Annotated in this window: 399 protein-coding genes, 12 tRNA genes, 9 rRNA genes, 5 pseudogenes, 1 riboswitch and 1 other annotated feature (1 of these 427 cut by a window edge); of the genes and pseudogenes, 203 read left to right on the forward strand and 222 right to left on the reverse strand. The window is 56.3% G+C overall.

Annotated elements, in window-relative coordinates; all coding sequences use genetic code 11:
* The first annotated feature begins 234 nt into the window (after positions 1–234).
* Positions 235–2940 (forward strand): HTH-type transcriptional regulator MalT, encoded by a 2706-nt coding sequence (malT, locus tag ACMGG5_RS04375; protein ID WP_024908893.1) that lies wholly within the window; start codon positions 235–237, stop codon positions 2938–2940.
* A 62-nt stretch (positions 2941–3002) separates the two neighbouring features.
* Here the strand turns inward: malT and ACMGG5_RS04380 are convergent, their stop codons facing one another.
* From ACMGG5_RS04380 to glpE, 3 genes are read right to left on the reverse strand one after another with little or no spacing between them, the layout of a single operon-like run.
* Positions 3003–3761, reverse strand: coding sequence for a DeoR/GlpR family transcriptional regulator (locus ACMGG5_RS04380; RefSeq protein WP_008503060.1), 759 nt, complete (start codon positions 3759–3761; stop codon positions 3003–3005).
* Between the two features lie 16 nt (positions 3762–3777).
* The gene (gene glpG / locus ACMGG5_RS04385) at positions 3778–4608 is read right to left on the reverse strand and encodes a rhomboid family intramembrane serine protease GlpG (protein WP_028015659.1); all 831 of its coding nucleotides are present in this window, start codon (positions 4606–4608) and stop codon (positions 3778–3780) included.
* Between the two features lie 47 nt (positions 4609–4655).
* Positions 4656–4988, reverse strand: coding sequence for a thiosulfate sulfurtransferase GlpE (gene glpE / locus ACMGG5_RS04390; RefSeq protein ID WP_006177908.1), 333 nt, complete (start codon positions 4986–4988; stop codon positions 4656–4658).
* Between the two features lie 188 nt (positions 4989–5176).
* Here glpE and glpD point away from each other — a divergent pair, with 188 nt between their 5' ends.
* On the forward strand, positions 5177–6685 hold the full coding sequence (gene glpD, locus ACMGG5_RS04395; RefSeq protein ID WP_290094168.1) for a glycerol-3-phosphate dehydrogenase: 1509 nt from the start codon (positions 5177–5179) through the stop codon (positions 6683–6685).
* A gap of 88 nt (positions 6686–6773) precedes the next feature.
* Here glpD and glgP read toward each other — a convergent pair whose 3' ends face one another.
* The 6 genes from glgP to asd all read right to left on the reverse strand — a co-directional run bounded on the left by glgP (position 6774) and on the right by asd (position 17495).
* Positions 6774–9221: a glycogen phosphorylase gene (gene glgP, locus ACMGG5_RS04400; RefSeq protein ID WP_032648304.1), complete on the reverse strand. Its 2448-nt coding sequence runs from the start codon at positions 9219–9221 to the stop codon at positions 6774–6776.
* 18 nt (positions 9222–9239) lie between these two features.
* Positions 9240–10673: a glycogen synthase GlgA gene (gene glgA, locus ACMGG5_RS04405; RefSeq protein WP_024908888.1), complete on the reverse strand. Its 1434-nt coding sequence runs from the start codon at positions 10671–10673 to the stop codon at positions 9240–9242.
* Positions 10673–11968: a glucose-1-phosphate adenylyltransferase gene (glgC, locus tag ACMGG5_RS04410; protein ID WP_008503066.1), complete on the reverse strand. Its 1296-nt coding sequence runs from the start codon at positions 11966–11968 to the stop codon at positions 10673–10675. The genes glgA and glgC overlap by 1 nt, the downstream gene beginning before the upstream one ends.
* Positions 11969–11985: 17 nt before the next feature.
* Positions 11986–13959, reverse strand: coding sequence for a glycogen debranching protein GlgX (gene glgX, locus ACMGG5_RS04415; RefSeq protein WP_248166238.1), 1974 nt, complete (start codon positions 13957–13959; stop codon positions 11986–11988).
* Positions 13956–16142, reverse strand: a complete 2187-nt coding sequence (glgB, locus tag ACMGG5_RS04420; RefSeq protein WP_420277556.1) for a 1,4-alpha-glucan branching enzyme — start codon at positions 16140–16142, stop codon at positions 13956–13958. The genes glgX and glgB overlap by 4 nt, the downstream gene beginning before the upstream one ends.
* Before the next feature lie 249 nt (positions 16143–16391).
* Complete coding sequence (gene asd / locus ACMGG5_RS04425; protein ID WP_024908885.1) at positions 16392–17495, reverse strand: aspartate-semialdehyde dehydrogenase; 1104 nt, start codon at positions 17493–17495, stop codon at positions 16392–16394.
* A 177-nt stretch (positions 17496–17672) separates the two neighbouring features.
* Here asd and yhgN point away from each other — a divergent pair, with 177 nt between their 5' ends.
* A complete protein-coding gene (gene yhgN / locus ACMGG5_RS04430) occupies positions 17673–18266 on the forward strand; it encodes an NAAT family transporter YhgN (protein ID WP_003861574.1) in 594 nt (197 codons plus the stop codon).
* Positions 18267–18330: 64 nt separating this feature from the next.
* Here the strand turns inward: yhgN and tusA are convergent, their stop codons facing one another.
* Positions 18331–18573: a sulfurtransferase TusA gene (gene tusA / locus ACMGG5_RS04435; RefSeq protein WP_024908884.1), complete on the reverse strand. Its 243-nt coding sequence runs from the start codon at positions 18571–18573 to the stop codon at positions 18331–18333.
* Positions 18574–18740: 167 nt separating this feature from the next.
* On the opposite strand from tusA, the gene ACMGG5_RS04440 reads away from it, so the two are divergent.
* Together ACMGG5_RS04440 and ACMGG5_RS04445 are read left to right on the forward strand one after the other, a co-directional pair.
* On the forward strand, positions 18741–19406 hold the full coding sequence (locus ACMGG5_RS04440) for a 7-cyano-7-deazaguanine/7-aminomethyl-7-deazaguanine transporter (protein ID WP_032648297.1): 666 nt from the start codon (positions 18741–18743) through the stop codon (positions 19404–19406).
* Positions 19407–19478: 72 nt separating this feature from the next.
* Positions 19479–20036, forward strand: a complete 558-nt coding sequence (locus ACMGG5_RS04445; protein WP_008503073.1) for a DcrB family lipoprotein — start codon at positions 19479–19481, stop codon at positions 20034–20036.
* Between the two features lie 4 nt (positions 20037–20040).
* On the opposite strand, the gene ACMGG5_RS04450 is transcribed toward ACMGG5_RS04445, so the two are convergent.
* A complete protein-coding gene (locus ACMGG5_RS04450) occupies positions 20041–21258 on the reverse strand; it encodes an MFS transporter (protein WP_420277557.1) in 1218 nt (405 codons plus the stop codon).
* A 145-nt stretch (positions 21259–21403) separates the two neighbouring features.
* On the opposite strand from ACMGG5_RS04450, the gene ACMGG5_RS04455 reads away from it, so the two are divergent.
* The 20 genes from ACMGG5_RS04455 (at position 21404) to acpT (ending at position 38497) form a co-directional block, all read left to right on the forward strand.
* Positions 21404–22453: an AI-2E family transporter gene (locus ACMGG5_RS04455; RefSeq protein WP_024908881.1), complete on the forward strand. Its 1050-nt coding sequence runs from the start codon at positions 21404–21406 to the stop codon at positions 22451–22453.
* A gap of 336 nt (positions 22454–22789) precedes the next feature.
* The gene (locus tag ACMGG5_RS04460) at positions 22790–23179 is read left to right on the forward strand and encodes a hypothetical protein (protein WP_024908880.1); all 390 of its coding nucleotides are present in this window, start codon (positions 22790–22792) and stop codon (positions 23177–23179) included.
* A 69-nt stretch (positions 23180–23248) separates the two neighbouring features.
* Positions 23249–24352, forward strand: a complete 1104-nt coding sequence (locus tag ACMGG5_RS04465; RefSeq protein WP_420277558.1) for a class I SAM-dependent methyltransferase — start codon at positions 23249–23251, stop codon at positions 24350–24352.
* 27 nt (positions 24353–24379) lie between these two features.
* Positions 24380–25102 (forward strand): beta-ketoacyl synthase chain length factor, encoded by a 723-nt coding sequence (locus tag ACMGG5_RS04470; protein WP_420277559.1) that lies wholly within the window; start codon positions 24380–24382, stop codon positions 25100–25102.
* Positions 25087–25914, forward strand: coding sequence for a lysophospholipid acyltransferase family protein (locus tag ACMGG5_RS04475; protein WP_410374677.1), 828 nt, complete (start codon positions 25087–25089; stop codon positions 25912–25914). Before ACMGG5_RS04470 ends, ACMGG5_RS04475 begins: the two co-directional genes overlap by 16 nt.
* Entirely contained in the window at positions 25895–26152 is a 258-nt protein-coding gene (locus ACMGG5_RS04480; RefSeq protein WP_008503081.1) for a phosphopantetheine-binding protein, read from the forward strand. The genes ACMGG5_RS04475 and ACMGG5_RS04480 overlap by 20 nt, the downstream gene beginning before the upstream one ends.
* Before the next feature lie 12 nt (positions 26153–26164).
* Positions 26165–26416 (forward strand): acyl carrier protein, encoded by a 252-nt coding sequence (locus tag ACMGG5_RS04485; protein WP_024908875.1) that lies wholly within the window; start codon positions 26165–26167, stop codon positions 26414–26416.
* 6 nt (positions 26417–26422) lie between these two features.
* Complete coding sequence (locus tag ACMGG5_RS04490) at positions 26423–27010, forward strand: hypothetical protein (RefSeq protein ID WP_032648291.1); 588 nt, start codon at positions 26423–26425, stop codon at positions 27008–27010.
* Positions 27003–28364: an AMP-binding protein gene (locus tag ACMGG5_RS04495; RefSeq protein WP_090420573.1), complete on the forward strand. Its 1362-nt coding sequence runs from the start codon at positions 27003–27005 to the stop codon at positions 28362–28364. Before ACMGG5_RS04490 ends, ACMGG5_RS04495 begins: the two co-directional genes overlap by 8 nt.
* Positions 28351–28704 (forward strand): hydroxymyristoyl-ACP dehydratase, encoded by a 354-nt coding sequence (locus ACMGG5_RS04500; RefSeq protein WP_024908872.1) that lies wholly within the window; start codon positions 28351–28353, stop codon positions 28702–28704. The genes ACMGG5_RS04495 and ACMGG5_RS04500 overlap by 14 nt, the downstream gene beginning before the upstream one ends.
* Complete coding sequence (locus ACMGG5_RS04505; protein WP_420277560.1) at positions 28695–30386, forward strand: glycosyltransferase family 2 protein; 1692 nt, start codon at positions 28695–28697, stop codon at positions 30384–30386. Before ACMGG5_RS04500 ends, ACMGG5_RS04505 begins: the two co-directional genes overlap by 10 nt.
* Before the next feature lie 3 nt (positions 30387–30389).
* Positions 30390–30812: an acyl-CoA thioesterase gene (locus ACMGG5_RS04510; RefSeq protein WP_061716356.1), complete on the forward strand. Its 423-nt coding sequence runs from the start codon at positions 30390–30392 to the stop codon at positions 30810–30812.
* On the forward strand, positions 30809–31414 hold the full coding sequence (locus tag ACMGG5_RS04515) for an outer membrane lipoprotein carrier protein LolA (RefSeq protein WP_024908869.1): 606 nt from the start codon (positions 30809–30811) through the stop codon (positions 31412–31414). The genes ACMGG5_RS04510 and ACMGG5_RS04515 overlap by 4 nt, the downstream gene beginning before the upstream one ends.
* The gene (locus ACMGG5_RS04520) at positions 31383–33707 is read left to right on the forward strand and encodes an MMPL family transporter (protein WP_420277561.1); all 2325 of its coding nucleotides are present in this window, start codon (positions 31383–31385) and stop codon (positions 33705–33707) included. Before ACMGG5_RS04515 ends, ACMGG5_RS04520 begins: the two co-directional genes overlap by 32 nt.
* On the forward strand, positions 33704–34282 hold the full coding sequence (locus ACMGG5_RS04525) for a DUF3261 domain-containing protein (protein WP_024908867.1): 579 nt from the start codon (positions 33704–33706) through the stop codon (positions 34280–34282). The genes ACMGG5_RS04520 and ACMGG5_RS04525 overlap by 4 nt, the downstream gene beginning before the upstream one ends.
* 1 nt (position 34283) lies before the next feature.
* On the forward strand, positions 34284–35453 hold the full coding sequence (locus ACMGG5_RS04530) for a beta-ketoacyl-[acyl-carrier-protein] synthase family protein (RefSeq protein ID WP_208763317.1): 1170 nt from the start codon (positions 34284–34286) through the stop codon (positions 35451–35453).
* Positions 35450–35923: a 3-hydroxy-fatty acyl-ACP dehydratase gene (locus tag ACMGG5_RS04535; protein WP_032648277.1), complete on the forward strand. Its 474-nt coding sequence runs from the start codon at positions 35450–35452 to the stop codon at positions 35921–35923. Before ACMGG5_RS04530 ends, ACMGG5_RS04535 begins: the two co-directional genes overlap by 4 nt.
* The gene (locus tag ACMGG5_RS04540) at positions 35920–36651 is read left to right on the forward strand and encodes a 3-ketoacyl-ACP reductase FabG2 (protein WP_148769384.1); all 732 of its coding nucleotides are present in this window, start codon (positions 35920–35922) and stop codon (positions 36649–36651) included. The genes ACMGG5_RS04535 and ACMGG5_RS04540 overlap by 4 nt, the downstream gene beginning before the upstream one ends.
* Complete coding sequence (locus ACMGG5_RS04545; protein WP_148769385.1) at positions 36648–37877, forward strand: beta-ketoacyl-ACP synthase; 1230 nt, start codon at positions 36648–36650, stop codon at positions 37875–37877. Before ACMGG5_RS04540 ends, ACMGG5_RS04545 begins: the two co-directional genes overlap by 4 nt.
* 2 nt (positions 37878–37879) lie before the next feature.
* Positions 37880–38497, forward strand: a complete 618-nt coding sequence (gene acpT, locus ACMGG5_RS04550) for a 4'-phosphopantetheinyl transferase AcpT (protein ID WP_420277562.1) — start codon at positions 37880–37882, stop codon at positions 38495–38497.
* Here acpT and arnF read toward each other — a convergent pair.
* The 8 genes from arnF to ACMGG5_RS04590 all read right to left on the reverse strand — a co-directional run bounded on the left by arnF (position 38445) and on the right by ACMGG5_RS04590 (position 46779).
* On the reverse strand, positions 38445–38834 hold the full coding sequence (gene arnF, locus ACMGG5_RS04555) for a 4-amino-4-deoxy-L-arabinose-phosphoundecaprenol flippase subunit ArnF (protein WP_061716350.1): 390 nt from the start codon (positions 38832–38834) through the stop codon (positions 38445–38447). The genes acpT and arnF overlap by 53 nt on opposite strands.
* Positions 38831–39166: a 4-amino-4-deoxy-L-arabinose-phosphoundecaprenol flippase subunit ArnE gene (arnE, locus tag ACMGG5_RS04560; RefSeq protein ID WP_032645411.1), complete on the reverse strand. Its 336-nt coding sequence runs from the start codon at positions 39164–39166 to the stop codon at positions 38831–38833. Before arnE ends, arnF begins: the two co-directional genes overlap by 4 nt.
* Complete coding sequence (gene arnT / locus ACMGG5_RS04565) at positions 39166–40821, reverse strand: lipid IV(A) 4-amino-4-deoxy-L-arabinosyltransferase (RefSeq protein WP_090420550.1); 1656 nt, start codon at positions 40819–40821, stop codon at positions 39166–39168. The genes arnE and arnT overlap by 1 nt, the downstream gene beginning before the upstream one ends.
* Positions 40818–41720, reverse strand: a complete 903-nt coding sequence (gene arnD / locus ACMGG5_RS04570) for a 4-deoxy-4-formamido-L-arabinose-phosphoundecaprenol deformylase (protein ID WP_024908858.1) — start codon at positions 41718–41720, stop codon at positions 40818–40820. Before arnD ends, arnT begins: the two co-directional genes overlap by 4 nt.
* The gene (arnA, locus tag ACMGG5_RS04575) at positions 41717–43699 is read right to left on the reverse strand and encodes a bifunctional UDP-4-amino-4-deoxy-L-arabinose formyltransferase/UDP-glucuronic acid oxidase ArnA (protein ID WP_157189832.1); all 1983 of its coding nucleotides are present in this window, start codon (positions 43697–43699) and stop codon (positions 41717–41719) included. The genes arnD and arnA overlap by 4 nt, the downstream gene beginning before the upstream one ends.
* Entirely contained in the window at positions 43696–44679 is a 984-nt protein-coding gene (gene arnC / locus ACMGG5_RS04580) for an undecaprenyl-phosphate 4-deoxy-4-formamido-L-arabinose transferase (protein ID WP_023333737.1), read from the reverse strand. Before arnC ends, arnA begins: the two co-directional genes overlap by 4 nt.
* A 1-nt stretch (position 44680) precedes the next feature.
* Positions 44681–45820, reverse strand: a complete 1140-nt coding sequence (gene arnB / locus ACMGG5_RS04585) for a UDP-4-amino-4-deoxy-L-arabinose aminotransferase (RefSeq protein ID WP_061716347.1) — start codon at positions 45818–45820, stop codon at positions 44681–44683.
* A 452-nt stretch (positions 45821–46272) separates the two neighbouring features.
* Positions 46273–46779, reverse strand: a complete 507-nt coding sequence (locus ACMGG5_RS04590; protein WP_024908855.1) for a phenolic acid decarboxylase — start codon at positions 46777–46779, stop codon at positions 46273–46275.
* Between the two features lie 99 nt (positions 46780–46878).
* Between ACMGG5_RS04590 and ACMGG5_RS04595 the strand changes: the two genes are divergently transcribed.
* From ACMGG5_RS04595 to ACMGG5_RS04605, 3 genes are all read left to right on the forward strand, one after another.
* Positions 46879–47760: a LysR family transcriptional regulator gene (locus ACMGG5_RS04595; RefSeq protein ID WP_024908854.1), complete on the forward strand. Its 882-nt coding sequence runs from the start codon at positions 46879–46881 to the stop codon at positions 47758–47760.
* A 32-nt stretch (positions 47761–47792) separates the two neighbouring features.
* Entirely contained in the window at positions 47793–48587 is a 795-nt protein-coding gene (locus ACMGG5_RS04600; RefSeq protein ID WP_148769390.1) for an SDR family NAD(P)-dependent oxidoreductase, read from the forward strand.
* 523 nt (positions 48588–49110) lie between these two features.
* A complete protein-coding gene (locus ACMGG5_RS04605; protein ID WP_024908852.1) occupies positions 49111–49773 on the forward strand; it encodes an HAD family hydrolase in 663 nt (220 codons plus the stop codon).
* 60 nt (positions 49774–49833) lie between these two features.
* On the opposite strand, the gene ACMGG5_RS04610 is transcribed toward ACMGG5_RS04605, so the two are convergent.
* Positions 49834–50859 (reverse strand): TerC/Alx family metal homeostasis membrane protein, encoded by a 1026-nt coding sequence (locus tag ACMGG5_RS04610; protein ID WP_024908851.1) that lies wholly within the window; start codon positions 50857–50859, stop codon positions 49834–49836.
* Positions 50860–51025: 166 nt separating this feature from the next.
* Positions 51026–51424, reverse strand: a complete 399-nt coding sequence (locus ACMGG5_RS04615; RefSeq protein WP_024908850.1) for a potassium channel family protein — start codon at positions 51422–51424, stop codon at positions 51026–51028.
* Between the two features lie 314 nt (positions 51425–51738).
* Between ACMGG5_RS04615 and ACMGG5_RS04620 the strand changes: the two genes are divergently transcribed.
* The gene (locus tag ACMGG5_RS04620; RefSeq protein ID WP_420277563.1) at positions 51739–53076 is read left to right on the forward strand and encodes an MFS transporter; all 1338 of its coding nucleotides are present in this window, start codon (positions 51739–51741) and stop codon (positions 53074–53076) included.
* Between the two features lie 34 nt (positions 53077–53110).
* Here the strand turns inward: ACMGG5_RS04620 and ACMGG5_RS04625 are convergent, their stop codons facing one another.
* Complete coding sequence (locus ACMGG5_RS04625) at positions 53111–53848, reverse strand: IclR family transcriptional regulator (protein ID WP_049123398.1); 738 nt, start codon at positions 53846–53848, stop codon at positions 53111–53113.
* A gap of 169 nt (positions 53849–54017) precedes the next feature.
* On the opposite strand from ACMGG5_RS04625, the gene ACMGG5_RS04630 reads away from it, so the two are divergent.
* Together ACMGG5_RS04630 and ACMGG5_RS04635 are read left to right on the forward strand one after the other, a co-directional pair.
* On the forward strand, positions 54018–54710 hold the full coding sequence (locus ACMGG5_RS04630; protein WP_290094177.1) for an RraA family protein: 693 nt from the start codon (positions 54018–54020) through the stop codon (positions 54708–54710).
* Positions 54710–55648: an NAD(P)-dependent oxidoreductase gene (locus ACMGG5_RS04635; protein ID WP_420278602.1), complete on the forward strand. Its 939-nt coding sequence runs from the start codon at positions 54710–54712 to the stop codon at positions 55646–55648. The genes ACMGG5_RS04630 and ACMGG5_RS04635 overlap by 1 nt, the downstream gene beginning before the upstream one ends.
* Positions 55649–55680: 32 nt before the next feature.
* On the opposite strand, the gene ACMGG5_RS04640 is transcribed toward ACMGG5_RS04635, so the two are convergent.
* The gene (locus tag ACMGG5_RS04640) at positions 55681–56877 is read right to left on the reverse strand and encodes an NAD(P)/FAD-dependent oxidoreductase (RefSeq protein WP_290094178.1); all 1197 of its coding nucleotides are present in this window, start codon (positions 56875–56877) and stop codon (positions 55681–55683) included.
* A 228-nt stretch (positions 56878–57105) separates the two neighbouring features.
* Between ACMGG5_RS04640 and pitA the strand changes: the two genes are divergently transcribed.
* On the forward strand, positions 57106–58605 hold the full coding sequence (pitA, locus tag ACMGG5_RS04645; protein ID WP_032648248.1) for an inorganic phosphate transporter PitA: 1500 nt from the start codon (positions 57106–57108) through the stop codon (positions 58603–58605).
* Positions 58606–58784: 179 nt separating this feature from the next.
* The gene (locus ACMGG5_RS04650; protein ID WP_024908848.1) at positions 58785–59192 is read left to right on the forward strand and encodes a hypothetical protein; all 408 of its coding nucleotides are present in this window, start codon (positions 58785–58787) and stop codon (positions 59190–59192) included.
* Positions 59193–59235: 43 nt separating this feature from the next.
* On the opposite strand, the gene uspB is transcribed toward ACMGG5_RS04650, so the two are convergent.
* Complete coding sequence (uspB, locus tag ACMGG5_RS04655; RefSeq protein ID WP_003861224.1) at positions 59236–59571, reverse strand: universal stress protein UspB; 336 nt, start codon at positions 59569–59571, stop codon at positions 59236–59238.
* A gap of 283 nt (positions 59572–59854) precedes the next feature.
* Between uspB and uspA the strand changes: the two genes are divergently transcribed.
* Positions 59855–60292, forward strand: coding sequence for a universal stress protein UspA (gene uspA, locus ACMGG5_RS04660; protein WP_003861223.1), 438 nt, complete (start codon positions 59855–59857; stop codon positions 60290–60292).
* Positions 60293–60389: 97 nt separating this feature from the next.
* On the opposite strand, the gene rsmJ is transcribed toward uspA, so the two are convergent.
* Together rsmJ and prlC are read right to left on the reverse strand one after the other, a co-directional pair.
* A complete protein-coding gene (rsmJ, locus tag ACMGG5_RS04665) occupies positions 60390–61142 on the reverse strand; it encodes a 16S rRNA (guanine(1516)-N(2))-methyltransferase RsmJ (protein ID WP_420277564.1) in 753 nt (250 codons plus the stop codon).
* Between the two features lie 7 nt (positions 61143–61149).
* A complete protein-coding gene (gene prlC, locus ACMGG5_RS04670; protein WP_267217642.1) occupies positions 61150–63192 on the reverse strand; it encodes an oligopeptidase A in 2043 nt (680 codons plus the stop codon).
* A 207-nt stretch (positions 63193–63399) separates the two neighbouring features.
* Here prlC and ACMGG5_RS04675 point away from each other — a divergent pair, with 207 nt between their 5' ends.
* The 4 genes from ACMGG5_RS04675 to ACMGG5_RS04690 all read left to right on the forward strand — a co-directional run bounded on the left by ACMGG5_RS04675 (position 63400) and on the right by ACMGG5_RS04690 (position 68832).
* Entirely contained in the window at positions 63400–64242 is an 843-nt protein-coding gene (locus tag ACMGG5_RS04675) for a 23S rRNA (adenine(2030)-N(6))-methyltransferase RlmJ (protein ID WP_420277565.1), read from the forward strand.
* Positions 64243–64313: 71 nt separating this feature from the next.
* Positions 64314–65666: a glutathione-disulfide reductase gene (gorA, locus tag ACMGG5_RS04680; protein ID WP_024908845.1), complete on the forward strand. Its 1353-nt coding sequence runs from the start codon at positions 64314–64316 to the stop codon at positions 65664–65666.
* A gap of 135 nt (positions 65667–65801) precedes the next feature.
* On the forward strand, positions 65802–66983 hold the full coding sequence (locus tag ACMGG5_RS04685; protein ID WP_175557812.1) for a glycoside hydrolase family 5 protein: 1182 nt from the start codon (positions 65802–65804) through the stop codon (positions 66981–66983).
* 199 nt (positions 66984–67182) lie between these two features.
* Complete coding sequence (locus tag ACMGG5_RS04690; protein ID WP_420277566.1) at positions 67183–68832, forward strand: alpha,alpha-trehalase; 1650 nt, start codon at positions 67183–67185, stop codon at positions 68830–68832.
* A gap of 59 nt (positions 68833–68891) precedes the next feature.
* Here the strand turns inward: ACMGG5_RS04690 and ACMGG5_RS04695 are convergent, their stop codons facing one another.
* Positions 68892–70481, reverse strand: coding sequence for an STY4199 family HEPN domain-containing protein (locus tag ACMGG5_RS04695; protein WP_061716337.1), 1590 nt, complete (start codon positions 70479–70481; stop codon positions 68892–68894).
* Positions 70482–70630: 149 nt separating this feature from the next.
* Between ACMGG5_RS04695 and ACMGG5_RS04700 the strand changes: the two genes are divergently transcribed.
* Both ACMGG5_RS04700 and ACMGG5_RS04705 read left to right on the forward strand, forming a co-directional pair.
* On the forward strand, positions 70631–71170 hold the full coding sequence (locus ACMGG5_RS04700; RefSeq protein WP_290094181.1) for a GNAT family N-acetyltransferase: 540 nt from the start codon (positions 70631–70633) through the stop codon (positions 71168–71170).
* Positions 71171–71241: 71 nt separating this feature from the next.
* Positions 71242–71580 carry a lysozyme gene (locus ACMGG5_RS04705; protein ID WP_148769037.1) on the forward strand — a complete coding sequence of 113 codons (339 nt, stop codon included), beginning with the start codon at positions 71242–71244 and terminating at the stop codon, positions 71578–71580.
* Here ACMGG5_RS04705 and ACMGG5_RS04710 read toward each other — a convergent pair.
* Positions 71559–72158: a response regulator transcription factor gene (locus ACMGG5_RS04710; RefSeq protein ID WP_048991723.1), complete on the reverse strand. Its 600-nt coding sequence runs from the start codon at positions 72156–72158 to the stop codon at positions 71559–71561. The genes ACMGG5_RS04705 and ACMGG5_RS04710 overlap by 22 nt on opposite strands.
* Before the next feature lie 156 nt (positions 72159–72314).
* The gene (locus tag ACMGG5_RS04715) at positions 72315–73073 is read right to left on the reverse strand and encodes an SDR family NAD(P)-dependent oxidoreductase (RefSeq protein WP_420278603.1); all 759 of its coding nucleotides are present in this window, start codon (positions 73071–73073) and stop codon (positions 72315–72317) included.
* A 119-nt stretch (positions 73074–73192) separates the two neighbouring features.
* On the opposite strand from ACMGG5_RS04715, the gene ACMGG5_RS04720 reads away from it, so the two are divergent.
* From ACMGG5_RS04720 to ACMGG5_RS04730, 3 genes are all read left to right on the forward strand, one after another.
* Complete coding sequence (locus ACMGG5_RS04720; RefSeq protein ID WP_048991720.1) at positions 73193–74092, forward strand: LysR family transcriptional regulator; 900 nt, start codon at positions 73193–73195, stop codon at positions 74090–74092.
* 50 nt (positions 74093–74142) lie between these two features.
* On the forward strand, positions 74143–75168 hold the full coding sequence (yhjD, locus tag ACMGG5_RS04725) for an inner membrane protein YhjD (protein ID WP_032648228.1): 1026 nt from the start codon (positions 74143–74145) through the stop codon (positions 75166–75168).
* A 260-nt stretch (positions 75169–75428) separates the two neighbouring features.
* Positions 75429–76751, forward strand: coding sequence for an MFS transporter (locus ACMGG5_RS04730; RefSeq protein ID WP_024908835.1), 1323 nt, complete (start codon positions 75429–75431; stop codon positions 76749–76751).
* A 50-nt stretch (positions 76752–76801) separates the two neighbouring features.
* Here the strand turns inward: ACMGG5_RS04730 and ACMGG5_RS04735 are convergent, their stop codons facing one another.
* The gene (locus ACMGG5_RS04735; protein ID WP_420277567.1) at positions 76802–78844 is read right to left on the reverse strand and encodes an AsmA family protein; all 2043 of its coding nucleotides are present in this window, start codon (positions 78842–78844) and stop codon (positions 76802–76804) included.
* A 65-nt stretch (positions 78845–78909) separates the two neighbouring features.
* On the reverse strand, positions 78910–79683 hold the full coding sequence (gene pdeH, locus ACMGG5_RS04740) for a cyclic-guanylate-specific phosphodiesterase (protein ID WP_024908833.1): 774 nt from the start codon (positions 79681–79683) through the stop codon (positions 78910–78912).
* Positions 79684–79912: 229 nt separating this feature from the next.
* Between pdeH and ACMGG5_RS04745 the strand changes: the two genes are divergently transcribed.
* Positions 79913–80842 carry a sugar kinase gene (locus ACMGG5_RS04745; protein ID WP_148769156.1) on the forward strand — a complete coding sequence of 310 codons (930 nt, stop codon included), beginning with the start codon at positions 79913–79915 and terminating at the stop codon, positions 80840–80842.
* A 61-nt stretch (positions 80843–80903) separates the two neighbouring features.
* On the opposite strand, the gene ACMGG5_RS04750 is transcribed toward ACMGG5_RS04745, so the two are convergent.
* The 9 genes from ACMGG5_RS04750 to bcsR form a co-directional block, all read right to left on the reverse strand.
* Positions 80904–82397, reverse strand: a complete 1494-nt coding sequence (locus ACMGG5_RS04750) for a M16 family metallopeptidase (protein WP_090420503.1) — start codon at positions 82395–82397, stop codon at positions 80904–80906.
* Between the two features lie 226 nt (positions 82398–82623).
* Complete coding sequence (locus tag ACMGG5_RS04755; RefSeq protein ID WP_032662127.1) at positions 82624–83910, reverse strand: dicarboxylate/amino acid:cation symporter; 1287 nt, start codon at positions 83908–83910, stop codon at positions 82624–82626.
* Between the two features lie 159 nt (positions 83911–84069).
* Entirely contained in the window at positions 84070–86076 is a 2007-nt protein-coding gene (hmsP, locus tag ACMGG5_RS04760) for a biofilm formation regulator HmsP (protein WP_420277568.1), read from the reverse strand.
* Positions 86077–86195: 119 nt separating this feature from the next.
* Positions 86196–89678 carry a cellulose synthase complex outer membrane protein BcsC gene (gene bcsC, locus ACMGG5_RS04765; protein ID WP_420277569.1) on the reverse strand — a complete coding sequence of 1161 codons (3483 nt, stop codon included), beginning with the start codon at positions 89676–89678 and terminating at the stop codon, positions 86196–86198.
* Positions 89660–90766 carry a cellulose synthase complex periplasmic endoglucanase BcsZ gene (gene bcsZ / locus ACMGG5_RS04770; RefSeq protein ID WP_248166193.1) on the reverse strand — a complete coding sequence of 369 codons (1107 nt, stop codon included), beginning with the start codon at positions 90764–90766 and terminating at the stop codon, positions 89660–89662. Before bcsZ ends, bcsC begins: the two co-directional genes overlap by 19 nt.
* Before the next feature lie 6 nt (positions 90767–90772).
* A complete protein-coding gene (gene bcsB / locus ACMGG5_RS04775) occupies positions 90773–93193 on the reverse strand; it encodes a cellulose biosynthesis cyclic di-GMP-binding regulatory protein BcsB (protein WP_024908827.1) in 2421 nt (806 codons plus the stop codon).
* Between the two features lie 10 nt (positions 93194–93203).
* On the reverse strand, positions 93204–95819 hold the full coding sequence (gene bcsA, locus ACMGG5_RS04780) for a UDP-forming cellulose synthase catalytic subunit (protein ID WP_420277570.1): 2616 nt from the start codon (positions 95817–95819) through the stop codon (positions 93204–93206).
* Positions 95816–96568 carry a cellulose biosynthesis protein BcsQ gene (gene bcsQ, locus ACMGG5_RS04785; protein ID WP_024908825.1) on the reverse strand — a complete coding sequence of 251 codons (753 nt, stop codon included), beginning with the start codon at positions 96566–96568 and terminating at the stop codon, positions 95816–95818. Before bcsQ ends, bcsA begins: the two co-directional genes overlap by 4 nt.
* A gap of 11 nt (positions 96569–96579) precedes the next feature.
* On the reverse strand, positions 96580–96768 hold the full coding sequence (bcsR, locus tag ACMGG5_RS04790) for a cellulose biosynthesis protein BcsR (protein WP_024908824.1): 189 nt from the start codon (positions 96766–96768) through the stop codon (positions 96580–96582).
* Between the two features lie 175 nt (positions 96769–96943).
* Here bcsR and bcsE point away from each other — a divergent pair, with 175 nt between their 5' ends.
* From bcsE to bcsG, 3 genes are read left to right on the forward strand one after another with little or no spacing between them, the layout of a single operon-like run.
* Entirely contained in the window at positions 96944–98506 is a 1563-nt protein-coding gene (gene bcsE, locus ACMGG5_RS04795; protein ID WP_032648212.1) for a cellulose biosynthesis c-di-GMP-binding protein BcsE, read from the forward strand.
* Entirely contained in the window at positions 98500–98697 is a 198-nt protein-coding gene (gene bcsF, locus ACMGG5_RS04800) for a cellulose biosynthesis protein BcsF (protein ID WP_024908822.1), read from the forward strand. The genes bcsE and bcsF overlap by 7 nt, the downstream gene beginning before the upstream one ends.
* Positions 98690–100369, forward strand: coding sequence for a cellulose biosynthesis protein BcsG (gene bcsG, locus ACMGG5_RS04805; protein WP_090420487.1), 1680 nt, complete (start codon positions 98690–98692; stop codon positions 100367–100369). Before bcsF ends, bcsG begins: the two co-directional genes overlap by 8 nt.
* Positions 100370–100417: 48 nt before the next feature.
* On the opposite strand, the gene ACMGG5_RS04810 is transcribed toward bcsG, so the two are convergent.
* The 12 genes from ACMGG5_RS04810 to pepQ all read right to left on the reverse strand — a co-directional run bounded on the left by ACMGG5_RS04810 (position 100418) and on the right by pepQ (position 112948).
* Positions 100418–101410, reverse strand: coding sequence for a glycosyl hydrolase family 8 (locus ACMGG5_RS04810; protein ID WP_420277571.1), 993 nt, complete (start codon positions 101408–101410; stop codon positions 100418–100420).
* A 16-nt stretch (positions 101411–101426) separates the two neighbouring features.
* Complete coding sequence (gene birA, locus ACMGG5_RS04815; RefSeq protein WP_407859216.1) at positions 101427–102389, reverse strand: bifunctional biotin--[acetyl-CoA-carboxylase] ligase/biotin operon repressor BirA; 963 nt, start codon at positions 102387–102389, stop codon at positions 101427–101429.
* A complete protein-coding gene (gene murB / locus ACMGG5_RS04820) occupies positions 102386–103414 on the reverse strand; it encodes a UDP-N-acetylmuramate dehydrogenase (RefSeq protein ID WP_032648206.1) in 1029 nt (342 codons plus the stop codon). The genes birA and murB overlap by 4 nt, the downstream gene beginning before the upstream one ends.
* A gap of 124 nt (positions 103415–103538) precedes the next feature.
* Positions 103539–103654 (reverse strand): 5S ribosomal RNA (gene rrf, locus ACMGG5_RS04825).
* Between the two features lie 70 nt (positions 103655–103724).
* Positions 103725–106628 (reverse strand): 23S ribosomal RNA (locus ACMGG5_RS04830).
* Positions 106629–106800: 172 nt separating this feature from the next.
* Positions 106801–106876: transfer RNA gene (locus ACMGG5_RS04835), tRNA-Ala, on the reverse strand.
* Between the two features lie 38 nt (positions 106877–106914).
* A tRNA-Ile gene (locus ACMGG5_RS04840) sits at positions 106915–106991 on the reverse strand.
* 71 nt (positions 106992–107062) lie between these two features.
* Positions 107063–108602, reverse strand: a 16S ribosomal RNA gene (locus tag ACMGG5_RS04845).
* Together the 16S, 23S and 5S rRNA genes with 2 tRNA genes alongside form the textbook arrangement of a ribosomal RNA operon.
* Positions 108603–108955: 353 nt before the next feature.
* A complete protein-coding gene (gene hemG / locus ACMGG5_RS04850) occupies positions 108956–109501 on the reverse strand; it encodes a menaquinone-dependent protoporphyrinogen IX dehydrogenase (protein ID WP_090420969.1) in 546 nt (181 codons plus the stop codon).
* Positions 109502–109511: 10 nt separating this feature from the next.
* Positions 109512–110963 carry a Trk system potassium transporter TrkH gene (gene trkH / locus ACMGG5_RS04855; RefSeq protein WP_023309600.1) on the reverse strand — a complete coding sequence of 484 codons (1452 nt, stop codon included), beginning with the start codon at positions 110961–110963 and terminating at the stop codon, positions 109512–109514.
* A gap of 39 nt (positions 110964–111002) precedes the next feature.
* Positions 111003–111617 (reverse strand): IMPACT family protein, encoded by a 615-nt coding sequence (locus ACMGG5_RS04860; protein WP_024908007.1) that lies wholly within the window; start codon positions 111615–111617, stop codon positions 111003–111005.
* Positions 111617–112948, reverse strand: coding sequence for a Xaa-Pro dipeptidase (gene pepQ, locus ACMGG5_RS04865; protein WP_420278604.1), 1332 nt, complete (start codon positions 112946–112948; stop codon positions 111617–111619). Before pepQ ends, ACMGG5_RS04860 begins: the two co-directional genes overlap by 1 nt.
* Before the next feature lie 190 nt (positions 112949–113138).
* Between pepQ and fadB the strand changes: the two genes are divergently transcribed.
* Together fadB and fadA are read left to right on the forward strand one after the other, a co-directional pair.
* On the forward strand, positions 113139–115328 hold the full coding sequence (gene fadB, locus ACMGG5_RS04870; RefSeq protein ID WP_248273429.1) for a fatty acid oxidation complex subunit alpha FadB: 2190 nt from the start codon (positions 113139–113141) through the stop codon (positions 115326–115328).
* A gap of 9 nt (positions 115329–115337) precedes the next feature.
* Complete coding sequence (fadA, locus tag ACMGG5_RS04875; RefSeq protein WP_008501515.1) at positions 115338–116501, forward strand: acetyl-CoA C-acyltransferase FadA; 1164 nt, start codon at positions 115338–115340, stop codon at positions 116499–116501.
* Between the two features lie 161 nt (positions 116502–116662).
* Here the strand turns inward: fadA and fre are convergent, their stop codons facing one another.
* Positions 116663–117364, reverse strand: a complete 702-nt coding sequence (gene fre / locus ACMGG5_RS04880) for an NAD(P)H-flavin reductase (protein ID WP_008501516.1) — start codon at positions 117362–117364, stop codon at positions 116663–116665.
* Between the two features lie 42 nt (positions 117365–117406).
* Positions 117407–118897: a 4-hydroxy-3-polyprenylbenzoate decarboxylase gene (gene ubiD, locus ACMGG5_RS04885; RefSeq protein ID WP_161798590.1), complete on the reverse strand. Its 1491-nt coding sequence runs from the start codon at positions 118895–118897 to the stop codon at positions 117407–117409.
* Between the two features lie 173 nt (positions 118898–119070).
* Here ubiD and rfaH point away from each other — a divergent pair, with 173 nt between their 5' ends.
* Positions 119071–119562 (forward strand): transcription/translation regulatory transformer protein RfaH, encoded by a 492-nt coding sequence (gene rfaH, locus ACMGG5_RS04890; RefSeq protein ID WP_023309605.1) that lies wholly within the window; start codon positions 119071–119073, stop codon positions 119560–119562.
* On the opposite strand, the gene tatD is transcribed toward rfaH, so the two are convergent.
* From tatD to udp, 9 genes are all read right to left on the reverse strand, one after another.
* Positions 119559–120341 (reverse strand): 3'-5' ssDNA/RNA exonuclease TatD, encoded by a 783-nt coding sequence (tatD, locus tag ACMGG5_RS04895; RefSeq protein WP_420277572.1) that lies wholly within the window; start codon positions 120339–120341, stop codon positions 119559–119561. The two genes, rfaH and tatD, sit on opposite strands and share 4 nt — an antisense overlap.
* Before the next feature lie 41 nt (positions 120342–120382).
* Positions 120383–121153 (reverse strand): Sec-independent protein translocase subunit TatC, encoded by a 771-nt coding sequence (gene tatC, locus ACMGG5_RS04900; protein ID WP_032646063.1) that lies wholly within the window; start codon positions 121151–121153, stop codon positions 120383–120385.
* A 2-nt stretch (positions 121154–121155) separates the two neighbouring features.
* Positions 121156–121698: a Sec-independent protein translocase protein TatB gene (gene tatB / locus ACMGG5_RS04905; RefSeq protein WP_024908001.1), complete on the reverse strand. Its 543-nt coding sequence runs from the start codon at positions 121696–121698 to the stop codon at positions 121156–121158.
* 3 nt (positions 121699–121701) lie between these two features.
* Entirely contained in the window at positions 121702–121956 is a 255-nt protein-coding gene (tatA, locus tag ACMGG5_RS04910) for a Sec-independent protein translocase subunit TatA (protein ID WP_024908000.1), read from the reverse strand.
* A gap of 76 nt (positions 121957–122032) precedes the next feature.
* Entirely contained in the window at positions 122033–123673 is a 1641-nt protein-coding gene (ubiB, locus tag ACMGG5_RS04915; protein ID WP_024907999.1) for a ubiquinone biosynthesis regulatory protein kinase UbiB, read from the reverse strand.
* Complete coding sequence (gene ubiJ / locus ACMGG5_RS04920; protein WP_048992393.1) at positions 123670–124275, reverse strand: ubiquinone biosynthesis protein UbiJ; 606 nt, start codon at positions 124273–124275, stop codon at positions 123670–123672. The genes ubiB and ubiJ overlap by 4 nt, the downstream gene beginning before the upstream one ends.
* 13 nt (positions 124276–124288) lie before the next feature.
* Positions 124289–125044: a bifunctional demethylmenaquinone methyltransferase/2-methoxy-6-polyprenyl-1,4-benzoquinol methylase UbiE gene (gene ubiE, locus ACMGG5_RS04925; protein ID WP_023309612.1), complete on the reverse strand. Its 756-nt coding sequence runs from the start codon at positions 125042–125044 to the stop codon at positions 124289–124291.
* A gap of 66 nt (positions 125045–125110) precedes the next feature.
* The gene (gene rmuC / locus ACMGG5_RS04930) at positions 125111–126568 is read right to left on the reverse strand and encodes a DNA recombination protein RmuC (RefSeq protein WP_420277573.1); all 1458 of its coding nucleotides are present in this window, start codon (positions 126566–126568) and stop codon (positions 125111–125113) included.
* Between the two features lie 139 nt (positions 126569–126707).
* The gene (gene udp, locus ACMGG5_RS04935; RefSeq protein ID WP_003860792.1) at positions 126708–127469 is read right to left on the reverse strand and encodes a uridine phosphorylase; all 762 of its coding nucleotides are present in this window, start codon (positions 127467–127469) and stop codon (positions 126708–126710) included.
* A gap of 255 nt (positions 127470–127724) precedes the next feature.
* On the opposite strand from udp, the gene ACMGG5_RS04940 reads away from it, so the two are divergent.
* Entirely contained in the window at positions 127725–128531 is an 807-nt protein-coding gene (locus ACMGG5_RS04940) for a dienelactone hydrolase family protein (protein WP_024907996.1), read from the forward strand.
* Positions 128532–128569: 38 nt separating this feature from the next.
* Positions 128570–130033: a glycoside hydrolase family 1 protein gene (locus ACMGG5_RS04945; RefSeq protein ID WP_420277574.1), complete on the forward strand. Its 1464-nt coding sequence runs from the start codon at positions 128570–128572 to the stop codon at positions 130031–130033.
* Positions 130034–130081: 48 nt separating this feature from the next.
* Here ACMGG5_RS04945 and metE read toward each other — a convergent pair whose 3' ends face one another.
* Positions 130082–132343 carry a 5-methyltetrahydropteroyltriglutamate--homocysteine S-methyltransferase gene (gene metE / locus ACMGG5_RS04950; protein ID WP_420277575.1) on the reverse strand — a complete coding sequence of 754 codons (2262 nt, stop codon included), beginning with the start codon at positions 132341–132343 and terminating at the stop codon, positions 130082–130084.
* A 115-nt stretch (positions 132344–132458) separates the two neighbouring features.
* Between metE and metR the strand changes: the two genes are divergently transcribed.
* Positions 132459–133412: an HTH-type transcriptional regulator MetR gene (gene metR, locus ACMGG5_RS04955; protein ID WP_024907993.1), complete on the forward strand. Its 954-nt coding sequence runs from the start codon at positions 132459–132461 to the stop codon at positions 133410–133412.
* Here metR and ACMGG5_RS04960 read toward each other — a convergent pair.
* The 3 genes from ACMGG5_RS04960 to pldB all read right to left on the reverse strand — a co-directional run bounded on the left by ACMGG5_RS04960 (position 133300) and on the right by pldB (position 136106).
* Positions 133300–134199, reverse strand: a complete 900-nt coding sequence (locus ACMGG5_RS04960) for a carboxylate/amino acid/amine transporter (protein WP_032646069.1) — start codon at positions 134197–134199, stop codon at positions 133300–133302. The genes metR and ACMGG5_RS04960 overlap by 113 nt on opposite strands.
* A gap of 82 nt (positions 134200–134281) precedes the next feature.
* Positions 134282–135082, reverse strand: a complete 801-nt coding sequence (gene yigL / locus ACMGG5_RS04965; RefSeq protein ID WP_024907991.1) for a sugar/pyridoxal phosphate phosphatase YigL — start codon at positions 135080–135082, stop codon at positions 134282–134284.
* Between the two features lie 31 nt (positions 135083–135113).
* The gene (gene pldB / locus ACMGG5_RS04970) at positions 135114–136106 is read right to left on the reverse strand and encodes a lysophospholipase L2 (RefSeq protein WP_024907990.1); all 993 of its coding nucleotides are present in this window, start codon (positions 136104–136106) and stop codon (positions 135114–135116) included.
* A 109-nt stretch (positions 136107–136215) separates the two neighbouring features.
* Here pldB and rhtB point away from each other — a divergent pair, with 109 nt between their 5' ends.
* Positions 136216–136836 carry a homoserine/homoserine lactone efflux protein gene (gene rhtB, locus ACMGG5_RS04975; RefSeq protein ID WP_420277576.1) on the forward strand — a complete coding sequence of 207 codons (621 nt, stop codon included), beginning with the start codon at positions 136216–136218 and terminating at the stop codon, positions 136834–136836.
* Here the strand turns inward: rhtB and rhtC are convergent.
* The 3 genes from rhtC to pldA all read right to left on the reverse strand — a co-directional run bounded on the left by rhtC (position 136833) and on the right by pldA (position 140304).
* The gene (gene rhtC, locus ACMGG5_RS04980) at positions 136833–137453 is read right to left on the reverse strand and encodes a threonine export protein RhtC (protein WP_024907989.1); all 621 of its coding nucleotides are present in this window, start codon (positions 137451–137453) and stop codon (positions 136833–136835) included. The two genes, rhtB and rhtC, sit on opposite strands and share 4 nt — an antisense overlap.
* A 61-nt stretch (positions 137454–137514) precedes the next feature.
* Positions 137515–139344: an ATP-dependent DNA helicase RecQ gene (recQ, locus tag ACMGG5_RS04985; RefSeq protein WP_032644788.1), complete on the reverse strand. Its 1830-nt coding sequence runs from the start codon at positions 139342–139344 to the stop codon at positions 137515–137517.
* Positions 139345–139434: 90 nt separating this feature from the next.
* The gene (gene pldA, locus ACMGG5_RS04990) at positions 139435–140304 is read right to left on the reverse strand and encodes a phospholipase A (RefSeq protein WP_024907987.1); all 870 of its coding nucleotides are present in this window, start codon (positions 140302–140304) and stop codon (positions 139435–139437) included.
* A 163-nt stretch (positions 140305–140467) separates the two neighbouring features.
* Here pldA and yigI point away from each other — a divergent pair, with 163 nt between their 5' ends.
* Entirely contained in the window at positions 140468–140935 is a 468-nt protein-coding gene (gene yigI, locus ACMGG5_RS04995) for an acyl-CoA thioesterase YigI (RefSeq protein ID WP_420277577.1), read from the forward strand.
* A gap of 51 nt (positions 140936–140986) precedes the next feature.
* Entirely contained in the window at positions 140987–141883 is an 897-nt protein-coding gene (gene rarD, locus ACMGG5_RS05000) for an EamA family transporter RarD (RefSeq protein WP_090420933.1), read from the forward strand.
* An 83-nt stretch (positions 141884–141966) separates the two neighbouring features.
* On the opposite strand, the gene corA is transcribed toward rarD, so the two are convergent.
* From corA to lptM, 8 genes are all read right to left on the reverse strand, one after another.
* The gene (gene corA / locus ACMGG5_RS05005) at positions 141967–142917 is read right to left on the reverse strand and encodes a magnesium/cobalt transporter CorA (RefSeq protein WP_008501540.1); all 951 of its coding nucleotides are present in this window, start codon (positions 142915–142917) and stop codon (positions 141967–141969) included.
* Between the two features lie 150 nt (positions 142918–143067).
* On the reverse strand, positions 143068–143124 hold the full coding sequence (ysgD, locus tag ACMGG5_RS05010; protein WP_212743980.1) for a YsgD/CorL family protein: 57 nt from the start codon (positions 143122–143124) through the stop codon (positions 143068–143070).
* A 149-nt stretch (positions 143125–143273) separates the two neighbouring features.
* Complete coding sequence (gene uvrD, locus ACMGG5_RS05015) at positions 143274–145436, reverse strand: DNA helicase II (protein WP_032646073.1); 2163 nt, start codon at positions 145434–145436, stop codon at positions 143274–143276.
* Between the two features lie 76 nt (positions 145437–145512).
* Complete coding sequence (gene yigB / locus ACMGG5_RS05020) at positions 145513–146229, reverse strand: 5-amino-6-(5-phospho-D-ribitylamino)uracil phosphatase YigB (protein WP_157189866.1); 717 nt, start codon at positions 146227–146229, stop codon at positions 145513–145515.
* Positions 146229–147131 carry a tyrosine recombinase XerC gene (gene xerC / locus ACMGG5_RS05025; RefSeq protein ID WP_420277578.1) on the reverse strand — a complete coding sequence of 301 codons (903 nt, stop codon included), beginning with the start codon at positions 147129–147131 and terminating at the stop codon, positions 146229–146231. Before xerC ends, yigB begins: the two co-directional genes overlap by 1 nt.
* Positions 147128–147835: a DUF484 domain-containing protein gene (locus ACMGG5_RS05030; protein ID WP_032646075.1), complete on the reverse strand. Its 708-nt coding sequence runs from the start codon at positions 147833–147835 to the stop codon at positions 147128–147130. Before ACMGG5_RS05030 ends, xerC begins: the two co-directional genes overlap by 4 nt.
* Positions 147832–148656 (reverse strand): diaminopimelate epimerase, encoded by an 825-nt coding sequence (gene dapF, locus ACMGG5_RS05035; RefSeq protein WP_024907981.1) that lies wholly within the window; start codon positions 148654–148656, stop codon positions 147832–147834. The genes ACMGG5_RS05030 and dapF overlap by 4 nt, the downstream gene beginning before the upstream one ends.
* Before the next feature lie 35 nt (positions 148657–148691).
* On the reverse strand, positions 148692–148895 hold the full coding sequence (gene lptM, locus ACMGG5_RS05040) for an LPS translocon maturation chaperone LptM (protein WP_024907980.1): 204 nt from the start codon (positions 148893–148895) through the stop codon (positions 148692–148694).
* A gap of 135 nt (positions 148896–149030) precedes the next feature.
* On the opposite strand from lptM, the gene cyaY reads away from it, so the two are divergent.
* Positions 149031–149351 (forward strand): iron donor protein CyaY, encoded by a 321-nt coding sequence (cyaY, locus tag ACMGG5_RS05045; RefSeq protein ID WP_048989629.1) that lies wholly within the window; start codon positions 149031–149033, stop codon positions 149349–149351.
* A 91-nt stretch (positions 149352–149442) separates the two neighbouring features.
* Here the strand turns inward: cyaY and cyaA are convergent, their stop codons facing one another.
* Positions 149443–151986: a class I adenylate cyclase gene (cyaA, locus tag ACMGG5_RS05050; RefSeq protein ID WP_023309629.1), complete on the reverse strand. Its 2544-nt coding sequence runs from the start codon at positions 151984–151986 to the stop codon at positions 149443–149445.
* 349 nt (positions 151987–152335) lie between these two features.
* On the opposite strand from cyaA, the gene hemC reads away from it, so the two are divergent.
* The 5 genes and pseudogenes from hemC (at position 152336) to ACMGG5_RS05075 (ending at position 157810) form a co-directional block, all read left to right on the forward strand.
* On the forward strand, positions 152336–153277 hold the full coding sequence (gene hemC, locus ACMGG5_RS05055) for a hydroxymethylbilane synthase (protein ID WP_032646077.1): 942 nt from the start codon (positions 152336–152338) through the stop codon (positions 153275–153277).
* Positions 153274–154014: a uroporphyrinogen-III synthase gene (gene hemD / locus ACMGG5_RS05060; RefSeq protein WP_420277579.1), complete on the forward strand. Its 741-nt coding sequence runs from the start codon at positions 153274–153276 to the stop codon at positions 154012–154014. The genes hemC and hemD overlap by 4 nt, the downstream gene beginning before the upstream one ends.
* 20 nt (positions 154015–154034) lie before the next feature.
* Positions 154035–155225 carry a uroporphyrinogen-III C-methyltransferase gene (gene hemX / locus ACMGG5_RS05065; RefSeq protein WP_420277580.1) on the forward strand — a complete coding sequence of 397 codons (1191 nt, stop codon included), beginning with the start codon at positions 154035–154037 and terminating at the stop codon, positions 155223–155225.
* 2 nt (positions 155226–155227) lie between these two features.
* Positions 155228–156427 carry a protoheme IX biogenesis protein HemY gene (gene hemY / locus ACMGG5_RS05070; RefSeq protein WP_008501551.1) on the forward strand — a complete coding sequence of 400 codons (1200 nt, stop codon included), beginning with the start codon at positions 155228–155230 and terminating at the stop codon, positions 156425–156427.
* A 172-nt stretch (positions 156428–156599) separates the two neighbouring features.
* Positions 156600–157810: pseudogene (locus ACMGG5_RS05075) on the forward strand (MFS transporter).
* 507 nt (positions 157811–158317) lie between these two features.
* Here the strand turns inward: ACMGG5_RS05075 and ACMGG5_RS05080 are convergent.
* From ACMGG5_RS05080 to trxA, 17 genes are all read right to left on the reverse strand, one after another.
* Positions 158318–158394 (reverse strand) — tRNA-Pro (locus ACMGG5_RS05080).
* Between the two features lie 46 nt (positions 158395–158440).
* Positions 158441–158525 (reverse strand) — tRNA-Leu (locus tag ACMGG5_RS05085).
* A gap of 22 nt (positions 158526–158547) precedes the next feature.
* A tRNA-His gene (locus ACMGG5_RS05090) sits at positions 158548–158623 on the reverse strand.
* A 64-nt stretch (positions 158624–158687) separates the two neighbouring features.
* Positions 158688–158764: transfer RNA gene (locus ACMGG5_RS05095), tRNA-Arg, on the reverse strand.
* Between the two features lie 102 nt (positions 158765–158866).
* Positions 158867–160252 (reverse strand): bifunctional threonine/serine APC transporter ThrP, encoded by a 1386-nt coding sequence (thrP, locus tag ACMGG5_RS05100; RefSeq protein WP_420277581.1) that lies wholly within the window; start codon positions 160250–160252, stop codon positions 158867–158869.
* A gap of 197 nt (positions 160253–160449) precedes the next feature.
* Positions 160450–161190, reverse strand: a complete 741-nt coding sequence (gene wecG / locus ACMGG5_RS05105) for a lipopolysaccharide N-acetylmannosaminouronosyltransferase (RefSeq protein ID WP_420277582.1) — start codon at positions 161188–161190, stop codon at positions 160450–160452.
* 12 nt (positions 161191–161202) lie between these two features.
* Positions 161203–162555, reverse strand: coding sequence for an ECA oligosaccharide polymerase (wzyE, locus tag ACMGG5_RS05110; RefSeq protein WP_048989608.1), 1353 nt, complete (start codon positions 162553–162555; stop codon positions 161203–161205).
* Positions 162552–163631, reverse strand: coding sequence for a TDP-N-acetylfucosamine:lipid II N-acetylfucosaminyltransferase (locus ACMGG5_RS05115; protein ID WP_420277583.1), 1080 nt, complete (start codon positions 163629–163631; stop codon positions 162552–162554). The genes wzyE and ACMGG5_RS05115 overlap by 4 nt, the downstream gene beginning before the upstream one ends.
* A complete protein-coding gene (wzxE, locus tag ACMGG5_RS05120; protein ID WP_420277584.1) occupies positions 163628–164878 on the reverse strand; it encodes a lipid III flippase WzxE in 1251 nt (416 codons plus the stop codon). Before wzxE ends, ACMGG5_RS05115 begins: the two co-directional genes overlap by 4 nt.
* Before the next feature lies 1 nt (position 164879).
* Positions 164880–166010 (reverse strand): dTDP-4-amino-4,6-dideoxygalactose transaminase, encoded by a 1131-nt coding sequence (gene rffA / locus ACMGG5_RS05125; protein ID WP_420277585.1) that lies wholly within the window; start codon positions 166008–166010, stop codon positions 164880–164882.
* Positions 166011–166014: 4 nt separating this feature from the next.
* Positions 166015–166692 carry a dTDP-4-amino-4,6-dideoxy-D-galactose acyltransferase gene (gene rffC, locus ACMGG5_RS05130; protein ID WP_420277586.1) on the reverse strand — a complete coding sequence of 226 codons (678 nt, stop codon included), beginning with the start codon at positions 166690–166692 and terminating at the stop codon, positions 166015–166017.
* The gene (gene wecC, locus ACMGG5_RS05135; RefSeq protein WP_420277587.1) at positions 166689–167951 is read right to left on the reverse strand and encodes a UDP-N-acetyl-D-mannosamine dehydrogenase; all 1263 of its coding nucleotides are present in this window, start codon (positions 167949–167951) and stop codon (positions 166689–166691) included. Before wecC ends, rffC begins: the two co-directional genes overlap by 4 nt.
* Complete coding sequence (gene wecB, locus ACMGG5_RS05140; RefSeq protein WP_024907964.1) at positions 167948–169078, reverse strand: non-hydrolyzing UDP-N-acetylglucosamine 2-epimerase; 1131 nt, start codon at positions 169076–169078, stop codon at positions 167948–167950. The genes wecC and wecB overlap by 4 nt, the downstream gene beginning before the upstream one ends.
* A 56-nt stretch (positions 169079–169134) precedes the next feature.
* Positions 169135–170181 (reverse strand): ECA polysaccharide chain length modulation protein, encoded by a 1047-nt coding sequence (gene wzzE, locus ACMGG5_RS05145; RefSeq protein WP_024907963.1) that lies wholly within the window; start codon positions 170179–170181, stop codon positions 169135–169137.
* Between the two features lie 13 nt (positions 170182–170194).
* A complete protein-coding gene (gene wecA, locus ACMGG5_RS05150) occupies positions 170195–171298 on the reverse strand; it encodes a UDP-N-acetylglucosamine--undecaprenyl-phosphate N-acetylglucosaminephosphotransferase (RefSeq protein ID WP_024907962.1) in 1104 nt (367 codons plus the stop codon).
* Between the two features lie 242 nt (positions 171299–171540).
* Entirely contained in the window at positions 171541–172800 is a 1260-nt protein-coding gene (gene rho, locus ACMGG5_RS05155; RefSeq protein ID WP_008501566.1) for a transcription termination factor Rho, read from the reverse strand.
* 345 nt (positions 172801–173145) lie between these two features.
* Positions 173146–173475 (reverse strand): thioredoxin TrxA, encoded by a 330-nt coding sequence (gene trxA, locus ACMGG5_RS05160; protein WP_006179218.1) that lies wholly within the window; start codon positions 173473–173475, stop codon positions 173146–173148.
* A 144-nt stretch (positions 173476–173619) separates the two neighbouring features.
* On the opposite strand from trxA, the gene rhlB reads away from it, so the two are divergent.
* Positions 173620–174888, forward strand: a complete 1269-nt coding sequence (gene rhlB / locus ACMGG5_RS05165) for an ATP-dependent RNA helicase RhlB (protein WP_021242834.1) — start codon at positions 173620–173622, stop codon at positions 174886–174888.
* 5 nt (positions 174889–174893) lie between these two features.
* Positions 174894–176378, forward strand: a complete 1485-nt coding sequence (gene gppA, locus ACMGG5_RS05170) for a guanosine-5'-triphosphate,3'-diphosphate diphosphatase (protein WP_024907961.1) — start codon at positions 174894–174896, stop codon at positions 176376–176378.
* Between the two features lie 51 nt (positions 176379–176429).
* Here the strand turns inward: gppA and rep are convergent, their stop codons facing one another.
* Entirely contained in the window at positions 176430–178454 is a 2025-nt protein-coding gene (gene rep, locus ACMGG5_RS05175; protein ID WP_032646096.1) for a DNA helicase Rep, read from the reverse strand.
* Between the two features lie 112 nt (positions 178455–178566).
* On the opposite strand from rep, the gene ppiC (ACMGG5_RS05180) reads away from it, so the two are divergent.
* Positions 178567–178848 (forward strand): peptidylprolyl isomerase PpiC, encoded by a 282-nt coding sequence (gene ppiC / locus ACMGG5_RS05180; RefSeq protein ID WP_048989374.1) that lies wholly within the window; start codon positions 178567–178569, stop codon positions 178846–178848.
* A 50-nt stretch (positions 178849–178898) separates the two neighbouring features.
* Positions 178899–179180, forward strand: coding sequence for a peptidylprolyl isomerase PpiC (gene ppiC / locus ACMGG5_RS05185; protein WP_008501570.1), 282 nt, complete (start codon positions 178899–178901; stop codon positions 179178–179180).
* Between the two features lie 86 nt (positions 179181–179266).
* On the opposite strand, the gene ilvC is transcribed toward ppiC (ACMGG5_RS05185), so the two are convergent.
* Entirely contained in the window at positions 179267–180742 is a 1476-nt protein-coding gene (ilvC, locus tag ACMGG5_RS05190; protein WP_021242831.1) for a ketol-acid reductoisomerase, read from the reverse strand.
* 152 nt (positions 180743–180894) lie between these two features.
* Between ilvC and ilvY the strand changes: the two genes are divergently transcribed.
* Entirely contained in the window at positions 180895–181785 is an 891-nt protein-coding gene (ilvY, locus tag ACMGG5_RS05195) for an HTH-type transcriptional activator IlvY (protein ID WP_023333829.1), read from the forward strand.
* A 33-nt stretch (positions 181786–181818) separates the two neighbouring features.
* Here ilvY and ilvA read toward each other — a convergent pair whose 3' ends face one another.
* The 7 genes from ilvA to ilvL form a co-directional block, all read right to left on the reverse strand.
* On the reverse strand, positions 181819–183363 hold the full coding sequence (ilvA, locus tag ACMGG5_RS05200; protein ID WP_024907958.1) for a threonine ammonia-lyase, biosynthetic: 1545 nt from the start codon (positions 183361–183363) through the stop codon (positions 181819–181821).
* 2 nt (positions 183364–183365) lie between these two features.
* Complete coding sequence (gene ilvD, locus ACMGG5_RS05205; RefSeq protein WP_045909248.1) at positions 183366–185216, reverse strand: dihydroxy-acid dehydratase; 1851 nt, start codon at positions 185214–185216, stop codon at positions 183366–183368.
* Positions 185217–185276: 60 nt separating this feature from the next.
* Complete coding sequence (gene ilvE, locus ACMGG5_RS05210) at positions 185277–186206, reverse strand: branched-chain-amino-acid transaminase (RefSeq protein WP_023309654.1); 930 nt, start codon at positions 186204–186206, stop codon at positions 185277–185279.
* A gap of 18 nt (positions 186207–186224) precedes the next feature.
* Positions 186225–186488 (reverse strand): acetolactate synthase 2 small subunit, encoded by a 264-nt coding sequence (gene ilvM / locus ACMGG5_RS05215; protein WP_024907956.1) that lies wholly within the window; start codon positions 186486–186488, stop codon positions 186225–186227.
* A complete protein-coding gene (gene ilvG, locus ACMGG5_RS05220; RefSeq protein WP_061716304.1) occupies positions 186485–188131 on the reverse strand; it encodes an acetolactate synthase 2 catalytic subunit in 1647 nt (548 codons plus the stop codon). The genes ilvM and ilvG overlap by 4 nt, the downstream gene beginning before the upstream one ends.
* A 2-nt stretch (positions 188132–188133) precedes the next feature.
* On the reverse strand, positions 188134–188184 hold the full coding sequence (gene ilvX, locus ACMGG5_RS05225; RefSeq protein ID WP_166792073.1) for a peptide IlvX: 51 nt from the start codon (positions 188182–188184) through the stop codon (positions 188134–188136).
* Positions 188185–188270: 86 nt separating this feature from the next.
* Positions 188271–188369, reverse strand: coding sequence for an ilv operon leader peptide (gene ilvL / locus ACMGG5_RS05230; protein ID WP_001311244.1), 99 nt, complete (start codon positions 188367–188369; stop codon positions 188271–188273).
* A 341-nt stretch (positions 188370–188710) separates the two neighbouring features.
* Between ilvL and ACMGG5_RS05235 the strand changes: the two genes are divergently transcribed.
* Positions 188711–190231 (forward strand): YifB family Mg chelatase-like AAA ATPase, encoded by a 1521-nt coding sequence (locus tag ACMGG5_RS05235; protein ID WP_090420895.1) that lies wholly within the window; start codon positions 188711–188713, stop codon positions 190229–190231.
* Between the two features lie 30 nt (positions 190232–190261).
* Here ACMGG5_RS05235 and ACMGG5_RS05240 read toward each other — a convergent pair whose 3' ends face one another.
* Positions 190262–190600 (reverse strand): DUF413 domain-containing protein, encoded by a 339-nt coding sequence (locus ACMGG5_RS05240; RefSeq protein ID WP_008501577.1) that lies wholly within the window; start codon positions 190598–190600, stop codon positions 190262–190264.
* Between the two features lie 118 nt (positions 190601–190718).
* Here ACMGG5_RS05240 and hdfR point away from each other — a divergent pair, with 118 nt between their 5' ends.
* On the forward strand, positions 190719–191540 hold the full coding sequence (gene hdfR / locus ACMGG5_RS05245; RefSeq protein WP_024907953.1) for an HTH-type transcriptional regulator HdfR: 822 nt from the start codon (positions 190719–190721) through the stop codon (positions 191538–191540).
* Positions 191541–191640: 100 nt separating this feature from the next.
* On the opposite strand, the gene ACMGG5_RS05250 is transcribed toward hdfR, so the two are convergent.
* The 9 genes from ACMGG5_RS05250 to btuB form a co-directional block, all read right to left on the reverse strand.
* A tRNA-Trp gene (locus tag ACMGG5_RS05250) sits at positions 191641–191716 on the reverse strand.
* Between the two features lie 52 nt (positions 191717–191768).
* Positions 191769–191845: transfer RNA gene (locus ACMGG5_RS05255), tRNA-Asp, on the reverse strand.
* A 56-nt stretch (positions 191846–191901) separates the two neighbouring features.
* Positions 191902–192017: ribosomal RNA gene (gene rrf / locus ACMGG5_RS05260) — 5S ribosomal RNA — on the reverse strand.
* Positions 192018–192084: 67 nt separating this feature from the next.
* Positions 192085–194989: ribosomal RNA gene (locus ACMGG5_RS05265) — 23S ribosomal RNA — on the reverse strand.
* A 172-nt stretch (positions 194990–195161) separates the two neighbouring features.
* Positions 195162–195237 (reverse strand) — tRNA-Ala (locus ACMGG5_RS05270).
* 43 nt (positions 195238–195280) lie between these two features.
* Positions 195281–195357: transfer RNA gene (locus ACMGG5_RS05275), tRNA-Ile, on the reverse strand.
* 69 nt (positions 195358–195426) lie between these two features.
* Positions 195427–196966, reverse strand: a 16S ribosomal RNA gene (locus ACMGG5_RS05280).
* Between the two features lie 383 nt (positions 196967–197349).
* Complete coding sequence (gene murI / locus ACMGG5_RS05285) at positions 197350–198201, reverse strand: glutamate racemase (protein WP_048989427.1); 852 nt, start codon at positions 198199–198201, stop codon at positions 197350–197352.
* Positions 198146–199999, reverse strand: coding sequence for a TonB-dependent vitamin B12 receptor BtuB (gene btuB, locus ACMGG5_RS05290; RefSeq protein WP_024909851.1), 1854 nt, complete (start codon positions 199997–199999; stop codon positions 198146–198148). The genes murI and btuB overlap by 56 nt, the downstream gene beginning before the upstream one ends.
* Positions 200000–200064: 65 nt before the next feature.
* A riboswitch (cobalamin riboswitch) is annotated at positions 200065–200241 on the reverse strand.
* 104 nt (positions 200242–200345) lie between these two features.
* Here btuB and trmA point away from each other — a divergent pair.
* Positions 200346–201446 carry a tRNA (uridine(54)-C5)-methyltransferase TrmA gene (gene trmA, locus ACMGG5_RS05295; protein WP_024909850.1) on the forward strand — a complete coding sequence of 367 codons (1101 nt, stop codon included), beginning with the start codon at positions 200346–200348 and terminating at the stop codon, positions 201444–201446.
* A gap of 89 nt (positions 201447–201535) precedes the next feature.
* On the opposite strand, the gene ACMGG5_RS05300 is transcribed toward trmA, so the two are convergent.
* On the reverse strand, positions 201536–201895 hold the full coding sequence (locus tag ACMGG5_RS05300) for a YijD family membrane protein (RefSeq protein WP_008501783.1): 360 nt from the start codon (positions 201893–201895) through the stop codon (positions 201536–201538).
* A gap of 9 nt (positions 201896–201904) precedes the next feature.
* Positions 201905–202543 carry an HTH-type transcriptional repressor FabR gene (gene fabR, locus ACMGG5_RS05305; RefSeq protein ID WP_008501784.1) on the reverse strand — a complete coding sequence of 213 codons (639 nt, stop codon included), beginning with the start codon at positions 202541–202543 and terminating at the stop codon, positions 201905–201907.
* Positions 202544–202739: 196 nt separating this feature from the next.
* Here fabR and sthA point away from each other — a divergent pair, with 196 nt between their 5' ends.
* On the forward strand, positions 202740–204140 hold the full coding sequence (gene sthA / locus ACMGG5_RS05310) for a Si-specific NAD(P)(+) transhydrogenase (RefSeq protein WP_008501785.1): 1401 nt from the start codon (positions 202740–202742) through the stop codon (positions 204138–204140).
* On the opposite strand, the gene oxyR is transcribed toward sthA, so the two are convergent.
* From oxyR to argC, 4 genes are all read right to left on the reverse strand, one after another.
* On the reverse strand, positions 204114–205040 hold the full coding sequence (gene oxyR, locus ACMGG5_RS05315) for a DNA-binding transcriptional regulator OxyR (RefSeq protein ID WP_023333839.1): 927 nt from the start codon (positions 205038–205040) through the stop codon (positions 204114–204116). The genes sthA and oxyR overlap by 27 nt on opposite strands.
* 308 nt (positions 205041–205348) lie before the next feature.
* Positions 205349–206722 carry an argininosuccinate lyase gene (argH, locus tag ACMGG5_RS05320; RefSeq protein ID WP_148769931.1) on the reverse strand — a complete coding sequence of 458 codons (1374 nt, stop codon included), beginning with the start codon at positions 206720–206722 and terminating at the stop codon, positions 205349–205351.
* A gap of 77 nt (positions 206723–206799) precedes the next feature.
* A complete protein-coding gene (argB, locus tag ACMGG5_RS05325) occupies positions 206800–207576 on the reverse strand; it encodes an acetylglutamate kinase (RefSeq protein ID WP_208763347.1) in 777 nt (258 codons plus the stop codon).
* Positions 207577–207582: 6 nt separating this feature from the next.
* Positions 207583–208587 carry an N-acetyl-gamma-glutamyl-phosphate reductase gene (gene argC / locus ACMGG5_RS05330; RefSeq protein ID WP_024909174.1) on the reverse strand — a complete coding sequence of 335 codons (1005 nt, stop codon included), beginning with the start codon at positions 208585–208587 and terminating at the stop codon, positions 207583–207585.
* Between the two features lie 88 nt (positions 208588–208675).
* Between argC and argE the strand changes: the two genes are divergently transcribed.
* The 5 genes from argE to gldA all read left to right on the forward strand — a co-directional run bounded on the left by argE (position 208676) and on the right by gldA (position 215516).
* The gene (argE, locus tag ACMGG5_RS05335) at positions 208676–209827 is read left to right on the forward strand and encodes an acetylornithine deacetylase (RefSeq protein WP_420277588.1); all 1152 of its coding nucleotides are present in this window, start codon (positions 208676–208678) and stop codon (positions 209825–209827) included.
* A 271-nt stretch (positions 209828–210098) separates the two neighbouring features.
* Positions 210099–212750: a phosphoenolpyruvate carboxylase gene (ppc, locus tag ACMGG5_RS05340; protein WP_024909175.1), complete on the forward strand. Its 2652-nt coding sequence runs from the start codon at positions 210099–210101 to the stop codon at positions 212748–212750.
* A gap of 94 nt (positions 212751–212844) precedes the next feature.
* The gene (locus tag ACMGG5_RS05345; RefSeq protein ID WP_090420873.1) at positions 212845–213609 is read left to right on the forward strand and encodes a helix-turn-helix transcriptional regulator; all 765 of its coding nucleotides are present in this window, start codon (positions 212845–212847) and stop codon (positions 213607–213609) included.
* A gap of 128 nt (positions 213610–213737) precedes the next feature.
* Complete coding sequence (fsa, locus tag ACMGG5_RS05350) at positions 213738–214400, forward strand: fructose-6-phosphate aldolase (protein ID WP_208763348.1); 663 nt, start codon at positions 213738–213740, stop codon at positions 214398–214400.
* 12 nt (positions 214401–214412) lie between these two features.
* Entirely contained in the window at positions 214413–215516 is a 1104-nt protein-coding gene (gldA, locus tag ACMGG5_RS05355; RefSeq protein WP_008501794.1) for a bifunctional L-1,2-propanediol dehydrogenase/glycerol dehydrogenase, read from the forward strand.
* A gap of 83 nt (positions 215517–215599) precedes the next feature.
* Here the strand turns inward: gldA and katG are convergent, their stop codons facing one another.
* From katG to metB, 4 genes are all read right to left on the reverse strand, one after another.
* A complete protein-coding gene (katG, locus tag ACMGG5_RS05360; RefSeq protein WP_024909185.1) occupies positions 215600–217780 on the reverse strand; it encodes a catalase/peroxidase HPI in 2181 nt (726 codons plus the stop codon).
* 209 nt (positions 217781–217989) lie between these two features.
* On the reverse strand, positions 217990–218880 hold the full coding sequence (metF, locus tag ACMGG5_RS05365) for a methylenetetrahydrofolate reductase (RefSeq protein WP_024909186.1): 891 nt from the start codon (positions 218878–218880) through the stop codon (positions 217990–217992).
* Between the two features lie 226 nt (positions 218881–219106).
* Positions 219107–221539 carry a bifunctional aspartate kinase/homoserine dehydrogenase II gene (locus ACMGG5_RS05370; RefSeq protein ID WP_024909187.1) on the reverse strand — a complete coding sequence of 811 codons (2433 nt, stop codon included), beginning with the start codon at positions 221537–221539 and terminating at the stop codon, positions 219107–219109.
* Between the two features lie 2 nt (positions 221540–221541).
* A complete protein-coding gene (gene metB, locus ACMGG5_RS05375) occupies positions 221542–222702 on the reverse strand; it encodes a cystathionine gamma-synthase (protein WP_045909121.1) in 1161 nt (386 codons plus the stop codon).
* 276 nt (positions 222703–222978) lie between these two features.
* Between metB and metJ the strand changes: the two genes are divergently transcribed.
* Positions 222979–223296 carry a met regulon transcriptional regulator MetJ gene (gene metJ, locus ACMGG5_RS05380; protein ID WP_015966498.1) on the forward strand — a complete coding sequence of 106 codons (318 nt, stop codon included), beginning with the start codon at positions 222979–222981 and terminating at the stop codon, positions 223294–223296.
* Positions 223297–223344: 48 nt separating this feature from the next.
* Here the strand turns inward: metJ and rpmE are convergent, their stop codons facing one another.
* A complete protein-coding gene (rpmE, locus tag ACMGG5_RS05385; protein ID WP_003862040.1) occupies positions 223345–223557 on the reverse strand; it encodes a 50S ribosomal protein L31 in 213 nt (70 codons plus the stop codon).
* A 200-nt stretch (positions 223558–223757) separates the two neighbouring features.
* On the opposite strand from rpmE, the gene priA reads away from it, so the two are divergent.
* The 7 genes from priA (at position 223758) to rraA (ending at position 231723) form a co-directional block, all read left to right on the forward strand.
* Positions 223758–225953: a primosomal protein N' gene (priA, locus tag ACMGG5_RS05390; RefSeq protein WP_061716297.1), complete on the forward strand. Its 2196-nt coding sequence runs from the start codon at positions 223758–223760 to the stop codon at positions 225951–225953.
* Positions 225954–226072: 119 nt separating this feature from the next.
* On the forward strand, positions 226073–227098 hold the full coding sequence (gene cytR, locus ACMGG5_RS05395; RefSeq protein WP_023309683.1) for a DNA-binding transcriptional regulator CytR: 1026 nt from the start codon (positions 226073–226075) through the stop codon (positions 227096–227098).
* A gap of 93 nt (positions 227099–227191) precedes the next feature.
* Positions 227192–228187, forward strand: a complete 996-nt coding sequence (gene ftsN, locus ACMGG5_RS05400; RefSeq protein WP_148769941.1) for a cell division protein FtsN — start codon at positions 227192–227194, stop codon at positions 228185–228187.
* A 94-nt stretch (positions 228188–228281) separates the two neighbouring features.
* Positions 228282–228812 (forward strand): ATP-dependent protease subunit HslV, encoded by a 531-nt coding sequence (hslV, locus tag ACMGG5_RS05405; RefSeq protein WP_008501802.1) that lies wholly within the window; start codon positions 228282–228284, stop codon positions 228810–228812.
* A gap of 9 nt (positions 228813–228821) precedes the next feature.
* The gene (gene hslU, locus ACMGG5_RS05410; protein WP_023309685.1) at positions 228822–230156 is read left to right on the forward strand and encodes an HslU--HslV peptidase ATPase subunit; all 1335 of its coding nucleotides are present in this window, start codon (positions 228822–228824) and stop codon (positions 230154–230156) included.
* A 68-nt stretch (positions 230157–230224) separates the two neighbouring features.
* Complete coding sequence (menA, locus tag ACMGG5_RS05415; RefSeq protein WP_032648463.1) at positions 230225–231145, forward strand: 1,4-dihydroxy-2-naphthoate polyprenyltransferase; 921 nt, start codon at positions 230225–230227, stop codon at positions 231143–231145.
* Between the two features lie 92 nt (positions 231146–231237).
* Entirely contained in the window at positions 231238–231723 is a 486-nt protein-coding gene (gene rraA / locus ACMGG5_RS05420) for a ribonuclease E activity regulator RraA (RefSeq protein WP_023309687.1), read from the forward strand.
* Positions 231724–232115: 392 nt separating this feature from the next.
* On the opposite strand, the gene zapB is transcribed toward rraA, so the two are convergent.
* Entirely contained in the window at positions 232116–232355 is a 240-nt protein-coding gene (gene zapB / locus ACMGG5_RS05425) for a septal ring assembly protein ZapB (RefSeq protein ID WP_010436935.1), read from the reverse strand.
* Positions 232356–232765: 410 nt separating this feature from the next.
* Between zapB and ACMGG5_RS05430 the strand changes: the two genes are divergently transcribed.
* The 4 genes from ACMGG5_RS05430 (at position 232766) to fpr (ending at position 237083) form a co-directional block, all read left to right on the forward strand.
* Positions 232766–233611, forward strand: coding sequence for an MIP/aquaporin family protein (locus ACMGG5_RS05430; protein WP_014885705.1), 846 nt, complete (start codon positions 232766–232768; stop codon positions 233609–233611).
* A gap of 21 nt (positions 233612–233632) precedes the next feature.
* A complete protein-coding gene (gene glpK, locus ACMGG5_RS05435; RefSeq protein ID WP_014885706.1) occupies positions 233633–235141 on the forward strand; it encodes a glycerol kinase GlpK in 1509 nt (502 codons plus the stop codon).
* Positions 235142–235229: 88 nt separating this feature from the next.
* Positions 235230–236240, forward strand: a complete 1011-nt coding sequence (gene glpX, locus ACMGG5_RS05440; protein WP_032662725.1) for a class II fructose-bisphosphatase — start codon at positions 235230–235232, stop codon at positions 236238–236240.
* 96 nt (positions 236241–236336) lie between these two features.
* A complete protein-coding gene (fpr, locus tag ACMGG5_RS05445; RefSeq protein ID WP_061716293.1) occupies positions 236337–237083 on the forward strand; it encodes a ferredoxin--NADP(+) reductase in 747 nt (248 codons plus the stop codon).
* Here fpr and ACMGG5_RS05450 read toward each other — a convergent pair whose 3' ends face one another.
* The gene (locus ACMGG5_RS05450; protein WP_023333860.1) at positions 237084–237503 is read right to left on the reverse strand and encodes a DUF805 domain-containing protein; all 420 of its coding nucleotides are present in this window, start codon (positions 237501–237503) and stop codon (positions 237084–237086) included.
* Between the two features lie 112 nt (positions 237504–237615).
* On the opposite strand from ACMGG5_RS05450, the gene ACMGG5_RS05455 reads away from it, so the two are divergent.
* Positions 237616–238212 carry a DUF1454 family protein gene (locus ACMGG5_RS05455; protein ID WP_024909195.1) on the forward strand — a complete coding sequence of 199 codons (597 nt, stop codon included), beginning with the start codon at positions 237616–237618 and terminating at the stop codon, positions 238210–238212.
* A 111-nt stretch (positions 238213–238323) separates the two neighbouring features.
* The gene (tpiA, locus tag ACMGG5_RS05460; RefSeq protein WP_014172206.1) at positions 238324–239091 is read left to right on the forward strand and encodes a triose-phosphate isomerase; all 768 of its coding nucleotides are present in this window, start codon (positions 238324–238326) and stop codon (positions 239089–239091) included.
* A 48-nt stretch (positions 239092–239139) separates the two neighbouring features.
* Here tpiA and ACMGG5_RS05465 read toward each other — a convergent pair whose 3' ends face one another.
* The 6 genes from ACMGG5_RS05465 to cpxP all read right to left on the reverse strand — a co-directional run bounded on the left by ACMGG5_RS05465 (position 239140) and on the right by cpxP (position 245260).
* Positions 239140–240444 carry an SLC13 family permease gene (locus ACMGG5_RS05465; protein WP_208763354.1) on the reverse strand — a complete coding sequence of 435 codons (1305 nt, stop codon included), beginning with the start codon at positions 240442–240444 and terminating at the stop codon, positions 239140–239142.
* Positions 240445–240517: 73 nt separating this feature from the next.
* Positions 240518–241261, reverse strand: coding sequence for a CDP-diacylglycerol diphosphatase (locus ACMGG5_RS05470; RefSeq protein WP_420277589.1), 744 nt, complete (start codon positions 241259–241261; stop codon positions 240518–240520).
* Between the two features lie 108 nt (positions 241262–241369).
* The gene (locus tag ACMGG5_RS05475; RefSeq protein WP_024909198.1) at positions 241370–242359 is read right to left on the reverse strand and encodes a sulfate ABC transporter substrate-binding protein; all 990 of its coding nucleotides are present in this window, start codon (positions 242357–242359) and stop codon (positions 241370–241372) included.
* Between the two features lie 210 nt (positions 242360–242569).
* Positions 242570–243532 (reverse strand): 6-phosphofructokinase, encoded by a 963-nt coding sequence (gene pfkA, locus ACMGG5_RS05480; protein WP_023309696.1) that lies wholly within the window; start codon positions 243530–243532, stop codon positions 242570–242572.
* 174 nt (positions 243533–243706) lie between these two features.
* Positions 243707–244600, reverse strand: coding sequence for a CDF family cation-efflux transporter FieF (fieF, locus tag ACMGG5_RS05485; RefSeq protein WP_024909199.1), 894 nt, complete (start codon positions 244598–244600; stop codon positions 243707–243709).
* Between the two features lie 153 nt (positions 244601–244753).
* On the reverse strand, positions 244754–245260 hold the full coding sequence (cpxP, locus tag ACMGG5_RS05490; protein WP_420277590.1) for a cell-envelope stress modulator CpxP: 507 nt from the start codon (positions 245258–245260) through the stop codon (positions 244754–244756).
* A 150-nt stretch (positions 245261–245410) separates the two neighbouring features.
* Here cpxP and cpxR point away from each other — a divergent pair, with 150 nt between their 5' ends.
* Together cpxR and cpxA are read left to right on the forward strand one after the other, a co-directional pair.
* Entirely contained in the window at positions 245411–246109 is a 699-nt protein-coding gene (gene cpxR / locus ACMGG5_RS05495) for an envelope stress response regulator transcription factor CpxR (RefSeq protein ID WP_006179159.1), read from the forward strand.
* The gene (gene cpxA, locus ACMGG5_RS05500) at positions 246106–247479 is read left to right on the forward strand and encodes an envelope stress sensor histidine kinase CpxA (RefSeq protein ID WP_023309731.1); all 1374 of its coding nucleotides are present in this window, start codon (positions 246106–246108) and stop codon (positions 247477–247479) included. Before cpxR ends, cpxA begins: the two co-directional genes overlap by 4 nt.
* Before the next feature lie 36 nt (positions 247480–247515).
* Here cpxA and ACMGG5_RS05505 read toward each other — a convergent pair whose 3' ends face one another.
* From ACMGG5_RS05505 to ACMGG5_RS05530, 6 genes are all read right to left on the reverse strand, one after another.
* Positions 247516–248766, reverse strand: a complete 1251-nt coding sequence (locus ACMGG5_RS05505) for an MFS transporter (RefSeq protein WP_152680688.1) — start codon at positions 248764–248766, stop codon at positions 247516–247518.
* A 131-nt stretch (positions 248767–248897) separates the two neighbouring features.
* Positions 248898–249851, reverse strand: a complete 954-nt coding sequence (locus tag ACMGG5_RS05510; RefSeq protein WP_208763356.1) for a sugar phosphate isomerase/epimerase family protein — start codon at positions 249849–249851, stop codon at positions 248898–248900.
* Positions 249852–249859: 8 nt separating this feature from the next.
* Positions 249860–250564: a UTRA domain-containing protein gene (locus tag ACMGG5_RS05515; protein ID WP_048989393.1), complete on the reverse strand. Its 705-nt coding sequence runs from the start codon at positions 250562–250564 to the stop codon at positions 249860–249862.
* A 188-nt stretch (positions 250565–250752) separates the two neighbouring features.
* Positions 250753–251427: a 6-hydroxyaminopurine reductase gene (yiiM, locus tag ACMGG5_RS05520; RefSeq protein ID WP_024909204.1), complete on the reverse strand. Its 675-nt coding sequence runs from the start codon at positions 251425–251427 to the stop codon at positions 250753–250755.
* Between the two features lie 71 nt (positions 251428–251498).
* Positions 251499–252119: a superoxide dismutase [Mn] gene (gene sodA, locus ACMGG5_RS05525; protein ID WP_003861999.1), complete on the reverse strand. Its 621-nt coding sequence runs from the start codon at positions 252117–252119 to the stop codon at positions 251499–251501.
* Positions 252120–252322: 203 nt separating this feature from the next.
* On the reverse strand, positions 252323–252871 hold the full coding sequence (locus ACMGG5_RS05530; RefSeq protein WP_023309744.1) for a helix-turn-helix domain-containing protein: 549 nt from the start codon (positions 252869–252871) through the stop codon (positions 252323–252325).
* A 102-nt stretch (positions 252872–252973) separates the two neighbouring features.
* Between ACMGG5_RS05530 and ACMGG5_RS05535 the strand changes: the two genes are divergently transcribed.
* Together ACMGG5_RS05535 and ACMGG5_RS05540 are read left to right on the forward strand one after the other, a co-directional pair.
* Entirely contained in the window at positions 252974–253633 is a 660-nt protein-coding gene (locus ACMGG5_RS05535) for an AzlC family ABC transporter permease (RefSeq protein WP_420277591.1), read from the forward strand.
* A complete protein-coding gene (locus ACMGG5_RS05540) occupies positions 253633–253956 on the forward strand; it encodes an AzlD domain-containing protein (RefSeq protein WP_420277592.1) in 324 nt (107 codons plus the stop codon). The genes ACMGG5_RS05535 and ACMGG5_RS05540 overlap by 1 nt, the downstream gene beginning before the upstream one ends.
* A 39-nt stretch (positions 253957–253995) precedes the next feature.
* Here the strand turns inward: ACMGG5_RS05540 and ACMGG5_RS05545 are convergent, their stop codons facing one another.
* A complete protein-coding gene (locus ACMGG5_RS05545) occupies positions 253996–254208 on the reverse strand; it encodes a DUF1471 domain-containing protein (RefSeq protein WP_023309747.1) in 213 nt (70 codons plus the stop codon).
* Positions 254209–254322: 114 nt separating this feature from the next.
* On the reverse strand, positions 254323–255159 hold the full coding sequence (gene fdhD, locus ACMGG5_RS05550; protein ID WP_420277593.1) for a formate dehydrogenase accessory sulfurtransferase FdhD: 837 nt from the start codon (positions 255157–255159) through the stop codon (positions 254323–254325).
* Positions 255160–255531: 372 nt separating this feature from the next.
* Here fdhD and fdnG point away from each other — a divergent pair, with 372 nt between their 5' ends.
* The 5 genes from fdnG to ACMGG5_RS05575 all read left to right on the forward strand — a co-directional run bounded on the left by fdnG (position 255532) and on the right by ACMGG5_RS05575 (position 262188).
* Positions 255532–258582, forward strand: a complete 3051-nt coding sequence (gene fdnG / locus ACMGG5_RS05555; protein ID WP_152540069.1) for a formate dehydrogenase-N subunit alpha — start codon at positions 255532–255534, stop codon at positions 258580–258582.
* Positions 258583–258594: 12 nt separating this feature from the next.
* Positions 258595–259497 (forward strand): formate dehydrogenase subunit beta, encoded by a 903-nt coding sequence (gene fdxH / locus ACMGG5_RS05560; protein ID WP_008501831.1) that lies wholly within the window; start codon positions 258595–258597, stop codon positions 259495–259497.
* Positions 259494–260129, forward strand: coding sequence for a formate dehydrogenase cytochrome b556 subunit (fdoI, locus tag ACMGG5_RS05565; RefSeq protein ID WP_008501832.1), 636 nt, complete (start codon positions 259494–259496; stop codon positions 260127–260129). The genes fdxH and fdoI overlap by 4 nt, the downstream gene beginning before the upstream one ends.
* Entirely contained in the window at positions 260126–261055 is a 930-nt protein-coding gene (gene fdhE / locus ACMGG5_RS05570) for a formate dehydrogenase accessory protein FdhE (RefSeq protein WP_148769955.1), read from the forward strand. Before fdoI ends, fdhE begins: the two co-directional genes overlap by 4 nt.
* Positions 261056–261273: 218 nt before the next feature.
* A complete protein-coding gene (locus ACMGG5_RS05575; protein WP_420277594.1) occupies positions 261274–262188 on the forward strand; it encodes an alpha/beta hydrolase in 915 nt (304 codons plus the stop codon).
* Between the two features lie 14 nt (positions 262189–262202).
* Here the strand turns inward: ACMGG5_RS05575 and fabY are convergent, their stop codons facing one another.
* The 4 genes from fabY to yihX are packed head-to-tail and all read right to left on the reverse strand — an operon-like array spanning position 262203 to position 265097.
* A complete protein-coding gene (gene fabY / locus ACMGG5_RS05580; protein ID WP_023309755.1) occupies positions 262203–263144 on the reverse strand; it encodes a fatty acid biosynthesis protein FabY in 942 nt (313 codons plus the stop codon).
* A gap of 44 nt (positions 263145–263188) precedes the next feature.
* A complete protein-coding gene (dtd, locus tag ACMGG5_RS05585) occupies positions 263189–263626 on the reverse strand; it encodes a D-aminoacyl-tRNA deacylase (protein WP_008501836.1) in 438 nt (145 codons plus the stop codon).
* The gene (locus tag ACMGG5_RS05590) at positions 263623–264504 is read right to left on the reverse strand and encodes a virulence factor BrkB family protein (RefSeq protein ID WP_370884596.1); all 882 of its coding nucleotides are present in this window, start codon (positions 264502–264504) and stop codon (positions 263623–263625) included. Before ACMGG5_RS05590 ends, dtd begins: the two co-directional genes overlap by 4 nt.
* Positions 264498–265097: a glucose-1-phosphatase gene (gene yihX / locus ACMGG5_RS05595; protein ID WP_045909089.1), complete on the reverse strand. Its 600-nt coding sequence runs from the start codon at positions 265095–265097 to the stop codon at positions 264498–264500. Before yihX ends, ACMGG5_RS05590 begins: the two co-directional genes overlap by 7 nt.
* Positions 265098–265503: 406 nt before the next feature.
* On the opposite strand from yihX, the gene ACMGG5_RS05600 reads away from it, so the two are divergent.
* The 5 genes from ACMGG5_RS05600 to ACMGG5_RS05620 all read left to right on the forward strand — a co-directional run bounded on the left by ACMGG5_RS05600 (position 265504) and on the right by ACMGG5_RS05620 (position 270019).
* Complete coding sequence (locus tag ACMGG5_RS05600) at positions 265504–266280, forward strand: hypothetical protein (protein ID WP_048989737.1); 777 nt, start codon at positions 265504–265506, stop codon at positions 266278–266280.
* Between the two features lie 2 nt (positions 266281–266282).
* Positions 266283–266567 carry a hypothetical protein gene (locus tag ACMGG5_RS05605; RefSeq protein ID WP_023309759.1) on the forward strand — a complete coding sequence of 95 codons (285 nt, stop codon included), beginning with the start codon at positions 266283–266285 and terminating at the stop codon, positions 266565–266567.
* 68 nt (positions 266568–266635) lie between these two features.
* The gene (locus ACMGG5_RS05610; RefSeq protein WP_420277595.1) at positions 266636–266992 is read left to right on the forward strand and encodes a biotin/lipoyl-binding protein; all 357 of its coding nucleotides are present in this window, start codon (positions 266636–266638) and stop codon (positions 266990–266992) included.
* A gap of 14 nt (positions 266993–267006) precedes the next feature.
* Positions 267007–267909: an HlyD family efflux transporter periplasmic adaptor subunit gene (locus tag ACMGG5_RS05615; protein ID WP_420277596.1), complete on the forward strand. Its 903-nt coding sequence runs from the start codon at positions 267007–267009 to the stop codon at positions 267907–267909.
* The gene (locus tag ACMGG5_RS05620) at positions 267902–270019 is read left to right on the forward strand and encodes a peptidase domain-containing ABC transporter (protein ID WP_090420824.1); all 2118 of its coding nucleotides are present in this window, start codon (positions 267902–267904) and stop codon (positions 270017–270019) included. The genes ACMGG5_RS05615 and ACMGG5_RS05620 overlap by 8 nt, the downstream gene beginning before the upstream one ends.
* 155 nt (positions 270020–270174) lie before the next feature.
* Here ACMGG5_RS05620 and typA read toward each other — a convergent pair whose 3' ends face one another.
* Positions 270175–271998: a ribosome-dependent GTPase TypA gene (typA, locus tag ACMGG5_RS05625; protein WP_023331638.1), complete on the reverse strand. Its 1824-nt coding sequence runs from the start codon at positions 271996–271998 to the stop codon at positions 270175–270177.
* 378 nt (positions 271999–272376) lie between these two features.
* On the opposite strand from typA, the gene glnA reads away from it, so the two are divergent.
* The 4 genes from glnA (at position 272377) to ACMGG5_RS05645 (ending at position 276650) form a co-directional block, all read left to right on the forward strand.
* On the forward strand, positions 272377–273786 hold the full coding sequence (gene glnA / locus ACMGG5_RS05630) for a glutamate--ammonia ligase (RefSeq protein WP_024909217.1): 1410 nt from the start codon (positions 272377–272379) through the stop codon (positions 273784–273786).
* Between the two features lie 169 nt (positions 273787–273955).
* Positions 273956–275005, forward strand: a complete 1050-nt coding sequence (gene glnL / locus ACMGG5_RS05635; protein WP_023333897.1) for a nitrogen regulation protein NR(II) — start codon at positions 273956–273958, stop codon at positions 275003–275005.
* Between the two features lie 11 nt (positions 275006–275016).
* The gene (gene glnG / locus ACMGG5_RS05640) at positions 275017–276429 is read left to right on the forward strand and encodes a nitrogen regulation protein NR(I) (protein ID WP_024909218.1); all 1413 of its coding nucleotides are present in this window, start codon (positions 275017–275019) and stop codon (positions 276427–276429) included.
* Positions 276430–276539: 110 nt separating this feature from the next.
* Complete coding sequence (locus tag ACMGG5_RS05645; protein WP_023333898.1) at positions 276540–276650, forward strand: YshB family small membrane protein; 111 nt, start codon at positions 276540–276542, stop codon at positions 276648–276650.
* A 66-nt stretch (positions 276651–276716) separates the two neighbouring features.
* On the opposite strand, the gene hemN is transcribed toward ACMGG5_RS05645, so the two are convergent.
* Both hemN and yihI read right to left on the reverse strand, forming a co-directional pair.
* On the reverse strand, positions 276717–278090 hold the full coding sequence (hemN, locus tag ACMGG5_RS05650; protein ID WP_048989735.1) for an oxygen-independent coproporphyrinogen III oxidase: 1374 nt from the start codon (positions 278088–278090) through the stop codon (positions 276717–276719).
* Positions 278091–278278: 188 nt separating this feature from the next.
* On the reverse strand, positions 278279–278794 hold the full coding sequence (gene yihI, locus ACMGG5_RS05655) for a Der GTPase-activating protein YihI (protein ID WP_014885763.1): 516 nt from the start codon (positions 278792–278794) through the stop codon (positions 278279–278281).
* A 577-nt stretch (positions 278795–279371) separates the two neighbouring features.
* On the opposite strand from yihI, the gene yihA reads away from it, so the two are divergent.
* Positions 279372–280001, forward strand: a complete 630-nt coding sequence (yihA, locus tag ACMGG5_RS05660) for a ribosome biogenesis GTP-binding protein YihA/YsxC (protein WP_023309768.1) — start codon at positions 279372–279374, stop codon at positions 279999–280001.
* A gap of 311 nt (positions 280002–280312) precedes the next feature.
* Here yihA and polA read toward each other — a convergent pair whose 3' ends face one another.
* Positions 280313–283105, reverse strand: a complete 2793-nt coding sequence (gene polA / locus ACMGG5_RS05665; RefSeq protein WP_420277597.1) for a DNA polymerase I — start codon at positions 283103–283105, stop codon at positions 280313–280315.
* Positions 283106–283545: 440 nt separating this feature from the next.
* Between polA and ACMGG5_RS05670 the strand changes: the two genes are divergently transcribed.
* Positions 283546–284454 (forward strand): acyltransferase, encoded by a 909-nt coding sequence (locus ACMGG5_RS05670; protein ID WP_024909221.1) that lies wholly within the window; start codon positions 283546–283548, stop codon positions 284452–284454.
* Positions 284455–284477: 23 nt separating this feature from the next.
* Here ACMGG5_RS05670 and dsbA read toward each other — a convergent pair whose 3' ends face one another.
* The 3 genes from dsbA to ACMGG5_RS05685 all read right to left on the reverse strand — a co-directional run bounded on the left by dsbA (position 284478) and on the right by ACMGG5_RS05685 (position 286460).
* A complete protein-coding gene (gene dsbA / locus ACMGG5_RS05675) occupies positions 284478–285101 on the reverse strand; it encodes a thiol:disulfide interchange protein DsbA (RefSeq protein WP_024909222.1) in 624 nt (207 codons plus the stop codon).
* A gap of 27 nt (positions 285102–285128) precedes the next feature.
* Positions 285129–286115, reverse strand: coding sequence for a serine/threonine protein kinase (locus ACMGG5_RS05680; protein ID WP_024909223.1), 987 nt, complete (start codon positions 286113–286115; stop codon positions 285129–285131).
* 75 nt (positions 286116–286190) lie between these two features.
* Positions 286191–286460, reverse strand: coding sequence for a YihD family protein (locus ACMGG5_RS05685; protein ID WP_008501866.1), 270 nt, complete (start codon positions 286458–286460; stop codon positions 286191–286193).
* A 68-nt stretch (positions 286461–286528) separates the two neighbouring features.
* Between ACMGG5_RS05685 and mobA the strand changes: the two genes are divergently transcribed.
* Positions 286529–287113, forward strand: a complete 585-nt coding sequence (gene mobA, locus ACMGG5_RS05690) for a molybdenum cofactor guanylyltransferase MobA (protein WP_248273410.1) — start codon at positions 286529–286531, stop codon at positions 287111–287113.
* On the forward strand, positions 287110–287613 hold the full coding sequence (mobB, locus tag ACMGG5_RS05695; RefSeq protein WP_248273411.1) for a molybdopterin-guanine dinucleotide biosynthesis protein MobB: 504 nt from the start codon (positions 287110–287112) through the stop codon (positions 287611–287613). The genes mobA and mobB overlap by 4 nt, the downstream gene beginning before the upstream one ends.
* A gap of 98 nt (positions 287614–287711) precedes the next feature.
* Here the strand turns inward: mobB and rrf (ACMGG5_RS05700) are convergent.
* The 4 genes from rrf (ACMGG5_RS05700) to ACMGG5_RS05715 all read right to left on the reverse strand — a co-directional run bounded on the left by rrf (ACMGG5_RS05700) (position 287712) and on the right by ACMGG5_RS05715 (position 292684).
* Positions 287712–287827: ribosomal RNA gene (gene rrf, locus ACMGG5_RS05700) — 5S ribosomal RNA — on the reverse strand.
* A gap of 67 nt (positions 287828–287894) precedes the next feature.
* Positions 287895–290799 (reverse strand): 23S ribosomal RNA (locus tag ACMGG5_RS05705).
* A gap of 184 nt (positions 290800–290983) precedes the next feature.
* Positions 290984–291059 (reverse strand) — tRNA-Glu (locus tag ACMGG5_RS05710).
* A gap of 85 nt (positions 291060–291144) precedes the next feature.
* Positions 291145–292684 (reverse strand): 16S ribosomal RNA (locus ACMGG5_RS05715).
* 453 nt (positions 292685–293137) lie between these two features.
* Between ACMGG5_RS05715 and ACMGG5_RS05720 the strand changes: the two genes are divergently transcribed.
* The gene (locus tag ACMGG5_RS05720; RefSeq protein ID WP_024907901.1) at positions 293138–293845 is read left to right on the forward strand and encodes a FadR/GntR family transcriptional regulator; all 708 of its coding nucleotides are present in this window, start codon (positions 293138–293140) and stop codon (positions 293843–293845) included.
* Positions 293842–295275 (forward strand): multidrug transporter subunit MdtD, encoded by a 1434-nt coding sequence (gene mdtD / locus ACMGG5_RS05725; protein ID WP_420277598.1) that lies wholly within the window; start codon positions 293842–293844, stop codon positions 295273–295275. Before ACMGG5_RS05720 ends, mdtD begins: the two co-directional genes overlap by 4 nt.
* Here the strand turns inward: mdtD and rbsR are convergent.
* The 7 genes from rbsR to kup all read right to left on the reverse strand — a co-directional run bounded on the left by rbsR (position 295241) and on the right by kup (position 303185).
* Complete coding sequence (gene rbsR / locus ACMGG5_RS05730) at positions 295241–296233, reverse strand: ribose operon transcriptional repressor RbsR (RefSeq protein ID WP_024907899.1); 993 nt, start codon at positions 296231–296233, stop codon at positions 295241–295243. The two genes, mdtD and rbsR, sit on opposite strands and share 35 nt — an antisense overlap.
* Positions 296234–296236: 3 nt before the next feature.
* Positions 296237–297166 (reverse strand): ribokinase, encoded by a 930-nt coding sequence (gene rbsK / locus ACMGG5_RS05735; RefSeq protein WP_024907898.1) that lies wholly within the window; start codon positions 297164–297166, stop codon positions 296237–296239.
* A gap of 104 nt (positions 297167–297270) precedes the next feature.
* The gene (gene rbsB / locus ACMGG5_RS05740) at positions 297271–298161 is read right to left on the reverse strand and encodes a ribose ABC transporter substrate-binding protein RbsB (RefSeq protein WP_420277599.1); all 891 of its coding nucleotides are present in this window, start codon (positions 298159–298161) and stop codon (positions 297271–297273) included.
* A 27-nt stretch (positions 298162–298188) separates the two neighbouring features.
* Positions 298189–299154: a ribose ABC transporter permease gene (rbsC, locus tag ACMGG5_RS05745; RefSeq protein ID WP_006808742.1), complete on the reverse strand. Its 966-nt coding sequence runs from the start codon at positions 299152–299154 to the stop codon at positions 298189–298191.
* Between the two features lie 4 nt (positions 299155–299158).
* Positions 299159–300664, reverse strand: coding sequence for a ribose ABC transporter ATP-binding protein RbsA (rbsA, locus tag ACMGG5_RS05750; RefSeq protein ID WP_021242658.1), 1506 nt, complete (start codon positions 300662–300664; stop codon positions 299159–299161).
* Between the two features lie 7 nt (positions 300665–300671).
* Positions 300672–301091 (reverse strand): D-ribose pyranase, encoded by a 420-nt coding sequence (gene rbsD / locus ACMGG5_RS05755; protein WP_024907896.1) that lies wholly within the window; start codon positions 301089–301091, stop codon positions 300672–300674.
* A gap of 225 nt (positions 301092–301316) precedes the next feature.
* A complete protein-coding gene (kup, locus tag ACMGG5_RS05760; protein WP_024907895.1) occupies positions 301317–303185 on the reverse strand; it encodes a low affinity potassium transporter Kup in 1869 nt (622 codons plus the stop codon).
* A gap of 222 nt (positions 303186–303407) precedes the next feature.
* Between kup and ravA the strand changes: the two are divergent.
* Together ravA and viaA are read left to right on the forward strand one after the other, a co-directional pair.
* Positions 303408–304903, forward strand: a pseudogene (ravA, locus tag ACMGG5_RS05765) (ATPase RavA).
* Positions 304897–306348, forward strand: a complete 1452-nt coding sequence (gene viaA / locus ACMGG5_RS05770) for an ATPase RavA stimulator ViaA (protein WP_024907893.1) — start codon at positions 304897–304899, stop codon at positions 306346–306348. Before ravA ends, viaA begins: the two are co-directional and overlap by 7 nt.
* Here the strand turns inward: viaA and asnA are convergent, their stop codons facing one another.
* Positions 306349–307341, reverse strand: a complete 993-nt coding sequence (gene asnA, locus ACMGG5_RS05775; RefSeq protein WP_420277600.1) for an aspartate--ammonia ligase — start codon at positions 307339–307341, stop codon at positions 306349–306351. It abuts the gene before it with no gap.
* Positions 307342–307492: 151 nt separating this feature from the next.
* Here asnA and asnC point away from each other — a divergent pair, with 151 nt between their 5' ends.
* The 20 genes from asnC to phoU all read left to right on the forward strand — a co-directional run bounded on the left by asnC (position 307493) and on the right by phoU (position 327476).
* Complete coding sequence (asnC, locus tag ACMGG5_RS05780) at positions 307493–307951, forward strand: transcriptional regulator AsnC (RefSeq protein WP_024907891.1); 459 nt, start codon at positions 307493–307495, stop codon at positions 307949–307951.
* A gap of 90 nt (positions 307952–308041) precedes the next feature.
* Positions 308042–308491 carry an FMN-binding protein MioC gene (gene mioC / locus ACMGG5_RS05785; RefSeq protein WP_420277601.1) on the forward strand — a complete coding sequence of 150 codons (450 nt, stop codon included), beginning with the start codon at positions 308042–308044 and terminating at the stop codon, positions 308489–308491.
* Between the two features lie 374 nt (positions 308492–308865).
* Complete coding sequence (mnmG, locus tag ACMGG5_RS05790) at positions 308866–310755, forward strand: tRNA uridine-5-carboxymethylaminomethyl(34) synthesis enzyme MnmG (RefSeq protein WP_023333918.1); 1890 nt, start codon at positions 308866–308868, stop codon at positions 310753–310755.
* 107 nt (positions 310756–310862) lie between these two features.
* On the forward strand, positions 310863–311486 hold the full coding sequence (gene rsmG, locus ACMGG5_RS05795) for a 16S rRNA (guanine(527)-N(7))-methyltransferase RsmG (protein ID WP_024907888.1): 624 nt from the start codon (positions 310863–310865) through the stop codon (positions 311484–311486).
* Positions 311487–312102: 616 nt separating this feature from the next.
* Complete coding sequence (atpI, locus tag ACMGG5_RS05800; protein ID WP_023333920.1) at positions 312103–312483, forward strand: F0F1 ATP synthase subunit I; 381 nt, start codon at positions 312103–312105, stop codon at positions 312481–312483.
* An 8-nt stretch (positions 312484–312491) separates the two neighbouring features.
* Positions 312492–313307: a F0F1 ATP synthase subunit A gene (atpB, locus tag ACMGG5_RS05805; protein WP_008500193.1), complete on the forward strand. Its 816-nt coding sequence runs from the start codon at positions 312492–312494 to the stop codon at positions 313305–313307.
* Positions 313308–313356: 49 nt separating this feature from the next.
* Positions 313357–313596 (forward strand): F0F1 ATP synthase subunit C, encoded by a 240-nt coding sequence (atpE, locus tag ACMGG5_RS05810; RefSeq protein WP_000429386.1) that lies wholly within the window; start codon positions 313357–313359, stop codon positions 313594–313596.
* A gap of 48 nt (positions 313597–313644) precedes the next feature.
* Entirely contained in the window at positions 313645–314115 is a 471-nt protein-coding gene (atpF, locus tag ACMGG5_RS05815; RefSeq protein WP_014072436.1) for a F0F1 ATP synthase subunit B, read from the forward strand.
* Between the two features lie 14 nt (positions 314116–314129).
* Positions 314130–314663, forward strand: a complete 534-nt coding sequence (atpH, locus tag ACMGG5_RS05820) for a F0F1 ATP synthase subunit delta (RefSeq protein ID WP_024907887.1) — start codon at positions 314130–314132, stop codon at positions 314661–314663.
* 12 nt (positions 314664–314675) lie between these two features.
* A complete protein-coding gene (gene atpA, locus ACMGG5_RS05825) occupies positions 314676–316217 on the forward strand; it encodes a F0F1 ATP synthase subunit alpha (protein ID WP_006808751.1) in 1542 nt (513 codons plus the stop codon).
* A gap of 51 nt (positions 316218–316268) precedes the next feature.
* The gene (gene atpG, locus ACMGG5_RS05830) at positions 316269–317132 is read left to right on the forward strand and encodes a F0F1 ATP synthase subunit gamma (protein ID WP_024907886.1); all 864 of its coding nucleotides are present in this window, start codon (positions 316269–316271) and stop codon (positions 317130–317132) included.
* Positions 317133–317163: 31 nt separating this feature from the next.
* Positions 317164–318546, forward strand: a complete 1383-nt coding sequence (atpD, locus tag ACMGG5_RS05835) for a F0F1 ATP synthase subunit beta (RefSeq protein ID WP_006177559.1) — start codon at positions 317164–317166, stop codon at positions 318544–318546.
* A 20-nt stretch (positions 318547–318566) separates the two neighbouring features.
* Positions 318567–318986, forward strand: coding sequence for a F0F1 ATP synthase subunit epsilon (locus tag ACMGG5_RS05840; RefSeq protein ID WP_006177560.1), 420 nt, complete (start codon positions 318567–318569; stop codon positions 318984–318986).
* Between the two features lie 138 nt (positions 318987–319124).
* Complete coding sequence (gene glmU, locus ACMGG5_RS05845) at positions 319125–320495, forward strand: bifunctional UDP-N-acetylglucosamine diphosphorylase/glucosamine-1-phosphate N-acetyltransferase GlmU (RefSeq protein ID WP_048990819.1); 1371 nt, start codon at positions 319125–319127, stop codon at positions 320493–320495.
* 238 nt (positions 320496–320733) lie between these two features.
* Positions 320734–322563: a glutamine--fructose-6-phosphate transaminase (isomerizing) gene (glmS, locus tag ACMGG5_RS05850; protein ID WP_048990817.1), complete on the forward strand. Its 1830-nt coding sequence runs from the start codon at positions 320734–320736 to the stop codon at positions 322561–322563.
* A 321-nt stretch (positions 322564–322884) separates the two neighbouring features.
* Positions 322885–323925: a phosphate ABC transporter substrate-binding protein PstS gene (gene pstS, locus ACMGG5_RS05855; protein ID WP_024907884.1), complete on the forward strand. Its 1041-nt coding sequence runs from the start codon at positions 322885–322887 to the stop codon at positions 323923–323925.
* A 128-nt stretch (positions 323926–324053) separates the two neighbouring features.
* Complete coding sequence (pstC, locus tag ACMGG5_RS05860) at positions 324054–325013, forward strand: phosphate ABC transporter permease PstC (protein ID WP_048990815.1); 960 nt, start codon at positions 324054–324056, stop codon at positions 325011–325013.
* The gene (pstA, locus tag ACMGG5_RS05865; protein WP_024907882.1) at positions 325013–325903 is read left to right on the forward strand and encodes a phosphate ABC transporter permease PstA; all 891 of its coding nucleotides are present in this window, start codon (positions 325013–325015) and stop codon (positions 325901–325903) included. The genes pstC and pstA overlap by 1 nt, the downstream gene beginning before the upstream one ends.
* A 47-nt stretch (positions 325904–325950) precedes the next feature.
* Positions 325951–326724, forward strand: coding sequence for a phosphate ABC transporter ATP-binding protein PstB (gene pstB / locus ACMGG5_RS05870; protein WP_008500183.1), 774 nt, complete (start codon positions 325951–325953; stop codon positions 326722–326724).
* Positions 326725–326750: 26 nt separating this feature from the next.
* The gene (gene phoU / locus ACMGG5_RS05875; RefSeq protein ID WP_008500182.1) at positions 326751–327476 is read left to right on the forward strand and encodes a phosphate signaling complex protein PhoU; all 726 of its coding nucleotides are present in this window, start codon (positions 326751–326753) and stop codon (positions 327474–327476) included.
* An 85-nt stretch (positions 327477–327561) separates the two neighbouring features.
* Here the strand turns inward: phoU and yieH are convergent, their stop codons facing one another.
* On the reverse strand, positions 327562–328227 hold the full coding sequence (yieH, locus tag ACMGG5_RS05880; protein ID WP_370884590.1) for a 6-phosphogluconate phosphatase: 666 nt from the start codon (positions 328225–328227) through the stop codon (positions 327562–327564).
* Positions 328228–328392: 165 nt separating this feature from the next.
* Between yieH and adeP the strand changes: the two genes are divergently transcribed.
* Positions 328393–329730 (forward strand): adenine permease AdeP, encoded by a 1338-nt coding sequence (gene adeP / locus ACMGG5_RS05885; RefSeq protein WP_024907880.1) that lies wholly within the window; start codon positions 328393–328395, stop codon positions 329728–329730.
* 92 nt (positions 329731–329822) lie between these two features.
* Here adeP and ACMGG5_RS05890 read toward each other — a convergent pair whose 3' ends face one another.
* The 9 genes from ACMGG5_RS05890 to rpmH form a co-directional block, all read right to left on the reverse strand.
* Positions 329823–330389 carry an NADPH-dependent FMN reductase gene (locus ACMGG5_RS05890; RefSeq protein ID WP_014833835.1) on the reverse strand — a complete coding sequence of 189 codons (567 nt, stop codon included), beginning with the start codon at positions 330387–330389 and terminating at the stop codon, positions 329823–329825.
* A gap of 36 nt (positions 330390–330425) precedes the next feature.
* Positions 330426–331172, reverse strand: a complete 747-nt coding sequence (locus ACMGG5_RS05895; protein ID WP_267215343.1) for a 4'-phosphopantetheinyl transferase family protein — start codon at positions 331170–331172, stop codon at positions 330426–330428.
* Between the two features lie 122 nt (positions 331173–331294).
* Positions 331295–332266, reverse strand: coding sequence for an HTH-type transcriptional regulator YidZ (yidZ, locus tag ACMGG5_RS05900; RefSeq protein ID WP_024907877.1), 972 nt, complete (start codon positions 332264–332266; stop codon positions 331295–331297).
* The gene (locus ACMGG5_RS05905) at positions 332235–333410 is read right to left on the reverse strand and encodes an MFS transporter (protein WP_032648577.1); all 1176 of its coding nucleotides are present in this window, start codon (positions 333408–333410) and stop codon (positions 332235–332237) included. The genes yidZ and ACMGG5_RS05905 overlap by 32 nt, the downstream gene beginning before the upstream one ends.
* Positions 333411–333521: 111 nt before the next feature.
* Positions 333522–334886 carry a tRNA uridine-5-carboxymethylaminomethyl(34) synthesis GTPase MnmE gene (gene mnmE, locus ACMGG5_RS05910; protein WP_032644252.1) on the reverse strand — a complete coding sequence of 455 codons (1365 nt, stop codon included), beginning with the start codon at positions 334884–334886 and terminating at the stop codon, positions 333522–333524.
* Between the two features lie 72 nt (positions 334887–334958).
* Positions 334959–336602 carry a membrane protein insertase YidC gene (gene yidC, locus ACMGG5_RS05915; protein ID WP_090420285.1) on the reverse strand — a complete coding sequence of 548 codons (1644 nt, stop codon included), beginning with the start codon at positions 336600–336602 and terminating at the stop codon, positions 334959–334961.
* 2 nt (positions 336603–336604) lie between these two features.
* Positions 336605–336862: a membrane protein insertion efficiency factor YidD gene (gene yidD / locus ACMGG5_RS05920; protein WP_001307474.1), complete on the reverse strand. Its 258-nt coding sequence runs from the start codon at positions 336860–336862 to the stop codon at positions 336605–336607.
* On the reverse strand, positions 336826–337185 hold the full coding sequence (gene rnpA, locus ACMGG5_RS05925) for a ribonuclease P protein component (protein WP_032640303.1): 360 nt from the start codon (positions 337183–337185) through the stop codon (positions 336826–336828). Before rnpA ends, yidD begins: the two co-directional genes overlap by 37 nt.
* 16 nt (positions 337186–337201) lie before the next feature.
* A complete protein-coding gene (gene rpmH, locus ACMGG5_RS05930) occupies positions 337202–337342 on the reverse strand; it encodes a 50S ribosomal protein L34 (protein ID WP_000831330.1) in 141 nt (46 codons plus the stop codon).
* Between the two features lie 599 nt (positions 337343–337941).
* On the opposite strand from rpmH, the gene dnaA reads away from it, so the two are divergent.
* Genes dnaA through gyrB form a run of 4 tightly spaced genes read left to right on the forward strand, consistent with a single transcriptional unit; the run spans position 337942 to position 343954 of the window.
* Positions 337942–339336 carry a chromosomal replication initiator protein DnaA gene (gene dnaA, locus ACMGG5_RS05935; protein WP_010426558.1) on the forward strand — a complete coding sequence of 465 codons (1395 nt, stop codon included), beginning with the start codon at positions 337942–337944 and terminating at the stop codon, positions 339334–339336.
* A gap of 4 nt (positions 339337–339340) precedes the next feature.
* Complete coding sequence (gene dnaN / locus ACMGG5_RS05940) at positions 339341–340441, forward strand: DNA polymerase III subunit beta (RefSeq protein ID WP_008500170.1); 1101 nt, start codon at positions 339341–339343, stop codon at positions 340439–340441.
* Entirely contained in the window at positions 340441–341514 is a 1074-nt protein-coding gene (recF, locus tag ACMGG5_RS05945) for a DNA replication/repair protein RecF (protein WP_024907872.1), read from the forward strand. The genes dnaN and recF overlap by 1 nt, the downstream gene beginning before the upstream one ends.
* Positions 341515–341542: 28 nt before the next feature.
* Positions 341543–343954, forward strand: a complete 2412-nt coding sequence (gene gyrB / locus ACMGG5_RS05950) for a DNA topoisomerase (ATP-hydrolyzing) subunit B (protein ID WP_024907871.1) — start codon at positions 341543–341545, stop codon at positions 343952–343954.
* Positions 343955–343988: 34 nt separating this feature from the next.
* Here gyrB and ACMGG5_RS05955 read toward each other — a convergent pair whose 3' ends face one another.
* Positions 343989–344924, reverse strand: coding sequence for a LysR family transcriptional regulator (locus ACMGG5_RS05955; protein WP_157188395.1), 936 nt, complete (start codon positions 344922–344924; stop codon positions 343989–343991).
* 110 nt (positions 344925–345034) lie between these two features.
* Between ACMGG5_RS05955 and ACMGG5_RS05960 the strand changes: the two genes are divergently transcribed.
* From ACMGG5_RS05960 to ACMGG5_RS05995, 8 genes are all read left to right on the forward strand, one after another.
* The gene (locus ACMGG5_RS05960; RefSeq protein ID WP_157188396.1) at positions 345035–346060 is read left to right on the forward strand and encodes a zinc-dependent alcohol dehydrogenase family protein; all 1026 of its coding nucleotides are present in this window, start codon (positions 345035–345037) and stop codon (positions 346058–346060) included.
* 114 nt (positions 346061–346174) lie between these two features.
* Positions 346175–346987 (forward strand): sugar-phosphatase, encoded by an 813-nt coding sequence (gene yidA / locus ACMGG5_RS05965; RefSeq protein WP_023309809.1) that lies wholly within the window; start codon positions 346175–346177, stop codon positions 346985–346987.
* Positions 346988–347213: 226 nt separating this feature from the next.
* Positions 347214–347903, forward strand: a complete 690-nt coding sequence (gene dgoR, locus ACMGG5_RS05970) for a D-galactonate utilization transcriptional regulator DgoR (RefSeq protein ID WP_003861109.1) — start codon at positions 347214–347216, stop codon at positions 347901–347903.
* On the forward strand, positions 347900–348778 hold the full coding sequence (locus tag ACMGG5_RS05975; protein WP_148769893.1) for a 2-dehydro-3-deoxygalactonokinase: 879 nt from the start codon (positions 347900–347902) through the stop codon (positions 348776–348778). The genes dgoR and ACMGG5_RS05975 overlap by 4 nt, the downstream gene beginning before the upstream one ends.
* Positions 348762–349379: a 2-dehydro-3-deoxy-6-phosphogalactonate aldolase gene (locus tag ACMGG5_RS05980; protein WP_420277602.1), complete on the forward strand. Its 618-nt coding sequence runs from the start codon at positions 348762–348764 to the stop codon at positions 349377–349379. The genes ACMGG5_RS05975 and ACMGG5_RS05980 overlap by 17 nt, the downstream gene beginning before the upstream one ends.
* Complete coding sequence (gene dgoD / locus ACMGG5_RS05985; RefSeq protein WP_420277603.1) at positions 349376–350524, forward strand: galactonate dehydratase; 1149 nt, start codon at positions 349376–349378, stop codon at positions 350522–350524. Before ACMGG5_RS05980 ends, dgoD begins: the two co-directional genes overlap by 4 nt.
* A gap of 74 nt (positions 350525–350598) precedes the next feature.
* Positions 350599–351936: an MFS transporter gene (locus tag ACMGG5_RS05990; protein ID WP_109845943.1), complete on the forward strand. Its 1338-nt coding sequence runs from the start codon at positions 350599–350601 to the stop codon at positions 351934–351936.
* Between the two features lie 51 nt (positions 351937–351987).
* Positions 351988–353217 (forward strand): DUF3748 domain-containing protein, encoded by a 1230-nt coding sequence (locus ACMGG5_RS05995; RefSeq protein WP_407859260.1) that lies wholly within the window; start codon positions 351988–351990, stop codon positions 353215–353217.
* On the opposite strand, the gene ACMGG5_RS06000 is transcribed toward ACMGG5_RS05995, so the two are convergent.
* Positions 353214–353546: a YceK/YidQ family lipoprotein gene (locus ACMGG5_RS06000; protein ID WP_024907391.1), complete on the reverse strand. Its 333-nt coding sequence runs from the start codon at positions 353544–353546 to the stop codon at positions 353214–353216. The two genes, ACMGG5_RS05995 and ACMGG5_RS06000, sit on opposite strands and share 4 nt — an antisense overlap.
* A 249-nt stretch (positions 353547–353795) precedes the next feature.
* Positions 353796–353867 (forward strand) — a sequence feature (ROSE (Repression Of Heat Shock gene Expression) occurs in the 5'-region of heat shock genes and acts as an RNA thermometer to modulate expression.).
* On the opposite strand from ACMGG5_RS06000, the gene ibpA reads away from it, so the two are divergent.
* The 3 genes from ibpA to ACMGG5_RS06015 all read left to right on the forward strand — a co-directional run bounded on the left by ibpA (position 353861) and on the right by ACMGG5_RS06015 (position 356663).
* Complete coding sequence (gene ibpA / locus ACMGG5_RS06005) at positions 353861–354271, forward strand: small heat shock chaperone IbpA (RefSeq protein ID WP_008500162.1); 411 nt, start codon at positions 353861–353863, stop codon at positions 354269–354271. Its footprint overlaps the feature before it by 7 nt.
* A 136-nt stretch (positions 354272–354407) precedes the next feature.
* Positions 354408–354836 (forward strand): small heat shock chaperone IbpB, encoded by a 429-nt coding sequence (ibpB, locus tag ACMGG5_RS06010; protein ID WP_024907389.1) that lies wholly within the window; start codon positions 354408–354410, stop codon positions 354834–354836.
* Between the two features lie 165 nt (positions 354837–355001).
* Positions 355002–356663 carry a putative transporter gene (locus ACMGG5_RS06015; RefSeq protein ID WP_024907388.1) on the forward strand — a complete coding sequence of 554 codons (1662 nt, stop codon included), beginning with the start codon at positions 355002–355004 and terminating at the stop codon, positions 356661–356663.
* On the opposite strand, the gene ACMGG5_RS06020 is transcribed toward ACMGG5_RS06015, so the two are convergent.
* Entirely contained in the window at positions 356631–357377 is a 747-nt protein-coding gene (locus ACMGG5_RS06020; protein WP_024907387.1) for a GntR family transcriptional regulator, read from the reverse strand. The two genes, ACMGG5_RS06015 and ACMGG5_RS06020, sit on opposite strands and share 33 nt — an antisense overlap.
* 221 nt (positions 357378–357598) lie before the next feature.
* On the opposite strand from ACMGG5_RS06020, the gene ACMGG5_RS06025 reads away from it, so the two are divergent.
* The 4 genes from ACMGG5_RS06025 to ACMGG5_RS06040 all read left to right on the forward strand — a co-directional run bounded on the left by ACMGG5_RS06025 (position 357599) and on the right by ACMGG5_RS06040 (position 361317).
* On the forward strand, positions 357599–359221 hold the full coding sequence (locus ACMGG5_RS06025; RefSeq protein WP_024907386.1) for an alpha-glucoside-specific PTS transporter subunit IIBC: 1623 nt from the start codon (positions 357599–357601) through the stop codon (positions 359219–359221).
* Entirely contained in the window at positions 359218–360540 is a 1323-nt protein-coding gene (locus tag ACMGG5_RS06030) for a 6-phospho-alpha-glucosidase (protein WP_267217683.1), read from the forward strand. The genes ACMGG5_RS06025 and ACMGG5_RS06030 overlap by 4 nt, the downstream gene beginning before the upstream one ends.
* A 92-nt stretch (positions 360541–360632) precedes the next feature.
* Positions 360633–360980, forward strand: a complete 348-nt coding sequence (locus tag ACMGG5_RS06035) for a YidH family protein (RefSeq protein ID WP_024907384.1) — start codon at positions 360633–360635, stop codon at positions 360978–360980.
* A complete protein-coding gene (locus tag ACMGG5_RS06040) occupies positions 360970–361317 on the forward strand; it encodes a DUF202 domain-containing protein (RefSeq protein ID WP_248273194.1) in 348 nt (115 codons plus the stop codon). The genes ACMGG5_RS06035 and ACMGG5_RS06040 overlap by 11 nt, the downstream gene beginning before the upstream one ends.
* 35 nt (positions 361318–361352) lie before the next feature.
* Here the strand turns inward: ACMGG5_RS06040 and dsdA are convergent, their stop codons facing one another.
* Both dsdA and dsdX read right to left on the reverse strand, forming a co-directional pair.
* A complete protein-coding gene (dsdA, locus tag ACMGG5_RS06045; protein ID WP_090420301.1) occupies positions 361353–362639 on the reverse strand; it encodes a D-serine ammonia-lyase in 1287 nt (428 codons plus the stop codon).
* 17 nt (positions 362640–362656) lie between these two features.
* Positions 362657–363994 (reverse strand): D-serine transporter DsdX, encoded by a 1338-nt coding sequence (dsdX, locus tag ACMGG5_RS06050; protein ID WP_420277604.1) that lies wholly within the window; start codon positions 363992–363994, stop codon positions 362657–362659.
* Positions 363995–364198: 204 nt separating this feature from the next.
* Between dsdX and dsdC the strand changes: the two genes are divergently transcribed.
* Together dsdC and ACMGG5_RS06060 are read left to right on the forward strand one after the other, a co-directional pair.
* Entirely contained in the window at positions 364199–365125 is a 927-nt protein-coding gene (gene dsdC, locus ACMGG5_RS06055; protein ID WP_024907380.1) for a DNA-binding transcriptional regulator DsdC, read from the forward strand.
* Between the two features lie 84 nt (positions 365126–365209).
* On the forward strand, positions 365210–366298 hold the full coding sequence (locus tag ACMGG5_RS06060) for a cellulase family glycosylhydrolase (protein ID WP_048992742.1): 1089 nt from the start codon (positions 365210–365212) through the stop codon (positions 366296–366298).
* Here ACMGG5_RS06060 and emrD read toward each other — a convergent pair.
* From emrD to tisB, 4 genes are all read right to left on the reverse strand, one after another.
* Positions 366201–367385, reverse strand: a complete 1185-nt coding sequence (gene emrD / locus ACMGG5_RS06065; RefSeq protein ID WP_032648550.1) for a multidrug efflux MFS transporter EmrD — start codon at positions 367383–367385, stop codon at positions 366201–366203. The genes ACMGG5_RS06060 and emrD overlap by 98 nt on opposite strands.
* A gap of 175 nt (positions 367386–367560) precedes the next feature.
* Positions 367561–368394, reverse strand: a complete 834-nt coding sequence (locus ACMGG5_RS06070; protein WP_032648548.1) for an EamA family transporter — start codon at positions 368392–368394, stop codon at positions 367561–367563.
* A gap of 62 nt (positions 368395–368456) precedes the next feature.
* Positions 368457–368903 carry a GNAT family N-acetyltransferase gene (locus tag ACMGG5_RS06075; protein ID WP_025910712.1) on the reverse strand — a complete coding sequence of 149 codons (447 nt, stop codon included), beginning with the start codon at positions 368901–368903 and terminating at the stop codon, positions 368457–368459.
* Positions 368904–368967: 64 nt separating this feature from the next.
* Positions 368968–369057, reverse strand: coding sequence for a type I toxin-antitoxin system toxin TisB (tisB, locus tag ACMGG5_RS06080; protein WP_023309830.1), 90 nt, complete (start codon positions 369055–369057; stop codon positions 368968–368970).
* A gap of 521 nt (positions 369058–369578) precedes the next feature.
* Between tisB and ivbL the strand changes: the two genes are divergently transcribed.
* The 7 genes from ivbL to uhpT all read left to right on the forward strand — a co-directional run bounded on the left by ivbL (position 369579) and on the right by uhpT (position 376768).
* Complete coding sequence (gene ivbL, locus ACMGG5_RS06085) at positions 369579–369677, forward strand: ilvB operon leader peptide IvbL (protein WP_057979964.1); 99 nt, start codon at positions 369579–369581, stop codon at positions 369675–369677.
* A gap of 106 nt (positions 369678–369783) precedes the next feature.
* Complete coding sequence (gene ilvB / locus ACMGG5_RS06090) at positions 369784–371472, forward strand: acetolactate synthase large subunit (RefSeq protein ID WP_267215353.1); 1689 nt, start codon at positions 369784–369786, stop codon at positions 371470–371472.
* 3 nt (positions 371473–371475) lie between these two features.
* Positions 371476–371763, forward strand: coding sequence for an acetolactate synthase small subunit (gene ilvN, locus ACMGG5_RS06095; protein ID WP_008500144.1), 288 nt, complete (start codon positions 371476–371478; stop codon positions 371761–371763).
* Between the two features lie 82 nt (positions 371764–371845).
* Positions 371846–372439 carry a transcriptional regulator UhpA gene (gene uhpA, locus ACMGG5_RS06100; protein ID WP_024907372.1) on the forward strand — a complete coding sequence of 198 codons (594 nt, stop codon included), beginning with the start codon at positions 371846–371848 and terminating at the stop codon, positions 372437–372439.
* Positions 372436–373941: a signal transduction histidine-protein kinase/phosphatase UhpB gene (gene uhpB, locus ACMGG5_RS06105; protein ID WP_061716250.1), complete on the forward strand. Its 1506-nt coding sequence runs from the start codon at positions 372436–372438 to the stop codon at positions 373939–373941. The genes uhpA and uhpB overlap by 4 nt, the downstream gene beginning before the upstream one ends.
* Complete coding sequence (locus ACMGG5_RS06110; RefSeq protein WP_420277605.1) at positions 373934–375244, forward strand: MFS transporter; 1311 nt, start codon at positions 373934–373936, stop codon at positions 375242–375244. Before uhpB ends, ACMGG5_RS06110 begins: the two co-directional genes overlap by 8 nt.
* 132 nt (positions 375245–375376) lie before the next feature.
* Positions 375377–376768, forward strand: a complete 1392-nt coding sequence (gene uhpT / locus ACMGG5_RS06115) for a hexose-6-phosphate:phosphate antiporter (protein WP_023309834.1) — start codon at positions 375377–375379, stop codon at positions 376766–376768.
* A gap of 63 nt (positions 376769–376831) precedes the next feature.
* Here the strand turns inward: uhpT and ACMGG5_RS06120 are convergent, their stop codons facing one another.
* Positions 376832–377632, reverse strand: a complete 801-nt coding sequence (locus tag ACMGG5_RS06120; protein ID WP_407820905.1) for an MBL fold metallo-hydrolase — start codon at positions 377630–377632, stop codon at positions 376832–376834.
* 197 nt (positions 377633–377829) lie between these two features.
* On the opposite strand from ACMGG5_RS06120, the gene ACMGG5_RS06125 reads away from it, so the two are divergent.
* Together ACMGG5_RS06125 and nepI are read left to right on the forward strand one after the other, a co-directional pair.
* A complete protein-coding gene (locus ACMGG5_RS06125) occupies positions 377830–378282 on the forward strand; it encodes a DUF1198 domain-containing protein (protein ID WP_024907368.1) in 453 nt (150 codons plus the stop codon).
* 102 nt (positions 378283–378384) lie between these two features.
* Positions 378385–379575, forward strand: coding sequence for a purine ribonucleoside efflux pump NepI (gene nepI, locus ACMGG5_RS06130; RefSeq protein WP_048992754.1), 1191 nt, complete (start codon positions 378385–378387; stop codon positions 379573–379575).
* 48 nt (positions 379576–379623) lie between these two features.
* On the opposite strand, the gene ACMGG5_RS06135 is transcribed toward nepI, so the two are convergent.
* From ACMGG5_RS06135 to ACMGG5_RS06160, 6 genes are all read right to left on the reverse strand, one after another.
* Entirely contained in the window at positions 379624–380529 is a 906-nt protein-coding gene (locus tag ACMGG5_RS06135; RefSeq protein WP_023333969.1) for a DMT family transporter, read from the reverse strand.
* Between the two features lie 134 nt (positions 380530–380663).
* Positions 380664–382043 (reverse strand): carbohydrate porin, encoded by a 1380-nt coding sequence (locus tag ACMGG5_RS06140; RefSeq protein WP_023326394.1) that lies wholly within the window; start codon positions 382041–382043, stop codon positions 380664–380666.
* Positions 382044–382181: 138 nt separating this feature from the next.
* Positions 382182–382484, reverse strand: coding sequence for a PTS lactose/cellobiose transporter subunit IIA (locus ACMGG5_RS06145; RefSeq protein ID WP_008500136.1), 303 nt, complete (start codon positions 382482–382484; stop codon positions 382182–382184).
* Positions 382485–382489: 5 nt separating this feature from the next.
* A complete protein-coding gene (locus tag ACMGG5_RS06150; RefSeq protein ID WP_032654357.1) occupies positions 382490–383866 on the reverse strand; it encodes a glycoside hydrolase family 1 protein in 1377 nt (458 codons plus the stop codon).
* 17 nt (positions 383867–383883) lie between these two features.
* Positions 383884–385212, reverse strand: coding sequence for a PTS sugar transporter subunit IIC (locus tag ACMGG5_RS06155; protein WP_031275290.1), 1329 nt, complete (start codon positions 385210–385212; stop codon positions 383884–383886).
* 11 nt (positions 385213–385223) lie between these two features.
* On the reverse strand, positions 385224–385538 hold the full coding sequence (locus ACMGG5_RS06160; protein WP_021242703.1) for a PTS sugar transporter subunit IIB: 315 nt from the start codon (positions 385536–385538) through the stop codon (positions 385224–385226).
* 293 nt (positions 385539–385831) lie between these two features.
* On the opposite strand from ACMGG5_RS06160, the gene ACMGG5_RS06165 reads away from it, so the two are divergent.
* Complete coding sequence (locus ACMGG5_RS06165) at positions 385832–386782, forward strand: LacI family DNA-binding transcriptional regulator (protein WP_023293714.1); 951 nt, start codon at positions 385832–385834, stop codon at positions 386780–386782.
* Positions 386783–386843: 61 nt separating this feature from the next.
* On the opposite strand, the gene ACMGG5_RS06170 is transcribed toward ACMGG5_RS06165, so the two are convergent.
* A complete protein-coding gene (locus tag ACMGG5_RS06170) occupies positions 386844–387140 on the reverse strand; it encodes a YicS family protein (RefSeq protein WP_048992761.1) in 297 nt (98 codons plus the stop codon).
* 141 nt (positions 387141–387281) lie between these two features.
* Here ACMGG5_RS06170 and ACMGG5_RS06175 point away from each other — a divergent pair, with 141 nt between their 5' ends.
* From ACMGG5_RS06175 to ACMGG5_RS06205, 7 genes are all read left to right on the forward strand, one after another.
* Positions 387282–387701: a GNAT family N-acetyltransferase gene (locus tag ACMGG5_RS06175; protein ID WP_420277606.1), complete on the forward strand. Its 420-nt coding sequence runs from the start codon at positions 387282–387284 to the stop codon at positions 387699–387701.
* Positions 387702–387849: 148 nt separating this feature from the next.
* A complete protein-coding gene (gene nlpA, locus ACMGG5_RS06180; protein WP_267215356.1) occupies positions 387850–388650 on the forward strand; it encodes a lipoprotein NlpA in 801 nt (266 codons plus the stop codon).
* A 122-nt stretch (positions 388651–388772) separates the two neighbouring features.
* The gene (locus ACMGG5_RS06185; protein WP_227879873.1) at positions 388773–389552 is read left to right on the forward strand and encodes an MBL fold metallo-hydrolase; all 780 of its coding nucleotides are present in this window, start codon (positions 388773–388775) and stop codon (positions 389550–389552) included.
* Between the two features lie 26 nt (positions 389553–389578).
* On the forward strand, positions 389579–390532 hold the full coding sequence (locus ACMGG5_RS06190; RefSeq protein ID WP_061716241.1) for a GlxA family transcriptional regulator: 954 nt from the start codon (positions 389579–389581) through the stop codon (positions 390530–390532).
* A gap of 182 nt (positions 390533–390714) precedes the next feature.
* Positions 390715–392412 (forward strand): ShlB/FhaC/HecB family hemolysin secretion/activation protein, encoded by a 1698-nt coding sequence (locus tag ACMGG5_RS06195; RefSeq protein WP_420278605.1) that lies wholly within the window; start codon positions 390715–390717, stop codon positions 392410–392412.
* 14 nt (positions 392413–392426) lie between these two features.
* Positions 392427–404786 carry a contact-dependent inhibition toxin CdiA gene (gene cdiA, locus ACMGG5_RS06200; protein ID WP_420277607.1) on the forward strand — a complete coding sequence of 4120 codons (12360 nt, stop codon included), beginning with the start codon at positions 392427–392429 and terminating at the stop codon, positions 404784–404786.
* 328 nt (positions 404787–405114) lie between these two features.
* Entirely contained in the window at positions 405115–405291 is a 177-nt protein-coding gene (locus tag ACMGG5_RS06205; protein WP_193745677.1) for a hypothetical protein, read from the forward strand.
* A gap of 113 nt (positions 405292–405404) precedes the next feature.
* Here the strand turns inward: ACMGG5_RS06205 and ACMGG5_RS06210 are convergent, their stop codons facing one another.
* From ACMGG5_RS06210 to ACMGG5_RS06225, 4 genes are all read right to left on the reverse strand, one after another.
* Complete coding sequence (locus ACMGG5_RS06210) at positions 405405–406493, reverse strand: AAA family ATPase (RefSeq protein ID WP_024906658.1); 1089 nt, start codon at positions 406491–406493, stop codon at positions 405405–405407.
* 147 nt (positions 406494–406640) lie between these two features.
* Complete coding sequence (locus tag ACMGG5_RS06215) at positions 406641–407600, reverse strand: YbgA family protein (RefSeq protein ID WP_267215361.1); 960 nt, start codon at positions 407598–407600, stop codon at positions 406641–406643.
* A gap of 102 nt (positions 407601–407702) precedes the next feature.
* On the reverse strand, positions 407703–408113 hold the full coding sequence (uraH, locus tag ACMGG5_RS06220) for a hydroxyisourate hydrolase (RefSeq protein WP_024906656.1): 411 nt from the start codon (positions 408111–408113) through the stop codon (positions 407703–407705).
* 99 nt (positions 408114–408212) lie between these two features.
* The gene (locus ACMGG5_RS06225; protein WP_090420330.1) at positions 408213–408938 is read right to left on the reverse strand and encodes a MerR family transcriptional regulator; all 726 of its coding nucleotides are present in this window, start codon (positions 408936–408938) and stop codon (positions 408213–408215) included.
* A gap of 117 nt (positions 408939–409055) precedes the next feature.
* Here ACMGG5_RS06225 and ACMGG5_RS06230 point away from each other — a divergent pair, with 117 nt between their 5' ends.
* The 6 genes and pseudogenes from ACMGG5_RS06230 to ACMGG5_RS06255 form a co-directional block, all read left to right on the forward strand.
* A complete protein-coding gene (locus ACMGG5_RS06230; RefSeq protein WP_024906654.1) occupies positions 409056–409580 on the forward strand; it encodes a lipocalin family protein in 525 nt (174 codons plus the stop codon).
* Positions 409581–409658: 78 nt separating this feature from the next.
* Positions 409659–410657: a class I SAM-dependent methyltransferase gene (locus tag ACMGG5_RS06235; protein ID WP_157188413.1), complete on the forward strand. Its 999-nt coding sequence runs from the start codon at positions 409659–409661 to the stop codon at positions 410655–410657.
* A gap of 102 nt (positions 410658–410759) precedes the next feature.
* Positions 410760–411203: an acetyltransferase gene (locus ACMGG5_RS06240; protein ID WP_061716227.1), complete on the forward strand. Its 444-nt coding sequence runs from the start codon at positions 410760–410762 to the stop codon at positions 411201–411203.
* A gap of 634 nt (positions 411204–411837) precedes the next feature.
* Positions 411838–411936: pseudogene (locus ACMGG5_RS06245) on the forward strand (type VI secretion system tube protein Hcp); the annotation flags it as partial.
* A gap of 439 nt (positions 411937–412375) precedes the next feature.
* Entirely contained in the window at positions 412376–412663 is a 288-nt protein-coding gene (locus ACMGG5_RS06250) for a DUF6966 domain-containing protein (protein ID WP_061716225.1), read from the forward strand.
* A 91-nt stretch (positions 412664–412754) separates the two neighbouring features.
* Positions 412755–412852 (forward strand): annotated as a pseudogene (locus ACMGG5_RS06255) (GNAT family N-acetyltransferase); the annotation flags it as partial.
* On the opposite strand, the pseudogene ACMGG5_RS06260 reads toward ACMGG5_RS06255, so the two are convergent.
* Positions 412851–413062 (reverse strand): annotated as a pseudogene (locus ACMGG5_RS06260) (hydroxyacid dehydrogenase); the annotation flags it as partial. The pseudogenes ACMGG5_RS06255 and ACMGG5_RS06260 sit on opposite strands and share 2 nt — an antisense overlap.
* Positions 413063–413196: 134 nt before the next feature.
* On the opposite strand from ACMGG5_RS06260, the gene ACMGG5_RS06265 reads away from it, so the two are divergent.
* Entirely contained in the window at positions 413197–413415 is a 219-nt protein-coding gene (locus ACMGG5_RS06265) for a toll/interleukin-1 receptor domain-containing protein (RefSeq protein WP_267217701.1), read from the forward strand.
* A gap of 203 nt (positions 413416–413618) precedes the next feature.
* Here the strand turns inward: ACMGG5_RS06265 and ACMGG5_RS06270 are convergent.
* Positions 413619–413713 (reverse strand) — tRNA-Sec (locus ACMGG5_RS06270).
* Positions 413714–414001: 288 nt separating this feature from the next.
* Here ACMGG5_RS06270 and ACMGG5_RS06275 point away from each other — a divergent pair.
* Positions 414002–415393 carry a glycoside-pentoside-hexuronide family transporter gene (locus ACMGG5_RS06275; RefSeq protein WP_420277608.1) on the forward strand — a complete coding sequence of 464 codons (1392 nt, stop codon included), beginning with the start codon at positions 414002–414004 and terminating at the stop codon, positions 415391–415393.
* 12 nt (positions 415394–415405) lie between these two features.
* A complete protein-coding gene (gene yicI, locus ACMGG5_RS06280; RefSeq protein ID WP_420277609.1) occupies positions 415406–417724 on the forward strand; it encodes an alpha-xylosidase in 2319 nt (772 codons plus the stop codon).
* Positions 417725–417808: 84 nt separating this feature from the next.
* Here yicI and ACMGG5_RS06285 read toward each other — a convergent pair whose 3' ends face one another.
* Together ACMGG5_RS06285 and xanP are read right to left on the reverse strand one after the other, a co-directional pair.
* Positions 417809–419503, reverse strand: coding sequence for an AsmA family protein (locus ACMGG5_RS06285; RefSeq protein WP_420277610.1), 1695 nt, complete (start codon positions 419501–419503; stop codon positions 417809–417811).
* Between the two features lie 119 nt (positions 419504–419622).
* Positions 419623–421014 (reverse strand): xanthine/proton symporter XanP, encoded by a 1392-nt coding sequence (xanP, locus tag ACMGG5_RS06290; RefSeq protein ID WP_023309879.1) that lies wholly within the window; start codon positions 421012–421014, stop codon positions 419623–419625.
* A 226-nt stretch (positions 421015–421240) separates the two neighbouring features.
* On the opposite strand from xanP, the gene gltS reads away from it, so the two are divergent.
* Positions 421241–422443, forward strand: a complete 1203-nt coding sequence (gltS, locus tag ACMGG5_RS06295) for a sodium/glutamate symporter (RefSeq protein WP_061716221.1) — start codon at positions 421241–421243, stop codon at positions 422441–422443.
* Position 422444: 1 nt separating this feature from the next.
* On the opposite strand, the gene recG is transcribed toward gltS, so the two are convergent.
* Genes recG through gmk form a run of 5 tightly spaced genes read right to left on the reverse strand, consistent with a single transcriptional unit; the run spans position 422445 to position 428311 of the window.
* A complete protein-coding gene (recG, locus tag ACMGG5_RS06300) occupies positions 422445–424526 on the reverse strand; it encodes an ATP-dependent DNA helicase RecG (RefSeq protein WP_420277611.1) in 2082 nt (693 codons plus the stop codon).
* A 3-nt stretch (positions 424527–424529) separates the two neighbouring features.
* Positions 424530–425219, reverse strand: a complete 690-nt coding sequence (gene trmH, locus ACMGG5_RS06305) for a tRNA (guanosine(18)-2'-O)-methyltransferase TrmH (RefSeq protein WP_420277612.1) — start codon at positions 425217–425219, stop codon at positions 424530–424532.
* 4 nt (positions 425220–425223) lie between these two features.
* On the reverse strand, positions 425224–427338 hold the full coding sequence (gene spoT / locus ACMGG5_RS06310) for a bifunctional GTP diphosphokinase/guanosine-3',5'-bis pyrophosphate 3'-pyrophosphohydrolase (protein WP_024906643.1): 2115 nt from the start codon (positions 427336–427338) through the stop codon (positions 425224–425226).
* Positions 427339–427357: 19 nt separating this feature from the next.
* A complete protein-coding gene (gene rpoZ / locus ACMGG5_RS06315) occupies positions 427358–427633 on the reverse strand; it encodes a DNA-directed RNA polymerase subunit omega (protein WP_000135058.1) in 276 nt (91 codons plus the stop codon).
* Between the two features lie 54 nt (positions 427634–427687).
* A complete protein-coding gene (gene gmk, locus ACMGG5_RS06320) occupies positions 427688–428311 on the reverse strand; it encodes a guanylate kinase (protein ID WP_008502674.1) in 624 nt (207 codons plus the stop codon).
* A 251-nt stretch (positions 428312–428562) separates the two neighbouring features.
* On the opposite strand from gmk, the gene ligB reads away from it, so the two are divergent.
* Entirely contained in the window at positions 428563–430233 is a 1671-nt protein-coding gene (gene ligB, locus ACMGG5_RS06325) for an NAD-dependent DNA ligase LigB (protein ID WP_420277613.1), read from the forward strand.
* A gap of 2 nt (positions 430234–430235) precedes the next feature.
* On the opposite strand, the gene ACMGG5_RS06330 is transcribed toward ligB, so the two are convergent.
* Together ACMGG5_RS06330 and ACMGG5_RS06335 are read right to left on the reverse strand one after the other, a co-directional pair.
* A complete protein-coding gene (locus ACMGG5_RS06330) occupies positions 430236–430853 on the reverse strand; it encodes a trimeric intracellular cation channel family protein (RefSeq protein WP_023334014.1) in 618 nt (205 codons plus the stop codon).
* A 204-nt stretch (positions 430854–431057) separates the two neighbouring features.
* Positions 431058–431921, reverse strand: coding sequence for a YicC/YloC family endoribonuclease (locus ACMGG5_RS06335; protein WP_061716219.1), 864 nt, complete (start codon positions 431919–431921; stop codon positions 431058–431060).
* 125 nt (positions 431922–432046) lie between these two features.
* Here ACMGG5_RS06335 and rph point away from each other — a divergent pair, with 125 nt between their 5' ends.
* Positions 432047–432763, forward strand: a complete 717-nt coding sequence (rph, locus tag ACMGG5_RS06340; protein WP_024906632.1) for a ribonuclease PH — start codon at positions 432047–432049, stop codon at positions 432761–432763.
* A 67-nt stretch (positions 432764–432830) separates the two neighbouring features.
* Entirely contained in the window at positions 432831–433472 is a 642-nt protein-coding gene (gene pyrE, locus ACMGG5_RS06345) for an orotate phosphoribosyltransferase (protein WP_048992803.1), read from the forward strand.
* Positions 433473–433555: 83 nt separating this feature from the next.
* On the opposite strand, the gene slmA is transcribed toward pyrE, so the two are convergent.
* The 3 genes from slmA to coaBC all read right to left on the reverse strand — a co-directional run bounded on the left by slmA (position 433556) and on the right by coaBC (position 435920).
* Positions 433556–434152 (reverse strand): nucleoid occlusion factor SlmA, encoded by a 597-nt coding sequence (gene slmA, locus ACMGG5_RS06350; RefSeq protein ID WP_024906630.1) that lies wholly within the window; start codon positions 434150–434152, stop codon positions 433556–433558.
* A 120-nt stretch (positions 434153–434272) separates the two neighbouring features.
* Positions 434273–434731 (reverse strand): dUTP diphosphatase, encoded by a 459-nt coding sequence (dut, locus tag ACMGG5_RS06355; protein WP_008502691.1) that lies wholly within the window; start codon positions 434729–434731, stop codon positions 434273–434275.
* Positions 434709–435920 (reverse strand): bifunctional phosphopantothenoylcysteine decarboxylase/phosphopantothenate--cysteine ligase CoaBC, encoded by a 1212-nt coding sequence (gene coaBC / locus ACMGG5_RS06360; protein WP_024906629.1) that lies wholly within the window; start codon positions 435918–435920, stop codon positions 434709–434711. The genes dut and coaBC overlap by 23 nt, the downstream gene beginning before the upstream one ends.
* 172 nt (positions 435921–436092) lie before the next feature.
* Between coaBC and radC the strand changes: the two genes are divergently transcribed.
* The 4 genes from radC (at position 436093) to mutM (ending at position 438288) form a co-directional block, all read left to right on the forward strand.
* Positions 436093–436761: a RadC family protein gene (radC, locus tag ACMGG5_RS06365; RefSeq protein ID WP_048992806.1), complete on the forward strand. Its 669-nt coding sequence runs from the start codon at positions 436093–436095 to the stop codon at positions 436759–436761.
* A 218-nt stretch (positions 436762–436979) separates the two neighbouring features.
* On the forward strand, positions 436980–437216 hold the full coding sequence (rpmB, locus tag ACMGG5_RS06370; RefSeq protein WP_002436699.1) for a 50S ribosomal protein L28: 237 nt from the start codon (positions 436980–436982) through the stop codon (positions 437214–437216).
* 22 nt (positions 437217–437238) lie between these two features.
* A complete protein-coding gene (gene rpmG, locus ACMGG5_RS06375; RefSeq protein ID WP_003024094.1) occupies positions 437239–437406 on the forward strand; it encodes a 50S ribosomal protein L33 in 168 nt (55 codons plus the stop codon).
* A gap of 72 nt (positions 437407–437478) precedes the next feature.
* Entirely contained in the window at positions 437479–438288 is an 810-nt protein-coding gene (mutM, locus tag ACMGG5_RS06380; RefSeq protein WP_420277614.1) for a bifunctional DNA-formamidopyrimidine glycosylase/DNA-(apurinic or apyrimidinic site) lyase, read from the forward strand.
* Between the two features lie 2 nt (positions 438289–438290).
* On the opposite strand, the gene coaD is transcribed toward mutM, so the two are convergent.
* From coaD to ACMGG5_RS06400, 4 genes are all read right to left on the reverse strand, one after another.
* Positions 438291–438770 (reverse strand): pantetheine-phosphate adenylyltransferase, encoded by a 480-nt coding sequence (gene coaD, locus ACMGG5_RS06385; protein ID WP_024906627.1) that lies wholly within the window; start codon positions 438768–438770, stop codon positions 438291–438293.
* A 3-nt stretch (positions 438771–438773) separates the two neighbouring features.
* On the reverse strand, positions 438774–439544 hold the full coding sequence (locus ACMGG5_RS06390) for a glycosyltransferase family 2 protein (RefSeq protein ID WP_420277615.1): 771 nt from the start codon (positions 439542–439544) through the stop codon (positions 438774–438776).
* On the reverse strand, positions 439544–440818 hold the full coding sequence (gene waaA, locus ACMGG5_RS06395; protein WP_024906625.1) for a lipid IV(A) 3-deoxy-D-manno-octulosonic acid transferase: 1275 nt from the start codon (positions 440816–440818) through the stop codon (positions 439544–439546). Before waaA ends, ACMGG5_RS06390 begins: the two co-directional genes overlap by 1 nt.
* Positions 440819–440884: 66 nt before the next feature.
* On the reverse strand, positions 440885–441868 hold the full coding sequence (locus tag ACMGG5_RS06400) for a glycosyltransferase (RefSeq protein ID WP_024906624.1): 984 nt from the start codon (positions 441866–441868) through the stop codon (positions 440885–440887).
* 157 nt (positions 441869–442025) lie between these two features.
* On the opposite strand from ACMGG5_RS06400, the gene ACMGG5_RS06405 reads away from it, so the two are divergent.
* Entirely contained in the window at positions 442026–443129 is a 1104-nt protein-coding gene (locus tag ACMGG5_RS06405; RefSeq protein ID WP_024906623.1) for a glycosyltransferase family 4 protein, read from the forward strand.
* Here the strand turns inward: ACMGG5_RS06405 and ACMGG5_RS06410 are convergent.
* Genes ACMGG5_RS06410 through rfaD form a run of 5 tightly spaced genes read right to left on the reverse strand, consistent with a single transcriptional unit; the run spans position 443108 to position 448281 of the window.
* Positions 443108–444217 carry a glycosyltransferase family 4 protein gene (locus ACMGG5_RS06410; protein WP_090420366.1) on the reverse strand — a complete coding sequence of 370 codons (1110 nt, stop codon included), beginning with the start codon at positions 444215–444217 and terminating at the stop codon, positions 443108–443110. The two genes, ACMGG5_RS06405 and ACMGG5_RS06410, sit on opposite strands and share 22 nt — an antisense overlap.
* Positions 444214–445317 (reverse strand): putative lipopolysaccharide heptosyltransferase III, encoded by a 1104-nt coding sequence (gene rfaQ / locus ACMGG5_RS06415; protein WP_420277616.1) that lies wholly within the window; start codon positions 445315–445317, stop codon positions 444214–444216. The genes ACMGG5_RS06410 and rfaQ overlap by 4 nt, the downstream gene beginning before the upstream one ends.
* Complete coding sequence (rfaC, locus tag ACMGG5_RS06420; protein WP_024906620.1) at positions 445310–446296, reverse strand: lipopolysaccharide heptosyltransferase RfaC; 987 nt, start codon at positions 446294–446296, stop codon at positions 445310–445312. Before rfaC ends, rfaQ begins: the two co-directional genes overlap by 8 nt.
* Positions 446297–446299: 3 nt before the next feature.
* A complete protein-coding gene (gene rfaF, locus ACMGG5_RS06425; RefSeq protein ID WP_032650733.1) occupies positions 446300–447346 on the reverse strand; it encodes an ADP-heptose--LPS heptosyltransferase RfaF in 1047 nt (348 codons plus the stop codon).
* A gap of 2 nt (positions 447347–447348) precedes the next feature.
* Positions 447349–448281, reverse strand: a complete 933-nt coding sequence (rfaD, locus tag ACMGG5_RS06430) for an ADP-glyceromanno-heptose 6-epimerase (RefSeq protein WP_024906618.1) — start codon at positions 448279–448281, stop codon at positions 447349–447351.
* A gap of 215 nt (positions 448282–448496) precedes the next feature.
* On the opposite strand from rfaD, the gene kbl reads away from it, so the two are divergent.
* The 6 genes from kbl (at position 448497) to ACMGG5_RS06460 (ending at position 455661) form a co-directional block, all read left to right on the forward strand.
* A complete protein-coding gene (kbl, locus tag ACMGG5_RS06435) occupies positions 448497–449693 on the forward strand; it encodes a glycine C-acetyltransferase (protein WP_032661893.1) in 1197 nt (398 codons plus the stop codon).
* A gap of 9 nt (positions 449694–449702) precedes the next feature.
* The gene (gene tdh, locus ACMGG5_RS06440; RefSeq protein ID WP_024906616.1) at positions 449703–450728 is read left to right on the forward strand and encodes an L-threonine 3-dehydrogenase; all 1026 of its coding nucleotides are present in this window, start codon (positions 449703–449705) and stop codon (positions 450726–450728) included.
* Positions 450729–450904: 176 nt separating this feature from the next.
* Positions 450905–452485 (forward strand): sulfatase-like hydrolase/transferase, encoded by a 1581-nt coding sequence (locus ACMGG5_RS06445; protein WP_420277617.1) that lies wholly within the window; start codon positions 450905–450907, stop codon positions 452483–452485.
* Between the two features lie 66 nt (positions 452486–452551).
* A complete protein-coding gene (locus tag ACMGG5_RS06450; RefSeq protein WP_407859286.1) occupies positions 452552–453811 on the forward strand; it encodes an O-antigen ligase family protein in 1260 nt (419 codons plus the stop codon).
* 71 nt (positions 453812–453882) lie between these two features.
* Positions 453883–454731: a glycosyltransferase gene (locus tag ACMGG5_RS06455; protein ID WP_420277618.1), complete on the forward strand. Its 849-nt coding sequence runs from the start codon at positions 453883–453885 to the stop codon at positions 454729–454731.
* A gap of 15 nt (positions 454732–454746) precedes the next feature.
* The gene (locus ACMGG5_RS06460; RefSeq protein ID WP_420277619.1) at positions 454747–455661 is read left to right on the forward strand and encodes a capsular polysaccharide synthesis protein; all 915 of its coding nucleotides are present in this window, start codon (positions 454747–454749) and stop codon (positions 455659–455661) included.
* 34 nt (positions 455662–455695) lie between these two features.
* Here the strand turns inward: ACMGG5_RS06460 and ACMGG5_RS06465 are convergent, their stop codons facing one another.
* From ACMGG5_RS06465 to gpmM, 3 genes are read right to left on the reverse strand one after another with little or no spacing between them, the layout of a single operon-like run.
* Complete coding sequence (locus tag ACMGG5_RS06465) at positions 455696–456628, reverse strand: divergent polysaccharide deacetylase family protein (protein ID WP_148770334.1); 933 nt, start codon at positions 456626–456628, stop codon at positions 455696–455698.
* A gap of 3 nt (positions 456629–456631) precedes the next feature.
* Positions 456632–457891: a murein hydrolase activator EnvC gene (gene envC / locus ACMGG5_RS06470; protein ID WP_420278606.1), complete on the reverse strand. Its 1260-nt coding sequence runs from the start codon at positions 457889–457891 to the stop codon at positions 456632–456634.
* Positions 457892–457924: 33 nt separating this feature from the next.
* Complete coding sequence (gene gpmM, locus ACMGG5_RS06475) at positions 457925–459469, reverse strand: 2,3-bisphosphoglycerate-independent phosphoglycerate mutase (protein ID WP_090420381.1); 1545 nt, start codon at positions 459467–459469, stop codon at positions 457925–457927.
* Between the two features lie 246 nt (positions 459470–459715).
* Between gpmM and ACMGG5_RS06480 the strand changes: the two genes are divergently transcribed.
* The 4 genes in view from ACMGG5_RS06480 to gpsA are tightly spaced (at most 32 nt apart) and all read left to right on the forward strand, a layout consistent with a single transcriptional unit that may run on beyond the window.
* Entirely contained in the window at positions 459716–460147 is a 432-nt protein-coding gene (locus ACMGG5_RS06480) for a rhodanese-like domain-containing protein (RefSeq protein ID WP_023309913.1), read from the forward strand.
* 11 nt (positions 460148–460158) lie between these two features.
* Complete coding sequence (gene grxC / locus ACMGG5_RS06485) at positions 460159–460410, forward strand: glutaredoxin 3 (protein WP_008502715.1); 252 nt, start codon at positions 460159–460161, stop codon at positions 460408–460410.
* 32 nt (positions 460411–460442) lie between these two features.
* Entirely contained in the window at positions 460443–460910 is a 468-nt protein-coding gene (secB, locus tag ACMGG5_RS06490; RefSeq protein ID WP_003860835.1) for a protein-export chaperone SecB, read from the forward strand.
* A protein-coding gene (gene gpsA / locus ACMGG5_RS06495) for an NAD(P)H-dependent glycerol-3-phosphate dehydrogenase (protein ID WP_032650747.1) crosses the window boundary here: on the forward strand, positions 460910–461373 show its 5' portion. It continues 556 nt past the right edge of the window; the window shows 464 of its 1020 coding nt (coding positions 1–464); it begins with the start codon at positions 460910–460912; its stop codon lies beyond the right edge, outside the window. Before secB ends, gpsA begins: the two co-directional genes overlap by 1 nt.

Genomic DNA, 461373 nt, shown 5'->3' on the forward strand with positions numbered 1-461373 from the left:
AACCAGTTTCAGCGCAGCGGTAACCAGTACAGACAAGCCAGCAGTGACGCGGCGTCAAAGACCTTTCCAGAAAGTTCCATCTTCTTCCTGAATGTTTTGTGACAGAGTGCAAATTCACAGCCACCAAATCCAGACATAACTTGCAATAGTTAACTTATTGGCCGACCTTATATCCATTAATTACGAAGCGCAAAAAAAATAAAATCTCTCGTTCCCCACAGTGAAGTGAAACCTATGTTGATTCCGTCTAAATTAAGTCGCCCGGTTCGCCTTGACCATACAGTGGTCCGCGAACGTCTGTTGGCTAAACTTTCCGGCGCGCATAATTTCCGACTGGCGCTGGTTACGAGCCCTGCAGGTTATGGAAAAACAACGCTCATTTCGCAATGGGCCGCAGGTAAGAGCGATCTTGGCTGGTACTCCCTCGATGAGGGCGATAACCAGCAAGAGCGTTTTGCCAGCTATCTGATTGCTGCCATACAGCAAGCCACCCATGGACACTGCGTCGCCAGTGAGATGATGGTGCAAAAGCGCCAGTATGCCAGCTTGTCTTCCCTTTTCTCTCAGCTGTTTATCGAACTGGCCGAATGGCATCGCCCGCTTTACGTGGTGATTGATGATTATCATCTCATCACTAACCCGGTGATTCATGAATCGATGCGTTTCTTCCTGCGCCATCAGCCGGAAAACCTGACTTTAGTCGTGCTGTCACGCAACCTGCCGCAGCTGGGTATTGCCAACCTGCGCGTGCGCGATCAGCTTCTGGAAGTGGGCAGCCAGCAGTTGGCCTTTACCCACCAGGAAGCAAAACAGTTCTTTGACTGCCGCCTGACCTCACCGATTGAGGCCGCCGAAAGCAGCCGTCTGTGTGATGACGTTGCGGGCTGGGCCACGGCGCTGCAGCTTATCGCCCTCTCTGCCCGGCAAAACAACAGTCCGGCGCATCAGTCTGCGCGGCGTCTGGCGGGCATCAACGCCAGCCACCTTTCTGACTACCTGGTGGATGAGGTGCTGGACAGCGTCGATCCCTCGACGCGTAATTTCCTGCTGAAAAGCTCTCTGCTGCGTTCCATGAATGATGCGCTCATCGTGCGGGTGACGGGCTGTGAAAACGGTCAGCTGCAGCTCGAAGAGATTGAACGTCAGGGCCTTTTCCTGACGCGCATGGACGATCCGGGCGAGTGGTTTAGCTATCACCCGCTGTTTGGTAGCTTCCTGCGCCAGCGCTGTCAGTGGGAAATGGCGGTTGAACTCCCGGAGATCCACCGCGCCGCTGCCGAAGGCTGGATGGCACAAGGCTTCCCGAGCGAGGCCATCCACCACGCGCTGGCCGCCGGTGATGCCAGCATGCTGCGCGATATCCTCCTCAACCATGCATGGGGCCTGTTTAACCACAGCGAACTGACGCTGCTGGAAGAGTCCCTCAAAGCCCTACCGTGGGAAAGCCTGCTGGAGAACCCGCGTCTGGTGCTGCTGCAGGCCTGGCTGATGCAGAGTCAGCATCGTTACAGCGAAGTGAACACCCTGCTGGCGCGCGCCGAGCAGGAGATGGAAAGCGAAATGGATACCACCCTGCACGGCGAGTTCAACGCGCTGCGCGCTCAGGTGGCCATTAACGACGGCGACCCGGACGAAGCTGAACGGCTGGCGATGGTCGCGCTGGATGAACTGCCGCTGGCTAACTTCTACAGCCGCATCGTGGCGACCTCGGTGCACGGCGAAGTGCTGCACTGCAAAGGCGATCTCACGCGTTCGCTTTCACTGATGCAGCAAACCGAGCAGATGGCGCGTCGTCATGATGTCTGGCACTACGCGCTGTGGAGCCTGATCCAACAGAGTGAGATTTTATTCGCGCAGGGGTTCCTGCAGGCCGCCTGGGAAAACCAGGAAAAAGCGTTCCAGCTGATTCGTGAACAGCACCTGGAACAGCTGCCGATGCACGAGTTCCTGTTGCGTATTCGCGCTCAGCTGCTGTGGGCATGGTCGCGCCTGGATGAAGCAGAAAGCTGCGCCCGTCAGGGTGTAGACGTACTCTCCAGCTTCCAGCCGCAGCAGCAGCTGCAGTGCCTGGCGCTGCTGGTGCAGTGCTCGCTGGCACGCGGCGATCTCGATAACGCCCGCAACCATCTCAACCGCCTGGAAAACCTGCTCGGCAACGGCCAGTATCATAGCGACTGGGTATCGAACGCCGATAAGGTTCGGGTGATTTACTGGCAGATGACCGGCGACAAAAAATCCGCCGCCAACTGGCTGCGCCAGACGCCAAAACCGGAATTTGCCAACAACCACTTTCTGCAGAGCCAGTGGCGCAACATCGCCCGCGCGCAGATCCTGCTCGGTGATTTAGAGCCCGCAGAGATTGTCCTGGAAGAGCTGAACGAGAACGCGCGCAGCCTGCGCCTGATGAGCGACCTGAACCGCAACCTGCTGCTGCAGAACCAGCTCTACTGGCAGGCGGGTCGTAAAAATGATGCCCAGCGCGTGCTGCTGGAGGCGCTGCAGCTGGCTAACCGCACCGGGTTTATCAGCCACTTTGTGATTGAAGGTGAAGTGATGGCGCAGCAGCTGCGTCAGCTTATTCAGCTCAACACGCTGCCGGAGCTGGATCAGCATCGCGCCCAGCGTATTCTGCGCGAGATTAACCAGCATCATCGGCACAAGTTCGCGCACTTCGATGAGAACTTCGTTGAACGTCTGCTGAACCACCCGGAAGTGCCGGAGCTTATCCGCACCAGCCCGCTCACCCAGCGCGAATGGCAGGTTCTGGGGCTGATCTATTCAGGCTACAGCAATGAGCAGATTGCCGGTGAGCTTGCGGTGGCGGCGACCACCATCAAAACGCATATCCGCAACCTGTACCAGAAGCTGGGCGTGGCGCATCGTCAGGATGCGGTGCAGCATGCACAGCAGCTGTTGAAGATGATGGGTTACGGAGTTTAGGTTTTGTGCGGCCTGATGCCCTCACCCCGCCCCTCTCCCACAGGGAGAGGGAGAACGGCGTTTCAACACAACTCTAACTGCAAATTATTATCTTTAATCACCTGCATCACGCCCGCCGGCGGCATCACGTCGGTGTAGACCGCATCCACCATGCTGATGCTGCCCATGTTCACCATCGCGTTACGGCCAAACTTCGAATGGTCTACCACCAGCATCACGTGGCGCGAGTTTTCAATGATCGCACGCTTGGTGCGCACCTCGTGATAATCAAACTCCAGCAGCGAGCCGTCGCTGTCGATGCCGCTGATCCCCAGAATGCCGAAGTCGAGGCGGAACTGAGAGATAAAATCGAGGGTCGCTTCGCCGATAATTCCGCCGTCGCGGCTGCGCAGTTCGCCGCCCGCGAGGATGATGCGGAAATCGTCTTTCTGCATCAGGGTATTGGCCACGTTCAGGTTGTTGGTGACCACGCGCAGGTTCTCGTGATCCAGCAGGGCATGGGCGACCGCTTCCGGCGTGGTGCCGATATCAATAAACAGCGTTGCCCCGTTCGGGATCTGGCTGGCGACCTTGCGGGCAATACGCTCTTTCTCCGCCGTCTGCGTGGCTTTACGGTCGTGCCAGGAGGTGTTAACCGAGCTGGACGGCAGCGCCGCGCCGCCGTGGTGGCGAAGAATACGGTTCTGATCGGCCAGGTCGTTCAGGTCACGACGGATGGTTTGTGGGCTGACGGCAAACTGCTCCACCAGCTCTTCGGTGCTGACGTATCCCTGTTTTTTTACCAGTTCGATAATGGCGTCATGACGTTGTGTTTGTTTCATCAATTATCCCTGAGAATTATGTTCGTTTTCGCGCATGGAGCGTGTCGGCAAAGGCCATCGCCAGCCCCACGGCCAGCCCGGCGACGTGTGCACCGTTGGCGATAGACATACCAAACAGATCAAACCATCCGGCAATTAGCCATATTAACGCAAAGGTTATTAATCCGCGTTGCAGATAGATGCCGCTTTCCGGGTCGCGCTCCCCGCGAAGCCAGACGTAGCCCATCAGGGCATACACGACACCCGACAGCCCGCCGAACCACGGCCCGCTGAACTTGTGCTGCACGTAACCGCTTAACAGGGCGCTGATGATGGTGATAACGATCAGCTTGCCGCTGCCCAGACGCTTTTCAACGGCACCGCCGAGATACCACCACCAGAGCAGGTTAAAGAGGATATGCATCACCGAGAAGTGCATCAGCGCGTGGCTAAAGTAGCGCCAGACGTCAAACTCAAGAGACGGGTCATAGGGCCACGCCAGAGCAATCATCACGCTCTGGTCGCCGACCACGTTCATGATAATGAAGACGATGATGCAGGCTGCCATCAGCAGCAGCGTAAACGGGCCCGCGCGCTCGCGAATGGTGGCGAGGAAGGGAAAGCGGCTGTAGTGCAATCCGCTGCCGGTCTGGCCGGACTGCCAGCTTGCCGCCAGATAGCGCGGGTCGCCAGGGTTCTCAAGAAAACGCGCCAGTTCCTCGTTTACCCGCCCGGCCTGGCTCTCATCGGCCAGCCAGACGTCGGTCTGCGTATGTTGCTGAATAGTCAGAATAACGCCCTGCGTCGCCATATAGTCGACAAACGCCTGGGCGACGCGCGGGTTGGTAAAAGAGGTGATCATCAACATGGGCAGCGGTCGCTTATTTCCACACAAAAGGGGACAGTATAGCGGGATCAGCGCTCAAAAGCGTATTCCACTTCTGCCGGGAAATGACGATGCCAGGCATCGAAGCCACCGTCGACGCTGTACACCGCGTCGTAACCCTGCTGCAGCAGATACTGCGCCGCGCCTTTGCTGCTGTTGCCGTGGTAGCACATGACCATGACCGGCGTCTCGAAGTCGTTATCGCGCATAAACGCGCCCAGCGTGTCGTTCGTGAGATGGAACGCGCCGGGCGTGTGGCCCATCGCAAAACTCTGCGGATCGCGGATGTCCACCAGCACCGCTTTTCCCTGGTGCATCTTCTGGTGGGCTTCTTCTACGTTAATACATTCAAACTGATCCATGGTGTTCTCTTTACAGTGGTCAACGACAAGATTTTACCCCGTAGTGTACGTCCTGGCGGCGGGTAAACGCCATTATGTTATCCATATCACTCTAAATTGTTTTTTTGATGTTACCAAAAGCGCGTTCCTTTGCTATTATGAGCGATATCGAACATTTCTGAGCTTTAACGAAAGTGCATGAGGGTGTTATGGAAACCAAAGATCTGATTGTGATAGGCGGTGGCATCAACGGTGCCGGTATTGCGGTCGATGCCGCAGGACGCGGTTTATCCGTACTGATGCTGGAAGCTAACGATCTCGCCTGCGCGACGTCGTCCGCCAGCTCCAAACTGATTCACGGTGGCCTGCGCTACCTGGAACACTACGAATTCCGCCTGGTCAGTGAAGCGCTGGCCGAACGTGAAGTGCTGCTGAAAATGGCCCCGCATCTGGCGATTCCGATGCGCTTCCGCCTGCCCCATCGCCCGCATCTGCGTCCGGCATGGATGATCCGAATTGGTCTGTTTATGTACGATCATCTGGGTAAACGCACCAGCCTCCCGGGTTCGAAAGGTTTGCGTTTTGGCTCAGAATCGGTCCTTAAGCCTGAAATCGTGCGCGGATTCGAATATTCCGACTGCTGGGTGGACGATGCCCGCCTGGTGCTGGCGAACGCGCAGATGGTTGAGAAGAAAGGCGGCGAGGTGAAAACCCGCACTCGCGCGACCTCTGCCCGCCGTGAAAACGGCCTGTGGATTGTGGAAGCGGAAGACATCGATACCGGCGAGAAATTCAGCTGGAAAGCGCGCGGCCTGGTGAACGCCACTGGCCCGTGGGTGAAACAGTTCTTTGACGAGGGCATGCATCTGCCTTCCCCGTACGGCATCCGCCTGATCAAAGGCAGCCACATTGTGGTGCCGCGCGTGCATACCCAGAAGCAGGCGTACATTCTGCAGAACGAAGACAAGCGCATCGTGTTTGTGATCCCGTGGATGGACGAATTCTCGATCATCGGCACCACCGACGTGGAGTACAAAGGCGATCCGAAGAACGTCGAGATCGACGAGAGCGAAGTGAACTACCTGCTTAAAGTGTATAACGCGCACTTTAAGAAACAGCTGTCGCGCGACGACGTGGTCTGGACTTACTCCGGCGTGCGTCCGCTGTGCGATGACGAATCTGACTCACCGCAGGCCATCACCCGCGACTATACGCTCGATATTCACGACGTAGACGGCCAGGCGCCGCTGCTGTCCGTGTTTGGCGGCAAGCTCACCACCTACCGCAAGCTGGCCGAGCACGCGCTGGAAAAACTGGCGCCGTACTACAAAGGCATTGGCCCGGCATGGACCAAAGGCGCGGTGCTGCCCGGCGGTGATATCGGCGGTAACCGCGATGATTACGCCGCGAAGCTGCGCCGTCGCTTCCCGTTCATCACCGAAGGGATGGCGCGCCACTATGCCCGCACCTACGGCAGCAATACCGAGCTGTTCCTGGGCGATGCGAAGGACATTGCGGATCTGGGCGAGCATTTCGGCCACGAGCTGTACGAAGCCGAGCTGCGCTACCTGGTTGAGCACGAGTGGGTGCGTCGTCTGGACGATGCTATCTGGCGCCGTACCAAAGAAGGGATGTGGCTCAACGCCGAACAGCAGTCTCGCGTGGCGCAGTGGTTACTGCAACATGCGGGAAAGCGTGAGCTGTCGCTGGCGTCCTGATGTGAAAAAATGCCCGGTGGCGCTACGCTTACCGGGCCTACGGGATCAAGTAGGCCGGGTAAGGCGAAGCCGCCACCCGGCTTTGTTTTTACAACCTCACCGGATCAATATGCCAGATCGTCTCGGCATACTCCTTGATGGTCCTGTCTGACGAGAAATAGCCCATATTGGCGATGTTGTACATAGCGGCGCTGGTCCACTTCTCCGGCTGGCGATACAGTTCGTCCACCTTGTCCTGACAGTCCACGTAGCTACGGTAATCCGCCAGCACCTGATAGTGATCGCCAAAGTTTATCAGCGAATCCACCAGATCGCGGTAGCGGCTCGGTTCATCCGGGCTAAACACGCCGGTCGCGATCTGCGTCAGCACCTGGCGTAACTCTTCATCCCCTTCGTAATATTGACGTGGCGAGTAGCCTTTTCTGCGTAGCGCCTCCACCTCTTCCGTCGTATTACCAAAGATAAAGATATTGTCTTCGCCCACGTGCTCCAGCATCTCGACGTTCGCCCCGTCAAGCGTACCGATGGTCAGCGCGCCGTTAAGGGCAAACTTCATGTTACTGGTGCCGGATGCTTCCGTCCCCGCCGTGGAAATCTGTTCAGAGAGATCCGCCGCCGGAATAATCAGCTGCGCCAGGCTGACGCTGTAGTTTGGAATGAACACCACCTTCAGCTTGTCGCCAATGTCCGGATCCTGGTTAACCACCTTCGCCACGTCGTTGATGAGATGAATAATGTGCTTCGCCATGTAGTAGGCCGACGCCGCCTTACCGGCAAAGATCTTCACGCGCGGCACCCATTCGGCCGTCGGATCGGCCTTAATGCGGTTGTAATGGGTGATCACGTGCAGCACGTTCATCAGCTGACGCTTGTATTCATGGATGCGTTTGATCTGAACGTCGAACAGCGCTTTCGGGTTTGCCACCACGTTGAGGTGCATCGCCAGCCAGACCGCCAGACGTTTTTTGTTCAGCAGCTTGGCTTCGCGCACGGCTTTGTTCACCGTCGGGAAATCAATATGCTGTTCCAGCTCGCTCAGCTGGCTCAAATCGGTACGCCAGGTACGGCCAATATTCTCGTCCAGCACCTCAGAGAGCGGCTGGTTGGCCAGCGCCAGCCAGCGGCGCGGGGTGACGCCGTTGGTCACGTTGCAGAAGCGCGTCGGGAAAATCTTCGCAAAGTCCGCAAACAGCGACTGCACCATCAGGTTCGAGTGGAGCTCGGACACGCCGTTGACCTTGTGGCTGATGACAACCGCCAGCCAGGCCATGCGCACGCGACGACCGTTCGACTCATCAATGATGGACGCGCGGCTCAGCAGGCCGGTATCGTTCGGATACTGCTCCTGCAGCGTCTTGAGGAAGTAGTCGTTAATCTCAAAGATAATCTGCAGATGGCGCGGCAGGATTTTGCCGAGCATGTCCACCGGCCACGTTTCCAGCGCTTCGCTCATCAGCGTGTGGTTGGTGTACGAGAACACCTGGCAGGTCACCTCAAAGGCGTCGTCCCAGCTGAACTTATGCTCGTCGATCAGCAGGCGCATCAGCTCCGGAATAGAGAGCACCGGGTGAGTGTCATTAAGGTGGATCGCGGTTTTCTCCGCCAGGTTGGCGTAGGTTTTGTGCAGCTGATGGTGGCGGCTGAGGATGTCCTGAATGGTCGCCGAAACGAGGAAATACTCCTGACGCAGGCGCAGCTCGCGGCCCGAGTAGGTCGAGTCATCCGGGTACAGCACGCGGGACACGTTCTCGGAGTGGTTTTTATCCTCCACCGCCGCGAAGTAATCCCCCTGGTTAAATTTACCGAGGTTAATTTCGCTACTGGCCTGGGCGCTCCACAGGCGCAGCGTGTTGGTGGCGTCGGTGTCGTAGCCGGGGATAATCTGGTCGTAGGCCACGGCCAGGATCTCTTCCGTTTCTACCCAGCGGGATTTTTTCCCTTCCTGCTGAATACGTCCGCCAAAGCGCACCTTGTAGCGCGTGTTGTGGCGCTTAAACTCCCACGGGTTGCCGTACTCCAGCCAGTAGTCCGGGGACTCTTTCTGACGCCCGTCGACGATGTTCTGCTTGAACATGCCGTAATCGTAGCGAATACCGTAGCCGCGGCCCGGCAGCGCCAGCGTCGCCAGCGAGTCGAGGAAGCAGGCGGCGAGACGTCCCAGACCGCCGTTACCGAGGCCCGGGTCGTTCTCTTCGTCGATCAGTTCTTCTAAATCTAACCCCATCTCTTCCAGTGCGGTTTTGACGTCGTCATAAATACCGAGCGACAACAGCGCATTGGACAGCGTGCGGCCAATCAAAAATTCCATCGACAGGTAGTAAACCTGACGCGTCTCCTGCGAGAGCTGGGCGCGGTTTGAGCGCAGCCAGCGTTCAACTAAGCGGTCACGCACGGCAAACAGGGTGGCGTTCAGCCACTCGTGCTTGTTGGCAATAACCGGATCTTTCCCGATGGTGAACATCAGCTTGTAGGCGATAGAGTGCTTTAACGCCTCAACGCTGAGCGTGGGTGAAGAGTAGCTAAATGGAGCGTTCATATCAGTAACTTCGCCTCGTTACATCAAGCGTTGATAGAGATCGCGGTATGACTGCGCCGCGACGTGCCAGCTAAAGTCCATGGACATCGCCTGACGTTGTACGTAACGCCACAGCGATGGACGGGACCACAAGACGAAAGCACGCCGAATCGCCCGAAGCAGCGACCAGGCATTACTGTCCTCAAAGACAAACCCGCTGGCGATACCGTCCGCCAGGTTTTCCAGAGAGCTGTCGGATACCGTATCCGCCAGTCCGCCCGTGCGGCGTACCAGCGGCAGGGTGCCATATTTCAGGCCGTACAGCTGCGTCAGGCCGCAGGGTTCGAAACGGCTTGGCACCAGGATGACGTCCGCGCCGCCCATAATGCGGTGCGAGAATGCCTCGTGGTAGCCAATCTGCACGCCCACCTGACCCGGATGTTCCGCCGCGGCGGCAAGGAAACCTTCCTGCAGCACCGGGTCGCCCGCGCCGAGCAGCGCCAGCTGTCCGCCCTGCTCCAGTAAACCGGGCAGCGCCTCCAGCACCAGATCCAGCCCTTTCTGGCTGGTCAGGCGGCTGACCACCGCGAACAGCGGCACTTTGTCGTTAACCTTCAGGCCCATCGCAATCTGCAGCTGGCGTTTGTTTTCCGCTTTGTCTTCCACGGAATCACGGCCGTAGCGCGCCGCCAGCAGGAGATCGGTTTCCGGGCTCCAGATCTGTTCGTCCACGCCGTTCAGAATGCCCGACAGGCGGCCTTCGCGATGGCGCTGCTGCAGCAACCCTTCCATACCGTAGCCAAACGCCGGCTGGGTGATCTCACGCGCGTAGGTTGGGCTCACCGCCGTGATGTGATCGGCGTAGTACAGCCCGGCTTTCAGGAACGAGATCTGCCCGTTAAATTCCAGCCCGTGCATGTTATAGAACGATAATGGCAGATCGATTTCACTCATGTGATGGGCATAGTACATCCCCTGATACGCCAGGTTATGCACGGTAAAGACCGATTTCGCCGGGTGGCCGCGCGCGGCGAGATACGCCGGGGCAAGCCCGGCGTGCCAGTCGTGCGCGTGCACCACATCCGGGCGCCAGAACGGATCCAGCCCCGTCGCCATTTCGGCACCGACCCAGCCGAGCAGCGCAAAGCGCAGCACGTTGTCGGTGTAGGCGAACAGGTTCGTATCATGATACGGGCTGCCCGGGCGATCGTATAAATGCGGCGCGTCGATCAGGTAAATCCCTACGCCATTGTAATGTCCAAACAGCAGGGTAATGCGTCCGGCAAACGTTTCACGGCGGGTCACCACTTTCGCATCAGGTATACCGCGCCGGATATCCGGAAAGGCGGGCAGCAGGACTCGGGTATCCACGCCTCCGGCGATTTGCGCCGCCGGTAATGCGCCAAGCACATCTGCCAGTCCGCCCGTTTTCAACAACGGGAACATCTCAGAACATACGTGTAAAACCTGCATCATCGCTCCTGTTTGATCTGCAGCTTCCGCAACATTTCCCGTGTGACTAACACGATCCCCTCTTCCGAACGGTAGAAACGACGCGCGTCTTCTTCCGCATTCTCCCCAATAACCATCCCTTCAGGGATGACGCAGGCACGGTCGATCACGCAACGACGCAGACGACACGAGCGCCCTACCCAGACATCCGGCAACAAGACTGCCGAATCGATATTACAGAATGAATTTATCCGCACGCGGGGGAACAGCACCGACTGCACCACCACCGAGCCTGAAATAATGCACCCGCCGGACACCAGCGAGTTCAGCGTCATACCGTGGCTGCCGGAGCGGTCCTGGACGAACTTGGCCGGCGGCAGCGACTCCATATGGGTACGAATCGGCCAGTTCTGGTCGTACATATCCAGTTCAGGCGTGACCGATGCCAGATCGAGGTTCGCTTTCCAGTACGCTTCCAGCGTGCCCACATCGCGCCAGTAAGGTTCCGCATTCGGGTCGGACTGCACGCAGGACAGCGGGAAAGGATGTGCATACGCCATGCCAGCTTTCGTGATTTTCGGAATGATGTCTTTACCGAAGTCGTGGCTGGAGTTTTCGTCTTTGTCGTCTTCTTCCAGCAGCTCATAAAGATAATCTGCGTCAAAGACATAGATCCCCATGCTGGCAAGCGATTTGGTGTCATCGCCCGGCATGGTTGGCGGGTTCGCCGGTTTTTCAACGAAGTCGATAATTTTGTCGTCGGCATCCACGTGCATGACGCCAAACGCCGTCGCTTCAGCAACGGGCACAGGCAGACACGCCACGGTGCAGCGCGCCCCTTTTTCGACGTGGTCGATCAGCATGTGGGAGTAATCTTGCTTGTAGATGTGGTCCCCGGCGAGGATCACGATGTATTCCGCGTTGTAGCGACGAATGATGTCGAGGTTCTGGGTCACCGCATCCGCTGTCCCGCGATACCAGTTCTCGCCGTGGACGCGCTGCTGCGCAGGGAGGAGATCGACAAACTCGTTCATCTCTTCGCTGAAGAATGACCAGCCGCGCTGGATATGCTGAACCAGCGTATGCGACTGATACTGCGTAATGACGCCGATGCGGCGAATGCCCGAGTTCAGGCAGTTGGAGAGCGCAAAGTCGATGATACGGAACTTACCACCAAAGTGAACAGCCGGTTTGGCGCGCTTGATGGTCAAATCTTTCAGACGGGTACCACGCCCGCCCGCAAGTATCAGGGCAACCGTTTTTAATGGTAGCTGGCGTGCCAACATTAAGGGATCGTTCTTCTCTAATCTAACCATGACTAACTCCTTTTTTATCATCTTTGGAATACGCACACTCCGTGCGCAGGCCCGTGCCAGACAGCCATTACTACCGGATTATCCGCTCCGGCAAAGGGAGGAACGGCGCGCCATTCCCCTTCAGGTAAAACAATCTCTGCGACGTCATCCGTCGCGTTCAGCGTGACCAGCCATTTATCCGACAGCAGGATTTGCAGGCGTGGTACGCCGTGTTGCCACTCTTGCGCGCTTAACGGTTGCGCGTCTTTATTCAGCCAGCGAACGTTGCCGTCACCCTCTTCCCACCAGCGGTCGGCGGTCAGCGCGGGGATCTGCTGGCGAAGATGGATCAGCGCAGCGGTAAAATGAATCAGCCCGCTGTTGGCTTCACCCCAGTCGAGCCAGGTTAACGTGTTGTCCTGGCAATACGCATTGTTGTTACCGTGCTGGCTGTGGCCGTGTTCATCGCCTGCCAGCAGCATCGGCGTGCCCTGCGACAATAAAAGCGTTGTCAGCAGCGCATGTACGCTGGCGCGTCGCCGCTCTATCACATCCAGACTTCCGCCTAACCCTTCTATACCATGATTAAAGCTATGGTTATTGTTAGTGCCATCGCGATTCTCTTCGCCGTTTGCCTCATTGTGTTTCTGATTGAAACAAACGCAGTCCCTGAGGGTAAAACCGTCGTGCGCCGTCAACAGATTGACGGTGGCCGACGGGCGTTTGCCGTCACGCTTAAAGAGATCGCTTGAAGCGGCAAAACGTCCGGCAAACTCCCCGAGCGACAGATTCCGCTCCAGCCAGAAGCGGCGTACGGCGTCGCGGTAGTGGTCGTTCCACTCGGCAAACAGCGGCGGGAAATTCCCGACCTGATAACCACCTTCTCCGATGTCCCACGGCTCGGCAATGAGCTTCACCTGCGAGAGCACCGGACAGTTTTTTATCGCCTCAAACAGCGGCGCCTGCTGGCTGAACGCCGGCGTGCGCCCCATCACGGGCGCCAGGTCGAAACGAAAACCGTCGACGTGGAATGTTTCCACCCAGTATTTCAGGCATTCATACGCAAAATGCGTGACCGCCGGATGGCTGAGATTGAGCGTGTTACCGCAGCCGGTCCAGTTCTCATAATCGCCATCCTGCCTGATCCAATAATAGCTACGGTTATCAATTCCGCGCATGGAGAGCGTCGGACCGTCGAGATCGCTTTCGGCACTGTGGTTCAGCACGACGTCCAGAATGACCTCAATGCCCGCCGTATGAAGCGCCTTCACCGCATCGCGAAACTCGTCCCGCGCCTTTTCCGGATGAGCGGCATAGCGTGGCTCAAGCGCGAACATCGCCAGCGGGTTGTAGCCCCAGTAGTTGCTTAGCCCCAGCCGCTGCAGGCGCGGCTCGCTGGCAAAATGGGCGACGGGCAGCAGTTCCAGAGCGGTGATGCCGAGGTGCTTCAGGTAGGCGATCATGGTGGGATGCCCGAGCGCCTTGTAGGTGCCCCGCATCTCTTTGGGGATCGACGGGTGCAGGTACGTCAGTCCTTTGACGTGGGCTTCATAAATGACGGTATGGCCCCACGGCGTCTGCGGCGGGGCATCGTCTTCCCAGTCATAAAGATCGTTCACCACCACGCTTTTTGGCGCGACGGGCGCGCTGTCGCGGTGGTCGGGATCGCCGTAACCCACGTGGAAGAGCGGGTCGTCTTTAAATTCGCCGTCCACGCGGTGCGCGCACGGGTCAATCAACAGCTTCGCCGGATTAAACCAGTGACCCTGCGCCGGATCCCACGGACCGTGTACGCGAAAGCCATAGTGCAAGCCTGGCCGCCCTCCGGCCAGGTAGCCGTGCCAGGTATCCCCCGTGCGCGCGGGTAAATCGTAACGGTGCTCGTTGCCTTCCCCGTCAAACACGCACAGTTCTACCCGCTCAGCGTGAGCGGAAAAGAGGGTGAAATTGACCCCCTTCCCGTCAAAACGCGCCCCGAGCGGTTCGGGTTTACCTGCCGTAAGCTGCGTCATTCGCCCTCCCGCATTAGCCAGATGGTGCCAAGCGGCGGCAGCGTCAGGCTCAGGGAGTTGGGTCGTCCGTGGCTTTCGATGGAGTCGCTCTGTACCAGCCCGCCGTTACCGGCGTTACTGCCGTGGTAGTGCATCGAGTCGGTATTCAGAATTTCGCGCCATTTGCCCGGCTGGTTAATGCCGAAGCGGTAGTGTTCGCGCGGCACCGGCGTAAAATTGCTGGCGACGATGATCTCGTTACCGGCTTTGTCACGACGCACAAAGACAAACACCGAGCGTTCGTGGTCGTCCACCACCAGCCACTCAAAGCCGTACGGATCGAAGTCGAGCTCGTGCAGCGCTTTGTGGTGGCGATAGGTCAGGTTCAGATCGCGTACCAGACGCTGCACCCCGTGGTGCCAGTTGTCGCCGCCTTCCAGCAGATGCCAGTCGAGGCTGGCGTCGTGGTTCCACTCGCGCCCCTGAGCGAACTCATTGCCCATAAACAGCAGTTTTTTGCCCGGGAAGGCAAACATCCAGCCGTAATAGGCGCGCAGGTTGGCAAACTTCTGCCACGCGTCGCCCGGCATGCGGTCGAGAATCGATTTTTTACCGTGTACCACCTCATCGTGCGACAGCGGCAGCATGAAGTTTTCGGTGTAGTTGTAGAGCATCCCGAACGTCAGCTTATCGTGATGGTACTTACGGTGGACCGGATCCAGCTTCATGTAGTCGAGCGTGTCGTGCATCCAGCCCAGGTTCCACTTATACCAGAACCCCAGGCCGCCTAATGACGGCGGACGGGAGACGCCCGCAAAGTCGGTCGACTCTTCCGCCATAGTTACGGCACCGTCCACCTGCTCGCCGATAATGCGGTTGGTATTACGCAGGAATTCAATGGCCTCCAGGTTTTCGCGGCCGCCAAACTCGTTCGGGATCCACTCCCCCTCTTTGCGGCTGTAGTCGCGGTAGATCATCGACGCCACCGCATCGACGCGCAGGGCATCGATACCAAACCGCTCGATCCAGTACAGGGCATTCCCGACCAGGTAGTTTGCGACCTCACGGCGACCGTAGTTGTAGATCAGCGTGTTCCAGTCCTGGTGATAGCCTTCGCGCGGATCGCTGTGCTCGTACAGCTTCGTGCCGTCAAACTCTGCCAGCGCGAAATCATCCGCAGGGAAATGACCCGGCACCCAGTCGAGGATGACGTTCAGCCCGGCGGCGTGCGCGGCATCAATGAAATAGCGGAAGTCGTCGCGCGTGCCGAAGCGGCGCGTTGGCGCATACAGCCCGGTGGGCTGATAGCCCCAGCTGCCGTCGAACGGGTGCTCGTTGACCGGCAGCAGCTCAAGGTGGGTAAAGCCCATCCATTTGGCATACGGCACCAGCTGGTCGGCAAGCTCCCGGTAGCTCAGCCAGAAGTTGTTATCGGTGTGGCGACGCCAGGAGCCGAGATGGACTTCATAGACGGAGATCGGCGCATCAAAGCGGTTGGCCTGCTTGCGCTCCTCCGTCTGAACGACCTTCTCCGGCAGGCCGCAAATCAGCGACGCGGTATCCGGGCGCATCTGCGCTTCGAAGGCATACGGGTCGGCTTTAATGCGCAGCTTGCCGTGGGCGTCGATCATCTCGAATTTATAAAGCTGCCCGTGGTGCGCCCCGGGGATAAACAGCTCCCAGATGCCGGTTTCCCGACGCAGGCGCATCGGGTGGCGGCGGCCGTCCCAGTAGTTGAACTGTCCGACAACGGAGACGCGCTGGGCATTGGGCGCCCACACGGAGAAGCGCGTGCCGGTAATGCCGTCCATGGTATCGGCATGGGCACCCAGCGTTTCATAAGGACGAAGATGCGTTCCTTCGGAAAGCAGCCAGGCGTCCATCTCTTTAAGCAGAGGGCCGAAGCTGTAGGGATCGTCAATCAGGTTTTGCTGACCGTGCCAGAGAACGGCGAGCTGATAGCGAAACGGGTTTTTACGACGGGGCATTACACCCGAGAAGAAGCCACGGGAATCGAGGCATTCAAGATTACCCACCTTGCGGCCGGTTTTGGGTTCAATCACCCAGACTTCTGTGGCATCCGGTAACAGTGCCCGAACTTCAAGGCCATCCTCAGTACGATGCATCCCAAGCACAGAAAAGGGGTCAGCAAAATGACCCGCAATAAGCGCATTAATCACGTCTCTATCCACACGATCGGACATGGTATTCATCCTGTTTTTTATGTCGTCCTTTTTAAGCGCTCCGGGACGACTTTTAATGTGACCTGAACGGGACAGCACAAAAATGTGCATCCAATCTGCTCCGTTCGAACCTCAGGTAAGAAATGACTCTTCCTTAAAGCATAGCCAACGCTCTAGATGACTCCTGATAAAAAATAAGACATACGCGTGTTACTCCATGTAGTACGCAAAAAAAAGGGGTGAAAATCACCCCCGGTATTTAACAAATTATTACGCCAGCTGGCGCAGCATGCGGCGCAGCGGCTCGGCAGCGCCCCACAGGAGCTGGTCGCCAACGGTGAACGCGGAGAGATACTCCGGCCCCATGTTCAGCTTGCGCAGACGGCCAACCGGCGTGGTCAGCGTGCCGGTAACGGCAGCCGGGGTCAGCTCGCGCATGGTGATATCGCGATCGTTTGGCACCACTTTCGCCCACGGGTTGTGCGCGGCCAGCAGCTCTTCCACGGTCGGAATAGACACATCTTTTTTCAGTTTAATGGTGAAGGCCTGGCTGTGGCAGCGCAGCGCGCCGATACGCACGCAGAGGCCGTCAACCGGAATGGTGTTCGCGGTATTGAGGATTTTGTTGGTCTCAGCCTGGCCTTTCCACTCTTCGCGGGTCTGGCCGTTATCCAGCTGCTTGTCGATCCACGGGATCAGGCCACCGGCCAGCGGTACGCCAAAGTTATCCACCGGCAGCTCGCCGCTGCGGGTCAGCTGAGTGACCTTACGCTCGATATCCAGAATAGCGGATGCCGGGTTTGCCAGCTCGGTCGCAACGCTCTGGTGCAGCTGGCCCATCTGGGTCAGCAGCTCGCGCATGTGACGCGCGCCGCCGCCGGACGCCGCCTGGTAGGTCGCCACGGAGACCCACTCCACCAGATCCTGCGCGAACAGGCCGCCGAGGGACATCAGCATCAGGCTGACGGTGCAGTTACCGCCGACAAAGGTTTTCACGCCGTTGTTCAGGCCATCGGTGATCACGCCCTGGTTAACCGGGTCGAGAATGATGATGGCATCGTCTTTCATGCGCAGCGACGAGGCCGCGTCAATCCAGTAGCCCTGCCAGCCGCTTTCACGCAGCTTTGGATAGATTTCGTTGGTATAATCGCCGCCCTGGCACGTGACAATAATGTCGAGTGCCTTCAGCGCTTCCAGATCGTAAGCATCCTGCAACGTGCCCGTGGTACCACCAAAGGACGGAGCAGCCTGGCCGAGCTGGGAAGTGGAGAAGAAGACCGGGCGGATAGCGTCGAAATCGCGCTCTTCAACCATGCGTTGCATGAGTACAGAGCCGACCATACCGCGCCAGCCGATAAAACCAACGTTTTTCATAGCATTTTTTTCCTGCTGAGGGTGTGTGCTGTTTGTGCAAGCCAGTATTGAACTGGGATATGCTTCACATTACAAAATGCTGCCAAAGTCGCAAGCGAAATTAATCGATGATTGCCCGACAATCAGAAATACAGCTAATTATCATAATAACCATAGAGAATTTCAGGGATAATTTACATGAGTGAAATCATTTCCGCAGCGGTTTTATTGATTCTGATAATGGATCCACTGGGTAACCTGCCGATCTTCATGTCGGTGCTGAAGCACACCGAGCCGAAGCGCCGCCGGGCGATCATGATCCGCGAGCTGCTCATCGCCCTGCTGGTGATGTTTATCTTCCTGTTTGCCGGGGAAAAGATCCTCGCATTCCTGAACCTGCGCGCCGAAACTGTGTCGATTTCCGGCGGGATTATTCTGTTCCTGATTGCCATTAAGATGATTTTCCCGAGCGCGGAAGGCAGCAGCAGCGGCCTGCCTGCGGGTGAAGAGCCGTTTATTGTGCCGCTGGCGATCCCCCTCGTCGCGGGCCCGACCATTCTGGCCACGCTGATGCTGCTGTCGCATCAGTATCCGAACCAGATGAGTCATCTGGTGATTGCCCTGCTGATCGCCTGGGGCGGGACGTTTATTATCCTGCTGCAGTCGTCCCTGTTCCTGCGCCTGCTGGGTGAGAAAGGGGTGAACGCGCTGGAGCGCCTGATGGGGCTGATTCTGGTCATGATGGCGACGCAGATGTTCCTGGACGGGATCCGGGCGTGGATGAAAGGATGACTTTCTCCCTCTCCCCGTGGGAGAGGGTCGGGGTGAGGGCATCAGGCCGCAGAGGGCAGCCCATCTACCCCTTACGAATCAAATACTGGTACGGCAGCGCCTCAGTCTGCTGTGCCACCAGCTCATGTTCCATAAAGGTACAAAAACCGGGAATATCGCGGGTTGTGGCCGGGTCATCGGCAATAATCAACAGCGTTTCACCGGTCTGCATATTGCGCACGGTCTTACGTACCATCATTACCGGTTCCGGGCAGCGAAGGCCCTGGGCATCAAGGGTGTGGTCTGGGCTGGAAAACAGGTCGGTCATGATCTTCTCGGTCAGATAAAAACGGCTGTAGTTTACGCCCGGTTGCGATCAATGCAAACCAGGTTAACGATTGCGTAAAAACTAACCATTGCAATGTCCTGCCAAAGCAGTATCATGCTGCGGTTTTTATTGGGTTCCCTCACCCCAACGTATAAAAAGGTCACAATATGACGTCGTTTTCCGAATCTCAGCGCGTAAAAGCGTTGTTCTGGCTTTCGCTTTTCCATTTGCTGGTGATCACCTCCAGCAACTATCTGGTGCAGCTCCCGATCTCCATCTTTGGTTTTCATACCACCTGGGGCGCGTTCAGTTTTCCGTTTATTTTCCTCGCGACCGATTTGACCGTGCGTATCTTTGGCGCACCGCTGGCTCGCCGCATTATTTTTTCGGTCATGCTCCCGGCGCTGTTCATCTCGTACGTGATTTCGTCTCTGTTTTATATGGGAAGCTGGCAGGGCTTTGAGGCGTTAACCCACTTTAACCTGTTTGTCGCCCGTATCGCCGCCGCCAGCTTTATGGCCTACGCGCTGGGGCAGATCCTCGACGTGCACGTGTTTAACCGCCTGCGGCAAAATCACCGCTGGTGGATGGCGCCAACCGCCTCCACGCTGTTCGGTAACGTGAGCGATACGCTGGCCTTCTTCTTCATCGCCTTCTGGCGCAGCCCGGATGCGTTCATGGCCGAACACTGGATGGAAATCGCGCTGGTGGACTACTGCTTCAAGGTCCTCATCAGCATTGTCTTCTTCCTGCCCATGTACGGCGTACTGCTCAATATGCTGCTGAAAAGGCTGGCAGATAAATCTGAAATCACGGCATTGCAGGCTGGTTAAGGGTTCGCTTTATCAGTTGTGATAAGATGAGCGAATGAGCCGTTATGGCCGTTTATCGAAAGGAAGAAGTCAATGCGCAATCTGGTTAAATATGTCGGGATTGGCCTGCTGGTTGTGGGTCTTGCAGCCTGTGATAACAGCGACACGAAAACGCCTGCTCAGGGCGCATCCGCAGAGAGCAACGCGACCGGCCAGCCGGTTAATCTGATGGATGGCAAACTCAGTTTCTCTCTGCCAGCCGATATGACTGACCAGAGCGGCAAGCTGGGCACCCAGGCGAACAACATGCACGTTTACTCCGACGCAACCGGGCAGAAAGCGGTCATTGTGATTGTGGGCGACGACACCAGCGAAGATCTGGCCGTTCTGTCCAAACGTCTGGAAGATCAGCAGCGCGGCCGCGACCCTCAGCTGCAGGTCGTGACCAATAAATCCATCGAGCTGAAAGGCCATAAGCTGCAGCAACTGGACAGCATCATCTCTGCAAAAGGCCAGACCGCTTACTCCTCTGTCGTGCTGGGCAAGGTCGATAACAAACTGCTGACCCTGCAGATCACCCTGCCAGCGGAAGATCAGCAGAAAGCGCAGACGGCTGCTGAAAACATCATTAACACCATCGTGATCCAGTAACGTTTCACGGCGATGACGTGGCCTCCGGTGCCTGCACCGGGGGCCATTTTTTTAGCCGCCACGTCAGCAGCAGTGCAATCACAACCAGACCCGCTGCAGCAAGATAGATCACCGGCACGCCTGCCCAGGCCATCACCAGCCCCGCCAGCGGGCCGGTAATGCCTAAAGACATATCCATAAACACCGTATAGGTCGCCAGCGCCGCCCCCTGATTCTGCTGCGGCACGGCTTTTACCGCCACCACGCCCAGCGCCGGGAAGACCAGAGAAAAGCCTGCCCCCGCGAGGAATACGCCCACTTTCGCGACCCAGGGCACCATCGCTATTCCGGTCAGCAGCAGCCCGACAATCTCTATCGCAAAGCAGATCATCGCCACATTCAGCCCGCCCAGACGGTTGATGCCGTTAGGGAAAAGCAGGCGCGCGCCAACAAACGCACAGCTGAACAGGGTTAACGCAAAGGCCGCACCGTCCCAGCCTTTGGCGTCATAGAACAGAGTAATGAAGGTGGCTATCACGCCGAAGCCGGTTGTCGCCAGCGCCAGGGCCATGCCGTACGGCCAGACGCGCCCCAGCACCGCCCGAAACGGCAGCGGCTTGCCTTTGCTGGCCTTCACCTTCGGGCGCGGCAGCGCAAAGAGGATCGCCAGCAGCGCGACCGCCATGATGGTGATGGCCAGCCCATGCAGCCCGCCCAGCGCATAGCAGGCCACGCCGAACGGCGCACCGAGCGCCATCGCACCGTAGGTGACAATCCCGTTCCAGGAGATCACCCGGCCAATGTGCGGCGCGCCGACAACCCCCACGCCCCACAGCGTCGAGCCGGTTCCCGCCAGGCTTTGCCCAATGCCCAGAATGACGCGACCCAGGCAGAGCAGCGCCAGGCTGACCAGCGGCCAGTGGCTGGTTGCGGCAGCCAGCAGATAGCTCAGGCCACTGAGGAAACAGCCGCACAATCCCACCACCACGATGCTTTTTGGACCGAACGTGTCCGCGTAGCGCCCGGCATGCGGGCGGCTTAGGAGCGTGGCGAAATATTGCAGGCTAATCACCAGCCCCGCCCAGAAGGCGCTGAAGCCCATCACGTCATGGACATAGCCCGGCAGGACCGCCAGCGGCAGCCCGATGGTCAGATAGCTGGCAAAGTTGAAAATCACAACGGAAACGATGCGCAGATTGAGGCGCAGTCCGCTCAGTGCCGGTTCAGCGGCAGGTTCGGGCATGGGGTTCTACCTGGATTTTTTACAACAGTGTTTCACTATTACCACGGCGCAATAAGAAAATCAGCCCCGACTTTCAGATTAACGGCCCCAGACGAAGCGGAGCCCGGACACTACACTTACCGGGTCATCATATTAAGGAACACGCATGATCGCTAACCCGTCCGACAAAGCAGGGCTCCATATCTTATTAAAACTCGCCTGTCTGGTGGTTATCCTTGCGGGTATCCACGCTGCCGCTGACATTATTGTCCAGCTCCTGCTGGCGCTCTTTTTTGCCATTGTGCTTAATCCGCTGGTCACCTGGTTTTTACGCCGGGGCGTCAGCCGTCCGGTAGCCATCACCATCGTCGTCATCGTGATGCTGATTGCCCTGACGGCGCTCTTCGGCGTGCTGGCGGCCTCGCTGAGCGAATTCTCCACCATGCTGCCGCAGTACAACAAAGAGCTGACCCGTAAGATTGTGGCGCTGCAGGAGATGGTACCCTTTCTTAATCTGCATATCTCACCCGAACGGATGCTGCGCAGGATGGATTCCGAGAAGGTCATGACCTACGCCACCACGCTGATGACGGGGCTTTCCGGCGCGATGGCCAGCATTCTGCTGCTGGTCATGACGGTGGTGTTTATGCTGTTCGAAGTCCGCCACGTTCCCTATAAGCTGCGCTTTGCCCTGAACAACCCACAAATTCACATTGCCGGATTACACCGGGCACTGAAGGGCGTCTCAAAATATCTGGCGCTGAAAACGCTACTGAGCGTCTGGACGGGGATCATTGTCTGGCTGGGGCTGATGCTGATGGACGTGCAGTTCGCGCTGATGTGGGGCGTGCTGGCGTTTCTGCTCAACTACGTGCCCAATATTGGCGCGGTGCTTTCCGCCGTGCCGCCGATGATTCAGGCGTTCCTGTTTAACGGCTTCTACGAATGCATGCTGGTCGGCGCGCTGTTCCTCGTTGTGCATATGGTGCTGGGCAATATTCTTGAGCCGCGCATGATGGGACACCGGCTGGGCATGTCGACGCTGGTGGTGTTTTTATCCTTACTGATTTGGGGATGGCTGCTGGGCCCGGTCGGAATGCTGCTGTCGGTCCCCCTGACCAGCGTATGTAAAATCTGGATGGAAACCACCAAAGGCGGCAGCAAGCTGGCGATCCTGCTCGGGCCGGGGAGGCCGAAAAGCCGGCTACCCGGGTAACCGGCCTACCTGTACAGGTAGGTTTAAAGCGTCAGTAATACACCGTAAATTACCGCGTCCCTAATCCGTCGCGGTATTTTTATTTGCGTTAAGGCGATATTCACTCTGTCTTTATTTACTCCACGCGCATTATATTGAAACGCAACTCATGATTTAACGCAAATTATAAAAAATGAAATTCTTATTTATTTTCCATGTTATTATGCCCACCTTCGCGTCAACGCAATGCAAACATTAATATTGATTAAAAATACATCTAGCGGTCAAAAAAAGCCGGATGCGTATTATTTGTAAAAACCACTACCTTTAATTGTTATTATTGATATGGAGTTGTTGATGAAAAAGATCGTTAAATGGTGTACTGCTGCCGTATTCGTGGGTGCACTGGCAGGCTGTGCGCGTACGGCCCCAATCGCTCAGGTTCACTCTATTGTCAGCGCGGGTCATACTGCCGATCAGGTAAAAACGGCAATTTTGAAAGCAGGCCAAAAGCGTGACTGGATCATGACGGAAGCGGGTCCTGGGGTGATTAAGGGACGTCTGCAGTCACGCGATCACTCGGTCCAGGTGAGTATTCCGTACACGGCAACAAGCTATTCAATCAACTATGAAAACAGCCTTAACCTGAAAGCGGCAGACGGTAAAATTCACAAGAATTATAACCGCTGGGTGAATAACCTCGACCACGATATTCAGCTGAACCTCTCCGCTGGCGCCGCGCTGTAATATTTTTCTAAAGTCGGGCCGCGTATGGCCCGATAACCTCTCTTTATTGCCCTAAAAGGTTACGCAGTAATGTACGAAAAGGACACACTCAGCGCACTGGATGCCATTACCGAAGCGCAACGCATCGCCTTTGCCCCGATGTTATTCCAGACTGCGCTTTGTCTGCGTAACTCTGGCGTTCTCGCCTGGCTCGATAAACAAGGCAAAGAGGGAGCTACCCTCGAGGAAATAACCGAAAACAGCACCCTGAGTAGCTATGGTGTTAGCGTCCTGCTGGATATGGGATTAAGCGGACGCATCGTTACCCAACAGGATGGACGTTATTTTCTGGCGAAAGTGGGACATTTTTTACTGCACGACGCAATGACCCGCGTAAATATGGATTTCACTCAGGACGTTTGTTATCAGGGGCTATTTCACCTGGCGGACGCCCTGCAGGAAGAAAAGCCGGCCGGATTAGCCGTGTTTGGCGACTGGCCAACCATCTACCCGGCATTATCCCAATTACCGGCTCCGGCGAAAGAGAGCTGGTTCGCTTTTGATCATTACTATTCTGACGCCGCTTTTGACGCTGCGTTACCATATATATTCGCAAGCTCGCCGACAAAATTGTACGATGTGGGCGGAAATACGGGTAAATGGTCGTTACGCTGCTGCCGCTATGACGAAATTGTTGCCGTGACGATCCTCGATCTGCCGCAGCAGATAGCGCTGGCGCAGGAAAACATCGCAAAAGCAGGTTTTTCTCATCGTATTGGATTCCATGCTGTCGATATGCTTAGCCCTGCAGCATTGCCGGGAGACGCCGACGTCTGGTGGATGAGCCAGTTCCTGGATTGTTTCTCTCCGGATCAGATTGTCGCCATGCTGACGCGCGTCGCACAGGTCATGAAGCCAGGCGCACGTTTGTGCATCATGGAGCTTTTCTGGGATGCCCAGAAGTTTGAAGCGGCCTCTTTCAGTCTGAATGCCACCTCGCTCTATTTCACCTGTATGGCGAATGGTAATAGCCGGTTTTACAGCGTAGAGAAGTTTTATCGCTACCTGGAGAGCGCAGGTTTCAGCGTTGAACAACGGCTGGACAACCTTGGGGTCGGTCATACCCTGCTGATATGCACCAAACGTGAACAACAGAGCAGCGTAGCTGCCCGGGTGGCCCAGCCTGCCCTTTGAATACGGTTTTTTCGCGGACGCGCGTAGATGAAATTTTCACTGAACATTATCGACTGGCAGACGAGAGCGCCAGGACTCAGCGATGCCACAGAGTGGCAGGCGTGGTCGCGCCTGCAGCTGGCCGTTGACCCAGCGGCCCCGCTTCCCCGGCTGACCGCTTTACCTATGATGACCGCGCGCCGCCTCAATTCAGGCAGTAAGCTGGCGGTGGACATTGGTCTTGCCATGCTGCAAAAGCACGCCATTGATGCCGTCGTCTATTCCAGCCGTCACGGCGAGCTGGAGCGCAACTACCGTATTCTGCATGCTCTGGCGACCGGGCAGTCCGTTTCCCCCACCGATTTCGCTATGTCCGTGCACAATTCCGCGGTGGGCAATCTCACGATTACCGCACGCCAGGCCATCGTCTCATCATCCATCTCAGCCGGACTGGACACCTTCCAGCAGGCCTTATGTGAAGTGCTGAGCCTGCTGCATGCGGGCTATTCCCGCGTCCTGCTGGTCGATTTTGACGGCGCGCTGCCGGAATTTTACCATCCGGCGTTACCGCCGCAGATGCCCACCTGGCCGTACGCGCTGGCGCTGGTGATTGAATCCGGCAACGGATTGCAGTGTGAAACCCGAAGCGGCAGCACGGGTGAAGAACCCGCCCTGCCGCAAAGCCTGTTGTTCCTGCAACGCTATCTCAGCGAGGCACGGCAGTTTGTGGTGCCCGGGGAACGTTTGCTGTGGCAATGGACGCGCGCATGAACCGCCTGGCTGCCCGTATCAACTGGTTATGGCGTCTGGTGATGACCGGCTTCTGCTTCGCGCTGTTTGGCGTGGGCGGGCTGCTGCTGTCGCTGGTCTGGTTCAACCTGCTGCTGATCGTCCAGCGCGATCGCGCCAGCCGTCGTCGCCTGGCGCGTCGCAGCATTGCGGCCAGCTTCCGCTTCTTCCTGACCGTTGCTCGCAGCCTCGGAGTACTGGACTATCGCATTCACAATCTTGACGCGCTGCGCAGCGATCGGGGTTGTCTGGTGGTGGCTAACCACCCCACGTTAATTGACTACGTGATTCTGGCGTCGGTGATGCCGGAAACCGACTGTCTGGTGAAGAGCGCGCTGCTGCGCAACCCGTTTGTCAGCGGTGTTATCCGTGCGGCGGATTACCTGATTAACAGCGAAGCCGAGCCCCTGCTCGCGGCCAGCCAGCAGCGTCTGGCTCAGGGCGACACGCTTTTAATCTTCCCGGAAGGCACGCGTACCCGATTTGGCGAGGCTATCTCTCTCCAGCGCGGCGCGGCAAATATCGCCGTGCGCTGTAACAGCGATCTGCGGGTGGTGCTGATCCACTGTAGCGAACATCTGCTGGATAAAAAAAGTCACTGGTATGATGTACCGCCAGAAAAACCTGTTTTCACCGTGGATGTCCGCGACCGCGTGAACATCGACGAATTTTACGATGCAACTGAACAAGAACCGGCGCTGGCGGCAAGGCAGTTAAACCGGCATCTACAGCATCGATTAACATCAGGCCTTCAATCTTTGTCAGGAATTAATGATGCAAGCGCTTTATCTTGAAATTAAGAATCTCATTATCACCACGCTGAATCTGGACGAGCTTACCGCAGAGGATATTGATACCGATGCCGCGCTGTTTGGCGATGGGCTGGGTCTCGACTCTATCGACGCGCTGGAACTGGGGCTGGCCGTGAAAAACCAGTATGGCGTGGTGCTTTCCGCCGAAAGCGAAGAGATGCGCCAGCACTTCTTTTCCGTCGCCACGCTGGCGTCCTTTATCAACGCTCAACGCGCCTGAGATGTGATCACGATGACCGAACAAGAAACCATTTATCAGGAAGTCTGTGGCCTTTTGACCAAGCTCTTTGAAATCGACCCGCAGGATATTACGCCCGAAGCCCGTCTTTACGAAGACCTGGAGCTGGACAGCATTGATGCGGTGGACATGATTGTTCATCTGCAGAAAAAAACGGGCAAGAAAATCAAGCCGGAAACCTTCAAATCGGTTCGTACCGTTCAGGATGTGGTAGACGCCGTCGAACAGCTTCTGCGCGAAGAGTAAGACATTGTGCGTGGTGGACGGACGTTCCCGGTCATCCCACTGCTGACGGGGCTGATGCTGCTGGCGTGGCCCTTCCTCATTGGATTTGGGCTGACGCACAACAGCCTGCAATGGCTGTTACCGGTGATGGCACTGGTATTGCTGCTGCGGCTGCGTCAGGCGCAGCGAAACACCGGCCCGATGCGGTACGTGGTGCAGTGTGTTGCGCTGGCGGGCATCGTGCTCTGCGCGGCCAGCTATCTGCTGAAAACCCATCAGTGGCTGCTGCTCTACCCGGTGGTCGTCAACCTGGTGATGCTGGCCGTGTTCGGGGGTTCGCTGTGGACCGCGATGCCACTTGTCGAGCGACTGGCGCGCTTGCGCGAGCCAGATTTGCCCCCGGAGGGCGTGCGCTATACCCGCAGGGTGACTCTCGTCTGGTGCGGCTTTTTCATCGGTAACGGCGCGATGGCGCTGTTCACCGTCCTCCACGGCGACATGCATCTGTGGACGCTGTGGAACGGTATGGTGGCTTACATCCTGATGGGGACGCTGATGGCGACAGAGTGGCTGGTGCGCCAGCGGGTGATAAAAAAAGAGATGCACAATGACTAACCCCCTTCCACTGGGCCAGTGGTTAAACGCGCCGCGCCCTGACGATACGCCCGTTGCCTGGCTTGACGATCGTACCTGGACGCTGGGCCAGCTGCGCCACGACGTGACCTTACTGGTCGACACCCTGCGTCAGCAGGAAGGCGAGCGCTGGGCGCTGTGCTTTGAAAATAGCTACCTGTTTATTGTTGCGCTGCTGGCCTCGCTGCATGCCGGTAAAACACCGGTCATTCCCGGCCATAGCCGCGTCTCACAGCTTGAAGAACAGCAGGCGTTGTTTAGCGGCGTTCTGAGCGATCGGACTCTCGCTTTCCATGGGAAGCTGATTGTGGTGGCCTCCCACCATCAGACAGTTAACCACTGGGCGCCCCTGCCGGAGATTGACGAAAGCCGCTTCGTAGAGCTGTTCACCTCCGGCTCCACGGGTACCCCGCGCCGGGTGATTAAGCACATCGTCAGTCTGGATCGCGAGGCCCGTCTGCTGGCTGACCGCTTCGGCGAGCGTCTGGCCGGATGCAGCGTTGTCGCCTCGGTCGTACCGCAACACCTGTATGGCCTGACATTCCGCATCGTATTGCCGATGGCGCTGGGTCTGCCGCTGCATGCCGCGATGCTCTATTACGCAGAACAGCTGGCCGCCCTTCCTCATGACAGACTTTACCTGTTCATCAGCAGCCCGGCGTTCCTGAAGCGCCTGGATACCGAGCTGGCCGCGCCGCCCGTCAGGATGCTGATTTCCGCAGGCGGAATGCTGCCCTGGTGTGACGTCGCCACCACCGCTGGCTGGCTTAACATCTGCCCGGATGAAATTTATGGCAGTACCGAAACCGGGATCCTTGCCTGGCGCCATCGCCAGCAGGATAACGTCCCGTGGCTGGCGTTCCCCGGCGTGATCTTCCATCAGGAAGATGAAGCCTGTCGCGTCACGTCGCCACTGATCCATGAGGCTGAAGGACTCCAGCTGGACGATATCCTCCACTTCGACAGCGAGGGGCTGTTCAGCATCGCCGGTCGTCGCGGGCGGGTGGTCAAAATTGAAGAAAAGCGCATCTCGCTTAACGAGATCGAACGTCGCCTGCTGGAGCTCGACGGCATTTGCGAAGCGGCTGTACTGCCGGTCACGCGCGGAGGCCGTCAGGGGATTGGTGCACTGCTGGTCCTGGACGAAGCGGTTCGTCAGCGCGGGTATATGCAGGATAAAAAAGCGCAGGAGTTCGCCTGGCGTCGCGCCCTGCTGCCCTGGCTTGAGCCGGTCGCCGTTCCACGCTACTGGCGCATTGTCGATGAAATGCCGGTAAACAGTATGAACAAGCGTGTCTATGCGCAGTTAGAGGAGTTGTTTCATGAAAATTCATGAAATTGAGCGCCACCAGACACAGCCGGAGAAGCTGGAAATCACTTTGCATCTCGACGCGGCGCTGTTCTGGTTTCAGGGCCATTTTGCCGTACAACCGCTACTGCCCGGCGTTGCACAGCTTGACTGGGTGATGCACTACGCCACGACATTACTGGCACCGGGCTACCGCTTTCACAGCATTCAAAACGTGAAGTTCCAGGCTCCTCTGCTGCCGGAAACCACGGTCACGCTGGTGCTTGAGTGGCATGCCGAACGTCAGATGCTGACCTTCAGCTACCAGCGTCACGCCGGGGATGAGCGCCATACCGCCAGCAGCGGAAAGATTCGTCTATGTCAGTAATCTTTCGCCCCTGCGTGCTGATCCCGTGCTACAACCACGGCGCCATGATCGCCAGCGTGCTGTCGCGTCTCGCACCGTTCGGCCTGCCGTGCCTGGTGGTGGATGACGGCAGCGAAGCTGTCACCCGTCAGGAGCTCGAACGCCTGGCGGCGGCGGAGCCACAGATGACGCTGGTCCGTCTGGCGCAAAACGCCGGGAAAGGTGCCGCGGTCATCAGGGGGCTGGAGGAGTGCGCGCGCGCGGGCTATACCCACGCCGTGCAGGTGGACGCGGACGGCCAGCACGCCATCGAAGATATCCCCAAACTGCTGGCGCTGGCAGAGCGCCACCCGGACGCGCTGATTTCCGGCCAGCCCATTTACGATGATTCCATTCCACGCTCGCGACTCTACGGTCGCTGGGTAACCCACGTCTGGGTGTGGATTGAGACCTTATCCCTGCAGCTTAAAGACAGCATGTGCGGCTTTCGGGTCTACCCGGTCTCCCCCACGCTGCGGCTGGCAGCGCGTGAACCGCTCGGTAAACGCATGGACTTTGACACCGAAGTGATGGTCCGTCTCTACTGGCAGGGCAACACCAGCGTCTTTCTGCCCACCCGCGTCACCTATCCGAAGGACGGGTTGTCCCACTTCGATGCGTTAAAAGATAACGTGCGGATCTCCCTGATGCATACCCGACTCTTCTTCGGCATGCTGCCCCGCATGCCCGGCCTGCTTTTCCGTCGACGCCGCCAACACTGGGCGCAGCAGGACGAAGTCAAGGGTCTGTGGGGGATGCGCCTGATGCTGCGCGTCTGGCAACTGCTGGGGCGGCGGGCCTTTGCCGTGCTGCTGTGGCCGGTGATCGGCGTGTACTGGCTTATCGCGCGTCCGGCGCGGCAGGCCTCGCGGCAGTGGATTGCGAGAGTGAAGCAAGAACTGCGTCAGCGGAGCATGCCTGTTCCCTCACGGCTCAACAGCTTTTTCCATTTTATGCGCTTCGGCAATGCGATGCTGGATAAAGTCGCCAGCTGGCGCGGTGAGCTGAAGTTTGAGCGCGACGTGGTCTTTGCCCCCGGCGCGAGCGAAGCGCTAGATATCGCGGCGCCGCAGGGCAAGCTCCTGCTCGCCTCGCACCTTGGCGACGTAGAAGCCTGCCGGGCGCTGGCTCAGCTGGAAGAGAGCAAAATCATCAACGCCCTGGTTTTCAGCGAGAACGCCCAGCGCTTTAAGCAAATCATGAGCGAAATGGCGCCCCAGGCCAGCGTAAATTTGATGTCGGTTACCGACATCGGCCCGGACACCGCGATTGCCATCAAAGAGAAGCTTGAGCGCGGAGAGTGGGTCGCGATTGTGGGCGATCGCATCGCGGTGAATCCGCAGCGTGGCGGCGACTGGCGCGTGATCTGGAGTCCGTTCATGGGCCAGCCTGCGCCGTTCCCACAGGGGCCGTTTATTCTGGCCTCCATCCTGCGCTGCCCGGTGGTGCTGATTTTTGCCCTGCGCCAGCAGGGGAAGCTCACCCTGCACTGCGAACCGTTTGCCGACCCGCTGCGCCTGCCGCGCGGTGAACGCCAGCAGGCGCTGCAGGATATCGTCGATCGCTACGCGCAGCGGCTGGAGCACTACGCCCTCATGTCGCCGCTCGACTGGTTTAATTTTTTCGATTTCTGGCATCTGCCAGAGTCCAGAGAGAAGGAGTAAAGGGTGCTGACCGATCCCCGCTTTACGACTGAAGTCGAGATCACCGTTCCGTTCCACGACGTCGATATGATGGGCGTGGTCTGGCACGGTAACTATTTCCGCTACTTTGAGATCGCCCGCGAGGCGCTGCTCAATCAGTTTAACTATGGCTATCGCCAGATGAAGGCCTCCGGCTACGTCTGGCCCGTCGTCGATACCCGGGTGAAATACCGCGATGCGGTGACCTTTGAGCAGCGAATTCGCGTCCGCGCACACATTGAAGAGTATGAAAACCGCCTGCGCATTGCCTATCAAATTTTCGATGCGCAGACCGGCAAACGCACCACCACCGGTTACACAATCCAGGTGGCAGTAGAAGAAGCCACCCGCGAAATGTGCTTTGTGAGCCCGGCAATACTGTTTGAACGAATGGGAGTGACGCCATGAAATGGTTGCCTTTGCTGGCGCTGATCGTCAGCCCGCTGGTCAGCGCCGTGACGCTGGATGAACTGCAGCAGCGCTTCACCGAGCAGCCTGTCGTGCGTGCGCACTTCGAACAGGTTCGCACGATAAAAGATATGCCGCAGCCGCTGCGCTCGCAGGGCGAGATGCTGATCGCCCGCGACAGTGGCCTGCTGTGGGATCAAAAAGCGCCGTTTCCGATGACGCTCCTGCTGGACGACAAGCGGATGGTTCAGGCGATCAACGGCCAGCCGCCGCAGACCATCACTGCCGACAATAATCCGCAGATGTTCCAGTTCAACCACCTTCTGCGGGCCCTGTTCCAGGCCGACCGCAAGGTGCTTGAAGAGAACTTCCGCATCGATTTTAAAGACCAGGGAGCAGGCCGCTGGTCGCTGGTGCTCACGCCAAAAACGACGCCGCTGGACAAGATTTTCGCCACCCTCGATCTGGGCGGCGCGACCTATCTGGAGACGATTCGCCTCAACGACAAACAGGGTGACCGTACCGATATCGCCCTTTCACGCCACCAACTGACGCCCGCCAGCCTGACCGATGACGAACGCCAACGCTTTGCCGCACCGTAAATCCCTGCGCCCGGCGCTGCTGTGGGCCACGCTATGCCTGATCCTGCTGGGCGTGCTGCTGTCGCGGCTGCCCGGCGCGCGGCTGAACAGCAGCGTGCTAGCCATGCTGCCGAAACAGACGCTGGGGGCGATCCCGCCGGCGCTCAACGACGGGTTTATGCAGCGTCTCGACCGCCAGCTGGTCTGGCTGGTCAGCCCCGGCAAAGAGCCGGATTCGCGCGTGGCGCAGCAGTGGCTGGCGATGCTGCAAAGCAGTGACGCGCTCAGCGACGTCAAAGGCCCGATGGACGCCGCCGGGCAAAAAGCCTGGGGAGAGTTCTTCTGGCAGCACCGAAATGGCCTTATCGATCCCGCCACCCGCGCCCGCCTGCAAAACGGTGGAAACGCGCAGGCGCAGTGGATTCTATCTCAGCTCTATTCAGCCTTTTCCGGGGTCAGCGGCAAAGAGCTGCAAAACGATCCCCTGATGCTGATGCGCGGCTCGCAGCTCGCTCTGGCGCAAAACGGCCAGAAGCTGCGGCTGATGGACGGCTGGCTGGTCACAAAAGATGAGGCGGGAAACTACTGGTATCTGCTTCACGGTGAACTGGCGGGCTCGTCATTTGATATGCAGCAGACCCACCGGCTCGTGACGACGCTTAACGCGCTGCAGGAGACGCTCAAAGCCCGTTACCCGCAGGCACAGCTGCTTTCCCGCGGAACCGTGTTTTACAGCGATTACGCCAGCCAGCAGGCCAAACGCGACGTCTCAACGCTGGGCATCGCCACCCTGCTTGGCGTGTTCCTGCTCATCGTGGCGGTGTTCCGCTCTCTGCGTCCGCTGCTGCTGAGCGTGCTCTCGATTGCCATCGGCGCGCTGGCGGGCACGGTGGTAACGCTGCTGCTCTTTGGCGAGCTGCACCTGATGACGCTGGTGATGAGCATGAGCATCATCGGTATTTCAGCCGACTACACGCTCTACTACCTGACCGAACGGATGGTGCACGGCGCGGAGCATTCCCCCTGGCAAAGCCTGGGGAAAGTGCGCAATGCGCTGCTGCTGGCGCTGCTGACGACCGTCGCCGCCTACCTGATAATGATGCTGGCCCCCTTCCCCGGGATCCGCCAGATGGCGGTGTTCGCCGCCGTGGGATTGAGCGCCTCCTGCCTGACGGTGATTTTCTGGCATCCGTGGCTGTGCCGGGGTTTACCGGTGCGCCCGGTTCCGCTGATGGTCCCGATGATGCGCTGGCTGGCCGCCTGGCGACGCAATAAAAAATTGTCCGTTGGTTTGCCCGTCGCGCTGGCGCTGCTCTCCGCCGTGGGGATGAGCACCCTGAGGGTGGACGACGATATCGCCCAACTGCAGGCCCTGCCAAAAGATATTCTGGCGCAGGAGAAGGCCATTACCGCCCTGACCGGACAGAGCGTCGATCAGAAATGGTTTGTGGTCCATGGCGCCTCGCCTCAGCAAACGCTGGAGCGGCTGGAAGCCTTTACCCCGGCGCTGGCCGAGGCGCAAAAAGCGGGAGAGATCGCCCGCTGGCGTACCCTGCCGCTGAACTCGCTGGCCCGCCAGAAAAGCGATCTTACGCTGCTGCGCGACGCTGCCCCTGCGGTAACGAACGTGCTGCAAAGCGCCGGGCTCAACGCCGTCTCCCCGAATCTCGACACCATGCCGGTCAGCGTGGACGCGTGGCTTAAAAGCCCGGCCAGCGAAGGCTGGCGTCTGCTCTGGCTGACCCTGCCGAATGGGGAAAGCGGCGTGCTGGTGCCGGTGGACGGCGCGAAAAACAGCGCGCACCTCAGTGAACTGGCCGCGCGCCATGACGGCGTCGTCTGGGTCGATCGCAAAGCCAGCTTTGACAGCCTGTTTGCCCTCTATCGCACGCTGCTGACGGGGCTACTGTTTGCGGCACTGGCAGTGATTGCCTGTGGGGCAATGCTGCGCCTCAGCTGGCGTAAAGGGCTGATAAGCCTGGTACCGTCCGTGCTGTCGCTGAGCTGCGGGCTGGCGGTCCTGGCCGCAACGGGCCATCCGGTGAATCTGTTTTCACTGCTGGCGCTGGTACTGGTGCTCGGCATTGGCATTAACTACACGCTGTTTTTCAGCAATCCGCGCGGTACGCCGCTGACCTCAATGCTGGCGATTACGCTGGCGATGATGACCACGCTGCTGACGCTGGGCATGCTCGTCTTCAGCGCCACCCAGGCCATCAGCAGCTTTGGTATCGTGCTGGTGAGCGGTATTTTTACTGCCTTCCTGCTGGCGCCGCTGGCGATGCCGGATAAGAAAGAGAGAAAACGTAAATGAACGCTTTTTACCGCGCCGCCGCGCTGGCCGCGGCGCTGCTGCTGGCGGGCTGCAGCCATTCGACCGATACCAAAGAGACGCGTCCCCAGGCCTGGCTCCAGCCGGGAACCAAAGTTACGCTCCCGCCACCCGGCATTAGCCCGGCAGTAAGCTCCCAACAGCTGCTGACCGGCAGCTTTAACGGACAATCGCAGTCTCTGCTGGTGATGCTCAACGCGGATGCGCATAAAGTGACGCTGGCCGGACTCTCTTCCGTGGGCATTCGTCTGTTCCTCGCGACGTACGATGAGACCGGTATTCATACCGAACAGTCGATCGTCGTGCCGCAGCTGCCGCCCGCCAGCCAGGTGCTGGCCGACGTGATGCTCAGCCACTGGCCAATTAGCGCCTGGCAGCCACAGTTGCCGAAGGGCTGGACGTTAACGGACAATGGCGATCGACGCGAGCTGCGCAACGCCAGCGGCAAGCTGGTGACGGAGATTGTCTACCTGCAGCGCAAAGGCAAGCGCGAGCCGATCAGCATCGAGCAACACGTATTCAAATACCACATCACCATTCAATATCTGGGTGACTGAGATGATTTATATTTCCGCTGTTGGCATGGTCAACGCGCTGGGCAACTCGCCTGATGAGATTGCCGCGAACCTGACGGCAGGCGTGGCGCCGGGGATGCATGCCCGGACCGGCTGGCTGCAGGACTCACCCGAAGCCGTACTGGGTGGCGTGGAAGGCGAGCTGCCGACCATCCCGGATACCTTGTCCGCACACCGCACCCGCAACAACCAGCTGCTGCTGGCCGCGCTGGCGCAGATTCAGTCGACCGTCGACGAGGCCATCGCCCGCGTCGGTCGCGACCGCGTGGCCGTGGTGCTGGGAACCAGTACCTCCGGGCTGGATGAAGGCGATGAGCATGTGCGCCGCATGACCGACGGCGAGACCAGCACGCGCTGGCAGTATGCGCAGCAGGAGCTTGGCGATCCGTCCCGCTTCCTTGCCAACTGGCTTCAGCTCGAGGGCCCGGCCTATACGATCTCGACGGCCTGCTCTTCCAGCGCGCGGGCGATGATCGGCGGCAAACGCCTGATCGACGCCGGACTGGTGGATATCGCCATTGTCGGCGGGGCCGATACCCTGAGCCGAATGCCCGTCAACGGTTTTAACAGCCTTGAATCCTTCTCCCCTACGCTCTGCGAGCCGTTCGGTCGCGATCGCCGGGGGATCACCATCGGTGAAGCCGCCGCGCTGATGGTGCTTAGCCGTGAGCCCGCCGATGTGGCGCTGCTCGGGACGGGCGAATCCAGCGATGCTTACCATATTTCCGCTCCGCATCCGCAGGGCGAAGGAGCGATCAGGGCCATCACGCAGGCGCTTAATGACGCGGGTATGCAGCCGGAGGATATCGGCTACATCAACCTGCACGGTACGGCCACGCCGCTCAACGATCAGATTGAATCGCAGGTCGTTCACGATCTCTTCGGGGAAAGCGTGCCGTGCAGCTCAACCAAACACCTTACCGGCCATACGCTGGGCGCTGCCGGCATTACCGAAGCGGCCCTGAGCTGGCTGATCCTGACGCGCGATCTGCCCTTGCCGCCGCAGGACTTCGCCCGCTACGCACCGGACGACACGCTGGCGCCGTGCGGCCTGCTGCACCAGAGTGCCGCTCTGAAAAAACCGATCATTCTGTCTAATTCGTTCGCGTTTGGCGGCAATAACGCCAGCATTCTGCTGGGGAGAGCGTCATGAGCTACTTATCACCCGTCGACTATTTGCCGCACGATGCGCCAATGATGCTGCTCGAGTCCGTTGAGTGCGTTACGGATGACACGGCGGTATGCCGCGTTGTGGTCGACAGGCAAAGCGTACTGGCGCCGTTTCTGAATGCCGATGGCGATCTGCCGGGCTGGTACGCGCTCGAGCTGATGGCGCAGACCGTCGGCGTCTGGTCAGGCTGGCATCGCCAGCAGCAGGGGCAGGATCATATTGCGCTGGGCATGGTGCTCGGCGCGCGCGAGCTGGTCTGCGCCAGCGGGCGTTTTACGCAAGGTCTGACGCTGGAAATCACCGTAAAACTGCTGATGCAGGACGAACGCTTCGGCAGTTTTGAATGCGCGATTTCCGCTGATGAAGAGACGCTGGCCACGGGCCGGGTCAACACCTTCCAGCCGAGCGCAGAAGAATTAACCTCGCTTTTTAATCAGGGATCTAACGCATGAGTCGTTCCGTACTGGTCACAGGGGCCAGCAAAGGCATAGGGCGCGCCATCGCCCGCCAGCTCGCCGCCGACGGGTTTACCGTAGGCGTGCATTACCATCGTGATGCCGCAGGCGCGCAGGAGACGCTGGACGCCATCACGCAGGCGGGTGGCAACGGTCGTTTACTCGCCTTTGATGTGGGCAACCGCGAACAGTGCCGCGAGGTGCTGGAGCAGGACATTGAAGCCCATGGCGCATGGTATGGCGTGGTCAGCAACGCCGGTATCACCCGCGATGGCGCCTTTCCGGCATTGAGTGAAGACGACTGGGACAGCGTGATCCACACCAATCTCGACAGTTTTTATAACGTCATTCACCCCTGCATTATGCCGATGATTGGCACCCGTAAAGGGGGACGTATTATCACCTTATCGTCCGTATCCGGCGTGATGGGCAACCGCGGGCAGGTGAACTACAGCGCGGCAAAAGCGGGCATTATCGGTGCTACCAAAGCGCTGGCGATTGAGCTGGCAAAACGCAAAATCACCGTGAACTGCATTGCCCCGGGGCTGATTGATACCGGCATGATTGAGATGGAAGAGGCCGCGCTGAAAGAAGCGATGTCCATCATTCCAATGAAACGCATGGGCCAGGCTGAGGAGGTCGCCGGGCTGGCAAGCTATCTGATGTCAGATATTGCGGGCTACGTCACCCGCCAGGTCATTTCCATTAACGGAGGAATGCTATGACGCGTCGCGTGGTGATTACGGGCATGGGCGGCGTGACCGCCTTTGGCGAAAACTGGCAATCCGTGTCCAGCAGACTGCTGGCGTATGAAAACGCGGTGCGTAAAATGCCGGAATGGCAGGTGTATGATGGCCTGCACACCCTGCTGGGTGCGCCGATCGATGATTTCACGCTGCCGGAACACTATACCCGCAAGCGTATTCGCGCCATGGGCCGGGTGTCGTTGATGTCGACCCGCGCCACCGAGCTGGCGCTGGAGCAGGCGGGATTGATTGGCGAAGCGGTACTCACCAACGGGCAAACCGGTATTGCCTACGGTTCTTCTACAGGCAGTACCGGACCGGTCAGCGAATTCGCGACCATGCTCACCGAAAAGCACACCAATAACATCACCGGGACAACCTACGTGCAGATGATGCCGCACACGACCGCGGTGAATACCGGCCTGTTCTTTGGGCTACGTGGCCGCGTCATCCCGACGTCGAGCGCCTGTACGTCCGGCAGCCAGGCGATTGGCTACGCCTGGGAGGCGATTCGCCACGGCTACCAGACCGTTATGGTTGCGGGGGGCGCTGAGGAGCTGTGCCCGTCTGAAGCGGCGGTGTTTGACACGCTGTTTGCCACCAGCCAGCGTAACGACGAACCCAAAACCACCCCTTCACCGTTCGATACGCAACGCGATGGTCTGGTGATTGGGGAAGGCGCAGGTACCCTGATACTCGAAGAGCTGGAGCATGCCAAAGCGCGCGGAGCCAGGATCTACGGCGAAATCGTGGGCTTTGCCACTAACTGTGACGCGGCCCATATCACCCAGCCTCAGCGTGAAACCATGCAGATTTGCATGGAGCAGTCGCTGGCCATGGCGGGATTAAGCGCCCTGGATATGGGGTATATCTCCGCGCACGGTACCGCCACCGATCGCGGTGATATCGCCGAAAGTCAGGCCACTGCCGCTATCTATGGTGACAACGTGCCGGTCTCCTCGCTGAAGAGCTATTTTGGCCATACGTTAGGGGCCTGCGGCGCGCTGGAAGCGTGGATGAGCTTGCAGATGATGCGTGAAGGCTGGTTTGCCCCGACGCTCAATTTAACGCACCCGGATGAGCAATGCGGTGCTTTAGATTATATTATGGGGGAAGCCCGCCAGATCGATTGCGAATATCTGCAGAGTAATAACTTCGCGTTCGGCGGCATCAACACCTCGATTATCATTAAACGCTGGGCGTAACTATGTACCAGTTTGTACTGGGAAAGATCTCCACCCTTAGCGCGGACCCGCTGGCGTCAACGCTCGTACACAGGGCACCTCAGGGTGCCCAACATGCCTCCTGGCTGGCCGGGAGGACGCTGCTCGCCAGAACGTTATCTCCTCACCCGCTCCCCGACATCATTTACGGTGAGCAGGGGAAACCAGCCTTTGCGAAGGGGCATCCACTGTGGTTCAACCTGAGCCACAGCGGTGACGATATCGCCTTACTGATGAGCGATGAAGGCGAAGTCGGCTGTGATATCGAAGTGATTCGTCCAAGGAAGAACTGGCAGGCGCTGGCTAATGCGGTATTCAGCGTGACAGAGCATGATGAGCTGGAGCGTGAAGCGCCCGAGGAACGGCTTTCTGCGTTCTGGCGTATCTGGACACGGAAAGAAGCGATTGTGAAACAGCGTGGCGGCAGTGCCTGGCAGATTGTCAGCATCGACAGCACTGCGCAGACACATGCGGTCAGTCAGCTACAGGTCGGCTCGCTGAGCCTTGCCGTCTGCACATCGACCCCTTATACCCTGACCAACGAGTCGATTATTCACGTTGGGACGTTCGGGGCAGAAAAATCACTAACACACCCAGAATAATAAACCCGACCCCCGCCAGCCCGTGCCAGGAGAAATGCTCCCCCCAACCCGGCAGCAGGATCGCGATGCCCCACACCAGAATATAACTGAGGCTCAGCAAGGCATAGGCTTTGCTGAGCGCCATACGATGCAGCGCCAGATACCAGCAGCCCATAGAGGCCACATACCCCATCAACCCCAGCAGCAGCGCGCCCGTGCCGGATGAGAAGTGCCACAGCGCGGAAATCAGCGCCAGAACATCGCTGACCGGTGGCAGTGCCAGCATGGCGTCTCGCAGCAACAGCTGCGCGGCGCTGACTAACAGCACGCTGCATAAGGCCCAAAACGCTCCTTTCACAGGCTCCCTCCCAGGATAACAATCCCAACGATGATCAACCCCACCCCCAGCCAGTGATGCAACGCGACGGTTTCACGCCAGAATACCTTCGCCGCCAGCGTCACCCAGACAAAATTGAGGCTCAGCATAGGGTAGGCAATGCCGACAGGCAGGCGTTGCAGCACCACCAGCCAGACCAGCATCCCGCTGCCCAGCGCCAGCAGGGCCAGGCCAAGCCACAGCGCAATATGCGCCCCACGCCGCCCGGCTTTCGCCGGACGGGTGGCTTGTTTCTGACACAGTTGTCCCGCGCAGCTGAGCAGGCTTGCCAGTATCAGCCAGATCCAGGTCATCACTTCGGCAGATACTGCAGGTAGGCCAGACGGCCCTGGATATACAGGCTATCCGGTTCTGGCAGATTAGCCCGCGAAAGGTCATCGCGTTTTGACAGCAGGATAACCAGCGATACGCGTCCCTGCTGACGGTGCTCTGCCAGCCACTGCGCGAAGTCATCTCTACCGACAAAACGATCTTTCACATCAGGATAATCCAGCCCGTAACGCAGCTCGCCGCTCTGACCAAACAGCGTGATGTCATTGCGCTTCAGCTCCCACGCCAGGCCAGCGGCCACGCCCACGTTATTGGCCAGAACAAATCGGCTGTCCTGAAGCGGCTCGCGCACGGTGTCGACCAGCGACTGCGGCTGTTTGGAATCCACCACCAGGTTAGGAATGGCAAAACCAATCAGCAGCGCCAGCCCCGCAGGGCACAGTGCCGCCAGCCACCAGCGCTGCTGACTCTGCCTGAACGTAAACCAGCCTACCGCGGCCCAGATAAGGAACGCGACCACCGCGCAGAAGACTTTATACAGTTCGACCGAGGTCCAGACCGGATGCTTAGACAGTCCCCACGGCGAGACCACTAGTGCCGCTATCACGCCGATAACGCCAAACGCCAGGTTAATCCCGCCGTTAATGCGCAACGCTCTGGCACCTTTCTCCGCCGCGAGGCAGGCATAGCGCGCCATCAGGATCGCCAGCGGGGCAAAGCACGGCAGGATGTAAGTCGGCAGCTTGCCTTTGGCAATGCTGAAGAACAGCAGCGGCATCACCACCCATCCCAGCAGATAGAACCCGCCACCCGCGTTTTGTCGGTCATTCCAGCCGAGACGAAACGCGCCGGGCAGCAGCGCCAGCCACGGCAGGCTACCCGCAATCAGGAACGGTATGTAGTACCAGAACGGGGCTTTGTGCTGCGCGTCGCTCTGGGCGAAACGCTGAATATGCTCAACCCAGAAGAAGTAACGCCAGAAGTCAGGCTCACGTTGCGCAATGGCCAGCCCCCATGGCAGAACAATCAGCACGCAGCTCAGGATCGCGAGCCAGCCAAAAATCAGCACCTCTTTCCAGCGCTTCTGGGCGATCACCCACGGCAGCACGCCAATCACCGGTACCGCCAGCGCCAGGAAGCCTTTGGTCATCACCCCCATCCCGCAGGCCAGCCCGAGCAGCACATAGCCACCCGCTTTTCCGGCAACGGTTTGCGCCTGTGAGGCCAGCCAGAAGCTGCACATCGCCGCCACCAGCCACAGGGTGATGACAGGATCCAGCACCGCATACGTGCCGATGCCATACACCAGGAACAGGGTCAGGAAGATCAGGCCAGAGAAAATGGCAGTCCGCTTATCTCGCCAGAGACGCCAGGCCATCCAGATGACCAGCAGCGCCGCTACCCCTGTAGAGAATATGGAACCGGCGCGCACGGCGAGGTTGGTGTGCCCGAACAGCATCTGCCCGATACTGTTGATCCAGTAGCCAGCGATCGGCTTTTCAAAGTAACGCAGCCCCAGAAAATGCGGGACAACCCAGTCTCCGGAGGCCAGCATTTCGCGGCTGATTTCCGCATAGCGCGTTTCATCAGGCTGCCACAGCAGGCGGACATCGACAGGAATGAGGTAGTAAACGATAAACAGTGCGAGAAGCGCTAAGCCATAACGGGCTGTTTTCATGGGACCGGACTCACGGTTTGTTGATAGCCAAGCCAGCCTTCCCGGCCAGCCAGTTCATTACGTACGACTTTGCCCACGGGCAGGGTGCTGAGGTCGTCTGGCAGCAGCTCGCTCAACGGGCAGAATTCGATGCCCTCCTGAGCGGCCATGGTCAGCAGTTCGTCGAAATCATGTTGATACGCAATCCCTTCCACTTCGGCATGGATGGTATACACCGGCGTACCGGCGTCACGATGAATGCGGTCCAGAATGTAGCGATTGAACTCATCCGCCTTTACCTCGCGTCCGACCACTTCATCCCAGGTGGGAAGTGTGACCGGAATTTGCACCGTACCGTAGCGATTTTCGCCTAACAGCGGCAAAAAGGGTCCGGTTCCGCGGCAATCGCTGTTGTAGCGAAACGCGAAGGCTTCTTTGGCTTTCACGACGCGCTGATCCGCACGCCATCCCGCCACGGCAGAGCAGCGCACGGGCTGACCGGTAATGGCCTCCAGCTCCAGCATCCCCCGCTCGACCTCACGGGACAGGCGCGGGATGTCCCAGACGCCAGCCCAGGCTTGCCAGGCATGGTGATCCCAGGCATGCAGGCCAATCTCATGATGCTGAGCCGCCTCGCGGATAATCGCTTCATTACCCGCGCCGATGCGTCTGCCGGGCCAGGCGGTGCCGGCCAGCAAAATATCCCAGCCGTAGAGGGATGCTGCGCGCGAGCGCAGCATTTTGAACAGAAATGCCGGTTTAACCAGACGCCATAAATGGCGTCCCATGTTGTCAGGCCCCACGCTGAAGAAAATGCTGGAACGCACACCGTGCTTGCTCAGCAGTTCCAGCAGTTTGGGTACGCCGTCACGCGTTCCCCTGAAGGTGTCGACATCAATGCGTAAACCGACTTTTTTCATGAGTCCTGTTCCGACAGCTCCACGGTGCGCAGGAAGAAATCGAGCGTCTCATCAATGGTCAGCTCCATCTTCACCGTCGGCGTCCAGTTCAGGCAGCGCTTCGCGTTGCGGATGCTTGGCTTACGGTGCTCAACGTCCTGATACCCTTTACCGTAGTAGCTGCTGCTTTCCACTTCGCGGAAACCGGCAAACGGCGGGAACTTATCGCGCAGCGGATGACGCTCGAAGCTGGCCAGCAGCATCTCGGCCAGCTCGCGAATGCTCGCTTCGTTGTCCGGGTTACCGATGTTAATGATCTCGCCGTTGCAGCGGTTATCTTTGTTCTCGATAATGCGGAACAGCGCTTCGATACCGTCGCTGATATCGGTAAAGCAGCGTTTCTGTTTCCCGCCTTCGATAAGCTTAATTGGCGAGCCTTCCACCAGGTTCAGGATCAGCTGGGTGATCGCACGGGAGCTGCCGATACGCGCCGCGTTCAGGTTATCCAGACGTGGCCCCATCCAGTTGAACGGACGGAACAGGGTAAAGCGCAGACCTTCTTTCTCACCGTAGGCCCAAATCACGCGGTCCAGCAGCTGTTTGGAGACGGAGTAGATCCAGCGCTGTTTGTTGATCGGCCCGACCACCAGGTTGGAGGTGTCTTCGTCGAAGTTCTTATCGGTACACATGCCGTACACTTCAGAGGTGGACGGGAAGATGATGCGCTTGTCGTATTTCACGCAGTCGCGGATGATCTTCAGGTTCTCTTCGAAGTCCAGCTCGAACACGCGAAGCGGGTTACGGGTGTACTCGATTGGCGTGGCAATGGCGACCAGCGGCAGCACCACGTCGCATTTTTTAATGTGATATTCGATCCACTCGGAATGGATGCTGATATCCCCTTCCACGAAGTGGAAACGCGGGTTGTCGAGGAAACGACTGATCGCATCAGAGCCGATATCCAGACCGTAGATTTCGTAGTTATCGTCTTTGAGCAGACGCTCGGTCAGGTGGTTACCGATAAAGCCGTTTACGCCGAGGATCAGCACGCGGGTACGGCGTTTGATGGCTACAACCGGTGCGCTGGTGATCAGCGCCCCGGTCACCAGGCCCAGAGACTGAGCCAGCTGTGTACCCTGGACGTACAGGCCGTTGTCGGTTTGTCCGGTGACGATCTCCAGCGCCTGGTCGCCGCAGCTCACAATCAGCGGGGAGACAGAGACGACGGTGCCCGGTTTAGCGGCAGGAATATCGTCACGCACGCGGGATTTCCAGACGATAAATTTGCTAACGCCAGCAAAGCTGTACGCGCCCGGCCACGGATCGGTCACGGCACGTACCAGGTTGTGCAGCTGGCGGGCCGGTTTGTTCCAGTCCAGACGACCATCTTCCGGCGTACGGCGACCAAAGCTGCTTGCCTTGCTCTCATCCTGCGCGGTCTCGCTGAAGGTGCCGCTGAGGATGGCGGGAAGTGCATCACGCAGCAGCGTCTGTGCCGTCGCGTTCAGCTTGTGATGCAGCTGCAGCGCAGTCTCGTCCGCATCAATAGCGACCTTCTGCTGTGCCACGATAGCGCCCGCATCCGCACGGCGCACCATGCGGTGCAGCGTCACGCCCGTTTCCGTTTCACCGTTCACCAGCACCCAGTTCAGCGGGGCGCGGCCACGGTAGGCCGGCAGCAGAGAACCGTGAAGATTAAAGGCGCCTTTTGCGGCCAGGCCTAAGATCTCGTCGGAGAGCAGGTTGCGATAGTAGAACGAGAAGATCACGTCAGGCGCGAGCGCGCGGATGCGATCCACCCACAGCGGGTGATTTACGTCGTCCGGCGCATAAACAGGGATCCCACGCTCGGCGGCGATGCGCGCCACGGAGCCGAAAAAGTTATTCTCTCCGGCGGTGTCCGGATGAGTAAAGATTGCCGCAATGTCATAGCCCGCTTCCAGCAGGGCCAGCGTGCCCGTGCACCCCATATCGTGATAGGCAAATACAACAGCTTTCATGGGTGAATTTCCTCTTGAGATGCTTTGTGTTCCTGACGGACAACACGTTGAATAAAGTAGCGCGGACGCGCGCGAACATCGTTATAGATACGGCCAATGTATTCACCGAGAAGGCCCATTCCGACAAACTGGGCGCCGATGAACATAAACAGCACGGCAAAGAGCATGAAGACCCCTTCCGCCGCCCACTGCGGGCCAAAGACCAGTCGCAGCACCACCAGCAGAACGGACAGCGCAAAACCGGCCACGGCGATGATGCTGCCGAAAACGCTCAGCAGACGCAGCGGTGTGGTGGTCAGGCAGGTGATGAGGTCATACATCAGGTTGATGAGACGCATAAAGCTGTACTTCGATTCCCCGTGCTCGCGCTCGGCGTGCAGAACCGGGATTTCCGTTGCCTTACGGGCAAAGGTGTTCGCCAGAATAGGAATGAAGGTGCTGCGCTCATGGCAATGCAGCATGGCGTCGACAATATGGCGGCGGTAGGCGCGCAGCATGCAGCCGTAGTCACCCATCGCTTTACCGGTGGTGCGCTGGATCAGGCGGTTAATGGTGCGTGACGCCAGCTTACGGAACAGGCTGTCCTGGCGGTTCTGACGTACCGTGCCGACCACGTCATAGCCTTCATCGGCTTTGGCAACCAGGCGCGGGATCTCTTCCGGTGGGTTTTGCAGGTCAGCATCCAGGGTGATGATCAGATCGCCCGTGACGTGGCTAAACCCCGCCATAATCGCCGAATGCTGGCCGTAGTTGCGGTTGAGCAGCACGGCCACAATGTGGCTGCCTTCAGCCTGCGCGGCTTCGGTCAGCATCAGTGCGGAATTATCGCTACTGCCGTCATCCACCAGCAGAATTTCGTAAGCCTTGCCCATCGTGTCACAGGCGGCCGTTGTACGGCGGATCAGTTCGGGCAGGCTCTCCTGCTCGTTATAAACCGGGATGACCACGGAAACTTTTTGTACAGGCGGTGCACTGAACATATCAATGTCCTGCAAGCTGATGGAGTGCGGTAATGACACGGGTTGTGTCGTCATGAGTCATATCCGGGAAAAGAGGGAGGGAACAAATACGCGCGCTATTCCATTCAGAATTCGGGAGCGATACTTCAGGAAAACGCTCGCGGTAGTATTTTTGGGTGTGCGCCGCGCGGAAGTGGAGGCCGGTACCGATGCCTTTCTCTTTCAGCGCCGCCATCAGGTTGTCGCGTGAGATCCCACAGCGCGCTTCATCAACGCGAATAATAAACAGGTGCCAGGCGTGCACGTGCGGCCATGACGGAATGGTGAGCGGCTGGAACGGCGTATCGGCCAGCTCCCGCAGGTAGCGTTCAGCGATTTCCTGGCGGCGCCTGTTGGCCTCTTTCAGTTTACCTAACTGCACCAGCGCCAGCGCGGCATTAATGTCCGCCAGGTTGTATTTATAGCCCGGCGCGATCACTTCAGCCTGCGGCGCACGACCGTGCGTCTGGCGGTCATAGGCGTCTACGCCAAGGCCGTGGAATTTCAGACTGCGGATCCGCTGTGCCAGCTGGGCATTATCCGTGACGACTAAGCCGCCTTCCGCGCAGGTCATATTTTTAATGGCGTGGAAGGAAAAAATCGCCGTCCCTTTCCAGCCCACGTGACGGTTCTTGTAGTACGTTCCGGCGGCATGGGCCGCATCTTCAATAACCGGAATACCGTGACGTTCACCGATGGCATGGATAGCGTCGATTTCACACGGCGCGCCGGCATAATGAACGGGAATAATGGCTTTGGTACGCGGGGTAATGGCGGCTTCAACGGCTTCTGGCGTCACCATTAATGTATCTTTGTCCACATCAATCATGACCGGTGTGGCACCCAGCAACACGATCATATTCAGCGTGGAGACCCAGGTCTGGGAAGGGGTAATGACTTCATCGCCCGGGCCAATATCCAGCGCCATCAGCGTGACGTGCATACCCGCGGTGGCTGAACAGACGGCAATCGCATGCTGATTCCCGGTAAGTTGACAGAATGCCTCTTCAAGTTCCTGATTCTTAGGCCCCGTGGTGATCCAGCCCGACATCAAAACGTCCTGAAGCGCCGCAATTTCCTCAGCGCCCATCGACGGTCGCGAAAAAGGCAGAAAATCACTCATTATTAATTTCCTTGCTGTATTAAAGGCGTCATCTTTTACTGCGCTGTCGTAATGGGCAGCTCAATGGGATCATGCAAGATGGTTATTAAATAAAGACCAAATAAAATTAAGTCGCTATAACAGTTATGTCAACAAACCATCAACTGAAGCAAAAGTAGCGTCGTTTTCTTAGGAAAAAATTAAGACAGGCGAAGAGCGGAAGGGAAACAGCACATAAAATAGGATAGAAAATCGTTTTACAACAGCAGGATAGTGATTCTAACTATTTTTTTGTTTTTTTGCGGGTGGACTCACAGCGATTACTCTACTATTTCATTTCGTTTACATTAAAATTATAAGAAAAGTAAATGAATACTCAACCAAAATAAAAATCCCGGAGGTTTGGGTGGGAATTCCGTCATCCTCCGGGAACTTTCTATTAATATCAATTGTCGCGCATTCAACTGTCGCGCTTAGTTAAGATTAGCAGGAAAATCATTCGGCAATTCGCTGGCGGCGCAGGCGATAACGCTTTCATTATTTGCGCCGCAGTCGCGCACAAAGGTGATCGTGGCAAATTCATCAATCACTTCCGTTGGATACGCCGGGCCCGCATCGCGATAGCTGTTCATCAGCGGAATATGATCGTTCTGGAAGCAGACGGTTTTTTCCGGGTTGTTCATGACCCAGCGCGGGAAGAAGATGGTGCCGTGGAACAGTTTGTCGCCCAGGTTCACAATCAGGCTGACGTCGGTGCCGGTTGGCTCGGTCCAGGAAATTTTATAGATGCTCTCCCCTACCCGCACGATGTAAGCCTGCTGATCTTTCACCCAACGGTTTGCCACAAGACCGCTGTGAATACGGTAATCCAGGGTCGTCTCATTTTTGACGTAAATCTCGTAGTTCCAGCCGTTATCGTAGGTATAAACAAGGTGTTTGCCAACGAAGCCGCTTAAGTCGTGTTTGTCGAAGGTGTTCATAAGATGTCTCCTTTGTTTTGATGAGACGATCGTACCCCTTCAAAAAATGGATGAATAACGCTATGTTTTAATCAAATTCATCCAAATTTTAGATAAATTATGCATAAGACGACGCTGGAACAATGGTCCTTACTGGAACGAGTGGTGGAAGCGGGCAGCTTTGCCAAAGCCGCAGAAGAAACCCACCGCAGCCAGTCTTCGGTGAGCTATAACCTGTCGCTGCTGCAGGAGCGGCTCGGCGTGGCGCTGCTGGTCCCGGAGGGGCGACGGGCGGTGTTAACCCCGGCCGGTGAGCTTCTGCTCAACCAGGTTAAACCGCTGCTGAAAGCCTTTTCGTATGTTGAGACGCGCGCAGCGACCCTTCGCAACGGGATGCGCACGCGGTTGGATCTGGTGGTGGACTCCATTTTCCCGCGCCGCCGCCTGTTCGCTATCCTGCGTCAGTTCCAGCAGCAGTATCCGCAGACCCAGGTACGACTCACCGAAGTGCTGGAAAACACCCGCGCCGACGCCATTAACGACGAAGCCGATGTGATGATCTTAACCCGCCGCCAGGACATTACCGGGCTCGGCGAATGGCTGATGAATATCGACTTTGTTGCCGTGGCCCATCACCAGCATCCCCTCTTTCACCTCGACGCGCCGCTAAATGATGAGATGCTGCGCCCGTGGCCGCTTATCCAGATTGCGGACAGCCAGCCCGCCGCGCGTGCTGCCGGTGAGTCGTGGACCTTCTCCACCATCGATGCCGCCATAGAGGCCGTCCTCTCTCAGGTCGGCTACGGCTGGCTGCCAGAGGAACGCATCCAGACCCAGCTGGATCAAGGCGTCCTGAAACGCCTGCCGCTGAGCCACGGTGCGCGCAGAGCAACGCCGCTTCACCTGATTGTAAAGCGCTCCCTCGCCCCGCTTGACGAGCAGGTGGAGACGCTGCTGCGCCTTTTTAGCCAGGAGCCGTCATCCTCACCTGCTACGCTTTAAGGTCCGAACGTTAAAACGATAAGGAGCTGATGATGAAAATCGACTTTACGGGGAAAGTGGCGCTGGTGACCGCCTCAACCGGCGGGATCGGGTTCGCCATTGCCAGAGGGCTGGCAGAAAGCGGTGCCGAGGTGATCGTCAATGGCCGCAGCACGGAATCGGTGAACAAAGGCATTCAGCAGCTGCAGCAGGTGGTGCCGGGCGTGCAGGTGCGCGCCGCGATTGCCGATCTCAGCACGGCGGAAGGGGTCGAGTCGCTGCTGAAGGTGGCGAATAACGTCGACATTCTGGTTAACAACGCCGGGATTTACGGCCCTGAGGATTTCTATGCCACCGACGATGAAACCTGGGAGCGTTACTGGCAGACCAACGTGATGTCCGGCGTGCGTCTGTCCCGCGCCCTGCTGCCGGGCATGGTGCAGAAAGGCTGGGGACGCGTGGTGTTTATCTCCTCCGAGTCGGCCTGCAATATCCCGGCGGATATGATCCACTACGGCGTGACCAAAACGGCACAGCTCTCGCTGGCGCGCGGGCTGGCGAAGTTCGTGGCAGGGAGCGGCGTGACGGTCAACAGCGTACTGCCAGGCCCGACGATGTCGGACGGTTTTGCAGAGATGATGAAAGATGAAATCGAAAAAACCGGCAAATCGCTGGAGCAGCTGGCGAAAGAGTTTGTGATGGCCAACCGCCCCAGCTCGGTGATCCAGCGCGCGGCCACGGTTGAAGAGGTGGCCAATATGGTGATTTATGTCTGTTCGCCACAGGCCTCCGCCACCTCCGGCGCGGCGTTACGCGTCGACGGCGGCGTCGTGGATGACATTATTTAATGTTGTCAGGCATCACTTGCCGCAACACGTCGGGCGGAATGGAGCAATCTGCGCGCCGCAATGCGTGATTCCGCCCCGCGGTTACCGGGTGATTTCCCCTTTCTGGTATGGATCGAGAATACGCTAGCGCAGCGGATCCGTTGCCTGATGCTTCAGGGCAGATTTCGCTGGCGATACTGCCAGTTCATAGTTCATCGATAACATCGACGCTGGAAGTTGAAAACTCATTGCAGAAAACGAAGCAAAACTTAACGTGAGGATTGAAATAAGCGATCTAAGAGTCATATCAAGAAAGACGTAGTGAGTGAGTTTTTCCTTACCTGTGGGGCCCAATGGTTCCCCAAAATATCTTGCGATGTGGCGATGATATAGGCAGTTCTTTTTTTCACCAATCCTTATCGAGACCAAAAATGGACTCACTTTGAGATCGCAAGATGGAGAAAAAATGGTGGTGGTATAAGGACTGTCCAGCTAAAGCAGGTAAACTGATCCGCAGAATGTGTATTTCAGCTAAGACGTATTTATGACCAATATGATTGCCGACGAGACGGTGGCGAAATCCAGCGTGCTCTCTGTCTTTGACTTTGATGGGACATTAACGCACCACGACAGCTTTATTCCTTTCCTGCGCTTTGCCTTCGGGAAACGTTACTTCGCGGGTCGTCTGGTGCGTATGGCGCTGCCCACGCTCCACTGCGTGCGTCGTAAGCTGACGCGCGATGAGCTAAAGGAAGTGCTGATCAAAACGTTCCTGACGGGCGTGGATGAACACTGGTTGCGCCAGCAGGCGGAAGCCTTTTGCGAAAAATACTGGAACAAGCTGATGCGTCCCGAAGGGGTTCTGGCGGTGGCGGCTGAGGTGAATTCCGGTGCGGAGGTGACCATCTGTTCCGCCTCTCCGGCGCTGGTGCTTCAGCCGTGGGCTGACAAACTGGGCATTAAGCTGATTGGCACGCAGCTGGAAGTGAAAGATGGCAAGCTGACGGGGCGCATCACGGGCCACAACTGCCGCTGCGCCCAGAAGGTGGCAAGGCTGGAAAAAGTGTATGGCGATCTGAACGCCTATCACCTGCGCGCCTGGGGAGACACCCGCGGCGACCACGAGCTGCTGGCGGCGGCGCAGGATCCGCACTGGCGGCACTTCCACCCGCCGCGCAAGCGCCGGAATTCACCGATTAAGGGTTAGGTGCGGTCTGGTGCCCTCACCCCGGCCCTCTCCCACAGGGAGAGGGAGAAAAGCGATGTATCAGGCCTCACGTTTCCCCGGGAACATCACGCTCGCAATAATCCCCAGCGCCAGCACGCCTAATACAACAAACAGGCTGGCCGTCGCGCCAATGCTGTAACCGTGATGCCAGAAGTGGTCAGTGGCATTTAACCCCAGCTTGAACGCCACAAAGAACAGCAGCAGCACCACGGCTTTCTCAAGGTGTACCAGGTACTGCTTCAGCGCTTCCAGCACGAAGTAAAGCGTACGCAGACCGAGAATAGCGAACATCATGGCGCTGTAGATAATCAGCGGCTCGCGGCTCACGGCAATAATGGCCGGCACGGAGTCAAACGCGAACATCACGTCAGAGAGCTCAACGACGGCCACGCAAAGCAACAGCGGCGTCGCATAGCGCTTCGCCTTCTTGACGCGTCCGACCATCACGTCCTGGTTTTCCGGCTTCTCCAGCTCCGCATCCACCTCTTTCTGCGTCAGAATAAAGGCATTGCTGCTGATTTTCGGCCAGACCGGATAGAAGCGCTTCACCAGGCGATAGGCGAGATGACCCGAGTAATCTTCCACTTCGTCGCTCTCTTCATTACGTCTGAGCATCATCACCGCCGTCCAGCCAACGACCAGCGCGAAAATCACCTCAACGTACGGCCCCAGGCTTAACAGGCTGGTGCCGATAGCTACAAAGATGCCGCGGAAGACAATCGCCCCCAGCACGCCCCAGTAGAGCACACGGTGACGGTACTTATCCGGCACGCCGAACCAGGCGAAGATCGCCATCATCACAAACAGGTTATCGACGGAGAGCACCTCTTCCAGCGCATAGCCGGTGAGGAACAGGCTCGCCATCTCGGCGCCGTGGTGAACGTACAGGAATCCGGCGAAGGCCATCGCCATCATGACCCAGAAGATGGACCACATCGCCGCGCTTTTCAGCGAAACAGGTTTATCGTGACGGTGCATAAAGAGGTCGATAAACATCGCCCCAACGGCCATCACCACAAAGACAACAACGGTTTCCGTCGGGAAACCGAGATGAGCAGCAGACATACAAAACCCTTTTGGCAGACAAAACACAACACCATGCAAACTGGCGTAAACCAGGAACAGAAAAGGGCGGGCCGTTAATCAGCCTCTTCGCCCTCAAAATCGCAGCCATCTGGCCGCGCAAGGAGGGGTACTTTACCTTACCAGACGGGGATCGTGCATCAGCCGTTTAAGCGCTCATGCCGCGCAAACGCTGCAGCACCGCCACCAGAACCGCCACAGACCAGCCTACCATCAACGCGCCCACCAGCCCTTCCACCCCGCCGATGAGCCGCCAGTGCTGGGGCAACGTGACGTCGCCGTACCCTACCGTCGCATAGCTCACCAGCGAAAAGTAGAAGCTGGTATTCCAGTCATTAAACGCGTCGATGACAAAATAAAACGCAGCAAACAGCCCGGCTTCCAGGAGATGGGCGAAAATCATAGAGATCACGATACCGACATTGCGTAAAACAATGCGTACCGCAGAATCGACTTCTAACGTAATGAATTTTAAAACGCCAAACATCCACAGAGAATGAATCACCACGGTTAGGGTAAGCAAAATAATAATACTGAGTAGCTGCATGATGCGTGCTCGACCAAAAGGAATATGGCCCCACTAACGCGGCGGGGCATCTGGTCGAAGCTTAGTTGAATGGAGCAGAAAAGTTGGTGCAATAATTGCGTTGCGTGATTATTTCCCTCCCAGCCCGTCCCGTTTGCGGTTGGTCAGCAGCTGTAAGCGATATCCAGAGCGCACTATCTGTGAGTCACCTCTTATTTACACCATTTAAACCTTCCATTAACTGGATAAAAAGAACGCGCCGTCGCTATAGTGGTTTTGTTTAATAAAACTAAGTTGTACCTAATAAAACAAAGAACACACCCTGCGAGGATACAATGACAGAACATTTACGTAACGGCGCGACCGCCACCGAGGACATAGAAAGAGAGACGATGCGGAAGGTGATCTGGCGTATTCTCCCGTTTCTGATTGTCAGTTACCTGGTCTCGATTATCGATCGCGGGAATATCGGCATGGCTTCGCTGCAGATGAATGAGGACCTTGGCCTCAGCAAAGCGGCGTTTGGCTTCGCCAGCAGCCTTTACTTCGTGGCCTATTTTTTGTTTGAGGTACCCAGTAATCTGGCCATGCAGAAAGTCGGCGCCCGGCTGTGGATCCCGCGCATTATGATCAGCTGGGGCATTGTCTCCATGGGCATGGCGCTGGTTCAAAATACCACCTCGCTCTATATCGTCCGCTTTCTCCTCGGGGCAGCGGAAGCAGGCTTCTTCCCCGGCGTTGTGCTGTATCTGACCTGGTGGATCCCTTCCCGCTACCGCGCGCGCATTATTGCGTCCTTTATGGTCGCCATCCCGCTCGCTAACTTCATCGGCTCCCCGCTTTCCGGGTTGATACTGTCGCTCGATGGCTGGCTGGGTCTTCGCGGCTGGCATCTGCTGTTCATTATTGAAGGCTTACCTGCGGTGCTGCTGGGTATTGCGGCCTGGTTTATTCTCCGGGATCGCCCTCATCAGGCGAAATGGCTCAGTGTTGAACAGAAAAAGTGGCTGGAAACCACCCTTGAGACCGAGCGGAGCCAGCAAAAGAACATCGGACACCAGACGACGTGGCAGCTGCTGAAGCATCGTCAGATCTGGCTGATGGCGCTGATTTACGCGGGCGCATCGTCCGCGGGCACTACCATCAGCGTCTGGTCTCCTCAACTGCTGAAATCCTTCCATCTCGATAATCTTGAGACAGGTCTGCTTAACGCCATTCCTTACGGTCTGGCATCGGTTCTGATGATTGTCTGGGGACGACACTCCGATCGCACCAACGAACGCCGCTGGCATACCGCGCTGACGCTGTTCATGATTGCCGCCGGCGTGTTCGCTGCCTTTGTAAGCGTCTCGCTCTTTGCCACTATCGTGATCCTGAGCATTATCCTGACAGGCGCGTATTCTATGAAAGGGCCTTTCTGGGCGCTGGCATCCGGCTGGATGAGCAGCTCCTCGGCGGCGGCGGGGCTGGCCGCGATTGGCGCCATCGCGAACCTGATTGGCGGGGCGGTCATGGTAAATGCCTACGGCATGATCAGCGAGCGGACGGGCAGCTACACGCTGGCTATGCTTCCGCTGGCCGCGCTGTGCCTGGCCGGGGGTATCGCGGTGCTCATTATGGGACGGCAGGCCCGCAACGCTCAGCTACACGAAAAACAGGTCACGCATTCGTGATGACAGAAGCGGGACACGTGTCCCGCTTCTGCGTTTAAAGATTTTCTTCCGCCGCGTCGCTCGTTTCACCAAAGAACTGCAGACAGAAGGGCTTACTGGCTCCCATTTTTTGCGACAGACGGCTGGCCGCCGCCTTCATCAAAGGCCCTATCTCCTTCTCACGACGATCTTCCGTCAGCCGTGAGATGGGGCCGGTCAGGGCTAACGCCGCAACCAGCTTGTCGTGAACGCCGAAGACAGGCATCGCAAACGCCGCGGTGTGGGGATCGCGTGCGCCTGACGTGTAGAAAGGGAGTTCAGCGTCTCCCTCCGGCAGGCTCTCATTGAGCCCCCAATGGCGCAATACCTTACTGATGGCCGAACTATCAAGCGGGAACTGGCTGCCGGGAAGATTGCTGTGTCGCAGGCCGTGCGACGCTTCCGCGCGAAACAGGCAAAGGCGCTGCCCACCCTCCAGCACATACCAGCTGGCACTCTCCTGAGACGCCAGGGAGAGCGCCTGAAGCTCTGGCTGAACCACCCGCGAAAGATGGAAAGATTGTTCATACAGCTTGCCGAGGTAAAGCAGACGTGGGCCAAGCGCATAATTGCCGTCTTCATGCCTGACGACGTAATTCATCCGTTCAAGAGAATTCATCAGGCGGTAAACCGTGGTTTTGTGATAACCCGACAGCTGTGCCAGCGCGGTCAGCGTCAGGCTCTCATCCCCAGGACGGAAGCAATCCAGTAAAGCCAGCGCTTTTTCAACCGCTACAACGCCTTCATTCCCCATCATTATCTCCTTGTTAGCCCGGCAGTGAGTGTACCTCAAATTTTGTGAGTCACTTCGTGTTTACATCACAAACGCCACCTCGGGTCTGGCTAAAAGGAAAGCAACACCGCTATAGTTGTTTTGTTCTGTACACCTGCGTTGTACTAAGTAAAACAATATGGAGGCATTCATGTCCGTTTCTGAAAAAAAAACGATTAATCGCCAGTTCGAACGCGTTTCTGCCGAGGACGTTCGTCGGGCTGCCGAGTATCAGGCAGCCATTCTGGCCGACGTGGCCGGTCGCCGCGGTACGCTTCATGGCCGCATCAAACCGCTGGCCCCACACATGTCCGTTGCGGGTCCGGCCATCACCGTGGAAGTTCGCCCGGGTGATAATCTGGCGATTCATGCCGCGATGGCGGTGGCGCAACCCGGCGATGTCCTGGTCGTCGATGGCAAAGGCGACCTGAGCTGCGCGCTGCTTGGCGAAATCATGGCCACTCAGGCTCAGGCGAGCGGCATTGCGGGCATCATTATTGACGGCGCTGTACGTGATGCCGATTCCCTGAGCAAAGGCCACTACCCTGTCTTTTCTGCCGGTCTGAATCCCTGCGGCCCGACAAAGTTAATTTCTGGCCGGGTTAATCATCCTATTTCAGTCGCCGGGGCGACGGTTCAGGCCGGGGATCTGGTTGTCGCGGATATCGACGGCGTGGTCGTCATCCCGCGCGATGAGGTTCAGCAGGTCATCGCGCTGGCAAAAGAAAAGCTGGAGATGGAGACCCGGCGTCTTGCCGCCATCCGTGAAGGCGATTTGCGTCCACACTGGCTTGATGACGCGCTTCGTAAGGCAGGTATGTTAGCTGACGGGGAGACGCTGTGATGGGGGGCAAAGACGTAATTCTGGTTACCGGAAGCGACCTGGCGGAGCAGGCCATGGTGATGTTGCAGGGCTTTGAAGTGGTGTTTGCAGGCCGCCAGCCCACAGAAGATGACCTGATCGCGCTGTGTGAACGACACAATCCCGTGGCGATTCTGGTTCGTTACGGCCGGATCACCGCGAAAGTGATGGATGCTGCCCCGGCTCTGCAGGTTATTTCCAAGCACGGAAGCGGGATCGATGTGATAGACCAGACGGCAGCGGCCGAGCGCAATATCGCCGTCCGTGCTGCACCAGGCGCAAACGCAGCGGCAGTGGCTGAACATACCTGGGCGCTGATCCTCGCCTGCGCAAAGTCCGTGGTGCCACTGGACAAGCGGCTGCGGGACGGGCACTGGGATAAGGCGACGCATAAATCCATTGAACTGGAGGGATTGACGCTGGGGCTAATCGGATTGGGCGCTATCGGCTCGCGCGTGGCAAATATTGGTCACGCCTTCGGCATGAAGGTGCTGGCTTACGATCCCTATGCTAAGTCCATGCCTGCCCTGTGCGAGCGCGCAGAAACGCTGACCGGGCTTCTTTCCCGTTCCGATGTTATCTCTTTGCACTGTCCGCTAACCGATGAGAACCGGGGGATGATCAATAGCCAGACGCTCGCACACTGCAAGCGGAACGCCATTCTGGTCAATACGGCACGCGGTGGGCTGATCCACAGTGAATCATTACTGGCGGCTCTCCGGGATGGCACGCTCCACAGCGCAGCGCTGGACAGCTTTACCCACGAGCCGCTGACGGCGCCGCACCTCTGGCAGTCCGTAGAAAATGTGGTCATTACACCGCATATTGGCGGCGTTACCGCAGCGTCATATATCAGGATGGGGACCGTGGCCGCGAGCAATATTCTGGCCGTGACGGACGTCACCACCGTCAGCCCGTAAAGCCAACCGCGACGAGTGGCAGCGCGCTTATGTCACTTGTCTTCTGCCAGCGCCTGAGCACACGCCCAGGCACTTGCCCATGCCCACTGGAAGTTGTACCCGCCGAGCCAGCCGGTCACATCCATCACTTCGCCAATAAAATAGAGCCCCGGCACGTTGCGCGCTTCCATGGTGCGGGAAGAGAGTTCATTGGTATCGACCCCGCCCAGCGTCACTTCCGCGGTGCGGTAGCCTTCGGTGCCGTTTGGCTGCACGCGCCAGTTTGTCAGGGTCTCCACCAGCACCTCCTGCTCGCGGCTGTTAAGCTGCTTGAGCGACACATCCGGGATCTGCCCCAGCACCTGCAAACACTCCACCAGACGCTTCGGCAGCTGCATTGCCAGCGTGTTTTTCAGGCTTTGATTCGGGTGCGCGGTACGCTGCTCGTTAAGGAACGCGTCGAGATCGCAGTCCGGGAGCAGGTTAACCGTGACGAATTCCCCCGGCTGCCAGTAGCTGGAGATTTGCAGTACCGCCGGGCCGGAGAGGCCGCGATGGGTAAAGAGCAGATTTTCACGGAACACCGTCCCGTCTTCGGCGGTAATGACGGAGGGAACAGACACGCCAGACAGCGTCTGAAGCTGTTCGAGAAGCGGTTTATGCAGCGTGAACGGCACCAGCCCGGCGCGCGTGGGCAAGACTTTCAGGCCAAACTGTTCGGCAATCTTATAGCCAAACGGGGAAGCGCCCAGACCCGGCATGGACAGGCCGCCGCTGGCGATCACCAGATTATCGGCGCTGACGGTTTCACCGTTGAGCTGTAGCGTATAGCCCTGGTCGTCACGGGCGACTTCCAGCACTTCCGTGCGCAGGCGCATGACGACGCCGCCCTTCTCGCACTCGGCCACCAGCATATCGACAATCTGCTGCGCGGAGTCGTCGCAGAACAGCTGGCCCAGCGTCTTCTCATGCCATGCGATACCGTGCTTACCGACCAGGTCGATAAAATCCCACTGGGTATAACGCGCCAGCGCAGATTTACAAAAATGACGGTTTTGGCTCAAATAGGCCGCGGGTTCAACATACAGGTTAGTAAAGTTGCAGCGCCCGCCGCCGGACATCAGGATCTTACGGCCTGGCTTTTTACCGTTATCCAGCAGCAGCACGCGACGACCCGCCTGTCCGGCCATCGCCGCACAAAACATACCCGCCGCACCGGCGCCAATTACCACGGCATCAAACCTTTCCACGTCAAAACCCTCTTTGTTAACTGCCGCGGATTGTAAAGTTTCCTCTGTGGTCACACCAGCGTAAAAAGATATTACAAAGCCATTCCATTGAAATTTAAAGAATATCCTTTCAGGCACTTTTCTCAAATCAGGTGGTATGTCAAAAAAAGTCTATATTTCACTTTGCCCGTTGCGCATTTGTCCTGGATAATGCGCCGCGTTCATGTCCTCAAAATGGCGTAACGTCCTATGCTACATTTGTTTGCCGGCCTGGATTTACATACCGGGCTTTTACTCTTGCTTGCTCTGGTTTTTGTACTGTTTTACGAAGCGATCAACGGCTTCCACGACACTGCAAACGCAGTAGCGACGGTTATCTACACTCGCGCAATGCGATCGCAGCTTGCGGTTGTTATGGCGGCGGTATTTAACTTTTTTGGTGTCCTCCTGGGCGGACTGAGCGTTGCGTATGCGATTGTGCATATGCTGCCAACAGATCTGCTGCTTAACGTAAGTTCTGGCCATGGCCTCGCCATGGTGTTCTCAATGCTGCTTGCTGCAATTATCTGGAACCTCGGTACCTGGTATTTCGGCCTGCCTGCATCCAGTTCTCACACCCTCATCGGCGCGATTATCGGTATCGGGTTAACCAACGCCCTCATGACCGGTACATCGGTTGTTGATGCGTTAAATATCCCGAAAGTACTGGGGATCTTCGCTTCTCTCATCGTCTCCCCAATCGTGGGTCTGGTGGTGGCAGGCGGGCTGATCTTCATCCTGCGTCGTTACTGGAGCAATACTAAAAAACGCTCCCGTATTCACCTGACGCCAGCAGAGCGTGAAAAGAAAGACGGCAAGAAAAAGCCGCCATTCTGGACGCGTATCGCCCTGATCATTTCCGCTATCGGCGTGGCTTTCTCACACGGCGCGAACGATGGTCAGAAAGGCATTGGTCTGGTGATGCTGGTGCTGATTGGCGTTGCTCCGGCAGGCTTCGTGGTTAACATGAACGCCTCCGGCTACGAAATCACCCGTACTCGCGATGCGGTCAACAACGTCGAAATCTACTTCCAGCAGCATCCTGACCTGTTGAAGAAGGCGACCGGCGTTGACCAGTTAATCCCGTCACCGGAAGCCGGTGCCGCGACTGCGCCAGGCGAATTCCACTGCCATCCTGCAAACGCGATTAACGCGCTGGAACGTGCCAAAGGCATGCTGGGCAATATCGAAAGTTATGACAAACTGACCGTTGAGCAGCGTGGTCAGCTGCGTCGCATTATGCTGTGCATCTCTGATGTGACGGATAAAGTGGCGAAGCTGCCTGACGTGAATGCTGACGACCAGCGTCTCCTGAAGAAACTGAAAGGCGATATGCTCAACACCATTGAGTACGCGCCAATCTGGATCATCATGGCGGTCGCACTGGCGCTCGGTATCGGTACGATGATTGGCTGGCGCCGTGTGGCGACCACCATCGGCGAGAAGATCGGTAAGAAAGGCATGACCTATGCGCAGGGTATGTCCGCGCAGATGACGGCGGCGGTGTCTATCGGTCTGGCGAGCTACACCGGTATGCCGGTATCCACCACCCACGTACTCTCTTCGTCCGTGGCAGGTACCATGATTGTTGACGGTGGCGGTCTGCAGCGCAAAACCGTAACCAACATTCTGATGGCCTGGGTATTCACCCTTCCGGCATCCATCCTGCTGTCTGGCGGGCTGTACTGGATTTCGCTGAAGCTGATTTAATCGGTTGAAGGCGACAAAAAAGCGGGTCAGGAAACTGACCCGCTTTTTTTATGGCTGTTGTGTTACTTAATCCATTGCTGTGATTAGGAAAATCTGAACACTATCTGTTCAGATTTTTACTGCACAAATAACTATTATCCCCGCGAATATTCTCAGTTCCCCCCATGACGGAAAAGACTATGCCATTCAAAACGGCTACTAAATGGATTCATCGCCTTGTTACGGTTTCGCTTCTGGCTCTGGTCATTGGATTTGTGTGGCTAAACCACCAGCCTAATCAGCGAAATAACGATGCACTTCAACGTGTTTATAAATTATCTGACAGCGTCTGGCTCTATATGACCGTGAACAATCAGGGTGGCGCCACCGTACCGACAATCTACCGTTACTATCTCTCGGAAAAGATAACAGGGAAAGACATCGACATTATCCATCAGTTGGCAATGAAGCATCCTGTCATTGAAGGTACGGGTACAATCACTGCGGCCAGCATTGATACAAACGGAGACGTTAATATCGCCTATAGCGGGAAGGTTATTTCGATTGAGAGCGATATCTCCGATCTCCGGTTCACGGTTAAGCCCTGAGCCAGAGGAAAGAAGGCGGGGCTGACCCCGCCTGCTGTGATGCTCAGTGCCAAATCATCAATGCAATCATGCTGACCACGACCAGGCCACACAGGGCGCTGGTTAAAATGAACTGACGACGCAGGCGCTCGCAGCGACGGATAAACTCTTCATCGTGATGATCGCGGTAGCGCTGATAGTAGATATATCCCACCAGACGCATCTGTTTGCTGGGCTGTCCATGCGAGGTGAAGAACCCTCCACCGTCCACATACTGATAAAGCAACGGATCGCAACCACGAAGTACCACTAACAGCGCACGTAACGATGAGAAGTAGCGCGCCATATTCACTATGCAAACTACGCATAACGCCCAAAACAATGCGACGGTGCTAATCATACATCCTCCCCGGCGTCCGCCCACGAAGCAAGGCTTCTGAGCTACCGCACCCCAATGCCCTGACAGACAGTTCAGTGAAAGAATGACCAAAAGTCGATCCGGTTCGCGTTTTAATATCCGAACGGCTCATTTAATAGTGTAGGAGATCCGTTAATTTTTTTGCCACAAGGTTAATCGTTATCAACACCAAAGCTTGAAAAATATGTTTAACTGGGCCGTAATGAAAGCATCAGACGACGGCTTTCCCATTTAGTCATCGATAACTTAAGGAAGGAGTAACACTATGGCTTACAAACACATTCTCATCGCGGTAGACCTCTCCCCGGAGAGCAAAGTGCTGGTTGATAAAGCGGTATCCATGGCACGTCCCTACAACGCGAAAGTTTCGCTGATTCACGTTGATGTGAATTACTCCGACCTCTACACCGGTCTCATCGACGTCAATCTTGGCGATATGCAGAAGCGTATCTCCGAAGAGACGCACCACGCCCTGAGCGAGCTGTCCACCAACGCAGGCTACCCGATTACCGAAACCCTGAGCGGCAGCGGCGACCTGGGCCAGGTATTGGTTGATGCGATCAAGAAATATGACATGGACCTGGTGGTGTGCGGTCACCATCAGGACTTCTGGAGCAAGCTGATGTCTTCCGCGCGCCAGCTGATTAACACCGTTCACGTGGATATGCTGATTGTTCCACTGCGTGACGAAGAAGACGAGTAAGTGCGTTAAATTCCCCTCACCCTAACCCTTTCCCACAGGGAGAGGGGATAGATCGAGGACGTAGGCCGGGTAAGGCGAAGCCGCCACCCGGCTTTTTTTATTCCGGCGTGCCTGAGTAGATATCAAACCGGTGCCCTTTGGTGGTCACCGCATTGGTCGTGGCAACGTCCGCCAGCGGCGGCGCATAGTCAGGGCGCTTCACCACCACCCGCTTCGTCGCCAGCTGACGAGCCGGTTCCAGCAGGCCATCCGCATCCAGATCAGGCCCTACCAGAGACTGAAACACCCGCATCTCTTTCTTTACCAGCGCGCTTTTCTGCTTGTGCGGAAACATCGGGTCGAGATAGACCACCTGCGGGCGCGGGGTGATATCGGTCAGCGCCGTCAGGCTCGAGGCGTGGATCAGCTGCAAACGCTCCTGCAACCACGGGCCGATTTCCGGGTCCGCGTAGCCACGGCTTAGACCATCGTCGAGCAGGGCCGCCACCACCGGATTACGCTCCAGCATCCGCACCCGACAGCCGACAGACGCCAGCACAAACGCATCGCGCCCCAGCCCCGCCGTAGCATCGACCACGTCCGGCAGATAGCTTCCTTTAATCCCAACCGCTTTAGCCACCGCTTCGCCGCGACCGCCGCCGAACTTGCGCCGGTGCGCCATCGCCCCACCGACAAAATCGACAAAAATCCCGCCGAGCTTCGGTTCGTCGCGCTTGCGTAATTCAAGATGTGCTGTGGTCATCACCAGCGCCATCGGGTTTTCATCATCGTACTCCAGCCCCCAGCGGGCGGCCAGAACAGATAAGGCGCCGTCTCCGGCGCCTGTTTCATCCACTAAGCAGATCTTCACGTAACAATCAGCCTTTGATCCCGTAATGCTCAAGCATCGCATCCAGCTGCGGCTCGCGGCCGCGGAAGCGTTTGAACAGCACCATTGGTTCTTCGGAACCGCCGCGGGTCAGGATGTTGTCGAGGAACGACTGGCCGGTTTCGCGGTTGAAGATCCCCTCTTCTTCGAAGCGAGAGAAGGCATCCGCCGCCAGCACGTCGGCCCACAGGTAGCTGTAGTAACCCGCCGCGTAGCCGCCTGCAAAGATATGGCTGAACGCGTGCGGGAAGCGGCCCCAGGTTGGCCCTGGGATCACGGCGACCTGCTTTTTAATCTCGGCCAGGGTTTCCAGGATTTTCGCGCCCTGCTCCGGGCTGAACTCGGCGTGCAGGCGGAAGTCGAACAGGCCGAACTCCAGCTGACGCAGGATGAACATCGCCGCCTGGTAGTTCTTCGCCGCCAGCATTTTATCCAGCAGCTCCTTCGGCAGCGGTTCGCCGGTCTCATAGTGACCGGAGATAAACGCCAGCGCGTCCGGCTCCCAGCACCAGTTTTCCATAAACTGGCTTGGCAGCTCGACCGCATCCCACGGCACCCCGCTGATCCCGGCCACGCCTGCGGTTTCGATGCGGGTCAGCATATGGTGCAGACCGTGACCGAACTCGTGGAACAGGGTGATCACTTCATCGTGAGTAAAGAGCGCAGGTTTGCCGTTCACCGGACGGTTGAAGTTACAGGTCAGGTAGGCGACCGGCTTCTGCAGAGAACCGTCGGCTTTACGCATCTGGCCCACGCAGTCGTCCATCCACGCCCCGCCGCGCTTGTTCTCACGCGCGTAGAGATCGAGGTAGAAGCTGCCGCGCAGTTCGTTTTTCTCGTCATACAGCTCGAAGAAGCGCACGTCCGGATGCCAGACGTCGATATCGGTACGCTCTTTGGCGGTGATGCCATAGATGCGCTTCACCACTTCAAACAGGCCGTTAACGGCTTTGTTTTCCGGGAAGTACGGGCGCAGCTGCTCGTCGCTGATGCTGTAGAGATGCTGCTTCTGTTTTTCGCTGTAGTAAGCGATGTCCCACGGCTGCAGCTCGTCCACGCCAAACTCCGCTTTCGCGAAGGCGCGGAGCTGGGCCAGCTCTTTCTCACCCTGCGGACGGGCGCGTTTCGCCAGATCGGTCAGGAAGTCGAGCACCTGCTGCGGATTTTCCGCCATTTTGGTGGCGAGGGATTTATCGGCGTAGTTCTCAAAGCCCAGCAGCTGGGCCAGCTCGTGACGCAGGGCGAGGATTTCCGCCATCACCGGGCTGTTGTCCCACTTACCGGCATTCGGCCCCTGATCGGAAGCGCGGGTGCTGTAGGCGCGGTACATCTCTTCGCGAAGCGCCTGGTTGTCGCAGTAGGTCATCACCGGCAGATAGCTCGGGATATCCAGCGTCAACAGGAAGCCATCCTGCTCTTTCGCCTCGGCCTGGGCTTTTGCCGCCGCCAGGGCGCTTTCCGGCATGCCGGAAAGCATAGCTTCGTCGGTAATCAGCTTCGTCCAGCCCATGGTGGCGTCGAGCACGTTGTTGCTGTACTGGTTGCCCAGCTCGGACAAGCGCGCGGCAATTTCACCGTAGCGGGTCTGCTTCTCTTTTGGCAGGCCAATCCCGGACAGCTCAAAATCACGCAGGGCGTTATCGACCGATTTTTTCTGCGCCGTGTTCAGTTCGGCATAATGGTCGCCGTCGCGCAGGTCGCGGTAGGCTTTGTAGAGCCCTTCGTGCTGGCCGACCCAGGTGCTGTACTCAGAGAGCAGCGGCAGGGTCTGTTCGTAGGCTTCGCGCAGTTCCGGGCTGTTTTTTACCGAGTTCAGGTGGCTCACCGGGGAGAAAATACGCCCCAGCACGTCGTCCACTTCGGCCAGCGGCTGACACAGATTTTCCCAGGTGTACGGCGCGCCCTGCGCTACCACGCTTTCTACCGCCGCGCGGCAGTTGTCCAGCGATTGCGTAACGGCTGGAACCACATGCTCAGGGAGGATTTTAGAAAACGGCGGCAACGAAAAAGGCGTCAGTAATGGATTGGTCATAAACGCTGTCCTGTTGAAATAGGTGAATGAAGCGCGCATCCGGCGCTGTGCATATGCGATCTAGAATGGGGTTAAGTGTAGAGGATTTCAATGCCAGACGTGGCGGAAAAGAGCCCGGTGGCGCTGAGCTTACCGGGCCTACGGGTAATCTGCGCCGTTCTGCTGTAAACTGTGGCAAATCGTCAATTCAGCGGAATATCATTACCCATGCTCAGTTATCGCCACAGCTTCCACGCTGGCAACCACGCCGACGTCCTTAAACACACCGTTCAGAGCCTGATCATCGAATCGCTCAAAGAGAAAGAGAAGCCGTTTCTCTATCTGGACACCCACGCGGGCGCGGGCCGTTATCAGCTGAGCAGCGAGCATGCCGAGCGTACCGGTGAATATCTGGAAGGGATCGCCCGCATCTGGCAGCAGGACGATCTGCCTGCAGAGCTGGAGCCGTACATCGGCGTGGTGAATCACTTCAACCGCAACGGCCAGCTGCGCTACTACCCGGGCTCGCCGCTGATTGCCCGCCAGCTGCTGCGCGAGCAGGATAGCCTCCAGCTGACCGAGCTGCATCCGAGCGACTTCCCGCTGCTGCGTTCTGAATTCCAGAAAGACAGCCGCGCCCGCGTGGAAAAATCCGACGGCTACCAGCAGCTGAAAGCCAAGCTGCCGCCGGTTTCCCGTCGCGGCCTGGTGCTTATCGACCCGCCGTACGAAATCAAAACCGACTATCAGGCGGTGGTGACAGGGATCCATGAAGGCTACAAACGCTTCGCTACCGGGACATACGCCCTGTGGTACCCGGTGGTGCTGCGCGCGCAAATCAAACGCATGATCAAGGATCTGGAAGCGACCGGCATCCGCAAAATCCTGCAGATTGAGCTGGCGGTACGTCCGGACAGCGATCAGCGCGGCATGACCGCCTCGGGCATGATCGTCATTAACCCGCCGTGGAAGCTCGAAGCGCAGATGAACAACGTGCTGCCGTGGCTGCATAAAACGCTGGTGCCAGCGGGTACAGGCCACGCCACCGTCAGTTGGATCGTGCCGGAGTAATCGCAGCCATCGGTGGAAACTATTGATTTCAGGTATACAATCGCGGCAATTCACGATTAAGGACAAAAGCTATGACTAAGCATTATGACTACATCGCAATCGGCGGCGGCAGCGGCGGCATCGCCTCCATCAACCGCGCGGCCATGTACGGCCAGAAGTGCGCGCTGATTGAAGCCAAAGCGCTGGGCGGCACCTGCGTGAACGTGGGTTGTGTACCGAAGAAAGTGATGTGGCATGCGGCGCAGATCCGTGAAGCTATCCATATGTATGGCCCGGACTACGGCTTTGACACCACCATTAATAACTTTGACTGGGACAAGCTGATTGCCAGCCGTACCGCCTACATCGACCGTATTCACACCTCGTACGACAACGTGCTGGGCAAAAATAACGTCGACGTTATCCACGGCTTCGCCCGCTTTGTTGACGCGAAAACGATCGAAGTGAACGGCGAGACGATCACCGCCGATCACATCCTGATCGCCACCGGCGGCCGTCCTAGCCACCCGAACATTCCGGGCGTGGAATACGGCATCGACTCCGACGGTTTCTTCGAGCTGCCTGCCCTGCCTAAGCGCGTTGCCGTTGTTGGTGCGGGTTACATCGCGGTGGAACTGGCCGGGGTGATTAACGGCCTGGGCGCTGAGGCGCACCTGTTCGTGCGCAAACACGCGCCGCTGCGTAGCTTCGATCCGCTGATCGTTGATACGCTGGTTGAAGTGATGAACACCGAAGGTCCAACCCTGCATACCAACGCCGTGCCAAAAGCGGTCGTGAAAAATGCAGACGGCAGCCTGACCCTGGAGCTGGAAGATGGCCGCAGCCAGACCGTCGATTGCCTGATCTGGGCGATTGGCCGTGAACCGGCTAACGATAACTTCAACCTGGGCGTGACCGGCGTGAAAACCGACGAAAAAGGCTATATCGTCGTCGATAAATTCCAGAACACCAGCGTACCGGGCATTTATGCGGTCGGCGATAATACCGGTGCAGTTGAGCTGACCCCGGTGGCCGTTGCGGCGGGTCGTCGTCTTTCCGAGCGCCTGTTTAACAACAAGCCGGACGAGCATCTGGACTACAGCAACATCCCGACCGTGGTCTTTAGCCACCCGCCAATCGGCACCGTCGGCTTAACCGAGCCGCAGGCGCGCGAGCAGTATGGCGACGACCAGGTGAAAGTGTATAAATCGGCGTTTACCGCGATGTATACCGCCGTCACCTCTCACCGTCAGCCGTGCCGCATGAAGCTGGTCTGCGTCGGTCCGGACGAGAAGATTGTCGGTATCCACGGCATCGGCTTCGGCATGGATGAGATCCTGCAGGGCTTCGCCGTGGCGCTGAAGATGGGCGCAACGAAGAAAGACTTTGATAATACCGTGGCAATCCACCCAACGGCGGCGGAAGAATTTGTGACCATGCGTTAAGGGCTTTTCGCAGGAAAGCACGTCATAAAAACTGGCCTTTGCGGGCCAGTTTTTTTATATGGCTCGATAATTTAAAGACAAAGCATCATCATCCCAGCGAATATAAAATCATCATCACGCTAAAAAGGAATTGAGATGAAAGCGCTTATCGGGTTGACCCTGCTTCTTTTTTGCTTTGCCGCCGCCTCCTCTGACAAAATCACCTTCTGGGATACCCCTCAGCACGGTGGAAACAGCTTTAACCGCCTGCCGCCCACGCAGGAATACTATGACGCGCTGCGAGGCTATGGCGCGACGTGGGTTCGCCTCTCTTACGACAAATGGAAACCTGCCGGGAGAGATTTTCTTCTCGGCAACGCCGACGGCTATCGTGGGCTCGAGGCCACAGACCTCGCGACGCTCAAAGCCTCCATCAGGAAAGCACACGCGGCCGGGCTACAGGTCGTCATTGCCCCACTCTCTTTGCCCGGCATGCGCTGGGCGCAAAATAACAATAACCAGTTTGATGACCGCATCTGGCAGGACAAAAAATACTGGCAGGAAGCCGCTCAGTTCTGGCGTGATTTGGCCCAGGCCCTGAAGGACGAACCGGGCATTGCGGCCTGGAATCTGGTCAATGAACCCGCGCCTGAAAAAAGAGGCAACATTAGCGAGCAGGCGTCGCCAGAGGCGTTAAAAACCTGGTATCAGCAGCAGCAAAGTACGGCGCGTAACCTCCCCGCTCTCTACAATCAGATTATTGCCGCCATCCGCGAGGTCGATGCCACCACACCGATTATGGTCGATGGAGGCTGGTACGCCTCCGCGCGTGGTTTTTCTGGTTGGCCGTCCGCGCTTGAGGATAAGCGGGTGCTCTACAGCTTCCACATGTACGAGCCCTATGATTTCACCAGCGCGCCAAATGCACGCCGCAAGGTGCCGTTCGACTATCCAGGCATGATCACGTTCGGCGGTAAAAAGGTGAAATGGGACGCTACGGCCATAGAGAAATGGATGAACGCGCCCTTTGACTGGGCGAAGCAGAATGGTATTCCGGCCAACCGGGTTGTCGCGGGAGAGTTTGGCTGCGTTCGCACGCTGCAGGGCTGCCGGCAGTGGCTTAATGATGTTCTGACCGTCCTCGACAAACATCATGCACACTGGGCATTTTATGCGTTTCGTGAAGATGCCTGGGACGCCATGGACTATGAGCTGGGGAAAAAACCGGTGCCGTGGGCCTACTGGAAAGCCATCGAGGATAACGCACCGGATACGATCAAGCGCCATTCTACCGAGGAATTTGAACCGATTGCTAAGCGGCTAAAACAAGGCCTTTGATCCGGGATACTCGCCTCTTGTTCAGTAGCCTCTTTTGAAGAGGCTACTGTTAACAGACATAAATCGTTGCAAAACGAATGCTCCGAAAATAGTGATCTACCGCACATATTCCTCCCCCTCTACCGAAGCGAATGTCTACGCTTATAAGACGCCCGGATAAACCTGTCTTTTGAACACACAACCGGAGGTCCCTATCACCATGTTCAACCAGAAACTACAGGCTACCGAGAACATCGAATTCGAGATTGCAGAAGAGCTGCGCTACGAGACCGATCCCTGCGAGTTGAAACTGGATGAAATGATTGAGGCGGAGCCGGAACCCGAAATGATCGAGGGGCTACCCGCCTCCGATGCGTTGACGCCCGCAGACCGCTATCTTGAACTGTTCGAGCATGTACAGTCGACGCGGCTGTTTGCCGACAGTAAAACCTTCCCCGACTGCGCGCCGAAGATGGATCCGCTGGATATCCTGATCCGCTACCGCAAGGTCAGACGCCACCGGGACTTCGACCTGCGCCAGTTTGTGGAGAACCACTTCTGGATGCCGGAAACGTTCGGCACTGAGTATGTCTCCGACCCGGGCCTCTCCCTGAAGGAGCACATTGATAACCTGTGGCCGGTGCTGACGCGCGAGCCGCAGGATCATATTCCCTGGTCTTCCCTACTAGCGCTGCCGCAGGCCTATATCGTTCCCGGCGGGCGATTCAGCGAGACCTACTACTGGGATTCCTATTTCTCCATGCTGGGGCTGGCGGAGAGCGGTCGTAACGACCTGCTGAAGTGCATGGCGGACAACTTCGCCTGGCTGATTGAACGCTACGGGCATATCCCCAACGGCAACCGTACCTATTATCTCAGCCGCTCCCAGCCGCCGGTCTTTGCCCTGATGGTGGAGCTGTTCGAGGAGGACGGCGTGCGCGGTGCGAAACGCTATCTGAATCACCTCAAAATGGAGTACGCCTTCTGGATGGACGGCGCGGAGTCGCTGCTGCTTAACCAGGCTTACCGCAGCGCCGTACGCATGCCGGACGGTTCACTGCTCAACCGCTACTGGGACGACCGCGATACCCCGCGCGACGAATCGTGGATCGAGGACGTGGAAACTGCCCGCCACTCGGGCCGTCCGCCAAACGAGGTGTATCGCGACCTGCGGGCGGGGGCGGCTTCCGGCTGGGATTATTCGTCCCGCTGGCTGCGCGATCCGTCGCGGCTCGCCAGCATCCGCACGACGCAGTTTATCCCCATCGACCTGAACGCCTTCCTGTTCAAGCTGGAAAGCGCGATTGCCAACATCTCGGCGTCGAAAGGGGACAAAGAGACGGCCGACCTGTTCCGCCAGAAAGCCAGCGATCGCCGCGCGGCGGTGAACCGCTATCTGTGGGACGAGGAGAGCGGCTGTTACCGCGATTATGACTGGCGACGCGAAGAGCTGGCGCTGTTTTCTGCCGCCAGCATCGTGCCGCTGTATGTCGGCATGGCAACCCACGAGCAGGCCGAGCGCCTGTCGGATGCGGTCAAGGCACGACTGCTCACGCCGGGCGGGATTCTGGCGACCGAGTACGAAACCGGCGAGCAGTGGGATAAACCCAACGGCTGGGCGCCGCTGCAGTGGATGGCGATTCAGGGGTTCAAGCAGTACGGCAACGACTCGCTGGGAGATGAAATCGCCTGGAGCTGGCTGCATACGGTGAACCATTTTTATCAGACGCACCATAAGCTGATTGAGAAGTACCACATCGCCAGCAGCACGCCGCGCGAAGGGGGCGGTGGGGAGTATCCGCTGCAGGACGGTTTCGGCTGGACGAACGGCGTGGTGCGGCGGCTGATTGGGTTGTATGGGGAGCCTTGAGTGAGGTGCGGTCTGGCGCCCTCACCCCGGCCCTCTCCCACAGGGAGAGGGAGAACAACTTAGCGAATCACCTCATAAATGGCGCTCTGAATGGACTGCCATTTTTTCGTGGTGGCATCTGGCTGTGACTGCGCACGGCGTGTGGCCATGTCGAGATCGTGCTGCTGGCGTTTCACCACAGCAGGCACGGTGCAGAACGCTTTAAGATACTCTTTACGTACCGAGGTCAGAGACTCGCCGTTCGACATCGCGTGGCTGAGCGTGTTGATGAAGCGGCGACACGGCTTCTCCTCCACCATGTTTTGCCGGTAGCGTAACATCAGCTCCAGCACGTCGTCATAGCCTGCCGACATCGCTTCTTCGGTCCAGGACAGCTTCCAGTCCATACCACCCTGCAAAAAGAGCTGGGTCACGCGGGTGTCGTTGCGGTTAATGGCCGAGCGGAAATTATTCTCGTCCCAGGTCACCCCCATGCGCGTGAGCGTTTCACGCGAGGAAGGCGTCTCGCGCATTTCCTGTGGTGGTGCCGCTTCAGCCGCGCTGGCGGTCGCAGGCTGCGGTTTACTGCTGGTCACCAGCCAGAATCCCCCCGCCACGATGGCAATCACCATAACGCCAACCGCCCCCCATAGCGCACCGGAAATAAGCTGCTCACGTTGTTCGGGGGTACGCGGCGCGCGCTGGGTCGGCTTTTCAATGGTGTCGCGGACTTCAAACAGATCCCCACCGGTGACCCGATCCATTTTCTGCGCCTTTTCCCAGAAGGTATGCAGTTCGCTGGCATCTACCGCCATGAATCCCGCCGGATTGACGCGCGTTCTCCCCTCTTCAAACGCGCGTTGAACGGGCCGCGCAATCTGCGCGTAGTAGTTATCCAGCAGCTGAATTTGCGCCGAGCTCAACGTTTTCTGAACGGTGATGCTGTTGCGAATTTGCCGGATGTCGTCGAGGAAGGTTTGCAGCGTTTTACGCGGTTCAACCAGCAGCGTCAGCATGGACGGATCGCTGAACAGCGAAGCGTAATAGCGGCTGAATTCTTTTTTATCCACCAGCATCTGCGCCAGCTCGCTGAACATCATGCCGCTCAGGACATCGTTGATCTCGCCAAGCTTCAGCCAGCGCCGAACGCGATCGGCGTTAAACAAGGTCTTCAGATGATTGTTCAGCCGTACCTGATCGGGCCAGGCCTGCTGGATGAGCCCTTTTATCATCAGCTCAATCGCCCGCACCTGCTTGTGCGCCTGCTGTTGCTGAAGTTCGCTTCCCGGTGCCAGGTCCGTGCTGTAGGTCAGCAGCGGCTGCTGCAGGCGCAGGTGTTCCAGCGCGGTGACAAACCGCATCGCCGCAATAAGCTGGTTTTCACTCACATCCTGTCCGCTTTCATACTGCGGAACGCGCTGCTGCAGCAGGCGCAGCTGGAGCGTAAATTCCGACATCTCGGCGTCATTCAGGTTGAGTTTTTTCGCAACGGCTCCCCAGCCGCCCAGCGCTAATCGAGCACTGTCGAGTTGCTCCAGAAACCAGCGTGGATCTTTACCCTCAGAAGCATGTACATTCAGAAGTAGCAAAATTTCCACCGACGCATGGCGAATGACCGCCAGACAGTGTTCGAACTGTTCGCGAATATGATGTGATGTGCTGAGACTCATTGTTTTCCTTAAGCGACAACGAAGACATCCGGAATGGGCACGAGACGGCCTTTTTTTCTTTTTATTTATACGCGATTAACCATACCTGACTTTCTGTTGAAATAAAGTGACAACCCTAAAATCATTTAAAATGTTTCAGGAGAATCTGAATGCCGGTTTTAATTACCCCTCGCCTTACCTGCTCACCTCTGCTGGAACAAGACTGGCCCTTTTTTCTGGCATTACAGCAGAATCCCGACGTCATGCGCTTTGTGGCGGAAAACCGCCCCGTTGCGGCTATACGCGAGGCATTTGATTCGCGCCTGACGCCCTGGTCACCGGGCAGCGCGCACTGGCTTTGTCTCGTCGTACGTGACACCGCCTCACAGGCTCCGCTGGGCGTTACCGGGTATATTCATCGGGAGGGGGACTGTGCCGAAGTGGGCTTCCTTTTCGCACCCGAGGCGCAGGGGAAAGGCTACGGCTTTGAATCCCTGAAAGCGCTTTGTGATTATGCTTTTCATCAGGGCGGTATACGTCGACTCACCGCCACCGTCACCGTGGGAAATGTCGCTTCAAGGCGCCTGCTGGAAAAAGCCCGCTTTCGCCTGGAAGGCGAATTACGCGAGAGCTATTACCTTGCGGGGCGCTGGCAAAATGACTGGTTATTTGGTTTATTGCAGCAGGAATACCTGAATAATAATGCCTGATCAATAGCCATTTGGCGGATATTTCTCGGACGTCGTTTCCTCTACAGTGTCGCTCTTAAGAGGAAATGAATATGAAAGGTCACGCGCTGAAAATATCTTCTGCCGCCATTGCGTTAATAAAAAAACATCAGGGTCTTTCTCTGGAGAAATATCGTGACGAAAACGGATTATGGGTTATTGGCTATGGCCACGTTATCCGCGATCGAGCACTTTTTCACGGTCCCATCACGCCTGCCGAGGCAGAAGATTTGCTGCATGACGATATTCAGTTGCGTGAGGCGCTGCTGCGGGAAAGTGTGACACATCCATTAACCCAACAGCAGCATGATGCGCTGGTTATGATGATATTCAGCTTCGGAGAGATGCCCTCGCTCCCAAACGCGATTTTTCAGGCCTTCGCACGGGTATAGTACATGGCAGCCTGCGTTCTGTTTTTCACGTCCAGCCGCCGGAAAAGCGCCTCGAGATGCGCTTTTACCGTGGCCGCACTGATGTTGAGATTGCGGCCAATCTCTTTATTTGACTCCCCCGCCGCCAGCAATTCCAACACGTCGCGCTGACGCTCGCTCAGGGATGATAACGCCTGAGACGACGGCTGCCTGACCCACTCCCCGGGAAAACAGACCATCCCTCTGGACACCGAATCCAGCACGGCCGAAAACCGCTCGGGACTGGCATTTCGGGGAATAATGGCCATGATGTTTCGCTGCCGCAATTGCTCAACCCATCTGGCCTCTTTTTTCGCCAAAACCAGAATCACGCGTATCGCCGGAAAGCGTTGCAGCATCTCTTCCAGCAAAGCGCTCCCCTCGTCCTGCATTAAATTGCCGTCAATCATGACGATAGCTGACGGTGAAGCGGAAATCTGGGTCCATAAATCGTCTGCCTGACAGGTCCCTGTCATATCTATTTCCGGAATGAGCGTCTGAAGACTGTGTATCGCTCCGTGAATAAAGAGTGACTGCCTGTCAAACATGATTACTCGCATCGTTTTTTATCCCTCTGAGAATAGCGAAGGGGGATTCTACAGAGGGGTTATTTAAGAAAAAACTCAACGAATGGAGACGTTACAAATCCCCCCGAGTTCTTTATATCTGTCCGTATTTAGACACATTGACCTTAAGGATTTCCTTAAGTGCGTACATCACAGGAACATGCCGCCTGAGACTTCAATACGTTGCGCATTCATCCAGCCCAGTTTGTCGCTGAGCAGTGCCGCAATGGCATCGCCAATATCGTCCGGCAGCCCCACCCGTCCCAGCGCCGTTTGCGAGGCCAGCAGCTGATTCAGCTCCGCGTTGTCGCGCACGCGTCCGCCGCCAAAGTCAGTTTCAATCGCGCCCGGCGCGATGATATTGACGGCGATCCCGCGCGCGCCCAGCTCTTTCGCCTGATAACGCGTCAGCACTTCCATCGCCCCCTTCATGGCCGCGTAGGTCCCTGAGCCCGGCTGGGTAAAGCGGGCCAGCCCGCTGGAGACGTTGAGGATCCGTCCCCCGTCGTTCAGCAACGGCAGCAGGCGCTGGGTCAGGAAGAAAGGTCCTTTGAAATGAACGTTCAGCGCCTCATCAAACTGGGCTTCCGTCGTGTCGGTATAGGGCGCATATAAACCCGTTCCGGCATTGTTCAATAAATAGTCAAAAGTTTCACGCTGCCAGACACGCCTAAGGGTTTCCTGAAGCTGCTGGGCAAAATGATCAAAACCCGTGATATCCCCGACGTTGAGCTGTAATGCCGCTGCGTTAACGCCTTTTTCCTGAATTTCATGCACAACATCCAGCGCTTCCTGCTGGCTACGGTTGTATGTCAGGACGATTCCCGAGCCGTCTGCCGCCAGCTTTAACGCAGCGTTTTTACCCAGACCACGGCTACCACCCGTCACTAATGCGATACGTTCACTCATCATAAACCTCGTTTTGGCTGTTAAGGAGATTGAGAAAGAGCTTATTAGGTGATAGAAAATCAATAAAGATGGATTAAAACGCTTCACTGTTTCAGCTGTAACAACAATGAGCTTCCGCTATGGATAAAATTCACGCAATGCAGTTATTCGTCCGCGTCGCGGAACTGGAGAGTTTTTCCCGCGCGGCCGAAACATTAACCCTGCCGAAAGGCAGCGTTTCACGACAAATTCAGGCCCTGGAAAACCGGCTTGGCACCCAGCTATTGCACCGCACCACGCGCCGCGTCAGCCTGACGCAGGACGGCATGGTCTATTACGAGCGGGCAAAAGATCTGCTGGCAAACCTTGATGAACTCGACGGTATGTTTCAGCACGATCCCTCCAGCATCAGCGGACGGCTCCGCGTGGATATGCCCGTCGGCGTTGCTCGAAATTTAGTCATCCCCAAACTGCCTGCTTTCCTGCAGCACTATCCGGGCATTGAACTGGAACTCAGTAGCAGCGATCGCCTGGTGGATGTGATCCGTGAAGGGTTTGATTGCGTCGTCCGCGTCGGCACGCTGAAGGATTCAGGGCTGATTGCCCGTCCGCTGGGCAAGCTGTCGGTGATTAACTGCGCCAGTCCGGATTATCTGGCGCGTTTTGGCTACCCGGAAACGCTGGACGATTTAGGCTCACACGCCGTGATCCACTACGCCGCGATGCTGGGAACCCGCCCGCAGGGCTTTGAGTTTTATAACGGCAGTGCGACGCAGTGGGTAAAAACGGGCGGGGTGTTAACCGTTAACAGCACGGAAACTTACCAGGCTGCCTGCCTCGCCGGACTGGGCATTATTCAGGTTCCGCGGGTTGGGGTGCGCGATCTACTGCGCGCGAAGAAACTGGTTGAGATCCTGCCGCAATACCGGGCCGAACCGATGCCTGTCTCCCTGATTTATCCCCACCGCCGCAACCTCTCCCGACGGGTCCATCTGTTCATGGAGTGGCTAACCGAACTCACAAAAGCTTACGTGGACTAGTCGCAAGCTATAATTCAGTAACATCCAGCCAAACGAAAAGGAAAAGACGCGTGACGCCGGAAAACAACCCGCAACGACCCACCCAACATTTAGAGTATGAGCCCGTCAAAAAGATGGAAACCGGGCCTGAAGAGGCCAGGTCCCCTGGTACCGCCAGCAAAGCGCTGGGGACCGTCACCGGCATTGTCGCCAGAATTCAGCAGTTTCCCATGATTGCGCATCTGATACGCGCGACCGAACGCTTTAATGACCGCATGGGAAACCAGTTTGGTGCCGCCATCACCTATTTTTCCTTCCTGTCGATGATCCCAATCCTGATGGTGTCGTTTGCGGCGGCCGGTTTTGTGCTCGCGTCGCACCCGACGCTGCTGCAGGATATCTTCAATAAGATCCTGAATAACGTCAGTGACCCGACCCTTGCCAGCACGCTCAAAAGCACCATCAATACCGCCGTTCAGCAGCGTACTACCGTCGGGATCGTCGGTTTGCTGATTGCCCTTTACTCCGGCGTTAACTGGATGGGCAACCTGCGCGAGGCCATTCGCGCCCAGTCGCGCGATGTCTGGGAGCGTAAGCCGCAGGACCAGGAGAAAATTTGGGTTAAGTACCTTCGCGATTTTGTTTCTCTGATTGGCCTGCTTGTCGCGCTCATCGTGACGCTTTCTATTACCTCCGTGGCAGGCTCGGCGCAGCAGATGATCATCTCCGCGCTTTACCTTGATTACATCGAATGGCTGAAGCCCGCCTGGCGCAGCATTGGTCTGGCCATTTCCATCTTTGCCAATTACCTGCTGTTCTTCTGGATCTTCTGGCGCTTGCCCCGCCATCGTCCGCGCAAGAAGGCGCTGATCCGCGGCACGTTGATTGCGGCGATCGGCTTTGAAGCGATCAAAATCGTCATGACCTACACCTTACCGTCACTGGTTAAATCCCCTTCCGGTGCGGCGTTTGGCTCGGTGCTGGGGCTGATGGCGTTCTTCTACTTCTTCGCGCGTTTGACCCTGTTCTGCGCGGCGTGGATTGCCACTGCCGAGTACAAAGACGACCCGCGAATGCCGGGCAAAACGCACCGGTAACCCCACTCTCGGGCTGAAATTTCAGCCCGATTCATCATTTCAGCATATAAATCCAGCCTGTAACTTTTATTTAACTGAAAACCAGTTTTATTGACTGATATTTAAAATCTGTGAAGCATTTCATAGACCTGTTTTGGCTGGCCTGAAAATTATCCGCTTTTTGTTGCTTTTATCACCAGTGCGCGGCTTTGTTACAGATTGAAATGTCGCTTTTGCTGTGCGTAATATGGCCTTTCGTTCGACAAAAATAAGAAAATATTATGCAAGCAACCGCCACCACACTCGACTCAGGAACGGAAAACGTTCCGGTAAACTCGCGCAATAAAGTTGTCGTCGCATCGCTGATTGGCACCGCCATTGAGTTCTTCGACTTTTATATTTATGCCACCGCCGCGGTCATCGTCTTCCCGCATATTTTCTTCCCGCAGGGCGATCCGACGGCGGCCACGCTGCAGTCTCTGGCGACCTTTGCTATCGCGTTTGTTGCGCGTCCGATTGGCTCTGCGCTGTTTGGACACTTTGGCGATCGCATTGGCCGCAAAGTCACCCTGGTGGCCTCGCTGCTGACGATGGGCATCTCCACCGTGGCCATCGGCCTGCTGCCGACCTATGAAACCATCGGCATTCTGGCGCCTGTCCTGCTGGCGCTGGCCCGTTTTGGTCAGGGTCTGGGCCTTGGCGGCGAATGGGGCGGCGCGGCGCTGCTGGCCACCGAGAACGCCCCGGCACGCAAGCGCGCGCTGTATGGCTCATTCCCGCAGCTGGGCGCACCAATTGGCTTCTTCTTTGCCAACGGGACGTTCCTGCTGCTCTCCTGGCTGCTGACGGATGAACAGTTCATGAGCTGGGGCTGGCGTATTCCGTTTATCTTCTCAGCCGTGCTGGTGCTGATTGGCCTGTACGTGCGCGTTTCTCTGCATGAGACCCCAGTTTTCGCGAAAGTGGCCGCGGCGAACAAGCAGGTGAAAGTGCCGCTGGGTACGCTGCTGACCAAACACGTCCGCGTGACCGTGCTGGGCACGTTCATCATGCTGGCAACCTATACGCTGTTCTACATCATGACCGTCTACTCCATGACCTTCAGTACCGCCGCCGCGCCGGTTGGGCTGGGTCTGCCGCGTAACGAAGTGCTGTGGATGCTGATGATGGCGGTGATCGGGTTTGGCGTGATGGTTCCGATTGCGGGCCTGCTGGCGGATAAGTTCGGTCGCCGCGCGAGCATGATTACCATCACCACGCTGATCATTCTGTTTGCCCTGTTCGTCTTCCCGCCGCTGCTGGGTTCAGGTAGCCCGGCGCTGGTGATGGCCTATCTGCTGATTGGCCTGAGCCTGATGGGGCTGACCTTCGGCCCGATGGGTGCGCTGCTGCCAGAGCTGTTCCCGACGGAAGTACGCTATACCGGCGCGTCGTTCTCTTACAACGTCTCGTCTATTCTGGGCGCCTCCGTAGCGCCGTATATCGCCACCTGGCTGCAGGCGAACTATGGTCTGTTCTATGTGGGGGTTTATCTGGCGGCAATGGCGGGACTGACGCTGATTGCGCTGCTGCTGACGCACGAGACGAAACATCAGGCTCTGTAAGCTAATGCCGGGTGGCGGCTACGCCTTACCCGGCAATAACAGGCCGCACCTTACTTCTTCATCTGCGACAAAATGGTCCGACACTGATTCGCCTCGCCTTCTGACGGCGAAATCAAGGCCAGCAGCGCTGCGGCTGGAGTGACCAGCGTCGCAAGCGCCGCAGCCACTGCGCCACGCGCAATCAGCGGTCCGGGCTTCACGCCCGCCTGCGGATTTTTGAAGGTCCCGCGCACGTAAAGCGGCGAGCGCAGGGTGATGATACGGATCCCCTTACTTTCCGGGTCAATCGTCAAATCAAGCTGCTCCGAGGCCATGCTGGCGGTACCGGTCACGTTAATCACCGCATTTTCCGTGTCAAAGGCAAAAATCTGCGGGCGCGCCACGCCGTTAACCAGATCCAGATTGGCCGCCGCGCAGTTCACACGCACCTCGTCATCACCGAAGATTTGCCCGATGACGTAGTTACCGACGTTCAGCCCCAGGATCTCCATCAGGTTGCGGCTCACCAGCCCATCGTTCATCAGCAGCTTCAGGTTACCATTGCCGCTGCCCAGCAGCGCCGCCACCGAGTTCCCCACGCCGCGAATATCGGCATCACCGTTCATTTCACCGAGGGTTTTCTGCATCAACTCGACGTTCGGCATCAGCTCTTTCAGCTTCAATCGACGCGCCTGAATCTCCGCCCGTCCCTGCATCGGCTTCTTATCGCCTTCCAGGTGAATGTTCGAGGAGATCGTCCCGCCCGCCATGCCAAACTTCAGCGGCTGCAGACGCAGGTCGGCGCCTTTAAGGAGGATATGGGTCGTAAGATTGCTTATCGGCAGCGTACTGCCATGTTCAATTTTTCCGCCTTTGAAGCGCACATCCGCATCCATCACGTTCCATTTATCCGTCTCAAAACGTTCATAAGGCAGCACTTTGCCGGCAGGCTGAGGATCTTTCTTCACCTCTTTTGACTTAGTGCCTTTACCGGAGTCGATACCTATCAACGGGCCCAAGTCGGCCAGACGCAGCTGACGGGACTCAACATCCCCTTCCAGTTTCGGGCGCGGTTTTCCGGTGGTGTAGGTCAGCGTGCCGTGGATGTCGCTGTCGCCGATCCGACCGTTAAAATCCCGGTAGTCAAAAACGGACGATTTTTCGGTGTCGATTTTGGCGACCAGATGCCCGTCTGTTTCGAACGGTGGGGTATCCGGCAGCAGTACGCCGGTCAGTTCATACAGCTCGCCCAGCGAATCACCGGCAAATTTGAGCTGAAGGTCCACGCCCCCCATATTCATCGGGTCGTTGACCGTGCCCACGAACGCCACGCGGGTGTTACCGGAACGGAAGTCCGCCTGCACCGGGAACGGCGTGCCTTCGCTCCGTAGCGCCAGCATGCCGCCTATTTTCCCTTTACCGCTGAGCGGCTGGTCGTTATAGCGTCCTTTTGCCGTCAGGCCGAAGACATAGTCGCCCACGCTTGCCGCATCACCTTTCGCTTTCGTCCCCGTGACCTCGCTTAACGGCAGCGGCTTGCCCAGCGGATCGACCAGGATCTCCACATCCGCCTTGCTGACCTTATCGTCGATGGCGATCCGTCCGCGATCGAAGAGAATGTTGTCGAGACGGAATGACCAGGAAGAAGGCTGGGCATTCGGATCTTTTTCGCTGTCGCTGGCCAGGCTAAACGTCCAGTTGTTGTTTTTTTCGGAGAGGCGGATCAGGCGCGCATCGGGCTGCTGAAGTTTGATCCACGGCAGATAGACCGTTTTGGTGAAGAGTGCCAGCGGAGCCAGCGTGGCTTCAACCCGCGGCAGGTGGATCATAGTGACGTCCGGGATATCCGGCGGGTTGCCGAGAATGATGTCGTCAGCATGGATATGTGGCCAGGGGATCCAGCTTCGCCAGCCGGGCTCCTCTTTCTGGCGTTCCCATACCACCCCTAAATCACCCCGTATGGCGAAGGGGCGGTTCAGCTCGGTTGAGACTTTCTGGTTGATGGTCGGCTTGAGACGGTTCCAGTCAAACGTCGCAATAATGATGGCGACAACCACGATCAACAACAAGAAAATCCCTGCTGTCCAGGAGATTACCCTGGTTGTTCTTGTCATTTTTATCCCCTTTCCTGATGACCTGTCCTGTAAAACTATAGTCCAGACAAAGGGAAGCGGGTTTATCAGAGGGTCGTTATGACGTTATCGAGGCGATCCATGGGTACCGGGCGAGAGAGATAGTAGCCTTGCGCCGCCGCTGCGGGAGAGTTTTGCACATCGCGCCACTCTTCCAGTGTTTCCACACCTTCAACAATCACGCCCTGGCAATAGCGGTTCATCAGCTGTAATAACAGCGTAAACAGATTCCGCCCTTCCGGGGTCTGACGCAGCATAATGAACAGATCGCGGGCCACTTTAATGTAGTCGTAGCGCACTTCACTCAGGGCGGAGAAGTTCGCCATGCCGGTGCCAAAGTCATCCAGCCACAGCGGGCCGTATTCGCATATCGAAGCAAACGAGGAGTCCTGCGGCAAACGGACATGCTCCACCAGCTCAAAGCGCATCCACGGCAGGGTGGCGATCAGCTCCTGCAATTTCGCGTTCTGGCGCAGCGCCAGCAGGGTTGGGCCATCGACGTTCACCGAGGCGAGGATATCGTGCTGTTCGAAAAAGGCGTGCTTCGTTGCCAGCATGCGAAGCTGCTCTTCCAGCACGTCCAGACGCTGGCGAACGGCAACTTCGGCAAAATAGCGATCCGGCGCGATGCGCTGAGTAGGGTTTGAGGGGTGCGTAACGACGGTCAAAATTTCGATGGCCATCAGTCGACCATCTGTTCGGTAGATCGGCTGATAGGTATACGCACGCTCACATTGCAGCCAGTAGCGATGCTCCTGCAAGTTCTCAATACTTGCCTCAGGCGTAGTGCTCAGCCGCTGGATAACCTGCTCTGACTTCATTTCAGATGTCCTGTTGTTGGGATAGCCTTTCTGGACTCGTCACAGGATTATCGGCGCGACAATTGAGAACTTTATGTTCAATTCACCCGGAAAATGAAATTAAGATGACAGGAATGCGCGGGAACACGCGCTGGCTCAAAAAAAATAATGGAACGTTGTTTTAATATAGTTGACCGGTTAATTCACTCAGCGCACACTGCTGATAATTCTTCTGTTCAGGTTCACGACTATGTCCAAAAAAATTGCCGTGATTGGCGAATGCATGATTGAGCTGTCACAAAAAGGCGCGGAAGTCAGCCGCGGATTTGGTGGCGATACGTTAAACACGTCCGTTTATATTGCCCGTCAGGTCGCGCCTGAGGCGCTCACCGTGAACTACGTTACCGCCCTGGGTACGGACAGCTTCAGCCAGCAAATGCTGGAGGCCTGGCAGAGTGAACATGTTGAAACGTCGCTGATTCAGCGTATGGAAAACCGCCTCCCGGGGCTTTATTACATCGAAACCGACAGTACAGGCGAACGCACGTTTTATTACTGGCGTAACGAAGCCGCAGCCAAATTCTGGCTGGAGAGCGACGCGGCCGCGGCCATCTGCGAAGAGCTGGCGACTTTTGACTATCTCTATCTGAGCGGCATTAGCCTGGCGATTTTAAGCCCCGCCAGCCGAGACAAGCTGCTCTCGCTGCTGCGCGAATGCCGTGCCAACGGCGGTAAGGTTATTTTCGATAACAACTACCGCCCGCGCCTGTGGGCCAGCCGCGAAGAGACGCAGCAGGTCTATCAGCAGATGCTGCAGTGCACCGATATCGCCTTCCTGACGCTCGACGATGAAGACGCCCTGTGGGGTGAAAAGCCGGTAGATGACGTAATTGCGCGCACGCAGGCGGCAGGCGTGAGCGAAGTGGTGATTAAGCGCGGTGCGGATTCGTGCCTGGTCGCGGTGGCGGGTGAAGCGCTGGTTGACGTTCCGGCAGTGAAGCTTGCCAAAGAGAAAGTGATTGATACCACGGCGGCGGGTGATTCATTCAGCGCGGGCTATCTGGCGGTACGCCTGACGGGTGGAACGCCGGAAGCGGCGGCACAGCGCGGGCACCTGACGGCCAGCACGGTGATTCAGTATCGCGGGGCGATTATTCCGCGCGAAGCGATGCCTGTTTAAGTAGGGTGCGGGCTGATGCCCTCACCCTAACCCTCTCCCACAGGGAGAGGGAATGTTTGCATTACTGCCCTTGCGGGATATCCGTCGCGTCCGGATGTAAATCATCCGCCGTGACGGCCTGCGCTGGCTGCGGCGCGGTAGCCATAATGGCATCCCAGGTCGTCTGAAGTTCCTTCATGTCATATTCCGGCTCGCCCTTCGGTTGCAGAAGGATCAACGCCATCTCCTGCGACAGCTGCTGACGGAGGTCCTGATTGAGCATATCGACGGTCAGACCGTTCAGGAAGTCCTGACGAAGCTTCTGATACTGTTCCGGCGCAATGTCCACCACCTGATTCTGCAGGGAACGAATACGCTGGCTGATCAGAATGTCGGTATCGGCGCGAGCGTAGGTCGCAAACAGCTTCTGCAGCTCGAGTTTTTTCTGCGCCACGAGAGCGTTGAATTCCTCTTCGGAAAGCCCCTCTTTACGCACTTTTGCCAGCTCTTTCGCGACCACACCCAGATTGGCATTTAGCTTATCGCCCGGTGATTCAACGTTGATGGCACATTGCGCACGCTGGAACAGCACGCGGCAGTCAAAGCCAAGACCGATATTCTTCACGTTGTTCTTACTCAGCGTCTGCTGGACGTGCCAGAACAGCGCTTCACGTGCCAGATCGGCACGCCAGTAGCGTAACATCGCCGCAGATTCACGGATGGGCTGCCAGGCGTTATCCCACATGACGGAGAGGCGATCCTGACGCACGGTGTCCGTCATAATGCTGACAGGCTCTGCACGCAGCGGAGAGAGCGTCGGGACAGGGGCTGGCGTTTCACGCTTGCCTTTCAGATCGCCAAACGCTTTGTTGATCTGCTCCACCACCGCGCGGCTGTCCACGTTACCCACCACGATCAGCGTCATCGCGTCCGGGGTGTACCACTTCTGGTAGAACGATTTCACCTGTTCGGCGTCCACCGGCTGTTTCAGCGGTTCGGCCGGATCATGTCCCAGTAACGTTGAGCCCTTCAGGCGGTAACGCCACCAGCCCTCTTTGGTATCCCCAGGCCAGGTTGCCACCATGTCGCTGTTACTCAACGCATAGTTGACGGTGTCCGGCGTAATCGCCAGATTGCCAGAGGCATCGGAGAGATACGTCAGCGCTTCTTTAAGCAGGTCGTTACGGTTGTTTGGCAGGCTCAGGTTAAACATGGTGTAGTCATACGAGACAACAGCCGGGGGGAGTGGGCGTTTCGGATCGATGGCCTGCTGCCAGAGTGAACGCACCTGAACCGCTTGCAGGCTGCCGCTCTGCGTGAGCGCCAGCCGGGGAATAAAGTGGCTGAAACCGGTTTGCTGGGTGCTTTCCGTGAGGGAACCGGTATTAACAGACAGACGGATTTCAATACGATCGCTGGGACGTTGCGGCGTGGCTAAGACCTGCCATTGAAAACCGTTCGCTAATGTCCCTTGTTGCCAGGCCGGGTCTGGCTGGAGCGCATCTGCCTGCACATAACTGGCTGCTGCCATCATCAGCAAACCGCCGGTTAAGAGTCGAATTTTTGTGCCCTGCATGTGAACCCCTGATCAACATTCCTGGTTAAAAAAGAGTGCTCGCGACGCGCTTCACTCTTAAAGATGACGATGAAAACACGTCGATTAGACCGCGCGTTCGGCAAAACGTCACGGTCCGAAGTGAAATATACCCAAAAAAAATCTTGTCGAATTATGACAGGTATGAACAGTTATTATGCGCAGGAGCCCGCATCCCCACAAGGGAATACGGGCATTTGTGACAAGTTTAAGAGGATAAGCCAGGATTTTTGCTGTCAGTTGAACGATTATTCAGAGTATCGTCGAGCTTTTTGTGATCCAGCTCTTTCACCCATTTCGCCACCACCACCGTTGCCACGCCGTTACCCACCAGGTTGGTTAACGCACGCGCCTCAGACATGAAGCGGTCAATACCCAGAATCAACGCCAGACCCGCCACCGGCAGGTGACCCACGGCAGAAATGGTGGCTGCCAGCACGATAAAGCCGCTGCCCGTTACGCCTGCCGCGCCTTTAGAGGAGAGCAGGAGCACCACCAGCAGGGTAATCTGATGGAAAATATCCATATGGCTGTTGGTCGCCTGAGCGATAAATACGGCCGCCATCGTCAGGTATATCGAGGTACCGTCCAGGTTGAAGGAGTAGCCCGTCGGGATCACCAGCCCGACCACCGATTTACGGCACCCGAGTTTCTCCATCTTGTCGAGCATACGCGGCAGCGCCGATTCTGAAGAGGAGGTCCCCAGAACAATCAGCAGTTCTTCGCGGATGTAACGGATAAATTTGAAGATGTTGAAACCTGTCGCGCGGGCGATGGAGCCCAGCACCACCACCACGAAAAGGATACAGGTAATATAGAAGCAGATAATCAGCTGACCCAGCTGCACCAGCGTGCCGACGCCATATTTACCGATGGTGAAGGCCATCGCACCGAAGGCACCGATTGGCGCCAGGCGCATGATCATATTGATGATGCCGAAAATGACCTGTGAGAAGCTTTCGATCACATTAAAAATAAGCTGGCCCTTGCTGCCCAGACGGTGCAGGGCAAAGCCAAACATCACGGCGAACAGCAGAACCTGGAGGATGTTTCCGCTGGCGAACGCGCCAATGACGCTGCCAGGGATGACGTCCAGCAGGAAGGCGACCACGCCCTGATCCTTCGCCTGCTCGGCATACACCGCGACCGCTTTAGCATCCAGCGTTGAGGGGTCTACGTTCATCCCCGCGCCTGGCTGCACCACGTTGACGATGATCAGACCGATAATCAGCGCAAGGGTACTGACCACTTCGAAATAAAGAAGCGCCACTGCACCGGTACGACCGACCGCCTTCATGCTTTCCATGCCAGCGATGCCCGTGACTACCGTACAGAAGATCACCGGCGCGATGACCATTTTGATGAGCTTAACGAACGCGTCGCCAAGCGGTTTCATTTGCGCGCCCAGCTCAGGGTAATAGTGACCCAGCAGAATACCGATGGCGATGGCTGTCAGGACCTGGAAATAAAGACTTTTGAAGAGTGAGGTTTTCATAAGGTGTCCTTGGGAAGAAAAACCACAGGTTTTGTAAGGTTATGGTTAACCTGCGGCTTTAAAATAACACCCACATAACAGGACAGAAATAAACTCAGTTCAAATTTGAAACACAAATGTTAAGAACTTTGAGCTGGCTCGCACAAGCCAGCAACAAAGTTACACTTTTGCGGGGTCGTCAGCACCAGAAAGGTATCGTTGTTCAAAGACATCCGAAGGAACAGCTGGGGCAAAAAGGAAGCCTTGCCCGCTCTCCACACCCGCCTCTGCCAGCCAGGCGCGTTGCGCGTCGGTTTCAATCCCCTCGGCAATAAGGTGCAGGTTGAGACTGCGCGCCATCTGGATAATCGCCTGCACCATGCTGCTGTCGTCCGGCAGACCGTCGACAAACGCTTTGTCAATTTTGAGCACATCTACCGGAAGGGTTTTCATGTGCTGAAGCTGGCGCAGCCCGGCGTACCCCATGCCAAAATCGTCCAGCGCAATGCGAATGCCAGCATTACGCAGCGGCTTCAGGATTGCGACCGCCTCATTGGGGTCGTCAATACGTCGGCTCTCCGTCACTTCCAGGGTCAACGTATCTGGCTTGATGCGGTAACGATGGATCAGCTCCAGCATCTCTGAAACCATGGTCGGGTGCATAAGCTGCAGGGCAGACAGGTTAACCGACAGCGGCAGCGTCACGCCGCGCTCCTGCCAGGCCGCAAGCTGACGGCAGGACTCCTCCAGCACCCAGTAGCCGACGGTAACCATCAGGCCGCAGGACTCAATGCGCTCAATCAGCCCTTCCGGCAGCTCCCATGAACCATCCGGCTGCTGCAGACGCAGCAGAGCCTCGGCGCTTTTTACCTCTCCCGTCCGCAGATCCACCTGCGGCTGCAGCCAGAGGGCAAAATGGCGGTTATCCAGGGCGGTCAGGATGTCGCTCTCTTCCGTCAGGCGCTGCTGCGCCTTTTCCATCTGCTCCGGGTCGAAGAACTGGATCTGATTTTTCCCTTTGCGCCGGGCAGTAAACGCCGCCGAGAAGGCGCGACGATAAAGCTGTTCCGCCGTTAAATCACCGTAGTACATGGCGATACCGATGCTGGCGCTCGGGCGAAGCTGGATACCCTGAATGGGCAACCGCTCATTAATGACAGTGAGTACTTGCTGACCTAATGTGATTGCATGCCAGGGCTCTTTTACGCCATTGGCAATCACCACCAGATCGTAACCGCTGACCTGGGTCAGCACCATGCGCGGGGCAAGGACAGATTTGATCTTTTCCACCAGGGTGAGCAGCAGCATTTCGCGCTGGCTCTCCTTGAGCACGCCAGCCGTGTCCTGCAGCGTTTCACAGGCGATAACCATCAGCGCCGTGGTTTGCTGGCGCTCAACGGTTTGCTCCAGCATCGCCATCAGGAAGGCTTTATTGGGAAGCTCCGACACCGGGAAGCGCGTGGCGCTGCTGTTTAACTCATCCTGCTGACGCTGGATGCGCTGCTGGTTGAGGTTGTAGCTGCGCACCAGCATGCCTATCTCATCGTCATGATGCAGACGCGGTAGCTCAAGCTGATGTCCCATCTGATCCTGCGGCGCAAGCGTATTCAGCTCGCGGGCGATACGGCGCAGCGGATGAACAATCAGCCGGTTAATGCACCAGGTGAGCGCCACGCTGAGAATAAGCGTCATAAGTAAGCAAGTGGTCACTAACGTAACCACCCAGCTCATGACGAATTTATACATGCGGTAAGAGTCCGCCTGTAATACCAGGTAGGCCAGCGGCTGCGGATTGGCAGGGCGTTCGAGTGAATAAACGGGCAGCGAAATTTGCACCGGCAGTTCAAACAGGCGCATCACCATCATCGGGACGGGACGCTCCGGGATAAAGCTCATCCGCAGCGCCTGAAACTGGTTAGGCAAGACGACGTCGGCGCGGCTAACGACGCCGGCAGGCTGAATGCGTTTTAAAATGGTTTCCGCTTCGGGAATATCCCCTTTCAGAATCGAGGCGGAGAGCGGGCCGCGCACCGAGCGGGCAATACTTTCTAACTGCGAAGCCGTGTTATAGCGATTCTGCTGTACGGAATGAAACAGCAGAATTACGCAGAAAAGCAGGACAAACAGCATGGTGACGGCAGAAACCATCGCCATCTGTTTGATTGTTAAGGAACGGCTGACACGCAAAATGACTCTCCACAAAACTCGAAGCGCAGGGCGCGCCAGGGTGTAAACCTGGCGCGCCTGAGTATACCCGATTGCCGCGCTATTAAGAGAGACTTACAAATGGATTAAGGAAAATCCGATTACCAGTCCGCGTACGGGATAAGCGGCTGCGGCGGTAAGTCCATATCGCCCTGCCAGCCTGCAGCAGAGTAGCGCACATAGATCAGCGCGTGGCTTGGGGTATAGTCTTTCGCTTGCTGGATATCCACGCCCATGCCCACAAACCAGTTGGACGTTACGCGGCGTTCGATAATGGCCCGTGCGGTATAACCCGTACCGGAAGAACTGCTGCCGGTTTCCATCGCGCCCCGGTCGGTATAGCGGTCTGGCTCATCGGTCGGGATCAGATTCTGAATCGGGTAGCGCAGCTCGTCTTTGGTTTTGGAGTGGGACCAGGACACCGAGCCACCCAGCTCCCAGGACCAGTTCTCCGTGCGTTTACGCCAGGTCACCGGCAGCGCGAAGGAGACATACTCCTGCGGGCTGTAGTAGCCGCCCTGGCCCAGGGTATAACCGCTCAGGTCTTTGTCGTAGTGCCAGAGCATATTGGAGACGCCGACCGTCAGGCGCTCATTGTTTTTATTAATGAGCTTGTAGTAGTAACCCGTCATCCAGCGGACGCGCCAGTTATCCTCCACATTTTTACCCGTCAGCGTTTCCGCGTTCAGGCTTGACCAGACGCCGTTCGCTTCCCCTTTGTCATAGCTCATACTTACGCCGCCACCGGTGGCGCGTACGCCGCCCCAGGTGGTGCCGGTATTGGTATCTTTTTGCCCGCCGAAGGCCAGCAGAGAGCTGGAGATTGGGCGGCGATGGGCGTTAACGGTATAGCCGATGGGCCCCAGATCGCTGCTGTAGCTGATGCCGCCCACCACGTCGACGACGTCAAAGCCCATTGGCGTGGTGCCAATATCCATCGCCCAGGTTTTATTCTGCCAGCCGACGGCAACGCTTGCGCCATTGTCGGACTGATGGGTGTTGCCGCTACACGGCGTTTCGTAGCAGGTTCCCCATTTAGGGTCGTAAGTCCCGTTCTTGCTATCAAATGAACCGGCGTCCATGTTGACCAGATCGCTTCTGAAGAACATGCGCCCATCAGAGAGCGGGGCATCCACCTGTAGCATGGTGGTATGCGCTTTCAGGTCGGAATAACCGCCCGTGCCGCTGGAGCCCCAGTAGTCGTGCTGCAGCGTGACGTTAACATCCTGCTGACGATACAGGTCACCGGCATCGCTGCGCACGCCGCGCTTCAGCCAGTCATCCTTTTCATCGTTACGCGTCAGACGGGTGAAACTGTCGTTGTCAGCCGGACGCGTCGTCGTGATACCCGTCGATACCATCGCATCTTTATAGGTTTCCAGCGCCTGCTGAGGCTGGCCGTTCTGCGCCTGGAAACGTGCGGCATCACGCAGCACCAGCGCGTTTTCCATGGAGCCGGGCTGCGATTTAGCCTGCGGAATGATTTTGTTGAAGGTCTGTTCTGCGGCAGCGGAATCGCCCAGGCCTGCCTGCGCCATCGCGATGCGGCGCTGCATATTGAGCGACAGCGGCTGGCCGTTTTGCGCGGCGGGCAGTTTCGCCAGCTCTGCGCGCGCGGCATCCTTGTTACCCTGCGCGCTGTAAATCTCGGTCAGGCCGAGGATCGCGTCTTCGTTCTGCGGTTCACGCTGCAGGACGGCATTGTACGTCGTTTTCGCCGAGTCCAGATCGCCACGCTGCTGTGCCCAGTCCGCCAGCGTGAGGTCGATACGGGTGGAGGTCGGCTGCTGGCGAAGAAGATTCTCTGCGTCCTGCTCTTTACCGCTGTCGCGCAGACGGTTGGCGGTTTCCAGCACCTGGTTGCTTTGCAGGCGGTCGGCAAGTTCCTGAATATTGCCGTTCCACTGGCTGCGCGGCAGCGTATCCAGATGCGCCAGCGCGGCGCGGTCCTGATCGTTTCCGGAAAGATAGAGCCCGTTGGCGTACACCTGATCCGGATCGGACGGTTTCTGGCTGGCAAGCTGACGCATCAGGGTATCCGCCTGGCTGCGCTGACCCGCGCTGTAGAGATCGCGCGAGAGACGGTAGGTTATCCACACGTCGCCGGGAGAGAGCGCCAGACGACGACGCTGAATGTCTGCCGCCTGAGCGTATTTCCCCTGATTTTCCAGCTGTTCGGCCTGAGTGGAGAGCTGCTCGTTGGTCAGGCTACGTTCAATATCGTCTATGCTTCGGCGCTGGCTGGCGGAGAGAGACTGGATAAACTGCGAGGCCTTCTCCGGGGACTGCGCGCGGTAAATATTGGCCAGGCCGCGGACCGCATTGCTGTTGCCGCTGTCCATACGCAGCGCCTGGCGATAGTAACGTTCCGCCGCGTCGTTATCTTTACGCGCCGCGGCGGCGTCGCCCAGCCCCAGCACGGCATAGCTGTCGGCATTGTCGATACCGCGTGCCTGCTGATAGTAACGCTCCGCCTGCGCCGGGTTATTCGCCTTCAGCGCCGCATCGCCCTGCTGGATCAGCAGCCAGTAGCGGTTAACCTTCAGAAGACTGTCCCATTTACCCCGGTTATCGCTCTGGGGATCGAGGGCAATCGCCTTTTCAAACTGTGCCACCGCGCGGGCGCGGTCGCCCTTCTGAGAATACGCCTGTCCAAGGGCCCCCACAGCCTCACTGTCGGCATGGTTGGCGCTGACGGCTTTTTGCAGCTCAGCCACCGCCTTACTCCCCTGCCCGGCATCCACCGCCGCCAGCCCTTCCGCTTTCGCGCGGAACGCCGGATCGGCGAGCTGTTTTTGCTGCGCTTCAAGCTGGGCACGCGCCGCCGCGACGCTATCCCCGTCGCTGAATACGCTCAGGTATTTTTGCAGCGCGCTGACGCTGGCGCTGCTGGCAGGCTGACCTTTGATTTGGTCATACCACATATCAGACGCCTGGTTACGGCCATTGGTGGATTTGGCCATCTCTTGCAATACCGCAAAGCCTTCATCACGGCGTCCGCTCTGGAACAAAAGCTGGGACAGCGTTGCCTGAAGCTGCGTATTTCCGGGGCTGCTGCTGTTTATTTTCTTGAGCTGGTTAATGGCTGCATTTCGGCGAGCAGGGTCTTTCGCCACGACGTTCCAGTATTCCGTGGCCACGTCGCCGCCCGGCGGGTTGCCGTCAAACAGCTTGTCATAGGCGGCAATCGCCTCCTGCGTGTGTCCCGTGGTGGCGAGTAATCGCGCCTGCTGGAGCTGCTGGCGGCCATCCGGGGTAGAAAGCAGCATCGTGTTGCGTGATGACTGGTACGCACTCGAGCCCGGCGCGATCCCTTTCAGACGATCCAGCTCTTTTTGCGCACCGGCGTTATCGCCCTGGCGCAGCAGGTAGCGAAAGCGTGCGGCAATGACGTCAGGGTTGTTCGGGTCAATCAGCTCCAGACGATAAAGCGACTGACGAACCAAATCCTCACGCTGTGTCGATTCGCCCAGCCGAACCTGTTCCAGCAGCTGTTTCTGCTGCGGAGAGTTGGCGGCTTCAGCCAGCGGCATCAGTGCCAGGCCAAGCGATAAAGTGAGTAGATTTACTGTGAACTTGCGCATTCCTGGCCCCAATCCGGTATTAATTCACCTTTTGCGGTGAAGCGAAAACGATGCTGATCCCATCCTTGCCCAAAGAGAGTCAGCACGTAGCTGTAATAGGCATTGTTATCGGGAAAATGGTCCGCAACGCGCTGGCGCTGAACCGCCTGGGCATCACGCTGTTGTAAAAACGGCAGCATGGCGGCAGAGAACCCGACCGGGCCATTCCCGGTGCGTTTCCCCGTCGCCACATCCACTTTCTCCGGCGGCACACCCCGTTTCATAGTCTTTGCCGCCATCGGCTGGAAGCGCGTCAGCAGCCGGGCTTTCTGAGGATCGTTGTCACTCATCATGCCCACCCAGAGATACACGCGGATGGCGTCGTAGCCGCCCACCAGCGCCTTATCCTGCTGTAACCGCCAGCCTTTGTGTTTCTGATACTGCACCCAGTCCGGCGAAAAGCCTTTCGGCGCACTCTCCTGCAGCAGGCGCAGATTGGTTTCACGAAGCTGGGTCCACGGGGAACCAAAGCGCGTGAAATAACTCGCTAACTGCGGAGGAAGATAACTGGGGTTAAAGCGCCAGACCTGTTCATCGGCAAAACCGACTTTACCGGGAAGCAGCATTGCGCCGAGTCCCGGCACTTTCACCACTTCCTCGCTGACAATGCGTTTCAGCAACGCTTTACCCGTGCGGGTATAGTCCGGATGTTTCCACAGCCGACCCGCTTCGAGCAGTGACCAGGCGATCCAGACATCGGCGTCTGAGGCGGAGTTGGTATCAATCACCGCCCACGTTTCTTTATCCTTCTGACCCCATAGCCAGGCAGGCAGATGGTCGTTGAGATCGCCGCTGGCAAGATTATCGCGCGTCCACGTCAGCAGCTGGTCAAACGCGTTGCGATCGTTCGCCGCCAGGGCAAAGAACAGGGCGTAGCTTTGCCCTTCCGAGGTCGTAATTTTGCGCGTGTCACTGGGATCAATGACACGCCCGCCCTCACTGATGTAGTCCTTTTTAAACTGCTCCCAGGCAGGCCAGGTACAGGCGGCGCGAAGAGGAAGCGCCGCCAGCATCACCGCTGCTAATGCACACCAGCGAAAGGCTTTCATTACATCTTACTCATCCGGGTTCAGACGGCGACGGCTGATGATACGCAGCAGACGCCACAGCACCCATGCCAGCAAGACCACGCTGACCGCAGCCAGGATGGCGAGCAGCACCGGATGGTTGGCCAGCGCATACCACAGGCGTTCAAACCACGGCAGATGGCCCACGTAGTACACATCGCCCACGCGCAGGCTATTGACGCCGGACTCACGGATCACCGACACGGAACCAAACATCGCGGCACGTTTACCGCTGTCGTTCATGGCCGTATTGAGGAGCTCATACCCGCGCGGGCTGTCCGCAAGGAGAGCCACCACACTGCGCTGTTCGTTGTATGGGGACTGGAAGCCCACCACTGCGGCCATCGCCCCCTGAGACGTTACCGTCGTCTGCGCGCTGGCCTGACGGTCGTTCACATCCGGCATAATGCTCGGGAACTCGGTCTGGCGCAGCGGCGTGTTAACCCAGGACTGGGCCGCTTTCACCAGCAGATCGATACGCTTGTCATCCTTTAGCTTATCCGGAATGGTACCGATCACCATGATGTCAGCGTCTTTGTTCTGAATCTGGCTGCCATCGTCCGTCAACGTGACGTTAATCGCCGGTAATCCTGTTTGTCCCCCAACGGTCGCCATGGTGTCCAGCAGAGTCGTGACCTGCCCTTCGTTTGGCGCTTTTGGCATCACCACAATGGACTCAGAGAGATCGGCCATGCGGCTGAACGGGAAGCCCGCGTTAGCAAACGCGCGCAGGTCCGGCATCGCCAGGAAGTGATAGTACTTCGAGAAGTCGATGGTCGATTCATCGCCAATCACCACGTGGTTCTGAACCGGCTGGAAGGTGATGCAGTTTTCCGCCGAGCCGCCAGGCATCGGGTTCATGTACTGGAAGTCAAAGCGCAGCTGGTTTATCGCACCCAGCTTCAGTGCCGGAATGGAAACATCCGTTTTACCGTCCAGCAGCCCCTGCAGCACCGGCAGGCGAAGCATCAGGCGGTTAGTATCCTGCGTGCTTTGCAGGCTGAAGGATTGCAGGAACTGGTTGTTGAGGCTGATATCCATGCGCGAGCTGTCTTTGGTGGCTGGCGCGGTATAGCGGTAGTTCAGATTGATATCAATGCCGTTGGTACGTAACAGGTACAGATCCGGCGGCAGATTCAGCGACAGGCTAATCGGCGCTGGCTCAAGCCCCGTCGCCTGCAGCTGTTCTTCATAGGTTTTCAGCTCGCCAAAGGTGACCGCACGGTCGGTACGCACCCAGTTTGGCGCATCATACGGTTTACGCGCCAGCAGCGGTTTGACCTCATCTATCACCACGCTGTTGCCGCGGAACAGGACGTTGCCCTGGGCAATGGCTTTTGCTGCCTGCACCAGATCTTTATCATCACGACCAAAGACCACCAGCAGCTTCACGTACGGGTTTTCCGGATGACTTATCATCTCAACGGTCGGCGCTTTGACGTCCGGATGATCGCGCAGGAAGGCCGGGCGTTTCGCGTTGGTCGCAAACACAATGGCATTTCTGTCCGGCAGCTTGTCATACATCGCCGGGAAGCTCTGGCCGCGCCAGCCCGCGCGTGAACCAAACCAGGACGCCACGATGGTGGCCGCCAGCTGCTCGGTCACGTCCGGGGAAGAGGCAAACACCATCGGCAACGTGAGCGGACGGTTATCACGCGGATCGAAGAACGGAACCGGGAAGGCTGAGAGATCGTTTTTCAACGCCAGCGACTGGTAGGTCAGCTGCAGCGAGGAGTTACGCCCGACGTCCATCCACAGCGTGTTGCTGGCCGGGTTTTCGCAGACATCGCGGTAGTGACCGACAAATTCCAGGCGGATACGGTTAAAGTCGGTGATGAACAGCGGGTTGATCGGCACCTGAGCCTGGGTTTTCTTGCCCAGCTGCTCTTTCGTGACCGGCAGGACGTCCATCAGCTCATCATTCAGATAGACCTTCAGCTGAGACTGGGTCGGCAGCAGCGACGGTGACGGGGTGTACTCAAGGTTCAGCACCGCATTAGAGACGACCTCATCGCTGCGCATGCCAAATTCAATGCCGCCGTTAGGGTTGATACCGCGCAGCACCATGCTGCCCGGAGGCGGCGCAATTTGCGCGAAGGTCAGCTTCACGTCCCGTGACGGCGCATTGTCCGCGACGACGGGCGCATTCGCCCCCCGGACGCCCGGCATCACCTGTCCGATGACCTGACCGTCTGCCGGCAGGGTGTTCCCCTCCGTTGGCTGGTTCGGCATGATGTTTTCCGTTTGACCGGGTGCCGCGGTGACAACCGGATCGGTTGCTTGCGCGACGACAGGTACCGTTGGCGCAGGCGTTGCCGCTGCATTACCAGGAGCGGCGTTAGCCATTGTTGCGGGGAGGACATTCATCCCCATTGCCACTGCACATAACCAGGAAAGTTTTGTTTTCATCGCGTTATCATCATTGTTGAGCCATAACCGGGTCCGCCTGCTTCGCCTCATCCCGCTCAGGACGACGAGGAATGAACGACACGACCCAGGAAACCAGCGAAGTAAGTGACCGGAAAATTAATTTCACCGACGACGGGGCAAATTCTGCAAGGTGACGATAGCCACGGAACCCCAGCTTCAGAATATCCAGCAGGCTTTCCAGAGGTTTATCTTCCGGGAAGCTGTCCTGCCAGAGAGCCCACGTATCCGCGCGGGCAAACGTACACTGCACAAAATCGATATGCTGCTTTTTGGTCAACGGCATCAGCTGCAGACCGACTTCATTGCCCGCCACGCGAACAACCTGCGTCGGGAAGACATACTCCTGCTGACCGCGCTTAAGCAGCAGGTTAACTTTCTGCCCTTCCAGCACCTTCGCCTGGCCGTTGATTTTGATCCCCAGACCGCCGTCAGAGAAGTCGTGCACGGTACAGGAGAAGAGATGGCCATCTTCACGGGCGATCGCCGCAGGCATGCAGATTTCAACGCGATGCGCACGACGAACCTGTTTGCTTTCCACCGACACCGCCACCGCGCCGCCGAGGATAATCAGGTTGTAGAAGACCCAGGCCATACTCACGAAGACGGTCAGGATTTCGTTTTCCGGGCCGTAGAAATAACGCCAGATACCGGCGATGACGCCAACGATATTCAGCAGTACCAGGAAGATATACGGACGGGAGATCACCCAGTCGACGTACTCTTCTTCCACCAGGCCGCCCTTCGCGGTGACGTTGAATTTCCCTTTATGCGGGTTAATCAGCGCCACCATCGTCGGCGGTGCGATGTACCAGGCCAGCACCGTTTCGTAGATTTCACTCCAGAAGGAGTGGCGGTATTTACCCTGTATCTTCGAGTTCGTCAGGCTCGCGTGGATCATGTGCGGCAGAACAAACAGCGCAATCATCAGCGCCGGGGCGTAGATGATATAAGCGTGAAGGAGCAGGAACGCCAGCGGCGCGGTCAGGAAGATCAGCCGCGGAATACCAGATAAGAAATGGAACATGGCGTTGACGTAGCAGAGACGCTGCGCCAGCTTGAGCCCTTTCCCGATCAGGGGGTTATCGAGACGGAAAATCTGCACCATCCCGCGCGCCCAGCGAATACGCTGACCAATGTGCGCCGACAGTGACTCCGTTGCCAGACCGGCAGCCTGCGGAATACGCATATAGGCTGAGGTATAGCCACGACGGTGCAGACGCAGCGAGGTATGCGCATCTTCGGTGACCGTTTCGACGGCGATACCACCAATTTCATCCAGCGGTTTACGGCGGATAACCGCACAGGAGCCGCAGAAGAAGGTGGCATCCCACATGTCGTTTCCGTCCTGCACCAGGCCATAGAACAGCGTGCCTTCGTTCGGGGTTTTACGGAAACGGCCAAGGTTACGTTCAAACGGGTCCGGCGAGAAGAAGTGGTGCGGCGTCTGCATCATCGCCAGCTCTTTCTCCTTCAGGAACCAGCCCATGGTCATCTGCAGGAACGAGCGCGTCGGCACGTGGTCGCAGTCAAAGATCGAGACAAACTCCCCGGTGGCATACTTCAACGCGTTGTTGATGTTCCCGGCTTTAGCATGTTCGTGCGTCGGACGGGCGATGTACTCGACGCCGACCTCCTCTGCGAACTGGCGGAACGCCGGACGGTTGCCGTCATCCAGGATCCAGACCTTGAGCTTATCTTTCGGCCAGTCGATGCCCAGCGCGGCATAGATGGTGTTCTTCACCACGCTCAGGTCTTCGTTGTAGGTCGGCACGAAGAGATCAACTGACGGCCACTGCGCGGTGTCTTTAGGCAGCGGAACCGGCTGACGGTTGAGCGGCCAAATCACCTGGAAATAGCCCAGCACCAGCACAATCCAGGCATAGGTTTCAGCAAACAGCAGCACCAGGCCGCACACCAGACTCACCGGATCGTCCCAGTTCAGCGTCGAGGTATAACGCCACCAGATGTAGCGACAGGAGACGGTCAACGACAACACAATCAGCATCAGCGCCGAGAAGCGGCCCGGAATACGGCGGACCAGCAGCGCCACGCCCCACAGCAGGATCAGGAAGGTAAACTGCGCCAGGGGGTTGAAAGGTTGCGTAATACAGACCAGCGCCAGAATGAGCGAGAACACGACGATCACACCGAGGATAAAACGCCGCAAACCCGGGTGGAGATGCCCGAGCTCTTTATGGTTATCCAGATGGCTGGTCTTATCGCTGACGCTGTTGGGCAGTCTGTCCAGCCACTGGTGGTAGCGTTCACGTAGCTGCTGCACGCGGGAGAAACTGCGCCAGTGCGGCGTTTTTGTCTCCGCGCGGGATGAGGTCGCCACCAGCCAGATGGCCTGAATGAGATAACGCGCCGGATCCAGTGGACGCGGACGGTCAGGATTAATGTGCGGATACAATTCACTGTGCCGGGCACGTATGCGCTGCCAGCGCGGGTGTTCGAGTGGAATAAACATCCAGGCCAGAATCATCCAGAAACAGCCGAGCGCGGCGCTGAATGCCGACGCGCCGTGACGGCGAAAATGCCGGTAATGTTCGCTCAAACGCGAACTGACCGGTGGGATGAGTAACCAGCTGGCGAGACGACTCATACATCACTCCCTGCATGCTCCGCCCTGTTGGCGAAGTTCAGCAGACACCAGTTAGCCAGCGTCAGGATCTCTTCTGCCGCCAGTGAATCGCTACGGTATTCGCCGAGCGGTTGCTTCGACGCAAGGCATTCCGCCATGCCCTCATCACGATGGATGACAATGGGAAGCAGGCGGCGCTGGCTCTGCAGCCAGACCTGATACAGATCGTCCTGGATCTGGCTGCCAATGCGCAAATCGTTAATCAGGATATGGCCATTTTGAGGTAGCCCCTGCTGATGCAGGCGGATATGGCAGTTCGCATCGACGTTGACGATCGAGAGCACATGATCGCACTGGGCAATAAGCTGTCGGGTCAGCGTGCCGGCGCCGTGCGGCAGATCCAGCAGGATCCACTTGTAGTGCCCCTTTTCTTTCAGGGTCTGCAGCGCCAGCGTGAACTGCGAAAACAGACGCTGATACGCGGCTTCATTCTCGCGCTCCGTGGTGGTCAGTTGACCAAACGGCAGCAGATCGAGCTGGGAGGTATAGCGCATTCCTGCATCCTGCCAGTCTTTATCGTCGAGCAGCGCACGGGCCCAGCCCTCTTCGCGAGTAAAGTCGACGTTAAACGACATACGCAGCAAATTATCGGCGCAGGCGTCAATAACCAGCACCGATTCACCTAAAAGCTGTAATGACCACGCCAGCGCCGCGGTAACAGATGTGGTACCCACACCGCCACGGACACCCTGTAATCCGAGTATGGCCATCAATGGCTCCCTTAATGTTGATGGGCGAATTCAGCTAATAACGGCCAGCGTTTAATAGCCGCGGCCAACTGTTCCCGCTGGGAAATATCGGTGTAATCTATTTCAGGTAAAGAAAAGGCCTGCGTCAGCGCCAGAAAATCGTTTTGGAATGTGTAACCCAGGGTCGAATCGACTGGGGTTCCGGGTTCGTTATTATCCATTCTTTTTCCATCCCTTTGAGGAAAATCGCACGCTAAAGAAGTTGCGGGGCTTCCTGCCCTGACAAATTTCATTTACATGCTAAATCTGATGTTCTTTAATTTCAATGTTAGGTTTATTTCTACGCTTTCGCTAGTAAACTGAGATACAGATAAATTAGACGAAAAGAGGGACACCGTGGACTCCATATTTTCTATTGGCATCCAGTCATTATGGGACGAATTGAGCCACATGCCAGTCGGAGGAGTCTGGTGGATTAATACGGACCGAAATGAAGATGCTATCAGTCTGGTAAACCAGACAATTGCTGCCCAGGATAAGGATTCCCGCGTGGCCGTCATTAGCATGGGCGAAGATCCGAAGAAAATTATCACGCTGGAAAACGATTGCGGGCCTCAGACGGTGCGATTATTTTCCATGACATCGGATGCCGATAGTCTATACTTTTTGTCCCGCGACGTTCAGTGCACTATTGATCCGGATCACTATTTAGTGATCCTTAAATGCGCAAATAACGTCCTGCAAAATATCCCTTCTGAAAAACTGCTGCCGTGGCTGGAAAAAATCAATAAATGGGCAAAATTTCAAAATTGCACGCTATTGATAGTCAATCCCGGCAGTAATAATGACAAGCTATTCTCACTTTTAATGGGTGAATATCGCTCCCTGTTCGGTCTGGCAAGCGTTCGTGACCAGGCGGGAAGCTATCTCTACGATATTGCATTCTGGTGTAATGAAAAAGGCGTGAGCGCCAGGCAACAACTTACGCTGAAACAAATCGAGGGTAAGTGGCACCTGGCACAGCAGGAAGAAACCGTGGTGCAGCCGCGCAGTGATGAAAAACGCATTCTGAGCCATATCGCGGTTTTAGAGGGAGCACCTGCCCTGTCGGAAAACTGGTCACTGTTTGAATCTAACGAAGCCCTCTTCCATGAAGCGCGCACAACCCAGGCGGCAACGATTATTTTCTCGCTGATGCAGAATAACCAGATTGAGACGCTGGCGAGGCAAATCCACACCTTACGCCGCCAGCGCGGCAGTGCGTTAAAAATCATCGTACGCGAAAACAATACCAGCCTGCGCGCTACCGATGAGCGTCTGCTTCTGGGTTGCGGCGCCAATATGGTTATCCCCTGGAACGCGCCGCTGTCACGCTGCCTGACGCTTATCGAAAGCGTTCAGGGTCAGCAGTTTAGCCGCCATGTACCGGAAGACATTTCTACGCTGCTCTCCATGACGCAGCCGATGAAGCTGCGCGGTTACCAAAAATGGGATACCTTCTGCGACGCCGTCGGCAACATGATGAGCAATACGCTTCTTCCTGCAGACGGAAAAGGGGTTATGGTTGCCCTGCGCCCTGTTCCGGGTATCCGTGTTGAACAGGCGCTTACCTTATGCCGCCCAAACCGTACAGGGGACATCATGACCATTGGCGACAATCGCCTGGTGCTGTTTTTGTCCTTCTGCCGGGTAAACGATCTCGATACGGCGCTTAACCACATCTTCCCTCTGCCTACCGGGGATATTTTCTCGAACCGTATGATTTGGTTCGAAGATAATACGATCAGTGCGGAGCTGGTGCAGATGCGTGCGCTCCAGCCTGAACAATGGGTTAAGCCACTCGCTATCAAGAGCGATGCCAAACCGATCCTCAATGCCAGACATGATGGACACGTCTGGCGTCGGGTGCCGGAACCCCTTCGCTTATTAACAGACAACGCGGAGAACGCATCATCATGAATATCAGCGATATTATTCAACTGGTTATATTCTGTGCGCTGATCTTTTTCCCGCTTGGCTACTATGCGCGTCATTCCATACGCCGTATCCGTGATACGGCCAGAGTGCTGTTTATAAAACCTCGCTACGTAAAACCAGCCGGAACACTGACACGGGCATCACACGTCAAGGCAGACCGAAAACATGACTAATTCTACCTATACCGCTTCGTCACCCTCGCCGCTCTGGCAATACTGGCGCGGCCTTTCCGGCTGGAACTTCTACTTTCTGGTGAAGTTTGGTCTGCTTTGGGCAGGCTATCTGAATTTCCATCCTCTACTCAACCTCGTGTTTATGGCCTTCCTGCTGATGCCGCTGCCAAATATCAGGCTGCATCGCTTACGTCACTGGGTTGCCATCCCCGTCGGCTTTGCGCTGTTCTGGCATGATACCTGGCTACCGGGGCCGGACAGCATTATGAGCCAGGGGTCCCAGGTGGCAGGCTTTAGCGCCAGCTATGTCCTCGATCTGACCGAGAGGTTTATTAACTGGCAGATGATAGGCGCGGTATTTGTGCTGCTGGTTGCCTGGCTGTTCCTGTCGCAGTGGATCCGCGTCACGGTGTTTGTCGTCGCGATTATGATCTGGCTTAACGTGCTGACCCTGGCTGGGCCAAACTTTTCGCTGTGGCCTGCCGGTCAACCGACCACCACGGTGACCACCACCGGGGGAAGCGCAGCGGCCACCGTCACCACGGCAGGCGATACGCCAGTGGTGGGTGATATCCCAACCCAGACCGCACCGCCGACCTCAACCAACCTGAACGCCTGGCTCTCCAGTTTCTATACCGCGGAAGACAAGCGACAGACGAAATTCCCGGATGCGCTGCCGGCGGATGCTCAGCCGTTTGAACTGCTGGTGATCAACATCTGCTCTCTCTCCTGGGCCGATGTGGATGCAGCTGGTTTGATGTCTCATCCGCTGTGGTCTCATTTCGACATTCAGTTTAAAGATTTCAACTCTGCCACCTCGTACAGCGGCCCGGCGGCGATCCGCCTGCTGCGTGCAAGCTGCGGTCAGACATCGCATAAAAACCTGTATCAACCCGCCGGCAACCAGTGTTATCTGTTCGATAACCTCGCCAAGCTGGGCTTTACGCAGCACCTGATGCTGGGGCATAACGGCCAGTTCGGTAACTTCCTGAAAGAGGTGCGCGAACAGGGTGGTATGCAGTCACCGCTGATGGACCAAACCGGTCTTCCTGTCTCTCTGCTGGGCTTCGACGGCTCGCCCGTCTATGACGATACCGCCGTCCTGGAACGCTGGCTGCAGACCATCGAAAAAGACAGTAATCCACGCAGCGCGACGTTCTTTAATACCCTGCCGCTCCACGACGGTAACCATTTCCCGGGCGTGAGCAAAACGGCAGATTATAAAGTGCGTGCGCAGAAGTTCTTCGACGAGCTGGACGCGTTCTTCACGGAGCTGGAAAAATCAGGCCGTAAAGTGATGGTGGTTGTGGTGCCTGAGCACGGTGGTGCGCTGAAAGGTGACAGAATGCAGGTGTCAGGTCTGCGTGATATCCCAAGCCCGTCCATCACCAACGTACCTGCAGGCATTAAATTCTTTGGTATGAAGGCACCGCATCAGGGCGCACCAATAGAGATTACGCAGCCAACCAGCTATCTGGCAATCTCAGAACTGGTTGCCCGCGCCGTTGACGGGAAACTCTTTGTGGAAGATAGCGTGAACTGGGACCAGCTCACCAGCAAACTGCCGCAAACGGCAGAAGTCTCGGAGAACGCCAACGCGGTAGTGATTCAGTATCAGAACAAACCGTACGTTCGCCTGAACGGCGGGGATTGGGTACCGTATCCACAGTAACTGATTTACCCCTCTCCCCATTGGGGAGAGGGGATAGTCGGTGCGTTATTATTGCGCTGAAATCCACACCAGCATTTTCAGACTTGCCGAATAGTAGTCGTCCTTAGACGTGATTTCGGGTTCTCCGGAAGACTGTCCCATCGTTAAATCCCTAACCGCCAGCAGACCACCTTCCATCATGTAGGGCGCATATTCGTTAGTCGTCACGTCAACCCAGGCGGGCGTTTGTTCCCGGGGGAACTGACCGAACCAGGCCTTCCACGGCGTCAGGAGCGGGCTTTGTTTATCAGACCAGGCAACGTACAGAGGAATACGAATCGCGTCATAGCTCATTCGCGGTGGCCAGCCTTTAGCGGGAGCCAGCTTGCCACCTGATGTCAGTGAAACCCAGTCAGTGGGCAAGTTCGCTTTACCCGAGCCCATTTTCCCCAGCAGGCGTTCCCCGTCCTTAATCAAATCGCGCCAGACCGGCAAATGACTGCGTCCGGCGAAGGCCTGCCAGGCCGGAAACACAAAATAGGAAGGATTAAGGACCACTTCACCGTCAAGCTTAAATCCCTGGACACCGGGCAGCATCACGCGGTAACCCGCATAGCGGATGACGCTATGGGCGACCAGCGCTTTTGTAATGGCATCCGATGCGGCGCTGTAGCGTTTGTCATGCCAGCGGGCATCGGCTTTAAGCAGCGCCCAGGCAATCAGCACATCGCCATCGGCGGCGTTGTTTTTGTCAGCGACCGGGTTGGACTCTGCGGGGTTATAGCGCCAGTAAAACAGTCCGTTCTCTTTGTTCTTCAGCTCACGGTTTGTCCATTGCCAGAGCTTATCGAACGTGGCCTTATCGTCGTTGGCCACTGCCATCAGCATGGCAAAGCCCTGACCTTCCGTATGCGACACGCCGCCATTGCCGGTATCGACAATGCGGCCTTCCGGTTTGAAAAAGCGCGCCTTGTAACTCTCCCAGGCCTGACCCGCCTGAGAGAGGGGTGAGAACAGCAGACTCATCATGACGGCCAGCGTCGCGCAGACGGGTTTTCGCATCGTTCACTCCATCCGGTTATTCGGCACTTCGCAGGGAAATCTCACCGCCCATCCAGGGTTTGATCACGCCATCCTGCTCCAGAAGCAGCGCGCCCTGAGCGTCAATACCGCGGGAAGTCCCGTAGATCTCTTTATCACCGATCAGCAATTTCACCGGGCGGTTGATGAAGTTATCCAGCTTTTCCCAACGAGACAGGAACGGTGCCAGCCCTTCCTGCTCAAAAAGCGTGAGCGAGCTGCGCAGCTCTTTAATCATACGTACGGCAAGGGTGTTACGATCGATGACGATCCCCGCCTCCTGGAGGTTAGTCCAGGCCTGGTTCACCACATCATTTTGGACATTGCGCATCACCATATTGAGGCCTGCGCCAATGACGATTTGCGCCGCATCGCCCGTTTTTCCCGTCAGTTCGACCAGAATCCCGGCAAGTTTACGATCGTTGAGGTAGAGGTCATTTGGCCATTTTACGCGTACTTTATCAGCCCCCAGATCGTGCAACACTTCCGCCATGACGATGCCGATGACCAGACTCAGGCCAATGGCAGCGGCCGGGCCCTGATCGAGTCGCCAGTACATGGACAGATAGAGGTTAGCGCCAAAGGGTGAAAACCATTTGCGGCCACGACGGCCGCGACCGGCCTGTTGATATTCAGCAACGCAGGCATCGCCGGATTTGAGCTCAGGCAGACGATCCAGCAGATACTGGTTCGTCGAGTCAATCACCGGCAGCACCGCCACATTGCCGTATCCAATCTGGCTGCGGATCGCGTCTTCATTCAGCAACTGAATCGGCTCCGGCAGGCTGTAGCCTTTTCCGGGAACCGTAAACACATCCACACCCCAGTCACGGAGCGTCTGGATATGCTTGTTAATGGCGGCGCGGCTCATGCCCAGCTGTTCACCCAGCTGCTCGCCGGAATGGAATTCACCATCCGCCAGGATACCAATCAGGGTTAACGGGACCGTATTGTCCTTCATGCGATAGTCTCCACAGCGTTGACTTCACCTGTGCGACCAATGAAGCGGACTTCTGGCTCCAGCCAGACGTTAAATTTTTCGCCGACACGCTGGCGAACGTAGTGAGCCAGCTGTACCACATCGTCGCTGGTCGCATCGCGCTGGTTAATCAGCACCAGGGCCTGCTGTTGGTGAACGGCTGCCCCGCCGACTGAAGTGCCTTTTAGCTGGCATTGATCGATAAGCCAGCCCGCGGCCAGCTTCACGCTGCCGTCCGCCTGAGGGTAATGTGGCGCCGCTGGCCATCCTTCAAGAAAGACTTTTGCATTTTCGCTGCTGATAACCGGGTTTTTGAAGAAACTTCCTGCATTTCCGTTTACTTTTGGATCGGGAAGCTTGGTCATCCGCATATGGCAAACCGAGTCAAAAACGTCGCGGGCGGTAACGGTCGCCGGATCGAGACGCGTTAAATCCCCGTAGGTCAACACCGGCTGCCAGTTCTTCGACAGGCGCAGGCCCACGGCGACAATCACGTAGCGATCCTGATATTCATGTTTGAAGATACTGTCACGATAGCCAAATCGGCACTGTTCTGCCGTTAAACGCTTAGCCGTTCCGGTCGCCAGTTCGATGCAGTCGACATATTCACAAACATGTTTCAGTTCGATGCCGTAGGCGCCGATGTTTTGAATAGGAGACGAGCCGGCGCAGCCTGGAATAAGCGCAAGGTTTTCCAGGCCCGGCATCCCTTTTTCGAGGGTAAATTGCACCAGATGATGCCAGTTTTCTCCGGCACCCACGTGCACGTGCCAGCTGTCGGCACGCTCTTCCACATCAATTCCCATGATGCGGTTAACGATCACCGTTCCCGCAAAATCATCGAGAAACAGGACATTACTTCCTTCGCCCAGAATCAGTACGGGTTCGTTATTTTCTGTCGCGTTTTGCCATGCATCCAGCAGCTGCTGTGCAGTATCGGCACGTACAATTTGATTGGCATTGCGTTGAATGCCAAAGGTATTCCAGGGCTTAAGGGAGTGGTTCATAGACGCTATCCTGATGCAAAAACGCAGGTAGTTTACCGTATAAGCAGGGTGATGGGGGATCAGTTTGTGCAGCGCATAAACGCAAAAAGGCCATCCTTTCGGATGGCCTCTTCACTTGTTTGATGCCTGGCAGTTCCCTACTCTCACATGGGGAGACCCCACACTACCATCGGCGCTACGGCGTTTCACTTCTGAGTTCGGCATGGGGTCAGGTGGGACCACCGCGCTAAAGCCGCCAGGCAAATTCTGTTAATCTGTATCAAGGCTGAAAATCGTGTCTGTCTCTTCGCCGAAACAGCTTCGGCGTTGTAAGGTTAAGCCTCACGGTTCATTAGTATCGGTTAGCTCAACGCATCGCTGCGCTTACACACCCGACCTATCAACGTCGTCGTCTTCAACGTTCCTTCAGGAGACTTAAAGTCTCAGGGAGAACTCATCTCGGGGCAAGTTTCGTGCTTAGATGCTTTCAGCACTTATCTTTTCCGCATTTAGCTACCGGGCAGTGCCATTGGCATGACAACCCGAACACCAGTGATGCGTCCACTCCGGTCCTCTCGTACTAGGAGCAGCCCCCCTCAATTCTCCAGCGCCCACGGCAGATAGGGACCGAACTGTCTCACGACGTTCTAAACCCAGCTCGCGTACCACTTTAAATGGCGAACAGCCATACCCTTGGGACCTACTTCAGCCCCAGGATGTGATGAGCCGACATCGAGGTGCCAAACACCGCCGTCGATATGAACTCTTGGGCGGTATCAGCCTGTTATCCCCGGAGTACCTTTTATCCGTTGAGCGATGGCCCTTCCATTCAGAACCACCGGATCACTATGACCTGCTTTCGCACCTGCTCGAGCCGTCACTCTCGCAGTCAAGCTAGCTTATGCCATTGCACTAACCTCCTGATGTCCGACCAGGATTAGCTAACCTTCGTGCTCCTCCGTTACTCTTTGGGAGGAGACCGCCCCAGTCAAACTACCCACCAGACACTGTCCGCAACCCGGATCACGGGTCTACGTTAGAACACCAGCCATTAAAGGGTGGTATTTCAAGGACGGCTCCACGCAGACTGGCGTCCACGCTTCAAAGCCTCCCACCTATCCTACACATCAAGGACCAGTGTTCAGTGTCAAGCTATAGTAAAGGTTCACGGGGTCTTTCCGTCTTGCCGCGGGTACACTGCATCTTCACAGCGAGTTCAATTTCACTGAGTCTCGGGTGGAGACAGCCTGGCCATCATTACGCCATTCGTGCAGGTCGGAACTTACCCGACAAGGAATTTCGCTACCTTAGGACCGTTATAGTTACGGCCGCCGTTTACCGGGGCTTCGATCAAGAGCTTCGCGTTGCCGCTAACCCCATCAATTAACCTTCCGGCACCGGGCAGGCGTCACACCGTATACGTCCACTTTCGTGTTTGCACAGTGCTGTGTTTTTAATAAACAGTTGCAGCCAGCTGGTATCTTCGACTGATTTCAGCTCCACCCGCAGGGGCTTCACCTACATATCAGCGTGCCTTCTCCCGAAGTTACGGCACCATTTTGCCTAGTTCCTTCACCCGAGTTCTCTCAAGCGCCTTGGTATTCTCTACCTGACCACCTGTGTCGGTTTGGGGTACGATTTGATGTTACCTGATGCTTAGAGGCTTTTCCTGGAAGCAGGGCATTTGTTACTTCAGCACCGTAGTGCCTCGTCATCACACCTCAGCGTTAAAAGGTACCGGATTTACCTGGAACCTCCGCCTACATGCTTAAACCGGGACAACCGTCGCCCGGCTAACATAGCCTTCTCCGTCCCCCCTTCGCAGTAACACCAAGTACAGGAATATTAACCTGTTTCCCATCGACTACGCCTTTCGGCCTCGCCTTAGGGGTCGACTCACCCTGCCCCGATTAACGTTGGACAGGAACCCTTGGTCTTCCGGCGAGCGGGCTTTTCACCCGCTTTATCGTTACTTATGTCAGCATTCGCACTTCTGATACCTCCAGCATGCCTCACAGCACACCTTCAACGGCTTACAGAACGCTCCCCTACCCAACAACACATAGTGTCGCTGCCGCAGCTTCGGTGCATGGTTTAGCCCCGTTACATCTTCCGCGCAGGCCGACTCGACCAGTGAGCTATTACGCTTTCTTTAAATGATGGCTGCTTCTAAGCCAACATCCTGGCTGTCTGTGCCTTCCCACATCGTTTCCCACTTAACCATGACTTTGGGACCTTAGCTGGCGGTCTGGGTTGTTTCCCTCTTCACGACGGACGTTAGCACCCGCCGTGTGTCTCCCGTGATAACATTCTTCGGTATTCGTAGTTTGCATCGGGTTGGTAAGCCGGGATGGCCCCCTAGCCGAAACAGTGCTCTACCCCCGAAGATGAGTTCACGAGGCGCTACCTAAATAGCTTTCGGGGAGAACCAGCTATCTCCCGGTTTGATTGGCCTTTCACCCCCAGCCACAAGTCATCCGCTAATTTTTCAACATTAGTCGGTTCGGTCCTCCAGTTAGTGTTACCCAACCTTCAACCTGCCCATGGCTAGATCACCGGGTTTCGGGTCTATACCCTGCAACTTAACGCCCAGTTAAGACTCGGTTTCCCTTCGGCTCCCCTATACGGTTAACCTTGCTACAGAATATAAGTCGCTGACCCATTATACAAAAGGTACGCAGTCACACCACGAAGGTGCTCCCACTGCTTGTACGTACACGGTTTCAGGTTCTTTTTCACTCCCCTCGCCGGGGTTCTTTTCGCCTTTCCCTCACGGTACTGGTTCACTATCGGTCAGTCAGGAGTATTTAGCCTTGGAGGATGGTCCCCCCATATTCAGACAGGATACCACGTGTCCCGCCCTACTCTTCGAGTTCACAACCTGTGTGTTTTCGTGTACGGGACTATCACCCTGTACCGTGCGACTTTCCAGACGCTTCCACTAACACACAAGCTGATTCAGACTCTGGGCTGCTCCCCGTTCGCTCGCCGCTACTGGGGGAATCTCGGTTGATTTCTTTTCCTCGGGGTACTTAGATGTTTCAGTTCCCCCGGTTCGCCTCGTTAACCTATGTATTCAGTTAACGATAGTGTGTCGAAACACACTGGGTTTCCCCATTCGGACATCGCCGGGTCAAAGGTTCATATCACCTCGCCGGCGCTTTTCGCAGATTAGCACGTCCTTCATCGCCTCTGACTGCCAGGGCATCCACCGTGTACGCTTAGTCGCTTAACCTCACAACCCGAAGATGTTTCACTTCATGATTGCGAAAATTTGAGAGACTCGAACACACCATTTAAGATGTGTCGTTTCAATTTTCAGCTTGATCCAGATTTTTAAAGAGCAAAACTTCGCAGTGCACCTTTTCAGGTTCACTCTGAAGTTTTCTTGGGTTTGCAGTAAAAGATGGTGGAGCTATGCGGGATCGAACCGCAGACCTCCTGCGTGCAAAGCAGGCGCTCTCCCAGCTGAGCTATAGCCCCATCGTTTTGCTAACCTCTTCAAATTTGCTTCGCAAATTTGGTAGGCCTGAGTGGACTTGAACCACCGACCTCACCCTTATCAGGGGTGCGCTCTAACCACCTGAGCTACAAGCCTGTAGAGGTTTTTTACTGCTGTTTTTTCATCAGACAATCTGTGTGAGCACTGCAAAGGCAGGTTCTTTAAGGTAAGGAGGTGATCCAACCGCAGGTTCCCCTACGGTTACCTTGTTACGACTTCACCCCAGTCATGAATCACAAAGTGGTAAGCGCCCTCCCGAAGGTTAAGCTACCTACTTCTTTTGCAACCCACTCCCATGGTGTGACGGGCGGTGTGTACAAGGCCCGGGAACGTATTCACCGTAGCATTCTGATCTACGATTACTAGCGATTCCGACTTCATGGAGTCGAGTTGCAGACTCCAATCCGGACTACGACGCACTTTATGAGGTCCGCTTGCTCTCGCGAGGTCGCTTCTCTTTGTATGCGCCATTGTAGCACGTGTGTAGCCCTACTCGTAAGGGCCATGATGACTTGACGTCATCCCCACCTTCCTCCAGTTTATCACTGGCAGTCTCCTTTGAGTTCCCGGCCGAACCGCTGGCAACAAAGGATAAGGGTTGCGCTCGTTGCGGGACTTAACCCAACATTTCACAACACGAGCTGACGACAGCCATGCAGCACCTGTCTCAGAGTTCCCGAAGGCACCAATCCATCTCTGGAAAGTTCTCTGGATGTCAAGAGTAGGTAAGGTTCTTCGCGTTGCATCGAATTAAACCACATGCTCCACCGCTTGTGCGGGCCCCCGTCAATTCATTTGAGTTTTAACCTTGCGGCCGTACTCCCCAGGCGGTCGACTTAACGCGTTAGCTCCGGAAGCCACGCCTCAAGGGCACAACCTCCAAGTCGACATCGTTTACGGCGTGGACTACCAGGGTATCTAATCCTGTTTGCTCCCCACGCTTTCGCACCTGAGCGTCAGTCTTTGTCCAGGGGGCCGCCTTCGCCACCGGTATTCCTCCAGATCTCTACGCATTTCACCGCTACACCTGGAATTCTACCCCCCTCTACAAGACTCTAGCCTGCCAGTTTCGAATGCAGTTCCCAGGTTGAGCCCGGGGATTTCACATCCGACTTGACAGACCGCCTGCGTGCGCTTTACGCCCAGTAATTCCGATTAACGCTTGCACCCTCCGTATTACCGCGGCTGCTGGCACGGAGTTAGCCGGTGCTTCTTCTGCGGGTAACGTCAATCGATGAGGTTATTAACCTCACCGCCTTCCTCCCCGCTGAAAGTACTTTACAACCCGAAGGCCTTCTTCATACACGCGGCATGGCTGCATCAGGCTTGCGCCCATTGTGCAATATTCCCCACTGCTGCCTCCCGTAGGAGTCTGGACCGTGTCTCAGTTCCAGTGTGGCTGGTCATCCTCTCAGACCAGCTAGGGATCGTCGCCTAGGTGAGCCGTTACCCCACCTACTAGCTAATCCCATCTGGGCACATCTGATGGCAAGAGGCCCGAAGGTCCCCCTCTTTGGTCTTGCGACATTATGCGGTATTAGCTACCGTTTCCAGTAGTTATCCCCCTCCATCAGGCAGTTTCCCAGACATTACTCACCCGTCCGCCGCTCGTCACCCGAGAGCAAGCTCTCTGTGCTACCGCTCGACTTGCATGTGTTAGGCCTGCCGCCAGCGTTCAATCTGAGCCATGATCAAACTCTTCAATTTAAGTTTGATGCTCGTGAATTAAACTTCGTAATGAATTACGTATGTTCACTCAGAGACTTGGTATTCATTTTTCGTCCGAGGACGTTAAGAATCCATGTCACTTTGAGTGCCCACACAGATTGTCTGATAAATTGTTAAAGAGCAGTGCCGCTTCGTTTTCGCTGCGGCGCGGGGTGTGCATATTACGCCTTCCCGCTTCAGAGTCAAGCGTTTATTTTCGCTATTCTCTGCTGACCCGGCGGCGTGTGTGCCGTTGTTCCGTGTCAGTGGAGGCGCATTATAGGGAGTTATTCTGAAGTGACAAGCACAAAATACAAAAAACTTTTCGTTCGCTCACTTTTCAAACTTAACGCTTATTTATGTCGCGAATCGCCCGTTAAATGTGCGATTTCTCGCGCAAAACTGGCTACCTGCGACCAGTCGGTATAAACCACTTCTTTACGCGTGTCGGTTTCGCCCCCCGTCATCTTCATAATAAGACGGATCATAAAGCGGTCATACCAGCGGTAGCGAGGGTAGCGCAGCGCGCCGGCAAAGACAGCGCACAGTTCAGGCTGCCACGGCGAGCTGAGTAAAAACTTGCGCGTGTAGCTGTTGGTCTGCGGCGTGCGCTTCTCGGGTTTACGCGCGACCAGATTGACCGAGTAAAATGCACCGGGCAGTTTATTGAGCACCGCCGTATGCTTTTTCACAAAGCGATCCAGCGCCGGATGGAAATGCCCGTAACGAATAGATGCACCAATTACCACGCGGTCGTAATCCTGCCAGCTTATCTGCTCAGCACGGTTCAGGTTCACCACATCCGAGTAAATCCCCAGCTCTTTTAATTCAGATGCCAGATAGGCGGCAATCTCCCGCGTTTGCCCGTCTCGCGTAGAGAAAAGAATCAGTGTTTTCATCAACGGCTCCTTACTCGCGCCAGAATGTAGGGGTGAACAGCACCAGCAGCGTAAAGACCTCAAGACGACCAAACAGCATATTAGCGATGAGGATCCATTTCGCGACGGGGTTCATACTGGCAAAGTTATCCGCCACAACCCCCAGGCCAGGCCCAAGGTTGTTCAATGTTGCGACAACGGAAGCAAAGGCGGAGAAATCATCCACTCCCGTCGCGATAATCGCCAGCATACTGACGATAAAGACCAGCGCATACGCCGAGAAGAACCCCCACACCGCTTCGAGGATACGTTCCGGCAGCGCGCGGTTCCCCAGCTTGATGCTGTAGACCGCGTTCGGGTGGACCAGGCGCTTCAGCTCACGGTTGCCCTGCTTGAACAGCAGCAGAATACGGATCACCTTCAGGCCACCGCCCGTCGACCCCGCACAGCCGCCGATAAACGCGGAACAGAGCAGAAGCACCGGCAGGAACAGCGGCCAACGGGCGATGCTGTCCGTAGTAAACCCGGCGGTTGTCGCCATCGACACCACCTGGAAGAAGGCCTGGTTTAGCGTGGTCAACGCGGAGTTATAGACATCATGGAACCAGAGCACCAGGGTACAGATAATTACCAGCGTCAGCTGGACGCCAATAAACATGCGGAACTCAGGGTCACGCCAGTACACCTTCAGGCTGCGTCCGCTCAGTAAAGAGAAGTGCAGACCATAGTTACAGCCAGAGATCAGCAGGAAAATGGCAATAATCGTGTTAATCGTTGGGCTGTCGAAGTAGCCGACGCTGGCATCGTGGGTGGAGAACCCACCGATCGCGATCGTCGCGAAGCTGTGTCCGATGGCGTCGAAAGCGGGCATCCCGGCGAACCATAGCGCCAGCGCACAGGCCACCGTCAGTAATACATAGATAAGCCAGAGAGTTTTCGCCGTCTCAGCAATACGCGGGCGCATCTTGTTATCTTTCAGCGGTCCGGGCATTTCGGCGCGATAGAGCTGCATCCCGCCAACGCCCAGAATAGGCAGAATGGCCACCGCCAGGACGATGATCCCCATCCCCCCGAACCACTGCAGCATCTGGCGATAAAAAAGAATGGCGTGCGGAAGTGAATCCAGCCCCACCAGCGTCGTCGCCCCGGTGGTCGTTAAACCGGAGAAGGATTCAAAAAAGGCATCCGTGATGCTCAGGTTAGGCTGTTCAGAGAAGATAAAGGGTAGTGAACCAACGCTCCCCAGCACCGTCCAGAACAGGACCACAATCAGAAACCCTTCGCGAGATTTCAGCTCACCTTTCTGGCGACGGTTTGGCCACCACAGCAGCGAGCCAATCGCCAGCGCGACAAAGAAGGTCTGGGTAAATGCCCGCCCCGCGCCGTCCCGGTAGATAAGCGCCACCAGTCCAGGGAGAATCATCGTCCCGGAAAAGAGTATGACCAGCAGTCCAACGATTCGGGTTATGGCACGAAAATGCATCTCTGCCGCTTCCTTTGGTATTCAAAAGTGAGGTGGGGATTATTCTTCAATCGGCAGCAATTGCAACGAACCACGACTAAAATCAGCCAGTTTTGCTGAAAAAGCAGCCAGTTCCGCCTGAGGAAGCGCCACGCGTAATTGCACCATTGCCTGATATTCACTGTGTGCGATGACACCGTTAAACTGCCGCAGCAGCGCTTCAATACCCGATAGCTGGGCGTAATCGCATAATAAAGTATATTCGGTAAGCGGCGTTTTGCGGGTAGTGACCAGCATATTAAGCGCCTGCTGCACGCCCCCGCCATAGGCTTTAACCAGCCCACCGGTGCCTAACAAAATGCCGCCGTAGTAGCGCACCACCACGGCGGTTATTTCGCCCACGCCGCTGCCCATAAGCTGGGAGAGCATGGGTTTACCGGCCGTGCCCGCCGGTTCACCGTCATCGGAAAACCCCAGCTGCTGTGAATCGTCCGGCGGCCCTGCTACCCACGCCACGCAGTGGTGGCGGGCGTCAGGATGCTCAGCCCGGACGGACTCGACAAACGCTTTTGCCGCCTCTACGCCATCGGTATGCGCCAGCAGCGTAATAAAGCGGCTTTTCTTGATTTCCTCAACAAAGGTGACCGGTTCAGCCGGTATCAGCCAGCTTTCCATCAGGCCAGCTTCAGGTCTCGCGTCATATTCTCGATACCGTTTTCGTGAACCACCACGTTATCTTCGATACGAATACCGCCAAACGGCTTCAGCGCGTCAATTTTTTCCCAGTTGAAGTGCTTGCTGAACTGGCCTTCACGCCACGGCGCCAGCAGGGATTCGATAAAGTAGATCCCCGGCTCAATCGTCAGCACCATACGCGGCTCCAGAATACGGGTGCAGCGCAGGTAAGGATATTTAGACGGTGCCGCCAGGTGCGTACCGGTATCATCCTGCATAAAGCCCGCAACGTCGTGAACCTGCAGGCCCAGCGGATGGCCGATACCGTGCGGCATGAATGGCCCGGTCAGATCGTTCTCAACCATCGCCTCTTCGCTCATGTCTTTCACAATCTGATGCTTACGCAGCAGTTTTGCGATGCGCTGATGGAACTGGATGTGGTAATCCACATAGCTGGTGCCCGCCTTCATGGTGGCAATCAGCGCCAGCTGTTCATCGTTCACGTCTTTGATCAGCTGCGCGAACTCGGTGTCCGCATTCGCCGCCCAGGTGCGGGTCAGGTCGGCCGCGTAGCCGTTGTACTCTGCCCCTGCGTCCAGCAGGAAGCTGCGCATTTCCGACGGAACCTGGTGATCCAGTTTGGTGTAGTGAAGCACAGACGCGTGCTCGTTCAGCGCGACGATATTGCTGTACGGCACGTCGGTATCACGGTGGCCTGTCGCGGTCAGATAGGCCTGATTGATGTCGAACTCGCTCATCCCCGACTGGAACGCTTCATGCGCCGCACGGTGACCATTCACCGCCGTTTTTTGCGCTTCACGCATGCAGTAAAGTTCATAGTCGGTTTTATATGCGCGGTAATAGTGCAGATAATCCAGCACCCCTTTCGGATTGAGTTTGTCTGCCGGAATATCCAGACTCAGCGCACGCTCCGGAACAGGGCCAATGTAGCCGATGTTGCCGCGCGCGGCAGGCAGTTGGCTGCCAATACCGTCCGCTTTCGGCAGCGCAATGACCTCTATCTCTTCCGTCCAGAAAGAGGTCGGCAGCGGTTCTACGTTGTGCCAGTAATCGACCGGCAGGTAGAACCACAGTTTCGGTTTGTTCACGCCATCCACCAGCAGCCAGCAATTTGGAACCTGCGTCACCGGCACCCAGGCTTTAAACTGCGGGTTCACCTTAAACGGATAAGCGTGGTCATCCAGAAAGGTATTCATCAGCTCGCCGGAGTGGATCAGCAGCGCATCCAGCTTAAAGCGGGCCAGTACATCGCGGGTACGTTCCTGTAGGGTAACGATATGATTTTTATAAAGCGAAGCCAGTGAGTCCATCATTCTTCCTTTCGTTTTTTTGACCTCAAGTCATCGCATCTTAGCACACCTCACTCCGGCTGCGTGATTTCCACCGACCGTGATCAATGCAGCATTTTCTTAATGAGTAATTTGCATTTTATTAACATAAATCCCACACTCCGATTCATCTGGTATGACCAGATCCAATTGCTGGATTCAGGAGACTGACATGCTCTACAAAGGCGACACCCTGTACCTCAACTGGCTGGAAGATGGCATTGCCGAACTGGTGTTCGATGCCCCCGGCTCAGTGAACAAGCTTGATACCGCGACGGTGGCCAGTCTTGGCCAGGCGCTGGATGTTCTTGAAAAACAACCTGAATTAAAAGGGCTGCTGCTGCGTTCGAACAAAGCGGCCTTTATCGTCGGTGCCGATATCACCGAGTTCCTTTCGCTGTTCCTGGTCCCGGAAGAACAGCTGAGCCAGTGGCTGCACTTTGCCAACAGCGTCTTTAATCGTCTGGAAGATCTGCCTGTCCCGACCATTTCCGCCGTTAACGGCTATGCACTGGGCGGCGGCTGCGAGTGCGTGCTGGCGACAGACTATCGCCTGGCGACACCGGACCTGCGCATCGGCCTGCCGGAAACCAAGCTGGGCATCATGCCGGGCTTTGGCGGCTCCGTCCGTATGCCGCGCATGCTGGGTGCCGACAGCGCGCTGGAGATCATTGCCGCGGGTAAAGATGTCGGCGCAGAACAGGCACAGAAAATCGGCCTGGTCGACGGCGTTGTGAAACCTGAGAAGCTGGTTGAAGGTGCTGTCGCCATTCTGCGTCAGGCGATTAACGGCGATCTCGACTGGAAAGCCAAACGCCAGCCGAAGCTGGAACCGTTAAAACTCAGCAAGATTGAAGCCACCATGAGCTTCACCATCGCCAAAGGCATGGTGATGCAGACGGCGGGTAAACACTACCCGGCGCCAATCACGGCGGTGAAAACCATTGAAGCGGCTGCCCGTCTCGGACGCGATGACGCGCTGAAGCTCGAAAATCAGAGCTTTGTCCCGCTGGCGCACACCAATGAAGCCCGCGCGCTGGTCGGTATCTTCCTTAACGATCAGTTCGTGAAAGGCAAAGCCAAACAGCTGACCAAAAACGTTGAGACGCCAAAACATGCGGCGGTACTCGGCGCGGGCATTATGGGTGGCGGCATCGCTTACCAGTCGGCCTGGAAAGGCGTGCCGGTAGTGATGAAAGACATCAGCGAGAAATCCCTGACGCTGGGCATGACCGAAGCGGCCAAGCTGCTGAATAAACAACTGGAACGCGGAAAAATTGACGGGCTGAAGCTTGCAGGCGTTATCTCCACCATTCAGCCCGTGCTGGAATACAGCGGTTTCGACCGTGTCGACGTGGTGGTCGAAGCCGTCGTCGAGAACCCGAAGGTTAAAAAAGCGGTGCTGGCGGAAACGGAAGACAAGGTTCGTCCTGAGACCGTGCTGGCCTCTAACACCTCCACTATTCCAATCAGCGAACTGGCGAGCGTGCTGAAGCGTCCGGAAAACTTCTGCGGGATGCACTTCTTCAACCCGGTACACCGTATGCCGCTGGTCGAAGTGATCCGTGGGGAAAAAACCTCTGACGAAACCATCGCTAAAGTGGTGGCATGGGCAAGCAAGATGGGCAAAACGCCGATCGTCGTTAACGACTGTCCGGGCTTCTTCGTCAACCGCGTGCTGTTCCCTTACTTCGCCGGTTTCAGCCAGCTGCTGCGCGACGGAGCGGACTTCCGCAAAATCGACAAAGTGATGGAAAAACAGTTCGGCTGGCCGATGGGCCCGGCGTATCTGCTGGACGTGGTCGGCATTGATACCGCCCACCACGCCCAGGCGGTAATGGCGGCAGGCTTCCCGCAGCGTATGCAGAAAGATTATCGCGACGCGATTGACGCGCTGTTCGACGCTAACCGCTTCGGTCAGAAAAACGGCCTGGGCTTCTGGCGCTATAAAGAAGACAGCAAGGGCAAACCGAAGAAAGAAGAAGACGCCGCGGTGGATGGCCTGCTGGCCGACGTATGCCCGCCGAAACGCGACTTCACCGACGATGAGATCATCGCCCGCATGATGATTCCGATGATCAACGAAGTGGTGCGTTGCCTCGAAGAAGGCATCATCGCCAGCCCGGCAGAAGCCGATATGGCGCTGGTATACGGCCTGGGCTTCCCTCCGTTCCACGGCGGCGCGTTCCGCTGGCTGGACACGCTCGGCAGCGCCCGCTATCTCGATATGGCTCAGCAGTATCAGCACCTCGGCCCGCTTTATGAGGTGCCGGAAGGGCTGCGTAACAAAGCGCGCCATAACGAACCCTACTATCCAGCAGTTGAGCCAGCCCGTCCGGTTGGCGAACTGAAAACGGCTTAAGGAGTCACAATGGAAAAGGTTGTCATTGTTGATGCGATTCGCACCCCGATGGGCCGTTCAAAAGGCGGTGCATTCCGTAACGTGCGTGCGGAAGACCTCTCCGCGCATCTGATGCGTAGCCTGCTGGCGCGTAACCCGGCGCTGGATCCTGCTGCGCTGGACGATATCTACTGGGGCTGCGTGCAGCAGACCCTGGAGCAAGGTTTCAATATCGCCCGTAACGCGTCGCTGCTGGCGGAGATCCCGCATTCGGTTCCGGCCGTCACCGTGAACCGCCTGTGCGGTTCGTCAATGCAGGCGCTGCACGACGCGGCGCGCATGATCATGACCGGCGATGCGCAGGCCTGTCTGGTGGGCGGCGTTGAGCACATGGGCCATGTGCCGATGAGCCACGGGGTCGATTTCCACCCGGGGATGAGCCGTAACGTGGCGAAAGCCGCGGGGATGATGGGTCTGACCGCCGAGATGCTTTCTCGTCTGCACGGCATCAGCCGTGAAATGCAGGATGCCTTTGCCGCGCGCTCTCACGCTCGCGCATGGGCGGCGACACAGTCCGGTGCCTTTAAGAATGAGATCATCCCGACCGGCGGTCACGACGCAGACGGTGTACTGAAGCAGTTCAGCTACGACGAAGTCATCCGCCCGGAAACCACGGTCGAAGCGCTGTCTACCCTGCGCCCGGCGTTTGATCCGGTCACCGGTACGGTCACGGCGGGAACGTCGTCCGCCCTGTCCGACGGTGCCGCGGCGATGCTGGTGATGAGCGAAAGCCGTGCCCGCGAGCTGGGCTTAACCCCTCGCGCTCGGGTACGTTCGATGGCGGTCGTGGGCTGCGATCCGTCAATCATGGGCTACGGCCCGGTTCCGGCCTCGAAGCTGGCGCTGAAAAAAGCGGGATTAACCGCCAGCGACATCGATCTGTTTGAGATGAATGAAGCCTTCGCCGCACAGATCCTGCCGTGCATTAAAGATCTGGGGCTGATGGAGCAGATCGACGAGAAGATTAACCTCAACGGCGGCGCGATCGCCCTCGGTCACCCGCTGGGCTGCTCCGGTGCGCGCATCAGCACGACGCTGATCAACCTGATGGAACGCAAAGATGCCCAGTTTGGTCTGGCAACGATGTGTATCGGGCTGGGTCAGGGTATCGCGACGGTGTTTGAGAGAGTGTAGGTCTAATACGTAGGCCCGATAAGCATCGCGCCATCGGGCTTTTGCCGGGAGGCGCTGCGCTTTCCCGGCCTACGAGAGGTACCTCGCCGCCAGTGGCGTCACTGGCGAAGAGAGAGAGTTTAGTTGCCGTTCTTCCCGCCTGTCAGGGGCGGGTTTTTTATTTAAATGAAGGCAAACGCATCGCCAAACAGGCGGTCTTCACGCGCATCACGTTCGTTACAGAACAGATCGCGGGCGATTTTCGCCATCTCGAAACGGCCAGCGATATAGATATCGTGCCCAGCCAGCGTACCGTGATCCTGCAGCACCGCCGTCAGCACCGTACCGCTACGCCCGCGCCAGCCCTCTTCCGGCTGCTCAACCACCGGCTCAATGCGCAGGTTAGGATGGGTGACGCTCAGCGCTTCCAGTTCAGACAGATCGTACAGATGTTTCTCTTCGCGGCCACCCCAGTAAATGGTGATGTCACGGTCCGGGTTACGCGCCAGTGCGGTCAACAGAATGGAGCGCACGTAGGAGAAGCCTGTACCACCAGCAATCAGGATCAGGGGACGATCTTCGTCATCGCGCAGCCACGCATCACCGTGCGGAATATCCACTACGATCTCGCGCTCTTTCAGAATGCGGTCCATGACGGCCATCGCATACAGGTTAAGCTCTGACGCACCGATATGAAGCTCAATAAATTCCTGCTCCGCTGGCGTGGAGGCCATAGAGAAAGGACGCTTATCACGCTCATCCATCACAACCATCAGGTACTGACCCGCGCGGAAAGAGAATGGCGCTTCTGGCACTAAACGGACGCGATATACGGTGTCGGTGATGGCATCTACCGAGGTCACTTTACAGCTTAAGGTTGTCATTCGCTCTCTCTGTCGGGAAGTCTATAGGGCTTAACGGTCAGCTCAGGGTTTACCGTTATTCATTATGGCCAGCTCGTCCCAGATCGCGTCAATGCGCGCGGTCACAGCAGGATCTTTTTTGATCGGGCGACCCCATTCACGGTCGGTTTCGCCAGGCCATTTATTTGTGGCATCCAGTCCCATCTTTGAGCCAAGACCGGAAACCGGCGAGGCAAAATCCAGATAATCAATCGGCGTGTTTTCGACTAACACCGTATCGCGCGCCGGGTCCATTCGCGTGGTAATGGCCCAGATTACGTCATTCCAGTCGCGGGCGTTAACGTCATCATCGCAGACAATAACAAATTTGGTATACATAAACTGGCGCAGGAAAGACCATACGCCCATCATCACGCGTTTAGCATGACCAGGATACTGCTTCTTCATCGTGACCACCGCCATGCGATACGAGCATCCTTCAGGCGGCAGATAAAAATCAACTATTTCCGGGAACTGCTTTTGCAGGATCGGCACAAACACTTCATTCAGCGCCACGCCCAGCACCGCCGGTTCGTCCGGTGGACGTCCAGTATACGTGGAGTGATAAATCGCATCTTCACGCTGCGTAATGTGCGTCACGGTAAACACCGGGAAGTTATCCACTTCATTGTAATAGCCGGTGTGGTCGCCGTAAGGGCCTTCTGGCGCCATTTCACCCTGCTCAAGGTAACCCTCCAGCACAATTTCTGCACTGGCCGGAACTTCGAGATCGTTAGAGATACACTTCACGACTTCGGTTTTCGTTCCGCGCAGCAGGCCTGCAAACGCATATTCAGAAAGGGTATCCGGCACGGGGGTGACGGCTCCCAGAATGGTGGCCGGATCGGCGCCTAAAGCGACAGACACCGGGAAACGCTCCCCCGGATGCGCAGCGCACCACTCCTGGAAATCCAGCGCGCCGCCGCGATGCGACAGCCAGCGCATGATGAGTTTATTCTTGCCAATCAATTGCTGGCGGTAAATACCGAGGTTTTGCCGCTCTTTGTGCGGGCCGCGCGTAACGGTCAGCCCCCAGGTTATCAGCGGCGCAGCATCTTCCGGCCAGCACTGCATGACAGGGATTTTGGTCAGATCAACCGCATCGCCTTCCAGCACCTTCTGCTGGCACGGCGCGCCGCGCAAGCGTTTGGTGGGCATGTTCAGCACCTGCTTAAACTGCGGCAGTTTGTCGAACAGATCGCGAAAGCCTTTCGGTGGCTCCGGCTCTTTCAGAAACGCCAGCAGCTTACCGACTTCACGCAGCGCCGTGACGTCCTCCTGACCCATCCCCAGTGCAACACGACGCGGTGTACCAAACAGGTTGCACAGTACCGGCATGGAGTACCCTTTCGGATTTTCAAACAGTAACGCGGGGCCACCGGCACGCAGGGTGCGGTCAGCAATTTCTGTCATCTCCAGATAAGGATCAACAGGAAGTGTAATACGTTTGAGTTCACCCTGCTTTTCCAGCAGCGTCAGGAAGTCGCGGAGATCGTGGTATTTCATGCAGTTAATCATGGCCTCTCTGTAAGCGCTTCATTATACGGCGTAAGCCTGCTTGATGCTGTAATTTTGTTAAATTAGCGTGAAGTTATGCGTTCTGTCCCATTTTCGCCCATTATAATCAACTTAGCGATCCCGCCAGGGTTTTGATATGCTTGCGCCCCGAACTAAGGGAAAGAGTGATTATGCAGGCCTGGTATTTACTGTATTGCAAACGCGGGCAACTTCAGCGCGCGCAGGAACATCTTGAACGTCAGTCTGTAAATTGCCTGACACCCGTGATCACGCTTGAAAAAATGCAGCGCGGGAAGCGCACAACCGTCAGTGAGCCGTTGTTCCCGAACTACCTGTTCGTGGAGTTCGACCCGGAAGTCATCCACACCACCACCATCAGCGCCACGCGTGGCGTCAGCCACTTCGTTCGTTTTGGTGCTCACCCGGCAACGGTTCCGTCGACGGTCATTCATCAGCTGTCGATTTATCAACAGCCTGAAGGGATCACCGACCCCGAAACCCCTTACACGGGCGATAGCGTCGTAATTACCGAAGGCGCTTTCGAAGGCCTGCAGGCGATTTTTGCCGAGCCGGACGGGGAAGCGCGCTCTATGCTGTTGCTCAATCTGCTGAACAAGCAGGTGCTGCAGAGCGTTAAAAATACCGACTTCCGCAAACTTTAAACGTTTATCCCGAACAGATTACGCGCGTTGTTATCCGTCTGCGCTGAAAGCCAGTGCGGATCCTCTCCGCGCCACTTCGCAACGCTCTCAACAATGTGCCCCAGATACGCGGGCTCATTTCGCCGCGATGCCGGTTTGGGTTTCATATCGCGCGGTAGCAGATAGGGCGCATCGGTTTCAAGGAGCAACCGGTCAGCCGGGATCGCTGGCAACAGCTCCCGAAGTTCGAGCCCGCGACGCTCATCGCAAACCCAGCCAGTAACACCCAGATAAAGCCCTCGCTTCAGGCAATCCAGCGCTTCCTGTCGTGAACCGGTAAAGCAGTGGAGTACCGCGCCGGGCAGTTTCTCCAGCCACGGATCCAGAAGTGCCAGGAAACGCTCATGCGCGTCGCGGCAGTGCATAAATACGGGCATTCCAAGCTCTGCCGCCAGCGCAAGCTGGGCAGTGAATGCTTTTTCCTGCTCTTCAGGCGTGGAAAAGTTACGGTTGAAATCGAGACCGCATTCGCCGATCGCTACCACTTCTGTCGTCTTCGCCAGCCTGTACAGGGTGTCGCCACTTTCCGGGGTCCACTGGCTACTGTCGTGAGGATGTACACCAGCAGTAGACCAACAGCGATCGTAGCGTTGCGCCAGCTGCTGCGCCTGCTCGCTCTCATGCAGGTTAGTGCCTGTCAGCAGCAGCCCTTTCACCCCGGCAGCAAACGCACGCGCAACTACCTCATCACGATCTTTCGCAAACTGCGAGCTGGTCAGATTGAGTCCGATATCAAACATGCAAATCCCCATATAACAACCGCCCTGACGGGCGGCTGGTTTTACTCTTCAGTGGTCTTGTCGGACGTATCGTCTTCGTCATCCGCTCGACGTCCTTTACCCACGTAGAAACGCGAGAAGAAGACGCCAACCTCAAACAGACAGTACATCGGTATGGCCAGCAGCGTCTGCGAGAACACATCCGGCGGTGTCAGCAGCATGCCGACCACAAAGGCGCCCACCAGGATATACGGACGCTTCTTACGCAGGTCATCCGGGGTTGTTACCCCTACCCAGCAAAGCAGCACAATGGCCACCGGCACTTCGAATGCCACGCCGAACGCCATAAAAAGCGCCATCACAAAGCTGAGGTAGCTGGCGATATCCGTCGACACCTGAACCCCTTCCGGCGCGGTATGCGTCAGGAAGCCGAAGGCCAGCGGGAAGACAACGAAATAGGCAAACGCCATGCCGATATAGAACAGCAGCGAGCTGGACACCAGCAGCGGGATCACCAGCTTGCGTTCATGCTTATACAGTGCTGGCGCCACAAACGCCCACACCTGATAAAGAATGACCGGCGCTGAGGCAATCAACGACACCCAGAAGGTCAGCTTGATGGGGGTAAAGAACGGAGAAGCAACGTCTGTTGCAATCATCGTTGCGCCCAGCGGCATCTGCTTAATCAGCGGTGCAGAGACCACCTGATAGATATCGTTGGCAAAATAGACCAGGCACAGGAATATGAGTAAAACCGCAATAATGCAGTTTAACAGGCGCTTACGCAGCTCAATGAGGTGCGCAATCAGCGGTTGAGTATCATCTACTGCCATGTTTACGCTTTATCACTCGACGAGGGGGATGATTCGGAAACGGACGCAGCGGGCTTCACTTCCGCCGTTTTTGCCACCGGCTCTTCCGGCTGCACCTGTTTTTTCACTTCGGTTTCCTGCGGCGTCTGTTCTGGCGCGGCAGCCTGATGTTCTGCGCTGGCAGGCGTTACGCCCTCGCGCTGCTCCTCGCTGCCCTTCACCACCGGGTTATGGATGGTGTTCGCTTCATCGCTCGCTTTTTCAGGATCGTTAACGCTGTAGGAGCGCTTCATGGATTCCGCCGCTTCGCGCAGCTCATCCATTGACGCTTTCAGTTCCGGCGTCAGGTTATCCATGCTCGCCTTCTCAACCTTTTTCAGGCTTTCCTGAAATTCCTGCAGCTTAAGCTCCTGCGCCAGCTCATTCTGAACGGTCGATGCCAGCGATCTCAGCGCACGAACCCAGCCCGCAACGGTCTTCACCGCCACCGGCAGACGCTGCGGCCCCAGCACAATCAGGCCAATCACAAAGACCAGCAGGAGCTCACTAAAACCAATGTCGAACACGACTTACACCTGCTCTTTATCGTGGCGTTTAGCGTCTTCCTTTTTGGCTTCTTCCTGCTTATCGGCGATGGACTTAGCAGTAAAATCAGCGTCCTGGCTGGTTTTATCCTGCTTGCTCTCATCATCGCTCATCGCTTTCTTGAAGCCTTTGATAGACGCGCCCAGGTCGGAACCAATAGAACCGAGCTTTTTGGTGCCAAACAGCAGCACGACGATGACGGCAATGATCAACAATTGCCAGATACTGATACCACCCATACATGTTCCTCAGGGATAGATGATTAATTAGTCAGGTCGCATTATACGTATGCGACCCGTCGATAGCGACGCAAACTCAGCGCGTTTTTCGCCATCCGGCAAGCCAGACAACCACCCCGGCGGCCATCAGCCAGGCGGGCATCATCTGCCAGTCCGGACGGTTGATCAGCAGCAGCGTACCGCTCAGCAGCAGCGTTGCGCCAATCCCAAAGAGATAGCGTGACTGGCCCTGGCGAACCCGGCTGGACTGAAGCTCGCGGGCGATTTTATCCATGCTGTGCTGAAGGTTCTTGCTCTGACGCAAACTGTCATAAACCAGTTCAGGAATTTCCGGCATTTTTTCTATCCAGAACGGGCCTTTCTCTTTCAGCGAGCGCACCAGCGCCGGAATGCCAACCTGATCCTTAATCCAGGACTCAAGGAAAGGTTTCGCGGTCTTCCACAAGTCTAACTGAGGATAGAGCTGTCGGCCTACACCCTCAACGTAAAGTAATGTTTTCTGAAGTAAAACTAGCTGTGGCTGAACTTCCATATTAAAGCGGCGAGCCGTGTTGAACAGGTTTAACAGCACGTGCCCGAAGGAGATTTCCGCCAGCGGTTTTTCAAAAATCGGTTCACAAACGGTCCGGATCGCGAACTCGAACTCCTCGACGTTGGTGTCCGGCGGCACCCAGCCTGAATCGACGTGCAGCTCGGCCACCTTACGGTAGTCGCGGTTGAAGAACGCGATGAAGTTCTCAGCCAGATACCGTTTATCTTCCTTGTTCAGTGACCCCACAATCCCGCAGTCGATACCGATGTACTTCGGATCCTCAGGGTGTTCGTAGCTCACGAAGATATTGCCCGGATGCATGTCCGCATGGAAAAAGCTGTCGCGGAACACCTGGGTAAAGAAGACCTGTACCCCACGCTCGGCCAACAGCTTCATGTTCGTTCCCTGCTTCTCCAGGGCCACCACATCCGAAACCGGAATACCGTAGATACGCTCCATTACCATCATGTTCTGGCTGCAGTAGTCAGAATAGACTTCAGGAACATAGAGCATCGGGCTGTTTTCAAAGTTGCGACGCAGCTGAATGGCGTTTGCCGATTCGCGCAGCAGGTTAAGCTCATCAATCAGCGTTTTTTCATATTCCCGCACCACTTCCAGTGGACGAAGGCGACGCCCGTCCGGCAGCAAGCGTGGTACCCAGCGCGCCAGACGATAAATCAGCTTCATGTCTGCTTTGATGATGGGCAGGATGTCCGGACGAATGACCTTAATAACAACTTCTTTGCCGTTTTCTTTCAGACGTGCGGTATGCACCTGCGCGATAGAGGCCGATGCCAGTGGGTGAATGTCGAAATCGTCAAACCAGGTCTCGACGGGTACATTTCCCATCGCCTCTTCAATTTGCTTTTTCGCGCGCGCGCCGTCAAACGGTGCGACGCGGTCCTGCAGCATCGCGAGCTCATCGGCAATAAGCGGCGGGAAGAGATCGCGACGGGTCGACAACATCTGTCCGAATTTAATCCAAACCGGACCGAGCTCCTGCAGCGCCAGGCGAAGACGCTCACCCAGCGGCTGACCTTTATGGCGATTAGGCATCCAGAAGAGCATCCGCCGCCAGATACGAAGCGGCAGCGTGATACGCATTTTGGGGATAAGCTCGTCGAGCCCGTAGCTCAAAAAGGTGCGAATAATAAAATAGAGGCGCCGAATTTCACCAGGCGTCATTTGCCCTCCAGTTTTTCCAGCCGTTTGGTTAACGCATCAACCGCACGTTCAACAGCAGCGGTCTCTTCCGCAAACCATGCCACTTCCAGTGGACCGGGCGCCATTCGCCACTCCTCCGTCAGCACTTCCGCCGCATAGCGTTGCTGACGTTGCAGGCTTTTACGCGCAAAGGAGGTGCCACCCTGAAGGACTTTCCCGATACCTTCAGCGGCAATGTCGCCGATAAAGGGCGCGAGCAGTTCTGCCGGGTCGAACTCCGCCAGATCGGTGAGCGCAACGAAGTTCTGCACGACCTGAATGTCGCCTTCCACTTCCAGCTCACCGCTGCGGATAAGCGCCGTTAATTGCTGGCGATCACGCAGTTTTGGCAGCACGCTCATGTGCGTGATGACCGAGCAGTCGGCGTCACCTTCCCACGCCCCCAGAACGTCAAGCTGGCGTTCGCTGAAGACCAGTACAAGCGGCGTCGATAACTCTTTTAAAACAATGCGCAATACCTTCCCGTTTAGCCGCTGACGCGCAGCTTTCAGCGCCGGAGCGCGATACAGGAAAGCATTCAGTATATTCTCGATGCCTGCAGAGACTAAGGGTTTAAAGGGCACGGGACACCTCCACTCAGAATTTGTAACCGCGATGCAGCGCGACGACACCCGCCGTCAGGTTGAAATATTCAACGTTCTCAAATTCTGCATCCTGCATCATGGCTTTTAAGGTGTCCTGATCCGGGTGCATACGGATAGATTCCGCCAGATAGCGGTAACTTTCCGCATCATTCGCCACCAGCTCACCGATGCGCGGCAGCACGTGGAAGGAATAGGCGTCGTAGGCTTTGCTCAGCGGCTCAATGATCGGTTTCGAGAACTCGAGCACCAGCAGGCGTCCACCCGGTTTCAGCACGCGGTACATGGAGCGCAGCGCCTTTTCTTTATCGGTCACGTTACGCAGACCGAAGGAGATCGTGATGCAGTCAAAGGTATTGTCCGGGAACGGCAGCGCTTCGGCGTTTGCCTGAACATATTCCACATTCCCCACCACGCCGATGTTACGCAGCTTTTCGCGGCCCATTTTCAGCATGGAGTCATTAATATCGGCGAGGACAACGCGCCCGGTTTCGCCCACCAGGCGAGAGAATTTCGCGGTTAAATCGCCCGTACCGCCGGCTAAATCCAGCACCGTTTGTCCGCGACGCACGCCGCTACAGTCAATGGTGAAGCGCTTCCACAAGCGATGAATGCCGAACGACATCAGGTCATTCATTACATCGTACTTCGCCGCCACGGAATGAAATACGTGGGCCACCATGTCAGCTTTCTGCGCTTTGGCGACAGTCTGAAAGCCAAAGTGCGTTGTGTCTTGTGAATCGTCAGCCATCTCAGAGCCTGCTTATCAGTAAAATGTTCGTGAAGTGTAACAGATTGGGCGCGTTTGCCCTACGTTTCAACCACCGCGAAAGAAACGCGCTGGAGCCTCGTCTGGTGATAAATCCACCGCTAACGTATTGTCTTCACTGTTTGTCTTTTGTTCGTCCGCACCTTCTCGCAGGCGAAACTCGTCGTCCTGGGCGGTGGCCTGTTCCACCAATTCCGGATTAATCTCGCGTTTAACCTCTACCCCCAGGCTGCGGAATGATTCGGCCTGCGCCAGCAGATTGCCGCGTCCCGAGGTGAGTTTTTTCATCGCCTGGCGGTAGTTATCCTGCGCACGATCCAGGCTCTGCCCGACTGAGGACATGTCGTCCACGAAGAGGCGCATTTTGTCGTACAGCTTGCTGGCACGATCGGCAATCTGCTGCGCGTTGCGGCTCTGGTGCTCATAGCGCCACAGGTTCGCAATGGTACGTAACGCCACCAGCAACGTGGTAGGGCTGACCAGCATAATGTTATTTTTGAGCGCTTCGGTGATGAGTTCAGGCTGCCTGTCGAGTGCCAGCAGAAACGCGGGCTCTACCGGGATAAACATCAGTACATAGTCTAGCGATCGCAGGCCAGGCAGCTGCTGATAGTCTTTTCTGCCAAGCAGGCGAATATGATTGCGTACGGAGGCAATGTGCTCCTGCAGCGCCGATTCACGGGTGTAGTCGTCCTCCGCATTGAAGTAACGCTCATACGCCACCAAAGTCATCTTGGCGTCAATCACCACATCTTTACCCTGGGGCAGCCGCACGATCACATCCGGCTGCATTCGCGAGCGGGCATCATTTTCAATACTCACCTGCGTTTCGTATTCGTACCCTTCCCGAAGGCCTGAAGCTTCTAGGACGCGGGTCAGCACCACTTCTCCCCAGTTGCCCTGGGTTTTGTTATCCCCTTTCAGCGCACGGGTGAGGTTGACCGCCTCCTGCGCCATCTGGGCATTCAGCTGCTGGAGATTGCGAATTTCATGCGCCAGGGTATGCCGCTCGCGGGCTTCCTGACCAAAGCTGTCCTGTACCTGACGGCGGAAGCCGTCCAGCTGTTCACGCAGGGGCGTCAGCAGGCTGTTCAGGCTCTGGCGGTTCTGCTCGTCAACGCGGCGGTTGCTGTGCTCAAAAATGCGGTTCGCGAGGTTTTCAAACTGTTCGCTGAGGCGCTGCTCGCTGTTGATCATCTGGCGGATTTTATCTTCCGCATGCAGCTGAGTGGATTCCAGGCGGGTGGTCACTTCACGGAGATCGGCCTCCAGCGAGGTGTTGATATCACGGAGATTGCGCAGCTCGTTGTTGAGCAGTTCACACTCGTCGCGCCAGTGTTCACTCAGGGCAAGCTGCTGCCTGGCCGCGCTTAAATCGGCGACGATCTCTTCGCGTTCAGCCAGCTGATCGGCCTTCTGCTGCGCATGCTGATAGCTGGACATCAGCCAGCCTATCGCCACGCCCGCCAGCGCAATCACCGCATAAATCAGGATTGAGATATCCACATTGCCCCCTGCATCAACGTATTACCCGCACAAAATAGAATTGTGCTGTATAAACGTCCAGTTTGAAAGGGTTTTCCTGCGAGGCGCTACGCAAAAATAAAGGCCGAACGTGCCGGCCTTTGATTTCGAAAGGAGGGGACTAGATCAGGCGACGCGCGGCTTCGACCACGATTTTCACTGCATGGCTTTCGGTCTGCTTCATGGTTTCGGCGTTCGGGATCTCCTGCTGGGTACGGTTGACGATAACGCCCGCCACCATACCGGCACGCAGACCCTGGCTTGCGCACATGGTCAGCAGCGTGGCGGATTCCATTTCGTAGTTCATCACACCCATTGACTGCCACTCTTCCATGGAGCCTTTGAAGCGGCTTACCACGCGGCCAGAGAAGGTGTCGTAACGCTCCTGGCCCGGGTAGAAGGTGTCGGAAGAGGCGGTTACGCCCACGTGGGTGGTGGCACCCACAGATTTTGCGGCTTCAACCAGCGCGGTGGTGCACTCGAAATCCGCCACTGCCGGGAATTCCATCGGTGCAAAGTGCAGGCTTGCACCATCCAGACGGACGGACGCGGTCGTGACCAGCACGTCGCCGACGTTGATGTGCGGCTGGATAGCGCCGGTGGTACCGATACGCAGGAAAGTACGAATGCCCAGCTGCGCCAGCTCTTCAACAGCAATAGACGTAGACGGACCACCGATACCGGTAGAGCACACGATCACCGCTTTGCCATCCAGCTCTGCGCGCCAGGTGGTGAACTCACGATGGGCAGCCAGCTTGACCGGCTTATCCATCAGCGCGGCGATCTTTTCCACACGCTCAGGATCGCCAGGGACGATAGCGAGCGTAGCCCCTTGTAAATCGTTTTTAGTGAGGCCGAGATGAAAAACATCAGACTTAGACATAGGTGACTCCTCTGTGGGTCGGTTAGTCAGAAGAAGTAAAACGGTACTTTACAGAAGCAGTAAGCATAATTTCGTGACGCATCTAACCATGAATGAAAATGATTGCATTGAATTTCCACCAAAAAGTGATTTACATCACATTAACAAGTTATATCGTCAGGTGCTGCACAAAAGATAGACCGTTTAAGGCACTGTGAGTTGTTAACCTGGTGTCTATATTTACCTTTGCGCTAACTGATTGGTACGGAGAATGCCATGACTGAAAAAACCGGTTTTGCACCTGCTGCGGCCCCGCATGCTTCAACCATCGTCTCAACATCTGAAGACGCCATCACGGCGGGTGAGACCTCTATTCCCTCGCAGGGGGAGAATATGCCTGCTTATCACGCACGACCAAAATCGGCAGACGGCCCGCTGCCCATCGTGATTGTGATTCAGGAGATATTTGGTGTTCACGAACACATTCGCGACCTCTGCCGCCGGCTGGCGCTGGAAGGGTATCTGGCCGTTGCGCCAGAACTCTACTTCCGTCAGGGCGATCCGAACGACTACAGCGATATTCCCACCTTGCTCAGCAACCTGGTCAGCAAAGTCCCGGACGCGCAGGTGCTGGCCGATCTCGACCACGTCGCCAGCTGGGCGGCGCGCAACGGGGGCGATCCCCATCGTCTGCTGGTCACCGGTTTCTGCTGGGGCGGACGCATTAGCTGGCTGTATGCCGCGCATAACCCGCAACTCAAAGCCGCTGTCGCCTGGTACGGCAAACTGGTGGGTGAAAAAACGCTGAATTCACCGAAACATCCGGTTGATATCGCCACCGAGTTGAATGCTCCCGTGTTAGGGCTTTACGGTGGTCAGGACACCGGTATTTCGCTGGATTCGGTAGAAACCATGCGCCATGCGCTCCGCGCGGCAAATGCGAAGGCGGAGATTGTGGTTTACCCGGATGCCGGGCATGCGTTTAACGCCGACTATCGTCCGAGCTATCACGCTGAATCGGCGAAAGATGGATGGCAGCGGATGCTTACGTGGTTCCGTCAGTACGGTGGTAAAAAAGGGTAAGCCTTTCCCATCATCATGACGCATAAGGAGTGCGTGTTATGGACAATTCCCTCGCGTTTCAACACGGTTTTTTATGGGGCGGCGCGATTGCCGCCAACCAGGCCGAAGGCGCATGGAACGTGGACGGCAAAGGGCCGTCCGTTGCCGACGCTGTCGCCTGGAAACCCAACCTCTCCGTGAAAGATTACAGCGGCCACATGGCCCTGACGGACGAGAATATCCGCGACGCGTTTGAAGGTAAAAATGATGCGCTGTACCCGAAACGCCGCGGCATCGATTTTTATCACCACTATAAAGACGATGTCGCGCTGTTTGCTGAGATGGGTTTTAAGGTGCTGCGCGTATCCATTGCCTGGTCGCGTATTTTCCCGACCGGAGAGGACGCCGCGCCAAACGAGGCCGGGCTGCAGTTTTATGAAGAACTGTTCCGCGAGCTGCGTCGTCATAACATCGAGCCGCTGGTCACCCTTTCCCACTACGAAATGCCGCTGGCGCTGAGCGAAAAATATAACGGCTGGGTGCATCGTAATGTGGTCGATGCCTTCGTTCGCTTCAGCAATGTTTGTTTCGACCGCTACAAAGAGCTGGTGCGTTACTGGCTAACCTTCAATGAAATAGACAGTATTCACCGCCATCCCTTTACGACCGCGGGCATTCGCGAAGAGAAAAGCGCGCCGGGCTACGCGAAACAGGATATCTATCAGGGTCTGCACCATCAGTTTGTCGCATCTGCACTGGTCACCCGAGACTGCCACGCCAAAATTCCGGGCAGCCAGGTCGGGTGCATGCTGACGAAACTGACGACCTATCCGCACAGCTGCCGTCCGGAAGACGTTGAAGCCACGCTAAAGAAAAACCTGGAAAACTATTTTTATGCCGACGTGCAGGTATTTGGCGACTATCCGCCGCTTATCCTGCGCGATCTGGAACGACGAAATATCCATATTGAAATGCACCCTGACGATCGGCGTATTTTAAAGGCGTATACCGTCGATTTCATCTCCTTCAGCTATTACATGTCGATGACCGAATCCACTCAGCCTGACGCCGAACGCATTCCCGGGAATACCGTTCTCGGTGTGAAAAACCCGTATCTACCTGCGTCCGAATGGGGATGGCAGATTGATCCACTAGGGTTGAAAATCTCGCTGCTGGAGCTGTATGACCGTTACCGGAAACCGCTGTTTATCGTTGAAAACGGTCTGGGCGCGAAGGATGTGGTCGAAAACGGCAAGATCCACGATAGCTATCGCATTGACTATTTCCGCGCACACTTCGCGCAAACGCTGGCCGCGATTAATGAAGGCGTGGAGGTGATGGGGTTCACCACGTGGGGCTGTATCGACATCATTAGCGCGGGCACCTCGCAGATGTCCAAACGCTACGGTTTTATCTATGTCGATCAGGACGATGAAGGCAACGGTACGTTGAAACGGCTGAAAAAAGACTCCTTCTGGTGGTACCAAAAAGTGATTGCCAGCAACGGCGTTGATCTGAGCTAAGAATGCGCATTTCAGGCCGGGCAGACGCCCGGCCATCGCGCGTCACAATTATGCCTGACGCAAGTTCTGTGCTGCCTTCACCATGTTCGCCAGCGCCGCACGCGTCTCCGGCCAGCCGCGGGTTTTCAGGCCGCAGTCCGGATTCACCCACAGGCGCTCAGCCGGAATGCGCTGGGCCGCTTTTTTCAGCAGGACTTCAATCCACTCCACGCTCGGCACGTTCGGGGAGTGAATGTCATACACGCCCGGCCCGATTTCGTTCGGGTACTCGAACTCTTCGAACGACTCCAGCAGCTCCATGTCAGAGCGCGACGTCTCAATGGTGATCACGTCGGCGTCCAGCGCGGCAATCGAATCCATGATGTCGTTAAATTCGCAGTAACACATGTGGGTGTGGATCTGGGTGTCGTCCTTCGCCACCGCGGCGTTGATGCGGAACGCTTCCACACCCCACTGCAGGTAGGCATCCCAGTCGCTGCGGCGCAGCGGCAGACCTTCGCGCAGGGCCGGTTCGTCAATCTGAATAATGCCAATGCCTGCGGCTTCCAGATCCGCCACTTCATCACGCAGTGCCAGGGCAATCTGTTTGGCGATGGTTTCACGGGTCACGTCTTCACGCGGGAAGGACCAGCAAAGAATGGTCACCGGACCGGTGAGCATGCCTTTTACCGGCTTGTCCGTGAGGGACTGCGCGTATTTCGCCCACTCCACGGTGATCGCTTCCGGGCGGCTGACGTCACCGATAACCACTGGCGGCTTCACGCAGCGGGAGCCATAGCTCTGCACCCAGCCGTTTTGGGTAAACACGAAGCCGTCGAGATGCTCACCGAAGTATTCCACCATGTCGTTACGCTCGGCCTCACCGTGTACCAGCACGTCCAGACCCAGACGTTCCTGCTCGATAATCGCCTGCTTGATGTGTTCGGCGATACCGGTGCGGTAGTGATTCGCATCCAGATTGCCCTTTTTGAAGTCCAGACGCAGGCCACGGATTTCGGTGGTTTGGGGGAAGGAACCGATGGTGGTGGTCGGCCACGCAGGCAGGTTGAAGCGGGCACGCTGCGCTTCAGCGCGGACTTCATACGGGCTCTGACGCTGGCTGTCCTGGGCGGTGATGGCCGCCAGGCGTTTTTCCACCGCCGGGTTGTGCACGCGCGCCGAGTGACGACGCGCCTGGATCGGTGCGCTCCATTCGGCGATCGCCGCCGTGTCGCCGCTGTTCAGCGCATCGCGCAGCAGCGTCAGCTCTTCGCATTTTTGCAGCGCGAAGGCAAACCAGCTTTTCACCTCGGCATCCAGGCGGGTTTCCACGCTCAGATCGATCGGGCTGTGCAGCAGGGAGCAGGACGAAGCCACCCACAGCTCACGTTTGCCGACGATGTCCTTAATCTGCGCGTATTTCCCGGTGAGATCGGCACGCCAGACGTTACGACCGTTAATCAGCCCGGCGGAAAGCAGCCAGTCCACAGGCAGGCGCTTATGCAGCTCCGCCACATCGTCTTTACCGTGTACGAGGTCAACGTGCAGGCCCTGAACCGGCAACGCGGTAATGGTGTTAAGGTTCGGCGTTACGCCTTCGAAATAGGTGGTCAGCAGCAGCTTCACTTGCCCCGCCAGCGCGTCATACGCCGGTTTGAAGGCATCGAGCCAAACCTTGGGCAGTTCGAGCACCAGCGCCGGCTCGTCGATTTGCACCCACTGAATGCCGCGTTTGCCCAGCTCAATCAGCACCTGTTTGTAGACCGGCAGAATGTCCTTCAGCAGGCTGAGTCGGTCAAACTGCTCGCCTTTTACTTTACCCAGCCACAGGTACGTTACCGGCCCGAGCAGAACCGGTTTCACCTGATGGCCCAGCGCCAGCGCTTCGTCCACTTCATCCAGAAGCTGCGTCCAGGTCAGCCTGAACTGCTGACCTTTTACGAACTCCGGCACCATATAGTGATAGTTAGTGTTAAACCATTTAGTCATTTCCGCCGCTGCCGCTGGCTCACCCGTTGGCGCACGGCCACGGCCGATGCGGAACAGGGTATCGATATCTACCGATCCATCTTTGTTCTGATGACGAGCCGGCACGTTGCCAAGCAGCAGGCTGGTCGTCAGAACATGGTCGTACCAGGCGAAATCGCCCACCGGCAGCAGGTCAATGCCCGCCTGTTTTTGCTGATCCCAGTGACGGGCGCGCAGCTCGCGTCCCACCGCCAGCAGTTCTTCACGGGTGGCGTTCCCCGCCCAGTAGCTTTCTTGCGCTTTTTTCAGCTCGCGACGCAGGCCAACGCGAGGGAAACCGAGAGTGTGATTGCGGATTGTCATGGTGTGCCCCTTGTGAAATTCGTTATTTAGACGTCCAGATGTTTACACATCTATAATTGGCAGGTACTGTATATTCCTCAAGCGCAATATGTTCATGGCGAAGTGAAGGACTTTCATGATCGAGATAAAACACCTGAAAACGCTACAAGCGTTGCGGAACTGCGGCTCGCTCGCGGCTGCGGCTGCCACGCTGCACCAGACCCAGTCCGCCCTTTCTCACCAGTTCAGCGATCTGGAACAACGCCTCGGCTTCCGTCTTTTTGTGCGTAAGAGCCAGCCCCTGCGCTTTACGCCGCAAGGTGAGATACTGTTGCAGCTGGCGAATCAGGTCCTGCCGCAAATCGCCAGCGCGCTGCAGGCGTGTAACGAACCACAGCAGACCACGCTGCGTATCGCCATTGAGTGCCACAGCTGTATTCAGTGGCTGACCCCCGCGCTTGAGAACTTCCGCCAGAAGTGGCCGCAGGTGGAGATGGACTTCAAATCCGGCGTGACGTTCGACCCGCAGCCGTCGCTGCAGCAGGGCGAGCTGGATCTGGTGATGACGTCCGACATTCTGCCGCGCAGCGGCCTGCACTATTCGCCGATGTTTGATTATGAAGTACGCCTGGTACTGGCACCGGATCATCCGCTGGCGGCGAAAACGCGCATCACGCCGGAAGACCTGGCGACGGAAACGCTGCTGATTTACCCGGTTCAGCGCAGTCGTCTGGATATCTGGCGCCACTTCCTGCAGCCCGCGGGCATCAGTCCGCAGCTGAAAAGCGTGGATAACACCCTGCTGTTGATTCAGATGGTGGCGGCCAGAATGGGTATCGCGGCGCTGCCGCACTGGGTGGTAGAGAGCTTTGAACGCCAGGGTCTGGTGGTGACCAAAACCCTGGGTGAAGGACTGTGGAGTCGACTGTACGCCGCCGTGCGCGATGGCGAGCAGCGTCAGCCGATTACGGAGGCGTTTATTCGCTCAGCGCGGAACCACGCGTGCGACCATCTTCCGTTTGTGCGGAGCGCGGAGCGACCCAGCGGCGATGGACCCACAGCGAAGCCAGGATCACCGCTCCCCCAATAAGGAAGCTCGGCCAGTGCGGCTGTTGCTGCCAGATGGCGAGGTTGACCAACAACCCAGCCGGGACATGCACATTGTTCATGATCCCCAGCGTACCGGCGTCGACCTGCGTCGCGCCGTAGTTCCACATGAAGTACCCCAACCCGGAAGCCACGACGCCCAGCCAGATCAGCACGCCCCACTGCACGGCGGTGGTCGGCAGCTTGTGCGGGTTACCGAGCATAAACCACGCCGCCACTGCGACAATCGCGGCGCCCATATAAAACCAGGCGAACGCGTTATGCTGCGGCATCGGGCGGGTTTCCATCAGGCGCTTATAGCCCACCATGCCGATGGCGAAACTGATATTGGCGAGCTGGACGAACATCAGTCCGGTCCAGAAGTGATCGCTCACTTTGTCGTAGCGAATAATCGCCGCGCCAATCACCGCCAGCGCCGCGCTAAGCAGGTATCCCCAGCGCAGGCGGCGTTTACTCAGCAGATCGTATATCAGCGTGATGTAGAGCGGCGTCAGCACGGTAAAGAGCAGGAATTCCGAGACGGACAGATAGACGTAAGCCCGGAAGCTAAACAGGTACATGATGCCGAGCTGCATCGCCCCCACCAGCATATACAGCACAATCGTTTTCAGCGATTGCCCGCGCGTACGCAGAAACGGCAGGAACACCAGCGCCGCCAGCCCCACGCGCATCAGCACCGAGAAGTAGCTGTCGACCGAACCGGCAAGGTATTCGCCAATCAGGCTAAAGGAGAAGGCCCACAGGATAGTGGTGATAATGAGTAGCGCCACAATGCTTGTCTCTCAGAAAGAAGGAGAGGCATTGTAGCGAACTCTTTAGTTGACATCTGAGCAACAAACAACCAAATGAAGATTATTCAAGGAACAGTTTGCGCAGGTATTTCGGTACCGCATTGTCTGCGTTGGTGCCGATCACTTCCAGCTCCGGGTGCAAATCTTTCAGACGCTGGTGCGCATTCTCCATAATGCAGCCCTTGCCTGCCATCGACAGCATTTCGGCATCGTTCATGCCGTCACCAAAGGCGATACAGTCTTTCAGCTCGAAGCCCAGACGTTTCGCGACGGCTTCCAGCGCGTGGCCTTTGGAGACGCCACCCGCCATCACTTCCAGACAGGTCAGGGTTGAGAAGCTCACATTGACGCGATCGCCCCAGCGGGCGTTGATTGCCTGCTCCAGCGGGAGCAGTTCTTCATGGCTGTCGCAGGTGAAGAACACCTTACTGATCCCCTCCGGCTCAAGAAGGCCCGGCTCGTACAGGGAGTAGTTAAATACCGCTTCTTTGAAGAAACGCATTTCATCCGGGCGGTGGCGGTTCATGAACCAGTCGTCGTCACGATAAACGTTGGTGACGATAGCCGGATTATTGTGCACCACGCCAAACAGATCGGCGGCAATATCGCGATCCAGGTTGTGGGTGAAGATCAGGTTGCCGTCGGTATCATGCACGCGCGCACCGTTGGAGGTGATCATGTACGATTTGATCTCAAGATTATCGCGGATCTGCCCCACGTCGACGTGGTGGCGGCCGGTGGCAAACACAAAGTTCACGCCCCGTGCCGTCAGCAGCTTTAGGGTCTCTTTCGCGTAAGGCGACAGGGTGTGGTCAGGGGAAAGCAGCGTGCCATCTAAATCAGATGCAACAACCTGGTACATAGGGATTTCAACCTCTGGTGGAAAACAATAATCAATTATGCCTGTTGAAAAATTCAACAATGGCGTTGAGCGCGACTGAGCGCATAGCGTCCTTTTCAAAAAGGATCTCATGGTACGCGCCGTTAATGACCAGCGGTTTTCCCCCTTCACAAGGGTGACCGGCGGCCGCGCGCAGTTCACAATAGCGGTCATGCATGCGGTTATCCACCACACGCTCTTCTTCCGCCTGAATCAGGAGTGTTGGTGTATCGTCATTGCCGACACCCGCCAGAACCTGCTCACCGGCAAGGATACCTTCCCGCACCCAGTGGTAGGTCGGGCCCCCCACGCGCAGGCGCGGTTCATCGGCATAAAAACGCAGGTTACGACGATACCGCTGGCGACTGTGGGTCAGAACGTTCATCGCAAACGGCAGTGCCCGCCAGCGTCCCGTCCCGATGGCATAGCCTTCCCGAATGCGCTGATGGCCCTCAGCCCAGTCAAGAATATGACGCACCATCCAGTCAGGAAAACGCATGACGATGCCATACATCGGCGCGGTGAGCGCAATGGCGTCGCACTGGTGAGCGTGGCGCTGTAAAAACAGCGTTGAAATCGCACCGCCCATCGAGTGCGCCAGAATATAGCGCTTCCGCCAGGGGCCGGGCTCGACCTCCTGCTGCCAGAACGCGGCAAGATCGTCGACGTAATCGCTGAAGTTATCCACGTGGCCGCGATGCGTATCCGATAGCAGGCGGCCAGAAAGCCCCTGCCCGCGGTGATCAATAATCAACACATCGAAGCCCAGATGGAACAGGTCATAGGCCAGTTCGGCGTATTTGATATAGCTCTCGATACGCCCGGGGCAGACCACGATGACCCGGTCATTTTTCTTATCGTGAAAACGCACAAAGCGTACCGGTATATCACCGACGCCCGTAAACTCATCTTCCTCACGCTGGCGCCAGAAATCGGTCAGCGGCCCCATGGAGAAAGCAGCAAATGCGTTTTCTCGTGTTTCCCAGTCCTTTTTCTGCTGAAACATCGGGTTTCTACTCACCTAAGCCAAGGAATATCGTTTTTTCGTAACCGGTCACAAAATGACTCAACAATAGCGTATTGTGGCATAAAAACAGACGATTCGGGAGTTTCAAATGACCTTCGAGTGGTGGTTCGCTTACCTGCTGACATCCATCATCCTTAGCCTTTCACCGGGCTCGGGCGCCATTAACACCATGACCACCTCCATCAACCACGGCTATCGCGGTGCGGCAGCGTCAATTGCCGGTTTGCAGACCGGGCTGGGCATTCATATCGTGCTGGTTGGGATTGGTCTGGGGACTCTGTTCTCCCGCTCGGTACTGGCCTTTGAGGTGCTGAAATGGGCCGGGGCGGCGTATCTGATTTGGCTCGGCATCCAGCAGTGGCGCGCGGCAGGCTCCATCAACCTGAACACGCTCGCGCAGACGCAAAACCGCGGTCATCTGTTTAAGCGTGCGGTGTTAGTCAACCTGACCAACCCGAAGAGCATCGTGTTCCTCGCCGCGCTGTTCCCGCAGTTTATCGTGCCGCATCAGCCCCAGGTGATGCAGTACGTGGTGCTGGGCGCGACCACCATTATTGTCGATATCATCGTGATGATTGGTTACGCGACGCTGGCGCAGCGGATTGCGGCGTGGATTAAAGGGCCTAAGCAGATGAAGGCCCTGAATAAAGTCTTTGGCTCGCTGTTTATGCTGGTTGGCGCGCTGCTTGCGTCAGCGCGTCATGCTTAGCGAGAAATGATGAGATGAATGCCGAAGCCGGCGAACAGCGCGCCGGCGAAGCCATCAATCCACTTCGCGATACGCTGGTAGCCGCGGCGCATCGCCGGTAAGGCGAACAGGCTGGCCACAATGGTAAACCAGGCAAAGGTTTCAACAACGATCAGCAGGAAGATGCCCCAGCGTGCGCCCGCACCGACGCTATCGCCGACAAACAGCGAGAACACGGAGCCGAAATAGATAATCGCTTTTGGGTTCGCCAGATTGGTCAGCAGCCCTTTTACAAAGCTGCGGCCGCCCGTTGCCAGCTCCACCTTTGGCTCTTCCGGTTTTTTCTGCTCTTTCTTCAGCGCCCCGCGCAGCATCTGGTAGCCCATCCAGCACAGGTACAGCCCGCCGCCGACCATAATGATGTTATGCAGCCAGGCCATTTTCGCCAGAATCAGGTTCAGACCGAGCAGCGCAACGGCCGCCCAGACCATAACGCCCATGGTGATACCGAGCACGCCCATCATCGCCTCTTTGCGGGAGCGACTGACGGCCGTTTGCGACACGAAGAAAAAGTCCGGTCCCGGGCTCATCAGCGCAACGATGTGCACTAACGCCACGGTGAGAAATAGCATCAACATAATTAACTCGCGGGGAAATAATTCAGTGAGTCATCATCCTGGCACTTTTTCGCCCGGCTGACTACTCCTCATCATCACCATCGGCGTGAGAGCGGATGAGCGCCATAAACTCTTTACCAAAGCGCTCCAGCTTGCGCGTCCCCACGCCGTTGACGCTGAGCATCTCGCTGGCGCTGAGCGGCATCTGCTCGGCCATCTCGATGAGCGTCGCGTCGTTGAACACCACGTAAGGCGGGATGTTCTCTTCATCGGCGATGGCTTTACGCAGCTTGCGCAGTTTGGCAAACAGCTTGCGGTCGTAGTTGCCGCCGTAGGATTTCTGCATCACCCGCGGCTTGAGGGCGACCACGCGCGGCACGGCGAGCTTCAGTTCAACGTCACCGCGCAATACCGGACGCGCCGCTTCGGTCAGCTGTAGCGCGGAGTGCTGGGCAATGTTCTGTGTGGCAAAGCCGAGGTGGATCAGCTGACGAATAATGCTGACCCAGTGCTCGTGGCTCTGGTCCTTGCCAATACCGTAGACAGGCAGCTTGTCGTGGCCCATATCGCGGATACGCTGGTTGTTGGCACCGCGCAGCACTTCCACCACGTAGCCCATCCCGAAGCGCTGGTTCACGCGGTAAATGGTCGAGAGCGCCTTACGCGCGTCCATCAGACCATCGTACTGTTTCGGCGGATCCAGGCAGATATCGCAGTTGCCGCAAGGCTCCTGGCGCCCTTCACCAAAGTAGTTGAGCAGCACCAGACGGCGGCAGGTTTGCGCTTCAGCAAACGCGCCCATCGCGTTGAGCTTGTGGCGCTCAATATCCTGGAGCTGCCCCTGCGGTTTCTCTTCCAGACAGCGGCGCAGCCACGCCATATCGGCCGGATCGTAAAACAGCATCGCTTCCGCAGGCAGACCGTCACGTCCGGCGCGACCGGTTTCCTGATAGTAGGATTCGATATTGCGCGGGATGTCGAAGTGCACCACAAAGCGCACGTTCGGCTTGTTAATCCCCATCCCGAACGCCACCGTCGCAACCACGATTTGCAGGTCGTCGCGCTGGAATTTCTCCTGCACGTCGGCGCGGATGTGGTTCTCTAACCCGGCGTGATACGCGGCGGCACTAAAGCCGCGGTTTTGCAGACGCGCGGCGGTGTCTTCCACCTTCGCACGGCTGTTGCAGTAAATGATGCCGGACTTGCCGCGCTGCTCCTGGACGTAGCGCAGGAGCTGATCCAGCGGCTTGAACTTTTCCATCAGCATATAGCGGATGTTAGGGCGGTCGAAGCTGCTGACCTGAATATACGGGTCGTTCAGCCCCAGCAGGCGAACGATATCCAGCCGCGTGGTGTCATCCGCCGTGGCGGTGAGCGCCATAAACGGCAGCTCGGGGAAGCGCTGACGCAGCTGGCCGAGGGCAGCGTATTCCGGGCGGAAATCGTGTCCCCACTGGGAGATACAGTGCGCTTCATCTACCGCCAACAGCACCGGGTTCCAGTGCGCGAGATGGTCGAGGAAGTTATCCAGCATCAGGCGTTCCGGGGCGATATACAGCAGGCGAATCTGCCCGGTGCGGCACCCGGCCATCACCTCTTGCTGCTGCTCCCGGGTTTGCGTGGAGTTAAGACAGGCGGCCGCGACGCCGTTGGCGAGCAGTTGGTCAACCTGGTCTTTCATTAGCGAAATGAGCGGGGATACCACGACCGTCAGGCCGTTAAGCACCAGCGCGGGCACCTGATAACAGAGGGATTTACCGCCGCCGGTCGGCATCACCACCAGGCAGTCACGGCCTTCCAGCACCGTTTCAATGATGGTTTCCTGGCCAGGGCGGAACTGCTGGTAGCCAAAGGTTTCATGCAAAACCTGTTTAGCCAGCGACTCCTGATTCAATACTTCCGCCTGCGCCACGTTAACCCCATATGCCTGAAATGAAACAGGCGCTATTTTCAGCGCCTGAGAGAGAAACTTCAACGTTTAACGCAAAAACATTCGAGCAGCCTAGAGAATATCGTTCAGCATCACGCCCACGCCGATGCGGGTCTGGTTGAAGTTGTAATCGATAAGCGACTCGCCGTAACCGCTGTACACCTGAGTATAGATGCGGACATGCTTCGTCATTGGGTAGCTTAAGCCCACTTCCGCACCACCGTAGCCGGTGTTCCAGTTGTACTGACCTTTGGCGCTGAGCACGGCATCACCTAGCTGGTAGCCGACCTTGAGCTGGTAATAGCCCATATATTTGGTGATATCCGGGTTGTCATCGGTTTCGCCCACCACATACCACGGCTTCACTTCCACCATCCAGTTACCGTTCTGCGCCATCAGACGCGTATAGGCACGGTTCCAGCTGCGCGAGGTGGGATCGGAACGTCCGTTAGAATCATGGTTAAAGCCCACTTCGACATCGCGCAACGTCCAGCCCGCAAACTCATAATCCGTTGCAAAACCGAGGAACAGCTGCGGCTCATAGTTGGTTTCACGGAACGGCGAGGATTCTCCGCTGTTAGAGAGCTGCCACCAGGATTTCTGGGTGTAAGACGCTCCGAGCACCGAGTTCGGCCCCAGAATGCCGCGCCAGAACGGGAATGCCAGGCTGAGCTGGAACTTCACCTCATCTTTACGCGCATTATCAGACCAGTTATAGGAGCTTATCGCCTCTTTGTTGAGATCGCTGGTCTGGGTGTAAATCACGTAGTTGGTGTCATACGGATAGAGCGTGAACGGATTGTCATGTTCCTGAAGAAGGTTCGCGATAATGCTACCGTGAACGGCAGGTTTATCATGCACCTCTTTGATCGTCGCTTCCTGCGCATATGCTGTGAAGGGCAGCGCAACCGCCGCCAGTAACCAGGCCAGATACGTCCGCATCGGTGGTGTTCTCCTGCAAAAGAGTAAAATTACCTGAATAGTTATGTGGCGGACATTCTACAGACTTCTGCGACAACTGCTGCATCCTCGTTTCTGAAAGTGGCATTCCTTGTTGCTGCGGCATAAAATCAACATTTCGTTAACAATAAGGATGTGATGCCTCATGTCAGCCATGCTTACCGCCGAAGAAGTGTTAAAACTCGTGGGCGAGATTTTTGTTTACCATATGCCGTTTAACCGCGCGCTGGGACTGGAGCTGGAGCGTTACGAGAAAGACTTTGCCCAACTGAGCTTCAACAACCAGCCGATGATGGTGGGTAACTGGGCGCAAAGTATTTTGCACGGCGGTGTGATTGCCTCCGCGCTGGACGTGGCGGCAGGTTTGGTCTGCGTGGGCAGTACGCTGACCCGCCATGACACCATCAGCGAAGACGAACTTCGCCAGCGTCTGGCGCGAATGGGTACTATCGACTTACGCGTCGACTATCTTCGCCCGGGACGCGGAAATCGCTTTACCTGTACCAGCAGCCTGCTGCGCGCGGGGAATAAAGTCGCCGTGGCGCGCGTTGAGTTACACAACGAAGAACAGGTGTATATCGCCAGCGCAACCGCCACTTATATGGTGGGTTGAGGCGGCAAAATCGGGTAAAATTAATTCACTTTTTTGTAACGGATTTTCCCGATGGATGCTAAACAGACGCGGCAGGGCGTTTTACTCGCCCTTGCCGCTTATTTTATTTGGGGTATCGCCCCGGCGTATTTCAAGCTTATCGCCTACGTTCCGGCTGACGAGATCCTGACTCATCGCGTTATCTGGTCATTCTTCTTTATGATCGCGCTGATGAGCCTCAGCCGTCAGTGGTCGGGCGTCAAAACGCTGTTTAAAACCCCTAAAAAGGTCTTCCTGCTGGCGCTCTCAGCGGTGCTGATTGGCGGTAACTGGCTGCTGTTTATCTGGGCGGTGAATAACCATCACATGCTCGAAGCGAGCCTGGGGTACTTCATTAACCCGCTGGTAAACATCGTGCTGGGGATGATTTTTCTTGGCGAACGCTTCCGCCGGATGCAGTGGTTAGCGGTCCTTCTGGCCTTCTGCGGCGTACTGGTACAGCTGTGGACCTTCGGCTCGCTGCCGATTATCGCCCTCGGTCTGGCGTTCAGCTTTGCCTTCTACGGCCTGGTACGCAAGAAGATTGCGGTGGAAGCGCAGACGGGGATGCTGTTTGAAACCCTCTGGCTGCTGCCGGTGGCGGCGATTTATCTCTTCGGCATCGCCGACAGCCCAACCAGCCACATGGGCAGCAACCCGTGGTCGCTGAACCTGATGCTGATGGCGGCGGGCGTGGTGACTACCATTCCTCTGCTGTGCTTCACCGGTGCCGCGACGCGTCTGCGTCTCTCCACGCTGGGCTTCTTCCAGTACATTGGCCCGACGCTGATGTTCCTGCTGGCAGTGGTGTTTTACGGAGAGGTACCGGGGGCGGATAAGATGGTGACGTTCGCCTTTATCTGGGTGGCGCTGGCGATCTTTGTTGCGGATGCGATTTATACCCAACGCAGAATGCGTAAAGGGCTGTGATGTTGCCCTCACCCTAACCCTCTCCCACAGGGAGAGGGAATTCGATCGTAGGGCGGGTAAGCGCAGCGCCACCCGCCAGTTTTTTACAGCCAGTTCCGGCGTTTGAAATAGAGATACGGCGCCAGCCCCGCGAGGATCATAAAGATAATCGCCCCCGGGTAACCAAAGCTCCACTTCAGCTCCGGCATAAACTCGAAGTTCATCCCGTAGCTGGATGCCACCAGCGTCGGCGGCAGGAACACCACGGAAACCACCGAGAAGATCTTGATGATGCGGTTCTGCTCGATGTTGATAAAGCCCATCGCCGCCTGCATCAGGAAGTTGACCTTCTGGAACAGGGATTCGTTGTGCGGCAGCAGGGATTCGATATCTCGTAAGATCTCACGCGCCTGCTCCAGCTGACCGCCCGGCAGACGCGCCTTGCGCACCAGGAAGTTCAGCGCGCGCTGGGTATCCATCAGACACAAGCGCACCTTCCAGCCGATATCTTCCAGCTCCGCCAGCGTGGAGAGCGCTTCGTCGTACTCATCGCCCTGATGGCCTTCCATGATCACGCGGCTCAGCTTTTCCAGATCGCTGTAGATGTTTTCAATTTCGTCCGCCAGCTGTTCAATTTTGGTCTCGAACAGATCGAGCAGCAGTTCGTACGCGTTGCCGTCTACCATCGCCTGGCTGCGGGCGCGCATGCGGTAGAGACGGAATGCCGGCAGCTCACGTTCGCGCAGGGTAAACAAACGGCCGTCGCGTATGGTAAACGCCACGGTGGAGTTACCCGCGTGGTCTTCCGCATCTTCAAAGAAGAAGAAGGAGTGAATGTGCAGACCGTCTTCGTCTTCAAAAAAACGCGCGGATGCTTCGATGTCTTCCAGTTCCGGGCGGGTTGCCAGGCTTTGCCCCAGCTCAGATTGTACGCGAAGGCGCTCATCGTCGTCCGGCTCGACCAGATCCACCCATACGGCATCAATGAGGGGCTGTGACTCTTCGGCTTCAAGCCGAGTCAGTCGGTTATTTTCGAGTTGAAATGCGCTCAACATGACCGGGACTCCCAATGCAAAAAATATCGGACAGTTCGGTGGGCACACAGAAACAAATTGGGTTTCAGACCATTAAACAGCCTGACTCAGCGCGACGGGAATAGAGCAGTCGCTGACAACCACTAAGGCCATCAGCAAGAGGAGATAGCCTTAGGAGTTGTTCCTGGATGACAGGGAATTGAGCCAGTATCTACTGGGTGTGTCCAAGGCGAATGTCCTCTTAGCGTAATCGTGCGCGCATGTTACGCCAGCTATAACTGTGGCGTCAACACGCAACGGAACGCTGAAGGGCATTAATTGACCTTCACTGTATAAGGCTAGCAGATTATTGCAAAATAATGATATTTTTCTGAATGTTAGACTGTTTCCAGCTTCGCGTAGGCCGCCACCAGCCATTTGATCCCCTGCCCCTGGAACGCCACCTGCAGGCGGCTATGCTCGCCGCTGCCTTCCAGATTCACAATGGTACCTTCGCCAAACTTCGAATGGCGCACGCGCTGGCCCAGCTTGTAGCCGGTGTCGGTTTCCGCAATCGGCGAACCCATGCGCTGATGGCTGACCGGACGGCTGATGCTCGCCCGCAGACGCACCTCTTCCACGCACTCCTCCGGCAGTTCGCCGATAAAGCGCGACGGACGGTGATAGACCTCTTTACCGTACAGACGTCGGGTTTCGGCGTAGGTCAGCGTCAGCTTTTGCATCGCGCGCGTCACGCCCACGTAGGCCAGACGACGCTCCTCTTCCAGACGACCGCCTTCATCCAGCGACATCTGGCTCGGGAACATCCCCTCTTCCATCCCGACGATAAATACCTGCGGGAACTCCAGGCCTTTGGCGGAGTGCAGGGTCATCAGCTGAACCGCATCCTGCCAGGTGTCCGCCTGCCCTTCGCCCGCTTCCAGCGCGGCGTGTGAGAGGAACGCCTGCAGCGGCATCAGGTCTTCGTCTTCTTCGTTGTAGCTGAACTGGCGCGTTGCCGTGACCAGTTCCTCTAAGTTCTCAATACGGGTCTGGCCCTTCTCGCCTTTTTCCTGCTCGTACATGGTGCGCAGGCCGGAGTCTTTAATCACCCGGTCGGTCTGCACGTGCAGCGGCATGTCGGCGGTTTCCTGCGCCAGGGCGTCAATCAGCTCAAGGAAGCGCTGTAGAGCGCTGGCCGCGCGTCCGGCGAGGGCTTTTTCCTGCAGCAGCTCGCGGCACGCCTGCCACAGTGTCAGCTGGCGGTCGCGCGAGGCCTGACGCACCACGTCCAGCGTACGGTCGCCAATCCCGCGGGTTGGTGTGTTCACCACGCGTTCAAACGCCGCATCGTCGTTACGGTTGGCAATCAGACGCAGATACGAGAGCGCATCTTTGATTTCCTGACGTTCGAAGAAGCGCATGCCGCCGTAAATGCGGTAGGGCATGCTCACCTGCAGCAACGCCTCTTCCAGCACGCGCGACTGGGCGTTGCTGCGGTAAAGAATGGCGCACTGCTCCAGTGCGCCGCCGTTGTCCTGCCAGGTTTTGATGCGGTTGACCACGAAGCGCGCTTCGTCGAGTTCGTTAAACGCGCAGTAAATCGAAATCGGTTCGCCATCGACGCCGTCGGTCCACAGCTTTTTACCCAGACGCCCGTTGTTGTTCTCAATCAGGGCGTTGGCCGCGCTCAGAATGTTGCTGGTTGAGCGGTAGTTCTGCTCCAGACGGATAGTTTCCGCGCCGGGAAAATCGTTGAGGAAGCGCTGGATGTTCTCCACCTGCGCCCCGCGCCAGCCGTAGATCGACTGGTCGTCATCGCCCACGATCATTACCTTGCCGGTATCACCGGCCAGCAGGCGGATCCACGCGTACTGGATGTTGTTGGTATCCTGGAATTCGTCCACCAGGATATTGGTGAAGCGTTCACGGTAGTGCTGCAGGATGTGCGGCTTGTTGAGCCACAGCTCGTGGGCGCGCAGCAGCAGCTCGGCGAAATCCACCAGGCCAGCGCGATCGCACGCTTCCTGATAGGCCTTGTAGACGTTCTGCCAGGTCTGCTCGACCGGGTTGCCGAAGCTCTGAATGTGGTGCGGGCGCAGCCCTTCGTCTTTCTGGCCGTTGATGTACCACATCGCCTGACGCGGCGGCCACTGCTTCTCGTCGAGGTTCATCGCCTTGATCAGGCGCTTCAGCAGACGGAGCTGGTCTTCGCTGTCGAGGATCTGGAAATCCTGCGGCAGGTTGGCGTCCATGTGGTGCGCACGCAGCAGGCGGTGCGCCAGGCCGTGGAAGGTACCGACCCACATGCCGCCCTGGCTGGTGCCCATCAGCTGCGCGATGCGGTGTCGCATCTCCGCCGCCGCCTTGTTGGTAAACGTCACCGCCATGATGGAGTACGGCGAGCAGTTCTCCACGCTCTGCAGCCAGGCGATACGGTGAACCAGCACGCGCGTCTTACCACTGCCCGCCCCAGCCAGCACCAGCAGGTTGGTGCGCGAGGCGGCAACCGCGTCACGCTGTTTGTCATTAAGGCTGTCGAGCAGGTAAGAAACGTCCATTGGCACCGTCACGTCATGTCGGGCAGGCGAATAGCATTCGCCAAAACCCTGTTAATTTATACAGAACAATTGATGATTATATCAGCGTCGTGAGGGATGCCAACCGCGAAATTTCCACGTGCGGCAGAAGACGGCTATCGGAGGCATTCATCAGGTCAGCGTTTTCCGGCTTGATCCAGCAGGCCTGCATGCCGCAGCGGATAGCGCCAGCCACGTCCGTGGTCAGGTCATCCCCCACGTGCAGGATCTCACCCAGCGGCAGGTTAAGCTTATCTGCGGCCAGATGGTACATGTCACTGAACGGCTTCGCGCGCCCGTGAGGGCCCGCACGCAGCACGAACTCAAAGTAATCGCTCAGGCCAAACAGCTCCGGCTGGGCATTGCCGTTGGTGATGGCCACCAGCGGCCACTTTTCGGCAAGCTTCGCCAGCGTGTCGTGGGTTTCCTGCGGCACGTCGATACGGCTGCGCCATTTGGCGAAGTTTTCCATGGCCGCTTCCGCCCCAATGGCGGCATCCTGCGCGCTCAGACCCACGTTAAGCATCGCCTGCTCAACCGCGCGACGACGCCATTCGGTCACGTCGTGGTAAATATCCGGCTCGGTCTCCCGCAGGGACTGGCGCAGCTTCTGGAAATCCTTGTTCTGTATCGCCTTCAGCGCGGGATGGTAGTTCTGCACGAACGCCAGCGACTCCTGCTCGGTACGCAGGATCACCTCGCGGTTGTCATAAAGGGTGTCATCAAGGTCAAACGTCAGAGCTGAAATCTGACCGAGTGGGCGGTAAAAACGCATTATTTCCCCCGTTTGGCGCGTGGATGCGCCGCGTCATACACCGAGGCAAGGTGTTGGAAGTCTAAGTGGGTATAGATTTGAGTGGTAGACAGATTTGCGTGCCCGAGGAGCTCCTGCACGCCGCGCAGATCGCCGCTCGACTCAAGCATATGTGTTGCAAAGGAGTGGCGCAGCTTGTGCGGATGCACGTGGCTGTTCAGCCCCTGCTTAATGCCCCACTCCGCAAAGCGCTTTTGCACGTTACGCGCCGAGATCCGCTTGCCGAGTTTCGACAGGAACAGCGCATCTTCGTCGGAGCCAAACAGCCCGCGCAGGTCAAGCCAGTGCTCAATCCAGGAGACCGCATTGCGGCCAATCGGCAGGCGGCGCTCTTTGCTGCCCTTACCCATTACCCACACTTCGCCAGATTCCAGATCGAGATGCGTGAGGTCAAGGTTGACGAGTTCAGACAGACGCAGGCCTGCGCCGTACATCACCTCCAGCATCGCGCGGTCGCGTACGGCAAGCGGATCGTTGAGGTCGATATCCAGCAGGCGGTTTACGTCGTCAACGTCAATATTTTTAGGCAGATGGCGCGGCGCCTTCGGCGTGGCGATGCCCTTTGCCGGGTTGGCTTTTAAACCGCCCTGGCTGACCAGCCAGTCGAAGAAGCTGCGCAGCGCTGAGAGCCTGAGCGCCAGGCTCGCCGGGCTGAGGTTTTTTTTACGGCTACGCACAACAAACCCGCGTACCGTCGCAGCATCACATTGTTGCCAGCTTTTCAGGCCGATCTCGTCGGCGATCTGCATGATGGCATCAAGCTGACGCTGATAGTTAAGCAACGTAATGGGGCTGAGCTGGCGTTCCACGCCCAGATAGCGCAGAAAGCGCGAAACGTCAGTGGCGAGCAGTCCGTCCGTCATACGCGCTCAATCCAGCGCTCCAGCAGCTCGGGCAGCATCAGGGCGATCTCCTGCAGCAGGTGGGTGGCTTGCCCTTGCTCATAGTGATGCGCGTCGCGGCTGGTAAATAAGATGACGCCCAGATCGCCATCGCGCCCCATCAGCGACATCGCCACCGAGCCAATCGCTTTGGCTTCCGGTAACACCACCAGTAGCTCAGGCCCGTTCAGCGGCCCCAGATAGTGGTGCTCATGGCCCAGACGCTGAATGCGCAGCGGTTCAAATGCCTGACGGCTCAGTGCCAGATGGGTAAACCCCGACGGCGCGCCAATGCGCCAGCGGTCAGGGAACAGGCGAATCGTTGCGCCTGCCAGCCCCAGCTCGCGGGCCCAGCGGTGGAAGCGGCTGAGGAACTCGTCAAGGCTGTGGGCCGACGCCAGACGCGCCTGCAGATGCAGCAGACGATAGAACAGGCTTTCGTTGGTGCTGGCCTGCTCCATCAGCAGCGTCATGTTCTCTTCAAGCTGGTTGATATGGTTGCGCGCGCGCGCCATATGCCATTCCACCAGCGACACGGTCCCGCGAACCGGATGCGGCACGCGCATCTCTTCGACAACGCGTGCATTGCGAATAAAAAACTCAGGATTGCGCAGCAGATAATCAACAACAGCTCTGTCGTCCAGTTCCGTCACTGTTTCCTGCAGTTCTTCCCCTGGTTGTTTCATAGATGGATAAACCCGTCATAGACATGTGCCGCCGGGCCAGTCATATACAGTGGATGACCCGGTCCTTTCCAGGCGATATCAAGCCGACCGCCCGGTAATTCCACGCGAACCTCTTCTGCCAGTAACCCCTGAGAGATGCCCACGGCCACCGCCGCACAGGCACCGCTTCCGCAGGCCTGAGTCTCACCCGCGCCGCGCTCGTAAACCCGCAGGCGAATGTGCTCGCGCTTCACCACCTGCATAAAACCGATGTTCGCGCGCTCCGGGAAACGTTCGTGGCTTTCCAGCACCGGGCCGAGCGTTTCGACCGCGGCGGTTTGCACATCATCAACCTGAATCACGCAGTGCGGGTTACCCATTGAGACGACGCCGCACAATACTGTCTGCTCGGCCGCACGCATAATATAGGTCTTTTCCGCTTTGTTTGCGCGAAACGGCACGACGGAGGGCTCGAAGTTAGGCTCGCCCATGTTCACGCGCACCAGTTCATCATCGGTGACGCTGAGCACCATGCGACCATTGGCCGTGCTGACGCGAATATCACGCTTGTTGGTCAGCCCTTTCAGACGGACAAAGCGGGCAAAACAGCGCGCGCCGTTGCCGCACTGGTTAACTTCGCTGCCGTCCGCGTTAAAAATACGGTAGTGGAAATCGAGGTCGGGGTCGTACGGCGGCTCAACCACCAGCAGCTGATCGAACCCCACGCCCAGATGCCGATCCGCCAGGCGACGGATCAGTTCCGGGGAGAAAAACACATTCTGCGTTACCGCGTCGACGACCATAAAATCGTTGCCAAGGCCATGCATTTTAGAGAACTGCATCATTTGCTCCATTGCGCGGGTACAGAACGTTGTCGTCAGAGATTAACCTGAGTCGGGCCACCGTTGTCGCCACGGTCATTAGTATTTGGCGTGGTAGACTCAATGCCGCTGTTAACCGGTTTCGTCGGCGGCGGTGCGGTTTTATCCGCAGGTGGGAAGTACAGTGGTCCCTTCAGTCCGCAGCCAGTCAGGCTAAACAGCGTGATGAGAACGGCAAGCGTTCGGAAAGCGTTTTTCATTATAAAGTTGCCCGTAAGTTCAAATCTGTTTCTATCATCGCAGGAGAAGACACAAAAGCAAGAGTTTGCCGCTTTCCTGCAACGGGAATTATTTAGGGTTATACTGCCGGCATCACGAAAAACAGGAACAAAACCATGAACGACAGTGAATTCCATCGCCTTGCCGACAACCTGTGGATGACCATCGAAGAGCGTATTGACGACTGGGACGGCGACAGCGATATCGATTGTGAAATTAACGGCGGTATTCTGACCCTGAGCTTCGAAAATGGCAGCAAAATTATTATTAACCGCCAGGAGCCGCTTCACCAGGTCTGGCTGGCCGCGAAACAGGGCGGCTATCATTTCGATCTGAAAGACGGGGAATGGGTTTGCGACCGTAGCGGCGTAACGTTCTGGGATCTGCTGGAACAGGCGGCGACCGCGCAGGCGGGTGAGGCGGTGAGTTTCAGGTAGTTTCTGTGCCGGGTGGCGCTAACGCTTACCCGGCCTACGGGTTCGAGCGGTTGTAGGCCGGGTAAGCGTTAGCGCCGCCCGGCGAAAAGACTCAGGAGAAATACTGCTGCAACAGCGGCGCGGTGTCCTGATTGGCAGGCGCGGCAGGCGTTACGGCCTGGGTCCGGAACGGGATCACCTGCGTACGACCGTCGACGTTCACAATCTGGTAGAACTGCGGCAGGTTAAAGTTGATAAAGCTTGAGCCGTAGGTGAAACGGTCATGCGAAGAGGAGTAGAAGCGGCTGACGTCGCGCACCAGCTCCTCTTTACTGCCTTCACAATGGTGATACACCTCGGCGCGGTTGGTCTCATCCAGAATGTAGATGTTGAACCCGGCATCGTCGCCCGACTCTTCAAAGAAGAACTGAATAATCCCTTCGCTGGCAAAGCCGTCCACCACCTGCGGCAGCTTAACGTGGTTGGTTTCCACCTGCACCGACAGACCGTGCAGCTTGTTATGCGAAATCGCGCCGTAGAATTCGATGGCGTTTTCCAGCTTCTGTACCGACACGTTCAGGCGCTCGAAGAACAGGCCCCAGGTCTGACCGGAGACGCGCAGCGCTTTGAAGCGTCCGGTCTCCTGACGGGTGCTGGAGAGACGCAGTTCGATACACTCAGAGACCAGCTGCTGCACGCGGGTACGAATCAACCCACGCAGGTGCTGGCTGTAGCAGAACACTTCCACGCTGTCCGGCGGCGCGGCATCCTGGTGCATCTTGCCGAGAATGGTTTTCAGCGCCTCGATCATCGCCTGCTCGCCGTTGAAGTGCAGGGTACGCACTTCGTTCCACGAGTTACGATAGAGCAGGTCCACACTGCCAACCAGGCAGTTTTGCTGCTCGCCAAAGCTAAAGACGTCCAGCTTGCGGAAGTCAAAATGGACCACCTGATTGCGGAAGGCCGCCGTCGGGTCATATTCCAGGTTGACGATGATCGCCAGATGGCGAATCTCGCACGGGCTGTAGAGCGCTTTCGGCGTTGGGGCAGGCAGACGCAGCGGGAAGTGGTGCGACACATCCGCGACCATCTCCTGCAGCTTAGCGAGATCGACCACCTCGTTGCCTTTGATAAACAGGCGCGTACGCGAGGTCAGCAGGCCGTTAAACCAGGCCCAGGCCACCAGCTTGTTCAGATAGCGGTTATATTCCAGCGGCTGATGGCTGATGATTGAATCCATGCTTGGCGCACGGTTGTACAGATACCACCCGGTGCGGTTCGCGCGGCCCGGCGGCACGTAGATAAAGGTCAGGTTCGGTTCTGACAGGTCAGGCGAAATCTGCGGGTTAACCAGGGTGACTTTGCCCGGCAGCGCTTCAAACGCGGCGTACAGCTTACGGGTCAATACCCCGATGTCCTGCGGGCTGGCGGAAACGCTGAGGTTGTTACGGCGCGCAAAGCGGATCAGATTACGGTAGCTTTGCATCATCGCATCGAGCAGTTCGTTGTGCGCTTCACGCACCTGATCGATTTTCCAGTTGGCCCGGTTGTCGAGCATGGACAAACGCGCTTCGTCCCATCCCCACTCTTTCACTAACTGACTGACCACTTCACGACGCCAGCCCACGCAGGCGCGCTCGCGGCTCAGCTTCTCACAGACTTTGAGATAGAAACATCGACGCACCAGGTCAAGACGCGTGGTGTCATCAATGGCTTTCAGGTATTCGGTCACGCGCTCCAGCATCATGCAGTAGGCGTCCAGCCCGAAGGAGACGATTTCCCCGTCGTGCAAACGCTGCTTGATATCTTTCGCCAGCAGGCGCGGCGTAGGGTATTCCCAGGAATAGGCTTCAAGCAGCAGCGTTTTCAGCACCGCTTTGTACGGTGAGTCGATACTCTTATAGAGCTGCCAGAGGCTTGCGCCGAAATACTCTTCTGCTGACAGGGAACTCAGGCCGCCGAGATCCAGCCATTCGTTTGGCGTCAGTACGCCCTGCGCGTAAAGCGACATGACGTAATCATCGTAATGCTCTTCTTCTTCGCACGGGACCATATTCCACAGAATACGCTTCCCGGCCAGGCGCACAGCAGTACGGTAAAATTCATCCAGCAATAAGATGTGCTGAGTCGAGCCGCAGTCCTCACCACCCAGACTGCCGCTTTCGTTATGGCGGAAACGGTTTTCATCAATCAGGAAGAAGCTCACTTCCACACCGAGCGATGCCGCCCAGCTCTCCAGCAGGCTGCATTTACGTTGCAGCAGCTGACGCTCGTCGTTATCGAGCCAGGACTGATGGCAGACCCAGATGTCCAGGTCCGAAGAACAGCTTTGCCCTACCGATGAGGTGCTCCCCATTGAGTAAACGCCGGTAATCGGCAGTTCACCTTTCGGGGACTCCTGTGGCGGCATGCCGCGGTAGAGTTCCAGCTCGTTCAAATAATGCTGTTGGGTTTCATCAGGCGTGAAAAGGCAAATGCCCTGGGGAACGTTACCATCAAGGTAGCCAGGCATCAGCGGGTGGTGATAGTGCAATAATGTCGGCAGCAGACTGTATACCTGCTGGAAAGCAGGGCCCATAGCAGCAAGCGCGCGATCCACACGCAGTTGATTTATGGCATCCAGTCTCTGTTTCAGAGTCTCAATATAGAGGTACAAGACGTATCGCCTGATGTTTCCGGGTGTCGCAGCTATTCAAAACACGAGTAACAGCGGACCCGCAGTATTTCAAAAAGATAACCGTTGCCCTTTTTCGCCCTTATCATTTTTGGTGGTACCGACGAAAAAATGGTCTAAAACGTGATCAATTTAACACCTTGCCGGTTGACCGTAAAGAAAGATGCGCTACATACAAGTGTAGCACCGTTCTGTACGTGTAAATTCCTGAATACGGCTATGGCTGGCGAATACGCCGCCTTGTCCCTCTCACGCTTCATCAACCGTAAAACTGCCATCCCAGAGTCAACAATGTTAGGATGGTTAGCGATTGATAATGACGGTAACAAGCATGTTAGACAATGTTTTGAGAATTGCCACACGCCAAAGCCCTCTCGCGCTCTGGCAGGCACATTATGTGAAGCAGCGCCTTGAGGCCTGCCACAGTGGATTGCGCGTCGAGCTGGTGCCGATGGTCACGCGCGGTGACGTGATCCTCGATACGCCCCTGGCGAAAGTGGGCGGCAAAGGCCTGTTTGTCAAAGAACTGGAACTGGCATTGCTTGAGAACCGCGCCGATATCGCCGTACATTCGATGAAAGACGTACCCGTCGAGTTCCCGGAAGGGTTGGGGCTGGTGACCATCTGCGAGCGCGAAGATCCGCGCGATGCGTTTGTCTCTAACCACTATGACTCCCTCGACGCGCTGCCAGAAGGTAGCGTGGTTGGCACGTCCAGTTTACGCCGTCAGTGTCAGCTGGCGGAACGTCGTCCTGACCTGATCATTCGCTCGCTGCGCGGTAACGTCGGCACGCGTCTGGGCAAGCTGGATAACGGCGATTACGATGCCATTATCCTCGCCGTTGCCGGCCTGAAGCGTCTGGGGCTTGAGTCGCGCATTCGTGTGGCGTTACCGCCAGAGCTGTCGCTGCCGGCCGTGGGCCAGGGTGCCGTCGGCATCGAGTGCCGTCTGGACGATGCGCGTACCCGCGAACTGCTCGCACCGCTGAACCATGACGATACCGCTACCCGCGTAAAAGCCGAGCGTGCGATGAATACCCGCCTCGAAGGGGGATGCCAGGTTCCAATTGGCAGCTATGCTGAATTGACGAATGGCGAACTGTGGCTGCGCGCGCTGGTAGGCGCCCCGGACGGTTCGCAGATGGTGCGCGGCGAACGTCGCGGTAAAGCGCAAGATGCCGAGCAGCTTGGCGTTTCGCTGGCCGAAGAGTTACTGGATAACGGCGCCCGCGAGATTTTGGCTGACGTTTACAATGGAGAACCCCCTGCATGAGTATTCTCGTCACCCGCCCTTCTCCCGCAGGAGAGCAATTAGTGAGCCGTCTGCGCGCACTGGGGCAGGTGGCCTGGAGTTTTCCGCTCATAGAATTCTCCCCCGGTCGCGAGCTCTCTGCGCTCGCCGACCAGATGGATACCCTTCAGGACGGCGACCTGCTGTTTGCGCTGTCGCAACATGCCGTGGAATTTGCCCACGCGCAGCTGCAACAGCAGGGTTTGACCTGGCCAACCGCCCCCCGCTATTTCGCGATTGGCCGTACAACGGCCCTGGCGCTGCATACCGTAAGCAGCGCGGACGTTCGTTACCCGTTAGATCGGGAAATCAGTGAAGTCTTGCTACAATTACCTGAATTACAAACTGTTGCCGGAAAGCGTGCGCTCATTTTGCGCGGTAATGGTGGCCGCGAACTGCTGGGCGAAACGCTGCGTGAACGTGGTGCAGACGTGACGTTCATTGAGTGCTATCAGCGCTGTGCAAAACACTACGATGGCGCGGAAGAGGCGATGCGCTGGCACGCGCGCGGCGTTAATACGCTGGTGGTCACCAGCGGTGAAATGTTACAACAGCTTTGGTCGCTGATACCGCTTTGGTATCGCGAAAACTGGTTACTCCGCTGTCGGCTTCTGGTCGTCAGTGAGCGTCTGGCGAACCAGGCCCGGGAACTGGGCTGGCAGGATATTCGGATCGCTGATAACGCCGACAACGATGCGCTGCTGCGCGCATTACAATAACTCTCAAATGGGAAGCCATAATGACGGAACACGACAAATCCTCCGCCGTGGTTGAAGAGACCAGGGAGACTGTGGAGACGACGCCACAGCCAGAGACGACAGAGAAAACCGCTGAGAAGAAAAACGGCAGCAACAAAACGAGCCTCACGCTGAGCGCGATTGCCATCGCCATTGCGCTGGCAGCGGGGGTTGGCCTGTACGGTCTGGTGAAGCAACAGGGTGCTAATCAAACGTCCACCAGCGATGCGCTGGTGAATCAACTCACTGCCCTGCAAAAAGAGCAGGAGACGCAGAAATCCGAGCTGGAAGCCGTGATTAAGCAACAGGCCGCCGCGCTTGCCGAAGCGAACAGCAAACAGGAAGAGCTGACCAAACAGTTGGGTGAAGTACAGCAAAAAGTCGCCACCATTTCCGGCACCGATGCCAAAACCTGGCTGCTCTCGCAGGCCGACTTCCTGGTGAAGCTCGCCGGACGTAAGCTCTGGAGCGATCAGGACGTCACCACTGCCGCGGCGCTGCTGAAAAGCGCCGATGCGAGCCTGGCAGACATGAACGATCCAAGCCTTATCACCGCCCGTCGCGCGATCACCGAAGACATCGCCAGCCTCTCCGCCGTCTCACAGGTGGACTACGACGGCATTATCCTCAAGGTGAATCAGCTTTCGAATCAGATTGATAACCTGCAGCTGGCGGATAACAACGACGACGACTCCCCGATGGATTCCGACGGTACCGAACTTTCCAGCTCGCTGAGCGAATGGCGCATAAACCTGCAGAAAAGCTGGCAGAACTTTATGGACAGCTTTATCACTATCCGCCGTCGCGACGAAACCGCCGTGCCGCTGCTGGCACCGAACCAGGACATCTATCTGCGCGAGAACATTCGTTCCCGTCTACTGGTGGCGGCGCAGGCCGTACCGCGTCATCAGGAAGAGACCTACAAGCAGGCGCTGGATAACGTCTCAACGTGGGTGCGTGCGTATTACAACACGGATGACGCGACGACCACGGCCTTCCTGGAAGACATCGATAAGCTGAGCCAGCAAAACATCACCATGAACGTGCCGGATAAGCTGGCCAGCCAGCCGATTCTGGAGAAGCTGATGCAAACGCGCGTGCGTAATCTGCTGGCACAGCCGGGCGTACCGGCAGAGCAGACGAGCGGAGCAGCACCTGCTCCTGCGCCTGAAAGCGCACCGCAAGGAGAGTAATGATGCTAAAAGTCCTCTTACTCTTCATCCTGCTGATCGCCGGGATCGTCCTCGGGCCTATGCTTGCGGGGCATCAGGGTTACGTCCTGATCCAGACCGATAACTACAACATTGAAACCAGCGTAACGGGTCTGACGATCATTCTGATCCTCGGCGTGGTGGTGCTGTTTGCGATCGAGTGGATCCTGCGCCGTATTTTCCGTACCGGTGCCCATACGCGCGGCTGGTTCGTTGGCCGTAAGCGCCGCCGCGCCCGTAAACAGACCGAGCAGGCGCTGCTTAAGCTCGCAGAGGGTGATTATCAGCAGGTTGAAAAGCTGATGTCGAAAAACGCCGACCACGCCGAACAGCCGGTGGTGAACTATCTGCTGGCGGCCGAAGCAGCGCAGCAGCGCGGTGATGAAGCACGCGCCAATCAGCACCTGGAACGGGCGGCTGAGCTGGCTCACGGCGACCCGATTCCGGTGGAAATCACGCGCGTTCGTCTGCAGCTGGCACGTAATGAGAATCACGCGGCTCGCCACGGCATCGACCGCCTGCTGGAAGTCGCGCCACGTCATCCGGAAGTGCTGCGCCTTGCCGAGCAGGCCTACATCCGTACCGGCGCCTGGGGCTCACTGCTGGACATCATTCCATCGATGGCGAAGGCCGAGGTGGGCGACGATGAACATCGTGACGAGCTTCAGCGTCTGGCGTGGATTGGCCTGATGGATCAGGCGCGCGCTGACCTGGGCAGCGACGGTCTGAAAACGTGGTGGAAGAATCAGAGCCGGAAAACGCGTCAGCAGGTTCCTCTGCAGGTGGCGATGGCGGAACATCTTATTGAATGTGACGATCACGACACGGCTCAGGAGATCCTCCTCGACGGTCTGAAGCGCCAGTACGACGATCGTCTGGTGATGGTGATCCCGCGCCTGAAAACCAACAATCCTGAGCAAATCGAAAAAGTGCTGCGTCAGCAGATTAAAACCGTTGGCGATCGTCCACTGCTGTGGAGCACGCTCGGCCAGTCGTTGATGAAGCACGGCGAATGGCAGGAGGCGAGCCTCGCCTTCCGTGCAGCGCTCAAGCAGCGTCCGGACGCGTTTGACTACGCATGGCTTGCCGATACGCTGGACAAGCAGCATAAGCCGGAAGAAGCGGCCGCCATGCGCCGTGATGGGCTTTTGCTGACGCTGCAAAATAACGGTACGCAGCAGTAATTAATCAGGAGGCCAGATGGCCTCCTTTTTTTATCGCCTTTCTCCTGCTACATTCTTTACACCCGCATCCACAAACGAACCCGCCAATGTAACGATATCTTTTCATTAACTTTTTTTCACACACGCGCACATTCTGCAGCGTGGATTAAATCGTTTTTGAAAGGAAAGCGTCATGAACTCGCTTTTATATGCGCTTATTGAAGCGCTGCGCGGCCACCGCTGGCTGCGCCTGCTTGCCTGTGCTTTTATCTTTTCTTCGTTGGGGAATGGCTTAACCCAGGTTGTGGTCTTCGGCTTGCTGTTAGCGTGGTCAGCTCCGCCCGCTCTGCTCACCCTTGCTTTTCTTTTCGCTACGGTACCGGGATTTATCGGCAGTACGATCGGCGAAAAGCTGTGCTCACGCTGTTCTCCAATATCCCTGCTGATACTGACCGAAGGGCTGGGCCTGCTCGCCCTGCTCTTTCCCCTGCTTGGTGTGGGTTATCACAGCGTTGCCGCATTACTCGCCGTACAATCCACCGAGGCGCTGCTCAGCGGGATGAGCTGGCCCGCGCTGACGTTGCTCTTCAAGCGCGGCCTCAGTGAAGCAGAGCTGTCTGCTGCGACCTGTCTGGAAAATGTGATTTTTGCCTCGCAGGTATTGTTAGGGACCGGCCTGGGCGTGGTGCTGTTCCAGAAGACTTCCGTGTTTACCCTGCTGGCCATAGATGCCGCCAGCTTTCTCGGGTCACTGCTCATGCTATGGCTGGCTGGACGCCGGTTTTCTGCGCCATCACTCACGCCCCCCGAGGAAGAGGAAGCCCCTGCGGCATTACGCTGGCGGACGTTGACCGTTCGGCAGAAACGCAGCCTGCTCATCCTGCCGTCGCTGGCGGCCGTCGGCTCACCGGCCATGGCGCTGCTTCCGGCGCTGGCACAGCAAATCCATCCTCAGGATGCGGCGGGGCTTGCTCTGCCGCTGCTTTTCGCAAGGAGCATGGGACAACTTTGCGGCCCCATGCTGATAAAAAAGAGAGCCTGACGCGCTTTGCCGCTCACACGCCGCGCATCATCGTTTGTCTCGGTATCTTTCTGACCGGTTATGGTGTGCTACCGTTTTTGTCCGGGTGGACGGCATGTGCGCTGAGCATGATCTTTATCGCGCATCTGGCCTCGAATATTCTCTTCGCAGCGGGCACGTTTGGCGTACTCAGTAGTTTTCATCTCACGCAAACCGCTTCAGCCAGCGGGAAAGCCTGGCGCTGGCAAACGCTCAGCGCCTCTCTTTTCACCGGTATTGCAGCGATGGTGGCTGTTGGGCTTGGCTCAGTGCTGGCGCTCTATACGGTCTCGTCAGTTGCCCTGCTGTTGGTCGCCCTGATCATGCGCAGGTATCGGGAATAAGGCATAAAAAAACGCCTGCTATAAAAGCAGGCGTTAAAACAGGTCTGTAAGACAACATATTTGGTGCTTCACTCAACGTTATGTCCATGGTGTCTGATGAGGCCGAAGCGACATCTGTCAGTGGACGATAAGCACCGTAAATGGCTCTGCGTCATTCCTGAGTTTATGAGGCACTAAGGCGAACATAAGAGATGGAATGAGCATCTACACGCATATTATTGCACGTAACGTGCCAACATGACACCCAGAACTTTTACATGACGCAACATTTTAAGATAAAAGGAAATTATGCTGTTAAGTAACGTCTTAAGCACTACAACGTATCGGGAAAAGGCGGGAAGATGTCGCCAGGAGGAGACAGCAAAACCCATAAACAGTTATTTACCTAACTTTCAATGAGTTATATGTCGCTGGATTGCGACAATGAAAAAGGACGTTGTGGGGGAATGACGACAGGGATGAAGAATTGCAGAAAACAAAAAACCCCGCCGAAGCGGGGTTCAAAATTGGTCGGCGAGAGAGGATTCGAACCTCCGACCCACTGGTCCCAAACCAGTTGCGCTACCAAGCTGCGCTACTCGCCGATGTACTGCTTTTTTGAATTTTTAGTTCAATTCATTTAAAAAGTCGTGGTGCGAGGGGGGGACTCGAACCCCCACATCCAAAGGACACTAACACCTGAAGCTAGCGCGTCTACCAATTCCGCCACCTTCGCAATTCACAACTCTTTCAAATAATGGGGTGGCTAATGGGATTCGAACCCACGACAACTGGAATCACAATCCAGGGCTCTACCAACTGAGCTATAGCCACCACTGTATTCTTTCACGCGGTACTGACTACTTCTCAGACCACCGCAGCTCCAGCACCGGGTTAATGGTGCGCCCGACAGGATTCGAACCTGAGACCTCTGCCTCCGGAGGGCAGCGCTCTATCCAGCTGAGCTACGGGCGCTTAGCGCCGTTGCGGGGCTGGATATTACGTACCTCCGTCCCCGCTGTCTAGTGCTTTTTTGAAAAAAATGCGCGTTTGGTTATGGTTTGCACATTTTGCCGCTTATTCCTCCACTTTCTGCGTGGTGGCACGGCGGCCCAGGCCAAAAAGCTTATATGCGGCCGTCACAGCCGCCAGGAAGATCACCCCGACAAACAGCGACATGCGGGTATCTTCATTAAAGTACATCCCGATTAATACGCAAATCAGGAACGCCATCGTCAAATAGTTCGCATAGGGGAACAGAATTGAGCGGAACGGATGGCTTTCAATCGCCTTTTTGTGCGCATGACGGAAGCGCAGCTGGCTGATGAGGATAACAAACCACGGCACCATGCCCGGCAGTACGCTGGCGCTATAGACGTAAACGAACACCCGCTGCGGGTTAGGAATGATGTAATTCAGGCAAGAGCCAATCAGCAGGATCGCAATGGAGACCGCCACCCCCGCCACCGGCACCCCGGCACGTGAGACTTTACTCATCGCCGCAGGCAACTGGTTGTTCTTCGAGAGCGCATAGAGCATACGTCCGCAGCTGTACATCCCACTGTTACAGCCTGACAACGCTGCCGTCAGGACCACAAAGTTGATGATACCCGCCGCCGCCGTGATACCAATTTTGGCGAAGGTTAAAACAAACGGGCTGCCGGTCGCGCCAATTTCGTTCCACGGGAAGATGGTTACGATAACGAAGATTGCACCCACATAGAAAATCAGGATGCGCCACAGCACTTTGCCTACCGCGCTACGCAGTGTGACCTGCGGGTTTTTCGCTTCACCGGCGGTAATGCCGATCAGCTCCACGCCCTGATACGAGGCCACAACGATACACAGCGCCGTCAGGAAGCCCTTCCAGCCGCCAGCGAAGAAGCCGCCGTTTTCGGTCAGGTTGCCAAAGCCGATAGCGTGTCCACCGTTGCCAAAGCCGAAGAAAATCACGCCCAGGCCGACGACAATCATCACGATAATCGTGGTGACTTTGATCATTGCGAACCAGAACTCAATTTCACCGTAAAGGCGCACGGCGGCCAGGTTTGCCAGTGCCACCAGCCCCACGGCAATGAGCGCGGGTATCCACTGGACCATGTCCGGGAACCAGAACTGGACGTAGACCCCTATCGCGGTGATCTCTGAGATGCCCACCGCCATCCACATAAACCAGTATGACCAGGCCGTCAGGTAGCCAAAGAACGGGCTCATATAACGATGCGCGTAAACGGCGAACGAGCCGGTTACCGGCTCCAGGAAGAGCATTTCGCCCATGGAACGCATAATGAAGAAAACAAACAGCCCGGCGATAATATACGCCAGTAATACGGAAGGGCCTGCCCATTTGAGCGTACTTGCGGAACCCATAAACAGGCCCACGCCGATAGTGCCGCCCAGCGCTATCAGTTCAATATGACGAGCTTCCAGCCCACGCTGTAGCTCCGGTTTTTTCTCTGCCATAGATCCTCGATTGTGTTTGCTGTTTCCCGGCTTAAGACCGGGTATTGTTTTTTAGGGGTACTAAAATACGGAGCGAATGGTTTCTTAAAATCGGCCAAATGGCAAACGATGCATTAAAAAAATGAATGCATTGCACAGATTGTCAGCAGTTTTGCAGGCGAGTTGCAGCGCGAATAGCATATCGCGCTACATTTTGATTACATTTTCCCGGTGTAATGCCAGGCGAGGTAGCGAAGCAGACGGATCTGTCGTTTAATGCGCGTCGGTTGCGATAGCAGGCGGTACAGCCACTCCAGCCCCAGATTTTGCCAGACCCTGGGCGCACGCTTAACGTGGCCGGTAAAGACGTCGTACGTACCGCCAACGCCCATGTAGAGGGCATCCGGACAGACCAGACGGCAGTCACGCATCAGGATCTCCTGGCGCGGGGACCCCATCGCCACGGTGACAATTTTCGCCCCGCTGTCACGAACGCGCTCAAACAGCGCCTGCCGATCTTCCGGTTTGAAGTAACCATCCTGGCTGCCGACGATATTAACATTCCATTGACGACGCAGTTTCTCCTCCGTCTGGGCCAGTATCTCCGGCTTACCGCCAATCAGGAACACGGGCGTGTCCTGCGCACCTGCGCGGGCCATAAGCTGCTCCCAGAGATCGGCCCCCGCCACGCGGGAAATATTAGCGTCAGGATACTTTTTACGGATAGAGCGGACCACGCTGATCCCGTCCGCATATTTAAATTCAGCCGCTTCAATCAGGCTTTTGACTTCCGCATTATCCTCAACCGCCAGCATTTTTTCCGCGTTGATGGCCACCAGCGTACCGGATTTCATCTGGCCGTCGGCAAACAGAAAGTCCAGCGCGTGCTGCATGTCGCGCCAGCCAATAAGCTGCAGGCCACGTAGCGCATAGCGCGGTGCAGAAATTTTATCAGTCATTACTATCCTTACTCAGACTTGCGACAGCGTTGTGCTGCCCTGCCGCTCGCGCTTGTGCACAAGCCCTGCGCTGTCAAACAGCCAGTACAGCAGTTTGGCCAGTAACAGGCAGACGCCGAAAACGACCATGAAGAACACCACGCGCGACACGAATGAATCCAACCCTTCGCGCGCCAGAACGATCATATTGAAAATGGCACCAAAGCAGAAACTGTGCAAAATGGCGGCTTTATAGCGGTTGGTCTCTTCGTTGCCACGCACATAAAGCCAGTCGAACCACTTGATAATCAGCCCCACGGCAACCGCCCCGGGCAGAATGAACCACGCCCCGCCCATCACCACCAGGGAACCAATCAGCGTTGGCGAGATTGCCAGACCGGAATGGTTGTTCAGCACTTCCCAGGTAAAATAGTTCGCGGTATTGAGCACCACACCAGGCCGGTCCGGCCAAAGCCAGGAAGGGATAAAGACGTAGAAGTCGCGAACAATCGGCGCCAGCCCCTGGAAATCAATCTTGTCGTAGTTTTGCAGCAGCAATGCCAGGTTTTCCCACGGCGAGAACGTATCGCGCGTCAGGTAGAGGAACGTGTAAAACGCCTCATCTCCCGCCACGTTCATCCCATAGCGCTTCAGCGCCAGCCAGAACATCCCCACTATGCCAAACACTCCTGCCGCAACCAGCATCCACAGCGAGATCCAGCCGCGAATGATGCCGATAAACAGGAAGATCGCGAAGGCGATAATAATGTTCGCGCGCGTACCGCCCACAATCATGTAGGTCAGGATGCCAAACGCGACGGTGCTGACCAGGAAGAACAGCCACGCTTTGCTGTCCTGACGCAGGAAAAAGATCACCAGCATCGCCGGAATGAAGAAGTAGAAGAAACGCTTAAGCGCCACGCCCGAGACTTCGGCTGAAAAAATCTGGCTGTAGGAGTGGAGCTTAAACAGCAGGAAGCCGTTATGCATGAAGAAGATACCGACGCTGACCAGGGCGATGGTCATCAGCATCACCCACGTCAGGTGAGTCTCCACCCGATTCATGGTAAAAAGCGCCCGACGCGGGGCTGTAGCCTGCGCTGAACGCAGACGCGTTTTATAGGTAACGTAGTAGACCGCATAGAAACAGGTCGCCGCCAGAAGCGCCTGGAGCAGGATTTCCGGCGGCGCGACGCTCACGTCAAAACGGAAGACCAGAATGCTGGTGAGCGGGAAGCCGAAAAAGAAGGTCAGCAGAAACAGTAACGAGAAGAAAACGTTAAAGTTGAAGCGCACCCGGCGGAATTCAAACCAGGTAAGCGTGGCGATAAACAGGGTGCTCAGAAGCCAGACAACCAGTAAGCCGCTGAATTGCAACTGACTCATGCTTTGTCTCCTGACGCGATACGCAGCGCGCGGTGCCACGGCGTGAGGTAATTCGGGCTGAAAAAATCGATGCTATTTTTATCCACCAGCGTGAGCTGGCGCTGAGCTTCACGTACCACCTCGACATTTAGCGCATCTGAGGTAAACAGCACCGGAATATGCTGCTCGGCCATGTCCTGCCAGAACGGGTTGTCGCGGTTGAGCACGCACGGTACCCCCGCCTGAATCAGCAGACACAGCGTGCCGATTCCCTGCTGTCGGGCAAAGATGAAATAGCCAAGATCGCATTTTCTCAGCAGCGCAAGATATTCATCAAATTCCAGCTTATCGCTAAGGATGTGCAGATTTTCTGCACTAAACAGCGCAAGTCCCTGTTGCCGAACCTCATCAATATAGGCGTCGTTGTTGGCGGGATAGCCCATCGGCACCACCACGTTCACCGTGTCGCCGAACTGCTGATGCACTGCCCTGAGCGCCGAAACGTGTTCGTTACTGCGATCGCCGGAATTCCCCACCAGGATCGTTAGCTTGCCTTCACGCACCGTGTCATTCGCCATGGTGTTCAGCGCCGGATCCATGCGGGTGGGGAAATAGAGGAGTTCTCCGCGCACGCTCGGGTGCTGTTTAGCAAAATAGTTGAGATCGCCACGGGTGGCAAACACACAGCCTACGCGCCCCTGCGCCATGCGGCGTAAGGGATAGAAAAGACGGAATTTCCAGCCGCGGGAGACTTCGTAGAGATCGGCTCCCCAGATATGCCAGCTGCACTGGGAGGGTTTAATCCCTCCGCTGAGAAGCGCCAGCCACAGGCCGGTATTAAACTGCCCGTGGAAAAAGAAACGTTGCTTACGATCCGCTTTGGCTTTGGCAACAACCGCCTTCGCCAGTGAGGCCTTATCCGGCCAGAAGCGAATAGCGAGCGCCGGAAATGCTGCGCTCAGGCCCTTATCCTGACCTGCAACCATAAACTCACGCGCATCGGGATTACCCGATGCCAGCTCGTCGTTGAAGAACCGCAAAACGGTCTGGTTATGGTGTGGGATATCCGATCCCAGGATGTGAATCAGTGCAGTCATGCGCGTTTACGCCACAATAAAAATACGCCGCAACAGGCAGCGAAATAAACGATATAGGTTGCCATGTAGGCCTGAGCCGCCCCCAGCGCACCGTATGCGGGTATCAGCCAGTGTGAAAATGCTGTCAGTAACGCAAACTGGCTAATTTCCGCCAGGATATACAGCCGCAGGGACGCTTTTGCAATCACCAGATAGCCGAAAACGTAAGCACCCACTTTCAGCACATCGCCCACCAGCTGCCAGGCAAACAGATCGCGCATGGCGGTGAACTTCGCCGAGAACAGCAGCCAGATGGCGACATCACGCAATAACCAGACGGTCAAGCTGGCAGCTGCAACCGCTGGCAACACGAAGCGCAGCGATCGGAAAATCTCACGGGTAATATCCTGCCTGGACGTCAGACGCGATAATGTTGGCAGCAAATAAACGCTAAAGGAAGCCGTAATAAACTGGAGGTAGGCGTCGGAAATGCTGCTTACGCCCTGCCAGATCCCCACTTCATCCCAGCTATAATGCGCCGCCAGCAGGTTTCGCATCATCACGTAGGCCACCGGCAGCGTGACGGAGGTAATGAGCGCCATCAGGGTAAATTTACCCAACTGACTGGCAAGCACTTTATCCCATTGCGGTTTCAGGTAGCTCAGCGGGATGACGCCCCGACGCATCAGCATAAGCGCCGCAGGCACAACAACCAGAGCCGGGACCAGCGCCAGTCCGAGCAGCGCGCCTTCATAGCCTCCCAGGCGATAGCAGAAGTAGTAGGCAATCACGCCGATGATGCTGCCCAGAATTAAGGCAAGCGCGTTCCCGGCAGCATCACGAAACCCTTTCATCAGCGCCAGCAGCAGGTTAGCCCAGGCAATGCCCATCTGGACCAACGCCACCAGACGCACCAGCCCCTGGTAATGGGTGTGCCCGAACAAGCCCTGGCTGATAGGGGCCGCCGCCAGCAGAAAGATAATCGCCATCAGGGTCGAAAAACCCGTGACCATCGCCGAAGAGGTGCCCACGACTCTGCGAAGCTGAGCCGCATCATCGTGATACTGCGCAACGTATTTGGTCACGCCGTTAAAAATACCGGCACCGGCCAGCACCCCAAGGACGGTGACAAGCTGGCGGAAATTACCCGCCAGTCCCACACCAGAGGGGCCAAATGAGACCGCCAGCAGCTTGACAACCAGCAGCCCGGCACCAATTTTTACAAGCGTGGACGCGGCGGTCCACACCGATGCTTTTGCCAGAGACATATCAGCCGAAATAACTCAGGAGGGTATTAATCACCGTACGCTGGTTAACTGGCGCGAGGTTGTAGAACAGTGGCAGACGAAGCAAACGCTCACTTTCTTTGGTGGTGTAACGGTCTTCACCCGCGAACACCCCAAACGTTTCACCCGCCGGGCTGGAGTGCAACGGGATATAGTGGAATACCGCCATAATTTCGGCTTCTTTCAGCCAGGCAATGAGCTGGCTGCGGTCGTCGTTATCGCGTAGCTTGATGTAGAACATATGCGCGTTGTGGACGCAATCAGCCGGAATGGTTGGCAGCTCAATACGCCCGGCTTTGGCCAGAGGCTCAAGGGCATCGTAATAGGTTTGCCACAGGGAGAGACGCTGCAGGTTGATACGTTCCGCCGCTTCCAGCTGCGCCCACAGGTACGCCGCCTGCAGATCCGCCATCAGATAGCTTGAACCAATATCGCGCCAGGTGTATTTGTCCACCTGGCCGCGGAAGAACTGGCTGCGGTTGGTGCCTTTTTCGCGGATCACTTCCGCACGCTCCACGAGCGCCTGGTCGTTAATCAGCGTCGCGCCACCTTCTCCGCCTGCCGTGTAGTTTTTGGTTTCGTGGAAGCTAAAGCAGCCGATGTGGCCGATGGTACCCAGCGCGCGTCCCTTGTAGGTAGACATCACGCCCTGCGCGGCATCTTCCACCACAAACAGATCATGTTTTTTGGCGATGGCCATGATGGTATCCATTTCACAGGCCACGCCCGCGTAGTGAACCGGCACGATCGCGCGTGTTTTATCGGTGATCGCCGCTTCAATCAGCGTCTCATCAATGTTCATGGTATCCGGTCGGATATCCACAAAAACGATTTTCGCCCCGCGCAGAACAAACGCGTTCGCGGTGGAAACGAAGGTATAGCTCGGCATGATCACTTCATCACCGGGCTGGATATCCAGCAGCAGTGCCGCCATTTCCAGCGATGCCGTACAGGACGGGGTCAGCAGCACTTTGGCGCTGCGAAAACGCTGTTCCATCCACTGCTGACAGCGACGGGTAAAACCACCGTCACCGCAGAGTTTGCCGCTGCCCATGGCAGACTGCATATAGTCGAGTTCAGTTCCGACGACGGGTGGTGCGTTAAATGGAATCATCTTGTCACCTGTATAACCAGTAGGCGGTGGCGTCGATGTTGGCACCACTCGCAATATAACGTTTAAGCGCGGCGGTGTTGCCCAGTTGGGTCGCGACCCGCAGCGTCACAAGCTGTTGCTGCTGCGCCCAGTGCAGCGCCGCCTGCATGAGTTTCTCACCCATGCCGCGCCCGGCTAATAAGCCGATACGCGCCTCGCGCGCGTTGAGCTTACGCAGCGAGACGAACCCCTGGATTTGACCGTCCCCTGCACGGAAAACCAGGCAGACGTGGTCAAAGGTGCCTTTGACGGCATTCTCTATCCACTGGGCATAGAAACGCCCGCTATCGTCAGGCGCATACCAGGGCGCACGAAAGCGGCTCTGCGCAAACGCCTGAGCCGCCATCCGACGCAGCACGGGGATATCCTGTTCCGTTGCAATTTCCGCGCCGGACGCATCGTGCCGGGTGAGGGTAATGGAAAGATCGACCTCACCTTCAACCAGCTGAAAGCCGTGCTGCTGGAGCGCGTCAAGCAGATCGACGCGCTCCGCCGGAATCTTCGCCTGCACCCGTTGCCAGGCGATAAAATCCGATTCAGCCAGTACCGGCGCGTCATCGCGCAGACGCACGATGGCCGATGGCAGGCCGAAAAAGACACTTTCCCACTGCAGGGACTCGAGCACCCCATTCAGGCTATTCAACGCCAGACACCTTTGGTATCCACAATATACTGCTGACGAACGGCATCGCCGGACGTCGCTTTAAACTCTTTATGATCTACCAGCAGCACCAGCACGTCCGCCGCCGCCAGCGCGTCATCCAGCGCCGTCAGCGTGCAGTGCCCCGCCAGTTTTGCCGGTAATTCATGGATATTCGGCTCAACCACCAGCGTTTCGCCCTTGTGCCATTCAGCAATCATCTCGGCAATTTCCATCGCCGGGCTTTCACGCAGATCGTCAATATTGGGTTTAAATGCCAGACCAAAGCAGGCAATTTTCAGCTCGCTGGCGCGCTTGCCGCTCTCTGCCAGACAATCCGCTACCGTCGCTTTAACCTGATTGAGCACCCAGTGAGGCTTGCTGTCGTTCACTTCGCGCGCGGTGCGAATCAGGCGCGCCTGCGCCGGATTCTGCGCCACGATAAACCACGGATCGACGGCGATACAGTGTCCGCCTACTCCCGGGCCTGGCTGGAGAATGTTGACGCGCGGATGGCGATTCGCCAGGCTAATCAGCTCCCAGACGTTAATCCCCTGATCGGCGCAGATCAGCGACAGTTCGTTCGCAAAAGCGATATTGACGTCGCGGAAGCTGTTTTCCGTCAGCTTGCACATCTCGGCGGTGCGGGAGTTGGTCACCACACATTCACCTTCCAGGAAAATCTTATACAGCGCGCTGGCACGTTCGGAACAGACGGGCGTCATACCGCCAATGACGCGGTCGTTTTTAATCAGTTCGACCATGACCTGGCCCGGCAGCACGCGCTCCGGACAGTAGGCGATGTTGATATCCGCCTGCTCCCCCGCTTGCTGCGGGAAGCTTAAATCAGGGCGCGCGTCGGCCAGCCACTGTGCCATCTGCTCGGTAGCACCAACCGGAGAGGTCGATTCCAGGATCACCAGTGCCCCTTTCTTCAGCACAGGTGCGATGGATTTTGCCGCCGCCTCGACAAAAGCCATGTCGGGCTCGTGGTCACCTTTAAAGGGTGTTGGAACGGCAATCAGGTAGGCATCTGCTTCCACAGGGGTCGTGCTGGCACGCAGGAAGCCTCCGTCCACAGCCTCTTTCACCACGCGGTCAAGATCGGGCTCGACAATATGAATTTCGCCACGGTTAATGGTTTCCACCGCGCGTGCGTTGATATCCACACCGACAACCTGTTTTTGACGAGAGGCAAACGCCGCCGCGGTGGGCAAGCCAATGTAGCCAAGACCAATGACAGAGATGGTAGTAAAACTCATAGCGATACCCGATTGTGTTTAAGTGCATGCAAAATACGACCACAAGCCTGCCCGTCGCCATACGGATTATGGGCCCGGCTCATCGCCTGATACGCTTCATCGTCGTGCAGCAGGCGCGTGACCTCTTCGACGATCAGCTGTGCGTTGGTGCCGACCAGACGCACCGTACCGGCTTTGACGGCTTCCGGACGTTCGGTCGTTTCACGCATCACCAGTACCGGTTTGCCGAGGGATGGCGCTTCTTCCTGAATTCCGCCGGAATCGGTGAGGATCAGCCAGGCATGGTTCATCAGCCAGACAAACGGCATGTAGTCCTGCGGTTCGATCAGCAGGACGTTTTCGACGTGGCCCAGAATACGATTGACCGGCTCGCTGACGTTAGGGTTAAGGTGTACTGGATAGACAATTTGCACATCGTCGTTCTGCGCGGCGATTTCAGCCAGCGCATGGCAGATTTGCTCAAAACCCCGGCCAAAGCTTTCGCGTCGATGACCAGTGACCAGAATGGTTTTTTTGCCGTTGTGGAGGAACGGATAGCGGGCTGCGAGCTCTTTCTGAAGATCGCTATTTGCCAGGACGCGGTCACGTACCCAAATTAACGCGTCAATGACCGTATTGCCGGTCACAAAGATTTTATTATCGGCGATATTTTCACGCAGCAGGTTTTGACGAGAGTTTTCCGTTGGCGCAAAGTGGTACATCGCCAGATGGCCCGTTAACGTGCGGTTGGCCTCTTCCGGCCACGGTGAATAAAGATTGCCGGTACGCAGCCCCGCCTCAACATGTCCCACGGGAATTCGCTGGTAGAACGCGGCCAGGCTTGTCGCCACGGTAGTGGTGGTATCACCGTGTACCAGCACCACGTCAGGCTTAAATGACTCCAGGATCGGCTTAAGTTCTTGCAGAATGCGACAGGTTATCTCCGTTAACCCTTGCCCCGGTTTCATAATATTGAGGTCGTAATCCGGGACGATGGAGAAGAGGGTTAAAACCTGATCGAGCATCTCCCGGTGCTGGGCCGTGACGCACACTTTCGCTTCAATATCAGGATCGCAGGCCAGCGCATGAACCAGAGGTGCCATCTTAATGGCCTCCGGCCTGGTGCCAAATACGGTTAGTACTTTCACATCGATTCTCTTCGATTAGGCGATGAAGGCCGCAGCCTTCATCGTAGACGGCGTTCTTAGTTTTTGCGACGACGCGTTAACGCCACGCCTGCGCCCGTCAGTGCGCCTACAATCCCCCACATGATCATCAGGAATGCACGACGCGGACTATCGCGTTTTACAGGTTCTTCAGGCGTTCGCAAATAACGATAGGTCTGAAAACGCGGGTCCAGGGATGGACCGACATTAAGCGTATTGAGCATCGCGCGATTTTGATCGTAATCGAGGTCAAAATCAGGGCCAACGGCCTTCAGGTTTTCCAGACGCGCCTGCAGCATGGGGCGACCAAGGAGGAACATCTCTGAATCAGGCAGCTCATCAGCCGGTACGTCCGTCTCAGTACGGGAAATATTGTGCTGTTCCGCAATTTTCAGCGCCTGCTCAATATTGTGTACACGACGAGCAAAAATGGCTTTAGCCACCTCTTCCTGACGTTTCACCTGCGCTTTCATCTGGATGGTACGAGCCGCCCAGGCGCCTTTAAGCTCTTCGTTAAGATGGCTTGCGGCACGCTGACTGGCAAACGCAACATACTGACGCAACAGGTTGTTGGCATCCGGCGCAGTTTCTGCAATTAGCTTGACGCTGTCATTCACGTTACGCAGCGCATCGCCCGGCATAAACTGGATATTGTTAATCAGATCGTCCAGCAGGGCGGCATCGGCTTTGGTGTTATCAACCCGACGCTGCTTGTAGTAATCCGTCTGGGACCAGAAATCGCGGCGGGTATCCCACGAAGCCAGCTGCATCACAAACTCTTTATAGGCTTCATCCATAACGGAGGCCTGGTCTGGCGTTGCAAGACTGGCTTTGATATCCAGATTTCGCAGGAATTGCTGCTGGGAATAGTATCCCCCGAGCATGTTAACCGTTGGTTTGTCCGTGATTGCCGTGGCGCTCCACTCTTGTTTTGCAAAGAATGTATAGGCCAGCGCTAACAGTGCAAACCCCAGCGCGATCCCGGCAATCCAAAGTTTGCCTGCCCATAACACGCGAAACAAACCCCGAATATCCAGTTCATTCTCAGTTACCACTGATTTCGCTCCCGCCAACGGTTGAGTCATCATAGTCCCGGTTTTACTTAGTTAATGTTGTATTTTTGCCACTGTTACGACGCATCCTGCGTTTAAGACGTTTAATAAATCGCGCCACTTTCCATGCGCGCTTAATGCAGTAGCCGTACAGGAAAAATGCCAGCAAGAATAATGCCAACATAACCCACTCAGGAATAATATGAGAATATTCTGCAGCTACACCAATCGCGGCTAAAATAGCGGCGGCCAGCGTAATCAGTACAAACGCCTGACGAGATGTAAAACCCGCGCGCATGATGAGATGATGAATGTGTTGGCGGTCGGGAGAGAAAGGACTCATTCCTTTGCGCAGGCGGCGGTACATAATCGCCACCATATCCATTAATGGAATGGCAATAATCCACAGCGCTGTTACAGGGCTTATCGGATGGGTCTGGCCCTGAGTGGTTTCAAGCAGGATCCAGATAACCGTAAAACCAATCAGCGTACTGCCCGCGTCTCCCATAAAGACTTTATAGCGACGGCCCAGCACACCGAGGTTTAAGAGGATATAAGGCAGAATGGCGGCAATCATGGCGAAACACCACATTGCCAGACTGTACTGGCCATCAAACCATAAAATAATGCCGATAGCGGCGAACGAGACGGATGACAACCCACCGAGCAGGCCGTCAATGCCATCCACCATGTTGAAAGCATTGATTGCCGCCCAGACGGCAAAGAGTGTCAGGAAGAAGCCAAATGGGCCCAGAACTAACTCCCAGGGGCCAAACACATAGCCGAGGCTTCGCAGATACAGTCCGCCCACAACCATCATCACCACGCCAATGCCCGCCTGAACGGTGGCGCGTATTTTCACCGCGATATCAAACCGGTCATCAAGAGCCCCGACTAACACCAGGACACCGGCGCAGGCAATGTAGAGGGCGGCATGCGGGATATAATAATCGGCAATACCAAACGTGAAGCAAATTCCTGCGTAAACAGATATCCCGCCGACTAAAGGAATAAGTCCCTGATGGCGTTTACGAAAATTAGGCTTATCCACCAACCCTATTCGTTTTGCCACCTTACGCGCAATGAACAAAAAACAGGTTGTGAATAAAAAAATACTGATCAGTTCAGTAACGGCGGTGAATAGATTCACAATGGATTGCTCTCAACAAATGTTAGTCCCGGAAGTATAACCATGAAGCCACAGCCTCAGAAGTAATAAAGATGGCTTCTTACAACTCCCTTTGTATATTTTTCAATCAATTATTTCTTTTCCTGCATAAACGGCCCTATTGTCGCACTGACCGGTCAAAATTGGGAGTAGGTGGTACTAGCGTATAGTCCATAAAAGAAAAACGCCACGTAAAAACGTGGCGTTCGCTGGCTTTATTTGCGTTACGAGCGTTTCATCATGTCGAAGAAATCGTCGTTGGTTTTGGTCATCGCCAGTTTGTTAATGAGGAATTCCATCGCGTCAATTTCACCCATTGGATGGATGATTTTGCGCAGGATCCACATTTTCTGCAGCTCTTCCTGAGTGGTGAGCAGCTCTTCTTTACGGGTACCGGAACGGTTGTAGTCGATAGCCGGGAAGACGCGTTTTTCAGCGATCTTACGAGAGAGGTGCAGTTCCATGTTGCCTGTACCTTTAAACTCTTCGTAAATCACTTCGTCCATTTTGGAACCGGTATCGATCAGCGCCGTCGCGATGATGGTCAGGCTGCCGCCCTCTTCCACGTTACGTGCAGCACCGAAGAAGCGTTTCGGACGATGCAGGGCGTTAGCATCCACACCACCGGTCAGCACTTTACCAGACGCTGGCACCACGGTGTTGTAGGCACGCGCCAGACGGGTGATGGAGTCGAGCAGGATGATCACGTCTTTCTTGTGCTCAACCAGGCGTTTTGCCTTCTCGATAACCATTTCCGCAACCTGAACGTGGCGAGAGGCTGGCTCATCGAAGGTTGAAGCAACCACTTCACCTTTAACCAGACGCTGCATCTCGGTCACTTCTTCCGGACGTTCGTCAATCAGCAGCACCATCAGCACACAGTCTGGGTGGTTATAGGCGATGCTCTGCGCGATGTTCTGCAGCAGCATGGTTTTACCCGCTTTTGGCGGCGCCACAATCAGACCACGCTGGCCGCGACCAATAGGTGATGCCAGATCCAGAACACGCGCGGTTAAGTCTTCGGTAGAACCGTTACCACGCTCCATGCGCAGGCGAGAGTTCGCGTGCAGCGGCGTTAAGTTCTCAAAGAGGATCTTATTACGCGAGTTTTCAGGTTTGTCGAAGTTAACTTCATTGACTTTCAACAGCGCAAAGTAGCGTTCACCCTCTTTAGGAGGACGAATCTTACCTGAAATGGTGTCACCAGTGCGGAGGTTGAAACGGCGGATTTGGCTGGGGGATACGTAGATGTCGTCAGGGCCGGCGAGGTAGGAGCTGTCTGCAGAGCGGAGGAAACCAAATCCGTCTTGCAATATCTCCAGCACACCGTCGCCAAAGATATCTTCGCCACTCTTAGCGTGCTGCTTCAGGATGGCGAAAATGATGTCCTGCTTGCGCATACGAGCCTGGTTTTCCAGCCCCATATTTTCGCCGAGAGTGATCAGCTCAGAAACCGGCGTATTCTTTAATTCGGTAAGATTCATAATGGTGTGGGTTCTTAAACTCGGGGTGATTCTCGAACTTAATGTTGTGAATGGTATGGCAGGGTCATCCATGCCTGTTTAGCGGCCATCAACTCATGTCTGTTCGCTGTCTGGTCACAGGGAAAGAACGCAGAACTGAAACGACAAGACGGATTGAGTGACAAGCCCGGAATTTAGCCACTTCACGCACTGGATATGTCAACAGCGGGAAGTATCGGGTAAAACAAGATTCAAACAACAAGATATGTTTAAAACGAAGTCATAGCTAACTTAGCACGACTTCAGCCGGGCGTCCAGAGTTCCAGATCATTTAGCCGGGAGCTCTGAACGCGCAGCGGAGAAACCTTACGCCAGGTTAGCGTCCAGGAACTCTTTCAGTTGACCTTTGGACAGCGCGCCCACTTTGGTCGCCGCCACTTCGCCGTTTTTGAACAGCAGCAGGGTCGGAATGCCACGGATACCGTATTTTGGTGCGGTGCCCGGGTTCTGGTCGATGTTCAGCTTGGCAACGGTCAGTTTGCCCTGATATTCGTCGGCGATCTCATCCAGAATCGGGGCGATCATTTTGCAAGGACCACACCATTCAGCCCAGAAATCGACGAGGATCAGCCCGTCAGCCTTAAGTACGTCCGTGTCAAAACTGTCGTCAGTCAGGTGAATAATTTTATCGCTCATATATAACTCCACAGGAATAAGCCTGGTACGTTGGTTTTGTCTCCACCAACGACGTGTTGATGTCGCATTAACCAACTAAAGGTTGACTTTATTTCACCGGATACGCTTTCGTAAAGCAATAGTAAGCTGATATTCTACCACACTATGAGCAAAACACATTTAACAGAACAGAAGTTTTCCGACTTCGCGCTGCACCCGAAGGTGATTGAAGCCCTTGAAAATAAAGGGTTTCATAACTGCACGCCCATTCAGGCCCTCGCGCTGCCGCTGACGCTGGCCGGTCGCGATGTTGCCGGGCAGGCGCAAACCGGTACCGGCAAAACGATGGCGTTTTTAACGTCAACGTTTCATTATTTACTTTCTCACCCAGCGATTGCAGACCGCAAAGTTAACCAGCCGCGCGCGCTAATTATGGCCCCGACGCGAGAACTGGCGGTACAGATCCATGCAGACGCTGAACCCCTGGCGCAGGCTACCGGCCTGAAGCTGGGTCTGGCCTATGGCGGCGACGGCTACGATAAACAGCTGAAAGTGCTGGAAAGCGGTGTGGATATCCTGATCGGTACCACCGGCCGTCTTATCGACTACGCTAAACAGAACCACATTAACCTCGGTGCAATCCAGGTTGTGGTGCTCGATGAAGCTGACCGCATGTACGATCTGGGCTTCATTAAAGACATCCGCTGGCTGTTCCGCCGTATGCCTCCGGCTAACCAGCGCCTGAATATGCTGTTCTCTGCAACCCTCTCCTACCGTGTGCGCGAACTGGCGTTCGAACAGATGAACAACGCCGAGTACGTGGAAGTGGAACCGGAGCAGAAAACGGGTCACCGCATTAAAGAAGAGCTCTTCTATCCTTCCAATGAAGAGAAAATGCGTCTGCTGCAAACGCTGATCGAAGAAGAGTGGCCCGATCGCGCCATTATCTTCGCGAACACCAAACACCGTTGTGAAGACATCTGGGGCCATCTGGCTGCAGACGGTCACCGTGTTGGCCTGCTGACCGGCGACGTGGCGCAGAAAAAACGCCTGCGCATTCTTGAAGAATTTACCCGTGGCGATCTCGATATTCTGGTCGCAACCGACGTGGCGGCACGTGGTTTACACATTCCGGCCGTAACGCACGTCTTTAACTACGATCTGCCAGACGACTGCGAAGACTACGTACACCGTATCGGTCGTACCGGTCGTGCGGGCGCAAGCGGTCACTCGATTAGCCTTGCGTGTGAAGAGTATGCGCTGAATCTTCCAGCCATTGAGACTTATATCGGTCACTCTATTCCGCAGAGCAAATACAATCCGGAAGCGCTGTTAAGCGAACTGCCGCCGCCTAAGCGTCTAACCCGCCCACGCTCCGGCAATGGTCCGCGTCGTTCAGGCGGCGCACCGCGTAATCGTCGTCGTTCAGGTTAAAAAATATGCTCAGCTCCACCTCGCTTTATGCGGCAATTGATCTCGGTTCGAATAGTTTTCATATGCTGGTTGTGCGCGAGGTGGCGGGAAGCATACAAACGCTGACGCGCATTAAGCGCAAGGTCCGCCTCGCGGCGGGCCTGAGCAGCGACAATCACCTCTCACCTGAAGCCATGGAACGTGGCTGGCAGTGTCTGCGACTCTTTGCCGAGCGTCTGCAGGATATCCCGCATGCCCAAATCACCGTGGTCGCCACTGCGACACTCCGCCTGGCGGTTAACGCCGTGGATTTTATTGCCAGAGCGCAGGAAATTCTCGGTTGTCCGGTTCAGGTTATCAGCGGTGAAGAAGAAGCTCGCCTGATTTATCAGGGTGTTGCACACACCACGGGGGGTGACGATCGTCGCCTGGTAGTGGATATCGGCGGTGCCAGTACCGAGCTTGTTACCGGCACCGGCGCGCAGGCAACGTCGCTGTTCAGCCTGTCGATGGGCTGCGTAACCTGGCTTGAGCGCTACTTTACCGATCGTAATCTGGGTAAAGAGAACTTCGACGAGGCAGAGAACGCCGCGCGCGAAGTGTTACGCCCGGTGATGGACGAGCTGCGCTATCACGGCTGGAAAGTCTGCGTGGGTGCCTCGGGTACCGTGCAGGCCCTGCAGGAAATCATGATGGCGCAGGGAATGGACGAGCGGATTACGCTTGCCAAACTTCAGCAGCTGAAACAGCGCGCCATTCAGTGCGGACGCCTGGAAGAGCTGGAAATTGAAGGCCTGACGCTGGAGCGCGCGCTGGTTTTCCCGAGCGGGCTGGCCATTCTTATCGCTATTTTCACCGAGCTGAACATCCAGTGTATGACCCTGGCCGGCGGCGCGCTGCGCGAAGGTCTGGTCTACGGGATGCTGCATCTGTCGGTCGATCAGGACATCCGCAGCCGTACCCTGCGCAACGTGCAGCGTCGTTTTCTGGTTGATATCGATCAGGCAGGACGCGTATCGCAGCTGGCGTCACGCTTCGCCGATCAGGTCGCTAACGTCTGGGATCTTGATCCTCTGAGCCGGGATTTATTGCTAAGCGCCTGTGCGCTACATGAAGTGGGGCTGAGCATTGATTTTAAGCAGGCACCTGCTCACGCAGCGTATCTGGTGCGCAACCTGGATTTACCGGGCTATACACCCGCGCAGAAAAAATTGCTGGCAACGCTGTTGCTGAACCAGACCAATGCCGTTGACCTCTCGTCTTTGCATCAGCAAAACGCCGTACCGCCGCGCGTGGCCGAGCATCTGTGCCGCCTGCTGCGTCTGGCGATCCTGTTTGCCAGCCGCCGCCGCGATGATTTGCTGCCCGCCATTAGTCTGGTGGCCGATGACGAGAAGCTTTCGCTGACGTTACCGGAGAACTGGATTGATCGTCACCCGCTTGGGGCAGAGATGATCGAGCAGGAGTGCCAGTGGCAGAGCTATGTGCACTGGGTGCTGGAAGTGAAGTAATACGCTGAACATTGCCGGGTGGCGGCTTCGCCTTACCCGGCCTACTCATCATTATCCTTTCTCTTTGGCTTTTGCCAGCATGGCGCGGATATTTGCCACGTTAGCCTGCCCCTTGTGCATCCGCTCTTCTGCGGTAATCACTTTGCGCTCCTGTTCCCAAATCACGTCATCCTGCGGCAGCTCCAGCAGGAAACGGCTCGGCTCCGGGCGGACAAGTTCGCCATACTGACGGCGCTCTTTACACAATGTGAACGTCAGCTCTTTCTGCGCGCGGGTGATCCCCACGTAGGCCAGGCGGCGCTCCTCGTCGACGTTGTCTTCATCAATGCTGCTCTGATGCGGTAACAACCCCTCTTCCATACCGACCAGATAGACATACGGGAACTCCAGACCTTTTGACGCGTGCAGCGTCATCAGCTGTACCTGATCGGCCTCTTCTTCGCTCTCGCCCCGCTCCATCATGTCGCGCAGGGTAAAGCGGGTGACCACCTGCGTCAGGGTCATCGGCTCGTCGATTTCAGAGCCTTCCAGCATTTCGGTCATCCAGCTGAAGAGCTGGTTAACGTTCTTCATGCGCATCTCAGCCGCTTTCGGGCTGGCCGAAGTTTCGTACAGCCAGGACTCATAGTCGATGCCGTGAATAAGATCGCGCACCGCCGCCACCGGCTCGCGCTCCGCGAGACGTTGCACTTCGCCAAGCCAGTGGGTGAATCGCGTTAATGAATCATACCCGCGTCCGGTTAACGTCTGGCTCAGCCCCATGTCGAAGCTGGCGGTAAACATACTTTTGTTGCGGGTCATCGCCCACTCGCCGAGCTTTTGCAGCGTCGCCGGGCCAATCTCGCGTTTTGGCGTATTCACGATGCGCAGAAACGCGCTGTCGTCATCCGGATTCGTGAGCACGCGCAGGTAGGCCAGCAGATCTTTGATTTCTGGTCGTGAGAAGAACGACGTGCCGCCCGAGATTTTGTACGGAATACGGTTCTGCATCAGCATCTTTTCAAAGACGCGCGACTGGTGATTGCCGCGATAGAGGATCGCGTAATCCTTATATTCGGTTTTGTTGACGAAGTGGTGGGCGATGAGTTCGCCCGTCACGCGCTCCGCTTCATGATCCTCATTGTTGGCGCTGAGCACTTTCAGCTCCGTGCCGTAACCCAGTTCGGAGAAGAGACGCTTCTCAAACACGTGCGGGTTATTGGCAATCAGGATGTTAGCTGCTTTCAGGATACGCCCGGAGGAGCGATAGTTCTGCTCCAGCTTAATCACCTGCAGCGCCGGGAAATCTTTGCTCAGCAGCACCAGGTTTTGCGGGCGCGCGCCGCGCCAGGAGTAAATTGACTGGTCGTCGTCGCCTACCACGGTAAAACGCGCGCGCTGCCCCACCAGCAGCTTCACCAGCTCGTACTGGCTGGTGTTGGTGTCCTGATACTCATCCACCAGCAGGTAACGGATTTTGTTCTGCCAGCGCTCGCGCACCTCTTCATTGCGCTGCAGCAGCAGCGTCGGCAGCAGGATCAGGTCGTCGAAGTCCAGCACGTTGCACGCTTTCATATGTGCATCGTACAGACCGTAGCAGTGGGCGAAGATGCGATCCCGTTCGCCTTTGGCGATCGCCGCGGCCTGGGCCGGCGTCATCAGATCGTTTTTCCAGTTCGAGATCGTCGAGATCAGCTGCTGCAACAGCACTTTATCATCTTCGATCAGCCCCTCGGTGAGCTCTTTGAGCAGCGCCACCTGATCGGTGTCATCGAAGAGCGAGAAGTTGGACTTCATTCCCAGCGCCGCATACTCGCGTTTGATGATATCCAGCCCCAGCGTGTGGAAGGTGGAGATCATCAGGCCGCGCGCCTCTTTACGGCCCAGCGTCTGACCGACACGCTCTTTCATCTCGCGCGCCGCTTTATTGGTAAAGGTGACCGCCGCAATGTGTCGCGCCTGATACCCGCAGTTGTGGATCAGATGGGCGATTTTGTTGGTGATCACGCGGGTTTTACCCGAACCGGCCCCTGCCAGCACCAGGCATGGTCCAGTAACGAATTCGACCGCTTGTTGTTGTCCAGGGTTTAAACGCATGGGAGTATTGCTCAATCTTCGAACGGGGTGTGGATTGTAGCAGAAAGCCGGGCGCAGATTTACCGGCTAATGATAAAGTGGAGAAATCGCGTTTAACCCTTAGAGCAGAACCATGAAAAAGACCGCAGCAGCCCTGCATATTCTGGTAAAAGAAGAGAAACTGGCCCAGGAGATCCTGGCCAGGCTGGAGCGCGGCATCAGCTTTGATCATCTGGCGAAGCGTTACTCTAAATGCCCGTCCGGGCGCAATGGCGGTGATCTTGGGGAGTTTCAACAAGGTGCGATGGTCGGCCCGTTCGATCAGGCGGTCTTTAGCTGCCCGCTTCTGAAGCCCTACGGCCCGGTTAAAACCAAATTTGGCTACCATATCATTAAGGTGCTTTATCGCCGCTGACGCGTGGTATATTGCGCCCCGATTTATCTCAACCTATTCAAGGCACGATCATGGCAAAAACAGCAGCAGCACTGCATATTCTTGTTAAAGAAGAGAAACTGGCTCTGGATCTTCTGGAGCAGATCAAAAACGGCGCCGACTTCGGCAAACTGGCGAAGAAGCACTCTATCTGTCCGTCAGGCAAACGCGGCGGCGATCTGGGTGAATTCCGCCAGGGTCAGATGGTACCGGCGTTCGATAAAGTGGTCTTCTCCTGCCCGGTGCTGGAGCCAACGGGCCCGCTGCACACGCAGTTCGGCTACCACGTGATTAAAGTGCTGTATCGCAAATAAAAAAGCCGGGTGGCGGCTGCGCCTTACCCGGCCTACATCTTACGGTTTTGTAGGTCGGGTAAGCGAAGCGCCACCCGACAAGATTGTTAGCCCGCTACCGCGATACGCTTCATATCGGTCATGTAGCCACGCAGTTTGTGACCCACTTTCTCGATCTGGTGGCTGCGAATCGCTTCGTTCACGTCGCGCAGCTGCGCGTTGTCCACGGCACCTTCAGCAATCGCTTTGCCCAGATCGCCCGTCTGCAGAGTGGTCATAAACTCTTTCAGCAGCGGTACGCAGGCGTAAGAGAACAGGTAGTTACCGTATTCTGCGGTATCAGAGATCACCACGTTCATTTCGTACAGACGCTTACGGGCGATGGTGTTCGCAATCAGCGGCAGCTCGTGCAGTGATTCGTAGTACGCAGACTCTTCGATGATGCCGGAATCGACCATGGTTTCGAACGCCAGCTCAACGCCTGCTTTCACCATCGCGATCATCAGGACGCCTTTATCGAAGTACTCCTGCTCGCCGATTTTACCTTCATACTGCGGCGCGGTTTCGAACGCGGTTTTACCGGTCTCTTCACGCCAGGTCAGCAGTTTCTTATCGTCGTTCGCCCAGTCCGCCATCATACCGGAAGAGAACTCGCCGGAGATGATGTCGTCCATGTGTTTCTGGAACAGCGGCGCCATGATGGTTTTCAGCTGTTCAGACAGCGCGTAAGCACGCAGTTTTGCCGGGTTGGACAGACGGTCCATCATCAGCGTAATACCGCCCTGCTTCAGCGCTTCGGTGATGGTTTCCCAGCCGAACTGAATCAGTTTTTCCGCGTAGGCCGGGTCAGTACCTTCTTCCACCAGCTTGTCGAAGCACAGCAGAGAACCGGCCTGCAGCATGCCGCACAGAATGGTCTGCTCACCCATCAGGTCAGATTTCACTTCGGCAACGAAGGACGATTCCAGCACGCCCGCACGGTGGCCGCCGGTCGCCGCTGCCCATGCTTTGGCAATCGCCATGCCTTCGCCTTTCGGATCGTTTTCCGGGTGAACTGCGATAAGCGTCGGCACGCCGAAGCCACGCTTGTACTCTTCGCGTACTTCCGTACCTGGACACTTCGGTGCCACCATCACTACGGTGATGTCTTTACGGATCTGCTCGCCCACTTCAACGATGTTGAAGCCGTGGGAGTAACCCAGCGCGGCGCCGTCTTTCATCAGCGGCTGTACGGAACGCACAACGTCTGAGTGCTGTTTGTCCGGGGTCAGGTTAACCACCAGATCCGCCTGCGGGATCAGCTCTTCGTAGGTACCCACTTTGAAGCCGTTTTCGGTCGCTTTACGCCAGGAAGCACGCTTCTCGGCAATCGCTTCTTTACGCAGGGCGTAGGAGATATCCAGACCGGAGTCACGCATGTTCAGGCCCTGGTTCAGACCCTGTGCGCCACAGCCGACGATGACCACTTTTTTACCCTGAAGGTAGCTCGCGCCATCGGCAAATTCGTCGCGCGCCATGAAGCGGCATTTGCCCAGCTGCGCCAGCTGCTGGCGCAAGTTCAGTGTATTAAAGTAGTTAGCCATGGGTGATACCTCGTGATGTTGTGTGTCTTATTGTTCGGTTCGCGTTTCAGCGAGAATGTACCCACATTACAACAGGAAATTTATTGCGGAAATTGATATATTCACAACGTCACGTTGCAATTTTTGCAATATAAAAAGAGGGAGTGGAATCAGTGGATTTACGCGATCTGAAAATGTTCCTGCACCTGGCGGAAAGCCGTCACTTTGGCCGCAGCGCGCGGGCGATGCACGTTAGCCCCTCCACGCTTTCGCGCCAGATCCAGCGCCTCGAGGAAGACCTCGGCCAGCCGCTGTTCGTGCGCGACAACCGTACCGTCACCCTCACGGAAGCGGGCGAAGAGTTGCGCATTTTTGCCCAGCAGACGCTGTTGCAGTACCAGCAGCTGCGTCACTCGATTGACCAGCAGGGGCCGTCGCTTTCCGGTGAGCTGCATATTTTCTGCTCCGTGACCGCCGCCTATAGCCATCTGCCGCCCATTCTCGACCGCTTCCGCGCGGCGCATCCGTCGGTTGAAATTAAACTCACCACCGGCGACGCCTCCGACGCAATGGAGAAAGTGGTGACGGGCGAAGCGGATCTCGCCATTGCCGGGAAGCCGGAAACCCTGCCGGGTGCGGTAGCGTTCTCAATGCTGGAGAATCTGGCAGTAGTACTGATTGCCCCCGCCCTGCCCTGCCCGGTGCGTAATCAGGTGTCGGTGGAAAAACCGGACTGGTCCACGGTGCCGTTTATCATGGCCGATCAGGGGCCGGTGCGTCGTCGCATCGAGCTGTGGTTCCGCCGTCAGAAAATCAGCAACCCGTCGATTTACGCCACGGTTAGCGGCCATGAGGCGATGGTGTCGATGGTGGCGCTGGGCTGCGGCGTGGCGCTGCTGCCGGAAGTGGTGCTGGAAAATAGCCCGGAACCGGTGCGCAATCGCGTGATGATTCTGGAGCGCAGCGACGAGAAGACGCCGTTTGAGCTTGGCGTGTGCGCACAAAAAAAGCGGCTGCATGAGCCGCTTATTGATGCGTTCTGGACGATATTGCCGAACCACTAAAGCCGGGTGGCGCTGCGCTTACCCGGCCGGACCTTAGCCCGCGAGGAAGAAGCGGAAGGCCGGGTTATGGGTTTCGTCGTGACACTCATAGCCCAGCTCGTTCAGCCGCGTTTCGAAATCCGGTTCATGCTCGCCCAGTTCAAACGCCGCCAGCACGCGGCCGTAGTCGGTGCCGTGGCTGCGGTAGTGGAACAGAGAGATGTTCCAGTGCGTGCCCAGCGTGTGCAAGAACTTGAGCAGCGCGCCCGGCGATTCCGGGAACTCGAAGCTGAACAGACGTTCCCTGAGCGGCTTCGATGGACGCCCGCCAACCATGTAGCGCACGTGCAGCTTCGCCATCTCGTCGTCAGAGAGATCGACCACGCTATAGCCGCCCTCATGCAGCAGGTTGAGGATCTCTTTGCGCTCCTCCACGCCGCGGCTCAGGCGCACGCCGACAAAAATACAGGCGTCTTTGGCATCGGCAAAACGGTAGTTAAATTCCGTCACAGAACGACCGCCCAGCAGCTGACAGAACTTCAGGAAGCTGCCCTTCTCTTCCGGGATGGTCACCGCCAGCAGTGCTTCACGCTGTTCGCCCAGCTCGCAGCGCTCGGAAACGTAGCGCAGACCGTGGAAGTTCACGTTGGCACCAGACAGCACGTGCGCCAGCCGCTCGCCGCGAATGTTGTGCTGCGCGATGTATTTTTTCATCCCCGCCAGCGCCAGCGCGCCGGAAGGTTCCGCCACCGCGCGCACATCCTCGAACAGATCTTTCATCGCCGCGCAGATGGCATCGCTATCCACCGTGACGATATCGTCGAGATATTCCTGGCACAGGCGGAAGGTTTCATCCCCAATGCGCTTCACCGCCACGCCCTCGGCAAACAGCCCGACGCGCGGCAGATCTACCGGGTGACCCGCATCCAGCGCCGCTTTCAGGCAGGCAGAGTCTTCCGCTTCAACGGCGATGACTTTGATCTGCGGCATCAGCTGTTTGATCAGCACCGCCACGCCCGCGGCCAGGCCGCCGCCGCCGACCGGCACAAACACGCGGTCGAGATGGGCATCCTGCTGCAGCAGTTCAAGCGCCAGCGTCCCCTGCCCGGCAATAACCATCGGATGGTCGAACGGCGGCACCCAGGTGAACCCCTGCTGCTGCGCCAGCTCGATCGCTTTGGCTTTCGCTTCGTCAAAGTTGGCGCCGTGGAGCAGCACTTCGCCGCCGAAACCGCGTACCGCATCGACTTTGATGTCGGCGGTAGCGACCGGCATCACGATCAGCGCTTTCAGACCTAAACGGGCCGAAGAGAAAGCTACACCCTGCGCGTGGTTGCCCGCTGAGGCGGTAATCACGCCGCGCGCTTTCTGCTCGTCGGTCAGCCCGGCCATCATCGCGTAGGCGCCGCGCAGCTTGAAGCTGTGCACCGGCTGACGGTCTTCGCGCTTGACCAGGATCACGTTGTCGAGGCGCGAAGAGAGTTTTTCCATTTTCTGCAGGGGTGTGACCTGCACGGCTTCATAGACCGGCGCGCGCAGCACCGCTCTGAGGTATTCCGCCCCCTCGGGGGCGGCGGATAAGGGTTGCGACTCGGCCATCATTAGCCCCCAAGTTTAGATTTATCGCGCACCGCGCCTTTATCTGCACTGGTGGCAAGGCTCGCGTAGGCGCGCAGGGCGAAGGAGACTTCGCGCTGGCGGTCTTTCGGCGTCCAGGCTTTGTCGCCGCGGGCTTCCTGCGCTTCACGACGGGCCGCAATTTCCTGGTCGCTCAGCTTGAGCTGAATGCCGCGATTCGGAATGTCGATTTCGATCAGGTCGCCGTCTTCGATGATGGCGATGTTGCCGCCGCTTGCCGCTTCCGGCGAAACGTGACCGATAGAGAGGCCGGAGGTGCCGCCGGAGAAACGTCCGTCGGTGATCAGCGCGCAGGCTTTACCGAGGCCCATCGATTTCAGGAAGGTGGTTGGGTAGAGCATCTCCTGCATGCCCGGGCCGCCTTTCGGCCCTTCATAACGGATGACAACCACGTCGCCTTCCACCACTTTGCCGCCGAGGATGGCGTCTACCGCTTCATCCTGGCTTTCGTACACTTTCGCCGGGCCGGTGAATTTCAGGATGCTGTCGTCCACGCCAGCGGTCTTCACGATGCAGCCGTTTTCCGCAAAGTTACCGTACAGCACGGCCAGGCCGCCGTCTTTGCTGTAGGCGTGTTCCAGCGAGCGGATGCAGCCTTCGGCGCGGTCATCGTCCAGGGTGTCCCAGCGACAGTCCTGCGAGAATGCCTGGGTGGTGCGAATACCGGCAGGACCCGCGCGGAACATTTTTTTCACCGCGTCGTCTTTGGTCAGCATCACGTCGTACTGGTCCAACGATTCCGGCAACGTCAGGCCGAGGACGTTTTTCACGTCTCGGTTCAGCAGCCCGGCGCGATCCAGCTCGCCGAGGATACCGATGACGCCACCGGCACGGTGCACGTCTTCCATGTGGTACTTCTGCGTACTCGGCGCGACCTTACACAGCTGCGGCACTTTACGGGACAGCTTGTCGATGTCGCTCATGGTGAAGTCGATTTCGGCTTCCTGCGCGGCGGCCAGCAGGTGCAGAACGGTATTGGTGGAACCGCCCATGGCGATATCCAGCGTCATGGCGTTCTCGAACGCCGCTTTGCTGGCGATGCTGCGCGGCAGCGCGCTGGCGTCATCCTGCTCGTAGTAGCGTTTGGTCAGCTCAACGATACGTTTACCGGCATTGAGGAACAGCTGCTTACGGTCGGCGTGGGTCGCCAGCAGCGAGCCGTTGCCCGGCTGAGAAAGACCCAGCGCTTCGGTCAGGCAGTTCATGGAGTTCGCAGTGAACATCCCGGAACAGGAGCCGCAGGTCGGGCACGCGGAGCGCTCAACCTGATCGCTCTGCTCGTCAGAGACTTTCGGGTCCGCGCCCTGGATCATCGCATCAACCAGGTCGAGCTTGATGATTTTGTCGGAGAGCTTGGTTTTCCCCGCTTCCATTGGGCCACCGGAGACGAAGATCACCGGAATATTCAGGCGCAGGGAGGCCATCAGCATCCCCGGGGTGATTTTGTCGCAGTTGGAGATACAGACCATTGCATCGGCGCAGTGGGCGTTAACCATGTACTCCACCGAGTCGGCGATCAGCTCGCGCGACGGCAGTGAATAGAGCATGCCCCCGTGCCCCATCGCGATACCGTCATCCACCGCAATGGTGTTGAACTCTTTCGCCACGCCGCCGGAGGCCTCGATTTGCTCGGCAACCAGCTTACCCAGATCGCGCAGGTGCACGTGGCCCGGAACGAACTGGGTGAAGGAGTTCACCACGGCGATAATCGGCTTACCGAAATCGGCGTCGGTCATTCCGGTGGCGCGCCACAGTGCGCGGGCACCCGCCATGTTACGGCCGTGGGTGGTGGTGGCTGAACGATACTTAGGCATGCTTTATTTACTCCCGTCTGACTATGTAATGGGACGGTGCGTGCCGTCCCAAATTTATACTTAGTGATTAACCTGATCCAACCAGCCGTATTTATCTTCTGTTTCGCCGGTGAAGAGGCCAAAGAACGCTTGCTGAATGCGTTTGGTGACCGGGCCACAGCGGCCTTCGCCCACCTGGATACCGTCTACGCTGCGCACCGGCGTGATTTCAGCCGCGGTACCGGACATAAAGACTTCATCGGCCAGATACAGGGATTCGCGGGACAGCACCTGCTCGCGCACTTCGATACCCAGATCTTTCGCCAGCTTGATGATGGCATCACGGGTGATGCCCGGCAGCGCGGACGAGGTGAACGGCGGCGTGAACAGGATGCCGTCTTTCACTTCAAACAGGTTTTCACCCGCACCTTCTGAGATGTAGCCGTTTACGTCCAGGGCGATACCTTCCTGATAGCCGTGACGGCGCGCTTCGCTACCGACCAGCAGTGAAGAGAGGTAGTTACCGCCAGCTTTCGCGGCGGTCGGGATGGTGTTTGGCGCAACGCGATTCCAGGAAGAGACCATTGCGTCGATCCCCTGCTCCAGGGCTTCTGCCCCCAGGTAGGCACCCCATGGGAACGCGGCAATGATCACATCCGTGGTATAGCCAGCGGGCGGGTTCACGCCCATACCGACGTCGCCCACAAACACCAGCGGACGAATATAGGCGCTGGTCAGGTTGTTCTTACGGATCACGTCGCGGCAGGCTTCCATCAGCTCGTCGACGCTCTGGGAAACCGGGAAACGATAAATTTTGGCTGAGTCATGCAGACGCTGCATGTGTTCGCGATGGCGGAACACCACTGGCCCTTTGTGAGAATCGTAGCAGCGGATGCCTTCAAACACGGAGGTACCGTAATGCAGCGCGTGGGACATCACGTGGACCTTCGCGTCCTCCCAGCGAACCATCTCACCGTTGAACCAAATGTAATCAGCTTTTTTTGTCGTCATTTTTTCGTCCTGTCACGCTTAAGCGCGGATTTGTTGTGATGTGGTTGTGCTCTGGCAGATGGCAACATGGGCAACGTCTACCAGCTTTGATAACTGACTAAACAGTAAGTCGACCGACCGCGGGCTGGCAACGGTTAATTCGATACTGATATTCCGGGCGTCAGTGGCCGTCTCCATATTCATAGAGCAAATCTGAAAACCACGATGACGCACCACGCGCAAAACGCGTTCTAAGGTTTCCGGGTTGAAGCGAGCCTGTACGGCGACCTGATGCTGCATCATGATAATTTCTCCATCATTTGTGAGTTACTGGCACCAGGCGGTACCAGCGGCCAGACGTTCTCGAGTTCATCGATTGAGACATGAAGCAGGTAAGGCCCATCGCTGTTCAGCATGGTGTCGAGCGCCGCTTCAACCTGATCTTTACGGGTGATGTGCTGACCAGGAATGCCAAAGGCGCTGGCCAGGGTGAGGAAATCGGGGTTATCGGTGAGCGTCGTTTCGCTGTAACGCTCCTGGAAGAACAGCTGTTGCCACTGGCGAACCATCCCTAAACGCTGGTTGTCGAGCAAGACGATTTTCAGCGGCAACTGCTTGCGCTTAACGGTGCCGAGCTCCTGAACGTTCATCATGAAGGAGCCGTCACCGGAGATACAGATAACGGTATCGTTCGGGCGGGCAACCTGTGCGCCAACGGCGGCTGGCAGACCGAAGCCCATCGTCCCTAACCCGCTTGAAGTGATGAAGTTCTCCGGACGGGTGTAGGTCATGTGCTGGGCTGACCACATCTGATGCTGGCCTACGTCGGTGGTGACGACGCTGTCAGCCGGTTTACGGTCGGACAACTGCTTCAACAGCAGCGGCGCGTAGATAGCCTCGCCGGGGTGGTCGTAACGCCAGGCGTGCTCGGCGCGCATGTCTGCGGTGTGCTGACGCCATGCATTGATATCCAGCGGCTGCTGCAATGCCGGTAACAGCGCGTTGAGATCGCCCTGCAGGGCAACGTGCGCCTGACGCAGCTTGTTCATCTCCGCCGGGTCGATATCCATATGGATCACTTTGGCGTTCGGCGCAAAGGTATTCAGCTTGCCGGTGACGCGGTCGTCAAAACGGGCACCTACGGCGATGAGCAGATCGCACGCCTGCACCGCCAGGTTTGCCGCTTTGGTGCCGTGCATCCCCAGCATGCCCAGATAGTATGGGTAATCCGCGTCGACAGCACCGAGACCTTTCAGCGTGCAGGTCGCTGGCATCTGCGTTGTTGCGATAAATTCGCGCAGGGCTGGAACGGCCTGCGCCATGCCGACGCCACCGCCGACGTACAGCATCGGCTGTTTCGCCTGCGCCAGCATCTGGCGAGCCTCTTCAACTTCCGCATCCGGAAACGCATTGTCGCTTTCAACGGTTGAGAAGTGCGGTTCCAAATCGCCGAATGCCACCTGGATATCTTTCGGGATATCGACCAGAACCGGACCAGGACGGCCTGAGTTTGCCACTTCGAACGCTTCTGCCATTACGCGCGGCAGCTCTTCCAGAGACTGGACGAGGAAGCTGTGTTTGGTGCAGGCCAGCGATAAACCGAGGACGTCGACTTCCTGGAAAGCGTCGGTACCGATGAACGGAGACGCCACCTGCCCGGTGATGGCGACAACGGGAACGGAATCCAACAGCGCGTCAGCCAGGCCGGTGATGAGGTTAGTTGCGCCCGGGCCTGACGTCGCCATACACACGCCCGTTTTACCTGTCGCGCGGGCATAGCCGATGGCTGCCATCGCTGCGCCCTGCTCGTGTCGGCACAAGAGATGTTCCACGCCGCCGTCATACAGTGCATCGTAAATCGGCATAATTGCGCCACCCGGATAACCGAATACTGTCTCGACTCCCTGCGCGCGCAACGCATGTACTACCCACTGTGCCCCATTCATAGTTAGTTCCCCGTCATAAATCGGGAGAAACAGAATTTTGTGCTAGTCGTCATGCTCTGCTCCTCATTTGCGTTTTTTAGTCATAAAAAAACCCCCGGACCTTTCGGTGCGGGGGTCTTAGTTCGTTAAGGCTTGATTTCTAAGCCTTTCCTCGTCCAAGTGCAGCCCCGCACGGTGGGATAATAATCACCACCACGCTAATCACGACCAGGCTAATCACTCGTAGAAGGGCTGTCATTTTCAGTTCTTTTTGCATCTTGTTCGAAGGAATACCTAAAGAGTTATCACAGTTTTTAAATCAAACACAAGATTTATTTATGACGGATTTGGTTAGTCCGCGAATCATATTTCTTAAAAGCGTTGTTTTATATACGGAAATTAGAAAATGAATATTTTTCATTTTTTTACTGTGGCGCTAACCGTCAAAACAGGATTTTTTACGTTCTGCGAGGAGGTTTCCACGATTATGAGATTGTTGCAATACACCATTAAAATCCCTGAACAAGCGGCGTAAATTCACGAAATGGCGCTAAACAAATATAACGAGCACTGACATAGTCACACCAGGAGGTAGTGCAAATGTCACTGTCAGTTGTTTATACGCGTGCGGCTCTCGGGGTAAAGGCACCGCTTGTTTCCGTAGAGGTACATTTGAGTAATGGGCTGCCCGGACTCACGCTTGTCGGGTTACCTGAAACGACGGTTAAAGAGGCCAGGGATCGCGTCCGCAGCGCAATAATAAATAGCGGTTATGCCTTCCCCGCGAAGAAGATCACCATCAACCTTGCTCCTGCCGATCTGCCTAAAGAGGGGGGACGATACGATTTACCTATCGCAATTGCCCTTCTCGCGGCTTCTGAGCAGCTTAATACGACACGGCTAGGCTCGTATGAGTTCGTTGGCGAACTCGCGCTTACAGGCGCGTTAAGAGGCGTTCCCGGGGCGATATCGGGAGCGCTGGAAGCCATACGTGCAGGGCGGCAAATCATTGTGGCCAATGAAAACGCATCAGAAGTGAGTCTTATCGCGGAAAAAGGATGCCTCATCGCGGGGCATTTACAGGAAGTTTGTGCATGGCTGGAAGGGCGGCATGAACTGTCCGAGCCGGAGGAGTGTGATGATGTTATAGCGGATGCTCCAGAGGATCTCAGCGAGATTATGGGGCAGGAACAAGGGAAACGGGCGCTGGAGATTACGGCTGCAGGGGGACACAATCTTCTGTTAATTGGTCCGCCGGGTACGGGTAAAACCATGTTGGCGAGCAGATTGAGTGGGTTGCTTCCACCGCTCAATAATCATGAAGCGCTGGAAAGTGCCGCCATATACAGCCTCATCAGTTCTGCATCGTTGCAAAAACAGTGGCGCCGTCGCCCTTTTCGTTCCCCACATCATAGCGCTTCACTGACGGCAATGGTCGGCGGTGGGTCTATCCCCGGGCCGGGTGAGATCTCGCTGGCACACAATGGCATTCTGTTTCTTGATGAATTGCCGGAGTTTGAGCGCCGCGTGCTGGATGCACTGAGAGAACCCATTGAATCCGGCGAAATACATATATCGCGCACGCGGGCCAAAATAAGCTATCCCGCGCAGTTTCAGCTGGTCGCCGCGATGAACCCCAGCCCGACGGGTCACTACCAGGGCAACCATAACCGCTGTACGCCAGAGCAGACATTGCGCTATCTCGGTAAGTTATCCGGCCCGTTTCTCGACCGTTTCGATTTATCTCTCGAAATCCCGCTTCCTCCACCGGGCCTGCTCAGGCAAACGGGCATCACGGGTGAAAGCTCAGCAGAGGTACGCGAGCGGGTGATTGCAGCCCAGAAGCGGCAGTACGCCCGTCAGAACAGGCTAAATGCGCGGCTGGATAATGCCGGGATCCGGCAGTTTTGTTCTCTTAACATTGAGGATGCGGGATGGCTGGAGGAGACGTTGACGCGGTTCGGGCTATCCATACGTGCGTGGCAGCGTTTGTTGAAAGTGGCCAGAACCATTGCTGACGTGGAGGGGTGCACTGACATTGAGAGGAAACATTTGCAGGAGGCGCTGAGCTATCGCGCTATCGATCGTTTGCTGCTGCATCTGCAGAAGTTGCTGGCATAAAAAAAGGGGCCGTAGCCCCTTCTTATCATCTTAGTCATCAGACTCGGTGTAGTCTTCTGCACCTTCCATCTGCGGCTTACCGCCAGACAGCGTATGGAAGCGCTTTGGACGCTTAATGCGCGCCATGTACTTGATCCACACACGTTCCGCTTCAGACTGCGGCTCACGCTCACCACGGCAAACAGAAACAAACTGTTTTTCGTCTTCGGTTGCAGGTTCACGCTTACCCAGATCCAGCTCGTTAAAGGCATAACCATGGCGCTCAAGCAGTTGAGCTTCTTTGATGGTGAAATCGCCGTGACGAGAGAACCCGCGCGGATAATGTTTATTGTCGAAAAAACGATTAGTCGTCGTAAAGCTTTCCGCCATCCTACACGCTCCTAATTCTTTGGCCGAGCTATTTATGGCGCGGAGTATTAGTTACGCTTGACAGAGTGTAAAACAAAACATTTAAATCATAACGACAAATAATTTTGCGGAGAAAGATGTGGATACGGAATTGCTTAAAACTTTCCTTGAAGTGAGCAGAACACGCCACTTTGGGCGAGCAGCTGAAGCCCTTTACCTGACGCAGTCAGCCGTCAGTTTTCGTATTCGACAGCTGGAAAATCAACTGGGTGTGAATCTTTTTACCCGCCATCGTAACAATATTCGCTTAACGCCTGCCGGCGAGAAACTGCTGCCGTACGCTGAAACGCTCATGAATACCTGGCAGGCGGCACGCAAAGAGGTGGCACATACGTCGAGGCATAATGAGTTCTCGATAGGGGCCAGCGCTTCCCTGTGGGAATGTATGCTAAGTCAGTGGCTTACCCGGCTTTATCATTCACACAGTCACCTGCAATTCGAAGCCAGGATTGCGCAACGGCAGTCGCTGGTTAAGCAACTTCATGAGCGCCAGCTTGATCTTCTGATCACAACCGAAGCCCCCAAGATGGACGAATTTAGCAGCCAGATTGTGGGTCAGTTTGGACTGGCGCTTTATGCCTCTGAACCTTCAATGATGAAGGCAGACCTGACCTATTTGCGCCTGGAATGGGGGCCAGATTTTCAGCAGCATGAGACGGGATTGATTGCACCTGATGATGTTCCGCAGTTAACAACCAGCTCTGCGGAGATCGCCTGTCAGCAGCTGCCCTTGCTGAGAGGTTGTACCTGGTTACCTGTTCGCTGGGCAGATACTAAAGCGGGGCTGCATACGGTGCTGGATTCCACCACGCTTACCAGGCCGCTGTATGCGATTTGGCTGCAAAACAGTGATAAGCAATCACAGATAAAAGATCTGTTAAAAATCAATGTAATGGATTGATATATCAGCCAGCAGGAATGCTGGCTGAAAAATTAAGAAGAGCGTTTTCTGCAGCGCTTCAGGCAAAAAAAAATCCTTTGCCGAAGCAAAGGATTCTATATGGCAGGGGCGGAGAGACTCGAACTCGCGACACCCGGTTTTGGAGACCGGTGCTCTACCAACTGAGCTACGCCCCTAAAGTTTTTGCCATTAAGCCTGCCGATAGGGCAGGCTTAATGTCTTAATAAGTGGCGGAACGGACGGGACTCGAACCCGCGACCCCCTGCGTGACAGGCAGGTATTCTAACCGACTGAACTACCGCTCCACCGAAGACTGCTTGTAACCACCGGATTAATGCACCGGCTTACTACTTAATTTGATGCCTGGCAGTTCCCTACTCTCACATGGGGAGACCCCACACTACCATCGGCGCTACGGCGTTTCACTTCTGAGTTCGGCATGGGGTCAGGTGGGACCACCGCGCTAAAGCCGCCAGGCAAATTCTGTTAATCTGTATCAGGCTGAAAATCGTCTCTGTCTTCGCCAAAACACCTTCGGCGTTGTAAGGTTAAGCCTCACGGTTCATTAGTATCGGTTAGCTCAACGCATCGCTGCGCTTACACACCCGACCTATCAACGTCGTCGTCTTCAACGTTCCTTCAGGAGACTTAAAGTCTCAGGGAGAACTCATCTCGGGGCAAGTTTCGTGCTTAGATGCTTTCAGCACTTATCTTTTCCGCATTTAGCTACCGGGCAGTGCCATTGGCATGACAACCCGAACACCAGTGATGCGTCCACTCCGGTCCTCTCGTACTAGGAGCAGCCCCCCTCAATTCTCCAGCGCCCACGGCAGATAGGGACCGAACTGTCTCACGACGTTCTAAACCCAGCTCGCGTACCACTTTAAATGGCGAACAGCCATACCCTTGGGACCTACTTCAGCCCCAGGATGTGATGAGCCGACATCGAGGTGCCAAACACCGCCGTCGATATGAACTCTTGGGCGGTATCAGCCTGTTATCCCCGGAGTACCTTTTATCCGTTGAGCGATGGCCCTTCCATTCAGAACCACCGGATCACTATGACCTGCTTTCGCACCTGCTCGAGCCGTCACTCTCGCAGTCAAGCTAGCTTATGCCATTGCACTAACCTCCTGATGTCCGACCAGGATTAGCTAACCTTCGTGCTCCTCCGTTACTCTTTGGGAGGAGACCGCCCCAGTCAAACTACCCACCAGACACTGTCCGCAACCCGGATCACGGGTCTACGTTAGAACACCAGCCATTAAAGGGTGGTATTTCAAGGATGGCTCCACGCAGACTGGCGTCCACGCTTCAAAGCCTCCCACCTATCCTACACATCAAGGACCAGTGTTCAGTGTCAAGCTATAGTAAAGGTTCACGGGGTCTTTCCGTCTTGCCGCGGGTACACTGCATCTTCACAGCGAGTTCAATTTCACTGAGTCTCGGGTGGAGACAGCCTGGCCATCATTACGCCATTCGTGCAGGTCGGAACTTACCCGACAAGGAATTTCGCTACCTTAGGACCGTTATAGTTACGGCCGCCGTTTACCGGGGCTTCGATCAAGAGCTTCGCGTTGCCGCTAACCCCATCAATTAACCTTCCGGCACCGGGCAGGCGTCACACCGTATACGTCCACTTTCGTGTTTGCACAGTGCTGTGTTTTTAATAAACAGTTGCAGCCAGCTGGTATCTTCGACTGATTTCAGCTCCACCCGCAGGGGCTTCACCTACATATCAGCGTGCCTTCTCCCGAAGTTACGGCACCATTTTGCCTAGTTCCTTCACCCGAGTTCTCTCAAGCGCCTTGGTATTCTCTACCTGACCACCTGTGTCGGTTTGGGGTACGATTTGATGTTACCTGATGCTTAGAGGCTTTTCCTGGAAGCAGGGCATTTGTTACTTCAGCACCGTAGTGCCTCGTCATCACACCTCAGCGTTAAAAGGTACCGGATTTACCTGGAACCTCCGCCTACATGCTTAAACCGGGACAACCGTCGCCCGGCTAACATAGCCTTCTCCGTCCCCCCTTCGCAGTAACACCAAGTACAGGAATATTAACCTGTTTCCCATCGACTACGCCTTTCGGCCTCGCCTTAGGGGTCGACTCACCCTGCCCCGATTAACGTTGGACAGGAACCCTTGGTCTTCCGGCGAGCGGGCTTTTCACCCGCTTTATCGTTACTTATGTCAGCATTCGCACTTCTGATACCTCCAGCATGCCTCACAGCACACCTTCAACGGCTTACAGAACGCTCCCCTACCCAACAACACCTAAGTGTCGCTGCCGCAGCTTCGGTGCATGGTTTAGCCCCGTTACATCTTCCGCGCAGGCCGACTCGACCAGTGAGCTATTACGCTTTCTTTAAATGATGGCTGCTTCTAAGCCAACATCCTGGCTGTCTGTGCCTTCCCACATCGTTTCCCACTTAACCATGACTTTGGGACCTTAGCTGGCGGTCTGGGTTGTTTCCCTCTTCACGACGGACGTTAGCACCCGCCGTGTGTCTCCCGTGATAACATTCTTCGGTATTCGTAGTTTGCATCGGGTTGGTAAGCCGGGATGGCCCCCTAGCCGAAACAGTGCTCTACCCCCGAAGATGAGTTCACGAGGCGCTACCTAAATAGCTTTCGGGGAGAACCAGCTATCTCCCGGTTTGATTGGCCTTTCACCCCCAGCCACAAGTCATCCGCTAATTTTTCAACATTAGTCGGTTCGGTCCTCCAGTTAGTGTTACCCAACCTTCAACCTGCCCATGGCTAGATCACCGGGTTTCGGGTCTATACCCTGCAACTTAACGCCCAGTTAAGACTCGGTTTCCCTTCGGCTCCCCTATACGGTTAACCTTGCTACAGAATATAAGTCGCTGACCCATTATACAAAAGGTACGCAGTCACACCACGAAGGTGCTCCCACTGCTTGTACGTACACGGTTTCAGGTTCTTTTTCACTCCCCTCGCCGGGGTTCTTTTCGCCTTTCCCTCACGGTACTGGTTCACTATCGGTCAGTCAGGAGTATTTAGCCTTGGAGGATGGTCCCCCCATATTCAGACAGGATACCACGTGTCCCGCCCTACTCTTCGAGTTCACAACCTGTGCATTTTCGTGTACGGGAGTATCACCCTGTACCCTGCGACTTTCCAGACGCTTCCACTAACACACAAGCTGATTCAGACTCTGGGCTGCTCCCCGTTCGCTCGCCGCTACTGGGGGAATCTCGGTTGATTTCTTTTCCTCGGGGTACTTAGATGTTTCAGTTCCCCCGGTTCGCCTCGTTAACCTATGTATTCAGTTAACGATAGTGTGTCGAAACACACTGGGTTTCCCCATTCGGACATCGCCGGGTCAAAGGTTCATATCACCTCGCCGGCGCTTTTCGCAGATTAGCACGTCCTTCATCGCCTCTGACTGCCAGGGCATCCACCGTGTACGCTTAGTCGCTTAACCTCACAACCCGAAGATGTTTCACTTCATGATTGCGAAAATTTGAGAGACTCGAACACACCATTAAAGATGTGTCGTTTCAATTTTCAGCTTGATCCAGATTTTTAAAGAGCAAAACTTCGCAGTGCACCTTTTCAGGTTCACTCTGAAGTTTTCTTGGGTTTGCAGTAAAAGATGGTGGAGCTATGCGGGATCGAACCGCAGACCTCCTGCGTGCAAAGCAGGCGCTCTCCCAGCTGAGCTATAGCCCCATCGTTTTGCAATCTCTGTACCGCTCATCCTTTAAAAGGAGTTTGGTAGGCCTGAGTGGACTTGAACCACCGACCTCACCCTTATCAGGGGTGCGCTCTAACCACCTGAGCTACAAGCCTGCAGAGATTTTTACTGCTGTTTTTCATCAGACAATCTGTGTGAGCACTACAAAGGCAGGTTCTTTAAGGTAAGGAGGTGATCCAACCGCAGGTTCCCCTACGGTTACCTTGTTACGACTTCACCCCAGTCATGAATCACAAAGTGGTAAGCGCCCTCCCGAAGGTTAAGCTACCTACTTCTTTTGCAACCCACTCCCATGGTGTGACGGGCGGTGTGTACAAGGCCCGGGAACGTATTCACCGTAGCATTCTGATCTACGATTACTAGCGATTCCGACTTCATGGAGTCGAGTTGCAGACTCCAATCCGGACTACGACGCACTTTATGAGGTCCGCTTGCTCTCGCGAGGTCGCTTCTCTTTGTATGCGCCATTGTAGCACGTGTGTAGCCCTACTCGTAAGGGCCATGATGACTTGACGTCATCCCCACCTTCCTCCAGTTTATCACTGGCAGTCTCCTTTGAGTTCCCGGCCTAACCGCTGGCAACAAAGGATAAGGGTTGCGCTCGTTGCGGGACTTAACCCAACATTTCACAACACGAGCTGACGACAGCCATGCAGCACCTGTCTCAGAGTTCCCGAAGGCACCAATCCATCTCTGGAAAGTTCTCTGGATGTCAAGAGTAGGTAAGGTTCTTCGCGTTGCATCGAATTAAACCACATGCTCCACCGCTTGTGCGGGCCCCCGTCAATTCATTTGAGTTTTAACCTTGCGGCCGTACTCCCCAGGCGGTCGACTTAACGCGTTAGCTCCGGAAGCCACGCCTCAAGGGCACAACCTCCAAGTCGACATCGTTTACGGCGTGGACTACCAGGGTATCTAATCCTGTTTGCTCCCCACGCTTTCGCACCTGAGCGTCAGTCTTTGTCCAGGGGGCCGCCTTCGCCACCGGTATTCCTCCAGATCTCTACGCATTTCACCGCTACACCTGGAATTCTACCCCCCTCTACAAGACTCTAGCCTGCCAGTTTCGAATGCAGTTCCCAGGTTGAGCCCGGGGATTTCACATCCGACTTGACAGACCGCCTGCGTGCGCTTTACGCCCAGTAATTCCGATTAACGCTTGCACCCTCCGTATTACCGCGGCTGCTGGCACGGAGTTAGCCGGTGCTTCTTCTGCGGGTAACGTCAATCGATGAGGTTATTAACCTCACCGCCTTCCTCCCCGCTGAAAGTACTTTACAACCCGAAGGCCTTCTTCATACACGCGGCATGGCTGCATCAGGCTTGCGCCCATTGTGCAATATTCCCCACTGCTGCCTCCCGTAGGAGTCTGGACCGTGTCTCAGTTCCAGTGTGGCTGGTCATCCTCTCAGACCAGCTAGGGATCGTCGCCTAGGTGAGCCGTTACCCCACCTACTAGCTAATCCCATCTGGGCACATCTGATGGCAAGAGGCCCGAAGGTCCCCCTCTTTGGTCTTGCGACGTTATGCGGTATTAGCTACCGTTTCCAGTAGTTATCCCCCTCCATCAGGCAGTTTCCCAGACATTACTCACCCGTCCGCCGCTCGTCACCCGAGAGCAAGCTCTCTGTGCTACCGCTCGACTTGCATGTGTTAGGCCTGCCGCCAGCGTTCAATCTGAGCCATGATCAAACTCTTCAATTTAAGTTTGATGCTCGTGAATTAAACTTCGTAATGAATTACGTATGTTCACTCAGAGACTTGGTATTCATTTTTCGTCCGAGGACGTTAAGAATCCATGTCACTTTGAGTGCCCACACAGATTGTCTGATAAATTGTTAAAGAGCAGTTGCAACGCGGCGTTAAGCTCACCGTTGCGAGGTCCCGTATATTACGTTTTCCTCATTCAGAGTCAAGTGATTATTTTCGCTTTTCTCTGCTGGCGTTCATCTCTGAACCCCGCTAACCCGGCGGCCTGTAAGCCGTTGTTCCGTGTCAGTGGAGGCGCATTATAGGGAGTTCTCAGACGTTGACAACCCCTCTTTTAAAAAAAACTTTCAACCGTCTCTTTTTTGCTCAAAACCGTGCTACAGCGCCAGTTTTTCGAGCGTTTCAAAGCCATAACGGCGTAAAACGGGTAAAAGTTGCTCAGTCTCTTTCGTGATAGCCATACAAAACGCGATATTCGCATCGGTAGATTTCGCATCCGGCGCTTCATGCTCCAGCAACCAGGCCGTACGACGGGCAATAGCCGCACCGGAATCCACCAGGCGCGTCCCCTCCGGCAGCACCTCCAATAGCTCTTCCTGTAATAGCGGGAAGTGGGTACAGCCCAGCACAACGGTATCCGGAGGTTCGGGCATTCGCAGCCACGGACGAAGAATACGACGCAGCTCCTCGAGTGATACCGCCTTGCCATGCAGCTTCGCTTCAGCCATCTCCACCAGCTCAGCCGAACCCAGCATCGCTATCTGGCATTCGTTGGCAAAACGGTCGATCAGCTCGCGGGTATAAGGACGCTTTACCGTGCCTCGCGTGGCCAGCAAACCCACAATGCCGTTCGCAGTCAGACGCGCGGCAGGCTTTATTGCAGGAACGACGCCCACAACCGGGAACTGGAATTTTTCACGCAGGGCGGGAAGAGAAACGGTGCTCGCCGTATTACAGGCGATGACGGCCAGCGCAAGGGGATAGCGCTTTTGTACCGCGGTGACGATTTCAACGACACGCTCAACAATAAAATCTTCGCTCTTTTCCCCGTACGGGAAAGCGACGTTATCGAAGGCGTAGATGTAATGGAGATCCGGCAGAAGATGCCGAATCTCATCATAGACCGAAAGCCCACCGACGCCGGAATCAAACACCAGCACGGTGGGACGCGGATTAGAAGGTGTAGCTGCCAGACAAGGTGTATTCCCGTCCTGCAGTTTGGTAGCCATAAACTGTCTCGTAATCTTTATCGAACAGATTGGCTATTTTACCACGAACTGTGAGATGTGAGGTGACAGGATACGAAACTGCGACATCCCACAGACTAACACCGCCCATTTTCACGCGTTCTGACGAATAGGTGTCTGGATCAATCGCGACATCATAGCGGGTGCCCAGATAACGATAGGCAAGGTTCCAGTCGAGATCCCATACCTGCCAGTCAAGCTGATACTTAACCTGCTGCTTAGAACGACGGGCCAGTACTTCGTTGGTTTTGGCATTACGCGGGTCGACATAATCATAGGAAATCTGATGTCCGACCGGGCCAGTATCGAACTGTGCCGTCGCTTCCACACCTTTAATACGTGCTTCGTCAACGTTGTAGTAACGATACGTATGCGGATCGCTGCTAATAAGATTATCAATGTCATTGCGATAACCGGTGATACGCCAGTTGACCGGTCCCGTCAGGCCTTCAAAGCCACCTTCCCACTGCTTACTCTCCTCTGGTTTAAGGTCCGGATTACCGTAAGAGGCACTGTGGATCTGGCTCATGGTCGGTGCTTTAAATGCGGTACCGTAGGAGGCAATGACGCGATAGCCCTCCACAAACTCCCACGCTGCGCTGGTTTGCCACGTGCCATGGTTGCCGAAGTTAGAGTTATCGTCATTACGCGCCGCCGCTTCAAGCGTCACGCTGCTGAACTGCTGCATCGCCGAAACAAACACGCCGGTATTGCGTTGCTCGTAACCTTTCTCCAGATAGCCCGTTCCAGCCTGGGTCTTCTGCTTTTGCCAGTCCAGACCTGCGCCAATGTTGCCGTGACCGACTTCTACGGTGTTGAGCCATTGGGTGGTGTACTGCTTCACGTCATCCATGGTGGCGGAATCAGCGTAACGCCCTTTCTTCGGATCATAGTTCTGATCTTTACTGCGACCATAGCCCGCCACCAGCTGTGACTGGAAAATCCCCTGGTTGTAACGCAGACCGGTATCCCAGTTCTGGCTGTAGAGCTGGCGAGTATCAGGTCGTCCATCCACCATAAAGTTGGCGTCGTAGTGATCGTAACCGTCATACGCGGTGCGGTTGTCATAACCAAAGCCACGGAAGAAGCCGCTCACGCTGTCGGTAATCTGCTGTTCCACGGAGCCGTACAGCGATTTACTCATAAAGCCATCGCGGTCAGGCTGGCGCGGCGCATCTTTTGCGGCGATGTCAAAACCCCGGGTATAGGTGTAGTTACCCGCCATGGTGATTTTGGTTTTATCCAGCACCTGCTGGAAAGCGCCATCATAGGTCTGATATCCCTTAGAGCCAACGCCCGCTGAGATTTCTGCACCCGGCTTATCACGTCCGGTAATGATGTTAATCACGCCACCAATCGCGTCGGAGCCATACAGGGCTGAACGCGGACCACGGATGTACTCAATACGCTGAATCAGCGAGGTCGGGATTTGGCTCAGATCGGGAACGTTGCTGATCCCGGCGTTATTCAAAGGAATACCGTCAACCAGCACCAGCACATGGCGAGATTCCGTTCCGCGAATAAAAGTCGAAGAGTTCGAGCCCATTCCACCGCTTTGCGCGATATCCACGCCAGGCAGACGTGACATGATTTCCACCACGCTCTTTGCCTGCCAGCGCTCAATGTCTTCACGCGTCACGACGGACGTCGGTGCCAGAACAGTTTTTGCCGGTTGTTCAAAACGATTTGCCGTCACCACCAACGAGTCGGCGCTGTCCTGCGCCCAGCCCGAAAATGCCGTGACGGACAACGCCGTCAACAGCGATACTTTTTTAATCATTGTTAAAGCATCCACAATATAAGAAGGATGCCGCAGGCCTCATCGATAGCACGCGATGATGAAACCAAATGCGACGTGATCCCGGCAGGTCTTCGGGCTAGGTGGCTATATAAGGATGAAGACTTCCCATTTTCACAGTGTCTACAACGCTCATCCCGCCAGTCTTTACCGCTGCGCGTCAGCTCCAGATTTACACTGGATTCCCTTTTCACTCTCAGGAGACCGGAAACAGAATGCTACAATTAGACACGTATGGATGTCCAGACAGCTATTGGCCATTAAATCTGGACATCCCCTGAACAATGCCTACAATCGCCGCGTAATTCTTTATCACTCAGGACGCATCATGACCCCAGAACACCTCCCGACAGAACAGTACGACGCGCAGCTGGCAGAGAAAGTTGTCCGCCTGCAAAGTATGATGACGCCTTTCAACGCGCCCGTTCCCGAGGTGTTCCGCTCTCCTGTCAGCCACTACCGCATGCGCGCCGAGTTCCGCATCTGGCACGACGGTGACGACCTGTACCACATCATTTTCGATCAGCAGACAAAGTCCCGTATCCGCGTGGACAGCTTTCCGGCGGCGAGCGAGCTCATTAACCAGTTAATGACGCTGATAATGGACGGCGTGCGCAACAATCCGGTACTGCGTAACAAGCTGTTCCAGATTGACTACCTGACCACGCAAAGCAATCAGGCGATTGTCTCTCTCCTGTACCACAAAGCCCTGAACGACGAGTGGCGCGAGCAGGCGGAAGCGCTGCGCGATGCGCTGCGCGCGCAGAACATCAACGTTCACCTGATTGGCCGCGCGACAAAAACCAAAATCATGCTGGATCAGGACTACATCGACGAGCGCCTGCCGGTAGCGGGTAGAGAGATGGTTTACCGTCAGGTCGAGAACAGCTTCACCCAGCCGAACGCCGCGATGAACGTGCAGATGCTGGAGTGGGCGCTGAAGGCGACGGAAGGGTCAACGGGCGATCTGCTTGAGCTCTACTGCGGTAACGGCAACTTCTCGCTGGCGCTGGCGCGTAACTTCGATCGCGTGCTGGCAACGGAAATCGCCAAGCCGTCGGTGGCCGCCGCGCAGTACAACATTGCCGCTAACCATATCGACAACGTGCAGATCATTCGCATGGCTGCTGAAGAGTTTACCCAGGCCATGAACGGCGTTCGCCAGTTTAACCGCCTGGAAGGGATCGATCTGAAGAGCTACCAGTGTGAGACGATTTTTGTCGACCCGCCGCGCAGTGGCCTGGACAGCGAAACAGAGAAGATGGTGCAGGCGTACCCGCGTATTTTGTACATCTCCTGTAACCCGGAGACGCTGTGCAAGAATCTCGAAACATTAGGCCAGACGCACAATATTGAACGTCTGGCGCTGTTCGATCAGTTCCCGTATACGCACCATATGGAGTGCGGTGTACTCCTCACGGCGAAGTAATGTGGCGTTGTAGGGCAGGTAAGCGAAGCGCCACCTGCCAAAAAAGCCGGATGACGCTTCGCTTATCCGGCCTACAATGACAAAACCCTTTACTCAGGTAACTGGCTCTTACGGCTACGCATGCGCGAGCCAATCCAGAACACCAGCGCCACAGACAGTACCGCAGGGAAGAAGTTAGAGCCGATATCCGGATATTCCGCGCGAACCACGGTGCTGTACAGCAATACGCCCAGAATAAAGCAGGCGGCGGCCAGCCCCGGTAACCCCACCGGCATGGTGCGGTTCAGGTAACGTTGATGCAGGCAGTATACCGTCAGCACCAGCGCAATAAGCGGGAAAATCGAAAACGGCACGATTGAGCTAAAAATAGCGGCAAACGTACCATTAATGGATAAGCCAGCGATCAATGCCAGCAACAGCGTCCCTTTATCCTGACCTGACTGTTTCATTACTCACCTTCACTCTTCGGTTTGATGTGCCAGTTTCTCTTGTTCACGGCGATACCAGTAGTACGCGCCTTTGGAGATCATCCTGAGCTGCAATACCAGTCGCTCTTCAAGCTGCTTGCGTTGTTCAATGCTGACATCCAGCGCTTCGGCACCCGCGCTGAATACAATCGTCACCATCGCCTCGGCCTGTGCTTCAGTAAACGCACGCGGCATATGGTTTTCGAGTTCAAGATAGTCGGCAAGTTCCGCGATGAAGTGCTGAATTTCGCGCGCGACGGCGGCACGAAACGCTGCCGATGTGCCCGAACGCTCGCGCAGAAGCAGACGAAACGCGTTGGGATTGTTGCCGATAAATTCCATAAAGGTCGACACGGAGGTGCGGATCACGCTGCCCCCTTTGGCGATACGCTGACGCGCCTGGCGCATCAGCTGACGCAGCATCAGGCCGCTCTCGTCGACCATGGTCAGGCCCAGTTCATCCACATCACGGAAGTGACGATAGAAGGACGTTGGCGCAATCCCGGCCTCGCGTGCGACTTCGCGCAGGCTCAAACTGGCAAAACTCCGCTCGGCACTCAGTTGACTGAATGCGGCTTCCACCAGCGAACGCCGGGTTTTCTCTTTTTGTTGTGCTCTTACGCCCATCACGATAGTTGAATCCTTCCAAAGGCCTGATGGCACTATACCAGAGAATAAAATTAATCTGTTTGCCTGGCTTTGTGAATGATTGTTTACGTGCGGTTTGTGCTCCACTGCCGGAAAAAAGCACAACGATAATTGGGTTACTCTGGCAATGATGTTATGATTCTGTTGCTTTTATGTATAAGAACAGGTAAGCCTTACCATGCCACATTCCTACGATTACGACGCAATAGTTATTGGTTCCGGCCCCGGCGGCGAAGGCGCTGCTATGGGTCTGGTGAAACAGGGAGCCAGAGTAGCGGTCATCGAGCGCTACCATAATGTCGGCGGCGGTTGCACCCACTGGGGCACCATCCCTTCGAAAGCCCTCCGCCACGCCGTTAGCCGCATTATCGAATTTAACCAGAACCCTCTTTACAGCGACCATTCCCGACTTCTTCGTTCCTCCTTTGCCGACATCCTGAATCACGCGGATACCGTCATTAACCAGCAGACACGTATGCGTCAGGGGTTTTATGAGCGTAACCACTGCGAAATTTTGCAGGGCAACGCGCATTTTGTGGATGAACACACCCTGGCACTCGAATGCCACGACGGGTCGGTTGAAACCATCACCGCTGAAAAATTTGTAATTGCCTGCGGCTCACGTCCTTACCATCCGGCCGACGTGGACTTCTCGCACCCGCGCGTCTACGACAGCGATTCGATTCTGAGCCTGCACCATGAACCCCGCCACGTCATTATCTATGGCGCAGGGGTTATTGGCTGCGAATATGCGTCGATCTTCCGCGGAATGGACGTCAAAGTTGACCTGATCAACACCCGCGACCGCCTGCTGGCGTTCCTCGATCAGGAAATGTCAGATTCGCTCTCCTACCACTTCTGGAACAGCGGCGTGGTGATTCGCCACAACGAAGAGTACGAGAAGATCGAAGGCTGTGACGACGGGGTGATCATGCACCTGAAGTCCGGCAAGAAGCTGAAAGCGGACTGCCTGCTGTACGCCAACGGCCGTACCGGCAACACCGATTCCCTGCAGCTGGAAAATATCGGCCTTGAGACCGACAGCCGCGGTCAGCTGAAGGTCAACAGCATGTATCAGACCGCCCTGCCGCACGTTTACGCGGTCGGCGACGTGATTGGCTACCCAAGCCTGGCCTCAGCTGCTTACGACCAGGGACGCATTGCCGCACAGGCGCTGGTAAAAGGCGAAGCGACGGCGCATCTGATTGAAGATATCCCGACGGGCATCTACACCATCCCGGAAATCAGTTCCGTAGGGAAAACCGAGCAGCAGCTGACGTCTATGAAGGTGCCTTACGAGGTGGGTCGTGCGCAGTTTAAACATCTGGCGCGGGCGCAAATCGTGGGGATGAGCGTGGGAACGCTGAAGATCCTGTTCCACCGCGAGACGAAAGAGATCCTCGGGATTCACTGCTTTGGTGAACGCGCCGCGGAAATCATTCATATCGGCCAGGCGATAATGGAGCAGAAAGGTGGTGGTAACACCATTGAGTACTTCGTTAACACCACCTTTAACTACCCGACCATGGCGGAAGCCTACCGGGTAGCGGCCCTAAACGGCCTGAACCGCCTGTTTTAACGCGCTGTCGAAATGGCCATCCATCGAACCACGGATGGCCTCTGCCAGCTGCTCATAGCGGCTGCGCAGCGGTGAACCCGGACGATATACCAGGCCGATAGTGCGACGCGGCTCCGGCTTGATGCACGGCAAATAGACCACGCCATCACGCTTACGCTCGCGCGGCACGGCCAGCGCAGGCAGCAGCGTTATACCGCTTCCCGCCGCGACCATGTTACGCAGCGTTTCCAGGCTGGTTGCGCGGAAATGGGTATCCTCATCCGCACCCGCTTCGAAGCAGAAGCCCATCGCCTGGTCGCGCAGGCAGTGGCCATCTTCCAGCATCAGCAGCTTTTCACCCGCCAGATCGGCCATCGGCACGCGATCGCGGTTCGCCCACGGATGATCTTCATAGATCGCCAGCATCATCGGCTCATCGAACAGCGGCACTTCAATAAAGGCTTCACTCTCTTTTACCAGTGCCAGAATGGCGCAGTCGAGCTTGCCGCTATCTAACTGCGCCAGCAGCTGATGGGTTTGCGCTTCGTGCAGGTACATTTCGAGTTTCGGGAACGTCTGGTGCAGCATCGGAATGATGTGCGGCAACAGGTACGGGCCAACGGTTGGGATCAGGCCAATATGCAGCGGGCCGGACATCGCCTCCCCCTGCTGGCTTGCCATTTCCTTGAGCACTTTGACCTCGCGCAGCACGGTGCGCGCCTGATCCACCAGCAGAAGACCTGCCTGTGTGAACAGAACCTTACGACTGGTGCGCTCCAGCAGCATCACGCCCAGCTCGTCTTCCAGCTTGCGGATCTGGCCACTCAGCGTGGGCTGGCTGACGTGACAGGAATCTGCCGCGCGGCGAAAGTGACGATGCTCGGCTAACGCTACCAGGTATTCAAGATCACGAATATTCATTATTCATCCTCCGTCGCCACGATAGTTCATGGCGATAGATAGCATAGCAACGAACGATTATCCCTATCAAGCATTCTGTTGAATAATACACCACATAGACGAGGCGGCACGTGTTTGACCCTTGACGTCCCCGCACCGTCAGCGAGTTTCTCTCAAAACTCGAACAACTAAAGCCAACGTGAACTTTTGCGGACCCCGTGGTCCGCTTTTTTTTTTGCGTAAAAAAAAAGCCCAGCGCTAAGCCAGGCTCCGTTTTTCTCCCTCTCCCTGTGGGAGAGGGCCGGGGTGAGGGCACCAGCCCGCACGGTTCAAACCAGCCGGTTTTTCGCATCCGCAATCGCCTGCGCCACCTGCTTCGGCGACACGCCGCCCTTCGCGGCACGCTTGTCCAGACAGGACTGCAGCGCCAGAATCGGATACACATCATCCCCGATAACCGCGCTGAACTTCTGCAGATCGGCCAGCGTCAGATCTTCCAGCGGCTTGCCCTGACGAATCGCCTCGACCACCGCTTCACCGACAATATGGTGCGCCTCGCGGAACGGTACGCCCTTCGCCACCAGATAATCCGCCAGTTCGGTAGAGTTCGCATAGCCCTGCTGCGCCGCTTCCTGGCAGCGCGGACGTTTCACCTGAATGCCGTCCAGCACCAGCGCGCCCATGTGCAGGCAGTCCAGCCAGGTGTCGAGCGCGTCGAACAGCCCCTCTTTGTCTTCCTGCATGTCTTTGTTGTACGCCAGCGGCAGCCCTTTCAGGGTCATCATCATGCCGGTCAGCGCACCCTGCACGCGGCCACATTTCCCGCGGATCAGCTCCAGCGCGTCCGGGTTTTTCTTCTGCGGCATCAGGGATGAACCTGAGGTCACGCGGTCGGACAGCTCAACAAAGCCCGCTTCGCCGGAGTTAAAGAAGATCAGGTCTTCGGCAAAGCGCGACAGGTGCACCATACCGATAGACGCGTTAGAGAGCAGTTCCAGCACATGGTCACGATCGGAGACGCTATCCAGGCTGTTACGGGTAGCGGAGGCAAAGCCCAGCCAGCCTGCCAGCTGTTCACGGTCGATTTCGTAAGCGGTACCCGCCAGCGCGCCGCTGCCCAGCGGGCTGACGTCCAGACGTTTCAGGGTATCCTGCAGACGGCTTTCGTCACGCGCCAGCATCTCAACGTAGGCCAGACACCAGTGCGCAAAGGTCACCGGCTGGGCGCGCTGCAGGTGGGTATAACCCGGCATCACCGCGTCCTGGTTGTTCTGCGCGGTTTCCACCAGCGCGCTCTGCAGCTGACGGTTGGCCGCCAGCAGTTCGCCGACGGTATCTTTACACCACAGCTTCAGGTCGGTGGCGACCTGGTCGTTACGGCTGCGGCCGGTGTGCAGCTTTTTACCCAGCTGGCCGACCTTGTCGATCAGTTTGCCTTCCACCCAGCTGTGAATATCTTCGGCATCGCTCTGCAGGATTTGCTGCGGATCCAGACGCACCTCTTCCAGCAGATTGTTCAGCGCTTCTTCCAGCTGTAATTGTTCGTCTGCGGTCAGTACGCCTACCGTTACCAGCGCTTTGGACCAGGCCACAGAGCCGACAATATCCTGTTCGGCCAGGCGGTAGTCGAAGCGCAAAGAGTCGTTGAACTGTTTGAACCGCTGATCCGCTGCCTGTGTAAAACGCCCACCCCAAAGTGCCATAACATGCTTCCTTAATATCTTTGAATTTCATTGCCCGGTGGCGCTGCGCTTACCGGGCCTACAAAACATTAAATCGATTACGCTAAAATACGCGTGCCAATCGGCGTGCCGTTAAACAGCGCCGGGAGCTGCTCCGCGTGGCGCCAGGAGGCGATATCCACCGGGCGGCCCAGCGTGCGCGCGGCATCCAGCGCGGCGTTCACTTTGACGATCATGCCGTCGGTAATAATGCCCTGAGCAATCAGCTGCTCGGCTTTCTCAGCCGTCATTTCCGCAATGCGCTGGCCTTTACCGTCCAGAATACCGCTCACGTCGGAGAGCAGGATCAGGTCCGCGCCCAGCGTTGCCGCCAGCGCGGTCGCCGCCTGGTCAGCGTTAACGTTCATCAGCTCGCCCTCTTCGGTCACGCCGATGGAGCTCACCACCGGCAGGAAACCGCCTTCCAGCAGCGTGTTAATCAGCTTAGGCGAACCTGGCTGCGCCAGTCCAACGTGGCCGAGCTCTTCGTCGAGCTGGGTCACTTTTACGCTGTCGCCATCGCCCAGATAGAGGCCCACGGACGCGATATGGTGTTTCTTCGCCCACGCCAGCAGCGTTTTGTTCGCCGTACCCGCCAGCGCGCCGGTAATGATGCCAATCTGGTCAGCAGGCGTCACGCGCAGGCCGTTCTTCTTTTTCACCGGCAGGTTGAGCCCTTTCATCAGCTCATCCACCACGCAGCCACCGCCGTGCACAATCACCAGCGGACGTTGATGTGATTCGCGATAGTTCACCAGCGCGGTAAACAGACGCTCCAGCGCTTCTTCGCTGTCCAGCAGTACACCACCGAGTTTGATAATTAATGGGTTCATCATCACACCTTAAATAAGAGCCTGCGTTTCCGGGAAACCGAAACGAATATTTGCACACTGCATTGCCTGTGCGGCAGCGCCTTTCAGTAAGTTATCTTCTGCGGCCACCACGATGAGATGCTCACCCTGAACGGCAAAGCCGATATCGCAGAACGGCAGACCGACCACGTTTTTCAGCGCCGGCACGCCTTTGTCGTACAGGCGCACCAGCGGTTTATCCGCATACGCCTGCGTGAAGACCTCGCTCACCTGCTCTTTGGTCACGCCCGGTTTCAGGCGACAGGTGATGGTTTCGAGGATCCCACGCGGGAAGCTGCCCAGGTGCGGGGTGAAAATGACGTCCGCGCCCAGATGCGTCGTGATTTCAGGGTGATGACGGTGATTAAACACGCCATACGGCTGAAGGCTCACTTCGCAGAAGCTATTGGAGATCGCCGCCTTACGCCCTGCACCGCTCACGCCGCTGGTGGCGTTGATCACCGGCCACTGGTTCAGATCCAGCAGGCCCGCGTCGATCAGCGGCTTCAGGGAAAGCTGCGCCGCCGTCGGGTAGCAGCCCGGAACGGCAATCAGGTCCGCTTCTTTCAGTTTATCTGCGCTCCACTCCGCCAGGCCGTACACAGCTTTTTCAAGCAGATCAGGGTGCTGATGGGTGAAACCGTAATATTTTTCGTAGAACGCGCCGTCGTTAACGCGGAACGCGCCGGAGAGGTCGAAGACCACGCAGCCGGCCGCCAGAAACTGCGGCGCCAGGTCGTGGCTGACCTCATGCGCGGTGGCTAAAAACACCACGTCGACGCCGTCGGTAAACTCGCTGATGTCAGACATGGGCTGCAGCGGCAGATCGACCAGGCCCTTAAGCTGCGGATGCAAATCGGAAATTAACTTTCCTGCATCATTGCTTTGCGCTGACACGGTCAAAGCGGTTATGGTCATATGTGGATGGCGATTCACGTAGCTTACAAGCTCTGCGCCCGCATAACCGCTAGCGCCTACAATCAGCGTATTCAACATCGGGTTCCTTTATGCTCAACGTTAATGTATTTTTATTCACATTTATTGCATGAATATTGATACTATCACGACCTAAGGTGTGTCAACAATGAAAATGAACTTACCGCCATTTATCGAGATCTACCGCGCCCTGATTGCCACACCGTCTATCAGCGCAACGGAAGAAGCGCTGGATCAGAGCAATGAGTCTTTAATCAATCTGCTGGCGGGTTGGTTTAGCGATCTTGGGTTTAACGTTGAGGTTCAGCCCGTCCCCGGCACTCGCCACAAATTTAACCTGCTCGCCAGCACCGGAGCCGGTGCGGGCGGCCTGCTGCTGGCCGGTCATACCGACACCGTGCCGTTTGATGATGGCCGCTGGACGCGCGATCCGTTCACCCTGACCGAGCACGACAACAAGCTCTACGGTCTGGGCACCGCCGACATGAAAGGCTTCTTCGCCTTTATCCTCGACGCGCTGCGTGACGTGGACGTGACGAAGCTGAAAAAACCGCTCTACATTCTGGCGACCGCCGATGAAGAAACCAGCATGGCGGGGGCGCGCTACTTCTCTGAAAACACCTCGATTCGCCCGGATTGCGCCATTATCGGTGAGCCGACGTCTCTGCAACCGATCCGCGCGCACAAAGGCCATATTTCTACCGCCGTGCGCGTGCTGGGCCAGTCCGGCCACTCCAGCGATCCGGCGCGCGGCGTGAACGCCATCGAGCTGATGCATGACGCCATCGGCCGCATCATGACCCTGCGCGACGATCTGAAAGAACGCTATCACTACGAGGCGTTCACCGTGCCGTATCCGACCCTGAACCTCGGCAGCCTGCACGGGGGTGATGCCTCCAACCGTATCTGCGCCTGCTGCGAACTGCACATGGATATTCGCCCGCTGCCGGGCATGACCCTGAGCGATCTTGACGGCCTGTTGAATGAGGCTCTGGCCCCGGTGAGCGAGCGCTGGCCGGGTCGCCTGACGGTCTCCGAGCTGCATCCGCCGATCCCGGGTTATGAATGCCCGCCGGACCATCAGCTGGTTGAAGTTGTGGAAAAACTGCTCGGTGAGAAAACCGACGTGGTGAACTACTGCACCGAAGCGCCGTTTATTCAGACGCTGTGCCCTACCCTGGTCCTTGGCCCTGGCTCCATCAACCAGGCGCACCAGCCGGATGAATATCTGGAAACCCGCTTTATCAAACCCACCCGTGAACTGATTACCCAGGTTGTGCATCACTTCTGCTGGCATTAAAACCGCACCGAAGAGTCCCCTCTCCCTGTGGGAGAGGGTTAGGGTGAGGGCAACAAATCGCATGATCTCCGTCACATTCCCATAAGCATCTCTTATCTGACGCAATGCGAATTAAATTTCGTAAATTGCCCGCATTTATTCGTTTGCTGAACCGTTTTCGCAGCAATTGACGACGGGGGTTTTACGTGGCTTTATAAAGGGAGATGACAAAATAATGTCCAGAAGATTTTCGCCTGGGCATAAACAAAAATGATGGGGTGACTGGGTTTTTATGAACGAACAATATTCCGCGTTGCGTAGTAATGTCAGTATGCTCGGCAAAGTGCTTGGAGATACCATCAAAGATGCGTTGGGGGAGAACATCCTCGACCGCGTTGAAACCATCCGCAAGCTGTCTAAATCTTCCCGCGCCGGTAACGAGGCCAGTCGTCAGGAGCTGCTCACCACCTTGCAGAACCTCTCTAACGATGAGCTGCTACCCGTTGCACGCGCATTCAGCCAGTTCCTGAACCTGGCCAACACCGCTGAGCAATACCACAGCATTTCGCCAAACGGCGAAGCGGCCAGCAACCCGGAAGTCATTGCCCGCACCCTTCGTAAACTGAAAGACCAGCCAGACCTCAACGAAGCCACCATCAAAAAAGCGGTGGAGTCGCTTTCGCTGGAGTTGGTGCTGACCGCACACCCAACCGAAATTACCCGTCGCACCCTGATCCACAAAATGGTGGAAGTGAACAACTGCCTCAAGCAGCTGGATAACAAAGACATTGCCGACTACGAACGCAACCAGCTGATGCGCCGTCTGCGCCAGCTGATTGCCCAGTCCTGGCACACCGATGAAATTCGTAAGCATCGCCCAAGCCCGGTAGACGAAGCCAAATGGGGTTTTGCGGTGGTGGAAAACAGCCTGTGGGAAGGGGTACCGAACTACCTGCGCGAGCTGAATGAACAGCTGGAAGAGAACCTCGGCTACCGCCTGCCGGTTGATTTTGTTCCGGTGCGCTTCACCTCCTGGATGGGCGGTGACCGCGACGGCAACCCGAACGTGACCGCGGAAATCACCCGCCACGTCCTGCTGCTGAGCCGCTGGAAAGCGACCGATCTGTTCCTGAAAGATATTCAGGTATTGATCTCCGAGCTGTCGATGGTTGAAGCGACGCCAGAACTGCGCGCGCTCGCCGGCGAAGAAGGCGCCAGCGAGCCGTACCGTTTCCTGATGAAAAAGCTGCGTGGTCAGCTGATGGCCACTCAGGCCTGGCTGGAAGCACGCCTGAAAGGCCAGCGCCTGCCAAAACCAGAAGGCCTGCTCAGCCAGAACGAACAGCTCTGGGAGCCGCTTTACGCCTGTTATAAATCACTGCAGGCCTGCGGGATGGGTATCATCGCTAACGGCGAACTGCTCGACACCCTGCGTCGCGTGAAGTGTTTCGGCGTGCCGCTGGTGCGTATCGACGTACGTCAGGAAAGTACCCGTCATACCGAAGCGCTGGGCGAGCTGACCCGCTATCTCGGCATCGGCGATTATGAAAGCTGGTCCGAAGCTGACAAGCAGGCGTTCCTGATCCGCGAGCTGAACTCGAAGCGCCCTCTGCTGCCGCGCAACTGGGAGCCAAGCAACGAAACCCGCGAAGTGCTCAACACCTGTAAAGCGATCGTTGATGCGCCGAAAGGGTCGGTGGCCGCCTATGTGATCTCCATGGCGAAGACCCCGTCCGACGTGCTTGGCGTTCACCTTCTGCTGAAAGAAGCGGGAATCGACTACGCCCTGCCGGTCGCCCCGCTGTTTGAGACCCTCGACGACCTGAACAATGCCAACGACGTCATGAGCCAGCTGTTGAATATCGACTGGTACCGCGGCTTTATTCAGGGCAAACAGATGGTGATGATTGGCTATTCCGACTCCGCGAAAGACGCGGGCGTGATGGCGGCATCCTGGGCGCAATATCAGGCGCAGGACGCACTGATCAAAACCTGCGAGAAAGCCGGTATTGAACTGACCCTGTTCCACGGACGCGGTGGCTCAATTGGCCGTGGCGGCGCACCGGCGCATGCAGCGCTGCTGTCGCAGCCGCCGGGAAGCCTGAAAGGCGGCCTGCGCGTCACCGAGCAGGGCGAGATGATCCGCTTCAAATACGGCCTGCCGGAAGTGACCATCAGCAGCCTGTCGCTCTATACCAGCGCGATCCTGGAAGCCAACCTGCTGCCGCCGCCGGAGCCGAAAGCCTCCTGGTGCCATATCATGGACGAGCTGTCGGCTATCTCCTGCGATCTGTACCGCGGCTACGTGCGTGAAAACAAAGATTTCGTCCCTTACTTCCGTTCAGCCACCCCTGAGCAGGAGCTGGGTAAACTGCCGCTGGGCTCACGTCCTGCGAAGCGTCGCCCAACCGGTGGCGTAGAGTCTCTGCGCGCGATCCCGTGGATCTTTGCCTGGACGCAGAACCGCCTGATGCTGCCCGCCTGGCTGGGCGCCGGTGCTGCGCTGCAAAAAGTGGTGGAAGACGGCAAACAGAACGAGCTGGAAACCATGTGCCGCGACTGGCCGTTCTTTTCTACCCGTCTGGGGATGCTGGAGATGGTCTTCTCGAAAGCTGACCTGTGGCTGGCGGAATACTACGACCAGCGTCTGGTGAAACCTGAACTGTGGGCGCTGGGTAAAGAGCTGCGCGAACTGCTGGAAGGCGACATCAAAGTGGTGCTGGACATCGCCAACGACTCACATCTGATGGCGGACCTGCCGTGGATTGCAGAGTCTATTCAGCTGCGTAACATTTACACCGACCCGCTGAACGTCCTGCAGGCAGAGCTGCTGCACCGTTCGCGTCTGGCGGAAGAAGAAGGGAAAGAACCGGATCCGCGCGTTGAACAGGCGCTGATGGTGACGATTGCGGGCGTTGCGGCGGGTATGCGTAACACCGGCTAATGCTTTATGCCCGGCGGCGCTGCGCTTGCACGGGCCTACGTTAAGTAGGCCAGGTAAGCGTTAGCGCCACCCGGCAAATTTCGGTAGTCTCCTTATGCATTCCGATATCACCCAAATTTTGACTGACCTGGTGAACCGCACGTTACCGCTGGGTCAGATTCATTTCTCAGCGCTGGCTGAACAGCATCCCCGCACATATCCCTGCCTCCGTATTACCCTTGGTACCCCCAGCGAGGCGATTTTTTCTTTTTTTGGACAAATCACGCATCCTGCGCCTCACGTCATGAGCATACATTTCGGTAAGCAGCAGCTTACAATCGAGTTACAGCGTGACAATGTGCTCTTACAACAACTCCAGGTTGCCCGACGTGGTCCGCGAACGGGGGCTTTTCTTCTGCAAACGCTCACCGAATTACAGATGCAGCCTGAGGAACAAGACACAGCAAGGCTGGTAGTTTTAAGCCTGCTCAGCCACTGCCGGGATCTGCTTGGCAGTGAAATTCACACTGACAGCCGCAGCCGGGCACTGTTCGAAGCCGTTCGGAGCTATATCGAAGAAAATTATGCCTCTTTGTTAACTCGCGAATCCGTGGCACAGGCGTTCTACATCTCACCAAACTACCTTTCCCATCTATTCCAGAAAGTCGGCAGCGTCGGATTCAATGAATATTTAACAAAAACGCGCCTGGAACATGCGCGTCAGCTGCTGAAAGGCTACGATCTCAAAATTAAAGATATCGCCACACGCTGCGGATTTACGGACAGCAACTACTTTTGCCGTCTCTTTCGCAAGCACACCGAACGTTCCCCTTCCGAATATCGACGCCAGTACCACAGCCAGCTGATCGCCAAAAAGTAGCATTGTGATCGCTCTCTCACTTCTCTAAGGACATTACATTTGTCCAGTATTTGGCAAAATTGACCTGTATTCGCCGCACCTGGGTGCGCCGTATCCTTTATTCAACCTTTCTGACTTAAGGAAAAATAATGGAACTGTACCTAGATACCGCCAACGTGGCGGAAGTTGAACGTCTGGCGCGCATCTTTCCTATTGCGGGCGTCACCACCAACCCGAGCATCATCGCCGCCAGCCGCGAATCCATCTGGGACGTGCTGCCGCGTCTGCAAAAAGCCATCGGACCGGAAGGCACGCTGTTTGCTCAAACCATGAGCCGCGATGCCGAAGGCATGGTGGCGGAAGCCAAACGTTTGAGTAACGCCATACCGGACATCGTGGTGAAAATCCCTGTCACGGCTGAGGGCCTTACCGCGATCAAGGCGTTGAAAAAAGAGGGGATAACCACGCTGGGGACCGCCGTTTATAGCGCTGCACAGGGCTTGCTCGCCGCACTCGCAGGGGCGAAATATGTCGCGCCGTACGTAAACCGCGTTGATGCGCAGGGCGGTGACGGCATTCGCATGGTGCAGGAGCTGCAGTCTCTGCTGGAACTGCACGCGCCGGAAAGCAAGGTGCTGGCCGCCAGCTTCAAAACGCCGCGTCAGGCGCTGGACTGTCTGTTGGCGGGATGCGAGGCAATCACGCTTCCCTTAGACGTAGCGCAACACATGCTCGGCACGCCAGCGGTAGAGTCAGCCATAGAGAAGTTTGAGCAGGACTGGAAAAACGCGTTTGGTAACCTCAACCTCTAAGGGAGAACTGTTATGGACCGTATCATTCAATCGCCGGGGAAATATATCCAGGGCGCTGATGTGCTTACCCGTCTCGGCGACTACCTGAAACCCCTGGCCAATCGCTGGCTGGTGGTCGGCGATAAATTTGTGCTGGGTTTTGCCGAAGAGACCCTGCGTCAGAGTTTTAAAAAAGCCGAACTGCATGCCGAAATCGCGCCGTTTGGTGGTGAATGTTCACAAAATGAAATCGATCGCCTGAAAAAGCTGGCCGACAGCGCCGACTGCCTGGCAGTGCTGGGCATTGGCGGCGGTAAAACGCTGGATACCGCCAAAGCGCTGGCCCATTTCATGGACGTACCCGTCGCTATTGCGCCAACTATCGCCTCCACCGATGCGCCATGCAGCGCCCTTTCCGTCATTTACACCGACAGCGGTGAGTTCGATCGCTACCTGATGCTGCCTCACAACCCGAACATGGTTATCGTCGATACCAAAGTGGTAGCGGGTGCGCCGGCACGTCTGCTGGCCGCCGGGATTGGCGATGCGCTGGCGACGTGGTTTGAAGCACGCGCCTGCTCGCGCAGCGGTGCGACCACCATGGCGGGCGGCAAATGTACGCAGGCAGCACTCGCGCTGGCCGAGCTGTGCTACAACACGCTGGTTGAAGAGGGTGAAAAAGCCATGCTGGCGGCGGAACAGCATGTGGTTACACCGGCGCTGGAACGCATTATCGAAGCCAACACCTATCTCAGCGGCGTAGGCTTTGAAAGCGGCGGGCTGGCGGCAGCACACGCTATTCATAACGGCATGACGGCGGTGCCGGACGCGCATCACTTCTATCACGGCGAAAAAGTGGCGTTTGGTACGCTGACGCAGCTGGTACTGGAAAACGCGCCGGTAGAAGAAATAGAGACCGTCGCCGCGCTTTGTCACAGCGTTGGGCTGCCGATCACGCTGGCACAGCTGAACATCAAAGAGGATATTCCGGCCAAAATGCGTCTGATCGCGGAAGCGTCCTGTGCGGAAGGAGAAACCATCCACAACATGCCCGGCGGCGTAACGCCGGATCAGGTGTATGCGGCACTGCTGGTAGCCGACCAGTATGGGCAACGGTTCCTGCAGGAGTGGGAGTAAATAGCGTGAATAAAAATCCCCGCATCAGCGGGGATTTTTTTGCCCGTAGGCCGGGTAAGCGTTAGCGCCACCCGGCACAAGGGTTACTGCAGGTCAAACCGGTCCAGATCCATCACCTTCGCCCATGCGGCAACGAAGTCACGGACAAACTTCTCATGCGCATCATCGCTGGCGTAAACCTCTGCCAGCGCGCGCAGAACGGCGTTCGAACCGAAGACCAGATCGGCGCGGGTGGCGGTATATTTCACTTCACCGCTGGCGCGATCGCTTCCGGCAAACAGCTCATTGGATTCGTCGGTCGCCTTCCACTGCGTGTTCATGTCCAGCAGGTTCACGAAGAAATCGTTGCTCAGCACGCCCTCGCGGTCAGTGAACACGCCATTCTTGCTGCCATCAAAGTTGGCACCCAGCACGCGCAGGCCGCCGATCAGCACCGTCAGCTCCGGCGCGGTCAGCGTCAGCTGCTGGGCCTTGTCGATCAGCAGTGACTCCGTGGTGGACACATCCACCTGCGCACGATAGTTGCGGAAACCATCGGCAACCGGTTCGAGCAGGTTAAACATCTCGATATCCGTCTGATCCTGACGCGCATCCACGCGGCCTGGGGTGAACGGTACGGTGACGTACACGCCTGCGGCTTTTGCGGCCTGCTCAACGCCTACCACGCCCGCCAGCACGATGATATCGGCCAGTGAGGCTTTGTTGGTGGTGCGCTGAATAGCTTCCAGAGCCGGCAACGCGCGAACCGCCGCGGCGTTCACATCCCAGTCGCGCTGAGGCGCCAGCGCCAGACGCGCGCCGTTAGCGCCGCCACGCTTATCGCCACCGCGGAAGGTTGAAGCTGACGCCCAGGCAACGGAAACCAGTTCGCTCACGGACAGACCAGAGGCCACAATTTCCGCCTTCAGGCTTTCAATGTCTTCTTTCGACGGATTGAACACCGCCTGCGGCAGCGGGTCCTGCCAAATCAGATCTTCTTTCGGCACTTCAGGGCCGATGTACCGCGCTTTTGGCCCCATATCACGGTGGGTCAGCTTGAACCAGGCTCGCGCGAAGGCTTCGTTGAAGGCCTGCGGATCGTTCAGGAAGCGGCGGGAAATTTTCTCGAATTCCGGGTCAAAACGCAGCGTCAGGTCAGTGACCAGCATGGTCGGTTTGCGTTTTTTCGACGGGTCGAACGGATCGGGCATGATTTCCGGTGCATCTACGGCTTCAAACTGAATCGCCCCTGCCGGGCTGCGGGTCTGCACCCATTCGTATTTGAACAGGTTTTCGAAGAAGTAATTGCTCCACTGCGTCGGGGTTTGTGACCAGATGACTTCCAGACCGGAGGTAATGGCATCTGCACCCACGCCCGTGCCGAGCGTGCTCGCCCAGCCCAGGCCCTGCGCTTCAATTGGTGAGGCTTCCGGGTCGGTACCCACGTGGGTGGCTTCACCCGCGCCGTGAGTCTTGCCGAGGGTGTGGCCGCCTGCAATCAGCGCGACGGTCTCTTCATCGTTCATGCCCATGTTGCCGAAGGTCGCGCGAATCGCTGCCGCCGCTGACAGCGGTTCACCGCTGGCGTTTGGCCCTTCCGGGTTCACGTAGATCAGGCCCATTTCGGTGGCGGCCAGAGGACGCTTCGCCAGCGCTTCCGGATCGCGGTGGGTCAGCCAGGCTTTTTCATCACCCCAGTTCACGTCCAGATCCGGTTCCCAGACATCTTCACGCCCGGCACCGAAACCAAAGGTGCGGAAGCCCGAATTCTCCAGCGCCACGTTACCCGCGAGGATAAACAGGTCAGCCCAGGAAATTTTTTGTCCGTATTTTTGCTTGATGGGCCACAGCAGACGGCGCGCCTTATCCAGGCTCACGTTATCCGGCCAGGAGTTCAGCGGCGCAAAGCGCTGTTGACCGCGTCCTGCGCCACCGCGTCCGTCAACGGAGCGATAGGTACCCGCGCCATGCCAGGCCATACGGATAAACAGGCCCGCATAGCTGCCCCAGTCGGCAGGCCACCACGGTTGGGAGTCGGTTAATAGTGCTTTGAGATCGCCTTTCAGCGCGGAGTAATCAAGCTTGCTAAATTCTTTGCGGTAGTCAAAGTCTTCACCCAGCGGGTTCGAACGATTGGAATGTTGGTTAAGAAGATCGATGCGGAGTTGTTTTGGCCACCAGTCGCGGCTGCCTGTACCTGCGCCCGCGCTGTGATCGACGCCGCCCTGATGGAACGGGCATTTGCCGACTGATGCCGCTTTATTGGTTTCGTCTGACGTGCTCATCGCTATGCTCCCTTTTACAGTGTTACCGTTACGATATACGCCCTTGTTGATAAGGTATAGTTGAGATAACCCACAGATTCGATAGTTAAATCCGTTTAATTTCCCATGGAAAATACATGAGTTTTGTACGTCAAAGGCAGCATTGCTGATATGGCAGGAAAATAAAACCCTTATAAATCAAAAAACCCTCCGAAGAGGGCTCTTTTTTGTTACACGCCTGGTCTAACGCCGAGCGTGTGGCATATGGCGTAACTCATCTCAGCACGGTTCAGCGTGTAGAAGTGGAAATCCTTCACCCCTTCACGACTTAAGATCTTCACCATGTCCATCGCGATATTTGCGCCCACCAGCTTGCGTGTTTCCGGGTCATCGTCCAGCCCCTCGTACATTTTAGACATCCAGAGAGGAATACGCACATTGGTCATATCAGCAAATTTCTTCGCCTGTTTGAAGTTAGAGACCGGCAGAATACCTGGGATAATTTCAACGTCGATGCCCGCGGAGACGCAGCGGTCACGGAAGCGCAGATAGCTTTCTACATCAAAGAAGAACTGAGTAATGGCGCGGTTTGCGCCGGCATCCACCTTACGCTTGAGGTTAAGCAGATCGGCCTGAGCGCTTTTCGCTTCCGGATGCACTTCAGGATAAGCGGCCACGGAGATATCAAAGTCCGCCACCCCCTTCAACAGCCCCACCAGATCGGCGGCATACATGTCCGGCTTACCGCTCCCAGGAGGCAGGTCACCGCGCAATGCAACAATATGACGGATACCGTTATTCCAGTAATCCTGGGCGATGGCGCGCAGCTCGTCGCGGGTGGCGTCGATACAGGTGAGGTGCGGGGCCGCTTCGAGACCGGTGCGATCTTTGATGCCTTTAATGATGCTGTGCGTACGGTCACGCTCGCCGGAGTTCGCACCGTAGGTCACGGAGACAAACTTCGGTTTCAGGCTGCTGAGACGATCGATAGAGCTCCACAGGGTTTGCTCCATTTCACTGGTGCGCGGCGGGAAAAATTCAAAAGAGACGTTAATCTGGCCGTTTACTTCGGCCAGGCTCTGATTCAGTGCTTCCCGCTGGTTGGCGTGAAAAAAGCTCATACCTTACCTCTATCAATCGCGTGTCATTGTCTGTTGTGTTGTGAACTTCTATACGTTTAGACGTCCAGATGTAAAAATGACGGAAAAGCGGAGGGACGTCAATAGAAATAATCAACAATAACGGTGAGGTTTGCTCAGGGAATATGAGAAAAATTCAAGATGAGGGTGAGTGCGGTCTGATGCCCTCACCCTAACCCTCTCCCACAGGGAGAGGGAAATGCAGATGTTACAGCAGCTTAGCCAGACGGTTGATGTCGGACTGGATGGCCCCGGCGGTGACATCGCGCCCCGCGCCAGGACCGCGGATCACCAGCGGGTTATCGCGGTACCAGCGGCTTTCGATGGCGAAGACGTTATCGCACGGCAGCAGCGCCGCCAGCGGATGTTCAGGACGCACCGCCTCGACACCGACTCGCGCTTTTCCGTTGGCCTCGAAACGCGCCACGTAGCGCAGCACCAGCCCCATCTCGTTCGCCGCTTCCAGACGCTGCACCATTTGCTCGTTAAGTTCTTCTCCATTTTCAAAGAAATGGTCCACAGAGCCTTCTTCACAGCCGGCAGGCACCAGCGATTCGACGCGTACGGAATCCGGTTCGATGTCATAACCGGCTTCACGCGCCAGGATCACCAGCTTGCGCATCACGTCTTTACCGGAGAGATCAACACGCGGATCGGGTTCCGTTAAGCCCTGCTGCCACGCCTGATCCACCAGGTCGGTGAACGGAACGGTGCCGTCAAACTGCAGGAACAGCCAGGAGAGCGTGCCGGAGAAGATACCGCTCAGCGCCAGAATGCTGTCGCCGCTTTCAATCAGGTCCCGCACGGTGTGGTTAACCGGCAGCCCCGCACCCACGGTGGCGTTGTAGAGCCAGTGACGACCGGTTTTTTCAAACGCGTCGTGGATCTGACGGTATTTATCGGTGCTGCTCGCCCCCGCCAGCTTGTTCGCACTGATGACGTGGAAGCCGTGGCTGGCAAAATCAAGATACTGATCGGCAAGCTGTTCGCTGGCGGTCACGTCCAGCACTACCAGGTCATCGTAAGGGTGCGCGCGCATCCACAGGAACAGCGACTCTTCATCCTGCTCTACGGCTTCATCATTAAAGAAGGCAAGCGCGCGGCTGGCGTCCAGCCCTTCGTAGTTCAGCAGGCTGCGGCGGCTGTCCACTACGCCCGCGAGAATGAATTCGAACCCGGTACGCGCCGAGAGCGTGACCTGTTCGCGGGCGAACAGCTCCAGCCAGCGGGAACCGATGTTGCCTTTACCAAACAGCACCAGGCCGATGCGCTTTTCCGCGCGGAACAGGGAGGTGTGCAGACCCTGAATCAGGCTTTCGGTTGGCCCTTTGCGCAGAACGGCCACCAGGCTGATGCCCTCTTCCGACTGCCAGGTGAACTCCACCGGCTGGCCTTTCAGCTGCTGCCAGAAGCGGTGGCAGTGCAGCGGGTTACGGGTGACGCCCGCGCCCACCATCGCCACCAGCGCCAGCCCCTGACGCAGGCGAAGCTCGCCCGGCAGGCCCGCTTCATCCAGAATTTTCAGGGCGCTGTCCGCCACTTCAGCGGTATAGCAGAACTGCAGCAGCTGGCGGTCATTGTGGACGCCAACGGCCAGCGGGCGCACCTGAGCACGCTTTAACACCAGGTCGATCTCTTTATGCGCCAGTTTGAAGTCCTGGCCCGCAGGCACCTGGAACTCAATCAGGCAGATGTCGTCGTGGCTGGTGACAATACGCGCCCCGGTGCCGGACGCCAGTACGCGTTCAATACGGGTAGAGCCTTGATCCGGGGTGTAGCTGCAGCGCAGCTGGAGGTCGATATCGCTGCCGGAAACCGGCTGCAGCGTGCGCGCGTGCAGTACCGGCGCCGCCAGACGCGCCAGCTCGCTGGCTTCGTCGAGACGCAGCAGCGGCAGCAGACAGGCATCTTTCACTTTACGCGGGTCGGCGCTGTAAACACCGGCCACGTCGCTCCAGATGGTGACGCGGGACACGCCCGCCAGGGCACCGATTTGCGTTGCCGAGTAGTCGGAGCCGTTACGGCCCAGCAGCACGGTTTCACCCGCGTTGCTGCGGCTGATAAAGCCGGTAACCACAATACGTTTGCCCGGATGCTGCACCAGCAGCTGTTGCAGCAGCGGATAGGACAACCCTTCATCCACCTGCGGCTGCGCGGCGCGTTCGGCGCGCAGGAAATCACGCGCATCGAGCCAGGCCGCCTCCACGCCCAGGTGTTGCAGCACCGCGGCCATCAGGCGCGCGGACCACACTTCACCGTGGCCCACCACTTCGGCATACACCGCATCGGTGATCCCGCTGTCCAGCAGGGCGGCCAAACGCTCAAGGTCATGCGTGAAGGCGCTGATCAGCCCGTCCGCCACGTCCGCAGGCAGCAGGCCGGCAATCAGCTCGCTCTGGTAACGACGTAAGGACTGTTGCACCTGATGCGCAGAAAGGCGATCGGTCTGGCTCAGTTTCAGCCAGCTAATCAACTGGTTGGTGGTGCTGCCCGCCGCCGAGACAACCATCATGTCACCCGGCTGTGAATATTCCGTCATGATCCCTGCGACACGCAGGTAACATTTCACATCAGCAAGACTACTACCACCAAACTTGTGCAGCTGACGACCCTTCGCCCCTGCCTGCGCTATCACACTCATGATTACCCCTTGGCTGCGATCCGGAAGCCATTTTCCAGATCGGCAATTAAATCTTCAGAATCTTCAATACCGGTTGAGATCCGCAGCAGCGTCTCAGAAATCCCGGCGGCGGCACGTGCTTCCGGTGCCATACCTGCGTGTGTCATGGTCGCGGCGTGGGAGATCAAGCTTTCAACCCCACCTAAGGATTCCGCCAGCGTAAACAATGACAGCCCGCTCAGGAAGCGACGCAGCGTTTGCTCGTCACCGTCCAGTTCAAAACTTAACATCGCGCCAAACCCTTTCTGCTGGCGCGCGGCAATCTCGTGCCCCTGATTTTCCGGCAGCGACGGGTGATACAGCTTCTTCACCAGCGGCTGGGTTTTCAGGAAGTCGACAATCGCCTGAGCATTGCGCTGCGCCACGTCCATGCGCGGCGACAGCGTGCGGATACCGCGCAACAGCAGGTAGCTGTCGAAGGCGCCTGCGGTGACGCCAATATTATTGGCCCACCATGCCAGTTCGGTGACAACATCCGGATCTTTGGCAATCACCACGCCTGCTACCACGTCAGAATGGCCGTTCAGATATTTAGTGCATGAATGCAATACCAGATCGGCACCCAGTGCGAGTGGGTTCTGAAGGGCCGGACTGAGGAACGTATTATCCACTACACTTATCGCTCCCGCATCCCTTGCGAGCTGACAAATTTTCGCAATATCGACAACGCGCAACAATGGATTGCTTGGACTTTCTACCAGAACCAGCTTCGGTTTCTCTGCCAGCGCCTGTTTCAGCGCCTGTTCGTCGTTTTGATCGACAAACAATACGCGATAACAGCCGCGTTTCGCCAGGCTATCAAACAGGCGATAGCTGCCGCCGTAGCAATCGTGCGGCGCAACCAGCAGGTCACCTGGTTTCAGGAACACGGTGGTCACCAGGTGAATGGCGGACATCCCCGTATTGGTTAATACGGCGCCTGCGCCACCTTCCAGCTCGGCCAGCGCACGCTGGGTCACGTCACGCGTAGGGTTGCCACGACGCGAATAATCATGCGCGCGGGGTTCATTAAATCCGGTGAAGTTGTAGGTACTGGAAAGATGAATGGGCGGGACAACGCAGCCGTACTGCTCGTCATCATTTAATCCGCTACGCACTGCGATAGTGGCCTGTTTACGCGTCATGGTGAGGGCTTCCTGGCGAATGAGGTGAAAAGTCAGGCACCAGAGTAAACATTGAAAGTATGGACGTCAATACATCTGGACATCTAAACTTCTTTGCGTATAGATTGAGCAATGCGCAAATAGCCGTTAAAATTATATGCTTTAGTGCACGCTGCAGCGGCAATATCCGTGCCACGGTATCGTCTCTACGGTAAACTAGGCAAGATTGCGGTTCAAAACGAGTGGTTACAGGTTTTGCACCTTTAGATAAATGACTGAGAGGATTAAAGGTATCTCATGGCTGAATGGAGCGGCGAATATATCAGCCCATACGCTGAGCACGGTAAGAAGAGTGAACAAGTAAAGAAAATTACGGTTTCTATTCCTCTGAAGGTGTTGAAGATCCTCACCGATGAACGTACGCGTCGTCAGGTGAACAACCTGCGCCACGCGACCAACAGCGAACTGCTGTGCGAAGCGTTCCTGCATGCGTTTACCGGTCAACCGTTGCCGAACGATGAAGATCTGCGTAAAGAACGCAGTGATGAAATCCCGGAAGAGGCGAAGGTGATCATGCGTGAACTGGGTATTGACCCGGAGACGTGGGAATACTGAGAAGCGGATACAAAAAAGGCACCTTGCGGTGCCTTTTTTTCGGGAAACTTATTTAGCGCCCGGGATGCTGAAACGCTTGTTGAAGCGGTCAACACGGCCACCGGTTGCAACATCACGCTGCTTACCAGTGTAGAACGGGTGGCATTTGCCGCACACGTCCAGGTTCAGATCGTGACCCACGGTAGAGCGGATCTGGATAGAGTTACCGCAAGAACAGTTTGCAGTAATCATTTCGTATTTCGGGTGAATATCTTTTTTCATGGGAGAACCTCAGTTAAGGCCGCGTCGCTCTTCCAGCCCTAACGCCAGACACCACGCGATGTTGATTGTAAGTTCTTTGGCGTAAAGTACACCAAAGGCGGCGAATCATACAGAATTTGACCAACGTATGCAAACTGATCCGCACGCCGCTTTCACTAATGTGTATACTAACGCGCCACTTTTCAAGTCAGGAAGATTCGATGCCCGTCGCTCACGTTGCCCTGCCCGTTCCGCTTCCCCGCACCTTTGACTACCTGCTGCCCGACAGCATGAGCGCCAAAGCGGGCTGTCGCGTGACCGTGCCGTTTGGCAAGCAGCAGCGCGTGGGAATTGTTGTCTCCGTCAGCGATCGAAGCGAACTGCCGCTCAATGAACTGAAGTCGGTGGTTGAGGTGCTCGACAGCGAGCCCGTTTATTCCACCAGCACCTGGCGACTGCTGCTATGGGCGGCGGATTATTATCATCACCCCATTGGCGACGTCCTGTTCCACGCCCTGCCCATCATGCTGCGCCAGGGCAAAAGCGCCAGCCATGCGCCGATGTGGTACTGGTTTGCTACGGAAGATGGCCAGGCCGTCGACATTAACAGCCTCAAGCGCTCACAGAAACAGCAGCAGGCCCTGGCGGCGCTGCGTCAGGGGAAAATCTGGCGGCATCAGATCGACGAACTTGAAGTCAGCGAAACAGCGCTACAGGCATTAAGAAAGAAAGGGTTGAGCGACCTGGCAAGCGAAGCGCCTGCCCTTTACGACTGGCGCGAGAGTTTCTCCGTTTCAGGGGATCGCCTGCGTCTGAATACCGAACAGGCCACCGCCGTGGGCGCGATTCATAGCGCCTCCGATCATTTCTCCGCCTGGCTGCTGGCGGGCGTGACGGGCTCCGGCAAGACGGAAGTCTACCTGAGCGTGCTGGAAAACGTGCTTGCGCAGGGCAAACAGGCGCTGGTGATGGTGCCGGAAATTGGCCTGACGCCGCAAACCATCGCCCGCTTTCGCGAACGCTTTAATGCGCCGGTTGAGGTGCTGCACTCTGGCCTGAACGACAGCGAACGCCTCAGCGCCTGGCTGAAAGCGAAAAACGGCGAAGCGGCGATTGTGATCGGCACTCGCTCGTCGCTGTTTACGCCGTTTAAAAATCTTGGCGTTATCGTGATCGACGAAGAACACGACAGCTCCTATAAACAGCAGGAAGGCTGGCGCTATCACGCCCGCGATCTGGCTGTTTATCGCGCCCACAGCGAGCAAATTCCTATTATTCTCGGCTCCGCCACGCCTGCGCTCGAAACGCTGCACAACGTGCGCCAGCGTAAATACCATATGCTGCGCCTGACGCGTCGCGCGGGGAATGCCCGTCCGGCCATTCAGCACGTACTGGATCTGAAAGGTCAGCAGGTCCAGGCCGGGCTTGCGCCTGCACTGATTACCCGCATGCGCCAGCACCTGCAGGCGGGCAATCAGGTGATCCTGTTTCTTAACCGTCGCGGATTTGCACCCGCCCTGCTGTGCCACGACTGTGGCTGGATTGCCGAGTGCCCGCGCTGCGATCACTACTATACCTTCCACCAGGCCCAGCGGCATTTGCGCTGCCACCACTGCGACAGCCAGCGCCCGGTGCCGCGTCAGTGCCCGTCATGTGGTTCCACGCATATCGTGCCGGTGGGGCTGGGAACGGAACAGCTGGAACAGGCCCTTGCGCCCTTCTTCCCCGACGTGCCCCTGTCCCGCATCGACCGGGACACCACCAGCCGCAAAGGCGCGCTGGAACAGCAGCTGGCGGAAGTGCATCGCGGCGGCGCGCGTATCCTGATTGGTACGCAGATGCTGGCAAAAGGCCACCACTTCCCGGACGTGACGCTGGTCGCCCTGCTGGACGTGGATGGCGCGCTGTTCTCCGCAGATTTCCGCTCAGCCGAGCGCTTCGCCCAGCTGTATACCCAGGTGGCAGGGCGTGCCGGTCGCGCCGGTAAACAGGGTGAAGTAGTGCTGCAAACGCACCATCCTGAGCACCCGCTGCTGCAAACCCTCCTGCACAAAGGCTATGACGCCTTTGCCGAGCAGGCGCTGGCCGAACGCCAGACCATGCAGCTGCCGCCGTGGACCAGCCACGTCATCATCCGCGCGGAAGATCACAACAACCAGCAGGCGCCACTTTTCCTGCAGCAGCTGAGAAACCTCCTGCAGGCCAGCCCGCTGGTGGATAATCAGCTGTGGATTTTGGGCCCGGTGCCGGCACTCGCCCCAAAACGCGGCGGACGTTTCCGCTGGCAAATTTTGCTCCAGCACCCCTCTCGCGTTCGTCTTCAGCACATCGTCAGCGGCGCGCTGGTGCTGATTAACACCCTGCCCGAAGCGCGAAAAGTGAAGTGGGTACTGGACGTCGATCCCATCGAAGGCTGAAGACGGATCGAAAAATTTAACGCTCCTCACACTTTTTATGAAAATTCTGTAACCGATTCCATTAACTATCTGTAAAAATGGTGATGTCAGAAGTTCGGTGTTCAGGCGAGGAGAAGACGTTGAAGTCCAGGAAAGAGGTTGCACCGGCGACCATGAAAGACGTTGCCCAGAAAGCGCAGGTCTCTACGGCAACGGTATCCCGCGCATTAATGAACCCGGATAAAGTCTCCCAGGCGACCCGTAACCGGGTGGAGCAGGCTGCGCTTGAAGTGGGCTATTTCCCACAGGCGATGGGGCGTAACGTCAAACGCAATGAGTCGCGCACCATCCTGGTGATCGTACCGGACATCTGTGACCCTTTCTTCAGCGAGATTATCCGCGGTATTGAAGTCACCGCAGCGGAACAGGGTTACCTGGTGCTGATTGGCGACTGTGCTCACCAGAACCAGCAGGAAAAAACCTTCATCGATCTCATTATCACCAAGCAGATCGACGGCATGCTGCTGCTTGGCTCTCGCCTGCCGTTTGATGCCAGCATTGAAGAGCAGCGTAATTTACCGCCGATGGTCATGGCCAACGAGTTTGCGCCAGAGCTGGAGCTGCCGACGGTCCACATTGATAACCTCACCGCCGCATTCAACGCCGTAAACTATCTCCAGGAACTGGGGCATAAGCGTATTGGCTGTATTGCCGGACCGGAAGAGATGCCGCTGTGTCACTACCGCTTACAGGGCTACGTTCAGGCGCTGCGCCGTACCGGCGTCACCGTCGATCCACACTATATTGCGCGCGGTGATTTTACCTTCGCTGCGGGTGGACAGGCGCTGGAGAAACTTCTGGACCTGCCTGAGCCGCCAACCGCCGTATTTTGTCACAGCGACGTGATGGCGCTGGGTGCATTATCGTATGCCAAACGCCGCGGCCTTCGCATACCGAAAGATTTATCGATCATCGGATTCGATAATATTTCGCTTTCGGAATTTTGCGATCCGCCGCTCTCAACGGTCGCTCAGCCGCGCTATCAAATCGGCCGCGAAGCAATGCTTCTGCTGCTGGATCAGCTTCACGGTCAAACAGTTAGCAGCGGCTCGCGGTTGCTGGACTGCGAACTGATTGTTCGCGGCACGACCCAGGCATTGACTTAAAGTAAACGTCTTTCGGATACCCTTATCTGGTCAAAGCCCCGCCGCTTAAGTAACATGGCGGGCTGACGAACGAATAAATACAGCGAAACGATAGTGGCACAACGAGATTATGTACGTCGCGGCCAGCCGGCACCTTCGCGACGCAAAAAGAGTAGCTCAAGGAAAAAGCAACGTAACCTGCCTGCTGTCTCGCCAGCAATGGTCGCTATTGCTGCGGCTGTAGTCGTCGCCTTTATTGGTGGCCTGTACTTTATCACGCACCATAAAAAAGAAGAGTCTGAGGCGCTTCAGGCCAGTAAAGTCGCCGGAAACGGCCTTCCTCCGAAGCCTGAAGAGCGCTGGCGCTATATCAAAGAGCTGGAAAGCCGTCAGCCTGGGGTACGTGCGCCAACCGAACCTTCTGCGGGTGGTGAAGTACAGAATGCGAATCAGCTGACGGATGAACAGCGTCAGCTGCTGGCACAAATGCAGGCCGATATGCGCCAGCAGCCTACGCAGCTGAACGAAGTGCCGTGGAATGAACAGACGCCAGCGCAGCGCCAGCAAACGCTGCAGCGACGTCAGGCACAACAGCAGATTCAGCAGCAACAGCAGCAGCAGTGGGCGCAAACCCAGCCGGTGCAGCAGCCTAAAGCGCAGCCGCGGGTAACGGAACAACCATACCAGCAGCAGACGCGTACGGTGCAGTCTCAGCCTGTCCAACAGCAGCCGAAAACGCAGCCGCAGAAACAGGCGGCTCAGCCGTATCAGGATCTGCTCCAGACGCCAGCGCATACCACCGCGCAGCAGCCGAAAACGCAGCAGGCCGCACCGGTCACCAAAGAGACCGAAGCGCCGAAGCAGACGACCGAGAAAAAAGATGAGCGCCGCTGGATGGTACAGTGCGGTTCGTTCAAAGGTGCCGAGCAGGCGGAAACGGTACGTGCTCAGCTGGCCTTTGAAGGGTTTGATTCGCGTATTACCACCAATAACGGCTGGAATCGCGTGGTGATTGGTCCGGTCAAAGGCAAAGAAAATGCCGATGGCACCATTTCGCGTTTGAAAGTCGCCGGCCACACAAACTGCATTCGACTCGCCTCCGGGGGTTGAAACCCCCGAAATCCCCCCCATCTATCATTTAATTCAGCCCTGAGCACAGGCTCAGGGCTTCTGTTTCCCGATTCTGTAACCAGGGGGTCTGCTCGTGACAACAATAGTAAGTGTACGCCGTAACGGCCATGTGGTAATCGCCGGTGATGGCCAGGCCACGCTGGGTAATACCGTCATGAAAGGCAACGTGAAGAAAGTGCGCCGTCTCTACAACGACAAAGTGATCGCCGGTTTTGCAGGCGGCACGGCGGATGCCTTCACGCTGTTTGAACTGTTTGAACGCAAACTGGAAATGCACCAGGGTCATCTGGTGAAAGCTGCCGTTGAGCTGGCGAAAGACTGGCGTACCGACCGCATGCTGCGCAAGCTCGAAGCGCTGCTGGCGGTAGCCGATGAGACCGCATCGCTTATCATCACCGGTAACGGTGACGTGATTCAGCCGGAAAATGACCTGATTGCCATCGGCTCTGGCGGCCCTTATGCCCAGGCTGCAGCCCGCGCGCTGTTGGAAAATACCGACATGAACGCGCGTGATATCGCGGTGAAGGCGTTGGATATTGCAGGTGATATCTGCATCTATACCAACCACAACCACACCATCGAAGAATTGACCTCCAAAGCGTAAGGATCTCCCATGTCTGAAATGACCCCACGCGAAATTGTCAGCGAACTGAACAAACACATTATCGGCCAGGATAACGCCAAGCGCTCCGTGGCTATCGCCCTGCGTAACCGCTGGCGTCGTATGCAGCTTGACGAAGAGCTGCGCCACGAAGTCACGCCGAAGAACATTCTGATGATCGGCCCGACCGGCGTCGGTAAAACCGAAATCGCCCGTCGTCTGGCGAAGCTGGCCAACGCGCCGTTCATCAAAGTTGAAGCCACCAAGTTCACCGAAGTGGGCTACGTGGGTAAAGAAGTGGACTCCATCATCCGCGATCTGACCGACTCGGCGATCAAAATGGTGCGCGTCCAGGCGATCGAGAAAAACCGCTATCGCGCGGAAGAGATGGCCGAAGAGCGCATTCTCGACGTGCTGATCCCACCGGCAAAAAACAACTGGGGCCAGGCAGAACAGCAGGCGGAACCGTCCGCTGCGCGTCAGGCGTTCCGCAAGAAACTGCGTGAAGGCCAGCTGGACGACAAAGAGATTGAGATCGATCTCGCTGCCGCACCAATGGGTGTGGAAATCATGGCGCCTCCGGGCATGGAAGAGATGACCAGCCAGCTGCAGTCCATGTTCCAGAACCTGGGCGGCCAGAAGCAGAAAGCGCGTAAGCTGAAAATTAAAGACGCAATGAAGCTGCTGATTGAAGAAGAAGCCGCGAAGCTGGTGAATCCGGAAGAGCTGAAGCAGGACGCTATCGACGCGGTTGAGCAGCACGGCATCGTGTTTATCGACGAGATCGACAAAATCTGTAAGCGCGGCGGCAACAGCTCCGGCCCGGATGTGTCCCGCGAAGGCGTTCAGCGCGACCTGCTGCCGCTGGTTGAAGGCTGCACCGTCTCCACCAAGCACGGCATGGTGAAAACGGACCACATCCTGTTTATCGCATCAGGTGCCTTCCAGGTTGCCAGCCCGTCGGATCTGATCCCGGAACTGCAGGGCCGTCTGCCTATCCGCGTTGAGCTGCAGGCGCTGACCACCGAAGATTTCGAACGTATCCTGACTGAGCCAAACGCCTCTGCTACCGTACAGTACAAAGCGCTGATGGCGACCGAAGGCGTGAACCTCGAGTTCACCGAAGACGGTATCAAACGTATTGCCCAGGCTGCATGGCAGGTGAACGAAACCACCGAAAACATCGGTGCGCGTCGTCTGCATACCGTGCTGGAACGCCTGGTCGAAGATATCTCTTACGACGCGAGCGACCTGAACGGTCAAACCGTTACCATTGACGCAGAATATGTGAGTAAACATCTGGATGCGTTAGTGGCAGATGAAGATCTGAGCCGTTTTATCCTATAATCGCGGTTACTGGATTCTCATCACGTTTAATGGGGGCTAATGCCCCCATTTTTATTGGCTAAATACTTATGACTGACATCAGCCGTACTCAGGCGTGGCTCGAAAGTCTGCGCCCTAAAACACTTCCTCTGGCCTTTGCCGCGATTATCGTCGGCACCGCCCTTGCCTGGTGGCAGGGTTATTTTGATCCGCTGGTCGCCGCGCTGGCATTGATTACCGCCGGCCTGCTGCAAATCCTCTCCAATCTCGCCAACGACTACGGTGACGCGGTAAAAGGCAGCGACAAGCCGGACCGCATAGGGCCACTGCGCGGAATGCAGAAAGGGGTGATTACCCAGGCGCAGATGAAGCGCGCGCTGATTATCACCGTGGTGCTGATCTGTGCATCCGGCCTGGCGCTGGTGACGGTGGCATCTAAGACTCCCAGCGATTTCATTGGCTTCCTGGTGCTGGGTTTACTGGCCATTATCGCAGCCATTACCTACACCGTCGGCACGCGTCCTTACGGTTATATTGGGCTCGGTGATATCTCCGTACTGGTTTTCTTCGGCTGGCTGAGCGTGATGGGAAGCTGGTACCTGCAGGCGCATACGGTGATCCCTGCCCTGTTCCTGCCCGCGACCGCCTGCGGCCTGCTGGCGACGGCGGTGCTCAACATCAATAACCTGCGCGACATCGACAGCGATCGCGAGAATGGCAAAAATACTCTGGCGGTTCGTCTTGGGCCGGTCAATGCCCGCCGTTATCATGCCTGCCTGCTCACTGGCGCGCTGGTTTGCCTGGCGCTGTTTAACCTGATTTCGTTGCAGAGCGTGTGGGGCTGGCTGTTTGTGCTTGCCGCGCCGCTGCTGATTAAGCAGGCTCGCTTTGTGATGCGTGAGCTCAGCCCGTCCGCCATGCCGCCGATGCTGGAGCGCACGGTAAAAGGCGCGCTGCTGACTAACCTGTTGTTCGTCATCGGGATTGTCTTAAGCCAGACGCTCAGTTAGCTGACAAATATCAATTAACAATTGATGATTTTGCCAACAACGCATTTCGCACGATATACTGAACACATTCGCAGCAACTGAGCGTTAAACCTATGAAATACGATACCTCCGAGCTTTGTGACATCTACCAGGAAGATGTCAACGTCGTTGAACCGCTGTTCTCCAACTTTGGTGGGCGGTCGTCGTTTGGCGGACAGATCGTCACGGTGAAATGTTTCGAGGACAACGGGTTGCTGTACGATCTGCTCGAACAGAACGGCCGCGGCCGCGTACTGGTGGTCGATGGCGGCGGTTCCGTGCGCCGTGCATTGATTGATGCTGAGTTGGCCGGCATTGCCGTCCAGAATGAATGGGAAGGCCTTGTGGTATACGGCTCCGTGCGCCAGGTGGACGATCTGGAAGACCTGGATATCGGAATTCAGGCCATCGCGGCCATACCGGTAGGGGCGGCGGGTGACGGCATCGGCGAAAGCGACGTGCGCGTCAATTTCGGCGGCGTGACCTTCTTCTCCGGCGACCATCTCTACGCCGATAATACCGGCATTATCCTTTCCGAAGATCCGCTGGATATCGAGTAGTAAAACCGTAAGCGTGAACCATAAAAAAACCGCCAACAGCAATGTGGCGGTTTTTTTTGTCCCTCGGGATTCGCGGTCCGTTGGGAAGTCTACAGACTAACACCAAGGAACTTCATCATACTCTCGTCTAAACCTTGGGCAACCCCTCAGAACCTTTATAAAATCCTAATTGTCTATGAAAACCTTAACGCTATGGTTGATGCTCTTTATGATACAGCGTCCCTTTCCGCCATCTCGCAAATGGGCATCGGTCCAGGGAAAGGTGTATTCACTACCGTAAAGCAGGCTAACACCAGGGCTTTTTATGGTTGGATGTCAGTCAGCGAGAACCATAAAAAAAGCCGGGTAGCGGCATCGCCTTACCCGGCCTGTTCAGTTCATCCCAATGGGAATTAGACTTCTTCCATACGTCCCAGCAGCGCCTGCAGGCGATCCTGCCAGCCGTTCTGCTGTTCGCGCAGCTGGTTGTTTTCGCGCTCCAGTTCTTCGCGGCCGTGCTGCGCGTTCTGAACTTCCTGCGCCAGGCTGTTGTTCTTCTCTTTCAGCTCTTCAATTTCCATCTGCAGCAGGGTGATGGTGTCAATCGCCTGCTGTACTTTCGATTCCAGTTTCTCAAACACTTCTAAAGACATGATGCTACCTCTCCTGAATTGCAAGGCGACGCTTTAACATAAACGCGCACGACATATACCGTCGATTGTATGGAGCGCGGCGCTCTGTGTCCAGCGACACACCGCGCAGATCGCGGTTTGCAACACTTTTAGGTCTGGTCCTGGTGCGTTCGCGTCATATACCCCTAAATTCTTAACTGATTCGTTAATGAAATGATTCAGCTCACATTCCTGTACCGATCCTGTACTGCTGCAAAAATGTGCTTTATGGCGCGAAAACGCTCATTTTATTGACACAGACCACACATTTTGATTTCGATATTTCTCGTTTTTGCTCGTTAACGATAAATTAACACTATGTCTACAGGGCATCGTGGCTGTCACGGGCGGCCATGCTAACAATAAACATCAATTTCTTCAGGATTCCGATTATGAGTCAGACATCAACCTTAAAAGGCCAGTGCATTGCCGAGTTCCTTGGTACCGGGTTGTTGATATTCTTCGGAGTGGGCTGTGTCGCTGCACTGAAAGTGGCGGGTGCCAGTTTTGGTCAGTGGGAAATCAGTATCATCTGGGGTCTGGGCGTGGCGATGGCCATCTACCTGACCGCAGGAGTGTCTGGTGCACATCTTAACCCGGCGGTGACAATCGCACTGTGGCTGTTCGCGTGCTTCGACGGACGCAAAGTTGTTCCTTTCATTCTTTCTCAGTTTGCCGGCGCGTTTTGCGCAGCGGCGTTAGTTTACGGGCTTTATTACAATCTTTTCATCGACTTCGAACAGACGCATCATATGGTGCGCGGCAGCGTCGAAAGTCTGGATCTGGCAGGCATCTTCTCAACCTACCCAAACCCGCATATCAATTTTGTGCAGGCGTTCGCAGTTGAAATGGTGATTACCGCTATTCTGATGGGCGTTATCCTGGCGCTGACCGACGACGGAAACGGCATTCCGCGCGGCCCGCTGGCCCCCTTGCTGATTGGCCTGCTGATTGCGGTGATTGGCGCCTCCATGGGCCCGCTGACCGGCTTCGCGATGAACCCGGCACGTGATATCGGACCAAAAGCGTTCGCCTTCATCGCAGGCTGGGGCGACGTCGCCTTCACCGGAGGCAAAGACATTCCTTACTTCCTGGTACCGCTGTTTGCGCCGGTTGTCGGGGCTGCGCTGGGTGCGTTCAGCTACCGCAAATTAATTGGTCGCCATTTACCGTGCGACACCTGTGTGGAAGAGGAGAAGGAAACGACTTCTACCGCACAACAAAAAGCTTCGCTGTAATCTGACTACGGGACACATACCATGACCGAAAAAAAATATATCGTTGCGCTCGACCAGGGCACTACCAGCTCCCGCGCTGTCGTAATGGATCATGACGCGAACATCGTCAGCGTGTCACAGCGCGAATTTGAGCAAATTTATCCTCGTCCAGGCTGGGTAGAACACGACCCGATGGAGATCTGGGCGTCACAAAGCTCCACGCTGGTCGAAGTGCTGGCGAAAGCCGATATCAGTTCCGACGAGATTGCCGCGATTGGTATCACTAACCAGCGTGAAACGACGATTGTCTGGGAACGTGAAACCGGTAAGCCTATTTACAACGCCATCGTCTGGCAGTGCCGCCGTACCTCTGAGATCTGCGAACAGCTGAAGCGCGACGGCATGGAAGAGTACGTGCGCAGCGCCACCGGTCTGGTGGTTGACCCGTATTTCTCCGGCACCAAAGTGAAATGGATCCTCGACCATGTGGAAGGTTCACGCGAGCGTGCTAAACGCGGCGAGCTGCTGTTCGGTACCGTTGACACCTGGCTCATCTGGAAGATGACCCAGGGACGCGTTCACGTCACCGACTACACCAACGCCTCGCGCACCATGCTGTTCAACATCAACACCCTGGAGTGGGATGACAAGATGCTGGACGCCCTGGATATCCCACGCGCCATGCTGCCTGAAGTGCGCAAGTCTTCAGAAGTGTACGGTCAGACCAACATCGGCGGTAAAGGCGGCACCCGTATTCCTATCGCCGGTATTGCCGGTGACCAGCAGGCGGCGCTGTTCGGCCAGCTGTGCGTCAAAGAAGGGATGGCGAAGAACACCTACGGCACAGGCTGCTTTATGCTGATGAACACCGGCGAGAAAGCGGTGAAATCAGAAAACGGTCTGCTGACTACCATCGCCTGCGGCCCGCGCGGCGAAGTGAACTATGCCCTGGAAGGTGCGGTGTTCATGGCCGGCGCGTCTATCCAGTGGCTGCGCGACGAGATGAAGCTGATCAGCGATGCGTTCGATTCCGAGTACTTCGCGACCAAAGTGAAAGACACCAACGGCGTGTACGTGGTACCTGCGTTCACCGGTCTGGGCGCACCGTACTGGGATCCGTATGCACGCGGCGCGATTTTCGGCCTGACGCGCGGTGTGAACTCTAACCACATTATTCGCGCCACCCTGGAATCCATCGCCTACCAGACGCGAGACGTGCTGGAAGCGATGCAGGCTGACTCCGGCATTCGTCTGCACGCCCTGCGCGTGGACGGCGGTGCGGTCGCGAATAACTTCCTGATGCAGTTCCAGTCCGACATTCTGGGCACCCGCGTTGAGCGTCCTGAAGTGCGTGAAGTGACGGCGCTGGGCGCGGCGTATCTTGCCGGTCTGGCGGTAGGCTTCTGGCAGAACCTGGACGAGCTGCAGGAAAAAGCGGTGATCGAACGCGAATTCCGCCCGGGCATTGAAACCACCGAGCGTAACTTCCGCTACAGCGGCTGGAAGAAAGCGGTGAAACGCGCCCTGGCGTGGGAAGAGCACGACGAGTAAGTCCCCCAAAGGGGAGAGGGGACTTAAAACCCCCCTCCCCACTCTGTGATAAACTTCGTGCAATTCCTTTTGATTGCACGAGTACCTCATGAAACGTGAACTTGCTATCGAGTTTTCCCGCGTCACCGAAGCGGCCGCCCTTGCAGGCTATAAATGGCTGGGTCGTGGCGACAAAAATACCGCAGACGGCGCAGCCGTCCATGCCATGCGCATTGTCCTTAACCAGGTTAACATCGACGGCACCATCGTGATCGGCGAAGGCGAGATCGACGAAGCGCCAATGCTCTATATTGGTGAAAAAGTCGGTACCGGCAAAGGCGATGCCGTGGATATCGCCGTCGACCCGATCGAAGGTACCCGCATGACGGCGATGGGTCAGGCCAATGCCCTGGCGGTGCTGGCCGTGGGCGATAAGGGCTGCTTCCTTAACGCGCCGGATATGTACATGGAAAAGCTGATTGTCGGGCCTGGCGCAAAGGGCGCAATCGACCTCAGCCTGCCGCTGGAAGAGAACCTGCACAACATCGCCAAAGCCCTGGGCAAACCCCTTAGCGAACTGACCGTGACGATTCTGGCCAAACCGCGTCACGACGCCACCATCGCGCAGATGCAAAAGCTCGGCGTGCGCGTATTTGCTATTCCTGACGGTGACGTTGCCGCCTCGATCCTGACCTGCATGCCGGACAGCGAAGTAGACGTGCTGTACGGCATCGGCGGCGCGCCGGAAGGTGTCGTCTCTGCGGCAGTGATCCGCGCGCTGGACGGCGACATGCAGGCTCGTCTGCTGCCCCGTCATGAGGTAAAAGGCGACAGCGAAGAGAACCGCCGTATCGGGGAAAACGAGCTGGCGCGCTGCGAAGCGATGGGCATCGAGGCCAATAAAGTGCTGGCTCTGGACGAGATGGCCCGTAGCGACAACGTTGTCTTCTCCGCGACCGGCATCACCAAAGGCGATCTGCTGGACGGTATCACCCGCAAGGGCAATATGGCGACCACCGAAACGCTGCTGATCCGCGGTAAATCGCGCACCATTCGCCGCATCCAGTCTATCCACTATCTCGACCGCAAAGACCCGGACGTACAGACGCACATTCTGTAAAACCGTTTGATCGATAGAGCTTTCCGGCCCTGACGGGCTGGAAATTGTCACCACAAGTACGGAAGATAGAACAGAGAAACAGCACAGGAGAAGATCATGGCGGACTGGGTAACAGGTAAAGTCACGAAAATAGAGTTCTGGACCGATGCGCTATTTAGTCTCACCGTCCATGCTCCCGTCCACCCGTTTAAAGCCGGGCAATTCGCCAAGCTGGGGCTGGATGTCGACGGCGAGCGCGTGCAGCGCGCCTACTCTTACGTTAACGCGCCTGATAACCCGGATCTCGAGTTCTATCTGGTCACCGTTCCGGACGGTAAGCTCAGCCCGCGTCTTGCCGCCCTCAAGCCCGGCGACGACGTGCAAATTGTGAGTGAAGCGGCAGGCTTCTTTGTGCTCGAAGAGATCCCTGATTGTGACACGCTCTGGATGCTGGCAACCGGCACGGCCATCGGCCCTTATCTCTCTATTTTGCAGTACGGCAAAGATCTGGAGCGCTTTAAAAACATCGTGCTGGTGCACGCTGCGCGCTACGCTGCAGACCTGAGCTACCTGCCGCAGATGCAGGCGCTGGAACAGCAGTACGGCGGAAAGTTAAAGATTCAGACGGTGGTCAGCCGTGAAACCGTAGCAGGAGCGCTTACCGGTCGCGTGCCGGCGTTAATTGAGAGTGGAGCCCTGGAGGACGCGGTAGGTTTGCCGCTGAACGCTGAAACCAGCCACGTCATGCTGTGTGGCAATCCGCAGATGGTTCGCGACACGCAGCAGCTTCTGAAGGATACCCGGCAGATGACGAAACATCTTCGCCGCCGACCGGGCCATATGACCGCCGAACACTACTGGTGATCAGCGGTACTTCACCTCAACGGTATCTTTACCGTATTTGTTTTCGCTCTGGGTGCCAATAAACGCGCCCAGATCGACAATCATCATCACGAAGATGACCGACGGCAGCAGCCTGCCCACAACCCACGGCAGGATGGACGGCAGCATCGCCCAGTTTCCCGCCACCAGCATCCACGCCAGAATAATCAGAAATGCCCACGCGCCGGAACGTCCGCGATCGTGCAGCCGTTTCACGACGACAGCCGCCGTTGGCCATAGCAGACAGACCAGCGCGAAGGCCGCCGTTTGCGTGCTTAGCCATGCGTTATAGGCAACGAAAAACAGAAGCAGCATGGCGACAATCCACGTCACCATCCAGATCCAGAAATCACGGCGTCCAATACGCCCTTTGAACGAAAACAGCCACTGCTGTATGGTCATGTAAGGTTCCTTATTATCGTATAGCGCGCATTTTACCCTGGAGTTGTGACCTTTTGACAAGCCGACCAGATATCGTTTTAATCATGAGCACTTACGGCCAGGGGCAATGTTGATGAAAAGTTCGGCACGTTCTCTCTTCCTGTGTTTAGCGCTGCTCAGCGTGGGTTATCCCCTGCACGCCGCCGAAACCACTGCCCCGACCACAGCTCCGTATCTGCTGGCGGGCGCGCCGTCATTCGATCAGTCCATCAGCGAGTTTCGTGAAACCTTCAATCAGGCCAACCCTACGCTGCCGCTGGATGAGTTTCGTGCCATCGATGGCCCCCGCGACACGCCTACCCTGACCCGTGCGGCAAGCAAGATTAACGAGAATTTGTATGCCTCCACGGCGCTGGAGCGCGGGACGTTAAAAATCAAAAGCATGCAAATCACCTGGCTGCCAATACAGGGGCCAGAGCAGAAAGCCGCTAAGGCGAAAGCGCTGGAGTACATGAGCGCGGTATTGCAGGCCTTTACCCCTGCGCTGACGAAAAAGCAAAGTCAGCAAAAGCTGCAAAAACTCCTTACCGCCGGGAAAAACAAGCGTTACTACGCCGATACCGAAGGCGCGATCCGCTATGTTGTAGCGGACAACGGCGAAAAAGGACTGACCTTCGCTGTTGAACCGATTAAGCTGGCACTATCTGACACTCTCGACGGGGCGAATTAATGACAAAAAGCAAAGCCTTTCGAGGGAAAATCTCTATACTGATTCACAGACCATGCTGCCCGACAGGGTGGCCATATTCCTTAATTCGCTTATTGAGCGTGGAGAATTGAAATGCGACATCCTTTAGTGATGGGTAACTGGAAACTGAACGGCAGCCGCCACATGGTAAACGAACTGGTTGCGAACCTGCGTAAAGAGCTGGCTGGCGTGACGGGCTGCGCGGTTGCTATCGCTCCGCCGGATATGTACCTGGATCTGGCTAAACACGCCGCTGACGGCAGCCACATCATTCTGGGCGCGCAGAACGTTGACGTTAACCTGTCTGGCGCGTTCACCGGTGAAACCTCCGCTGAAATGCTGAAAGATATCGGCGCGAAATACATCATCATCGGCCACTCCGAGCGTCGCACCTATCACAAAGAATCTGACGAGTTCATCGCGAAGAAATTCGCCGTGCTGAAAGAGCAGGGTCTGATCCCGGTTCTGTGCATCGGTGAAACCGAAGCAGAAAACGAAGCGGGTAAAACCGAAGAAGTGTGCGCACGTCAGATCGACGCAGTGCTGAAAACCCAGGGCGCGGCAGCGTTCGAAGGCGCGGTTATCGCTTACGAGCCAGTCTGGGCGATCGGTACCGGCAAATCAGCAACCCCTGCGCAGGCTCAGGCGGTTCACAAATTCATCCGTGACCACATTGCGAAAGCTGACGCCAAAGTCGCTGAGCAAGTGATCATCCAGTACGGCGGTTCCGTAAACGCCTCCAACGCTGCTGAGCTGTTCACCCAGCCAGACATCGATGGCGCGCTGGTTGGCGGTGCATCCCTGAAAGCGGACGCTTTCGCGGTGATCGTTAAAGCGGCAGAAGCGGCTAAACAGGCGTAATTGCCTTTGTGGCGGGTGGCGCTTGCGCTTACCCGCCCTACAAAAACGCTACAACTTACCTAACACGCTAAACCACAGATAATCCAGCGGCAGCAGCACCAGATAAGTTGCCACCGCCAGCGCCAGACAAAGCACCATCCCCGCCCTTGCAGGCACCTTCCCGAGCCCCATCGCCACCACAATCGGCGACGCCTGATACGGCAGCAGCGGCGTAGAATAGCCCAGCACCTGAATCATGATCACCGACAGCAGCGGGAAACCGGTCGCATCCGAGAAGCTCTGCGCCAGGGTGGTGTAAAGCGCCGGCACGCCGTTGGCGGTCATAATGAAGTTGAGTGCGGTGGTAATACCGGTCAGCGCCAGGAAACTGGTGAACGGTCGGTCTGCATTCAGCGGCATAATGCGGAGCAACGCCTCGCCCACCGCCGTTCCGATGCCGGTTTGGGTCACGACGATCGCCAGCCCCAAAATACCGGCAACGTAGATACAGGTGCGCATATTCACCCCCGCAGAAAACTCCTCCCCGGTGATAAAACCTATACGCGGTAGCATAACGATGATCGACGCCGCCAGCCCCGTCCACGCGGGTCCCACGCCGTGCCAGCTCTCCGTCACCCACATCCCCAGCACCACCGCCAGCAGCCAGGCGAGACGCTTTTCGTCCCGCCCCATAGGCTCAGAGGGCGCCTGTTCCTTCGGCGGTTTCGGGCTACCGGGAAATAGCCAGCAGATCAGGCCAATCAGGATCAGGCCTTTGAGAATGCCCAGCACCGGCGTGTGCAGCAGCAGATATGGGACATAGTTCAGATGGATGCCGTACGAACCTTCCGCAGCACCGCTCATCACCAGATTAGGGACGTTAGCGGGCAGAATCGTCGCCGATAGCTGGAAAGTCCCGAACCCTACCGCCAGCGCCAGACCAAACCAGGCGCGGGAGCCGTCGGCGATACCGGCGCGTTTTGCCATCGCCGCGACAATTGGCATCAGCAGCGCAATTCGTCCCATGTTCGACGGCATCACAAACGCCAGCGCATAGCTCAGCAGCACCACGCTCGCTACCATTAATACCCAGGAGTCGGTGAGCTTTGACGACAGCGCCCGGGCGGCCCTGTCCGCCAGTCCGGTTTTACGGATCGCCACGCCGAGCACAAAGCCGCTGAATACCAGCCAGAAAGCCGACGAGGCAAAACCGCCGAAGATGACCTCCGGCGGGGCGATTCTGGCGGTCATCGCCGCCGTGAAGAACAGCAGCGCGGTGATGAATTCCGGCAATAGCGACGTCGCCCACAGAACGATGGTGACGCCAACAATCAGTGAGGGTAGCAGCAGAGGATACGTTAACCAGAGCGACATACCTGTCTCCTGTAGAATTTTTCAGCAAGTCTACGGTGACAGGCAGCCCGAGTAAACGCGATTTATGGTGGGGTTACTTCAGGATAGCGCATTGATGATCCTGCAATTCCTCTGCCGACGCGCGGTTGAGCATCAACAGATTGCGCTCGGTCGCCAGCAACACAAACGAGCCATCCGACTGCTGCGTCATCGCCAGGGCAAAGCGCCCCATATGGTCGCGCGCTTCCGGCAGCTCTTCAGCCAGCATTATGAACGGGCTGCGCTGCACCAGTTCATTTTCCGTCACCCGGCGAGCAAGATACTCATGTCCTTCCAGCCCTCCGGGAAGAGGCAGCCACTGGGTGCTGATTTCTCCCTGTGCCGCGTTGAGCTTCTCGCGCACGTCCGGGCGCAGGCAGGAGATATGAATATGGAAATGGTTCTGCGTGCGCCCTGTCGGCGAGTTAATCGTCAGCGAAATGGCGCTGTCAGGCACCTCGGAGCCGCGCTTCAGGGTCATAAAGCTGCGCGACTGCCAGGCCAGCCAGAAAAAGTTCGGAGTATGAGATTCGGTCAAAAGCGGGCTTTCGGTGCCGTTGATGCGGTAGGTTGGCATCAGCAGGTACTGCAGCGGCCCGTTGCGATCTTTAAACACCACGTAGCCTGCGTCCGTTTTCACCTGCGCACACGGTGCCGGGTTACGGTTCTGGATCTGATTCGGCACACACTGGTCGAGAACGATATGTCGCAACGCATTCGGATTACCCGCTTTCATCCAGTACACGCCGCCAGCTGCCAGGGCGATGACAATGAGGAGCAATAAGATAATTTTTTTCACAACGCGTTCCCTGTTTTCAATAGAGGCAAAAGAGTAACGCAAAATGATGACCAAATAAAAAACCCGGCGGATTTCTCACGCCGGGTCACCGTGTCATGGGCTAATGGGTTAGCGCTGGCTGATCTGGTCGAAGGTGCCGCCGTTAGAGAAGTGCTCTTTCTGCGCTTTGGTCCAGCCACCGAACTCGTCATCAATGGTGAAGAGTTTCAGTTTAGGGAATACGCTTTCGTATTTCTTCGCAACGGCCGGATCGCGTGGACGATAGAAGTTTTTCGCCGCAATTTCCTGGCCTTCTGGCGAGTACAGATACTTCAGGTAGGCTTCCGCCACCGCTTTGGTATCTTTCTTCTCAACCACTTTATCGACCACGGAGACGGTCGGCTCAGCCAGAATCGATTCGCTTGGGGTCACGATCTCGAATTTGTCTTTACCCAGTTCGTTAGTGGCCAGCAGGGCTTCGTTTTCCCATGCGATCAGCACGTCGCCAATCCCACGCTCGACGAAGGTGTTGGTGGCGCCACGTGCGCCGGAGTCCAGCACCTCAACGTTTTTATACAGCGCTTTCACGAATTCCTGCGCTTTGGCCTGGTCGCCATTGTTATGGTGCAGCGCGTAGCCCCATGCGCCCAGGTAGTTCCAGCGAGCGCCGCCAGAGCTTTTCGGGTTAGGCGTGATGACTGACACGCCCGGCTTAATCAGGTCATTCCAGTCATGGATCTGTTTCGGGTTGCCTTTACGTACCAGGAAAACGATGGTCGACGTGTATGGCGCGGAGTTATCCGGCAGGCGTTTGATCCAGTTTTTGTCGATACGGCCACGCTCGGCGATCGCGTCAACATCGTAGGCCAGCGCCAGGGTCACCACGTCGGCTTCAATCCCGTTGATAACGGAGGTCGCCTGCTTGCCAGAACCACCGTGAGACTGGCGAACCACGACGTTGTCGCCGGTTTCCTGTTTCCAGTGTGCCGCAAACGCTTTGTTGTATTGCTCGTACAGCTCACGCGTCGGGTCGTATGACACGTTCAGTAACTGGATGTCCTTAGCCAGAACGCTGGTCGATGCCAGCAATAATGTTAAACCCACGCCCCATTTATTCATCGCCCAGCTCTCTTGTGTAGTGTTTTGATGAATGCAGCGTGCCAGAAAGCGATTCAAGGATTAAAGAATAAAAAAAGATTGGCTATAACGGAGTGGAATAAAAAAGCGTGCACACATAAAAAAGCCGGGTGGCGGCTTCGCCTTACCCGGCCTACGAACCGTGCTTTTGTAGGCCCGGTAAGCGCAGCGCCACCGGGCAAAAAACGCCGATCAGTACAGTTTTTTCGCGCAGTCCAGCCAGTCACCTTTGAACGGACGCTTCATATTTTCAATCGCATCGATGATGTCATGGTGAACCAGTTTTTCGTTCTGAATACCGACGCAGCGGCCGCCGTGACCCTGCAGAAGCAGATCGATAGCGTACGCGCCCATACGAGACGCCAGAATACGGTCGTAAGGGCCTGGGGAACCGCCACGCTGGATGTGACCCAGTACGGTCGCGCGGGTTTCGCGTTTGGTTTCGGCTTCGATGTACTTCGCCAGCTCGTCAACGTCACAGATGTGCTCGGTGATAGCCACGATTGCGTGTTTTTTACCCTTCGCGATGCCCGCTTTGATTTCAGCCACTAGATCTTCACGGCTAAATTCGACTTCTGGCACGACGATAAATTCGCAACCGCCCGCAATGGCTGCCGCCAGGGTCAGGTCGCCGCAGTAACGGCCCATCACTTCAACGATAGAGATACGCTGGTGAGAAGACGAGGTGTCACGCAGACGGTCAATCGCTTCAACAACGGTACCCAGCGCGGTAAAGAAGCCGATAGTGTAGTCAGTACCTTTGATGTCGTTGTCGATGGTGCCCGGCAGACCGATGCACGGGAAACCCATTTCGGTCAGACGTTTTGCACCCATGTAGGAGCCGTCACCACCGATAACCACCAGGGCGTCCAGGCCGCGTTTCTTCATGTTTTCGATAGCCACTTCACGAACGTGTTCATCACGGAATTCCGGGAAGCGCGCAGAACCGAGGAAAGTACCGCCACGGTTGATCATGTCAGACACGCTGTAACGGTCGAGCTGAACCATACGATCTTCATACAGGCCCAGATAACCGTCATAAACGCCAAAAACTTCCAGGCCTTCCGTCAGCGCTGCACGGACAACACCACGAATTGCCGCGTTCATGCCCGGCGCATCACCGCCGCTTGTCAACACACCGATTTTCTTAATCATGACTACCTCTGAACTTAGGAATGCAAAATTGAAATCTGTTGCCGGAAGAAACTTATCGACCAACGAATACTGCAAATAGTATATCAATCCCTTCCAGCTGAATTGATTCAGGTCAGACCAAATGGCGGTAATTTATACACAAAATGCTGGCCTGGCTCACTTTTTTACAACGAATTACGAAAGCCCAACATGACCGGGTACAACCGAGCAGGGATCCTGGTGAATGATGACGTCTGAACCAGGAAAACGCTGCAAAATCGCCTGCTCGACCTGCTCAGCTATCACGTGAGCCTGAACCAGTGGCAGGTTGTCTTCCATTTCAATGTGAATCTGAATAAAGCGGGTCGGCCCTGACTGCCGCGTTCGAAGATCGTGTGCACCGCTGACGCCGGGCCAGGAGGTCACGATAGAAAAAATTTCATTACGTTCTGAGTCCGGGAGGGCGCGGTCAAGCAGTGATTGCACCGCTTCATACCCCATCCGCAGGGCGCTATATAAAATATAGATACCAATCCCTAACGCAAACAACGCATCGGCCCGATGCCAGCCATACCAGGCCAGACCGAGCGCAATAAGAATAGCCCCATTCATCATAACATCAGATTGATAATGAAGCATATCTGCCCGTACAGCCTGACTTTGCGTTTTGCGCACAACCCAGCGCTGGAACGTTACCAGAACAAGTGTGCATATAAGCGCGACAATCGTCACAACGACGCCGACGCCGGGATCGTTCATCGGTGTCGGTGAGACGAGATGCTGAATGCCGGTGAGAAACAAGAACAGCGCAGAACCGGATATAAACATGCTTTGCGCCAGCGCGGCCAGCGACTCCGCTTTACCGTGCCCAAAGGTGTGCTCTTCATCCGCTGGCTGCAGCGAGTAACGCACCACCAGCAGGTTGGTCAGCGAGGCGGCAATATCCACCAGCGAGTCCACCAGCGCCGCCAGAATACTGACCGAACCGGTATACCACCACGCGAAAACTTTGATGACCAGCAAGCACGACGCCATTACCGTCGCGGCCATGGCGGCCCGGTTTACCAGTCTTCCATAGGATTGATTCATAAACGCTCCTGTCATGTCATGCCGCTAGTATAACGGAAGCATGTGGAGTCGAAGGATGAATAAACGGTTAACAAATCAGAATGCGGGGCAAAAAAAACCCCCACATCATGTGGGGGAAGACAGGGATGGTGTCTATGGCAAGGAAAACAGGGTTTACTGGTTACTACGGGTACTGCTATTGCTACTGAAAAACGTCGTTTCTGAGCTTCGCTGCATCCGTGCAACCTCACGCAGCTGGTCCATTCGCTGCTGATGTCTGGTGTTCAAAACCGCTTGCTGCTCGGGCGTTAGCAGGTGGAACATCTGGTTGCGGACCTTCGCCATTTCGACCTGGCGGGCAACCTGTTCCTGTGCCATTTTTTCGGCCTGAGCGCGTACAGCGCTTTCGTCAAAATTTTCTGCGGTGACAAGGCGATGCATTGTCTCCATTTCGCTAACATTAACAGGGGGCTGGTCGTGTCTCGCCCTCTGCATCAGATCTCGCATCTGTTGACGCTGATGTTCGGTTAAACTTATGCCGTCAAACATATGGCTTTGGCTGCTGTTCTGCGTTGCGCCCTCTTGTAAGGGACTGTTATCGCTGGTGATAGCTTCAGCAGCCTGGCTAAACGCACTGAACGCCAGCGTTGAGGCCATGACGGCAGCGGTAACTTTGCGCATCACTTGCTCCCAAAATCTTTCGTGTCGCGATTCAACGAGAGACAGTCTACGATTCAGGCTGCAAACATGCGTCAGGGGGTGTAAAACAACGTAAAGTCATGGATTAGACAGCCTTGATGTCGTAATTTCTGCCTCGGAGGTATTTAAACAATGAATAAAATCCTGTTAGTTGATGATGACCGAGAGCTCACATCCCTTTTAAAGGAGTTGCTCGACATGGAAGGTTTCAACGTCCTGGTTGCCCATGATGGCGAGCAGGCGCTGAGTCTCCTTGACGACAGCATCGATTTACTTTTGCTCGACGTGATGATGCCGAAGAAAAACGGTATTGATACGTTGAAAGAGCTTCGCCAGACACACCAGACTCCCGTTATCATGCTGACCGCACGCGGCAGCGAACTCGATCGCGTACTCGGCCTTGAGCTGGGCGCGGATGACTATTTACCGAAGCCGTTTAACGACCGCGAACTGGTCGCCCGTATTCGCGCGATCCTGCGTCGTTCCCACTGGAGCGAGCAGCAGCAGAATACCGACAACAGCTCACCTACCCTTGAAGTCGACTCCCTGAGCCTGAACCCGGGCCGTCAGGAAGCGAGCTTTGATGGCCAGACGCTGGAACTGACCGGCACGGAGTTCACCCTGCTGTACCTGCTGGCACAGCACCTCGGCCAGGTGGTTTCGCGTGAGCATTTAAGTCAGGAAGTGCTGGGCAAGCGTCTGACCCCGTTTGACCGCGCCATCGACATGCACATCTCTAACCTGCGCCGTAAGCTGCCGGAGCGTAAAGACGGTCACCCATGGTTTAAAACCCTGCGTGGTCGCGGTTATCTGATGGTTTCCGCTTCATGATAGGAAGCTTAACCGCCCGCATCTTCGCCATCTTCTGGCTGACGCTGGCACTGGTTTTAATGCTCGTACTGATGTTGCCAAAACTCGACTCACGCCAGATGACGGAGCTTCTCGACAGCGAGCAACGTCAGGGCGTGATGATCGAGCAACACGTGGAAGCCGAGCTGGCAAACGACCCGCCGAACGATTTAATGTGGTGGCGCAGATTATTTCGCGCTATCGACAAGTGGGCGCCGCCCGGACAACGCCTGCTGCTGGTGACCAGCGAAGGCCGCGTCATTGGGGCCGATCGCAATGAAATGCAGATTATCCGCAACTTCATTGGCCAGGCGGATAACGCCGATCATCCCCAGAAGAAGAAATATGGCCGCGTAGAAATGGTAGGGCCTTTCTCCGTCAGAGACGGAGAGGATAATTATCAGCTCTACCTGATCCGTCCGGCGAGCAACTCCCAGTCTGATTTTATCAACCTGCTGTTTGACCGCCCTCTCCTGCTGCTGATTGTCACCATGCTGGTCAGCTCGCCGCTGCTGTTATGGCTGGCGTGGAGCCTGGCAAAACCAGCGCGTAAGCTGAAAAATGCCGCCGATGAAGTGGCGCAGGGTAACCTGCGACAACACCCTGAACTGGAAGCCGGACCGCAGGAGTTCCTTGCCGCCGGGACCAGTTTTAACCAGATGGTGAGCGCTCTCGATCGCATGATGACCGCACAGCAACGTCTGCTGTCGGATATCTCGCACGAACTGCGTACCCCGCTTACGCGCCTGCAGCTTGGCACCGCGCTGCTGCGCCGCCGCAGCGGTGAGAGCAAAGAGCTGGAGCGTATTGAAACAGAAGCTCACCGCCTGGACAGCATGATCAACGACCTGCTGGTCATGTCGCGTAATCAGCAGAAAAACGCGCTGGTCAGCGAAACGGTGAAAGCCAATCACCTGTGGCACGAGGTGCTGGACAACGCGGCGTTCGAAGCGGAACAGATGGGTAAATCCTTCACCGTCAACTTCCCACCGGGTCCATGGCCGCTGTACGGTAACCCCAACACGCTGGAAAGCGCGCTGGAGAATATCGTGCGTAACGCCCTGCGCTACTCGCACACGAAGATTGAGGTGGCGTTCTCGGTGGATAAAGACGGGATCACCGTCATTGTCGACGACGACGGTCCTGGCGTCAGCCCGGAAGACCGCGAGCAGATTTTCCGTCCGTTCTATCGTACCGATGAGGCGCGCGACCGGGAATCGGGGGGTACGGGGCTGGGCCTGGCGATTGTGGAAACCGCCATGCAGCAGCACCGTGGCTGGGTGAAAGCCGATGACAGTCCGCTGGGTGGATTGCGATTGACCCTCTGGCTGCCGCTGTACAAACGTTCATGACGCCCTGTCCCCGGCGTTTGCCGGGGACAGCTGACCTTATACCTCCGCGGTGACTGCCGCGCGGTTCTGCTTTTTGATCCGTTTCACCAGCAGCGTTGAGCAGACGAATCCCATCAGGCTGAACGCGATCATCACGCTAAAAACATAGTTGTAGCCTGCGATACCGGTGTGGGTATCCAGTAGCCAGCCATAAAGCGTGTAAGCAAACATGGCGGGCATGTAACCGATGATGCAGCCAAACGCCATTGCCGAGCCGGCATACTCACGCGGAGTGCCTATCTCATCCATCGGCGCGAAGAAAATGGCGCGCTGCGAGAAAATAATCGCCCCAAAACCTAAGGTTGCCGCCATCCCGATATAGACGTTCATCGATTGGTGGGGTAGCTGCATAAAGACAATCATCGCCGCGGCGGCAATCAGGAAGGTCCACTTCAGGTAGACAGTAGGCGATTTTGCCACTTTATCCGCCAGGAAACCGCCCACCGGTCCCCCCACCATTTTCAGGGCATACTGGTTGATAATGCCGTAGGCTCCCACCAGCGCAACCGGAAGCATATAGATATCTTTGAGGAAAGGGATAAAATATGTCAGCCCGCAGTAGGCAGCGTACACGAAGAAAATGCCAAACGCGGCCAGCCAAACGTTGGCGCAGGAGAGGATATGTTTGATCCCCTTGAGCACCTCCATGTTGGCACTCCCCTTTTCGCTGCCTTTGACCTTGTCGTCATCGACAATGAAGTAGGTGATCACCCCTGCGACCAGGGTAATCAGCGTGTAGTATAACAGCCCCGCCTGCATGCCCGCTTTGCCTTCCCCGAAGTGCACAAAGACGAACAGTGCCCCGGAGGCAACAACCACGTCCACCACGCCGCGGCCAGCCTCAAGAAAGCCAAACATACGCCCCTGTTCCTCCTGCGTTCCCAGCAGACGCACCGCTTTCAGCAATACTGGCCAGTAAACTACGTCAGCGAAAAAGGCCATCGCCGCAAAACAGAGCAGATACCCGGTAAATGACGGCAGCGTGGATAAGTAGAGGCCGCACAATCCCACGCCGATTAAACCAAACGGCAGCAGTATTTTTTTAGAGTAACGGTCGGCAATATACAGAGAGAGGAACAGGCCCGTTGTCTGGACAATAGTATATACCGTAAAGCTTAAACCAATTTGGGTATTGGTTAATCCCCAGTCATTTTGCATAGGTACATAAAAGACATCTTTCATACTGGAAAGTTTGAATATCGTCCCGCCGCCTAAAATCAAAAAGCAGAGTCGTGCCCATTTATTCATGAACATAATTAACACCCTTAGCGTAGGTTGAGAAAACGTTCTCAATCAGGAAATGAATGCAATAATCCTCAGCCAGCTCAAAATGAAATGGCCTTCATGTTGACGTTCTTTTTTAACGATCTAAATACTAGTCAGGTTGTTATAAATTTTTGACACACGTTACGTATATACTGAATTTGAGAAAGGGCGTGATGTTTTTCCTCCGCAAGACGGGCATCTACCATCGTGCTGTCGGGCAATGGGGTATAGCTCGCATTTCGCCACGGTATCCAGGGGTTATTCCCTTCATCGTCGAAACGGAACGCAGGAGCATAATATTCTACCTCTTCTTCTAAGCCAAAAGAGGTGACCTGGGGTTGCTCATCACCTAAAAGTAGTAATCTTTTTAGCATCTCCTCCACAGGTAGATCACCGTATCCGGTACGACAGGCTTCATGTCCCCAACCTTTCCCCTCGTTAATAATCCGCGCATCTTTAATATGCACCTGGGTAATTAAGGGGGCCATAACCTCTAATGCCGCCAGCGGCTCTTCGTTGGCATTAATCATATTGCCAAAGTCGAACAGAATTGAGAGGTTTTTCATCCCGCTGTTTTTCACCAGCGTCACCAGTTCATGGCCCTGTAAATCTTCATGTTGTTCAATAGTAAAACTCAGGCCGCAATCGTCATAACGAGATAAATACGCAATATCACTGGCAATTTTATCGAGCACGTCTTTCAGATACCCTTCATAACGCGGGTAGAAGCGCACCGAGGTCGCTCCCGTCGCCAGGGCGATACGGATCGCATCATCCAGCGTCGCTTTATCCGAAGCGCTGGTTTCAATATGAATATCCAGATGGTAGCTTTGCGCTTTTTCTTTAAACGTGCGTAACTGTTGGTCATTTAATTTTTGCAGGGATTGCGTTTCACCGTCTTCGACATGAATTTTTACCCCCTTTAATTTCTGCTGATACGCTATATCTAACAAATCACCCGGCAATACGCGTTCATAGCGCATATTTAAATGAAACGCGTAGGCGTGCAGATAGAGAGGTATATTTCTCGCACGTTCCGCCAGCCGCACTTTATCAATATTTTTCATTTTTATTCTCATTCATCATGAATAACGAGTTCCACTGATTCAAGGCGCCAGTATTCAAAATCGACCTGCACCACTTTTTTATCCCGTGTCGCTCGGTGTTTTTCCACCAAAATTCCGTAAGTATTCGGTGCCACACCCAGTTCTTTGCAGGCCAGCTCCGGCATATTGACCGGTTTGAAGATCATCTCTTTAATGGTTAAGGTATGACCGAATTCATCTTCCCAGACGCTGGCAAACGACTGGTTCTCCAGTTTATGGATATATCCCGGCGCGGTTTCTGCATCAATATATGACTCGTGGTAAAAAACCTTATGTTCATCGAGCCCACACCATCCTGTTACCCGATAGCAATTCTCAGACGCGGGAAACACCCTCTCAACCTGATGCGGTACGCTCTCCATGCTCTCACGGGATAAATAGCCCCAGGAGGGATTTCGCCCCTGGGCACGGGCTTCCGCATTAAAACTGGAGAGGGATTTTGGGTTATAGATAAAGCGCTTAGCAGAAATAAACCAGCCGCTGCGGTTCTTTCTAAATATCCGTGCACCCACCTCCAGCTCAATCAGCACCTGCCGTAAGGTCATGCGTTTGGCATCCAGCAGTTCGCACAACTCGCGCTCAGACGGTAGCTTCGAGCCAGCCGGTAAGTTTTGTTCACTCAGCCAGCGTTCAAAACGCTCCCTGAGCACATCCACGTAGTTTTTTTCTTTCATCCCACACCATCTGGTTTAAACCAATTTGATCATAAGATATTTGAGCCGGAAGAATTCTCAAGTGTTTTTACATGGCCAACACTTTTTTTGTGGGCCATGTATCAGGAATGAAGCAAGGAAAGGTTGAGTACGGTGTAAAAAAAGGGAGCATCCCCCGTTAGCACGGGGGAGACGAACGAAAGAGAAACCTATTTACCCCATAACCGACGGGCATTGTCTTCAATTTTGTTACTGAGCCGCCGTTTTTGCATGGTGCGCGTCCAGCTGGTCGACAACCCCGCCGCTGACAGCAGGCGGTGATACTGTTCGTCATCAAACGGCATATGCCAGGCAATGGCGCAGGCGTCATAAACAGACACATCGCTCAGGCGTGATGCCAGCTCAAGCGGTGCGTCCGCTGAAACCTGCCCAGCCAGCACCACACGGTACAGCCAGCCGGTTTTACCCGCGTTTTGCATCTGAGCCGACATGTCATGAATGCCGAAATGGTAGTTGAGCTTGAAGCACGGCGAGCGCGGCTGCGTCACCTGAATCAGGGCATCGCCCCAGCGGTAAATATCACCGATAAAGACGTTTTGCTCGGTCAGCCCTTCGGTCGAGAGGTTCTCACCGAACGCGGGCGCGACAAACAGATCCGCCTGTTCGGGGAATTCGGCTTTCCAGTGCTGATAGTGCTCGCGCGGGTAGTGGCACAGCGCGCGCTCGGGCCCGCCGTGGATTTTCTTTTCGGCCTGCTCGTCACCCGCCAGCCCGAGGTCGGTAAGCGTCAGCTCACCGTCAACCTGAATTTTAGCGATGGCGCTCGGGCGACTGCCGTCGTACTCCCTTACCTTGCCTGTAAATACGTTCACCGGGTAATGCATTGCTGCCTCCATTACGCAGATACAAAAAAAGCGAGTCATAAGACTCGCTTCTCACAGGCGTCAACGCAACCTTATTTTTTAGCGGCGAAACGTGCTGCAGCTTCGTCCCAGTTCACCACGTCCCAGAAGGCTTTGATGTAGTCCGGGCGACGGTTCTGGAATTTCAGGTAGTAAGCGTGTTCCCACACGTCCAGACCCAGGATTGGGAAGCCGGATGCGCCAGAGATTGCTTCACCCATCAGCGGGGAGTCCTGGTTCGCAGTAGAAACCACCGCCAGTTTGTCACCTTTCAGAACCAGCCACGCCCAGCCAGAGCCGAAACGAGTAGCCGCGGCTTTTTCGAACTCCGCTTTGAAGTTGTCCACGGAACCGAAGTCGCGCTCGATAGCCGCTTTCAGGTCGCCCTGCAGGGTGGTACCGGTTTTCAGGCCTTTCCAGAACAGGCTGTGGTTAGCGTGGCCGCCAGCGTTGTTACGCAGAACGGTTTTCTTGTCCGCTGGCAGCTGGTCCAGCTTGGTGATCAGCTCTTCAACAGGCAGGTTAGCGAACTCTGGCAGGCTTTCCAGCGCGGCGTTCGCGTTGTTCACATAGGTCTGGTGGTGTTTAGTGTGATGGATTTCCATCGTCTGCTTGTCGAAATGCGGTTCCAGTGCGTCGTAGGCATACGGCAGGGATGGCAGTGTATAACTCATAATCCTCTCCATTATTGTCGGGCGGCACAGCTGTTAATGCCGCGTAAGCAGTTGGTTCATTATAGTTAATTAAATGATATTGAAAATGATTATCAATGCCGTAGTTTTTATAAGGTTATTCGCATTCTGACAAAAGCCAAAATGGGTAATTCACTCAGGAGGTTAACGGAAGATGCTGTCGCAAAGACGACAGCATTGTCGGGTTAGTTTTGTTCCGCCACCAGCAGCGCGTAAGTGTCTGGCTCCAGGGCTTTAAAGATGTGCGGCTGGTCGGCGGGATAACAAATGTAATCCCCTGCGCCGAGCTCTTCCGCCGCGTCAAGCAGGCCAACCAGCGCCCGTCCCTGCGTGACAATGATATGCTCAACCGAGCCCGGCGGATGCGGCTGTGAAATACGGTCTGCACCCGGCTGGGTCATCAGAAGATAAACATCGCGGCGCGCGCCGGGCGGGCATGCGGCCAGTAAAATAGCCTCGTAATTAGCCTGTCCGGCGACCACTTTCGTCCCTTCACCGCGGCGGATCACCTGTGTGGTCGGCAACTGCGGCTCAAGCAGGCGGGCGAAAGGAATATCCAGCGCCACGCAAAGCGACCACAGCGTTTCCAGGCTAGGGTTACCGTTGCCGGACTCCAGCTGGGAAAGGGTGGATTTTGCGATCCCGGCACGGCGGGCAATTTCCGCCAGTGAAAGCCCGGTTCGCAGGCGTTCTCGCACCAGACTTTTGGCGATCAGGCTGATCGGCTGCGTCATATAACGGCCTCTTGTTCTATAAAACGAACGAATCGTTCGTCTTGAAAATCAGTTTCGTTGCGTTCATTATAATGGATACACGTTCGATATGGCTAAAATTGTATGAAGCATCATCTCTCTTGCCTGCAAGGCGATACCATAAAAGCAATTATCCTGGTCTGCCTCGCGGTGGGCGTGGTCGGGATGTCCTACGGCTCCCTGGCGATGGCCTACGGTTTCCCGGTCTGGGTACCGTTTGTACTCTCCATCACCGTACTCGCGGGCGCGTCAGAGTTTATGTTTATCGGCATTGTGGCAAGCGGCGGTAACCCACTGGCAGCCGCAGCCGCGGGGTTGCTGGTCAACGCGCGGCACGTGCCGTTTGGCGTGACGGTTCGTGAACTGGTAGGCAAGCGCGGTCTGAGCCTGTTGGGTTGCCACATTATGAACGACGAAAGCGTGGTGTTTGGCCTGTCGCAAAAAACCGCCGAGCAGCGGAAGGCCGCCTACTGGCTGTGCGGCTTAGGCGTCGCCATTGTCTGGCCGCTCGGCGCGCTGCTGGGTGCCATGGTTGGCAAACTGTTACCTGACCCGGAGACCATCGGCCTGGACGCGGTATTTCCGGCCATATTGCTGGCGCTGGTGGTTCCCGCATTTAAAAACCGTACCACGCTAATCCGCGCCTGCAGCGGGGCCGCGCTTTCACTGGCTGCAGTACCGTTTGCCCCGGTAGGATTACCGGTGCTGCTCTCTTTACTGGGTCTTGCTGCGAGGAAAAAATAATGGGAAATATGACGTTTTTTATTCTCGGCATCGCCATTTTGTCTGCGGGAACGTATCTGATGCGTCTTGGCGGGGCGAAACTGGGCAGCAGGCTGGCACTGTCAGAACGCTCTCAGGCGCTGCTTTCGGACGCGGCAACAGTGCTGCTGTTTTCCGTGGCGCTGGCGACCACGTTTTATGAAGGCGAACATTTCGCAGGAATGGCGCGCGTGCTGGGCGTGGCGTTTGCGGTGTTTTTGGCCTGGCGGAAAATGCCGTTAATTGTGGTGATCGCGGCGGCGGCAGTGGTAACCGCGCTGCTGCGCGTGGCTGGCATAAACTAAAAAAGCGCCCCGGGGGCGCTCTTTCGACGGTGTGACAGCTTATTTCGTCAGTTCAGCGGTCATGTGTACGCGGTTACCTGAGAACGCCTGGGTAATTTTGTAAGATGACGCGCCGGCTTCCTGAGCCTGAGCCGCGATTTTCGCTTCTGCGCCGTCAATGGTTGACGCGGTTGCGGTCACGGTCTGAGCAGCGAAAGAACCGAAAGAAGTAGCCAGAGCGATTACAGCGACAAAAGTTTTGATGCTTTTCATAATATAAACCCTTTCATTAAGTTGTTTAGGTAAGGCACCGTGCCTTGATGAGATAAATACTAGACCTCATCATGAACAACTAAAAGCGGAAGGATTTGCTATTATTATTCAAAATTATTGATTAAGTTTTAATCGCTGTGGATGGGTATAAATGGTTGCCCTTCCCGGCTTGCAGAAGCCCACCAGCGTCAGGTTACAGCGCTCCGCTACCTCCACCGCCAGCGTGGTCGCCGCCGACACCGCGAACAAAATTTCCACACCGCACATGGCGGACTTTTGCACCATCTCGTAGCTGGCCCGGCTGGAAACGAGCGCCGCGCCCTGCTGCCAGACGTCACTTTCACGCGCCCGGCGCCCCAGCAGCTTATCCAGCGCCACATGGCGGCCAACGTCCTCATGCCCACCGGCAATCTCTCCCGACGGCAACACCCATGCCGCCGCGTGCGTACAGCCGCTCAGCTGGCCGATGGGCTGAACATCGTTCAGGTGCTTAAGGGCAGGGTCGAGGTGAGCCAGATTAAAGGTCTGAGTAAACGGCAATGGCGCAACGGGTTTACCAATATCATTGAGTTGCTCAACGCCACAGACGCCGCAGCCGGTACGCCCGGCCAGCGCGCGGCGGCGCTCTTTCAGCCCCATAAAGCGGCGGCTGGAGAGTTCGATTTGCACTTCGAGACCGTTGCAGGCCTGCACCACGTCCATGCCGTAGATGTCTTGCGGATGCTCGATGATGCCTTCCGAGAGGGAAAAACCGATGGCGAACAGCTCAAGATCTTTTGGCGAAGCCATCATCACCACATGCGAGATACCGTTGTAAACGAGCGCAACGGGCACCTCTTCCGCCAGAAAATCCGGCGTGGCATGGGTGATGTGGGGCGGTCTGTGTACCGACAGTTCCACAATGCCCGCAGGCAGTGGTGACGAGTGGGGAGCACGGTTTTGTTTAGACACAGCGGTATTCCTGAAAAACCACGGAGGTGAGCCTGCTATTGCAGCATAATCCACAGGCGTTACGCATAGTATGGATCAACTTTTCGACAACCATTCTCCTACTCATTTAGCAGGGGTGCAACCTGCCACCGGCTACACCGCTTTAACATGCAGAGCTGTTAATGTGATCGATATCACACTTTATAATCAACATGGTGATAATACGTTCACTTTGTATTAACGCCATTAGAACAGCGGTACCGACAATGTGGTATTCTGATGATATCCCTCGTGGAATTGAGGGATTAACGCAAATTTTTCTCCTTTGCGGTCAATTCTCAACCGCGAAGTTAAAACTACATATGTAAGCAATGTCGAAACAAGGAGTGACCCATGCAGGTCAGCAGAAGGCAGTTCTTTAAGATCTGCGCTGGCGGTATGGCAGGCACCACGGCAGCGGCACTGGGCTTTGCGCCCGGCGTAGCGCTGGCGGAAACGCGGCAGTATAAACTGCTGCGCACCCGTGAAACCCGTAATACCTGTACGTACTGCTCTGTCGGTTGCGGGCTGTTAATGTATAGCCTCGGCGACGGTGCTAAAAACGCCAAAGCGTCTATTTTCCATATCGAAGGCGACCCGGATCATCCGGTCAACCGCGGCGCATTGTGCCCGAAAGGGGCCGGTCTGGTGGACTTTATCCACTCCGAAAGCCGCCTCAAATTCCCTGAATATCGTGCGCCTGGCTCCGACAAATGGCAGCAAATCAGCTGGGAAGAGGCGTTTGATCGCATCGCAAAACACATTAAAGAAGACCGCGATGCCAACTTTGTTGAGAAGAACGCCGACGGCGTTACGGTCAACCGCTGGCTCTCCACCGGGATGCTGTGTGCCTCTGCTTCCAGCAACGAAACCGGTTATTTAACCCAGAAATTTACGCGCGCACTCGGTATGCTCGCGGTCGACAACCAGGCGCGTGTCTGACACGGACCAACGGTAGCAAGTCTTGCTCCAACATTTGGTCGCGGTGCGATGACCAACCACTGGGTCGACATCAAGAACGCCAACCTCATTGTGGTGATGGGCGGTAACGCCGCTGAAGCGCACCCTGTCGGGTTCCGCTGGGCGATGGAAGCCAAAATCCACAACGGTGCGAAACTGATTGTGATCGATCCCCGCTTTACGCGTACTGCGTCAGTGGCGGATTTCTACACCCCTATTCGTTCAGGTACTGACATCACTTTCCTGTCAGGCGTACTGCTGTACCTGATGACCAACGAAAAATACAACCGCGAATACACCGAAGCCTATACCAACGCCAGCCTGATCGTGCGTGAGGATTACCACTTCGAAGATGGTCTGTTCAGCGGTTACGACGCCGAAAAACGCAAATACGATAAAACCAGCTGGAACTACGAGCTGGATGAGAAAGGCTTTGCGAAGCGCGACACCACCCTGCAACACCCGCGCTGCGTGTGGAACCTGCTGAAAGAGCACGTATCCCGCTACACGCCGGAGGTTGTCGAAAACATCTGTGGTACGCCGAAGGCGGACTTCCTGAAGGTGTGCGAGCTGATCGCCGAAACCAGCGCGAAAGATAAAACCGCGTCGTTCCTGTACGCCCTCGGCTGGACGCAACACTCCATCGGCGCGCAGAACATCCGTACCATGGCGATGGTTCAGCTGCTGCTCGGCAACATGGGGATGGCAGGCGGCGGCGTGAACGCCCTGCGCGGTCACTCCAACATTCAGGGTCTGACCGACCTCGGCCTGCTGTCTCAAAGCCTGCCGGGCTACATGAACCTGCCAAGCGAGAAACAGACCGATCTGCAAACCTACCTGACGGCCAGCACGCCCAAACCGCTGCTCGAAGGCCAGGTGAACTACTGGGGCAACTATCCGAAGTTCTTCGTCTCGATGATGAAAGCGTTCTTCGGCGATAAAGCGACGGCGGAAAACAGCTGGGGCTTTGACTGGCTGCCGAAGTGGGACAAAGGCTACGACGTTCTGCAGTATTTCGAGATGATGCACCAGGGCAAAGTGAACGGCTATCTGTGCCAGGGCTTTAACCCGGTGGCCTCGTTCCCGAACAAGAACAAGGTTGTTGAGTCTCTGTCGAAGCTGAAGTTCCTGGTGACGATTGACCCGCTCAATACCGAGACCTCAACCTTCTGGCAGAACCACGGTGAATCGAACGACGTCGATCCGTCGAAGATTCAGACCGAAGTGTTCCGTCTGCCGTCTACCTGCTTCGCGGAAGAGAACGGGTCTATCGTTAACTCCGGGCGCTGGCTGCAGTGGCACTGGAAAGGCGCGGACGCCCCGGGTATCGCCATGAACGACGGCGAGATCCTGGCCGGTATCTTCTTGCGCCTGCGTAAGATGTACGCGGCAGAAGGCGGCGCGAACCCGGAACCGGTCCTGAACATGACCTGGAACTACTCGACGCCGGAAAACCCTGCGCCAGAAGAAGTGGCGATGGAGAGCAACGGTAAGGCGCTGGCGGACGTTATCGACCCGGCCACCGGCACCGTGCTGGCGAAGAAAGGCGATCAGCTTAGTACCTTCGCCCACCTGCGCGATGACGGTACCACGTCAAGCGGCTGCTGGATCTTTGCCGGTAGCTGGACGCCGAAGGGCAACCAGATGGCCAACCGCGATAACGCCGATCCGTCGGGCCTCGGCAATACGCTGGGCTGGGCATGGGCGTGGCCGCTCAACCGCCGCATCCTCTATAACCGCGCATCCGCTGACCCGCAGGGTAACCCGTGGGATCCGAAGCGTCAGCTTCTGAAGTGGGACGGCGCGAAATGGGGCGGCGTGGATATTCCGGACTACAGCACTGCCGCACCGGGCAGCGACGTTGGGCCGTTTATCATGCAGCCTGAAGGGATGGGACGTCTGTTTGCTATCGATAAGATGGCGGAAGGTCCGTTCCCGGAACACTACGAGCCGTTTGAGACGCCGCTGGGCACCAACCCGCTGCACCCGAACGTGGTCTCTAACCCGGCAGCCCGTATCTTTAAGGGCGATTTCGAAGCGCTGGGTAAAAAAGACAAGTTCCCGTACGTGGGCACCACCTACCGTCTGACCGAGCACTTCCACTACTGGACCAAGCACGCGCTGCTTAACGCCATCGCGCAGCCGGAACAGTTTGTGGAGATCGGCGAGAAGCTGGCGAACAAGCTCGGGATTGCGCATGGCGATACCGTGAAGGTCTCCTCTAACCGCGGCTACATTAAAGCCAAGGCGGTGGTGACCAAGCGTATTCGCACGCTGAACGTTCACGGTCAGCAGGTGGATACCATCGGTATTCCGATTCACTGGGGCTATGAGGGCGTGGCGAAGAAAGGGTTCATTGCGAACACCCTGACGCCGTTCGTCGGCGATGCGAACACGCAGACGCCGGAGTTTAAGGCCTTCCTCGTGAACGTGGAAAAGGTGTAACGGAGACGACTTATGGCTTATCAATCTCAAGACATTATCCGTCGTTCCGCGACTAATGGTTTCACGCCCGCGCCTCAGGCGCGGGACCACCAGCAGGAAGTGGCGAAGCTCATCGACGTGACCACCTGTATCGGCTGTAAAGCCTGTCAGGTGGCGTGCTCTGAGTGGAACGATCTGCGTGACGAAGTGGGTCACAACGTCGGGGTGTACGACAACCCGGCGGACCTGACCGCCAAGTCCTGGACGGTGATGCGTTTCTCGGAAGTGGAGCAGAACGACAAACTGGAATGGCTTATCCGCAAAGACGGCTGTATGCACTGTGCGGATCCGGGCTGCCTGAAGGCATGTCCGTCAGAAGGGGCTATCATTCAGTATGCCAACGGCATCGTCGACTTCCAGTCCGAACAGTGCATCGGCTGCGGCTACTGCATCGCGGGCTGTCCGTTCGACGTACCGCGCCTGAACCCGGAAGACAACCGCGTCTACAAATGCACCCTGTGCGTGGACCGCGTCACCGTCGGCCAGGAGCCTGCATGCGTGAAGACCTGCCCAACCGGCGCTATCCACTTTGGCTCCAAAGAGGATATGAAAACGCTGGCGGCAGAGCGCGTGGGCGAGCTGAAAACCCGTGGTTACGACAACGCGGGCCTGTACGATCCGGCCGGGGTTGGCGGTACGCACGTGATGTACGTGCTGCACCACGCCGACAAGCCGAACCTGTATCACGGCCTGCCGGAGAACCCGGAAATCAGCGCAACCGTGAAGTTCTGGAAAGGCATCTGGAAACCGCTGGCAGCGGTGGGCTTTGCTGCCACCTTCGCAGCGAGCATCTTCCACTACGTCGGCGTTGGTCCGAACCGCGCGGAAGAGGAAGACGACAACCTGCATGAAGAGAAAGACGAGGTGCGCAAATGAGAAAACGTGACACCATCGTGCGCTACACCGCGCCGGAACGCATCAACCACTGGGTCACCGCCTTCTGCTTCATGCTGGCGGCGATAAGCGGGCTGGGGTTCTTCTTCCCGTCCTTCAACTGGCTGATGCAGATCATGGGGACACCACAGCTGGCGCGCATCCTGCACCCGTTTGTGGGCGTCATCATGTTTGCGTCGTTCATCATCATGTTTTTCCGTTACTGGCACCATAACCTAATCAATCGGGATGATATCTTTTGGGCGAAGAATATTCGTAAGATCGTCGTCAACGAGGAAGTGGGTGATACCGGGCGTTATAACTTCGGCCAGAAATGCGTATTCTGGGCGGCGATTATCTTCCTGGTCCTGTTGCTGGTGAGCGGCGTGATCATCTGGCGTCCGTACTTTGCGCCTGCTTTCTCAATCCCGGTGATCCGATTCGCGCTGATGCTGCATTCATTTGCCGCAGTGGCGTTAATTGTGGTTATCATGGTGCATATCTACGCCGCCCTTTGGGTGAAAGGCACCATTACCGCGATGGTGGAAGGATGGGTAACCAGTACGTGGGCGAAGAAGCATCACCCGCGCTGGTACCGTGAAGTCCGCCAGAAACAGGAAAAGTCATCTGAATGAGTATTCGCATAATCCCGCAAGATGAGCTGGGGTCGAGCGAGAAACGCACGGCGGATTATATTCCGCCGTTGTTATTCCCCAGACTCAAGAACCTCTACAACCGCCGCGCAGAGCGTCTGCGCGAGCTGGCAGAGAACAACCCGCTGGGCGATTTTCTGCGCTTTGCCGCGCTGGTCGCCCACGCGCAGGAAGTGGTGCTGTACGACCATCCCCTGCAAATGGACCTGACCGCGCGCATCAAAGAAGCCAACGCGCAGGGCAAGCCGCCGCTGGACATTCACGTCCTGCCGCGCGACAAGCACTGGCAGAAGCTGCTGCATTCGCTGATTGCCGAGCTGAAGCCCGAGATGAGCGGTACCGCGCTGTCGGTCATTGAGAATCTGGAAAAAGCGTCCGAACAAGAGCTGGAAGAGATGGCAAGCGCGCTGTTTGCCTCTGACTTCTCGCTGGTGAGCAGCGATAAAGCGCCGTTTATCTGGGCTGCCCTGTCGCTCTACTGGGCGCAAATGGCAAGCCTGATCCCGGGCAAAGCGCGCGCAGAATACGGCGAAGCGCGCCAGTTCTGCCCGGTCTGCGGCTCCATGCCGGTATCGAGCATGGTGCAAATCGGCACCACGCAGGGGCTGCGCTACCTGCACTGCAACCTGTGTGAAACCGAGTGGCACGTGGTGCGCATCAAGTGCAGCAACTGCGAGCAGACCCGCGATCTGAACTACTGGTCGCTGGAAAATGAAGACGCGGCGGTGAAAGCCGAAAGCTGCGGCGACTGCGGCACTTACCTGAAGATTCTGTATCAGGAAAAAGACCCGAAAGTCGAAGCGGTGGCCGACGATCTTGCCTCGCTGATTCTGGACGCGAAGATGGAGCAGGAGGGCTTTGCCCGCAGCTCGATCAACCCGTTCCTGTTCCCGGGTGAAGGGGAGTAATTCCCTGTGACAGTGCCGGGCAGCGCGTGCTTGCCCGGCCTGTAATTCGACAGCAGTAGCCGCCGTCTTTCATGCCAGATACTCTCTATTCTCGTTGAGAGACGCGTTATCGCCTTTGCGAGGCGCTTTCCAGCTTGTTGCCCTCAACAATATTCTTGTTTTCTTTTGAATCAAACCAGGCTATAAACTGTTCATCCATACAGTAAAAGGGAATTTTCATGGCGCTGGAACAGGGTATTGCACAACTGGTTCAGGGATTTATCGCTGCAGGTCGACCCTCGTCACGTCGCCAGAGCATTGAGGTGCGACGAGCAGGCTATATTGCCAGCACGGGGCTTGCCGGGGAGACCGAAACGCGCGTACAGGTGGAGACGCTTGTTCTTGAGGGTCTTACCATTCGGGTATTTTCACCTCTCAATGCACCTGAAATATTGCCTGCAGCCATCTACTATCACGGTGGATGCTTTATCAGCGGCGGCTTTGATACCCATGACAACCAACTTCGGCAGTTAGCCTGCTACAGTAACTGCCGGGTGATTGCGATTCAGTACAGGCTGGCGCCGGAGCATACCTTCCCCGCCGCACATGACGATGCGGAAAGAGGTGCGGAGCTGGTATGGCAATATGCGGACAAATTAGGCGTCGACAGGAACCGGCTCACCCTTTGTGGAGACAGCGCGGGGGGACATCTTGCGCTGGTAACGTCATTGCGGCTCAACGCGAAAGGGCGATGGAAACCCGCACAGCTTATTCTTATCTACCCCATGCTCGACGCCACCGCCAGTTTTGAAAGCTATGCCCTCAATGGCACGGATTACGTTATCACCCGGGATACCCTGCTCAGCGGGTATGAAATGTATCTCGCAGAGACTGACCGTCAGCATCCCGAAGCGAGCCCGCTGTGGCGCGATGATTTTTACGGGCTTCCGCCAGTGCACATCATTACCGCAGAGTACGATCCGCTGTGCGATGAGGGAGAAATGTTATATCAGCATCTGACTGAGCAGGGTGTGAAGTGTACCGCTCAGCGCTGGCTGGGCGTCATCCATGGCTTCTTTCAGCTTGGCGGCATCAGCCAGTCAGCGCGAGACGTTATGCGGGATATCGCCGGGCGAATTCAGCACTCCCGGTAAGAGTGAACAGGAGATTACTCCTCCTCGTTCCCCCCCTCTTCATACGCGCCGAAGGGCTTCGCCGGAAGAACGATATAGGTGCCTTCAAACACCGCGCCCGGTGTTTTATCGCCAAACAGTTCAACCTGCATTTGGACGCGAGCCTTGCGGCCACGTGCCAGACGGTCCAGATCGCCGCCCAGTGACCCCAGATCGGCCACCGCGCTCGGCTTGCCGCTGATCGGTGCGCTATAGCGGATGTGAGCATCGGCCAGAATGATGGTGCCGCCCAGATGGCGCTCGCGCAGCATCAGCCAGATCAGCCCCCAGCCGGTGAGCGTGGCCAGTGAGAACAGGCTGCCGGCAAACAGCGTGTGGTGCGGGTTCTGATTGCCGGTTTCCGGCATGGTGGTAATAAATTTTTGTCCGGTGTACTGCTGAATACGCACGCCCATTTTTTCACTGAGCGGAATGTGCTGATACCAGGCCTGCTGGAGCTGTCCGCACCAGTCGGCGCGATGCAGAATATCGTCCAGCGTGGCGATGGGTTTGATCATCAAAAAATGACGAATCGGCGTGGTTTGCGGGGTCGTGATCTCCCCCTGATTCACAAAACCAAGTTTGGCAAAGAATTCTACGGCATCTTCGCGGGCGCTACAGGTGACGCGTTTAACGCCTTCCTGACGGGCGACGGACTCCAGGGTCATCGCCATTAGCGTCCCCAGACCTTTGTCCTGCACGGAGGGATGAACCGCCATAAAGCGAATAGACGCTTCGTTATCGGCGTTGATATACAAACGCCCGACGGCGACGAGGTTACCCTCTTCGTCCATCACCATCTGATGGTGGGCCATCGCGTCCCAGGCGTCGCGTTCAGAGCCTTTTGGCTGATGCAGTGGCTTGCGCAGCATTTCCCAGCGGAACTGGTAATAAGCGTCTAACTCTTCTTCCGTTTGCGGTACTCGAAGGTGATACATAGCTGTACTCTCTCTTGTTACCCGCGGCCATGCCGTAAGTATGCTCATACCTGGAGCCAGAATGTGACAGGGCCATCGTTCACCAGCGACACCTGCATATCTGCAGCGAATCGTCCGGTTTGCGTATTCATTTCCTGCTGGCGACAACGCTCAACAAAGTACTCGTAAAGTGCTTCTGCACGATCCGGCGCGGCGCCTTTAGAGAAACTCGGGCGCATGCCGCGCTCGGTATCCGCTGCCAGCGTAAACTGGGAAACCACCAGCACGCTGCCGCCCGCCTGCTGGACGTTCAGGTTCATCTTGCCTTCCGCATCGCTGAAAATACGGTAGCCCAGCACGCGCTCACATAAGCGGTTGGCTTTTTGTTCGTCGTCATCCTTTTCGACACCTAACAAAACCAAAAGTCCTGGGCCAATTTCACCCGTCACCTCTCCCTCCACGGTGACGCTGGCACGGGTTACGCGCTGTATCAATGCAATCATGGTTGGTCTGCTTCTAATTGTTTTTCAGCTTCTGCTGCTTTTTTCAGTTCGCGGTAAACACCGAGAGTGACAGTTATTTCGGCACCAAGCAAGACGATACACCAGGTCCAGTAGACCCAGACAAACAAAATGGGGATCACCGCCAGCACGCCGTAAATAAGCTGATAGGACGGAAACATGGTGATGTAGAGGGCAAACCCTTTTTTACCGAGCTCAAAAAGCAACGCCGCCACCAGCGCCCCCACAACCGCATCGCGGTTAGGCACGCGCGTGGTCGGCACGACGCTATAGAGCAGCCAGAACGAGAGCCACGACAGGATCAACGGGAAGATGCGAAGCGCATTATCAATTACGCCGTTTAACTCACTCGCCCAGCGCAAGGAGAGAAGATACGAACTGATCGCCAGGCTCGCCCCGGCCAGCAGCGGCCCCAGCGTGAGAATCATCCAGTACACGGCAAAGGAATACACCTTTGGCCGCGCTTTTTTACTCCGCCAGATCGTGTTCAGCGCGTTATCAATGGCATACATCAATAACAGCGCCGTGACGATAAGACCGCACGCCCCCACTGCCGTCATCTTGCTGGAATTGGCAACAAACTGCTCAATGTAGTTCTGGATAACATCCCCGGTTGCCGGAATGAAATTCGCGAAGACAAAATGACGAAGCTGCACGCTGACGTCCGCAAACATCGGAAAGGCGGAGAACAGGGCAAAGATGACCGCCACCAGCGGCACTAACGAGAGCAATGACACGTAGGCGAGGTTACCCGCCAGCGTGGTCATATTGTCCTCATCAATCCGGTGCCAGAGCAGTTTCAGCCAGGCCCGCAGCGGGCGAGTATGGTGCGTGGCTTTTTGATGAACGGTTTTTAGCATAGCTGCTTCGCAAAGTAGTCAGGTATCGTCTCTTTTCCGGTCACCAGAATTGACGTAATACCCAACTGGTTAGCTCCCTCTATATTATCGGCGTTGTCATCAAAAAAGACCGCATCGGCCGCGGTGAATCCCTCTGCCTGCAGAACAGCCTGATAAATTCGCGCTTCAGGCTTACGCATACCCATCTCCTGCGAAAGATAGATCTTATCTGCCGCCGCCTTAACTTCAGGGTATTCCTCAGGCCAGAACGTCGTGTGCAGACGGTTGGTATTTGATAGCACAACGACCCGATGCCCCTGCTCGCGCAGTTTGTGCATGATGTCGATCACCTCAGGCCGAATGGCGACAAATACCGCCTGCCAGCCGTGGGAAAACTGCTCGTAGCTTAACGGTAGATCCATCTCCTGACAGAAACGTTCCGCGAATTCCTCATCACTGATCTCGCCCCGCTCATGCTGATGGAAGGTCTCGCCCATCGCGAAATTTTGCTTTAACGTTGCCAGCGGCACGCGGCTAAAGTCGCTCCATGCACCCAACACGCGATTAAAATCGATATCGACGATGACGTTTCCTAAATCAAAGATATAAAGCATGTTTATCTCCTGCTCGCCGTGGAGAGGTAACTGTAGCGGGAAAGATAAAGTTTGGCTATGCACGAGATTCAGCTGAGAGGGAGCAGTATGAAGAACAAAAATTTAGCCCGGGAAAATGATATTGGCTTTCGGGCGATAGGCTGGGATGAGTTTTATTTAAGTGCGTTTTTGCGAAGATATACGTTTTAGTTCATTTTGCAAAAAATTATAGAAAAACGCTTCCATAAGCTTTTTCTCATCACCATATTCCCCCAGTTTTTTCCATGGCAATCCCATTTCTCGCGGCTTTGCGAGAAATTGCAACAAGTTTACTTTACTTAAATTTACATTTAGATACAAATACTCTATTTATCTTCTTTTTTATAATGCTAAGTTTACATTACTTTACACATGGAGCTGCACTTTCGTGAAGATTAAAAAGGGATACGTCCTCAGTGCCGTATTAATAGCAATACTCTGTGCATTCGCTATTTATTCATACAATGCCTACCGATTTAAAAAAGCCAGCAGAGATATTTTATATCAACTCTCTAGCCAACTGATTGTGAAGCAAGGGCTTGAACCAAAACTTTCAACCCACCTCGTTTTTGATACGTTATATATCGACGGAAACATATCCAAAGATGATGACAAAATCATTGTGGGGCTTATCAGGAAAAACCTTATCCCTGTCAGAACGATATCCATAAACAGTGGTGGTGGCGATGTCGAAACTGCAATAAAAATAGCACAAGTTATTCATGATAAAGAAATTAACATTGAGGTCAGGCGATTATGCCTTTCTTCCTGTGCTAACTATCTTTTCCCAGCGGCAAAAAACAAAATCATCAACTATGGTTCCATTATTGGTTTCCATGGGTCGCCTAATTCTGATGACAATAAGTTAACAACTACGGTTAACGGAGAAATCAATACAGACACAGCGATAACAGATCGCATTTTCTCAGAAATAAGAAAAACGGATAAAGCATTCTACAAAGATATAAATGTGTCATGGATGATGCCACTTTGCGGGCAAAAAGAAAATATTGGTGATCCAGACACAGGTCTGTCGACGTACAGCGAAAAGGATTTTACGCGTTTTGGCGTAAAAAACATTTCATTCACGGATGGTGAAATGGTATGGAAAAAGTCTATGGATATTATGGGTATACCTTTTGCTCACTATTGCAAGGAAAATTAATAATGCGTGAACTCAATGAAAGTGAATTAAGTAACGTCAGCGGTGCAGGAATGTGGGGTTCTATCGGTAGTGCGATTGGTGGGATGTTCGGTGGTGGTAGCGCTGGTTGTAATGGCAGCTATTCTCACACCAGCACCACTAACAAAGATGGTTCTCACTCTGAAAGCACATCCTTTAGCGGTGGTTGCTCGGTTAACGTTGGTGGTAAAAGCGGTGGTTCATCAAAAGGTAATGGTGGTTCGAAAAGTGGCGGTGGCCGCCAGGGTAATGATCACGGTAGACATTAATTCCTGAACCATTATAACTCATAGCCGCTGATATTTGGCGGCTATTTCCACCCCGCAGGAGGCCAGATATGTTTCGCAAGGAAGCTATTGAATATCAGAGTACCCGGTGGGAAGGGAAAGCCGTTCTTCTGCCGGGCATCCCTTTTGCTTTTATTATATTGCTCAGCATTTTTTTTATTGCTTCCATTTCTATTTTTATTACCAAAGGTTCCTACACCCGTCGCGTCATCGTTCACGGTGAAATAACCACTTTCCCTGGCTCGGTGAATATCTCTGCATCAATGCAGGGTACAGTCGTGCAGAGTTTTGTTAATGAAGGCGATCGCGTAAAAAAAGGTGACGCCCTCTTTCTCATTCATTCAGGTGTATCGACGCAATCAGGCCTGGTTGATGAGAATAAAAAAAGGAGATCGCGCTACAGATAAAGAGTATCAGCGTAATGATGGCAAATTTGAACTCTTCGAAAAACCGTACGCTCAACGCGCTGACGACTCAAAAAGATCATTATCAGTCCAGTTTTAATACCTCATCTGGGCTACTGGTGCAGGCTGAGCGGGAACTGCATCAGATTGAGAAGAACGTTAACGATTACCGTGGTTATCAGGAAAAAGGTCTGGTCACCAAAGACCAGATGAGCAGTCAAAACGCACTACTCTATCAACAGCAGAGCAATGTTTCTGACCTGGTCGCCAGAAAATCACAGGACCAGGTTCAGATCGATGCGCTCAATCAGCAAATCCAGTCCCAGAGCGCTGATTATGACCAACAGATTTACCAGCTTGAGCAAAAAATATACGAACTGCAAAAAGAAAAGTTAAATACAGAAGCGGAAGGTAATTATGTCATCGTGGCAACAGCCGATGGCTTAATCGACTCCATCAATACGGCGCAAGGTAAGATGATCGGCGCAGGCGATGTACTGGCGCGAGTTCAGCAGAATATCCATTCTCCATGCTATCTCGAAACCTGGGTTCCGGATGAAGTTCTTCCTTATCTGGCGATTGGCCAGCGCGTTAATGTTAGTTACGACGCCTTTCCTTATGAAAAATTTGGTCAGTTCAGGGCATCAATATCAGCAATATCCAGGCTTCCGGCATCGAAGCCAGAACTCCTGTCAAAGCAGACCATCGCACATGAATTCTATGACGATAAAAAGTCCTGGTACAAAATCATGATCAAACCTGACCTACAGTCTGTGCAAGTTCATGGAAAACAACTCTCACTGAGCCAGGGAGCCAAAGCGCAGATTTCTCTTTTCCTTGAAAAGAGACATATCTATGAGTGGTTATTATCGCCCTTTTACGAAATGAAAATGAGCGTAACGGACGCGGGTAATGAATAATCTTTATACACTTGAGACGCTGCTGCGCAAGTTGGATCTGAAAATATTTAAACGCATCCCAGTTGTCTTTCAAACCGAAGCGTCCGAATGTGGCCTGGCCTGTCTTTCAATGATATGCAGTTTTTATGGCAAGCAGGTGGATCTACTGCAACTCCGGCAACAATTCAATTTGTCATCACGTGGGGTCAACCTCAATGCGATAAAAGCAATTGCCAGTGAACTGGAGATGTCGTCACGCGCATTGTCCGTGGACCTTCAGGAATTACATGACGTGCGTAAGCCCTGCATATTGCATTGGGATTTTAACCATTTTGTCGTACTGATTAAGGTCGATAAGAACAGCGCGGTGATCCACGACCCTGCGTTTGGACGACGGGTGATTAGCATGCCCGAATTGTCCCAACATTTTACTGGTGTTGTGCTTGAGGTATGGCCGGGAACCACTTTCTCAGTTCAAAAGAAGCAAAACAGGTTAAAAGCGACCACGTTATTAAAGAATATCAATGGACTGATAACTTCACTGACGAAGGTATTTTTCTTATCGCTGGTGATTGAGTTGATCAGCCTGCTAATGCCAGTGGGGACACAATTAGTCACGGATAATGTGATTGCATCCGGAGATTACGGTTTACTTAATATCATCTGTCTTGGGTTGTTTATTCTGATTCTGTTACGTTTGACGGTCAGTGTCATACGCTCCTGGACCACGCTGATACTGGGAACACTCATCGACGTCCAGTGGAGTTTTAGCCTCTTTTCTCACCTTATTAAGCTACCGACCACCTATTTTGAAAGACGCAAACTGGGGGACATTCAGTCTCGCTTCCACTCGCTTGATGTTATACGGGCCACTTTTACCACAGGTTTGACTGGTAGCATTATTGATACGCTAATGCTCATGGGTTTGCTGGTAATGATGTTTTTATACAACCTGCAGCTCAGCATGATAGTGGTCTCTTTTACCGCAATATACACCTTCATTCGGTTTGCTACCTATCGATACTATCGCCAGCTATCCGAAGAAGAGTTAATCAAGGAAGCACGCCTTAATTCTTATTTTATGGAAACCCTGTACGGTATCGCGACGATTAAGATTCAGGGGATGACTGACCTGAGAATCAATAACTGGTTTAATCTTTTTTCAGATAAGGTCAATACAGGCATTCGTTTGACGCGAATGGATCTTTTCTTTGGTGGCGTCGTCTCTTTTATCGCCGCCTGCGACCAAATTGTTATCCTGTGGGTTAGCGGCAGGCTGATGATGGATAGTCATTTAACCATCGGTATGTTTATCGCATTTAACACCTTCAGGAGTCAGTTCTATGACCGAATAAATGCCCTGATCAACTTTATCATTCAGCTGAAGATCATCAACTTACACAATGAACGCGTTGCCGATATTGCGCTGCAGGAAGCATCTTCTTCAACGGCCACCAGCCCGCTGCGTTTACCACACGGAGCCTTAACGCTCGAAACTCAGGATCTGACTTACCGTTATGATAACCATGCGGACCCTATCTTCAGCAAACTGAATCTGACCATTCATGCCGGAGAGAGTATTGCTATTACGGGCGTATCGGGTTCAGGTAAAAGCACCTTGATGAAAGTGTTGTGCGGTTTATTCGAACCGTCGAACGGCTGCGTCCGAATTAATGGCATTGATATTAAGCAACTTGGTTTCGAGCATTATGCTGAACGCATTGCCTGTATCATGCAGGAAGATAAGCTGTTTTCAGGCTCAATCAAAGAGAATATCGCCGGTTTTCGGCCTGACATTGACGAGCAGTGGATGGTGCAATGCGCTATCGCAAGCCATATTCATAATGACATTTTAAAGCTACCAATGGGTTACGAGACACTGATTGGTGAACTTGGGGAAGGGTTGTCCGGCGGTCAAAAACAGCGGATTTATATTGCCCGGGCATTATACCGTAAACCGGGTATTTTATTCATGGACGAGGCGACCAGCCACCTTGATAAAACCAGTGAAAGTCAGGTCAATCAGTCTATACAGGAGATGAACATCACCAGGATTATTATCGCGCATCGCGAAACCACGATTTCATCGGCAGATCGGGTGTTCGTGATAAATGGAGCAGAGTTACCCTAATCCGTGAATTTCGCAGGAAAGAGATAGCTTCGGGACATAACGCCCCAGGTAATGAAGAATTCTGGCGATCATCGAATAAAAAAGCCGCAGAGAGATCAGCGGCTTTTTAGTTGCCGGGTGGCGCTCACGCTTACCCGGCCTACGGATTGACCGTATTAGTCTTCTTTCGCACCGCGCATAGCACGTTTACGATCGTTCTCGGTCAGGTGACGTTTACGGATACGAATTGACTGTGGAGTCACTTCTACCAGTTCGTCATCATCGATGAATTCCAGAGCCTGCTCCAGAGTCATCTTGATCGGTGGAACCAGAACCGTTGCTTCGTCAGTACCGGACGCACGCATGTTGGTCAGTTTCTTACCGGTCAGGCAGTTTACGGTCAGGTCGTTAGAACGACTGTGAATACCGATGATCTGGCCTTCATAAACTTCAGCACCGTGACCCAGGAACAGCTTACCGCGATCCTGCAGACCGAACAGCGCAAACGCAACCGCTTTACCCTGACCGTTGGAGATCAGCACGCCGTTGTTACGCTGGCCCACTTCGCCCGGACGAACGTCGTCGTAGTGGCTGAAGGTGGAGTACAGCAGACCGGTACCGGAGGTCATGGTCATGAACTCTGAACGGAAGCCGATCAGGCCACGGCTTGGGATCACGTAGTCGAGACGTACGCGGCCTTTGCCATCTGGATTCATGTTTTTCAGGTCGCCTTTACGCTCACCCAGAGCCTGCATCACAGAACCCTGGTGCTGCTCTTCAACGTCCAGCGTCACGTTTTCGAATGGCTCTTGTTTACGGCCATCGATCTCGCGGAAGATTACTTTCGGACGGGAAACCGCCATTTCGAAACCTTCACGACGCATGTTTTCGATCAGAACAGACAGGTGCAGCTCACCACGACCCGAAACGCGGAATGCATCAGCGTCTTCGGTTTCTTCAACGCGCAGCGCAACGTTGTGCACCAGCTCTTTGTTCAGGCGGTCAAGGATCTGACGAGAGGTAACGAACTTACCTTCTTTACCACAGAACGGAGAGGTGTTGACGTTGAAGAACATGGATACGGTTGGTTCATCAACGGACAGGGCTGGCAGCGCTTCGACGTTCTGCGGATCGCAGATGGTGTCGGAGATGTTCAGTTCACCCAGACCGGTGATAGCGATAATGTCGCCCGCTTCAGCGATGTCGCTCTCGATACGCTCAAGACCCAGGTGAGTCAGCACTTTACCAACTTTACCGTTACGGGTTTTGCCTTCGCTATCGATGATAGTAACCTGCTGGTTAGGCTTCACTTTACCGCGCTTGATACGACCAATGCCGATTACGCCAACGTAGTTGTTGTAGTCGAGCTGAGAGATCTGCATCTGCAGGGTACCGTCGAGATCGACGTTTGGCGCAGGAACACGGTCAACAATCGCCTGATACAGCGGGGTCATGTCTTCAGCCATGTCTTCGTGGTCCAGACCTGCAATACCGTTCAGCGCAGAGGCGTAAACGATAGGGAAGTCCAGCTGCTCGTCGGTAGCGTCGAGGTTAACGAACAGGTCGAAGACCTGGTCAACAACCCAGTCAGGACGCGCGCCAGGGCGGTCAACTTTGTTGATAACAACGATTGGCTTCAGACCATGGGCAAAAGCTTTTTTGGTCACGAAGCGCGTCTGTGGCATTGGGCCATCCATTGCGTCAACGACCAGCAGAACGGAGTCTACCATGGACATTACACGTTCAACTTCACCACCGAAGTCGGCGTGCCCTGGGGTATCAACGATGTTGATACGGTAGTCATTCCATTTAATCGCGGTGTTTTTCGCGAGGATGGTAATCCCACGCTCTTTCTCCAAATCGTTGGAGTCCATCACGCGTTCTTGGGTTTCGGCACGCGCATCAAACGTACCGGATTGCTGCAGCAGCTTGTCAACCAGGGTAGTTTTACCATGGTCTACGTGCGCGATGATGGCGATGTTACGCAAATTTTCGATCACAACTTTGCCTCAGGCATTTAGAAATAGCGCGTTATTGTACACGGATTAATCGCACTACAAAACAGGATCACAAACATCCCCCGCAAACAAGTCATGCAGGGATGCTTTGTGATCGCTTTCACGGAGCGGTAAAAGGGCACTTTAACGTAAATTGCACCAATATGGTGCTAAATGTTCACATTGAAGCACTATACTGGTGCAACAAATCCATCGTGGTGCAGCCCTTTTGCACTATGGTGCGCATGATAACGCCTTTTTGGGGTGTTTTAAAAGTTGGCACAGATTTCGCTTTATAAAAAATACATGGCACCAGCCAGTACAAACAGAAATTGAAGACCTCGTTACCACGACGACAATGACCAATCTGGAGAGTTAAGTATGTCCGCTGAACACGTTTTGACGATGCTGAACGAACATGAAGTGAAGTTTGTTGATCTGCGCTTCACCGATACCAAAGGTAAAGAACAGCACGTCACAATCCCTGCTCATCAGGTGAACGCCGAATTCTTCGAAGAAGGCAAAATGTTTGACGGCTCCTCCATTGGTGGCTGGAAAGGCATTAACGAATCCGACATGGTTCTGATGCCGGACGCGACCACTGCGCTCATTGACCCGTTCTTCGAAGAACCAACCCTGATCATCCGTTGTGACATCCTCGAGCCAGGCACGCTGCAGGGCTACGACCGTGACCCACGTTCTATCGCAAAACGTGCTGAAGAGTACCTGCGTTCTACCGGCATCGCAGACACCGTTCTGTTCGGACCAGAGCCAGAGTTCTTCCTGTTTGACGACATCCGTTTCGGCGCTTCAATTTCTGGTTCCCACGTGGCTATCGATGACATCGAAGGCGCATGGAACTCTTCCACCAAATACGAAGGTGGTAACAAAGGTCACCGTCCTGGCGTGAAAGGCGGTTACTTCCCGGTTCCTCCGGTCGATTCTTCACAGGACATCCGTTCTACCATGTGTATGATCATGGAAGAGATGGGCCTGGTTGTTGAAGCGCACCACCACGAAGTGGCGACTGCTGGCCAGAACGAAATCGCTACCCGCTTTAACACCATGACCAAGAAAGCGGATGAGATTCAGATTTACAAATACGTTGTGCACAACGTTGCGCACCGTTTCGGTAAAACCGCGACCTTCATGCCAAAACCAATGTTTGGCGATAACGGTTCCGGTATGCACTGCCACATGTCTCTGTCCAAGAACGGTACCAACCTGTTCTCTGGCGACAAATATGCCGGTCTGTCCGAGCAGGCGCTGCACTACATCGGTGGTGTTATCAAACACGCTAAAGCGATCAACGCCCTGGCGAACCCAACCACTAACTCCTACAAGCGTCTGGTCCCGGGCTACGAAGCGCCAGTGATGCTGGCCTACTCTGCACGTAACCGTTCTGCTTCTATCCGTATTCCTGTGGTGGCGTCTCCTAAAGCACGTCGTATCGAAGTGCGCTTCCCGGATCCAGCGGCTAACCCATACCTGTGCTTCGCAGCACTGCTGATGGCCGGTCTGGACGGTATTAAGAACAAGATCCACCCGGGCGAAGCGATGGACAAAAACCTGTACGACCTGCCGCCAGAAGAAGCGAAAGAGATCCCACAGGTTGCTGGCTCTCTGGAAGAAGCCCTGCAGGCGCTGGACGCAGACCGCGAGTTCCTGACTGCGGGTGGTGTGTTCACTGATGAAGCGATTGACGCTTACATCGCCCTGCGTATCGAAGAGAACGACCGTGTGCGTATGACGCCACACCCGGTTGAGTTCGAACTGTACTACAGCGTTTAATAAAGTTGTTTTACCCGGCGTGACAAGCGCCGGGGGTAGTTGCCGTGGAAACTTTTAGCCCATCTCCGGATGGGCTTTTTTCTCCACCAACAACCTGATCTCACGCGCTATTTACGCCGAAAACGCTATACTGCACTAAAACAGTGCAACAACTCCAGGAGACTGCTGAATGGCAACTGGCACGCTGCCCGATGCTGGGCAGATCCTCAATTCTTTGATTAACAGCATTTTGCTGGTCGATGACGAGCTGGCCGTTCATTACGCCAACCCGGCGGCGCAGCAGCTGCTCGCCCAAAGCGCACGTAAACTGTTCGGCACCCCGCTTCCTGAACTCCTGAGCTATTTTTCGCTGAATATTGGCCTGATGCAGGAAAGTTTGCAGGCTGGCCAGGGGTTTACCGATAACGAAGTGACGCTGGTGATCGACGGGCGCTCGCACATTCTGTCGCTGACCGCGCAGCGTCTTCCCGATGGGATGATCCTGCTGGAAATGGCGCCGATGGATAATCAGCGTCGACTGAGCCAGGAGCAGCTTCAGCATGCGCAGCAAATTGCCGCCCGTGACCTGGTACGCGGTCTGGCGCATGAAATCAAAAACCCGTTGGGTGGATTACGCGGCGCGGCGCAGCTTCTGACCAAGGCACTCCCCGATCCCGCGCTGGCGGAGTACACCAACGTCATCATTGAGCAGGCGGACCGTCTGCGAAATCTGGTAGACCGTCTTCTTGGTCCGCAGCAGCCGGGAATGCACGTCACTGAAAGCATCCATAAAGTGGCTGAACGGGTGGTGAAGCTCGTCTCAATGGAGCTGCCGGAGAACGTCACGCTGGTACGTGATTACGACCCAAGCCTGCCGGAACTGGCCCATGATCCGGACCAGATTGAGCAGGTCCTGTTGAATATTGTGCGTAATGCCCTGCAGGCGCTGGGGCCTGAAGGGGGGGAGATTATTTTACGCACCCGCACCGCCTTCCAGCTCACGTTACATGGCGTGCGCTACCGGCTGGCGGCCCGAATCGACGTTGAGGATAACGGGCCCGGCATTCCATCGCATCTGCAGGATACCCTGTTCTACCCGATGGTAAGCGGTCGCGAAGGCGGAACCGGCCTGGGCTTATCCATTGCCCGCAGTTTGATCGATCAACACTCCGGGAAAATTGAATTTACCAGTTGGCCGGGACATACCGAGTTTTCGGTTTTCCTGCCGATTAAAAAATAAAGGTGACGTTTATGCAACGAGGGATAGTCTGGGTAGTCGATGACGATAGCTCCATCCGTTGGGTGCTTGAACGCGCGCTCACAGGGGCAGGATTAAGCTGCACGACGTTTGAGAGCGGCAGCGAAGTGCTCGATGCACTCACCACCAAAACGCCGGATGTTCTGCTTTCGGATATTCGTATGCCGGGCATGGACGGGCTGGCGCTGTTAAAGCAGATAAAACAACGCCACCCTATGCTTCCGGTCATCATAATGACCGCGCACTCCGATCTGGATGCCGCAGTGAGCGCCTATCAGCAAGGGGCGTTCGATTACCTGCCCAAACCGTTTGATATTGACGAAGCGGTGGCGCTGGTTGAGCGCGCGATTAGCCATTATCAGGAGCAGCAACAGCCGCGCCACGCACCCGATTTTGGGCCAACGACAGACATCATCGGCGAAGCGCCGGCGATGCAGGACGTGTTTCGCATTATCGGTCGTCTGTCCCGCTCGTCCATCAGCGTCTTGATTAACGGCGAATCGGGAACCGGTAAAGAGCTTGTGGCGCATGCATTGCATCGCCACAGCCCGCGGGCAAAAGCGCCGTTTATCGCTTTGAATATGGCGGCGATCCCGAAGGATTTGATTGAGTCCGAACTGTTCGGCCATGAAAAAGGGGCATTTACCGGCGCTAATACCATTCGTCAGGGGCGTTTCGAACAGGCTGACGGTGGCACGCTGTTCCTGGACGAAATTGGCGATATGCCGCTGGATGTCCAGACCCGCCTGCTGCGCGTGCTGGCCGACGGACAGTTTTACCGCGTGGGCGGCTATGCGCCGGTGAAGGTAGACGTGCGCATTATTGCCGCGACCCACCAGAACCTGGAGCAACGCGTGCAGGAAGGAAAATTCCGCGAGGATTTATTCCATCGCCTGAACGTCATTCGCGTTCATCTGCCGCCGCTGCGTGAGCGTCGGGAAGATATTCCCCGCCTGGCGCGTCATTTTCTGCAGGTGGCCGCCCGCGAGCTGGGTGTGGAAGCCAAGCAGCTTCACCCGGAAACCGATGCCGCTCTGACGCGCCTGGCGTGGCCGGGCAACGTGCGTCAGCTGGAAAACACCTGCCGCTGGTTAACCGTGATGGCCGCCGGGCAGGAAGTGCTGATTCAGGATTTACCCGCTGAGCTGTTTGAAGCGACCGCGCCTGAAAGCACTACCGGGCACGCGCTGCCGGACAGCTGGGCGACGCTGCTGGCACAGTGGGCCGACCGCGCGTTGCGTTCCGGTCATCAAAACCTGCTGTCTGAAGCTCAGCCAGAGATGGAGCGTACGCTGTTAACTACCGCGCTTCGTCATACGCAGGGTCACAAGCAGGAAGCCGCTCGCCTGTTGGGATGGGGACGTAATACCCTGACGCGCAAGCTTAAAGAGTTGGGAATGGAGTGATCTTCCCCGAAGTGTAAAGGTTATTAATTGAGCGCAAATCGCCGTTATTTTGCGCTTTACTGTTCCGATGAGTTTTGTATGATCGTGCCCGGAAATTGGGGGTGAACATCATGCTGGAAACAATCGTGAATATGCTCTCTAGCGGAGCCGCTGAAAGCCACACGCCACAAACCGCCGTTGCGGCTATGTTGTGTGCGGCGCTGGTTGGGCTGTTTAGCTAGCGGGGTTGAACGTAAAAGCCGGGTGGCGGCTTCGCCTTACCCGGCCTACGTTTGCGCTTTTGCGGCTTAAATCACCCGCGAGAACTGCTGCAGTCGCGCTTTCTGACGCAGATACGCGTCGAAGCACATGCAGATATTACGGATCAACAGACGCCCTTTCGGCGTGACCTCAATCGCGCTCTCCGACACATCCACCAGCCCGTCTTTCGCCAGCGGCGCCAGAAGCTTCAGGTCTTCTGCGAAATAATCGCTGAAGTTCAGCTCCCACTGCGCTTCCACGTCGCTGAAATCGAGACGGAAGTTGCAGATAAGCGCCTTAATCACATCGCGACGGACACAGTCATCGCGCGTTAATGCAATGCCGCGCCACAGCGCGTTGCCCGTCTCATCAACCTGCTGGTAATACAGCTTCAGTTCTTTCTGGTTTTGCGCGTAGCAGTCGCCAATCATGCTGATGGCGGAGACGCCCATTCCCAGCAAATCGGTATCGCCCTGGGTCGTGTAGCCCTGGAAGTTGCGGTGCAGGACCCCTTCGCGCTGAGCTACCGCCAGTTCGTCATCCGGACGGGCAAAGTGATCCATCCCGATAAACTGATAGCCGGTTTCGGTCAGCGAGGTGATCGTTTCCTGCAGGATATCCAGCTTCTGCTGGGCAGAAGGCAGATCGGCATCTTTGATTTTGCGCTGGGCAGCAAACAGCGTCGGCAGATGCGCGTAGTTAAAGACGCTCAGGCGGTCCGGGTTGAGTTCGGCCACGCGCTTCAGGGTGAAGGCGAAGCTTTCCGGCGTTTGCTTTGGCAGGCCGTAAATCAGGTCAATATTGGTCGAGGTGAAGCCAATCTCACGCGCGTGATTGAGTAAGGCAAAGATAAATTCTTCGTCCTGCTCGCGATTCACCAGACGCTGAACCTCTTTATTGAAATCCTGCACGCCCATGCTCAGACGATTGAAGCCTTCGGCGCGTAAGTGATCCAGTACATCCAGCTCAATTTCACGCGGATCGACTTCGATCGAGATTTCAGCGTCGGCGTTAAAACTGAAATTGCCGCGCAGCAGGGTCATCAGGCGGCTTATTTGCGCTTTATTCAGATAGGTTGGCGTACCGCCGCCCCAGTGAAGCTGGCTGACGTGACGGCCAGCAAACAGCGGCGCGCGATGCACAATTTCTTGTTCGAGCGCATCAAGGTACTGGTCGGCTTTATGCTGCTGACGGGTCACGATTTTATTGCAGCCGCAGAAGTAACACAGCTTATGGCAGAACGGAATATGGACGTAGAGAGACAGCGGACGCTCAGGATAGCGCGCGACAGCCTGCTGGAAATCACGCTCTCCGAAGGCATCGGAGAACTCCAGCGCGGTGGGGTATGACGTATAACGCGGCCCGGAATAGTTATATTTCTGGATTAGGGCCAAATCCCAGTCGATAGTTGGTGCTGACATGCTCACTCCTTCCGTTGGTGTCGCGTTCGTATACGGCGGCCCGTTCTGGCCCCATCGCGGGCCATCACTCGGGTGCGCAGCCACTTCTGTCGCCGCGACAACCGCCGTAGTTTAACGAATAACCACACCAGATAACATATAACCGGAAGGGTTATAAGCAGGACTATCGTGCCTGCCGGGTGCAAATGTTAGTTTCCACCCTTCAGAAGACGCATCATATCTTCCTGCTTTTCGTCTTCTTCTTCGTCGTCTTCGTCATCGTAAGACAGGCCCAGCTTCTGCATCAGCTCGTCGATGCGATCCAGTTTGGCATCCACCCATGACTGCTCTTCGGCGGTCAGGGTTTCACCCTCTTCAAGACGTTCCAGCAGCGCGTCCAGGCGCTCATCGTTCTCCAGCAAATCCAGCTCAGCCTGCGGTGAAAGCATAGGTTTCTCGCTCTTTGGTTTGTGCTGCTTAGTGACCGGGGTGTCTGTCACGCCCAGTGGAATGGGAGTTTTACTGCCGATACGAGGATCTTTCTGCTGTTTGCCTTTTGCAGAAGCGCCCGCTGCACCACCACCGTTGGCACGGCTACCCGCAGCATGACCGCGATGTTTTTTGTCGCGTTTGCGATCGCGCGCTTCCTGGTTCAGTTCTTCGCGCGTTTTGCGGCGTGCTTTTGCAGGGCGTTTCGCGCCCGCAGCGGAGGTTGGTTTTTTCATGATGTTTTATCTTTAAGTCGTTTTCTTCAGTATAGAATTGCGGCGAAATCTAGCAGAAAGCAAGCAAAGAAAAAAGGCGACAGAGCAATCTGTCGCCTTTTTTCCTGACTCACAACCCTTAGCGGGTCAGACATTCCGTGTTTGCCAACAACAAACCCTGTTTATCCCTTGGCTAATACCGTCCGTGATACGGTTCCCTTTCCTGTTTAAACGCCTCCAGGCGCTGGTCATCCTGACAATCCTGCGTCTTCGCCTCCTGGCGCTCCTGACCCTAATCCTTAAGTCGATATCCTGTTGGCTTCCTCGCCCTGACGCACACTTTACCTTGTTCCGTTAAACTAACAAGCAACGAAACGGTACAAAAAGGGATTTTCAGACAATTACCCGAAAATAAGCTTATGATTTAAAACAGTTTGGCTTTTTTGACGCCTGCGAATTCTCTGAAATCTCCCATAGCATCTCTGGCCGATCTCTCACACCGGTTGGGGCATTCGCCTACAAGTCCTGGCAATCAGAAAAGCCTTTTGCCTGCATTCAGGTATAATCCCCCTCAGATTACGATTTTGGAGACGACCACGTGACTACCTGGAACTACCAACAGACGCATTTTGTCACCAGTGCGCCCGATATTCGCCACCTCCCTTCTGATACCGGTATTGAAGTGGCCTTTGCTGGCCGCTCCAATGCGGGGAAGTCCAGCGCCCTGAATACGCTGACCAATCAGAAGAGCCTGGCGCGTACCTCAAAAACACCTGGCCGTACCCAGCTCATCAACCTGTTTGAAGTCGCAGAGGGCAAACGCCTGGTCGACTTACCGGGCTACGGTTACGCGCAGGTACCGGAAGAGATGAAAATCAAGTGGCAGCGTGCGCTGGGGGAATACCTGGAAAAACGCCTGTGCCTGAAAGGTCTGGTGGTGCTGATGGATATTCGCCATCCCCTGAAAGATCTGGATCAGCAGATGATCGACTGGGCTGTGGCAAGCGATATCGCCGTGCTGGTGCTGCTGACGAAAGCCGATAAGCTGGCAAGCGGCGCGCGCAAAGCGCAGGTGAATATGGTTCGCGAAGCGGTGCTGGCGTTCAACGGTGACGTGCAGGTTGAGCCGTTCTCCTCGCTGAAAAAGCAGGGTGTGGACAAGCTGCGTCAGAAGCTCGACACCTGGTTTAGCGAGCTGGAACCCGCGACGGAAGCGGAAGAAGAGTAATACCGAGCGCGGCCATGGCCGCGTTTTTTTTGCCTGAATTTTTCTTTGCCGCAATAAAAAACGCCCCAGTCATTACTGACTGGGGCGGCTAAAATATTCAGCCAAATCCGATTACGTGAAGTAAAAGGTCTGAAAGATAGAACATCTTACCTCTGTACCCTACGCCGATAACTCTACCCCTTTTTGTGCTGCAGAAAAAGCACTTTTTGTAGTTTTTTTTCATTCTTTACATAGGGAATTCTAATGATCGTCACAAAACGCGCGTTGTTATGTTGCAAACTTACATAAAAGGCGCGTTATGCGAAGAACCGTTAGTGAGCCTGATCCCAGTTTTCACCACTTCCCACTTCCACCAGCAACGGCACGTCAAGCGTCATGCTGCTTTCCATCAGTTCGTGGATCTTCTTCGACACGGCGTCGAGGTCGTCTTTGTGCACTTCAAATACCAGTTCATCGTGTACCTGCATGATCATTTTCACGCGAGGCTTCTCTTTTTCCAGCCAGGCATCAACGGCGATCATTGCACGCTTAATAATGTCCGCCGCGGTACCCTGCATCGGGGCGTTGATCGCCGCACGCTCTGCGCCAGCGCGACGTGCCGCGTTGCTGGATTTGATGTCAGGTAAATAGAGACGGCGACCATCAAGGGTTTCGACATAACCTTTCTCCTTCGCCTGCGCGCGGGTGCGTTCCATATATTCCAGCACCCCCGGATAACGCTCGAAGTAGAGATCCATATACTTCTGCGACTCTTTACGCGGAATGTTGAGCTGGCGCGAAAGCCCGAATGCACTCATGCCGTAAATCAGACCGAAGTTGATCGCCTTAGCGCTGCGGCGCTGTTCGTTGGTCACGCTGTCCAGCGGCAAACCGAAGACTTCTGCCGCGGTTGCCCGGTGGATATCCTTCCCTTCGGCAAATGCGCTCAACAGGCCTTTGTCACGGGACAGGTGCGCCATAATGCGCAGTTCGATTTGCGAGTAGTCCGCCGAGACAATCAGATAATCCTCTGGAGCGATGAAAGCCTGGCGAATACGACGGCCTTCTTCGTTACGTACCGGGATGTTCTGCAGGTTGGGATCGGTAGACGAGAGTCGACCGGTCGCCGCGACAGCCTGATGGTATGAGGTATGCACGCGGCCCGTTTTCGGGTTGATCATCAGCGGGAGCTTATCAGTGTAGGTAGACTTCAGCTTCGCGAGACCACGGTACTCCAGAATCACTTTCGGCAGCGGATAATCCAGCGCCAGCTCTTCCAGCACCTCTTCAGAGGTTGACGGCGCGCCGCCAGGGGTTTTCTTCAGCGGCTTGATGCCCTGCTTTTCAAACAGGATGGTTTGCAGCTGCTTCGGTGAAGAGAGGTTAAACGGCTCGCCTGCAAGCTCATGCGCTTTTTGCTCCAGCTCGGTCAAACGCTGTGCCAGCTCCCCGGAGTGGTTATGCAGCACCGTTGGGTCGATTTTCACGCCGTTACGTTCAATGCGTGACAGCACGGGGACCAGCGGCATCTCGATATGCTGGAATACGTTCAGCGGACCTTCGTGCTTCTGCAGTTTTGGCCACATCTTCAGGTGCAGCTGCAGCGTGACGTCAGCGTCTTCCGCCGCATAGCGTCCTGCCTCTTCGAGAGCAATCTGGTTAAAGGTGAGCTGATTTTTCCCTTTGCCGGCAATCTCTTCGAAGGTGATCGTTTTGTGCTTGAGCCAGCGGTCAGATAAGGAATCCATATCATGGCGGCCCGCGACGCTGTCCAGAATGTAGGATTCGAGCATGGTGTCGAAGGCGATCCCGCGCAGTTTAATGCCGTAGTTTTGCAGAATGCCGCAGTCGTACTTGAGGTTTTGCCCAACCTTAAGCGCCTTTTCGTCTTCCAGGATCGGCTTCAGCAGCTCAAGCACGCGTTCACGGGAGAGCTGCTCCGGCGCATCCAGGTAATCGTGCGCAACGGGAACATAGGCCGCATGACCAGGCTCTGTCGCAAATGACAGGCCTACCATATTGGCAGAAATGTTATCGAGACTGTCCGTTTCGGTGTCAAAGGCGAAGACCGGCGCTTTTTTCAGTTTTTCGATCCAGGCGACCAGCTGTGACTCTTCAAGAAGGGTTTCGTAGTTGTCGAAGGTAAGCACCACGGCTTCTTCTTCCGCCTGCTCTTCTGCGTCAACGACAATCGTCTCCTTCGGCTTTGCAGCAGGTTTCGCCCCTTTTGCCTGCAGCCATTTACCGGCTTCCACGTCAGTGATCCAGCGCTTAAATTCGTATTTCTTAAACAGGCTCAGCAGATCGTCAGCGGAAGGCTGTTGCACTTCCAGCTGCTCACAGCCCAGCTCCAGTTCGACATCGGTTTTGATGGTTGCCAGCTTATAAGAGAGATAAGCCACCTCTTTGTTCTCTTCCAGTTTTCCGGCCATGGTTTTTGCGCCACGGAAGGAGAGCCCGGCGATTTTGTCTGATTCCGCATAGAGCGTATCCAGCCCGCCCAGCCCCTGAAGCAGCGCCTGCGCGGTTTTCTCACCAACGCCGGGAACACCAGGGATGTTATCCGAGGAGTCGCCCATCAACGCGAGGAAGTCGATAATCAGCTCAGGCGGCACGCCATACTTAGTGACCACTTCTTCTGGCCCCAAAATGGTGTTGGTCATGGTGTTAATCAGGGTGATACCTGGCGTTACCAGCTGCGCCATATCTTTATCACCGGTGCTGATCAGCACAGGACGCCCCATTTTTTCTGCTTCACGCGCCAGCGTGCCGATGACGTCATCGGCTTCAACGCCGGAGACGGCCAGCAGCGGCAGCCCCATCGCTTTTACCATGGCGTGCAGCGGCTCAATCTGCGCACGCAGATCGTCAGGCATTGGCGGACGGTGGGATTTGTAATGCTCAAACAGCTCATCGCGGAAGGTTTTACCTTTCGCATCAAAGACGACGGCCGCATGGGTTGGCTGATACTGAAGGATCAGGCTGCGCAGCATGTTCAGCACGCCATACATTGCGCCGGTGGGTTCCCCTGCGCTATTGGTCAGAGGAGGAAACGCATGGTATGCCCGATACAGGTAAGAAGAGCCATCGACGAGAATAAGAGGGTTTTCTGGGATCTGAACCATAATGTCCGTGCCTTTAATCAATTTATGGGTAAAGGATGCCACAGAAGGATGAAAACATCAGTTATTAGCGCCAGATACAGGAAAAGATTTTGCGATCGTGAGGATCGCTCGCAAAAATCAAACTGTGGATAAGTTTGTGTATATTTTCACTTCATATGAATAACAGACGCAAAAAACACATATGAGGTAATATTTAGATCTTAATTATCATGCTGTTATGTTGTCAGATCTTATCTATATGGCCAACTGATGGCAATTTAGTCTATGTGGATATAAGCCTTGATTCGCGCAGAACCCCAGAGAAATCTGCTGCGCCAGGGTAAAAGCCGCCAAATCATCATGTGAAAGCGCCATTCATTTGTCTGTTTTCTGGTAAAATCAGCGCCCAGCGTCGACTAGTCGGTCGCTCACTTACAGCTAACTATTTGAAAAAGCTCATCATGTCGAGATTGCTCGCTGCAATAACATTACTGCTAAGCATCATTTTAACTATTCTGGTGACGATCGCCTGTTCCGTGCCGATCATTCTCGCCGGGATCATTAAACTGCTGCTGCCTGTACCCGTGGTGTGGCGAGCCGTGTCCGCATTTTGTAACTTCATGATGTATTGCTGGTGCGAAGGGCTGGCGATCCTGTTGTGCCTTAACCCGCATCTGAAGTGGGATGTCAAAGGGCTGGAGAGTCTCAACAAAAAGAACTGGTACCTGCTGATCTGCAATCACCACAGCTGGGCGGACATCGTGGTGTTATGCGTGCTTTTTCGCAAACACATCCCGATGAACAAATACTTCCTGAAACAGCAGCTCGCCTGGGTGCCTTTTATCGGGCTGGCCTGCTGGGCGCTCGATATGCCGTTTATGAAACGCTATTCGCGCAGCTATTTGATTCGTCATCCGGAACGTCGCGGTAAGGATGTGGAGACCACGCGCCGTTCCTGTGAAAAGTTTCGTGCACATCCTACGACCATCGTGAACTTTGTTGAAGGTTCCCGGTTTACGGAAGAGAAGCGCCAGCAAACTCGCTCTCCTTATCAGCATCTGTTGCCGCCAAAAGCGGCAGGGATTGCGATGGCGCTTAACGTGCTGGGAGCACAGTTCGATAAACTTCTTAACGTCACGCTCTGCTATCCGGAAAACGACAGGACGCCGTTCTTCGATATGCTCAGCGGCAAACTGACGCGCATTGTCGTGCACGTCGATCTGGTCCCGATAGACGCTGAACTGCACGGTGATTACGTAAACGATAAGAACTTCAAACGTCGTTTCCAGCAGTGGCTTAATACGCTCTGGAAAGAGAAAGACGAACAGATAGACAAGATAAAATCTTCATACAAAAACGCCGGTCAGTGACCGGCGTTTTTACATCAGCGAAATTACTTCTTCTCAACCAGGTATTTCACGGTATCAGCATACTGCTGTACGAAGATATCCATGCTGCTGGTGTCCATACCCTGCATGTTCAGCTGGTATTTGCCGTTAACAAACATCGCCGGAACGCCCTGAAGCTGGAGGTCAGCAGCCGCTTTTTCCTGCTGGGCAACCAGTGATTTCACCACGAAGCTGTTCCATGCGGCATCGTACTCTTCACCTTTCACGCCAGCATCAACAAACACTTTACGGATATCTGCAGTGGTCTGAACGGTCTGGGTTTTCTGTACGGCTTCAAACATTGGCGAAGTGATCTTATCTTCCACGCCCAGTGCCATCGCCACCGCCCATGCCTGAGTCAGGTCTTTACCCAATGGGCCCAGGAACTCAACGTGGTACTTGGTCATTTTGGTGCCTTCCGGCAGCTTTTTCTTCACGCTGTCAGAGACATGCAGCACCTGCTCGAACTGATAGCAGTGTGGGCAATAGAACGAGAAGAACTCCAGAACCTGTGGCTCGCCAGCGACCGGCTTGTCCAGCGTGATGTACTGTTTGCCGTCGGTAAACTGCGCAGCAGAAGCGCTAAATGCCAGAATCATACCTGCCAGCGCCAGCCAAATTTTTTTCATGATTAACTCTCTCCTGGGTGTGTCCAATTAATACATCGGCGTTAATTGCAGAGGGGGCTCCTGAAGAACCTTAACCTGCTCAGTAAATGTAGATATCTGGCTACGCCAGTAATCCTCTCCGGTAAGCCACGGGAAATTTCGGGGAAATGCCGGATCGTCCCAACGCCTGATTAACCATGCGAGATAATAAACAAAACGCATCGCACGTAAAGGCTCAATCAGGGCAATTTCGTCTGAATTAAACGGGCTAAATTCTTCATAAGCTTCAATAATGGTTTCAAGCTGCATGCGTTGCTCGGCTTTGTCGCCATTGAGCAGCATCCACAGGTCCTGAACCGCTGGCCCCATACGCGCATCATCGAGATCGACAAACAGCGGGCCATCACGCCAGAGAATATTCCCGGCGTGACAATCGCCATGCAGGCGCAGAACGGAAATATCATCGCGCCAGCAGGTTTTCACTGCAGCAATAAGCTTATCGGTGGCGTTGAGGAAATCATCCTTTAGCGCAGCGGGGATCATTGCAGACGTTTCGAATAGTTCGCGCGGTTCAAGAAGGTATTCCTGAATCCCCATCGTCGGGCGGGCAATAAAGGCTTTTTTGCGTCCCGTCTGGTGGATACGCCCAAGATAGCGGGCAACCCATTCCATCTGATCGATATTATCCGCTTCAAACTGACGACCACCCAGGCTTGGGAATACTGCGTAGTAATACCCTTCGTGCGTGAGGAGCGTTTGGTTATTGAATTTTAGCGGTGCGGCAACGGGAACATCGTCATCCAGCAGATCGTGAGCAAACTGATGCTCTTCCTGAATTTGTTCTGCGGACCAGCGTTCAGGACGATAGAACTTTACGACGAAGCGCTGACGATCCTCGTCCTGAAATTGATAGACGCGGTTTTCGTAGCTGTTTAATGGGGTTAGCCCGGAATCCACCCGAATACCCTGTTCAAACAGGGCATCCATAATGGTGTCCGGGTGTAATGTCTGGAAAGTAAAAGCCTGGTCGTTCATCCGATCATCCGGAAATTATACGAATGATTCAGGATATCATCTTGTGGCGATTTCGGTGCCGCCGCTTACAAGCTTTTACTCTTTAATTACGCCTCGGGCGCGCAATAATGCGGTCTTAAAATCTTCCTCATAATCTTTCTGAATACCAGGAATAACAGCATCTTTGGCGGAGTCGCGCATTTTAAGGTGGTAGATCAGGATGTCGTCAGAAAGGTCTGCCAGATCGCCGTCAAAACCTGACTCTTTCGCCAGTTTCTGTAAAAATTGCATCAGATTTAGCTCTGGCTCTTTTTGCCAGGCGGGCTGGAGGAGTTCAATAACTTCATTCAGACGTTTACATTTCATGGTGGTGCTCCTTTCATTTAGAGTGACACGTTAGCAGGGTCAATCCCACAATAAAAGAGGCGATATTCGTGAATCTTAGCCAGGAAATCATCGGGGTCGTTCTGGCAGGCGGCAGAGCAACGCGAATGGGCGGTAAAGATAAGGGGCTTCAGCTTCTTAATGGAAAACCCTTGTGGCAGCATGTCGCCGATACGCTCGCCGGCCAGGTGACGGCAATGACCATCAGCGCGAACAGGCATATCGACACTTACCGGCGCAGCGGATACGCCGTTTATCAGGATAGCCTTGAGAATTACCCGGGCCCGCTGGCCGGTATGCTTTCGGTCATGCAACAGTCGCACGGAGAGTGGTTTATCTTCTGCCCTTGCGATACGCCGTTTATTCCCTCCGGTCTCGTCGAGCGTCTGCTCCTGCTTCGTGGTACAGCACCTGTGGTTTGGGTACATGACGGCGAGCGTGACCATCCTGCTATCGCGTTGATGCATCGTTCGCTAGCGCCTGCTCTGCAGAGCTATCTGGCTGCGGGAGAGCGCAGGGTGATGGTCTTCATGCGTGAGTCTGGCGGCCATTCCGTTGATTTTAGCGATGTGAAATCAGCGTTTGCGAACGTGAACACGCATGAAGATTTGCAGATGATGCAGGAGAAAAAATGATACCTCTTTTAGCCATTTCCGCATGGAGTGGGACCGGGAAAACCACGCTGCTGAAAAAGCTGATACCCGCGCTGTGTGCCAGAGGCCTTCGTCCTGGATTGATTAAGCATAGTCATCACAACATGGATATCGATACGCCAGGAAAAGACAGCTATGAGCTGCGTAAGGCCGGAGCAGCACAAACGATGGTAGCAAGTCCTCAGCGCTGGGCGTTAATGACAGAAACGCCGGACGAGGCGCCGCTGGATCTCGCTTATCTGGTCAGTCGGATGGATCATTCCACCCTGGATCTGGTGCTGATTGAAGGATTTAAGCATGAGGCAGTGCCTAAGATCCTGCTGTTCAGAAACGATGCCGGGCATGATTTCAGCGAGTTAACGCTGGATGAGCATGTGATTGCGGTGGCCAGTGATATGGTATTGCCACTTGAGGTTCCGGTGCTGGACTTAAATGATGTGGATGGGATTGCGGGCTTTATTGTGACGTGGAGTGCGGTCTGACGTGCCGGGTGGCGGCTTTGCCTTACCCGGCCTGCCGTTTTTTTGGCGCATAAACGCAAAAAGGCCATCCTTTCGGATGGCCTCTTCACTTGTTTGATGCCTGGCAGTTCCCTACTCTCACATGGGGAGACCCCACACTACCATCGGCGCTACGGCGTTTCACTTCTGAGTTCGGCATGGGGTCAGGTGGGACCACCGCGCTAAAGCCGCCAGGCAAATTCTGTTAATCTGTATCAGGCTGAAAATCGTCTCTGTCTTCGCCAAAACACCTTCGGCGTTGTAAGGTTAAGCCTCACGGTTCATTAGTATCGGTTAGCTCAACGCATCGCTGCGCTTACACACCCGACCTATCAACGTCGTCGTCTTCAACGTTCCTTCAGGAGACTTAAAGTCTCAGGGAGAACTCATCTCGGGGCAAGTTTCGTGCTTAGATGCTTTCAGCACTTATCTTTTCCGCATTTAGCTACCGGGCAGTGCCATTGGCATGACAACCCGAACACCAGTGATGCGTCCACTCCGGTCCTCTCGTACTAGGAGCAGCCCCCCTCAATTCTCCAGCGCCCACGGCAGATAGGGACCGAACTGTCTCACGACGTTCTAAACCCAGCTCGCGTACCACTTTAAATGGCGAACAGCCATACCCTTGGGACCTACTTCAGCCCCAGGATGTGATGAGCCGACATCGAGGTGCCAAACACCGCCGTCGATATGAACTCTTGGGCGGTATCAGCCTGTTATCCCCGGAGTACCTTTTATCCGTTGAGCGATGGCCCTTCCATTCAGAACCACCGGATCACTATGACCTGCTTTCGCACCTGCTCGAGCCGTCACTCTCGCAGTCAAGCTAGCTTATGCCATTGCACTAACCTCCTGATGTCCGACCAGGATTAGCTAACCTTCGTGCTCCTCCGTTACTCTTTGGGAGGAGACCGCCCCAGTCAAACTACCCACCAGACACTGTCCGCAACCCGGATTACGGGTCTACGTTAGAACACCAGCCATTAAAGGGTGGTATTTCAAGGACGGCTCCACGCAGACTGGCGTCCACGCTTCAAAGCCTCCCACCTATCCTACACATCAAGGACCAGTGTTCAGTGTCAAGCTATAGTAAAGGTTCACGGGGTCTTTCCGTCTTGCCGCGGGTACACTGCATCTTCACAGCGAGTTCAATTTCACTGAGTCTCGGGTGGAGACAGCCTGGCCATCATTACGCCATTCGTGCAGGTCGGAACTTACCCGACAAGGAATTTCGCTACCTTAGGACCGTTATAGTTACGGCCGCCGTTTACCGGGGCTTCGATCAAGAGCTTCGCGTTGCCGCTAACCCCATCAATTAACCTTCCGGCACCGGGCAGGCGTCACACCGTATACGTCCACTTTCGTGTTTGCACAGTGCTGTGTTTTTAATAAACAGTTGCAGCCAGCTGGTATCTTCGACTGATTTCAGCTCCACCCGCAGGGGCTTCACCTACATATCAGCGTGCCTTCTCCCGAAGTTACGGCACCATTTTGCCTAGTTCCTTCACCCGAGTTCTCTCAAGCGCCTTGGTATTCTCTACCTGACCACCTGTGTCGGTTTGGGGTACGATTTGATGTTACCTGATGCTTAGAGGCTTTTCCTGGAAGCAGGGCATTTGTTACTTCAGCACCGTAGTGCCTCGTCATCACACCTCAGCGTTAAAAGGTACCGGATTTACCTGGAACCTCCGCCTACATGCTTAAACCGGGACAACCGTCGCCCGGCTAACATAGCCTTCTCCGTCCCCCCTTCGCAGTAACACCAAGTACAGGAATATTAACCTGTTTCCCATCGACTACGCCTTTCGGCCTCGCCTTAGGGGTCGACTCACCCTGCCCCGATTAACGTTGGACAGGAACCCTTGGTCTTCCGGCGAGCGGGCTTTTCACCCGCTTTATCGTTACTTATGTCAGCATTCGCACTTCTGATACCTCCAGCATGCCTCACAGCACACCTTCAACGGCTTACAGAACGCTCCCCTACCCAACAACACCTAAGTGTCGCTGCCGCAGCTTCGGTGCATGGTTTAGCCCCGTTACATCTTCCGCGCAGGCCGACTCGACCAGTGAGCTATTACGCTTTCTTTAAATGATGGCTGCTTCTAAGCCAACATCCTGGCTGTCTGTGCCTTCCCACATCGTTTCCCACTTAACCATGACTTTGGGACCTTAGCTGGCGGTCTGGGTTGTTTCCCTCTTCACGACGGACGTTAGCACCCGCCGTGTGTCTCCCGTGATAACATTCTTCGGTATTCGTAGTTTGCATCGGGTTGGTAAGCCGGGATGGCCCCCTAGCCGAAACAGTGCTCTACCCCCGAAGATGAGTTCACGAGGCGCTACCTAAATAGCTTTCGGGGAGAACCAGCTATCTCCCGGTTTGATTGGCCTTTCACCCCCAGCCACAAGTCATCCGCTAATTTTTCAACATTAGTCGGTTCGGTCCTCCAGTTAGTGTTACCCAACCTTCAACCTGCCCATGGCTAGATCACCGGGTTTCGGGTCTATACCCTGCAACTTAACGCCCAGTTAAGACTCGGTTTCCCTTCGGCTCCCCTATACGGTTAACCTTGCTACAGAATATAAGTCGCTGACCCATTATACAAAAGGTACGCAGTCACACCACGAAGGTGCTCCCACTGCTTGTACGTACACGGTTTCAGGTTCTTTTTCACTCCCCTCGCCGGGGTTCTTTTCGCCTTTCCCTCACGGTACTGGTTCACTATCGGTCAGTCAGGAGTATTTAGCCTTGGAGGATGGTCCCCCCATATTCAGACAGGATACCACGTGTCCCGCCCTACTCTTCGAGTTCACAACCTGTGTGCTTTCGTGTACGGGGCTGTCACCCTGTATCGCCGGACTTTCCAGACCGTTCCACTAACACACAAGCTGATTCAGACTCTGGGCTGCTCCCCGTTCGCTCGCCGCTACTGGGGGAATCTCGGTTGATTTCTTTTCCTCGGGGTACTTAGATGTTTCAGTTCCCCCGGTTCGCCTCGTTAACCTATGTATTCAGTTAACGATAGTGTGACGAATCACACTGGGTTTCCCCATTCGGACATCGCCGGGTCAAAGGTTCATATCACCTCGCCGGCGCTTTTCGCAGATTAGCACGTCCTTCATCGCCTCTGACTGCCAGGGCATCCACCGTGTACGCTTAGTCGCTTAACCTCACAACCCGAAGATGTTTCACTTCATGATTGCGAAAATTTGAGAGACTCGAACACACCATTTAAGATGTGTCGTTTCAATTTTCAGCTTGATCCAGATTTTTAAAGAGCAAATATCTCAAACGTCACCCGAAGATGAGTTTTGAGATATGACGGCCGGTGACTTTCACTCACGAACCAGCAAGTGGCGTCCCCTAGGGGATTCGAACCCCTGTTACCGCCGTGAAAGGGCGGTGTCCTGGGCCTCTAGACGAAGGGGACACTGAAGTCTCAATCGCAAGACGCCTTGCTATTTACTTTTCATCAGACAATCTGTGTGAGCACTACAAAGGCAGGTTCTTTAAGGTAAGGAGGTGATCCAACCGCAGGTTCCCCTACGGTTACCTTGTTACGACTTCACCCCAGTCATGAATCACAAAGTGGTAAGCGCCCTCCCGAAGGTTAAGCTACCTACTTCTTTTGCAACCCACTCCCATGGTGTGACGGGCGGTGTGTACAAGGCCCGGGAACGTATTCACCGTAGCATTCTGATCTACGATTACTAGCGATTCCGACTTCATGGAGTCGAGTTGCAGACTCCAATCCGGACTACGACGCACTTTATGAGGTCCGCTTGCTCTCGCGAGGTCGCTTCTCTTTGTATGCGCCATTGTAGCACGTGTGTAGCCCTACTCGTAAGGGCCATGATGACTTGACGTCATCCCCACCTTCCTCCAGTTTATCACTGGCAGTCTCCTTTGAGTTCCCGGCCTAACCGCTGGCAACAAAGGATAAGGGTTGCGCTCGTTGCGGGACTTAACCCAACATTTCACAACACGAGCTGACGACAGCCATGCAGCACCTGTCTCAGAGTTCCCGAAGGCACCAATCCATCTCTGGAAAGTTCTCTGGATGTCAAGAGTAGGTAAGGTTCTTCGCGTTGCATCGAATTAAACCACATGCTCCACCGCTTGTGCGGGCCCCCGTCAATTCATTTGAGTTTTAACCTTGCGGCCGTACTCCCCAGGCGGTCGACTTAACGCGTTAGCTCCGGAAGCCACGCCTCAAGGGCACAACCTCCAAGTCGACATCGTTTACGGCGTGGACTACCAGGGTATCTAATCCTGTTTGCTCCCCACGCTTTCGCACCTGAGCGTCAGTCTTTGTCCAGGGGGCCGCCTTCGCCACCGGTATTCCTCCAGATCTCTACGCATTTCACCGCTACACCTGGAATTCTACCCCCCTCTACAAGACTCTAGCCTGCCAGTTTCGAATGCAGTTCCCAGGTTGAGCCCGGGGATTTCACATCCGACTTGACAGACCGCCTGCGTGCGCTTTACGCCCAGTAATTCCGATTAACGCTTGCACCCTCCGTATTACCGCGGCTGCTGGCACGGAGTTAGCCGGTGCTTCTTCTGCGGGTAACGTCAATTGCTGAGGTTATTAACCTCAACACCTTCCTCCCCGCTGAAAGTACTTTACAACCCGAAGGCCTTCTTCATACACGCGGCATGGCTGCATCAGGCTTGCGCCCATTGTGCAATATTCCCCACTGCTGCCTCCCGTAGGAGTCTGGACCGTGTCTCAGTTCCAGTGTGGCTGGTCATCCTCTCAGACCAGCTAGGGATCGTCGCCTAGGTGAGCCGTTACCCCACCTACTAGCTAATCCCATCTGGGCACATCTGATGGCAAGAGGCCCGAAGGTCCCCCTCTTTGGTCTTGCGACGTTATGCGGTATTAGCTACCGTTTCCAGTAGTTATCCCCCTCCATCAGGCAGTTTCCCAGACATTACTCACCCGTCCGCCGCTCGTCACCCGAGAGCAAGCTCTCTGTGCTACCGCTCGACTTGCATGTGTTAGGCCTGCCGCCAGCGTTCAATCTGAGCCATGATCAAACTCTTCAATTTAAGTTTGATGCTCGTGAATTAAACTTCGTAATGAATTACGCATGTTCACTCAGAGACTTGGTATTCATTTATTGTCCGAAGACATTAAGAATCCATGTCACTTTGAGTGCCCACACAGATTGTCTGATAAATTGTTAAAGAGCAGTGCCGCTTCGTTTTCGCTGCGGCGCGGGGTGTGCATATTACACTTTCCCGCTTCAGAGTCAAGCGTTTATTTTCGCTATTCTCTGCTGACCCGGCGGCGTGCGTGCCGTTGTTCCGTGTCAGTGGAGGCGCATTATAGGGAGTTATTCCGAGGTGACAAGAGGAAATTTAAAAAAAATTTCCATCCGCGTTTTTTTTCACCAACAGAGGTGAAATCAAGCTACAAATTGTTCTATTTGATGTATCTGCAACCACAATCACATTCGAGGTGGCATAATTATCAGCATGAATCTTTAAGGAATAAAAGCGATGCCATTAAGCGCACAACAGCTGGCCGCCCAAAAAAACCTGTCGTATGTGCTGGCAGAAAAGCTGGCTCAGCGGATTTTAGCGGGTAAATATGCCCCGGGCAGCATCCTGCCGGGTGAAATGGAGCTGGGTGAGCAGTTTGGGGTGAGCCGTACCGCAGTGCGCGAAGCGGTGAAAACCCTGACGGCAAAAGGTATGGTGCTTCCACGTCCTCGTATTGGCACACGCGTGATGCCACAGAGTAACTGGAATTTTCTCGATCAGGAGCTGCTCTCCTGGTGGATGACGGAAGACAACTTTCATCAGGTCGTCGATCACTTTCTGGTGATGCGCAGCAGCCTTGAACCTCAGGCATGTCTGCTTGCCGCCACGCTTGGCACAGCAGAGCAGAAAGCGCAGCTTAACGCGTTGATGGAAGAGATGGTGTTCCTGAAAAAACACTTCAACCGCGAACGCTGGGTTGAGGTCGATATGGCCTGGCATGAACATATCTATATGATGAGCGCCAATCCGTTCCTCACCTCGTTTGCCTCTTTATTTCATTCGGTGTATCACACCTACTTTACCTCTATTACACAAAACGACGTGGTAAAACTGGAATTGCATCAGGCGATAGTGGATGCCATTCAGGAAAGCGACGGGCAGCGAGCCCTGAGTGCGTGCCAGGCATTACTGGCTGCGCCAACCCACCAGCAGGTAAATAAATGACAAAGAAAAAAGCGCGCAGCATGGCCGGATTGCCGTGGATTGCAGCCATGGCGTTTTTTATGCAGGCACTGGATGCCACCATCCTCAACACCGCGCTTCCCGCTATTGCGCAAAGCCTTAACCGCTCCCCGCTGGCGATGCAGTCCGCCATCATCAGCTACACCCTGACAGTTGCAATGTTAATTCCAGTTAGCGGCTGGCTGGCCGACCGCTTCGGTACCCGTAGAGTTTTCATGCTGGCCGTAACGCTCTTTACGCTCGGTTCGCTGGCCTGTGCGCTCTCCTCGTCCTTAACGGAACTGGTTATCTTCCGCGTATTACAGGGCATTGGCGGCGCGATGATGATGCCCGTGGCGCGCCTTGCTTTATTACGAGCCTACCCTCGAAGCGAACTGCTTCCCGTGCTCAACTTTGTCACCATGCCGGGACTGGTCGGCCCGATACTTGGCCCGGTACTCGGTGGCGTGTTTGTCACCTGGGCAAGCTGGCACTGGATCTTCCTGATTAATATTCCGATTGGCGTTGCGGGGCTGCTGTATGCCCGTAAATATATGCCGAACTTCACCACGCCAAGACGCAGCTTCGACATGGGTGGCTTTTTCCTGTTTGGCCTGAGCCTGGTACTCTTCTCCAGCGGGATGGAGCTGGTTGGCGAGAAGATCGTCGCGACGTGGATGGCGCTCTCCGTTATCCTCGCCGGCGTGCTGCTGTTCCTTCTTTATATACGTCACGCGCGCCGTCACCCGACGCCGTTAATCTCTCTTGGGCTCTTCAACACCCGAACCTTTTCCGTCGGGATCGCGGGAAACATTGCCTCGCGTCTGGGGACGGGCTGCGTACCGTTCCTGATGCCACTGATGCTGCAGGTGGGTTTCGGCTACCCGGCCCTGATTGCCGGCTGCATGATGGCGCCCACCGCAATGGGCTCGATTCTGGCAAAATCGACCGTGACGCAGGTGCTACGCTGGTTTGGCTATCGTAAGACGCTGGTTGGCGTGACGGTCTTTATCGGCCTGATGATTGCGCAGTTCTCGCTGCAGTCCGCCGCGTTACCCGTCTGGATGCTGATCCTGCCGCTATTTGTGCTGGGCATGGCGATGTCGAAGCAGTTCACCTCAATGAACACCATCACCCTTGCGGATTTGACCGACGAGAACGCCAGCAGCGGCAACAGCGTGCTGGCGGTAACCCAGCAGTTGTCCATCAGTCTGGGTGTGGCCGTGAGCGCGGCGGTACTGCGGTTTTATGAAGGTTTCGACAGTGCGAACACCGTCGAGCAGTTCCACTATACCTTTATCACCATGGGCGCACTCACCGTCGTTTCAGCGCTGGTCTTTATGCTGTTAAAACCGAAAGATGGCCGTAACCTGATTAAAGAACGCCATAAGGCGAAAGCTAAACCGAACCCCGTTCCATCAGAACAGGAGTAAGCTGCAGGCGTTGCTGCTGCAGCGTGGGCTGAGCCATTCGGTGGATCAACACATCGATGGCCAGCTCGCCCAGCTCATCTTTTGGCTGATGAATGGTGGTGAGCGGCGGCGTCATATAGCTGGCCAGCTCGATATCATCGTAGCCGATTACCGCCATATCGTCGGGAACACGCAAACCGGCCTGATATAACGCCTGATAGGCACCAAACGCCATGGCATCGTTGCCGATAAACACCGCCTGTGGACGCTGAGGTTGCGCCAGCAGTGTTTGCATCGCTTCAAAACCACCGTGAAACTCAAAATCGCCGGTAATACGGTACCCTTCCGGCACGGAAAGGCCCGCCCGCGCCATTGCGGCGAGATACCCTTCCAGACGCAAACGCGCCGGGGTTTTATCCAGCGGGCCGGTAATACAGGCGATGCGGGTATAGCCTTTATCGATCAGATACTGGGTGGCCATATCGCCCCCCAGCAGGGAGTTATCCTGAATAAGATCGCTGGTACCGTCGAACGGCGCCCAGTCCATCATCACTGTGGGAATGGAGGGGTAGCGCTGGATAATCTCTTTCGACGGCTGGTGCGTTTCGGTACAAAGCAGCAGTAGCCCGTCGACGCGTTTTTGCATCAGCGTTTCCAGGTTACGATTCATGCGCTGCTCGTCACCTTCGGTATTGCACAGCACCAGGCTGTAGCCACGCTCGAAGCAGCTGCGCTCCACGCCGCGAACCAGTTCTGAATAAAAGGGATTGGTACTCGCGGTGATCAGCATACCGATGGTGCGCGTCTGGTTGAGCTTAAGGCTGCGCGCCAGCGCAGACGGCGCATAGTTGAGATCTTTTACCGCCGCTTCGACTTTCTCCCGAATCGCCTCGCTGACGAAGCGATCGTTGTTTATAACATGAGAGACCGTCGAGGTAGAAACGCCCGCCATGCGGGCGACATCTTTCATTGTGGCCAAGCGTTACCCCTGCTGACTTAAGAATTCATCGATCTCTTTACGCCACGGAACGGAAGGCTGGGCACCCTTGCGCGTCACCGCAATCGCGGCGGCAGCGTGTGCGAAGCGGATAGCATCATCCATTCTCATGCCTTCCAGCAGCGCGGTCACCAGTGCACCATTGAAGGTGTCTCCCGCTGCAATGGTATCAATCGCCTTCACCTTAAAGCCCGGCACGCGGCGGCCTTCGCCATTGACGCTTGCCCACACCCCACGGCTGCCCAGGGTGATGATCACGGTGCCGATGCCTTTGTCGTGCAGCGCACGCGCGGCTCGCGCGGCATCATCATCGTTTTCAACGCGAATGCCCGTCAGCTTTTCGGCTTCGGTTTCGTTCGGCGTGATGATGTCCACCAGCGCCAGCAGCTCGTCAGATAATACACGGGCAGGGGCCGGATTAAGTACGACAGTGGTATGATTTTCATGCGCAATTTTGGCGGCGGCCAGCACGCTTTCAACCGGCGACTCCAGCTGCATCAGCAGGGCTTCCGCTCCGCCGATGAGTGCACGTTGCGCTTCTACGCGTTCCGTCGTCAGCGCCGCGTTAGCGCCAGCATGAATACCGATGACATTCTCACCTTCTGCGTTGACGAAAATCAGCGCCACGCCGGTAGATTCCCCTGCAACAACGCTGACCGGTGCGATATCGATATTGTCGCTCGCCAGCTGCTTGCGTACGCGCTCACCGGTATCGTCATCACCCGTGCAGGCGATAAACGCAATATTTGCCCCGCTGCGACCGGCAGCAACGGCCTGGTTTGCACCTTTACCGCCAAATGCCACCTGATACTGGTTACCCGTGACGGTTTCGCCCGGTGTCGGGAACGATTCAAGGTTAAGAATGTGATCGGCATTGATACTGCCAAGGACGACGAGGTTACCTGCGGTTTTCATGGTTGGATTGTCCATCAGAGAGCGCCACCGGTGTTACCCGGTGGCGTATGCCACACTTTTCTTTATTGGTGTCCCTCAGGCCGCCGTGACGGCCTGATTCGCCTTTACTGCTTGATGACCAGCTTCAGGTCAACCGGGTATTTGGCCTGAACTTTTTCGCCCTTCAGCACTTTGTCGGCAGTTTCAACGCCAGTGGCGCCAATCTGCTCAGGCAGCTGAGCGATGGTCGCAGCCAGTTTGCCATCGTTTACTGCTTTTTCACCATCCGGCGTGCCGTCAAATCCGACAACCATCACATCAGATTTACCAGCGGTCTGCAGGGCACGCAGCGCGCCCAGCGCCATTTCGTCGTTCTGCGCGAATACTGCCTGCACGTCAGGGTGCGCGGTCAGCAGGTTCTGCATGACGTTCAGACCCTTAGTACGGTCGAAGTCTGCCGGCTGGCTCGCCAGTACGTTGAATTTATGCGCTGCAACCGCCTGCTGGAAGCCTTCGCCACGCTCGCGGGCGGCAGACGTACCGGCAATCCCCTGCAGTTCGATGACTTTCGCGCCTTCGCCGGCTTTCTTCGCGATGTAATCACCGGCGATTTTGCCGCCCAGCACGTTATCAGACGCAATATGGCTCACCACTTCGCCTTTGGTTGCCTGACGGTCCAGGGTGATTACCGGGATCTTCGCCTGGTTTGCCATCTTCACGGCGTTGCCTACGGCATCAGAATCGGTTGGGTTGATCAGCAGAATTTTGGTGCCGCGAACGGTTAAGTCCTGAACGTTAGCCAGCTCTTTCGCCGGGTTGTTCTGTGAATCCAGAACCACCAGGTTGTAGCCCAGTTTGTCCGCTTCTTTCTGCGCGCCATCCTTCAGAGAGACGAAGAACGGGTTGTTCAGGGTAGAGACAACCAGCGCGATGGTGTCTTTCGCCATGGCGTTAGCACTTACGGTTGCGCTCAGCGCGACAGCGGAAACCAGGGTAGCCATTTTTTTCATGTTCATATCTAAGATGTCCTGTAGTGTCGTCAGTTACTGTTTTTTGTTGTCTACCAGTACCGCCAGCAAAATCACCACTGCCTTAACGATCATCTGGTAATAGGAGGAAACACCTAACAAATTCAAACCATTATTCAGGAAACCGAGGATCAGTGCGCCGATCAATGTCCCAACAATGCGACCTTTACCGCCCGCAAGACTCGTACCGCCCAGAACCACTGCCGCAATGGCATCCAGCTCATACCCCGTACCCGCCGTTGGCTGCGCGGAGGAGAGGCGCGCCACTTCGATAATGCCTGCCAGTGACGCCAGCAGACCGCACAGGGAGTAAACGATAATTTTGACTTTATTAACGCTGATACCGGATAGACGCGTTGCCGCTTCGTTACCGCCCAGCGCATAGATATAACGGCCCAGACGAGTGTGATGCAGCATGTACCACGCCGCCAGGAAGACAATAGCCATGATCCATACCGGGGTCGGGACACCCAGCGGGCGACCGATACCGAACCAGCCAAACAGATCGGCGTTATCGGTAAAGCCGGTATTGACCGGGCTGCCGTTGGTATAAACCATGGTCACCCCGCGCAGCAGCAGCATCATCACCAGCGTGGCGATGAACGCCTGAACGCGGCCTTTTGCCACAATCACGCCGGTGACGGCGCCTATCGCCGCACCTGCCGCCAGGGCAGCGGCCACGGCCACCAGCGCGTTGACTTCAATGCCGACAATCGAAGCGGCGATCGCGCCGGTGAGCGCCAGCAGGGAACCGACGGACAGATCGATACCTGAGGTCAGAATCACCAGCGTCATGCCGACCGCCATAATGGCGTTCACCGACGTCTGCTGCAGAATATTGAACAGGTTATTAACGGTGAAGAAATTCGGGCTCATGGTCGACACAATCGCGATCAGCACCAGCAGGGCAATCAGCGATTTTTGCTCCATCAGCCACGCCTTTGTGAAATAGCGGCGACCAGAAACAGCCTGGGTAGTCATCTTCTTACTCCTGATTCACGCGATTAAGCTTGCCCACAGCGGCAGCCATCAGAACTTCCTGGGTGGCCTGCTCGCGAGTGAATTCACCGCCGAGATGCCCTTCATGCATGACGATAATGCGATCGCTCATGCCTAATACTTCTGGCATCTCGGAAGAGACCAGAATGATGCTTAGACCGTCGGCCTTAAACTGGTTAATCAGCTGATAGATCTCTTTCTTCGCCCCCACGTCTACGCCGCGGGTTGGCTCGTCGAGGATCAACACTTTCGGGCGCGTCATCAGCCCGCGCGCAATCGCCACTTTCTGCTGATTCCCGCCGGACAACAGGCCAATCGCCTGCTCCATCGACGGGGTTTTGACGTTAAAGAGGCGGATAAAATCGCTCACCGCCTGCTGCTCGTCTTTATGCTTCAGGCTGCCACCGCTGTGGCTGAAATAGCGCAGCGCGGTCAGGGACATGTTCTCTTTTACCGACATGCCCAGCACCAGGCCGTCGCGTTTGCGGTCTTCGGAGATATAGACGATGCCGTTCGCCAGACCATCCTGCGGAGAGCGGGTGACCACTTCATGGCCGTCGAGGGTGACATAACCGCTGGTACGCGGCAGTGCGCCGTACAACACTTTCATCAGCTCGGTACGTCCGGCACCCATCAGGCCCGCCACGCCCAGGATCTCGCCCTGGCGTAGGGTGAAGGTCACGTCGTTCACGCCCGGACCGCAGAGGTTGTCCACCTTCAGGCGGATCTCACCCGGCGCTTTATCCAGATGCGGATACTGATCTTCCAGCTTACGTCCCACCATCATTTCGATGAGCGTATCTTCGGTCAGCGTCGCCACTTCGCGCTCGGCAATAAACTGCCCGTCGCGGAAAACGGTGACGTCATCGCAGATTTCGAAGATCTCTTTCATACGGTGAGAGATATAGACAATCCCGCGCCCCTGCGATTTCAGCTCGCGGATAACGCGGAACAGGGATTCGGTTTCGGTATCGGTCAGGGCGTCGGTCGGTTCATCCATAATGATGACCTTCGACTCGAAGCTCAGCACCTTCGCGATTTCCACCATCTGCTGATCGCCAATGGAGAGATCGCCCACCAGGCGGTCGCTCTTAAAGCGCAGGTTCAGCTTCGCCAGCAGCTTATCCGCTTCGGCATACATGGTTTTCCAGTCTATTTTGCCGAACCGGTTAACAAACTCGCGGCCGAGGAAGATGTTTTCCGCAATGGTGAGCTGCGGGATGAGGTTCAGCTCCTGGTGAATAATACCTATGCCCGCTTCCTGAGAGGATTTCGGGCCAGTGAAGGTAGTCTCTTTACCCAACCAAAGGAGTGAGCCGGCATCGCGTTGATAGATACCGGTCAGCACTTTCATCATGGTGGATTTGCCGGCGCCGTTTTCGCCCACCAGCGCCATGACGCGCCCGGGGTAGACGTTCAGCGCCGCGCCGGAGAGGGCTTTTACGCCCGGGAACGACTTATCGATCCCTTTGAGTTGCAGTAATGCGTCCATGATGGCCTCAGAAGGTGACGCCAGCACAGAGAATGATATTCGCATACGGGGAACACTCCCCGCTGCGAATCACCGCCTGACTGTCTGCGGTTTGTTGTTTGAATTGTTCGTGCGTTGTGTAACGAATTTCTATGGTATTTCCCTGGTGTTGTTGCAGCTGCTCAAGGTGGCTGAGCAACGTTTCGTGGAGTTGCGGATTATGTTGTTTGATTTCCGCCGCGAGAATGACCGCCTCAACCTGCATCTCCGCGGTCACCACGTCCAGTACCTGCATAAACGAAGGTACGCCCTGCGTTAACGCCATATCGATACGGGTTGTGCTGCGCGGAACCGGTAAGCCTGCATCGCAAACCACCAGCGTATCGGTATGCCCAAGACGGGAAATAACCGATGAGATTTCTGAGTTGAGTACAGTGCCTTTCTTCATTTTCTTGCTCCACTAGCGAAACGTTTCGCTAAAAGTAGTGTAGCCCCAGAAATGTTCAGAAAACCATCATGACGTAACAGATTTGTGATCGACGTCGAAACGTTTCGCTAAGTGAAATGGCGTGGAGGTAAATGCAAAACGGTAACCCCCAGGTTACCGTTTTTATGTTTGCGCCCTCTCCCTGTGGGAGAAGGGCGGGATGAGGGCTTCAGGCCGCACAAAGACTTAAATCTCGACCTGCGTACCCAGCTCAATCACGCGGTTAGGCGGGATCTCAAACTGGTCAGGCGCACGCAGGGCGTTACGCTGCAGGATGAGGTACAGCTTGCCGCGCAGGCGCAGATACCACGGGCGCTTGCCGATAATCAGCGACTCGTGCGACATAAAGAACGACGTTTCCATCATCCGACAGCTCAGCCCTTCCAGGCCGCAACGGTGGAACACCTCTTCCACGTTTGGCGTTTCACGCCAGCCGTAGCTTGCCACCACGCGCCAGAAGGTCGGCGACAGTTGCTCGATTTGCACGCGGCGGACGTTATGAACATACGGCGCATCTTCGGTGCGCAGCGTCAGCAGGATCACGCGCTCGTGCAGCACTTTGTTGTGCTTGAGGTTATGCATCAGCGCGAACGGAATAACATTTAGCGCGCGAGACATGTATACCGCGGTACCTGGAACGCGGACCGGCGGAGATTTCTCCAGAGAAGCGATCATCGCCTCCAGAGAGTTCCCGTGCTCATGCATGCGGCGCAGCAGGCGGAAACGCTCGCTTTTCCAGGTGGTCATGACAATGAACATAACCAGACCCAGCGTCAGCGGCAGCCAGCCACCGGAGACAATCTTATCGAGGTTCGCAGAGAACAGCGGCACGTCGATGCACAGGAAGCCCACCAGAATCATCGCCACGAGGAATTTATTCCAGTGCCAGTTTCGGTACGCCACCGTGGTGGAGAGAAGCGACGTCAGCACCATCGTACCGGTTACCGCAATACCGTACGCCGCCGCCAGGTTACTGGAGTGCTCGAAGCTGACGATAACAATGACCACAGCGAAATAGAGCAGCCAGTTAATGAACGGGATGTAGATCTGACCCGACTCCATCTCTGAGGTATGGATGATGCGCATCGGTGAGAGATAACCCAGACGCACGGCCTGGCGCGTCAGAGAAAACACGCCGGAAATCACCGCCTGAGAGGCAATGACGGTCGCCAGCGTCGCCAGGATCAGCATCGGTACCAGCGCCCAGTCAGGCGCCAGCAGGAAGAACGGGTTCTTGATCGCTTCCGGGTTTTTAAGCAGCAGCGCCCCCTGACCAAAGTAGTTCAGCACCAGCGACGGGAGCACCACAATAAACCATGCCACGCGGATAGGCAGTTTCCCGAAGTGACCCATATCAGCATACAGCGCTTCCACACCGGTGATGGAGAGCACCACGGCACCCAGCGCCACAAAGGAAACCACTTTGTATTCGAGGAAGAAATGCACGGCCCAGTAGGGATTCAGCGCCTGCAGCACTTCCGGGTTCGCGATAATGCTGCGCAAACCAAGCGCCGCCAGGATCAGGAACCAGGCCAGCATAATCGGTGCAAACAGTTTGCCCACCAGCCCGGTACCGTGCTTCTGGATCATGAACAGCAGCGTCAGGACAATAATGGCCAGCGGAACCACCCATGAATCAAGTTGTGGAGCGATAATCTCCAGCCCTTCTATCGCCGACAGCACCGAAATAGCGGGCGTGATAACCACCTCTCCGTAGAAGAAACTGCCCCCAATCAGGCCGATAATGACCAGCACTGAGGTCATTCTGGCCGAGGTATTGCGCCCGGCAAGAGACATCAGGGTCAGGATCCCGCCTTCACCTGCGTTATCAGCACGCATAACGAAGGAGAGATACTTAACGGAAACCACCAGGATCAGCAGCCAGAAAATGAGGGACAGGAAGCCAAACACGGCATCGCGTTCAACACCAAAGCCAAACTGGCCGGACAGACATTCACGAAGCGTATAAAGCGGGCTGGTGCCGATATCACCGTAGACAACCCCGATCGCCGCAAGCGTTATTGCGGGTAATGATTGCTTATTATCAGTGCTCATAGACTAGTCTTTTCGTTTAAATAACAAATGTGTTCCTGGTCCCTTGGCCCACAAAAAGCGCACAGTATGCACGATTCATTGCAAAATCGTACCCCTAAATGCAACCGCATTAATGTAGCGCAAAGAAAATTGCGCCGCACTTCAGTCTATTACCAGCCCTGACTGAAACGTCTATACTCGCTTCAATTGGCCGCCACGACGGCGAAAGGATGCAAAACTATTATGGCTCACTCACATTTATTAGCAGAAAGAATTTCCCGCCTCAGCAGCGCGCTGGAGAAAGGCCTTTTCGAGCGTAGCCACGCCATTCGCCTCTGTTTACTGGCGGCGCTGAGCGGTGAAAGCGTGTTTTTGCTGGGACCGCCGGGCATTGCCAAAAGCCTGATTGCCCGCAGGCTAAAATTTGCTTTTCAGAATGCCCGCGCCTTCGAATATCTCATGACCCGGTTTTCCACCCCGGAAGAAGTGTTTGGCCCCCTCTCTATTCAGGCGCTGAAAGATGAAGGGCGCTATGAGCGTTTGACGGCGGGGTATCTGCCTGAGGCTGAGATTGTCTTTCTCGATGAGATCTGGAAAGCGGGACCGGCCATTCTTAACACCCTGCTCACGGCGATAAACGAACGTCGGTTCCGCAACGGCGCCAGTGAAGAGAAAATCCCGATGCGCCTGCTGGTGGCCGCCTCTAACGAACTGCCCGAGGCCGACAGCAGTCTGGAAGCGCTGTATGACCGTATGCTCATCCGCCTGTGGCTGGACAAAGTGCAGGACAAATCAAACTTCCGCTCCATGCTGGTGAGCCAGCAGGATGAGAGTGAAAACCCGGTATCCGCTTCGCTGCAGGTGACGGATGAGGAGTATTACCAGTGGCAGCAGGATATCAGCAAAATCAAACTGCCTGATGCCGTATTCGAGCTGATCTATCTGCTGCGTCAGCAGCTTGATCTCCTCCCTTCGGCACCCTATGTCTCCGATCGTCGCTGGAAAAAAGCGATCCGCCTCCTGCAGGCCAGCGCCCTGTTTAGCGGCCGCGATGCCGTTGCCCCCATCGATCTGATCCTGCTGAAAGATTGCCTCTGGCACGACGCGGAAGGCATGAATCTGATGCAGCAGCAGCTTGACGTTTTGATGACCGGACACGCCTGGGGGCAGCAGGCGATGCTCAACCAGCTGGGGGCGATTGCCCAGCGGCGCATCCAGCTCCAGCAGCAGCAAAGTGATAAAACCGCGCTGAAAGTGAATCGCCTTGGAGGCATGTTTGCCCGCAAGCCGCACTATGAGCTTCCTGCCGATCTGACCGGCGCAACGCTCACGCTGCTGCTCCAGCAGCCGCTCAAACTGCATGATATGCAGGTGGTACACATTACGATTGAGCGCGAGGCGCTGGCGCAGTGGCTGGATAAGGGGGAGAGATCCGCGGCAAGCTCAACGGCATCGGCTTCGCGCAGCCGCTGAATATGGAAGTGGACAGCAGCCAGCATCTGGTGATCCGCGACGTCAGCCTGCAGGGCTCGCGTCTGGCGCTGCCGGGCACCGCCTCGGACAGCGTACCGGAAGAGATTAAGCAGCAGCTGGAAGCGCTGGATACGGAATGGCACCAGCAGCATACCCGCTTTAGCGAGCAGCAAAAATGCCTCTTTATTCATAGCGACTGGTTAGGCCGCATTGAAGCCAGCCTGCAGGACGTCAGCGCGCAGATCAAACAGGCGCGTCAATGCTAACCCTGGATACGCTTAACGTTATGCTGGCCGTCAGCGAGGAGGGGTTGATCGAAGAGGTGGTCATAACACTTCTGGCGTCACCGCAGCTGGCAGCCTTCTTTGAAAAATTTCCGAAGCTCAAAAAGGCGATGACGGACGATCTTCCGCGCTGGCGCGAAAATTTGCGTCAGCGGTTCAGGGAGACCGAAGTTCCGCCTGAGTTAACGGAAGAGGTGGCCTGCTATCAGCAGTGCCAGCGGCTCTCCACGCCGCAGTTTATCGTCCATCTTCCGCAAACCTTGACGTTGCTCGACAAGGTCCACTCCCCGTTTGCCAGCCAGGCGCGGGCGCTGGTCACGGATAACGCCACTTTTACCCCGGCGCTGCACACCCTCTTCTTACAGCGCTGGCGCCTCAGCCTGGTGGTGCAGGCCACGACGCTAAACCAGCAGCTGCTGGATGAAGAGCGCGAACAGCTGCTTAGTGAAGTTCAGGAACGAATGACCCTGAGCGGCCAGTTAGAACAAGTGCTGGTGGAGAATGAAAACGCCGCTGGGCGTCTCTGGGATATGAGCGCAGGCCAGCTCAGGCGCGGGGACTATCAGCTGATCGTCAAGTACGGCGATTTTCTGACGCAGCAGCCCGAGCTGATGAAGCTTGCAGAACAGCTGGGACGCTCAAGAGAGGCAAAGTCGGTTCCAAAGAAAGACGCCCCGATGGAAACCTTCCGCACCCTGGTGCGTGAACCGGCCACCGTACCGGAGCAGGTCGACGGGCTCCAGCAGAGCGATGATATTTTGCGTCTTCTCCCCACGGAGCTGAGCACGCTGGGGATGACCGAGCTGGAGTATGAGTTTTACCGTCGGCTGGTGGAAAAACAGCTCCTCACCTACCGGCTGCACGGCGAAGCCTGGCGCGAGAAAATCAGCCAGCGGCCGGTCGTTCATCAGGATTTTGATGAACAGCCGCGCGGACCCTTCATCGTTTGCGTGGATACGTCCGGATCGATGGGCGGGTTTAACGAGCAGTGTGCGAAGGCATTCTGTCTGGCACTGATGCGCGTGGCGCTCGCCGATCGCCGTCGCTGCTTCATCATGCTGTTCTCCAGCGAAGTCGTGGGCTATGAGCTGACGAACCAGCAGGGGATCGAGCAGGCAATCCGCTTCCTGAGCCAGCGTTTTCGCGGCGGCACGGATCTGGCCAGCTGCTTTCGCAGCATTGTGGAGCGTATGCAGGGCGGCGACTGGTACGACGCCGACGCGGTGGTAATTTCCGATTTTATTGCCCAGCGGCTGCCGGATGACGTGGTGAATAAGGTGAAGGAATTACAGCGGGTGCATCAGCACCGTTTTCATGCGGTGGCGATGTCCGCCCATGGAAAACCCGGCATCATGCGCATCTTCGATCATATCTGGCGCTTTGATACCGGGCTGCGTAGCCGCCTGCTCAGACGCTGGCAGCGTTAATTACAGAAGAGAGCCGACGCTTTCACGTACCTGCTGCGGCCAGACGCCACACTGAACCTGACCGATATGGGGTAATTGCAGCAGCAGCATGGTCAGACGGGACTGGCCGATACCGCCGCCAATCGTCTGCGGCATTTCACCGCGCAGCAGCGCCTGGTGCCACTCGAGCTTGAGACGATCTTCATCTCCGGTGACCGCCAGCTGGCGCTTCAGCGCGTCAGCATCCACGCGGATCCCCATAGAAGAAAGCTCGAATGCGTCTTCCAGAACCGGGTTCCAGACCAGAATATCGCCGTTCAGCCCGGCAAACTCGCCCTCACCCGCAGTGCTCCAGTCATCATAATCCGGCGCGCGAACGTCGTGGCGTTTGCCATCAGACAGTTTGCCGCCGATCCCAATCAGAAATACCGCGCCCAGCTCTTTAGCAATCGCACGTTCACGGCCTTTGGCATCCAGATCCGGGAAGCGGGCCAGCAATTCCTGGCTGTGCACAAAGTGGATCGTATCCGGCAGGAACGGTACCAGACCAAACTCTTTGCTCACGGCCGCTTCGGTCGCTTTGATCCCGGCGTAGATCGCCTCAACGGTGGATTTCAGCGTGCCGACGTGGCGCTCGCCGTCACCCATTACGCGCTCCCAGTCCCACTGGTCAACATAGACAGAGTGAATTGGGGTGAGGCGGTCTTCATCGGGGCGAAGGGCTTTCATGTGCGTGTAGAGCCCTTCGCCCGCGCTGAAGTCGTGTTGCCCCAGGGTTTGACGCTTCCACTTCGCCAGTGAATGAACCACTTCAAACTGGGCGTCTGGCAGTGTTTTCACTTTCACCTGTACCGCTTTTTCGCATCCAGACAAGTTATCCTGGGTCCCGTCACCCACGCGGCTCAGAATCGGCGCCTGGACTTCAATTAGCCCAAGTTTATCTTCCAGCTGGCGGGAAAAATGGGATTTAACGAAACTGATCTGGCGTTGTTTTACGATGTAAGCGGTTTTCATTATTTATACTCCTGCGTCCTGTTGATATTGATTAAGCAACAGAAATGGCATCACATTCAATAACTCATCAACAAAAAGCCACCTTCACTTTTGATTCGATAAAATTAAACGCTAGAATAGAGTGATTCATTAATCTTCATAAGAAAAAGCTATGGAAAATTATCAGATCGACAATCTCGACCGCGGCATTCTGGAGGCGTTAATGGCCAATGCCCGTACCGCCTACGCCGAACTGGCGAAACAGTTTGGCGTCAGCCCGGGAACCATTCACGTTCGCGTAGAGAAAATGAAGCAGGCGGGGATCATTACCGGCGCACGCATTGACGTCAGTCCTAAACATCTGGGTTACGACGTCTGCTGCTTCATTGGCATCATTCTTAAAAGCGCCAAAGACTATCCTTCCGCCCTGGCGAGGCTAAACGCACTGGATGAAGTCACCGAGGCGTATTACACCACCGGGCACTACAGCATCTTTATTAAAGTCATGTGCCGATCCATCGACGCCCTTCAGCAGGTACTTATCAACAAGATCCAAACAATCGATGAAATTCAGTCCACCGAGACCCTGATCTCCCTGCAAAACCCGATCATGCGTACCATCCGCCCGTGATCGGGCAAATTCATTCCCACATTTTCCACAGGTAGATCCCAGCTCGCTCACAGCGTACAATGGCCGTCTCTTTATCCAGGCGAGCGATCAATGGCGGACATTACCCTTATCAGCGGCAGCACCCTTGGTGGTGCGGAATACGTAGCGGAACATCTGGCTGAAAAGCTGGAAGATGTGGGCTTTTCCACTGAAACCCTGCACGGCCCGTTGCTGGAAGATCTCCCGACTGACGGGGTCTGGCTGCTGATCACCTCCACGCACGGCGCGGGCGATCTGCCGGATAACCTGCAACCTTTATATGACGAACTGCTGGAACAGCAGCCCGACCTGTCAAACGTCCGTTTTGGCGCAGTGGGGATCGGCAGTCGCGAATATGACACCTTTTGCGGGGCAATAGAGAAAGTCGAAGCCGCTGTCACCTCCTGCGGAGCAAAACAGCTGGGTGAAACGCTCAAGATCAACATCCTCGATCATGACATTCCGGAGGATCCAGCCGAGATCTGGCTCGCGGAATGGAAAAATTTACTCAAAAACGATTAAAGATCGCGCGAACAGATGTGGATAACTCTGGTTAAAAGCTCGTATTAACCCGTAGTTATCCAAAGAACAACCGTAGCGTCGTTTTTGGCCTGTGCATAAAGTCGCGATCTGATCCCAGCTTATACGGTCCAGGATCACCGATCATTCACAGCAAACGATCCTTTCTAACTGCATGATCTTCTTTATGAGATCGGACTTATCCACACAGGTTCGCGATCCTAATAAGAGATCACAATAGAACAGATCTCTAAATAAAAAGATCTTCTTTTTAATAGCCCAGGATCCCAATGCTTTCTCGAAAGACTAAAGTTGAGTAGAATCCACGGCCCGGGCTTCAATCCATTTTCATACCGCTTTACGCGAGGCAGACCACCATGTTTTATCAGGATCCTTTTGACGTCATCATCATTGGCGGGGGTCACGCAGGCACTGAGGCCGCAATGGCCGCAGCGCGAATGGGTCAGCAGACCCTGCTTTTGACACACAATATCGACACGCTGGGACAAATGTCCTGTAATCCGGCGATTGGCGGCATTGGGAAAGGACACCTGGTAAAAGAAGTGGATGCACTTGGCGGCCTGATGGCGAAAGCGATCGATCAGGCTGGCATCCAGTTTAGGATACTAAACGCGAGTAAAGGCCCCGCTGTCCGTGCGACCCGTGCTCAGGCAGACCGCGTACTTTACCGTCAGGCGGTGCGTACCGCCCTGGAGAACCAGCCGAACCTGATGATCTTCCAGCAGGCGGTTGAAGATCTTATCGTTGAGAACGATCGCGTCGTGGGTGCCGTGACCCAGATGGGCCTCAAATTCCGCGCGAAAGCCGTGGTGCTGACCGTGGGCACATTCCTGGACGGTAAAATTCATATCGGTCTGGATAACTACAGTGGTGGCCGTGCTGGCGATCCGCCGTCTATTCCACTGTCTCGTCGTCTGCGCGAACTGCCGCTGCGCGTTAGCCGCCTGAAAACAGGCACGCCGCCGCGTATTGATGCGCGTACCATTGATTTCAGCGTGCTGGCGCAACAGCACGGTGATAACCCAATGCCGGTCTTCTCGTTCATGGGTAATGCGGCACAGCATCCGCAGCAGGTACCGTGCTACATCACGCATACCAACGAGAAAACCCATGACGTGATCCGCAATAACCTCGATCGTAGCCCCATGTATGCTGGCGTGATCGAAGGGATCGGTCCACGCTACTGTCCGTCGATCGAAGACAAAGTGATGCGCTTTGCCGATCGTAACCAGCACCAGATCTTCCTGGAGCCGGAAGGGCTGACCTCGAACGAAATTTACCCGAACGGCATCTCCACCAGCCTGCCGTTTGATGTGCAGATGCAAATTGTTCGCTCAATGCAGGGGATGGAGAATGCGAAAATCGTTCGCCCTGGCTACGCTATTGAGTACGATTTCTTCGATCCGCGTGACCTGAAGCCAACCCTGGAAAGCAAATTCATCCACGGTCTGTTCTTCGCGGGTCAGATTAACGGCACCACCGGCTATGAAGAAGCGGCTGCACAGGGTCTGCTTGCCGGTCTGAACGCCGCGCGCTTCTCTGCTGAGAAAGAGGGCTGGGCACCAGGCCGTTCTCAGGCGTATCTGGGCGTGCTGGTTGACGATCTCTGCACGCTGGGTACCAAAGAACCGTACCGTATGTTTACCTCTCGCGCGGAATATCGCCTGATGCTGCGTGAAGATAACGCCGACCTGCGTCTGACCGAAATGGGCCGTGAACTCGGTCTGGTCGATGACGAACGCTGGGCGCGCTTCAACGAGAAGCTGGAACGCATTGAACAGGAACGTCAGCGCCTGAAAACCACCTGGGTGAATCCGCAGGCGGAAACTGCTGCCGAAGTAAACGCTCACTTAACAGCGCCGCTGTCGCGCGAGGCCAGCGGGGAAGATCTGCTGCGCCGTCCTGAAGTCACCTACGAGAACCTGGTCAAACTGACCGCGTTCGCGCCGGGCCTGGAAGACGCTGAAGCGGCAGAGCAGGTTGAGATCCAGGTGAAGTACGAAGGTTACATCGCGCGTCAGCAGGATGAGATCGAAAAACAGCAACGCAACGAAAACACGCTGCTGCCGGAAATGCTGGACTACCGCCAGGTGACGGGTCTTTCTAACGAAGTGATCGCCAAGCTGAACGATCACAAACCGGTGTCGATCGGTCAGGCGTCCCGCATCTCGGGGGTTACCCCTGCGGCGATTTCGATCCTGCTGGTCTGGCTGAAAAAGCAAGGTATGTTGCGCCGCAGCGCGTAATTGACATTGCTTTTGGCGGGTGGCGCTTCGCTTACCCGCCCTACTTATTCGTAGGCCCGGTAAGCGGCAGCGCCACCGGGCGAAAAATCTCTAAACAGGTATTCACCGTGCTCAACAAACTCTCTCGTCTGCTGGATCAGGCAGGTATTTCGCTCACCGATCACCAGAAAAATCAGCTGGTGGCCTATGTCGATATGCTGAACAAATGGAACAAAGCGTACAACCTGACGTCTGTTCGCGACCCCAACGAGATGCTCGTCCGCCATATACTCGATAGCATCGTGGTTGCCCCCTGGCTGAAAGGTGAGCGTTTCATCGACGTGGGTACGGGTCCAGGTTTACCGGGCGTTCCGCTGTCGATTGTTCGCCCTGAGAGCCATTTCACGCTGCTGGACAGCCTTGGCAAGCGCGTGCGCTTTTTACGTCAGGTACAGCATGAGCTGAAGCTTGAGAACATCACGCCCGTGCAGAGCAGGGTAGAGGAATTCCCGGCAGAGCCGCCGTTTGACGGGGTTATCAGCCGCGCGTTTGCTTCGCTCAATGACATGGTGAGCTGGTGTAAGCACTTGCCTGCGGAGAACGGCCGCTTTTATGCGCTGAAAGGGCAGTTGCCAGGCGATGAGATTGAACAGCTTCCAGACGGTTTTGCTGTCGAGTCTATTGAGAAATTACAGATTCCTCAGCTCGAAGGTGAACGTCATCTGGTGATAATTAAGCCAAACAATTTTTAAAAAATTAATAAAAAATGTGGAATTCGTGCTGTTCTTATCATGTTAAAAAACAGCACAACTACCAGGGTTTTATCGGGGAGCTTTTAACCTCTGCTTCACTAAGGTTTTTCTTCCGGTTAACGTAGCGCCTATTATTCACCGAGAAGATAGTCATCTGTGAAAATATAAGTCTGCTAAAAGTGGAAGGCAGTAACCAGAACGTAATGTTAATTATTTATTAAGAATGTCAATAAAAGGTTTTTATTGTGTACCGGGCTGTTTTGAAAATAGTTGCGACATTTTGTGTTTAATTTCATAAAGATAAATTTTCGTGATTTGCGCCTTTGATAAATACAACCTTATCGCAAATGTGTGTTTTGTGATCTCGTGCACGCTTTATCGACAACGTTTTCGCGCTGTTTGCAGTTTTGGTCGAAGGTTGACGCTTTCAGCGAAAGTTAAAAAATAGCGGTGGGGAAAAATATTTAAACATTTATTCACCTTTTCGCTACTTAATGTTTGAAATCACGGGTGCGCACCGTATAATTTGACCGCTTTTTGATGCTTGACTCTGAGCCTTAAAGGACGTTTTATACGACACGCGGCATACCTCGAAGGGAGCAGGAGTAAAAACGTGATGTCTGTGTCGCTCTTGAGTAGAAACGTTGCTCGTAAGCTTCTGTTCGTTCAGTTTCTGGCTGTGATAGCAAGTGGACTGCTGTTTAGCCTCAAAGACCCCTTCTGGGGCATCTCCGCCGTGTGCGGGGGTTTGGCGGTTGTGCTGCCAAACGTGTTGTTTATGATTTTTGCCTGGCGTCATCAGGCGCATACACCCGCCAAAGGCCGCGTGGCCTGGTCCTTCGCCCTCGGCGAAGTGTGTAAGGTGTTGCTGACCTTTGCTCTACTGGTGATGGCGCTGGCGGTTTTGAAAGTGGTCTTCATGCCGCTGATAGCAACGTGGGTTTTGGTGCTGGTGGTACAAGTTCTGGCTCCAGCTGTAATCAATAACAAAGGGTAAAAGGCATCATGGCTTCAGAAAATATGACGCCGCAGGATTACATAGGTCACCATCTGAATAACCTTCAGCTGGACCTGCGTACATTCTCGCTGGTGGATCCACATAACCCCCCGGCCACCTTCTGGACGATCAACATCGACTCCATGTTCTTCTCGGTGGTTTTGGGTCTTCTGTTCCTGGCCATGTTCCGCGGTGTTGCTAAACGAGCGACCAGCGGTGTACCAGGGAAATTCCAGACCTTCATCGAAATGATCATCGGCTTCGTCCATGGCAGCGTCAAAGACATGTACCATGGCAAGAGCAAGCTGATTGCTCCGCTGGCGCTGACCGTGTTCGTTTGGGTCTTCCTGATGAACCTGATGGACCTGCTGCCAATCGATCTGCTGCCGTTTATCGGCGAGCACATCTTCGGCCTGCCTGCACTGCGTGTTGTACCGTCTGCGGACGTGAACATCACCCTGTCGATGGCGCTGGGCGTGTTTATCCTGATTCTTTTCTACAGCATCAAAATGAAAGGCGTAAGCGGCTTTGTGAAAGAGCTTACCTTGCAGCCGTTCAACCACTGGGCGTTTATTCCGGTCAACCTGATCCTGGAAGGCGTTAGCCTGCTGTCCAAACCTGTTTCACTGGGTCTGCGACTGTTCGGCAACATGTATGCGGGTGAGCTGATTTTCATTCTGATCGCGGGTCTTCTGCCGTGGTGGTCACAGTGGGTTCTGAATGTGCCGTGGGCCATTTTCCACATCCTGATCATTACGCTGCAAGCCTTTATCTTCATGGTTCTGACGATCGTCTATCTGTCGATGGCGTCTGAAGAGCACTGATTTTTTACCAACACTACTACGTTTTAATTGAAACAAACTGGAGACTGTCATGGAAAACCTGAATATGGATCTGCTGTACATGGCTGCCGCTGTGATGATGGGTCTGGCGGCTATCGGTGCTGCGATCGGTATCGGCATCCTCGGGGGCAAATTCCTGGAAGGCGCAGCGCGTCAACCTGATCTGATTCCTCTGCTGCGTACTCAGTTCTTTATCGTTATGGGTCTGGTGGATGCTATCCCAATGATCGCTGTAGGTCTGGGTCTGTACGTGATGTTTGCTGTCGCGTAGTAGTAGTTTTAAAACCCTAAGCCACAGAAATTAAAGAGGTATTGTGCTGTGAACATGAACGCAACAATCCTCGGCCAGGCCATCGCGTTTATTCTCTTTGTCTGGTTCTGCATGAAGTATGTATGGCCGCCTTTAATGGCTGCCATCGAAAAACGTCAGAAAGAAATTGCTGACGGTCTGGCTTCTGCAGAACGCGCTAAGAAAGATTTGGACCTTGCACAGGCCAACGCGACAGACCAGCTGAAAAAAGCGAAAGCGGAAGCTCAGGTAATCATCGAACAGGCTAACAAACGCCGTTCTCAGATCCTGGACGAAGCCAAAGCTGAAGCAGAACAGGAACGTACTAAGATCGTGACACAGGCTCAGGCAGAAATTGATGCTGAGCGTAAACGTGCTCGTGAAGAACTGCGTAAGCAGGTTGCGATTCTGGCTGTTGCTGGCGCCGAGAAGATCATCGAACGTTCCGTGGATGAAGCTGCTAACAGCGACATCGTGGACAAACTTGTCGCTGAACTGTAAGGAGGGAGGGGCTGATGTCTGAATTTGTTACGGTAGCTCGCCCCTACGCCAAAGCAGCTTTTGACTTTGCTGTCGAACACCACAATGTCGATCGCTGGCAGGATATGCTGGCGTTTGCCGCTGAGGTGACGAAAAACGAACAAATGGCTGAGTTGCTTTCCGGTGCGTTAGCACCTGAAACTCTCGCCGCGTCGTTTATCGCCGTGTGCGGAGAGCAACTGGATGCCAACGGCCAGAACCTGATTAAGGTGATGGCAGAAAATGGTCGTCTCCGTGTGCTCCCGGATGTTCTCGAGCAGTTTGAGCACTTACGTGCCCTTAGTGAAGCAACCGCTGAAGTTGAAGTGACTTCTGCGACTGAACTGAGTAACGAACAGCTTGCGAAAATCACCGCCGCGATGGAAAAACGTCTGTCACGCAAAGTTAAGCTGAATTGCAAAATCGATAAGTCTGTAATGGCAGGCGTAATCATCCGCTCGGGTGATATGGTCATTGATGGCAGCGTACGCGGCCGTCTTGAACGCCTTGCAGACGTCTTGCAGTCTTAAGGGGACTGGAGCATGCAACTGAATTCCACCGAAATCAGCGAACTGATCAAGCAGCGCATTGCTCAGTTCAGTGTTGTGAGTGAAGCTCACAACGAAGGTACTATTGTTTCTGTAAGTGACGGTGTTATCCGCATCCACGGCCTGGCCGATTGTATGCAGGGTGAGATGATTTCCCTGCCGGGTAACCGTTACGCTATCGCACTGAACCTGGAGCGCGACTCCGTAGGTGCAGTTGTGATGGGTCCATACGCTGACCTCGCCGAAGGCATGAAGGTTAAGTGTACTGGCCGTATTCTGGAAGTACCGGTTGGCCGTGGCCTGCTGGGTCGCGTTGTTAACACCCTGGGTGCGCCAATCGACGGTAAAGGTCCGGTTGAGCACGATGGCTTCTCCCCAATCGAAGTTATCGCACCAGGCGTTATCGACCGTCAGTCCGTAGATCAGCCTGTTCAGACAGGTTATAAGTCCGTTGATGCCATGATTCCAATCGGTCGTGGTCAGCGTGAACTGATCATCGGTGACCGTCAGACCGGTAAAACCGCGATGGCTATCGACGCCATCATCAACCAGCGTGACTCCGGCATCAAATGCGTGTACGTGGCCATCGGCCAGAAAGCGTCCACCATTTCTAACGTGGTTCGTAAACTGGAAGAACACGGCGCACTGTCTAACACCATCGTTGTGGTAGCAACTGCGTCTGAATCCGCTGCACTGCAATACCTGGCGCCATACGCCGGTTGCGCAATGGGCGAATACTTCCGTGACCGCGGTGAAGATGCACTGATCGTATACGATGACCTGTCTAAACAGGCTGTTGCTTATCGTCAGGTTTCCCTGCTGCTCCGTCGTCCACCTGGACGTGAAGCGTTCCCTGGCGACGTATTCTACCTCCACTCTCGTCTGCTGGAGCGTGCTTCCCGCGTTAACGCGGAATACGTCGAGAACTTCACCAAAGGTGAAGTGAAGGGTAAAACGGGCTCTCTGACCGCTCTGCCGATCATTGAAACCCAGGCGGGTGACGTTTCTGCGTTCGTTCCGACCAACGTAATCTCCATTACCGATGGTCAGATCTTCCTGGAAACCAACCTGTTTAACTCCGGTATTCGTCCGGCAGTTAACCCGGGTATCTCCGTATCCCGTGTTGGTGGTGCTGCTCAGACCAAGATCATCAAGAAACTGTCCGGTGGTATCCGTACCGCGCTGGCACAGTATCGTGAACTGGCTGCGTTCTCTCAGTTCGCATCCGATCTGGACGAAGCAACCCGTAAACAGCTGAGCCACGGTCAGAAAGTGACCGAGCTGCTGAAGCAGAAACAGTATGCACCAATGTCTGTTGCTCAGCAGGGCCTGGTTCTGTTCGCGGCTGAACGCGGTTACCTCGAAGATGTGGAACTGGCGAAAATCGGTAGCTTCGAAGCCGCTCTGCTGGCTTACGTCGACCGTGATCACGCTCCGCTGATGCAAGAGATCAACCAGACCGGTGGCTATAACGACGAAATCGAAGGCAAGCTGAAAGCTATCCTCGATTCCTTCAAAGCAACCCAATCCTGGTAATCGTCCGGCGGCTTGTCTCAGGACAAGCCGCCTGGCATTGAGGAGAAGCTCATGGCCGGCGCAAAAGAGATACGTAGTAAGATCGCAAGCGTCCAGAACACGCAAAAGATCACTAAAGCGATGGAGATGGTCGCCGCTTCCAAAATGCGTAAATCGCAGGATCGCATGGCGGCCAGCCGTCCTTATGCAGAAACCATGCGCAAAGTGATTGGTCACCTTGCAAACGGTAATCTGGAATATAAGCACCCTTACCTGGAAGAACGCGACGTTAAGCGCGTGGGCTACCTGGTGGTGTCGACCGACCGTGGTCTGTGTGGCGGCTTGAACATTAACCTGTTCAAAAAACTGCTGGCGGATATGAAAGCATGGTCTGAAAAAGGCGTTCAGTGCGATATCGCAATGATCGGCTCTAAAGGCGTCTCTTTCTTTAACTCCGTTGGTGGCAACATTGTCGCTCAGGTGACCGGTATGGGTGATAACCCGTCCCTGTCCGAACTGATCGGCCCGGTTAAAGTGATGTTGCAGGCTTATGATGAAGGCCGTCTGGACAGACTGTACGTTGTCAGCAACAAATTCATTAACACCATGTCTCAGGTTCCAACGCTCACGCAGATGCTGCCGTTACCGGCATCAGAAGATGGCGAGCTGAAGCAAAAAACCTGGGATTACCTGTATGAACCCGATCCGAAACCGCTGCTGGATACCCTGCTGCGTCGTTACGTTGAATCTCAGGTTTATCAGGGCGTTGTAGAAAACCTGGCCAGCGAGCAGGCCGCACGAATGGTGGCGATGAAAGCCGCGACCGATAATGGCGGCAGCCTGATTAAAGAGCTGCAGTTGGTTTACAACAAAGCTCGTCAGGCCAGCATTACTCAGGAACTCACCGAGATCGTCTCGGGGGCCGCCGCGGTTTAACCAGGTTTACGAATTACGTAGAGGATTCAAGATGGCTACTGGAAAGATTGTCCAGGTAATCGGCGCCGTGGTGGACGTCGAGTTCCCTCAGGACGCCGTACCACGCGTGTACGACGCGCTTGAGGTACAGAATGGTAACGAGAGCCTGGTGCTGGAAGTTCAGCAGCAGCTCGGCGGCGGTATCGTGCGTACCATCGCGATGGGTTCTTCCGACGGTCTGCGTCGTGGTCTGGAAGTAAAAGACCTTGAGCACCCGATCGAAGTCCCGGTAGGTAAAGCAACACTGGGTCGTATCATGAACGTATTGGGTCAGCCAATCGACATGAAAGGCGACATCGGTGAAGAAGAGCGTTGGGCTATCCACCGCGCGGCACCTTCCTACGAAGAGCTGTCCAGCTCTCAGGAACTGCTGGAAACCGGTATCAAAGTTATCGACCTGATGTGTCCGTTCGCGAAGGGCGGTAAAGTCGGTCTGTTCGGTGGTGCGGGCGTAGGTAAAACCGTAAACATGATGGAGCTGATCCGTAACATCGCGATCGAGCACTCCGGTTACTCTGTGTTTGCGGGCGTAGGTGAACGTACTCGTGAGGGTAACGACTTCTACCACGAAATGACCGACTCCAACGTTCTGGACAAAGTATCCCTGGTTTACGGCCAGATGAACGAGCCACCAGGAAACCGTCTGCGCGTTGCGCTGACCGGTCTGACTATGGCTGAGAAATTCCGTGACGAAGGCCGTGACGTTCTGCTGTTCGTTGATAACATCTATCGTTACACCCTGGCCGGTACTGAAGTATCTGCACTGCTGGGTCGTATGCCTTCAGCGGTAGGTTATCAGCCTACGCTGGCGGAAGAGATGGGTGTTCTTCAGGAACGTATCACCTCTACCAAAACCGGTTCTATCACCTCCGTTCAGGCGGTATACGTACCTGCGGATGACTTGACTGACCCATCACCAGCCACCACCTTTGCGCACTTAGATGCAACCGTGGTACTGAGCCGTCAGATCGCGTCTCTGGGTATCTACCCGGCCGTTGACCCGCTGGACTCCACCAGCCGTCAGCTGGATCCACTGGTTGTTGGTCAGGAACACTACGACACCGCGCGTGGCGTACAGTCCCTGCTGCAGCGTTACCAGGAACTGAAAGACATCATCGCCATCCTGGGTATGGATGAACTGTCTGAAGAAGACAAACTGGTGGTAGCACGTGCGCGTAAGATCCAGCGCTTCCTGTCCCAGCCATTCTTCGTTGCGGAAGTATTCACCGGTTCTCCGGGTAAATACGTTTCCCTGAAAGACACCATCCGTGGCTTTAAAGGCATCATGGAAGGCGAATACGATCACCTGCCGGAGCAGGCGTTCTACATGGTTGGTTCCATCGACGAAGCCGTGGAAAAAGCCAAAAAACTTTAACGCCTTAATCGGAGGGTGATATGGCAATGACTTACCACCTGGACGTCGTCAGCGCAGAGCAACAAATGTTCTCTGGTCTGGTCGAGAAAATCCAGGTAACGGGTAGTGAAGGTGAACTGGGTATCTTCCCGGGTCACGCACCGCTGCTCACCGCCATTAAGCCTGGTATGATCCGCATCGTTAAACAGTTCGGTCATGAAGAGTTTATCTATCTGTCCGGCGGCATTCTTGAAGTGCAGCCAGGCAGTGTGACCGTTCTGGCCGATACCGCTATCCGTGGCCAGGATCTCGACGAAGCGCGAGCCCTGGAATCGAAGCGTAAGGCTGAAGAGCACATTAGCAGCTCTCATGGTGACGTGGATTACGCTCAGGCGTCTGCGGAGCTGGCCAAAGCGATCGCTAAACTGCGCGTTATCGAGTTGACCAAAAAAGCGATGTAACACCGGCTTGAAAAGCACAAAAGCCAGTCTGGATACCAGGCTGGCTTTTTTTTTCGGCCTTAATTCATGATGAAAAAGATGTAGAATTTTAAGCATCAAACGTTTTTACTTCTCACTCAAACTACCGTCAGGATGCGTATGTCAAACAGTGCGATGAGCGTGGTGATCCTTGCCGCAGGCAAAGGGACCCGCATGTATTCCGATCTGCCTAAGGTGCTCCACACGCTTGCAGGAAAGCCAATGGTGCAGCATGTCATTGATGCAGCGAATGAACTGGGTGCGAGTCAGGTCCACCTGGTCTACGGCCACGGTGGCGATCTGCTTAAAAAGACGCTGAGCGATGACAAGCTCAACTGGGTGCTTCAGGCCGAACAGTTGGGTACAGGCCATGCGATGCAGCAGGCAGCGCCCTTCTTTGCGGATGACGAAGACATTTTGATGCTCTACGGCGATGTCCCGCTGATCTCCGTTGAAACACTGACTCGCCTGCGTGCAGCCAAACCGCAGGGCGGCATCGGTTTGTTGACCGTCGTGCTGGACGATCCGAGCGGTTATGGCCGCATCACCCGTGAAAACGGTAACGTCACGGGTATTGTTGAGCATAAAGATGCCAGCGACGAACAGCGCAAGATTCAGGAGATCAACACCGGTATCCTGATTGCCAATGGCGCGGATATGAAGCGCTGGCTGTCCAAACTCAACAACAACAACGCGCAGGGTGAATACTACATCACCGACATCATTGCGATGGCGTACCACGAAGGGCGTGAAATTGCCGCCGTTCATCCGGCGCGCATCAGCGAAACGGACGGTGTGAACAACCGCCTGCAGCTTTCTCGTCTTGAGCGTATTTATCAGTCCGAGCAGGCTGAAAAACTGCTGCTGGCGGGCGTGATGCTGCGCGATCCGGCGCGTTTCGATCTGCGTGGTTCGTTATCTCACGGGCGTGACGTTGAGATTGATACTAACGTTATCCTCGAGGGTAACGTGACGCTGGGCAACCGCGTCAAAATTGGCACCGGCTGCGTGATTAAAAACAGCGTCATCGGTGACGACTGCGAAATCAGCCCGTTCAGCGTGGTGGAAGATGCCCGTCTGGATGCCGCCTGTACCATCGGCCCGTTTGCACGTCTGCGCCCGGGCGCTGAGCTGCTGGAAGGCGCTCACGTGGGTAACTTCGTGGAAATGAAAAAAGCGCGTTTGGGTAAAGGCTCGAAAGCCGGTCATCTGACCTATCTGGGCGACGCGGAAATTGGCGATAACGTGAATATTGGTGCAGGGACGATTACCTGTAACTATGACGGCGCGAATAAGTTTAAAACCATCATCGGTGATGACGTGTTCGTTGGCTCCGATACGCAGCTGGTGGCGCCTGTTACCGTGGGTAACGGGGTGACCATTGCCGCCGGAACAACCGTCACGCGCGATGTGGCCGAGAACGCGCTGGTGTTAAGCCGCGTTCCGCAGGTCAGCAAGCAGGGCTGGAAACGCCCGGTGAAGAAAAAGTAACGGATTTACCCCTCACCCTAACCCTCTCCCCACAGGGGAGAGGGGATCGTTCGGTGCGGTGTTTTTCTCCCTCGCCCCTTTGGGGAGAGGGCCGGGGTGAGGGGATAATATAATCCTCCCCCCACAAGCAGTACCCATAAAAATAACCCCACTCTCTACAAGGCTCGGGGCGCCCGGAAAGGGCAAATACAGGTCAGCGACAACGCAGGCATAATGCCTAAATTCGGAATCTAAAATTATGTGTGGAATTGTTGGCGCAGTTGCGCAGCGTGATATTGCTGAAATCCTTCTCGAAGGTTTACGTCGTCTGGAATACCGTGGTTACGACTCAGCCGGTCTGGCTGTCGTCGATGCAGAAGGCCATATGACCCGTCTGCGTCGTCTCGGAAAAGTGCAGATGCTGGCCCAGGCCGCGGAAGAACATCCGCTGCACGGTGGTACCGGTATTGCGCACACCCGCTGGGCGACGCACGGTGAACCGTCTGAAGGTAACGCGCACCCGCATGTGTCTGAACACATCGTGGTCGTGCACAACGGCATTATCGAAAACCACGAACCGCTGCGCGAAGAACTGAAAGCGCGCGGCTACACCTTCGTCTCTGAAACTGACACCGAAGTGATTGCTCACCTGGTGCACTGGGAGCTTGAGCAGGGCGGCACACTGCGTGATGCGGTGCTGCGTGCTATCCCTCAGCTGCGCGGTGCGTACGGTACGGTGATCATGGATTCCCGCGACCCGTCCACGCTGCTGGCCGCGCGTTCCGGTAGCCCGATGGTTATCGGTCTGGGCATGGGCGAAAACTTCATCGCTTCTGACCAGCTGGCGCTCCTGCCGGTTACCCGTCGCTTTATCTTCCTCGAAGAGGGTGATATCGCGGAAGTGACTCGCCGCAGCGTGACCGTGTTCGATACCAAAGGCGAGCAGGTGAAACGTCAGGAGATCGAATCGAATCTGCAGTACGACGCGGGCGATAAAGGCGCTTACCGTCACTACATGCAGAAAGAGATTTACGAGCAGCCAAACGCCATCAAAAACACCCTGACCGGGCGCATCAGCCACGGTGAAGTGGATCTGAGCGAGCTGGGCGCAAACGCGAACGAACTGCTCAGCAAGGTTGAGCACATTCAGATCGTGGCCTGCGGCACCTCCTACAACTCCGGTATGGTTTCTCGCTACTGGTTTGAATCCCTGGCGGGCGTGCCGTGCGATGTGGAAATAGCGTCTGAATTCCGCTATCGCAAATCTGCGGTGCGTCGTAACAGCCTGATGATCACCCTTTCCCAGTCTGGCGAAACGGCGGACACGCTGGCCGCGCTGCGTCTCTCTAAAGAGCTGGGTTACCTGGGCTCGCTGGCCATCTGTAACGTTCCTGGCTCTTCTCTGGTGCGTGAATCCGATCTGGCGCTGATGACCAAAGCAGGCACCGAAATCGGCGTGGCCTCCACCAAAGCGTTTACCACGCAGCTGACCGTTCTGCTGATGCTGGTGGCGAAGCTGGCGCGTCTGAAAGGCGAAGATGCTTCCGTTGAGCACGACATCGTTCACGGCCTGCAGGCGCTGCCGAGCCGCATTGAGCAGATGCTGTCTCAGGACAAACGCATTGAAGCGCTGGCGGAAGACTTCTCTGATAAACATCACGCCCTGTTCCTGGGTCGTGGCGATCAGTATCCGATTGCGCTGGAAGGCGCGCTGAAGCTGAAAGAGATCTCCTACATTCACGCTGAAGCCTATGCGGCAGGCGAGCTGAAACACGGCCCGCTGGCGCTGATTGACGCGGATATGCCGGTCATCGTTGTGGCACCAAACAACGAACTGCTGGAAAAACTGAAATCTAACATCGAAGAAGTCCGCGCCCGCGGTGGTGTCCTGTACGTCTTCGCCGACAAAGATGCCGGTTTTGTCAGCAATGACAACATGCACATCATCGAGATGCCGCATGTGGAAGAGGTGATTGCACCCATCTTCTACACCGTTCCGCTGCAGCTGCTGGCCTATCACGTTGCGCTGATCAAAGGCACCGACGTCGACCAGCCGCGTAACCTGGCGAAATCGGTTACCGTAGAATAATCCCTTCAGGCTCCACCTTCGGGTGGAGCTTTTTTATCCTGCCTGGTTTGTTTTTCATCAATCCTTTCTCATTTTTAATAATGACAATTTGTCATCTTCAGCTACTTTTTTCAGTGTCACATAAAGAAAATATTTCTGAAAACGTCTTGTCATAAACGTGGCTAACGCATTGAAAAATAAGTTTTCTTTTGCTGTTTTTTAAGTGAAATTTTCATTGTCATAAAACTGTCATAATTCGTACATTTATCTGTCACCTGTTTGTCCTATTTTGCTCATCGTAGCCACTAAACAACGATTTACGAAAATCTTGCAGGAGACATTATGAAAGTTATGCGTACCACTGTCGCAACTGTTGTCGCCGCGACCTTATCTCTGAGCGCGTTCTCTGTATTTGCAGAAGCAAGCCTGACTGGCGCTGGTGCAACCTTCCCTGCGCCGGTGTATGCCAAATGGGCGGATACCTACCAGAAAGAAACCGGTAACAAGGTTAACTATCAGGGTATCGGCTCCTCCGGTGGCGTTAAACAAATTACCGCGAACACGGTTGATTTCGGCGCATCAGACGCTCCGCTGTCTGATGACAAACTGGCTCAGGAAGGCCTGTTCCAGTTCCCGACCGTGATTGGTGGCGTGGTCCTGGCCATCAACCTGCCGGGCGTGAAGTCGGGCGAGCTGGTGCTGGACGGCAAAACCCTGGGTGACATCTACCTGGGCAAAATCAAAAAATGGGATGACGAAGCGATCGCCAAACTCAACCCTGGCCTGAAGCTGCCTTCTCAGAACATCGCCGTGGTTCGCCGCGCGGATGGTTCCGGTACCTCTTTCGTGTTCACCAGCTATCTGGCAAAAGTGAACGAAGAGTGGAAATCTAAAGTCGGCTCCGGCTCTACCGTTAACTGGCCAACCGGTCTGGGCGGTAAAGGTAACGACGGTATCGCCGCGTTCGTACAGCGTCTGCCAGGCTCCATCGGCTACGTAGAGTATGCTTACGCGAAGCAGAACAACCTGTCCTACACCAAACTGGTTTCAGCCGACGGCAAACCGGTTAGCCCAACCGAAGAGAACTTTGCTAACGCAGCGAAAGGCGCTGACTGGAGCAAATCGTTCGCGCAGGATCTGACTAACCAGAAAGGCGAAGGTGCATGGCCAATCACCTCTACCACCTTCATCTTGGTTCACAAAGAGCAGAAGAAACCTGAGCAGGGCACCGAAGTGCTGAAGTTCTTCGACTGGGCATACAAAAACGGCGGCAAACAGGCTAACGCTCTGGATTACGCCACCCTGCCGGACAACGTGGTTGAGCAGATTCGCGCTGCATGGAAAACCAACGTGAAAGACAGCAGCGGTAAAGCGCTGTACTAACAGGATATATTTAACGAAGATGGCGGGTGGCGCTGCGCTTACCCGCCCTACGGTTTAAGCTGTAGGCCCGGTAAGCGTTAGCGCCACCGGGCATATTCGTAAAAACGTCTCAAACAGAAGAGTAATTTATGGCTGCAACCAAGCCTGCATTTAACCCTCCGGGTAAAAAAGGTGACATGATTTTCAGCGCGCTGGTTAAACTGGCTGCGCTGATTGTGCTATTGCTGCTGGGCGGCATTATCGTGTCTCTGATTTTCTCCTCATGGCCGAGCATCCAGAAATTCGGTTTCTCCTTCCTGTGGACCAAAGAGTGGGACGCGCCGAACGATATCTACGGCGCCCTGGTGCCGATTTACGGCACGCTGATGACCTCGCTCATCGCCCTTCTGATTGCGGTTCCGGTGAGCTTTGGTATTGCCCTGTTCCTGACGGAGCTGGCGCCGGGCTGGCTGCGGCGCCCGCTGGGTATTGCCATCGAACTGCTGGCGGCCATTCCAAGTATCGTCTATGGCATGTGGGGCCTGTTCATCTTTGCACCGCTGTTCGCCACATACTTCCAGGAACCGGTCGGTAACGTTCTTTCTGCCATTCCGTTTGTGGGGGCCCTGTTCTCTGGCCCGGCTTTCGGTATTGGCATTCTGGCGGCAGGTGTGATCCTCGCCATCATGATTATTCCGTACATTGCGGCGGTTATGCGCGATGTCTTCGAACAAACGCCGGTGATGATGAAAGAGTCGGCCTACGGTATCGGCTGCACCACCTGGGAAGTGATCTGGCGCATCGTCCTTCCGTTCACCAAAAATGGGGTGATCGGGGGCGTGATGCTGGGCTTAGGTCGTGCGCTGGGTGAAACCATGGCGGTTACCTTTATCATCGGTAACACCTACCAGCTCGACAGCGCGTCGCTCTACATGCCGGGTAACAGTATTACCTCGGCGCTGGCGAATGAATTTGCGGAAGCGGAATCGGGGCTGCACGTGGCGGCGCTGATGGAGCTGGGTCTGATTCTGTTCGTTATCACCTTCATTGTTCTGGCGATTTCCAAGCTGATGATTATGCGTCTCGCTAAAAATGAGGGGGCACGCTAATGGCTACTCTCGAAATGCAAGCAACCGCTGAACTGGCGGAATCTCGCCGTAAAATGCAGGCCAGACGCCGCATGAAAAACCGCATTGCCCTGACGCTCTCTATGGCGACGATGGCATTCGGCCTGTTCTGGCTGGTCTGGATCCTCTTCTCGACGGTCGTTCGCGGAATTGACGGAATGTCACTGTCGCTGTTCACCGAAATGACGCCGCCGCCGAACACGGCGGGTGGTGGCCTGGCGAATGCCCTGGCGGGCAGCGGACTGCTGATCCTCTGGGCGACGGTCTTCGGCACGCCGCTGGGCATCATGGCGGGCATCTACCTGGCAGAATACGGTCGTAAATCCTGGCTGGCGGAAGTCATTCGCTTCATCAACGACATTCTGCTGTCTGCACCGTCTATCGTCGTGGGTCTGTTTGTATACACCGTGGTGGTGGCGCAGATGGAACACTTCTCCGGCTGGGCGGGTGTGATTGCACTGGCGCTGCTGCAGGTGCCGATTGTGATTCGAACCACCGAGAACATGCTGAAACTGGTGCCGGACAGCCTGCGTGAAGCGGCTTATGCGCTGGGTACGCCGAAATGGAAGATGATCTCGGCGATTACGCTGAAGGCGTCGGTCTCCGGGATCATGACCGGTATCCTGCTGGCGGTTGCGCGTATCGCGGGTGAAACGGCGCCGCTGCTGTTTACGTCCCTCTCCAATCAGTTCTGGAGCACGGACATGATGCAGCCGATCGCCAACCTGCCGGTAACGATCTTTAAATTTGCGATGAGCCCATTCGCGGAATGGCAGCAGCTGGCCTGGGCCGGGGTGCTGATCATTACCCTTTGCGTACTGTTGCTGAACATTCTGGCGCGCGTCATTTTCGCGAAGAAGAAACACGGTTAATTTTTTACGGCGCGGCAGCTCGCGGCGCCGAATGAGGAAATGAGTCAATGAGTATGGTTGATACTGCCCCGGGTAAGATTCAGGTTCGTGATTTGAACTTCTACTACGGCAAATTCCATGCCCTGAAGAACATCAACCTGGATATCGCCAAGAACCAGGTCACGGCATTTATCGGTCCGTCCGGCTGTGGGAAATCCACGCTGCTGCGTACCTTTAACAAAATGTATTCGCTCTATCCGGAGCAGCGCGCTGAAGGGGAAATCATCCTCGACGGCGAAAACATTCTGACCCAGGCTCAGGATATTGCCCTGCTGCGCGCCAAAGTGGGGATGGTGTTCCAGAAACCCACACCGTTCCCGATGTCCATTTATGACAACATCGCCTTTGGCGTTCGTCTGTTTGAAAAGCTCTCCCGTGCCGATATGGACGAGCGCGTGCAGTGGGCTTTGACCAAGGCCGCATTATGGAACGAAACCAAAGATAAGTTGCACCAGAGCGGTTACTCTCTCTCCGGTGGTCAGCAGCAGCGTCTGTGCATTGCGCGCGGTATTGCGATTCGCCCTGAAGTGTTGCTGCTGGATGAGCCGTGTTCAGCGCTGGACCCGATCTCAACCGGCCGCATTGAAGAGCTGATCACCGAGCTGAAGCAGGATTACACCGTGGTTATCGTGACCCATAACATGCAGCAGGCTGCACGTTGTTCCGATCACACGGCGTTTATGTACCTGGGTGAATTGATTGAGTTCAGCAACACGGACGATCTGTTCACTAAGCCCGCGAAGAAACAAACCGAAGATTATATTACTGGCCGCTACGGTTGATTTGCCTTAGTGCATGTGGAGAAACCATGGACAACCTCAATCTTAATAAACATATTTCAGGCCAGTTCAACGCAGAGCTGGAAAGCATCCGCACGCAGGTGATGACCATGGGTGGCATGGTTGAGCAGCAGCTTTCTGATGCAATTACGGCAATGCACAACCAGGACAGCGAGCTGGCGAAGCGCGTCATTGAAGGCGACAAAAACGTCAACATGATGGAAGTCGCTATCGACGAGGCCTGCGTGCGCATTATCGCGAAACGTCAGCCGACGGCGAGCGACCTGCGTCTGGTGATGGCAATCATCAAAACCATCGCCGAGCTGGAGCGTATTGGTGACGTGGCCGATAAAATCTGCCGCACCGCGCTGGAGAAGTTCTCTCAGCAGCACCAGCCGCTGCTGGTGAGTCTGGAGTCGCTGGGCCGTCACACCGTGCAGATGCTGCACGACGTGCTGGATGCCTTTGCGCGTATGGACCTGGACGAAGCGGTGCGTATCTACCGTGAAGACAAGAAGGTCGACCAGGAGTATGAAGGCATCGTGCGTCAGCTGATGACCTATATGATGGAAGATTCCCGTACGATCCCAAGCGTACTGACTGCCCTGTTCTGCGCGCGCTCCATCGAGCGTATCGGCGACCGCTGCCAGAACATTTGCGAATACATTTTCTACTTCGTGAAAGGTCAGGACTTCCGTCACGTGGGCGGCGACGAGCTGGATAAGCTGCTGGCGGGTAAAGATCCGAAAGAGTAATGTTTGTGGCGGGTGGCACTAGCGCTTACCCGCCCTACTAGCCCTGTAGGCCGGATAAGCATTAGCGCCATCCGGCTTTGTTTTTTCAGCGAGTAATATCCCACCCGCGCGCCTTCCACAGCGCGGGCAACTGCGCCAGATCGGTGAAGGTCGTGACTTTTGGATGATCGATCGGCTTGTTGTGCGGGTCGGCGCAGAAGTAAAACACCTCCATTCCCGCATCAATCCCCGACTGCGCGCCCGCAGACGAGTCATCCACCAGAATGCAGTTCTCTACGTTGACGCCCATCGCTTTCGCCGCATGGAACATCAGCGCCGGGTCCGGCTTCCAGCGCTGGATATCGTAGCCACTGAACAGCTTTTCCGGGAAGTGGTGCAGCATCTCAAGCTTGCCCAGCGAGTGCTGCATTTTGCTGACCGGGCCGTTGGAGACCACGCAGATCGGCACCGTCATGGTATCCAGCAGCGCGTTTGCGCCCGGAATCACCCCCAGCTCCGAATCGAACAGGCGTGCAACCTCGGCGCGGTACACCGGTTCCAGAGCCGCTTTCTCCAGAACGACGCCGTGTTCTTCGTTAATGATGTCGATGATCTCGTAGAGCTTCACGCCCTTAAAGCGTTTAAACACCTCTTCGAGTTCCAGCGTAATGCCAAATTCCTGGAACATGGCCACATACGCGCGGGAACAAATGACCTCACTGTCGACCAGCGTACCGTCGCAGTCGAAAAATACCGCTTCAATTCCGGACATGCCTTTCCCTTTTAACCAGTTTAACGTTTACGTGCGGCAGTTCGCCGGAACGCAATCGTTGCCGTATAAGCAAATTCAATGAAAAAAGTATCACGTAACCGCCACTATTGTCGCATTTTGGTATAGGATAGCGACGAATTTTCCCTCCTTGTTCGGAAATTGATGATGAGTCAACAACACACTACCCAGACGTCTGGTCAGGGTCTGCTTGAGCGCGTTTTCAAACTGCGCGAGCACGGCACAACGGCACGCACCGAAGTGATCGCGGGTTTCACCACCTTCCTGACGATGGTCTATATCGTTTTTGTTAACCCTCAAATTCTGGGCGTTGCTGGCATGGATACCAGCGCCGTCTTTGTAACCACCTGCCTGATTGCGGCCCTTGGCAGCATTCTGATGGGTGTGTTCGCTAACCTGCCGGTTGCGCTGGCCCCGGCGATGGGCCTGAATGCGTTCTTCGCATTCGTGGTCGTTCAGGCGATGGGGCTGCCGTGGCAGGTTGGCATGGGCGCCATCTTCTGGGGCGCGGTTGGTCTGCTGCTGCTGACCATTTTCCGCGTGCGTTACTGGATGATTGCGAACATTCCTGTGAGCCTGCGCGTGGGCATCACCAGCGGTATCGGTCTGTTCATCGGTATGATGGGGCTGAAAAACGCCGGCGTTATCGTGGCGAACCCGGATACGCTGGTGAGCATCGGTCACCTGACCTCTCATAACGTGCTGCTGGGCGTGCTGGGCTTCTTTATCATCGCGATCCTGGCTTCCCGTAATATTCACGCGGCGGTGCTGGTGTCCATCGTGGTGACCACGCTGCTGGGCTGGATGCTGGGCGACGTTCACTATAACGGCATCGTTTCCGCGCCACCGAGCATCTCTACCGTTGTTGGTCACGTCGATCTGGCGGGCTCCCTGAACCTGGGCCTGGCGGGCGTGATTTTCTCCTTCATGCTGGTGAACCTGTTCGACTCCTCCGGCACGCTGATTGGCGTGACCGATAAAGCGGGTCTGGCGGATGAAAAAGGGAAATTCCCGCGCATGAAGCAGGCGCTGTTTGTGGACAGCGTCTCCTCTGTAACCGGTGCGTTTATCGGAACCTCGTCTGTTACCGCGTACATTGAATCTTCTTCCGGTGTATCCGTGGGCGGCCGTACCGGCCTGACGGCGGTGGTCGTGGGTATTCTGTTCCTGCTGGTGATCTTCCTCTCGCCACTGGCGGGCATGGTGCCTCCGTACGCGGCGGCGGGCGCGCTGATCTACGTGGGGGTGCTGATGACCTCCAGCTTGTCACGCGTGAAGTGGGATGATTTAACCGAAGCGGTACCTGCGTTTATTACCGCCGTGATGATGCCGTTCAGCTTCTCGATTACCGAAGGTATCGCGCTGGGCTTTATCTCTTACTGCGTAATGAAGATCGGTACCGGCCGCTTCCGCGACCTCAGCCCGTGCGTCATCGTTGTGGCGCTGCTGTTTGTGCTGAAGATTGTGTTTATTGACGCCAAATAAACAGTAAGCCCTTTTCTTCGAAAAGGGCTTTAGTGTTTGTTCCCTCTCCCCGTGGGAGAGGGTCAGGGTGAGGGCATCAGGCCGCAATGATCTTACGCCTTCACTCGCTTAATATAATCCCCGAACGCCGTCAGCTGGCCAGAGAGATGGTCGCGCGTGCTCTGATCCACCACCTCACCCGTTTGCGGGTCAACCTTGTTCTGAATCACTCCGCCCATAAATTCCGGCTTGTTCATCACCATCGCATCGAGGAATACCAGGATCTGGCGCAGATGATACTGGCAGCGCGCGCCGCCAATCGCGCCCATGGAGCTGGTCTGGATCAGCACCGGTTTGCCTGACAGCGGCTGCTCAGGTAAACGGGACAGCCAGTCGATGGCATTCTTCAGGCCACCCGGAACCGAGTAGTTATACTCCGGCGTGACGATGACCACGCCGTCGGCCTGGCGGATCTGTTCGGCCAGTGCCTCAACGCTCTGCGGGAACCCTTCTTCCTGCTGGACATCCGCATCATACAGCGGAATATCGCCAATAGACGGCAGGGCGCTAATTTCCATACCTGCAGGCGCCAGCTGTGGCAGCGTGCGGGCTACCATCCCGTTAAATGAACCTTTGCGCAGGCTTCCCAGTAAAGTAACGACTTTCAACGTATCAGACATGATTACTCCTGTTTCATCATGATGACCCTGATTGGATCAGCTAAGGGTGAATGCTTTTTCTGCCGGTAAACTGGTTAAACGCATCAGGCGTGCGGCGGGCTCGTTGGCGCGCTCGGGCACATCAGGAAGGCTACGCCATCCCTGTTGACTGTCAAATTCCCAGATTTTCATGCGTTCGATGGCGGGGGTAACCGCAATGGACCAAATGAGCACATCCTCTGCGTCACTGAGCGCCTCTACCAGCGTGGCCTGAGTGGCACGAAGACGTCCGGAGCCTGGCAGCAGCTGCAGCAGGCTGGCGTCGTCTGAGGCGCATCCACAGAGCTTGCGAATGCTCTGGCGTAAGGTAATGAGCTGGGCTCTGGCTTCGACAGGATCGTTCTGGTTGCGGACCCACAGCTTCTCATTGCTGGAGAGCGGATAGTCTTCATGCGCATTACCGCCATGGAAGCTGCGCGTCGCGCGCTGAAGTTCCATATCGAGCCCACAATCCCCTTCGGTGGTCAGCGCGACGCCAATGATATTGCCCGCGTAGGCAATCGAAAAACAAGGGAGATCCGGGTCGGCAAAGACCGGACGGCCTTCGGGTTGGGTAATGATATCCGGCAGCTCGCTGGTGCCGTACAGCATAAACAGCAGTTCTGCGAGAAGCGCTCTGGACGCTAAAAACCGCGTCCTGCGGTGTTCCGGGAGAGTGAGTGCTTCAGTGTGACACGCTGAAGAAATTCTTGCCGATACGAGACGTCCTTCCGTAAGTATCCCTCTTGCAAAGTGCGTAGCCATTTTTCGCTCCTTGATAATGGTCGTAATCGGTTAAACGGTTACATGATTATCGCTTAACTTGACTCCTGTTTTAATCAGTAAATGGGAGTAAGAGAAGCCTTAGGACCGAACTTTACATTTTCTTAGGCAAAAATTGGATCGCTCGCACCGTACAGCGCCTTGATGGTCTCCCGCAGCCAGAGGATTTTTGGATTGTGGCTGTTCCGTTTATGCCAGATCAGCGTGAAGGGAACGGTAAGCTTTTCAGCCTGCGCTTCGTCAATGGGAATAGGAAGCGCGATCAGCTTCCGCTGGTGGAGTTCATTGTAGTGATGGCAGTAGTGCGGAGCCGTGGCGATATAGTTATGGTTGGGCTGCGCCGCCATAAACATCGCCTGTTCAAAGCCCGGCAGGCTCATGGCGATCGTGCGCTCGCGTCCCATCTCCTTTAGCACCTCATCAAGCGCCCAGGTGTCGCTGCGTTCCCAGAAGATGCTGATATGGGGATAGCGCAGGAAGGTCTCCAGATTCCACTCTTGCTGAAGCGCCGGATGATCCTCGCGCAAATAGACGCAGGGGCGATCGCTGAACAGAATTTCGTAGTCGATAAACCACGGCATCAGCTTAAGCAGCTCGCGGGATCGCGGATGCGTTTCACGCCCGGTGAAGCCCAAATCCACCTCGCCACGCGTAATCGCGTCCAGCGAGTCGTAATCCCACTGGCGCATTTTCACCGTAGCCTGCGGATAGCGCTGGTTCACCTGCTCCAGCAGAGTATTGAAGCGAATCAGCATCAGCGGCGTTTCCGCGGCCAGCACGAACGTCAGCCCGCCCGGAGAATCATGGTGGAATTTATCGAGGATCTGGTTGCCGATTTGCATCCAGTCAGCCAGATCCTGCTCAAGACTTACCGTCAGTGGCGTCGGCAGCAGCCCTAGCGGCGTTTTGACAAACAGCGGGTCGTCAAACCAGTCGCGCAGCTTGGCCAGCGATTTGCTCACCGCCGACGGCGTCACGTTCATCCGCTTCGCCGCTTTGGTAACGCTGCGCTCCTGCAGCAAAAGCTGCAGGCAGAGCAACAGGTTAAGATCGAGACTGCTGATGGGCTTCTTCATAGTGCGCCGCGGGCCGGATGACCATAAGTAAGGTAATGCACAGTATGCTACAGCCAATCAGAACCCCGATCAGCATATTCAGCGCGTTGAGCCCGATGACCGCCGCCAGCCAAATCCACAGCGACGAGCCGCAGACCTGCGCGATCCCCAGCACCGAGCTTGCCACGCCTGCCCGCAGCGAGAAGGGGCCAAGCGCCTGGCTCATCGCCACGCCAAAGCCAACCGAGAACCCGGCGCAAATAAGGGTAATACCCACCAGCATCACCGCATGTGAGCTGGTGGTCGCCAGGATCGCGCCTGCCGTGAGGAATAAAACCTGTGAGGTCAGCATCAGCGTGCGCTGGCTGAAAACATTTAGCGCAAACGGGGTGGAGAACGAGACCGCCATACTGACCATGGCGGTTAATGCCATCACCGTTGAATACTCACCGCGATCGAAGCCCATGGTTTCCATCAGTAAAACCGGGGAAACGTTTACATAGGTCAGGATCACCGCCACGCTTAACGTGGTCACGGCCAGACGGCTGAGGAAAAAGCGGTTGAGAAGCTTCTCTGCCGGGTGAATGGTGGCGGTATGGCCGGTATTCTGCGAGCCCGGGTGGGTCTCTTTCAGCACGGCGATGGATAAGGTAAACACCAGCGCGCCCATGGCCGCCATGGTCCAGAACAGGCTCTGCCACGGGAATTTCAGCATGATCAGATATCCCACGACCGGGGCCAGCACCGGGATGATGCAGGTAATACCGTTCAGCATCGAGAGCACCTTAGCGCGACGCTGGGCGCTTAGGGTGTCGCGCAAAATGGCAAACGCCACCACGTAGCAACCGCCAGCGCCAATACCCTGGATAAACCGTCCAGTCAGGAACACGGTGCTGTTCTGCGCCTGCGAGCAGAGAAGAGAAGCCAGGGCAAAAATGATGGCGCCGGTTATGGCGACAGGCTGACGGCCTGCTTTATCCGCTATCTTCCCGGCAAAGACCATCGACGACGCCATCCCCGCGAGGTAGGCCGAAAACGCGATGTGTAGCTGCGCCTCGCTGGCACCCAGATCGCGGGCGATGTGGGGCAATCCCACCAGATACATATCAATACCAGACGGATAAAGCAGAACTAATGCGAAACTACAAAACAGAAAACGCGCCATAAACCCCCCATAGATGCAGGCATGCAGGATAGGGGGTGAAAAGGGATTAGGCGAGTTGCCATTTGGACAATGGTGATTTCCCAGGAGGAAATCACCATTAATTAGCGGGCATTACTTACCAATACAGAAGCTCGAGAAGATCCTTCCCAGCAGATCGTCCGACGTAAACTCCCCGGTGATCTCGCTTAGATTCTGCTGCGCCAGACGCAGCTCTTCCGCCAGCAGTTCACCCGCCCACGCGCCGATCAGCTGTGCTTTACCCTGAACAAGGTGATTTGCTGCCTCTTCCAGCGCCTGCAGGTGACGACGACGCGCCAGGAAGCCGCCTTCCATGCTGGTGTCAAAGCCCATGCTCTGCTTGAGATGGTTACGCAGGTCGTCAACGCCTTCACCGGTCCGCGCCGACAGGCGAATCAGTGAGTGACCATTCACATCGCTGATGCCGAGCGTTTCGCCGGTCACGTCCGCTTTGTTACGCACCACGGTGATTGGCAGTTTCGCCGGCAGACGGGCGATAAAGTCTGGCCAGATCTCAGCCGGGTCAACGGCGTCGGTGGTGGTGCCGTCCACCATAAACAGCACGCGGTCGGCCTGCTCGATCTCCTGCCAGGCGCGTTCGATACCGATGCGCTCCACTTCGTCGCTGGCATCGCGCAGACCGGCTGTGTCGATAATATGTAGCGGCATCCCGTCGATGTGGATATGCTCGCGCAGCACGTCGCGGGTGGTCCCGGCAATGTCGGTCACGATCGCCGCTTCACGGCCCGCCAGGGCATTCAGCAGGCTCGATTTCCCGGCGTTAGGGCGTCCGGCAATCACCACCTTCATCCCTTCGCGCAGCAGGCTGCCCTGGCGCGCTTCGGCGCGCACGGCGTCGAGATCGCTCATTACCTGGTTAAGCTGGGCTTCGATTTTGCCGTCAGAGAGGAAGTCGATCTCCTCATCCGGGAAGTCGATAGCCGCTTCCACGTAGATGCGAAGGTGAGTAAGTGCTTCCACAAGGTGATTCACACGCGCGGAGAATGCCCCCTGCAGCGAGTTCAGGGCGGAGCGGGCCGCCTGTTCAGAGCTGGCGTCGATCAGGTCAGCAATCGCCTCCGCCTGCGCCAGGTCGAGCTTGTCGTTGAGGAAAGCACGCTCGGAGAACTCCCCCGGCTTCGCAATGCGCAGGCCCGGCAGGGTCAGAATACGTTTTAACAGCAGGTCGAGGATAACCGGCCCGCCGTGGCCCTGCAGCTCCAGCACGTCTTCGCCGGTAAAGGAGTTCGGGCCGGGGAACCACAGCGCAATGCCCTGGTCAAGCGGCGTGCCGTCGGTGTCCTTAAACGGCAGGTAATCAGCGTAGCGCGGCTTTGGCAGTTTACCCAGCACCGCTTCGGCCACCTCGCGCGCCTTCAGGCCGGAGATACGCAGAATGCCTACACCACCGCGTCCCGGTGGGGTTGCCTGGGCGACGATAGTGTCGTTATGGCTCATGGTTGCTCTCGTTCAATACAAATAAAAAAGGCGGTCAATCGACCGCCCTTATTTTAGCGTTAACTTACCGAATCAGGACTTTTTCTTTTCGCGGCTATGCAGGCCACGTTTTTCCAGACCACGGTAAATCAGCTGCTGCTGGATGATGGTCACCAGGTTGCTGACGATATAGTACAGCACCAGCCCTGACGGGAACCACAGGAAGAACACGGTGAAGATGACCGGCATAAAGGTCATGATCTTCTGCTGCATCGGGTCGGTCACGGTGGTCGGCGACATCTTCTGGATGAAGAACATCGTCACGCCCATCAGGATCGGCAGGATGTAGTACGGGTCCTGTGCGGACAGGTCATGGATCCACAGTGCGAACGGCGCGTGGCGCAGCTCAACGGAACCCATCAGCATGTAGTACAGCGCAAGGAAGATTGGCATCTGAATCAGCAGCGGGAAGCAGCCACCCAGTGGGTTCACTTTCTCTGCTTTGTACAGGGCCATCATCTCCTGGCTCTGACGCTGTTTATCATCGCCCAGACGCTCACGCATTGCCTGAATTTTCGGCTGCAGCATGCGCATCTTCGCCATGGAGGTGTACTGCGCTTTGGTCAGCGGGTACATGATGCCACGAACGATGAAGGTGATAACGATGATGGAGAAGCCCCAGTTACCCAGGAAGCTGTGGATGAACTTCAGCAGCTTAAACAGCGGCTGAGAGATGAACCACAACCAGCCGTAATCCACGGTCAGATCCAGGTGCGGCGCAACAGCGGCCATTTTGTCCTGAATTTCCGGGCCGACCCACAGGGTGCTTGCCAGCTTACCGGTTTGACCCGGCTGTACCAGAACCGGCTGAGATTTGTAGCCGATGGCTGCAAGACCGTTACCCAGGTTCGCGGTATAGAAGTTGTTGGTACCGTCGTTATTTGGCACCCACGCAGTGGCGAAATACTGCTGCAGCATTGCCACCCAACCGCCTTTAGCGCTGACGTTCAGGTTTTCGTTATCGGCAATGGTGTCGAATTTGTATTTCTCATACTTCGCGTCTGGCGTGGAGTACGCCGCGCCACGGAAGGTATGCAGCGCAAAGTTGCTGCTTCCGGTGTCACGGTGTGACGGCAGATTGATGGACTGCTTCAGCTGGCCAAAGGTCGACAGCTCCAGCGGTTTCGCACTGGCGTTCTGTACGCTGTAGCCCACGTTCACCGCATATTCACCGCGTTTCAGGGTGAAGGTTTTGGTGAAGGTGTTGCCTGCAGCGTCGGTGTACGTCATCGGGATCGCGAGTTCGTTCTGACCATCAGCCAGCACAAAGGTGTCGTTCTCGACGGTATACAGTGGACGCGCACCGTTAGCCGGGTTATCCGGGCCGTCACGACCGGTCAGGCCGCTCTGCGCCTGGTAGATAAACTCAGGCGTGGTTTCCAGTAACTGGAACGGTTCGTTAGACTTCAGCTCTTTCGGGTAGGTTAACAGCAGCGCCTGCTCAACATCACCACCACGGGTGTTGATTGTCAGCTCAAGCACATCGGTCTTAACCGTAATCTGTTTCCCCTGGCCACTGGCCGGTACGCCCTGGTCGGCGGCGCTACCCGCTGCGGTGGTCGTAGTCTGCGTGGTCTGCTGCTGGGGTTGAGGATTTTTATCCTGCTCCCATGCCTGCCAGATCATGAAAGACACGAACAACAAAGCGATGATAAGAAGATTGCGTTGCGAATCCATCGTTAGTGTTCTCTGGTATCAAAGGGTCCTGGGGGGACGGGGTCGTCTCCACCTGGGTGTAAAGGGTGGCATTTTAATACGCGTTTCACCGTCAACCAACTGCCTTTTATCACTCCAAACCTGCGCAATGCCTCAATTCCGTAGCTTGAGCATGTTGGTGTGAAACGGCAGTGCGGCCCGAGTAGCGGACTAATCAGGCGTTGATAGACCCGAATGAGGGCTATCAGGACCCGTGAGCCAGGCGACAGTGGCGGCGCCATAATTTTTCCAACGCTTCCGAGAGAGCACGGTTATCGAGGTCGGCAACCCCTTTCTTCGCCACCACCACGAAATCCATTGAAGGCAGTTCGTGCTGACGTAAACGGAAGCTTTCACGCGTCAGACGTTTAATCCGATTGCGTTCATGCGCACGCTTAACATTTTTCTTGGCGACTGTGAGACCGATGCGGGGATGCCCCAGCGAATTTTGGCGGCCGAGGATGGTGATTTGCGGCGTGCCAGCCCGTAGTGGCTGCTGGAAGACGAAAGTGAAATGAGCGGGAGTTAACAAACGTAACTCCCTGGGAAATGCTAGCTTAACCACTCAGGGGTTAGCTTTATTACTTGGAAACGGTCAGACGAGCGCGGCCTTTAGCACGACGACGTGCCAGAACCTGACGACCATTTTTAGTAGCCATACGAGCACGGAAGCCGTGAGAACGGTTGCGCTTCAGTACAGACGGTTGAAAAGTGCGTTTCATGGCGATTTCTACCTAAACTTGAATAAATTCACTGACTTTTGCGTATACCCGAACGAGTTTCGAACGACTAACGCCTCAGCGTGGGTGATTAAAGAGGCCGGATTGTAATAATTGTACACTCCGGAGTCAATTCTCTTTCCTTATTTCCCGCGTATTTCCGCACGTTTTCGCGTGGAAAATGAGCAACGGACGACGCAGGAAGATGAGCATCACGCGCCGGGTCGAGGATTATACGGGCTCAACGATAAAGCGCAAGGATCGTCCCGGATCTTCGTTAGATCATTTAAGCAAAAAATTGTCTGTGCTCATTAATTTTTCCAATATGCGGACTAAATCGTGGGGCACTCCCGTCAGGATCGTTTACACTTACCCGGTTTCGGATCTTCCTGTGGATAAATCGGGAAGAATCTGTGAGAAACAGAAGATCTCTGGCTCAGTTTAGGCTATGATCCGCGGTCCCGATCGGGATCCCAGGATCCTGGTCAGGATAAATTGCAGATAGCAATTCGCACGTCCCCCTTTACACAGGGTCATGTCGATGTGCGCCAACAATCATGAATATTCAATAGTTTTCTTTTATTGTTCGAGTGGAGTCCGCCGTGTCACTTTCGCTTTGGCAGCAGTGTCTTGCCCGATTGCAGGATGAGTTACCAGCCACAGAATTCAGTATGTGGATCCGCCCGTTGCAGGCGGAACTGAGCGATAACACGCTGGCTTTGTATGCGCCAAACCGTTTTGTGCTCGATTGGGTAAGGGACAAGTACCTTAATAACATCAATGGACTGCTGAACGATTTCTGCGGGTCAGATGCCCCACAGCTGCGCTTTGAAGTGGGTACAAAGCCGGTCACCCAAACCGTTCGTGAAACCGTGAACGTCGCAGCGCCTGCTCAGGCCGCTCCTGCTCCGGCCCCTCGCGTCGCCCCCGCTCGTCAGGGCTGGGATAATGTTCCCGCACCGGCTGAGCCAACCTACCGCTCTAACGTTAACGTGAAACACACGTTCGATAACTTCGTTGAAGGTAAGTCGAACCAGCTGGCGCGCGCGGCGGCTCGCCAGGTTGCTGATAACCCCGGTGGAGCCTACAACCCGCTGTTCCTGTATGGCGGCACGGGTCTGGGTAAAACGCACCTGCTGCATGCGGTGGGCAACGGCATTATGGCGCGCAAGCCCAATGCCAAAGTGGTGTATATGCACTCTGAGCGCTTCGTTCAGGACATGGTAAAAGCCCTGCAAAACAATGCGATCGAAGAGTTTAAACGCTACTATCGATCTGTTGACGCGCTGCTGATCGATGACATTCAGTTCTTTGCCAATAAAGAACGATCGCAGGAAGAATTTTTCCACACCTTCAATGCCCTGCTGGAAGGTAATCAGCAGATCATTTTGACCTCGGATCGCTATCCAAAAGAGATCAACGGCGTTGAAGATCGTCTGAAATCCCGCTTCGGCTGGGGCCTGACCGTGGCGATCGAGCCACCGGAGCTGGAAACCCGCGTCGCGATCCTGATGAAGAAAGCCGATGAAAACGACATTCGCCTGCCGGGCGAAGTGGCGTTCTTCATTGCCAAGCGTCTGCGCTCCAACGTGCGTGAGCTGGAGGGGGCACTGAACCGCGTTATCGCCAATGCCAACTTCACCGGTCGTGCGATCACCATCGATTTTGTGCGTGAAGCGCTGCGCGATTTGCTGGCATTGCAGGAAAAACTGGTCACTATCGACAATATTCAAAAGACAGTGGCTGAGTACTACAAGATCAAAGTGGCAGATTTACTGTCTAAACGTCGTTCCCGCTCGGTGGCGCGTCCGCGTCAGATGGCGATGGCGCTGGCAAAGGAGTTAACCAACCACAGTCTGCCGGAAATCGGGGACGCGTTTGGTGGCCGTGACCATACGACCGTGCTGCACGCTTGTCGCAAGATTGAGCAGTTACGCGAAGAAAGCCACGACATAAAAGAAGATTTTTCCAATCTAATCAGAACATTATCATCGTGACGCTATGAAATTTACCGTTGAACGTGAACATTTATTAAAACCGCTGCAACAGGTGAGTGGCCCATTAGGCGGCCGCCCAACGCTGCCTATTCTCGGAAACCTGCTGCTTCAGGTCGCGGACGGTACGCTGTCGCTGACCGGTACAGATCTGGAAATGGAAATGATCGCGCGCGTTACGCTGACGCAGCCGCACGACGCGGGCGCGACCACGGTTCCGGCACGTAAATTCTTTGATATCTGCCGCGGGCTGCCGGAAGGCGCTGAAATCGCCGTCCAGCTGGAAGGCGACCGTATGCTGGTGCGCTCTGGCCGCAGCCGTTTCTCGCTCTCCACGCTGCCTGCTGCGGACTTCCCGAACCTGGACGACTGGCAGAGCGAAGTTGAATTCACCCTGCCACAGGCGACGATGAAGCGTCTGATTGAAGCCACGCAGTTCTCCATGGCGCATCAGGACGTTCGTTACTACTTAAACGGCATGCTGTTCGAAACCGAAGGTGAAGAGCTGCGTACCGTGGCCACCGACGGCCACCGTCTGGCGGTCTGTTCTATGCCGATTGGCGACTCACTGCCAAACCATTCGGTGATCGTGCCGCGTAAAGGGGTGATTGAGCTGATGCGTATGCTCGACGGTGGCGACACGCCGCTGCGCGTGCAGATCGGCAGCAATAACATCCGCGCCCACGTGGGCGACTTTGTCTTCACATCGAAGCTGGTTGACGGTCGTTTCCCGGATTATCGCCGCGTATTGCCGAAGAACCCGGACAAAACGCTGGAAGCAGGCTGCGACAGCCTCAAGCAGGCCTTTGCCCGTGCCGCGATCCTCTCTAACGAGAAATTCCGCGGCGTGCGCCTGTATGTGAGTGAAAACCAGATCAAAATCACCGCTAACAACCCGGAGCAGGAAGAAGCAGAAGAGATTCTGGACGTCACCTACGCCGGGGCTGAGATGGAAATCGGCTTCAACGTCAGCTACGTGCTGGATGTGCTGAACGCGCTGAAATGCGAGAACGTGCGCATCCTGCTGACCGACTCCGTTTCGAGCGTACAGATTGAAGATGCCGCATCACAGTCGGCTGCCTATGTTGTCATGCCAATGAGACTGTAATGTCGCTCACCCGTCTGTTGATCCGCGACTTTCGCAATATCGAAAGCGCGGATCTCGCTTTATCCCCTGGCTTTAACTTCCTGGTTGGCGCTAACGGCAGCGGCAAAACCAGCGTACTTGAGGCCATCTATACGCTCGGCCACGGCCGGGCGTTTCGCAGTTTGCAGATTGGTCGCGTCATTCGCCACGAGCAGGAATCCTTTGTTCTGCATGGGCGTTTGCAGGGCGAGGAGCGGGAGACCGCCATCGGCCTGACCAAAGACAAGCAGGGCGACAGCAAGGTGCGCATCGACGGTACCGACGGCCACAAGGTGGCGGAGCTGGCGCTGCTGATGCCAATGCAGCTGATAACGCCGGAGGGGTTTACTTTACTCAACGGCGGCCCCAAATACAGAAGAGCGTTCCTCGACTGGGGATGCTTTCACAACGAAGCCGGATTTTTTAACGCCTGGAGCAACCTGAAGCGTCTGCTCAAGCAGCGTAACGCCGCGCTGCGCCAGGTGACGCGCTACGCTCAGCTGCGTCCGTGGGACATGGAGTTAATTCCTCTTGCGGAACAGATCAGCCGCTGGCGTGCCGAATACAGCGCAGGTATCGCCGAAGACATGGCCGACACCTGCAAACAGTTTTTACCCGAGTTCTCTCTCACCTTCTCCTTCCAGCGCGGCTGGGAGAAAGAGACGGATTATGCCGAGGTGTTAGAGAGAAACTTCGAGCGCGACCGCATGTTGACCTACACCGCGCACGGCCCGCACAAGGCGGATTTCCGCATTCGTGCCGACGGCGCGCCGGTGGAAGACACGCTGTCGCGCGGGCAGCTCAAGCTCCTGATGTGTGCGCTACGTCTGGCACAGGGGGAGTTTCTCACCCGCGAGAGCGGGCGGCGCTGCCTGTACCTGATAGATGATTTTGCCTCGGAACTTGACGACGCGCGGCGCGGGCTGCTTGCCAGCCGCTTAAAAGCCACGCAGTCGCAGGTTTTCGTCAGCGCCATTAGCGCTGAACACGTTATAGACATGTCGGACGAAAATTCGAAGATGTTTACCGTGGAAAAGGGTAAAATAACGGATTAACCCAAGTTGAAATGAGCGAGAAACGTTGATGTCGAATTCTTATGACTCCTCCAGTATCAAAGTCCTGAAAGGGCTGGATGCGGTGCGTAAGCGCCCGGGTATGTATATCGGCGACACGGATGACGGCACCGGTCTGCACCACATGGTATTCGAGGTGGTAGATAACGCTATCGACGAAGCGCTCGCGGGTCACTGTAAAGACATCGTGGTCACCATCCATGCGGATAACTCCGTCTCCGTCACCGATGACGGTCGTGGCATCCCAACCGGTATTCACCCGGAAGAGGGCGTCTCTGCGGCGGAAGTGATCATGACCGTCCTGCACGCAGGCGGTAAGTTCGACGATAACTCCTATAAAGTTTCCGGCGGCCTGCACGGCGTAGGTGTTTCGGTAGTAAACGCCCTGTCGCAGAAGCTGGAGCTGGTTATCCAGCGCGAAGGCAAAATCCACCGTCAGCTCTATACGCACGGCGTGCCGCAGGCACCGCTGGCCGTTACAGGCGACACCGACAAAACCGGTACCATGGTGCGTTTCTGGCCGAGCCTCGAAACCTTCACCAACGTCACCGAGTTCGAGTACGACATCCTGGCGAAACGCCTGCGTGAACTGTCGTTCCTGAACTCTGGCGTCTCGATTCGCCTGCGCGACAAGCGTGACAACAAAGAAGACCACTTCCACTACGAAGGCGGTATCAAGGCGTTTGTTGAGTATCTGAACAAGAACAAAACGCCAATTCACCCGAATATCTTCTACTTCTCCACCGAAAAAGACGGTATCGGCGTGGAAGTGGCGCTGCAGTGGAACGACGGTTTCCAGGAAAACATCTACTGCTTTACCAACAACATTCCACAGCGTGACGGTGGTACTCACCTTGCGGGCTTCCGTGCGGCGATGACCCGTACCCTGAACGCCTACATGGACAAAGAAGGCTACAGCAAGAAAGCGAAAGTCAGCGCCACCGGTGACGATGCCCGTGAAGGCCTGATTGCCGTTGTCTCCGTGAAGGTGCCGGATCCGAAGTTCTCCTCACAGACCAAAGACAAGCTGGTCTCTTCTGAGGTGAAATCGGCGGTTGAGCAGCAGATGAACGAACTGCTGAGCGAATACCTGCTGGAAAACCCGTCCGACGCGAAAATCGTGGTGGGCAAAATTATCGATGCGGCGCGTGCCCGTGAAGCGGCGCGTAAAGCCCGTGAAATGACCCGTCGTAAAGGCGCGCTGGACTTAGCCGGCCTGCCGGGCAAGCTGGCTGACTGCCAGGAACGCGACCCGGCGCTGTCCGAACTGTACCTCGTGGAAGGGGACTCCGCGGGCGGCTCTGCGAAGCAGGGCCGTAACCGTAAGAACCAGGCTATCCTGCCGTTGAAGGGTAAAATCCTCAACGTTGAGAAAGCCCGTTTCGACAAGATGCTCTCTTCTCAGGAAGTGGCGACGCTCATCACCGCGCTGGGCTGCGGCATTGGCCGTGACGAGTACAACCCGGACAAACTGCGCTACCACAGCATCATCATCATGACCGATGCGGACGTCGACGGCTCGCACATTCGTACGCTGCTGTTGACCTTCTTCTATCGTCAGATGCCTGAAATCGTTGAACGTGGCCACGTCTACATTGCCCAGCCGCCGCTGTACAAAGTGAAGAAAGGCAAGCAGGAACAGTACATCAAAGACGACGAAGCGATGGATCAGTACCAAATCGCAATCGCGCTTGATGGCGCGACCCTGCACGCGAACTCGCACGCCCCTGCACTGGCCGGTGAGCCGCTGGAGCGTCTGGTGTCCGAGTTCAACGCCACGCAGAAAATGATCACGCGTATGGAACGCCGTTATCCGAAAACGCTGCTGAAGGAGCTGGTTTATCAGCCAACTCTGACCGAAGCCGATCTGAGCGACGAGCAGACCGTGACCCGCTGGGTGAACGCTCTGGTGACCGATCTGAACGAGAAAGAGCAGCACGGCAGCCAGTGGAAATGCGATGTTCAGCAGAACGCCGATAAGCAGTTCGAGCCTATTATTCGCGTGCGCACCCACGGCGTTGATACCGACTACCCGCTGGAGCACGAGTTTGTCACCGGTCCGGAATACCGTCGTATCTGCACGCTCGGCGAGACGCTGCGCGACCTGATCGAAGACGATGCGTTCATCGAACGTGGCGAACGTCGTCAGCCGGTAGCCAGCTTCGAGCAGGCGCTGGACTGGCTGGTGAAAGAGTCCCGTCGTGGCCTCGCGATCCAGCGCTATAAAGGTCTGGGCGAAATGAACCCGGAGCAGCTGTGGGAAACCACCATGGATCCGGAAAGCCGCCGCATGCTGCGCGTTACCGTTAAAGACGCGATTGCTGCAGACCAGCTGTTCACGACCCTGATGGGTGATGCGGTTGAACCACGTCGTGCCTTCATCGAAGAGAACGCCCTGAAAGCGGCAAATATCGATATTTAATCGGTTTGAAACCGCACGATAACTGGCCGCGCTTTTAGCGCGGCTTTTTTATGGGCGCAGGCATATCCAGCGACATTGCGGACGGTAAACGGCTCGCCAGCGTATCTATCGCAATTCTTACCCTCAGCGGCAGGTGCGGCGTCTGCTGCCACACCGCATGAACGTCGAAATGCACGTCCGGTGCCTGCTTCAGGAGCGGGACGAGTTTACCCTGGTGAATATCTTTAACGACCATCCAGCAGGGCAGCCATGCAATGCCGTGTCCGGCCAGCGCAGCGTCGCAGATCGCCTGCAAATCATCCATATTAAGTGATGACCGGGGAGTAAAGGTGTGCGACGTTCCTTCGTTATCCATCAGTTGCCAGGACAGCACTCTGCCTGCGCGCAGATAGTTAATCGCCGTATGCTGGGGTAAATCAGCCACGCTTTGCGGCTGGCCTTTCTTCTGCAGATAATCCGGCGCGGCGCATAGCACCATGCGGTGTTCTCCCAGCCTTCTGGCGACCAGCACGCTGCTGTCCTGAAGCGTGCCGTTACGCACCGCCATATCAAACCCTTCCTCGACGAGATCCACCACCCGGTCGCTGAATGACATTTCCAGTTCAAGCCCGGGGTGTTCCTGCGCCAGCGCTATCAGCAGCGGGGCGACACACTGGCGACCAAACAGCACCGGCATGGCAACGCGCAGGCGGCCACTGACCTGCTGTTTCCCTGTTTCAAGCAGCGATTCCGCGCCCCGAATCTCCTCCAGCGCGCGCAGGCAGCGTTCATAAAAAAGAGCGCCGTTATCGGTCAGCCTCTGGCTACGGGTGGTGCGGTGAAAAAGACGTACCCCCAGCCGCTCTTCAAGGCGAGCGATGCTTTTCCCTACCGCCGAGCGTGACAAATGCAGGCGAATTGCGGCCTGAGCGAAACTTCCCGCCTCAACGGCGGCCACAAAAACAGGAATATCCTTCAGCGTATCGGTCATGGATTGTATCGATTATGGCGTCAATAAAGAGAAAACTTATCGCCACTGGTGACCTTTAGTCAACGGTAGACTGTCAGGACTAAAGCTCATCTGATGGCAGGAGAAATAAAATGACAGAGACAATGCAACGCTGGTCCATGGACGCCCTCGGGCGCGAGAACCTCAAGCTGACTCAGGCACCCGTTCCACAGCCCGGCCCGGGTGAAGTGCGCGTACGGGTGAAGGCCGTTGCGCTCAACTATCGCGATAAAATGGTTGTTGAAGGCACAATGCCAATCCCACTTTCCTTCCCGTTTACCCCGGCGTCTGACATGGCGGGCGTCGTAGACAGCGTGGGTGAAGGCGTCACGCGCTTCCAGCCCGGCGCTCGCGTTATCTCAACCTTCTTCCCGGAGTGGATCGACGGTAAACCGCAGGCGGACGCGCGCAATTTGCCCTATAAAACGTCCGGTGGATACTTCCAGGGGATGCTGGCCGAGTATGTGATTGTGAAGGAAGACGCGCTGGTGGCCTCCCCGGAGACCCTGGATGACGCCGAGGCCAGTACCTTACCCTGCGCAGGGCTTACCGCCTGGTTTGCGCTGGTGGAACGCGGACAGCTGCGCGCCGGGCAATCGGTGCTGGTGCAGGGCACGGGCGGGGTGGCGATTTTCGCCCTGCAAATTGCAAAAGCGCACGGCGCAGAGGTATTTGTCACGTCCGGGAGCGATGAAAAGCTGGCGCTGGCCAAAAAACTGGGGGCCAGCCAGGGCATCAACCGCCTGAAAGGCGACTGGGCTGAAAATACGCTGGCGCTCACGCAGGATCGCGGCATCGACCATATTATTGAAACCGTGGGGGGCGAGAACCTGAAGCACTCCCTGCGCGCCGTTGCCGTTCACGGACGTATCTCCGTTATTGGCGTGCTGGCCGGGACGGAGATAACCCTCTCTGCTGGCGAGCTGTTGCTGAAATCTCCCGTCATTCAGGGGATCGGCGTGGGACACCGCCGGGCGCTGGAAGATTTCGTCCGCGCTGTTGACGTCACCGGACTGAAACCCGTGATTGAGCATCGCTACCGTTTTAACGAGCTTGAACAGGCGTTTGAACATCTCGATCGCGGCGCGTTCGGTAAAATCGTTCTCACCCGCGAGTAGGTCTTTGTTCCCCGGGATAAGCGTAAAAGGGGGCTTTTGTTGCGCAATGTAGCTCTATTTTTGTGTGCTTAATCGCGTTAGCATGAGGCAGCACTCATTTATCCCGGGGAACTCATGGCTATCAAACTTATTGCAATCGATATGGACGGCACGCTGTTGCTGCCAGACCACACTATCTCTCCAGCCGTTAAGAACGCGATCGCCGCGGCACGCGCAAAGGGCGTGAATGTGGTCCTGACCACGGGGCGTCCGTATGCGGGCGTGCACAGCTACCTGAAAGAGCTGCACATGAATCAGCCTGGCGACTACTGCATCACCTATAACGGTGCGCTGGTGCAGAAAGCCGCGGATGGCAGTACGGTTGCGCAAACCGCGCTGAGCTACGATGACTATCTGTTCCTGGAAAAACTGTCCCGTGAAGTGGGCTCCCACTTCCACGCCCTCGATCGCAATACGCTTTACACCGCCAACCGTGATATCAGCTACTACACGGTGCATGAATCCTACGTTGCGACCATTCCGCTGGTGTTCTGTGAAGCGGAGAAAATGGACCCTGCCACCCAGTTCCTGAAAGTGATGATGATCGACGAGCCGGAGATCCTGGATAAAGCGATTGCACGCATTCCGGCCGAGGTGAAAGAGAAATACACCGTGCTGAAAAGTGCTCCGTACTTCCTCGAAATCCTTGATAAACGCGTCAATAAAGGCACCGGCGTGAAATCGCTCGCTGATGCGCTGGGGATTAAACAGGAAGAGATCATGGCGCTGGGCGACCAGGAAAACGACATCGCGATGATTGAATTCGCGGGCATGGGCGTGGCGATGGATAACGCCATTCCGTCGGTGAAAGAAGTGGCCAACTTCGTGACCAAATCCAACCTGGAAGACGGCGTTGCCTACGCGATCGAGAAGTTTGTGCTGCAGTAACGCTTATTTCTAATCATCGGCCTCGGTTATCAACCGGGGCTTTTTTTTGCGCTGAATTTATCGAATTGTTCTTTTTGTGATCTTGATTGTAGTACAACATTGATTGATTGTACTACATTGTCACCACAACAAAGTCGAACGCCCTCACGTTTGTACTGCAAAAGTGAGGTGAAATTCAGCGGTCGCGGTAAAGTAGTGATGGACATACAGAGCACAAGGACTCTCCATGACTCTCAATAAAACCGATCGCATCGTCATTACGCTGGGCACCCAGATTGTGGGTGGCAAATACGTTCCCGGTTCGCCGCTGCCTGCAGAGGCCGAACTGTGTGAGGAGTTTGAAACCTCGCGCAACATCATCCGGGAAGTCTTCCGCTCGCTGATGGCGAAGCGGCTGATTGAAATGAAGCGCTATCGCGGCGCGTTTGTTGCCCCGCGCAACCAGTGGAACTACCTCGATACTGACGTACTGCAGTGGGTGCTGGAAAACGATTACGACCCGCGGCTTATCGGCGCGATGAGCGAAGTCCGAAACCTGGTTGAACCGGCCATCGCCCGCTGGGCGGCGGAGCGCGCAACCTCTGGCGATTTGGCGCAGATTGAGTCGGCTTTAAACGACATGATCGCCAATAACCAGAACCGGGAGGCGTTTAACGAGGCGGATATTCGCTACCACGAAGCGGTGCTGCAGTCGGTGCATAACCCGGTATTACAGCAGCTTAGCGTGGCGATCAGCTCGCTACAGCGAGCAGTATTTGAACGTACCTGGATGGGCGATGAGGCCAACATGCCAAAAACGCTCCAGGAACATAAAGCGCTGTTCGATGCGATACGGCATCAGGACGGCGATGCGGCAGAGCAGGCGGCGCTTACCATGATTGCCAGCTCGACACGAAGGCTGAAGGAAATCACATGACATCTCGCTACATCGCAATTGACTGGGGATCGACCAATCTGCGCGCCTGGCTGTACCAGGGCGAACAGTGCCTGGAGAGCAGGCAATCAGAAGCAGGCGTGACGCGCCTGAACGGTAAATCCCCCGAGGCGGTGTTAGCAGAGGTCACACAAAACTGGCGCGACAGCGCCACGCCGGTGGTCATGGCGGGAATGGTCGGCAGCAACGTTGGCTGGAAGATAGCGCCTTATCTACCGGTTCCTGCCCATTTCTCCGCGATTGGCGAGCAGTTAACGTCCGTTGGCGACAATATCTGGATAATTCCCGGTTTGTGCATCTCTCGCGGCGATAACCACAACGTGATGCGCGGCGAAGAGACGCAGCTGCTTGGCGCGCGCACGCTTTCTCCTTCTTCTGTCTACGTCATGCCCGGAACGCACTGCAAGTGGGTCCAGGCCGACGCTGAGCAAATCCACGATTTTCGCACCGTGATGACCGGCGAGCTGCACCATTTGCTGCTCAATCATTCACTGGTGGGAGCCGGTTTGCCGGAGCAGGAAGCCTCGTCAGAGGCGTTTGCTGCCGGGCTTGAACGTGGGATCGCTTCTCCTGATGTTTTGCCGCAGCTTTTTGAGGTTCGCGCCTCGCACGTGCTGGGAAATCTCCCGCGCGAGCAGGTCAGCGAATTTCTCTCCGGCCTGCTAATTGGCGCAGAGGTCGCCAGCATGCGTGATTTCGTCGCGCACGAGCAGGCCATCACCCTTGTCGCTGGCACATCGCTAACGTCGCGCTATGAGCAGGCGTTTCGCGCCGTTGGACGTAACGTTTCAACGGTATCCGGCGACACGGCATTTCAGGCAGGAATAAGGAGCATCGCTCATGCAGTGGCAAACTGATCTTCCCCTTATCGCGATTTTGCGCGGCATCACGCCCGACGAGGCGTTAGCCCACGTCGGCGCGGTTATCGACGCCGGGTTCGACGCGGTGGAAATCCCGCTTAACTCTCCGGAGTGGGAAGAAAGCATTCCGGCCGTGGTGGAGGCCTTCGGCGATAGGGCGCTGATTGGCGCAGGCACCGTGTTACGGCCTGAGCAGGTAGATCGGCTGGCAAAGATGGGCTGTAAGCTTATCGTCACGCCCAACATTCAGCCTGAGGTGATCCGCCGCGCGGTGGGTTACGGCATGACCGTCTGCCCTGGATGCGCCACCGCCACGGAAGCCTTTACTGCTCTGGATGCGGGCGCACAGTCGCTCAAAATTTTCCCGTCATCGGCTTTTGGACCGGACTACATCAAAGCGCTGAAAGCGGTATTACCCGCCAGCGTGCCGGTCTTTGCCGTGGGCGGCGTAACGCCAGAAAACCTGGGCCAGTGGATGAGCGCGGGCTGTGTGGGCGCGGGGCTGGGCAGCGATCTGTATCGCGCCGGTCAGTCCGTGGAACGTACCGCACAGCAGGCGGCAGCATTTGTGAAAGCGTATCGAGAGGCAGTGAAATGAAAATAACCAAACTCACCACGTACCGTTTACCCCCGCGCTGGATGTTCCTGAAAATCGAAACCGATGAAGGGATCGTGGGCTGGGGCGAACCGGTAATTGAAGGACGTGCGCGCACCGTAGAAGCCGCGGTGCACGAGCTGGGGGAATACCTGATTGGCCAGGATCCGGCTCGCATCAACGACCTGTGGCAGGTGATGTACCGCGCGGGCTTCTACCGCGGGGGGCCGATCCTGATGAGCGCCATCGCCGGTATCGACCAGGCGCTGTGGGATATCAAAGGCAAAGTGCTGAACGCGCCGGTCTGGCAGCTGATGGGCGGCCTGGTGCGCGACAAAATTAAAGCCTACAGCTGGGTCGGCGGCGACCGTCCTGCGGAAGTGATCGACGGCATCACGCAACTGCGCAACATCGGTTTTGACACCTTCAAACTCAACGGCTGCGAAGAGATGGGCGTTATCGACAACTCGCGCGCGGTGGATCGCGCGGTGAATACTGTCGCGCAAATCCGTGAAGCCTTCGGCAACGAGATCGAATTTGGCCTGGACTTTCATGGCCGCGTTAGCGCGCCGATGGCCAAAGTGCTGATCAAAGAGCTGGAGCCGTATCGTCCGCTGTTTATCGAAGAGCCGGTACTGGCCGAACAGGCCGAGTACTATCCGAAACTGGCTGAACAGACGCACATTCCCATCGCGGCGGGTGAACGCATGTTCTCGCGCTTCGAGTTTAAACGCGTGCTGGAAGCGGGCGGCATTGCCATCCTGCAGCCGGACCTCTCTCACGCGGGCGGCATCACCGAATGCTACAAAATTGCCGGGATGGCCGAAGCTTACGATGTGGCGCTGGCCCCGCATTGCCCGCTTGGCCCGATCGCGCTGGCGGCCTGTCTGCACGTCGACTTTGTCTCCCGCAACGCGGTGTTCCAGGAGCAGAGCATGGGGATTCACTATAACAAGGGCGCGGAACTGCTCGATTTTGTGAAAAATAAAGAAGACTTCAGCATGGAAGGCGGTTTCTTTAAACCGTTAACGAAGCCGGGCCTTGGCGTTGAGATTGATGAAGCCAAAGTCATTGAGCTGAGTAAAAACGCGCCGGACTGGCGTAACCCGCTGTGGCGTCATGAAGACGGTTCCGTAGCCGAGTGGTAAATCGCCGGTAAGCGCAGCGCCATCGGCCAAAAAAACGTACCTACAAAAATATAACCCTCTGTAAATTACAGGGCATGGTGAGCGGCTTCGCTATGCCCAAAATCTGGAGACAGATTGCGATGGATATTCCAGTTACCGCTACAAAAACCGGGCGTCGCCGCTACCTGACGCTGATTATGATCTTTATTACCGTGGTCATTTGCTATGTCGACCGCGCCAACCTTGCCGTGGCATCGGCCCATATTCAGGAAGAGTTTGGCATCACCAAAGCGGAAATGGGTTACGTCTTCTCGGCGTTTGCCTGGCTGTATACGCTCTGCCAGATCCCGGGCGGCTGGTTCCTTGACCGCGTGGGTTCACGTTTGACCTACTTTATCGCCATTTTCGGCTGGTCCGTGGCGACACTTTTCCAGGGCTTCGCGACCGGGCTGATGTCGCTGATTGGCCTGCGCGCCATCACCGGGGTTTTCGAAGCGCCCGCGTTTCCCACCAACAACCGCATGGTGACCAGTTGGTTCCCGGAACACGAGCGTGCGTCTGCCGTCGGCTTTTACACCTCCGGGCAGTTCGTTGGCCTGGCGTTCCTGACGCCGCTGCTGATCTGGATCCAGGAGCTGCTGAGCTGGCACTGGGTGTTCATCGTCACAGGGGGGATTGGCATTATCTGGTCGCTGATCTGGTTCAAGGTCTACCAGCCGCCGCGGCTGACCAAAAGCATCACCAAAGCCGAGCTGGACTACATCCGCGACGGCGGTGGCCTGGTGGACGGTGATGCGCCGGTGAAAAAAGAAGCGCGCCAGCCGCTGACCAAAGCGGACTGGAAGCTGGTCTTCCACCGTAAGCTGGTGGGCGTTTATCTGGGCCAGTTCGCGGTGACCTCCACGCTGTGGTTCTTCCTGACCTGGTTCCCGAACTATCTGACCCAGGAAAAGGGCATCACGGCGCTGAAGGCGGGCTTTATGACTACCGTGCCGTTCCTCGCGGCTTTTTTCGGCGTACTGCTCTCCGGGTGGCTGGCCGATAAGCTTGTGAAAAAAGGCTACTCGCTGGGCGTGGCGCGTAAAACGCCGATTATCTGCGGGCTGCTGATCTCCACCTGCATCATGGGGGCCAACTACACCAACGATCCGGTGTGGATTATGACCCTGATGGCGGTGGCGTTCTTCGGTAACGGTTTCGCCTCTATCACCTGGTCGCTGGTGTCGTCTCTTGCGCCGATGCGGCTGATTGGCCTGACCGGCGGCGTGTTCAACTTTGTCGGCGGGCTTGGCGGGATCACCGTACCGCTGGTCATCGGCTACCTGGCGCAGGACTACGGCTTCGGCCCGGCGCTGGTGTACATCTCCGCCGTGGCGCTGATCGGTGCGCTCTCCTACATCCTGCTGGTGGGTGATGTGAAACGAGTAGGCTAATCCCTGCGGATGTTTTACCCTGATGCACTCACCGTGCATCAGGGTATCCTCATGAAACAAATCACCTTCGCTTCCCGCAACCACCAGCTGACCAACATCAATACCTGGACGCCGGACAGCCAGTGGCTGGTCTATGACGTGCGCCCTTCCGGTGCATCGTTCACCGGTGAAACCATTGAGCGGGTCAATGTGGCTACGGGTGAGGTGGAGGTGATCTATCGTGCAACTGACGGCGCGCACGTCGGCGTGGTGACCGTTCATCCCGCGCATGAGAAATACGTCTTTATCCACGGCCCGAGAAACCCGGATGCAGACTGGCACTACGATTTTCATCATCGCCAGGGGGTGATCGCGCAAAACGGTCAGGTGAGCAATCTTGACGCGATGGATATCACTTCGCCGTACACCCCTGGGGCGCTGCGCGGCGGCAGCCACGTCCATGTCTTCAGCCCGAACGGCCAGCTCGTCAGCTTTACCTATAACGACCATGTCCTGCACGTGCGCGATCCTAAACGTGATTTACGCAACGTCGGCGTGGCTGCGCCTTACGGCCCTGTGAACCCGCAGGGGAACCATCCCCGTGAGTATCCGGGAACCTTCTGGAGCGTGCTGGTCAGCCGCACGACGCCCAACCCGCAGCCGGGCAGCGACGAGATTAACCGCGCCTATGAAGAGGGCTGGGTAGGCAACACCAGGCTGGCGTTTATCGGCGATACCCTCTCTGCGCAGGGCGAAAAAGTCCCGGAACTGTTTATCGTCGACCTGCCGGAAGACGAGCAGGGCTGGAAGCGTGCGGGCGATGCGCCGCTGCAGGGCACGGCAGAGACCCTGCCGGCCCCGCCTGCCGGGGTAATGCAGCGTCGTCTGACCTTTACGCATCAGAGGGCCTATCCGGGCCTGGTGAACGTGCCGCGCCACTGGGTTCGCAGCAACCCGCAGGGGACGCAGATCGCGTTTCTGATGCGCGACGATAACGGCATTGTGCAGCTGTGGCTGATCTCGCCTGAGGGCGGTGAGCCGCGCCAGCTGACGCGTAACGGGAGCGATATTCAGTCTGCGTTTAACTGGCATCCGGCGGGTGACCGACTGGGGTTTGTGCTCGAAAACCGGATCGCCTGCTGCGACGCGCAGACCGGAGAGGTGACGTTTTTGACGTCCGATCACGGCAATCCGCCGTCTGCTGATGCCGTCGTGTTTTCCCCGGACGGGCACTTTATTGCGTGGATGGAAGAGACAGGGGGTTTCCGTCAACTTTGGTTAACGGAAACCGCGCAGAACTAGCGTGGAGGCATCTCTGCGGGCGGGATAACGGCGTTTGTCGCCAGATTCTCCTGCTCGCTTTTTTCTACCCGTGAGCGCACGGAGTTGTCCTTACGAAACATATCCCACGGCAGCAAAAGCGTATCCGCCACGGCCGTAAACGGCATATCCAGGATAACCAGGGATTTGGTGCCCCAGTTTGTATCGTCATCGGAGATCATCGCCGCGCTGGCGCGCGTCCCCGGATATGTTCCTTCTTTACCGCCGGTGTGAGACATCACGCTCGAACACCCGCAAAGTAAAACAACCCCGCTGAACGTCGTCAGCTTTATCAGAACATTTTTCATCATCACTCAGTCATCGTTAATGGCACTGCATAGACCTGCAACTCAGGGTTATAACGAGCCTTAACCAAAATGGATAGCCCGATAACCCCGCACTGTGGCAGCCATCGCAATTTAACCCTTTGTGCTGTTGTCCCAGTCTAAGCGAGATGCAGGAAAGTGCAAAAAAAAGTGCAGTCGTCGCGCTTGAAAAGCCCGGTTGCAGACCCATTTTAAGAATACGACCCGAAAACGAACTCGCCTGATGGGTGTTCGGGGGGCGCAAAGGCCTGTCCATGGTGGAAGGCTACATTTTCTCGCTGATTTCAGGAGTTTTATTTATGCGTAACTTCGATCTTTCTCCGCTATACCGTTCTGCAATTGGTTTTGACCGCCTGTTTAACCATTTAGAAAATAACCAAAGCCAGAGCAACGGCTACCCTCCATACAATGTTGAGCTGGTTGACGAAAACCACTACCGCATTGCCATTGCCGTCGCCGGTTTTGCAGAAAACGAACTGGAGATCACCGCGCAGGACAACCTGCTGGTGGTGAAAGGTTCCCATACGGCCGAGCAGAAAGAGCGTACTTACCTTTACCAGGGCATCGCCGAGCGCAACTTTGAACGCAAGTTCCAGTTAGCCGAGAACATTCACGTTAAAGGCGCGAACCTGGTCAACGGCCTGCTGTTTATTGAACTGGAACGTGTGATTCCGGAAGAGAAAAAACCGCGTCGTATCGAAATTAACTAATTATGCGGGTCGCGCGAGCGGCCCACCCAGAATTGCTTGCCGTAACGGGAGCATATGCGAATCCATCAGGATTTGCAGGAACAACTGCGCACAAAATTAAACTGTGCCGAACTCGCTTCTCAGAAGGAGATTTAGTATGCGTAACTACGATTTATCCCCCTTACTTCGTCAGTGGATTGGTTTTGACAAACTGGCTAATGCCCTGCAAAACACCGCTGAGCAACAGACGTTTCCGCCGTACAACATCGAAAAAAGCGACGATAACCACTATCGTATCACCCTGGCGCTGGCCGGCTTCCGTCAGGAGGATCTGGATATCCAGCTCGAAGGCACGCGTCTGACCGTGAAAGGTACGCCGGAGAAACAAGAGACCGAGACCAAATGGCTGCATCAGGGGCTGGTTAATCAGCCGTTTAGCCTGAGCTTTACCCTGGCAGACCATATGGAGGTGTCCGGCGCCACGTTTACCAACGGGCTGCTGCATATTGACCTGACCCGCAACGTGCCGGAAACCATCCCGCCGCAGCGTATCGCCATTAGCGACCGGCCGGCGTTAAACAGCTAACAGTGTGCGGGCTGGTGCCCTCACCCCGACCCTCTCCCACAGGGAGAGGGTGAAAAGATAAAGCCCTGCCCCGGCAGGGCTTTTTTGTGCGCCATCGCCCATACAACCGCCCACGGCTCTGAGAGAATCCTTAGCATAACCAAGGTTATGCCAAGGAAGTGGATCATGAGTGATATCGCGTTAACCGTCAGCGTGTTGGCCCTGGTCGCTGTTGTCGGCCTATGGATAGGGAATATCAAAATCCGCGGCGTCGGGTTTGGGATAGGCGGGGTGCTGTTTGGCGGCATTTTTGTCGGCCACTTTGCCGACCAGCTCGGGCTGGTGCTGAGTGCCGAAATGCTCCACTTTACTCAGGAGTTCGGCCTGATCCTGTTCGTTTATACCATCGGGATTCAGGTGGGGCCGGGTTTTTTCGCCTCTCTTCGGGTCTCCGGATTACGGCTCAACCTGTTTGCCCTCGGCATTGTGGTGATGGGCGGGCTGGTCACCGCCATTCTGCATAAAATCTTTGCTATCCCTCTGCCCGTGGTGCTGGGCATTTTCTCCGGAGCGGTCACCAACACGCCCGCGCTCGGTGCCGGACAGCAAATCCTGCGCGATTTGGGCATCGAACCCGGCATCGTCGACCAGATGGGGATGAGCTACGCCATGGCCTATCCGTTTGGCATTTGCGGCATTCTGCTCTCCATGTGGCTGGTCCGCGTCCTGTTTCGCATTAACGTTGATAAAGAGGCGAAAGACCACGAAACCACGCTCACCAACGGCCATATGCCGATTAAAACCATCAACATTCGGGTTGATAACCCCAACCTGAACAATATGGCGATTCAGGACGTGCCGATCCTGAACAGCGCCAATATTATCTGCTCCCGCCTTAAGCGCGACGATATGCTGATGGTGCCCGCGCCTGGCACCATCATTCAGCAGGGCGATCTGCTGCACCTGGTTGGCCAGCCTGGGGATTTGAACAATGCCCGTCTGGTGATTGGTCAGGAAGTGGATACCTCGCTCTCCACGCGCGGCACCGATATGCGGGTGGAACGCGTTGTGGTGACTAACGAGCACGTTCTTGGTAAGAAAATACGCGATCTGCAGGTAAAAGAGCGCTACGACGTGGTGATCTCCCGCCTCAACCGTGCGGGCGTTGAACTGGTCGCCAGCCCGGAGGCCAGCCTGCAGTTCGGGGATATCCTCAACCTGGTTGGGCGACCGTCGTCCATCGACGCCGTGGCGGATATGGTGGGTAATGCCCAGCAAAAACTGCAGCAGGTGCAGATGCTGCCGGTGTTCATCGGTATCGGGCTTGGCGTACTCCTTGGCTCGATCCCGCTGTACGTGCCGGGCTTCCCGGTGGCGCTCAAGCTGGGCCTGGCGGGAGGGCCGCTGATTATGGCGCTGATCCTCGGTCGTATCGGCTGCATCGGTAAGCTCTACTGGTTTATGCCGCCGAGCGCCAACCTGGCGCTGCGCGAGCTGGGCATCGTGCTGTTCCTGGCGGTGGTCGGGCTGAAGTCCGGCGGGGATTTTGTCGATACGCTGATCAAGGGCGAAGGGATGAGCTGGGTCGGCTACGGCATCTTTATCACGGCTATTCCTCTGCTGACGGTGGGCATACTGGCGCGGATGTTCGCCAAAATGAACTACCTGACGCTGTGCGGCATGCTGGCGGGCTCCATGACCGATCCGCCCGCGCTGGCCTTTGCCAACAACCTGCACGCCACCAGCGGCGCGGCCGCGCTCTCCTATGCCACCGTCTACCCGCTGGTGATGTTCCTGCGCATCATTACGCCGCAGCTACTGGCGGTGCTGTTCTGGGGGATGGGCTAGCAGGTCGTCCGGGTGGATGCGCCGCAGATGGTAGTCCACCTGGTAATCGCTGGTATTTCGGAACATCACGGAATAATTGAGAAACTCGCCGCTGTCGCTGTAGGAAAGGGACGTAATGCGCAGCAGCGGCGTCTGTTCCGGGAGGTTCATATAGCCGGCCAGCGTTTTATCTGCCAGCACCGGCGTCAGGCTCTCGTAGTTCCCGCTGATGGTGATCCCGCACTCCTTCTCGATGTAATCAAATTTTGACCCCTCAAGATGCGCCAGCGACAGATTGCGGAACAGCTTCACCGGCATAAAGCTGTCCTCCAGCATCAGCGGCTTCCCGTCCACGTAGCGCACCCGTCGGGAAAAGTAGATCCGCTCATCCACCTGAATCCGCAGCTGGCTGGCGATGGCGGGTGGGGCGGGCATCACTTCGAACTGCAGCACCTTGCTCTGCACCTCTTTTCCCTGCTGGCGCAGCACCTCCACCAGCCCGGTCAGGTTGGTGGTTTCGTGGTGAACGTCTTTACGCGACACAAACGTGCCGCTGCCGTGCCGCCGCTCAACCAGCCCCCAGCTTACCAGCAGATCCAGCGCCTTGCGGATGGTCATTCGCGCCACGCCGAACTCCTGCGCCAGCGCTTTTTCGCCGGGCAGCGGGCTGCCGATGTTGTAGTCCGACGAATTCAGCCGCAGCCGCAATCTGTCGGCAATAGATTTGTAGATCACTGGTAGACCTCTCTGCCCTTATCAGGGCGTGGATGGCGTCCTGACATGTCCATATTTACAGCAAAAAGTAGACCTGATTGGTCAAAATAAAACCATGAATGCGATCACGAATCGCAGCGGCACGCCATGTTCGCGCATCAGTAAGTTCTTATGCTCACTTCAGGCCAGCAAAAAACCATAAAGGCCTCTACCCCTACAGGTTGTTTCATGAGGATTTAAAAATGCTCAGTCAAATACAACGTTTTGGCGGTGCCATGTTTACCCCGGTGTTGCTGTTTCCGTTCGCCGGGATCGTGGTGGGAATCGCCATCATGCTTCGCAACCCGCTGTTTGTCGGCGAAGCCTTAACGGCCCCCGATCATCTTTTCGCGCAGATTGTTCACATCATTGAAGAGGGCGGCTGGGCGGTGTTTCGCAATATGCCGCTGATTTTTGCCGTCGGCCTGCCGATTGGCCTGGCGAAGCAGGCCCAGGGCCGCGCCTGCCTGGCGGTGCTGATTAGCTTCCTGACCTGGAACTACTTCATCAACGCGATGGGGATGACCTGGGGCCACTTCTTTGGCGTCGACTTCTCCGCCGAACCGACGGCGGGAAGCGGGCTGGCGATGATTGCCGGCATCAAAACGCTCGATACCAGCATCATCGGTGCCATCGTGATTTCAGGCATCGTCACCGCCATCCACAATCGCTATTTTGACAAGCCGCTGCCGGTATTTCTGGGGATTTTCCAGGGCAGCTCGTTTGTCGTTATCCTCGCATTCTTCGTCATGATCCCCTGCGCCTGGCTGACGCTGCTGGGCTGGCCGAAAGTGCAGATGGGCATTGAGTCCCTACAGGCGTTCCTGCGCTCTGCCGGGGCGCTGGGCGTGTGGGTCTATACCTTCCTGGAACGCATTCTGATCCCAACCGGATTGCACCACTTCGTCTACGGTCCGTTCATCTTCGGCCCGGCGGCGGTTGAGGGTGGGATTCAGGTCTACTGGGCGCAGCATCTGCAGGAATTCAGCCAGAGCACCCTGCCGCTGAAAACCCTCTTCCCTGAAGGCGGCTTCGCCCTGCACGGTAACTCAAAAGTGTTTGGTTCGGTCGGGATTGCGCTGGCGATCTGGTACACCGCGTCGCCGGAAAACCGCGTCAAGGTCGCGGGGCTGCTGGTCCCGGCCACGCTCACCGCCGTGCTGGTGGGCATTACTGAACCGCTCGAATTCACCTTCCTGTTTATCTCGCCGCTGCTGTTTGCCGTTCACGCCGTGCTGGCGGCGACCATGGCGACGGTGATGTACACCTTCGGCGTGGTCGGGAACATGGGGGGCGGCCTGCTGGACCAGTTTCTGCCGCAAAACTGGATCCCGATGTTCCATAACCACGCCGCGACGGTCTTCACCCAGATCGGCATTGGCGTCTGCTTCACCGGAATTTACTTCGTGGTCTTCAAAACGCTGATTGCGCGCCTGAACCTGAAAACGCCGGGCCGGGAGGAGAGCGAAATCAAGCTCTACAGCAAGGCCGACTATAAGGCGGCGCGTGGGCAAACCACAGCTCCGGCCGCGGCCAGCCAGCAGGTCGGGCAGGCCGCCGGATTCCTGCAGGCGCTGGGCGGTGCGGCCAACATCGAAAGCATCAACAACTGCGCCACCCGCCTGCGCATCGCCCTGGTCGATATGGCGAAAACGCAAAGCGATGACGTCTTCAAAGCCCTCGGCGCCCACGGCGTGGTGCGACGCGGCAACGGCATTCAGGTGATTGTCGGCCTGCACGTTCCTCAGGTGCGCGACCAGCTGGAATCGCTGATGAAAACCCCCTTAACGAATGAACAAACCACCCTGACAGAGGCTATATCATGAAAAAATTCTCAGTTGTCATTGCAGGCGGCGGCAGCACCTTTACGCCTGGTATCGTCCTGATGCTGTTAGCCAACCGTGACCGTTTCCCGCTGCGCGCCCTGAAGTTCTATGACAACGACGGCGCGCGTCAGGAGACCATCGCCGAAGCGTGCAAAATTATCCTTAAGGAACAGGCTCCGGAGATTGAGTTCAGCTACACCACCGACCCGAAAGCAGCCTTTAGCGATGTCGATTTCGTGATGGCACATATCCGCGTGGGTAAATACCCGATGCGCGAAAAAGATGAAAAAATCCCGCTGCGCCACGGCGTGCTGGGTCAGGAAACCTGCGGCCCGGGTGGGATTTCCTACGGCATGCGCTCTATCGGCGGCGTGCTGGAGCTGGTGGATTATATGGAGCAGTACTCTCCGAACGCGTGGATGCTGAACTACTCCAACCCGGCGGCGATTGTCGCGGAAGCCACGCGGCGCCTGCGTCCGAACGCCAAAATCCTCAACATCTGCGATATGCCGATCGGCATTGAAGGGCGCATGGCGCAGATTGTCGGCCTGAAGGACCGCAAAGAGATGCGCGTGCGCTACTACGGCCTGAACCACTTCGGCTGGTGGACGTCGATTGAAGATCTGAACGGCAACGATTTGATGCCGAAACTGCGTGAATACGTGGCGAAAAAGGGCTATGTTCCGCCTTCAGAAGATGCGCATACCGAAGCGAGCTGGAACGATACGTTCGCTAAAGCAAAAGACGTGCAGGCGCTGGATCCGGACACCATGCCGAACACCTACCTGAAGTATTACCTGTTCCCGGACTACGTGGTCGCGCATTCCAACCCGGAACGTACCCGCGCCAATGAGGTCATGGATCACCGTGAGAAGCACGTGTTCAGTTCCTGCCGGGCGATTATCGAGGCGGGAAAATCCTCTGCCGGTGAATTGGAAATCGACGAACATGCGTCGTACATCGTCGATCTGGCGACCGCCATTGCCTTTAACACCCAGGAGCGGATGCTGCTGATTGTGCCCAACAACGGGGCTATCCATAACTTCGATGCCGACGCGATGGTGGAGATCCCGTGCCTGGTGGGCCATAACGGGCCGGAGCCGCTCACGGTGGGCGATATTCCGCACTTCCAGAAAGGGCTGATGAGCCAGCAGGTGGCGGTGGAAAAACTGGTGGTGGATGCCTGGGAGCAGCGCTCGTACCAGAAACTCTGGCAGGCGATCACCCTGTCGAAAACCGTGCCGAGCGCGTCCGTCGCGAAGGCGATTCTGGATGACCTGATCGAGGCCAACAAAGAATACTGGCCAGAGCTGCATTAATCGTCCTGACCGGCATCGTCCGATGCCGGTCTCCTTGTCCTTGTCGATTTACGCTATGCTGAAGCCTGCCCGTAGCTCGACAAGGAACCTTCATGAAAATTTCCCGCCTCGGCGAAGCGCCGGACTACCGCTTCTCGCTGGCTAATGAACGCACGTTTTTAGCGTGGATCCGCACCGCGCTGGGATTCCTTGCCGCCGGGGTGGGGCTCGATCAGCTCGCGCCCGATTTCGCCACGCCGCTGATCCGCGAGGTGCTGGCGCTGCTGCTGTGCCTGTTCGCGGGCGTGCTGGCGATTTACGGCTACCTGCGCTGGCTGCGCAATGAGAAGGCGATGCGTCTGAAGCAGGATCTGCCCTATACCCGCGGGCTGCTTATCATCAGCGCGATTCTGCTGGCGGTGGCGGGCGTAGTGATGGTGCTGGTGTTCTATGGCGGATAGCCGCAAAGCGCGACGCGAAGCGGACCCCGGCCTGCAGCCGGAGCGGACGTCACTCGCCTGGCTGCGCACGCTTCTGGGGTATGGCGCGCTGATTGCCCTGGCGATTAAGCACAACTGGCACCGCACCGGGGTGCCGTTCTGGATCTCGCTTGTCGTGCTGGCGCTGGTGGCGATTATTTTATGGCGCTATACCCGCAGTCGAAACCTGATGGACGTGGCGCAGAACGATTTTGTGCAGCCGAAGGCGGTGAGGGATAAGTTCCTGATTGCCCTGGCTGTACTTTCTCTCTCACTGCTGTTTGCGATGACTCACATTCAGCAAATTGTGAGCTTTTAAAGCCCGGTGGCGGCTACGCCTTACCGGGCCTACGATTAGCGGCCTTTTGCTAAATACTTCGCCATCTCGTCTTCCGGCACCATGCCGCCGCCGGTCGCCCATACCAGGTGGGTAACGCTGGCATCTGAAGGCACGCGCAGCGGCCCGGCCATGCCCGCCAGCGCGGACGGCTCCAGCCGAATGCCTTCCTCCTGCGCCAGCCAGCCGAGCATGTCGTACATGCTCTGGTCGGAAAGCGTATAGAACCCGTCAAGCAGGCGCTCCATCGCGCGGCCCACGAAGCCGGACGCGCGCCCTACCGCCAGACCGTCCGCCGCCGTAACGTTATCAATGCCCAGATCCTGCACCGCAATCTCATCGTGCAGGCCGGTGTAAACACCCAGCAGCATGCACGGGGAGTGCGTCGGCTCCGCGAAGAAGCAGTGGACGTTATCGCCAAAGGCCAGCTTCAGGCCAAACGCCACGCCGCCGGGGCCGCCGCCGACGCCGCACGGCAGATAGACGAACAGCGGATGATCCGCATCCACCACGCGGCCCTGTGCGGCAAACTGCGCCTTCAGTCGCTCGCCTGCCACCGCGTAGCCCAGGAACAGGGTGCGGGAGTTTTCATCGTCAATGAAGAAACAGTTAGGATCGCTTTCTGCCGCTTTGCGTCCCTGCTCCACCGCCACGCCGTAATCCTGCTCATATTCCACGACGATCACGCCGTGGCTGCGCAGTTTGGCTTTCTTCCACTCGCGGGCGTCGGCAGACATATGCACCGTCACCTTAAAGCCGATGCGGGCGCTCATAATGCCGATGGACATCCCGAGGTTGCCGGTTGAGCCGACCGCAATGCTGTACTGGCTGAAGAAGTCCTTAAAGCGCGGCTCGAGCAGAACGCTGTAGTCGTCTTCAACGCTCAGCAATCCGGCCTCCAGCGCCAGTTTTTCCGCGTGGGTCAGCACCTCATAGATACCGCCGCGCGCTTTAATCGAGCCGGAAATCGGTAGATGGCTGTCTTTTTTTAGCAGCAGCGTGCCGGGAACGGATTTGCCAGACTCTTTCTCCAGCCGCGCCTGCATTGCCGGAATGGCGACCAGCTCGGATTCGATAATTCCGCCCGTTGCCGCCGTCTCCGGGAAGGCTTTCGCCAGATACGGCGCGAAGCGTTTCAGGCGAGCGTGCGCGTCGTCCACATCGGCTTTGGTCAGCCCGACATAGGGCAGCCCTTCCGCCAGCGTGGTGGTACGCGGGTTAAGCCAGGTGGTTTCTTTCAGGGCAATCAGATCCTCAACCAGAGGAAACTGTGCGGTTAAAGTAGTGATAGTTGCGTTTTCCATAATACGTCTCTTCGCGCTCAGATAATGAAGGAAAGCAGGAATGTGCCGCCAAGTGCAAGCACCGAGGCGATAAACGTCGCCGTCGTATAGTATTTGAAGGTCTCATTCAGGGTCGCGCCGCAGTACTGCTTCACCAGCCAGAAGAGGGAATCGGTCACGATCGTGCAGCCAATGGCGCCGGAACCGATGGCAATGGTGATGATCTCCGGGCTGACGTTTGGGTAGAGCGGCAGCATCGGCGCGACGATCGCCGTCGCCCCCATCATCGCCACCGTCGCGGAGCCAACGGCGGCATGCAGCACCAGCGCCACCAGCCAGGCGAGCAGGATAGGGTGCATGTGCAGGTTCGAGAGAATATGCGCCAGTGAGTCCGCCAGTCCGCTGGTTTTCAGGATGGCGTTGAACGCGCCGCCCGCGCCGATAATCAGCAAAATGTTGGCGATAGAGCCGAAGCCGTGCTCGGTGTGCGTCAGCATCGCGCCCATGCCCATGTGCTGGCGGATCCCCAGCAGGTAGTAGGCGACAAACACGGCGATAAACATCGCGGTGATCGGGTTGCCGATAAACTCCAGCAGCGTATACAGCGTGCCTTCTTTTGCCATATTCAGTTCGGCGATGGTCTTCACCAGCATCAGGGCAATCGGCAGCAGCACCGTGAACAGCGTGGCGCCCAGCGACGTCAGGGTGTGCTCTTCCCGCACCTTCAGGTCTGAAAATTCCGCCGGAACCGGTTTAAACGGCAGACGATTGCCGAGCAGTTTCAGGAACAGCGGGCCGCCGACCAGCGAGGCCATCAGGCCTACCATCAAACCGTAGACAATGACCGTCCCGACGTCCGCACCTAATTTATTGGTCACAAACAGGGCAGCAGGATGCGGCGGCACCACGCAGTGCACCGCCATCAGCGCGGTACAGAGCGGAATGGCCAGCTTGAGCAGCGACGTGTGGGTCTTTTTGGCGATGGAAAACGCCAGCGGGATGAGCAGGACCACGCCCACTTCCACGAACAGCGTGATACCGCAGATCAGGCCCACCAGCACCATAATCACGTCTGCTGACAGCCAGCGGCAGCGCTGCAGTGCGATCCCGATGCGCTCTGCTGCGCCGGAAACCTCCATCATCTTGCCGAGAATGGTGCCCAGACCAATCACCGCCGCCAGGAAGCCCAGCGTGCCGCCAATGCCGTTCTCAATGGCGTTCACCATATCCAGCGGGCTCATCCCCATCATCGCGCCGACGAAAAAGCTCGCCAGCAGCAGCGCGAGGAACGGGTGAAACTTCAGTTTTACGATGGTTAAAACAATCAACACAATGCTGACCAGCAGCGTTGCCACAACCCAGACCTGAGATCCCATATCTCACCTCACCCTTATGTCATCTGAGGATATTGGACGAAAAAGCGGCGTGGGCTGACAAACGATATAAATTGGCGTTCAGGTGAGCCAGATTGGATCAACTGAGTGACTGCGCTCTAAAAAGCGCACTTAATTCGTATTAGGTTCACATAAATTCACCCTTAAACGGTATGCTGAGCGCAGAAACCACGCGTGAGAATTGTGATGACCGATGCAAATGAAGCCAGAAACCGGCTGTTAAACGGCTGGCAGCTGTCGAAAATGTACACTTTTGAAGTGGCCGCCCGGCATGAGTCCTTCGCGCTGGCGGCGGAGGAACTGTCGCTTAGCCCCAGCGCGGTGAGCCACCGCATCAACCTGCTGGAAGAGGAGTTGGGCATTCAGCTGTTCGTCCGCTCGCACCGTAAAGTCGAGCTGACGCAGGAGGGAAAGCGCGTCTACTGGACGCTAAAATCGTCCCTCGACACCCTGAATCAGGAGATCCTGGATATCAAAAATCAGGCGCTGTCCGGTACGCTGACGGTCTACTCCCGGCCGTCGATCGCCCAGTGCTGGCTGGTACCCATGCTGGGTGATTTTACCCGTCGCTACCCGTCGATTTCGCTCACCATCCTGACCGGCAATGATTACGTCAATATGCAGCGAACGGGTATCGATCTGGCACTTTATTTCGACGATACGCCGCCTAACCATCTCTCTCATCACTTCCTGATGGACGAGGAAATTTTGCCCGTCTGTTCACCACAATATGCCCGTGAGCATGAACTGTTGAAAAACCCCGATAATCTCAGCCACTGCACGCTGCTGCACGACCGTCAGGCCTGGAGCAATGATTCCGGTACGGATGAGTGGTTGAGCTGGGCGCAGCACTTTGCGGTGAACATGCCGCCATCGTCTGGTATTGGTTTCGATCGTTCTGATTTGGCGATTATTGCGGCCATCAACCACGTCGGCGTCGCGATGGGGAGAAAGCGGCTTGTGCAGAAACGGCTGGAACGAGGCGAGCTGATCGCCCCGTTTGGCGAAAAGACCCTGAAATGCCATCAGCACTACTATATTTCGACGCTTTCTGGCCGTCAGTGGCCGAAAATTGACGCCTTTATCGGCTGGCTGAGAGAACTGGCAGGTTGAAGAATTATTACGCTTTCGCTCTACACCAAATATGAAAAAGCGTGCTAAATACAGGTAATGCTTTCGATTTATCCAGGGTAAACCGTGTTAAAGCCTTTTATTGTCTCTGCATTACTGATCTCTTCCGGCTGGGCGATTGCCGCTGAGCCGCCGCTGACGGCTGCCCATTATGCGCAGCAGCTTGGCGTCGGGATGGATGTGGACTGGGCGCGAACCGAGCGCGGCATACGCGAATTCGACCCGCTGGTGGTCCGCGATTTTCGTGCAAAAGGCATTACTCACGTGCGCATCCGCGTGGCCGATGAGCCGACGGAAGCGCGGCTGATTCACCTGCGCAAGCTGGTGGAAGCCTGCGAGCAGTATGGCGTGATCCCGATAATCGCTTATCAGGCTGATGAATATAAAAACGACCCAAAAGCCGATAACGAAATAGAGACGATCAACTGGTGGATTGCCGTTGCGCACTATTTCGGTCAGAGCTACCCGCTGCTGGGTTTTGATCTCATTTATGAGCCAGCCGACAAGCTTAACCACAACCTCGCGTCGCTAAACCGCGTGTATGAAAAAACCATTAAAGCGATCCACGACATGGACCCGCAGCGCATGATCTTTATTGCGCCGCGCCTGCGTGCCGCGCCGGAGGATTTATCCAGCCTGAAGCTGCCTGCGCACAGCCAGAACTACCTGCTGGCGGAGTGGCATATTTTCCCGTGGGGGCCGCTGAAAAATAGCGGTAAATACCCGTGGACGTCCGGCACGGCGGCGGAGAAAGCGGCTATCCATAACCGCATCAACGCCGCGCTGCACTGGCAGCAAAAAACCGGGCACGTTAGCTGGGTCGGGGGCTGGGGCGTGGGAGAATCAAGCCGCTTTACGCCAACCGCTTCGCAGCTGGCCTTCGCCACCTTTATGGCCTGCGAGCTGCAAAAGGCGAAAATCCCGTATGCGCTTAACGCGGATTTCCAGTTTTACGACGGAGAAGAGGGCGCCTGGCGGCCAGCGCCAGAGCCGTTATTGCAGGCGATGATCGCCCCTGTCTGTGAAAAGCCCGGCGAGAAGCCGGGCCATCATGCGGTTAAACCGGCTGCTCGTGATGCGGGACACGCGACGCCAGCGGCAGCCAGCACAGTAAAATCAGAAGCCCCATCAGCGTCATCAGCAGGCCCAAACTAGCCTGCCCGGTCTGCGGCATCATCGCCGAGAGCCAGGCCAGCGCGCCGGAGCCGATATTCTGCAAGCCGCCCACCAGCGCGCCCGCCGTACCTGCGAGGAACGGGAACGGCTCCATCGCGCCGCTGGTGGCGAGCGGGAACAGCATCCCCGCGCCGAAGAAGAACAGCGCTGCCGGGATGAGCAGCGTCCAGACCGACATCACGTCAAACAGCCCCGGGATCCACATCATCAGACCCGCCAGCAGACAGCTGATCACCGACTGCCACATCAGGGTGGAGAAGCGTTTGTTCGGGCGTCCGGCAAACCACGCGCCGAAGAACGCCGCCGGGATCGGCAGAATAAACAGAATACTCACCACCATGCTGCTCAGGCCCAGCCCCGCGCCCAGCAGCACGCCGGAACAGGCTTCGAACACCGCAATGCCCGCCAGGCCGCCGATCAGCATCAGCAGATAGCAGGTAAACGCGCCGTTGCCGAACAGCGTTTTATAGCTGGTGATAAGCTTCGTGCGCGGCGCGTCCTGCGGGCGCGTTTCGGGCATCCAGCGCGCCATGCTGAAGGTGACAATCACGCAGAGCACCAGCAGGAAGGCGTAGCAGGCGCGCCAGGACCACATCGTGTCCAGCAGGCCGCCGATCAGCGGGGCCAGCAGCGGGCTGACCAGAATGCCCATGTTTAACAGGCTGTTGGCATGGCGCAGCTGGGTACCCTGATACATATCGCGCGGTAAGGTACGCGCCATCACCCCGCCGACGCCGGTCCCGACGCCCTGAAGGGCGCTGGCGGCAATCAATACGGTCAGGCTGTGGGTGGTAATGGCAATTACCGTCGCCACCATGAAAATGCTCATGCCCACCAGGATCACCGGGCGACGCCCGACGCGGTCGGACAGCGGGCCGTAGAAGAGCTGCGAAACGCCATAGGTCAGCAGATAGGCTGCCATTACGCTCTGTACCGCGCCCTCGCGGACGTTTAATTCCTTTGCCATGTCGGCAATCGCCGGAATGTAGATGGTTTGCGCCATCTGACCGACGGCCACCAGTAACACCAGCATCAACAATAAGTTAACGTTCCGTTGCTTTTTCATGTCGCTGAATACTTTTGCCAAAAGAGAAAAATGAAGAATAAGTGACTGCGCATTCCCATAAATGCGCGAGGAATCTACCACAGAGAGATGACAATTTAAGCATTGTCTTGGTGAATGAAAAAACCGGCAAAGGCAGGATTTGTAAACAAGAACGGCAACTAATGTTGCCAGTGCTTTACGCCAGGCGCAGCAGAATGGCGCCGCCGGCAATGCCCAGCGCCGCCGCGATGCGCAGGCCTGCAACCTTCTCTTTTAAAAGCAGAAAAGCGATCAGTGCGCCAAAGAGTATGGAGGTTTCCCGCAGAGCCGCGACCACCGCCAGCGGTGCCTGCGTCATTGCCCACAGCGCCAGACCATATGAGCCCATCGTGCCAACCCCGCCGAGCAACCCCTTTTTCCAGTGCAGACGCAGGTAGCCGGACGCCTCGCGCCGACGCGCCACCATCGCCCAGCTCAGCAGGCAGAAGCCGTTCATAAAGAAGGTCCATAGCGTATAGCCCAGCGCGGTGTCCGACAGCCGTACGCCGGTGCCGTCCACCAGCGTATATCCGGCAATAAAACAGGCGTTCAGCAGCGCCAGCCAGATCCCTTTCCGCGACTGCGTGCGCCCGTTCATCGCCATCGCCAGAATCGACAGGCAAATTACCCCGATCCCGGACCAGGCGAGCCACGAAAGGCTATCGCCGAGCGCCAGCACGCTGATCAGCGCCACCAGCAGCGGGGCGGTGCCGCGCATCAGCGGGTAGGTCTGGCTCATGTCGGAGACCTGATAGGTTTTCGCTACCAGCACGGTGTACACCACCTGCAAGGCGCAGGAAACAATCAAAAACGGCCAGCTTGCGGCAGAGGGCTGTGGAGAAAACGGCAGTAAGACCAGAGCGATAACCGTGGCAGAGCCGCTGACGCTTATTGCGGAATAGAGCTTGTCCGTTCCGGCTTTAACGATGGCGTTCCAGCTGGCATGCAGCAGTGCGGCGAACAGCAAAATGCAGAAAACGGTGATGGTCATGGCGTATCGGGTGGTGAATTGTCACTCAACTGTAACATTCACATCCTGAAGCTGCCAGGCGATTACACCGCACAAAAAAGGCGGTGCGTCACCCGCGGTTCGTCCGAGACCAGCGTAAAACCTGCCCGGCGATAAAACCCATAGGCAGCGTCCGGCGCATGGGTATTGAGGAAATCAAACCAGATGCTGGCATCGGCCATCACGACGGTTAAAAGCTGCTTGCCAATCCCCAGCCCGCGGCACTTCTCGCTGACGTAGAGATGGCGAATACGTCCGGCGCGCGGCTGCTGGCTGAACGGATCGCGGTTGAGGCCGCACACGCCCACCAGCTTGCCGTTAAGAAACGCACCTAACAGCTTTTCACCCGGCGCGTTAAAGCGGTTCTCACCCCGCTGCCAGCTCTCTTCGAGCCTGCGCAGCATGTTAAAATTCAGTGCAATACTTTCCGCCTTCAGGGCGATATACCCCGGCTCATCCGGTGTGACAGGCTCAATCAACAGACGCGACATAGCATTCCCTCGTTATTAAAGAGGGGCGGTTGCCCGCCCCTCTCAGGTGCGACTTGAACCTGAATTACCGAAGGAATTTCAGGACAGCATCAAGCAGTTGCAGTACAGCAACAATGAGTTTGAGGATAAGTATCACCATATCCACTACGCTCATACGCGTCTCCTTTTGGTTAAAAGGAGCACGATGCTGGCGTACCTTTCCGCCGCCTGTTGCCAGCACCTGGATTGACGTAACACAGTGTGCTCACTTCAGGGGTTAAGGCACTGACGGCACCACCCGTTTCAGCCAGGACTTCGTTGCGCCGGTAGAACTGCGGCCCCCTCGCTCACTGCGAACACCCTCAGTATAGATAAATACTGTATGTATGAACAGTATTTTTTGGACAAAAATCGAAAGGCGATCCATACTCAAAAACGTCAAAATCCGTGCCGGAATTGCGCGTTCGTCTTCGATCGCGTATACTTTTTGCGTTGACGTAACACAGTGTGTTCTGCGGCAACCAACCGCAAAACCCTGATAAAAACCTCGCTCCGGCGGGGTTTTTTGTTTTCACCACCCAACAAACGAAACGTGATCCCTGACGCATTTTTGCGCAGATGAAAATTTTTCCATTGTCACGCCCGAAAACCTGTGTTTGTATAAATTCAATCAATGATTCCAAACACAGGTCCCCAATGACTTCATCCATCTTCACTTCGACCCTACTAAAAACTGCGCAACCAGCCGCAGTGGTCGTCGTGCGTGTGGTGGTGGTCGTCGGCAATGCGCCGTAGGGACTGGATCAACACACGAATCCAAAACCCCGCCGGCGCAAACCGGGCGGGGTTTTTCGTTTAAGAGCCTCCCCGGAAAGTCGGCCCAGAAGAAAAGGACTGGAGCATGGCAAGTTCGGGCACAACATCCAACAAGACGCGTTTTACTGGCGCGCAGCTGATCGTTCATCTGCTGGAGCGACAGGGCATCACCACGGTTGCGGGCATCCCCGGCGGCACGGTGCTGCCGCTGTACGATGCGTTAAGCCAAAGCACGCAGATCCGCCACGTCCTGGCACGCCACGAGCAGGGGGCAGGCTTTATCGCTCAGGGCATGGCGCGTACCCAGGGTAAACCGGCGGTCTGTATGGCCTGCAGCGGGCCGGGCGCAACCAACCTGGTGACCGCCATCGCCGACGCGCGCCTCGACTCCATTCCGCTGATCTGCATTACCGGTCAGGTGCCGTCCTCGATGATCGGTACCGATGCGTTCCAGGAAGTGGATACCTACGGCATCTCTATCCCCATCACCAAACATAACTATTTAGTTCGCGATATCAGCGAACTTCCTCAGGTTATCAGCGATGCGTTCCGCATTGCCCAGTCCGGCCGCCCGGGCCCGGTGTGGATAGACATTCCTAAGGATGTCCAGACCGCAGAGATCGAGATCGACGTGCTGCCGGAGCCGGGCGACCGTGCCCCCGCGCCAGCATTCAGCGCTGAGAGCGTGCGCGATGCTGCCGCCATGATCAACGCCGCTAAACGTCCGGTGCTCTATCTGGGCGGCGGGGCGATTAACGCTGCGGATGAAATCCGTGAGTTTGCGGAAAAAGCCAACCTGCCGACCACCATGACCCTGATGGCGCTGGGCATGCTGCCAAAAGCGCACCCGCTGTCCCTGGGGATGCTGGGCATGCACGGCGCGCGCAGCACCAACTACATCCTGCAAGAGGCGGATTTGCTGATTGTTATGGGCGCGCGTTTTGATGACCGGGCGATTGGCAAAACCGAGCAGTTCTGCCCGAACGCGAAAATCATTCACGTGGATATCGACCGCGCCGAGCTGGGTAAAATCAAGCAGCCGCACGTGGCGATTCAGGGCGACGTGGCCGAAGTGCTGGCGCAGCTGATCCCGCAGACGGACGCAACCGACCGCGCCGACTGGCGTCAGCTGGTGGCCGATCTGCAGCGCGAGTTCCCGGGCGCCATCCCAACCGAAGGCGACCCGCTGAGCCACTATGGTCTTATCAACGCCGTTGCCGCCTGCGTGGACGACAGTGCGATTATCACCACCGACGTGGGTCAGCATCAGATGTGGACCGCCCAGGCCTACCCGCTGAACCGTCCGCGCCAGTGGCTGACCTCCGGCGGTCTGGGTACTATGGGCTTTGGTCTGCCTGCAGCAGTAGGTGCGGCGCTGGCGAATCCGGACCGCAAGGTCATCTGCTTCTCCGGCGACGGCAGCCTGATGATGAACATTCAGGAGATGGCGACCGCGGCCGAAAACCAGTTAGACGTGAAAATCATCCTGATGAACAACGAGGCGCTGGGTCTGGTGCATCAGCAGCAGAGCCTGTTCTACAAGCAGGGCGTGTTTGCGGCGACCTACCCGGGAATGATTAACTTTATGCAGATTGCCGCCGGTTTTGGCCTGCACACCTGCGATCTGAACGCTGAAGAGGATGCCCACGCGGCGCTGCAGGCGGCGATTTCTCGCCCCGGCCCGGCGCTGATCCACGTGCGTATCGACCCTGAACAAAAAGTGTATCCGATGGTGCCGCCGGGTGCGGCAAATACTGAGATGGTGGGAGAATAAGCCATGCAGAAACAACATGATAACGTCATTCTGGAACTCACCGTCCGCAACCACCCTGGCGTCATGACCCACGTCTGCGGGCTGTTTGCCCGCCGGGCGTTTAACGTGGAAGGCATTCTCTGTCTGCCGATTCAGGGCAGCGAGCACAGTCGCATCTGGCTACTGGTCAACGATGACCAGCGTCTGGAGCAGATGATGGCGCAGATCGACAAGCTGGAAGATGTCACCAACGTGGCGCGTAACCAGTCCGATCCCACCATGTTTAACAAAATTGCGGTGTTTTTCGAATAGATCGCTTAAGGTAAGCGTCTTTCGCTCTTGTAGGCCGGATAAGCGCAGCGCCATCCGGCGTTTTCAGACCGCAGGAAGACACATGACCACCATCGCCCTTATCGACGACCACCTTATCGTCCGCTCTGGCTTTGCCCAGCTTCTCAACCTCGAACCAGATTTCCAGGTCGTGGCCGAGTTTGGCTCCGGTCGCGAGGCGCTGGCGGGCCTGCCGGGGCGCGGGGTGCAGGTCTGTATCTGCGACATTTCGATGCCGGATCTCTCCGGGCTGGAGCTGTTAAGCCAGCTGCCGAAAGGGATGTCGACGATTATGCTCTCGGTCCACGACAGCCCGGCGCTGGTCGAGCAGGCGCTCAACGCGGGGGCGCGCGGGTTTCTCTCCAAACGCTGTAGCCCGGACGAGCTGATTGCCGCCGTGCGCACCGTCTCCACCGGCGGCTGCTACCTGACGCCGGATATCGCCATCAAGCTGGCGGCCGGACGTCAGGATCCGCTCACCAGACGCGAGCGCCAGGTTGCGGAAAAACTCGCGCAGGGAATGTCGGTAAAAGAGATTGCCGCCGAGCTGGAACTGTCCCCGAAAACCGTACACGTTCACCGCGCCAACCTGATGGAAAAACTTAACGTCAGCAACGACGTCGAGCTGGCGCGCCGCATGTTCGACAGCTGGCAATGAGTCCCGTCTTTTCGCGGCTGATCGCCGTCGTTGCCAGCTTTTTTATCTTCTCCGCCGCATGGTTCTGCTTATGGAGCATCAGCCTGCACCTGGTGGAACGCCCCGAGCTGGCGGTGCTGCTGTTTCCCTTCGGCCTGCGACTGGGGCTCATGCTCCAGTGCCCGCGCGGATACTGGCCGGTTTTGCTGGGCGCAGAGTGGCTGCTGCTGGTCTGGCTGGCGCAGGAAGTCGCTCTGGTGCACCTGCCATTATTGATGACCGGAAGCCTGCTCACGCTGCTCCCTGTTGCCCTCATTTCCCGCTACCGTCACCAGCGCGACTGGCGCACGCTGCTGCGACAGGGGGCGGCGCTGATTGCCGCCGCGCTGCTGCAGTCCCTGCCGTGGGCGGGTGATAAGGAGATGCTCAACGCGCTGCTGCTGACCCTGACAGGCGGCCTGACCCTCGCGCCGACCTGCCTCGTTATCTGGCATTACCTCACCAGTACCGTCTGGCAGCCGCTCGGCCCGGCGCTGGTTTCCCAACCGGTGAACTGGCGCGCCCGGCATCTCATCTGGTATCTGCTGCTGTTCGTGGTGAGCCTGTGGCTTCAGCTGGGTCTACCTGCCGAGCTTTCACGCTTTACCCCATTTTGCCTTGCGCTGCCGATTATCGCCCTGGCCTGGCACTACGGCTGGCAGGGGGCGCTGATCGCCACCCTAATGAACGCCATCGCGCTGATTGCCAGCCAGACCTGGCACGACCATCCGGTGGACCTGCTGCTTTCCCTGCTGGCCCAGAGCCTGACCGGGCTGCTGCTCGGCGCGGGCATTCAGCGCCTGCGCGAGCTGAACCAGTCCCTGCAAACCGAGCTGGCGCGCAACCGGCGTCTGGCTGAACGCCTGCTGGAGACCGAAGAGAGCGTGCGGCAGGAGGTCGCCCGCGAGCTGCACGATGATATCGGCCAGACGATCACCGCCATCCGCACCCAGGCGGGCATTGTCCAGCGTCTGGCGGCGGAAAATGCGGGCGTGAAGCAGGGCGGAGCGCATATCGAGCAGCTTTCGCTGGGCGTGTATGACTCGGTGCGACGCCTCCTCGGCAGGCTGCGTCCGCGCCAGCTCGACGACCTGTCGCTGGAGCAGGCGGTGCGTTCCCTGATGCGCGAGATGGAGCTGGAAAGCCGCGGCATTGTCAGCCATCTCGACTGGCGAATTAACGAATCTGTCCTGAGCGAAGGCCAGCGCGTGACGCTGTTCCGCGTCTGTCAGGAGGGGCTGAACAATATCGTCAAACACGCCAGTGCCAGCGCGGTCACGATCCAGGGCTGGGAGCAGGACGAACGCCTGATGCTGGTAATTGAAGACGACGGCTGCGGCCTGCCGCCGGGCTCCGGCCAGCAGGGCTTTGGCCTGGCGGGCATGCGCGAGCGCGTGAAGGCGCTCGGCGGCACGCTGAACCTCTCCTGCACCCACGGGACGCGCGTCAGCGTCAGCCTGCCGCTAAGGAGCCACCATGTTTAAGACCCCCGCGAACGCCGCACCGATAGGTAACAAAGCGGAAATCGACGCCCGCTACCGCTACTGGCGTCGCCATATTCTGATCGCTATCTGGCTCGGCTACGCGCTTTTCTACTTTACCCGCAAAAGCTTCAACGCCGCCGCGCCGGAGATCCTCGCCAGCGGCGTGATGACGCGCACCGATATCGGCCTGCTGGCGACGCTGTTTTACATCACCTACGGCCTGTCGAAGTTCTTCTCCGGCATCGTCAGCGACCGCTCTAACGCGCGCTATTTTATGGGCGTTGGGCTGATCGCCACCGGCGTGGTCAACATTCTGTTTGGCTTCTCCACTTCGCTCTGGGCCTTCGCCCTGCTGTGGGCACTGAACGCCTTTTTCCAGGGCTGGGGCGCGCCGGTCTGCGCCCGCCTGCTCACCGCCTGGTATTCGCGCAACGAGCGCGGCGGCTGGTGGGCAATCTGGAACACCGCGCATAATGTCGGCGGGGCGCTGATCCCGATGGTGGTGGGTGCCGCAGCGCTGCACTACGGCTGGCGCGCGGGGATGATGATTGCCGGCGGCCTCGCGATTGTCGCCGGGCTGTTCCTCTGCTGGCGCCTGCGCGACAGGCCGCAAACCGTTGGCTTGCCCGCGGTGGGCGACTGGCGGCACGACGAGATGGAAATGGCGCAACAGCAGGAGGGGGCGGGGCTGACGCGCAAAGAGATCCTCACCAAATATGTGCTGAAAAACCCGTATATCTGGCTGCTGTCGCTCTGCTACGTACTGGTTTACGTGGTGCGTGCGGCCATCAACGACTGGGGCAATCTGTACATGTCCGAGATGCTCGGCGTGGACCTGGTGACCGCCAACTCGGCGGTGACGATGTTCGAGCTGGGCGGGTTTATCGGCGCGCTGGTGGCGGGCTGGGGCTCGGACAAGCTGTTCAACGGCAACCGCGGCCCGATGAACCTGATCTTCGCCGCCGGGATTTTGCTCTCCGTTGGCTCGCTGTGGCTGATGCCGTTTGCCAGCTACGTGATGCAGGCGGCGTGCTTCTTCACCACCGGCTTCTTCGTGTTCGGCCCGCAGATGCTGATCGGCATGGCGGCGGCAGAGTGCTCGCACAAAGAGGCGGCAGGCGCGGCGACGGGCTTTGTCGGGCTGTTTGCTTACCTTGGCGCATCGCTCTCCGGCTGGCCGCTGGCGCGGGTGATCGACATCTGGCACTGGAGCGGATTCTTCGCGGTGATCGCCATCGCGGCGGGGATCTCCGCCCTGCTGCTGCTGCCGTTTTTGAACGCGCAGGCGCCGCGCGAAGCGTGACGCGCCTCACCTTTTGCTGCCGAGTGGCGCAAAACTAAGAAATTTTCCCGGTTTCACCTGGACGCTGTCTCAGGCATCTCTCCCGGCTGGTTTTTACAATGCTGCAAAAATCAGCTCAGGAGTAACTCAGTCATGCTGGCCTTCTTAAATCAGGTGCGCAAGCCGACCCTGGATCTGCCGCTCGACGTGCGGCGCAAAATGTGGTTCAAACCGTTCATGCAGTCTTATCTGGTGGTCTTCATCGGCTACCTGACCATGTACCTGATCCGCAAAAACTTTAACATCGCGCAGAACGACATGATCTCCACCTACGGGCTGAGCATGACGCAGCTGGGGATGATTGGCCTGGGCTTCTCCATCACCTACGGCGTGGGTAAAACCGTCGTGTCCTACTACGCGGATGGCAAAAACACCAAGCAGTTCCTGCCGTTTATGCTGATCCTCTCCGCCATCTGTATGCTTGGCTTCAGCGCCAGCATGGGCGCAGGGTCCGTTAGCCTGTTCCTGATGATCGCCTTCTACGCCCTGAGCGGTTTCTTCCAGAGTACCGGCGGGTCGTGCAGCTACTCCACCATCACCAAATGGACCCCGCGCCGCAAGCGTGGTTCGTACCTCGGCATGTGGAACATCTCCCACAACCTCGGCGGTGCCGGTGCGGCTGGCGTGGCGCTGTTTGGCGCGAACTACCTGTTCGACGGCCACGTGATCGGCATGTTTATCTTCCCGTCGATTATCGCCCTGATTGTCGGCTTTATCGGCCTGCGCTACGGTAGTGACTCCCCGGAATCGTACGGCCTCGGCAAAGCCGAAGAGCTGTTTGGCGAGGAGATCAGCGAAGAGGACAAAGAGACCGAAGAAAACGAGATGTCCAAATGGCAGATCTTTGTTGAGTATGTGCTGAAAAACAAAGTGATCTGGCTGCTGTGCTTCTCGAACATCTTCCTCTACGTGGTGCGCATCGGCATCGACCAGTGGTCCACCGTGTACGCCTTCCAGGAGCTGAAGCTCTCTAAAGAGGTGGCGATTCAGGGCTTCACCCTGTTCGAAGTGGGCGCGCTGGTTGGTACCCTGCTGTGGGGCTGGCTCTCCGACCTCGCCAACGGCCGTCGCGCGCTGGTGGCCTGCGTCGCGCTGGCACTGATTATCGCCACGCTCGGCGTCTACCAGCACGCCAGCAACCAGTACGTTTACCTGGCGTCACTGTTCGCGCTCGGCTTCCTGGTGTTTGGTCCGCAGCTGCTGATTGGCGTGGCAGCAGTGGGCTTCGTCCCGAAAAAAGCGATCGGCGCCGCCGATGGGATTAAGGGCACCTTCGCCTACCTGATCGGCGACAGCTTCGCCAAGCTGGGTCTGGGGATGATTGCTGACGGCACGCCGATTTTCGGCCTCACCGGCTGGGCGGGCACCTTCGCGGCGCTGGATGCAGCAGCGATTGGCTGTATCGTCCTGATGGCGATGGTCGCGGTGCTGGAAGAACGTAAAATTCGCCGTGAGAATCGTGCGCAGAAATTAAAAACAGCCTGAGTGTGCAGGTAACTTCTTTGCCCGGTGTGTGATGCCGGGCTTTTTTATTAGCTGAGTTAAGACCTACCCCAGAACAAAAATATCCCCTGTTGCCGGGGTAACCGCGTCCGGCAACCACAAATTGCCCCATTTACCCGTACAATGGCAGCCCATTATTTTGTCGGGTTGTAGGCCGTGCAGAAACTGCCTGAGTGCCCAGAGCTTACGCGGTGACGCACAGCGAAGATGGAAACCACCGAAAATTGCATGAATATGGTTGATGCCGGTTATTCTCTGACAGTGACGCACAATATCGATCAGACCTCGGTGCCCACAGCCGATAAAAATGACCAGGCCACGGTCAGATTTATAAATTAGAACCCCTTCATCTTTCACATAATCCACATCCGCATTTTTACTACCGATAACACCGTATGCGTGCGGTTTGGCGACAGGGATCTCCCCTGACCATATAAAGCGCTTCCCAATCTGGAGCGGGGTGCTGCTGTATTCCATGCGATAGTGTGAATAATCATTTTTCAGCGACAACTTTTTTAATCTGGCGGTATACCCTGAAAACTGTATTGCCGAGTAGCGCTCGCAGGCCACGTGGGGATGGCAGACGATCCGGCAATTATCCGGTAACCACGGAACGCCGCCGCAATGGTCATAGTGCCCGTGAGAAAGTACAGCTGCGGTCAGGCAGGTCAAATCGACTCCCATCAGAGCTGCGTTATGTATGAAGCTATCATCCGGACCGGTATCAAACAGAATGGAATCATTTTCATCCTGTATAAACAGGCTGAGTCCTGCTTTAGCTCGCAGTAAATTTTTAGCGCCGGGATTAGGTCTGTTCTCCAGCAGGACACTGATTGTTATGGACATGTTCGCTCTTTCCCTGAAGTGAAGATTCGTTACCGCCAGGCATTGACCATACACCGTGTATATATAATCGTCCCCATAAAAACTAAAACGACTTTCCTGCCGTTTTTCCAGCACTTTTCCATTCACTATTATGCTTCTACCCGCTGTCGACGCCGTGCGTTTCCCGCTATGATGAGCGGCTAGTCTAAGGAGAACGCATGGTCTGGATAATGCTGGCAACGCTTGCCGTGGTGTTTGTGGTGGGATTTCGCGTCCTGACCTCAGATTCCCGCCGCGCCATCAAACGTTTAAGCGAGCGTCTGGGCATCACCCCGATGCCGGTCGAGTCGATGATCGATCAGTTTGGTAAAACGTCGGGCAATGAGTTTATCCGCTACCTTGAGCGCCCGGACGAAGCGCATCTGCAAAACGCGGCGCAGGTGCTGCTCATCTGGCAGGTCTGCATTGTCGACGGTAGTGAAGAGAACCTGCACACGTGGCACCGCCTGCTGCGTAAAGCCCGCCTGGCTGCGCCTATCACCGATGCACAAATTCGTCTCGCGCTTGGCTTTATGCGCGAGATGGAACCCGATCCGCAGGAGCTGAACGCCTTCCAGCTGCGCTATAACCAGCTCTTCCTGCCGGAAGAGGGCGTGTTTTATCTGCACTGATCCCCTGTAAAAACGACAAAAGTTGTCTAAACGTTAAATTCGTCACACTTTTGATGATAAACTGCGCGACTTTTCCGCACGTTTTTATCTTCAGGTGATGCCATGACAGAACATATCCAGCCCACGACCAGACCGCAGACCAACGAGGTTTCACGCCCCAACTGGTCGGCCGTCTTCGCCGTGGCGTTCTGCGTCGCCTGCCTGATTACCGTTGAGTTTCTGCCGGTCAGCCTGCTGACGCCGATGGCGCAGGATCTGGGCATTTCCGAGGGCGTGGCGGGTCAGTCCGTTACCGTCACCGCCTTCGTGGCGATGTTCGCCAGCCTGTTTATCACCCAGGTGATTGGCACCATCGACCGCCGTAAAGTGGTCATCCTGTTCAGCGTGCTACTGACGCTCTCCTGCCTGCTGGTCTCCTTCGCGGAAAGCTTCACCCTGCTGCTGCTCGGGCGCGCCTGTCTGGGGCTGGGATTAGGCGGCTTCTGGGCGATGTCGGCCTCGCTCACCATGCGCCTGGTGCCCGCGCGTACGGTGCCAAAAGCGCTTTCCGTTATCTTCGGTGCGGTTTCTATCGCGCTGGTGATTGCCGCGCCGCTGGGCAGTTTCCTGGGCGGGATCATCGGCTGGCGTAACGTCTTCAACGCGGCGGCAGTGATGGGCCTGCTCTGCATTATCTGGGTGTGGAAGGCGCTGCCGTCCCTGCCGGGCGAAGCGGCGCATCATAAGCAGAACATGTTCAGCCTGCTGAAGCGCCCCGGCGTGCTGGCAGGGATGACTGCGATCTTTATGTCCTTTGCCGGGCAGTTTGCCTTCTTCACCTATATACGCCCGGTGTATATGACCATGGCGGGCTTTGACGTCGACGGCCTGACGCTGGTGCTCCTGAGCTTCGGTATCGCCAGCTTTGTCGGCACGTCGCTGTCGTCACAGTTCCTGAAGCGCTCCCTGAAGGTGGCGCTGGCGGGTGCGCCGCTGGTGCTGGCAGTGAGCGCCACGGTGCTGGTGCTGTGGGGCAGCGATAAGTGGGTCGCGTCGGCGATTGCGATTATCTGGGGCTTTGCCTTCGCGCTGGTGCCGGTGGGCTGGTCGACGTGGATCACCCGCTCGCTTGCCGATCAGGCGGAAAAAGCCGGGTCGATTCAGGTGGCGGTGATCCAGCTGGCAAACACCTGCGGTGCGGCCATTGGCGGCGTGGCGCTCGACCATCTGGGGCTGACGTCACCGCTGGTGATTTCCGGTACGCTGATGCTGCTGACGGCGCTGCTGGTGGCAGGGAAGGTTAAAGCGAAGTAGTGTTTTTCTCCCTCTCCCGTGGGAGAGGGTTGGGGTGAGGGCATCAGGCTACGCCGATGCCTTAACCCTTCTACGCGAATCCATCGAAATCAGCACCACCGACGACACAATCAGCAGCGTTCCCAGCCAGTCCGGCAGGGTGAACGCCACGCCCAGCAAAATCACCGACAGCAACGCGCTGCTCAGCGGTTCGGCACAGCTCAGAATGCTCGCCTTCGGCCCGCCAATCATCTGCGCGCCTTTCAGATACAGGCTGAACGTCAGCGCCGTGCCGATCACAACCAGATAGAAAAACGCCAGCAGCAGGCTGCCGTCAATCACGAAGGTCGTCCCGCGCCCGGCGTAGAACGGCGTCAACATTAACCCGGCAATCAACATGCTCCAGCCGACAATCGGCAGCGTACCGTAGCGGGCGATAAGCGTTGACGGGTACGTCGTATAAAACGCGGCGGCAAACGCCGAGGCGATACCGAAGAACAGTGCGGCAGGCGAGATGGAGAGCGAGGTTGGGTCGCCGTGGGTCACCAACAGGAAGGTGCCAACTAGCGACGTCATGATGGCCGACAGCACAAACACGCCGGGACGCTTTTTCCGCGCCAGGGCAAACCACGCCACAATGATGGTCGGTGACAGAAACTGCAGCACGGTAGCGGTCGCTGCGTTGGATTTTTCAATCGTCAGCAGGAAGGTGAGCTGCACGGTGAGCGCGCCGACAAGTGAGAATATCAGCAGGCTGAGGGCGTCTTTGCGATGTTTGATGACCGAGAAAATCTTGTCGCCGTGAACGAAGGAGAGCGTCAGCAGGATCACGCCGGTAAACAGCAGGCGAACCATGGTCAGGTAAGGCGAAGAAATGTGGCTTTTCTCCATGATGTACTGCGCGCAAACGCCGGAACTGCCCCATAAAACGGCGGCGATCAGAACGTTCAGCATCCCTTTACGTGTGGAACCCATTTTCTCCCCTGTTATGTTGGTTTTTTTGTAGCATAACATGGGATCTTGCCGGGTGGCGCTACGCTTACCCGGCCTACAAAACCTTGTAGGCCCGTGCAAGCGCAGCGCCGCCGGGCGAAACAAACGGCGCTCTACTAGAACCACGCCTCCCACATCGCGCCGACGTTGAAGTCGTCGAGCGTCTCGTCTTTGGTGTTATTCACGCGCGCGGTGCGTGCGTTATCCACCTTGCCGCCGGTCACGTAGAAGCGCAGCATCGGACGGAACTCTGGCCCCATGGCGATAGACATGTTCTGCGACAGGGTCAGCTTCCAGCCCTTATTATCGCCGCCGTTGTCGTAATCCACGTGCTGCCAGCCCGCTTCCAGCCAGGTGGAGTGAACGTCGTTCCACCAGTGCATCGGACGCACGATGGCGTTGTAGTTCTTACGGTTGTCGGTCTTATCACGGCTGTTGTCGTAGTCGTGGAAGGCGAGGATGTACTCCACCTGCGTGGCCTGGGTGAATTTGTACAGCCCTTCGAAGCTGGCGTAGACCGTGGTCAGGTCTTCGGTTTTATTGAACACGCTGTTGTCCGAGTTATCGGAGTAGCGGGCAATCACCTTGTTCACGCCGCTGTCGTTGGTGTGGCTCAGCACCACGCCGCCCTGCCAGGCGTTCAGACGCTCATCGCTCTCCACCGCTTTTGAATCAAAGCCGTAGTTGGCGTACAGCTCCAGATCCAGCGGACCGAGCTTCATACCGTGGATTTTAGAGGTGGCCGCGTAGTTACCTTTGTCGCCCGTGCCGGACCCGCCGGTACAGGTGATGCGTGACGGGTTCGCTTCGTCTTCCATCACTTCCGGGCTACAGGATTCCACTGCCGCCACGGCAGCGACGTCAAACTGCACGCCGCCGATATCGAAGTTCTTCACCCCGGCGCCCTGTCCGTCGTGGTTCATCCAGAAGTAATCGTTGATGCCCTGCTGCGGACGCTGGTGGAAGTCGCGACCGGCCCAGAAATAGGCATTCGGGTTGGAGGCCATAATATTGGTCACCCCCGCGTAGGCCTTTTTCAGGTTAACTTCGTCGCCCCAGTGGTCGATCATCACGTTGATGTCCCAGATGGCGCCGTTTTCGCCCTTGAAGGCTTTAGAGAGCTGGAACTCGCCGCCGTTGCCTTCGTTACCCAGACGACCAATTGCGGACGCGCCGTTGTAGGAGCCATCGACCGCCACATATTTCTGATCGGCGGCCTGGAAGTGCGCGCCATAGCGGGCGTAGCCGGTAAATTTAATCCCGAACGGAATCGCCATGTCCGGGGATTGCGCCGCGCTCTGCGGCTCGGTCACCACGTCCGCTTTTTTCGCGACGGCGGCATCCATTTTGGCCTGACGTTCGGCCAGGGCTTTATCCACCGCTTTCGCCACAATGGCGTCGATTTGCTCCTGCGTGAATTCCTGGGCGAGCACGGAAATTGGGCAAAGCGCGGCGATAACCGCCATGGTTAATGGAAGTTTTTTAATCGTATTCATGGTTATCTCAATATAGTTTAATTTTATTCAGACAATAACCATCCCGCTCCGATCTGACAGAATATGTCGCTATCATCAGAACAAGTGGATTTCTAGTTTTAGGTACAGAGGTATTACAGTAATTTATTTCGCCATAGACTATCTCTGATATAAATGAATAATTTCTTCGGATAATTCACGCGCTAATAAGGAGTTCATTAAATGATCCTGCGCGTGCACCATAATTAAGGTCATCGGCTGGCGGGCTTCGCCCGCGTCCTGCTCAATCAGTTTGGTCTGCATCTTGTGCGCCTGACGCGCGTAGCCGTCGGCTTCGCGCAGCAGGCTTTTGGCTTCGTCAATGTTGCCCTGGCGCGCCGCGTGCAGCGCTTCAAAGCACAGGCTGCGGGACTGCCCGGCGTTGACGATAATTTCCATTACGGCTTCTTCTAGTGCGATCATCATCATTACTCTTTATCAAAGCTGTTATTTAAGGCGGTGGCGGCAAACCACTCTCCGCTTTTCTTAATGGTGCGCTGCTGCGTCTCCAAATCGAGCTGGATAAATCCGTAGCGATTTTTATAGGCATTACACCACGACCAGTTATCAATAAATGTCCACATATGGTAGCCAAGACAATTACACTCTTCGCTTATGCCTTTATGCAGCCACGTTAAATGCTCAGATATAAAATCAATGCGGTATTGATCGTTAATCTGGCCATTTTCAATAAAACGTTGCTCGTTTTCGACGCCCATGCCGTTTTCAGAAATAAAGCAGCGGGGGTTGCCGTAATTGTCGCGCAAGTTAATCAGAATATCGTAAATACCCGGCGCGTAGATTTCCCAGCCGCGGTAGGGGTTCATCTTGCGGCCCGGCATCTCGTAGCTATCAAAGAACCATTCCGGCATAAACGGCGACTGCGGGTTCACCGCGCTGTCGCGACACTTCACGCGACGCGGCTGATAGTAGTTAATGCCGAGCAGGTCGATTTTCCCTTCCGCAATCAGGAAACCGTCTTCCGGCTTGCAGGCGGGCAGCTGGTCGTAAGATTTCAGCAGCGCCACCAGATCGGCCGGGTATTCGCCGCGCAGGACCGGGTCGAGGAAGCTGCGGTTAAACATCAGATCCGCAACGTGCGCCGCCTTCACGTCTGCCGGGTTCTGCGAACGCGGATACGACGGCGTCAGGTTCAACACGATGCCGATCTCCCCCGCGTAGTGCCCGGCGCGGTAGGCCTGAACCGCCTTCGCATGGGCCAGCACCGTGTGATAAGCCACGGTGGCCGCCCGGCGGAAATCCACTACGTTGGGGTAGTGGAAGTCGTACAGATAACCGCCTTCCACCGGCACGATCGGCTCGTTGAAGGTAAACCAGTGCAGCACGCGGTCGCCGAACAGCTCGAAGCAAATCTGCGCATAGCGGGCGTACGCGTCCACTACGTCACGGTTTTCCCAGCCGCCAATTTCCTGCATCGCCATCGGCATGTCGAAATGGAACAGGGTGATAAACGGCGTGATGCCCTGTTCATTCAGCTCATCAATGACCTGATTATAAAAATCGACCGCGTCCGGGTTCACTTCACCGATACCGTCGGGGATCAGGCGCGCCCAGCTAATCGAGGTACGAAAGCTGTTGTGGTTCAGCTGTTTTAACAGCTGAATGTCCGTTTTCCAGTGCTGATAAAACGTGGAGGTGTGCTGCGGCCCCACGCCGTTGTGAAAACGGTTCGGCTCGCGGGCAAACCAGTAGTCCCACGTGGTTTCACCCTCTCGTGTCCCTTCCGTCTGGAGAGCGGAGCTTGCGCTGCCCCACCAGAAGTTATCGGGAAATGCGTATTTCATGACCCTTCCTCTTTGACTTAATTACTTGTGGCTTCAGCGGCACCCACGGCTGCAGCCTGGGCTTTCTGCTCTTCGTTTTTAATCAGCGTACGCTCATAGGCGCGCAGGAACGGCAGGTACATCAGCGCCGACATCACCATGCAGACGAGGCACATCACCACCGGGCTCAGCGCCCAGTTCGCCGCCCACGAGGCGCCAATCGGTGCTGGGGTAGTCCACGGGGTTAACGAGACGACCTGCGCCAGCCAGCCGAGCTTCGTGGCGCCGTACGCCAGGCAGGCGTTGACCAGCGGAACGAACACGAACGGGATAAACAGCATCGGGTTCATGATGATCGGCGCGCCGAACAGAATCGGCTCGTTGATGTTAAAGAAGCTTGGCACCACGCCCATTTTGCCGATGGTGCGCAGGTGGGTAACGCGGCTGCGCAGCAGCAGGAAGGCCAGCGGCAGGGTGGAACCGACGCCGCCAATCAGCAGGTAGTGATCCCAGAAACCTTGCAGATAAACGTGCGGCAGCGCCGCGCCTGCGGCCAGTGCCGCCTGGTTTGCCGAGAGGTTCGCCATCCAGAACGGGTTCATGATGCCGGTAACAATCAGCGAGCCGTGGATACCCGCGAACCAGAAGATCTGGCACAGCAGCACGGAGAGCAGAATGGCAGGCAGGGAGTCAGACGCGGACACCAGCGGCTCCAGCAGGTGCATGATCGCCTGCGGGATAATCATCCCGGTCTGCGCTTCAATGAACAGGTTCAGCGGGTGCAGCGTGCCGATCACCACCATCACCGGGATCAGGATCTCAAACGAACGCGCCACGCCGGTGGGCACTTCCTTTGGCAGGCGGATGGTGACGTTGTTCTGCTTCAGCCAGGCGTACACGCGGGTTGAGTAAATGGCGGCGATCAGCGCGGTGAAGATGCCCTGGCCGGAGAGGTACTGGGTTGAGATTTTGCCGTCGGCATACGGCGCGGCGACCAGCAGGAAGGCCATAAAGGCCAGCAGGCCGGACATCACCGGGTCGAGGTTAAACTGACGCCCCAGGCTCGCCCCAATCCCTACCGAGATGAAGAAGGTCATCACGCCCATGCTGAGGTTAAACGGCAGCATCAGCTGTTCGCGGTAGGTTTGGGAAAAATCCAGCCAGCCGCGGGCGAAGCTGTTAGTGGTATCCGCCGAGAACGGCGGGAAGATGAACACCAGCATAAACGAGCCGATGATCATAAACGGCAGCGCGGCGGTAAAGCCGTCGCGGATGGCAATCACGTACTTTTGCTGACCGAGCTTCGCGGCCAGCGGGGTAATTGACTGCTCAATCACCGCAACCATGGATTGATATAACGAACTCATGTGAACACCTTTTAGTGTGCCGCTTCGATGAGCGACAGAGCAAAGTCCAGTACTTTATCGCCACGCTGCATGCCGTAGTCCATCATGTCGATGGGCTGCACCGGAATGCCATGCGTCGCCGCCTTGTCTGAGAGTGTCTGTAACATGTATTTCACTTGCGGTCCGAGAAGTACCACTTGGTATTGCGGAAACTGCGTATCAAATTCGGAAACACCGTACGCATCAATCTTCACCGACAAACCACGTTCTTTCGCTACATCGACCATTTTGCTGACCAACAGGCTGGTGGACATCCCGGCAGAGCAGCACAGCATAATCTTGAACATCGACAACCATCCTCTAAATGTAAAAAGTTATTGCGAGGATGATTGGACATGATACGGAAACCGGTTTCCATTCATAAAAGACAGAACTGTGACAACCATCAAGATCCAATACTTATGAGGCTAATTAACCGGATGCAGGTCACATAATTTGGCTGTTTTGACATCATTTGGAGTGGAAACGGAAAATCGGTTTCCATGGAAAACGGAAACGGATATACTCCGCTCTGGCTATAATGTGAGCCGAAGCGGTCATGGAATTTGCAGGCGCGAGGTAAGCCTGCCAGGGGAAAGAGATGTCGACAATCAATGATGTATCACGTCTTGCCGGGGTGTCTAAAGCCACGGTATCGCGAGTGTTGAGTGGGTCGCGTGGCGTCAAGGAAGCCAGCCGTCAGGCCGTTCTGAAGGCAGTGGATGAGCTTAACTACCGGCCTAATGTGATTGCCCAGTCGCTGCTGAGCCAGTCTACGGGCTGTATCGGGGTGATTTGCGCCCAGGAAAACATTAACCAGACCACCGGTTATCTCTACGCGCTGGAAAAACAGCTCAGCCAGCATCAAAAACACCTGCTGCTGCGTTTCGCGCACAGCAAAGCGGAAGTGATGCACGCTCTTGAGGAACTCTCCTGCGGGCTTTGCGATGACATCCTGGTGATTGGCGCGCGTTTCCCGCTGGACGTCGACATGGACAACGTCATTCTGGTGGACTGCATGGAGTCTGATAATTCCAACAGCATCCAGTTCGATCACGCCTTTGCCGCCGAAACCGCCTGTAACTACCTGACCAGCCAGGGGCGACGCCAGATTGCCCTGATCCATCCGCACGGCAGCGGTTTTGCTGACCAGGTGCTGCTCGGCTACAAGCACGCGCTGGAGAAAAATTTCCTGCCCTTTAATCGCAACCTTGTGTTCATGGACGCGACCTCGTCGTCCGTTGCGCTACAGGAGCTGCTGAATAACGCCAGCACGCTGAACTTCAACGCTCTGCTGGTGGCGGACGAGCAGGAAGCCCAGCGGGTGATCCCGCAGCTGCAGGCGTTTAATAAATCCGTGCCGGACGACATTATGGTCTTTAGCCTGGCCGGATCGCTGCACCTGCCGGGTATTCCGGTGATCCCGGCGATTGAATATTCTATGGATGCCATGGCGGCGCGTATCGTGAGCTGGCTGACGGAGAAAACGCAGATGCTGGGTTCGTATGTGCTGCGCGGGGATTTGATCATTCCAGACGTGCGTAAGCGTTAAACATGTTGTGTAGGCCGGGAAAGGCGCAGCCGCCACCCGGCGAGAAGCACGTTTCCAGCCCTCAGTAATCTTCCATACAATCCACCTGACCAACCGCCGCCCAGTAGGCATCCAGGTTGTCGCGCTTCACGGCGGTAACGGCATTTTTGATCAGCAGCTGATTGGCCTCGGAGGACAAAATCATCGCCTGCCAGGCCTTATCGCTCTGCTTTTTCTGTGGCGTACAGGTTTTCTTAATATCTTTCAGGACCTGCTGCTTTATTTGCGCCTCTTTCGCCGGATCCTCCTTTTCCTGAGCATGGACAAACGCGGCGAAGAGCAGACAAACCAGCAGGCAGACCAGATGCGCAGCTTTCATCAACAACCCCCATTAGAAGTCACAGGCTTCCCATGAAATATATCGTTACATTCAGTGTAGCGACTCCAGTCGAAAGTATGAATTTTCTCCACGATGCGTGTGTGAGATAGTGAAACGGCACAGATAACAAGGAGAAAAAATATGCACCTAAGCATTACTGATAATGTTACGACGCAGGAGAAAGAGGAGTTACTGACGGGGCTGAGGGCTTTTAACGGAAAGTTTCTCGATCTGACAAACTTTAGCGGCGACATTGGCGTTTACGTGCGCGACGATAAAGGCGTCATGCTCGGCGGGCTCATTGGGGGGCGTAAAGGCGACTGGTTGAATATCGACTTTCTCTGGGTGAGCGATGCCGTGCGCGGATCCGGCGTGGGCAGCCAGCTCATCAGGACGGCCGAAGAAGAAGCCAGGCGCAAAGGCTGCAAGCACGCGCTGGTCGATACCGCCAGCTTCCAGGCGCGTCCGTTCTATGAAAAACAGGGGTACCAGCTGCAGATGTCTTTGCAGGATTATCCTTATCCGGGCATGCAGCGGCATTATCTGGCGAAAGCCCTTTAAGCCCTGAATCCGTAGGCCGGGTAAGCGCAGCGCCACCCGGCAACAGACCGCATATAACTTATCCTTCTTATTGATTCTTTTTCGGTTTTTATTTCCCCGCCTCGTTGTCGATATAGTCACTAAAACATTCAGCAAAAGGAACTGTCTTGTGAAACGTCGATTGGGTGCTCTGGTACTGGCTGGCCTGCTGCTGGCAGGGTGCGATCAAAGTGGCAGCGATGCCAAACACATTAAAGTCGGCGTCATCAACGGCGCTGAACAGGACGTGGCGGAAGTCGCCAAAAAGGTGGCAAAAGAGAAATATGGCCTGGACGTGGAGCTGGTGGGCTTCAGCGGCTCGCTGTTGCCTAACGATGCCACCAACCAGGGGGAACTGGATGCCAACGTCTTCCAGCATCGCCCGTTCCTTGAAGAAGATAACAAGGCGCATGGCTACAAGCTGGTGGCCGTGGCGAACACCTTTGTTTTCCCGATGGCCGGCTATTCCCGCAAAATCAAATCCGTGTCTGACCTGAAGGACGGGGCAACCATTGCCATTCCAAACGACCCGACCAACCTTGGCCGCGCGCTGTTGCTGTTGCAAAAAGAGAAACTTATTACCCTGAAGCCGGACACCGGGCTGCTGCCCACGGCGCTGGATATTACCACCAACCCTAAGCAGCTGAAAATTATGGAGCTGGAAGGGGCGCAGTTGCCGCGCGTGCTGGACGACCCGAAAGTGGATGTCGCCATCATCAGTACCACCTATATCCAGCAAACCGGGCTGTCACCGGTGCATGACAGCGTCTTTATTGAAGACAAAAACTCGCCGTACGTGAACATCGTGGTGACGCGCGAAGACAACAAGGACGCGGAGAATGTGAAGGCGTTTATCGAGTCGTATCAGTCACCTGAAGTGGCAAAAGCGGCTGAGACGATCTTTAACGGCGGGGCAGTGCCGGGCTGGTAAACGATGTGACAGAAAACGGGTTGCTTATCTTGGCCCGATTCCATCGGTAATCGCCCTTTAGCCCACAGCGTCAATTGCGACGGCTGGCTATCCTCCTTATCACACCAACAGGAGGATAGCCCATGAACATTACCCACATTCGCAACGCCACCCAACTGATTACCTATGCCGGAAAACGTCTTTTAGTCGACCCGATGCTGGCCCCACAGGGCGCTTATCCGGGCTTCCCTGGCACGGCCCATGCCGAACGCCGCAACCCGACGGTCGAACTCCCCGTTGACGTCAACGCGCTGCTGGACGCCGACGCGGTGATCGTCACCCATACCCATGACGATCACTGGGATCGCGCCGCAGCGGAACTGATCGCCAAAGACAAACCGATCTACGTACAAAATGACCGCGACGCCGCGCTGCTGCGCAGCCAGGGGTTTAGCAACCTGACGGTCATGACCGACGAGACCACCTTTGGCGAGATTCGAATTGCGAAGACCCACGGCGGCCAGCACGGTACCGATCGCGCATACGCCGTGCCCGAACTGGCGGAGCGGCTGGGCGAGGCCTGTGGCGTGGTGCTGCGTCATCCTGATGAGAAGACGCTCTATATTGCCGGGGATACCGTCTGGCGTGACGAGGTGGCGGCCGATCTGCAAAAGCATCAGCCGGACGTGGTGGTGCTGAACGCCGGCTATGCCCACGTCATTGGTTTTGGGCCCATTATTATGGGGCAGGAGGATGTGCTCAACGTTCATTTCCTGCTGCCGCAGGCCAACATTGTGGCGAGCCATATGGAGGCCATTAACCACTGCCTGTTGACCCGCAGCGCGCTGCGTGAGTACGTTGAAGCTAATCAGGTGAGTGACGCAGTGAGCATTCCCCAGGATGGCGAAACCGTTATATTCTGAGTGCGTTAAAGGGAAAGGAGAGACAGATGTCGCTAATCAACGTCGCGATTGTCGCGGTAGACGGGTTCAGCCCGTTTCACTACTCCGTTCCCTGCATTCTGTTTGGCGACTCGGTCTCCGGCGAAAAGCGCTTTAACGTAACGATTTGCGCCGAAACGCCGGGGTTCCTTACCTCAAAAGACGGATTTGCTCTCAATGCCACGCAGGATTTTACCGCCATTGGGCAGGCCGATATTGTTGTCGTTCCCTACTGGCAGCACGTTCTGGAACGCCCGCCGCAGGTGCTGCTCGACAGCCTGGTGCAGGCGAGAGACCACGGTGCAGAAATCGTCGGGCTGTGTCTGGGATCGTTTGTGCTGGCCTGGGCGGGGATCCTCGACGGCAAACGTGCGGCCACCCACTGGGAGTTCGAACGTCAGTTTCAGTCGCTCTTCCCGAACGTTCAGCTGGATATTAATGCCCTTTACGTGGATGACGGCAATATCATCACCTCCGCCGGTACTGCCGCTGCCCTCGACTGCTGCCTGTATATCATTCGCCAGCGCTTTGGCAGCGTGGTCGCCAACCAGATTGCCCGCCGGATGATTGTTCCGCCCCACCGCGAGGGCGGGCAGGCGCAGTTTATCGCCCAACCGGTACCCAAAGATACCCGCGACGGACGCATTAACTGCCTGATCGACTACCTGCAGCAGCACATCACCGAACCGCATAGCCTGGACTCGCTGGCGGAGGTGGTTTCGATGAGTCGCCGAACCCTGACCCGTCATTTTATTAAAGCCACGGGGATGAGCGTCGCTGACTGGCTTACCGCCGAACGCCTGCGGCGCAGCCAGATTTTGCTTGAAGCCGGAAATATGCCGATTGAACGCGTTGCTGAGCTTGTGGGATTTAATTCCGCCGTCACTTGGCGACAACAGTTTAAAGCACGTTTTGGGGTGAGCCCCGCAGAGTGGCGAAAAACGTTTCGGCTTCATGCCTAGTGTATTACCACTAACTCAAGATTTAAGGGTGAGTTAAACAATTTCTTATTTTCTCTTAATATCCTTTTCACTTTTCTGAAAGAACTATTAATTTTAGGTGCCCTAATGCAAATTAGATATACTCGCCTTAAGAATGCTCTTATATTACAAAAATAATCATTGCGGACGTTTTTGTGGCATGGATGAATAGCTCCAAAATAAAAAATAGAATAATTTCATTAGTAAATTATGCTGCTGCTATCTTATTGGCTGTCTTTTTTTTAGCGCGCGCCAATGCTGCGCCGCTGTCGCCAGCCGATCGCGATTCCATTCAACAGCAACAGCAGCAGCTTTTATTACAGAACCAGCAACAGCGTGAAGAGCTGGAGCGCAGTATTCCTCGCCCTGCGCCCGCCAGACCGCTGCCTGTTACCGGCTCCGGGCCCTGTTTCACCATTCATACCATTACCCTTTCCGGTGCGACCTTAATCTCCCCGAAAACCCGGCAGACCCTTGTCGCGCCGTGGCAGGGCCGCTGTCTGGATATGGCGAAAATAACGGAACTTCTCGCCCATATTTCTGACTGGTATATCAGCCGGGGATATATCACCAGCCGCGCTTTTCTTACCGAGCAGGATCTCTCCGGCGGCCAGCTGAATATTGTTGTGCTGGAAGGTCGGCTGGAAGCGATCCGTCTGGAAGGCGAAACGCCGCGCATGCTGAAAATGGCGTTTCCGGGACGGGTGGGCGGCATTCTTAATTTACGCGACATCGAACAGGGCATGGAGCAAATTAACCGTTTGCGTACCGACCCGGTTCAGATTGAAATTCTTCCGGGGACGCAGGCCGGATATTCCATCGTTAATCTCACGGCAAAACCGGAATTTCCCTTAAGTGCAACCGTAAGCCTGGATAATAGCGGGCAGAAGAGTACCGGGGAAGATCAGCTGAGTGGCGTGCTCACCGCCAATAATATGCTGGGGCTGGCGGATAAATGGTTTGTCAGCGGCGGGCGCAGCAGCGATTTTGCCAGCGCGTACGATGCGCAGAATTTCCAGGCGGGCGTCAGCGTGCCGTTTGGCTACGGATTACTGGACTACAGCTACGCCTGGAGTAACTACCGGACCACCATCAGTAACCAGGGGTTCAACTGGCTCTCCACGGGCGATACCAGAACCCACCGCGTTAACGCGTCCTGGGTGGTCTTCCGCAACGGGGATGTCAAAACCGGCATTGCGGCAGGCGTGGTTCAGCGCTCCAGCCGCAACTGGCTTAACGACGCGCCGCTTCAGAGCAGCACGCGCAACCTCTCCAGCCTGGTCCTGGGCATTACGCATACGCAAAAAATGCTGGGCGGCGTGGCGACGTTCAACCCGACCTGGAGCCACGGCATGCCGTGGTTCAGTGCCGAAACCGACGAAGATAAGTCCGGGGATATGCCGCGGGCGGAATTCCGCAAATGGAGTCTGAACGCCAGCTTCCAGCGTCCTGTCGCCCGCAACGCGTGGTGGCTGACCAGCGCCTACGGCCAGTGGTCGCCCGACCGGCTGTACGGCTCCGAGCGCCTGACGCTCGGCGGCGAAAGCTCCGTGCGCGGTTTTAAAGAGCAGTACCTGTCCGGGGACAACGGCGGCTACTGGCGTAACGAGCTGGGGTATTCCCTCTTCACCCTCCCGGTGATTGGCGCGGTGAGCGCAACGGTCGCCGTTGACGGCGGCTGGCTGGAAAAAGACCGTCAGGACCGCTTTGCCTCCGGCACGTTATGGGGAGGCTCGGTGGGGCTGAGCAGCGCAGGGCGCGGGTACAGCAGCCAGATTTCGGTCGGCACGCCCCTGCACTACCCCGACTGGCTCGGCCCGGATCATGTGAGCGTTAACTGGCGCATTGCCTTCATGCTTTAAGAGACTCTACGACTATGGATACCCGCCACCCACCCGTTCGTTTCTCGCAGCGTCTGATCAGCTGGATTGTCTGCGGCTTAATGGTCTGGCAGCCGATGGCGCCTGCCGTCGCGGCGGCGCTTACGCCGACCGGGCAGACCACGGTCGATCGGGCGGGGAACGGGGTGCCGGTCGTTAACATCGCCACGCCCAACGGGGCGGGCATTTCGCATAACCAGTTCGGTGAGTATAACGTCGGCAAAGAGGGGCTTATCCTCAATAACGGCACGGACCGTTTAACCCGGACCCAGCTGGGCGGGCTTATCCAGAACAACCCCAACCTGCAGGCCGGGCGGGAAGCGAAAGGCATTATCAACGAAGTCACGGGCGCCAGCCGCTCGCAGTTACAGGGCTACACGGAAGTTGCCGGTAAAGCAGCAAACGTCATGGTGGCCAACCCGTACGGCATTACCTGTAACGGGTGCGGATTTATCAACACCCCGAACGTCACCCTGACCACCGGGAAACCGCAGTTCGACGCCAGCGGTAACCTGCAGGCGCTGGAGGTGACGAAAGGTGCCATCACGGTTGAAGGCCAGGGGCTGGATGCCAGCAAGAGCGACGCGCTGTCGATCATTGCGCGCGCGACGGAAGTGAACGCCGCGATACATGCGAACGACCTGACGGTAACGGCAGGGGCGAACCGCGTGGGCGCAGACGGCAGCGTCAGGCCGATTGCCGGTGAGGGCGCCGCGCCCGTGGTGGCCGTGGATACCGGCGCGCTCGGCGGGATGTATGCCAACCGCATCCGCCTGGTCTCCAGCGAGACGGGCGTGGGGGTGAACCTCGGCAACCTCACCGCGCGCCAGGGCGATATTCAGCTGGATGCGGGCGGGAAACTGACGGTCACGAACAGCCTGGCCAGCGGCTCGATTACCGCGAATGGCGCGGGGGTGGCCCTCAGCGGCAGCCATCAGGCCGGGGGCGCGCTGAATGTGGCCAGCTCGCAGGATGTGGAACTCAATAACAGCACGCTCGCCAGCCAGGGCGATATGCGCCTTTCCGCTGCGGGGAAAGTGCAGACGACGGGCGGCGGGACAAACAGCGCGGGGGTGCTTGCGGTCAGCAGCGGGCAGGGGATGACGCTCAGCAATACCTCCCTGGTCTCCCGCGGCGCGGCGACGCTGGACAGTAAAGATACCCTGACCGTCAACGGCGGCGGCGTGTCGGCACAGGGCGGGGCGCTGACCGTCACGAGCAATCAGGGAATGGCGCTTTCGGATGCGACGCTGACGGGTCAGGCCGACACCACGCTGTCCACCGGTGGCAGCCTGACGCAGCGCGGCGGCAGCGTCACCAGCAAGGGCGCGCTCAGCGTGGCGGCCGGAAAAGATATCGCGCTGACGAATACCCGCAGCGGTAGCGATGCCCGCGCGACCCTCAGCAGCGGCGGTATGCTGACATCCACGGGCAGTGCGGTCTCGGCAGGGGAGAGTCTGGCCCTGAGCGGCGGGCAGCTGGTGCTGGACGGCCAGAGCCGGGCCGATGCCACGGGCGATATCCGCCTGACGGGCAGCACCGTCAGTAACCAGGGCCAGGTGAATGCGGGGCGCGACATTGCGCTCTCCGGCGACAGGGTGTCCAGCAGCGGCCAGCTGGCGGCGAAAGGCCATCTGGACGTGAACGCCGGAGACCTGACGAACGGCGGCACGGCGCAGGGTAACGACGTCACCGTGAAGGGGCAGACGGTCACCAATAACGGCACCCTGCAGAGCGCCGGTAACCTGGCGTTAAGCGCCGGAACCCTGGAGCAGCGGGGCACGCTGAGCGCGAAAGGCAATGCAAACGTCACGGCGCAGCAGACCCTGCGTAACGGCGGCAGCCTGCTGGCTGACGGCACGATGAGCGTGACCGCAGGCTCGCTTGAGCAGAACGGCACCCTTTCCGGCGCGACGGCGCTGACGGCGCAGGCCGGCACCCTGACCAGCGGTCAGGCGTCCCGTACCACCAGCCAGGGCAATGTACAGCTTACCGCGACCCGCAGCGCCAGCCTGAACGGGCAGACGGACGCGGCGGGGGCATTAACCGTCAGCACCGGCGACCTGACCACCGGTCAGGATGCCCATCTGCAGAGCGGGCAGGGGCTCTCTCTGCAGGCGCAGAATGCCGCGCTGAACGGCACGCAGGCGGCGAAGGGGGCCCTGTCGGTGACGGCGGGCACGATTGCGCACGCCGGGAAATCCACCGGTGACACGCTGAGTTTTAACGCGACCGGCGACCTGACCAGCGGCGGAGAGCTTACCGCCAGCGCCATCGCGCTCAGCGGACAGAACATCCTCCAGTCCGGCGTCGCAAAAGCGGACCGCATGACCCTGACGGCCCCCGGGCGCATCACCAGCAGCGGTACGCTGGTTGCCGGTACGCTGGCGCTGGACGCTGCCTCGGTGGAGAACAGTGGACTGCTGCAGGGGACCACCCTGCTCGGCCTGAAGACCGGGTCACTCACAAACCTCGCGGGCGGATCGGTCTACAGCACGCAGGATTTAACGCTGAACGTTCCGGTGCTGGCCAACAGCGGGCTTATCACCACTGACGGTACATTGCGCCTCCGGGGCGACACGCTGACAAACCAGGGCGAAATCAACGGCGTCAGCCTGAGCAGCGAGTACCTCAGCCTGACCAACGCCGATACCGGACGCCTGCTGGCGGACGACCGGCTCACCCTGAACGGCACTGCGTTTTCTAACGCGGGCAATATAGCGGCCAGCGACCTGCACATCACGGCGGACAGCCTGCAGAACCAGGGCACCGTTGAGGGGGACTCGGCGCTGACGCTCGGCGTGGCAGACCTCACTAACCGTGGCGCGCTGCGCAGCAGCGGAACGCTGACGCTTAACGGCGACACGCTGGCCAACAGCGGCGAGCTCAGCGCCACCGCCCTGCTGCTGAACCTGACCCGACAGGCCAGCAACGATGCCGGCGGGCGGGTGATTGCCCGGGACGGCCTGACGCTGACCGCCGCCAGCCTGACAAACAGCGGGCTGATGGCCGGTACCGACGCGCAGTTTAACAGCGCGTCGTTGACCAACGGCGGCACGCTGCAGGGGACACATTCCCTCACGGCGACCGGGGCACAGCTCAGCAACCAGCAGGCGGGCATGCTGCTCTCCGGCGGCGCGCTCGACCTGCACCACACCACCCTGAACAACGCCGGGCTGCTGCAGGGCAACACCCTGAACCTGGCCACCGGCGAGTGGAACAACACCGGCAATGCGCTGGGGGAAGCAGGCGTGACGGCGGCGGTGACCGGTACGCTGACCAGCAGCGGTAAGGTGCTCAGCCAGCAGGCGCTGGACGTCCAGGCCGGCAGGACCGATAACCGGGGCCAGCTGCTGGCGAAAGTGCTGACCCTGCGGGGCGACCTGCAGAACAGCGGTCTGCTTCAGGGGAGCAGCACGCTGGCCTGGTCCGGGAACACCTTCACGAACCAGCCTCAGGGCCAGGTGACGGGCGGCGAGACCCTGACCCTGAGCGGACAAACCCTCAGCAACGCGGGCAGCCTTCAGGGGCGCAGCGCGACGCTTGACGCCGGGAGCCTGAATAACCAGGGCAGCGTTCAGACGCTGGACGGCCTGACCCTTTCCACGACCGGCAGGCTGGATAACACGGGCGCCCTGCTCAGCCAGAACCTGTTCACGCTGACGGCGGCGCAGCTGTTCAACGACGGCCAGCTGGCCGGGAAAGCGCTCACGGTGAAGGCCGCGCAGCTGAACAATACCGGGATTCTTCAGGGCAACGACACGCTGGCGCTGACCACCCGCGCGCTGAGCAACGGCGCCACCGGGCAGCTGGTGAGCGGCAGTCCTCTGGACTTATCCCTCGACACGCTCGATAACGCCGGTCTGCTGCTGGTGAACGGCGGGTTCACCCTGCGGGGCAGCGACCTGACGAACCGGGGCGATATTCAGGCGCAGAGCCTGGATTTGGGCCTGAGCAATGCCCTGACCAGTACCGGGAACATCGTTGCCACCGGCGATGCCACGCTTAACGCGACGACGCTGACCAGCAGCGGCACGGTGGCGGGCAAAACGCTGACCGCAGGCGCGGCGGAGCTGCGCAACAGCGGCCTGATGCAGGGCAGCAACGCGGTTAACGCCACCGCCGACCGCTTTATCAACGAGCTGAACGGTAAATGGCTCTCCGGCGGCGGCTTCACGCTGACGGGCGGACAGCTGACCAACGCCGGTACGCTGCAGGGTGCGACGCTGGGCATGACCGGCACCACCCTCACCAACAGCGGCACGGTGAACGGGCAGACGGGACTCAGCGGCACGCTCAGCGGGGCGTTAACGAATACCGGGCTGCTGCAGAGTGGCGGCACGACCGCCTTCACCGCGGACACCCTGGCGAACCCGGGGCGCATCACGGGCGGTACGCTGTCCCTCACTGCCCGCGATATGAACAACGGCGGGCTGATGCAGGGAACGAACGGCCTGGCGCTCACCGGCACCACGCTGACCACGGGCGCGACCTCGCGCACCCTCTCCGGCGGCATGCTGACGCTGGATGCAGGCCAGCTGACCACGCAGGGCACGCTGCAGGGGAACGGCGCAGACATCCGCGCCAGCGACTGGACGCACGGCGGGTCTCTGCTCAGCCAGGGAACGCTGACGGCCACGACCGGCGGCACGCTGACCTCAACCGGCTCGCTGATGAGTCAGGGCCGGGCGGATATCACCGCTCAGACGCTGGATAACCGCGGGCAGCTCCTCAGCGAGGGTGATGTGACGCTCGGCGGCAGCACGCTTAAAAACAGCGGCACCGTGCAGGGGAACACCCTCGCGCTGCATCAGAACAGCATTAACAACCAGGGCACCCTGACCGGTCTGCAGAGCCTGACCGTTCAGGGTCAGCAGCGGCTGATGGCGCGCATGGCGATGGCCGCGCCTCAGCAGGAGCTGATTAACGGCGCAGGCGGTAAGCTTCTCACCCAGGGTACTCTGACGATTGCGTCCGGCGCGGTGACCAACGCCGGCAGCTGGCAGGCACAGAATATCCTGCTTAACGCCCGGTCACTCACCAACAGCGGGGCGGTGCAGAGCGCCGGTGCGCTGCAGATGACGCTGGCCGACACGCTCACCGGGACTACGGGCAGTAAGATTACCGCGCTGGGCGCCGCCACGCTGCAGGCCGCGACGCTGGCGAACCAGGGCCAGTGGGCGGCGAAAAACCTGACGCTGACAGGCGGCACGCTCAGCAACAGCGGCGCCATCAGCGGCGTGAATGGCCTGACCCTCAGCCAGACCGGCGCGGTCAGCCAGCGGTCTGGCGGCACCCTGCTGTCCGGCGGGGCGCTGAACATCACGGCGGCCTCCGTCACCAGCGACGGCAAAATGCAGGGGGGCACGCTCGGCATCACCACCGGGGCGCTCACCAACAACGGTCGTCTGCAGGGCGATAACGGCGCGACGCTGGCCCTCAGCGGGACGCTGACCAACAACAGCGGAGGCGAAATCGTCAGCCGCGATGCGCTGACGCTGACCACGCCCGCACTGTTTAACTACGGCCTGATCCAGGGCGGCGGCGAGACGCGGGTGACAGCCTCCTCCCAGGCGCGTAACGACGGAAGGCTCCTGTCCGGCGCGCGCCTGACGCTCGGCACGCCGCAGTTCACCGGCACCGGCTGGCTGCAGGCCACCGACCTGATCCTGAATGCGGCAAACGCCACCAACGGCGGCACGTGGGTGGCCGATCGCGCCACCCTGACCGGCACCACCTTCGCCAGCCAGGGCACCACCCAAGCGGGACAGCTGACGGTTAACTACGGCCAGCTGAACAACAGCGGCACGCTGCTCGGCAACGCGCAGCTGAATATTGGTGCGGACCAGGTGACCCAGAGCGCGGGCGGCAAGCTGCTGAGCGGCGGCAACCTGTGGCTGCAGAGCCGGGGGCTGGACCTGACCGGCCAGCTGGTATCCCTGGGGGACTTAACGCTGCAGCTGACGAACGCGTTTACCAGCCGGACCACCGTGGCGGCAGGAAGAACCCTGACCATCAACAGCGGCGGCGACATCGATAACCGCAGCGTGCTGCAGGGGCAGGCGGTCAACCTGAACGCGGGCGGGCAGCTCAACAACAACGGACAAATCACCACCGGCGGCGGCGCGAGTACGCTCTCCGGCAGCAGCGTGGCGCTGAACGCCGCGGGCTCGGTGCAGGGCGGGGGCGACATCACCGTTGCCAGCCGGAGCAACATTACCGTCGACGGCTTCACCGGCACGCGCGGCTCGCTGACCCTGAGCGCGCCGGGCGCCATCGTCAACACCGCGCTGCTGTATGCGGCGAATAATCTGGCGCTGTTTGCCGACAGCATCACCAACCAGCGCGGCGACATCATGGCGGGGAACAACCTGTGGATGCAGCGGGATGCGGCGGGGAATGCGAACAGCCAGGTGGTGAACACGTCGGGGAATATTGAGACGCAGAATGGTGATATTACGATCAGAACGGGGCATTTGCTGAACCAAAGGGATGGTCTGGTGGTGCTTAACAGCAAAACCGAAAACCTGATGGAGCAGGTCAAGTGGTTGAAGGACGGCTATGCGGATATCCCTCTTTCTGAGCTGATCGCGGGAACCGATTATGGCTATATCGTCATGGAATCCTGCAGCGGCGGTGGCAGTCCTGGGCATGGAGCTGGTCCTACATGCAGGGATATAGCTACTCCGATGCCGATGAAAAACAGTCCGGCGAAAGAGATTGCGATTTTACGAACGACACAAACTGTGTCCGCAAATGGTGGAGCGGGACGGATTAGTTCAGCCCAGGGGATGGTCATTCAGGCGGGGCAACTGGAAAATAATGCCAGTACACTGCTTGCCGCGAAAGATATGTTCCTTTCTGGTACGACTCTGCAAAATCAGTCATGGACTGATGGTACGGTGACGCGTTACAGGACATATGTTGCCGACCGTGAGCAATATAATCGTAAAGCAAATCCCTCCGCGTCGGTCGACGCAGATGTTTATAAGAAGACCCCCATTCACTATGTTGCACAGGGTGATGATCGGGACGAAGGATCTGGAGGAACAATATATCGTTCCGTCATCCAGGCGGGCGGTAACGTCACCGCAAACTTTACCAGTAACATCAGCAACACCAATACCACCGCGAACGCGGGCGGCGTCAGCAACGTTATCTCTACCCCGTCGCTGAACACCCTCAGCAACCAGAGCGTCGGCGGCGGCGTGCAAAAACAGGGGCTGAGCAATACCGGCACCGTGGCGGTGAACTCGCCGCAGTGGAACGATCAGCTCCAGGGGGCGCTGCAGCAGCTTAACGGCGGTGGTGCGCTGGAAAACGGCGGCGCGTCCGGCACGCCTCTCAGCAACATTGGCACCACGCAGAAAGGCAACGCCAACCTCGGCCAGTTGGGCGCGCTGGCGAACGCGGGGGTCACCACCGCCGATCTCCGAACCGCTCAGGGCGGTGCCGTCGGGCATTATCAGGGCCAGCGCGTCGATACCAGCGCTTACCCGCTGCCGTCGGGCAACAACGGCTATTTTGTCTTCTCCGACAACCCGAAAAGCCCGTACCTGATCAGCATCAACCCGAAACTGAACGGTCTCGGGCAGCTTGATCCCGCCCTGTTTGCCGATTTGAACGCGATGCTTGGGGTCAAACCGTCGTCCACGGCGCCGCAGGAGACGCGGCTGGCGTTTACCGACGAGAAGCAGTTCCTCGGCTCGTCTTACATGCTCGGCCGCCTCAACCTGAACCCGGATTACGATTACCGCTTCCTCGGTGATGCGGCGTTCGATACCCGCTATGTCTCCAACATGGTGCTCAACCAGACCGGTAACCGCTACCTGAACGGCATCGGTTCCGATCTGGATCAGATGCGCTATCTGATGGATAACGCCGCGGCGGCGCAGCAGTCGCTGGGCCTGCAGTTTGGCGTCTCGCTGACCGCCGATCAGATTGCCGCGCTCGACCACAGCCTGCTGTGGTGGGAGAAAGCCACCGTCAACGGCGAAACCGTGATGTTACCGAAACTCTACCTGTCGCCGAAGGACGTCACCGTCAATAACGGCAGCGTGATCGCGGGTAACAACGTTACCCTGAAGGGCGGCGACATCACCAACAGCGGCAGCTCGCTGCTGGCGAAAAACAGCCTGACGCTCGACAGCCAGAACAGCATCAGCAACCTCAACAGCGGCCTGATGAAAGCGGGCGGCGACCTGAACCTGAGCGCCATCGGCGATATCAATAACATCAGCTCAACCATCAGCGGCAAAACGGTCGCGCTGGAGAGCCTGGACGGCAGCATCAACAACCTGACCCAGGTTGAGCAGATTGATATCAACGCCGGAGGGAAGTACGGCAAGATCGGCCTGAAAGACACGCTGCTGGGCAACACGGCGTCGATTACCGCGCAGGATGGCCTGTCGCTTGAGGCGGGGAAAAACATCACCGTTACCGGGGCGAACCTGGCCTCAGGCGGCGATATGCTGCTGAACGCGTGGGGCGATATTGCCGTCAACGCGAATCAGATCAACGACGCATTCAGCTCCAGCCGGGCGAAAACCAGCCGTTCGTCCGTCACGTATCAGGGCAGTAACGTCACCGCGGGCGGCAACCTGCTGGTGAATACCGGGCACAATCTTGACGTGACCGCCAGCGACCTGAAGGCGGGCGGTAGCGCGGGGCTGAGCGCGGGCAACGATCTCAATCTGAACGCGGCACAGACCAGCGAAAGCAGCCGTAAAGGGAAAAGCGAATCCCACAGCACCGGGCTCGACCGCACCACGATTTCCGCAGGCGATAACCTGGTGCTGAAGGCCGGGCAGGATATCAACGCTCAGGCCGCCGCGCTGGCGGCGGAGAAAAGCGTCGGGCTGCAGGCGGGGCGCGACGTGAATCTGGCTGCGGAAGAGACCACGCAGGGCGATAGCTATAGGTCAGGCAAGAAAACCGTCATCAACGAATCGGTACGCCAGCAGGGAACCGAGATCGCCAGCGGGGCGAATACCCAGATCCTCGCCGGGCGCGATGTCACCACCGAAGCCGCGCAGGTGACGGCGAAGGGCGATATCGGCGTAGCGGCAGGCCGCGACGTCAGTCTCAATACCGCAACCGAAAGCGATTATCACTACAAAGAGCAGACCAAAACCAAAAAAGGTTTCCTCAGCAAGAAAACCACCCACACCATCGAGGAGAACAGCGCGACGCGTGAATCCGGCTCTTTGCTGAGCGGCGACAACGTGCAGGTGGTGGCGGGCAATAACCTGCTGGTGAACGGCTCCGCCGTGGCGGGCGATGGCGACGTGAAGCTTAAGGCGGGCAACAACGTCGATATCGTGGCGGCCACGAACAGCGACACCTCCTGGCGCTTTAAGGAAGAGAAAAAATCCGGCCTGATGGGCTCGGGCGGGATTGGCTTCACCATCGGCAGCAGCAAAAGCACGCACGATCTTCGTGAGAAGGGCACCACCCAGAGCCAGAGCTTCAGTACGGTGGGTTCGACGGGCGGTAACGTCGCGATTTCTGCCGGAAACCAGGCCCACATCGGCGGCGCGGATCTTATCGCCGGGAAGGATTTAAGCCTCAGCGGCGACAGCGTCATCATCGAGCCGGGGCACGACAAGCGCACCCGGGATGAAGCCTTCGAGCAGAAGAAAAGCGGGCTCACCGTGGCGCTCTCCGGCACCGTCGGTAGCGCTATTAACAATGCCGTGAGCGCGGCGCAGGAGACCAAAGAGCAAAGTGATGGCCGTCTGAAAGCCCTTCAGGCCACCAAAACAGTGCTGTCCGGCGTGCAGGCCGGGCAGGCAGCGGATATGGCGGCAACCACCGGCGATCCGAACGCAATGGGTGTGAGCCTCTCGCTGACGACCCAGAAGTCGAAATCACAGCAGCATGCTGAGAGTGATGCGGTGGCAGGCAGCACGCTGAACGCAGGTAGCAATCTCTCCATCACCGCGAACGGCAAAAACAAAGGTGCAAATAGCGGCGACATCGTGATTGCGGGTAGCCAGCTGAAAGCCGGGGGCGATACCACGCTGGATGCACAGAACGACATTCTGCTGTCCGGCGCGGCGAATACCCAAAAAACCAGCGGCAAGAACAGCAGCAGCGGTGGCGGCATTGGCGTGAGCATCGGTGCCGGCGGCAACGGCGCGGGTATCAGCGTGTTTGCCAACGTCAACGCCGCGCATGGCAAGGATAAAGGCAACGGTACCGACTGGACCGAAACCACGATCGACAGCGGCAAAAACGTCACCCTAAAAAGCGGGCACGACACCGTGCTTGATGGCGCTCAGGTTAACGGCAATAAAATCGTGGCAGATGTTGGTCACGACCTGCTGATGCGCAGCCAGCAGAACAACAGCGACTACGACAGCAAGCAGACCAGCGTTGCGGCGGGTGGCAGCTTCACCTTCGGCACTATGTCCGGTTCAGGCTATATCAACGCCAGCCAGGACAAGATGAAGAGCCGCTTTGATTCGGTGGCCGAACAAACCGGGCTGTATGCCGGGGACGGCGGCTTCGATATCACCGTGGGGCATCATACCCAGCTTGATGGAGCGGTTATCGCCTCTACCGCCACGCCGGACAAAAACAGCCTCGATACCGGGACGCTGGGCTTCAGCGATATCCACAACGAAGCGGACTTTAAAACCTCGCACTCCGGTATCAGCCTGAGCGGCGGCGGCAGCTTCGGGGATAAATTCCAGGGTAACCTGCCGGGCGGCATGATCTCCGCTGCGGGTAATAAAGGCCATAAGGAAGGCACCACGCAGGCCGCCGTGGCAGAGGGCTCCCTCACTATCCGCGACAAAGCAAACCAGAAGCAGGACGTGGCCGATCTGAGCCGCGACACCGAACATGCCAACGACAGCATCAGCCCAATCTTCGACAAGGAGAAAGAGCAGAACCGCCTGAACGCAGTTGGGATGATCAGCGACATTGGTAGCCAGGTGGCGGATATTGCCAGGACGCAGGGTGATCTTAACGGGCTGAAGGCGGCCCAGAAAGAAACCGGCGCAACACTACCTGCAAACGCAACAGAGAAACAGCGCCAGGATTATCTGGCGAAACTGCGTGATACCCAGGCATACAAAAACGTGATGGTGACCTACGGAACCGGCAGCGCCATGCAGCGCGGCATCCAGGCGGCCACAGCAGCGCTGCAGGGACTGGCGGGCGGCAATATCGGAGGGGCGCTGGCGGGCGCGTCAGCACCGGAGCTGGCGAACATCATCGGCCATCATGCAGGCATTGATGACGATACGGCGGCAAAAGCGATTGCCCATGCCATCCTCGGCGGCGTAACCGCAGCCCTTCAGGGCAACAGTGCCGCAGCGGGTGCTGTGGGGGCCGCATCCGGCGAACTGATTGCGACAGCGATTGCCAAACAGTTTTATCCGGACACAGACCCGTCGATGATGACGGAAGAGCAGAGGCAGACCGTGAGCACGCTGGCGTCTGTTTCAGCGGGCATAGCTGGCGGGATTGCTGGGGGAAATACGGCTGGCGCGGCGGCTGGTGCCAGTGCAGGGAAGAACAGTGTTGAGAATAATTTCCTTGGTGCGACATCTTCGGACAAGCTTGATAAAGCTATTGAGAAAATAAAGCTGGGTGATAGATCGCTGGCGGCGGCTAATGACGTGATTAAACTGGAAAATGCTGATAAACGTAGTGATGCGCTAATGGATAAGTTTCGGCGCGATCCTTCTTCATTATCAGAATCTGAACGAACTGAATTAAATACCTATGTTAGAGTCTATGCTGCTGAAATGCAGAATGTTTATGGTGCAGATAGAGCTAAAGAGATGGTGCAGAATCTTTTTGCCTATCCTGGTTATGAACGTAATCCTGACAATGGAGTTTTGAATCAGGCCCAGAGCATTGTAAATACCTGGGGTTACCATGAGTCTAATGCCAGTATTGGTGATGCGCCTCTTATGTTTGGTAGTAGTGTGCTGGGAATTACAATAAGAGAAGGTATGGCTGTTAATGCTGCGATAGGAACAGCAGTGAATACTGGTTTTCAACTTAGTGGAAAGGAACCATTCAGCTACGTTGATGCCATTATGGCGGGAGTAGCATCTGCCGCAACTACAGGGAAAGGCTGGAAAGTATCAGCGGCAATCAATATGGGGGGGGCTGCGATTGGTAGTGCGATTAAAGGGGAAGACCCGACTAACTCTGTGATAAGTACGGGATTTGGAAGTGTAGCTGGTAGTGTAGGAGGGAAAGTTGTTGATTCATTGTCTCCAGTAGCTGATCAAGTGACAAAGGATGTTATTGGCGCAGTTACAGGTTCTACTGCTTCTGAATTTACAGGAAAAGTGGTAAAAGATGAATTAGACAAACGGGAGAAGAAGCAATGAGTGTCTTCAATAAGGTTGGTATCTTTTGGCTCCTTTTCTTAGTTGTGTACTGTACAGTTCTACTCACTATTGTTCTTTTCGTATGCCAGTTCGGAGTGTCAACAATTTTTTATTTTAACGATGGTGAATTCCTTTTTTCATGGAAAAAGGCATTACATATCGCATTAATAAAAGGAAGTATTACAGGATTAATATTAGGTGTAGGGATATGGTTAAAAAATAAACTACATGAGTATCACCGGAAAAATGATCGCTGAGGATAGCTCGCTGAGCGACTTGCTGGATGAAGTATCTCACTGCAAAACGGCCCGGCAGATGGCGCAAGAGCGTGTCGAAGCAGAAAACGAATGAGTTTTATAAGAAAAAACTGTGCCGTTTTATAGAGGCACACAGTGCGCTTGATTATCTCGCCACCGTTATCGGGATTATAAGGGGTGCAGATGATGTTGTTGGCAAAGTAATCAAGGGTGTAGGAAAACTCAATTTCAAAAGTTTAAGTGGATGACAATTAAAGTCGAAAAATGAACCGCTCACCAGCAATCGTCGTCGGATAGAATTGTTATCGAGAATAGTTAGCATGAGCGAGATGCGAAAAAACAGCCTCCGTGCCCATTGAGACTACCCCAGCCTCTCCACCCTCGTCTCCCCCTCCACCATCGACAGCTGATACAGCGAAAACGACCTCTGCTTCTCAATCAACTTCGCCAGCTCCGGCGAGTGGCTGGTGAGCCAGATCTGCGAGTAGCGGCTGGCCTCGGCGATTAAGCTCGCCAGCGCGGGCAGCATCTGCGGGTGCAGGCTGTTTTCCGGTTCGTTCAACGCGATAAACGCCGGTGGGCGCGGGCTGAGCAGCGCTACCGCCAGGCACAGAAAGCGCAGGGTGCCGTCGGAGAACTCTGCCGGTTCCAGCGGCCTGCTCAATCCCTCGCGCTGCATCATCATGCGAAAACGTCCGCCGGTGTTGTCGCTGTAAAACACGCAGCCGGGGAAGGCCTGGTCAAGGATGCGCATCAGCAGCAGCTCGTCGCCAATCTCGACGATAGTTTGAAACGCGGCCGCCAGGTTGGCGCCGTCGCTGGCCAGCACCGGGGAGCGGAAACCGACCTGCGGAGCCCGCATCGCCGAGCCGGATGAGACGGAAAACTCATGATAAAAGCGCCAGTTACGCAGGGACTCGCGCATCTGGGACACTTCCGGGTAAAGGTGCGGTTCACCGAGCTGTCCGAACACCGATTCGTTCTCGTACAGCGTGCCGCTGTGGGTCACCTTCTCGTGATGCACGTTGTTCAGAAAGACCGCCTGGTTCTTACGTTTCATCAGCTGTGACGAAGGCCGACGGTGCTGGCCGCTCAGCCAGATGGACTCCTCTTTGATCACCGGGTCGAGCTGAAACTGCGAGGGATAGGGCAGCTTCTCCACAAACCCGACCTGCAGCTCGTATTCGTAGGTCTCTGTTTCCACCGCCAGATTCATCCGCCGCAGCTGGTCGCTGCGGGTTTTGCCTGCCCAGAACACCTTCAGAATGCCGCCCTCGTTCGCCAGCGCCTGGGAAAACTGCCCCTGGGCGGCGCTGTGCATCAGATGTATCGCCTTGTAAATATTGGATTTCCCGGTACCGTTCGGCCCGAAGACGATGTTGAGCTGCTCCAGCTCCAGCGACATCTCGCGGATGGAGCGGTAGTTTTGAATGTGCAGGGTGTTGATCACTGGCAGGCCCCTTTTTTGCAGAATAAGCCTGTATATAATCACAGGATTTTGGATGAAATGCAAAAAAGAGACGACAGTGAGGATGTCGTCTAAACGGGGTACTGCTTTGGGCCTCTACGGGTCAATGGGGCCTTCGCATTTTTATGATCACTTGACTGCCAGACGCAGACCCAAATCATCAGGATAGGGATCAAAGTAGTTTTGCGTCATCAGATATCGGTCGGGGTATTCGGCCAGGTAGTGCTTCAGCAGCGTGATCGGGGCGAGAATAGGCAACTGCCCGTTGCGATAGTGCAGGATCACGTCGCGCAGCTCGCCGCGCTGGCGGGTGTTCAGCTGGCTACGGAAATACCCCTGAATATGCATCAGCACGTTGGTGTGATTTTTCCGCGAGGCGGGTTTTTTCAGGATGGTCATCAGCTTTTCCCGATACGCCACGAAGAAGGCATCCAGGTCTTCCCACTCGTGCAGCGAGGCAACGAACGGGCCGATTTCACGGTAGCCTGCCTGATGGTGCGCCAGCAGCTGAAGTTTGTAACGGCTGTGGAAGTCCAGCAGCGCACGGCGTGTGAGGCCATTTTTACGCAGCGTGTTCAGTTCGTGCAGGGCAAAAACACGTTCGACAAAGTTTTCCCGCAGCACCGGATCGTGCAGACGTCCGTCCTCTTCCACGGGCAGCCACGGCCAGGTTTCAAGGAGGGCGGCGGTGAACAGCCCGACCCCCTCCTTGCGGCCCCGGTTGCCGTTTTCATCATACAGACGCACGCGTTCCATGCCGCAGCTTGGGGATTTAGCGCAGACGATAAAACCAGCGAGATCGCCGATTTTCGGCAAAAAATCTGCCGTAAAGTCCGCCATTTTCTGCGTAACGTCTTCATGAGGCGCATGGCTAAAACGCATCTGCGTTTCACCGTGTTCCGTCACGATCAGACGCAGCGCCGGGCGAGGGGTCGGCAGGCCGATGGCCATTTCCGGGCAGACGGGCCTGAAATTCACCCACTGGGCCAGCTCATCCATGACGAAGCCCATACGCTTGTGTCCGCCGTCAAAGCGAACGGCGGATCCGGTCAAACATCCGCTAATACCGAGCACAGGTTTCGTTGTCATGGTGTTGTCCTCCCGTTCATATAACTAAAACTTACACAACATGACTAATTTGTCCAAGTATTCGCGGAACTATTTTTTATAATCCTTTAAAATCAATGCGTCTTAACTGCCCTTGTAGGTCGAGTAACCGTACTGACTCAGCAGAAGCGGGATGTGCAGTTTCTCGTTTGTGCGGGTCACGGTAAACAGCACCGGGATCTCCGGGAAGAAGGAGTCGAGCTTTTTGCCGTGGAAGTAATCTGCGGTTTTGAAGGTCACTTTATACACGCCAGGCTGCATGTCCTGATCCTGCGGATAGAGCGATTTGATACGGCCGTCGTGGTCGGTTTTGCCGCTGGCAATCGGGGTCCATTTGTCCTGCTGCTGCTTCTCCAGCGTAACGGTCACGTCTGATGGCGGCATCCCGGTTTGCTGGTCGAGGATGTGTACGCTCAGGGTGCCGGCCGGGGCGCTAAAGGCGGCAGGGGCAAAGGCCATCGAGGCCAGGATCAGCAGAGGGGCAGTTTTTTTCATGATGTTTTCCTGTGGAATTATTCGTCACAGAAAAACGTTAGCATCTGCGGCGCGGGAAAATATTCAACTTTTCGTGAAGATTCCCGCAGGAGAAAATGATTAGAGGATAATCACTTCAAGCGATACCTGCTGCTGCCACTGCTCCAGCTGCTTTTTCCGCCCGGCGGTGAGTTTGCCGCTGGTGACCAGCAGCCATTTACGCTCCGGGAAAATTTCCGGTGCCAGCGCGTCAGGCGGAACCGGCAGGATGTCGATCCGGTGGCCCTGCCCGGTGCGCGTTAGGGCTTCGAGCCAGATTTCGCAGGCGTCGTTGAGGTGCCAGCCGCTGAGCAGAATATTATCGCCCGGCGCTTTTTTATCGCCTTCGAGGCAAAACGAGGTGTAGGCGATGATGATGCCGTCGAGGATCGCGCGCAGGGTCATGGCGGCGGCGACGTTGGCCGAAACCTGGCTGCGCAGCGGGCGCAGCACGTTCGCGACCAGCTCCGGCCTTGGGTACTCGCGTCCGGCGTCGTAAATCATCTGGCGCAGGGATTCGACTTTGCCGTCCTGCAGGCGTTGCAGCATGTTCTGCTGCAGGGTTTGCCAGTTGTTGGTCCGGCCCGGCGTCGGGCGTTCCAGCAGCGGTTTGACCTGGCCAATCGGAACGCCTTTTTTTACCCAGTCGAGGATTTTGAGCGCCTGCTGGACGTCCTCATCGCTGTACTGGCGGTGTCCGCCTTCCGTGCGCTGTGGCTTGAGTAAACCATAGCGACGCTGCCACGCCCGCAGGGTGGTGGCGGTGATGCCGCTGAGTCGGGCGAATTCGCCGATGGAGTAAGCCATGTCCGTGTCCAGAGTGGAGGAATACTCTCAATATACTACGAATTTTCCCGAACGGGATGAAGCGCCGAAACGGTGCACTACACTTAACGTCCAACCGTGCAAATGAAAGGAATTCTCATGAAGCTATGGCCTGTTGTGACCGGTGTTGCCATTGCGCTGACGCTGGTCGCCTGTAAATCCCCCACGCCGCCGAAGGGCGTGCAGCCTATTTCCGGTTTTGACGCCAGCCGCTATCTCGGAAAATGGTATGAGGTCGCCCGTCTGGAAAACCGCTTTGAACGCGGGCTGGAGCAGGTAACCGCCACCTACGGCAAGCGCAGCGACGGCGGCATCAGCGTGCTCAACCGGGGTTACGATCCGGTGAAGAACAAATGGAATGAGAGCGAGGGGAAAGCGTACTTTACCGGCGAACCGACCACGGCCGCGCTGAAGGTCTCCTTCTTCGGCCCATTCTACGGCGGCTATAACGTGATCAAGCTCGACGATAAGTACCAGTACGCGCTGGTCAGCGGCCCGAACCGCGATTACCTGTGGATCCTGTCGCGCACGCCAACGATCCCGGATGCGGTGAAGCAGGATTACCTGAACATCGCGCGCAGTCTGGGCTTCCGGGTTGACCAGCTGGTGTGGGTGAAGCAATAAAAATCGTGCTTTCTTCCTGGGGCATTACTGGCTCGCCTGGATAGACTTCCGTTAAAAGCCTAACGGAGGGAAGTCGACATGAACTGGCAGCCTTTTCGCGGCGATGCACCGGAAAATATGACGATTTTCAGCGCGTCATTTCCCGACGTCAGCGACCAGTGGCCGATGAAAGACGATGCTGCCCGCGAGATCGCCTCCCTTGACCGCGCCCTGAAAGCCGAGCCAGCGCTCCGGCCGCCGAGGGTGGAATACGACGAGGGCGGGCAGGCCGTGCTTGTCCCGCAGAACCGCTATTCCGAACAGGCCTTCCGCAACCGCCCGGCGCTCACCGCGTGGCGCACCCGGCTGGTGCCCTCCGCGCTGGCGCTGTTTGTGGTGCAAAACCCGCTGGAAGATCGCCTGCCCGACGGCACTAAAATGGACAGCGACAGCCGCCAGTGGTTTATCCACGCTAACGATGCGGTTGGCGTGCGTTCCCGCGCCAGGGTGCTGGCCGCGCTGGTGGATAAGTACATTCACAATGAGAGCGAGAACAACTGGGTCAGCCTCGCGAGCGGTGCCGCCATTCCGGTGCTGGAGGCGCTGCGTGAAGCAAAGCTCGACGGCCAGCAGGTCTATCTCACGCTGGTAGACAAAGACCCCGTTGCGCTCAGCTGGGCCGAAACCATGGCGGCGCAGGAAGGCATTGTGGTGGGTGAACAGCTGACGCTGCTCAGGCGCAACCTGCTCCATACGCTGGTGCGTAACGAGGACCTGCTGTTGGAGCTGGGCGAGCATCAGGCCGAACTGGTCGATGCGTTGGGGATCTTCGAATATTTCAACGATACCGATGCGGTGGTTTTTCTCCAGCGCGCGCTGCGGCTGGTCAAGCCCGGCGGGGCGGTGATTGTGTCGAACATGCTCACCAGTAGCCCGCACATTGACTTTGTGCTGCGTGGTATCGGCTGGGAGGATATTCACCCGAGGACGCTGCAGCAGCTGCAGGATATCCACCTCGCGGCGGGCGTGCCGGTGGAAAACGTCACCGTGGTCGTGCCTAAGGACGGGGTGTACGCGGTGATGGAGATTAGGGTTTAGCGCGATCGATTCCCTCTCCCTGAGGGAGAGGGTTAGGGTGAGGGGGGAACAGACCGCAAAGCGTGGCTTGAAATAATTCGGTTTTCCAAACATGATCCCCCCATGAAAATAGAAACCGCACTCCCCTCACACTTCGAACGTCTGGTCGCGATCTGGGAATCCTCCGTCCGCACCACCCATCATTTTTTGCAGGAAAGCGATATTGCGGCGCTGCGCCCGTTATTGCTTAACGCCTATCTGCCTAACCTCAAGGTCGTGATGGCTCGCGATGATGCAGGCGTTATTCACGGCTTTTTAGGCGTGGATGAAAACCGTATTGAAATGCTGTTTGTTGATGACGCGAGCCGGGGGAAGGGCGTCGGGAAATTTCTGCTGCAACACGCCATCGCAGCGTTCGGCGCGAACGAAGTGGACGTGAATGAGCAGAACCCGCAGGGCGTGGGATTTTATCGCCATATGGGGTTTGAGCAGGTCGGACGCTCGGAACTGGACGGGCAGGGGAATCCGTTTCCGCTGTTGCATATGCGGTTGGGTGGACAGGCTTAACGCCCTTGACCTGCTCCCCATTGATTAATACACAGTAATGCTGGCAATTTCTTCATCGACTTTGAGAGTAACTGCGAACTTCAGTTCCTCGCTCGTAGCGGACGTTTTCTGGTCCATCTCCGGTCAGACATAACCCAGGCAGGGTATGTGGTCAATCAACCGCGGGGCATTAGGGGTCTTTGCCTGTTGCCTGGAATGCGCAATAATTGGGCGTATAACGGCAGCGTAAAAGGGACACTATGCTTCATCACAGTCAGGCAATGTCACTGGACGACATCTACCTTGAGGACATTCCTCACATTATCCATCCGGACACTGCGGCAGGAGATCTCGCAGAAACTGCACTGCCCAACCGCATAATTCAGGAGTGGAATTTACCACAGGGCTATACCCGGTTTGTCAGCCGTTATCAACCGTTTCACTGGCAGCATCCGTGGATGGCATACCGTGACACTCTTGCCGACATCAAATCTGGGAAGCTCGTTCTGCTGAGAAAAGACATAACCGGGCATGCTATTTCGGGAGTGTTGACGACATCCGGTGACCTTCGCAATGATCTGCCGCTGTTCCTTCATACCCGGCTCAGCCATCTCCTGTCCCGGCAACTGAAACGCCCGGGATATCACGTTCGCCCGGCGGCGATGCGCCAGCGGGTTACAATCAGGTTATGGACAATAAAGGGCTGGTTATTGCTGGCGCTTCTGTTGCTGCGGGTCTTGGCCTTGGCAGACTGGGGGCGGCGAGTGAGCTTAACAATCTCCATGTTCTGGGAAAAGTCGAGGGTGAATACTCGATGATAAAGCCCGGACCATTAAATGAGCGCTTTGCCGAAACATTCTCAGGCGGAGCTTACAAGGGAATAACATTGTCCCAGGACACCACATTTTTAGAGGTGGTCAAAGCGGCACAGAGTTGGGTCGATTTTTCAGTTATGAACGACCTTTAGGAGTACTACAGACGCGTGTCGATAAGGCTGTGTTACCAAAATGGCCTGACGGTTCTGAATCTGTGATCGATAGTTTTTATGAGATAAAAATTCCTGCAGGATCGAAGGTATATGTCGGAGAGGTGGGCTACCAGTCTGATATTTTCCCTGGAGGTACTGAGCAAGTCGTAATCCCTGCGCCTTGGAATATTCCAGGCGTAGAGACGGTTAATTTTGGGGGATTGAAATGAAATCAGAAATACATACGTTACTTAATCAAATCATTGAATTACTTGTCTCTTGTGATGAAAGTGTTTGGTCAAAAAGACTAATTTATTATCGTGAGCACCTGGATTCTGATTATGACCAGGTCGTGTTAGGTATTAGGTCTATTTTCAGAGGGGCTGGTTCCTTTAACGACTTAATATTGCAAAATAACGGCAAAATGCTGCAAGCTGAAAACAATACCCTTAATGAGTTATCAGATAAGCTATACAGCTTAATAAAAGCAGAGATCTCAGAGCGTAATATCTGAAAGATGTCGCTGAAAATAACTGTCACAGGGCTGAATATCAGCCCTGTCCTGCTGCCCACCGGCAGTTACACGGAGTTAATCGTCGCGCTCAGCCCTGGATGACGCAGGCGTTATTCACGGCTTTTTAGGCATGGATGAAACCGCATTGAAATGCTGTTTGTGGATGATGCGAGCCGGGGGACCGGGATTAGCGCTTAGCCTGCTTATCCCATTTTAATAAGCCGACGATATCTTTCTCACCCTCGGCTTCTTTCAGCAGGCGCTGCATTTTTTCAAACTCAATGTATTCTGAGCACGCCTTTTCATCAGCCACTTTCTTGCTGATCTTGCCTGCCCCTTCTAAAACGTCCGGTCGTTAAATTGCAGGAACTGCTCGAGTTTGGTTTGCCTGTCTCGTAATAAATCGTAAAGCTGAACTCACTAAACTGTGCTCTCCATACAATAAAATATCATATAAGAAATTGTGCAGTTATTTTTCAGAATTACATTACATTGAAACTACTCTTCTGGACCAAATTGTGGAGCAGCGCTATATGAATAAACCTAACGGGGCAAAAATTTTCATCTCTCATTCATCATTAGATAAACCGTTTGCAAAGATGTTATGTATGGACCTTGAAGCAAATGGGTATGCTCCTTGGTTGGATGAATGGGACATAAAAGTGGGGGGGATTATTCCCGAGCGAATTTCAGACGGACTAGAAGAAGCTGATTTTGTAATTGTTATTCTTTCTGAAAATGCGGTTTCATAAAAATGGGTAGAAAGAGAATGGCAAAAAAAATATTGGAATGAAATTCAACACAATTGTATTCATGTGCTTCCTTTACTTTTGAAAGATTGCAAAATACCTGAGTTGTTAAAAACAAAAAATACGCAGATTTTAGAAATGATTTTAACAGTGGATTAAGGGACTTATTGGCAGCACTAGAAAGTTTGTATAAAAAGGAATGATTTTGGCGGAAGATCACAGGAGTCGAACCTGCCCGGGAACGCTGGCGTCCCCAACTGGATTTGAAGTCCAGCCACCTCACCGGAGATGACGATCTTCCGCGCCTCGATTGCTACATGGAGGCGGGGCGCATTATAGCTACTTTCAGGCATTTACCACATACCCCACACCACTTTTTTCACCTCTCTTTTGACCTGTACCCCCCTGTTTCAGGTAATTCCTAAGAAAATCCTCATGTTAGCCTTTCTGCTTCCCAACATTTACCGCGATCACAAAAAACAAGAAACGTAATCTGCTAATCAGAAAACGCAATACCCGCTCCTGAAACAATGGTTTAAAACTCTGTAACCGGTCTCAGCGCCCCCTACAGCGTGAAGGATAAAAAAAGATGAGCGAAGTATTGTCAGTAAAAGAGAAGATTGGCTACGGCATGGGTGACGCCGCCAGCCACATCATTTTTGATAACGTTATGTTGTACATGATGTTTTTCTACACCGATATTTTCGGCATTCCCGCCGGGTTTGTCGGCACCATGTTCCTGCTGGCGCGCGCGCTGGATGCGATCTCCGACCCGTGCATGGGGCTGATCGCCGACCGCACCCGCAGCCGCTGGGGTAAGTTCCGTCCGTGGATTTTGTTTGGTGCCATCCCGTTCGGCATCGTCTGCGTGCTGGCCTACACCACGCCGGACCTCAGCCTCAACGGCAAAATGGTGTATGCCGCCATTACTTACACCCTGCTGACCCTGCTCTATACCGTGGTCAACATCCCCTACTGCGCGCTCGGCGGCGTAATCACTAACGACCCGACGCAGCGTATCTCCCTTCAGTCCTGGCGCTTTGTGCTGGCGACCGCGGGCGGCATGCTCTCTACGGTGCTGATGATGCCGCTGGTGAACCTGATTGGCGGCGACGATAAGGCGTTCGGCTTCCAGGGCGGCATCGCCGTGCTGTCGGTGGTCGCGTTCCTGATGCTGGCATTCTGCTTCTTCACCACCAAAGAGCGCATCCAGGTGCCGCCGAGCACCACCTCTATGCGGGAAGACCTGCGCGACATCTGGCAAAACGACCAGTGGCGCATCGTCGGCGTGCTCACCATCCTCAATATCCTCGCCGTCTGCGTGCGCGGCGGCGCGATGATGTACTACTGCACCTGGATCATGGGTTCGCCGGAGGTGTTCGTCGCGTTCCTCACCACCTACTGCGTTGGCAACCTGATCGGCTCCGCGCTGGCGAAACCGCTTACCGACTGGAAGTGCAAGGTCAGCATCTTCTGGTGGACCAACGCCGCGCTGGCGGTGGTCAGCGTGGCGATGTTCTTCGTGCCGATGCATGCCACCGTGCTGATGTTCGCCTTTATCTTCGTCATTGGCGTGCTGCACCAGCTGGTGACGCCGATTCAGTGGGTGATGATGTCAGATACCGTCGACTACGGCGAATGGACCAACGGCAAACGCCTGACCGGCATCAGCTTTGCGGGCACGCTGTTCGTGCTGAAGCTCGGTCTGGCGCTGGGCGGGGCGATGATCGGCTGGATGCTGGCAGGCGGAGGCTACGACGCGGCAGCTAAAACCCAGAACAGCGCGACCATCAGCATCATCATCGGCCTGTTTACCCTGGCCCCGGCGGTCTGCTACGTGCTTAGCGCCATTATCGCCAAACGCTACTACACGCTGAAAACGCCATTCCTGACCAAAATCATGGGCGAGCTGGCGCAGGGCGCGCGCCGCAATCAGCAGGAGTTTGAAAACCTGGCGGTCAGCAAAGAATTACAGAACTAAGAGGACGAGAGTATGAAAATCAGTGATGGAAACTGGCTTATTCAACCGGGCCTGAACGTGACCTGTCCGGTTCAGGTGTTCGACGTGGAGCAGCAGGGTAATGACCTGGTGGTCTTTGTTGCCCCGCGTGACGTGCGTGAACGCACCTGGCAGCTCGACACGTTGATGTTCACGGTGCGCCTGTTTGCCCCGCAGGAAGGGATTGTCGGGGTGCGCATCGAGCATTTCCAGGGCGCGCTGAACAACGGCCCGCACTATCCGCTGAACGTTCTGAAGGACGTGAAGGTAGAGATTGAAAACAACGCCGAGTTTGCCGAGCTGAAAAGCGGCAGCGTCAGCGTGCGCGTCACCAAAGGCGAGTTCTGGGCGCTGGATTTCCTGCGCAACGGCCAGCGCATTACCGGCAGCCAGTTGAAAAATAACGGCTACGTGCAGGATACCAACGCCGACCGCAATTACGTGTTCGAACGTCTGGATCTGGGCGTGGGGGAAACGGTCTACGGCCTGGGCGAGCGCTTCACCGCGCTGGTGCGCAACGGCCAGACGGTCGAGACCTGGAACCGCGACGGCGGCACCAGCACCGAGCAGTCCTACAAAAATATCCCATTCTACCTGACCAACCGCGGCTACGGCGTGCTGGTGAATCATCCGGAAAACGTCTCGTTTGAAGTCGGCTCCGAGAAGGTCTCCAAAGTGCAGTTCAGCGTGGAGGGGGAATATCTTGAGTACTTCGTGATCGACGGCCCGACGCCGAAAGAGGTGCTGAACCGCTATACGCAGTTCACCGGGCGACCGGCGCTGCCGCCTGCGTGGTCATTTGGCCTGTGGCTCACCACCTCGTTCACCACCAACTACGACGAAGCGACGGTTAACAGCTTTATCGACGGCATGGCCGAGCGCAACCTGCCGCTGCACGTGTTCCACTTCGACTGCTTCTGGATGAAGGCCTTCCAGTGGTGCGATTTCGAGTGGGACCCGGTGACCTTCCCGGATCCGGAAGGCATGATCCGCCGCCTGAAAGAGAAAGGGCTGAAGGTCTGCGTGTGGATTAACCCGTACATTGGCCAGAAGTCGCCGATCTTCCAGGAGCTGAAAGCGAAGGGCTACCTGCTCAAGCGCCCGGATGGCTCCCTGTGGCAGTGGGACAAATGGCAGCCGGGGCTGGCGATTTATGACTTTACCAACCCGGACGCGTGCCGGTGGTATGCCGACAGGCTGAAAGGCCTGGTGGAGATCGGCGTCGACTGCTTCAAGACCGATTTCGGCGAGCGTATCCCGACGGACGTGCAGTGGTTTGACGGGTCCGATCCGCAGAAGATGCACAACCATTACGCCTACATCTATAACGAGCTGGTGTGGAACGTGCTGAAAGAGACGGTGGGGGAAGAAGAAGCGGTGCTGTTCGCCCGCTCCGCGTCCGTCGGGGCGCAGCAGTTCCCGGTGCACTGGGGTGGCGACTGCTACGCCAACTATGAATCCATGGCCGAGAGCCTACGCGGCGGGCTGTCGATTGGCCTGTCCGGCTTCGGGTTCTGGAGCCACGATATTGGCGGGTTCGAAAACACCGCCCCGGCGCACGTCTACAAACGCTGGTGCGCGTTCGGGCTGTTCTCCAGCCACAGCCGCCTGCACGGCAGTAAATCCTACCGCGTGCCGTGGGCCTACGATGACGAGTCCTGCGACGTGGTGCGCCACTTCACGCAGCTGAAATGCCAACTAATGCCGTACCTGTACCGTCAGGCGGCGCTGGCCCGCGAGTTCGGCACGCCGATGCTGCGCGCGATGATGCTGGAGTTCCCGGACGATCCGGCGTGTGATTACCTCGACCGCCAGTATATGCTGGGGGATGCAATGATGGTGGCACCGGTGTTCTCCGAGGCGGGCGACGTGCAGTTCTACCTGCCGGAAGGCCGCTGGACGCACCTGTGGCACAACGACGAAATTCAGGGTAGCCGCTGGCATAAGCAGCAGCACGATTTCATGAGCCTGCCGGTCTACGTGCGCGACAACACGCTGCTGGCGCTGGGCAGCAACAACCAGAAGCCGGACTACGCGTGGCACGAGGGGACGGCCTTCCAGCTGTTTAACCTGAACGACGGCGCAACGGCGGTGAGCGAAGTGCCTGCGGCGGACGGCGCGGTGGTGTTTACGCTGAAGGCATCGCGTCAGGGCGATATCGTGACCTTTACCGGCGCGGGAGACGCGAAAAACTGGTCGGTGTGCTTGCGCAACGTGCAGAAGGTGAGCGGCGTGAAAGGCGGCTCACACGCGGGCAGCGAGTGGGGTGTGGTGGTGAAAGCGGAGGGGAATGAGGTGGTGGTTCACCTCTGAGCCGTAAAAATGCCCGGTGGCGCTTCGCTTACCGGGCCTACATGGGATCGTAGGCCGGGTAAGGCATAGCCGCCACCCGGCTATTTACTGTGCCGGAGCCACCGTCGACACCACGCCACCCGTCATCGTCTGCTGCACCTGCTGTTTATCCATATTCACCGCGTTCAGCTTGCCGTTCACCGTCGGCATAAGCGGGGTATTCGCCTGCACGCTGCCGCTGGCGGTGAGCTGAATATTGCCGTCGCCCGCAATCGGCAGCGCGGGCCAGCCCCACTGCTGCAGTACGTTGAGCGGCACGCCGCGCCCGTTCAGGCTCACCGTAGTCTGCCGCTGCGGAAGCTGCGAAACCGTCGCCGTTGCTTCCAGAATACCTTTCTCGGTAAACGCGCTCAGGTCGGTAATGTTCAACGTGGCGGCGTTGGCATTCAGCGCCAGCGACGGACGGCGCACGTCCACGCGGTTAAAGGTCGCCGCCGCGCCGTTCAGGGTCGCGCTGCCGCCCCAGACACCCCACTGGCGATCTTTCACCAGCTGCAGGTTTGCGCCATAGCCATCCAGAGAGGTGATCTGCCACGGGAAGGCGGGATCAATGTCGATCACCAGGTTGCGGCTCAGGCCGAATTTTTGCAGCGTGACGCTGTTCAGCCATTCCGGCAGAGGCTCCATCCACAGCGTCTTCCAGTTCTGCGGCAGGGTGTATTCCAGCCCGGCGATGGCGACATCGTCCAGCACCAGCGCTTTACCGTCTCGCAGCCAGTTACCGGAGGTGCGTATCATGCCGCCCTCCCAGCGGGAGGTGAACTGACGCAGCGCCATGCCCTGCGGGGAAAACTCTGCATTCAGAATCGGGTCAAACAGATGCAGCGAGCCGTAGATAAACTCGCTGGCGTTCATGGACAAGCGGCCTTCCTGGCTCTGCCAGTCGCCTTTGCTGAGAGTCAGGTTGCGCAGGCTTAAATCGAGATCGGTCACCGCCCAGTCCGGGCCCTGAAGCCGGGCGTCGGTCACGTCCAGACGACCAATCTGCAGAGAGGGAATGGTGGCCAGCGGCGCGAAGAACGCCGTCAGCGTTTTATCGCTCTGCAGACGGATCTCGTTCAGGCGCATGGTGTCGATAATCCAGCTCCCGTCGGCGTTGCGCAGGGCGGAGCCGGTGAGTGAGCCGCGGGCCATATCGGCGCCAATCGTGTTCAGCACCACTTCCTTGCCGTTAAGCTGGCCCTCGATCAGCACGTTGGTGGCCGGTACGCCGTTCAGGGTCAGCGAGCCTGCGCTCATCTGAATCTGCGCGTTGTTCCCCAGCACGTTGCCGGCTTCCGGCTGCCACGGGCTGACGCCGCCCGTCACCTTCTGCGCGCTCAGGTCCCATTCGGTATTCGGGCTGTTAAAGGCCATGTTGTTCAGCTGCAGGCGATCCGCCTGGAAAGGCAGCGGCGCCGTCTGCGGCGAGAGATTCAGCGTGCCGTCGAACAGGGTGATGGTGTCCATATGCAGCGGATCGGTTACCTGGCGGCTGCTCAGGCCAATATCGACTTTTTTGGCGACCAGCGTGGCGGGTTTACCGTCCCGACCAAAGATGACATTTTCCAGAATAATGTGGGAAGGCGACGAAAAGCGGTGATTCATCTTGTCGAAACTGAGTTCGTAATCCGTATTCACCGTCACCCAGCTGCTGACCTGAGACGCGCCCCAGCGGGTCTGGAGCAGAATGTAGAGCGCCAGCATCACAATGAGCAGGGCTACCAGAAGATAGATGAGGAGCTTTCCAATAAATTTCATGGTCTTCCATCCCGCAAAACGCACATATGGGAGTTATGCACGATTTATGCGCAATCCTCAAGGCGGGAATGGTGTAATTAGATGTCACGGCAGGCATTGACTGCCTGCCGTGAGAGAAATCAATTTTTCTCAGGCGGGAAAACGAGGTTCAGCACGATAGCGGTGATACCGCCTGCGGCAATGCCGGAAGAGAGCAGGTTTTTCACCCAGTCAGGTGCAAACTGCAGGATCAGCGGCTGCTGGGAAACGCCCAGACCGACGGCCAGCGACAGAGCGATAATCATGATCGCGCGGCGGTTCAGCGGCTCGCGGGAGACAATACGCACGCCGGAGGCCGCGATCGTCCCGAACATCACCAGCGTTGCGCCGCCCAGCACCGGCTCAGGGATGTGCTGCACAAAGCCGCTTACCGCCGGGAACAGGCCGAGGACGATCAGCATCAGCGCCACCACGAAGCCAACGTAGCGGCTGGCCACGCCGGTCAGCTGGATCACGCCGTTGTTCTGACCGAAGCAGGAGTTCGGGAAGGTGTTGAATACCGCAGAGACAAACGAGTTCAGGCCGTTCGCCAGCACGCCGCCTTTCAGGCGCTTCATGTACAGCGGGCCGGACACCGGCTGCTCGGAGACGTCGGAGGTGGCGGTGATATCACCGATGGTCTCCAGAGAGGTGATCATAAAGACCAGCATCAGCGGCAGGAGCAGACCCCAGTCAATGCCCAGACCGTAGTACAGCGGCGTAGGAACGACGATCAGCGCGCTGTTGGTCGGCGCGGTGTTCTCCGGCAGCATGCCCAGCGCCCACGCCAGCAGGTAACCCGCCGCCATGGCGATCACCAGCGAGGCGACGCGCAGGTAAGGGTTACGCTGACGGTTAAGCAGAATAATGATCGCCAGCACGACGCCTGCCAGCAGCAGGTTTTTCGGCGCGCCGAAGGTATGGTCGCTCATTGCGGCATAGCCGCCGCCGATGGAGGTCAGGCCCACCTGGATCAGCGACAGGCCGATAATCATCACGACGACGCCGGAAACCAGCGGGGTGATAACGCGGCGAGCCAGATGCAGAACGCGGGAGATCACCATCTCCGTACAGCTGGCCAGCATCAGCGTGCCGAACAGCGCCGCCATCATGGTCGGGACATCCGCACCGCCGGTTTTCAGCGCCGTACCGCCCATGATCAGGGGCGCCACGAAGTTAAAGCTGGTGCCCTGAATCGACAATAATCCCGACCCCACCGGCCCCCATGCTTTAATTTGAATAATCGAGGCCACGCCGGAGGCAAAAAGAGACATGCTGATAATGTGCTGCGTGTCCTGCGCCGGTAAACCGAGCGCCTGGCAAATCAGCAGCGCCGGGGTGATCACCGCAACAAACATCGCCAGAAGATGCTGGCAGGCGGCGAACAGCGTTTGCGGCAGCGGCGGGCGGTCTTCAAGGCGGTAAATCAGTTCGCTATTTTGCTTCTGCGCAATCGGTTGCGCATCAGGCGACTCTATGGTGTTAACGGACATCGGCGGCAATCCCACGGTGTAAAAGCGGGCATTTTATCTGACCACCTGGTAAAAGCAAACGATTGCCAGCAAAAAAAGGGAAGAAAATCTGCCGCTGTGAGCAGGTTTTCTACAACGTATCGGGAAAAAAAATTACACTTTTTCGCGCCGGGAGCTCATGAAGAGCGCAAACCGGCCCAGGATAACGCCGCGTGTGTATGGAACACGCGCAAAACAGGAGCCTTCTATGATTCATCTCGATACGTTGTCGACACTTGTTGCCGCAACGCTGGTCTTACTGCTTGGCCGTAAGCTGGTACATAGCGTTTCCCTTCTGAAGAAATACACCATTCCTGAACCTGTCGCCGGTGGTCTGCTGGTGGCGCTGGCCCTGCTGATACTGAAAAAAAGCATGGGCTGGGAAATCGATTTTGATATGTCCCTGAAGGACCCGCTGATGCTTGCCTTCTTTGCCACCATCGGCCTGAACGCCAATCTGGCGAGCCTGCGGGCGGGCGGTAAAGTGCTCGGCGTATTCCTGATTGTGGTGGTGGGGCTGCTGCTGATGCAAAACGCTATCGGCATTGGGATGGCGACGCTTCTGGGACTGGATCCGCTGATGGGGCTGCTGGCGGGGTCAATTACCCTTTCGGGCGGCCACGGTACCGGGGCCGCATGGAGCAAGCTGTTCATCGAGCGCTACGGGTTTGAAAACGCAACGGAGGTGGCGATGGCCTGCGCGACCTTTGGGCTGGTGCTGGGTGGCCTGATTGGCGGCCCGGTGGCGCGGTATCTGGTTAAGCACTCCACCACGCCGGACGGCAGGCCGGACGATGAGCTGGTGCCGACCGCATTTGAAAAGCCGGACGTCGGGCGCAGCATTACCTCGCTGGTGCTGATTGAAACCATCGCGACGATCGCCATCTGCCTGACCGTGGGCAAAGTGGTTGCGCAATGGCTGGCGGGCTCAGCGTTTGAACTGCCGACGTTTGTCTGCGTGCTGTTTATCGGGGTGATCCTGAGCAACGGCCTGGCGCTGATGGGCTTCTACCGCGTGTTTGAACGGGCGGTGTCGGTGCTCGGCAACGTCTGCCTGTCGCTGTTCCTGGCGATGGCGCTGATGAGCCTCAAGCTGTGGGAGCTGGCCTCGCTGGCGCTGCCGATGGTGGCGATTCTGGCGGTGCAGGCCCTGTTTATGGCGCTGTACGCCATGTTCGTGACCTGGCGCATGATGGGTAAAAACTACGATGCGGCGGTGCTGGCGGCGGGTCACTGCGGGTTTGGTCTGGGGGCTACCCCAACGGCTATCGCCAACATGCAGGCGATCACCGAACGCTTCGGGCCTTCGCACATGGCGTTTCTGGTGGTCCCAATGGTCGGGGCGTTCTTTATTGATATCGTCAACGCGCTGGTGATTAAGCTGTACCTGATGCTGCCGATGTTTGCCTGAATCAGGCGTTGGAATAGCGTTCGGTTTCCGGCATCCAGCGCTCAATTAACGCTGCCGCCTGCTCGGGGTAGCGTTCATGAATGTGGCGGGCGAGGCGCTGAACCTCGGGGATCATGGCCTGATCGCGCAGCAAATCCGCCACTTTGAATTCGGCGTTCCCCGTCTGACGCGTGCCCAGCAGCTCGCCAGGGCCGCGGATCTCCAGGTCTTTTTGCGCAATCACAAAACCGTCGTTGCTGTCGCGCAGCACCTGCAACCGCATCTGGGCTGTTTTTGAGAGCGGGGCTTTGTAGAGCAGGACGCAGTGGGACGCTACCGCGCCACGGCCAACGCGCCCGCGCAGCTGGTGGAGCTGGGCAAGGCCCAGGCGCTCCGGGTTTTCGATGATCATCAGGCTGGAGTTCGGGACGTCCACGCCCACTTCAATGACCGTCGTGGCGACCAGCAAATGCAGCTCGCCCTGCTTAAACGACTGCATCACCGCCTGTTTTTCGGCAGGCTTCATGCGTCCATGAACCAGGCCCACGTTCAGCTCCGGCAGTGCCAGCTTAAGCTCTTCCCACGTGGCTTCGGCAGCCTGCGCTTCCAGCAGTTCCGACTCTTCAATCAGCGTACAAACCCAGTAGGCCTGACGCCCTTCATGGGTGCAGGCGTTGCGCACGCGGTCGATGATATCACTGCGGCGCGTGTCAGGAATGGCGACCGTTGTGACCGGCGTACGGCCCGGCGGCAGTTCGTCGATGGTGGAGGTATCCAGATCGGCGTAGGCCGTCATCGCCAGGGTGCGCGGGATCGGCGTAGCGGTCATGATCAGCTGATGCGGGTGGAAGCCCTGCTGCAGGCCTTTCTCCCATAATGCCAGACGCTGGTGCACGCCGAAGCGATGCTGCTCGTCGATAATCACCAGCGCAAGGCCGTTAAACTGCACCTGTTCCTGGAAGATGGCGTGCGTGCCGACAATCATCTGCACCTGCCCGCTGGCAATAGCCTCCTGTTGCGCAAGGCGCGCTTTGCCTTTTTGCTTCCCGGCAAGCCAGCCCACTTCAATGCCCAGCGGCGCGAACCAGGCGCGGAAATTGTTGGCATGCTGTTCCGCCAGCAGTTCGGTCGGTGCCATCAGCGCGACCTGTTTGCCGTGGGCAATCGCACGCAGGGCGGCCAGCGCGGCAACCAGCGTTTTGCCGGAGCCCACGTCGCCCTGCACCAGGCGCATCATCGGCACGTCGAGCGCCATATCGCGTTCAATCTCGGCGGTGACGCGCGCCTGTGCGCCGGTGGGTTTAAACGGCAGGGAGGCCAGCAGCTTATCTTTGAGCTCATCTCGCGGGCTTAAGGGCTGGGCGTGGAAACGCTGCGCGCCGGCGCGAAGCGCCAGCATGCTCAGGTTATGGGCCAGTAATTCCTCAAGGATAAGTCGCCGTTGGGCGGGGTGTTTGCCGCTTTCTAAGTCGCTGAGCTGCAGCGTTGGCGGCGGGCGGTGCAGGGTGCGCAGCGCCTCGGGCAGGCTCATCATGCCCTGCGCCAGCTCGGGCGGCAGCAGCTCGGTAATGGCGCAGGTATCCAGCAGCTCCAGCGCCTGATCGGTGAGCTTACGCAGCGTCGCCTGCTTGATGCCTTCCGTCGTCGGGTAAACCGGGGTGAGCGTCTCCTGCAGCTCCGGCGTGCTGAGATCGCCCTGCACGCGGTACTCCGGGTGGATCATCTCTGCGCCGTATTTCCCGCGTTTGGCTTCGCCATAGGCCAGCACCCTGCGGCCCGTCGCCAGGCTGTTTTTCATCGCCGCGCTGAAGTTGAAAAAACGCATGGTGAGAATGCCGGTGCCGTCGCTGATCTGGCAGGTCATCATCCGGCGCCCGCCGAAGGTGATGTTGCAGTTCAGGACTTCGCCTTCAACGGTGGCGTAAATGGCAGGAAGGAGATCGCCAATCTTATAGAGCTGGGTGCGGTCTTCGTAACGCAGGGGGAGGTGAAGCAGGAGATCCTGAATGGTGTGCAGGCCAATTTTTGCCAGCTTATTGCTTTGCGCCGCGCCCACGCCCGTCAGGCTGTTAAGCGGGATGGCATCCAGCAGGCGGCCTTTCATCGCTTACCCGGCGTACTGCATGGTGGCCCACCACTCGGCATCGGCTTCAATTTCGCCCTGCGCGTTGACGTGGGGGTAAGGCAATTTTTTCTGCTTCGCAACGCGAGCCAGCACCGGATAGCCACCTTCAAACAGCAGGCGCTGCTGTTCCTCTTCCGGCAGCATGCTGTTGCTGCGCTCGTACATCCCGGCGTTCTGACGCTGGCGCTGCGCTTCATACAGAATGAGCGCGGACGCCACGGAGACGTTAAGAGACTGGACCATGCCGATCATCGGAATGATGATGTCCCGATCCGCCAGAACCAGCGCTTCCTGGGTGATCCCGGTTTTCTCCTGACCCATCAAAATGCAGGTCGGGCGGGTGTAGTCGATCTCGCGGAAATCTACGGCTTTAGCGGACAGGTTAGTGGCCAGGATCTGCATCCCGCGCCCTTTCAGGTGCGATACGGCTTCGCCAATGGTGTGATGATTTTTAACAGACACCCAGCTGTTGCTGCCTGCCGCCGCCGAGACCGTATTTCGCATACGGCCGTCCGGCCAGACGGCGTGCACTTCATGCACACCGACGGCATCTGCGGTACGAACGATAGCAGAGACGTTATGAGGTTTATGCACCTGCTCCATGCAGACCGTCAGGTCAGGCTGACGCCTGGCGAGCATTTCGCAGATACGTGCATAACGTTGTGAATTCATAAACCTAGTTTCGGTTTCGGGTGACTTTAATCACGTCCGGCATGACGCGGATCTTGCGCATAATATTCGCCAGATGCACGCGGTCGCGAGCGGTCAGACGAATAAAGGCGCTATACACGCGGCCATCTTTCTCTTCCGTATTCAGGCTCTGAATGTTGGACGAAGCCGTGTTGATCGCTGCCGTCAGGTTCGCCAGGGCACCCTGGTGGTTGAACATATCCACCTTAATTTCGGTGATAAATTCCTGCGCGGTCTCTTTATCCCACTCGACCGCCATAAACTTCTCGGCTTCTTTCTGATAGCCGCGAATGTTACGACAGGATTCGTGGTGGATAACCAGCCCTTTGCCCGGGCTGACGTGCGCAATAATCGGATCGCCAGGAATTGGACGACAGCATTTTGCGAAGGTGATCAGCACGCCGTCCGCGCCTTTAATCGGCAGGTGTCCGTGGCTTTGCGTGGTTGCCGGCACCGCTGTTGTGTCGCCTTGCTGCAGGTTCTTCGCCACCACCACGCTCATGGCGTTGCCGAGGCCAATCTCTGCCAGCAGGTCGTCAAGCGACGTAAGCTTCATGCGCTCCAGCTCACGCTGGACGTTCTCCTGCGGAATTTCAGCCAGCTTACGGCTTCCGCCCAACGCGTGGTTGAGAAGACGACGACCCAGGCTGACGGAATCATCACGCTTGAGGTTTTTCAGCAACTGGCGAATTTTGGCGCGTGCTTTGGAGCTCACGACAAAGTTCAGCCAGGCCGCGTTCGGACGTGCGCCCGGCGCGGTAATAATTTCTACCGTCTGGCCGCTGGAGAGCGGCTGAGACAGTGGATAAGGCTGTCTGTCGACGCGCGCGCCGACGCAGGCATGCCCGATATCGGTATGCACGGCGTAAGCGAAGTCGACCGGCGTTGCGCCCGCAGGCAGTTCGACAATGCGACCTTCTGGGGTGAAAACGTAAATCTCATCCGGGAAGAGATCGGATTTAACGCTCTCGATAAATTCAAACGAGCTGCCCGCACTCTGCTGAAGCTCCAGCAGGCTCTGCATCCAGCGCTGGGCGCGGATTTGTGCGGTCGTGCTGCTTTCGCCACCGTGCTCTTTATACGCCCAGTGTGCGGCAACCCCCATCTCTGCCATCTGGTCCATGTCTTCGGTGCGGATCTGCACCTCAACAGGCACACCGTGCGGACCAATCATCGAGGTGTGCAAAGATTGATAGCCGTTCGCTTTTGGAATGGCGATGTAATCTTTCATGCGCCCCGGACGCGGTTTGTAGAGGCTGTGCATCTGCCCCAGCACGCGATAACAGGTGTCCGAGTCATGGACAATGACGCGGAAGGCGTAGATATCCATGATCGAGTGAAAACGCTGCTCTTTGAGCACCATTTTGCAGTAGATGGAGTACAGGTGTTTCTCGCGACCGCTGACGCGGCACGGGATCCCCGCTTCCTGTAAGCGCCCTTCGATTTCAGAGAGGATCTTTTGAATCATCTCTTTACGGTTACCGCGTGCGGCTTTCACCACCTCTTTAATCACGCGATAGCGGTTCGGGTACAACGCTTCAAAACCCAGCTCTTCCAGCTCGGTTTTAATGTGGTGAATACCTAAACGGTGCGCCAGCGGACTGTAGATTTCGAGGGTTTCACGGGCAATGCGGCGACGTTTATCCGGGCGAAGTGAGCCCAGCGTGCGCATATTGTGGGTACGGTCAGCGAGTTTGATGAGAATGACGCGGATATCCTGCACCATCGCCATAATCATCTTGCGGAAGTTTTCGGCTTGCGCCTCTTTCTTGTCGCGGAAATTCAGCTTATCGAGCTTAGAGACCCCTTCCACCAGTTCGGCAACGCTTTTGCCAAACAGCTGTTCCATGTCCTGGTAAGTGGCAGGGGTATCTTCGATCACGTCGTGCAGTAGAGCGGCCATCAGCGTTTCGTAGTCGAGTTTCATCTCGGCCAGAATACAGGCCACCGCTACCGGGTGCGTGATATAGGGTTCACCGCTTGAACGTGTCTGGCCCTCGTGAGCGTCACGTGCAACGAGATACGCCTGCTGAAGACGTTTAATCTGGTCTTCAGGCAGGTAGGTTTGAATCAGTTGATTCAGGCTTTCAAACAGATACAAGGGCGACCCGCAGGTTTAATTAACGACGACCTTCAGCAATAGCGGTTACGGCCTGCAGTTCTGCGGCTTCCTGCTCTTGCTGCTCCTGGCGCTCACGCACGTCGAGGATCTGGTTGTTGATCAGACCTTCTTCGATTTCGCGAAGTGCAATAACGGTGGTTTTATCGTTTTCTTCCGGTACCAGCGGATCTTTACCGCCTACCTGCATCTGACGAGCGCGACGCGCGGCGACCAGCACCAGGTCAAAACGGTTACCAATTTTCTCTACAGCGTCCTGAACAGTTACGCGTGCCATACTTAAAATGCTCCACAGGTGAAGAAATGACTGGGCATGATACTGAAAGTGGGTTCAGTCTGCCAACAGTTTGGTGATTAATGCGTCATGTCGCTGCTTCTGGCGGCTCATACGCAGACGTTCTGCACGAAGAATGGTTTTGAGATCGCTCAATGCGGCATCAAAATCATCATTCACAATAAGGTAATCATATTCCGCGTAATGGCTCATTTCTGCAACAGCCTGTTCCATACGCTTTGCGATCACTTCTTCGCTGTCCTGACCGCGGCCACGCAGACGGCGATCCAGCTCATCTTTCGATGGCGGTAAAATAAAGATACTGCGCGAGTCAGGCATTTTCTTGCGAATTTGCTGTGCGCCCTGCCAGTCGATATCCAGGAACACATTCACGCCCGTGGCCAGAACCTGCTCAATGGTTTCACGCGAAGTACCGTAGTAATTACCAAATACTTCAGCGTGTTCAAGAAACGCGTCTCTGCCGATCATCGCTCTGAATTCGTCGTGATCCACAAAGAAATAGTGTTCACCGTGCACTTCACCCGGACGCGGCTGGCGCGTGGTGTGAGAAACAGAAACCTGTGTGTCGTACAACGGTTGGGTTTTTAACAGTGCCTGAATAAGGCTGGATTTACCCGCGCCACTAGGGGCAGAAACAATATAAAGCGTGCCTTGAGCCATGAGAGTCTTTTGTATGTGTTAACGAAGAAGTCCTACATACGGGCTTATTATACACGTCACCGCCGTGTGACGTAGCCTTTGTCACACTTTTTCCCCTCGATTATTGAATTTTGCGTGCCGTTTTCAGGTTTTATCTGTGGTTTTCAGCAACCAAAAGAAATACTGGATAGCGTCTCGCAATGCGAAACGTTGCCGTTAGCGTTGTTTCAGGCATCCGGGTATACCTCCTGCAACGCAAAGGAGGGGTAGCGATGTGGCGATGGATAAGCGGGTTAATGCTGTTGTGGTGCGGTTATGGCGCGGCGATGTGTCCGGTGTGGTCGCAGGCAAAAGCAGAGAAAGAGATGGCGTCGTTAAGCGCGCAAATCAAACGCTGGGATGAGGCTTACTGGAAGCAGGGCGTGAGCGAGATCAACGACGAGGTTTACGACCAGCTTCACGGGCGTTTAACGCAGTGGCAGCGCTGTTTTGGCAGTGAGCCTTCAGAAGAGAAACTCCCCGCGCTGACGGGGAGCGTAAAACATCCTGTTGCCCACACGGGCGTGCATAAGGTGGCCAGCAAAGAGGAACTGAGACAGTGGATGCGTGCCCGACAGCATCTGTGGCTGCAGCCGAAAGTTGACGGTGTGGCGGTGACGCTGGTCTATCGTGACGGGAAGTTAACCCAGGCCATCAGTCGTGGTGATGGCCTGAAAGGGGAAGACTGGGCCGGGAAGGTGCGTTTAGTCCCGTCTGTTCCGCAAAAGCTCACCGGCAAGCTGGCGAACAGCGTCTTACAGGGCGAGCTCTTCTGGTTGCGCGACAACCACATTCAGCAGCAGATGGGCGGAATGAACGCTCGTGCAAAGGTGGCGGGGGCGATGATGCGGCAAAAGGATAACTCGCTATTGAGCAAGATCGGCATATTCATCTGGGCCTGGCCGGACGGACCGAAAGATATGCAGACCTCTTTAGCTGAACTGTCTCAGGCTGGTTTTACGCTGTCGGCACGGTATACGCTTCCCGCCGAATCTGTTGATGGCGTCGAGAAACAGCGCGCGGCCTGGCACGTGACCGCATTACCCTTTGCCACGGATGGCATTGTGGTGCGTTCGGAGGATGAACCTGCGGGCGAAGATTGGTTACCGGGAGAAGGCAACTGGGTCGTTGCGTGGAAATATGCGCCTACAGCCCAGGTTGCTGAGGTGAGTAATATTCATTTTTCCGTGGGGCGAACGGGCAAAATTTCCGTTGTAGCAACGCTGGAACCCGTGCAACTGGATGATAAACAGGTGCAGCGGGTGAGCCTGGGCTCGGTTGGGCGCTGGCAGAGACTGGATATTGCCCCGGGGGATCAGATACAGATCAGCCTGGCCGGGCAGGGTATCCCCCGGTTTGATAAAGTGCTCTGGCGCGGGACGGACAGACATAAACCAGAGCCTCCGGCCTCGCGTTATCATTCGCTTAGCTGTTTCTACGCTTCCCCGGAGTGTATGGAGCAGTTCTTTGCCCGGCTGACCTGGCTCAGTTCAAAGCAGGTACTTGATATTGAAGGATTAGGCGAGTCAGGCTGGCGTACCCTCTGGCAGGCGCATCATTTTGAACATCTCTTTTCATGGCTGTTATTAACTCAGGCGCAGTTGCAGTCTACACCGGGGTTTTCCTCAGCACGCGGGCTGGCGCTCTGGCACCGATTTAATCTGGTGCGCGAGAAGCCGTTTATCCGCTGGCTCATGGCATTGGGTGTGCCAATGACGCAGGCTTCGCTGAAGGCGATGGGAGACGTATCGTGGGAGAAGATGAACGGGCGCAACGCAAAGGACTGGCAGGCCCTGCCGGGAACGGGAGAGGAAAAAGCGCGACAAATCGTTAACTGGATGCTCGCGCCTCAGATTGATGTACTGGCGAAATGGCTCGCTGAACAGCGCATCAACGGGTTCTGAAACTAGTGTGCGCTGTGTTTGTAATGAAAAACGGGCAGCCCGAGCTTCAGGCGCAGCGCCAGCATGCGGGCCGTAAAGCCAAACAGTAGCGTCGAGATGACCACCACATCATGGTTAGAAACGTAATGCTGCAGGGCGATATAAAGCACCGCTGCCGCAAAGGAGATGCCGGCATACAGTTCTTTTTGAAAGACCAGAGGAATGCGCTTGCAGAACATATCGCGCAGCACACCGCCGAATACGCCTGTGACCACGGCGGCAATGGTAGCGATAACCGGTCCTTCCCCCATATCGAGCGCGATTTGCGCACCGATGATCGAAAAGACGATCAGCCCCAGCGCATCAAGCACCAGGAACAGGCGGCGAAGATGGGGCATAACGGGCGCCACGATGGTGGTTAACACGGCAGCAGTCGCCACAATAATCACGTATTCAGGGTGTTTAACCCAGCCGAGCGGGTAATGGCCAAGCAGGATATCGCGCACGGAACCACCGCCAAGCGCGGTCGCGGTAGCAATAATGATTACGCCGAAGGTGTCCATACGGCGACGTCCGGCGGCAAGCGCGCCGGTCATGGCTTCTGCGGTGATGCCAATGAGATAAAGGATGTGAAGCAGCATATACCCTCCGGTGTGAACGCGGGGAGGTTAGCGATTTGTGCGCAAGATCACGATTGAGATTTTCTAAGGCGAGTCAGGTTGCCCTATAAAATTTTATTAATTTGTTTTGAGCAGGCTTGGTGATAGGCGGTAAAACGTAAAAACGGATGTTGATATGGATTAGAAAAAATAATGGGTGGTGCAGTCGACACCACCCGAAAGGCATTACTCGATGTTCTGAATCTGCTCGCGCATCTGCTCAATCAGCACTTTCAACTCAATCGCTGAATTCGTCACGTCTGCATTGATCGACTTAGACGCCAGGGTGTTCGACTCGCGGTTGAACTCCTGCATCATAAAGTCCAGACGGCGGCCCACCGCTTCCTTCTTCTTCAGAATGTTGTAGGTCTCTTTAACGTGCGCTTCCAGACGGTCCAGCTCTTCAGCGACATCGATACGCTGCGCCATCAGCACCAGCTCTTGTTCCAGACGGGTGTTTTCCAGCTGAACTTCCGCTTCTTCCAGTTTGGCGACAAGGCGTTCGCGCTGCCACTGCAGCACTTCCGGCATATGGGTGCGGACTTTGGCTACTTCGGTGCTCACGCCTTCAAGGCGCTGCTCAATCATCGCTTTCAGCGCCTGACCTTCGGTTTCGCGGGCAACGATAAAGTCGTCCAGCGTGCCGTCGAGGGCTGCCAGGATTTCAGCGGCAATGGCATCCAGATCCTGCTCTCCAGCTGCCATGACGCCAGGCCAGCGCAGAATATCAACCGGGTTGATTTCACCTTCATCGCTCTGCATTTTGACCCAGTTCGCCGCATTCACGAGCTGTTTCGCTAGTTTTTCGTTGAGGATCAGCTCGCCCTGTGCGCTGGCATCAGGCTCAAAGCGCAGGTTACATTCCACTTTACCGCGCGTCAGACGCGTACGAATACGCTCGCGTACAACAGGCTCAAGGCTGCGGAACTGCTCCGGCATACGGAAATACGTTTCCAGGTAACGCTGGTTTACCGAGCGCATTTCCCATGTGGCGCTACCCCAGCTACCCTTGATTTCACGCCGGGCGTAGGCGGTCATACTGCGGATCATAGACATTCCCGTTTTTAAAGGAGAGATGGGGGGATTATAGCTTTCGGGGGCTTCTCAGGATAGGAATAAGCGTCCTTTATCCGTATAATGCGCAGCCACATTCGTTTCAAGCCGGAGAATCCATCATGCGTCCATCAGGTCGTAGCGCCAACCAGGTGCGTCCCGTCATCCTGACCCGTAACTATACAAAACACGCTGAAGGCTCCGTGCTGGTTGAGTTTGGTGACACTAAAGTGCTGTGCACTGCCTCCATCGAAGAAGGTGTTCCGCGCTTCCTGAAAGGTCAGGGCCAGGGCTGGATCACCGCAGAATACGGTATGCTGCCGCGTGCGACCCATACCCGTAATGCCCGTGAAGCGGCAAAGGGGAAGCAGGGCGGTCGTACCATGGAGATTCAGCGTCTAATCGCGCGCGCGCTTCGCGCCGCCGTTGACCTGAAAATCCTTGGCGAATTCACCATCACTCTCGATTGCGACGTAATTCAGGCAGACGGCGGTACGCGTACCGCATCCATTACCGGTGCCTGCGTGGCGCTGGCGGACGCTCTGAACAAGCTGGTTGCGGCCGGCAAGCTGAAAACCAACCCAATGAAAGGCATGGTTGCGGCGGTTTCAGTTGGTATCGTTAACGGCGAAGCGCTTTGCGATCTGGAATACGTTGAAGATTCCGCAGCCGAAACCGACATGAACGTGGTGATGACCGAAGACGGTCGCATCATTGAAGTACAGGGTACGGCGGAAGGCGAGCCGTTCACTCACGAAGAGCTTCTCTCTCTGCTGGCGTTGGCCCGAGGGGGAATCGAATCTATTGTAACGACGCAGAAAGCGGCGTTAGAAAATTGATTTTAAAGGCGACCAATGAGTCGCCTTTTTTTTGCCTGTAAGACAGAAAAACCAAAGGAGCAAATCCATGAAATCGTATCAGCGCCAGTTTATTGAGTTTGCGCTCAACAAGCAGGTACTCAAGTTTGGCGAATTTACGCTGAAATCCGGGCGTAAGAGCCCCTATTTCTTCAACGCCGGGCTGTTTAATACCGGGCGCGATCTGGCATTGTTAGGCCGTTTCTATGCCGAAGCGCTGGTGGATTCCGGGATTGATTTTGACCTGCTGTTTGGCCCGGCCTATAAAGGCATTCCGATTGCGACCACCACCGCGGTGGCGCTGGCGGAACACCATGACCGCGATGTGCCATACTGCTTTAACCGCAAAGAGGCCAAAACCCACGGTGAAGGCGGGAATCTGGTCGGCAGCGCGCTGCAGGGCCGCGTCATGCTGGTGGACGACGTGATCACCGCCGGTACGGCGATCCGCGAATCGATGGAGATTATTCAGGCCAACGGTGCGACGCTTGCTGGCGTGCTGATTTCTCTTGATCGTCAGGAGCGTGGTCGCGGGGAAATTTCCGCTATTCAGGAAGTCGAGCGCGATTACAGCTGCAAAGTGACGTCGATTATCACTCTGAAAGACCTGATTGCGTATCTGGAAGAGAAGCCTGAGATGGCGGACCATCTGGCGGCGGTACGTGCGTACCGGGAAGCGTTCGGGGTGTAGTTAAATTGCCCGGTGGCGCTACGCTTATCGGGCCTGCGCATTTCGTAGGCCCGATAAGGCGAAGCCGCCACCCGGCAACGGTGTTACTGCAACTGAGCAGCCACTAACGGCCAGCGGGCGTCAAAATCGTCCGTTGGACAGTATTTGAACTCGCTGCGCACAAAGCGAGAGAGCATCCCTTCACAAAACGCCAGAATCTGGCTCGCCAGCAGCGTTTCATCAATGCTGTAACCTTCGCCTTCACGCATTTTCTTTTCGCGCAGTACCTGGCGCAACTGAGCTTCAATGCGTTCGAAAAGCTGGTTAATGCGGCCCTGCAGTCTGTCCTGCTCAAACATCAGCGCGTGGCCGGTGAGGATACGAGTTAAGCCCGGATTGCGTTCACCGAAGCCCAGGATTAACAGCACAATCAGACGCAGACGCGCGGTGGTGTCTTTTTCGTCTTTCAGAATCAGGTTGATGCGCGTGATCAGGCTGTCTTCAATAAACTCGATCAGGCTGTCGAACATCCGGGTCTTGCTCGGAAAATGACGGTACAGCGCCGCCTCAGACACGCCCACAGAGGCGGCCAGTTTAGCGGTGGTGATGCGTTGACTGCCATCGCTGGATTCAAGCATCAGAGCCAGAGATTGAAGTATTTCTTCGCGACGATTCCTTTTCGCGGTTTGTTTTTCTGCCATGTTACAAAATACCCCTGAAAATAAGCACTTGCCAGGCTGGCATCCACACAGCGACCGCAAACGGGCGTTTGCGGTTTGTTATTGCATTATGACGCTGTGAGATACGTGTCTGTCGGGCCGTTATTTGCGCCCGGAATGGCCGAAGCCGCCTTCGCCGCGGTCGGTGGCGTCAAAGTCTGCCACCAGGTTAAATTCTGCCTGTACCACCGGTACAAAGACCATCTGTGCGATACGCTCACCCGGTTCAATGGTGAAGCTGTCCTGACCACGGTTCCAGACGGAGACCATCAGCTGACCCTGGTAGTCGGAGTCGATCAGGCCGACCAGGTTCCCCAGCACAACGCCATGCTTATGGCCCAGGCCAGAACGCGGCAGGATCACCGCCGCCAGCGACGGGTCAGCAATGTGAATGGCCAGGCCAGTTGGAACCAGGGTAGTGGCACCCGGAGCCAGTTCTACGGCGTCATCGAGACAGGCGCGCAGGTCAAGACCGGCAGAGCCGGAGGTGGCATAGGTTGGCAGCGGGAATTGCTCGCCAACACGCGGGTCCAGAATCTTAACGTCGATTTTTTTCATCATAACGGGTAACGATCTCGTCGAGTAATTGTTGGCCCAGGAGTTCCTTGCGCTCAAGCGGTAAGACTTTATCTCCATCCTGCCAGAAAAGGTGCAGTGCGTTGCTGTCGCTGTTAAATCCTTGTGTGGCCAGCGATACGTCGTTCGCGCAAATCAAATCGAGGTTTTTGCGGGTACGTTTTTGCCGGGCATATTCTTCCACATTATTCGTTTCTGCGGCAAACCCAACAACGTATGGACGGTGGCTTTTTAGTGCGGCGACACCGGCAACAATGTCCGGGTTTTTTACCATTTTTAGTGTTAATTCATCGCCTTGCTTTTTAATTTTAGCCTCGGCGATCGTCTCGGCACGATAGTCTGCGACGGCAGCACAGCCGATAAAAATCTGCTGGCTTTGTGCATGAGCCTGTACGGCGGCTTCCATCTCCAGCGCGGTAGTAACGTCAATTCGCTTCACAAACGCAGGGGTAGGCAGCGAGACCGGGCCGCTCACCAGCGTGACGTTCGCGCCACGCTTCGCAGCGGCGGCGGCAATCGCAAAGCCCATTTTACCGGAGCTGTGGTTGGTGATGTAGCGCACTGGATCCAGCGGCTCGCGCGTGGGGCCCGCGGTAATCATGATGTTGAGATGTTGCAGATCGTTGACAGGCGAAAAATGGGCTGCGGCCATATCAACAATCGTCAGCGGGTCAAGCATGCGACCCGGGCCAACATCGCCGCAGGCCTGGCTGCCGCTGTCCGGACCCCAGATAAGCAGGCCGCGTGAGGCCAGCGTCTCCAGATTGTGCTGGGTGGCCGCGTTACGGTACATCTGCTGGTTCATGGCAGGAACGACGGCAACAGGGGCAGGCGTGGCCAGACAAATGGTAGAGACCAGATCGTTTGCCATACCGGCCGCCACCCGGGCGATTAAATCAGCCGTGGCGGGGGCAAGGATAACCAGGTCAGCCCATTTACCCAGCTCAATATGGCCCATCGCGGCTTCGGCGGCCGGATCGAGCAGGCTGTCAGATACCGGGTATCCTGAAACGGCCTGCAGGCTCAGGGGAGTGATAAAGGCTTTACCGCCTTCGGTTATCGCGACCCGCACATCTGCCCCGCGCTCGCGCAGACGACGCACCAGCTCCGGCGCTTTGTAGGCAGCAATGCCGCCGCTCACGCCAAGAACGATTTTTTTACCGGCCAGGCTCATCATGATTCTTTCCTGTTGGGTTTCACCAGAGAGGAGGCATTTTATCACAATCCCCAAAGCGGGGTGATTTTGTCCTTCGACCACTTTGCGAGGCGCTACGCAAGAACGCAACGTGGCCGTCGAGCGCCGGATTGGCGTGTGGCAGCATGCGGTTAAAAAAGGGAGAAAGAGCATGGAAGAAGAGGATGAACAGCTGCTGCCGCGTGAAAAACTGCTGCGCTACGACGTCACCTTGTTAAAAGATGACGAACTGCTGGCGCTCTTTTTACGTACCGGAACGCCCGGCAAAACGGTATTTACGCTGGCAAAAGAGCTGATAGCACGTTTCGGTTCGCTGTACAGTTTACTGACCGCCGATCTGGCGCAGTTTACGCACGTTGAGGGGATCGGCGTGGCGAAATATGCCCAGCTGCGGGCCATTGCCGAACTTGCCCGTCGTTTTTACAATGTCCGCATGGAGAAGGACGATCCGATCCTGACGCCCGCGATGACGCGCGAATTCCTGCAAAGCCAGTTAACCGATATTGAACGCGAGATCTTTATGGTGATCTTTGTTGATAACAGAAATCGGGTGCTGAAACATAGCTGTCTCTTTGCGGGCACGTTGAGCCACGTTGAGGTGCATCCGCGTGAAATTGTGCGGGAAGCGATAAAAGTGAATGCAGCGGGCGTGATCCTCGCGCATAATCACCCCTCTGGCTGTGCAGAACCGAGCAGAGCGGACAAAGAAATCACCGAACGCATTATCAAATGCTGTCAATTCATGGACATTCGTGTGCTGGACCATCTGATAATTGGCCGCGGTGAGTACATTTCTTTCGCAGAACATGGCTGGATTTAGGCTATTTCTCGCGATCCATCGGGATCTTTGTCTGTTCGGGACTTGAGCACACCGCCGAGTCAGCGTATACTACGCCACCTTTGAGAATCTCGGGTTTGGCATTTGGGCCTGGCAATCGAGAGTTCACTTAGAACTATGCGATGACCGGGCTGTAAAGCCTGACGAGGCGCCGATACCCCATACGAAGCTCGAGCTAATTTGATTTTTGGAGAATAGACATGTCCCGAGTCTGCCAAGTTACTGGCAAGCGTCCGGTGACCGGTAACAACCGTTCCCACGCACTGAACGCGACTAAACGCCGTTTCCTGCCGAACCTGCACTCTCACCGTTTCTGGGTTGAGAGCGAGAAGCGTTTTGTCACCCTGCGCGTATCTGCTAAAGGTATGCGTGTAATCGATAAGAAAGGCATCGATACAGTTCTGTCTGAACTGCGTGCCCGTGGCGAAAAGTACTAAGTACTTAAAGAGGAAATAAATCATGGCTAAAGGTATTCGCGAGAAAATCAAGCTGGTTTCTTCTGCTGGTACAGGTCACTTCTACACCACCACGAAGAACAAACGTACTAAGCCGGAAAAACTGGAACTGAAAAAATTCGATCCAGTTGTACGCCAGCACGTACTGTACAAAGAAGCTAAAATCAAATAATTTTAGTCTCCTTGTATCGAAAAACCCCGCAACTGCGGGGTTTTTTGCATTCTGTATCTCAACGGAGGAACCATGCCTGAATTACCTGAGGTAGAAACCAGCCGTCGCGGCATTGAACCCCATCTGGTCGGCGCGACGATTCTTCACGCGGTTGTCCGTAACGGGCGTCTGCGCTGGCCGGTGTCCGATGAGATCCATGCCCTGAGCGATCAACCCGTCCTTAGCGTGCAGCGCCGCGCGAAATACCTGCTGCTGGAGCTTCCCGACGGCTGGATCATTATCCACCTGGGGATGTCCGGGAGCCTGCGCGTTCTTACCGAAGAACTGCCTGCGGAAAAGCACGACCACGTTGATCTGGTGATGAGCAACGGCAAAGTGCTCCGTTACACCGATCCACGGCGCTTTGGCGCGTGGCTGTGGACGAAGGAGCTGGAAGGGCATAACGTGCTGGCACATCTGGGCCCGGAGCCGCTCTCAGACGCGTTTAACGCGGAATACCTCAAGGCGAAGTGCGCGAAGAAGAAAAGCCCGATTAAGCCCTGGCTGATGGATAACAAGCTGGTGGTCGGCGTGGGGAATATCTATGCCAGCGAATCGCTGTTTGCCGCCGGGATCCATCCCGATCGGCTGGCCTCTTCGCTGTCGGCGCAGGAGTGTGAGCTGCTGGTCCGGGTGATTAAAGCCGTATTACTTCGCTCGATTGAGCAGGGCGGGACAACGCTGAAGGACTTCCTGCAAAGTGACGGCAAGCCGGGCTATTTTGCCCAGGAGCTTCAGGTGTATGGCCGTAAGGGCGAACCGTGCAGAGTCTGCGGCACGCCAGTTATTGCCACGAAGCACGCCCAGCGCGCCACGTTCTACTGCCGTCAGTGCCAGAAATAGGGTTACTTTAGCTTTTCCATCAACGCCTGGTGGACGTTAACCGGCAGGAAATGGGTAACGTCCCCGTGATGACGCGCCACCTCTTTCACCAGCGTGGACGAGATAAACGACCACTCTTTGGAGGGCATCAGGAACACGCTCTCCAGCTCCGGCATCAGGTGGCGGTTCATGTGCGCCAGCTGCATCTCATACTCGAAGTCTGCCACCGCGCGTAAACCACGGATCAGAATGTTTGCCTGCTGAGCGCGGGCGAAGTTAGCCATCAGGTCGCTAAATCCGACCACCTCAACATTCGGCAGGTGCGAAATGGCATCGGTGGCGAGCTGTACGCGCTCGTTGAGGTCAAACATCGGCTTTTTGCTGGGGCTGGCGGCTATGGCCAGGATCACCTTGTCGAACATGCACGCCGCACGGGTGATGATATCAAGATGACCGTTGGTGATCGGATCGAAGGTACCCGGATAAATCGCTTTTGTGCTCATGGCTCACGTTTTCTCTGAGTAGCCGCGGCAGAGCGCCCACAGCTCGGTGTATTTGTTGAAAGTATACTGGGCATTCACTACCGCGAGTAACCAGCCCTGCTTACCGTCCAGTACGCCGCCGCGCAGCAGCAGCGTTTTCAGGAACGCGCCCAGCGTGTGGGTAAAGATACCCGTCAGCGAGGCCTTCTTGCAGCGTTGGTGACGCTCCTGCGCCCATGCGGTGGCATAGTTGAGCTGTTTACGCTGGAAGCTGGCGAAATCGCGGCAGGTCAGGTGCAACAGGTCGCCCGTCAGGGGGATCACCTGGGCGTTATCGCAGCTCAGGGATTCATGCACCAGATTATCGTTGTACTGATACCGCTCGCGCTCGTAGAGGCGCATCACGCGGTCAGGATACCAGCCGCTGTGGCGCATAAAACGGCCAAGGAAGTAGTTGCGGCGGGCAATGCTGTATACGGCGCCAGGCTCAGGCGAAGAAAGCACTGCCTGAATGGCCTGCTGAAGTTCTGGCGTAATACGCTCGTCAGTATCGAGCATCAGAACATACTCACCGGTGGCATACCCCTGCGCGCGCTGGCGCTGGATGCCATAGCCTTGCCAGTCAGTGTCGATAAACACTTTTACCCCCGCTGCCCGGGCAACGTCCACCGTGTTGTCCGTACTTCCGGAGTCAAGAATGACTATCTCGTCAGCCCAGGCAACGGAGGCCAGGCAGTCCGGAAGCAGGTCGGCGGCGTTTTTGGCGATCATCACGACCGACAGACGCGTTGACATTAGTGGCTCCGCTGGGGCAGGTAAGGTTGCAGAAGCTGCAGCAGACGGGTCAGGGCACCCTGGTTCTGGTGCAGCACTTCGACCGCATGGCGCCCGTACCACAGGCGATAATCTTCGTCAGTCAGAAGGGTCGATACCTCTTTGACTACTGAATCTGCATCGGTCACGGTAATTAAACCATCGGCCTGCTGTAATTTCGCGCAGATATCTTTGAAGTTAAACGTGTGCGGCCCCATCAGCACCGGAATGGCGTGGGCTGCTGGCTCCAGCGGGTTATGTCCGCCACGCTCGACCAGGCTGCCACCGACAAACGCGAGGTCAGCAATGCCGTACAGCAGCATCAGTTCGCCCATCGTATCGCCAATCACCACCTGGGTGCTGCCGGAAGGGATCTCACCGCTGCTGCGCAACGTGAAGCTGAAACCGCCTTTCTGCACCATTTCACGGGCATCTTTGAAACGCTCCGGATGGCGGGGCACGAGGATCAGCAGTAAATCAGGGAAGCTTTCCAGCAGCTTGCGGTGAGCCTGCAGGATGATCTCTTCTTCACCGTCATGGGTACTGGTCGCAATCCAGACCTGACGACGCGGGGCCCACTGGCGACGCAGCGTGATCGCACGGGCAGCGAGCTCAGGGGTAACCGAAATATCAAATTTCAGGCTGCCCGTCACCGCGAGCTGGTTGCGTTTGAGGCCCAGAGAGACAAAGCGTGCCGCATCTTCTTCATTCTGTGCGGCGATCAGCGTGATCTTGCTCAGCAGGCGGCGCATAAATTTACCCAGCTTGCCGTAGCCTTTCGCCGAGCGCTCTGACAGGCGCGCGTTGGCAATCACCAGCGGAATTTTGCGGGCATGCAGGGCGGAAATCATGTTCGGCCACAGTTCGGTTTCCATCACAATCACCAGCTTCGGGCGCACGGTGTTGAGGAAACGATTCATGGCGCAGGGCAGATCGTAAGGGAGATAGACGTGATGGACGTCTTTGCCAAAAGCGGATAACGCGCGCTCCGAGCCGGTTGGCGTCATCGTCGTGACGGTAATTGGCAGCGACGGGTAGCGGTGACGCAGGGCGCGAACCAGCGGGATTGCCGCCAGCGTTTCACCGACAGAAACGGAATGCAGCAAAATACCGTCCGGAGCGACTTTATTGCGGCAGAAGCCATAGCGTTCAGCCCAGCGTTTACGATACGCAGGCGCTTTACGGCTACGAAGCAACAGCCTCAGCCACACCAGTGGCTGAATGATGTAGAGCAGAGCGGTATACAACAATTCCAAGCGATTATCCGTTTTTTTAGTTTCGGCGGGCAAATTCTAAGCATTTAAGCCAGGTAAAGCTATCTCTTATGCCAGATACCGTTTCAAACGGAAATAACGGCGACCCAGCCGCCAGTGCTGGCGCAGTCCACGGGCATTTTTCCAGATGAGTGCCCAGATACCGCGGTCGAACAGTTCACGGATGATTTCGCGTTTTTTGCTGAGATCGCCGATGTTGTTAATAGCGTGCAGAATGCCCAGCCCCTCTTTTGCAATTTGCCACCTGCAGGCCGGCACCCGGCGCACGGCCTCCGGGTAGCGCTGGTTGATAACATCCAGCATTTCCAGGATTTTCATGTAGTGACGGGCGTTACGCATACGCGTGTCATCCGTTCCTGGCGTGTGCGAGACGGAGGCGGAATGAATCAGGTAGTCGTAGAACGTTTCGTCAGTGTACTGCACGCGTTTTGCAGTAAGCAGCACTTCAGTGGTCCACGGGATATCCTGATGACGCAGACCATGCTCAAAGGTGAAACCCTGCTCTTTAATAAATGCGTGGCGATAAATATTCAGCCAGGTAACGTGCAGGAATTTACGCGACGCCAGCGCGCGCTGTAGCCACGTTGGGCCATCCAGCACGTCTGTAGATTGCAGTTTGTCGGACGGGAAGATTTTCTTCGACGGCCTGCCGTCATCGTAGATATACGTGCCGTTGCAGGTAGCCACATCGAGATTGTTATTTTTGGCCATTTCAAGCAGTCGCGGATACATGCCCGGATAAATGACATCGTCGATATCCGGGAACGCGACGTACTCGCCTGTCGCTTGCGCCAGACCCGTATTACGGGCCGCCGAGACGCCCTGGTTCGCCTGGTCAATGACCTTGTAGAACGGGAATTCTCCGGCGTACTGCGCAATGATGGCCGAGGAGTTGTCGCTTGACCCGTCGTTCACAACGACCAGTTCCAGACTGTCCAGATGTTGAGCTTTGATACTGTCGAAAAATGCGCTGAGGAATTTTTCACCGTTATAGACGGCGACTACAAGGCTCAATAAAGGTGTGTCGGACATGCTTTCTCCGTTGTGTTCAGGGCAGGCCACCCAATATGGTGATACCATTCGTGCTGTATTATATCTGGTGGATACTAAAAACATATGCCTGGAGGGACAAAGATCCTGCCAGGCGGCAAATTAGCGTCACGCGGACGAGATTCTTAACAGGAAATGTATGCATATTGTTCACACTGAAGCAGACGGTGGCAAAGGCGGACAGCCTCTGCGCATTATCAACGAATCGCTTGGGATGATTCAGCGTGGCCATCAGGTTACTCTCCTTTGTCCGGAAACCGCGCCGCTGCATGCGCTGGCGCGCAATGCCGGATTGACGGTTGTCACGATGCCGTTGAAGCGCAAGAACCTTAAAAATCTGCGGTTGCTGCGTCGCTGGCTGAAGGATAACCGTCAGTCGATTGACGTTATCAACAGTCACAACTCTGCCGATACATGGCTGGTGGCGCTGGCGAATCTGACGCTCGCCAACCCTGTGCCGCTGGTCCGCACCCGTCATGCGTCAGGCGTACCGCGCAACAACTGGACGACCCGCTGGCTGTTCCGCACGGCCTGTGCGCATATCGTGACCACGGGGGAGGCGTTGCGTCATCAGGTGGCAAATATTGGCGTGCCGATGTCCCAGAGTACCTCGGTGCCAAGCGGTGTCGATACGCAGCGTTTTCACCCGGGAGATAAGCACGAAGCCCGCGCGCATTGTGGCCTGTCCGGAGACGATTTCTGGCTGGGCGTGGTGTCGCATTTGCGTCCGAACAAAGGCCATAGCGTACTGTTGCGCGCCCTGGCGAAAATCGACAATCCACACATCAAGCTGGCGATTGTCGGCGAAGGCCCGCACAAGGCGACGCTGGAACAGGAAATCGCCGCGCTGGGATTACAGCAGCGCGTGGTCATGGCGGGACATCAACCCGATCCGGAACGCTGGTTTCCGGCCTTTGATATTGCGCTGAGTCCTTCGCACGATATGGAAGGTGTTCCACAGGGCGTACTGCAATCATTAGCCACCCGTATTGCAACTATTGCGACGGACGCCGGTGGAACGGGAGATGCGGTGATTAACGGGCAGACGGGCATTTTAATCGCGCAGCGCGACGAAAACGCACTGCACGATGCCATAATGAAACTCTATGACGACTCAGCCCTTCGCGAGACGCTCGCGCAACAGGGGTATGACTATCTGAGTACACATTTTACCCGCGAATGTATGCTGGACGCGATGGAGAAGGTCTTCTCCGATGCGGCTCAGCGCAGCAGATCGCGATAAAGTGCCTGCAGCTCTTTCGCCATTCTGTCCAGGGTGAAGGGCTCCGCAGTTGCACGCGCAGCAGCGGAGTAATCGACACCCTGTTCACGGCCTTTCAGCCATTGAGATATGGCCTGCTGGTAGCCTTCGCTATCCAGCGCATCACGCACCCAGCCGTTTTTACCCTCGTTTATCCACTCCGCCGCACCGCAGCCGTGGCTGGTAAGCAGCGGCAGACCGCAGGCCAGCGCTTCCACGCAGACGTTCGGGAAGGGATCGTAAAGCGTCGGCAGGATCAGAGCATCAGCCGTCCCATAGACTTCGCGCACGTTGGCAACGGGTCCCAGGAACTTCACGCGTGAGGAAACCCCCAGAGCCTGTGCCAGTTTTTCAAACTTCCGCGCATGTTTATCGCGTCCGGCAATTAGCAGCCAGACGTCAGAATGCGGCACAATGGCGCGTAGCGCGGTGGCGACACCTTTACGACTGAAACCTGACCCAACATACGCCAGTACCGGTGCGTTACGGGGAATGCCCAGTGCATCACGCTGCGAAAGGGCGCGGACCTCAGGGCTAAACTGAACGGTGTCTACGCCGTTGTAGATCACCGTCAGCTTGTCTTCCGACAGCCCGAAGCGACGGGCAATATCATCGCGCACCATCTTCGAATTACAGATCACCTTGCGCAGCTGCGGATGGGTAAACATCTGCGTCTCAGCCTGCAGAATGTAGCGGTGATAGCGGCTCAGAGATTGCGCCCAGCGCGCCAGTGGCGAGAGGATGCGGCCATATTGCTCAAGCCAGGCGGCGTGAACCCCGTCCCCGGCCCGGAAAATGGTCGCTCCCGGTATGCGCTCGTGACTTTGCACAATATCAAACTGCGCAAAATGCGAAGCGGCTTCGGTGGCAAAGCCGGATTCACGAGCGATACGGTTACGGAACGGCGGATTGACCGTCAGCGTTTTCCAGCCGGTGGCGTCTTCCCACTGGCGGGCAATCAGCGTCACGTCCAGGGACGTGTCCTGCGACAGCACGTTAAGCGCGCGCGAGACGAAACGTTCTGCACCACCGTTGGGGTTGTAGGTTTGTCGGACTATCGCCAGCTTCATGCAGGATTTTCCAGGAGCATCGTGTCGATGGCGCTCAGCACCTGCTGTGGGGTGATGGCTGTGATGCAGTCTGAGACACCGCTGTCTCCGCAGCCCGCTTTACCGCACGGCTGGCAGGTAAACCCGGCAACGATTACGCGATAGTTCACCCCCCACGGTGCCCACTTGATGGCGCCGGTAGGGCCAAAGATGGCGACGGTCGGGGTACCGACGGCGCTTGCAAGGTGCATCGGCATGGAGTCCACACCGAAATAGACCCGCGCGTGCTTCATGAGCGCGCCCAGTTCTTTCAGGTTCAACTGACCGCTCAAATCAAAGACCGGCTGGGTGAGCGCAGCGCGCAGCTCGTCCATGTAGGCCTTCTCTTCTTTTGACGGTGCGGCGGAAAGGATAATTGGCAAGCCGCGCGCCGCCAGGTTATCAATGGTCGCTGCCAGCTTTTTGATATCCCAGGCCTTAAACATCCAGCGCGAGGTCGGGTGAACCAGGATATAGGATTTACTCTTGAGCCCAAACCCGGCCAGTTTTTCGGCCACAGAGGCTTCTGCCGCGTCACCAGGCACAAAAAGCGTATGCTTGTCTTCGTCGGACTGGGGATGAATACCGATTCGGCGCAGGGCATCCAGATTGACTTCCACCATATGGCGGCTGTTGTCCTGAATCGCCGGGTAGAGCGTGGTGAACGACTTCACCCAGCGACGACGTGCCAGGCCCCCGCGTTTATCCGGCTTAAAGCCGACGGAGACGCGCGGTTTCAGGCGACGCGCCAGACGCGCGCCGTGCCAGTGTTCGGTCAGGTTAATGAGCACGTCGTACTGACGGTCTTTTAGGGTATTGAGCAGCGCGCGGTAGAGGCGGAATTGTTCAAACCACCCCTTTTTGCGCCAGTTGCGCCCAATAGTATGGACCTGGTCGATATGCGGGTGGCTGGTCAGCATCGCCTGCGTGTCGTCATAGACCAGCGCGTCGACCTCCACGTTCGGCCAGTTCTTTTTCAGCACGGTAAAAACCGGCGAGATAAGCAGAACGTCACCGTGGTGACGCAGCTTAATAATCAGCACGCGCTTTGGCGGGCGCTCCGCTGAGAAAAAATCAGACATAGGCTCTCTCTGCTGCCAGCAAAGGCTCTAATTGCGCAAATACCGCAGCGGCGCTGAGATCGCTCAACTGCGATGAGTGTTCCGGGCGGCAGATATACTGATTTTTTCCATAGCCGCCGATCAGGCCCGGGTCCGTTGGGCCGTAAAGCGTGATGTTAGGACGGTCCAGCGCCGCCGTCAGGTGGCTGAGGCCCGTATCCACGGAGACCACAGCCGTAGCGCCTGCCAGCGCCTGAGCGACGCCGTCAAGTTTCATGCGTGGCAGAACGTCCACGTAATCAAACCCTTCTGCCAGACGTTTGGCCCGTGCCTCTTCGTGCGGTGCGCCCCACGGGAGTTTAATACGCAGCCCCGCGCTTGCCAGCAGGCCGATCAGTTCGCGCCAGTACGCTTCCGGCCAGTGCTTGTCATCGCGGGTTGTCGCGTGAAGGAAAATCAAATAAGGGTCGCTTTTCTGCGATGAGGCGTGCAGGAAATGCCGGGAAATTGCATAGTCGCCCTGGGTTTCCGGTTTCGCATAGCCCAGGCTTTTGGCAAACAGCTCGCGGGTACGTTCCACCGCATGCTGTTGCTTTGCGATGTGATGACGACGGTTATAAAACAGGCTCGCCAGCGGTTCGCGGGCGCTGTGCCAGTCCATCCCGTGCTTTACGCCGTGTGCCAGACGCGTGACCAGCGCGGCGCTTTTCACCAGCCCCTGGGCGTCGATGATGGCGTCGTAACGCTGTGCCTGCACCGCCTCACGGAAGGCTTTGCGTTCGGCTTTAATCGGCGCGGAGAACCACGCTTTGCGCCAGCGGCGAATCGCCACCGGGATCACGCGGTCAACCGCTTCATGCCAGGTGGGGATCTGCGCGAAGCCTTCCTCCACCACCCAGTCAAAACGAATACCGGGAATGGCCCGCATGGCGTCCGTCAGTGACGGCAGCGTATGCAGAACATCGCCCATCGAAGAAGTTTTAACGATCAGTACCCGCATTCGTTATCCTTCTTCGCTCAACAGCAGCTCGTTAAGCTCTTCGAGAACGCGCGCTGGCGTAATGTCGATCAGGCTCTGATGGTAGCCTTCTGCGGCATCGCCTTTGCGCACTTTGTGGTAGCCGGTGATCAGGCGGATGACGCGCGCTTTATGAGAAAGCGGGGGCGTGAAGTCCGGGCTACTTGGGCCATACAGCGCCACCAGTGGGCGGTTGAGCGCAGCGGCGACGTGCATCAGGCCAGAGTCGTTAGTGACCACCGCTTTACAGGCGGCAATCAGGATAACAGCCTGTTCAAGCTGCGTTTCTCCCGCCAGATTGCGGCACCAGGCCTGCTGTTCGTTACTGAGCGTGGCGAGAATTTCGTTGCCAGCCTCGTGATCTTTTGCCGAACCGAACAGGACAATCTGGTAGCCTTCGTCAATCAGCTGTTTCGCCAGCTCCGCATAGTGATAGTGCGGCCAGCGTTTTGCCGGGCCGAACTCGGCGCCTGGGCAGAAGCCAATCATCGGGCGTTCAGACGAAAGACCAAACGCGTTACAGGTCTGGGATTTTTCACCGTCGTTAACCTGAAGCTGTGGCCAGAGCAGCGGCTGCGGCAGATCTTTCGCGCTGCGCATCACGCCTTTGTCATAGGCCAGCGCCACATAGCGCTCCACCATCAGCGGCCAGGCTTCTTTATCCAGCACCCGCGCATCGTTCAGCAGACCGTAGCGCATTTCACCGCGCCAGCCGGTGCGATGTGGGATGCCCGCAAAGAAGGGTACCAGGGCGGATTTAAAGGAGTTTGGCAGGACATACGCGCGATCGTAGCGCTTCTCGCGCAGGCTATGACCGAGCTTGCGGCGTTCGCCGATTTCCAGCGCTCCGTGACCGAGTGGCATCGGGATGGCTTCATTCACTTCCGGCATACGCGATAACAGCGGACGGCACCATGCGGGTGCCATCACGTCGATTATCGCCTGGGGATAACGCGCCTTGAGCGTGCGATAGAGACTTTGCGACATCATCATGTCGCCCACCCATGACGGGCCGATCACCAGAATTCTCATACTTACGCGTCGCGGTTCAGCCAGGCCATATATTCCGTTACGCCTTCGGCAACGGTCTTGAACGGCTTGTCGTAGCCTGCGGCGCGCAGGTTGGTCAGATCGGCCTGCGTGAACGCCTGATAACGGCCTTTCAGTTTTTCCGGGAACGGAATGTACTCGATGCTGCCTTTTTTGTGATACGCCAGCGTGGCGTCAGCCACTGCCTGGAAGGATTCCGCACGGCCAGTACCGAGGTTGAAGATGCCGGACACGCCGTTTTCCCAGAACCACAGGTTTACGGCCGCCACGTCGCCCACGTAAACGAAGTCGCGCTTAAAGCCGTCGCTGCCTTCGAACAGTTTTGGACTTTCACCGTTATTCAGTTGGGTGTTCAGGTGGAACGCCACGCTTGCCATGCTGCCTTTGTGGCCTTCACGCGGTCCGTAGACGTTGAAGTAGCGGAAACCAACGATCTGCGAGTTCGCTTCTGGCAGAACCTGACGCACGTACTCGTCGAACAGGAATTTAGAATAACCGTAGACGTTCAGCGGCTGCTCATATTCGCGGGATTCGATGAAGTCCGAGGTGCGGCCGCCGTAGGTTGCCGCGGAGGAGGCGTACAGGAACGGAATCTCACGCTCCAGGCAGTAGTGCAGGATCTCTTTAGAGTACTGATAGTTGTTGTCCATCATGTACTTACCATCCCACTCGGTGGTGGAAGAACACGCACCTTCGTGGAAGATGGCTTCGATCTCGCCGAACTCTTCGCCTGCCATAATCTGGATAAGGAAATCTTCTTTATCCATGTAGTCAGCGATGTTCAGATCCACCAGGTTGACGAACTTAGTGCCATCTTTCAGGTTGTCAACCACCAGGATGTCGGTGATGCCTTTGTCATTGAGAGCCTTAACAATATTACTGCCGATAAAGCCTGCGCCGCCGGTAACGATGATCATAACTGTAACCTTTGAAGTGTGGAGCCCGGGGACAATCCCGGACGCTAATGTCTCTATCATATCATTAGTATGGCTGCCCTTCAGCCATTCACCTTCACAGCGCAGGGGTACGCGTGATTTATGCTGCAAAAACGATAAGAGATGACGTGTCATCTCGTCATGAACTATAGGTTTGGGTAATATGTCCCGAAATTTGCCGAGTCTGGAGAATTGCAATGCGTGGTGATTTTTACAAACAGTTAAACAGCGACCTCGACACCGCACGTGCGGAAGGGTTGTTCAAGGAAGAGCGTATTATCACGTCTGCCCAGCAGGCGGACATCACCGTTGCCGACGGCAGCCATGTGATTAACTTTTGTGCGAACAACTACTTAGGTCTTGCGAATCATCCTGAGCTGATTGCCGCTGCAAAAAACGGCATGGACACCCACGGTTTCGGCATGGCCTCCGTACGCTTTATCTGCGGTACCCAGGACAGCCACAAGCAGCTTGAGCAAAAGCTGGCGAGCTTCCTCGGAATGGAAGACGCGATTCTGTACTCCTCCTGCTTCGACGCCAACGGCGGTCTGTTTGAGACACTGCTCGGCGCAGAAGATGCGATTATCTCCGACGCCCTGAACCACGCCTCCATCATCGACGGCGTACGCCTGTGTAAAGCGAAGCGTTTCCGCTACGCCAACAACGACATGGTTGAGCTGGAAGCACGCCTGAAAGAGGCTCGTGAAGCGGGTGCCCGCCACGTGCTGATCGCCACCGACGGCGTGTTCTCTATGGACGGTGTGATCGCTAACCTGAAGGGCGTGTGCGACCTGGCAGACAAATACGACGCGCTGGTGATGGTCGATGACTCTCACGCGGTCGGCTTTGTCGGCGAAAACGGCCGCGGTTCCCACGAATACTGCGACGTGATGGGACGCGTGGACATTATCACCGGTACGCTGGGCAAAGCGCTCGGCGGCGCGTCCGGCGGCTATACCGCCGCGCGTAAAGAGGTGGTGGAATGGCTGCGCCAGCGCTCCCGTCCGTACCTGTTCTCCAACTCCCTGGCGCCGGCGATTGTTTCTGCCTCCATCAAAGTGCTGGAGATGGTGGAGTCCGGCGCTGAGCTGCGCGACCGCCTGTGGTCCAACGCCCGTCTGTTCCGTGAAAAAATGAGCGCCGCAGGTTTCACCCTGGCCGGTGCTGACCACGCGATCATTCCGGTGATGCTGGGCGATGCGGTCGTCGCGCAGCAATTTGCCCGCGAACTGCAGAAAGAAGGTATTTACGTCACCGGGTTCTTCTTCCCGGTGGTGCCAAAAGGTCAGGCGCGTATCCGCACCCAGATGTCTGCGGCGCATACGCCTGAACAAATTGAACGTGCGGTGGAAGCCTTTACCCGCATCGGTAAACAGCTGGGCGTCATTGCCTGAGGACGTGTGATGAAAGCGTTATCCAAACTGAAAGCGGAAGAAGGGATTTGGATGACCGACGTGCCGGAACCGGAAGTCGGTCATAACGATCTGCTGATCAAAATTCGTAAAACGGCTATCTGCGGTACTGACGTTCACATCTACAACTGGGACCAGTGGTCGCAGAAAACCATTCCGGTACCGATGGTTGTCGGTCACGAATATGTCGGCGAAGTGGTGGGCATCGGCCAGGAAGTAAAAGGTTTTAAAATTGGCGACCGCGTCTCCGGTGAAGGCCATATTACCTGTGGTCACTGCCGTAACTGCCGCGGCGGACGTACGCACCTGTGCCGCAATACCATCGGCGTGGGCGTGAACCGTCCGGGCTGCTTCGCGGAATACCTGGTGATCCCGGCCTTTAACGCCTTCAAAATCCCGGACAATATTTCTGACGATCTGGCCTCCATCTTCGACCCGTTCGGCAACGCGGTACACACCGCGCTCTCCTTCGACCTGGTCGGTGAAGACGTGCTGGTCTCCGGCGCGGGCCCAATCGGCATTATGGCGGCAGCCGTGGCGAAGCACGTGGGTGCGCGCAACGTTGTGATCACCGACGTGAACGAATACCGTCTGTCTCTGGCGCGCAAAATGGGGGTCACCCGCGCGGTGGATGTCTCGAAAGAGAGCCTGACCGACGTGATGGAAGAGCTGGGCATGACCGAAGGCTTTGACGTGGGCCTGGAGATGTCCGGTGCACCGCCGGCGTTCCGCACCATGCTCGACACCATGAACCACGGCGGTCGTATCGCGATGCTGGGCATTCCGCCGTCGGATATGTCTATCGACTGGAACAAAGTGATCTTCAAGGGGCTGTTCATCAAGGGCATCTATGGCCGCGAGATGTTTGAGACCTGGTACAAGATGGCGGCATTAATTCAGTCCGGTCTGGATCTGTCCCCGATTATTACTCACCGTTTCTCCATCGATGAGTTCCAGCAGGGCTTTGACGCGATGCGTTCCGGCCAGTCAGGGAAGGTGATCCTGAGCTGGGAGTAACCTGTCTGCTGGCATCACTTTTACGGGTGCCAGCACTCTTTCTTAGCGGTTTGACTTTCCAGAAGTTACTTGTTAACTTCTGGCGAAATTTCATCCATTCTGTCTTCTCCGCACGTTCATTCTTGCAATCAAAATGATTTCGTCAGGAAAGATATTGCCAGGCTAATCAGGTCATTATGTCCACACTGTTTTCACAGAAGTTGGTTGAGACACCTTCGCGATTTACCGCTTTCTTTACTGTCGTTATTTCTCTGCTAATAGTCATTGGCGTTAATATTATACATGCTAAATATAATGCGGTGATTAACCGCACGTTGGTTTTCGCGCTAATATTGCTGACATTAAAATGTATAAACAATAAATTAATCAGGAATGTACTGGCGATTATTTTATTAATTCCGGTTGCAGCAGATATTACTTTACAGCTATACGCCTGGAGTAATTTCAATTCTGCGTTTAGTTATGGTTTTGCGCTGAGCGTACTCAATACGACACCGGGTGAAGCAAGTTCGATGCTCGGTTTGTACTGGCGCGATTGCCTGATCTTTATCGCCCTGTCCGCGTTGTTCATTTATACCGCGAATACCGGCAAATGGCCTGTCGCGCCGCGTTTTCGTCGCTGGCCCGCCGTTGCGCTTGCCGTCACGCTGCTGGCTTTTTATGGTCAGGCCTTGCAGCACCAACTCAGGAAAAGCAGCGTCGAAAGCCTGGCACAGCGCGTGGTTCAGGCGACGCCTGTTAGCACATCAAAAGTCTTTATGCAGGCCATTGAAGATAATGCCGTGGTGGCCAATATCGGCAAAAATATTCCTGATTATAAAATCACGTTATCCGATACCGGCATCGAAAACTATGTGCTGATCATTGGTGAGTCTGAGCGTACGGCAAATATGAGTATCTATGGTTATCAACGAGATACTACTCCAGAGCTGGAAAAGCAAAAATCGCAGCTCTTACTGTTCCGCAATGCCGTTACGCCTGCACCGGTCACGATTATGGCGGTACCGCTGGCGTTAACCGCGGATACTGTGAATGCACGCGATCCGCGTAAGTATGGCGATAACGTCATCAATATCGCTAATAAAGCGGGATATGATACGTACTGGTTTAGTCGTCAGGGTAAAGGAGGGGCGCATAATAACGTCATTACCGGCATTGCTCTGAACACGAAACAGCATGAATGGATTGACGGGGGCTACGACGAAGACCTTTTGCCGCTGTTGCAGAATGCGCTTAAAGCGCCGGGCAAGAAATTAATTGTTCTGCATTTGTACGGAAGTCACGAACCTTCCTGTCGACGCTTCCCTGCCAGCCAGGCGGTTTTGCACGGTGATAATGAAGCCGATGACTGTTATGACAACTCTGTGCGATATACGGATACGTTGATGAGCAAGGTCTTTAGCCTTCTGGAAAACTCGCGCTCATCCGTCATGTATTTCTCCGATCATGGCCTCATTCGCGATCCGAAACGTGCTGTAGCTTACTCCCACGGTAACGTTAATCCTCCACGAGAGGCGCTGCATATCCCGGTGTTTATCTGGTACGGACATCAGGTGGATTCTGGTAAGCAATATACCGGAGATTACAATACCGTATGGTCAGCTGATGATATTAATACGCTGGCAGAGCTGTGGCTTGGGATCCATCGCCAGGGGGAGCCTGTCCAGTCGGTACAGTCCTGGCTTACCGGTTACAATAAGAACGTTTCCGTGCTGGACACGACCGGGAAGTCCTATGACTGGCGTAATATTCGTTAACACTGGTGCGATAAACTTGCATTTAGCAGTGTGCTAGCCTGCTTTGCCTTCTTAGTAAATGGAATAATGATGATTAATGTAGAACGAGATAAGGTCCAGTTTGCGTTGTTGCAATTACTCTTTGGACTGTGTGCTATCGCTTTTGGTTGCGTAGTTGTTTCACCCAATTTATCTGCCAAAATTTTGGGCCTGGCGGGTGTTACCGCATTCGTTATTTTCTTGTTGGATATTAAAAATTTCAGAAAGAATGATGCATTCTGGCTTTGTCTGGTCCTGTTGATCATCGGGATTTGCGATCTGGTCTGGTACCGAATGTATAAGGTTGATAGTGCGGCGATCAACTCATATCGCGCTTATCTTGAAGTCGGGAAAATCTGCCTGTTCGGAGCATTTTCCATCTTCGTGTTTGTGAACCGTAATCAGCTCAAAGTAGGTAGCAATAAGATTCATATGCTGCTGGCTATCGCATTGCAGGTGATGATTGTTGTCTACGCCGGGTACCAGCACCTGTTTCTTGAAAACCAAAGGGTAACGCTCTCCCTTGCTGGTGGAGCTGATGCAACAGGAGCTGCCTATACCATTGCGTTTATCTCGTTCTATACGATTCTGGTGCTACAACACAGTTCAAGTCGATGGAAAGAGCTGTTTATACTCGCGCACTTCTTTATTACCTTCCTGGTACTGGTGGCGACAGAAACGCGGGCAGCTATTTTGACCTATCCGATTATTTTCTTCGGCTTGATGGTATTTAAGCTGTACCGGGACAAGCATATTCCGTGGAAGGGGGTGTCTGTTTTTCTGATCGCTTTGCTGGCAGGCGCATTTATGATGAAAGACAGTCTGACACAGCGTTATAATGACTTTAATAATGACATCGCTTCCTATGATAAAGCGAACAGTGCCACTTCTGTTGGGGCTCGTTTTGCTATGTGGAAGGTGGGATTAGCTGCATCTAAAAATAGTTATTTATGGCAGTCTACTGATGAGCGAAACGCAAAGATAATTGATGAAGTTAATAAAGATCCAAGCCTGTCAGGTGCACTGGATCACATTCGTGGTCATCTTCATAATGAAATTGTTGAAACCCTTTCTGTAAAAGGTCCTTCAGGCGTTATTCTCTATATTCTGTTTGTTATATCGCTTGGCTGGTATGCATTACGTATCCGTAAAAGTATTATTCTTTTCGCTTTCCTGGTCTCGATTGTTATGTTCGGAGTAGGTGGCGTGATGTTCTATTCAAAAACAACCCCTGTAGCCTGGATGCTGACGTTGATAATGTCGATTGTTTTCCTTGAACAGAACAAACACCATAAGGTCATTAAGTAATCGTTTTGATTCTCCATCGGGAAAAAGGTATTCTCCCGATGGAGAAATACCTTTTACCAGACGAGCATGCCATGAACGAACTGATTTCAGTAATCATCACCACCCACAACAGAGAGGCGTTGCTGGAGCGCGCAATTCGTTCAGTTATTGCTCAGACATACCCTGCGGTAGAATTGGTTATTGTTGATGATTGTTCTAATGAGCAAACCGCTCAACTTATAGAGCGTATGCGCGCGGAGTGTGAAGCGCGTTTTGTGCATTTCATCTACGAACGTAACGAAAAGAACAGCGGTTCTAACTTCAGCCGTAACCGGGGTTATGCGCTATCGCACGGCGTGTTTGTGACGGGGCTGGATGATGACGATTATTTCCTGCCAGAACGTCTGACGAAACTCGCTGAGCGGTATGATGATAAGTATGCCTTTGTGACGGATACCCCCGCCCGGCTGGATAAGACCCACCGCACTTATCCGGATACTGATGATAAAAGGATAATTGCGCTACAGGATATTTTGTGCGAAAACGTGGTGGGCAATCAGGTCTTGACCACTAAAGAAAAACTATTAGGTGTAGGCGGATTTTCTCCTGAAATTAAACAACAGCAAGATCGCGACGTCTGGATTAAATTAATTCTGAAATATGGTCCAGGTATCAAATACAGTTTCAGTACGGCGATGGTGGATGCTGAACACGGGAGCGATCGGATTACGTCGCAAGTTAAAAAATACAATGCGTACCGTAAGCTCTATTTTAAATATCGACAGTACATGTCTGAAGTTACTCGCAGTAATAACTTGTTCCAGCTCATGTCTTTTCGTGGGTTTAAATCGACTCGTATGAATTGTTTATTACGAGGGCGTAAAAAAGACGCTAAGTTAAAAATGAAACTGCTTCGCCGTACGCTAAAAGAGCTATTCTGAATTTATTAAGGTGAAATGATGAATCTCAATGCAACGAATAAGCTCATCAAGAAAACCCGACGCTGGCACAAAAAAACGGGTTTTTCTCTTTTTCAGCGTGCGGCCAGCCATTTTGAGCGGAAGAAAAAAGAGACAATTTTTAGCGTTATTGATGATCTGCATGTTCAGCCTGACGCTGCGCAACTAACTGAATCGGAGCAATCACGCGTCATCTGGATCTGCTGGTTCCAGGGGCTCGATAGCGCGCCTGAGTTGGTGAAACGATGCATTGCATCTGTTCAAGCAAACACGCCGGATGCGCAGGTCATTATCCTGACGGATGAGAATATCCCTGACTACCTTACTCTCCCTGAACACATCAAAACGAAATACCAGGCGGGGCTGATTAGTAAGGCGCAATACTCTGATATTGTTCGCTGTTCTCTGCTGTATCAATATGGCGGGATCTGGATGGACGCCACGGTGTTCATGACGAAGCCGGTGCCGGAAACATTTTTTGAGAACACCTTCTCATCACTACGTTTTGATTCACCTGAAAATGCATTGAGCCAGGGTTACTGGACGGCCTATTTTCTTGCAGCCCAAAAGGGATGCTCACTGGTAAAGACGGTTCGGGATATTCTGTATCGCTACTGGCAACACCACGATATCCTGATTGAATACTTCCTGATTGATTACAGTTTCTTATATGCGCACGAGCGCTATCCGCAGTTTCGTCAGATCATGGATCTACAGCCGGTCACCGGGAATAATCGCTTTCTGATTCGCCAGTTCATCTCAGCGAAACCTGATTTGACGGCCATGGCGATGCTAAATAATGATCCCGTGGGCATTTATAAGCTCTCGCACAAAGAACAATACCAAACTACAGACAACGGCCAGCCGACGTTGTATAGCCAGATCCTCGACGGTTCTTTCGAACTGAAGTGATAAAAAAGCCACCATGACGGTGGCTTTTTTATCGTCAGGCTTTCTTACCCCATCCCTGCCATTGCTGCTGGACGTATTTCACCAGCGTGCTGTTGCTGATGCTGTCTCCGATAACGGAGAAGAAGCGGGTCGCATAGACCGGTTCAGGCGGTTGCTTCGGTACACAGCGCTTCACGCCGCGGAACGGATTACGCGGCGCTGTCGGGACGGGCTGCGCAGAATTTGGCGTAGAGGTATCCACCTGCGGTTCGTTCAGCAGATCGCTCGGGCGTACCAGCGTGATATCGGCAGGTAAGGTCGGCAGCATTTGCTGCAGGACGCGAACGGTAGACGGGTGCGGGTGACCGATGGCAATGGCCGAGCCATTACGGCGGGCCAGCTGTACCGCGCGATTGAACTGCACGCGAATATCAGCTTCGTTCTGGGTATCATCCAGGAACACCTTACGCTTAATCACCTTTACGCCCGTTCCCTGAGCGGCGCGCATCGCCTGGCTGTTGCCGATGGTCATGCTGTCGAGGAAGTAGAGGTTATAACGCTCCAGCGCCTGCATCACTTTGAGCATCCCGTACAGGCTGGAGGTCATCGCACTACCCATGTGATTGTTCAGACCAACGGCATACGGCACTTTGTTGTAGGCGTCGCGGATGATGCGCTCGATCTCCTCGCTGCTCATATCCGGGCGGAGGGTATCTTTTTCCAGCGGCTGCTTGCTGAGCGGTGCCATGGGCAGGTGGATGAGAACCTGATGACCGCTGCTGTGGGCTTTGGTCGCCATCTCACGCGCGTGAGGGGCATTCGGAAGGACGGCGACGGAGATGGCCGACGGCATCGCCAGCACCTGATTTTCATAGTGTGGACGATAACCGAAGTCATCAATCACGATAGCGAGCTTACCTGCGTATACCGGTGCAGCCAGCGCCAGCGTGCTGACGACGGAGAAAACGATTCGACGAAATTGAAGCAAAACTTATCTTCCCAACCACGGCTGTGGATTGACCGCCTGACCCTGACGACGAATTTCGAAATAGAGTGACGGGCGGCCCTGACCGCCACTGCTGCCCACAAGGGCGATGGGTTGGCCGGCGCGCACCTGTGTGCCGACGCTGACCAGCGCGCTCTGGTTGTAGCCGTAAAGACTCATATCACCTTTACCGTGTTCGACCACCACCACCAGTCCGTAACCCTGCAGCCAGTCGGCCAGAATCACGCGGCCATCGGCAATGGCTTTCACTTCGCTACCTTCAGACGCACCGATAACGATCCCTTTCCAACGTAGCTCACCCTGCAGCTGTTCGCCATAGCGATGCAGAATTGAACCACGAACGGGCCAGAAAGCCTGGCCGCGAGGCGAGCCTAAACCGCCGGTACGCGACATCAGGGAACGTTCGCTTTCGCTTGGCTTGTAGGTGGTCCCTTTGCGGGACGCTTCCTGCTGCTTGTCGCGAACGGCCTGCGCCTCGCGCGCCTCTTTTTCGGCGCGCGCTTTCGCCGCCGCTTCCGCCCGGGCGATGCTGTTACGCAGTTTGGATTCGTTGGCGCGCATTTCGCTCAGCTGGCTCTGGCCTTCCTGAATCGAGGATTCAAGGCCGGAAAGGGTTTTCTTACGCTCGTTGCGGGCCTGCTCAAGCTTCGCCTGCTGGGCCTGCTGATCGTAGAGCAGCGTCTGCTGCTGGCTCTGCTTCTCTTCCAGCTCGGCTTTTTGCGTGGAGACCTCTTCGCGCGTCTGCTTCAGCTGCGCGATCGTCTCCTGACGCGCCTGGTTGAGATAGCCAAAGTAGGCCTGCAGGCGCTGGCCGCGCTGGCTCTCTTCGCCGCTGAGGATCAGCTGGAGTCCGGTATGTTCACCCTGACGGAATGCGGCATCAAGCTGTGCGGCAAGATTGCGCTCCTGCGCATCGCGCTGGCGCTCCAGTTTGGCAATTGACGCGTTCATCTCGTCGATCTGTTTATTCAACTGGGCGAGGGTGTTTTGCATTTCACGGAGTTTACGCGTGGCGGCGGAGATCGCCTCTTCCTGCTGCTTAAGCTGGGCGAGCAGGGTGGAGCGCTGCTGCTGCTGCTGGCGCACCGCACGCTCTTTGGCGGCGATATCGGCCTGAATAGATTTCAGCTGGTCGCGGTCATCCGCATGGGCGGATGCGGCGCACAGCAATACGCCAGCGCTGAGTGCGCTGGCGTAAAACAGAGGTCTGACTGATAACCTAAGCGGCTTCACGACCCATGTGATTGAAAAAATCGCCTTTCCCCTCATGGGGAGCGATTATTCCACGATGAACAGCGGCTTACCAGTCATCTCTTCAGGGATCGGCATCCCCATCAGCGACAACATGGTTGGCGCGATGTCAGAAAGCTTGCCGCCTTCCACTGCTTTCAGTGACTTATCACCCACATAAATCAGCGGAACCGGCAGGTTGGTGTGGGCCGTGTGCGCCTGGCCGGTCGCCGGGTCGCGCATCTGTTCAGCGTTTCCGTGATCCGCGGTGATCAGCAGCTGGCCGCCAACGGACTCAACCGCTTTCGCAACCTGCTCAACGCAGTGGTCCAGCGCTTCAACCGCTTTCACTGCCGCTTCCATCACCCCGGTATGACCGACCATATCACCGTTCGGGTAGTTACAGATGATGGTGTCGTACTTACCGCTCTTGATGGCCGCAACCAGTTTTTCAGTCAATTCTGCAGAGCTCATCTCTGGCTGCAGATCGTAGGTGGCCACTTTCGGGGAGTTGATCAGAATGCGGTCTTCGCCTTTGAACGGCTCTTCAACGCCGCCGTTAAAGAAGAAGGTGACGTGCGCGTACTTCTCGGTTTCAGAGATACGCAGCTGCGTTTTGTCGTTCTTCGCCATCCACTCGCCGAAGGTATTGGCCAGCGAGGCGGGCGGATACGCGCATGGGGCCTTGATGTCTGCCGCGTATTCGGTCAACTGGATGAAGTCGAGTTTCACCACTTTCTTGCGGGCAAAACCGTCGAAGTCGCTGTTGACGAACGCACGGGTGATTTCGCGCGCGCGGTCTGCGCGGAAGTTCATGAAGATCAGCGCATCGCCGTCTTCCATGGCGGCATCAGCCTGGCCTTCAGCACGGATCACGGATGCTTTCACGAATTCGTCATTTTCATCACGTGCATAAGCCGCTTCCAGGGCCTCAACGGCGGTCGCGAACTGGAATTCACCTTTTGCCAGGGTCAGCAGGTCATAGGCCTGTTCAACGCGATCCCAGCGGTTGTCGCGGTCCATGGCGTAGTAACGGCCAATGATAGACGCCACGCGGCCTTTGCCCAGCGCGGCGAATTTGTCTTCAAAGGCTTTAAGGGAGCCTTCTGCACTGCGTGGTGGCGTGTCGCGACCGTCCAGGAAGGCGTGCAGATAGATTTTTTCCGCACCGCGTTCAGCGGCCAGCTCAACCATCGCCATGATGTGATCTTCGTGGCTGTGAACGCCGCCTGCAGAGAGCAGGCCCATGATGTGAACGGCCTTGCCAGCGGCAACGGCTTTATCAACCGCGCCAGACAGCGTTGGGTTGGAGAAGAAGGTGCGTTCTTTGATTTCAACATCCAGACGCGTCAGATCCTGATACACAATACGCCCGGCGCCCAGGTTAACGTGACCAACTTCGGAGTTGCCCATCTGGCGGTCCGGCAGGCCCACTTCCAGGCCAGACGCGTCAATCAGCGTATGCGGACGTTTTGCCCACAGGGCATCCATGACCGGGGTTTTGGCGTTGAAAATAGCGTTATCCTGGCTGTCTTCACGGTAGCCATAGCCATCCAGAATCACCAGTACCATAGGTTTTTTAGAAACCGACATTGCGACAACCTCATGCTCAAGAGTCAAAATTTGCGTAATTTTACTACAGCTGAATCGATCAAATAGCCGCAGAAGATCAAAGAAAGCGCAGGGGCAAGGTGCTGACCAGACCATTTTGAGGCATTTTTTTAGGTGGCATGCCGCAGAAAATGGATTAGGTTAGGGTCGCTGGCTGTATTTGCCAGAACGCACAGGTATACTCCTGTCCTGGTTTTTTTATCACTTAGTCGGGAGTAGTTACCCTCCATGCAAGAAATTATGCAATTCGTTAGCCGCCATCCGGTTCTGAGCATCGCGTGGATTGGCCTGCTGGCTGCTGTGCTGTTCACCACATTTAAGAGCCTGACGTCTAAGATTAAGGTTATCACCCGTGGTGAAGCGACGCGTCTAATTAACAAAGAAGATGCCGTCGTTGTCGATCTGCGTCAGCGTGACGATTTCCGCAAAGGTCACATTGCGGGCGCAATCAACCTGTTGCCAGCTGAAATCAAAGCGAACAACGTCGGTGAGCTTGAGAAACACAAAGCCCAGCCGATTATCGTTGTGGATGCGACCGGCATGCAGGCACAGGAATCTGCCAGCGCGCTTCATAAAGCAGGCTTCGAAAACGTAACGGTGCTGAAAGAAGGTATTTCCGGCTGGAGCGGGGAAAATCTTCCTTTGGTGCGCGGTAAATAAGGAGTTCAGTCATGGCCCATATTGAGATCTATACCAAAGCGACGTGCCCGTTCTGCCATCGTGCGAAAGCGCTGCTGAACAGCAAAGGCGTCACGTTCCAGGAACTGCCGATCGACGGTGACGCGATTAAACGCGAAGAGATGATCCAACGTAGTGGTCGTACGACGGTTCCACAGATTTTTATTGATGCGCAGCACATTGGCGGCTGTGATGACTTGTATGCGCTCGACGCCCGTGGTGGACTCGATCCGCTGCTGAGCTAAGAGACTTTAGGACAATTAAAAAGGGTATTTCCATGTCAGAACAAAACAACACCGAAATGACTTTCCAGATCCAGCGTATCTACACCAAGGATGTCTCTTTCGAAGCGCCAAATGCGCCACACGTTTTCCAGAAAGATTGGCAGCCAGAGGTTAAACTTGATCTGGATACCGCATCTACCCAACTGGCAGATGACGTGTATGAAGTCGTGCTGCGTGTGACCGTTACCGCGTCTCTTGGCGAAGAAACTGCATTCCTGTGTGAAGTACAGCAGGGCGGCATCTTCTCTATCGGCGGTATCGAAGGCAACCAGATGGCGCATTGCCTGGGTGCGTACTGCCCGAACATTCTGTTCCCGTATGCGCGTGAATGCATCACCAGCCTGGTTTCTCGCGGTACATTCCCGCAACTGAACCTTGCGCCAGTTAACTTTGATGCGCTGTTCATGAACTATCTGCAGCAGCAGGCTGGCGAAGGTGCTGAACAACATCAGGATGCCTGATGAGCACTGTTAATGCGTCAATGACTGTGATCGGTGCCGGTTCATACGGCACCGCTCTTGCTATCACGCTGGCAAGAAATGGTCACGACGTGGTCCTGTGGGGCCACGACCCAAAACATATCGCTACGCTGCAGCGCGATCGTTGCAACGTCGCGTTTCTCCCGGACGTTCCGTTCCCTGACTCCCTGCACCTTGAAAGCGACCTTGCGACCGCGCTGGCGGCCAGCCGCAACATTCTGATTGTGGTTCCGAGCCATGTATTTGGCGACGTACTGCGTCAGATTAAGCCGCTGATGCGCCCGGATGCGCGCATTGTCTGGGCGACAAAAGGACTGGAGGCCGAAACCGGACGCCTGCTGCAGGACGTTGCCCGCGAAGCGCTGGGTGATGAGATCCCGCTGGCGGTCATCTCCGGCCCGACCTTTGCCAAAGAGCTGGCCGCTGGCCTGCCGACGGCGATTTC

The sequence above is a fragment of the Enterobacter sp. BNK-34 genome (assembly GCF_048684445.1).
In the GTDB taxonomy this organism is placed as follows: domain Bacteria; phylum Pseudomonadota; class Gammaproteobacteria; order Enterobacterales; family Enterobacteriaceae; genus Enterobacter; species Enterobacter pseudoroggenkampii.

What these genes read in the sequence shown, in the direction of transcription:
- priA (WP_061716297.1), top strand. Translation starts at nt 223,758, where the DNA reads ATGCCCGTCGCTCACGTTGCCCTGCCCGTTCCGCTTCCCCGCACCTTT.
- rpoZ (WP_000135058.1), bottom strand. Translation starts at nt 427,633, where the DNA reads ATGGCACGCGTAACTGTTCAGGACGCTGTAGAGAAAATTGGTAACCGT.
- ACMGG5_RS06195 (WP_420278605.1), top strand. Translation starts at nt 390,715, where the DNA reads ATGAATAGCTCCAAAATAAAAAATAGAATAATTTCATTAGTAAATTAT.
- recF (WP_024907872.1), top strand. Translation starts at nt 340,441, where the DNA reads ATGTCGCTCACCCGTCTGTTGATCCGCGACTTTCGCAATATCGAAAGC.
- ACMGG5_RS06125 (WP_024907368.1), top strand. Translation starts at nt 377,830, where the DNA reads ATGGTCTGGATAATGCTGGCAACGCTTGCCGTGGTGTTTGTGGTGGGA.
- murI (WP_048989427.1), bottom strand. Translation starts at nt 198,201, where the DNA reads ATGGCTACCAAACTGCAGGACGGGAATACACCTTGTCTGGCAGCTACA.
- rfaF (WP_032650733.1), bottom strand. Translation starts at nt 447,346, where the DNA reads ATGAGAATTCTGGTGATCGGCCCGTCATGGGTGGGCGACATGATGATG.
- pstC (WP_048990815.1), top strand. Translation starts at nt 324,054, where the DNA reads ATGGCTGCAACCAAGCCTGCATTTAACCCTCCGGGTAAAAAAGGTGAC.
- ACMGG5_RS05890 (WP_014833835.1), bottom strand. Translation starts at nt 330,389, where the DNA reads ATGTCTGATACGTTGAAAGTCGTTACTTTACTGGGAAGCCTGCGCAAA.
- uspA (WP_003861223.1), top strand. Translation starts at nt 59,855, where the DNA reads ATGGCTTACAAACACATTCTCATCGCGGTAGACCTCTCCCCGGAGAGC.
- cpxA (WP_023309731.1), top strand. Translation starts at nt 246,106, where the DNA reads ATGATAGGAAGCTTAACCGCCCGCATCTTCGCCATCTTCTGGCTGACG.
- ACMGG5_RS04515 (WP_024908869.1), top strand. Translation starts at nt 30,809, where the DNA reads ATGAAATGGTTGCCTTTGCTGGCGCTGATCGTCAGCCCGCTGGTCAGC.
- ppc (WP_024909175.1), top strand. Translation starts at nt 210,099, where the DNA reads ATGAACGAACAATATTCCGCGTTGCGTAGTAATGTCAGTATGCTCGGC.
- ACMGG5_RS06025 (WP_024907386.1), top strand. Translation starts at nt 357,599, where the DNA reads ATGCTCAGTCAAATACAACGTTTTGGCGGTGCCATGTTTACCCCGGTG.
- ACMGG5_RS04605 (WP_024908852.1), top strand. Translation starts at nt 49,111, where the DNA reads ATGACCAATATGATTGCCGACGAGACGGTGGCGAAATCCAGCGTGCTC.
- ACMGG5_RS04755 (WP_032662127.1), bottom strand. Translation starts at nt 83,910, where the DNA reads ATGAAAACCTCACTCTTCAAAAGTCTTTATTTCCAGGTCCTGACAGCC.
- rhtC (WP_024907989.1), bottom strand. Translation starts at nt 137,453, where the DNA reads ATGTTGATGCTATTTCTCACCGTGGCGTTAGTGCACATCGTTGCGCTG.
- ACMGG5_RS06230 (WP_024906654.1), top strand. Translation starts at nt 409,056, where the DNA reads ATGAAGCTATGGCCTGTTGTGACCGGTGTTGCCATTGCGCTGACGCTG.
- ACMGG5_RS06165 (WP_023293714.1), top strand. Translation starts at nt 385,832, where the DNA reads ATGTCGACAATCAATGATGTATCACGTCTTGCCGGGGTGTCTAAAGCC.
- ivbL (WP_057979964.1), top strand. Translation starts at nt 369,579, where the DNA reads ATGACTTCATCCATCTTCACTTCGACCCTACTAAAAACTGCGCAACCA.
- ACMGG5_RS05995 (WP_407859260.1), top strand. Translation starts at nt 351,988, where the DNA reads ATGAAACAAATCACCTTCGCTTCCCGCAACCACCAGCTGACCAACATC.
- glpX (WP_032662725.1), top strand. Translation starts at nt 235,230, where the DNA reads ATGAAACGTGAACTTGCTATCGAGTTTTCCCGCGTCACCGAAGCGGCC.
- ACMGG5_RS05515 (WP_048989393.1), bottom strand. Translation starts at nt 250,564, where the DNA reads ATGAAAGAAAAAAACTACGTGGATGTGCTCAGGGAGCGTTTTGAACGC.
- ACMGG5_RS06135 (WP_023333969.1), bottom strand. Translation starts at nt 380,529, where the DNA reads ATGGGTTCCACACGTAAAGGGATGCTGAACGTTCTGATCGCCGCCGTT.
- ACMGG5_RS06145 (WP_008500136.1), bottom strand. Translation starts at nt 382,484, where the DNA reads ATGATCGCACTAGAAGAAGCCGTAATGGAAATTATCGTCAACGCCGGG.
- rho (WP_008501566.1), bottom strand. Translation starts at nt 172,800, where the DNA reads ATGAATCTTACCGAATTAAAGAATACGCCGGTTTCTGAGCTGATCACT.
- bcsR (WP_024908824.1), bottom strand. Translation starts at nt 96,768, where the DNA reads ATGGATAATAACGAACCCGGAACCCCAGTCGATTCGACCCTGGGTTAC.
- ACMGG5_RS04440 (WP_032648297.1), top strand. Translation starts at nt 18,741, where the DNA reads ATGACGTCGTTTTCCGAATCTCAGCGCGTAAAAGCGTTGTTCTGGCTT.
- katG (WP_024909185.1), bottom strand. Translation starts at nt 217,780, where the DNA reads ATGAGCACGTCAGACGAAACCAATAAAGCGGCATCAGTCGGCAAATGC.
- ACMGG5_RS06140 (WP_023326394.1), bottom strand. Translation starts at nt 382,043, where the DNA reads ATGAATACGATTAAAAAACTTCCATTAACCATGGCGGTTATCGCCGCG.
- hemY (WP_008501551.1), top strand. Translation starts at nt 155,228, where the DNA reads ATGCTAAAAGTCCTCTTACTCTTCATCCTGCTGATCGCCGGGATCGTC.
- ACMGG5_RS04540 (WP_148769384.1), top strand. Translation starts at nt 35,920, where the DNA reads ATGAGTCGTTCCGTACTGGTCACAGGGGCCAGCAAAGGCATAGGGCGC.
- metR (WP_024907993.1), top strand. Translation starts at nt 132,459, where the DNA reads ATGATCGAGATAAAACACCTGAAAACGCTACAAGCGTTGCGGAACTGC.
- hemD (WP_420277579.1), top strand. Translation starts at nt 153,274, where the DNA reads ATGAGTATTCTCGTCACCCGCCCTTCTCCCGCAGGAGAGCAATTAGTG.
- xerC (WP_420277578.1), bottom strand. Translation starts at nt 147,131, where the DNA reads ATGACGGACGGACTGCTCGCCACTGACGTTTCGCGCTTTCTGCGCTAT.
- dgoR (WP_003861109.1), top strand. Translation starts at nt 347,214, where the DNA reads ATGACTCTCAATAAAACCGATCGCATCGTCATTACGCTGGGCACCCAG.
- ACMGG5_RS05545 (WP_023309747.1), bottom strand. Translation starts at nt 254,208, where the DNA reads ATGAAAAGCATCAAAACTTTTGTCGCTGTAATCGCTCTGGCTACTTCT.
- ACMGG5_RS06190 (WP_061716241.1), top strand. Translation starts at nt 389,579, where the DNA reads ATGTCGCTAATCAACGTCGCGATTGTCGCGGTAGACGGGTTCAGCCCG.
- uraH (WP_024906656.1), bottom strand. Translation starts at nt 408,113, where the DNA reads ATGAAAAAAACTGCCCCTCTGCTGATCCTGGCCTCGATGGCCTTTGCC.
- asd (WP_024908885.1), bottom strand. Translation starts at nt 17,495, where the DNA reads ATGAAAAACGTTGGTTTTATCGGCTGGCGCGGTATGGTCGGCTCTGTA.
- arnT (WP_090420550.1), bottom strand. Translation starts at nt 40,821, where the DNA reads ATGAAAACAGCCCGTTATGGCTTAGCGCTTCTCGCACTGTTTATCGTT.
- bcsA (WP_420277570.1), bottom strand. Translation starts at nt 95,819, where the DNA reads ATGAGTCGTCTCGCCAGCTGGTTACTCATCCCACCGGTCAGTTCGCGT.
- ACMGG5_RS04380 (WP_008503060.1), bottom strand. Translation starts at nt 3,761, where the DNA reads ATGAAACAAACACAACGTCATGACGCCATTATCGAACTGGTAAAAAAA.
- tatA (WP_024908000.1), bottom strand. Translation starts at nt 121,956, where the DNA reads ATGGGTGGTATCAGTATCTGGCAATTGTTGATCATTGCCGTCATCGTC.
- ibpB (WP_024907389.1), top strand. Translation starts at nt 354,408, where the DNA reads ATGCGTAACTACGATTTATCCCCCTTACTTCGTCAGTGGATTGGTTTT.
- ACMGG5_RS05535 (WP_420277591.1), top strand. Translation starts at nt 252,974, where the DNA reads ATGAAGCATCATCTCTCTTGCCTGCAAGGCGATACCATAAAAGCAATT.
- tatC (WP_032646063.1), bottom strand. Translation starts at nt 121,153, where the DNA reads ATGGCAGTAGATGATACTCAACCGCTGATTGCGCACCTCATTGAGCTG.
- trkH (WP_023309600.1), bottom strand. Translation starts at nt 110,963, where the DNA reads ATGCATTTTCGTGCCATAACCCGAATCGTTGGACTGCTGGTCATACTC.
- ACMGG5_RS06410 (WP_090420366.1), bottom strand. Translation starts at nt 444,217, where the DNA reads ATGAAGCTGGCGATAGTCCGACAAACCTACAACCCCAACGGTGGTGCA.
- yidA (WP_023309809.1), top strand. Translation starts at nt 346,175, where the DNA reads ATGGCTATCAAACTTATTGCAATCGATATGGACGGCACGCTGTTGCTG.
- ACMGG5_RS04720 (WP_048991720.1), top strand. Translation starts at nt 73,193, where the DNA reads ATGGATAAAATTCACGCAATGCAGTTATTCGTCCGCGTCGCGGAACTG.
- bcsQ (WP_024908825.1), bottom strand. Translation starts at nt 96,568, where the DNA reads ATGGCCATACTCGGATTACAGGGTGTCCGTGGCGGTGTGGGTACCACA.
- hemC (WP_032646077.1), top strand. Translation starts at nt 152,336, where the DNA reads ATGTTAGACAATGTTTTGAGAATTGCCACACGCCAAAGCCCTCTCGCG.
- ACMGG5_RS05615 (WP_420277596.1), top strand. Translation starts at nt 267,007, where the DNA reads ATGATGGCAAATTTGAACTCTTCGAAAAACCGTACGCTCAACGCGCTG.
- fpr (WP_061716293.1), top strand. Translation starts at nt 236,337, where the DNA reads ATGGCGGACTGGGTAACAGGTAAAGTCACGAAAATAGAGTTCTGGACC.
- dtd (WP_008501836.1), bottom strand. Translation starts at nt 263,626, where the DNA reads ATGATTGCATTGATACAGCGCGTAACCCGTGCCAGCGTCACCGTGGAG.
- mobB (WP_248273411.1), top strand. Translation starts at nt 287,110, where the DNA reads ATGATACCTCTTTTAGCCATTTCCGCATGGAGTGGGACCGGGAAAACC.
- ACMGG5_RS05300 (WP_008501783.1), bottom strand. Translation starts at nt 201,895, where the DNA reads ATGAAACAGTCAGGTCAGGATAAAGGGACGCTGTTGCTGGCATTGATC.
- ACMGG5_RS06110 (WP_420277605.1), top strand. Translation starts at nt 373,934, where the DNA reads ATGTTTAAGACCCCCGCGAACGCCGCACCGATAGGTAACAAAGCGGAA.
- ACMGG5_RS06150 (WP_032654357.1), bottom strand. Translation starts at nt 383,866, where the DNA reads ATGAAATACGCATTTCCCGATAACTTCTGGTGGGGCAGCGCAAGCTCC.
- ilvN (WP_008500144.1), top strand. Translation starts at nt 371,476, where the DNA reads ATGCAGAAACAACATGATAACGTCATTCTGGAACTCACCGTCCGCAAC.
- trmA (WP_024909850.1), top strand. Translation starts at nt 200,346, where the DNA reads ATGACCCCAGAACACCTCCCGACAGAACAGTACGACGCGCAGCTGGCA.
- gorA (WP_024908845.1), top strand. Translation starts at nt 64,314, where the DNA reads ATGACTAAGCATTATGACTACATCGCAATCGGCGGCGGCAGCGGCGGC.
- ACMGG5_RS04525 (WP_024908867.1), top strand. Translation starts at nt 33,704, where the DNA reads ATGAACGCTTTTTACCGCGCCGCCGCGCTGGCCGCGGCGCTGCTGCTG.
- rbsA (WP_021242658.1), bottom strand. Translation starts at nt 300,664, where the DNA reads ATGGACGCATTACTGCAACTCAAAGGGATCGATAAGTCGTTCCCGGGC.
- ACMGG5_RS05115 (WP_420277583.1), bottom strand. Translation starts at nt 163,631, where the DNA reads ATGACTGCACTGATTCACATCCTGGGATCGGATATCCCACACCATAAC.
- ACMGG5_RS06160 (WP_021242703.1), bottom strand. Translation starts at nt 385,538, where the DNA reads ATGTTCAAGATTATGCTGTGCTGCTCTGCCGGGATGTCCACCAGCCTG.
- rep (WP_032646096.1), bottom strand. Translation starts at nt 178,454, where the DNA reads ATGCGTTTAAACCCTGGACAACAACAAGCGGTCGAATTCGTTACTGGA.
- tusA (WP_024908884.1), bottom strand. Translation starts at nt 18,573, where the DNA reads ATGACCGACCTGTTTTCCAGCCCAGACCACACCCTTGATGCCCAGGGC.
- uhpA (WP_024907372.1), top strand. Translation starts at nt 371,846, where the DNA reads ATGACCACCATCGCCCTTATCGACGACCACCTTATCGTCCGCTCTGGC.
- glgB (WP_420277556.1), bottom strand. Translation starts at nt 16,142, where the DNA reads ATGTCCGATCGTGTGGATAGAGACGTGATTAATGCGCTTATTGCGGGT.
- ACMGG5_RS04750 (WP_090420503.1), bottom strand. Translation starts at nt 82,397, where the DNA reads ATGCAGGGCACAAAAATTCGACTCTTAACCGGCGGTTTGCTGATGATG.
- wecG (WP_420277582.1), bottom strand. Translation starts at nt 161,190, where the DNA reads ATGACTGATAAAATTTCTGCACCGCGCTATGCGCTACGTGGCCTGCAG.
- tpiA (WP_014172206.1), top strand. Translation starts at nt 238,324, where the DNA reads ATGCGACATCCTTTAGTGATGGGTAACTGGAAACTGAACGGCAGCCGC.
- yidD (WP_001307474.1), bottom strand. Translation starts at nt 336,862, where the DNA reads ATGGCGCCGCCACTGTCGCCTGGCTCACGGGTCCTGATAGCCCTCATT.
- rfaC (WP_024906620.1), bottom strand. Translation starts at nt 446,296, where the DNA reads ATGCGGGTACTGATCGTTAAAACTTCTTCGATGGGCGATGTTCTGCAT.
- ACMGG5_RS06175 (WP_420277606.1), top strand. Translation starts at nt 387,282, where the DNA reads ATGCACCTAAGCATTACTGATAATGTTACGACGCAGGAGAAAGAGGAG.
- arnB (WP_061716347.1), bottom strand. Translation starts at nt 45,820, where the DNA reads ATGAGTGATTTTCTGCCTTTTTCGCGACCGTCGATGGGCGCTGAGGAA.
- arnA (WP_157189832.1), bottom strand. Translation starts at nt 43,699, where the DNA reads ATGAAAGCTGTTGTATTTGCCTATCACGATATGGGGTGCACGGGCACG.
- hemX (WP_420277580.1), top strand. Translation starts at nt 154,035, where the DNA reads ATGACGGAACACGACAAATCCTCCGCCGTGGTTGAAGAGACCAGGGAG.
- pyrE (WP_048992803.1), top strand. Translation starts at nt 432,831, where the DNA reads ATGAAATCGTATCAGCGCCAGTTTATTGAGTTTGCGCTCAACAAGCAG.
- ACMGG5_RS06075 (WP_025910712.1), bottom strand. Translation starts at nt 368,903, where the DNA reads ATGTCGCGTCTGTTGATTGAGCCTGTCACACCGGATGAGCCGGGGTAT.
- ACMGG5_RS06240 (WP_061716227.1), top strand. Translation starts at nt 410,760, where the DNA reads ATGAAAATAGAAACCGCACTCCCCTCACACTTCGAACGTCTGGTCGCG.
- atpB (WP_008500193.1), top strand. Translation starts at nt 312,492, where the DNA reads ATGGCTTCAGAAAATATGACGCCGCAGGATTACATAGGTCACCATCTG.
- ACMGG5_RS04630 (WP_290094177.1), top strand. Translation starts at nt 54,018, where the DNA reads ATGTCCGTTTCTGAAAAAAAAACGATTAATCGCCAGTTCGAACGCGTT.
- ACMGG5_RS04505 (WP_420277560.1), top strand. Translation starts at nt 28,695, where the DNA reads ATGTCAGTAATCTTTCGCCCCTGCGTGCTGATCCCGTGCTACAACCAC.
- ACMGG5_RS06170 (WP_048992761.1), bottom strand. Translation starts at nt 387,140, where the DNA reads ATGAAAGCTGCGCATCTGGTCTGCCTGCTGGTTTGTCTGCTCTTCGCC.
- ACMGG5_RS04445 (WP_008503073.1), top strand. Translation starts at nt 19,479, where the DNA reads ATGCGCAATCTGGTTAAATATGTCGGGATTGGCCTGCTGGTTGTGGGT.
- ilvD (WP_045909248.1), bottom strand. Translation starts at nt 185,216, where the DNA reads ATGCCTAAGTATCGTTCAGCCACCACCACCCACGGCCGTAACATGGCG.
- ACMGG5_RS05670 (WP_024909221.1), top strand. Translation starts at nt 283,546, where the DNA reads ATGTCGAGATTGCTCGCTGCAATAACATTACTGCTAAGCATCATTTTA.
- fdoI (WP_008501832.1), top strand. Translation starts at nt 259,494, where the DNA reads ATGAGAAAACGTGACACCATCGTGCGCTACACCGCGCCGGAACGCATC.
- ubiB (WP_024907999.1), bottom strand. Translation starts at nt 123,673, where the DNA reads ATGACGCCTGGTGAAATTCGGCGCCTCTATTTTATTATTCGCACCTTT.
- ACMGG5_RS06390 (WP_420277615.1), bottom strand. Translation starts at nt 439,544, where the DNA reads ATGTCAACGCGTCTGTCGGTCGTGATGATCGCCAAAAACGCCGCCGAC.
- ACMGG5_RS05840 (WP_006177560.1), top strand. Translation starts at nt 318,567, where the DNA reads ATGGCAATGACTTACCACCTGGACGTCGTCAGCGCAGAGCAACAAATG.
- ACMGG5_RS06215 (WP_267215361.1), bottom strand. Translation starts at nt 407,600, where the DNA reads ATGACAACGAAACCTGTGCTCGGTATTAGCGGATGTTTGACCGGATCC.
- menA (WP_032648463.1), top strand. Translation starts at nt 230,225, where the DNA reads ATGACTGACATCAGCCGTACTCAGGCGTGGCTCGAAAGTCTGCGCCCT.
- ACMGG5_RS05235 (WP_090420895.1), top strand. Translation starts at nt 188,711, where the DNA reads ATGTCACTGTCAGTTGTTTATACGCGTGCGGCTCTCGGGGTAAAGGCA.
- uspB (WP_003861224.1), bottom strand. Translation starts at nt 59,571, where the DNA reads ATGATTAGCACCGTCGCATTGTTTTGGGCGTTATGCGTAGTTTGCATA.
- rhtB (WP_420277576.1), top strand. Translation starts at nt 136,216, where the DNA reads ATGACCTTCGAGTGGTGGTTCGCTTACCTGCTGACATCCATCATCCTT.
- ibpA (WP_008500162.1), top strand. Translation starts at nt 353,861, where the DNA reads ATGCGTAACTTCGATCTTTCTCCGCTATACCGTTCTGCAATTGGTTTT.
- bcsB (WP_024908827.1), bottom strand. Translation starts at nt 93,193, where the DNA reads ATGAAAACAAAACTTTCCTGGTTATGTGCAGTGGCAATGGGGATGAAT.
- ACMGG5_RS06445 (WP_420277617.1), top strand. Translation starts at nt 450,905, where the DNA reads ATGTCCACACTGTTTTCACAGAAGTTGGTTGAGACACCTTCGCGATTT.
- corA (WP_008501540.1), bottom strand. Translation starts at nt 142,917, where the DNA reads ATGTTGAGCGCATTTCAACTCGAAAATAACCGACTGACTCGGCTTGAA.
- metB (WP_045909121.1), bottom strand. Translation starts at nt 222,702, where the DNA reads ATGACGCGTAAACAGGCCACTATCGCAGTGCGTAGCGGATTAAATGAT.
- uvrD (WP_032646073.1), bottom strand. Translation starts at nt 145,436, where the DNA reads ATGGACGTTTCTTACCTGCTCGACAGCCTTAATGACAAACAGCGTGAC.
- ACMGG5_RS05685 (WP_008501866.1), bottom strand. Translation starts at nt 286,460, where the DNA reads ATGAAATGTAAACGTCTGAATGAAGTTATTGAACTCCTCCAGCCCGCC.
- fsa (WP_208763348.1), top strand. Translation starts at nt 213,738, where the DNA reads ATGGAACTGTACCTAGATACCGCCAACGTGGCGGAAGTTGAACGTCTG.
- btuB (WP_024909851.1), bottom strand. Translation starts at nt 199,999, where the DNA reads ATGATTAAAAAAGTATCGCTGTTGACGGCGTTGTCCGTCACGGCATTT.
- mnmE (WP_032644252.1), bottom strand. Translation starts at nt 334,886, where the DNA reads ATGAGCCATAACGACACTATCGTCGCCCAGGCAACCCCACCGGGACGC.
- dgoD (WP_420277603.1), top strand. Translation starts at nt 349,376, where the DNA reads ATGAAAATAACCAAACTCACCACGTACCGTTTACCCCCGCGCTGGATG.
- gmk (WP_008502674.1), bottom strand. Translation starts at nt 428,311, where the DNA reads ATGGCTCAAGGCACGCTTTATATTGTTTCTGCCCCTAGTGGCGCGGGT.
- ACMGG5_RS04535 (WP_032648277.1), top strand. Translation starts at nt 35,450, where the DNA reads ATGAGCTACTTATCACCCGTCGACTATTTGCCGCACGATGCGCCAATG.
- birA (WP_407859216.1), bottom strand. Translation starts at nt 102,389, where the DNA reads ATGAAGGACAATACGGTCCCGTTAACCCTGATTGGTATCCTGGCGGAT.
- ACMGG5_RS04810 (WP_420277571.1), bottom strand. Translation starts at nt 101,410, where the DNA reads ATGCGAAAACCCGTCTGCGCGACGCTGGCCGTCATGATGAGTCTGCTG.
- dsdA (WP_090420301.1), bottom strand. Translation starts at nt 362,639, where the DNA reads ATGGAAAACGCAACTATCACTACTTTAACCGCACAGTTTCCTCTGGTT.
- tisB (WP_023309830.1), bottom strand. Translation starts at nt 369,057, where the DNA reads ATGAGCGTAGTGGATATGGTGATACTTATCCTCAAACTCATTGTTGCT.
- rbsK (WP_024907898.1), bottom strand. Translation starts at nt 297,166, where the DNA reads ATGAAAACCGCAGGTAACCTCGTCGTCCTTGGCAGTATCAATGCCGAT.
- thrP (WP_420277581.1), bottom strand. Translation starts at nt 160,252, where the DNA reads ATGGCAGAGAAAAAACCGGAGCTACAGCGTGGGCTGGAAGCTCGTCAT.
- glgP (WP_032648304.1), bottom strand. Translation starts at nt 9,221, where the DNA reads ATGAACGCTCCATTTAGCTACTCTTCACCCACGCTCAGCGTTGAGGCG.
- gppA (WP_024907961.1), top strand. Translation starts at nt 174,894, where the DNA reads ATGCTCAGCTCCACCTCGCTTTATGCGGCAATTGATCTCGGTTCGAAT.
- grxC (WP_008502715.1), top strand. Translation starts at nt 460,159, where the DNA reads ATGGCCCATATTGAGATCTATACCAAAGCGACGTGCCCGTTCTGCCAT.
- bcsZ (WP_248166193.1), bottom strand. Translation starts at nt 90,766, where the DNA reads ATGAAAGCCTTTCGCTGGTGTGCATTAGCAGCGGTGATGCTGGCGGCG.
- yiiM (WP_024909204.1), bottom strand. Translation starts at nt 251,427, where the DNA reads ATGCATTACCCGGTGAACGTATTTACAGGCAAGGTAAGGGAGTACGAC.
- ACMGG5_RS04700 (WP_290094181.1), top strand. Translation starts at nt 70,631, where the DNA reads ATGCCGGTTTTAATTACCCCTCGCCTTACCTGCTCACCTCTGCTGGAA.
- ACMGG5_RS06070 (WP_032648548.1), bottom strand. Translation starts at nt 368,394, where the DNA reads ATGACCATCACCGTTTTCTGCATTTTGCTGTTCGCCGCACTGCTGCAT.
- mdtD (WP_420277598.1), top strand. Translation starts at nt 293,842, where the DNA reads ATGACAAAGAAAAAAGCGCGCAGCATGGCCGGATTGCCGTGGATTGCA.
- hemN (WP_048989735.1), bottom strand. Translation starts at nt 278,090, where the DNA reads ATGTCAGCACCAACTATCGACTGGGATTTGGCCCTAATCCAGAAATAT.
- fdhE (WP_148769955.1), top strand. Translation starts at nt 260,126, where the DNA reads ATGAGTATTCGCATAATCCCGCAAGATGAGCTGGGGTCGAGCGAGAAA.
- ACMGG5_RS04485 (WP_024908875.1), top strand. Translation starts at nt 26,165, where the DNA reads ATGACCGAACAAGAAACCATTTATCAGGAAGTCTGTGGCCTTTTGACC.
- ACMGG5_RS04530 (WP_208763317.1), top strand. Translation starts at nt 34,284, where the DNA reads ATGATTTATATTTCCGCTGTTGGCATGGTCAACGCGCTGGGCAACTCG.
- rbsD (WP_024907896.1), bottom strand. Translation starts at nt 301,091, where the DNA reads ATGAAGAAAGGCACTGTACTCAACTCAGAAATCTCATCGGTTATTTCC.
- emrD (WP_032648550.1), bottom strand. Translation starts at nt 367,385, where the DNA reads ATGAAAAAGCAACGGAACGTTAACTTATTGTTGATGCTGGTGTTACTG.
- ACMGG5_RS06000 (WP_024907391.1), bottom strand. Translation starts at nt 353,546, where the DNA reads ATGATGAAAAATGTTCTGATAAAGCTGACGACGTTCAGCGGGGTTGTT.
- glmS (WP_048990817.1), top strand. Translation starts at nt 320,734, where the DNA reads ATGTGTGGAATTGTTGGCGCAGTTGCGCAGCGTGATATTGCTGAAATC.
- cdiA (WP_420277607.1), top strand. Translation starts at nt 392,427, where the DNA reads ATGGATACCCGCCACCCACCCGTTCGTTTCTCGCAGCGTCTGATCAGC.
- ACMGG5_RS04460 (WP_024908880.1), top strand. Translation starts at nt 22,790, where the DNA reads ATGAAAAAGATCGTTAAATGGTGTACTGCTGCCGTATTCGTGGGTGCA.
- ACMGG5_RS06450 (WP_407859286.1), top strand. Translation starts at nt 452,552, where the DNA reads ATGATGATTAATGTAGAACGAGATAAGGTCCAGTTTGCGTTGTTGCAA.
- ACMGG5_RS04600 (WP_148769390.1), top strand. Translation starts at nt 47,793, where the DNA reads ATGAAAATCGACTTTACGGGGAAAGTGGCGCTGGTGACCGCCTCAACC.
- ACMGG5_RS05620 (WP_090420824.1), top strand. Translation starts at nt 267,902, where the DNA reads ATGAATAATCTTTATACACTTGAGACGCTGCTGCGCAAGTTGGATCTG.
- glgA (WP_024908888.1), bottom strand. Translation starts at nt 10,673, where the DNA reads ATGCAGGTTTTACACGTATGTTCTGAGATGTTCCCGTTGTTGAAAACG.
- ACMGG5_RS05455 (WP_024909195.1), top strand. Translation starts at nt 237,616, where the DNA reads ATGAAAAGTTCGGCACGTTCTCTCTTCCTGTGTTTAGCGCTGCTCAGC.
- dapF (WP_024907981.1), bottom strand. Translation starts at nt 148,656, where the DNA reads ATGCAGTTCTCTAAAATGCATGGCCTTGGCAACGATTTTATGGTCGTC.
- polA (WP_420277597.1), bottom strand. Translation starts at nt 283,105, where the DNA reads ATGGTTCAGATCCCAGAAAACCCTCTTATTCTCGTCGATGGCTCTTCT.
- fieF (WP_024909199.1), bottom strand. Translation starts at nt 244,600, where the DNA reads ATGAATCAATCCTATGGAAGACTGGTAAACCGGGCCGCCATGGCCGCG.
- ACMGG5_RS06405 (WP_024906623.1), top strand. Translation starts at nt 442,026, where the DNA reads ATGCATATTGTTCACACTGAAGCAGACGGTGGCAAAGGCGGACAGCCT.
- rph (WP_024906632.1), top strand. Translation starts at nt 432,047, where the DNA reads ATGCGTCCATCAGGTCGTAGCGCCAACCAGGTGCGTCCCGTCATCCTG.
- yhgN (WP_003861574.1), top strand. Translation starts at nt 17,673, where the DNA reads ATGAGTGAAATCATTTCCGCAGCGGTTTTATTGATTCTGATAATGGAT.
- ACMGG5_RS06185 (WP_227879873.1), top strand. Translation starts at nt 388,773, where the DNA reads ATGAACATTACCCACATTCGCAACGCCACCCAACTGATTACCTATGCC.
- atpA (WP_006808751.1), top strand. Translation starts at nt 314,676, where the DNA reads ATGCAACTGAATTCCACCGAAATCAGCGAACTGATCAAGCAGCGCATT.
- ACMGG5_RS04595 (WP_024908854.1), top strand. Translation starts at nt 46,879, where the DNA reads ATGCATAAGACGACGCTGGAACAATGGTCCTTACTGGAACGAGTGGTG.
- ACMGG5_RS04715 (WP_420278603.1), bottom strand. Translation starts at nt 73,073, where the DNA reads ATGAGTGAACGTATCGCATTAGTGACGGGTGGTAGCCGTGGTCTGGGT.
- dsbA (WP_024909222.1), bottom strand. Translation starts at nt 285,101, where the DNA reads ATGAAAAAAATTTGGCTGGCGCTGGCAGGTATGATTCTGGCATTTAGC.
- yidC (WP_090420285.1), bottom strand. Translation starts at nt 336,602, where the DNA reads ATGGATTCGCAACGCAATCTTCTTATCATCGCTTTGTTGTTCGTGTCT.
- ACMGG5_RS06040 (WP_248273194.1), top strand. Translation starts at nt 360,970, where the DNA reads ATGGCGGATAGCCGCAAAGCGCGACGCGAAGCGGACCCCGGCCTGCAG.
- wzxE (WP_420277584.1), bottom strand. Translation starts at nt 164,878, where the DNA reads ATGTCTCTGGCAAAAGCATCGGTGTGGACCGCCGCGTCCACGCTTGTA.
- ACMGG5_RS06225 (WP_090420330.1), bottom strand. Translation starts at nt 408,938, where the DNA reads ATGGCTTACTCCATCGGCGAATTCGCCCGACTCAGCGGCATCACCGCC.
- glgC (WP_008503066.1), bottom strand. Translation starts at nt 11,968, where the DNA reads ATGGTTAGATTAGAGAAGAACGATCCCTTAATGTTGGCACGCCAGCTA.
- ACMGG5_RS06275 (WP_420277608.1), top strand. Translation starts at nt 414,002, where the DNA reads ATGAGCGAAGTATTGTCAGTAAAAGAGAAGATTGGCTACGGCATGGGT.
- ACMGG5_RS05905 (WP_032648577.1), bottom strand. Translation starts at nt 333,410, where the DNA reads ATGGCGCGTTTTCTGTTTTGTAGTTTCGCATTAGTTCTGCTTTATCCG.
- ACMGG5_RS04675 (WP_420277565.1), top strand. Translation starts at nt 63,400, where the DNA reads ATGCTCAGTTATCGCCACAGCTTCCACGCTGGCAACCACGCCGACGTC.
- ACMGG5_RS05370 (WP_024909187.1), bottom strand. Translation starts at nt 221,539, where the DNA reads ATGAGTGTGATAGCGCAGGCAGGGGCGAAGGGTCGTCAGCTGCACAAG.
- ACMGG5_RS05465 (WP_208763354.1), bottom strand. Translation starts at nt 240,444, where the DNA reads ATGTCGCTCTGGTTAACGTATCCTCTGCTGCTACCCTCACTGATTGTT.
- rbsB (WP_420277599.1), bottom strand. Translation starts at nt 298,161, where the DNA reads ATGAACATGAAAAAAATGGCTACCCTGGTTTCCGCTGTCGCGCTGAGC.
- yidZ (WP_024907877.1), bottom strand. Translation starts at nt 332,266, where the DNA reads ATGAAGAAGCCCATCAGCAGTCTCGATCTTAACCTGTTGCTCTGCCTG.
- glgX (WP_248166238.1), bottom strand. Translation starts at nt 13,959, where the DNA reads ATGACGCAGCTTACGGCAGGTAAACCCGAACCGCTCGGGGCGCGTTTT.
- ACMGG5_RS06460 (WP_420277619.1), top strand. Translation starts at nt 454,747, where the DNA reads ATGATGAATCTCAATGCAACGAATAAGCTCATCAAGAAAACCCGACGC.
- rhlB (WP_021242834.1), top strand. Translation starts at nt 173,620, where the DNA reads ATGAGCAAAACACATTTAACAGAACAGAAGTTTTCCGACTTCGCGCTG.
- arnD (WP_024908858.1), bottom strand. Translation starts at nt 41,720, where the DNA reads ATGAAAAAAGTCGGTTTACGCATTGATGTCGACACCTTCAGGGGAACG.
- rarD (WP_090420933.1), top strand. Translation starts at nt 140,987, where the DNA reads ATGGATGCTAAACAGACGCGGCAGGGCGTTTTACTCGCCCTTGCCGCT.
- hslU (WP_023309685.1), top strand. Translation starts at nt 228,822, where the DNA reads ATGTCTGAAATGACCCCACGCGAAATTGTCAGCGAACTGAACAAACAC.
- ACMGG5_RS05895 (WP_267215343.1), bottom strand. Translation starts at nt 331,172, where the DNA reads ATGGCTACGCACTTTGCAAGAGGGATACTTACGGAAGGACGTCTCGTA.
- ACMGG5_RS04860 (WP_024908007.1), bottom strand. Translation starts at nt 111,617, where the DNA reads ATGGAAAGCTGGCTGATACCGGCTGAACCGGTCACCTTTGTTGAGGAA.
- uhpB (WP_061716250.1), top strand. Translation starts at nt 372,436, where the DNA reads ATGAGTCCCGTCTTTTCGCGGCTGATCGCCGTCGTTGCCAGCTTTTTT.
- ACMGG5_RS04475 (WP_410374677.1), top strand. Translation starts at nt 25,087, where the DNA reads ATGGACGCGCGCATGAACCGCCTGGCTGCCCGTATCAACTGGTTATGG.
- uhpT (WP_023309834.1), top strand. Translation starts at nt 375,377, where the DNA reads ATGCTGGCCTTCTTAAATCAGGTGCGCAAGCCGACCCTGGATCTGCCG.
- yicI (WP_420277609.1), top strand. Translation starts at nt 415,406, where the DNA reads ATGAAAATCAGTGATGGAAACTGGCTTATTCAACCGGGCCTGAACGTG.
- rbsC (WP_006808742.1), bottom strand. Translation starts at nt 299,154, where the DNA reads ATGACTACCCAGGCTGTTTCTGGTCGCCGCTATTTCACAAAGGCGTGG.
- ACMGG5_RS05240 (WP_008501577.1), bottom strand. Translation starts at nt 190,600, where the DNA reads ATGGCGGAAAGCTTTACGACGACTAATCGTTTTTTCGACAATAAACAT.
- ACMGG5_RS05505 (WP_152680688.1), bottom strand. Translation starts at nt 248,766, where the DNA reads ATGAATAAATGGGCACGACTCTGCTTTTTGATTTTAGGCGGCGGGACG.
- ligB (WP_420277613.1), top strand. Translation starts at nt 428,563, where the DNA reads ATGTGGCGATGGATAAGCGGGTTAATGCTGTTGTGGTGCGGTTATGGC.
- radC (WP_048992806.1), top strand. Translation starts at nt 436,093, where the DNA reads ATGGAAGAAGAGGATGAACAGCTGCTGCCGCGTGAAAAACTGCTGCGC.
- murB (WP_032648206.1), bottom strand. Translation starts at nt 103,414, where the DNA reads ATGAACCACTCCCTTAAGCCCTGGAATACCTTTGGCATTCAACGCAAT.
- ACMGG5_RS06235 (WP_157188413.1), top strand. Translation starts at nt 409,659, where the DNA reads ATGAACTGGCAGCCTTTTCGCGGCGATGCACCGGAAAATATGACGATT.
- lptM (WP_024907980.1), bottom strand. Translation starts at nt 148,895, where the DNA reads ATGAAAAACGCTTTCCGAACGCTTGCCGTTCTCATCACGCTGTTTAGC.
- ACMGG5_RS05540 (WP_420277592.1), top strand. Translation starts at nt 253,633, where the DNA reads ATGGGAAATATGACGTTTTTTATTCTCGGCATCGCCATTTTGTCTGCG.
- ACMGG5_RS04945 (WP_420277574.1), top strand. Translation starts at nt 128,570, where the DNA reads ATGGACAATTCCCTCGCGTTTCAACACGGTTTTTTATGGGGCGGCGCG.
- pitA (WP_032648248.1), top strand. Translation starts at nt 57,106, where the DNA reads ATGCTACATTTGTTTGCCGGCCTGGATTTACATACCGGGCTTTTACTC.
- wzyE (WP_048989608.1), bottom strand. Translation starts at nt 162,555, where the DNA reads ATGAGTCAGTTGCAATTCAGCGGCTTACTGGTTGTCTGGCTTCTGAGC.
- ACMGG5_RS06330 (WP_023334014.1), bottom strand. Translation starts at nt 430,853, where the DNA reads ATGCTGCTTCACATCCTTTATCTCATTGGCATCACCGCAGAAGCCATG.
- ACMGG5_RS04520 (WP_420277561.1), top strand. Translation starts at nt 31,383, where the DNA reads ATGACGAACGCCAACGCTTTGCCGCACCGTAAATCCCTGCGCCCGGCG.
- gpmM (WP_090420381.1), bottom strand. Translation starts at nt 459,469, where the DNA reads ATGTCGGTTTCTAAAAAACCTATGGTACTGGTGATTCTGGATGGCTAT.
- pfkA (WP_023309696.1), bottom strand. Translation starts at nt 243,532, where the DNA reads ATGATTAAGAAAATCGGTGTGTTGACAAGCGGCGGTGATGCGCCGGGC.
- rfaD (WP_024906618.1), bottom strand. Translation starts at nt 448,281, where the DNA reads ATGATCATCGTTACCGGCGGCGCAGGCTTTATCGGCAGTAATATTGTT.
- xanP (WP_023309879.1), bottom strand. Translation starts at nt 421,014, where the DNA reads ATGTCCGTTAACACCATAGAGTCGCCTGATGCGCAACCGATTGCGCAG.
- ACMGG5_RS04465 (WP_420277558.1), top strand. Translation starts at nt 23,249, where the DNA reads ATGTACGAAAAGGACACACTCAGCGCACTGGATGCCATTACCGAAGCG.
- metE (WP_420277575.1), bottom strand. Translation starts at nt 132,343, where the DNA reads ATGACAATCCGCAATCACACTCTCGGTTTCCCTCGCGTTGGCCTGCGT.
- ACMGG5_RS06480 (WP_023309913.1), top strand. Translation starts at nt 459,716, where the DNA reads ATGCAAGAAATTATGCAATTCGTTAGCCGCCATCCGGTTCTGAGCATC.
- ACMGG5_RS06400 (WP_024906624.1), bottom strand. Translation starts at nt 441,868, where the DNA reads ATGTCCGACACACCTTTATTGAGCCTTGTAGTCGCCGTCTATAACGGT.
- ACMGG5_RS06155 (WP_031275290.1), bottom strand. Translation starts at nt 385,212, where the DNA reads ATGAGTTCGTTATATCAATCCATGGTTGCGGTGATTGAGCAGTCAATT.
- ACMGG5_RS04695 (WP_061716337.1), bottom strand. Translation starts at nt 70,481, where the DNA reads ATGAGTCTCAGCACATCACATCATATTCGCGAACAGTTCGAACACTGT.
- ACMGG5_RS04745 (WP_148769156.1), top strand. Translation starts at nt 79,913, where the DNA reads ATGTCCAAAAAAATTGCCGTGATTGGCGAATGCATGATTGAGCTGTCA.
- ACMGG5_RS04940 (WP_024907996.1), top strand. Translation starts at nt 127,725, where the DNA reads ATGACTGAAAAAACCGGTTTTGCACCTGCTGCGGCCCCGCATGCTTCA.
- atpD (WP_006177559.1), top strand. Translation starts at nt 317,164, where the DNA reads ATGGCTACTGGAAAGATTGTCCAGGTAATCGGCGCCGTGGTGGACGTC.
- secB (WP_003860835.1), top strand. Translation starts at nt 460,443, where the DNA reads ATGTCAGAACAAAACAACACCGAAATGACTTTCCAGATCCAGCGTATC.
- ilvL (WP_001311244.1), bottom strand. Translation starts at nt 188,369, where the DNA reads ATGACAGCCCTTCTACGAGTGATTAGCCTGGTCGTGATTAGCGTGGTG.
- ACMGG5_RS04450 (WP_420277557.1), bottom strand. Translation starts at nt 21,258, where the DNA reads ATGCCCGAACCTGCCGCTGAACCGGCACTGAGCGGACTGCGCCTCAAT.
- ACMGG5_RS04470 (WP_420277559.1), top strand. Translation starts at nt 24,380, where the DNA reads ATGAAATTTTCACTGAACATTATCGACTGGCAGACGAGAGCGCCAGGA.
- mutM (WP_420277614.1), top strand. Translation starts at nt 437,479, where the DNA reads ATGCCTGAATTACCTGAGGTAGAAACCAGCCGTCGCGGCATTGAACCC.
- pstS (WP_024907884.1), top strand. Translation starts at nt 322,885, where the DNA reads ATGAAAGTTATGCGTACCACTGTCGCAACTGTTGTCGCCGCGACCTTA.
- yigI (WP_420277577.1), top strand. Translation starts at nt 140,468, where the DNA reads ATGTCAGCCATGCTTACCGCCGAAGAAGTGTTAAAACTCGTGGGCGAG.
- argC (WP_024909174.1), bottom strand. Translation starts at nt 208,587, where the DNA reads ATGTTGAATACGCTGATTGTAGGCGCTAGCGGTTATGCGGGCGCAGAG.
- malT (WP_024908893.1), top strand. Translation starts at nt 235, where the DNA reads ATGTTGATTCCGTCTAAATTAAGTCGCCCGGTTCGCCTTGACCATACA.
- yigL (WP_024907991.1), bottom strand. Translation starts at nt 135,082, where the DNA reads ATGTACCAGGTTGTTGCATCTGATTTAGATGGCACGCTGCTTTCCCCT.
- ACMGG5_RS04690 (WP_420277566.1), top strand. Translation starts at nt 67,183, where the DNA reads ATGTTCAACCAGAAACTACAGGCTACCGAGAACATCGAATTCGAGATT.
- kup (WP_024907895.1), bottom strand. Translation starts at nt 303,185, where the DNA reads ATGAGCACTGATAATAAGCAATCATTACCCGCAATAACGCTTGCGGCG.
- arnC (WP_023333737.1), bottom strand. Translation starts at nt 44,679, where the DNA reads ATGTTCAGTGCACCGCCTGTACAAAAAGTTTCCGTGGTCATCCCGGTT.
- fadA (WP_008501515.1), top strand. Translation starts at nt 115,338, where the DNA reads ATGGAAAAGGTTGTCATTGTTGATGCGATTCGCACCCCGATGGGCCGT.
- glmU (WP_048990819.1), top strand. Translation starts at nt 319,125, where the DNA reads ATGTCAAACAGTGCGATGAGCGTGGTGATCCTTGCCGCAGGCAAAGGG.
- rraA (WP_023309687.1), top strand. Translation starts at nt 231,238, where the DNA reads ATGAAATACGATACCTCCGAGCTTTGTGACATCTACCAGGAAGATGTC.
- pstA (WP_024907882.1), top strand. Translation starts at nt 325,013, where the DNA reads ATGGCTACTCTCGAAATGCAAGCAACCGCTGAACTGGCGGAATCTCGC.
- gltS (WP_061716221.1), top strand. Translation starts at nt 421,241, where the DNA reads ATGATTCATCTCGATACGTTGTCGACACTTGTTGCCGCAACGCTGGTC.
- ACMGG5_RS05475 (WP_024909198.1), bottom strand. Translation starts at nt 242,359, where the DNA reads ATGAATAAATGGGGCGTGGGTTTAACATTATTGCTGGCATCGACCAGC.
- dut (WP_008502691.1), bottom strand. Translation starts at nt 434,731, where the DNA reads ATGATGAAAAAAATCGACGTTAAGATTCTGGACCCGCGTGTTGGCGAG.
- mioC (WP_420277601.1), top strand. Translation starts at nt 308,042, where the DNA reads ATGGCGGACATTACCCTTATCAGCGGCAGCACCCTTGGTGGTGCGGAA.
- sthA (WP_008501785.1), top strand. Translation starts at nt 202,740, where the DNA reads ATGCCACATTCCTACGATTACGACGCAATAGTTATTGGTTCCGGCCCC.
- bcsG (WP_090420487.1), top strand. Translation starts at nt 98,690, where the DNA reads ATGACTAATTCTACCTATACCGCTTCGTCACCCTCGCCGCTCTGGCAA.
- ACMGG5_RS05955 (WP_157188395.1), bottom strand. Translation starts at nt 344,924, where the DNA reads ATGACCGATACGCTGAAGGATATTCCTGTTTTTGTGGCCGCCGTTGAG.
- cpxR (WP_006179159.1), top strand. Translation starts at nt 245,411, where the DNA reads ATGAATAAAATCCTGTTAGTTGATGATGACCGAGAGCTCACATCCCTT.
- oxyR (WP_023333839.1), bottom strand. Translation starts at nt 205,040, where the DNA reads ATGAATATTCGTGATCTTGAATACCTGGTAGCGTTAGCCGAGCATCGT.
- udp (WP_003860792.1), bottom strand. Translation starts at nt 127,469, where the DNA reads ATGTCTAAGTCTGATGTTTTTCATCTCGGCCTCACTAAAAACGATTTA.
- ACMGG5_RS05980 (WP_420277602.1), top strand. Translation starts at nt 348,762, where the DNA reads ATGCAGTGGCAAACTGATCTTCCCCTTATCGCGATTTTGCGCGGCATC.
- ACMGG5_RS04735 (WP_420277567.1), bottom strand. Translation starts at nt 78,844, where the DNA reads ATGACAAGAACAACCAGGGTAATCTCCTGGACAGCAGGGATTTTCTTG.
- acpT (WP_420277562.1), top strand. Translation starts at nt 37,880, where the DNA reads ATGTACCAGTTTGTACTGGGAAAGATCTCCACCCTTAGCGCGGACCCG.
- fdxH (WP_008501831.1), top strand. Translation starts at nt 258,595, where the DNA reads ATGGCTTATCAATCTCAAGACATTATCCGTCGTTCCGCGACTAATGGT.
- ACMGG5_RS04615 (WP_024908850.1), bottom strand. Translation starts at nt 51,424, where the DNA reads ATGCAGCTACTCAGTATTATTATTTTGCTTACCCTAACCGTGGTGATT.
- yihI (WP_014885763.1), bottom strand. Translation starts at nt 278,794, where the DNA reads ATGAAAAAACCAACCTCCGCTGCGGGCGCGAAACGCCCTGCAAAAGCA.
- arnE (WP_032645411.1), bottom strand. Translation starts at nt 39,166, where the DNA reads ATGACCTGGATCTGGCTGATACTGGCAAGCCTGCTCAGCTGCGCGGGA.
- gyrB (WP_024907871.1), top strand. Translation starts at nt 341,543, where the DNA reads ATGTCGAATTCTTATGACTCCTCCAGTATCAAAGTCCTGAAAGGGCTG.
- sodA (WP_003861999.1), bottom strand. Translation starts at nt 252,119, where the DNA reads ATGAGTTATACACTGCCATCCCTGCCGTATGCCTACGACGCACTGGAA.
- ACMGG5_RS05345 (WP_090420873.1), top strand. Translation starts at nt 212,845, where the DNA reads ATGCATTCCGATATCACCCAAATTTTGACTGACCTGGTGAACCGCACG.
- ACMGG5_RS04480 (WP_008503081.1), top strand. Translation starts at nt 25,895, where the DNA reads ATGCAAGCGCTTTATCTTGAAATTAAGAATCTCATTATCACCACGCTG.
- pepQ (WP_420278604.1), bottom strand. Translation starts at nt 112,948, where the DNA reads ATGGACTCACTGGCTTCGCTTTATAAAAATCATATCGTTACCCTACAG.
- ubiE (WP_023309612.1), bottom strand. Translation starts at nt 125,044, where the DNA reads ATGGCTGACGATTCACAAGACACAACGCACTTTGGCTTTCAGACTGTC.
- glpK (WP_014885706.1), top strand. Translation starts at nt 233,633, where the DNA reads ATGACCGAAAAAAAATATATCGTTGCGCTCGACCAGGGCACTACCAGC.
- glnG (WP_024909218.1), top strand. Translation starts at nt 275,017, where the DNA reads ATGCAACGAGGGATAGTCTGGGTAGTCGATGACGATAGCTCCATCCGT.
- ACMGG5_RS05605 (WP_023309759.1), top strand. Translation starts at nt 266,283, where the DNA reads ATGCGTGAACTCAATGAAAGTGAATTAAGTAACGTCAGCGGTGCAGGA.
- phoU (WP_008500182.1), top strand. Translation starts at nt 326,751, where the DNA reads ATGGACAACCTCAATCTTAATAAACATATTTCAGGCCAGTTCAACGCA.
- ACMGG5_RS05530 (WP_023309744.1), bottom strand. Translation starts at nt 252,871, where the DNA reads ATGACGCAGCCGATCAGCCTGATCGCCAAAAGTCTGGTGCGAGAACGC.
- ilvB (WP_267215353.1), top strand. Translation starts at nt 369,784, where the DNA reads ATGGCAAGTTCGGGCACAACATCCAACAAGACGCGTTTTACTGGCGCG.
- ilvA (WP_024907958.1), bottom strand. Translation starts at nt 183,363, where the DNA reads ATGGCCGAGTCGCAACCCTTATCCGCCGCCCCCGAGGGGGCGGAATAC.
- bcsC (WP_420277569.1), bottom strand. Translation starts at nt 89,678, where the DNA reads ATGCGCAAGTTCACAGTAAATCTACTCACTTTATCGCTTGGCCTGGCA.
- ACMGG5_RS04650 (WP_024908848.1), top strand. Translation starts at nt 58,785, where the DNA reads ATGCCATTCAAAACGGCTACTAAATGGATTCATCGCCTTGTTACGGTT.
- pstB (WP_008500183.1), top strand. Translation starts at nt 325,951, where the DNA reads ATGAGTATGGTTGATACTGCCCCGGGTAAGATTCAGGTTCGTGATTTG.
- viaA (WP_024907893.1), top strand. Translation starts at nt 304,897, where the DNA reads ATGCTAACCCTGGATACGCTTAACGTTATGCTGGCCGTCAGCGAGGAG.
- glpG (WP_028015659.1), bottom strand. Translation starts at nt 4,608, where the DNA reads ATGTTGATGATCACCTCTTTTACCAACCCGCGCGTCGCCCAGGCGTTT.
- yieH (WP_370884590.1), bottom strand. Translation starts at nt 328,227, where the DNA reads ATGTCCGGAATTGAAGCGGTATTTTTCGACTGCGACGGTACGCTGGTC.
- ACMGG5_RS06335 (WP_061716219.1), bottom strand. Translation starts at nt 431,921, where the DNA reads ATGATCCGCAGTATGACCGCCTACGCCCGGCGTGAAATCAAGGGTAGC.
- dsdX (WP_420277604.1), bottom strand. Translation starts at nt 363,994, where the DNA reads ATGGGATCTCAGGTCTGGGTTGTGGCAACGCTGCTGGTCAGCATTGTG.
- ACMGG5_RS06030 (WP_267217683.1), top strand. Translation starts at nt 359,218, where the DNA reads ATGAAAAAATTCTCAGTTGTCATTGCAGGCGGCGGCAGCACCTTTACG.
- ACMGG5_RS04590 (WP_024908855.1), bottom strand. Translation starts at nt 46,779, where the DNA reads ATGAACACCTTCGACAAACACGACTTAAGCGGCTTCGTTGGCAAACAC.
- ACMGG5_RS06285 (WP_420277610.1), bottom strand. Translation starts at nt 419,503, where the DNA reads ATGAAATTTATTGGAAAGCTCCTCATCTATCTTCTGGTAGCCCTGCTC.
- ppiC (WP_008501570.1), top strand. Translation starts at nt 178,899, where the DNA reads ATGGCAAAAACAGCAGCAGCACTGCATATTCTTGTTAAAGAAGAGAAA.
- asnA (WP_420277600.1), bottom strand. Translation starts at nt 307,341, where the DNA reads ATGAAAACCGCTTACATCGTAAAACAACGCCAGATCAGTTTCGTTAAA.
- ACMGG5_RS05720 (WP_024907901.1), top strand. Translation starts at nt 293,138, where the DNA reads ATGCCATTAAGCGCACAACAGCTGGCCGCCCAAAAAAACCTGTCGTAT.
- ACMGG5_RS05430 (WP_014885705.1), top strand. Translation starts at nt 232,766, where the DNA reads ATGAGTCAGACATCAACCTTAAAAGGCCAGTGCATTGCCGAGTTCCTT.
- metJ (WP_015966498.1), top strand. Translation starts at nt 222,979, where the DNA reads ATGGCTGAATGGAGCGGCGAATATATCAGCCCATACGCTGAGCACGGT.
- slmA (WP_024906630.1), bottom strand. Translation starts at nt 434,152, where the DNA reads ATGGCAGAAAAACAAACCGCGAAAAGGAATCGTCGCGAAGAAATACTT.
- dnaN (WP_008500170.1), top strand. Translation starts at nt 339,341, where the DNA reads ATGAAATTTACCGTTGAACGTGAACATTTATTAAAACCGCTGCAACAG.
- ACMGG5_RS05030 (WP_032646075.1), bottom strand. Translation starts at nt 147,835, where the DNA reads ATGAAACAACCAGGGGAAGAACTGCAGGAAACAGTGACGGAACTGGAC.
- ACMGG5_RS06015 (WP_024907388.1), top strand. Translation starts at nt 355,002, where the DNA reads ATGAGTGATATCGCGTTAACCGTCAGCGTGTTGGCCCTGGTCGCTGTT.
- ACMGG5_RS05450 (WP_023333860.1), bottom strand. Translation starts at nt 237,503, where the DNA reads ATGACCATACAGCAGTGGCTGTTTTCGTTCAAAGGGCGTATTGGACGC.
- glpD (WP_290094168.1), top strand. Translation starts at nt 5,177, where the DNA reads ATGGAAACCAAAGATCTGATTGTGATAGGCGGTGGCATCAACGGTGCC.
- atpI (WP_023333920.1), top strand. Translation starts at nt 312,103, where the DNA reads ATGTCTGTGTCGCTCTTGAGTAGAAACGTTGCTCGTAAGCTTCTGTTC.
- mnmG (WP_023333918.1), top strand. Translation starts at nt 308,866, where the DNA reads ATGTTTTATCAGGATCCTTTTGACGTCATCATCATTGGCGGGGGTCAC.
- pldB (WP_024907990.1), bottom strand. Translation starts at nt 136,106, where the DNA reads ATGTTTCAGCAGAAAAAGGACTGGGAAACACGAGAAAACGCATTTGCT.
- argB (WP_208763347.1), bottom strand. Translation starts at nt 207,576, where the DNA reads ATGATGAACCCATTAATTATCAAACTCGGTGGTGTACTGCTGGACAGC.
- ACMGG5_RS05590 (WP_370884596.1), bottom strand. Translation starts at nt 264,504, where the DNA reads ATGCTAAAAACCGTTCATCAAAAAGCCACGCACCATACTCGCCCGCTG.
- ACMGG5_RS04685 (WP_175557812.1), top strand. Translation starts at nt 65,802, where the DNA reads ATGAAAGCGCTTATCGGGTTGACCCTGCTTCTTTTTTGCTTTGCCGCC.
- rpmE (WP_003862040.1), bottom strand. Translation starts at nt 223,557, where the DNA reads ATGAAAAAAGATATTCACCCGAAATACGAAATGATTACTGCAAACTGT.
- atpH (WP_024907887.1), top strand. Translation starts at nt 314,130, where the DNA reads ATGTCTGAATTTGTTACGGTAGCTCGCCCCTACGCCAAAGCAGCTTTT.
- coaBC (WP_024906629.1), bottom strand. Translation starts at nt 435,920, where the DNA reads ATGAGCCTGGCCGGTAAAAAAATCGTTCTTGGCGTGAGCGGCGGCATT.
- ACMGG5_RS04705 (WP_148769037.1), top strand. Translation starts at nt 71,242, where the DNA reads ATGAAAGGTCACGCGCTGAAAATATCTTCTGCCGCCATTGCGTTAATA.
- ACMGG5_RS05575 (WP_420277594.1), top strand. Translation starts at nt 261,274, where the DNA reads ATGGCGCTGGAACAGGGTATTGCACAACTGGTTCAGGGATTTATCGCT.
- rpmB (WP_002436699.1), top strand. Translation starts at nt 436,980, where the DNA reads ATGTCCCGAGTCTGCCAAGTTACTGGCAAGCGTCCGGTGACCGGTAAC.
- fre (WP_008501516.1), bottom strand. Translation starts at nt 117,364, where the DNA reads ATGACAACCTTAAGCTGTAAAGTGACCTCGGTAGATGCCATCACCGAC.
- recG (WP_420277611.1), bottom strand. Translation starts at nt 424,526, where the DNA reads ATGAAAGGCCGCCTGCTGGATGCCATCCCGCTTAACAGCCTGACGGGC.
- hemG (WP_090420969.1), bottom strand. Translation starts at nt 109,501, where the DNA reads ATGAAAACACTGATTCTTTTCTCTACGCGAGACGGGCAAACGCGGGAG.
- coaD (WP_024906627.1), bottom strand. Translation starts at nt 438,770, where the DNA reads ATGAGCACAAAAGCGATTTATCCGGGTACCTTCGATCCGATCACCAAC.
- dsdC (WP_024907380.1), top strand. Translation starts at nt 364,199, where the DNA reads ATGACCGATGCAAATGAAGCCAGAAACCGGCTGTTAAACGGCTGGCAG.
- ACMGG5_RS06120 (WP_407820905.1), bottom strand. Translation starts at nt 377,632, where the DNA reads ATGTCCATAACAATCAGTGTCCTGCTGGAGAACAGACCTAATCCCGGC.
- gldA (WP_008501794.1), top strand. Translation starts at nt 214,413, where the DNA reads ATGGACCGTATCATTCAATCGCCGGGGAAATATATCCAGGGCGCTGAT.
- ACMGG5_RS06035 (WP_024907384.1), top strand. Translation starts at nt 360,633, where the DNA reads ATGAAAATTTCCCGCCTCGGCGAAGCGCCGGACTACCGCTTCTCGCTG.
- cyaY (WP_048989629.1), top strand. Translation starts at nt 149,031, where the DNA reads ATGAACGACAGTGAATTCCATCGCCTTGCCGACAACCTGTGGATGACC.
- argH (WP_148769931.1), bottom strand. Translation starts at nt 206,722, where the DNA reads ATGGCACTTTGGGGTGGGCGTTTTACACAGGCAGCGGATCAGCGGTTC.
- ACMGG5_RS04730 (WP_024908835.1), top strand. Translation starts at nt 75,429, where the DNA reads ATGCAAGCAACCGCCACCACACTCGACTCAGGAACGGAAAACGTTCCG.
- ilvM (WP_024907956.1), bottom strand. Translation starts at nt 186,488, where the DNA reads ATGATGCAGCATCAGGTCGCCGTACAGGCTCGCTTCAACCCGGAAACC.
- yihX (WP_045909089.1), bottom strand. Translation starts at nt 265,097, where the DNA reads ATGCTTTATATCTTTGATTTAGGAAACGTCATCGTCGATATCGATTTT.
- ACMGG5_RS05610 (WP_420277595.1), top strand. Translation starts at nt 266,636, where the DNA reads ATGTTTCGCAAGGAAGCTATTGAATATCAGAGTACCCGGTGGGAAGGG.
- metF (WP_024909186.1), bottom strand. Translation starts at nt 218,880, where the DNA reads ATGAGCTTTTTTCACGCCAACCAGCGGGAAGCACTGAATCAGAGCCTG.
- ACMGG5_RS04500 (WP_024908872.1), top strand. Translation starts at nt 28,351, where the DNA reads ATGAAAATTCATGAAATTGAGCGCCACCAGACACAGCCGGAGAAGCTG.
- ACMGG5_RS04635 (WP_420278602.1), top strand. Translation starts at nt 54,710, where the DNA reads ATGGGGGGCAAAGACGTAATTCTGGTTACCGGAAGCGACCTGGCGGAG.
- fabY (WP_023309755.1), bottom strand. Translation starts at nt 263,144, where the DNA reads ATGTATCACCTTCGAGTACCGCAAACGGAAGAAGAGTTAGACGCTTAT.
- ACMGG5_RS04610 (WP_024908851.1), bottom strand. Translation starts at nt 50,859, where the DNA reads ATGTCTGCTGCTCATCTCGGTTTCCCGACGGAAACCGTTGTTGTCTTT.
- ACMGG5_RS05975 (WP_148769893.1), top strand. Translation starts at nt 347,900, where the DNA reads ATGACATCTCGCTACATCGCAATTGACTGGGGATCGACCAATCTGCGC.
- adeP (WP_024907880.1), top strand. Translation starts at nt 328,393, where the DNA reads ATGAGTCAACAACACACTACCCAGACGTCTGGTCAGGGTCTGCTTGAG.
- ACMGG5_RS05990 (WP_109845943.1), top strand. Translation starts at nt 350,599, where the DNA reads ATGGTGAGCGGCTTCGCTATGCCCAAAATCTGGAGACAGATTGCGATG.
- glpE (WP_006177908.1), bottom strand. Translation starts at nt 4,988, where the DNA reads ATGGATCAGTTTGAATGTATTAACGTAGAAGAAGCCCACCAGAAGATG.
- ACMGG5_RS05960 (WP_157188396.1), top strand. Translation starts at nt 345,035, where the DNA reads ATGACAGAGACAATGCAACGCTGGTCCATGGACGCCCTCGGGCGCGAG.
- cpxP (WP_420277590.1), bottom strand. Translation starts at nt 245,260, where the DNA reads ATGCGCAAAGTTACCGCTGCCGTCATGGCCTCAACGCTGGCGTTCAGT.
- trmH (WP_420277612.1), bottom strand. Translation starts at nt 425,219, where the DNA reads ATGAATTCACAACGTTATGCACGTATCTGCGAAATGCTCGCCAGGCGT.
- rpmG (WP_003024094.1), top strand. Translation starts at nt 437,239, where the DNA reads ATGGCTAAAGGTATTCGCGAGAAAATCAAGCTGGTTTCTTCTGCTGGT.
- ACMGG5_RS04625 (WP_049123398.1), bottom strand. Translation starts at nt 53,848, where the DNA reads ATGGGGAATGAAGGCGTTGTAGCGGTTGAAAAAGCGCTGGCTTTACTG.
- tdh (WP_024906616.1), top strand. Translation starts at nt 449,703, where the DNA reads ATGAAAGCGTTATCCAAACTGAAAGCGGAAGAAGGGATTTGGATGACC.
- rfaH (WP_023309605.1), top strand. Translation starts at nt 119,071, where the DNA reads ATGCAGGCCTGGTATTTACTGTATTGCAAACGCGGGCAACTTCAGCGC.
- ACMGG5_RS06250 (WP_061716225.1), top strand. Translation starts at nt 412,376, where the DNA reads ATGAAATCAGAAATACATACGTTACTTAATCAAATCATTGAATTACTT.
- ACMGG5_RS04710 (WP_048991723.1), bottom strand. Translation starts at nt 72,158, where the DNA reads ATGCGAGTAATCATGTTTGACAGGCAGTCACTCTTTATTCACGGAGCG.
- ACMGG5_RS05680 (WP_024909223.1), bottom strand. Translation starts at nt 286,115, where the DNA reads ATGAACGACCAGGCTTTTACTTTCCAGACATTACACCCGGACACCATT.
- trxA (WP_006179218.1), bottom strand. Translation starts at nt 173,475, where the DNA reads ATGAGCGATAAAATTATTCACCTGACTGACGACAGTTTTGACACGGAC.
- kbl (WP_032661893.1), top strand. Translation starts at nt 448,497, where the DNA reads ATGCGTGGTGATTTTTACAAACAGTTAAACAGCGACCTCGACACCGCA.
- zapB (WP_010436935.1), bottom strand. Translation starts at nt 232,355, where the DNA reads ATGTCTTTAGAAGTGTTTGAGAAACTGGAATCGAAAGTACAGCAGGCG.
- glnA (WP_024909217.1), top strand. Translation starts at nt 272,377, where the DNA reads ATGTCCGCTGAACACGTTTTGACGATGCTGAACGAACATGAAGTGAAG.
- asnC (WP_024907891.1), top strand. Translation starts at nt 307,493, where the DNA reads ATGGAAAATTATCAGATCGACAATCTCGACCGCGGCATTCTGGAGGCG.
- prlC (WP_267217642.1), bottom strand. Translation starts at nt 63,192, where the DNA reads ATGACCAATCCATTACTGACGCCTTTTTCGTTGCCGCCGTTTTCTAAA.
- rpmH (WP_000831330.1), bottom strand. Translation starts at nt 337,342, where the DNA reads ATGAAACGCACTTTTCAACCGTCTGTACTGAAGCGCAACCGTTCTCAC.
- atpG (WP_024907886.1), top strand. Translation starts at nt 316,269, where the DNA reads ATGGCCGGCGCAAAAGAGATACGTAGTAAGATCGCAAGCGTCCAGAAC.
- fadB (WP_248273429.1), top strand. Translation starts at nt 113,139, where the DNA reads ATGCTCTACAAAGGCGACACCCTGTACCTCAACTGGCTGGAAGATGGC.
- ilvG (WP_061716304.1), bottom strand. Translation starts at nt 188,131, where the DNA reads ATGAATGGGGCACAGTGGGTAGTACATGCGTTGCGCGCGCAGGGAGTC.
- ACMGG5_RS05510 (WP_208763356.1), bottom strand. Translation starts at nt 249,851, where the DNA reads ATGAAAAATATTGATAAAGTGCGGCTGGCGGAACGTGCGAGAAATATA.
- glnL (WP_023333897.1), top strand. Translation starts at nt 273,956, where the DNA reads ATGGCAACTGGCACGCTGCCCGATGCTGGGCAGATCCTCAATTCTTTG.
- ilvC (WP_021242831.1), bottom strand. Translation starts at nt 180,742, where the DNA reads ATGGCTAACTACTTTAATACACTGAACTTGCGCCAGCAGCTGGCGCAG.
- rffA (WP_420277585.1), bottom strand. Translation starts at nt 166,010, where the DNA reads ATGATTCCATTTAACGCACCACCCGTCGTCGGAACTGAACTCGACTAT.
- wecC (WP_420277587.1), bottom strand. Translation starts at nt 167,951, where the DNA reads ATGAGTTTTACTACCATCTCTGTCATTGGTCTTGGCTACATTGGCTTG.
- ACMGG5_RS06265 (WP_267217701.1), top strand. Translation starts at nt 413,197, where the DNA reads ATGAATAAACCTAACGGGGCAAAAATTTTCATCTCTCATTCATCATTA.
- nepI (WP_048992754.1), top strand. Translation starts at nt 378,385, where the DNA reads ATGACAGAACATATCCAGCCCACGACCAGACCGCAGACCAACGAGGTT.
- pldA (WP_024907987.1), bottom strand. Translation starts at nt 140,304, where the DNA reads ATGCGGACGTATCTGGCCTGGTTACTGGCGGCGGTTGCGCTGCCCTTC.
- ACMGG5_RS04495 (WP_090420573.1), top strand. Translation starts at nt 27,003, where the DNA reads ATGACTAACCCCCTTCCACTGGGCCAGTGGTTAAACGCGCCGCGCCCT.
- wzzE (WP_024907963.1), bottom strand. Translation starts at nt 170,181, where the DNA reads ATGACTCAACCGTTGGCGGGAGCGAAATCAGTGGTAACTGAGAATGAA.
- rfaQ (WP_420277616.1), bottom strand. Translation starts at nt 445,317, where the DNA reads ATGTCTGATTTTTTCTCAGCGGAGCGCCCGCCAAAGCGCGTGCTGATT.
- ilvE (WP_023309654.1), bottom strand. Translation starts at nt 186,206, where the DNA reads ATGACGACAAAAAAAGCTGATTACATTTGGTTCAACGGTGAGATGGTT.
- atpE (WP_000429386.1), top strand. Translation starts at nt 313,357, where the DNA reads ATGGAAAACCTGAATATGGATCTGCTGTACATGGCTGCCGCTGTGATG.
- ACMGG5_RS04545 (WP_148769385.1), top strand. Translation starts at nt 36,648, where the DNA reads ATGACGCGTCGCGTGGTGATTACGGGCATGGGCGGCGTGACCGCCTTT.
- ACMGG5_RS04455 (WP_024908881.1), top strand. Translation starts at nt 21,404, where the DNA reads ATGATCGCTAACCCGTCCGACAAAGCAGGGCTCCATATCTTATTAAAA.
- pdeH (WP_024908833.1), bottom strand. Translation starts at nt 79,683, where the DNA reads ATGAAGTCAGAGCAGGTTATCCAGCGGCTGAGCACTACGCCTGAGGCA.
- ACMGG5_RS06455 (WP_420277618.1), top strand. Translation starts at nt 453,883, where the DNA reads ATGAACGAACTGATTTCAGTAATCATCACCACCCACAACAGAGAGGCG.
- tatD (WP_420277572.1), bottom strand. Translation starts at nt 120,341, where the DNA reads ATGTTTGATATCGGACTCAATCTGACCAGCTCGCAGTTTGCGAAAGAT.
- argE (WP_420277588.1), top strand. Translation starts at nt 208,676, where the DNA reads ATGAAAATGAACTTACCGCCATTTATCGAGATCTACCGCGCCCTGATT.
- ACMGG5_RS04620 (WP_420277563.1), top strand. Translation starts at nt 51,739, where the DNA reads ATGACAGAACATTTACGTAACGGCGCGACCGCCACCGAGGACATAGAA.
- ACMGG5_RS05645 (WP_023333898.1), top strand. Translation starts at nt 276,540, where the DNA reads ATGCTGGAAACAATCGTGAATATGCTCTCTAGCGGAGCCGCTGAAAGC.
- yigB (WP_157189866.1), bottom strand. Translation starts at nt 146,229, where the DNA reads ATGCGTTTTTACCGCCCACTCGGTCAGATTTCAGCTCTGACGTTTGAC.
- ppiC (WP_048989374.1), top strand. Translation starts at nt 178,567, where the DNA reads ATGAAAAAGACCGCAGCAGCCCTGCATATTCTGGTAAAAGAAGAGAAA.